Annotated in this window: 388 protein-coding genes, 5 tRNA genes, 1 other RNA gene and 15 pseudogenes (2 of these 409 running past the window's edge); 175 read left to right on the top strand and 234 right to left on the bottom strand. The window is 58.6% G+C overall.

The features are described 5' to 3' along the window. From asd to leuC, 5 genes are all read right to left on the bottom strand, one after another. Nucleotides 1-351, bottom strand: partial view of an aspartate-semialdehyde dehydrogenase gene (gene asd, locus ABTV22_RS09785; protein WP_433739730.1) — the start only. Its footprint begins 762 nt before the window's first position; 351 of the gene's 1,113 nt are visible here — the first part of the coding sequence; the start codon lies at nt 349-351; the stop codon falls past the left edge of the window. A 69-nt stretch (nt 352-420) separates the two neighbouring features. Continuing rightward, nucleotides 421-1,503: a 3-isopropylmalate dehydrogenase gene (gene leuB / locus ABTV22_RS09780; RefSeq protein WP_433739729.1), complete on the bottom strand. Its 1,083-nt coding sequence runs from the start codon at nt 1,501-1,503 to the stop codon at nt 421-423. A 65-nt stretch (nt 1,504-1,568) separates the two neighbouring features. After that, nucleotides 1,569-2,336 (bottom strand): class I SAM-dependent methyltransferase, encoded by a 768-nt coding sequence (locus tag ABTV22_RS09775; RefSeq protein ID WP_433739728.1) that lies wholly within the window; start codon nt 2,334-2,336, stop codon nt 1,569-1,571. Between the two features lie 138 nt (nt 2,337-2,474). Next, nucleotides 2,475-3,119, bottom strand: a complete 645-nt coding sequence (gene leuD / locus ABTV22_RS09770) for a 3-isopropylmalate dehydratase small subunit (RefSeq protein WP_433739727.1) — start codon at nt 3,117-3,119, stop codon at nt 2,475-2,477. Nucleotides 3,120-3,129: 10 nt separating this feature from the next. Then, nucleotides 3,130-4,548 (bottom strand): 3-isopropylmalate dehydratase large subunit, encoded by a 1,419-nt coding sequence (gene leuC, locus ABTV22_RS09765; protein WP_096512561.1) that lies wholly within the window; start codon nt 4,546-4,548, stop codon nt 3,130-3,132. Between the two features lie 148 nt (nt 4,549-4,696). Here leuC and ABTV22_RS09760 point away from each other — a divergent pair, with 148 nt between their 5' ends. Next, nucleotides 4,697-5,587, top strand: coding sequence for a LysR family transcriptional regulator (locus tag ABTV22_RS09760; RefSeq protein WP_433739725.1), 891 nt, complete (start codon nt 4,697-4,699; stop codon nt 5,585-5,587). Between the two features lie 66 nt (nt 5,588-5,653). Continuing rightward, nucleotides 5,654-8,932, top strand: a complete 3,279-nt coding sequence (locus tag ABTV22_RS09755) for an EAL domain-containing protein (RefSeq protein WP_433739723.1) — start codon at nt 5,654-5,656, stop codon at nt 8,930-8,932. 220 nt (nt 8,933-9,152) lie between these two features. Here ABTV22_RS09755 and ABTV22_RS09750 read toward each other — a convergent pair whose 3' ends face one another. The 10 genes from ABTV22_RS09750 to gltX all read right to left on the bottom strand — a co-directional run bounded on the left by ABTV22_RS09750 (nt 9,153) and on the right by gltX (nt 15,163). Beyond that, a complete protein-coding gene (locus ABTV22_RS09750) occupies nt 9,153-9,599 on the bottom strand; it encodes an Hsp20 family protein (RefSeq protein WP_433739721.1) in 447 nt (148 codons plus the stop codon). Between the two features lie 119 nt (nt 9,600-9,718). Beyond that, nucleotides 9,719-10,678, bottom strand: a complete 960-nt coding sequence (locus tag ABTV22_RS09745) for a tRNA dihydrouridine synthase (RefSeq protein WP_175388346.1) — start codon at nt 10,676-10,678, stop codon at nt 9,719-9,721. Nucleotides 10,679-10,846: 168 nt separating this feature from the next. Beyond that, the gene (locus ABTV22_RS09740; protein WP_433739718.1) at nt 10,847-11,284 is read right to left on the bottom strand and encodes an acyl-CoA thioesterase; all 438 of its coding nucleotides are present in this window, start codon (nt 11,282-11,284) and stop codon (nt 10,847-10,849) included. 49 nt (nt 11,285-11,333) lie between these two features. Further along, a complete protein-coding gene (locus ABTV22_RS09735) occupies nt 11,334-12,167 on the bottom strand; it encodes an alpha/beta fold hydrolase (RefSeq protein ID WP_433739717.1) in 834 nt (277 codons plus the stop codon). Between the two features lie 28 nt (nt 12,168-12,195). After that, entirely contained in the window at nt 12,196-12,735 is a 540-nt protein-coding gene (locus ABTV22_RS09730; protein WP_433739715.1) for a TetR/AcrR family transcriptional regulator, read from the bottom strand. 184 nt (nt 12,736-12,919) lie between these two features. Beyond that, nucleotides 12,920-12,995, bottom strand: a tRNA-Glu gene (locus ABTV22_RS09725). 79 nt (nt 12,996-13,074) lie between these two features. Further along, nucleotides 13,075-13,150 (bottom strand) — tRNA-Ala (locus tag ABTV22_RS09720). A gap of 53 nt (nt 13,151-13,203) precedes the next feature. Further along, nucleotides 13,204-13,279, bottom strand: a tRNA-Glu gene (locus ABTV22_RS09715). A 79-nt stretch (nt 13,280-13,358) separates the two neighbouring features. After that, nucleotides 13,359-13,434: transfer RNA gene (locus ABTV22_RS09710), tRNA-Ala, on the bottom strand. Between the two features lie 247 nt (nt 13,435-13,681). Beyond that, nucleotides 13,682-15,163 carry a glutamate--tRNA ligase gene (gltX, locus tag ABTV22_RS09705; protein ID WP_433739713.1) on the bottom strand — a complete coding sequence of 494 codons (1,482 nt, stop codon included), beginning with the start codon at nt 15,161-15,163 and terminating at the stop codon, nt 13,682-13,684. A 231-nt stretch (nt 15,164-15,394) separates the two neighbouring features. Here gltX and ABTV22_RS09700 point away from each other — a divergent pair, with 231 nt between their 5' ends. Further along, nucleotides 15,395-16,483 (top strand): HlyD family secretion protein, encoded by a 1,089-nt coding sequence (locus tag ABTV22_RS09700; RefSeq protein ID WP_433739712.1) that lies wholly within the window; start codon nt 15,395-15,397, stop codon nt 16,481-16,483. 49 nt (nt 16,484-16,532) lie between these two features. Next, nucleotides 16,533-18,023 carry an MDR family MFS transporter gene (locus ABTV22_RS09695; RefSeq protein WP_433741350.1) on the top strand — a complete coding sequence of 497 codons (1,491 nt, stop codon included), beginning with the start codon at nt 16,533-16,535 and terminating at the stop codon, nt 18,021-18,023. A gap of 131 nt (nt 18,024-18,154) precedes the next feature. Here ABTV22_RS09695 and uvrB read toward each other — a convergent pair whose 3' ends face one another. Continuing rightward, nucleotides 18,155-20,170, bottom strand: coding sequence for an excinuclease ABC subunit UvrB (uvrB, locus tag ABTV22_RS09690; RefSeq protein ID WP_433739710.1), 2,016 nt, complete (start codon nt 20,168-20,170; stop codon nt 18,155-18,157). A gap of 335 nt (nt 20,171-20,505) precedes the next feature. On the opposite strand from uvrB, the gene ABTV22_RS09685 reads away from it, so the two are divergent. The 3 genes from ABTV22_RS09685 (at nt 20,506) to ABTV22_RS09675 (ending at nt 22,354) form a co-directional block, all read left to right on the top strand. Then, entirely contained in the window at nt 20,506-21,702 is a 1,197-nt protein-coding gene (locus ABTV22_RS09685) for an amino acid aminotransferase (RefSeq protein WP_433739708.1), read from the top strand. A gap of 245 nt (nt 21,703-21,947) precedes the next feature. After that, nucleotides 21,948-22,157: a hypothetical protein gene (locus ABTV22_RS09680; protein ID WP_433739706.1), complete on the top strand. Its 210-nt coding sequence runs from the start codon at nt 21,948-21,950 to the stop codon at nt 22,155-22,157. A 121-nt stretch (nt 22,158-22,278) separates the two neighbouring features. Then, nucleotides 22,279-22,354 (top strand) — tRNA-Asn (locus ABTV22_RS09675). Nucleotides 22,355-22,438: 84 nt separating this feature from the next. On the opposite strand, the gene ABTV22_RS09670 is transcribed toward ABTV22_RS09675, so the two are convergent. From ABTV22_RS09670 to ABTV22_RS09660, 3 genes are all read right to left on the bottom strand, one after another. Then, nucleotides 22,439-23,434, bottom strand: a complete 996-nt coding sequence (locus ABTV22_RS09670; RefSeq protein ID WP_433739704.1) for an AraC family transcriptional regulator — start codon at nt 23,432-23,434, stop codon at nt 22,439-22,441. 1 nt (nt 23,435) lies between these two features. Continuing rightward, the gene (locus ABTV22_RS09665; protein ID WP_433739702.1) at nt 23,436-24,449 is read right to left on the bottom strand and encodes an AraC family transcriptional regulator; all 1,014 of its coding nucleotides are present in this window, start codon (nt 24,447-24,449) and stop codon (nt 23,436-23,438) included. Between the two features lie 259 nt (nt 24,450-24,708). Further along, a complete protein-coding gene (locus ABTV22_RS09660; protein ID WP_433739700.1) occupies nt 24,709-25,959 on the bottom strand; it encodes an OprD family porin in 1,251 nt (416 codons plus the stop codon). Between the two features lie 360 nt (nt 25,960-26,319). Here ABTV22_RS09660 and antA point away from each other — a divergent pair, with 360 nt between their 5' ends. From antA to ABTV22_RS09585, 15 genes are all read left to right on the top strand, one after another. Next, nucleotides 26,320-27,723, top strand: coding sequence for an anthranilate 1,2-dioxygenase large subunit (gene antA, locus ABTV22_RS09655; RefSeq protein ID WP_433739698.1), 1,404 nt, complete (start codon nt 26,320-26,322; stop codon nt 27,721-27,723). Nucleotides 27,724-27,725: 2 nt separating this feature from the next. Further along, on the top strand, nt 27,726-28,217 hold the full coding sequence (gene antB, locus ABTV22_RS09650; RefSeq protein ID WP_433739696.1) for an anthranilate 1,2-dioxygenase small subunit: 492 nt from the start codon (nt 27,726-27,728) through the stop codon (nt 28,215-28,217). A gap of 20 nt (nt 28,218-28,237) precedes the next feature. Next, entirely contained in the window at nt 28,238-29,260 is a 1,023-nt protein-coding gene (gene antC, locus ABTV22_RS09645) for an anthranilate 1,2-dioxygenase electron transfer component AntC (protein ID WP_433739694.1), read from the top strand. A 103-nt stretch (nt 29,261-29,363) separates the two neighbouring features. Next, a complete protein-coding gene (locus ABTV22_RS09640) occupies nt 29,364-30,524 on the top strand; it encodes an ABC transporter substrate-binding protein (RefSeq protein ID WP_433739693.1) in 1,161 nt (386 codons plus the stop codon). A gap of 275 nt (nt 30,525-30,799) precedes the next feature. Further along, nucleotides 30,800-31,711 (top strand): branched-chain amino acid ABC transporter permease, encoded by a 912-nt coding sequence (locus ABTV22_RS09635; RefSeq protein WP_433739691.1) that lies wholly within the window; start codon nt 30,800-30,802, stop codon nt 31,709-31,711. Nucleotides 31,712-31,721: 10 nt separating this feature from the next. Further along, nucleotides 31,722-32,738: a branched-chain amino acid ABC transporter permease gene (locus ABTV22_RS09630; protein ID WP_433739689.1), complete on the top strand. Its 1,017-nt coding sequence runs from the start codon at nt 31,722-31,724 to the stop codon at nt 32,736-32,738. After that, a complete protein-coding gene (locus ABTV22_RS09625) occupies nt 32,735-33,484 on the top strand; it encodes an ABC transporter ATP-binding protein (protein ID WP_433739688.1) in 750 nt (249 codons plus the stop codon). The genes ABTV22_RS09630 and ABTV22_RS09625 overlap by 4 nt, the downstream gene beginning before the upstream one ends. Continuing rightward, nucleotides 33,477-34,163, top strand: a complete 687-nt coding sequence (locus tag ABTV22_RS09620) for an ABC transporter ATP-binding protein (protein WP_433739686.1) — start codon at nt 33,477-33,479, stop codon at nt 34,161-34,163. The genes ABTV22_RS09625 and ABTV22_RS09620 overlap by 8 nt, the downstream gene beginning before the upstream one ends. 6 nt (nt 34,164-34,169) lie before the next feature. Then, entirely contained in the window at nt 34,170-34,958 is a 789-nt protein-coding gene (locus ABTV22_RS09615) for an alpha/beta hydrolase (protein WP_433739684.1), read from the top strand. A gap of 1,159 nt (nt 34,959-36,117) precedes the next feature. Further along, complete coding sequence (locus ABTV22_RS09610) at nt 36,118-37,062, top strand: PDR/VanB family oxidoreductase (protein ID WP_433739682.1); 945 nt, start codon at nt 36,118-36,120, stop codon at nt 37,060-37,062. Between the two features lie 17 nt (nt 37,063-37,079). Continuing rightward, nucleotides 37,080-38,411, top strand: coding sequence for an aromatic ring-hydroxylating dioxygenase subunit alpha (locus ABTV22_RS09605; protein WP_433739680.1), 1,332 nt, complete (start codon nt 37,080-37,082; stop codon nt 38,409-38,411). Further along, the gene (locus ABTV22_RS09600) at nt 38,401-38,934 is read left to right on the top strand and encodes an aromatic-ring-hydroxylating dioxygenase subunit beta (protein ID WP_433739678.1); all 534 of its coding nucleotides are present in this window, start codon (nt 38,401-38,403) and stop codon (nt 38,932-38,934) included. The genes ABTV22_RS09605 and ABTV22_RS09600 overlap by 11 nt, the downstream gene beginning before the upstream one ends. Beyond that, nucleotides 38,934-39,527: a cysteine hydrolase family protein gene (locus ABTV22_RS09595; protein ID WP_433739676.1), complete on the top strand. Its 594-nt coding sequence runs from the start codon at nt 38,934-38,936 to the stop codon at nt 39,525-39,527. The genes ABTV22_RS09600 and ABTV22_RS09595 overlap by 1 nt, the downstream gene beginning before the upstream one ends. Further along, nucleotides 39,524-40,312, top strand: a complete 789-nt coding sequence (locus tag ABTV22_RS09590) for an SDR family oxidoreductase (RefSeq protein WP_433739674.1) — start codon at nt 39,524-39,526, stop codon at nt 40,310-40,312. The genes ABTV22_RS09595 and ABTV22_RS09590 overlap by 4 nt, the downstream gene beginning before the upstream one ends. Nucleotides 40,313-40,340: 28 nt before the next feature. Next, nucleotides 40,341-41,573 (top strand): dienelactone hydrolase family protein, encoded by a 1,233-nt coding sequence (locus tag ABTV22_RS09585; protein WP_433739672.1) that lies wholly within the window; start codon nt 40,341-40,343, stop codon nt 41,571-41,573. 65 nt (nt 41,574-41,638) lie between these two features. Here ABTV22_RS09585 and ABTV22_RS09580 read toward each other — a convergent pair whose 3' ends face one another. Then, nucleotides 41,639-43,156: a nucleobase:cation symporter-2 family protein gene (locus ABTV22_RS09580; RefSeq protein WP_433739670.1), complete on the bottom strand. Its 1,518-nt coding sequence runs from the start codon at nt 43,154-43,156 to the stop codon at nt 41,639-41,641. A gap of 245 nt (nt 43,157-43,401) precedes the next feature. Between ABTV22_RS09580 and ABTV22_RS09575 the strand changes: the two genes are divergently transcribed. Both ABTV22_RS09575 and ABTV22_RS09570 read left to right on the top strand, forming a co-directional pair. Further along, complete coding sequence (locus ABTV22_RS09575) at nt 43,402-43,683, top strand: BrnT family toxin (RefSeq protein ID WP_433739669.1); 282 nt, start codon at nt 43,402-43,404, stop codon at nt 43,681-43,683. Nucleotides 43,684-43,686: 3 nt separating this feature from the next. Continuing rightward, nucleotides 43,687-44,013 carry a BrnA antitoxin family protein gene (locus ABTV22_RS09570; RefSeq protein WP_433739667.1) on the top strand — a complete coding sequence of 109 codons (327 nt, stop codon included), beginning with the start codon at nt 43,687-43,689 and terminating at the stop codon, nt 44,011-44,013. 57 nt (nt 44,014-44,070) lie between these two features. On the opposite strand, the gene ABTV22_RS09565 is transcribed toward ABTV22_RS09570, so the two are convergent. Both ABTV22_RS09565 and ABTV22_RS09560 read right to left on the bottom strand, forming a co-directional pair. Continuing rightward, nucleotides 44,071-44,898 (bottom strand): arylamine N-acetyltransferase family protein, encoded by an 828-nt coding sequence (locus ABTV22_RS09565; RefSeq protein WP_433739665.1) that lies wholly within the window; start codon nt 44,896-44,898, stop codon nt 44,071-44,073. A 112-nt stretch (nt 44,899-45,010) separates the two neighbouring features. Then, nucleotides 45,011-45,805, bottom strand: coding sequence for an exodeoxyribonuclease III (locus tag ABTV22_RS09560; protein ID WP_433739663.1), 795 nt, complete (start codon nt 45,803-45,805; stop codon nt 45,011-45,013). A 208-nt stretch (nt 45,806-46,013) separates the two neighbouring features. Between ABTV22_RS09560 and ABTV22_RS09555 the strand changes: the two genes are divergently transcribed. Together ABTV22_RS09555 and ABTV22_RS09550 are read left to right on the top strand one after the other, a co-directional pair. Continuing rightward, nucleotides 46,014-46,601 carry a GNAT family N-acetyltransferase gene (locus ABTV22_RS09555; protein ID WP_433739661.1) on the top strand — a complete coding sequence of 196 codons (588 nt, stop codon included), beginning with the start codon at nt 46,014-46,016 and terminating at the stop codon, nt 46,599-46,601. A 173-nt stretch (nt 46,602-46,774) separates the two neighbouring features. Then, nucleotides 46,775-47,092: a hypothetical protein gene (locus ABTV22_RS09550; protein ID WP_433741349.1), complete on the top strand. Its 318-nt coding sequence runs from the start codon at nt 46,775-46,777 to the stop codon at nt 47,090-47,092. Nucleotides 47,093-47,120: 28 nt separating this feature from the next. Here ABTV22_RS09550 and ABTV22_RS09545 read toward each other — a convergent pair whose 3' ends face one another. From ABTV22_RS09545 to ABTV22_RS09530, 4 genes are all read right to left on the bottom strand, one after another. Continuing rightward, nucleotides 47,121-48,527 (bottom strand): DUF1254 domain-containing protein, encoded by a 1,407-nt coding sequence (locus ABTV22_RS09545; RefSeq protein ID WP_433739659.1) that lies wholly within the window; start codon nt 48,525-48,527, stop codon nt 47,121-47,123. Between the two features lie 142 nt (nt 48,528-48,669). Beyond that, on the bottom strand, nt 48,670-50,241 hold the full coding sequence (locus ABTV22_RS09540; RefSeq protein WP_433739657.1) for a sensor domain-containing diguanylate cyclase: 1,572 nt from the start codon (nt 50,239-50,241) through the stop codon (nt 48,670-48,672). Between the two features lie 221 nt (nt 50,242-50,462). Beyond that, nucleotides 50,463-51,251 (bottom strand): lipopolysaccharide biosynthesis protein, encoded by a 789-nt coding sequence (locus tag ABTV22_RS09535; protein WP_433739655.1) that lies wholly within the window; start codon nt 51,249-51,251, stop codon nt 50,463-50,465. A gap of 198 nt (nt 51,252-51,449) precedes the next feature. Then, nucleotides 51,450-53,201 carry a L,D-transpeptidase family protein gene (locus ABTV22_RS09530; protein WP_433739653.1) on the bottom strand — a complete coding sequence of 584 codons (1,752 nt, stop codon included), beginning with the start codon at nt 53,199-53,201 and terminating at the stop codon, nt 51,450-51,452. A gap of 83 nt (nt 53,202-53,284) precedes the next feature. On the opposite strand from ABTV22_RS09530, the gene ABTV22_RS09525 reads away from it, so the two are divergent. The 6 genes from ABTV22_RS09525 to ABTV22_RS09500 all read left to right on the top strand — a co-directional run bounded on the left by ABTV22_RS09525 (nt 53,285) and on the right by ABTV22_RS09500 (nt 58,922). After that, nucleotides 53,285-53,989 (top strand): murein L,D-transpeptidase catalytic domain family protein, encoded by a 705-nt coding sequence (locus ABTV22_RS09525; protein WP_433739651.1) that lies wholly within the window; start codon nt 53,285-53,287, stop codon nt 53,987-53,989. 103 nt (nt 53,990-54,092) lie between these two features. Beyond that, nucleotides 54,093-55,790, top strand: a complete 1,698-nt coding sequence (locus ABTV22_RS09520; RefSeq protein ID WP_433739649.1) for a copper resistance system multicopper oxidase — start codon at nt 54,093-54,095, stop codon at nt 55,788-55,790. Nucleotides 55,791-55,800: 10 nt separating this feature from the next. Continuing rightward, nucleotides 55,801-56,688 carry a copper resistance protein B gene (locus ABTV22_RS09515; protein WP_433739647.1) on the top strand — a complete coding sequence of 296 codons (888 nt, stop codon included), beginning with the start codon at nt 55,801-55,803 and terminating at the stop codon, nt 56,686-56,688. Between the two features lie 54 nt (nt 56,689-56,742). Beyond that, nucleotides 56,743-57,126, top strand: coding sequence for a copper homeostasis periplasmic binding protein CopC (copC, locus tag ABTV22_RS09510; protein ID WP_433739645.1), 384 nt, complete (start codon nt 56,743-56,745; stop codon nt 57,124-57,126). Nucleotides 57,127-57,129: 3 nt separating this feature from the next. Continuing rightward, on the top strand, nt 57,130-58,056 hold the full coding sequence (gene copD, locus ABTV22_RS09505) for a copper homeostasis membrane protein CopD (RefSeq protein ID WP_433739643.1): 927 nt from the start codon (nt 57,130-57,132) through the stop codon (nt 58,054-58,056). Nucleotides 58,057-58,130: 74 nt separating this feature from the next. Beyond that, nucleotides 58,131-58,922: a transporter substrate-binding domain-containing protein gene (locus tag ABTV22_RS09500; protein WP_433739641.1), complete on the top strand. Its 792-nt coding sequence runs from the start codon at nt 58,131-58,133 to the stop codon at nt 58,920-58,922. Between the two features lie 41 nt (nt 58,923-58,963). On the opposite strand, the gene ABTV22_RS09495 is transcribed toward ABTV22_RS09500, so the two are convergent. Further along, nucleotides 58,964-59,182 carry a hypothetical protein gene (locus ABTV22_RS09495; RefSeq protein ID WP_433739639.1) on the bottom strand — a complete coding sequence of 73 codons (219 nt, stop codon included), beginning with the start codon at nt 59,180-59,182 and terminating at the stop codon, nt 58,964-58,966. 349 nt (nt 59,183-59,531) lie between these two features. Here ABTV22_RS09495 and ABTV22_RS09490 point away from each other — a divergent pair, with 349 nt between their 5' ends. Beyond that, the gene (locus ABTV22_RS09490; RefSeq protein ID WP_433739637.1) at nt 59,532-61,016 is read left to right on the top strand and encodes a sensor histidine kinase; all 1,485 of its coding nucleotides are present in this window, start codon (nt 59,532-59,534) and stop codon (nt 61,014-61,016) included. Here the strand turns inward: ABTV22_RS09490 and ABTV22_RS09485 are convergent, their stop codons facing one another. Further along, on the bottom strand, nt 61,017-61,715 hold the full coding sequence (locus tag ABTV22_RS09485) for a response regulator (RefSeq protein WP_433739636.1): 699 nt from the start codon (nt 61,713-61,715) through the stop codon (nt 61,017-61,019). Between the two features lie 243 nt (nt 61,716-61,958). Between ABTV22_RS09485 and dusA the strand changes: the two genes are divergently transcribed. Next, nucleotides 61,959-62,954: a tRNA dihydrouridine(20/20a) synthase DusA gene (dusA, locus tag ABTV22_RS09480; RefSeq protein ID WP_433739634.1), complete on the top strand. Its 996-nt coding sequence runs from the start codon at nt 61,959-61,961 to the stop codon at nt 62,952-62,954. A 101-nt stretch (nt 62,955-63,055) separates the two neighbouring features. On the opposite strand, the gene ABTV22_RS09475 is transcribed toward dusA, so the two are convergent. Continuing rightward, nucleotides 63,056-63,889: an undecaprenyl-diphosphate phosphatase gene (locus ABTV22_RS09475; RefSeq protein WP_433739633.1), complete on the bottom strand. Its 834-nt coding sequence runs from the start codon at nt 63,887-63,889 to the stop codon at nt 63,056-63,058. Nucleotides 63,890-64,401: 512 nt separating this feature from the next. Between ABTV22_RS09475 and ABTV22_RS09470 the strand changes: the two genes are divergently transcribed. The 3 genes from ABTV22_RS09470 to ABTV22_RS09460 all read left to right on the top strand — a co-directional run bounded on the left by ABTV22_RS09470 (nt 64,402) and on the right by ABTV22_RS09460 (nt 67,884). Continuing rightward, nucleotides 64,402-65,142, top strand: coding sequence for a winged helix-turn-helix domain-containing protein (locus ABTV22_RS09470; protein ID WP_433739632.1), 741 nt, complete (start codon nt 64,402-64,404; stop codon nt 65,140-65,142). 301 nt (nt 65,143-65,443) lie between these two features. Next, nucleotides 65,444-66,118: a winged helix-turn-helix domain-containing protein gene (locus tag ABTV22_RS09465; protein ID WP_433739631.1), complete on the top strand. Its 675-nt coding sequence runs from the start codon at nt 65,444-65,446 to the stop codon at nt 66,116-66,118. A gap of 371 nt (nt 66,119-66,489) precedes the next feature. Beyond that, the gene (locus tag ABTV22_RS09460; protein WP_433739630.1) at nt 66,490-67,884 is read left to right on the top strand and encodes an undecaprenyl-phosphate glucose phosphotransferase; all 1,395 of its coding nucleotides are present in this window, start codon (nt 66,490-66,492) and stop codon (nt 67,882-67,884) included. Between the two features lie 558 nt (nt 67,885-68,442). Here ABTV22_RS09460 and ABTV22_RS09455 read toward each other — a convergent pair. The 6 genes from ABTV22_RS09455 to galE form a co-directional block, all read right to left on the bottom strand. Further along, a complete protein-coding gene (locus tag ABTV22_RS09455; protein ID WP_433739629.1) occupies nt 68,443-70,521 on the bottom strand; it encodes a YjbH domain-containing protein in 2,079 nt (692 codons plus the stop codon). Continuing rightward, nucleotides 70,518-71,279: a capsule biosynthesis GfcC family protein gene (locus ABTV22_RS09450; RefSeq protein WP_433739628.1), complete on the bottom strand. Its 762-nt coding sequence runs from the start codon at nt 71,277-71,279 to the stop codon at nt 70,518-70,520. The genes ABTV22_RS09455 and ABTV22_RS09450 overlap by 4 nt, the downstream gene beginning before the upstream one ends. Next, nucleotides 71,276-71,941 carry a YjbF family lipoprotein gene (locus tag ABTV22_RS09445; protein ID WP_433739627.1) on the bottom strand — a complete coding sequence of 222 codons (666 nt, stop codon included), beginning with the start codon at nt 71,939-71,941 and terminating at the stop codon, nt 71,276-71,278. The genes ABTV22_RS09450 and ABTV22_RS09445 overlap by 4 nt, the downstream gene beginning before the upstream one ends. A gap of 14 nt (nt 71,942-71,955) precedes the next feature. Beyond that, the gene (locus tag ABTV22_RS09440; protein ID WP_433739626.1) at nt 71,956-73,071 is read right to left on the bottom strand and encodes a polysaccharide biosynthesis/export family protein; all 1,116 of its coding nucleotides are present in this window, start codon (nt 73,069-73,071) and stop codon (nt 71,956-71,958) included. A 90-nt stretch (nt 73,072-73,161) separates the two neighbouring features. Continuing rightward, nucleotides 73,162-73,398 carry a hypothetical protein gene (locus tag ABTV22_RS09435; RefSeq protein WP_433739625.1) on the bottom strand — a complete coding sequence of 79 codons (237 nt, stop codon included), beginning with the start codon at nt 73,396-73,398 and terminating at the stop codon, nt 73,162-73,164. A gap of 227 nt (nt 73,399-73,625) precedes the next feature. Further along, a complete protein-coding gene (gene galE / locus ABTV22_RS09430; protein WP_433739624.1) occupies nt 73,626-74,642 on the bottom strand; it encodes a UDP-glucose 4-epimerase GalE in 1,017 nt (338 codons plus the stop codon). A 388-nt stretch (nt 74,643-75,030) separates the two neighbouring features. Here galE and galU point away from each other — a divergent pair, with 388 nt between their 5' ends. Both galU and ABTV22_RS09420 read left to right on the top strand, forming a co-directional pair. Continuing rightward, nucleotides 75,031-75,864, top strand: coding sequence for a UTP--glucose-1-phosphate uridylyltransferase GalU (gene galU / locus ABTV22_RS09425; protein WP_433739623.1), 834 nt, complete (start codon nt 75,031-75,033; stop codon nt 75,862-75,864). A gap of 65 nt (nt 75,865-75,929) precedes the next feature. Beyond that, nucleotides 75,930-76,346 carry a mannose-1-phosphate guanylyltransferase gene (locus tag ABTV22_RS09420; protein ID WP_433739622.1) on the top strand — a complete coding sequence of 139 codons (417 nt, stop codon included), beginning with the start codon at nt 75,930-75,932 and terminating at the stop codon, nt 76,344-76,346. 310 nt (nt 76,347-76,656) lie between these two features. Here ABTV22_RS09420 and ABTV22_RS09415 read toward each other — a convergent pair whose 3' ends face one another. The 8 genes from ABTV22_RS09415 to ABTV22_RS09380 are packed head-to-tail and all read right to left on the bottom strand — an operon-like array spanning nt 76,657 to nt 86,150. Beyond that, entirely contained in the window at nt 76,657-77,790 is a 1,134-nt protein-coding gene (locus ABTV22_RS09415; protein WP_433739621.1) for a GDSL-type esterase/lipase family protein, read from the bottom strand. Nucleotides 77,791-77,817: 27 nt separating this feature from the next. After that, on the bottom strand, nt 77,818-78,855 hold the full coding sequence (locus tag ABTV22_RS09410; protein WP_433739620.1) for an acyltransferase family protein: 1,038 nt from the start codon (nt 78,853-78,855) through the stop codon (nt 77,818-77,820). 12 nt (nt 78,856-78,867) lie between these two features. Then, on the bottom strand, nt 78,868-79,971 hold the full coding sequence (locus tag ABTV22_RS09405; protein ID WP_433739619.1) for a hypothetical protein: 1,104 nt from the start codon (nt 79,969-79,971) through the stop codon (nt 78,868-78,870). After that, a complete protein-coding gene (locus ABTV22_RS09400) occupies nt 79,962-81,194 on the bottom strand; it encodes a phosphoribosylaminoimidazole carboxylase (protein WP_433739618.1) in 1,233 nt (410 codons plus the stop codon). The genes ABTV22_RS09405 and ABTV22_RS09400 overlap by 10 nt, the downstream gene beginning before the upstream one ends. Next, entirely contained in the window at nt 81,191-82,303 is a 1,113-nt protein-coding gene (locus ABTV22_RS09395) for a polysaccharide pyruvyl transferase family protein (RefSeq protein ID WP_433739617.1), read from the bottom strand. Before ABTV22_RS09395 ends, ABTV22_RS09400 begins: the two co-directional genes overlap by 4 nt. A gap of 14 nt (nt 82,304-82,317) precedes the next feature. Then, a complete protein-coding gene (locus tag ABTV22_RS09390) occupies nt 82,318-83,400 on the bottom strand; it encodes a glycosyltransferase (protein WP_433739616.1) in 1,083 nt (360 codons plus the stop codon). Nucleotides 83,401-83,441: 41 nt separating this feature from the next. Further along, a complete protein-coding gene (locus ABTV22_RS09385) occupies nt 83,442-85,670 on the bottom strand; it encodes a polysaccharide biosynthesis tyrosine autokinase (RefSeq protein WP_433739614.1) in 2,229 nt (742 codons plus the stop codon). Nucleotides 85,671-85,709: 39 nt separating this feature from the next. After that, complete coding sequence (locus ABTV22_RS09380) at nt 85,710-86,150, bottom strand: low molecular weight protein-tyrosine-phosphatase (protein WP_433741348.1); 441 nt, start codon at nt 86,148-86,150, stop codon at nt 85,710-85,712. A gap of 291 nt (nt 86,151-86,441) precedes the next feature. On the opposite strand from ABTV22_RS09380, the gene ABTV22_RS09375 reads away from it, so the two are divergent. Further along, entirely contained in the window at nt 86,442-87,398 is a 957-nt protein-coding gene (locus tag ABTV22_RS09375; protein ID WP_433739612.1) for a glycosyl hydrolase family 5, read from the top strand. Between the two features lie 191 nt (nt 87,399-87,589). Beyond that, nucleotides 87,590-88,516 (top strand): transaldolase, encoded by a 927-nt coding sequence (tal, locus tag ABTV22_RS09370; RefSeq protein ID WP_433739610.1) that lies wholly within the window; start codon nt 87,590-87,592, stop codon nt 88,514-88,516. Between the two features lie 188 nt (nt 88,517-88,704). On the opposite strand, the gene rssC is transcribed toward tal, so the two are convergent. The 3 genes from rssC to ABTV22_RS09355 all read right to left on the bottom strand — a co-directional run bounded on the left by rssC (nt 88,705) and on the right by ABTV22_RS09355 (nt 91,388). Beyond that, nucleotides 88,705-89,187, bottom strand: coding sequence for an anti-sigma factor antagonist RssC (gene rssC, locus ABTV22_RS09365; protein WP_137807644.1), 483 nt, complete (start codon nt 89,185-89,187; stop codon nt 88,705-88,707). Further along, nucleotides 89,187-90,368, bottom strand: coding sequence for a two-component system response regulator RssB (rssB, locus tag ABTV22_RS09360; RefSeq protein ID WP_433739608.1), 1,182 nt, complete (start codon nt 90,366-90,368; stop codon nt 89,187-89,189). Before rssB ends, rssC begins: the two co-directional genes overlap by 1 nt. A 330-nt stretch (nt 90,369-90,698) precedes the next feature. After that, a complete protein-coding gene (locus tag ABTV22_RS09355) occupies nt 90,699-91,388 on the bottom strand; it encodes an MlaA family lipoprotein (protein ID WP_433739606.1) in 690 nt (229 codons plus the stop codon). Between the two features lie 200 nt (nt 91,389-91,588). On the opposite strand from ABTV22_RS09355, the gene ABTV22_RS09350 reads away from it, so the two are divergent. After that, nucleotides 91,589-92,209: an HAD family phosphatase gene (locus tag ABTV22_RS09350; protein WP_433739605.1), complete on the top strand. Its 621-nt coding sequence runs from the start codon at nt 91,589-91,591 to the stop codon at nt 92,207-92,209. Nucleotides 92,210-92,320: 111 nt separating this feature from the next. Further along, nucleotides 92,321-92,584: a DUF4404 family protein gene (locus ABTV22_RS09345; RefSeq protein ID WP_433739603.1), complete on the top strand. Its 264-nt coding sequence runs from the start codon at nt 92,321-92,323 to the stop codon at nt 92,582-92,584. 122 nt (nt 92,585-92,706) lie between these two features. Here ABTV22_RS09345 and queF read toward each other — a convergent pair whose 3' ends face one another. Both queF and copI read right to left on the bottom strand, forming a co-directional pair. After that, nucleotides 92,707-93,537, bottom strand: coding sequence for an NADPH-dependent 7-cyano-7-deazaguanine reductase QueF (gene queF, locus ABTV22_RS09340; RefSeq protein WP_433739602.1), 831 nt, complete (start codon nt 93,535-93,537; stop codon nt 92,707-92,709). Between the two features lie 61 nt (nt 93,538-93,598). Further along, entirely contained in the window at nt 93,599-94,123 is a 525-nt protein-coding gene (gene copI / locus ABTV22_RS09335) for a copper-resistant cuproprotein CopI (RefSeq protein ID WP_433739600.1), read from the bottom strand. Between the two features lie 155 nt (nt 94,124-94,278). On the opposite strand from copI, the gene ABTV22_RS09330 reads away from it, so the two are divergent. Then, the gene (locus ABTV22_RS09330; protein ID WP_433739598.1) at nt 94,279-94,959 is read left to right on the top strand and encodes a heavy metal response regulator transcription factor; all 681 of its coding nucleotides are present in this window, start codon (nt 94,279-94,281) and stop codon (nt 94,957-94,959) included. Then, nucleotides 94,959-96,296, top strand: coding sequence for a heavy metal sensor histidine kinase (locus tag ABTV22_RS09325; protein WP_433739596.1), 1,338 nt, complete (start codon nt 94,959-94,961; stop codon nt 96,294-96,296). The genes ABTV22_RS09330 and ABTV22_RS09325 overlap by 1 nt, the downstream gene beginning before the upstream one ends. Nucleotides 96,297-96,419: 123 nt before the next feature. Here the strand turns inward: ABTV22_RS09325 and ABTV22_RS09320 are convergent, their stop codons facing one another. From ABTV22_RS09320 to ABTV22_RS09310, 3 genes are all read right to left on the bottom strand, one after another. Next, the gene (locus ABTV22_RS09320; RefSeq protein ID WP_433739594.1) at nt 96,420-97,664 is read right to left on the bottom strand and encodes a lipoprotein-releasing ABC transporter permease subunit; all 1,245 of its coding nucleotides are present in this window, start codon (nt 97,662-97,664) and stop codon (nt 96,420-96,422) included. 63 nt (nt 97,665-97,727) lie between these two features. Beyond that, nucleotides 97,728-98,411 carry a lipoprotein-releasing ABC transporter ATP-binding protein LolD gene (gene lolD, locus ABTV22_RS09315; protein ID WP_433739592.1) on the bottom strand — a complete coding sequence of 228 codons (684 nt, stop codon included), beginning with the start codon at nt 98,409-98,411 and terminating at the stop codon, nt 97,728-97,730. 7 nt (nt 98,412-98,418) lie between these two features. Continuing rightward, a complete protein-coding gene (locus tag ABTV22_RS09310; RefSeq protein ID WP_433739590.1) occupies nt 98,419-99,669 on the bottom strand; it encodes a lipoprotein-releasing ABC transporter permease subunit in 1,251 nt (416 codons plus the stop codon). Nucleotides 99,670-99,763: 94 nt separating this feature from the next. On the opposite strand from ABTV22_RS09310, the gene ABTV22_RS09305 reads away from it, so the two are divergent. Further along, nucleotides 99,764-100,345: a PilZ domain-containing protein gene (locus ABTV22_RS09305; RefSeq protein WP_433739588.1), complete on the top strand. Its 582-nt coding sequence runs from the start codon at nt 99,764-99,766 to the stop codon at nt 100,343-100,345. 14 nt (nt 100,346-100,359) lie between these two features. Further along, nucleotides 100,360-101,082: a glycerophosphodiester phosphodiesterase gene (locus ABTV22_RS09300; protein WP_433739586.1), complete on the top strand. Its 723-nt coding sequence runs from the start codon at nt 100,360-100,362 to the stop codon at nt 101,080-101,082. Nucleotides 101,083-101,124: 42 nt separating this feature from the next. On the opposite strand, the gene sthA is transcribed toward ABTV22_RS09300, so the two are convergent. The 3 genes from sthA to ABTV22_RS09285 all read right to left on the bottom strand — a co-directional run bounded on the left by sthA (nt 101,125) and on the right by ABTV22_RS09285 (nt 105,461). After that, on the bottom strand, nt 101,125-102,519 hold the full coding sequence (gene sthA, locus ABTV22_RS09295; protein ID WP_008064424.1) for a Si-specific NAD(P)(+) transhydrogenase: 1,395 nt from the start codon (nt 102,517-102,519) through the stop codon (nt 101,125-101,127). Nucleotides 102,520-102,725: 206 nt separating this feature from the next. Beyond that, complete coding sequence (locus ABTV22_RS09290) at nt 102,726-103,790, bottom strand: FAD:protein FMN transferase (RefSeq protein ID WP_433739584.1); 1,065 nt, start codon at nt 103,788-103,790, stop codon at nt 102,726-102,728. Between the two features lie 207 nt (nt 103,791-103,997). After that, the gene (locus tag ABTV22_RS09285) at nt 103,998-105,461 is read right to left on the bottom strand and encodes a glyceraldehyde-3-phosphate dehydrogenase (RefSeq protein WP_433739583.1); all 1,464 of its coding nucleotides are present in this window, start codon (nt 105,459-105,461) and stop codon (nt 103,998-104,000) included. Nucleotides 105,462-105,823: 362 nt separating this feature from the next. Here ABTV22_RS09285 and mfd point away from each other — a divergent pair, with 362 nt between their 5' ends. From mfd to ABTV22_RS09270, 3 genes are read left to right on the top strand one after another with little or no spacing between them, the layout of a single operon-like run. After that, a complete protein-coding gene (gene mfd / locus ABTV22_RS09280; RefSeq protein ID WP_433739581.1) occupies nt 105,824-109,273 on the top strand; it encodes a transcription-repair coupling factor in 3,450 nt (1,149 codons plus the stop codon). Nucleotides 109,274-109,283: 10 nt separating this feature from the next. After that, nucleotides 109,284-109,853 (top strand): CsiV family protein, encoded by a 570-nt coding sequence (locus ABTV22_RS09275; protein ID WP_433739579.1) that lies wholly within the window; start codon nt 109,284-109,286, stop codon nt 109,851-109,853. Between the two features lie 10 nt (nt 109,854-109,863). Then, nucleotides 109,864-112,557, top strand: a complete 2,694-nt coding sequence (locus tag ABTV22_RS09270; RefSeq protein WP_433739577.1) for an SNF2-related protein — start codon at nt 109,864-109,866, stop codon at nt 112,555-112,557. A gap of 142 nt (nt 112,558-112,699) precedes the next feature. On the opposite strand, the gene ABTV22_RS09265 is transcribed toward ABTV22_RS09270, so the two are convergent. The 3 genes from ABTV22_RS09265 to ABTV22_RS09255 all read right to left on the bottom strand — a co-directional run bounded on the left by ABTV22_RS09265 (nt 112,700) and on the right by ABTV22_RS09255 (nt 115,326). Further along, nucleotides 112,700-113,437 carry an S-methyl-5'-thioinosine phosphorylase gene (locus tag ABTV22_RS09265; RefSeq protein ID WP_433739576.1) on the bottom strand — a complete coding sequence of 246 codons (738 nt, stop codon included), beginning with the start codon at nt 113,435-113,437 and terminating at the stop codon, nt 112,700-112,702. 12 nt (nt 113,438-113,449) lie between these two features. Further along, nucleotides 113,450-114,460 (bottom strand): beta-N-acetylhexosaminidase, encoded by a 1,011-nt coding sequence (gene nagZ / locus ABTV22_RS09260; protein ID WP_433739574.1) that lies wholly within the window; start codon nt 114,458-114,460, stop codon nt 113,450-113,452. A 158-nt stretch (nt 114,461-114,618) separates the two neighbouring features. Further along, complete coding sequence (locus ABTV22_RS09255; RefSeq protein WP_175388277.1) at nt 114,619-115,326, bottom strand: TetR/AcrR family transcriptional regulator; 708 nt, start codon at nt 115,324-115,326, stop codon at nt 114,619-114,621. Nucleotides 115,327-115,555: 229 nt separating this feature from the next. Here ABTV22_RS09255 and lexA point away from each other — a divergent pair, with 229 nt between their 5' ends. Continuing rightward, complete coding sequence (lexA, locus tag ABTV22_RS09250; RefSeq protein ID WP_433739572.1) at nt 115,556-116,164, top strand: transcriptional repressor LexA; 609 nt, start codon at nt 115,556-115,558, stop codon at nt 116,162-116,164. Nucleotides 116,165-116,174: 10 nt separating this feature from the next. Beyond that, nucleotides 116,175-116,651 carry an SOS-induced cell division inhibitor SulA gene (sulA, locus tag ABTV22_RS09245; RefSeq protein WP_433739570.1) on the top strand — a complete coding sequence of 159 codons (477 nt, stop codon included), beginning with the start codon at nt 116,175-116,177 and terminating at the stop codon, nt 116,649-116,651. 89 nt (nt 116,652-116,740) lie between these two features. Here the strand turns inward: sulA and ABTV22_RS09240 are convergent, their stop codons facing one another. From ABTV22_RS09240 to ABTV22_RS09200, 9 genes are all read right to left on the bottom strand, one after another. Continuing rightward, entirely contained in the window at nt 116,741-116,974 is a 234-nt protein-coding gene (locus tag ABTV22_RS09240; protein ID WP_046041430.1) for a hypothetical protein, read from the bottom strand. Between the two features lie 145 nt (nt 116,975-117,119). Beyond that, on the bottom strand, nt 117,120-117,677 hold the full coding sequence (locus ABTV22_RS09235) for a LemA family protein (protein ID WP_433739568.1): 558 nt from the start codon (nt 117,675-117,677) through the stop codon (nt 117,120-117,122). Between the two features lie 3 nt (nt 117,678-117,680). Beyond that, on the bottom strand, nt 117,681-118,715 hold the full coding sequence (locus tag ABTV22_RS09230) for a hypothetical protein (protein WP_433739566.1): 1,035 nt from the start codon (nt 118,713-118,715) through the stop codon (nt 117,681-117,683). A gap of 48 nt (nt 118,716-118,763) precedes the next feature. Further along, a complete protein-coding gene (locus ABTV22_RS09225) occupies nt 118,764-119,288 on the bottom strand; it encodes a DUF6586 family protein (RefSeq protein WP_433739564.1) in 525 nt (174 codons plus the stop codon). 140 nt (nt 119,289-119,428) lie between these two features. Beyond that, nucleotides 119,429-122,056 carry a type I DNA topoisomerase gene (topA, locus tag ABTV22_RS09220; protein WP_433739562.1) on the bottom strand — a complete coding sequence of 876 codons (2,628 nt, stop codon included), beginning with the start codon at nt 122,054-122,056 and terminating at the stop codon, nt 119,429-119,431. 114 nt (nt 122,057-122,170) lie between these two features. Next, nucleotides 122,171-122,407, bottom strand: a complete 237-nt coding sequence (locus ABTV22_RS09215; RefSeq protein ID WP_007986363.1) for a DUF1653 domain-containing protein — start codon at nt 122,405-122,407, stop codon at nt 122,171-122,173. A 98-nt stretch (nt 122,408-122,505) separates the two neighbouring features. Then, nucleotides 122,506-123,681, bottom strand: coding sequence for an acetyl-CoA C-acyltransferase FadA (gene fadA, locus ABTV22_RS09210; protein ID WP_433739560.1), 1,176 nt, complete (start codon nt 123,679-123,681; stop codon nt 122,506-122,508). 29 nt (nt 123,682-123,710) lie between these two features. Then, complete coding sequence (gene fadB, locus ABTV22_RS09205; RefSeq protein WP_433739558.1) at nt 123,711-125,858, bottom strand: fatty acid oxidation complex subunit alpha FadB; 2,148 nt, start codon at nt 125,856-125,858, stop codon at nt 123,711-123,713. A 603-nt stretch (nt 125,859-126,461) separates the two neighbouring features. Then, complete coding sequence (locus tag ABTV22_RS09200; protein WP_433739556.1) at nt 126,462-126,899, bottom strand: hypothetical protein; 438 nt, start codon at nt 126,897-126,899, stop codon at nt 126,462-126,464. 104 nt (nt 126,900-127,003) lie between these two features. Here ABTV22_RS09200 and ABTV22_RS09195 point away from each other — a divergent pair, with 104 nt between their 5' ends. Further along, nucleotides 127,004-127,444 (top strand): universal stress protein, encoded by a 441-nt coding sequence (locus ABTV22_RS09195; protein WP_433739554.1) that lies wholly within the window; start codon nt 127,004-127,006, stop codon nt 127,442-127,444. A gap of 152 nt (nt 127,445-127,596) precedes the next feature. On the opposite strand, the gene ABTV22_RS09190 is transcribed toward ABTV22_RS09195, so the two are convergent. Continuing rightward, nucleotides 127,597-129,516: an ATP-binding cassette domain-containing protein gene (locus ABTV22_RS09190; protein WP_433739552.1), complete on the bottom strand. Its 1,920-nt coding sequence runs from the start codon at nt 129,514-129,516 to the stop codon at nt 127,597-127,599. Nucleotides 129,517-129,728: 212 nt separating this feature from the next. Between ABTV22_RS09190 and ABTV22_RS09185 the strand changes: the two genes are divergently transcribed. Beyond that, nucleotides 129,729-131,657 (top strand): transglycosylase SLT domain-containing protein, encoded by a 1,929-nt coding sequence (locus tag ABTV22_RS09185; protein ID WP_433739550.1) that lies wholly within the window; start codon nt 129,729-129,731, stop codon nt 131,655-131,657. 153 nt (nt 131,658-131,810) lie between these two features. On the opposite strand, the gene ABTV22_RS09180 is transcribed toward ABTV22_RS09185, so the two are convergent. Then, nucleotides 131,811-133,589: an ABC transporter transmembrane domain-containing protein gene (locus ABTV22_RS09180; protein WP_433739548.1), complete on the bottom strand. Its 1,779-nt coding sequence runs from the start codon at nt 133,587-133,589 to the stop codon at nt 131,811-131,813. 260 nt (nt 133,590-133,849) lie between these two features. Here ABTV22_RS09180 and ABTV22_RS09175 point away from each other — a divergent pair, with 260 nt between their 5' ends. Beyond that, the gene (locus ABTV22_RS09175; protein WP_433739546.1) at nt 133,850-134,029 is read left to right on the top strand and encodes a PA1571 family protein; all 180 of its coding nucleotides are present in this window, start codon (nt 133,850-133,852) and stop codon (nt 134,027-134,029) included. 171 nt (nt 134,030-134,200) lie between these two features. Here ABTV22_RS09175 and pdxB read toward each other — a convergent pair whose 3' ends face one another. After that, nucleotides 134,201-135,343: a 4-phosphoerythronate dehydrogenase PdxB gene (gene pdxB / locus ABTV22_RS09170; protein ID WP_433739544.1), complete on the bottom strand. Its 1,143-nt coding sequence runs from the start codon at nt 135,341-135,343 to the stop codon at nt 134,201-134,203. Between the two features lie 263 nt (nt 135,344-135,606). Here pdxB and ABTV22_RS09165 point away from each other — a divergent pair, with 263 nt between their 5' ends. Then, nucleotides 135,607-137,016, top strand: coding sequence for an MATE family efflux transporter (locus ABTV22_RS09165; protein WP_433739542.1), 1,410 nt, complete (start codon nt 135,607-135,609; stop codon nt 137,014-137,016). A 121-nt stretch (nt 137,017-137,137) separates the two neighbouring features. Here ABTV22_RS09165 and tusA read toward each other — a convergent pair whose 3' ends face one another. Beyond that, nucleotides 137,138-137,389 carry a sulfurtransferase TusA gene (tusA, locus tag ABTV22_RS09160; protein ID WP_433739540.1) on the bottom strand — a complete coding sequence of 84 codons (252 nt, stop codon included), beginning with the start codon at nt 137,387-137,389 and terminating at the stop codon, nt 137,138-137,140. Between the two features lie 175 nt (nt 137,390-137,564). After that, on the bottom strand, nt 137,565-138,638 hold the full coding sequence (rlmM, locus tag ABTV22_RS09155; protein ID WP_433739538.1) for a 23S rRNA (cytidine(2498)-2'-O)-methyltransferase RlmM: 1,074 nt from the start codon (nt 138,636-138,638) through the stop codon (nt 137,565-137,567). Between the two features lie 222 nt (nt 138,639-138,860). Here rlmM and acnA point away from each other — a divergent pair, with 222 nt between their 5' ends. Both acnA and ABTV22_RS09145 read left to right on the top strand, forming a co-directional pair. Next, entirely contained in the window at nt 138,861-141,602 is a 2,742-nt protein-coding gene (gene acnA, locus ABTV22_RS09150; protein ID WP_433739536.1) for an aconitate hydratase AcnA, read from the top strand. A gap of 241 nt (nt 141,603-141,843) precedes the next feature. Then, nucleotides 141,844-143,409, top strand: a complete 1,566-nt coding sequence (locus ABTV22_RS09145) for a methyl-accepting chemotaxis protein (RefSeq protein WP_433739535.1) — start codon at nt 141,844-141,846, stop codon at nt 143,407-143,409. A 188-nt stretch (nt 143,410-143,597) separates the two neighbouring features. Here ABTV22_RS09145 and ABTV22_RS09140 read toward each other — a convergent pair whose 3' ends face one another. Beyond that, nucleotides 143,598-144,275: an alpha/beta family hydrolase gene (locus tag ABTV22_RS09140; RefSeq protein ID WP_433739533.1), complete on the bottom strand. Its 678-nt coding sequence runs from the start codon at nt 144,273-144,275 to the stop codon at nt 143,598-143,600. An 86-nt stretch (nt 144,276-144,361) separates the two neighbouring features. Between ABTV22_RS09140 and ccoN (ABTV22_RS09135) the strand changes: the two genes are divergently transcribed. From ccoN (ABTV22_RS09135) to ABTV22_RS09095, 9 genes are all read left to right on the top strand, one after another. Beyond that, nucleotides 144,362-145,786: a cytochrome-c oxidase, cbb3-type subunit I gene (ccoN, locus tag ABTV22_RS09135; protein WP_433739532.1), complete on the top strand. Its 1,425-nt coding sequence runs from the start codon at nt 144,362-144,364 to the stop codon at nt 145,784-145,786. Nucleotides 145,787-145,796: 10 nt separating this feature from the next. Continuing rightward, complete coding sequence (gene ccoO, locus ABTV22_RS09130) at nt 145,797-146,405, top strand: cytochrome-c oxidase, cbb3-type subunit II (RefSeq protein WP_433739530.1); 609 nt, start codon at nt 145,797-145,799, stop codon at nt 146,403-146,405. Nucleotides 146,406-146,408: 3 nt separating this feature from the next. Beyond that, a complete protein-coding gene (locus tag ABTV22_RS09125) occupies nt 146,409-146,612 on the top strand; it encodes a cbb3-type cytochrome oxidase subunit 3 (RefSeq protein ID WP_433739528.1) in 204 nt (67 codons plus the stop codon). Then, nucleotides 146,609-147,562, top strand: a complete 954-nt coding sequence (gene ccoP / locus ABTV22_RS09120) for a cytochrome-c oxidase, cbb3-type subunit III (protein WP_433739526.1) — start codon at nt 146,609-146,611, stop codon at nt 147,560-147,562. Before ABTV22_RS09125 ends, ccoP (ABTV22_RS09120) begins: the two co-directional genes overlap by 4 nt. Before the next feature lie 482 nt (nt 147,563-148,044). After that, on the top strand, nt 148,045-149,487 hold the full coding sequence (ccoN, locus tag ABTV22_RS09115) for a cytochrome-c oxidase, cbb3-type subunit I (RefSeq protein ID WP_433739525.1): 1,443 nt from the start codon (nt 148,045-148,047) through the stop codon (nt 149,485-149,487). Then, on the top strand, nt 149,487-150,095 hold the full coding sequence (gene ccoO, locus ABTV22_RS09110) for a cytochrome-c oxidase, cbb3-type subunit II (protein WP_433739524.1): 609 nt from the start codon (nt 149,487-149,489) through the stop codon (nt 150,093-150,095). The genes ccoN (ABTV22_RS09115) and ccoO (ABTV22_RS09110) overlap by 1 nt, the downstream gene beginning before the upstream one ends. Before the next feature lie 5 nt (nt 150,096-150,100). Continuing rightward, a complete protein-coding gene (locus ABTV22_RS09105) occupies nt 150,101-150,286 on the top strand; it encodes a CcoQ/FixQ family Cbb3-type cytochrome c oxidase assembly chaperone (protein WP_003175465.1) in 186 nt (61 codons plus the stop codon). After that, complete coding sequence (gene ccoP, locus ABTV22_RS09100; RefSeq protein ID WP_433739523.1) at nt 150,283-151,266, top strand: cytochrome-c oxidase, cbb3-type subunit III; 984 nt, start codon at nt 150,283-150,285, stop codon at nt 151,264-151,266. The genes ABTV22_RS09105 and ccoP (ABTV22_RS09100) overlap by 4 nt, the downstream gene beginning before the upstream one ends. A 289-nt stretch (nt 151,267-151,555) precedes the next feature. Beyond that, complete coding sequence (locus ABTV22_RS09095) at nt 151,556-153,127, top strand: inositol phosphate phosphatase SopB (RefSeq protein WP_433739522.1); 1,572 nt, start codon at nt 151,556-151,558, stop codon at nt 153,125-153,127. A 294-nt stretch (nt 153,128-153,421) separates the two neighbouring features. Here the strand turns inward: ABTV22_RS09095 and ABTV22_RS09090 are convergent, their stop codons facing one another. Beyond that, nucleotides 153,422-153,685 (bottom strand): hypothetical protein, encoded by a 264-nt coding sequence (locus ABTV22_RS09090; RefSeq protein WP_433739521.1) that lies wholly within the window; start codon nt 153,683-153,685, stop codon nt 153,422-153,424. Nucleotides 153,686-153,928: 243 nt separating this feature from the next. Between ABTV22_RS09090 and ABTV22_RS09085 the strand changes: the two genes are divergently transcribed. From ABTV22_RS09085 to ABTV22_RS09045, 9 genes are all read left to right on the top strand, one after another. Continuing rightward, on the top strand, nt 153,929-154,183 hold the full coding sequence (locus ABTV22_RS09085; RefSeq protein WP_433741347.1) for a type II toxin-antitoxin system Phd/YefM family antitoxin: 255 nt from the start codon (nt 153,929-153,931) through the stop codon (nt 154,181-154,183). Nucleotides 154,184-154,420: 237 nt separating this feature from the next. Continuing rightward, nucleotides 154,421-155,836, top strand: a complete 1,416-nt coding sequence (gene ccoG / locus ABTV22_RS09080) for a cytochrome c oxidase accessory protein CcoG (protein ID WP_433739520.1) — start codon at nt 154,421-154,423, stop codon at nt 155,834-155,836. Nucleotides 155,837-155,847: 11 nt separating this feature from the next. Next, entirely contained in the window at nt 155,848-156,387 is a 540-nt protein-coding gene (locus ABTV22_RS09075; protein WP_433739519.1) for a FixH family protein, read from the top strand. 108 nt (nt 156,388-156,495) lie between these two features. Then, complete coding sequence (locus ABTV22_RS09070; protein WP_433739518.1) at nt 156,496-158,946, top strand: heavy metal translocating P-type ATPase; 2,451 nt, start codon at nt 156,496-156,498, stop codon at nt 158,944-158,946. A 22-nt stretch (nt 158,947-158,968) separates the two neighbouring features. Continuing rightward, entirely contained in the window at nt 158,969-159,187 is a 219-nt protein-coding gene (ccoS, locus tag ABTV22_RS09065; RefSeq protein ID WP_059404569.1) for a cbb3-type cytochrome oxidase assembly protein CcoS, read from the top strand. Further along, nucleotides 159,180-159,863 carry a sulfite exporter TauE/SafE family protein gene (locus ABTV22_RS09060; protein WP_433739517.1) on the top strand — a complete coding sequence of 228 codons (684 nt, stop codon included), beginning with the start codon at nt 159,180-159,182 and terminating at the stop codon, nt 159,861-159,863. The genes ccoS and ABTV22_RS09060 overlap by 8 nt, the downstream gene beginning before the upstream one ends. A gap of 193 nt (nt 159,864-160,056) precedes the next feature. Next, nucleotides 160,057-161,439, top strand: a complete 1,383-nt coding sequence (hemN, locus tag ABTV22_RS09055) for an oxygen-independent coproporphyrinogen III oxidase (protein WP_433741346.1) — start codon at nt 160,057-160,059, stop codon at nt 161,437-161,439. A gap of 91 nt (nt 161,440-161,530) precedes the next feature. Then, nucleotides 161,531-162,265, top strand: a complete 735-nt coding sequence (gene fnr, locus ABTV22_RS09050; RefSeq protein WP_433739516.1) for a fumarate/nitrate reduction transcriptional regulator Fnr — start codon at nt 161,531-161,533, stop codon at nt 162,263-162,265. A gap of 78 nt (nt 162,266-162,343) precedes the next feature. Beyond that, nucleotides 162,344-162,892 carry an adenine phosphoribosyltransferase gene (locus ABTV22_RS09045; protein ID WP_008057870.1) on the top strand — a complete coding sequence of 183 codons (549 nt, stop codon included), beginning with the start codon at nt 162,344-162,346 and terminating at the stop codon, nt 162,890-162,892. Nucleotides 162,893-162,983: 91 nt separating this feature from the next. On the opposite strand, the gene ABTV22_RS09040 is transcribed toward ABTV22_RS09045, so the two are convergent. From ABTV22_RS09040 to dnaX, 5 genes are all read right to left on the bottom strand, one after another. After that, complete coding sequence (locus tag ABTV22_RS09040) at nt 162,984-164,132, bottom strand: acyl-CoA dehydrogenase family protein (protein ID WP_433739515.1); 1,149 nt, start codon at nt 164,130-164,132, stop codon at nt 162,984-162,986. A 155-nt stretch (nt 164,133-164,287) separates the two neighbouring features. Beyond that, nucleotides 164,288-164,890: a recombination mediator RecR gene (gene recR, locus ABTV22_RS09035; RefSeq protein ID WP_433739514.1), complete on the bottom strand. Its 603-nt coding sequence runs from the start codon at nt 164,888-164,890 to the stop codon at nt 164,288-164,290. 74 nt (nt 164,891-164,964) lie between these two features. Then, complete coding sequence (locus tag ABTV22_RS09030; protein ID WP_433739513.1) at nt 164,965-165,999, bottom strand: NADP-dependent oxidoreductase; 1,035 nt, start codon at nt 165,997-165,999, stop codon at nt 164,965-164,967. Nucleotides 166,000-166,287: 288 nt separating this feature from the next. Next, nucleotides 166,288-166,626 carry a YbaB/EbfC family nucleoid-associated protein gene (locus ABTV22_RS09025; protein ID WP_433739512.1) on the bottom strand — a complete coding sequence of 113 codons (339 nt, stop codon included), beginning with the start codon at nt 166,624-166,626 and terminating at the stop codon, nt 166,288-166,290. 67 nt (nt 166,627-166,693) lie between these two features. Further along, the gene (dnaX, locus tag ABTV22_RS09020; RefSeq protein ID WP_433739511.1) at nt 166,694-168,751 is read right to left on the bottom strand and encodes a DNA polymerase III subunit gamma/tau; all 2,058 of its coding nucleotides are present in this window, start codon (nt 168,749-168,751) and stop codon (nt 166,694-166,696) included. A gap of 135 nt (nt 168,752-168,886) precedes the next feature. Here dnaX and ABTV22_RS09015 point away from each other — a divergent pair, with 135 nt between their 5' ends. Then, nucleotides 168,887-169,627, top strand: a complete 741-nt coding sequence (locus ABTV22_RS09015) for a substrate-binding periplasmic protein (protein ID WP_433739510.1) — start codon at nt 168,887-168,889, stop codon at nt 169,625-169,627. A gap of 232 nt (nt 169,628-169,859) precedes the next feature. Here ABTV22_RS09015 and ffs read toward each other — a convergent pair. The 6 genes from ffs to ABTV22_RS08985 all read right to left on the bottom strand — a co-directional run bounded on the left by ffs (nt 169,860) and on the right by ABTV22_RS08985 (nt 179,227). Beyond that, nucleotides 169,860-169,956: signal recognition particle sRNA small type (gene ffs / locus ABTV22_RS09010), an RNA gene on the bottom strand. A gap of 146 nt (nt 169,957-170,102) precedes the next feature. Further along, complete coding sequence (locus tag ABTV22_RS09005) at nt 170,103-171,269, bottom strand: zinc-binding metallopeptidase family protein (RefSeq protein WP_433739509.1); 1,167 nt, start codon at nt 171,267-171,269, stop codon at nt 170,103-170,105. Between the two features lie 166 nt (nt 171,270-171,435). Beyond that, complete coding sequence (gene ligA, locus ABTV22_RS09000) at nt 171,436-173,793, bottom strand: NAD-dependent DNA ligase LigA (RefSeq protein WP_433739508.1); 2,358 nt, start codon at nt 173,791-173,793, stop codon at nt 171,436-171,438. Nucleotides 173,794-173,967: 174 nt separating this feature from the next. Continuing rightward, nucleotides 173,968-174,819: a cell division protein ZipA gene (gene zipA / locus ABTV22_RS08995; RefSeq protein WP_433739507.1), complete on the bottom strand. Its 852-nt coding sequence runs from the start codon at nt 174,817-174,819 to the stop codon at nt 173,968-173,970. A 257-nt stretch (nt 174,820-175,076) separates the two neighbouring features. Beyond that, nucleotides 175,077-178,565 carry a chromosome segregation protein SMC gene (gene smc, locus ABTV22_RS08990; RefSeq protein WP_433739506.1) on the bottom strand — a complete coding sequence of 1,163 codons (3,489 nt, stop codon included), beginning with the start codon at nt 178,563-178,565 and terminating at the stop codon, nt 175,077-175,079. Nucleotides 178,566-178,567: 2 nt separating this feature from the next. After that, complete coding sequence (locus ABTV22_RS08985; RefSeq protein WP_433739505.1) at nt 178,568-179,227, bottom strand: GntR family transcriptional regulator; 660 nt, start codon at nt 179,225-179,227, stop codon at nt 178,568-178,570. Between the two features lie 266 nt (nt 179,228-179,493). Here ABTV22_RS08985 and xdhA point away from each other — a divergent pair, with 266 nt between their 5' ends. The 4 genes from xdhA (at nt 179,494) to guaD (ending at nt 185,634) form a co-directional block, all read left to right on the top strand. Continuing rightward, nucleotides 179,494-180,948, top strand: coding sequence for a xanthine dehydrogenase small subunit (gene xdhA, locus ABTV22_RS08980; RefSeq protein WP_433739504.1), 1,455 nt, complete (start codon nt 179,494-179,496; stop codon nt 180,946-180,948). Continuing rightward, the gene (xdhB, locus tag ABTV22_RS08975; protein ID WP_433739503.1) at nt 180,941-183,340 is read left to right on the top strand and encodes a xanthine dehydrogenase molybdopterin binding subunit; all 2,400 of its coding nucleotides are present in this window, start codon (nt 180,941-180,943) and stop codon (nt 183,338-183,340) included. Before xdhA ends, xdhB begins: the two co-directional genes overlap by 8 nt. A 123-nt stretch (nt 183,341-183,463) precedes the next feature. Continuing rightward, the gene (gene xdhC / locus ABTV22_RS08970; RefSeq protein WP_433739502.1) at nt 183,464-184,306 is read left to right on the top strand and encodes a xanthine dehydrogenase accessory protein XdhC; all 843 of its coding nucleotides are present in this window, start codon (nt 183,464-183,466) and stop codon (nt 184,304-184,306) included. Between the two features lie 23 nt (nt 184,307-184,329). Then, on the top strand, nt 184,330-185,634 hold the full coding sequence (gene guaD, locus ABTV22_RS08965; protein WP_433739501.1) for a guanine deaminase: 1,305 nt from the start codon (nt 184,330-184,332) through the stop codon (nt 185,632-185,634). A gap of 178 nt (nt 185,635-185,812) precedes the next feature. Here guaD and ABTV22_RS08960 read toward each other — a convergent pair whose 3' ends face one another. Continuing rightward, nucleotides 185,813-186,577 (bottom strand): GntR family transcriptional regulator, encoded by a 765-nt coding sequence (locus ABTV22_RS08960; protein WP_433739500.1) that lies wholly within the window; start codon nt 186,575-186,577, stop codon nt 185,813-185,815. A gap of 323 nt (nt 186,578-186,900) precedes the next feature. Between ABTV22_RS08960 and ABTV22_RS08955 the strand changes: the two genes are divergently transcribed. Further along, the gene (locus ABTV22_RS08955; protein ID WP_433739499.1) at nt 186,901-188,091 is read left to right on the top strand and encodes a benzoate/H(+) symporter BenE family transporter; all 1,191 of its coding nucleotides are present in this window, start codon (nt 186,901-186,903) and stop codon (nt 188,089-188,091) included. Nucleotides 188,092-188,244: 153 nt separating this feature from the next. On the opposite strand, the gene ABTV22_RS08950 is transcribed toward ABTV22_RS08955, so the two are convergent. Then, entirely contained in the window at nt 188,245-188,589 is a 345-nt protein-coding gene (locus tag ABTV22_RS08950) for a YggL family protein (RefSeq protein ID WP_433739498.1), read from the bottom strand. Between the two features lie 233 nt (nt 188,590-188,822). On the opposite strand from ABTV22_RS08950, the gene dacB reads away from it, so the two are divergent. Then, nucleotides 188,823-190,283, top strand: coding sequence for a D-alanyl-D-alanine carboxypeptidase/D-alanyl-D-alanine endopeptidase (dacB, locus tag ABTV22_RS08945; RefSeq protein WP_433739497.1), 1,461 nt, complete (start codon nt 188,823-188,825; stop codon nt 190,281-190,283). A gap of 121 nt (nt 190,284-190,404) precedes the next feature. Here the strand turns inward: dacB and ABTV22_RS08940 are convergent, their stop codons facing one another. Together ABTV22_RS08940 and rlmKL are read right to left on the bottom strand one after the other, a co-directional pair. Continuing rightward, on the bottom strand, nt 190,405-192,804 hold the full coding sequence (locus tag ABTV22_RS08940) for a sensor domain-containing diguanylate cyclase (RefSeq protein ID WP_433739496.1): 2,400 nt from the start codon (nt 192,802-192,804) through the stop codon (nt 190,405-190,407). A gap of 208 nt (nt 192,805-193,012) precedes the next feature. Continuing rightward, nucleotides 193,013-195,283 (bottom strand): bifunctional 23S rRNA (guanine(2069)-N(7))-methyltransferase RlmK/23S rRNA (guanine(2445)-N(2))-methyltransferase RlmL, encoded by a 2,271-nt coding sequence (gene rlmKL, locus ABTV22_RS08935; protein ID WP_433739495.1) that lies wholly within the window; start codon nt 195,281-195,283, stop codon nt 193,013-193,015. A gap of 529 nt (nt 195,284-195,812) precedes the next feature. On the opposite strand from rlmKL, the gene rmf reads away from it, so the two are divergent. Further along, complete coding sequence (gene rmf / locus ABTV22_RS08930) at nt 195,813-196,028, top strand: ribosome modulation factor (protein WP_003223300.1); 216 nt, start codon at nt 195,813-195,815, stop codon at nt 196,026-196,028. A 209-nt stretch (nt 196,029-196,237) separates the two neighbouring features. On the opposite strand, the gene ABTV22_RS08925 is transcribed toward rmf, so the two are convergent. The 24 genes and pseudogenes from ABTV22_RS08925 to sctN all read right to left on the bottom strand — a co-directional run bounded on the left by ABTV22_RS08925 (nt 196,238) and on the right by sctN (nt 216,705). Next, nucleotides 196,238-197,257 carry a quinone-dependent dihydroorotate dehydrogenase gene (locus ABTV22_RS08925; protein WP_433739494.1) on the bottom strand — a complete coding sequence of 340 codons (1,020 nt, stop codon included), beginning with the start codon at nt 197,255-197,257 and terminating at the stop codon, nt 196,238-196,240. An 82-nt stretch (nt 197,258-197,339) separates the two neighbouring features. Further along, complete coding sequence (locus ABTV22_RS08920; RefSeq protein WP_433739493.1) at nt 197,340-198,707, bottom strand: hypothetical protein; 1,368 nt, start codon at nt 198,705-198,707, stop codon at nt 197,340-197,342. Nucleotides 198,708-198,755: 48 nt separating this feature from the next. Continuing rightward, nucleotides 198,756-199,193, bottom strand: coding sequence for a hypothetical protein (locus tag ABTV22_RS08915; protein ID WP_433739492.1), 438 nt, complete (start codon nt 199,191-199,193; stop codon nt 198,756-198,758). Beyond that, complete coding sequence (locus ABTV22_RS08910; RefSeq protein ID WP_433739491.1) at nt 199,183-199,902, bottom strand: oxygen-regulated invasion protein OrgB; 720 nt, start codon at nt 199,900-199,902, stop codon at nt 199,183-199,185. The genes ABTV22_RS08915 and ABTV22_RS08910 overlap by 11 nt, the downstream gene beginning before the upstream one ends. After that, the gene (locus tag ABTV22_RS08905) at nt 199,874-200,455 is read right to left on the bottom strand and encodes a secretion system protein (protein WP_433739490.1); all 582 of its coding nucleotides are present in this window, start codon (nt 200,453-200,455) and stop codon (nt 199,874-199,876) included. The genes ABTV22_RS08910 and ABTV22_RS08905 overlap by 29 nt, the downstream gene beginning before the upstream one ends. Next, nucleotides 200,442-201,164 (bottom strand): EscJ/YscJ/HrcJ family type III secretion inner membrane ring protein, encoded by a 723-nt coding sequence (locus ABTV22_RS08900; RefSeq protein ID WP_433739489.1) that lies wholly within the window; start codon nt 201,162-201,164, stop codon nt 200,442-200,444. Before ABTV22_RS08900 ends, ABTV22_RS08905 begins: the two co-directional genes overlap by 14 nt. After that, nucleotides 201,161-201,469: a type III secretion system inner rod subunit SctI gene (gene sctI, locus ABTV22_RS08895; protein ID WP_433739488.1), complete on the bottom strand. Its 309-nt coding sequence runs from the start codon at nt 201,467-201,469 to the stop codon at nt 201,161-201,163. The genes ABTV22_RS08900 and sctI overlap by 4 nt, the downstream gene beginning before the upstream one ends. A 58-nt stretch (nt 201,470-201,527) precedes the next feature. Continuing rightward, nucleotides 201,528-201,788 (bottom strand): type III secretion system needle filament subunit SctF, encoded by a 261-nt coding sequence (sctF, locus tag ABTV22_RS08890; RefSeq protein WP_433739487.1) that lies wholly within the window; start codon nt 201,786-201,788, stop codon nt 201,528-201,530. A 10-nt stretch (nt 201,789-201,798) separates the two neighbouring features. Next, nucleotides 201,799-202,971, bottom strand: coding sequence for a PrgH/EprH family type III secretion apparatus protein (locus tag ABTV22_RS08885; protein WP_433739486.1), 1,173 nt, complete (start codon nt 202,969-202,971; stop codon nt 201,799-201,801). Between the two features lie 108 nt (nt 202,972-203,079). Beyond that, nucleotides 203,080-203,526, bottom strand: a complete 447-nt coding sequence (locus tag ABTV22_RS08880; protein WP_433739485.1) for a transglycosylase SLT domain-containing protein — start codon at nt 203,524-203,526, stop codon at nt 203,080-203,082. Continuing rightward, nucleotides 203,523-205,082, bottom strand: a complete 1,560-nt coding sequence (locus ABTV22_RS08875; RefSeq protein WP_433739484.1) for a winged helix-turn-helix domain-containing protein — start codon at nt 205,080-205,082, stop codon at nt 203,523-203,525. Before ABTV22_RS08875 ends, ABTV22_RS08880 begins: the two co-directional genes overlap by 4 nt. 248 nt (nt 205,083-205,330) lie before the next feature. Next, nucleotides 205,331-205,609, bottom strand: a complete 279-nt coding sequence (locus ABTV22_RS08870) for a phosphopantetheine-binding protein (protein WP_433739483.1) — start codon at nt 205,607-205,609, stop codon at nt 205,331-205,333. Nucleotides 205,610-205,714: 105 nt separating this feature from the next. Continuing rightward, nucleotides 205,715-206,797 carry an IpaD/SipD/SspD family type III secretion system needle tip protein gene (locus tag ABTV22_RS08865; RefSeq protein WP_433739482.1) on the bottom strand — a complete coding sequence of 361 codons (1,083 nt, stop codon included), beginning with the start codon at nt 206,795-206,797 and terminating at the stop codon, nt 205,715-205,717. Nucleotides 206,798-206,810: 13 nt separating this feature from the next. Beyond that, complete coding sequence (locus tag ABTV22_RS08860) at nt 206,811-207,917, bottom strand: cell invasion protein (protein ID WP_433739481.1); 1,107 nt, start codon at nt 207,915-207,917, stop codon at nt 206,811-206,813. 24 nt (nt 207,918-207,941) lie between these two features. Beyond that, nucleotides 207,942-209,711 carry a type III secretion system translocon subunit SctE gene (sctE, locus tag ABTV22_RS08855; protein ID WP_433739480.1) on the bottom strand — a complete coding sequence of 590 codons (1,770 nt, stop codon included), beginning with the start codon at nt 209,709-209,711 and terminating at the stop codon, nt 207,942-207,944. A gap of 23 nt (nt 209,712-209,734) precedes the next feature. Beyond that, a complete protein-coding gene (gene sicA, locus ABTV22_RS08850) occupies nt 209,735-210,196 on the bottom strand; it encodes a type III secretion system translocator chaperone SicA (RefSeq protein WP_433739479.1) in 462 nt (153 codons plus the stop codon). 260 nt (nt 210,197-210,456) lie between these two features. Continuing rightward, complete coding sequence (locus ABTV22_RS08845) at nt 210,457-211,491, bottom strand: EscU/YscU/HrcU family type III secretion system export apparatus switch protein (protein WP_433739478.1); 1,035 nt, start codon at nt 211,489-211,491, stop codon at nt 210,457-210,459. Continuing rightward, complete coding sequence (gene sctT, locus ABTV22_RS08840; RefSeq protein WP_433739477.1) at nt 211,466-212,272, bottom strand: type III secretion system export apparatus subunit SctT; 807 nt, start codon at nt 212,270-212,272, stop codon at nt 211,466-211,468. Before sctT ends, ABTV22_RS08845 begins: the two co-directional genes overlap by 26 nt. A 4-nt stretch (nt 212,273-212,276) precedes the next feature. Continuing rightward, on the bottom strand, nt 212,277-212,531 hold the full coding sequence (locus ABTV22_RS08835) for an EscS/YscS/HrcS family type III secretion system export apparatus protein (protein WP_433739476.1): 255 nt from the start codon (nt 212,529-212,531) through the stop codon (nt 212,277-212,279). A gap of 10 nt (nt 212,532-212,541) precedes the next feature. Further along, nucleotides 212,542-213,201 carry an EscR/YscR/HrcR family type III secretion system export apparatus protein gene (locus tag ABTV22_RS08830; RefSeq protein WP_433739475.1) on the bottom strand — a complete coding sequence of 220 codons (660 nt, stop codon included), beginning with the start codon at nt 213,199-213,201 and terminating at the stop codon, nt 212,542-212,544. Then, on the bottom strand, nt 213,198-214,115 hold the full coding sequence (locus ABTV22_RS08825) for a FliM/FliN family flagellar motor switch protein (protein WP_433739474.1): 918 nt from the start codon (nt 214,113-214,115) through the stop codon (nt 213,198-213,200). Before ABTV22_RS08825 ends, ABTV22_RS08830 begins: the two co-directional genes overlap by 4 nt. Continuing rightward, nucleotides 214,112-215,020, bottom strand: coding sequence for an invasion protein (locus tag ABTV22_RS08820; protein ID WP_433739473.1), 909 nt, complete (start codon nt 215,018-215,020; stop codon nt 214,112-214,114). Before ABTV22_RS08820 ends, ABTV22_RS08825 begins: the two co-directional genes overlap by 4 nt. Next, a complete protein-coding gene (locus tag ABTV22_RS08815; protein WP_433739472.1) occupies nt 215,017-215,472 on the bottom strand; it encodes a type III secretion protein in 456 nt (151 codons plus the stop codon). The genes ABTV22_RS08820 and ABTV22_RS08815 overlap by 4 nt, the downstream gene beginning before the upstream one ends. Then, a pseudogene (sctN, locus tag ABTV22_RS08810) lies at nt 215,456-216,705 on the bottom strand (type III secretion system ATPase SctN). Before sctN ends, ABTV22_RS08815 begins: the two are co-directional and overlap by 17 nt. On the opposite strand from sctN, the pseudogene ABTV22_RS08805 reads away from it, so the two are divergent. Then, nucleotides 216,663-216,755, top strand: a pseudogene (locus ABTV22_RS08805) (hypothetical protein); the annotation flags it as partial. The pseudogenes sctN and ABTV22_RS08805 overlap by 43 nt on opposite strands. Here ABTV22_RS08805 and ABTV22_RS08800 read toward each other — a convergent pair. From ABTV22_RS08800 to ABTV22_RS08780, 5 genes are read right to left on the bottom strand one after another with little or no spacing between them, the layout of a single operon-like run. Next, on the bottom strand, nt 216,738-217,145 hold the full coding sequence (locus ABTV22_RS08800) for an Invasion protein B family (protein ID WP_433739471.1): 408 nt from the start codon (nt 217,143-217,145) through the stop codon (nt 216,738-216,740). The pseudogene ABTV22_RS08805 and the gene ABTV22_RS08800 overlap by 18 nt on opposite strands. Before the next feature lie 13 nt (nt 217,146-217,158). Further along, nucleotides 217,159-219,210 carry an EscV/YscV/HrcV family type III secretion system export apparatus protein gene (locus ABTV22_RS08795; RefSeq protein ID WP_433739470.1) on the bottom strand — a complete coding sequence of 684 codons (2,052 nt, stop codon included), beginning with the start codon at nt 219,208-219,210 and terminating at the stop codon, nt 217,159-217,161. Nucleotides 219,211-219,233: 23 nt separating this feature from the next. After that, nucleotides 219,234-220,340 carry a type III secretion system gatekeeper subunit SctW gene (gene sctW, locus ABTV22_RS08790; protein ID WP_433739469.1) on the bottom strand — a complete coding sequence of 369 codons (1,107 nt, stop codon included), beginning with the start codon at nt 220,338-220,340 and terminating at the stop codon, nt 219,234-219,236. After that, entirely contained in the window at nt 220,337-221,986 is a 1,650-nt protein-coding gene (gene sctC / locus ABTV22_RS08785; RefSeq protein ID WP_433739468.1) for a type III secretion system outer membrane ring subunit SctC, read from the bottom strand. Before sctC ends, sctW begins: the two co-directional genes overlap by 4 nt. Before the next feature lie 4 nt (nt 221,987-221,990). Next, entirely contained in the window at nt 221,991-222,761 is a 771-nt protein-coding gene (locus ABTV22_RS08780) for a helix-turn-helix domain-containing protein (RefSeq protein ID WP_433739467.1), read from the bottom strand. 175 nt (nt 222,762-222,936) lie between these two features. On the opposite strand from ABTV22_RS08780, the gene ABTV22_RS08775 reads away from it, so the two are divergent. The 5 genes from ABTV22_RS08775 (at nt 222,937) to cobA (ending at nt 228,746) form a co-directional block, all read left to right on the top strand. After that, nucleotides 222,937-224,148: a CmpA/NrtA family ABC transporter substrate-binding protein gene (locus ABTV22_RS08775; RefSeq protein ID WP_433739466.1), complete on the top strand. Its 1,212-nt coding sequence runs from the start codon at nt 222,937-222,939 to the stop codon at nt 224,146-224,148. A 15-nt stretch (nt 224,149-224,163) separates the two neighbouring features. Continuing rightward, complete coding sequence (locus ABTV22_RS08770) at nt 224,164-224,739, top strand: ANTAR domain-containing response regulator (protein ID WP_175391245.1); 576 nt, start codon at nt 224,164-224,166, stop codon at nt 224,737-224,739. A 306-nt stretch (nt 224,740-225,045) separates the two neighbouring features. Next, nucleotides 225,046-226,257 (top strand): nitrate/nitrite transporter, encoded by a 1,212-nt coding sequence (locus ABTV22_RS08765; protein ID WP_433739465.1) that lies wholly within the window; start codon nt 225,046-225,048, stop codon nt 226,255-226,257. 7 nt (nt 226,258-226,264) lie between these two features. Continuing rightward, nucleotides 226,265-227,935 carry a protein kinase domain-containing protein gene (locus ABTV22_RS08760; RefSeq protein ID WP_433739464.1) on the top strand — a complete coding sequence of 557 codons (1,671 nt, stop codon included), beginning with the start codon at nt 226,265-226,267 and terminating at the stop codon, nt 227,933-227,935. 16 nt (nt 227,936-227,951) lie between these two features. Beyond that, on the top strand, nt 227,952-228,746 hold the full coding sequence (cobA, locus tag ABTV22_RS08755; protein ID WP_433739463.1) for a uroporphyrinogen-III C-methyltransferase: 795 nt from the start codon (nt 227,952-227,954) through the stop codon (nt 228,744-228,746). A gap of 65 nt (nt 228,747-228,811) precedes the next feature. On the opposite strand, the gene ABTV22_RS08750 is transcribed toward cobA, so the two are convergent. The 8 genes from ABTV22_RS08750 to ppsA form a co-directional block, all read right to left on the bottom strand. Further along, on the bottom strand, nt 228,812-229,858 hold the full coding sequence (locus ABTV22_RS08750) for an OmpA family protein (RefSeq protein ID WP_433739462.1): 1,047 nt from the start codon (nt 229,856-229,858) through the stop codon (nt 228,812-228,814). Nucleotides 229,859-229,965: 107 nt separating this feature from the next. After that, nucleotides 229,966-230,556, bottom strand: coding sequence for an RNA polymerase sigma factor SigX (sigX, locus tag ABTV22_RS08745; protein WP_017337463.1), 591 nt, complete (start codon nt 230,554-230,556; stop codon nt 229,966-229,968). Between the two features lie 90 nt (nt 230,557-230,646). After that, a complete protein-coding gene (locus ABTV22_RS08740) occupies nt 230,647-231,471 on the bottom strand; it encodes a mechanosensitive ion channel family protein (protein WP_008048604.1) in 825 nt (274 codons plus the stop codon). Between the two features lie 2 nt (nt 231,472-231,473). Next, nucleotides 231,474-231,722 (bottom strand): hypothetical protein, encoded by a 249-nt coding sequence (locus ABTV22_RS08735; protein ID WP_020801096.1) that lies wholly within the window; start codon nt 231,720-231,722, stop codon nt 231,474-231,476. Nucleotides 231,723-231,785: 63 nt separating this feature from the next. Beyond that, nucleotides 231,786-232,781, bottom strand: a complete 996-nt coding sequence (locus tag ABTV22_RS08730; protein ID WP_433739461.1) for a zinc transporter ZntB — start codon at nt 232,779-232,781, stop codon at nt 231,786-231,788. Between the two features lie 34 nt (nt 232,782-232,815). Further along, nucleotides 232,816-233,304, bottom strand: a complete 489-nt coding sequence (gene rraA, locus ABTV22_RS08725) for a ribonuclease E activity regulator RraA (protein ID WP_433741344.1) — start codon at nt 233,302-233,304, stop codon at nt 232,816-232,818. 140 nt (nt 233,305-233,444) lie between these two features. Next, on the bottom strand, nt 233,445-234,434 hold the full coding sequence (locus ABTV22_RS08720) for an alpha/beta fold hydrolase (RefSeq protein WP_433739460.1): 990 nt from the start codon (nt 234,432-234,434) through the stop codon (nt 233,445-233,447). A gap of 164 nt (nt 234,435-234,598) precedes the next feature. Then, complete coding sequence (gene ppsA / locus ABTV22_RS08715) at nt 234,599-236,974, bottom strand: phosphoenolpyruvate synthase (RefSeq protein ID WP_433739459.1); 2,376 nt, start codon at nt 236,972-236,974, stop codon at nt 234,599-234,601. A 174-nt stretch (nt 236,975-237,148) separates the two neighbouring features. Here ppsA and ppsR point away from each other — a divergent pair, with 174 nt between their 5' ends. Then, on the top strand, nt 237,149-237,967 hold the full coding sequence (gene ppsR / locus ABTV22_RS08710; protein WP_175391254.1) for a posphoenolpyruvate synthetase regulatory kinase/phosphorylase PpsR: 819 nt from the start codon (nt 237,149-237,151) through the stop codon (nt 237,965-237,967). Nucleotides 237,968-238,100: 133 nt separating this feature from the next. Here ppsR and prpD read toward each other — a convergent pair whose 3' ends face one another. The 6 genes from prpD to ABTV22_RS08680 all read right to left on the bottom strand — a co-directional run bounded on the left by prpD (nt 238,101) and on the right by ABTV22_RS08680 (nt 246,708). Further along, nucleotides 238,101-239,585 (bottom strand): 2-methylcitrate dehydratase, encoded by a 1,485-nt coding sequence (gene prpD / locus ABTV22_RS08705; RefSeq protein WP_433739458.1) that lies wholly within the window; start codon nt 239,583-239,585, stop codon nt 238,101-238,103. Nucleotides 239,586-239,759: 174 nt separating this feature from the next. Beyond that, the gene (gene prpF, locus ABTV22_RS08700; RefSeq protein WP_433739457.1) at nt 239,760-240,950 is read right to left on the bottom strand and encodes a 2-methylaconitate cis-trans isomerase PrpF; all 1,191 of its coding nucleotides are present in this window, start codon (nt 240,948-240,950) and stop codon (nt 239,760-239,762) included. A gap of 67 nt (nt 240,951-241,017) precedes the next feature. Beyond that, entirely contained in the window at nt 241,018-243,612 is a 2,595-nt protein-coding gene (gene acnD / locus ABTV22_RS08695) for a Fe/S-dependent 2-methylisocitrate dehydratase AcnD (protein ID WP_433739456.1), read from the bottom strand. Between the two features lie 202 nt (nt 243,613-243,814). Beyond that, on the bottom strand, nt 243,815-244,942 hold the full coding sequence (prpC, locus tag ABTV22_RS08690) for a bifunctional 2-methylcitrate synthase/citrate synthase (RefSeq protein ID WP_433739455.1): 1,128 nt from the start codon (nt 244,940-244,942) through the stop codon (nt 243,815-243,817). 162 nt (nt 244,943-245,104) lie between these two features. Continuing rightward, nucleotides 245,105-245,995: a methylisocitrate lyase gene (gene prpB / locus ABTV22_RS08685; protein WP_008061726.1), complete on the bottom strand. Its 891-nt coding sequence runs from the start codon at nt 245,993-245,995 to the stop codon at nt 245,105-245,107. Further along, nucleotides 245,992-246,708: a GntR family transcriptional regulator gene (locus tag ABTV22_RS08680; protein WP_433741342.1), complete on the bottom strand. Its 717-nt coding sequence runs from the start codon at nt 246,706-246,708 to the stop codon at nt 245,992-245,994. The genes prpB and ABTV22_RS08680 overlap by 4 nt, the downstream gene beginning before the upstream one ends. Nucleotides 246,709-247,102: 394 nt before the next feature. Between ABTV22_RS08680 and ABTV22_RS08675 the strand changes: the two genes are divergently transcribed. The 4 genes from ABTV22_RS08675 to pabB all read left to right on the top strand — a co-directional run bounded on the left by ABTV22_RS08675 (nt 247,103) and on the right by pabB (nt 251,700). Then, the gene (locus ABTV22_RS08675; RefSeq protein ID WP_433739454.1) at nt 247,103-247,639 is read left to right on the top strand and encodes an ATP-dependent zinc protease family protein; all 537 of its coding nucleotides are present in this window, start codon (nt 247,103-247,105) and stop codon (nt 247,637-247,639) included. Between the two features lie 5 nt (nt 247,640-247,644). Next, the gene (locus tag ABTV22_RS08670; protein ID WP_433739453.1) at nt 247,645-249,180 is read left to right on the top strand and encodes an inactive transglutaminase family protein; all 1,536 of its coding nucleotides are present in this window, start codon (nt 247,645-247,647) and stop codon (nt 249,178-249,180) included. Then, nucleotides 249,180-250,166, top strand: a complete 987-nt coding sequence (locus ABTV22_RS08665) for an alpha-L-glutamate ligase-like protein (protein WP_433739452.1) — start codon at nt 249,180-249,182, stop codon at nt 250,164-250,166. The genes ABTV22_RS08670 and ABTV22_RS08665 overlap by 1 nt, the downstream gene beginning before the upstream one ends. A gap of 190 nt (nt 250,167-250,356) precedes the next feature. Further along, nucleotides 250,357-251,700: an aminodeoxychorismate synthase component I gene (gene pabB / locus ABTV22_RS08660; protein ID WP_433739451.1), complete on the top strand. Its 1,344-nt coding sequence runs from the start codon at nt 250,357-250,359 to the stop codon at nt 251,698-251,700. Between the two features lie 126 nt (nt 251,701-251,826). Here the strand turns inward: pabB and thrH are convergent, their stop codons facing one another. Continuing rightward, nucleotides 251,827-252,444, bottom strand: coding sequence for a bifunctional phosphoserine phosphatase/homoserine phosphotransferase ThrH (gene thrH / locus ABTV22_RS08655; RefSeq protein ID WP_433739450.1), 618 nt, complete (start codon nt 252,442-252,444; stop codon nt 251,827-251,829). Between the two features lie 163 nt (nt 252,445-252,607). Here thrH and ABTV22_RS08650 point away from each other — a divergent pair, with 163 nt between their 5' ends. Next, nucleotides 252,608-253,348, top strand: coding sequence for a phosphoadenylyl-sulfate reductase (locus tag ABTV22_RS08650; protein ID WP_095945179.1), 741 nt, complete (start codon nt 252,608-252,610; stop codon nt 253,346-253,348). Between the two features lie 204 nt (nt 253,349-253,552). Here ABTV22_RS08650 and ABTV22_RS08645 read toward each other — a convergent pair whose 3' ends face one another. Then, nucleotides 253,553-253,894 carry a hypothetical protein gene (locus tag ABTV22_RS08645; protein ID WP_433739449.1) on the bottom strand — a complete coding sequence of 114 codons (342 nt, stop codon included), beginning with the start codon at nt 253,892-253,894 and terminating at the stop codon, nt 253,553-253,555. A gap of 15 nt (nt 253,895-253,909) precedes the next feature. On the opposite strand from ABTV22_RS08645, the gene ABTV22_RS08640 reads away from it, so the two are divergent. Continuing rightward, nucleotides 253,910-255,451 (top strand): NCS1 family nucleobase:cation symporter-1, encoded by a 1,542-nt coding sequence (locus ABTV22_RS08640; protein WP_433739448.1) that lies wholly within the window; start codon nt 253,910-253,912, stop codon nt 255,449-255,451. A 71-nt stretch (nt 255,452-255,522) separates the two neighbouring features. Next, on the top strand, nt 255,523-256,251 hold the full coding sequence (locus ABTV22_RS08635; protein ID WP_175391266.1) for an aspartate/glutamate racemase family protein: 729 nt from the start codon (nt 255,523-255,525) through the stop codon (nt 256,249-256,251). 115 nt (nt 256,252-256,366) lie between these two features. On the opposite strand, the gene ABTV22_RS08630 is transcribed toward ABTV22_RS08635, so the two are convergent. After that, entirely contained in the window at nt 256,367-257,290 is a 924-nt protein-coding gene (locus ABTV22_RS08630) for a LysR family transcriptional regulator (protein ID WP_433739447.1), read from the bottom strand. A gap of 125 nt (nt 257,291-257,415) precedes the next feature. Here ABTV22_RS08630 and ABTV22_RS08625 point away from each other — a divergent pair, with 125 nt between their 5' ends. Continuing rightward, nucleotides 257,416-258,162 (top strand): 3-oxoacyl-ACP reductase family protein, encoded by a 747-nt coding sequence (locus tag ABTV22_RS08625; protein ID WP_433739446.1) that lies wholly within the window; start codon nt 257,416-257,418, stop codon nt 258,160-258,162. 127 nt (nt 258,163-258,289) lie between these two features. Here ABTV22_RS08625 and ABTV22_RS08620 read toward each other — a convergent pair whose 3' ends face one another. Continuing rightward, nucleotides 258,290-258,985, bottom strand: coding sequence for an HAD-IA family hydrolase (locus ABTV22_RS08620; RefSeq protein ID WP_433739445.1), 696 nt, complete (start codon nt 258,983-258,985; stop codon nt 258,290-258,292). Nucleotides 258,986-259,232: 247 nt separating this feature from the next. Here ABTV22_RS08620 and ABTV22_RS08615 point away from each other — a divergent pair, with 247 nt between their 5' ends. Beyond that, nucleotides 259,233-264,098: an RHS repeat-associated core domain-containing protein gene (locus tag ABTV22_RS08615; protein ID WP_433739444.1), complete on the top strand. Its 4,866-nt coding sequence runs from the start codon at nt 259,233-259,235 to the stop codon at nt 264,096-264,098. Then, nucleotides 264,095-264,487, top strand: a complete 393-nt coding sequence (locus ABTV22_RS08610) for a hypothetical protein (RefSeq protein ID WP_433739443.1) — start codon at nt 264,095-264,097, stop codon at nt 264,485-264,487. Before ABTV22_RS08615 ends, ABTV22_RS08610 begins: the two co-directional genes overlap by 4 nt. 293 nt (nt 264,488-264,780) lie before the next feature. Here ABTV22_RS08610 and ABTV22_RS08605 read toward each other — a convergent pair whose 3' ends face one another. The 3 genes from ABTV22_RS08605 to ABTV22_RS08595 all read right to left on the bottom strand — a co-directional run bounded on the left by ABTV22_RS08605 (nt 264,781) and on the right by ABTV22_RS08595 (nt 267,286). Beyond that, complete coding sequence (locus tag ABTV22_RS08605) at nt 264,781-265,197, bottom strand: glycine zipper domain-containing protein (RefSeq protein WP_433741340.1); 417 nt, start codon at nt 265,195-265,197, stop codon at nt 264,781-264,783. A 129-nt stretch (nt 265,198-265,326) separates the two neighbouring features. Further along, nucleotides 265,327-265,761, bottom strand: coding sequence for a DoxX family protein (locus ABTV22_RS08600; protein WP_433739442.1), 435 nt, complete (start codon nt 265,759-265,761; stop codon nt 265,327-265,329). A 103-nt stretch (nt 265,762-265,864) separates the two neighbouring features. Further along, complete coding sequence (locus tag ABTV22_RS08595; protein WP_433739441.1) at nt 265,865-267,286, bottom strand: transglycosylase SLT domain-containing protein; 1,422 nt, start codon at nt 267,284-267,286, stop codon at nt 265,865-265,867. Nucleotides 267,287-267,545: 259 nt separating this feature from the next. Here ABTV22_RS08595 and ABTV22_RS08590 point away from each other — a divergent pair, with 259 nt between their 5' ends. From ABTV22_RS08590 to ABTV22_RS08580, 3 genes are all read left to right on the top strand, one after another. Next, the gene (locus ABTV22_RS08590; RefSeq protein ID WP_433739440.1) at nt 267,546-268,352 is read left to right on the top strand and encodes a TatD family hydrolase; all 807 of its coding nucleotides are present in this window, start codon (nt 267,546-267,548) and stop codon (nt 268,350-268,352) included. A 184-nt stretch (nt 268,353-268,536) separates the two neighbouring features. After that, nucleotides 268,537-270,018 carry a methyl-accepting chemotaxis protein gene (locus ABTV22_RS08585; RefSeq protein ID WP_433739439.1) on the top strand — a complete coding sequence of 494 codons (1,482 nt, stop codon included), beginning with the start codon at nt 268,537-268,539 and terminating at the stop codon, nt 270,016-270,018. Nucleotides 270,019-270,223: 205 nt separating this feature from the next. Further along, nucleotides 270,224-270,589: a terminase gene (locus ABTV22_RS08580; protein WP_433739438.1), complete on the top strand. Its 366-nt coding sequence runs from the start codon at nt 270,224-270,226 to the stop codon at nt 270,587-270,589. Between the two features lie 15 nt (nt 270,590-270,604). On the opposite strand, the gene ABTV22_RS08575 is transcribed toward ABTV22_RS08580, so the two are convergent. From ABTV22_RS08575 to ABTV22_RS08565, 3 genes are all read right to left on the bottom strand, one after another. Beyond that, nucleotides 270,605-271,402 carry an acyl-CoA thioesterase gene (locus ABTV22_RS08575; protein WP_433739437.1) on the bottom strand — a complete coding sequence of 266 codons (798 nt, stop codon included), beginning with the start codon at nt 271,400-271,402 and terminating at the stop codon, nt 270,605-270,607. 197 nt (nt 271,403-271,599) lie between these two features. Continuing rightward, nucleotides 271,600-272,352, bottom strand: coding sequence for a CHAD domain-containing protein (locus tag ABTV22_RS08570; protein ID WP_433739436.1), 753 nt, complete (start codon nt 272,350-272,352; stop codon nt 271,600-271,602). A gap of 125 nt (nt 272,353-272,477) precedes the next feature. After that, nucleotides 272,478-272,756 carry a hypothetical protein gene (locus tag ABTV22_RS08565; protein ID WP_433739435.1) on the bottom strand — a complete coding sequence of 93 codons (279 nt, stop codon included), beginning with the start codon at nt 272,754-272,756 and terminating at the stop codon, nt 272,478-272,480. A gap of 221 nt (nt 272,757-272,977) precedes the next feature. Here ABTV22_RS08565 and ABTV22_RS08560 point away from each other — a divergent pair, with 221 nt between their 5' ends. After that, the gene (locus ABTV22_RS08560) at nt 272,978-274,018 is read left to right on the top strand and encodes a patatin-like phospholipase family protein (RefSeq protein ID WP_433739434.1); all 1,041 of its coding nucleotides are present in this window, start codon (nt 272,978-272,980) and stop codon (nt 274,016-274,018) included. A 141-nt stretch (nt 274,019-274,159) separates the two neighbouring features. On the opposite strand, the gene ABTV22_RS08555 is transcribed toward ABTV22_RS08560, so the two are convergent. From ABTV22_RS08555 to kdpF, 6 genes and pseudogenes are all read right to left on the bottom strand, one after another. Continuing rightward, on the bottom strand, nt 274,160-274,858 hold the full coding sequence (locus ABTV22_RS08555) for a response regulator (protein ID WP_433739433.1): 699 nt from the start codon (nt 274,856-274,858) through the stop codon (nt 274,160-274,162). Between the two features lie 68 nt (nt 274,859-274,926). Next, on the bottom strand, nt 274,927-277,572 hold the full coding sequence (locus ABTV22_RS08550) for a DUF4118 domain-containing protein (RefSeq protein WP_433739432.1): 2,646 nt from the start codon (nt 277,570-277,572) through the stop codon (nt 274,927-274,929). Between the two features lie 119 nt (nt 277,573-277,691). Continuing rightward, nucleotides 277,692-278,237: a potassium-transporting ATPase subunit KdpC gene (gene kdpC / locus ABTV22_RS08545; RefSeq protein WP_433739431.1), complete on the bottom strand. Its 546-nt coding sequence runs from the start codon at nt 278,235-278,237 to the stop codon at nt 277,692-277,694. A 149-nt stretch (nt 278,238-278,386) separates the two neighbouring features. Further along, nucleotides 278,387-280,416, bottom strand: a pseudogene (gene kdpB / locus ABTV22_RS08540) (potassium-transporting ATPase subunit KdpB); the annotation flags it as partial. 50 nt (nt 280,417-280,466) lie between these two features. Beyond that, nucleotides 280,467-282,164 carry a potassium-transporting ATPase subunit KdpA gene (gene kdpA / locus ABTV22_RS08535; RefSeq protein ID WP_433739430.1) on the bottom strand — a complete coding sequence of 566 codons (1,698 nt, stop codon included), beginning with the start codon at nt 282,162-282,164 and terminating at the stop codon, nt 280,467-280,469. Nucleotides 282,165-282,172: 8 nt separating this feature from the next. Then, a complete protein-coding gene (gene kdpF / locus ABTV22_RS08530; RefSeq protein WP_032830911.1) occupies nt 282,173-282,262 on the bottom strand; it encodes a K(+)-transporting ATPase subunit F in 90 nt (29 codons plus the stop codon). Between the two features lie 215 nt (nt 282,263-282,477). On the opposite strand from kdpF, the gene rfbC reads away from it, so the two are divergent. The 3 genes from rfbC (at nt 282,478) to ABTV22_RS08515 (ending at nt 285,101) form a co-directional block, all read left to right on the top strand. Further along, complete coding sequence (gene rfbC, locus ABTV22_RS08525; protein WP_433739429.1) at nt 282,478-283,023, top strand: dTDP-4-dehydrorhamnose 3,5-epimerase; 546 nt, start codon at nt 282,478-282,480, stop codon at nt 283,021-283,023. A gap of 315 nt (nt 283,024-283,338) precedes the next feature. Then, nucleotides 283,339-284,703: an ethanolamine permease gene (gene eat, locus ABTV22_RS08520; protein ID WP_433739428.1), complete on the top strand. Its 1,365-nt coding sequence runs from the start codon at nt 283,339-283,341 to the stop codon at nt 284,701-284,703. 230 nt (nt 284,704-284,933) lie between these two features. Beyond that, entirely contained in the window at nt 284,934-285,101 is a 168-nt protein-coding gene (locus ABTV22_RS08515) for a DUF2897 family protein (RefSeq protein ID WP_121103779.1), read from the top strand. 282 nt (nt 285,102-285,383) lie between these two features. Here the strand turns inward: ABTV22_RS08515 and rfbA (ABTV22_RS08510) are convergent, their stop codons facing one another. From rfbA (ABTV22_RS08510) to ABTV22_RS08490, 5 genes are all read right to left on the bottom strand, one after another. Further along, nucleotides 285,384-286,274: a glucose-1-phosphate thymidylyltransferase RfbA gene (gene rfbA / locus ABTV22_RS08510; RefSeq protein ID WP_433739427.1), complete on the bottom strand. Its 891-nt coding sequence runs from the start codon at nt 286,272-286,274 to the stop codon at nt 285,384-285,386. Then, a complete protein-coding gene (rfbD, locus tag ABTV22_RS08505; RefSeq protein ID WP_433739426.1) occupies nt 286,271-287,164 on the bottom strand; it encodes a dTDP-4-dehydrorhamnose reductase in 894 nt (297 codons plus the stop codon). The genes rfbA (ABTV22_RS08510) and rfbD overlap by 4 nt, the downstream gene beginning before the upstream one ends. Further along, nucleotides 287,161-288,237 (bottom strand): dTDP-glucose 4,6-dehydratase, encoded by a 1,077-nt coding sequence (rfbB, locus tag ABTV22_RS08500; RefSeq protein ID WP_433739425.1) that lies wholly within the window; start codon nt 288,235-288,237, stop codon nt 287,161-287,163. Before rfbB ends, rfbD begins: the two co-directional genes overlap by 4 nt. Before the next feature lie 346 nt (nt 288,238-288,583). Continuing rightward, complete coding sequence (locus tag ABTV22_RS08495; protein WP_433739424.1) at nt 288,584-289,435, bottom strand: urea carboxylase-associated family protein; 852 nt, start codon at nt 289,433-289,435, stop codon at nt 288,584-288,586. 15 nt (nt 289,436-289,450) lie between these two features. Next, on the bottom strand, nt 289,451-290,104 hold the full coding sequence (locus ABTV22_RS08490; RefSeq protein WP_433739423.1) for a GntR family transcriptional regulator: 654 nt from the start codon (nt 290,102-290,104) through the stop codon (nt 289,451-289,453). A 175-nt stretch (nt 290,105-290,279) separates the two neighbouring features. On the opposite strand from ABTV22_RS08490, the gene ABTV22_RS08485 reads away from it, so the two are divergent. Further along, nucleotides 290,280-290,837: a TetR/AcrR family transcriptional regulator gene (locus tag ABTV22_RS08485; RefSeq protein WP_433739422.1), complete on the top strand. Its 558-nt coding sequence runs from the start codon at nt 290,280-290,282 to the stop codon at nt 290,835-290,837. Here ABTV22_RS08485 and fabF read toward each other — a convergent pair. The 6 genes from fabF to ABTV22_RS08455 all read right to left on the bottom strand — a co-directional run bounded on the left by fabF (nt 290,834) and on the right by ABTV22_RS08455 (nt 297,686). Further along, nucleotides 290,834-292,108, bottom strand: coding sequence for a beta-ketoacyl-ACP synthase II (gene fabF, locus ABTV22_RS08480; protein ID WP_433739421.1), 1,275 nt, complete (start codon nt 292,106-292,108; stop codon nt 290,834-290,836). The genes ABTV22_RS08485 and fabF overlap by 4 nt on opposite strands. A gap of 31 nt (nt 292,109-292,139) precedes the next feature. Beyond that, on the bottom strand, nt 292,140-292,934 hold the full coding sequence (locus ABTV22_RS08475) for an SDR family NAD(P)-dependent oxidoreductase (protein WP_433739420.1): 795 nt from the start codon (nt 292,932-292,934) through the stop codon (nt 292,140-292,142). A 209-nt stretch (nt 292,935-293,143) separates the two neighbouring features. Further along, on the bottom strand, nt 293,144-293,479 hold the full coding sequence (locus tag ABTV22_RS08470) for a ComEA family DNA-binding protein (RefSeq protein ID WP_433739419.1): 336 nt from the start codon (nt 293,477-293,479) through the stop codon (nt 293,144-293,146). Between the two features lie 112 nt (nt 293,480-293,591). After that, nucleotides 293,592-295,586: a polysaccharide biosynthesis protein gene (locus tag ABTV22_RS08465; protein WP_433739418.1), complete on the bottom strand. Its 1,995-nt coding sequence runs from the start codon at nt 295,584-295,586 to the stop codon at nt 293,592-293,594. Nucleotides 295,587-295,689: 103 nt separating this feature from the next. After that, complete coding sequence (locus tag ABTV22_RS08460; RefSeq protein WP_433739417.1) at nt 295,690-296,721, bottom strand: MraY family glycosyltransferase; 1,032 nt, start codon at nt 296,719-296,721, stop codon at nt 295,690-295,692. Further along, nucleotides 296,718-297,686 carry a UDP-glucose 4-epimerase family protein gene (locus tag ABTV22_RS08455; RefSeq protein WP_433739416.1) on the bottom strand — a complete coding sequence of 323 codons (969 nt, stop codon included), beginning with the start codon at nt 297,684-297,686 and terminating at the stop codon, nt 296,718-296,720. The genes ABTV22_RS08460 and ABTV22_RS08455 overlap by 4 nt, the downstream gene beginning before the upstream one ends. A gap of 402 nt (nt 297,687-298,088) precedes the next feature. Here ABTV22_RS08455 and ABTV22_RS08450 point away from each other — a divergent pair, with 402 nt between their 5' ends. The 10 genes and pseudogenes from ABTV22_RS08450 to ABTV22_RS08405 all read left to right on the top strand — a co-directional run bounded on the left by ABTV22_RS08450 (nt 298,089) and on the right by ABTV22_RS08405 (nt 308,095). Then, nucleotides 298,089-298,436 carry a DegT/DnrJ/EryC1/StrS family aminotransferase gene (locus tag ABTV22_RS08450; protein ID WP_433739415.1) on the top strand — a complete coding sequence of 116 codons (348 nt, stop codon included), beginning with the start codon at nt 298,089-298,091 and terminating at the stop codon, nt 298,434-298,436. Nucleotides 298,437-298,525: 89 nt separating this feature from the next. Continuing rightward, nucleotides 298,526-299,378 (top strand): annotated as a pseudogene (locus ABTV22_RS08445) (IS5 family transposase). Between the two features lie 601 nt (nt 299,379-299,979). Then, entirely contained in the window at nt 299,980-300,912 is a 933-nt protein-coding gene (locus tag ABTV22_RS08440; RefSeq protein ID WP_433739414.1) for an FAD-binding oxidoreductase, read from the top strand. Nucleotides 300,913-300,924: 12 nt separating this feature from the next. Then, on the top strand, nt 300,925-301,698 hold the full coding sequence (gene rfbF / locus ABTV22_RS08435; protein WP_433739413.1) for a glucose-1-phosphate cytidylyltransferase: 774 nt from the start codon (nt 300,925-300,927) through the stop codon (nt 301,696-301,698). Nucleotide 301,699: 1 nt separating this feature from the next. After that, entirely contained in the window at nt 301,700-302,785 is a 1,086-nt protein-coding gene (rfbG, locus tag ABTV22_RS08430) for a CDP-glucose 4,6-dehydratase (RefSeq protein WP_433739412.1), read from the top strand. A gap of 29 nt (nt 302,786-302,814) precedes the next feature. Further along, a complete protein-coding gene (gene rfbH / locus ABTV22_RS08425; protein ID WP_433739411.1) occupies nt 302,815-304,128 on the top strand; it encodes a lipopolysaccharide biosynthesis protein RfbH in 1,314 nt (437 codons plus the stop codon). Nucleotides 304,129-304,131: 3 nt separating this feature from the next. Continuing rightward, the gene (locus ABTV22_RS08420; protein WP_433739410.1) at nt 304,132-305,847 is read left to right on the top strand and encodes a thiamine pyrophosphate-binding protein; all 1,716 of its coding nucleotides are present in this window, start codon (nt 304,132-304,134) and stop codon (nt 305,845-305,847) included. Further along, a complete protein-coding gene (locus ABTV22_RS08415; protein ID WP_433739409.1) occupies nt 305,844-306,779 on the top strand; it encodes an NAD-dependent epimerase/dehydratase family protein in 936 nt (311 codons plus the stop codon). The genes ABTV22_RS08420 and ABTV22_RS08415 overlap by 4 nt, the downstream gene beginning before the upstream one ends. Nucleotides 306,780-306,792: 13 nt before the next feature. Next, nucleotides 306,793-307,170 carry a GtrA family protein gene (locus ABTV22_RS08410; protein WP_433739408.1) on the top strand — a complete coding sequence of 126 codons (378 nt, stop codon included), beginning with the start codon at nt 306,793-306,795 and terminating at the stop codon, nt 307,168-307,170. Continuing rightward, nucleotides 307,163-308,095, top strand: a complete 933-nt coding sequence (locus ABTV22_RS08405) for a glycosyltransferase family 2 protein (RefSeq protein WP_433739407.1) — start codon at nt 307,163-307,165, stop codon at nt 308,093-308,095. Before ABTV22_RS08410 ends, ABTV22_RS08405 begins: the two co-directional genes overlap by 8 nt. Nucleotides 308,096-308,444: 349 nt before the next feature. On the opposite strand, the gene ABTV22_RS08400 is transcribed toward ABTV22_RS08405, so the two are convergent. Then, nucleotides 308,445-308,630, bottom strand: a complete 186-nt coding sequence (locus ABTV22_RS08400) for a hypothetical protein (RefSeq protein WP_433739406.1) — start codon at nt 308,628-308,630, stop codon at nt 308,445-308,447. A 62-nt stretch (nt 308,631-308,692) separates the two neighbouring features. Here ABTV22_RS08400 and ABTV22_RS08395 point away from each other — a divergent pair, with 62 nt between their 5' ends. From ABTV22_RS08395 to ABTV22_RS08385, 3 genes and pseudogenes are all read left to right on the top strand, one after another. Continuing rightward, complete coding sequence (locus ABTV22_RS08395) at nt 308,693-309,061, top strand: transposase (RefSeq protein ID WP_433739405.1); 369 nt, start codon at nt 308,693-308,695, stop codon at nt 309,059-309,061. Nucleotides 309,062-309,234: 173 nt separating this feature from the next. Next, nucleotides 309,235-310,750 (top strand): annotated as a pseudogene (tnpC, locus tag ABTV22_RS08390) (IS66 family transposase). After that, nucleotides 310,751-310,879, top strand: a pseudogene (locus ABTV22_RS08385) (DUF2135 domain-containing protein); the annotation flags it as partial. It lies immediately after the preceding pseudogene. 120 nt (nt 310,880-310,999) lie between these two features. Here the strand turns inward: ABTV22_RS08385 and ABTV22_RS08380 are convergent. The 3 genes from ABTV22_RS08380 to ABTV22_RS08370 form a co-directional block, all read right to left on the bottom strand. Next, nucleotides 311,000-312,991 (bottom strand): hypothetical protein, encoded by a 1,992-nt coding sequence (locus ABTV22_RS08380; protein ID WP_433739404.1) that lies wholly within the window; start codon nt 312,989-312,991, stop codon nt 311,000-311,002. A 274-nt stretch (nt 312,992-313,265) separates the two neighbouring features. Beyond that, nucleotides 313,266-313,454, bottom strand: a complete 189-nt coding sequence (tnpB, locus tag ABTV22_RS08375; RefSeq protein ID WP_433739403.1) for an IS66 family insertion sequence element accessory protein TnpB — start codon at nt 313,452-313,454, stop codon at nt 313,266-313,268. 322 nt (nt 313,455-313,776) lie between these two features. Next, entirely contained in the window at nt 313,777-313,965 is a 189-nt protein-coding gene (locus ABTV22_RS08370; protein WP_433739402.1) for a transposase, read from the bottom strand. Between the two features lie 68 nt (nt 313,966-314,033). Here ABTV22_RS08370 and ABTV22_RS08365 point away from each other — a divergent pair. The 3 genes and pseudogenes from ABTV22_RS08365 to ABTV22_RS08355 all read left to right on the top strand — a co-directional run. After that, nucleotides 314,034-314,175: pseudogene (locus ABTV22_RS08365) on the top strand (IS5/IS1182 family transposase); the annotation flags it as partial. Next, nucleotides 314,170-314,436, top strand: a pseudogene (locus ABTV22_RS08360) (IS21 family transposase); the annotation flags it as partial. The pseudogenes ABTV22_RS08365 and ABTV22_RS08360, both read left to right, overlap by 6 nt. 48 nt (nt 314,437-314,484) lie before the next feature. Next, nucleotides 314,485-316,266, top strand: coding sequence for a DUF7024 domain-containing protein (locus ABTV22_RS08355; protein ID WP_433739401.1), 1,782 nt, complete (start codon nt 314,485-314,487; stop codon nt 316,264-316,266). An 84-nt stretch (nt 316,267-316,350) separates the two neighbouring features. Here ABTV22_RS08355 and ABTV22_RS08350 read toward each other — a convergent pair. The 9 genes and pseudogenes from ABTV22_RS08350 to gmd form a co-directional block, all read right to left on the bottom strand. Then, nucleotides 316,351-317,614: pseudogene (locus ABTV22_RS08350) on the bottom strand (DDE-type integrase/transposase/recombinase); the annotation flags it as partial. Then, nucleotides 317,601-318,820, bottom strand: a protein-coding gene (locus ABTV22_RS08345; RefSeq protein WP_433735520.1) for an IS3 family transposase whose coding sequence is annotated in 2 segments (ribosomal slippage) — nt 317,601-318,475 and nt 318,475-318,820 — 1,221 coding nt in all. Because the reading frame shifts where the segments join, the coding sequence is not laid out codon by codon here. The gene ABTV22_RS08345 and the pseudogene ABTV22_RS08350, both read right to left, overlap by 14 nt. A gap of 118 nt (nt 318,821-318,938) precedes the next feature. Further along, entirely contained in the window at nt 318,939-320,117 is a 1,179-nt protein-coding gene (locus ABTV22_RS08340) for an integrase core domain-containing protein (protein WP_433739400.1), read from the bottom strand. Nucleotides 320,118-320,294: 177 nt separating this feature from the next. After that, a protein-coding gene (locus ABTV22_RS08335; RefSeq protein ID WP_433738812.1) for an IS3 family transposase occupies nt 320,295-321,457 on the bottom strand; the annotation gives its coding sequence in 2 pieces (ribosomal slippage) (nt 320,295-321,202 and nt 321,202-321,457; 1,164 coding nt in all). A 64-nt stretch (nt 321,458-321,521) separates the two neighbouring features. Further along, nucleotides 321,522-321,755 (bottom strand): annotated as a pseudogene (locus tag ABTV22_RS08330) (IS3 family transposase); the annotation flags it as partial. A gap of 163 nt (nt 321,756-321,918) precedes the next feature. Then, entirely contained in the window at nt 321,919-323,037 is a 1,119-nt protein-coding gene (locus tag ABTV22_RS08325; protein WP_433739399.1) for a glycosyltransferase family 4 protein, read from the bottom strand. Continuing rightward, nucleotides 323,034-324,179 carry a glycosyltransferase family 4 protein gene (locus ABTV22_RS08320; RefSeq protein ID WP_433739398.1) on the bottom strand — a complete coding sequence of 382 codons (1,146 nt, stop codon included), beginning with the start codon at nt 324,177-324,179 and terminating at the stop codon, nt 323,034-323,036. The genes ABTV22_RS08325 and ABTV22_RS08320 overlap by 4 nt, the downstream gene beginning before the upstream one ends. After that, nucleotides 324,180-325,076, bottom strand: a complete 897-nt coding sequence (locus ABTV22_RS08315; RefSeq protein WP_433739397.1) for a GDP-mannose 4,6-dehydratase — start codon at nt 325,074-325,076, stop codon at nt 324,180-324,182. Beyond that, the gene (gene gmd / locus ABTV22_RS08310) at nt 325,076-326,107 is read right to left on the bottom strand and encodes a GDP-mannose 4,6-dehydratase (RefSeq protein ID WP_433739396.1); all 1,032 of its coding nucleotides are present in this window, start codon (nt 326,105-326,107) and stop codon (nt 325,076-325,078) included. The genes ABTV22_RS08315 and gmd overlap by 1 nt, the downstream gene beginning before the upstream one ends. A gap of 387 nt (nt 326,108-326,494) precedes the next feature. On the opposite strand from gmd, the gene ABTV22_RS08305 reads away from it, so the two are divergent. The 8 genes from ABTV22_RS08305 to ABTV22_RS08270 are packed head-to-tail and all read left to right on the top strand — an operon-like array spanning nt 326,495 to nt 334,518. Next, on the top strand, nt 326,495-327,295 hold the full coding sequence (locus ABTV22_RS08305) for an ABC transporter permease (protein ID WP_433739395.1): 801 nt from the start codon (nt 326,495-326,497) through the stop codon (nt 327,293-327,295). Between the two features lie 12 nt (nt 327,296-327,307). Next, nucleotides 327,308-328,051: an ABC transporter ATP-binding protein gene (locus ABTV22_RS08300; protein ID WP_433739394.1), complete on the top strand. Its 744-nt coding sequence runs from the start codon at nt 327,308-327,310 to the stop codon at nt 328,049-328,051. A gap of 5 nt (nt 328,052-328,056) precedes the next feature. Then, nucleotides 328,057-329,412 carry an FkbM family methyltransferase gene (locus ABTV22_RS08295; RefSeq protein ID WP_433739393.1) on the top strand — a complete coding sequence of 452 codons (1,356 nt, stop codon included), beginning with the start codon at nt 328,057-328,059 and terminating at the stop codon, nt 329,410-329,412. Further along, nucleotides 329,409-330,038, top strand: coding sequence for an acetyltransferase (locus ABTV22_RS08290; RefSeq protein WP_433739392.1), 630 nt, complete (start codon nt 329,409-329,411; stop codon nt 330,036-330,038). The genes ABTV22_RS08295 and ABTV22_RS08290 overlap by 4 nt, the downstream gene beginning before the upstream one ends. Before the next feature lie 10 nt (nt 330,039-330,048). Continuing rightward, nucleotides 330,049-331,152, top strand: a complete 1,104-nt coding sequence (locus tag ABTV22_RS08285) for a DegT/DnrJ/EryC1/StrS family aminotransferase (RefSeq protein ID WP_433739391.1) — start codon at nt 330,049-330,051, stop codon at nt 331,150-331,152. Further along, nucleotides 331,152-332,189: a glycosyltransferase family 4 protein gene (locus tag ABTV22_RS08280; protein ID WP_433739390.1), complete on the top strand. Its 1,038-nt coding sequence runs from the start codon at nt 331,152-331,154 to the stop codon at nt 332,187-332,189. The genes ABTV22_RS08285 and ABTV22_RS08280 overlap by 1 nt, the downstream gene beginning before the upstream one ends. Further along, complete coding sequence (locus ABTV22_RS08275; RefSeq protein ID WP_433739389.1) at nt 332,186-333,223, top strand: glycosyltransferase family 4 protein; 1,038 nt, start codon at nt 332,186-332,188, stop codon at nt 333,221-333,223. The genes ABTV22_RS08280 and ABTV22_RS08275 overlap by 4 nt, the downstream gene beginning before the upstream one ends. Further along, complete coding sequence (locus tag ABTV22_RS08270) at nt 333,220-334,518, top strand: glycosyltransferase (RefSeq protein ID WP_433739388.1); 1,299 nt, start codon at nt 333,220-333,222, stop codon at nt 334,516-334,518. The genes ABTV22_RS08275 and ABTV22_RS08270 overlap by 4 nt, the downstream gene beginning before the upstream one ends. Before the next feature lie 64 nt (nt 334,519-334,582). Here the strand turns inward: ABTV22_RS08270 and ABTV22_RS08265 are convergent, their stop codons facing one another. From ABTV22_RS08265 to ABTV22_RS08235, 7 genes and pseudogenes are all read right to left on the bottom strand, one after another. Then, entirely contained in the window at nt 334,583-335,968 is a 1,386-nt protein-coding gene (locus ABTV22_RS08265) for a glycosyltransferase family 4 protein (RefSeq protein ID WP_433739387.1), read from the bottom strand. Beyond that, the gene (locus tag ABTV22_RS08260; protein WP_433739386.1) at nt 335,965-337,077 is read right to left on the bottom strand and encodes a hypothetical protein; all 1,113 of its coding nucleotides are present in this window, start codon (nt 337,075-337,077) and stop codon (nt 335,965-335,967) included. Before ABTV22_RS08260 ends, ABTV22_RS08265 begins: the two co-directional genes overlap by 4 nt. Before the next feature lie 210 nt (nt 337,078-337,287). Further along, a complete protein-coding gene (locus tag ABTV22_RS08255; RefSeq protein ID WP_433739385.1) occupies nt 337,288-338,652 on the bottom strand; it encodes a phosphomannomutase in 1,365 nt (454 codons plus the stop codon). Nucleotides 338,653-338,797: 145 nt separating this feature from the next. Then, entirely contained in the window at nt 338,798-340,240 is a 1,443-nt protein-coding gene (locus ABTV22_RS08250) for a mannose-1-phosphate guanylyltransferase/mannose-6-phosphate isomerase (RefSeq protein WP_433739384.1), read from the bottom strand. 434 nt (nt 340,241-340,674) lie between these two features. Continuing rightward, nucleotides 340,675-341,572 (bottom strand): annotated as a pseudogene (gene rfbA / locus ABTV22_RS08245) (glucose-1-phosphate thymidylyltransferase RfbA). Further along, nucleotides 341,569-342,231, bottom strand: a pseudogene (locus tag ABTV22_RS08240) (sugar nucleotide-binding protein); the annotation flags it as partial. The pseudogenes rfbA (ABTV22_RS08245) and ABTV22_RS08240, both read right to left, overlap by 4 nt. A gap of 3 nt (nt 342,232-342,234) precedes the next feature. Then, nucleotides 342,235-342,570, bottom strand: a pseudogene (locus ABTV22_RS08235) (NAD-dependent epimerase/dehydratase family protein); the annotation flags it as partial. Nucleotides 342,571-342,631: 61 nt separating this feature from the next. Between ABTV22_RS08235 and ABTV22_RS08230 the strand changes: the two are divergent. Beyond that, nucleotides 342,632-343,794, top strand: a protein-coding gene (locus tag ABTV22_RS08230; protein WP_433738812.1) for an IS3 family transposase whose coding sequence is annotated in 2 segments (ribosomal slippage) — nt 342,632-342,887 and nt 342,887-343,794 — 1,164 coding nt in all. Because the reading frame shifts where the segments join, the coding sequence is not laid out codon by codon here. A gap of 9 nt (nt 343,795-343,803) precedes the next feature. Here the strand turns inward: ABTV22_RS08230 and ABTV22_RS08225 are convergent. The 12 genes and pseudogenes from ABTV22_RS08225 to mtnA form a co-directional block, all read right to left on the bottom strand. After that, nucleotides 343,804-344,126: pseudogene (locus tag ABTV22_RS08225) on the bottom strand (GDP-mannose 4,6-dehydratase); the annotation flags it as partial. 123 nt (nt 344,127-344,249) lie between these two features. Continuing rightward, nucleotides 344,250-344,489 (bottom strand): LapA family protein, encoded by a 240-nt coding sequence (locus ABTV22_RS08220; RefSeq protein WP_433739383.1) that lies wholly within the window; start codon nt 344,487-344,489, stop codon nt 344,250-344,252. Between the two features lie 27 nt (nt 344,490-344,516). Beyond that, nucleotides 344,517-344,813: an integration host factor subunit beta gene (gene ihfB, locus ABTV22_RS08215; protein ID WP_003369729.1), complete on the bottom strand. Its 297-nt coding sequence runs from the start codon at nt 344,811-344,813 to the stop codon at nt 344,517-344,519. Between the two features lie 140 nt (nt 344,814-344,953). Next, the gene (locus ABTV22_RS08210) at nt 344,954-345,232 is read right to left on the bottom strand and encodes a hypothetical protein (RefSeq protein WP_433739382.1); all 279 of its coding nucleotides are present in this window, start codon (nt 345,230-345,232) and stop codon (nt 344,954-344,956) included. Between the two features lie 247 nt (nt 345,233-345,479). Beyond that, nucleotides 345,480-347,174: a 30S ribosomal protein S1 gene (gene rpsA / locus ABTV22_RS08205; RefSeq protein WP_433739381.1), complete on the bottom strand. Its 1,695-nt coding sequence runs from the start codon at nt 347,172-347,174 to the stop codon at nt 345,480-345,482. 119 nt (nt 347,175-347,293) lie between these two features. Then, complete coding sequence (cmk, locus tag ABTV22_RS08200) at nt 347,294-347,983, bottom strand: (d)CMP kinase (RefSeq protein ID WP_196585297.1); 690 nt, start codon at nt 347,981-347,983, stop codon at nt 347,294-347,296. After that, nucleotides 347,980-350,187 carry a bifunctional prephenate dehydrogenase/3-phosphoshikimate 1-carboxyvinyltransferase gene (locus ABTV22_RS08195; protein ID WP_433741338.1) on the bottom strand — a complete coding sequence of 736 codons (2,208 nt, stop codon included), beginning with the start codon at nt 350,185-350,187 and terminating at the stop codon, nt 347,980-347,982. The genes cmk and ABTV22_RS08195 overlap by 4 nt, the downstream gene beginning before the upstream one ends. A gap of 28 nt (nt 350,188-350,215) precedes the next feature. After that, a complete protein-coding gene (gene hisC / locus ABTV22_RS08190; RefSeq protein ID WP_433739380.1) occupies nt 350,216-351,328 on the bottom strand; it encodes a histidinol-phosphate transaminase in 1,113 nt (370 codons plus the stop codon). Nucleotides 351,329-351,340: 12 nt separating this feature from the next. After that, nucleotides 351,341-352,435 (bottom strand): prephenate dehydratase, encoded by a 1,095-nt coding sequence (pheA, locus tag ABTV22_RS08185; protein WP_020800126.1) that lies wholly within the window; start codon nt 352,433-352,435, stop codon nt 351,341-351,343. Then, a complete protein-coding gene (gene serC, locus ABTV22_RS08180) occupies nt 352,435-353,520 on the bottom strand; it encodes a 3-phosphoserine/phosphohydroxythreonine transaminase (protein WP_433739379.1) in 1,086 nt (361 codons plus the stop codon). The genes pheA and serC overlap by 1 nt, the downstream gene beginning before the upstream one ends. Before the next feature lie 215 nt (nt 353,521-353,735). After that, nucleotides 353,736-356,405, bottom strand: coding sequence for a DNA gyrase subunit A (gene gyrA, locus ABTV22_RS08175; RefSeq protein ID WP_433739378.1), 2,670 nt, complete (start codon nt 356,403-356,405; stop codon nt 353,736-353,738). Nucleotides 356,406-356,828: 423 nt separating this feature from the next. Further along, on the bottom strand, nt 356,829-357,905 hold the full coding sequence (gene mtnA / locus ABTV22_RS08170; RefSeq protein ID WP_433739377.1) for an S-methyl-5-thioribose-1-phosphate isomerase: 1,077 nt from the start codon (nt 357,903-357,905) through the stop codon (nt 356,829-356,831). Between the two features lie 108 nt (nt 357,906-358,013). Here mtnA and ABTV22_RS08165 point away from each other — a divergent pair, with 108 nt between their 5' ends. The 5 genes from ABTV22_RS08165 (at nt 358,014) to ABTV22_RS08145 (ending at nt 362,754) form a co-directional block, all read left to right on the top strand. After that, nucleotides 358,014-359,345, top strand: a complete 1,332-nt coding sequence (locus ABTV22_RS08165) for a TRZ/ATZ family hydrolase (RefSeq protein WP_433739376.1) — start codon at nt 358,014-358,016, stop codon at nt 359,343-359,345. Between the two features lie 59 nt (nt 359,346-359,404). Then, nucleotides 359,405-360,103 (top strand): bifunctional 2-polyprenyl-6-hydroxyphenol methylase/3-demethylubiquinol 3-O-methyltransferase UbiG, encoded by a 699-nt coding sequence (gene ubiG, locus ABTV22_RS08160; protein WP_096512821.1) that lies wholly within the window; start codon nt 359,405-359,407, stop codon nt 360,101-360,103. Between the two features lie 4 nt (nt 360,104-360,107). Beyond that, nucleotides 360,108-360,779: an N-acetylmuramic acid 6-phosphate phosphatase MupP gene (mupP, locus tag ABTV22_RS08155; RefSeq protein ID WP_433739375.1), complete on the top strand. Its 672-nt coding sequence runs from the start codon at nt 360,108-360,110 to the stop codon at nt 360,777-360,779. A 122-nt stretch (nt 360,780-360,901) separates the two neighbouring features. Then, the gene (locus ABTV22_RS08150; RefSeq protein WP_433739374.1) at nt 360,902-361,642 is read left to right on the top strand and encodes a YciK family oxidoreductase; all 741 of its coding nucleotides are present in this window, start codon (nt 360,902-360,904) and stop codon (nt 361,640-361,642) included. Nucleotides 361,643-361,827: 185 nt separating this feature from the next. Continuing rightward, the gene (locus ABTV22_RS08145; protein ID WP_433739373.1) at nt 361,828-362,754 is read left to right on the top strand and encodes a GGDEF domain-containing protein; all 927 of its coding nucleotides are present in this window, start codon (nt 361,828-361,830) and stop codon (nt 362,752-362,754) included. A 136-nt stretch (nt 362,755-362,890) separates the two neighbouring features. Here the strand turns inward: ABTV22_RS08145 and ABTV22_RS08140 are convergent, their stop codons facing one another. The 7 genes from ABTV22_RS08140 to ABTV22_RS08110 all read right to left on the bottom strand — a co-directional run bounded on the left by ABTV22_RS08140 (nt 362,891) and on the right by ABTV22_RS08110 (nt 370,781). Then, nucleotides 362,891-363,652, bottom strand: coding sequence for a TenA family transcriptional regulator (locus tag ABTV22_RS08140; RefSeq protein WP_433739372.1), 762 nt, complete (start codon nt 363,650-363,652; stop codon nt 362,891-362,893). Nucleotides 363,653-363,730: 78 nt separating this feature from the next. Further along, nucleotides 363,731-366,190 (bottom strand): EAL domain-containing protein, encoded by a 2,460-nt coding sequence (locus ABTV22_RS08135; RefSeq protein WP_433739371.1) that lies wholly within the window; start codon nt 366,188-366,190, stop codon nt 363,731-363,733. A 187-nt stretch (nt 366,191-366,377) separates the two neighbouring features. Further along, nucleotides 366,378-368,195, bottom strand: coding sequence for an ABC transporter ATP-binding protein (locus ABTV22_RS08130; protein WP_433739370.1), 1,818 nt, complete (start codon nt 368,193-368,195; stop codon nt 366,378-366,380). Continuing rightward, nucleotides 368,188-368,790, bottom strand: coding sequence for a DsbA family protein (locus ABTV22_RS08125; protein ID WP_433741336.1), 603 nt, complete (start codon nt 368,788-368,790; stop codon nt 368,188-368,190). Before ABTV22_RS08125 ends, ABTV22_RS08130 begins: the two co-directional genes overlap by 8 nt. A 39-nt stretch (nt 368,791-368,829) precedes the next feature. After that, on the bottom strand, nt 368,830-369,771 hold the full coding sequence (locus ABTV22_RS08120; protein WP_433739369.1) for a rhodanese-related sulfurtransferase: 942 nt from the start codon (nt 369,769-369,771) through the stop codon (nt 368,830-368,832). Between the two features lie 176 nt (nt 369,772-369,947). Then, nucleotides 369,948-370,244, bottom strand: a complete 297-nt coding sequence (locus ABTV22_RS08115) for a BolA family protein (protein ID WP_433739368.1) — start codon at nt 370,242-370,244, stop codon at nt 369,948-369,950. A gap of 12 nt (nt 370,245-370,256) precedes the next feature. Next, the gene (locus tag ABTV22_RS08110) at nt 370,257-370,781 is read right to left on the bottom strand and encodes a DUF2059 domain-containing protein (protein WP_433739367.1); all 525 of its coding nucleotides are present in this window, start codon (nt 370,779-370,781) and stop codon (nt 370,257-370,259) included. A 191-nt stretch (nt 370,782-370,972) separates the two neighbouring features. On the opposite strand from ABTV22_RS08110, the gene ABTV22_RS08105 reads away from it, so the two are divergent. Then, nucleotides 370,973-372,367 carry a class II fumarate hydratase gene (locus ABTV22_RS08105; RefSeq protein ID WP_433739366.1) on the top strand — a complete coding sequence of 465 codons (1,395 nt, stop codon included), beginning with the start codon at nt 370,973-370,975 and terminating at the stop codon, nt 372,365-372,367. Between the two features lie 133 nt (nt 372,368-372,500). Here the strand turns inward: ABTV22_RS08105 and ABTV22_RS08100 are convergent, their stop codons facing one another. Further along, on the bottom strand, nt 372,501-373,460 hold the full coding sequence (locus ABTV22_RS08100) for a DMT family transporter (RefSeq protein WP_433739365.1): 960 nt from the start codon (nt 373,458-373,460) through the stop codon (nt 372,501-372,503). Between the two features lie 115 nt (nt 373,461-373,575). Between ABTV22_RS08100 and ABTV22_RS08095 the strand changes: the two are divergent. Next, nucleotides 373,576-373,698: pseudogene (locus ABTV22_RS08095) on the top strand (DUF6316 family protein); the annotation flags it as partial. 118 nt (nt 373,699-373,816) lie between these two features. Here the strand turns inward: ABTV22_RS08095 and ABTV22_RS08090 are convergent. Continuing rightward, nucleotides 373,817-375,001: a thiolase family protein gene (locus ABTV22_RS08090; protein ID WP_433739364.1), complete on the bottom strand. Its 1,185-nt coding sequence runs from the start codon at nt 374,999-375,001 to the stop codon at nt 373,817-373,819. A gap of 102 nt (nt 375,002-375,103) precedes the next feature. After that, a complete protein-coding gene (pap, locus tag ABTV22_RS08085) occupies nt 375,104-376,618 on the bottom strand; it encodes a polyphosphate:AMP phosphotransferase (protein WP_433739363.1) in 1,515 nt (504 codons plus the stop codon). A gap of 252 nt (nt 376,619-376,870) precedes the next feature. Here pap and mnmC point away from each other — a divergent pair, with 252 nt between their 5' ends. Then, entirely contained in the window at nt 376,871-378,853 is a 1,983-nt protein-coding gene (gene mnmC, locus ABTV22_RS08080) for a bifunctional tRNA (5-methylaminomethyl-2-thiouridine)(34)-methyltransferase MnmD/FAD-dependent 5-carboxymethylaminomethyl-2-thiouridine(34) oxidoreductase MnmC (RefSeq protein ID WP_433739362.1), read from the top strand. Between the two features lie 5 nt (nt 378,854-378,858). Here mnmC and ABTV22_RS08075 read toward each other — a convergent pair whose 3' ends face one another. Beyond that, nucleotides 378,859-383,670, bottom strand: coding sequence for an NEL-type E3 ubiquitin ligase domain-containing protein (locus ABTV22_RS08075; RefSeq protein ID WP_433739361.1), 4,812 nt, complete (start codon nt 383,668-383,670; stop codon nt 378,859-378,861). A gap of 296 nt (nt 383,671-383,966) precedes the next feature. On the opposite strand from ABTV22_RS08075, the gene ABTV22_RS08070 reads away from it, so the two are divergent. From ABTV22_RS08070 to ABTV22_RS08055, 4 genes are all read left to right on the top strand, one after another. Beyond that, on the top strand, nt 383,967-385,739 hold the full coding sequence (locus ABTV22_RS08070; RefSeq protein WP_433739360.1) for an N-acetylglutaminylglutamine amidotransferase: 1,773 nt from the start codon (nt 383,967-383,969) through the stop codon (nt 385,737-385,739). A gap of 3 nt (nt 385,740-385,742) precedes the next feature. Further along, nucleotides 385,743-387,494 (top strand): N-acetylglutaminylglutamine synthetase, encoded by a 1,752-nt coding sequence (gene ngg, locus ABTV22_RS08065; protein WP_433739359.1) that lies wholly within the window; start codon nt 385,743-385,745, stop codon nt 387,492-387,494. 157 nt (nt 387,495-387,651) lie between these two features. Next, nucleotides 387,652-388,842, top strand: a complete 1,191-nt coding sequence (locus tag ABTV22_RS08060) for an osmoprotectant NAGGN system M42 family peptidase (RefSeq protein ID WP_433739358.1) — start codon at nt 387,652-387,654, stop codon at nt 388,840-388,842. Between the two features lie 208 nt (nt 388,843-389,050). Beyond that, complete coding sequence (locus ABTV22_RS08055; protein WP_110967037.1) at nt 389,051-389,278, top strand: YheU family protein; 228 nt, start codon at nt 389,051-389,053, stop codon at nt 389,276-389,278. Here ABTV22_RS08055 and csrA read toward each other — a convergent pair. The 3 genes from csrA to ABTV22_RS08040 all read right to left on the bottom strand — a co-directional run bounded on the left by csrA (nt 389,267) and on the right by ABTV22_RS08040 (nt 390,824). After that, nucleotides 389,267-389,458: a carbon storage regulator CsrA gene (csrA, locus tag ABTV22_RS08050; protein WP_433739357.1), complete on the bottom strand. Its 192-nt coding sequence runs from the start codon at nt 389,456-389,458 to the stop codon at nt 389,267-389,269. The two genes, ABTV22_RS08055 and csrA, sit on opposite strands and share 12 nt — an antisense overlap. A gap of 153 nt (nt 389,459-389,611) precedes the next feature. Further along, a complete protein-coding gene (locus ABTV22_RS08045; RefSeq protein WP_433739356.1) occupies nt 389,612-389,944 on the bottom strand; it encodes a YnfA family protein in 333 nt (110 codons plus the stop codon). A 64-nt stretch (nt 389,945-390,008) separates the two neighbouring features. Continuing rightward, the gene (locus tag ABTV22_RS08040; RefSeq protein ID WP_433739355.1) at nt 390,009-390,824 is read right to left on the bottom strand and encodes an SDR family oxidoreductase; all 816 of its coding nucleotides are present in this window, start codon (nt 390,822-390,824) and stop codon (nt 390,009-390,011) included. Nucleotides 390,825-391,094: 270 nt separating this feature from the next. Between ABTV22_RS08040 and ABTV22_RS08035 the strand changes: the two genes are divergently transcribed. Continuing rightward, a complete protein-coding gene (locus ABTV22_RS08035) occupies nt 391,095-391,253 on the top strand; it encodes a DUF3309 family protein (RefSeq protein WP_170948722.1) in 159 nt (52 codons plus the stop codon). Between the two features lie 60 nt (nt 391,254-391,313). On the opposite strand, the gene ABTV22_RS08030 is transcribed toward ABTV22_RS08035, so the two are convergent. The 8 genes from ABTV22_RS08030 to ABTV22_RS07995 all read right to left on the bottom strand — a co-directional run bounded on the left by ABTV22_RS08030 (nt 391,314) and on the right by ABTV22_RS07995 (nt 399,263). Then, entirely contained in the window at nt 391,314-393,413 is a 2,100-nt protein-coding gene (locus ABTV22_RS08030) for an LTA synthase family protein (protein WP_433739354.1), read from the bottom strand. A 355-nt stretch (nt 393,414-393,768) separates the two neighbouring features. Beyond that, entirely contained in the window at nt 393,769-394,374 is a 606-nt protein-coding gene (locus ABTV22_RS08025) for an START domain-containing protein (protein ID WP_433739353.1), read from the bottom strand. Nucleotides 394,375-394,460: 86 nt separating this feature from the next. Next, nucleotides 394,461-394,715 carry a YkgJ family cysteine cluster protein gene (locus tag ABTV22_RS08020; RefSeq protein WP_433739352.1) on the bottom strand — a complete coding sequence of 85 codons (255 nt, stop codon included), beginning with the start codon at nt 394,713-394,715 and terminating at the stop codon, nt 394,461-394,463. 164 nt (nt 394,716-394,879) lie between these two features. Further along, entirely contained in the window at nt 394,880-395,353 is a 474-nt protein-coding gene (locus ABTV22_RS08015; RefSeq protein WP_433739351.1) for a translation initiation factor 2, read from the bottom strand. A gap of 100 nt (nt 395,354-395,453) precedes the next feature. After that, nucleotides 395,454-396,893, bottom strand: coding sequence for a PLP-dependent aminotransferase family protein (locus tag ABTV22_RS08010; protein ID WP_433739350.1), 1,440 nt, complete (start codon nt 396,891-396,893; stop codon nt 395,454-395,456). Between the two features lie 379 nt (nt 396,894-397,272). Next, complete coding sequence (locus tag ABTV22_RS08005; protein WP_433739349.1) at nt 397,273-398,085, bottom strand: OmpA family protein; 813 nt, start codon at nt 398,083-398,085, stop codon at nt 397,273-397,275. Then, nucleotides 398,082-398,438: a DUF4398 domain-containing protein gene (locus tag ABTV22_RS08000; protein WP_433739348.1), complete on the bottom strand. Its 357-nt coding sequence runs from the start codon at nt 398,436-398,438 to the stop codon at nt 398,082-398,084. Before ABTV22_RS08000 ends, ABTV22_RS08005 begins: the two co-directional genes overlap by 4 nt. Nucleotides 398,439-398,447: 9 nt before the next feature. Beyond that, complete coding sequence (locus tag ABTV22_RS07995) at nt 398,448-399,263, bottom strand: substrate-binding periplasmic protein (RefSeq protein ID WP_433739347.1); 816 nt, start codon at nt 399,261-399,263, stop codon at nt 398,448-398,450. 49 nt (nt 399,264-399,312) lie between these two features. Between ABTV22_RS07995 and ABTV22_RS07990 the strand changes: the two genes are divergently transcribed. Further along, on the top strand, nt 399,313-399,450 hold the full coding sequence (locus ABTV22_RS07990; RefSeq protein WP_433739346.1) for a hypothetical protein: 138 nt from the start codon (nt 399,313-399,315) through the stop codon (nt 399,448-399,450). A 14-nt stretch (nt 399,451-399,464) separates the two neighbouring features. On the opposite strand, the gene ABTV22_RS07985 is transcribed toward ABTV22_RS07990, so the two are convergent. Beyond that, complete coding sequence (locus tag ABTV22_RS07985) at nt 399,465-400,394, bottom strand: electron transfer flavoprotein subunit alpha/FixB family protein (RefSeq protein WP_433739345.1); 930 nt, start codon at nt 400,392-400,394, stop codon at nt 399,465-399,467. Beyond that, nucleotides 400,395-401,144: an electron transfer flavoprotein subunit beta/FixA family protein gene (locus ABTV22_RS07980; protein WP_008017740.1), complete on the bottom strand. Its 750-nt coding sequence runs from the start codon at nt 401,142-401,144 to the stop codon at nt 400,395-400,397. A gap of 548 nt (nt 401,145-401,692) precedes the next feature. Here ABTV22_RS07980 and ABTV22_RS07975 point away from each other — a divergent pair. Continuing rightward, nucleotides 401,693-403,357, top strand: a complete 1,665-nt coding sequence (locus ABTV22_RS07975; RefSeq protein ID WP_433739344.1) for an electron transfer flavoprotein-ubiquinone oxidoreductase — start codon at nt 401,693-401,695, stop codon at nt 403,355-403,357. A gap of 218 nt (nt 403,358-403,575) precedes the next feature. Here ABTV22_RS07975 and ABTV22_RS07970 read toward each other — a convergent pair whose 3' ends face one another. From ABTV22_RS07970 to ABTV22_RS07945, 6 genes are all read right to left on the bottom strand, one after another. Then, on the bottom strand, nt 403,576-404,994 hold the full coding sequence (locus ABTV22_RS07970) for an amino acid permease (RefSeq protein WP_433739343.1): 1,419 nt from the start codon (nt 404,992-404,994) through the stop codon (nt 403,576-403,578). Nucleotides 404,995-405,843: 849 nt separating this feature from the next. Then, nucleotides 405,844-407,076: a 23S rRNA pseudouridine(2605) synthase RluB gene (rluB, locus tag ABTV22_RS07965; protein WP_433739342.1), complete on the bottom strand. Its 1,233-nt coding sequence runs from the start codon at nt 407,074-407,076 to the stop codon at nt 405,844-405,846. A 280-nt stretch (nt 407,077-407,356) separates the two neighbouring features. Then, nucleotides 407,357-408,340, bottom strand: coding sequence for an SMC-Scp complex subunit ScpB (gene scpB, locus ABTV22_RS07960; protein ID WP_433739341.1), 984 nt, complete (start codon nt 408,338-408,340; stop codon nt 407,357-407,359). Between the two features lie 11 nt (nt 408,341-408,351). Then, on the bottom strand, nt 408,352-409,050 hold the full coding sequence (locus ABTV22_RS07955) for a segregation and condensation protein A (RefSeq protein ID WP_433741333.1): 699 nt from the start codon (nt 409,048-409,050) through the stop codon (nt 408,352-408,354). A gap of 120 nt (nt 409,051-409,170) precedes the next feature. Next, on the bottom strand, nt 409,171-409,800 hold the full coding sequence (locus ABTV22_RS07950) for an L-threonylcarbamoyladenylate synthase (RefSeq protein WP_433739340.1): 630 nt from the start codon (nt 409,798-409,800) through the stop codon (nt 409,171-409,173). A 13-nt stretch (nt 409,801-409,813) separates the two neighbouring features. Further along, nucleotides 409,814-410,677 (bottom strand): PHP domain-containing protein, encoded by an 864-nt coding sequence (locus ABTV22_RS07945; RefSeq protein WP_433739339.1) that lies wholly within the window; start codon nt 410,675-410,677, stop codon nt 409,814-409,816. A gap of 87 nt (nt 410,678-410,764) precedes the next feature. Here ABTV22_RS07945 and ABTV22_RS07940 point away from each other — a divergent pair, with 87 nt between their 5' ends. The 6 genes from ABTV22_RS07940 to ABTV22_RS07915 all read left to right on the top strand — a co-directional run bounded on the left by ABTV22_RS07940 (nt 410,765) and on the right by ABTV22_RS07915 (nt 415,236). Next, a complete protein-coding gene (locus tag ABTV22_RS07940) occupies nt 410,765-411,361 on the top strand; it encodes a septation protein A (RefSeq protein ID WP_433739338.1) in 597 nt (198 codons plus the stop codon). 1 nt (nt 411,362) lies between these two features. Then, complete coding sequence (locus tag ABTV22_RS07935) at nt 411,363-411,662, top strand: YciI family protein (RefSeq protein ID WP_175389110.1); 300 nt, start codon at nt 411,363-411,365, stop codon at nt 411,660-411,662. A gap of 278 nt (nt 411,663-411,940) precedes the next feature. After that, nucleotides 411,941-412,348, top strand: coding sequence for a translation initiation factor 2 (locus ABTV22_RS07930; RefSeq protein ID WP_433739337.1), 408 nt, complete (start codon nt 411,941-411,943; stop codon nt 412,346-412,348). A gap of 7 nt (nt 412,349-412,355) precedes the next feature. Then, complete coding sequence (locus tag ABTV22_RS07925) at nt 412,356-413,033, top strand: response regulator transcription factor (protein ID WP_433739336.1); 678 nt, start codon at nt 412,356-412,358, stop codon at nt 413,031-413,033. Nucleotides 413,034-413,267: 234 nt separating this feature from the next. Continuing rightward, nucleotides 413,268-413,717 carry an LTXXQ domain protein gene (locus tag ABTV22_RS07920; RefSeq protein WP_433739335.1) on the top strand — a complete coding sequence of 150 codons (450 nt, stop codon included), beginning with the start codon at nt 413,268-413,270 and terminating at the stop codon, nt 413,715-413,717. Between the two features lie 175 nt (nt 413,718-413,892). After that, nucleotides 413,893-415,236 (top strand): ATP-binding protein, encoded by a 1,344-nt coding sequence (locus tag ABTV22_RS07915; RefSeq protein ID WP_433739334.1) that lies wholly within the window; start codon nt 413,893-413,895, stop codon nt 415,234-415,236. Nucleotides 415,237-415,273: 37 nt separating this feature from the next. On the opposite strand, the gene ABTV22_RS07910 is transcribed toward ABTV22_RS07915, so the two are convergent. Beyond that, nucleotides 415,274-415,840 (bottom strand): NAD(P)H nitroreductase, encoded by a 567-nt coding sequence (locus ABTV22_RS07910; RefSeq protein ID WP_433739333.1) that lies wholly within the window; start codon nt 415,838-415,840, stop codon nt 415,274-415,276. 121 nt (nt 415,841-415,961) lie between these two features. Here ABTV22_RS07910 and ABTV22_RS07905 point away from each other — a divergent pair, with 121 nt between their 5' ends. Further along, on the top strand, nt 415,962-417,416 hold the full coding sequence (locus ABTV22_RS07905) for a TrkH family potassium uptake protein (protein WP_433739332.1): 1,455 nt from the start codon (nt 415,962-415,964) through the stop codon (nt 417,414-417,416). On the opposite strand, the gene ABTV22_RS07900 is transcribed toward ABTV22_RS07905, so the two are convergent. After that, nucleotides 417,373-418,434: an AraC family transcriptional regulator gene (locus tag ABTV22_RS07900; protein WP_433739331.1), complete on the bottom strand. Its 1,062-nt coding sequence runs from the start codon at nt 418,432-418,434 to the stop codon at nt 417,373-417,375. The two genes, ABTV22_RS07905 and ABTV22_RS07900, sit on opposite strands and share 44 nt — an antisense overlap. A 160-nt stretch (nt 418,435-418,594) precedes the next feature. Here ABTV22_RS07900 and ABTV22_RS07895 point away from each other — a divergent pair, with 160 nt between their 5' ends. Both ABTV22_RS07895 and ABTV22_RS07890 read left to right on the top strand, forming a co-directional pair. Further along, a complete protein-coding gene (locus ABTV22_RS07895) occupies nt 418,595-418,906 on the top strand; it encodes an Mpo1-like protein (protein ID WP_433739330.1) in 312 nt (103 codons plus the stop codon). Between the two features lie 15 nt (nt 418,907-418,921). Further along, a complete protein-coding gene (locus ABTV22_RS07890) occupies nt 418,922-419,512 on the top strand; it encodes an HD domain-containing protein (RefSeq protein ID WP_433739329.1) in 591 nt (196 codons plus the stop codon). 92 nt (nt 419,513-419,604) lie between these two features. Here the strand turns inward: ABTV22_RS07890 and ABTV22_RS07885 are convergent, their stop codons facing one another. Then, the gene (locus tag ABTV22_RS07885; protein ID WP_433739328.1) at nt 419,605-420,420 is read right to left on the bottom strand and encodes a UDP-2,3-diacylglucosamine diphosphatase; all 816 of its coding nucleotides are present in this window, start codon (nt 420,418-420,420) and stop codon (nt 419,605-419,607) included. A 146-nt stretch (nt 420,421-420,566) separates the two neighbouring features. On the opposite strand from ABTV22_RS07885, the gene ABTV22_RS07880 reads away from it, so the two are divergent. Next, nucleotides 420,567-421,331, top strand: coding sequence for an AraC family transcriptional regulator (locus ABTV22_RS07880; protein ID WP_433739327.1), 765 nt, complete (start codon nt 420,567-420,569; stop codon nt 421,329-421,331). Between the two features lie 153 nt (nt 421,332-421,484). Next, nucleotides 421,485-422,378 (top strand): DMT family transporter, encoded by an 894-nt coding sequence (locus tag ABTV22_RS07875; RefSeq protein ID WP_433739326.1) that lies wholly within the window; start codon nt 421,485-421,487, stop codon nt 422,376-422,378. Here the strand turns inward: ABTV22_RS07875 and ABTV22_RS07870 are convergent. The 4 genes from ABTV22_RS07870 to recQ form a co-directional block, all read right to left on the bottom strand. Beyond that, nucleotides 422,372-422,659 (bottom strand): SelT/SelW/SelH family protein, encoded by a 288-nt coding sequence (locus tag ABTV22_RS07870; RefSeq protein WP_433739325.1) that lies wholly within the window; start codon nt 422,657-422,659, stop codon nt 422,372-422,374. The genes ABTV22_RS07875 and ABTV22_RS07870 overlap by 7 nt on opposite strands. A gap of 190 nt (nt 422,660-422,849) precedes the next feature. After that, nucleotides 422,850-424,424 (bottom strand): type IV pilus assembly protein FimV, encoded by a 1,575-nt coding sequence (locus ABTV22_RS07865; RefSeq protein WP_433739324.1) that lies wholly within the window; start codon nt 424,422-424,424, stop codon nt 422,850-422,852. Between the two features lie 127 nt (nt 424,425-424,551). Further along, entirely contained in the window at nt 424,552-424,986 is a 435-nt protein-coding gene (locus ABTV22_RS07860; RefSeq protein ID WP_433739323.1) for a MarR family transcriptional regulator, read from the bottom strand. Between the two features lie 129 nt (nt 424,987-425,115). Next, complete coding sequence (gene recQ, locus ABTV22_RS07855; protein WP_433739322.1) at nt 425,116-427,242, bottom strand: DNA helicase RecQ; 2,127 nt, start codon at nt 427,240-427,242, stop codon at nt 425,116-425,118. 374 nt (nt 427,243-427,616) lie between these two features. Here recQ and ABTV22_RS07850 point away from each other — a divergent pair, with 374 nt between their 5' ends. The 3 genes from ABTV22_RS07850 (at nt 427,617) to ABTV22_RS07840 (ending at nt 430,552) form a co-directional block, all read left to right on the top strand. Further along, the gene (locus tag ABTV22_RS07850) at nt 427,617-428,204 is read left to right on the top strand and encodes a UPF0149 family protein (RefSeq protein ID WP_433739321.1); all 588 of its coding nucleotides are present in this window, start codon (nt 427,617-427,619) and stop codon (nt 428,202-428,204) included. Nucleotides 428,205-428,214: 10 nt separating this feature from the next. After that, nucleotides 428,215-428,610, top strand: coding sequence for a YbaN family protein (locus ABTV22_RS07845; protein ID WP_433739320.1), 396 nt, complete (start codon nt 428,215-428,217; stop codon nt 428,608-428,610). 160 nt (nt 428,611-428,770) lie between these two features. Continuing rightward, nucleotides 428,771-430,552 carry a hypothetical protein gene (locus ABTV22_RS07840; protein WP_433739319.1) on the top strand — a complete coding sequence of 594 codons (1,782 nt, stop codon included), beginning with the start codon at nt 428,771-428,773 and terminating at the stop codon, nt 430,550-430,552. A 71-nt stretch (nt 430,553-430,623) separates the two neighbouring features. Here ABTV22_RS07840 and ABTV22_RS07835 read toward each other — a convergent pair whose 3' ends face one another. Together ABTV22_RS07835 and ABTV22_RS07830 are read right to left on the bottom strand one after the other, a co-directional pair. Continuing rightward, the gene (locus ABTV22_RS07835) at nt 430,624-432,906 is read right to left on the bottom strand and encodes an autotransporter outer membrane beta-barrel domain-containing protein (protein WP_433739318.1); all 2,283 of its coding nucleotides are present in this window, start codon (nt 432,904-432,906) and stop codon (nt 430,624-430,626) included. 216 nt (nt 432,907-433,122) lie between these two features. Further along, nucleotides 433,123-435,081 (bottom strand): hypothetical protein, encoded by a 1,959-nt coding sequence (locus ABTV22_RS07830; RefSeq protein WP_433739317.1) that lies wholly within the window; start codon nt 435,079-435,081, stop codon nt 433,123-433,125. 344 nt (nt 435,082-435,425) lie between these two features. On the opposite strand from ABTV22_RS07830, the gene lapG reads away from it, so the two are divergent. Beyond that, on the top strand, nt 435,426-436,133 hold the full coding sequence (gene lapG, locus ABTV22_RS07825; protein WP_433739316.1) for a cysteine protease LapG: 708 nt from the start codon (nt 435,426-435,428) through the stop codon (nt 436,131-436,133). A 22-nt stretch (nt 436,134-436,155) separates the two neighbouring features. Then, complete coding sequence (gene lapD, locus ABTV22_RS07820; protein ID WP_433739315.1) at nt 436,156-438,096, top strand: cyclic di-GMP receptor LapD; 1,941 nt, start codon at nt 436,156-436,158, stop codon at nt 438,094-438,096. Nucleotides 438,097-438,194: 98 nt separating this feature from the next. On the opposite strand, the gene ABTV22_RS07815 is transcribed toward lapD, so the two are convergent. Continuing rightward, the gene (locus ABTV22_RS07815) at nt 438,195-446,054 is read right to left on the bottom strand and encodes a retention module-containing protein (RefSeq protein WP_433739314.1); all 7,860 of its coding nucleotides are present in this window, start codon (nt 446,052-446,054) and stop codon (nt 438,195-438,197) included. Nucleotides 446,055-446,649: 595 nt separating this feature from the next. Here ABTV22_RS07815 and ABTV22_RS07810 point away from each other — a divergent pair. The 3 genes from ABTV22_RS07810 to ABTV22_RS07800 all read left to right on the top strand — a co-directional run bounded on the left by ABTV22_RS07810 (nt 446,650) and on the right by ABTV22_RS07800 (nt 451,844). Next, nucleotides 446,650-448,008: a TolC family outer membrane protein gene (locus ABTV22_RS07810; RefSeq protein WP_433739313.1), complete on the top strand. Its 1,359-nt coding sequence runs from the start codon at nt 446,650-446,652 to the stop codon at nt 448,006-448,008. 126 nt (nt 448,009-448,134) lie between these two features. Next, entirely contained in the window at nt 448,135-450,294 is a 2,160-nt protein-coding gene (locus ABTV22_RS07805; RefSeq protein ID WP_433739312.1) for a type I secretion system permease/ATPase, read from the top strand. 185 nt (nt 450,295-450,479) lie between these two features. Next, complete coding sequence (locus tag ABTV22_RS07800) at nt 450,480-451,844, top strand: HlyD family type I secretion periplasmic adaptor subunit (RefSeq protein WP_433739311.1); 1,365 nt, start codon at nt 450,480-450,482, stop codon at nt 451,842-451,844. 140 nt (nt 451,845-451,984) lie between these two features. Here the strand turns inward: ABTV22_RS07800 and ABTV22_RS07795 are convergent, their stop codons facing one another. Then, the gene (locus ABTV22_RS07795; RefSeq protein ID WP_433739310.1) at nt 451,985-452,581 is read right to left on the bottom strand and encodes a tRNA-uridine aminocarboxypropyltransferase; all 597 of its coding nucleotides are present in this window, start codon (nt 452,579-452,581) and stop codon (nt 451,985-451,987) included. 19 nt (nt 452,582-452,600) lie between these two features. Beyond that, nucleotides 452,601-453,494, bottom strand: coding sequence for a LysR family transcriptional regulator (locus ABTV22_RS07790; protein ID WP_007984914.1), 894 nt, complete (start codon nt 453,492-453,494; stop codon nt 452,601-452,603). 325 nt (nt 453,495-453,819) lie between these two features. Between ABTV22_RS07790 and speB the strand changes: the two genes are divergently transcribed. From speB to ABTV22_RS07760, 6 genes are all read left to right on the top strand, one after another. Continuing rightward, nucleotides 453,820-454,770: an agmatinase gene (speB, locus tag ABTV22_RS07785; RefSeq protein ID WP_433739309.1), complete on the top strand. Its 951-nt coding sequence runs from the start codon at nt 453,820-453,822 to the stop codon at nt 454,768-454,770. Nucleotides 454,771-454,779: 9 nt separating this feature from the next. Then, nucleotides 454,780-455,202, top strand: a complete 423-nt coding sequence (locus tag ABTV22_RS07780; protein ID WP_433739308.1) for a YybH family protein — start codon at nt 454,780-454,782, stop codon at nt 455,200-455,202. Between the two features lie 55 nt (nt 455,203-455,257). Further along, nucleotides 455,258-456,769, top strand: coding sequence for a purine-cytosine permease family protein (locus ABTV22_RS07775; RefSeq protein WP_433739307.1), 1,512 nt, complete (start codon nt 455,258-455,260; stop codon nt 456,767-456,769). A 190-nt stretch (nt 456,770-456,959) separates the two neighbouring features. Next, nucleotides 456,960-458,339, top strand: a complete 1,380-nt coding sequence (locus ABTV22_RS07770) for a sodium:solute symporter (RefSeq protein ID WP_433739306.1) — start codon at nt 456,960-456,962, stop codon at nt 458,337-458,339. Between the two features lie 85 nt (nt 458,340-458,424). Further along, the gene (locus tag ABTV22_RS07765; RefSeq protein WP_433739305.1) at nt 458,425-459,150 is read left to right on the top strand and encodes an MBL fold metallo-hydrolase; all 726 of its coding nucleotides are present in this window, start codon (nt 458,425-458,427) and stop codon (nt 459,148-459,150) included. Nucleotides 459,151-459,205: 55 nt separating this feature from the next. Continuing rightward, nucleotides 459,206-459,457: an acyl carrier protein gene (locus ABTV22_RS07760; protein WP_433739304.1), complete on the top strand. Its 252-nt coding sequence runs from the start codon at nt 459,206-459,208 to the stop codon at nt 459,455-459,457. 138 nt (nt 459,458-459,595) lie between these two features. Here ABTV22_RS07760 and ABTV22_RS07755 read toward each other — a convergent pair whose 3' ends face one another. Both ABTV22_RS07755 and ptrR read right to left on the bottom strand, forming a co-directional pair. After that, nucleotides 459,596-459,724 carry a PA1414 family protein gene (locus tag ABTV22_RS07755; RefSeq protein ID WP_007914492.1) on the bottom strand — a complete coding sequence of 43 codons (129 nt, stop codon included), beginning with the start codon at nt 459,722-459,724 and terminating at the stop codon, nt 459,596-459,598. A 139-nt stretch (nt 459,725-459,863) separates the two neighbouring features. Next, nucleotides 459,864-460,757 carry a putrescine utilization regulator PtrR gene (gene ptrR, locus ABTV22_RS07750; protein WP_433739303.1) on the bottom strand — a complete coding sequence of 298 codons (894 nt, stop codon included), beginning with the start codon at nt 460,755-460,757 and terminating at the stop codon, nt 459,864-459,866. A gap of 104 nt (nt 460,758-460,861) precedes the next feature. On the opposite strand from ptrR, the gene ABTV22_RS07745 reads away from it, so the two are divergent. Further along, nucleotides 460,862-461,373, top strand: partial view of an MFS transporter gene (locus ABTV22_RS07745; protein WP_433739302.1) — the beginning only. 670 nt of this gene lie beyond the right edge of the window; the window shows 512 of its 1,182 coding nt (coding positions 1-512); it begins with the start codon at nt 460,862-460,864; its stop codon lies beyond the right edge, outside the window.

The following is a 461,373-nucleotide window of genomic DNA, read 5'->3' as shown; positions in this document are numbered from 1 at the left end:
CTTGCGGTTGACCGGGTCCAGGACGATGACCGCGTCATCCTGCATGCGCAGGCTGGAAGCGGCGTCGATCCAGTAACCCTGCCAGCCGGCTTCGCGCAGCTTGGGGAACACTTCGCTGGTGTAGTCGCCACCCTGGCAGGTCAGAATCACGTCGAGGGTTTTCAGCTCTTCAATGCTGTAAGCGTCCTTGAGCGGAGCAATATCCTTGCCCACGGACGGACCTTGACCACCGACATTGGAAGTGGTGAAAAACACCGGCTCGATAAGATCGAAATCCTGCTCTTCCAGCATCCGCTGCATGAGCACGGAACCGACCATACCGCGCCAACCGATCAGACCTACACGTTTCATCGCAACTACACCTTCTTGAAAAGTGGGCCGCTGCCTTCGGGGGGTGAATTCGGCAGCGGGCCCGAGAGATTACAGATTCCGCAGCGCGGCGACTACTGCGTCACCCATTTCCTGCGTACCGACTTTAGTGCAACCGGCGGACCAGATGTCACCCGTGCGCAAGCCCTGATCCAGCACCAGGCTGACGGCTTTCTCGATGGCATCGGCCGCGGCCTGCTGATTGAAGCTGTAACGCAGCATCATCGAGACCGACAGAATGGTCGCCAGCGGGTTGGCAATGCCCTGGCCTGCAATGTCCGGCGCCGAACCGTGGCAAGGCTCGTACATGCCCTTGTTGTTGGTGTCCAGGGACGCCGACGGCAGCATACCGATGGAGCCGGTGAGCATCGAGGCCTGGTCAGACAGGATGTCACCGAACATGTTGTCGGTCACGATCACGTCGAACTGCTTCGGTGCACGCACCAGTTGCATGGCAGCATTGTCGACGTACATGTGACTCAGTTCGACCTCAGGGTAATCCTTGGCCACTTGCTCGACTACTTCACGCCACAGCTGGCTGGACGCCAATACGTTGGCTTTGTCCACCGAGCACAGCTTCTTGTTGCGCACCATGGCCATGTCGAAACCGACACGGGCGATGCGACGGATTTCGCTTTCGCTGTACGGCAGGGTGTCGTAGGACTGACGCTCGCCGTTTTCCAGGGTACGGGTGCCGCGTGGCGCGCCGAAGTAGATACCGCCGGTCAGTTCACGAACGATCAGAATGTCCAGGCCGGAGACGATTTCCGGCTTCAGGCTGGAAGCCTCGGCCAGTTGCGGGTACAGGATCGCCGGACGCAGGTTGCCGAACAGGCCCAGTTGCGCACGAATCTTCAGCAGACCGCGCTCAGGGCGAATGTCACGCTCGATAGTGTCCCATTTCGGGCCGCCCACAGCGCCCAGCAGCACGGCATCGGCGGCGCGAGCGCGCTCCAGGGTTTCATCGGCCAGAGGCACGCCATGCTTGTCAATGGCCGCACCGCCGATCACGTCGTGGCTCAGCTCGAAGCCCAGAGCGAACTTGTCGCTGGCCAGCTCCAGTACCTTGACCGCTTCGGCCATGATTTCCGGGCCAATACCGTCACCTGGGAGAATCAGAATCTGCTTGCTCATGCTTTCCTCATGTCATCAGTCGGTGCGCCCGAAGGCGCGCCCGGAAAAAGTCTATCGCTTGGGGCTCATTTTTCGGCGAACAGTACCAACACATCAGTACTGAACGAACCATCGGCCTCAATCTCAAAATATTCGCGTACTTCGTTGCCCATCGACTGCTGCAATTCGCGGATCGCCGCGCGCATCACCTGCGGTGTGCGCATGCGTTCAACCCAAGAGTTGTACTCCAGACGCAGCCGTTGACGGGTGGTGCTGCGGGTGTGCAGCCCCGCCTCGCTGACCTGGCGCAACCATTCGCCGGCGGAATAATCGCGCACATGGCTGGTATCGCGCAGCACTTCGACGCTTTGCAGGTAAGTGTCGAACAGCGGGCTGCCCGGTGACAACACGTCGATGAACGCCGCCACGCCGCCAGGCTTCAACACCCGACGCACTTCCCGCAGGGCCACGCCGAGATCGCTCCAATGGTGCGCCGAATAACGGCTAAACACGAAGTCGAACTCGCCGTCGGCAAATGGCAGGCGCTCGGCGGCACCGTTGACCGTTGTCACATTGCTCAAGCCACGATCAGTGGCCGCCGCTGCAACCACATCGAGCATTTGCTGGGACAGGTCATAGGCCACCACTTCTTTCACCAGCGAGGCAACATGAAAGCTCACGTGACCGGCACCACAGCCCAGGTCCAGCACACGAGCGCTGCCCTGCCCTGCCAGTTCAGCCTGTAGCAGTGCGAATTCAGTGCCTTGAGCGTGTACGGCGCTGCTCAGATAGGCTGAGGCCTGTTCACCGAATTGCTTCTGGACTACCTGACTGTGCTGGGCGGTGCTGGTCATGGAAATTTCCTTTTGGGAGTGAATCTTGTGTTGTTCATTCCGGCCTCTTCGCGGGCAAGCCTCGCTCCTACAGGGAACTGCGCAGGACTTGTAGGAGCGAGGCTTGCCCGCGAAGGCGTCATCACGCCTTACGCAAAATCACGCATCACGAAACAACCAAGGCTGGCTCGCGCGATGCTTGGCTTCGAACGCCGCAATCGCATCGCCGTCCTGCAAGGTCAGGCCGATATCGTCCAGGCCATTGAGCAGGCAGTGCTTGCGGAAATCATCGATTTCGAAGCTGTACACCTTGCCATCCGGACGGGTCACGGTCTGGGCTTGCAGATCGATCTGCAACTGGTAGCCCGGCTCGGCCTCGACCTGCTTAAACAGTTCATCGACTTCTTCGTCGCTCAGGATGATCGGCAGCAAGCCGTTCTTAAAGCTGTTGTTAAAGAAGATGTCGGCGTAGCTCGGCGCGATGATGCTGCGAAAACCGTACTCTTCCAGCGCCCACGGCGCGTGCTCACGGCTGGAGCCGCAACCGAAGTTTTCTCGGGCCAGCAGCACACTGGCGCCTTGGTAGCGTTCGGCGTTGAGGACGAAGTCCTTGTTCAGCGGGCGCTTGGAGTTGTCCTGGTATGGCTGGCCCACGTCCAGGTAACGCCATTCATCGAACAGGTTCGGGCCGAAACCGGTGCGTTTGATCGACTTCAAGAACTGCTTCGGAATGATCTGGTCGGTGTCGACGTTGGCACGATCCAGAGGCGCGACAAGTCCAGTGTGCTGGGTAAAAGCTTTCATGCTGCGCTCCTTAAATCAATTCACGGACGTCGACGAAACGACCGTTCACAGCGGCTGCGGCGGCCATGGCCGGGCTCACCAGGTGAGTACGACCACCGGCGCCCTGACGGCCTTCGAAGTTGCGGTTGGAGGTCGAGGCGCAATGCTCGCCCGACTCCAAACGGTCCGGGTTCATCGCCAGGCACATCGAGCAGCCTGGCTCGCGCCATTCGAAACCGGCTTCGAGGAAAATCTTGTCCAGGCCTTCGGACTCCGCCTGAGCCTTCACCAGGCCCGAGCCCGGCACCACGATGGCCTGCTTGATGGTCGAGGCCACTTTGCGGCCCTTGGCGATCACTGCCGCCGCACGCAGGTCTTCGATCCGCGAGTTGGTGCAGGAGCCGATGAATACGCGATCCAGCTGAATGTCGGTGATCGCCTGATTGGCGGTCAAACCCATGTACTTCAAGGCGCGCTCGATGGAGCCGCGCTTGACCAAGTCCATTTCCTTGGCCGGATCCGGTACGTTCTGGTCGACAGCCAAGACCATCTCGGGCGAAGTGCCCCAGCTGACTTGCGGCTTGATCTGGGTCGCGTCGAGCTCAACGATGGTGTCGAACTTCGCATCGGCGTCGGACACCAAATCTTTCCATGCTTCGACCGCCAAATCCCACTCGGCGCCTTTCGGGGCGAATGGACGACCTTTCACGTAAGCCACGGTTTTTTCGTCAGCGGCCACCAGACCTACGCGAGCACCGGCTTCGATGGACATGTTGCAGATGGTCATGCGGCCTTCGACGGACAGGTCGCGAATCGCACTGCCGGCGAACTCGATGGCGTGGCCGTTACCGCCAGCGGTACCGATCTTGCCGATCACGGCCAGGACGATGTCCTTGGCGGTCACGCCGAATGGCAATTGGCCTTCGACGCGTACCAACATGTTCTTCATTTTCTTGGCGACCAGGCACTGGGTGGCGAGCACGTGCTCGACTTCGGAAGTGCCGATACCGTGAGCCAAGGCACCGAACGCGCCGTGGGTCGAGGTATGGGAGTCGCCGCAGACCACGGTCATGCCCGGCAAGGTCGCACCTTGCTCCGGGCCAATAACGTGGACGATGCCTTGGCGCACGTCGTTCATCTTGAATTCGACGATGCCGTATTCATCGCAGTTATCGTCGAGGGTCTGGACTTGCAAACGCGAGACCTGGTCGGCAATGGCTGCGATGCCACCCTTGCGCTCAGGGGTGGTCGGTACGTTGTGGTCCGGGGTCGCGATGTTGGCATCGATGCGCCATGGCTTGCGCCCGGCCAGACGCAGGCCTTCGAAGGCTTGCGGCGAGGTCACTTCATGGATGATGTGACGATCGATGTAGATCAGCGCAGAGCCATCGTCGCGCTGCTTGACCAAATGCGAATCCCAGAGCTTGTCGTAGAGCGTTTTGCCGGCCATCAGACGGTTTCCTCATCAGCTTGTTTCTATGCCCCGGGCGTTGAAGATTTCAATAACCCTTTGGCTTGTGAGGCTGATGCTATGGGGTTAGATTAAATAACTCAAATTCATATTTTTTATGCTTTGGATAACCAACTGGAATGCAACCATGGACCTGGCCAATCTCAATGCCTTTATTGCCATCGCCGAGACCGGAAGCTTCTCCGGCGCGGGCGAACGGCTGCACCTGACTCAACCGGCGATCAGCAAGCGCATTGCCGGTCTGGAGCAGCAATTGAAGGTCCGGTTGTTCGATCGCCTGGGCCGTGAAGTGGGCCTGACCGAGGCCGGTCGCGCCTTGCTGCCTCGCGCCTATCAGATTCTGAATGTCCTCGATGATACGCGCCGCGCCCTGACCAACCTTACGGGAGAGGTGACCGGTCGTCTGACCCTGGCCACCAGCCACCACATCGGCCTGCATCGACTGCCTCCTTTACTAAGGGAATTCACCCGACGCTACCCTGACGTCGCGCTGGATATTCAATTCCTGGATTCGGAGGTGGCCTACGAAGAAATCCTGCATGGCCGCGCGGAATTGGCGGTCATCACCCTGGCGCCGGAGCCCCACACGCTGGTCAAGGCCACGCCTGTGTGGGATGACCCACTGGACTTTGTGGTCGCCCCGGAGCACTCACTGCTCAACAACGGCAAGGTCAGCCTCGCGGACATCGCCCGCCATCCAGCGGTGTTTCCCGGTGGCAACACCTTTACCCACCATATTGTTCAGCGCCTGTTCGAAGCCCAGGGCCTGACACCGAACATCGCCATGAGCACCAATTACCTGGAAACCATCAAGATGATGGTGTCCATTGGTCTGGCCTGGAGCGTACTGCCGCGCACCATGCTCGATGATCAGGTTGCGCGAATACCCTTGCCGGGCATACAACTGTCTCGCCAGCTAGGCTATATCCTGCACACAGAACGGACGCTATCGAATGCAGCACGAGCCTTCATGGCCTTGCTGGATGCTCAAATCGACCTGCCAGGGACTCAAGGCTAACGTGTACTAAGCCTATAGAGCCGCGAAATCCTGTGCCAAATGCCCAATTCAGCCTAAGGCTTTCCAATGCCGAAATCTGTTGACCGTATTCCGCCGATGCCGCGCATCCAGGCACTTGACCCCATAAGTTCCGAGCAGAGCTGGGAAAGCGCCCCTCAATTGCTGGCCGCCCTGAACGGTGCACACCTGGGTGCCTGGTATTGGGATATCGAGCGCGGGCAAATCAGTTGGTCGCGCGGGACCCAGGCGTTATTTGGCTTCGATCCCCGGCAACCCTTGCCCGCCGATCTGGAATACCTCGACCTATTGCCGCCGGAAGACCGGGCAAAAACCGTTCGCGCCTTCCACGCCGTGATCGCCGGTGCTCCGCTGGAGCAGGCCATGCACCACCGCATTCGCTGGCCAGACGGCAGCCTGCATTGGCTGGAAATCAACGGCAGCCTCCTACCCGACAAGCACGGTCGTCCGCGGATGATCGGGGTGATCCGCGAAATTACCCACCAGCGCCAGCGCGAACAGGCGCTGAGCAGTTCCGAAAAACGCTTCGCCACCCTGTTTCATCTGTGTCCGAACATGGTGCTGCTGACCCGCCAGGAAGACGGCCTGATCACCGAAGCCAACCAGTACTTCGAAAGCCTGTTTGGCTGGCCGGTGCAGAGCGCCATTGGCCGCACCACCCTGGAACTGGGCCTGTGGGTCCACCCCGAGCAACGACTGGAACTGGTCAAGGCCACCAAGGCCAAAGGCGAACTGATCAACATGGAGGTGCAATTTCGCGCCAGCAACGGGCAGATCCATGACGGCATCCTCAGCGCGCAAAAGGTCGAACTCGAAGGCCAGCCCTATCTGCTGAGCACCTTCCTCGACACCACTGAACGCAAAGCGTCCGAGCACGCCCTCAAGGACAGCCAGGAGCGCCTTGACCTGGCGCTGGACTCGGCGCAACTGGGCACCTGGGACTGGCACATCCCCAGCGGCATGCTCTATGGCTCGGCCCGCGCCGCCCAATTGCACGGGCTGGACGCCAAGCCTTTCCACGAGTCGTTCGAAGGGTTTTTCGAGGGCGTGCCCGGTGAAGAGCGCAACAATATGCGCGATGCCTATCGCAGCCTGCGCGAAGGCCCGGCCGGCAACTATCAATTGACCTACCGCGTGCAACTGCCCGATGGCAGTTCGCGCTTCCTGGAAAGCCGTGCTCGACTTTACCGCGATGAAAACGGCGCGCCGCTGCGCATGGCTGGCACGTTGCTCGATATCACCGACCAGGTTGAACGCGAACAACAGTTGGTGGCATCCGAAGAGAAATTCGCCACGCTGTTCCAGGTCAGCCCAGATCCGATCTGCGTCACCCGCCAGGACACCGGGCAGTTCATCGAGATCAACTCCAGCTTCACCCAGACCTTTGGCTGGACCGCCGCCGATGTGATCGGGCGCAGCGCCGACGAAATCGGTCTGTGGGACGCCTCGGCGAAAAGTCTGCAGCGCATTGAGCAGGTGATCCGCGAACAAGCGCTGAACAACGTCGCAATCATTGCCCAGCACAAAAACGGGGAATTATTGACCTGCGTGATTTCCAGCCGCCAGATCAGCGTCGGCGACCAGCCGTGCATCGTCACCACGTTGCGCGACATTACCCAGCAACAACGTTCGGAAGCGGCCCTCAAGGCCAGCGAAGAGAAGTTCGCCAAGGCGTTCCACTCCAGCCCCGATGCCATCACCATCACCGAGCGCGACACCGGTCGCTATCTGGAGGTCAACGATGGCTTCTGTCGCTTGACCGGTTATCGCGCCGATGAAGTGATCGGCCGCACGGTGTATCAGGTCGGCATCTGGGCCGAAGAAAAGCAACGCTCGGCCTTGCTGGCCGAACTGCAGATCAAGGGCCGGGTGCATCACCTGGAAATGCTCGGGCGCAACAAACGCGGCGACTTGCTGACGGTCGAAGTCTCGGTGGAGCCGATCACCCTCAACGAAACCGCGTGCCTGCTGCTGACCGCGCGGGACGTTAGCCTGTTGAAAAACGCCGAAGCGCAGATCCGTCACCTGGCCTACCACGACCCGCTGACCAACCTACCTAACCGCGCACTGCTGATGGACCGCCTGAGCCAGCAGATTGCCCTGCTCAAACGCCACAACCTGCGTGGCGCCTTGATGTTTCTCGACCTTGACCATTTCAAGCACATCAACGACTCGCTCGGCCACCCGGTGGGCGATACCGTGCTGAAAATCATCACCGCGCGTCTGGAGGCCAGCGTGCGCATGGAAGACACCGTTGCACGCCTGGGCGGTGACGAATTCGTGGTCCTGCTCAGCGGCCTCGAAGGTTCGCGCAACGATGTCACCCTCCAGGTGCGCGAACTGGCGGACACCTTGCGCGAATTGCTATCCGAGCCGATGTTCCTCGACGGTCAGCGCCTGCAAGTGACACCGAGCATCGGTATCGCGCTGATTCCCGATCACGGCTCCACGCCCACCGACCTGCTCAAACGCGCCGACATTGCGCTGTATCGCGCCAAGGACTCGGGGCGCAACACCACGCAGATGTATCACAACACCATGCAGAAGGCCGCGAGCGAGCGCCTGCGCATGGAGACCGACCTGCGCCTGGCACTCTCCAGGGGTGAATTTCGCGTGCATTACCAGCCCCAACTCGATGCCCGGGATAACCGCATCGTCGGCGCCGAAGCGCTGGTGCGCTGGAACCATCCGGAACTCGGCGCGCAATCCCCCGCGGAGTTCATCAAAGTGCTGGAGGACAGCGGCTTGATCCTGGAAGTGGGCACCTGGATCGTCGATGAGGCCTGCCAGGCGTTCAGGCACCTGATTGCCAACGGCCTGATCGACCCGCAGGACTTCAGCCTGTGCGTAAACATCAGCCCCCGGCAGTTCCGCCAGAGTGACTTCGTCGAACACATTGAAGAGAGCCTCGCCCACTACGGCCTGCCCTGCTCCATGCTGAAACTGGAAATCACCGAAGGCATCGTCATCCAGAACCTGGAAGACACCATCAATAAAATGCGCCGCCTGAAAAAACTCGGCGTGAGTTTTGCCATGGACGACTTCGGTACCGGCTACTCCTCACTGACGTACCTCAAGCGCTTGCCGGTCGACACGCTGAAAATCGACCAGTCGTTCATTCGCGACGCCACCACCGACCCCAACGACGCCGAGATCATTCGAGCCATCGTCGCCATGGCCCGCAGCCTGGAATTGAAAGTGATTGCCGAAGGCGTGGAGACGCCGGAGCAGCTGGAGTTTCTGCAAGGACTGGGTTGTCACTTTTATCAGGGGTATTTGCACAGCCAGCCGTTGCCGGTGGACGAGTTTCAAAAGCTTCTTAGATGACACCGCCTTTGTAGGAGCGAGCTTGCTCGCGATGAACCTGAGAGCGATGTGGGCAGGCAGAATACTTGCTTCATCGTTGACGACCATCGCGAGCAAGCCCGCTCCTACAGAAAGCATTTAAACCCACACTTAAAGCCACTGACCCTCGGCACATTCGGTCAACGTTAAATCGCAAACACAAAGAAGGGCGCCATGGGCGCCCTTCTTTTTTTGCTCAGACTCAGTGTTGCAGAGCCGGTTTTTGCGCCCCGTTGATCGGGATGCGTTTGGCTTTCGCCTCTTCCGGAACTACCCGCAGCAGGTCGATGCTCAACAGACCGTTGCGCAGGTCAGCGGCCTTGATTTCGATATGGTCCGCCAGACGGAAGGACAGTTTGAAGGCTCGCTGGGCGATGCCTTGATGCAGGAAGGTCACGCCTTCGCTGGCATCACGTTTGCCGCCACTGATGGTCAGCACACCCTTCTCCACTTGCAGTTCCAGGTCTTCTTCCTGGAAACCGGCTGCCGCCACGACGATGCGGTATTGATCGTCGCCATGTTTTTCGACGTTGTAGGGAGGGTAAGTGCTGCCAGGCTCGTTACGCAGGGCGGTTTCGAACAGGTCGTTGAAACGGTCGAAGCCCACCGAGGAACGGAACAGAGGCGCCAGGGAAAATGCAGTAGTCATGGGTCAAATCTCCTGAAAACAATCAGCAAGGTTTTTGTCTCCGCGACCCGAATTCGGCATCGCGTAATCCTTAGATAGGGACCGCTGATTGCTTTTCAAGAGATTGTTTTTAGATTTTTTCAGGCTGCTTCAGCCACCTGCAAGCCGAGCAAACGCGATACCTGATCCAGTTCAGTTTCGCGGCGCAGGACGGTGAACAGCTCCACTGCTTCGGGATAATTGCGGGTCAGCATCGCCAGCCACTGCTTCAAGCGGCCCGGCGATTGGCGTGGTGTCATCTGCGCTTTGGCTTGCAGCCAGAAGTCCTGAAGCAACGGCAGCAACTCGGCCCAGGTCATTTCGACGACCTCCTCACCCGCCCGTGCCGCGGCGATTTGCCGGGCCAGGTCCGGGCGAGACACCAGGCCGCGGCCCAGCATGATGTCTTCCACGCCACTGATTTCTCGGCAACGGCGCCAGTCTTCGACGCTCCAGATATCACCATTGGCGAACACCGGCACCTTGACCACGTCCTGCACGCGCGGAATCCACTCCCAATGCGCCGGTGGCTTGTAACCGTCGGTTTTGGTCCGCGCATGGACCACGATGTGCTCTGCTCCGCCTTCGGCCAGCGCCGTGGCGCACACCAGCGAACCGTCCGGGCTGTCGAAGCCCAGGCGCATCTTGGCCGTCACCGGAATGTGTGCCGGAACGGCACGACGGACATGCTCGACGATCCGGTTCAGCAGCTCTGGCTCCTTGAGCAACACCGCACCGCCTCGGGACTTGTTTACGGTCTTGGCCGGGCAACCGAAGTTAAGGTCGATCACTTCGGAACCCAACTCGCAGGCCAAGGCAGCGTTTTCCGCCAGGCACACCGGGTCCGAACCGAGCAATTGCACACGCAGCGGCACACCTGATGCCGTGCGGGCACCGGTCAGCAGCTCAGGACCGAATTTGTGGAAATAGGCAGGTGTCAGCAGTTGATCGTTGATCCGAATGAATTCGGTCACGCACCAATCGATACCGCCCACACGGGTCAGCACGTCGCGCAAGATGTTGTCGACCAACCCTTCCATGGGCGCCAAAGCAATTTGCATGAAAAACACACTCAACGAAAAACGGGGGGCAGTTTACTGGTTTCGGCTGGCAGAAGGTATTTCGTCAGACGGGACGATGGTGTTTTTGCAGACGCCTTCGCGGGCAAGCCTCGCTCCTACAGATTGCATCGAACCTGTAGGCGCGAGGCTTGCCCGCGAATGAAGCGATCAGATCGCAACTTGTAATGCCGGGCCGTAGCCCTCGATGAACTCGGCGGGCATGCGCTTGGGCTTGCCGCTGGACATCTCAATGCAGACGAAGGTGGTTTGCGCACGCAGCAACGTCGAATTGTCGCTGGGACGCTTCAACTGGAAATGGCGAGTCATTTTCAGGCGCTGATCCCAATCGACAATCCAGGTTGCCAATTGCAACTCATCACCTTCATAGGCAGCCGCCAGATAGTCGATTTCGTGCCGCACCACCGCCATTGCCCGGTCCAGCCGACGGTACTCAACCAGGTCCAGGCCAAGGCGTTGAGAGTGACGCCAGGCGCAGCGCTCGAGCCAGGTCACGTACACCGCGTTGTTGGCGTGACCCAGCCCGTCAATGTCTTCGGCGCCCACCTGCAGATCAATGATAAATGGCGTTGCCCGATCCCAGCCCATGCCTCACTCCCGGTCAGATTTTTTTCGACTGGGGCAGTGTAACGGAAGCTCAGGCCGATTGGCGCGATTGCAGACTGCGACCAGCCAACAGTGATAACACGCCATCAATCACCCGGGGATCGGCGAGGACACGCTGATGACCACCCTCTTCCAGGCGCAACAACCGACTGTCGAACCAGGCTTCGTGGATCAGTTGCGACTCCTTGACCGAGACAAAGTTGTCGTCCTCGGCATGAACGATCAGGCCAGGCATATCCAGTTGATAGTGCGCGACATCCAGTGTGGCGGCGCGCATGCCAACGTCCTTCTCGACCTGACGAATGAAGGCGGAACGGGCTTTGGGCGGCAATCGCACATAGCGGGCGAAACCGCGCAATACGCCAAGAATCCGCGCCGGCGCGGCGATGCTGACCAGGGTTTCGGTGCGCAGGCCCAATTGCACGGCAAGCATGGCGCTGGCACCCCCCATGGAGTGACCGATGACCGCTTGCAATGGCGGCAACTCGGCGGCGGCCTCGAGCATGGCGCGGGCGAACAGCACCACATTGGCCTCCGTCCCTGGTGAGCGACCGTGTGCCGGACCATCAAGGGCAACCACGGTGTAACCGGCATCGACCAGCGCGGTGATGAGGCTGGCAAACTGTGTCGGCCGACCTTCCCAGCCGTGCATCAGCAATACCGTCGGCCCCTGCCCCCAACGCAATGCCGAGAGACCGAAACGTAGAGTGATTCGTTCGGATTTGGCCAGCAGCGGCAATTCCCAATCACGCGGCGGAAAATCCCGCGGCGTCATGAACGCCAGTCGCATTTTGCTGGCGACCAGTTTCGGAGCAAACCAACCCAGGGTGCCATTGACGCCACGAACCCATTTCAACGTGCTCATCGCTCTCTCCCAAGGCTTTGCCTTCAGGTCAACGCACCGCCGATTTGGCAGCGCGAAGCAATCGGTCGGATAAATCACCTGGACCCAGCGCCCGTGCGAGCGCCAGGCCACCCACCATCAAGGCCATGTCGGCCAATGCTTTGTCGGTATCTTCAGGACTGGCCGCCAACTGCGCGACCATCAGTTCCAAGTGCTCGTTCAACGCGATTCGAAAGTCCTCGGGCAGACGTCCAAGTTCCCCGATCGAAGCCGGGATCGGACACGCAGACTCGCTGGAATCCCGGTGTTTGCGTGACAGATAGAACGCAGCAACTAAGGCGCGACGCTCTTCACCGGTCAACTCGGCATCCATGTCGGCAATCAAGTCACGACGGCGACCCAGCAATTGCTTGAAGGCCTCCAGCATCATGGCGTCCTTGCTTTCGAAGTGCGCATAGAAGCCACCGACGGTCAGGCCGGCTGCCCCCATCACTTCGCCCACGCTCGGTTCGGCCGGACCGCGCTGAATCAGCGCTGCACTGGCGGCCTTGAGGATGCGTTCGCGGGTTTGAGCTTTTTTATCGTTCATCGTTGCCTCCGAATATTACGACTAGAATATTATTCTCATAATAATTTTCTGCAAGTCGTGGATGTGACCGCTGGTCTGAAGAACAGTTTGAGAGAAAGAGGGAGATTTGGCCAAACGCCAGACAAACAAAAGGGCCATTCAATAATTGAATGACCCTTATAAAATCCCGCAGAGCGGGTAATCGTGGCGTCCCCTAGGGGACTCGAACCCCTGTTACCGCCGTGAAAGGGCGGTGTCCTAGGCCACTAGACGAAGGGGACACAAACCCTTCTATACAATTGATCAGTGCTGAGAGCTGATCGATTCAAGGCCGGTGTGGCCAGACCTTGAACTGTAAATTGGTGGAGCTAAGCGGGATCGAACCGCTGACCTCCTGCATGCCATGCAGGCGCTCTCCCAGCTGAGCTATAGCCCCAGATTTTTCGCCTCGCGGCGGAGCGACATTTTGCAACATCGCTTCTGTAAAACTGGCGTCCCCTAGGGGACTCGAACCCCTGTTACCGCCGTGAAAGGGCGGTGTCCTAGGCCACTAGACGAAGGGGACGAAAACCCTTCTATACAACAGATCAACGCTGAGCGTTGATCGCTTCAAGGCCGGTGTGGCCAGGCCTTGAAGTGTAAATTGGTGGAGCTAGACGGGATCGAACCGTCGACCTCTTGCATGCCATGCAAGCGCTCTCCCAGCTGAGCTATAGCCCCTCATCGTTGATGTCATCGCTGAGGACGGGGCGAATCTTAAGGGCGTATCGAAAGCCTGTCAAACTTATTTTTCAAAAAATTTAAAATTTTTTGTCGGCATTACAATCACTTACCGCCCTCCCCCCGAGAATCCGGGGATTTCTCCAACTGTAGGAGCCGGCTTGCTGGCGAAGGCGGCCGCAACATCGATGCAAGCAGCAAGGTCGCTTCGCCAGCAAGCCGGCTCCTACAAGTCAAAGGTGAGCAATCAGGCGATCGCGCCCAACAGCTTTTCCCACTCTTTGTTTTCTTTCTTCGACACGCCGCCCAGCAGGTCAATCGCCTGGCGCAAGCGGAAACGAGTCAGGTCCGGGCCGAGGATTTCCATCGCATCGAGCACCGACACCGAGCTGGCCTGCCCAGTAATCGCCGCGAACATCAGTGGCATGGCATCACGCAGCTTCAATTGCAGCGATTCGACCACGGCCTGAATCGTCGCGGTGATACTGTCCTTCTCCCACTGACGCAGGCTTTCGAGCTTCCACAGGATCAACTGCATCAATTGACGGACCTGATCACCCGAGAGTTTCTTCGATTCGAACAGCTTGGCATCCGGATTCACGCCACCGGCGAAGAAGAAGCCGGCCAGTGGTGCGACCTGGCTGAAGGTTTCAACCCGCCCTTGAACGTGCGGTGCGATCTTCATCATGTATTCGGAGTTGAACGCCCACTTCTGCACGCGCGCGGCGAACTCTTCCACCGGCAGGTCACGCAGCCATTGACCGTTGAGCCACGACAGTTTCTCGATATCGAAAATCGGCCCACCCAGGGAAACGCGCTTGAGGTCGAAGTTATCGACCATTTCCTGCAACGAGAACTTCTCGCGCTCGTCCGGCATCGACCAGCCCATGCGGCCCAGGTAGTTGAGCATGGCTTCTGGCATGAAGCCCATACGCTCGTAGAACGTCACCGACGTCGGGTTCTTGCGCTTGGAAAGCTTGCTCTTGTCCGGATTACGCAGCAGCGGCATGTAGCACAGCTCCGGTTGTTCCCAGCCGAAGTATTCGTACAACAGGATCAGTTTTGGCGCCGATGGCAGCCACTCTTCGCCACGCAGCACATGGGTGATGCCCATCAGGTGGTCATCGACCACGTTGGCCAGGAAGTACGTCGGCAGACCATCGGTCTTCATCAGTACTTGCATGTCCATGCGATCCCACGGGATTTCGACATCGCCGCGCAGCATGTCCGGCACCACGCAGACGCCTTCGCTCGGCACCTTCATACGAATCACGTGCGGCTCGCCGGCAGCGAGACGGCGCGCCACTTCTTCCTTGGACAGCAGCAACGCACGGCCGTCGTAACGCGGGGTTTCGCCACGCGCCATCTGTTCAGCGCGCATCTGATCCAGTTCTTCGGCGGTGCAGAAGCACGGGAAGGCATGGCCCATGTCGACCAGTTGCTGGCAGTACTTCTGGTAAATATCGCCACGCTCGCTTTGACGGTAAGGACCGTGCGGGCCGCCGACGTCCGGGCCTTCGCTCCAGTCGATCCCCAACCAACGCAGCGCGTCGAAAATCTGCTGCTCGGACTCGCGAGTCGAGCGCAGCTGGTCGGTGTCTTCGATCCGCAGGATGAACTCACCGCCGTGCTGCTTGGCAAAGCAGTAGTTGAACAAGGCGATATAGGCGGTACCTACGTGGGGATCCCCGGTAGGCGATGGCGCGATGCGAGTGCGGACGGTGGTCATGGCATGTCTCGAAAAGAATGAAAAGCAAAGAACAATCAAGCCGCGAATGGTAACAGGCGACACCCACCCCGCTCCAGCGGACAGGGCATTTAGGCCAAGGTTGCGTCTGAAATGCCCGTATGATGCGGTGAATGGCCAAATATCAAGCGATGGCATTTACCGCTCATCGGCTGTATGCCAGATTCACCTGCTGATAACTTTCCTTACATATTCTCGACTACAGTTTGCCCCATGCCTGCCCAACTCAAGCGTCGCCTTTCCATTTTCCTGTTGATTGTCCTGCTGATTGCCGGGAGCTTCTTCGCCCATTGGTTCTTCAAGGGACGCTTTTATGAAAGCACGGACAACGCCTATGTCCAGGGCGAGATCACCCGCATCTCAAGCCAGCTGGGCGCGCGCATCGATCAGGTACTCGTACAGGACAACCAGCACGTCGAGAAAGGCCAGTTGTTGATCAGGCTCGAAGGCGATGATTTCCGCCTCGCCGTCGACCGCGCCAACGCCGCCCTCGCCACCCGCCAGGCCGAACGCCTGCAGGCCCAGAGCAAACTGACCCAGCAAGGCAGCCTGATCGCCGCCAGCGAAGCACAGGTCGCCTCCAGCCAGGCCAGCCTGGGCCGCACACAGATTGATCTGAGCCGGGCAGAAACCTTGCGCAAACCCGGCTATGTGTCAGAAGAACGGGTCACCACCCTCTCCGCCGAATCCCATATCGCCCGCTCCCAACTGAGCAAAGCCCAGGCGGACGCCCAGGCCCAACGCCAGCAAGTCAACGCGTTGAGCGCCGAAATCAAGCGACTCGACGCACAGATCGCCAATGCCAAGGCCGACCTGGCCCAGGCCGAACTGAACCTCACGCGCAGTGAAATCCATGCGCCTATCAGCGGCCTGATCGGCCAGCGCGCGGCCCGCGAAGGTCAGTACGTGCAAGCTGGCGCCTACCTGCTGTCGATCGTTCCCGATGAAGACATCTGGATCCAGGCCAATTTCAAGGAAACCCAGATCGGCCAAATGCAACCCGGCCAGAAAGCCGAACTGATCTTCGACGCCTATGGCGACACGCCGATCGAAGCCCGGGTCGACAGCCTGTTCGCCGCCTCGGGTGCGCAATTCAGCCTGTTGCCGCCGGACAACGCCACGGGCAACTTCACCAAAGTCGTACAACGGATTCCGGTCAAATTGACCTTCGCCGCTGACAACCCGTTACGCGGCAAAATCCGCCCAGGCATGTCGGTGACCGCCAAGGTGAACATCAAGGACGCGCCGGAAGATGTCACCCACAAAGTGAGCAGCAAAGACGCCCAAGACGATGGCCGGTGATCAACTGATCCGCCCGGTCGGCGAACCGAGCCGGCGGGACTGGATTGCAGTGATGAGCGTGATGCTCGGTGCCTTCATGGCGGTGCTCGATATCCAGATCACCAACTCCTCGCTCAAGGATATCCAGGGCGCGTTGTCGGCGACCCTGGAAGAAGGCTCGTGGATTTCCACTTCCTACCTGGTGGCGGAAATCATCATGATCCCGCTGACCGCCTGGCTGGTGCAGTTGCTGTCGGCGCGGCGTCTGGCGGTATGGGTGTCCCTCGGTTTTCTTGTCGCCTCGCTGCTGTGCTCCATGGCCTGGAGCCTGGAAAGCATGATCGTCTTCCGCGCGCTTCAGGGTTTTACCGGCGGCGCGCTGATTCCGCTGGCGTTCACCCTGACCCTGATCAAACTGCCTGAACATCACCGCGCCAAAGGCATGGCGATGTTCGCCATGACCGCCACCTTCGCCCCCTCCATCGGCCCGACCCTCGGCGGTTGGCTGACCGAGAACTGGGGCTGGGAATACATTTTCTACATCAACATACCGCCCGGCCTGCTCATGATCGCCGGCCTGATGTACGGCCTGGAAAAGAAGGAAGCGCACTGGGAATTGCTGAAAAGCACTGACTACGCCGGGATCGTCACCCTCGGCGTTGGCCTGGGTTGCTTGCAAGTATTTCTGGAGGAAGGCCATCGCAAGGATTGGCTCGAATCGGAACTGATCGTGACGCTTGGCAGCATTGCCCTGATCAGCCTGATTACCTTTGTGATCGTGCAGTTTTCCAAGCCCAATCCACTGATCAATCTTGGCATTCTGGGCAATCGCAACTTCGGCCTGTCCAGTATTTCCAGTGTCGGAATGGGCGTCGGCTTATATGGCTCGATCTATCTGCTGCCGCTGTATCTGGCACAGATCCAGAACTACAACGCCCTGCAGATCGGTGAGGTGATCATGTGGATGGGCGTGCCACAGCTGTTTTTGATTCCATTGGTGCCCAAGCTGATGAAGTATGTGTCACCGAAATGGCTGTGCGCCGTGGGCTTCGGCCTGTTCGGCCTGGCGAGTTTTTCCTCGGGGGTGCTGAACCCGGACTTTGCCGGACCGCAGTTCAATCAGATCCAGATCATCCGGGCGCTCGGGCAGCCACTGATCATGGTCACCATCTCGCTGATCGCCACGGCGTACATCCTGCCCCAGGACGCGGGGTCCGCGTCGAGCCTGTTCAACATCCTGCGCAATCTGGGCGGTGCCATTGGCATCGCCCTCCTCGCCACACTACTGGATGCACGCACCAAGACCTATTTCGACTACTTGCGCGAGTCCATTGTGCCGAGCAATCCCCAGGTCGCCGAACGTCTCGCTTCACTGACCCAAACGCTGGGCAGCGAAACGGCAGCACTGGGCAAACTCAGCGAGATCGCCCACCAGCAGGCGTCGATCATGGCCTACAACGACGCGTTTCATTTTGTCGGGATTGCGCTGGGGATCAGCATGCTGGCGGTGTTGTTGACCAAAAAGCTGCCGGCGGGGTTGAAGGCTGGGGAAGCGCATTGAGACCGTGTCGTGGCCTTCGCGGGCAAGCCTCGCTCCTACGGGGTTTGTGTCGTTCGAGTAATAGATGAACGACACAAATCCCGTAGGAGCGAGGCTTGCCCGCGAAGAGGCAAATCAAAACACTACAAGACTCAAACCGTAATCAGTCGCTCACGCAACTTGGCAATCTCGTCGCGCATCTGTGCCGCTGCCTCGAATTCCAGATCGCGAGCGAGCTGATACATCTTCTCCTCCAATGCCTTGATGCGCTTGGCAATCTCGCCCGGCGAACGCAATTCGGCTTCGTACTTGGCGTTTTCCTCGGCAGCCTTGGCCATACCCTTGCGCTTCTTGCTGCGCGAACCCGGCACGGTGGCGCCTTCCATGATATCGGCGACGTCCTTGAACACCCCTTTGGGCGTGATGCCGTTTGCCAGGTTGAAGGCGATCTGCTTGTCGCGGCGACGCTCGGTTTCACCGATCGCGCGCTCCATGGAGCCAGTCATGCGATCCGCGTACAGGATCGCTCGACCGTTGAGGTTACGCGCGGCCCGGCCAATGGTCTGGATCAGCGAACGCTCGGAGCGCAGGAAGCCCTCCTTGTCCGCGTCGAGGATCGCCACCAGCGAGACTTCCGGCATGTCCAGACCTTCGCGCAGCAGGTTGATCCCCACCAGCACATCGAACGTGCCCAGGCGCAAATCACGAATAATTTCGACCCGTTCAACGGTGTCGATGTCCGAGTGCAGGTAGCGCACGCGCACGCCGTGGTCAGCCAGGTAATCGGTCAGGTCCTCGGCCATGCGTTTGGTCAGCGTGGTGACCAGCACCCGCTCTTCGACAGCCACGCGCTTGGTGATTTCCGACAGTAAGTCATCGACCTGGGTCAGTGCCGGACGGACCTCGATTTGCGGGTCCACCAGACCAGTGGGGCGCACCACCATGTCAATGACGCGACCGGCGTGTTCGGCCTCATAGTTGCCCGGCGTTGCGGAGACGAAAATGGTCTGCGGACTCACGCCTTCCCATTCGTCAAAGCGCATGGGCCGGTTGTCCAGTGCCGAAGGCAGACGGAAACCGTATTCCACCAGCGTCTCCTTGCGCGAGCGGTCGCCTTTATACATGGCGCCGACCTGCGGCACGCTGACGTGGGATTCGTCAATGACCAGCAAGGCATCGGCAGGCAAATAGTCGTAGAGCGTCGGTGGCGCAGCGCCAGCCGGTCGCCCGGATAAATAGCGCGAGTAGTTTTCGATACCGTTGCAATAACCCAGCTCCAGGATCATCTCCAGATCGAAACGGGTGCGCTGCTCCAAACGCTGGGCTTCGACCAGTTTGTTGTTGGTCCGCAGGTATTCCAGACGCTCCTGCAGCTCGACCTTGATGCCCTCAACGGCCTCGAGCAAGGTTTCCCGCGGCGTGACGTAGTGGCTTTTGGGATAAAACGTGAAGCGCGGCAGCTTGCGCAGGACCTCGCCAGTCAGCGGATCGAACGCCGACAGGCTTTCCACTTCGTCATCGAACAGTTCGATGCGGATCGCTTCAAAATCCGATTCTGCGGGATGGATATCGATCACATCGCCACGCACGCGGAAGGTCGCTCGGGCGAATTCCATGTCGTTGCGCGTGTATTGCAAGTCGGCGAGACGACGCAGCAGTGCGCGTTGATCGAGCTTGTCGCCCCGATCCACGTGCAACACCATCTTCAAGTAGGTTTCCGGGCTGCCCAAGCCGTAGATGCACGACACCGTGGTGACGATGATGGCGTCTTTGCGTTCCAGCAGTGCCTTGGTGGCAGACAAGCGCATCTGTTCGATGTGATCGTTGATCGAGGCGTCTTTCTCGATGAAGGTGTCCGAAGACGGCACATAGGCTTCCGGCTGGTAGTAGTCGTAGTAGGAAACGAAGTACTCGACGGCGTTGTTCGGGAAAAACGTCTTGAACTCGCCATACAACTGCGCCGCCAGGGTCTTGTTCGGCGCCAGAACCAGCGTCGGGCGCTGCACTTGGGCAATTACATTGGCGATGCTGAAGGTCTTGCCCGAGCCGGTTACACCGAGCAGCGTCTGGTGCGCCAGGCCGGCTTCGATGCCCTCGACCATCAGGCGGATGGCTTCCGGTTGATCGCCGGCAGGCGCGAAGCGGGTGACTAGCTGAAATTCAGACATTCAAAACCTCTGGATCACGCTTGCCGGCAAAACCGGCAGGAACGAGGAAGACCGCAAACGACCGATGTCGCCCGAGGAAAAAACTGGATTGTGCTCAATGTGGAGCCGATTGCCATCGCTTTCAAGGCAAACGTCCTACATCGCGCAAAACCTTTGCCGACGCCATTCGACTAATGGTCGCAAAATAATCGGAAAAACTTACCTCAAAAGCCGAATCGCCTGTCGCCATCGATCGTGGATGACCTCTATACTAGCTCCCCGTTTGTGCACCGCTCTAGTGCATTCGGCTGGAGCGCGACACGTCCCTCCACTCTCCATTCAGAGCCGCCGCAATAATGAGCCTGTTCTCCGCTGTCGAAATGGCACCACGCGATCCAATCCTGGGCCTCAACGAAGCATTCAACGCCGATACTCGTACCAACAAGGTCAACCTGGGGGTCGGTGTTTACTGCAACGAGGAGGGGCGAATTCCACTCCTGCGCGCCGTTGTCGAAGCCGAAACGATTCGCGTCGCTCAACACGCTTCCCGCGGTTACCTGCCGATCGATGGCATTGCAGCCTACGACCAGGCCGTACAAAAATTGCTGTTCGGCAACGATTCGCCACTGATCGCTGCTGGCCGCGTTATCACCACGCAAGCCGTTGGTGGTACGGGCGCACTGAAAATCGGTGCCGACTTCCTCAAGCAACTGCTGCCGAACGCTGTCGTGGCGATCAGCGACCCGAGCTGGGAAAACCACCGCGCTCTGTTCGAAACCGCCGGTTTCCCGGTGCAGAACTACCGCTACTACGACGCCGCGACTCATGACGTGAACCGCGTCGGCATGCTCGAAGACCTGAACGCGCTGCCAAACGGCTCGATCATCGTGCTGCACGCCTGCTGCCACAACCCGACCGGCGTCGACCTGAACCCGTCGGACTGGAAAAACGTGCTGGAAGTCGTAAAAGCCAAAGGTCACGTACCGTTCCTCGACATGGCCTACCAGGGCTTTGGCGATGGTATCGACGAAGATGCGGCTGCCGTGCGCCTGTTCGCCGAATCGGGCCTGACCTTCTTCGCTTCCAGCTCGTTCTCCAAATCCTTCTCGCTGTACGGCGAGCGCGTTGGCGCCCTGTCGATCGTCAGCGAGTCGAAAGAAGAAAGCGCGCGCGTGCTGTCGCAAGTCAAGCGCGTGATCCGCACCAACTACTCCAACCCGCCGACCCACGGTGCAAGCATCGTCGCTGCCGTGCTCAACAGCCCGGAACTGCGCGCCCAGTGGGAAGCCGAACTGGCTGAAATGCGCCTGCGCATTAAGGGCATGCGTACCCAGATGGTCGACCTGCTGGCGCAAAACGCCCCGCAGCGCGATTTCAGTTTCGTGGGTCGTCAGTGCGGCATGTTCTCCTACTCCGGCCTGAGCGTTGAACAAGTGCACCGCCTGCGCAACGAGTTCGGCATCTATGCCCTGGACACCGGCCGTATCTGCGTGGCCGCGCTGAACCAGAGCAACATCAAGGTTGTGACGGATGCGATCGTTCAGGTGATCTGAACCGCGGCGTGACACGAAAAACGGGAAGCCAGTTGGCTTCCCGTTTTTTATTTGCGGCAGATAAATCTCAAAGCAGAGCCCCACCCCTCTAAACTTCACAACAATCCAAGGTGGACTGTGGCGAGGGGATTTATCCCCGCTGGGGTGCGGAGCGCCCCTGAAAATGGGACTGCTGCGCAGTCCGACGGGGATAAATCCCCTCGCCACAGCCCACATTCGATTTATGTACACCCGAGAGAACCGACATGAAAAACGATAACCTGCGCGCCGACCGCGACGATCTGGACGATTTGGACGATTTCATCCCCCGCACCCCGACCAAACGCGGCAATAATCTGGTGCTGCAAATCGCGACGGGCGTGTTCCTCGGCGGACTGGCGCTGTGGCTGGTGCAATTGGGCGCCACCGCGCTTTACGCCAAACTGTTGCTCGGCACGATTACCTTCGGTGGTTAGGCCGATTTGATGCCGTTGCGCGAAGACCGTTTGATGTTGTTCAACCGTCCGTCTCCCGGATTTCGTCAAATTGCTATCAAGCGCTTGACTTCTCTTTTTGAATCAGTAACATAGGCGCCATTCCGCGATAGCTCAGTTGGTAGAGCAAGTGACTGTTAATCACTGGGTCCCTGGTTCGAGTCCAGGTCGTGGAGCCAGACAAGGTTCAGAGAAGGCTTTCAAAATCTCTGAACACAAAAAACCCGCCTTCTGGCGGGTTTTTTCGTTTTGGCACTTTCTGCTTATGCCTGAGACTTCATCGTCTGCTTCGGCAACTCTCCAAAGCGCTGCCGATAGTAATTGGCAAACCGCCCCACATGCCCAAACCCGAATTCCAGCGCCACCTCAGTCACGCTGCAATAGGGCCTCGCCAGCAAGTACTCCCGAGCGGCTTCAAGCCGCAATCCGCGCAAGCGATCCATCGGGCTTTGACCGTATTCGCGCTGACACAAGGTGTTCAAACTGCGAATGCTGACCCCGACCGCCCCTGCCAGATCAGCCAAAGTGATGCCCTGGGCAAGGTGCTCGCGCATACAGGCGTCGATCTTTTGCAATTGGCGAGTGGGCTGGCGCGGCAACGAAGACGCTTGTTGCGCCTCACCACAATGGCTGAGCAGAAACAGCGGCAGGCTTTGCTCCAGATGCTGTAACCAGCGCGAAGGCGTGGCGCTGGCCTCGCCGTCGGGCAGGTGCTCCAGCAACTCGCTGACCAGACGAAACCAGCGCATCGCCAGTGGCCGTTGCAAGCGGCTGACCGGCGCCAGCGTGAAGCCCGATGGCAAATCGTCGGCCAAGGTTCTCTGGCTGGCGTCGATCAATGCCCGCGGCAGTTTGAGGATCAGTTGCTCGCAGCCCTCCTCCCACACCACCCGCGCCTGCTCACGTGGGGATAGAATCGCCACCTCTCCGGGGCTGACGCCATAGCCCATGCCATCGGACTCCAACGTGGCACTGCCACGCAGGGGCATCTGTACCAGCACGAAATCTTCGAAAGGCTGCGGCCGAATTTCTACTTGGCCGCCGTAGCGCAGCGCATACAGTTCGCAACTGGCGACCTGCCCACGATAGAACGCGGTATCGACGCCCCCCTGCGGCCACACCAACTCATGTTCCACCAAGGCTTGCCCCATCAACCGTTGGGTTTCCTGTGCCGAACGGCTGGTGAAGACCGGCTCGCGGCACATCAGCGACAAGTTCAGGCCCACGGTGTTGGCGGTCGCCGCATGTAAGGTCGTCATTTCAAAGCGACCGGTTGCGACGGGCTTCGCTGCGTTGCAGGGTGGCACTGGGCGTTTCGTTGAACAGCTTGCGGTATTCGCTCGCGAACCGACCCAGGTGCGAAAACCCCCAGCACATCGCGATCACGGAGATGTTGCGCACCGAGGCGTCTTCGAGGATCTCCTGGCGCACAGCACCGAGGCGAAACTTTTTCAGGTAAGCCATGGGCGAGACCCCCAGGTGCTTGCGAAAGCCTTCGAAGAGTTTGAAGCGAGACACCCCTGCCGCCGCCTCGATGTCTTCCAGATGGATGTCTTCGCGGGCGTTGCTTTCAATGAAGTCCTTGGCGCGCACCAGGTAATACGGCAACTTGACGCCCAGTTGGTCACGCAGCTCGGCGCTGTAGTTGTTGGGCTGAGAAAGGATGAGGCCCTTGATCAGCGCGCTCTCGATATCACGGGTGAAAAACACCTGATTGTACAGGTCGTGGCCCCGCTCCAGCTCATCGATGTAGTAACGGGCCAGCCGCCACCAGGAAGCAGAGGCGCCATTGACCGCGTCCATCACCGGCTCGAACTTCAGCGGCATTTCCAGCGGTCGTTGCAGCATGCCCTCCAGGGTTTGGCGCATGGCCATGCGGGTAATCACCACGGAGATCTTGTGGCAGTCGCCAGCCATGCTCAGTGCCTGAGTTTCGTAGGGCGTTACGATCAACCCCTGATCCTGATTGGAGTGCAATCGGCGGCCATCCTTGAGCAGTTCCTGCTCGCCGCGAATGGGCAGGCTCAGACTGTAGCTATTGAGGTGTTCGGCATCCTCGACGCCGATAGTCACATCGGTGCCGTATTCCATCCGGCCCAAGGTCGTGGACATGGATTTGAACACATTGGCCGTATGGTGAAACTGAATCCGGTTCGGCTGCGGGGTCTGCAGCTCGTGCGGCCCACAAATGCCGGCCATCCATGCACGGGCACCGGCCAGGTCATAGCGATCTATGCGGATATCTCGAAACTGAACAACATTTGGTTCGGTCATGACAGTACACCCACGGCAATGGACATCGACACGCTCTTCGGCGCGTATTTTCATTGAATCTGCAAGGGCTATGCCCAGCCGGTGCGAATAGGTGATATCCGCACTTTTCGGCTAGTAAACGGAAACTATCCGGATATCGAACCCGTTGCTTAGCGTTGACGCGCACAGCAACGGTACACGGAGTGGTCGGCCCCCTGGAAAAAGCTCTACCCAAGGCGTCACTTCAGCGCACAGCCGTGTTCGATTTCAGGGCAGGACGTTACCAAAATTTCCAGGTGTAGGTGGTGATCAAACGGTTCTCCACCCAGTCATTGCCGTGGCTGAATTTGGCGACGACGTTGCCGGCCTCCACGCCCACGCCTTTGAGCGGGCCGCTTTGCACGACATAAGACAACACCAGGTTGCGCTCATGTTCCGCCGCCTGGCTCAGGTTGTCGCCGCGATCCACCGACGTGCCCTTGAAGTAACGGGTCATGAAGTTCAGGCCCGGCACGCCGAGGGCGGCGAAATCGTAGTCGTAACGCAGCTGCCAGGATTTTTCGTTGGGCTTGATAAACCCCACTCGCGACCAGTTCACCAGGAACGGCTGCGGCACATACCCGCCCAAGGTCGGGAAGTTGCTGTCGCCGAGCATGCGCTGGTATCCCACGCCGAATCTGTGTCCGTTCTTTTTCAAAGAGGTCATGGCGCCGTAAGAGCGGTTGTCGATGTCGCCGTAAAGGGCATCACCGTCTTCGTTGTTATTGAAATAGCGCAGGTCGGTCCTCAGCGCATAACCATCGCCCAGGTCTGCCAGATGAGTGATGCCCAGGTAGTGCTGCTGGTAGATGTCTTCCAGCTGCGCGTAGAAGTAGGTACCGGTAAGTGACGGTGTAAAGGCATAACTGGCTCCAGCCAGGTTCATGCCATCACTGCCGTGGCGCACACCGGAGCCTGTCTGCAGGTAAAGCTTTTCGTAGTTGGAGGAGTTACGCGCACCGATCTCTGTCAGCCGCCCGGCAGTCAACGTCAGGCCGTCGACTTCCTTGGACTCGAGCAGGCCGCCGCGATAGGTCGTGACCAACTGGCGAGAGTCATCGATGATCACCACCGGCAGAACCGGCCGTAGCTCACCCACTTTCAACTCGGTTTTCGAATAACGCATTTTCAGCGTCACACCGCCGCGGCCATATTCATCAGCCTGCTCCTGGCGGCTTTGGCTGTATGGGATGATGGTGTCATCACCGCGCCCGCCACCGCCGTCCAGCCGGTAGGCGTACTGCACCTCTGCATCCACACCGAACTGTACCGGGCCTTCGGTATAGCCGGAGGCGAAACGCAGGTCGAAACCCTGGGTCCAACTGCCCACCCGCGAATGAGGCGGGTTGTCCTCCTTGTAGTCCCGATCGATGTAAAAGTTACGGGTACCAAGGGTCAATTTACTATCACTGACCACATCCGCCTGTGCCAACAATGGCGTCAACAAGCCAACTGTTTGAACCCCCCAAACTATCCAATTCTTATGCAACATATTATTTCTTCCCCAGCCGCGTTTATAGCGACATATGAATAGAAGGCACTTCTGGTACAGAACCCAGCGCCATGAGCAATGGCAGTTTTTAGTCACCTGAAGCGAGACACTCTGGTGGTGCTTCGAATGAAATTAAGCCGCAACAAGTTCCTCAGCGGCTATCCCGTTACTGAAAGACAAATAGCCGTTTGCTCAGCCGCCAGGCGCGACGAAAACCTTTATTTATAAGGGTGAACCGCCAACAAACGAGATTCATGGCTTATTTTCCGGATGCGTTTCCACTAATAAGCGGATAGACCCTTTCCGTCACCCCGTCATTAAATGAAGGCATGAATTAACCCATTGGCCGAGGACTGGGAAATGACAACTGCACGAAGTGTCGAACAGTGGAAAAGTTATATAGAAAGTTGCCTGGACTTCCGCCCGAAAGACGGTGTTTATCGCATTGCCCGCGATATGTTTACCGACCCGGAATTGTTCGATCTGGAAATGGAGCTGATTTTCGAGAAGAACTGGATCTACGCCTGCCACGAAAGCGAGATCGCCAACAATCACGACTTCATGACGATGCGTGCCGGTCGCCAGCCGCTGATCATCACGCGCGACGGTGAAGGTCGCCTCAACGCCTTGATTAACGCCTGCCAGCATCGCGGCACCACCCTCACCCGTGTCGGCAAGGGCAACCAGTCGACCTTCACCTGCCCCTTCCACGCCTGGTGCTACAAAAGCGACGGCCGACTGGTGAAGGTCAAGGCACCGGGGGAATACCCCGAAGACTTCGACAAGGCCACCCGCGGCCTGAAAAAAGCCCGTATCGAAAGCTACAACGGCTTCGTCTTCGTCAGCCTCGACGTAGAAGGCACCGACACCCTGGAAGACTTCCTCGGTGACGCCAAGGTGTTCTTCGACATGATGGTGGCGCAGTCGCCTACCGGTAAGCTCGAAGTGCTGCCGGGCAAATCGACCTACACCTACGATGGCAACTGGAAACTGCAAAACGAGAACGGCCTGGACGGGTACCACGTCAGCACTGTCCACTACAACTACGTGGCCACCGTGCAGCACCGCCAGCAGATCAACACCGAAAAAGGCCTCAACGCCAGCGGCACCCTGGACTACAGCAAGCTGGGTGCCGGCGACCAGGAAACCGACGACGGCTGGTTCGCTTTCCACAACGGCCACAGCGTGCTGTTCAGCGACATGCCCAACCCTGCCGTGCGCCCGGGCTACGCCTCGATCATGCCGCGCCTGATCGAAGAACATGGCCAAGGCAAGGCCGAGTGGATGATGCACCGTCTGCGCAACCTGAACGTCTACCCGAGCATGTTCTTCCTCGACCAGATCAGCTCGCAGCTGCGCATCATCCGCCCGCTGGCCTGGAACAAGACCGAGATCAACAGCTTCTGCCTGGGCGTGGTCGGCGAATCGGACGCCGATCGGGAAAACCGTATTCGTCAGTTCGAAGACTTCTTCAACGTATCGGGCATGGGCACCCCCGATGACCTGGTGGAGTTCCGTGAAGCCCAGCGTGGCTTCCAGGCACGCCTGGAGCGCTGGAGCGACATTTCCCGCGGACAAGGCAAGTGGGTCGAAGGCGCCACCCGCAACAGCGAAACCATTGGCATCGCCCCGGCACTGACCGGCACCGAGCTCACCCACGAAGGCCTGTACGTCAACCAGCACGCCAACTGGCAGCGGTTTTTGCTCGACGGCCTGGCGCGCAAGGCGGCGGAACAACAACCCTTGAAACTGCGTGAGGTGTGAACATGAATTCGCAACTGCAATACCGCGTCGAGCAATTTCTCTACCGTAACGCCGAGGCCTGCGATGCCCAGGACTGGGACACTTACCTGGCCATGTTCAGCGACGATAGCGAATTCCACCTGCCGCAATGGGATTCGGAACACGTCTACACCACCGACCCGAAAAAAGGCATGTCGCTGATTTACTACCCCAACCGAGGCGGTCTGGAAGACCGGGTGTTCCGTATTCGCACCGGCAAGGCGGCATCGACCATCCCGATGCCGCGCACCCTGCACATGGTCAGCAACGTGCGCATCGCGCCGCTGCCGGACGATGAGCTGGAGGTTCGCGTCAACTGGCACACCCTGTACTACCGCATGCAAACCGCGGAGCAGTTCTTCGGCCGTGCCACCTACCGTCTGCGCCCCGACGGCGAGAGCTGGAAGATCGCCCGCAAACACGTCGTGCTGCTCAATGACACGATCAACTCCGTGCTCGATTTCTACCATCTCTGACCCCCTGCGGATTAACGCTCATGACGTACAAGGTCGCCTTCAGTTTCGCCGATGGCAAAACACTCTTCTGCAACGTGCAGAACAACGAAATCCTGCTCGACGCGGCCCTGCGCAGCGGAATCAAGATTCCGTTGGACTGCCGCGAAGGGGTTTGCGCGACCTGTCAGGGCCGCTGCGAATCCGGGCAGTACACCCAGGACTACGTGGACGATGAAACACTGTCCGCCAGCGACCTGGCCGAGCGCAAAGTGCTGACCTGCCAAACACGCGTGCAGTCAGACGCCGCCTTCTACTTCGACTTCGATTCCAGCCTCTGCACCAGCAGCGGCCCGAGTCGCCTGCAAGGCACGGTGAGCGAGGTCCGGCTGGTCTCCCCGACCACCGCCATCGTCCACGTGGAAGTCGGCGCAGCGGGCGCGGCACTGGACTACCTGCCCGGCCAGTACGCTCGCCTGCAAGTACCGGGTACCGAGCATCGGCGTTCGTATTCCTTTGCCTGTGCACCGGGCAGCAGCCATCTGCAGTTTCTCATTCGCTTGCTGCCCAGCGGCGTGATGACCGACTACGTGCGCGATCGCTGCCAGGTCGGTGACGTGATTCACATGGAGGCGCCCCTGGGTGCCTTCTATTTGCGCCATATCGACCGCCCGCTGGTGATGGTGGCCGGCGGCACCGGGCTGTCGGCGTTCCTCGGCATGCTCGAGCAAATTGCCAACCAGCACGGCTGCGGTCATCCGGTGCACCTGTACTACGGCGTGCGCGAGGCCGAAGACCTGTGCGAGATCTCGCGCATCGAAGCCTATGCCGCACGCATCCCGGGGTTGCGTTTCACACCCGTGGTCAGCAACCCCAACCCCGACTGGCCGGGCAAGACCGGCTATATCGCAGAACACCTTGAGTTGGCCGAGCTGCGTGACCAGCCGTTCGATCTTTACCTGTGCGGCCCGCCGCCGATGGTCGAGTCGATCAAGGACTGGCGCCAGCAGCATGGCCTGGATCAAAGCCGTCTCTACCTGGAGAAATTCACCGAAAGCAACAGCTGACGCAGCACCCATAACAACAATTAATCGGCCCGACCGAACACTGATTCACTGCCCTCATCGACATCTACCGTGCGTTGGCACGACCTACTTCATAGGCCGCCTCATGAAAAACCTGGTATTGCGTGCATGTCTGGCAACCTCCCTCTGCGCAGCGACGGCTGCCCAGGCCGTGGAGCCTGTCCGAATCGGCTTCATCACGACCCTCTCCACCCCCGCCGGCTACCTGGGCGAAGACTCGCGAGACGGCTTCCAGCTGGCGATCGATCAGGAAGACGGCAAGCTTGGCGGTGTGCCGGTACAGCTCATCGTGGAGGATGATGGCCTGCAACCGGCCAAGGCCAAGCAGATCGCCGACCGCATGAGCCTGGACGGCATTTCGTTGTACACCGGGGTGATTTTTTCCAACGTGCTGGCAGCCGTGATCAATACCGCCACCAAGGATGCTTTCTACGTCAGCAACAACACCGCGCCCTCGACCCTGGCCGGTGAAAAGTGCATGGCCAATTACTTCGTCGGCTCCTACCAGAACGACACTCCGCACGAGATGGCCGGTGTCGCCGCCAACGAACTGGGCTACAAGAAGATGGTGATCCTGGCGCCCAACTATCAGGGTGGCCGTGACGCTCTGGCCGGCTTCAAACGCACCTTCAAGGGTGAAGTGACCGAGATCTACACCAAGCTCAACCAGTTGGATTTCTCGGTGGAACTGGCCCGCGTGCGTGCGTTGGCGCCAGATGCGATCTTCCAGTTCCACCCGGGCGGTGGCGGCATCAACTTCGCCAAGCAATACGGCGGTTCGGGTCTGTCGGCGCAGATCCCGATGGTGGTACCGGTGTTCTCCATGGACGAACGCATGCTCACCGCCGTCGGCGATGTGGCCAAGGGCACCAACATCGTGACCCTGTGGAACCCGCAATCGAACAACCCGGCCAACCAGGCCTTCGTCAAAGCCTTCACCGAAAAATACAAGCGCGCTCCGACGGTGTATGCCGCCCAGACCTACGACACGGCACGGCTGATCGGCGCTGCGCTGAAAACCTCCCAGGGCAATCTGAAAGACCAGACAGCCTTCCGCCAGGCGATGAAAAACGTCCAGTTCGATTCCATTCGCGGCGACTTCAGCTTCGCCCAAAACCAGCACCCGGTGATCGACTGGTACCTGCTGCAAGTGCAGGCCGGCACCGATGGCAAGCTGGTCGAAGTGCCGATAAAGACCCTGGCGACCCGTCACGTCGACAGCTACGCCGCTCAATGCTCGATCTGACCGGCGCTTGATGGTGGGAGAGCCTGCTCGCGATGGTCGCCTGACATTCAAAAATTTCTTTGAATTTGAAGGCCCCATCGCGGGCAAGCCCGCTCCCACAGTCGTCTTTGACAGATCACAAAATTTCGATCAACCCAAAAACCTGTGGGAGCGCGGCTTGCCCGCGATGAGGCCGGCATATCCAACATCAATGGCGCCTGACACTGCGCCTTCGCGGGCCAGCCTCACTCCGATTACAGGGTTTTGAATCGGCCGACTTCATGAGGAACGCTGAAATGTTATTGCTCGAACAGATGCTTAACGGCCTGCAATACAGCGCCTTGCTGTTTTTGCTGGCCTCGGGACTGACCCTGATTTTCGGCATCATGGGCGTGATCAACCTGGCCCACGGCGCCTTCTACATGGTCGGCGCTTTCTGTGCCGCCTACACCGCCATGGCGACCGGCTCGTTCTGGCTGGGTGGCCTGGCCGCACTGATCGGCTCGGCCTGCTATGGCGCGCTGATCGAAACCTCGATCATGCGCCGCCTCTACAATCGCGATCACCTGGATCAGGTGCTGGCGACGTTGGCCGTGGTGTTTTTCAGCAACGAACTGCTGACCCTGATCTTCGGCCGCAGCCCGCCGGCAATGCCCACGCCCGAATGGTACTCAAGTTTTGTCCAAGTGCTGCCAGGACTGATGTACCCGGTCAGCCGGCTGCTGTTCATCGCCGCAGGGCTAGTGGTGGCGGTCGGCATGTGGCTGCTGATCAACCACACGCGCCTGGGCATGCTGATTCGCGCCGGTGCCGACGACCATGAAATGGTCGGCGCGCTGGGCGTCAACATCGCACGGCTCTACACCCTGGTGTTCGTGTTCGGCTGCGTACTGTGCGGCCTGGCCGGTTTCATGGCGGCACCGCTGCTGTCGGTGGAGATTGGCATGGGCGAAAAGATCTTGATCACCACCTTCGTGGTCATCGTCGTCGGCGGTGTCGGTTCGGTGCGCGGCGCGCTGGTGGGAGCCTTGCTGATCGGCATGGTCGACAGCCTGGGCCGTGCCTACATTCCGCCGCTGCTGGACCAACTGCTGCCCAGCGAAACCAGCGGCACCCTGAGCGCCGGGCTGATTTCCGCCAGCGCCTACATCGTCATGGCCCTGGTGCTGCTGGTTCGCCCACGCGGCCTGCTGCCGGCCCGCGCCTGAGGAGAATGCCATGTCACCACGCCTCATCATTGACCTTGCCTGCCTGGCGACCTTTGCCTGCATGCCGCTGCTGGCCCACTGGCTGCACGAACCCTACCTGGTCAGTTTCTTCACCCGCCTTGCGATCTACGGCATGGCCGCCATCAGCCTGGACCTGCTGATCGGCTACGGCGCCATGGTCAGCTTCGGTCATGCCGCGTTTTTCGGCCTGGGCGGCTACATCGTTGGCATCGTTGCCTTTCACACCTCTCAAGGCATGCCGCTGTGGGGTTGGGAAGGCAGCAATAACGCACTGGTGGTGTGGCCCCTGGCCCTGCTGGTGTGCGCCCTGCTGTCACTGTTAGTGGGTTATCTGTCGCTGCGCACCAGCGGCGTGCAGTTCATCATGATCACGCTCGCATTCGGCCAGATGCTCTACTTCGTGCTCGGTTCGCTGTCGCTGTACGGCGGCGACGACGGCATTCTGCTCAACGAACGCAATACCTTGGGCGCACTGAATCTGGGTGACGCCAACCATTTCTACTACCTGTGCGTGGCATTGCTGGCCGGCTGGTTGCTGCTGTGCCGGCGGCTGGTCAATTCGCGATTCGGTTTTGTGCTGCGCGGGCTCAAGCAGAGTGAGCGACGCAGCATCAGCCTGGGCCTCAAGCCCTTGCGCTATCGCCTGACGGCGTTTGTGATCGCCGGCACCGGTGGTGGCCTGGCGGGGATCCTGTGGGCCAACTACGCGCTGTTTGTCAGCCCCGACATGGGTGCCTGGCACAAGTCCGGCGAGTTGATGGCGATGGTGATCCTCGGCGGCGTCGGCACCCTGCTCGGCCCGCTGCTGGGCGCGGCCACTTACCTGGGCCTTGAACAGGTGCTGAGCCAGTGGACCGAGCACTGGATGCTGATCTTCGGCCCCCTGCTGTTGTTGGTGGTGCTGTTCGGCAAAAAAGGTGTCTACGGTTTGCTGCTGAGCCTGCTGCTGCGCAAACCGAAGATGATTGCCGTCAAACCGAACGCCGCCGTGGAGGCACGCCCATGAGCGCGCAACTGTCGATTCGCGATTTGCACAAGGCCTTCGGGGCAGTGAAAGCCACCAACGGCGCCAGCCTTGAACTGGCCAAGGGTGAGTTGCACGCCATCATCGGCCCCAACGGCGCCGGTAAATCCACACTGATCGCACAGATCGCCGGGGAAATTTTCCCCGACAGCGGCCAGATCCACCTCAACGGCCAGGACATCACCCGCGTACCGGCCTGGCAGCGTCCACGCCTGGGACTGGCGCGGGCGTTCCAGGTCAGCCAGCTGTATACCGAGTTCACCCTGCTGGAGAACGTCGCCCTGGCCATCGCCGCACGTGAGGGCAAGGCGTTTGGCATGTGGCGCCCGCTGAGTCGTGATACCCGTCTGCTGGAACCGGCGCTGGGCTACTTGCAGCAGGTGGGCTTGAGCCCTCGGGCGCAAGACCCGGTACACGAACTGTCCCATGGCGAACGGCGGCAACTGGAGATCGCCCTGGCACTGGCCCAGGAAGCATCGGTGTTGTTGCTCGATGAACCGATGGCTGGAATGGGCGCCGACGAATCCGCACGCATGACCGAGTTGCTGCACAACCTCAAAGGCCGCTACGCGATCCTGTTGGTCGAACACGACATGGACGCGGTATTCGCACTGGCCGACCGGATCACGGTCCTGGTGTACGGCCAGACGGTACTGACCGGCAGCGTCGAACAAGTGCGCAACGACCCGCAAGTGCGGGCCGCTTACCTGGGAGAAGAACATGCTTGAGGTGCAAGGCTTGAAAGCGGGCTATGGCTTGAGCCAGGTGTTGTTCGACATGCACCTTTGCATCGAGCAGGGCCAGGTGGTATCGCTGATCGGTCGCAACGGCATGGGCAAGACCACCACGGTCAAATCCATCATGGGGTTACTCAAGCCCAGTGCTGGCAGCATTCGCATCAACGGCACGGAAATGCGCGGCGCCGCGCCCTATCGCATCGCCAAGGCCGGCCTGGGGCTGGTGCCGGAAGGTCGCCGCGCCTTCGGCACCTTGAGCGTGAGAGAAAATCTTCTGGCCACTGCCACGCGGGGCAAGTGGGACCTGGCGCGGGTCTATGAGCTGTTCCCGCGCTTGCTGGAGCGCCAGGACCAACTGTCTCGTACCCTGTCAGGCGGCGAGCAACAGATGCTGGTGGTCGGCCGCGCGCTGCTGACCAACCCCAGTCTGCTGATTCTCGACGAAGCCACCGAAGGCCTGGCGCCGATCATTCGCGAACAAATCTGGAGTTGCCTGGCCACCCTCAAGGCCGAGGGCGAAACGATTCTGGTGATCGACAAGAACCTCAAGGAAATGGCCCGGGTGGTCGACCGCCATCACATCATCGAGAAGGGACGGCAGGTCTGGGATGGCACACCGCAGGAGCTGGCGGCTCAACCCGGATTGTCGCAACGCTACCTGGGAGTGTGAGCGGTGATGGACCTCAATCAGGCTTACAACAACGTCGCAGCCGTGGGCCATTTCCCGCAGATCATGCAGCGTTTTCGCCAGCGCAGCGCCCAGACCTATGCCAACCATGCCTGGCGGCGCGACGTGGCGTATGGCAATGCCATGCGCGAACGTTTCGACTGGTATGCCCAGTTGGATGCCGGGGCGCCGACACTGCTGTTCATCCACGGTGGTTACTGGCAGGCCTCGGACAAAGACGACTACGCCTTTATCGCCGAGGGCCTGATCGAAACCGGATTCAATGTCGGCTTACTGGAATACACCCTGGCCCCCGAGGCGAGCATGGGCACCATCGTCAGACAGATCGGCAAGGCACTGGACTACCTGCTGGCGCATCGCGACGTCTTGCACATCGGCCAACAGGTGGTGCTCTGCGGGCACTCGGCGGGCGGCCATCTGACCGCGCTGTACCGCCGGCATCCGCTGGTCACCCTGGCCATGCCGATCAGCGGCCTGATGGACCTTGAGCCCATCAGCCGTTGCTGGCTGAACGACAAACTGCAACTGAGTGAAGCGGACATCCAGCGCTATAGCCCGCAAAGGCTGATTGGCGATGGTGCACCGTTGTTGGTGACGGTGGGCGCGGATGAGTTGCCGGAGCTGATTCGACACTCGCGCGAGTATGCCAGTGCCTGTCGCGAGGCCGGGCAAGCGGTGAGTCTTATCGAGCTTGCCGGGTGCCATCACTTTGCGGTACTCGATGACCTGGCCAAGGCAGACGGCAAACACTTGCGTGCCCTGCTTGCACACCTGTAGGCGCGAGCATGCTCGCGAAAAAACCTCCGGACAAAGCGTTCATCCAGACAGCATGCGTCATCGTTAACATCCATCGCGAGCATGCTCGCGAAGAACGTCGAGACCACACGGGCATTCAGACGGCCCGCGTTTTCGTTGGCCTCCATCGCGAGCAAGCTTCGCTCCTACACAGGTCCGCGTTGAGCCTGTAGGAGCGAGCACGCTCGCGAAGAACGTCGAGACCACGCGGGCATTCAGACGGCCAGCGTTATCGTTGGCCTCCATCGCGAGCAAGCTTCGCTCCTACACAGGTCCGCGTTGAACCTGTAGGAGCGAGCATGCTCGCGAAGAATGTCGAGACCACGCGGGCATTCAGACAGCCCGCGTTATCGTTGGCCTCCATCGCGAGCAAGCTTCGCTCCTACACAGGTCCGCGTTGAACCTGTAGGAGCGAGCACGCTCGCGAAGAACGTCGAGACCACGCGGGCATTCAGACAGCTCGCGTTTTCGTTGGCCTCCATCGCGAGCAAGCTTCGCTCCTACACAGGTCCGCGTTGAGCCTGTAGGAGCGAGCCTGCTCGCGAAGAATGTCGAGGCCACGCGGGCATTCAGACAGCCCGCGTTTTCGTTGGCCTCCATCGCGAGCAAGCTTCGCTCCTACACAGGTCCGCGTTGAGCCTGTAGGAGCGAGCCTGCTCGCGAAGAATGTCGAGGCCACGCGGGCATTCAGACGGCCCGCGTTTTCGTTGGCCTCCATCGCGAGCAAGCTTCGCTCCTACACAGGTCCGCGTTGAGCCTGTAGGAGCGGGCTTGCTCGCGAAAAACGTCGAGGCCACGCGGGCATTCAGACGGCCCGCGTTATCGTTGGCCTCCATCGCGAGCAAGCTTCGCTCCTACAGGTAGTGCGCGGTCCCTGTGGGAGCGGGCTTGCTCGCGAAAAACGTCCGGGCAACGCGTTCATTCAGGCAGGGCGCGTCATCGTTAACGTCCATCGCGAGCAAGCATCGCTCCTACAGGTAGTGCATGAACTGTTTGGGCTTGCTCGCGAAAAACGTTCGGGCAACGCGGTCATTCAGACCGCAATCACTCTCGCCAGAAGTGGATACCGGTTTGCCTTTTACGGCTTTTTTGCCCCCCTCAAGCTTCATACAGTGGCTACGTATTCAGACAGGAATCGCGTATGTCCAGCCTTTCGCTCAGGGTCGAACACATCGAACTTTTGACCCCCAGAATCCGCCGCCTGCTACTGGTGTCCAGCGACGCCCGGCCATTGCCGGACTTCACCGCCGGGTCGCACCTTGAGTTACATGTGCCCGGCAGTCGCGCTCAACGCCGTGCTTATTCATTGGTCAATCTGCCCGACGGCGAACACTACGAAATCGCCGTCCAACTCGAAGAAGCGAGTACGGGTGGATCGCGTTGGGTGCACTCGCTCAAGGTCGGTGATGAACTGCTGGCCGATGCGCCACGCAACCACTTCCCACTGAGTGAAAACACCGAACATGCGCTGCTGATCGCGGGCGGCATCGGCATCACGCCCATGCTTGGCATGGCCCGGGCGCTACAGGCGACGGGAAAACCCTTCTCTCTGCATTACGCCGGTCGCGATGCAGTGCAAATGGCCTATCTGCCAGAGGCCCGAGCCTGCCAGGACAACCATTTCTGGATCAGCGGCGGCGACCCGCAAAAGCGCTTCCCCGCCGCCACGATCCTGGCCGCGCCAAGGCCCGGCCTGCACCTCTACATCTGCGGCCCGAGCGCCATGCTCAACAACGTGCTGACCTGCGCGCGCGAACAGGGGTGGGCCGAGGATCACTTGCATTACGAACTGTTCAGCGGCGCCCTGGAAATAGCCGGCGATCAAGGCTTTGAGGTTCGCCTGCAAGAGAGCGGCGTGAGCCTGCAAGTGGCCGCCGGGCAAAGCGTGCTGGACGCCATGCTGCAGGCCGGGCTGGACCCGATGTTCGACTGCCGACGGGGTGACTGCGGGGTGTGCGTCACTCAGGTCATCGACGGCCAGCCCGATCACCGCGACATCTGCCTGTCGGAGCGCGACCGCGCCAGCGGCAGTTTCTGCACCTGTGTCTCCCGTGCCAGCAGCGCGCTGCTGGTACTCGATCTGTGACAAGCCGAGGACATCCCGTGATACCAACCAACGAGCAAATCGCTGCCTTGATCCGCGAGGACAGCGTACACAAGAGCGTCTACACCGACCCGACCCTGTTCAAGCTGGAGATGGAGCGCATCTATGGCAACGCCTGGATCTACGTCGGCCATGAAAGCCAGGTCAAGCATCCCGGTGACTACCACACCACGCGCATCGGCGATCAGGACGTGATCATGGTGCGCGGCGCCAACCAGCAAGTCAGCGTGCTGTACAACCGCTGCCCGCACAAGGGCGCCAAACTGGTGGCCGACGGCGACGGCAGTGTCGGCAAATTCTTCCGCTGCCCATACCACGCCTGGACCTTCAAGCTCGACGGCCAGCACCTGTCGGCACCGCTCAAGAGCGGTTTCGAAGGCACTTGCTACGACCCCAAACACCCGGATTTTTCCATGGTCAGCGTCGCCCGCGTCGACAGCTATCGCGGCTTCGTGTTTGCCAGCCAAGCGGCGTTCGGGCCGGATCTGAAATCCTTTCTGGGTGGCGTCATCACCTCCATTGACAACCTCTGCGACCGCTCGCCGGTCGGTGAAGTCGAGGTGGCAGGCGGCATCTTCCGCGTCCAACAGCGCTCCAACTGGAAAGTGTTTTACGAGAACCTGCACGACACCATGCACGCCCGCGTGACCCACGAATCGTCGGTTGACGCTGCCCGCGGCCAGGCCCAGGCCATCGGTGAAATGCCCTTCGAGCTGCTGATCATGGACGGCAATGGCGAGCCCTATGACTTCTGGGAAAAGCTCGAACTGCGCGCCTACCACAACGGCCACGGCTATATGGAAGCGATCTTCGATCCGAGCGCCGCCGAACGCGACGAGGTCTCGCGCGCTCACTTCGAATGCCTGAGCCAGGCCTACGGCGAGCAGCGCGCCAAGGAGATCCTGGGCATGAACCGCCACAACACGGTGATCTACGGCAGCGGCTCGCCACACACCGTGTTCATGCAGTTCCGGGTGATCCGCCCGATCGCCGTGGACCAGACCATGGTCGAGATCCAGACCTTCCGCTGCAAGGGTGCTCCGGATGCCGTGTTCGACCGCGCGCTGACCTACGCCAACGTCATCAACTCGCCCTCCTCCAACGTGATGCCCGACGACGTCGAAGTCTATGCACGCTGCCAGGAAGGCAACATGACCCGCGGCGGCGAGTGGATCAGCATGCACCGCTACGTCGGCACCGATAAGCCGCTGGAAGACGGTGCAGTGTCCACCAACGGCACCAGCGAACTGCCGATGCGCAACCAGTTCGCCGCCTGGAAACAGTTCATGACCGCCACCCTGATCGCCAAGGAGAGCACCCATGCTGCTTGACCGCCGAATCGACGTCGACACCCGCCAGTTGACCCCCGCCCAGGTTCCCGTCGAGACCCTGCGCCAGATCGAGCAGTTTCTTTACCAGGAGGCGCGCCTGCTCGATGAACGGCGTTTCTGGGAATGGGACAAGCTGTTCACCGACACCGGCATGTACTGGGTGCCGCACAAACATGAACAGGCCAACCCGTTCGACCATATCTCGCTGTTTTGGGAAAACCGCATGCTGCGCGAGGTGCGCATTCGCAGAGTGGAAAACGCCCGCAACTGGTCCCAGCAACCGCAGACCCAAACCGCGCACCTGGTCGGCAACGTGATGGTCGAAGGTCTCGACGCCCAGGGCCTGCTGGTGGTCAGCGCCAGCTTTCAGTACAGCGAATGGCGCCTGGAGCAACGCCAGCTCGCCGGCCGCTACACCTATAAATTGGTCGCTCAGGAAAGCGGTGGCTGGCAGATCCAGCTCAAGCGTGTGGACCTCATCAACTGCAACGATGTGTTTGCCAACCTTGAGGTGTTCGTGTGATGAGCGCGCCGGTGGTGATCGCCCTGCACTATCAGAACGACGTGTTGCACCCCGAGGGCAAGATACGGGTCGGGCTGGGAGCCGATGACAGCGTGCGCGCCGCGCTGCTCGACGCGGCCGGTCGATTGCTCGCCGGTGCACGCGCCAGGCGCTGGCCGATCGTCCACGTACGCGTGGCGTTCCGGCCGGACTACGCCGACCTGATCCAGAACGCGCCGATTCTGCGCACGGTCGCCAGCCTTGGCGCGGCCCGGGAAGGCAGTTGGGGCGCGGAGTTTTTCAACGCCCTGGCGCCGCTCAACAGCCGTCACGAATTCATCGTGACCCATAACAGGATCAACGCCTTTTATGGCTCACCGCTGGAAACCGTGGTGCGCCAGTTCAATCCTTCGCAGCTATTGATCGCGGGTGTGGCGACTCACTCGGTGGTGGAAAGCACGGTGCGCCATGCGGTGGATTGCGGTTTCGAGGTGACGGTGGCCGCCGATGCCTGCGCCAGCGCGGACAGTGGCGCACACAAGGCCTCGCTGGCCAGCATGGCGCTGATCGCCCGCATCAGCGACGTCAAGCAAGCACTGGAGGACTTGGCATGATGCTCGAAGGCAAAGTAGCAATCGTGACCGGCAGTACCCAGGGGCTCGGCCTGGACATCGCTCGGCAATTATTGGCCGAGGGTGCAAGGGTGATGCTGGTGGGCCGCAACGCTGGCAGTGGCCAAGCGTTGGCGCAGACCCTGGATTGCGGGTTTTGTGCCTGCGACGTGGAGCGCGACGACGACATCGACGCCTGCATTGCTGCCACGCTGGCCCGTTTCGGCAGGCTCGACATTCTGGTCAACAACGCTTGCCTGTACGCCGATCAGGGGCTGGCCTCGGACCGTGCACAGTGGTTGAAAACCCTGAACGTCAATCTGGTGTCGGCGGCGATCTTCACCCAAAAAGCCGCCCCGCATCTGACCTGCGGCGGCGTAGTGATCAACATCGGCAGCACCGGCGGCAAATTCGGCGCAGCCGGGCGCGCGCTCTACCCCGCCTCCAAAGCCGGCATCCTACAACTGACGAAAAACCTGGCCATGACCCTCGCCCCGGAGCAAATCCGCGTGCTGAGCGTCTCCCCGGCCTGGACCTGGTCGCCCAGCGTCGCTGACTTCAGCGACAACGACCCGCAGCTGGCCGATCGAGTCGGGGCACCGTTTCATCCGCTCGGACGCATCGGCCGTGGCCATGAGATCGGCAACGTGGTGGCCTTTCTGTGCAGCGCCGGAGCCAGCTGGATGACCGGTGTCGATGTGCCAGTGGACGGCGGCTTTTCGATTCTCGGGCCAGACCGTGGTGTGTCGCCGCGCGCGTGGTTCCAACAACACCGTGACAGCCAATAAAACCTGATAACCGAATGAGGGAGATGACATGGGCAAGATGATTGAGATCCAGGCAACGGACAGCGGCGCCACGTTCAGCGGTTACCTGGCCCTGCCGGCCAGCGGCAAGGGCCCCGGAGTGGTGATCGGCCAGGAGATTTTCGGGGTCAACGCCAATATGCGCGCAGTGGCCGATTTCTACGCCGAGGAAGGCTACGTGGCGCTGGTGCCCGACTTGTTCTGGCGCCTGCAATTGGGCGTTGACCTGGGCTACACCGAAGCTGATTTTGCCGTGGCCATCGACCTGTTCCAGCGCCTGGATGTGGACAAGGCCGTCACCGATATCGACGCCAGCTTCAACGCCCTGCGTGCCCTGCCTGAAGTCGAAGGCACAGGCCTGGGTTATGTCGGCTTCTGCATGGGCGGCAAACTGGCCTGGCTGACGGCCACACGCACCGATGTGGCCTGTGCCGTCGGCTATTACGGCATGGGCATCGAACACCTGCTGCACGAGTCGGAAAACCTCAAGGGCCGGTTGGTCCTGCATTTTGCCGAAAACGATGGTTACTGCGACGCCAATGCTCGCGCCCGGATCAGCGAGCACCTGGCCGGCAACGACAAGGCCGAAATCTACCTGTACCCAGGTGTCGACCACGCCTTCGCCCGGGCCGGGAGCCCACACTACGACAAGCCGGCATCGCTGATGGCCCATGAACGCAGCATCGCCGCCCTCAAGCGCGAGATCGGCCCCCACTTCAACCTGTCAGCCCTGTGGGAAGAACACATCCGCCACGAGTTCGACACCCGTGACGTTCCCGCCACCATGGCGACTATGGTTGCCGAACCCTACGTCAACCATATTCCGACCATGACCGGCGGCGTCGGCGCCAAGGAACTCAGCCGTTTCTACCAACACCATTTTGTCCACGGCAACCCGCCGGACATGAAACTCATCCCGATCTCCCGCACCATCGGCGCGTTGCAGATCGTCGATGAATTCATCATGTGCTTCACCCACAGCACCGAAATCGACTGGATGCTGCCCAACGTGGCGCCGACCGGTAAGTACGTCGAGATTCCGATGCTGGGTGTGATCAAGTTCCGGGGAGACAAGCTGTACCACGAGCATATCTACTGGGACCAGGCCAGCGTGCTGGTGCAGATTGGCTTGTTGAACCCTGAAGGACTGCCGGTGGCGGGGGTGGAAACGGCAAGAAAGTTGTTAGATGAACAACTGCCGTCCAATACGTTGATGGAGCGCTGGAAGCAAAGCGAGCAATAGAAACCGAAAATGAAAAAAGGCCGATCTGTCACACAACAGATCGGCCTTTTTCATTCATTCAAACGTCAGACATGCTCACCGCTCTTGGCATGCGCCACTCGCGGCTCTCCATGCCCGTGGTCCAACTCAACCACCGGAATCTCCTTGCCGTCGCAGTCGTGCAGTTTGCCATCGCTGAAGTAATCCCCTTCACGCAACGCCGCCAGGTCCTGATAACGCAGAACCCGCTCGGTCCCTGCCGCAAACACCGACTGCTGGTCGGAGTTGCCGGCCGTGAGATGGTTGAAGGTCAGGTTCAGCACGATAGCCATGATGGCCGATGAACTGATGCCCGAATGGAAGATCGTGGCAAACCAGCTTGGGAAGTGGTCGTAGAAGTTGGGGGCGGCGATCGGGATCATGCCGAAGCCGATGGAGGTAGCGACAATGATCAGGTTGACGTTATTGCGGTAGTCAACCTTGGACAGCGTACGAATCCCGCTGGCAGCCACAGTACCGAACAGTACGATTCCGGCACCGCCGAGCACGGAGGTCGGCACGGCGGCGATGACCCGGCCCATGAAGGGCAACAGGCCGAGGATCACCAGGAATAGACCGCCGGTAGCCACGACATAACGACTCTTGATCCCGGTGACCGCCACCAGCCCGACGTTCTGGGCGAAGGCGCTTTGGGTGAAGGAGCCGAAGATCGGCGCGATCATGCTCGACAACATGTCGGCACGCAGGCCGTTGCCCAGGCGCTTGGAGTCGACCTTGGTGTCGATGATTTCACCGACCGCCAGGATATCCGCCGAGGTTTCCACCAGGGTCACCATCACCACGATGCACATCGACAGGATCGCCGCGAAGTGGAAGGTCGGCAGGCCGAAATGGAACGGTGTCGGGAAACCGAACATCGGGCCCTGGGTGACGGACGAGAAGTCCGCCATGCCCAGAAACACGGCGATGATCGTACCGATGACCATGGCCAACAGGATCGACAGACGGGAGATGCTCGCGCTGCCGATCTTGCTCAAAAACAGCACCAGCACCAGCGTCACCGCAGCCAGGCCGATATTGGCCACGCTGCCGAATTCCGGGGAATGGCTGTTGCCGCCCATGGCCCAGCGCGCAGCCACCGGCATCAGTGTCAGGCCGATGGTGGTGATCACGATGCCCGTGACCAACGGTGGAAAGAACTTGGTGATTCTGGAGAACACCGGCGTGATCAGCAGGCCGATCAGAGACGCCGCAATCACCGCCCCCAGAATCGCCTGGAAGCCACCCTCACCTCCCGTGCTGACAATCGCCACCATGGTCGCGACACCAGAGAACGACACGCCCTGCACCAGCGGCAACTGACAACCAAAAAACGGTAAGCCCAGGGTTTGCAGCAACGTGGCCAGCCCCCCCGCAAACAATGAAGCAGCAATCAACAAACCAATGTCCGCCGGCGACAGCCCGGCAGCCTGACCAATGATCAAAGGCACCGCGACGATGCCGCCGTACATGGTCAGAACATGTTGCAGGCCGTAAGCCATATTCGCGCCGATCCCGAGGTTTTCATCTTCGGGCCGTTGGTGTGAAACATGGGGCGTTTTCATGTTAGGGGGTTCCCTGGTTTTTGTTATGCGCACACTGTATGCAAGACTCAGGACAACTGTCTATAGAATTGTATACAACTCGCCGTTCAAATTATGAACGGTTGGTCATGCAGACTGTGTGCCACTGCGCATCAAACCTTGAAATACATCCCCCCGGGCCATTCTCCTCCGCCCGCTAGTCTTTTCAGTTCCTGACGACCATCGGTCATGGTCGCCCTCTTTCACATACATATAAAGTATGCATAATGAAGTCATTCGATATTCAGTATCACAAGGCAAAGAACGCAGCCAACAAACTCAAGCACAAAGGCATCAGCCTTGCCGAGACAGAACCTGTGTTTCATGACGAACACGCCCTGACGCTTCAGGACGACCACCATGATGAACAGCGCTGGATCACCATCGGACTCGACGGCAGAGGTCGTTTGCTGGTCGTTGCGTACACCTACCGTGATCCGAGTTTTATTCGAATTATTTCCGCGCGCCTCGCCAGCAAAAACGAGCGCCAACAGTATCTGGAGGCTTGACCGATGAAAGATGAGTACGACTTCAGCCATGCAAAACGCGGGGCAGTTGCCTCTGGCAAAGGCAAGACCCGAATCACCATCATGCTCGATGATGTCGTCATCGACGCGGCACGCGCGTTGGCAGAAAGCGAGGGGTATGGCTATCAGACCGCAATCAACAACACCCTGCGCCGGGCACTGCTGGTTGACCCGAGCAAGGTTGCAGAGTCCGGCCCTGCCGGACACCTCAAGAAAGGGATCACGATTTCCGAGTTGAAAAGCCTGGAAAAAAAGCTGTCGGAAGCTCTCAGGGAAATACATCGGGTGATGACACCTGACGCTCAACCTTGATGCAAAAAGGGGCAGATTGATGCAATCCGCCCCTTTTTTGTGTGCACGATCAGACGCTTATTGCGGCTCGATCAAGCACTCGAGCGTATGCATCAAATTAGCGTGGGCTGGCACGCGAATACTGAATTCACTTTCCAGCAGAGCGACCAGTTCCTGCACATCCGTCACCTGCCGGCGCTCACTGTCTCGGCCCATGCGATGTATCGCGAAGCTGCCGTTATTGAGTGTACGTCGCCACCCCTCCCCGGTCCGCGCCACCATCAGTTGCCTGGCGAACGATGAGTCGGGATGGGTCGAGACGTACCAGTTGCCAACGGTGTAATCGATGTCTTCCTGGCGTTGCAGGTCGAAGATGTACATCGCTCGCCATTCATCCCCGACCTTGGCGCGAAGGGTGTAGCCGTCGGTGTGTTGTTCGATGCGATAGGGTTCGTGGGGTGTGAGCTGTTCAGCGGTACTGTCGAGCAGCAGTGGCGCGGTGGGCACCATGCCGCCGAAGCCGACGTCAGTGATGTATCGCACGCCGCCCAGGGTCACCAGGCTCAAACGATGTGTACGAGCCGTCCATGCGCCTTCGGGCTGGCCCATGACCACGCGACCACTGATACCACGCGCGTCAAAACCCAGCTCTTGAAGCAAATGCAGGTACAGGTTGTTGAGTTCGTAGCAGTAACCGCCGCGCCCTTCGTGAAGGACCTTGCGCTCTATCGACGGCAAATCGATCAGCACCGGTTCACCCGACAGCGTGGTGAGGTTTTCAAACGCGAACACGCCGGTGTGGCGCAATTGAAGCAGGCGCAGAGTCTCCAGGGTTGGCGCCGGGGGCGCATCGAAGCCCAGACGTTGCAGGTATAGCGCTCGGTTAGTCAGACGCGGCTCGCTCATCGTTCAGTCCTTATGTACGGAGTCTGCGGATCGTTCCGCCAATGGACGGTATGTATAAGGGATGAACCGTCGCTACCGACAATTGATTTAGCCAATCGCCCCGCAGGAAAAATCAATGATGTTTTCGCGAGCCGAGTTGAATCCAGGCCGGCGCATGGTCGCTGGCATGGGGCTCGTTACGCACCCAGGCATCGACACCACCGCCCTGCAAGTAAGGACTCAACGACCGATTGAGCAGCAGATGATCAATGCGCAACCCCGAGTTCTTCGGCCAATGCTGGCGAAAATAGTCCCAGAAGGTGTAAAGCCGTTCTTCAGGATATAGAGATCGCAGGGAATCGGTCCAGCCTTGATCCAGCAGCCGCTGATAACACGCGCGACTCTGCGGTTGCAGTAACGCGTCCTTGAGCCAGGAGCGCGGGTTGTAGATGTCCAGATCGGTGGGGACCACGTTGTAGTCACCGGCCAGCACCACGGGATGATCACTGCCCTGCAGCGTCTGCGCATGGCGAATCAACCGCTCGAACCACGCCAACTTGTAATCGAATTTCGGACCCGGCTGCGGGTTGCCGTTGGGCAAGTAAAGGCACCCGACGAGCACACCATGCACGGCGGCCTCCAAATAGCGACTTTGAGTGTCGCTGTCATCGCCCGGCAACCCTCGTCGGCTCTCCAGCGGCTGCGCATCCCGCGCCAGAATCGCCACCCCGTTCCACGACGCCTGCCCCTGCCAGATCGCACCATAGCCTGCCGACTCAAGCTCGGCCGCGGGAAAGGCACTGTCTAGCGACTTGAGCTCCTGCAAACAGGCAACGTCAGGTTTTTCGCGCTCAAGCCAGGCCAACAAGTTCGGCAACCGAGCACGCATGCCGTTGACGTTGAAGGTCGCAATTCGCAGTTTTTTCATGGCCAGCGGTCCATTTGGCTGGGTCTCCAGATTGTGACCTCAATGCCTCTGGGTGGTTGCGTCAGGCTGCCCGTGTGCGGCGTAATACCGCTAAACCGCTCTTTGTAGGAGCAAGGCTTGCCCGCGATGGCGAATTCAAGGCCGGCATCGCGGGCAAGCCTTGCTCCTACAAAGAGCGGTCAGCCCCGATCAGCCGAGACGCTCATTTATGGACATCACCCTGCAAGGTAGCCGAATCAGCCTGCGCCCGCTGCAATACGCCGATGCCGATGCACTGGTACACGCCGCCGCAGACGGTGAACTGTGGAACCTCACCGTCACTGTCGTACCTTCGTCCACCACCGTCGATGCCTATCTGAAAAAAGCCCTGGATGGCCGTGATGCCGGTACGGTATTGCCCTTCGTCATTGTGTTGAAAGACACCGGCGAGGTCATCGGCTCGACCCGCATGTGGAAGATCGACCCAATTAACCGCAAGCTGGAAATCGGCAGCAGCTGGATCTCGTCTCGCTGGCAAAAAACCTTCGTCAATACCGAAGCCAAGTACCTGCTGCTACGCCATGCCTTCGAGGTATTGGACTGCGTACGGGTGCAGTTCACCACCGACGAAAACAACCAGGCATCGCGCCAAGCGATCCTGCGGCTCGGCGCGCAGCAGGAAGGGATCGTGCGTCACGAGCGCATAATGCCTGACGGGCGAAAGCGCAATTCGGTGCGGTTCAGCATCATTGACGAGGAGTGGCCGATGGTGCGGGCAAACCTGGAAGTGAAACTGGCCGGATACGATAATGGATAACACCTGGATTCTCTGTGGGAGCTGGCTTACCTGCGATAGCGGTGTGACAGCCACCGTTGATGTTGACTGATCTGACGCCATCGCGGGCAAGCCCGCTCCCACTCTTGCTTGAGTGACCGATGCTTGCCCTTCACACCAACCCCAGGTAACCACTCTTTTTGGAGAGGTCCCCGATGGAGATCAAAATCACTTCGCTGCTACTCATCGGATTATTGTCTGCCACCTCATTGGCCGCCTTCGCCGCATCCGACGACGCAGATAAAACACCCCCAAAATCCGGCACCACCCGAGGCCCCGTCATGTCACCCGATACCCACCCCTCAGCGCCCTCTGGAGGCAACACCGGTGACGGCGGTGCCCCCGGTTCGCCCAGAGGCAATGCAGGTGGCATCAGCGGCTTTGGTTCGGGCTCTGGCGTCGGTGGCGGCACTGGCCCGGCAGGTGGTGGCACCGGTGGTGCCGGTGGCGGAACGGGCAGCCGATGGCCATAACCCATCGGCTGCTTCCAGAGCCGTGTACTTACATCTGCCTGACCGGCGGCGGATTCCACTTGCCGTTCAGTGCTTCAGCCTTCGGTCCATACAAGCGCATGGTCAGGTTGAACGGCCCCTTGGGCGCCGGCAGCCAATTGGCCTCAAGCGCCTTGCCGGGGCTTTCGTTCTGGAAATAGATATCCAGTGAGCCATCGTCGTTGTTCTTGAACGGCATCCAGCTGCTCACCGCAAATCGATTGAGCTCATTGCCAATCTGGAAGCCTTCAGGGTCGTACAGCGTGATCGACCAGAAGGCATCCACCGGTGGTGTCTGACCTTTGGGAAAATGCAGCACGTACTTGTTCGCACCGTCGAGGGTCTTGCCATTTTCATCGCCCACGTTCAACGGATAAATCGCATCTTCGGGCAAGTTGGCACCCAGCCCCACCTGGGCAACGATCGCGCGTTTGAGGTAGTAGTTGCCGTAGACGCCCATGGTGTCGGTATTCATTGACCAACCGTTGACCACCCGGGCCAGTGTTTCCACTTTCCACTTCATCAGGGCCTGGGCCTCTTCAGGCACGGTTTGCAATGCGGTTTTGATTTCAGGGTCCAGTGCATCCATGTCGAACGCCTTGCCGGGCTCGATGCCAATCCGCTTGATCTGCGCCAGCATCGGCTGATCGGTGCTGTGGGCCGGATGCATTTTGAGCAGTTGCGCGGCATAGGCGAAGTAGTTGGCCGCGGACATCGTATCGACCTGAATTTTAGGTGGTGTCTTCATGTCCACGGCCGGGTCGATCGTGACGCTCACAGGCTCTGGACTTTTGCCCAGCATCGACAATGGCGTCACGGTATAACCCGCCTGGATCTTGTGCACCGCCGCGTAGTCCGCCGCACCGTCGGTTTTGGTGCGACCGATGACCCAGACATAAGGCGTAGGGGCCGGCAGTTGATTCAGCCCGGCAGGTACCGTACCGCTCCACCCCGGCGGCGTCACCAGGAACTGCGCGGCATCAGTGCCCGTGGTGCGCCAACCTGGCGAAGCAAACACATCGCTCCACATATCGAGCATTGGCAGCAAATAAAAGCGCCCGGCCGTGTCCGGTGCGGCGATCACCAGCGGTTCCTTGGTCAAGTCGAGCCAGGCGATGGAGTACAAGGTGTCGAAATTCGAACGCACCACGCCTTTGAAGTCCGCCGGCGGATACTGCGGCACGCTGACAAACATGTTCATCGGACCTTTGCCGAACTCCTTGCCCGGTTCGATGTTGGTGAACTGTTTGCGGGTGATGTCCATGGTCAACAGCGGGTAGAAATAAACGTAGGCTTCAACACCAATGGCGTGGGCTTCTTCGGGTGTGATTTTCGATTGCGCGCGACTGACCAGCGGAAAGAGAGCGCAAGCTGCAAGAGTGAGTGCAACGGCTGTCAATGCTCGGGTTATCAACATGTTGGCGATCGTCCGTGCGGTTGGGAGACCTGCCGGATTCGGCAGAGCTATCGGAACTCTAGACGATCAATTGAAGGGATTGTGACAGGCGGACGACCGGCGTGATGGAGTGTTGCTCAGGTGAAACAACAGCAAAAGCGCTTCAACGATCCGACCGCATCAGCGCTTCGACGCCACCTTCCATCGACAACACAGCCGCACGATTGCGCCCCGAATGCTTAGCCTGATACAACGCCGCGTCCGCGCGCTGGATGAACACGTCCATGCTGTCTCGCCCTGTCGGAACAAACGAATAACAGCCAAGGCTGACCGTGATGCACCCCGTGGGCGAGCCGGTGTGACTGATGTTCTTGCCCATGACGCTGCGACGGATCTGTTCGGCAATGGCCATGGCGCCATGCAGATCGGTGTCGGGCAGCAATACCGCAAATTCTTCCCCGCCGTAGCGTACCGCCAGATCGGCCTTGCGGTTACAGCACCCTTTCACCGCGCGTGCCACTTCGGCGAGGCAGTGATCACCTACCACATGGCCATAGGTGTCGTTGTAGCGTTTGAAGTAATCGATATCGAGCATGATCAGGCTCAGCGGACTTTGCTGGCGCGCGCCACGTCCGAACTCGATTTCCAGCGCCCGCTCGAACAAACGGCGATTGGCCAGGCCGGTCAGGCTGTCATGGGTTGCGATCAGCTCCAGCGCCTGCTGGGCCTGGCGCAAATCCGCCTCGACCCGTTCGCCAACGCGCACCTGACGGATGAACACCCAACCAAACAAGCCCACGACGAACATGACCAGCGCGACGATGGCGCTGGATCGAAACGCTGAGTCATACCACCTCGCCAGAATCGAATCCCTGGACGATGCCGCGGAGACGACCAGTGGGTAAGCCTCCAGCTGCCGATAGCCATACAAGCGGACGATGCCATCGACCACCGAGGTGAACATCGCGTTGCCAGAGGGCGACTGGGGCAGGAGCGTCTGAAAAATTTCGCCCTGGGACACTGACGTGCCGATCTGCGACTCCACAAATGGCCGGCGTGCCAGCAGCGTTCCGTCAGTCAACGCCACGAACATCGAGCCGTTGTCATCGATGCTGAAGCTTTTGAAGAACCGGTCGAAGTAGGACATCTTGATCCCGGCCAGCAACACGCCCTGGAACTGGCCGTTCTTGTCGTTCACCCGCTTGGAAATCGGAATGATCCACTCACCATTCTCCCGACTACGAATGGCCGGGCCGATGTGCGCCACGGACGATACATTCTGTTGATGAAACCTGAAGTATTCGCGATCCGCCACACCGGGACCCCGGGGCAGGTTCTCGAACGAAGTCACGACCCACTGACCCTTCTGGTCAAACAGCAAAATCCCGTGTAGCTGGTCCAGTGCCTGCACACGCCGGGCAAAGGTCTTTTGCAAACGAGGCCTCAAGGGCGGACCGAAGCCATCGGCCTGAATCCAATCCACCAGGCTGGTCAGCACCAGATCAGCCTTCATGAAGGTGTCTTCGGCCTGCTGCGCCATGGCTCGCGTCAAGTTCGACGAGGCGACCTGGGCCTGACTCAGATCATGGCGCCGGGATTGCTCCAGTTGCAGATAGAGCAAAGCGCACAGGCACAGACACACCGTGGCAATCAGCAATATTGCAGCCTTGCGCAGCGGTAGGCGTGTCAATGCGACGCCGGGAACGTGATGCTTATCGTGGAAAGGTGCGGGCAAAAAAGTTCGTCCTTTAAAGGCAATCCATGGGCACCGGCCCAAAAGCCCTTAGTTTTTGTGCGCGCATTCTACGGGGTAATCGGGCGCAAATGGGCGCCACCGATCAAGTGGCGCCGGGCGGCTTGCCGCATCGTCGAACTGGGAAGGTCGCGAGACATTTGCTGGGGTGTAATAAAACGGGCGCTTTTAAAGCGCCCGTTGCTACCTATCAAGGTTGACCGTCAGATCAGCTTGTCGACCTCATCCAACCCCACCCAAGGGACCAGTTCCGCAGGGATTTTGGAAACATCGGACAGGTTGTAGACCTGAAAATCCTTGTTCATGACGTATTTCGAGAGGATCTCAAACGACGGCAGGATTCTCGTTTGGAAATGCTGATCAAGCCGGCAAGGAGAAACAATTCCTCCTGGCGCTTCATAGAAGCGGCTCGCAGACTGATTCAAGTCCACGCCAATCAGAAATACCTTGGTAAACCCCAAGTGATAGGCAAGTTGTAATGCCAGATAGGCTACCGTGCGAGCGTCAAAAAAACCGCGCTTGAGATTCTTGCTGAAACCCAAAGTCCGACTACGACCATTGCCCAGCTTGCGGCTTCTGATGAGGTCTTTGTCAGTACGGAAAAAATCACCCCAGGAAAACTTGGGCGCTCGACGCAGCAGATACAACTCTCCTTTGGGCTTCGCTGTTGTATGCCAGACATGCTCCTCCCACAGTCCGACCCGCTCGCTGAGACGTATGGCCTCTGAAAACAATTCGGGTTGCTCCCGGGGGAAACCCTGGTCCGTGCACACATAAAAAAACGGCTTGATGCCTGTCCCGATGAACTTGGAGATCGCACCATTCATGGTGATCATCGGAATATGTGCAAATTTCTCCAGCGGAAAATCCTTGGAGGACGGCCCCGAAGCAATGATGAACACCGCTCCTTTTTGAATGTTGCGGCACTCATCGAGGTCATGCACGTGAAGTGGACCCGCGATGCGTGACGATTTTTTCTGCGCAACATCCATCTTCAAATTTCCTATCCATTTCGATCGATCAATTGTGACCAACTAATATTGTGATAGTTTTCAGCGGATGAGCCAACCTTTGCGCATCAATAAATCGATGCATTGCAACCATACACAACGGACGCCGTAGCGCCGCCGCCCGCTTTAAACAAGCGAAACGTTGCCCTGTACTCGGGAGCCATCATCCCCTTCGAGTACTTACGGCTGGCCTTCCCCAGTCAGTACCACCGCAGTTTCCGCTCGCGGCAACTCCAGAGCCGGCAGTTTCGAGGGCAGGTTCAATTGCCGCAGCACCGGAGCGTCATAGCCATACACATCGGGCTTGAAGGTCACCCGCCCCTCGTTACTCATGTCCACCGTCCAATACGCCAACAGCACCGGCACCTTGACCGGAAGCTTGATGTTTTCGGTCCTGCCATTGGCCAATTGCTTTTGAATGCCCTCACTGTTCCAACGTTTCGGGTCGTTGAACAACAGCTCGACCAGTTGCAGCGGATTCTCAACCCGGATGCATCCGGAGCTGGTGGCGCGCATGGACTTGGCGAACAGCTCGCGATGCGGCGTGTCGTGTAAATAAATCGCATAGTCATTGGGGAAGCGAATCGCTACCTGCCCCAACGAGTTCTCAGGCCCGGCATCCTGGCGCAAAGTCAGGCCACGGGCGTTGTACCAGTCGACGCTGGACGGATCTAGCACATTGCCTGCCCGATCCAGCACCCTGATCCGATTGGCTGCCAGGTAATCCGGGTTCTGTTGGATCTTGGGCAGCATATCCTTGACGAGGATCGTCGGCGGCACGGTCCAGGTGGGGTTGAACGTTATATAGGTGATCTCGGACTGAAACACCGGCGTGCTGCGAAACGGCTTGCCAACCTGTACCCGCGAACGCCAGATCGGCTGACCGTCGCGGTAAAGTGCTACCTTGTACCCGGCGATATCAACCACGACAAAGGTGCCCTTGAGCTTGTAAAGCAACCAGCGCGCCCGCTCCATGTTCACCCGGACCTGATCGATCCTCGCCTCAACGGGCACATTAAGCGCCGCCAACGTCGCTGCCCCTGCCACCCCATCCGCGCCCAGGTACTGCTCGAGCTGATACCGCTTCACCGCCGCGATGACCTTGTCGTCGTAATCGCTGCGCTTGCCCTTGTGCGGCTCCAGGTAACCACCGGCCGCCAACCGGGCACGCAATTGTGTGACCGCCGCACCGTCCATACCCGGCTTGAGCGATTGCCCCTCGGGGACTTTCGGCCACCCTCCGGCATCCCGAACCTGGCGCAGCTGCGCCAAGGCTTCGCGCATGCTGCGATACACCGTTTCTTGCGGCGGTGCTTGAGCGAAAGCGCGGGCCACGTCGTGATCATCGAGGGCGGCAAAGAAACTGTTCACGTCCTCACGGGGATCAACGCCGACCGGATCGAAGTTCCAATGAAAATCCAGACGGGAAGGATCGACCTTGCCACGCCGCAATTGCAGCAGCGCCGTGATGTAGGTGCGGGTCAGCCCGATATCGAAAGCCGCCGATTGCGTCGGCGTCGGCGCGGTGGCTTGCATCGCCAGTTGTGCCTGGGCTAATTCGGCCGTTCGGAAATCCGCCGGGACCAGCCCATCGGTTTCGGTGTCATTCAGGCCTTTGAGCAACTGAGTGACATCACGCCCGTTTGTCCAGGCGGCGCGATAGTTGCGATGGGAATAAAAATCCAGCACCACGCGGTTGATGTCCGCGCGCTGATGTTTGCGTGAGGTGAGTAACGGTGGAAACGCCGATTGCAGGGGTTCAAGCGTCGCCTGGATCGCTTGGCCAACGACATCATCGGGCGCAGCGGACACCACGCTGGGTTCCGGAGATATCGGCACAATCGGCGAAGTTTCAGCAAGCGCAGTGCCGCTGATCAGAAAGACCATAACAAATACGCGGCTTATGACGAATAACCTTGTTAATTGCACCATGGATAATCCTTAATCTCCCGCAAATCAAAAAGCTAGCGTTCTATTCGCTGCTAGACTCGACATATTCCTGATGAGACATTTTTATGGCGCTACATCGCTTTGGCTTTCTAATCACAGCCCTGCTGTTGACTTCGGCCTTCATTCCCACAGCCTACGCCGAATCGCTTGAAGTCGCGCTGGCCAAAGCCGCCCCAAATGCCAATGCCAAAGTCATCGCCCTGGCGGTACGCGCCACCCAATGCACCCGCGCCCAAGGCGCAGCCCCGGCACAGAGACTAGCAGTGATCGACTATTCCCTGCCCTCGACTGAACAACGACTGTGGGTGTTCGACCTGAAAAAGCGCAAATTACTGTTCCATGAACTGGTTGCCCATGGCCGCAACAGCGGCGAAAACATGGCCACCCAGTTCTCCAACCAGAACGAAAGCTTTGCCACCAGTCTCGGCCTGTTCCGCACCCAGGAAAGCTATCGTGGCCAGAACGGCTACTCCCTGCGCATGGAAGGCCTGGAACCGGGCTTCAACGATAACGCTTTCGATCGGGCAATCGTCATTCACGGCGCACCGTACGTCAGTCCGGTGCTGGCACGGGCCAACGGCCGCATCGGCAGAAGCCTCGGCTGCCCCGCCGTCCGGCCGGCGATTGCGCATCGGCTGATTGATTCGATGAAGGATGGTCAGTTGCTGTTTTCCTACTATCCGGATCAACGCTGGCTGAAGTCTTCTTCGTACATTAATTGCGGAAGCGGGACGGTGGCGTCGTCGGACAAGGTCACCAAACGCCAGTAAACGGCACCCCACCTGTCAAAACTGTAATCCCCGCCTCAGACTTCTGAAAGGCGCCGCCCGTTAGCCTCGTCGACACGATCACCAGGCTGACGGGAAAGACGGCATGTACTCCAACACTTCAAGACGCACCTTCGTCAAGGGACTGGCCGCCGGCGGGCTGCTTGGCGGCCTAGGGCTGTGGCGCACGCCGGTCTGGGCGATCACCAGCCCCGGCGAACCGCAGGTGCTCGCAAGCCGCGTTTTCGAGCTGTTCATCGGCGAAACCCCGGTCAACATCACCGGCCATCCGCGTACCGCGATGACCATCAACGGCAGTCTTCCCGGCCCGCTGCTGCGTTGGCGTGAGGGCGACACGGTGACGTTGCGGGTGAAAAACCGCCTCAAGGACAGCACCTCCATTCACTGGCACGGCATCTTGCTACCGTCCAACATGGATGGTGTGCCTGGGCTGAGTTTCAAAGGCATCGAGCCGGGCGGCGTGTACGTCTATCAATTCAAGGTCCGGCAAAACGGCACCTACTGGTACCACAGCCATTCAGGGCTTCAGGAGCAGGTCGGTGTGTACGGCCCACTGGTGATCGACGCCAAGGAGCCGGAACCTTTCCAATACGACCGCGATTATGTGGTGATGCTGACCGACTGGACTGACGAAGACCCGGTCAGCCTGATGAAGACCCTGAAAAAACAATCCGACTACTACAACTACAACAAACGCACCGTGGGCGACTTCATCCACGACGTCAGTGAGAAAGGCTGGGGCTCGACCGTCGCCGATCGCACGATGTGGGCCGAGATGAAGATGAACCCCACCGATCTCGCCGACGTCAGCGGCGCCACGTACACATTCCTGATGAACGGCCAGGCGCCGGACGCCAACTGGACCGGCGTATTCCGCCCCGGTGAGAAGCTGCGATTGCGCTTCATCAACGGTTCGGCGATGACTTACTTCGACGTGCGCATTCCGGGCCTGAAAATGACCGTGGTCGCCGCCGATGGCCTGCATGTCAAACCGGTGAACGTCGACGAGTTTCGCATCGCGGTGGCCGAGACCTACGACGTGATCGTCGAACCGACCCTCGACGCCTACACCCTCTTTGCCCAATCAATGGACCGCACCGGCTACGCCCGCGGCAGCCTCGCGGTGAAGGCCGGTTTGTCCGCGACCGTGCCACCGCTGGACCCGCGTCCACTGGTCACCATGGATGACATGGGCATGGGCGCGATGGACCACGGCAGCATGGCCGGCATGGACCACAGCGCCATGGCCATGCCCGGCATGCAAGCCCATCCCGAATCGGAAAAAAACAACCCGTTGGTCGACATGCAAGCCATGTCCACCTCGCCCAAACTCGACGATCCCGGCCTTGGCCTGCGAAACAACGGGCGTCGGGTCCTGACCTATGCCGACCTGCGCAGCACCTTCGAAGACCCGGATGGCCGCGATCCCGGGCGCACTATCGAATTGCACCTCACCGGGCACATGGAGAAGTTCGCCTGGTCGTTCAACGGCGTGAAGTTCTCTGACGCCGAACCCTTGCGCCTCAAGTACGGCGAGCGCGTCCGGGTGGTGCTGGTCAATGACACGATGATGACGCACCCCATTCACTTGCACGGCCTGTGGAGCGACCTCGAAGACGAGAACGGCGACTTCATGGTGCGCAAACACACCATCGACATACCGCCGGGGTCACGGCGCAGCTATCGGGTCACCGCCGATGCGCTCGGGCGCTGGGCCTATCACTGCCATCTCCTGTACCACATGGAAATGGGCATGTTCCGTGAAGTTCGCGTGGAAGAATGAGGCGCTACCCATGACCAGAATCACCGCTATTGCCTTGGCCCTCGTCACCCACGGACTGGCGCTCCCTTCGGCCTTGGCCGCCACCAACGACATGCAGGGCATGGACCATAGCCAGATGACCGGCATGGACCACAGCCAGATGCAATCCATGGACGATGGCCAGATGCAGCCCGCTGCACCGAGCGAAAGCCGTACGCCCATCCCACCTCTGACCGACGCCGACCGCGCCGCCGTCTACGCCAGTCCCAACGGCCATACCGTGCATGACAGCGTACTCAGCACGTACTTCCTCGCCGACAAGCTGGAATGGCAGGATGCCGATGATGGCAGCACCCTCGCCTGGGATCTTTCGGGCTGGGTCGGCGGCGACATCGATCGCCTGTGGCTGCGATCCGAAGGCGAGCGCACCAACGGCACAACCCACGACGCCGAAATCCAGGCGCTCTGGGGTCACGCCATCTCCCCCTGGTGGGACATCGTCAGCGGCGTGCGCCAGGACTTCAAACCCGGTGCCCCGCAAACCTGGGCTGCGTTTGGCGCGCAAGGCATGGCGTTGTACAACTTCGAAGCCGAAGCCACGGCCTTCATCGGCGAAGGCGGCCAGACTGCCGCACGGCTGGAGGGCGACTACGACATCCTGCTGACCAACCGACTAATCCTGCAGCCGACTGCCGAACTCAATTTCCATGGCAAAAACGATCCGCAACGGGGCATCGGCTCCGGGCTGTCCAACAGTGAGGCCGGCCTGCGCCTGCGCTATGAAATCCGTCGGGAATTCGCGCCATACATCGGCGTGACCTGGAATCGCACCTACGGAAAAACCGCCGATTACGCCGACGACGAAGGCGAGGACCGCAGCGAAGCACGCCTGGTGCTCGGCGTACGGATGTGGTTCTGAATCCATTAACCCAACAACCCACCATCAACCGCTTCGAGCGGTAAGAGGCTTTGCATGCGCGCTTTCAGAATCACCGCTGTTGCCATCCTGTTTTCAACCGGCCTGCTGATGAGCACCCTCGCCAAGGCCCACCCTAAACTACTTTCCTCCACACCCGCCGAAGGCGCTGAGGGCACAGCGCCGAACCGCATCGAACTGCAATTCTCGGAAAACCTGGTGACCCAGTTTTCCGGGGCAAAACTGGTCATGACCGAAATGCCTGGTATGGCCCATTCGCCCATGCCCATGAAGGCCAAGGTCAGCGGTGGCAGCGACCCGAAAACCATGCTCATCACCCCTGCCTCGCCACTGCCTGCAGGTACCTACACAGTCGAATGGCGGGCAGTGTCTTCGGACACCCACCCGATCACCGGCAACGTTACGTTCAAAGTGAAATGATCGATGAGCGAACTGGCCAACATCATCCTGCGTTTTGCGCTGTACATGGATTTGATGCTGCTGTTTGGGGTGGTGTTCTTTGGGCTGAACAGCCTCAAAGGTTCGGAGCGGATTACAGGGATGGTGCTGCCGTTTCGCTCGCTGTTGATGGGAACCATCGTATTTGGCGCAGTACTGTCCATCGCCGGCATGGTGTTGCTGGCGAGTGCCATGAGCGGCGAATCGGACATCGCCGCACTGCGTCCGCACGTTGAAATGATGGTCCGGGAAACGGACGTCGGGCTGGCCTGGACGGTTCGAATCATTGCACTGGTTATCGCGGCAATTGCAACGATGCTTAACCAACGCTCGCCTACCATCAGCTTGTTTGTGGCAGCTATGGCCGGTGGCATCGCCCTCGCCTCTCTGGTCTGGAGCGGCCATGGCGCGATGGATGAGGGTGTTTGGCATTTCACGGCGGACATCCTGCACCTGTTGGCGGGAGGCGCCTGGCTGGGGGCACTTGTCGCGTTTGCCTGGATGTCACGGGGTGACGCACTGCACACCGAAGATCACGTCCGTCTGCTGGCCCGCGCCGTTACCCGGTTTGAATCCGTTGGCGCGGTAATCGTGATTGCCCTCGCGGTGACCGGGGTTGTGAACTACCTCTACATTGCCGGGCCAAAACTCGACGTGGTGTTGCTCGGTTCCTACGGGATGTTGCTGTTCGTCAAAGTCGCGCTGTTTGCCGGAATGCTCGTACTCGCAGCGCTTAACCGCTTTCATTTGGGGCCGCTTCTGGAGCGCTCATTGCGCGATGGGCAATATCAGGTGGCGGCGAATGCCTTGCGGCGCAGTGTCGTGGTGGAACTGGCGGCAGCGGTGTTGATCGTGGGATTGGTGGCCTGGCTCGGAACCTTGAGCCCGGAAACGACAACGGCCGACCTGTAGCGAGTGCCCGTTTTTGCGGAAAGTTTCACTACACTGCCCGTTCAAAACCACTCCATCACAAAAGCCCGACAACAATGAAAACAATCAACAGCACCCTGATGTTCAGTAGCCTGCTCGCGCTTTCGCTTGGCGCCCAGGCACAGGAAGGCCCATCGCACCTGGACAGCGTCATCCAACAAGGCCAACTGCGCGTCTGCACCACGGGCGACTACAAACCCTACACCTACAAAGCCGAGGACGGGGAATACTCGGGCATCGACATCGCCATGGCTCGCTCCCTGGCCGATAGCCTCGGCGCCAAAGTCGAATGGGTGCCCACCACCTGGAAAACCCTGATGCCCGACATGCTTGCCGGCAAATGCGACATCGCCATGGGCGGCATCTCGGTCACCCTGGAACGCCAGAAAAAAGCCTTCTTCAGCACCACCCTGGACGTCGACGGCAAAATCCCGCTGGTGCGCTGCGAGGACCAGGCGAAATACCAAACCATCGACCAGATCAACCAACCCACGGTCCGCCTGGTCGAACCCGCTGGCGGCACCAACGAAGCCTTCGTCCACACCGTCCTGCCCAGGGCGCAACTGAAGCTGCACGACAACGTCACCATTTTTCAGGAGCTGCTGGACAAAAAGGCGGACGTGATGATTACAGACGCCTCGGAAGCGCTGTACCAGCAGAAGCTAAAACCGGGACTGTGTGCGGTCAATCCGACGCAGTACATGCAGTACGGCGAGAAGGCTTACCTGCTGCCGCGCGATGACATGACGTGGAAGTTTTATGTGGATCAGTGGCTGCATCTGGCCAAGGTGACGGGGAATTATCAGAAGGTGTTGGGGCAGTGGATTGCGGTCCCTAAGGGTAAGTAGCAAAAGGGCGCTCACCCAGGAGCGCCCTTTTTCGTTGCAGATCAGTCGTCGTGCAACAACCCCGAACTGTATTCACCAAAGCTATTGCCAAGCGCACTGCCATGGAAATTCATCTTGTCGGCACTGTGGGTAGGCCCCGGGCCAAAACCACTGGGCGGTACGCTTTCTTCGGAATAACGATGGGTGGTGCTCACCCCCGAACAGGCGCTCAACAACACAGCACCGGCGATAAGCACGACTTTGGCGAGATTCGAGATCATTTTCTGTGTCCTGTGGGGTGGGGGCACGCTGGGTTGAATTTGTGCCTTCATCCTAGGCTGCCGGGTTGACGGGGATTGTGAAACTTGGCTAGGTGACAGCGTTGGTTCAGGTTGGGTGGTATCTCCAATAAAAAGGTCGCTTCTTACAGGGACCCTCCCTGAAAAAGATTAGAAGGTGTAGACCCTCTTCAGGACGGGACACGCCCGTGACACTGTCGGATCGCTATACAGTGAACTACTGTCAGTCATGGGCATGGCACCCACAGAAACGCCCGCCCAGGCAATCTCCAGATGTTCGTTGAGTTGCATGGTTTTCCAACCGACTTATCACGTTCAGGGAACCCAGCCGATGGCGAATGAAGGCGTCGAATCAAAGAACGGGACTTTAAACGCGCAGGAGACTGAGATTTTGACCGGGCCTGCCCCAGTTTTCGATAGGGCACGCAACGGAATCTGGCAAACCCGGATCACAATGCTGGCGCGCAATCTCAGTCGCTCGACCCAGTTTGTTATTGCCGCCTCCCTCATCCTGGGACTTACCATGTTCTTCGTCGGCAATCTGGTGAGCGTTCGAATAGAAAGTGCCGCGGTCAATAGCGCAGCAGAAGCAGGCGCTCAGTACATGGATACGTTTCTTGAGCCCTATGTGCAGGAGATGAGCCGGGACAACAATCTCTCGGCGGCAAGTGTCCAGTCTCTGGACCGCCTCACGCAAAGTCATTCACTGAAACAGCACATTGTCTCGATCAAAATCTGGCGAGCGGATGGCACGGTGGTCTACAGCACCAATAAAGCCGTCACCAACCGCAAATTCCCACTCGATGAGATCAGCGAAGCACTCAAAGGCAACGTGGTCACCGACCTTGAAGATCCGAACGATGATGAGAACGAGTTCGAGCGCAAGCTCAATCTGCCGCTCTATGAAATCTACGCGCCCCTGCGCAATTCAAACTCCGGGAAAGTCATTGCGGTGGGCGAATTTTATGAAAAGGCCGACAGTCTGAAGCGCGAGATCAACCGCGTCCGACAGGAGGTATGGGTGGTCGTTGGCGCCGCGACGTTATCAATGCTGATGCTGCTGTTCTTCATCGTGCGACGCGGCGACAAGATTATCCAGCGACAACAAGTGGCACTGCGCTTACGGCTGCTGGAGCAAACCCGCTTGCACATCAGCAATGCCGAACTCCAGCGCAAGATGTCAACGGCTACCCAGGAGTTTTCCCGAGTCAACGAACTCACTTTGCGGCGTATTGGTGCAGACCTGCACGATGGACCGGCGCAGTTATTGACCTTGATTTTAATCCGGCTCGACGACCTGGCCGAGAATTGCTCCGCCGTCGATCAGGAATCACTGGAAACCATTCGTGGCGCCGCCACTGACGCATTGCGTGAGGTCCGCGATTTATCCCGAGGTCTGGCGCTACCGGAAATCAACGATTTGAGCCTGGTGGACGAGTTACAACTGGTGGCGCAACGGCACGAGCAACGCACAGGTACCAAGGTCACATTAACCCTGGCGCAGCTGCCGAAAGCAGCGCCACTCCCGCTCAAACTCTGTTTGTACCGTTTTGTGCAAGAAGCCCTCAACAACGCTTACCGCCATGCCAACGGCGAGGGCCAGGCCATCCAGGCGCAATACATTAATGGAGTATTGATCATCAGCGTCAAGGACGCTGGTCCAGGCATGGCGGCGGATGCGATGCTGCTCGAAAAATCCGGCAGAACCCGATTGGGGCTCGCCGGTTTGCGCTATCGCGTGGAGTCTCTGGGCGGGTTGTTCAGCATCGATTCCTGCGCCTCTGGTACTTCGGTAAAAGCACAGTTCAAACTCTAGTCAGGAGCGATTCTGGGGATCCATTTGTGTTTTCCCCACGCTGGTCTGAAGTCGCCCGACAGCTTCGCGCTCCTGATAGCGCCGTAGAGCAGTGACCGCTTCAACACGATTTCGGACGTGCAACTTCTGCATCAAGCTGTTCATGTGATTCTTGACGGTTTGCTCGCTGATCAACAACTTTGACGCAACTTCCTTATTGGTCAACCCCGCCGAAACTTCTCGGATGACCTGCTCCTCGCGACGGCTCAGTTCCAACTTGTCAGTTTCCGCTTCGTTTTCCTCGATGTTACTCAGCAGTTTGCTGGCAACCTCGGGGGTGATAAATGTCTCACCCTTGGCAATTGACCTGATCGCCAGGACGAGCTCCGGTCCGCTGACACCTTTCAACACATACCCACGCGCGCCGGCCTCCAGTGCCGAAAAGGCGTCATCTTCGGATTCTGAAACCGTCAGCATCAACACCTTCACATCCGGTAGCTCAGTGGAAATGAATCGCACCGCGGCGAAAACATCGCCTGGCATATTGACGTCCATCAACATCACGTCCGGAAGCATCCGCCGGGCAATATCCCTGGCATCTTGCGCATTGGCGCCCTGCTCGACGACCTGAAGATCCAGCCGTTTTCTCAATGTATTGGCAACACCCTCACGCAACAGCGGATGATCGTCGACAATGCCGATGCGAATAAATGGATTCATGATGCGCTCCCTGACGGACCAGCACTTGAACAGTCATTGATTAATAGCAGGTAACCGGGAATATCGCCTGTCATCAACCCTGTGCCCCAGGGTCAAGGTGCTCGGAAATCAGACTTGAGCTGGAAGAAATTCGAGAATCAACACGCAAACATGATGAATCCAGGTTAAAAGCCACCTCAGCCCCACCCCCGCATTCCTGTTAAACTGCCCCCACCTCCCAGCCTCACCGATTCCAGATCCCCAATGCCCGCACCCATCGCCACACCCGCCCCGCTCTCCCGCCGTTTCTCCGTCGCCCCTATGATGGATTGGACTGACCGCCACTGCCGGTTTTTCCTACGCCTGCTCTCCAAAAACGCCCTGCTCTACACCGAAATGGTCACCACCGGTGCGCTCCTCAACGGCGATCACGAACGCTTCCTACGCCACAACGAAGCCGAGCACCCGCTCGCGTTACAGCTCGGTGGCAGTGTGCCGTTGGACTTGGCGGCGTGCGCGCGCATGGCTCAGGACCACGGTTACGACGAGGTGAATCTGAATGTCGGCTGCCCGAGTGATCGGGTGCAGAACAATATGATCGGCGCTTGCCTGATGGGGCATCCGCAGTTGGTGGCCGATTGTGTGAAGGCGATGCGTGATGCGGTGTCGATTCCGGTGACGGTGAAGCATCGTATCGGCATTAACGGACGTGACAGTTACGAAGAACTGTGTGATTTCGTCGGCACGGTTCGCGAGGCCGGGTGCACGAGTTTTACCGTGCATGCGCGGATTGCGATTCTGGAGGGGTTGTCGCCCAAGGAGAACCGTGACATTCCACCGCTGCGTTATGACGTGGCGGCGCGGTTGAAGGCGGATTTTCCGGAGCTGGAGATTATTCTCAACGGCGGGATCAAGACGCTGGAAGCGTGCCATGAGCATTTGCAGACGTTCGACGGTGTGATGCTGGGCCGCGAGGCGTATCACAACCCTTATGTGATGGCTGAAGTGGATCAGCAGCTGTTCGGCAGCACCGCGCCCGTGATCACGCGTGCCGAGGCGTTGGCGCAGTTGCGGCCGTACATCGCCGCGCACCTCGATGCGGGCGGTTCAATGCACCACATCACTCGGCACGTGTTGGGACTGGGCACCGGTTTTCCGGGTGCACGCAAGTTTCGGCAATTGTTGTCGGTGGATATTCACAAGGCCAAGGAACCGTTGGCGTTGCTGGATCAGGCGGCCGCGTTGCTTGAAGGGCGTTGATCGCTCATTGCTCGCGATGCACGTGGCAACCTGGTTTCCAGCAGTGCTCTTGTGTGAATCGCGAGCTGGCTCGCTCCTACCGTGCAGGCGTGTAGATCTGGTCAGGCGGCTGCAGCGGCTGTCCAGTTCACCCAGCCGAAGATCCAGGTTGCCAGGATCAGCAATCCGAATGCGATCCGATACCAGGCAAACACCGCGTAGCTGTGGCTGGCAATGAACTTGAGCAAGCCGCGTACGGCGATCATCGCGAAGAAGAACGCCGTCACAAAGCCCAGGGCGAATACGGGCAGATCACTGGCCTGGAACAGCTCCCGATACTTGTAGCCGGAGTAAACGGCGGCCCCGACCATAGTCGGCATCGCCAGAAAGAATGAATACTCCGTGGCGGCCTTGCGTGACAGGCCGAATAACAAGCCACCGATAATGGTCGATCCAGAACGGGACGTGCCCGGGATCATCGCCAGGCACTGCACGAACCCCACTTTCAGCGCATCGGACCAATGCATATCGTCGACATGTTCGACGCGTACCGCATGTTCGCGCTGCTCTGCCCACAACATGACAATGCCGCCCACCACCAGCGCCACCGCGACGGTGATCGGGTTAAACAGGTACTCGTGGATTTTGTCGGCGAACAACACGCCCAACACGACGGCCGGAAGAAATCCGATCAGCAGGCTAAGTGTGAACCGTTGGGCACGACGCTGGGTCGGCAAGCCTTTGACGATGTCCAGAATCTTGGGCCGAAACTCCCAGACAACGGCAAGAATGGCACCTAACTGAATAATGATGTTGAACGCCATGGCCCGTTCGCCACCAAACGCCAACAAGTCTGCAACGATAATTTGATGACCCGTACTGGAGATGGGCAAAAACTCCGTCAGGCCCTCTACTGCACCTAAAATCAACACATTAACCAGGGTCAAAAAATCCATTAATCCTCCGTCAGGCCGAATACACATAAAAGTGCATAACTAAAAACAACGGGTAGACTCACACTGATGACCTGCCCCGGCGGCGGAGAATAGGCTTTATCAAATCACAGGCTCAAGACTTGTTATTAATCGTCCGGATCTCCACTTTCAGAAATAAATACGATTGAAGAGGAGAAACTCAATAATCTGTGACCGCTCTCACACTATGAATACTTAACAGCCCCTCAACCGAAGAGGCGCGATCCACGCTGAGGTCAACAGTGGCAAAAAGACATGAACTACCACTCGCCATAGTTACAAAATAGTGGCACAATTCCATATTGCCACCATCTAAGGGCGCCATTTCACTAGTTCAGACCATCGAGAAAATCAACTAAAAGCTTGAAAAGCTTAATTATTGTTAGAAAACTCGAGATCCACGTCTGATTTCCGCCTGAATGTTACCAATTGTCAGTCACAGATGAGAACCGGTGCTTTAACATCCCGATGTCAGCACCTATTCGAGTCAATGCATGATGCTTACAGGGAACTTAGCGACTAGAAGCCAGCGCCGGACAAATGAAGAACCAGGTGTTCTCACTTTGGGTCGTACCCGCGGCGTGGCCGAGCATTTTAAAGCGTTAGTCGCAAGGCATGTGCGCACCGATATTTCGCTGGATGCCAGTTCGTACAGTCATTCATATAAGACGCATGATCACCCGGGCGCCTATCGGGCCATTTTCATCATTATCGACGCGCCACAAGGCCTCGATGAAGGTCTTGCAATGGTGGAACATCTGCGCAACGACAACTTGAGCCCCCTCATCTGCGCGGTCATCACCGGCCGCGGCGCCTATAACAAGATAAAGTATTATCTTGCAGGGGCCGACTGCTGCATCAAGTTCAACCCCTTGCTCGACGAAGACTCCGACTTGCTTGCCGAGTTCTTCAACAGCGAGGAGTGGAAAAGGGAAACTAACCTAGTGTTGGACCCAACCCGTATTTGCTTGATGGACGCCAGCAGAAAACTGGACATTTCCTTCGCAGAAATGAAAATCCTCGAAGCATTTTCGCAAACTGGCAATCACATACTCAGTCACGATCAAATTGCCAGCATCATGGGGCTCAACACCAAGTTCTATGACCCTCGCGCACTGGAGAAATCGATCAGCCGCCTGCGTGGAAAAATCAAGGACACGTATGGCACAAATGCGATTCAGAGCATTCGAGGCTACGGATACCGCCTCATGAGAGGCTTTATTTCGACAGCCTGAGCAGAGCAACAGCGCGAGCGAAAGCACCATCACACCCCAACACCTTTATCAAGTATGCGAAGATATAAGCCGCACCTCAGCCTGTGTATCCGCTGGTCGCATAAATGATGATTATTTATTCAATTCCATGACCGTGTTAACACTAAAACATAACAATAAAAGCTTATTCTATTGCTCATCGAGGAAAACTCGTCGAGGGCCATTTCGGGTCAAAACCCTGCCTTTCGATTACTTTCAAGGGAGTTATTGCTCCCCTGCCGATGAACTTTTCGCCAATTCTGGTGTACCTCAGGAGAGAGACATGGAAACGACTACAACCCTCCCAAGAAAATACTTTGTCGTCGTGACGCACAGTTCAACGTCGCAGCGTGAGCTTGAAAGCATATTGTCGAGCGAACGCTTCAACGCATTCGGGACATCTCAGGCACAAATGTTTATTGAAGGCGTTTCGCCACCTTCTTCCATGCCAGTGCTGATGGAGTTCACCTATCCCAGAATGACAAGGAAGAACGTCCCTCACTCGATCGAATATGACACACAGAAAATACTGGCAACGCTCGAAGCCGAATGGGCAGCAGTGCAATCAGCCAATCCTTTCTCCAACATGCCGAACCTTTCGGTGGAGACTAATGCCAACCCCCGTAAAATAGAGGGTGATGCGCCTTATAACGAAGTCTGGCAACTTGACAATGATCAAGACGCTTTGATTAAAGAAGGCGTCGAAATCAGTCTGACCGGACTGGAAGCCACCCTGGTGCGGAAAATGCTCAGCCATGAAGAGCGTGTTGTCAGCCGAGACGAACTGATACTCAGCATTGGCAGGGAGCCCGAGCACTATCGCGGCCTGGAAATGTGCCTGAGTCGCCTGCAAGACAAGTTCAAAAACGCCAGTAACGGTGAGCGACTGTTTCGCGCCGTCAGAAACCGTGGCTATTGCCTGATACAGGAAGTCGTATTCGACAAACAGGCGGCCTGAACGCGGCGGAAAAACATAGAGCAGTGCGACTACAACAATAAAAAGAGCACTCTGCTGACCTCCCCCTGCTTAAACTTCTTGATCCCCTCTCCCCTTACAATACCTAACCCCGCACTTTATATTCACCCCCTAATCATCGACCTTTTCTAACGCCTCATTATTCCCCAATTAAAATAGTTGGCACATTGCCATCTTGTTAAAACTCGTCAGACAGCACCTCCGCCCAATAACTTAATCTATTGACTGAAGACAGCTCGAGGTATCGACGTTGTTTGCCTCAGGACACGCGCTGCAATAACAACAATAAGTCTGCTTAAACAACTTGGTTTTCGGCTGTCGAAACCTGAACGGACGTCTTTTGGGGATATCGCATGGATCTTACTTTACGTATCAATCGAACTACCGGCCTCAAGGGACTTACCTTTTGGGGACAATGGGCATTGGCCCAGGGCTTTGTCGTTTCATTGCTGTTCATACTCGCGCAACAGCACACCGGAATGGTCGAATACTACTACCGGGTGTGCGCGACATTGGCGGTACTGGCCTCGGTTCCCGCGTACACCTTCAGTGGCGTCTACCGCAAAAGGGATAACTACCTGACGGGGTTGGGGCGCCTGTTCATGGGTTGGTCCATGACGATGGCGGCGCTGGCTTGCATGGCATTCATCTGCAAAGCCGATGAGCTGTTTTCCCGGCAGGTCATCCTGAGCTGGGCCGTGTACGGCTTCCTTGGACAGGCATTGTTGTACGCACCGCTGCATGCCTTCTCCAGGTACTACCAGCGCTCACGCAAAAGCGAACACAGAACGCTGATCGTTGGTACCGGCGAGTTGGCGCTTGGGCTGGCCAGGAAACTGAGCCACCTGGAAAACCTGCCATTGGTGGGCATGGTCAGCACTGGCAACACGGCGCCTATGGAACAGGACGCCCCTCGCATCGTCGGTGCACAGGAAGACCTGTTGGAGTTGATCCAGGCTCATGATATTCGACGCCTGTACATCACCCTGCCACTGTCTGAAGCCGCAAAAATCGAAGCCATGTACGGCGATTTGCTGGATGCCAACGTTGACGTGGTCTGGGTACCGGACTTGAACAGCCTGACGCTGCTTAATCACTCGGTGAAAGTCGTGGACGGTCTGCCGGCGATTTACTTGAATGAAAGCCCGCTCACCAGCCGCCCCACTGCCGCACTGAGCAAAAGCCTCTTGGAAAAAAGCGTAGCGCTGCTGGCGATCATCCTCCTGAGCCCGGTCCTGCTGCTGATCGCGCTGGCGGTGAAACTCAACTCGCCGGGCCCGGTGTTCTTCAAGCAGGACCGCCATGGCTGGAACGGCAAGGTGATTCAGGTCTGGAAGTTCCGCTCGATGCGTGTGCACGATGACAAAGAGGTCAAGCAAGCCAGCCGCAATGACTCGCGTATCACGGCCGTCGGACGCTTCATCCGTCGTACGTCGCTGGATGAATTGCCGCAGTTGTTCAACGTGCTGCAAGGGCAAATGGCGCTGGTGGGTCCACGGCCTCACGCGGTTGCCCACAACCACTACTACTCCGGGAAAATTCTCGCCTACATGGCGCGCCACCGAATCAAGCCAGGCATCACCGGGCTTGCGCAAATCAACGGTTGCCGCGGCGAGACCGATACGCTGGACAAAATGCAGAAGCGCGTCGAGATCGACCTCAAGTACATCAACAACTGGTCGCTGTGGCTGGACCTGAAGATCCTGGTGAAGACACCGTTCACCTTGTTGTCCAAAGATATCTATTGATGGCCTGACGTTCAGCAACACCACCACAAGGGGACATTTAGTCCCCTTTTTTGTGGCTGCGATTTGGTCATTGGGGGTTTGTGGGAGGGGAACCTTCAACATGGATCTTGAGGCTGAAGGCCTCTTCGCGGGCAAGCCCGCTCCCACAAGGATTGATGGTGTACTCATGATATTTAAGACAGAACAAGACCTGTGGGAGATCCTGGTGAAGACACCGTTCACCTTGTTGTCCAAAGATATCTATTGATGGCCTGACGTTCAGCAACACCACCACAAGGGGACATTAAGTCCCCTTTTTTGTGGCTGCGATTTGGTCATTGGGGGTTTGTGGGAGGGGTAACCTTCGACATGGATGTTGAGGCTGATGGCCTCTTCGCGGGCAAGCCCGCTCCCACAAGGATTGATGGTGTGCTCATGATATTTAAGACAGAACAAGACCTGTGGGAGCGGGCTTGCCCGCGAAGGCGTCAGCATATCCAACACAGATGCTGAATGTACTCACGCCATCGCAGGCAACAGAGCCATCACTGTCATAGCGCTTCGATTACTCGACAACCACTACTCAGCGATCTTCTCAAAGTTGCGGTAAAACAGGTCGGTGTCGCGGCTGTCGGTCATGGAGTGCAGCTGGAAGCTGCGATTGAGCCGCGCGCCACCGTCTCGGGTCAGAGGCGACCAGACGAGGTTGGCGCGGCGCATGGTCGACATGCTCATCATCTCGTCGAACGGAATGGACAGGTAAACGCCTTTGTCGAAGCTACCTTCACCATACTCGGCGCCGGTGGCGGTGGTGATCGTCGCCCAGGCACCAAACCGTACGCCGTTGCGGAACTCGCGCGAAATGTCGAGCGTGGCGCCCCAATCCCTGGCCAGGTAACGACCGACGCTGATCGCCGCGAGCGTATCGTAGGGCATGTCGGTGTAGCCGGTGATGTGGCCGGTGAGCACCTTGTAATCACGCAAACCAAAGCCCTGGTCGAAATCGCGCTGGCGCACATAGTTCAGGTCCGCACCGACCGACCAGCGCTCGCCTGTCGGACGAAACAGCACCTCGCCCCCCACGCCCGCGAACATCGATTCCAGGTAACCGCCGTAGACCATGCCATACAGGTCTTTATCCAACTGCTCGGCATGACTGACCTGGAACAACGGCATGGTGACATCGGAGGTGGTCATGTACTGGCGCAAGTCCGTGCGAACACGAGGCAGGCCACTGGGTGCGTCATAAGTGAACTTGTCGAAGTTGTTCACCAGGTTGGCGCTGAGCAACCCGCTCCACCAGGTGTTGCGGTTGAACCGATACTCCGCATCCGCGTCGGCGCTGAACTGATAGAGCAAGCCATCAGGGCCGCCGACGTTCTGTTTGAAGCCTAGCCCCAAGCCATATGCAAAGTGCTGGGGCGTTCCGGTGAACAGGGTTTGCTCGTTATGCGGTACCGCCGGGTTGATCTCGGTGGTGCGGTGCAGCGTTTGCATCGGTTCTTCGTTGTTGAGCACCTCACGAAACGTTTGGCGAGGCACGCTGGTTTCTTCGAGCGGCAGGTCGTAGCGCTTGTTGACCACGGTGAACCAGTCGATATCGTCGTTGACACTGTTGTCCAGAATCCGGCTCGCACGCCCTACCGCCTTGGCCGAACTGAAGTAGCGCGACTGCTCGCCGTACACGAACAGTTCGGAGCCACGCTGGGTGATGCGCTCGACCTTGTAACCGGCATTTTGCTGCAGGCGCCCGGACACATCGGCCCAATCGACCTGGTCCGGTGCCGTCGCCGGTGCCTTGGGTGGCAGCGGTTCGGCGGGCGGATCGAAGGTCTTGGCCGGTGCCTTGCGGCTGACGAAATTGGTGTGGAAAGTGATCCCGAACATCGCCGTATTGCCCCGTTCCCACGCGGCGCTTAAATCCAGCGTGTCGGTCAGCTTGAACACGGCGCCGACGTTGATCGGTGAATCCTGCTCGATCACGTTGTCCTTGGGCTCGTTTTTGTAATCGTTGCCTTCGTACTCCAGCTTCAGACTGAGGCGATCCCAAGGCGTCTGATAGCTCACGCCGCCGAACAATGAAGGGCTGCCGCGAAAGTACGATCCGGCGTTGACGTCACCGGTGCCTTTGTTGTCCGGCCGGGTATTGAAGCGGTCATCGAGCTCGCCCAGTGGGTTGTCGAAGTCGCCTCGATTGCCCAAATATCCCCAGGCAACGCCGGCACTGAAATCGAAGTTGTTATAGCGCTTGTTGGCCACCAGGTATTCACTGGAGAACAAGCCCGTACCACCGATGTCTCGGAACCCCAGCGCCAGATCGGGCGCCCAGTGGCTCTCCTGCCAAAGGCGGACTTTGACGTCGACCGCCTTGTCCTTATAGCTCTGGTTGCCGCTCAGCGACTCCGGGCCATAAGGGCGGTTAGTGATGGCGGTGTAGCGAAACGAGCCTTCCAGCCAGTCAAGCGGTTGTAGCGACACGCTGTAACGGCTGTAAGGGTCGGTTCGATTGGCGTTCACGCTCAGCTCACCGGCCGGCGCCATTCTGGCCGTCGGCGTCTGCAACAGGCCCACGCCGCCGAAGTCACTCTGGGAAATGCGCGGCTCGCCGTGAGCCAGACCGCAGGGTAATAACAACACAGCTGCAAAACGTAAATTCAACGAACCACCTCAGCCAATTGCGTGGCAAGAAATTCGGCCAACTGCTGATTCAGTTCAGGTATGGGCGGATCAAGATCGTCACTTTTCACCGGCACCAGGATCTTGCTGCCGGCGGCAGGGATATGCCCGCTTTCGCGATTCCAGGGGGCGATGCCAACCCGCCGGCTGACGCCATCGGGTTGGATCAACCACAGGTAATCGGCGTCGGCATCGGCCAGTGGCGCACAGCCTTGCAGGTAATCACTGGCCTCTTGCTGCTCGACATGGGCCAGGCGGCAAGGCTCGGCGACCGCGCCGAGCACCTCGACCTCGTCGACACGCAACGGGTAGATGAGGCGATCGCCATCGTCCAGCCGCACGTTGAGCGCAAAGCCGACTTCCAGCGCGACCGGGTCCAACACGGCCACCTGGCGACCGGTGACAGGCATCGGCCTGACTTGCTCGGCCAGGCGAGTCGCCAGCGCCGCTCGACTCGGCCTGTCAAAGAGCAACGCCATGCGCTGCAACACGTCCAGATCGAACAGCACCCCGGCCTTGAGCCTGGCCTGCTCTTCGAGCAAGGACTGACGCAACAGCACGCCTGCCAGCCAATAACTTTCGGCATTGGGCTGCGCCACGCTGATCACATCCAACAACCGCCCGCCCGCCGGCAACTCGATAGCCCCCGGGTTGGCGACGTCACCACTGACGGTGACCGCGCCATGGCTGACGCTGGCGAACAACAGCAGGCAGGCCGATAGCACCCTGACCCGCTTCAACGGGCGTGCCTGCGTTCAGGGGTCAACTGGACGATCTTGACCCGCAGTTGCGAGGTCAGTTGCTGTTCACTCTGCATAATGAAACCGTCAACGGGGTCGACCCAGTAACGATTGGTCGCACGCAAGCCGATGGCCGGGGCGTCAATCTGCTCATCGACACGCAGCACGGTGTATTCCTTGTTGAGAATTTCGAGGGTTTCCGTGGACTTTCGAGAGAAGCGACTGTTTAACGTCACCCCCACTTCCTGGCCCTGATAAACGTCGATCCGGCGTTGGCTGGTGTAGCCATCCGGCAGTTGATGCAGGCCCTGCTTGAACGGTGAGGCACCGGTCAGACGCGTCCCGTCCAGATCGCCACCAATGCCCAGGCCGACGCTGCGCACTGCCAGGCCGTCGCGCAGTAGCAACACCTGTTTGCCGGACGCGACCCAAAATTGCAGGTCACCGCGCTCACGCACCAGGGCCAGCACCCCGGACCCGGACGGTGTAGTCAGCTTGAGTTGGGGATAACGCACCTGGGCCACTTGCTCGGCGGACACCTCCAACTCATCGGGTCCACTGACCGCCGATTTGAGGTTGGTCAACGACGCGACCATCAGCGGGTTACAGCCACACAACGACAACGCCGCTATCACGCAGACGCCAACATTCAACGTTCTCACAGATAGACCCGGCCTTAGTTGCTGTTGTTGCTGACTTCACTCATGTTCTTCGCCGCCGAAGCCCCGGTACCGACAATGGAGGCCGATGGCACCAATTGGCTGATGAAGCGATTCCAGCGCGTCACGTTGGCAGGGCCCACATAGACCACGTCCTGGGGGCGCACTTCGAAGTGCGTGGCGAGCGCCATGGCGGTCGGCGATTCGGCTTGCAGTTGAAAGACTTTCGCCGGCTCCACATCGAGGTTTTCGACGCCCCTGATCACGTACACGGCATTGCCGTTGGAAGTGGTCTGGCTCAAGCCGCCTACCGAACCCAAGACGTCGGACAGGTTCATCGTCGCCGTCTTGAAGGTCAGTGCGCGCGGCTGATTGACCTCGCCCATGACGTAGATACGCTTGTTGTCGTTGTACGGCAGATACAGCTGATCGCCACCTTTGAGGTAGACGTTCTGCAGCTCGGAGTCCTGCTGGTTGAGCGTGTCGAGATTGAGCGGATAGGCCCGCCCGTTTCGCGTCAGCATCAGCCCGGACAAATCCGCGCTGGCCGTATCGATACCGGCCGACCCCAAGGCCTCGACCACACTCAGCGGGTTGCTGGAAATCGCTTGTGGACCGGCCTTGGCGACCGCGCCCGACACCACGACTTTCTGGCTGGCGAAACGCAACACCGCGACGTCCACTTGCGGCTCGGCGATGAAGGCCGACAGCCGCTGTTCGATGTCCGCTCGCAATTGCTGGATGGTTTTGCCAGCCGCCTGGACTTCCTTGATGTACGGGTAATAAAGCGTGCCGTCGGAACGCACCAGACGACCGTTGGCATCGATCTGCTGTTGTGCGCCCGACGGGGCCGTCAGCTCGGGGTGATCCCAGACGGTGATGTACAGCACATCGTTATTGCCGATGCGGTACTCGGCCGGCGCCGCCAACAACTCCGCCGGCACTGACTCACGCTTGTGGGTGGCCCGGTTCATCGAGATCAGCTTGGGGGTGATCGGGATGAGCTCGACCCGGCTGCTTTCACTGCCCCCTTGGCGCGTGATGTCGCTGGTGCTCAGGTATTGACCGGGGGAAAACATGCAACCTTGTAAAGCGAGACTTGCCAACATTAAAAGAGAAAAACTACGAGTCATAATGGCACTACGCTATTCAAGGGCGAATCCAAAAACAAAGTCACCCGACTTTCGTCGGGCGACCTTGTACTGCACCAACAGTTACTTCAGTTAGTTGTGCGTTCCGGTTGTACCCGTAGTACCTGTCGTACCCGTTGTACCACCGTTGGCACTTCCACCACTGTTGGACGCCGCCATGGCACTGGCCACCATTGCAGTGCTGGCAGCCGTGGCGGGAGAAGCTGCCACGCTACCTGCTACATTGGTCGCTGCCGTCAGCGGCGCTTCAACTGCGGATGCCCAATTGCTGAACATCGTCAACAAGGCAATCGCCATTACTTTCTTCATATCAACTCCTTTCTAACATTGCACTTTGACATCAAGTACTCCGTTAGAGGTGGTAGAGTTCAAGTCGCAAAAATGCGAACAAGATCCGTTGTTCATTCACAGTCCTACCTGACTGATAAATGTCGAACGGCAGGTTTATATCTACGGACTTGCAAAAATCATTGCCAGTGTATTTTCCCGACGATATCTAACAACCTGACCGGAAATAACATTGGCGCAAAACGCCATCATTCAAGGAAGCCTTTTGGATGATTCGATTGCCAGCGCCAAGTGTCAGAGACCATGTCCTGCAAGTTGCGCGTGGCTTTCCAGCCCAATTCTTTTGCCGCTTTCGAGGCATCGGCCCAGCACTGGGCAATATCGCCCGAGCGACGTGGCATCACCCGATAAGGCACCGGCCGGCCGCACGCCTGCTCGAAGGCCCGCAACACCTGCATCACGCTGTAGCCATCGCCCGTGCCCAGGTTCCAGGTATGAATGCCGGTGCGCCCGGTGATGGACTGCAACGCCTTCAGGTGTCCGTCCGCCAGATCCACGACATGGATGTAGTCACGCACCCCGGTGCCATCGATCGTGGGGTAATCGTCACCGAAGATCGATAACTCCTGCAGGCTGCCGACCGCGACCTGGCTGATGTAGGGCACGAGGTTGTTCGGAATGCCATTGGGGTCTTCACCCAAATGACCGCTGTCGTGAGCGCCGATCGGGTTGAAGTAACGCAACAGGGCGATGCTCCAGCGCGGCTCCGCCTGGCTCAGGTCGCGCAGCACGTTTTCGACGATCAGCTTGGATTGGCCGTAGGGGTTGGTGGGAGTGCCGGTGGGAAAGTCCTCTCGAATCGGCATCTGTGCAGGCTCGCCATACACCGTGGCCGACGAACTGAACACCAGGCGAAACACCCCGGCCGCCGCCATCGCCTGACACAGCGTGATGCTGCCGCCGACGTTGGTCTCGTAATACTCAAGCGGCTTGCGTACGCTCTCGCCGACCGCCTTGAGCCCGGCGAAATGCAGCACGGCATCGATGGCATGTTCGCGGAAAATCCGGTCCAGCAAAGCCCTGTCGCAGACGTCGCCGCGAATCATCCATGCACTTTTGCCACATATGGCTTCCACCGCGTGCAATGCCGCGTCACTGCTGTTGCAAAGATTATCCAACACGACAACTTCATGACCGGCTTCAAGCAGCGCCAGTGTGGTGTGCGAGCCGATATAACCGGCGCCACCCGTTACCAGAATCTTCATAGTGCGGTCCATGATGAAAAAAATACCAAGTCGCGTGTCAAGTCTCCTTTATTAAATGTGCCGATCAGGCCACACTAAGGAGCGACAACAATTCAATTCACAATTAGTTCAATAACCGACCATAAATATTTTATGGACGCCCAACTGCATGACTTGGTACTTATTAGCATCCTGAAGCATTCATCACTATCAACGGATACCGACTAAAAATAACCATCAACTAACAAACTGACATCTCATAACATTACGTCACTTTGCACACATGGATAATTGCCATTAACAACTTAACTCGGGTATTAAAGTAAAGGCTCAATAAACATAAAACTTTCATCTCACGTTTATTGCGCCCACCCGTTGGCTGTGATCCATGACTTTCCAGGATGTTTTTATGATTCGTAAATGTTTGTTCCCCGCTGCCGGCTATGGCACGCGTTTCCTGCCAGCCACCAAAGCAATGCCCAAGGAAATGCTGCCGATCGTCAACAAGCCGTTGATCGAGTACGCCGTTGAAGAAGCACGGGACGCCGGTCTGCAACACATGGCGATCGTCACCGGGCGGGGCAAGCGTGCGCTGGAAGACCACTTCGACATCAGCTATGAACTGGAACACCAGATTCGCGGCACCGAGAAAGAGAAGTTCCTCGCCGGCACCCGTGAGTTGATCGATACCTGCACCTTCTCCTATACCCGCCAGGTCGAAATGAAAGGTTTGGGCCACGCAATCCTCAGCGGCCGTCCATTGATTGGTGATGAACCCTTCGCCGTGGTGCTGGCCGACGACCTGTGCCTCAACCTGGAAGGCGACGGCGTGCTCAAGCAGATGATCGAGCTCTACAGGAAATTCCGCTGCTCGATCGTGGCCATCCAGGAAGTCCCCCGCGATCAGACCCACAAATACGGAGTGATCGCCGGCGAACAGATTTCCGAAGGCATCTACCGGGTCAACCACATGGTGGAAAAACCCAGCCCGCAAGACGCCCCGTCCAACCTTGCGATCATCGGCCGCTACATTCTGACCCCGGACATTTTCGACCTGATCGCCGACACCCAACCGGGCAAAGGGGGCGAGATCCAGATCACCGACGCCCTGATGAAACAGGCGCAAAACGGCTGCGTGCTGGCCTACAAGTTCAAGGGTTTGCGTTTCGACTGCGGCGACGCCGAGGGCTACCTCCAGGCGACCAACTTCTGCTACGACAACGTTTACCTCAAGGGCCGCTGAGCCCCGATTTGACAGCCATTAATGCGCGCACCACCGATGCCCACTCTTCATTCAGGCAGGCCACTATGAACATTGCACAACACTCGGCAAACGATGAACCGCAGGTGGGCAACCTCGGGGTGATGGGCTGGCTGTCACAGCATCAGCCGCTGCCCAGCGCCAACGAACCCTGGCTGGGCACTCTGCTGTTGGTGGAGCGCATCGGCATGTTTCCCTCGTCCGGGGATATACGCCGGCCGATGGCCGACCCCTACCCCCTGCTCGCTCACCTGAAACAGCTGTATGGCGAGCAGGCGCTGGAAATCGATGACCGCGACGGCCTGAAAGTGATCTTCAGCGACTGGCGATTCCGGGTGCGCATTTGCTGCAACGACCCGGCGATCATCATCAATGTGGAGACCCGGTGTGATACGCAGTTGATGCCGCGCAAAACGGCGGAGTTGCTCAATCAACTGGACACTTTCGAAATGACGGCCCTGTAAATACCACGACCCGCGTGGGAAATTTCATTCCAATCACAGAGTTTGTGTACGACTCAAACCCTGTGGGAGCGTGGCTTGCCCGCGAAGGCGGTGGGTCAGACACCATTGATGTTGAATGTGCCGGCCTCTTCGCGGGCAAGCCACGCTCCCACAGTTTTACGGTGTACGACCTTAATACGCATTTGCTGCAACGACCCGGCGATCATCATCAACTGGACACTTTTGAAATGATGGCCTTGTAGGAGCTGCCGCAGGCTGCGATCTTTTGATTTTGTTTTTCAGATCAAAAGATCGCAGCCTGCGGCAGCTCCTACAGGGGAGGTGTTTCGTGGCAGCTATCTGTGTTGCCGCCAACGATCGTTCGATAAAGGTAATCGGCAATCACCTTCCCACCCGTGGCCGGCACCGGATGAATCCTGTCCGGTCCGATCATGGCGGCGTAGCGTTTGACGTCCGCACCGAACGCGCATTGCAGATTGACGTAACCCAGGTGCTGCGTGTGCGCCCAGGGCGCCAAAACCTGCGCATAAGCCGACATCGGATAGGCGCTCGATCGCGTGGTGTCCTGGCGCAGGATCAGGTTGATGCTCGCGGCCGGTTGAATCTCGCGGACCATCCCCACCAAGCCCTGAACGTTCTTCAGATACTGCTCAGGTTTCACGCCAAAGCCCTGATCGTTGCCACCCAGCATGATCAGGTAGAGGTCGGCGGGAATCTTCGACACCACCGCCTTCCACTGTGCCTGCCATCGAGCATCGTCGTGGTAGAAGTCAGCAGAAGCCGCGCCTGATGCCGCCAGCTTGGACACCCGCACGCCACCCTGATCGTTGCTCATCCATAGACCGAACAAGGTTGGCGCGCCTTTCGCCACTTCCAGTCTGAACGCCCAATTCGCCGCTGCCGGTACACCCGACAGCGCTACTTCCTGAACACCGGAACCGGCAAGCGTCATTGGCTGCCAGTCTTGCGAAGGCGCCCAGCGATAGCGCACCTCACTGGATTCGCCGTTGCCCAGGTAAAGCAATTTCGCCTGGGTGACGGTTGTGTCGATCACCGGCGAAGGGCTGGCATCGACCTCGAGCCAGGCACCGGGGCGCCCCGTCACGGTACGACTGTCCGGGCTGGCCTGGCCAAGGCCGGACACCTGCCAGTCGCCGCTGAAGTACTTTTCGCTGCTACGGGTGTATTGGTAATGCGTACCACCGAGTGCAGCACCATGGTTGAAGCCGACATAACCGGGACCTGCAAAACCCACTTCCCCGGCCAGTCGCTGCACCAATTTGTTCAGATAGAAATCCTGCCCGGCGCTGTAGCTGTCACCGATCACCGAGATCGACAGCACCTTCCCGGCCTTCCCTTCGCGCCACTGGCCAAATCGCTCACGTGCGTCGCCGACTTCAACCACGGTCGCGGCAACGGGACGCACATCATCAACGGCAAACACGGCGCACGTCCTTCATTCGAACCCTCATCAAGTGGGCGTCACTGTAGCGATACGGGTGGCCGGTTTATTGGCCGCCGCGCGCTCACCCAGAAACAGTACCGAGGTGAAGTTGAAGCGGCTGAACACCATCGACAGCACGACCGGCCCGAGCAAACCGCAAGCCACGCCGCCCAGCACCAGAAGGCTTTCGTCCTTCACGCCCAAACGCCACAGGACGAACCGCGAAGTCGCGGCGAACAACACATGGAACAGGAAGATCGCGTAGGAGTAGCCGCCCAGCCAAGTCAGCCATTTGGAACGCATATCACTGGACAGCAACGCGATGCAGGACACGCACCCCACCGTCAGACCGATCAGGCTGCGACGATTGACGATCAACTCGCGATCCACCGCCGCCACATACAACAGCGTCAGCGAGATCAGCACGAACACCCATGGGCCGATCAGCTTGAGCGATTGCTTCAACGCACGGACATTTTCCTGGCCGATCATTCCGGCCACGAAAAACGGTAGCAAGTAGATCGCACCGTTGATGCCAAACGCATCGACTTTGAAAGGTGGTAACAGAAACACCCCTGCCGCAAACACAAACAGCAGGTATAGACGCGTCGCCGTGCGCAACAGGCCGCGCCACTCCAGCAGGCCGACAAACATGAAAATGATGAACACCGCCTGCAAGAACCAGAAGTGGTTAACCGGCACGTAGAACGACAGCAACGCGTCGATCACACCGACATCCTTGTTCACCCCGGGCCCCACCGCCTGCAACACCGAAAACGGCACCCCCACGCAAAACAACGGCACGATCAGCCGCCGCACCTTGCCGGTAAAAAACGCCGAAAAGTCATTGCCGCGGATTTTGTAAATGGAATAGATGTACCCCGAAATGAAGGTGAACAGCGGCATGCGCACGTACACCATGGAATCGGCGAGCACCCGGAACGGCGAACCCAGGTCTATTTTCAAACCGCCGCCCAACGGGCCGATCACGTGATAAAGCACCAGCAGCAGGCACGCCAGGCCGCGCAGGGTTTCGATTTCCAGGGACTTTTTATTGCCCGACATACAGCACCTGCCTCAATTCAGAATTCTTGATTCGACCAACACCGGTTTGTTGGCCCGCAACATCAAGCCCAGGCCCACGAACAGCACCGGCACCACCATGGAGAAGTGCCGGGCGAAAGAGCCGAAATCGGGTTCGAACAAGCCTTGAACCAACAAGAACGCCAGGGGAATCGCGATCAGTTCCTTGGGCTTGGTCTGGATCGGCGCGCCCTTGTAATCGGTGGAGGTGATGACTTTGAACAGCAACAACGCCGTCATGATCATCAATGCCACGAAGATCACTTGGCCCGGCCCCGACAGCAGAATCAGTTCCACCGGGAACGACAACCGGAAGAAGATGATCATCGAGTCCAGCGCCTGGGAAACGAAATCCCCACCGCTGAGCCAAGACACGATCAACGACTTCGAGCCCTCCTCGCCCGCCGTACGCAGTTCGTTGTTACTGGCGCGAATCGATGACACCGAATAACCGAGCGCCAATTGAATCGCCGTGGCGATCGCCAGGTAGAACAGGAACAGCATCAGGAAGAAAGTGAAACGCGACACGTATTTCTTCATCACGCAGACGCCGACCCAGGCCAACGAAAACAGGATCCAGTAGGGTCGGATCAAGACGCCATAAATCAACGCGGACAGGAAAAACCCACCGCGATATTTGTGGGTCAACGAGCTGAGCAAAATACTCAGCACCGCCACCGACACGATGATTTCCTTGGTCAGGTTTTCCAGGAAAAACGAACGCACGATCCCCCACAGACACAGGGTGCCGAAAATCGCCAGCGGCATGCGGCGAAAGACCACCACCGGAATGGCCGTGAGGAAAAAATTGCAGAACATGCCATAGGCCCAGGCATTGGTCAGATTGATGCCCGTGGGTCGGAGCAGGAACGCCGAGCACTCGTAGGAAGAACGATCCGGCGAGAACGGATTCCAGAAATTGCAGTTGTCAGCGCGGGCGTAGGACATCCACAGGGTCATGGCATCCGGGCCGGGATCGCGGGGCACCAACAGCGGCATGGCCACCGACAGGAACAACCCGGTGAACAGAATCAGAAACGAAATCGATGAATCGAGTTTCCTGCCCCGAAACTCGATGCACGGCAGCTTCAGGCCCATGACAACGCCGCCTTTTTCCCCTGGCTCACACGGGTCAGCACGGCAATGACGCCCAACTGCACGATGATCGCGAAGACATTGCCCCAGGCCGCGCCCAGGATCGAGTAATGCTTGATCAGCACGTAGCTGACCGGCGCTGATACCAACAGGCAGATGGCTGCACTGGCGAGTGACACCCGGCTGTTTTTCGAGGCGATCAGTCCGCCCCAGACAATGTCGCCGATGGCGCGCAGAGCAAAGGAGAAAATCAGCACACCGAGGATCGCGTTATCAGGACGCGCAACCTCAGTGCCGACGTAATCGAGCACGACATTGAAGAACAGATAGATCAGCACCGCCACCGCCGCCGACACGGCCAACGAGCGCATCACCCATTTGTTCACGAACAGCTGCCTGACCGTGAAGGGTTGTTGATCGGCCTGATAACGCTTGGCGAGCACAGGGATGCCCACCACTGCCACCACCGCGTAAGACAGCGCCTGCAAGGTGTTGGCCGCCGACCAGGCGTACACATATTTACCCAGGCTGGCGTAGGGTTCGAGGTCGACGATCAGAAAGCGCTCGGCATACTGACTCAACGCAATCAGACCCGTGCCCAAGTAAAACGGTAACCCGGCTTTCCACACGGTGGCCGTGGCCAGTGTCCCCGCCGCTCGCCCCTGATGAACCTTCACCACAATCAGGTAACCGGCCACAATCACCAGCACGTTAGCGGCCACCCACAGCCACAACACACTGGCGATTCCGGACACCCAGCCGAGCGCCATCGCGCCCACCGCCAACAGCGCCCACAGGCCGGTCTTGATGAAAAACAGAACCGCGCCCGCCGTGGCTTTCTGCGCGGAAAACACGAAGGAGTTGATTTCGAAGGACAGGTGCTCGGTGAGCAGCACCAACGTCACACAGAGGATCAGCGTGGTCGTTGCCTCGACCGTCTGGAACAGTGAATAAATCAGCACCGTCATCACCGACAACAGCAGCCCGACCGCCAGGTACAGCAGCAGTACCTTGTCGACGACCCGCCGCGAACTGCCACCGACACTGATCAGCCGATTGATTTCGGAACTGAAGCCGACGCTGTAGAACTTCGACGCGATCAAGGACGCCGCCATGACCACGCCGTAGAAACCCAACGCGTCATAACCCAAGTAATGGGTGATGGCCAACACCAGCAAAAACTTCGCGCCCAATGCTCCGCCCCGGAGCAACAGCCGCAATATCATCGAACGATTCCTTTGATGATCTCGTCCATGGCCACGGTCTTGGCTTCGATTTCACGACAGGTGTCGGTCAGGCGTTTACCGAAATCGGCCAGCGCGTTCGGTGCGTACACCGTGTTGATGATGGTATCGACATCGATATCGCCGCCATTGATCACCCAGTCCTCCACGCCCATGTCCTGGTAGGCGCCGAAACCTTTGCGCTCATAGCTGATGTGGAACGCCGGAACGCCGGACAGCAGTGATTCGATGGCGCCATGCAGCCTGACCGAGATCACCAGGTCTGGCTGATGCTTGGCCAGCGTTGCCTTCAATGGCAACAGCGCTTCGGTGATGCCCAGTTCCCGATAGAACGCGCCGTCGTCGTTGCCCCGCACCGCGCTCTGCACCGCGCAGACCACTTTGCTCTTGTTCTTCAAACGCTGCAGCAGCACTTTGAGGTTGGCGATGTAGGCGACCTTCTTTTCCTTGCTCCACTCAGGCGGCTTGCGCAGCACCACACACACCGTTGCCGGTGACGAAGCGCATCGAGTGAACTTGGGCTGCATGAGGATCTTGCTGGCCAATGCCTGGACCGCCAGGTCTGGTGCCCGGTACACATTCTCACAGGCATCGAACATCGCCGAGGACCTGTTATCGCGCACAAACACCGCATCGGCACGGGCGTAATGCTCGACGATCTTGCTGCTTTCGCCGTGGAAAGGACCGATGCTTTGCGGCAGGTACACCGACGGCACCTTGCTCAGGATCGCCGTTTCCAGTTGTTTGGCGTGCCCCAGTTTCAACTTGATATGTTCAAAGGCGCTTTTGGAGCGCATATAGCCGCCACCGACCCCGACAATCAAATCCGTGGTCTTCAACAAATTCGCCAGACCGGCATAAGACTGATTGAGGAACACCGCTTGCTTGACCCGCCCCAGGCCCTTGGCGGCCATCACCGGCGCGTCAAAACGCGGATGGGGCAAGTAACTGAATGATTGCGGGTCGGACGCCACGACATTGATCGAGGTGTCGGCGCCGAAGTTTCGTTGCACCAGGGCGATAGCCAGATCCACGAGCAGGCCATCACCGGAATTGGAGGCACTGTAGCCGTGCAAAATCGTTACGTTCATAAGCTGATGTCTACTTAATAAGTGGGAGCGCAATACAGGTCGTAGGTTTGCCGGATCATCAACGCGGCGTTGAAGCGCTCGCGGACGATTCGGCGGCCTTCGATGCCAAGGGCCGACAACGCGGGCTTCTGGATCTTCATCAAGCGGTCGGCGAGGGCCTGGTGGTCACCGGAGGGAAAGACGTAGCCCGTCACGCCATGGGTGACCAACTCAGGCAAGGAGGTGCAGTCGCTGGCGATCACCGGCAAGCCCATGGCCATGCCTTCCAGGGGCACCATGGCAAAGCCTTCCCAGCGGCTCGGGACGATCAGCGCATCGGCCTTTTGATACAGCGCCTGCACCTCGGCGGGCGTCACCCAAGGCAGGTATTCAACGCCATCCAGAGGCGGACACTCGACCGCCTCCTCATTGACCGCACTGCCCACCACTGTCAGCTTCAGATCGCTGCGCTGCACTTTGGCGTAGGCCTTGAGCAACACATCGAAGCCTTTCTGATAGTCGAGCCGCCCGACAAACAGCAGATGAATGGGCTCAGGGGCTTGGGTCTTGCGCTCTTCATCCTTGTGATGAATGCCGTTGTAGATCAGCTTCATGCGCTTGCGCTGAATGCCAAACGCCGCCGCTTTGTCCAGTTCGTACTGACTGACGCAAATGATCACGTCCGTGACCTTCTGCAACACACGCTCAATCAGCGAATAGACTTTCTGCTTGGTCGGCGAGCTTTCCATCAGGAACGAAAAGGCATGGGGGCAGTAGACGATTTTCGGCGAACGCCAGGGCCGCAGAACCAGGCACACGCAACGGCCGATCACCCCGGAGAACGTGCTGTGCAAATGCACTACATCGGGTTTTTCCTTGAGCATCGTCCGGGTCAGTTGCCAGGCAAAACGCAGCAACGACCGCACATCCCGCCCGGTTCTGACAAAGGTCCGAATCTGTTGCTCATCGACGCCGTGCAGTTCTTTTTTCTGGTCGAGTGGAACCAGATAGACCAGCTCATAGTTCGCGGCCTCGTCCTGGGGTGAAGTCGATATCGTCCGGATAACGGTAGCGACGCCACCTTTTATCGTTTCAGCCACGTGCAGTATTTTTTTCACAACCCACCCACTTCCATGCATGTAATGACAATCGCTGACACTCAGGATTTGTCCGACGCGTATTCGTAGTTGTAGTAACCGTAGCCACCGTTGCCGTAGTAGCTGGCGGCTCGCTTCTGGACACCGTTGAACACGGCCCCTTTCAACTCGATACCGTTCTGGGCAAATCGACGAATCGTCAGTTCGATCTCTTTGGCAGGGTTCACCCCGAAACGGGTGACGATCAGGCTGATCCCCGCTTCGCGGCCGACAATCGCCGCATCGGTCACGGCCAGCAGCGGTGGCGTATCGATAATCACCACGTCATACCGTTCGCTAAGTTGGGCCAGCAGCTCGCGGAAGTTGGCGTGCATCAACAGCTCTGAAGGGTTGGGCGGTATCTGCCCACGGCTGATGAAGTGCAAGTTCTCCACTTCGACCTCGTTGATCGCCTGCTCAATGGTGCAGCGCTTGACCAACAGGTCCGAGAGGCCATTGCTGATCGGGGTGTTGAGCGTGCGGTGCAGGTGTCCTTTGCGCATGTCGGCGTCGATCAGCACCACACGCTGTCCGCTTTGCGCCATGACGGCCGCCAGGTTGGAGGAGACGAAGGTTTTGCCGACCTGAGGACTCGGGCCGGAAATCATGATGCGATTGTTGGTCGAATCCAGCCCGGCAAAGTGCAAACAGGTCCGCAGGCTGCGGATCGACTCGATGGACAGGTCCGTCGGGTTGCGCAGCGCCAACAGATACGCCGGTGTGTCCGCCCCGTCTTTGGTGCGTACTTTCTTGCTGTCTTCTTCCTGCTGCAGCGGGCTGTAGGGAATCGACGCGTACACCGGCAACCCGAGTTGCTCGATGGCTTCCGGCGCTTCCAGCCCACGGCTCAGGGATTTACGCAGCAACACCAAGGCCACGCCGATAAAGGCGCCGAGGAAGGTCGCGATCAGGACGATCAGGGCTTTGCGCGGTTTCACCGGGTTGGTCATGTCGACATCCGCCGAGTCGACCAGCCGCACGTTACCCACCGCCCCGGCCCGGACGATGTCCAGTTCCTGGGACTTGTTCAGCAATTGCGTGTAGATCTGCGACGCCACTTCCACATCGCGGGTCAGGTTCAGCAGTTCCTGTTGCGTGGCCGGCAGATCCTGGACCTTGCTCTCCAGCGACTTCTGTTGCTGGGTCAATTCGCCGATCTGCGTCATCAGCGCGCGATACGCCGGGTGCTGTCGGGTGAATTTGCGATCCAGCTCCGCCTGTTGCAATTTCAACTCGGAGATCCGGGTATCCAGACTGACGGCCTGCCCCAGCACCGATTGGGTTTCGAGGGAAATATTGACGGTCTTGCCATGGGTTTGATAACTGTTGAGCGCATCGCTGGCCTTGGCCAGATCGCGTTTGACCTGAGGCAACTGGCCTTGCAGGAAGGCCAGGCTCTGCGCTGCTTCGGCTGAAGTGCGCTGCACGTTCTGCTGCACATACAGCGACGAAACCTTGTTGAGGATCTGCACCGCCTCAGGCGCGTCGGTGCTGGCCAGGGCGAGGCGGATGATGCCCGACTCCTTGCCTTGCTCGGAAATGTCCAGCGCATCCTGGTAGTTCTGGATCGCAACGATTCTTGGGTTGCGCACCACTTCGAAGCGGGTGCCGGGGTTCGCCAGCAATCGGGCGACCACCCCTTCTACCCCATTTTGAGCAAAGGCAATGCCGGCAACGCCTTCAACCAGCAGGTTGTCGTTGTCATCCAACAACTGGAATCGATGGTCCGCTCCCGCAATCAGCGTGAGCTTCTTGCCCAACAGTTCCTTGGGCAAATCGAGCCGCGTGAATTCCAGGCGTTCACCGCCCCAGGCGTAGCTGCTGAGGCCCAAACGGGGCGCTGCCACGCTGGACTCAGTGTCACCCCGATAACGGCGAGCAAGAAAACTACCGATCACCGGAAAGGTGTTGGGGGTGATGTCGATATCCAAGTGCAGGTCATCGACGGTTTTGCCGATCACCGCGCGGGACTTGATGATGCCGATTTCGGTCACCGACGGCGATTGACCGCCGAGCATGCTGCTGAGGTCCGCAAAACCGAGCATGTCGTTCTTTTTCGGTTCGACCTGCACCAGTGCGTTCGCCAGGTACACCGGCGTCGACAACACCGCATAGGCGACACCGGTCACCATGAACGCACCGGTGAGCGCGCCTATCAGCCATTTCTGGTCGATCAAGGTGCCAAATATACCGAGAAGATCGATATCGTCTCGTTCGTTTTCCCGGGTGCCGATTACTGTCGGTAACTGCATAAGTTTGTTCTTACCATTCACTGATCTGAAGAATATTCATCAATACCCGAGGCGCTGTGCCCATGAGCAAACAGCATCTTCAATCAATGCATGGGCATGAATAAAAGCGGCCTTTCCTTGACGATACGGATCCTGTATTTCTCGTTCGCTTTGCCACTTTCCGAGAAGAAACACTTTGCCCCTGGCGTGCGAGGCCACATTCAGCACTTGTTTTACATGTTCTTTTTCCATGACCAGTATCAAGTCGGATTCATTAACGATATCCGCCGTGATTTGCCGAGCCTTGAACCCCTCGGCGCTATGCCCGTGGTTTTCCAACACCTGGCGCGCAGCGGGTTCCATGGGCTCGCCAACCCGCGCGGCCAGGCCCGCGGAGGCCACGGAAATGGTTGAAGGTGCCAGCGCGTTACGCAGCAATAGTTCTGCTGTCGGACTTCGGCAGATATTGCCCACGCAGACAACAAGGATCTTTTTGAACAAGGTTTGCCTTCCGTGTAATGTCAATCGGCCAACATGTCGAATGGATTTAAATAAACCCATAAGACCTTCCTGCACTCGGAAATAAATTCGCCTTGTTAATACCGGTGCATTAAGTACCACAGCCCTTAAAAGCCCCCCAATCAGAATTACCGGACCAAAAATAACTGTGATTTTCAGTGCCGGGTTTTCCGACAAAAAATAACATTCGTGCACTTTGTGCCCTCGCCTTCATCAAAAGATGAATCTCGAAAAAACACATTCACACCGTTATTTCTCACCCGGAGAGCAGGCATGACATCAGCACATCTCAAACGACTCGGCGCACTGGCCCTGTGGGCGCTCGGTGTGGCCAGTCAGGTGCATGCCAGCGAACTGTTCCCGGTACTGGCGGATAACAAGACCATCGGCGTCCAGGTGAAGATCCAGAACTTCACCCCCGCCGACGCCGGGCAGATCAAAGCAGCGGGCTTCGGTTTTGTGCGTTTTGGCGTCTGGACCGACAGCCTGGGTGGCGCGACCTATCAAAAGCAGATCAGCGATGCCTTTGCCGCCGCCAGGTCTGCAGGCCTGCCGGTGCTGATGACCGTACGCGCCATCAAGCCGCTGACCGCCACACCCGACGGCCTGGCGACAGCGGGTGAAGCATTCGCCAGCGCGTTGACCGGCCTGGAGAAGTCGTACGGCCCACAGCTGGTGGCGATTGAAATATGGAATGAGCCGGACCTGGCAACGTACTGGCCGACGCACAATTTCGACACGACCTTTGCGCCGTTCATGAGCGCCGTGTGCAAGTCGCTGCAGGACACACCGCCATCGACACCCCTGATCGGCTTCGGCTTCGCCCGTCCGCCCTTTGCCGGCTCCGCATCCACGGCCACCCTCAACCGCATCGTCAGTGACTACCCACAATGCCTCAGGGCCATTTCCTACCATCCCTATGGCATGACGGGCTCCCAGATCAGCAAGGCCCAGGCGTTTATCCAGCAAAACTTCCATCTGCCGGGGGTCATCAGTGAATGGGGGGTATCAGCGCTCGGCTCCAACGGCGGAAACGAGGGACAAGCCAGTAAAATCCAGGCGTTCGTCAAAGACGTTAAAACGCTCAACATCCCGCTGACGTCGATTTATGAATGGAAAAACAGCGAGACCGGCGGTAATGATCGGGAGAGAAATTTTGGCCTGCTGAACGCTGACGGTCAGCCGAAACCGGCGAAAATGGCGGTCGACGCACAACTCAATGCGCAGTAAGCCCCAGGGTCACAGGTCAGTTGCTTTGAACCTGTGGCCAGTTTTGGCATCGTATTGACCAGTACCAGGCCCGGCCTTTCAAACAGCCGTTTTGAGGATGTTGCCGCTTGGGCCGTCTATACACGTAAGTACCCTTGAGCGGCTGTCAGCGCTCGGGTAATGTCATAAGACCCACAGGACAGAGCACGCCCATGACTTCCAAGCTGGAACAACTCAAACAAATGACCACCGTGGTTGCCGACACCGGCGACTTCGAAGCGATCGCTCGCGTCAAACCGGTGGACGCTACCACCAACCCTTCCCTGCTGCTCAAGGCGGCGGCCATCCCCGGTTATGCCGAGTTACTGAATGCTTGTGTCAGCGACTGCAAGGGTGATGTGGGCCTGGCCAGCGACCGCTTTGGCGTCGCGGTGGGGCAAGAAATCCTCAAAGTGATCCCTGGCCGCATTTCCACCGAAGTGGATGCACGCCTGTCGTTCGACACTGACGCCGTATTGAAGCGTGCGCACCGTCTGATCGAGCTGTACGAAAAGGCTGGCGTTGGCCGTGACCGCGTGCTGATCAAGATCGCCTCCACTTGGGAAGGCATCCGCGCCGCCGAGATCCTGGAAAAGGAAGGCATCCAGACCAACCTGACCCTGCTGTTCTCCTTTGCTCAAGCGGCCGCTTGTGCAGACGCCGGGGTGTTCCTGATTTCGCCATTCGTAGGCCGCATCTACGACTGGTACAAGAAAGCCACCGGCAACGAATACACCGGTGCGGACGATCCGGGCGTGCAGTCGGTGACGCGCATCTACAACTACTACAAGGCCAACGATTACAAAACCGTGGTAATGGGCGCCAGCTTCCGCAACTTGAGCCAGATCGAACAATTGGCCGGTTGCGACCGCTTGACCATCAGCCCGGACCTGATCGACAAGTTGGCAGCCGATACCGGCAAGCTGGAGCGCAAACTGGCGCCGGGGCATGCCGGTGAAGCGCGCTTGAACCTCAATGAAGCGCAGTTCCGCTGGTTGTCCAACGAAGATGCCATGGCAACCGAGAAACTGGCTGAAGGCATTCGTCAGTTTGCCCGGGACCAGGAGAAGCTCGAGGCGCTGCTTCAAGCCAAGCTGTGATCTGAAAGGCTGGAATGCAAAAAGGGCGAACCCTGATCGGGTCGCCCTTTTTTGTGGGTGGTTGCTTTTGGGTGTGCAGTGATTGGACTGACGCCTTCGCGGGCAAGCCTCGCTCCTACGGAAAACCCACCCTCTGTAGGAGCGAGGCTTGCCCGCGAAGAGGCCATTACGCCAACTTCACATTGGGATCAATGCCGCTCCAGCGCGTTCACCAGGTCATGGAATGCTTCACGATTGGAATCGTTCAGGCCCATGAGAATCTTGTGCGCTTCGAGCACCTTGATCCGCACCACTTCTTCAGACTGGTCCTGGTCCGGCAAATCATCCAGGCATTCCGGGCACGGCACCGGCTTGTCAACGATGTTGAAGACTTGCTCAAAGCCCATGGACTGCAACAGACGGGTGATGTCTTCGTGGGTGGTGACGACGGTCGGCAGCAAGCCGACTTTTTGCCGCGACAGGATCGACAGCTTGGCCAGCAGGCCAAGAGTGGTGCTGTCGATGCTGCGGGTTTCGGTCAAATCGATCACGATCGCGTTGAAGTTCATCGCGGTGAAGATTTTCTCGATAGTCGCATCCAACGCCGAACACAGGGTCAGGCGAACTTCACCGATGAACTTGAGGACGAAAGTGCCGTCCTGCTCGGCGAACTGGATTCTACCAGTACTCATTAAAGATTCCTGCTCAACACCAACAGGGCGATATCATCCGGCATCTCCCCTAGCGTGGCCAATCCAAAAACCTGCCGCAGGCCATCCAGGCTGCCGCCCGCTGCCTTGACCCTTTGGGGCAATGCAGCTTCTTTTTCTTTGAGTGTGGGTTCCGGCAAAAGGTCCAGAATGCCATCAGACATCAGCGACAGGCTGAACGTCGGCGGCAGCTCCAGCACGTGGTCTTCGTAGGTGGCTTCGTTGAAAAGCCCCACCGGCAGGCCACGCCCTTCCAGATAACGAACACTGTCGGGTGTGTACAACACTGGCAACGGCAAATGACCGCCGATGCTATAGGTCAACAAACCTGTCTCCTCGTCGATGACACCACCGACCATTGTGACGTGTTTACCCAGCTTACAACTGATCAGGCCCCGGTTGATATGACCAAGCACCTCTGAAGGTTTGAATTCCGGCAAGGTACCGCTGCGCTTGGACTCGAACAGCAAGCGCGTGGTCATGAACTTCAACAGCACGGTGACGAAAGCTGAAGAGGCGCCATGACCGGAAACATCCGCCAGGTAGAACGCAACCCGACGCTCGTCGACCCGGAAATAGTCAACGAAATCACCCGACAGGTACAACGACGGGATGATCTGGTGAGCGAATTTGAACTCATCGATGGCCCAGGGACTGACCGGCAGCATGTTCATCTGCACCTGGCGACCGGCGTTCTGGTCTTCCTGGAGCAGGTTCAGGCTGGCCGCCAGCTCACGGTTGGCCTTTTCCAGCTTCTCGCGGTAGCGCTGGTTCTCCAGCAGCAAGCGCGCGCGATCCAAGGCCCGACGCACCGAGTGCTCGAGCACCGCCAGATCTTCGAGAGGTTTGATCAGGTAATCCGCCGCGCCCAGGCGCAGCGCCTCGACCGCGTCGTTCATCACGCCGGCACCCGACACCACGATCACAGGCGTTTGTGGCGACAGTTCGGTGACCTGGCGAATGAGTTCGAGTCCGCCCATCTGCGGCATGCGCAGATCGCAGATGACCAAGTCGGGCTTGTCTTGCTCGAATACCTGAAGGCCCTGCTGACCATTGCTGGCCTGCAAGACGCTGAAACCACTGTCTTCCAAATAGGCGGCGAGGCTCGCGCGCACTACTTCGTCATCATCGATTATCAGCAGCGTGGCACTGGTTTTTGGCATGTGGGCAAACGGCGCCAGAATTAGGTTGGCGTAGCGGCTCGGGTTTTGACCCGGCTCACACTACTGGATTCGCTTTCTAGCCTCTCTGTCGCACTGCTTTCGAGCATTTGCCCTACACACAGGTACACCAGAGGTGCCCTTCTAAGGCGCAGACGGTACTCCCATCCGCGAGGCGTTTCAAGCTCACGCCGATGGTCGCTTGACGTCGGCGCGCTGCAAATCACCGGGAGTTATAAGAACAGCTAAAACCGTAACTCAATGGAAGGACAAAACCAGGCGAAAAATGAAGAAGGCGGCTCAATGGCCGCCTTCTTCTACTACCGATCGAGATTAAAAATCGTCTTCGACCTGACCGTCTTTCACCTTGAACTCACGGTTCTGCAGGTACGCATTACGAATGAAGGTGTACTTGTCGCCGGTGATCAGCTTCTCGGACGACAGCAGGTCAGCACGGGTATCGACGACGTTCAGCGCGAAAATCGAATTACGCGCCGGCACGTCGTTGATGTAACGGTACGGGCCGGTATAACTGTCGACGAACTTCGATGGCGCGTCACGTACGGTACTTGGACCGAGCAATGGCAGCATCACGTAAGGACCGCTGCCCACGCCCCAGTAACCCAAGGTCTGGCCGAAGTCTTCGTCGTTGCGTTGCAGGCCCATTTTCGTGCCCACGTCAAAGAAGCCCAGCAGGCCGAAAGTGGTGTTGAAGATCAGGCGTGCGGTGTCGACACCGGCCGCGTGCGGCTTGGCCTGCAAGATATCGTTGGCGAGGTTGGTCACATCGCCGACGTTGCGGAACATGTTGTGAATGCCGTCTTCAAGGAACTTCGGCGTCACATACTGGTAGCCTTGGGCCAGGGGCTTGAGTGCATAGGTATCGACAACGTCGTTGAACTTGTAGATCGGGCGGTTGACGCTTTCCCAAGGATCATCTTCCGACGCTGCCTGGGCAACGAACGGAACCAGCAGCACACTGGCAGATACACAAAGCTGAGCGAGATAATTGCTCCAGCGCATAAAAAAACTCCTTGGTTTGTACTGTCACCGGGCGCCGAACTCGACGCAAAGGCTGTAAGTATAAGTCGCAAATGTCACTTTAGGCAGCTTTGTACACAAGTGCCGGCGAATGATTCGTGTCGATTGTGAGTGATTCACATCCATGTCACGCAACTGTCACCGACGGTCCCTAGCCTTGAGGCTATTTCAGGGACGTTGACATGCCGCACGCCGAAATCTCACCTCAAACCGCGCCCAACCTGACCGCGGTACTGTTCGGTCTCAGTGGTTGCCTGGTGGACTTCGGCGCACGTACACGCCTGCTTGAAGGCCATTGCGCCGAGCACGCCGAGGTCACCCCCGGCGCCCTCGACAGCCTGCATTCTCTGCAGCGCCAGCAGATCCCCTGCGCTTGGCTGGATGAACTTCCCCCGGCGCTCAGCCACTCCCTGGCCATTGCACTGCCGGAATGGATCAAATCCTTGCAACACCCTGCAACAATCCAGCCTTGGCCAGCGCCAAATGCATGCTGGCACGCACTGATGGCGTTGAACGTCGAACGACTGGATGGCTGCGTGTTGGTCAGTGGCGAACCGCGTCTGCTGCAATCGGGGCTCAATGCCGGATTATGGACGATTGGATTGGCCTCCTGCGGCTCACTCTGCGGACTGTCTCCCACGCAATGGCAGGCCTTGTCGCCACAGGAACGGGACATCAAGCGCGGCAAGGCGACGATGCAATTGTTTGGACTGGGGGTGCATTCGGTCATCGATCACCTGGGTGAGCTCGACACCTGCCTGGCGGACATCAACCTGCGCAGGCTCAAGGGCGAAAAGCCCTGATCGAGATCAAGCAGGTTTCACGCGAGTGGATTAATCTAAAGGGAAGCCATAGATCTTTGGCGCGCCGCTGCGGTCTATGCCAGTGCCTATCGAGAAATAAGGAAAAACGCCATGCCCGCCCGCGAACTGCAAGAACAGCTCAATGCCCTGCGCGAGCAATTGGACAAAAACCCTCCGCTGTCCGAAGCCGAGCGTGAAGATCTGCACGCGCTGATGGAACAGATCAAACTTGAGCTCGATCTGGAAACCAAAACCCAAGACGTCAACCTCGCCGATAACGTGAATCTGGCCGTCGATCGCTTCGAACTCGAACACCCGACCCTCGCCGCCACCCTGCGCCAAATTGGTCAGGCCCTGCACAGCATGGGGATCTGAACCCACAAATCCCTGTAGGAGCTGCCGCAGGCTGCGATCTTTTGATCTTGCCTTAAAAACAAATCAAAGGATCGCAGCCTCGTTGCTCTCGACAGCTCCTACAGAGTCCACACAGCGGGTCGTTACTGACGGACCAGGCGGTGGTTTGGCAACTGCACGGCTTCAGTACTGCGATACGGATTGATATCCAGCCCGCCACGCCGCACATAGCGCGCATACACCGTCAATTTCTCAGGTTTGAGCAAGCGTTGCAGATCGAGGAAGATCCGCTCTACACATTGCTCATGGAAGTCCGAGTGCTGGCGGAAGCTGACGATGTATTCCAGCAGACTGGCGTGATCCAGCGCCGCGCCGCGATATTCGACCACAACGCTGCCCCAGTCCGGCTGACTGGTCACCGGGCAATTGGATTTGAGCAAATGGCTGTGCACGCTCTCTTCAACAATCCGCGATTCATCACAGCGCAGCAGTTCCGGACGCGGATGTTCGTAGTTGCTGACGCTGATATCCAACTCGTCGATGCACACACCCGGCAACGCCACGACGCCCTCGACTTCAACCTCTTTCAGGCTGCGAACGCGCACACCAACCGGCTTGCCGGCAGCGGCGGACAGGTCTTTGACCAGCGTCGCCTCGAGGCTCGCCGTATCGGCAAACGGTGTCTGGTTCAGGGAGTTGAGGTACAGCTTGAACGACTTCGATTCGATAATGTTCGGCGAATCCGCCGGAATACTGAACTCGCCGATCGCCACCACCGGTTTGCCCGACGGCAACAACCACGACAGTTCGAAGCAGTTCCAGAAGTCCACGCCCTTGTAGGGCAATGTTTCTGCCGTCAGGCCCAGCTCGGCCCACTTCGCGGTACGCGGGATCGGAAACAGCAAGGACGGCGTGTAAGTGGCGATGTATTCGCTGGATTTGCCCAGCGGCGAGTGTTCGGCTGCGGGATGCATGGCGGAAACCTGACTGAAGAATCAGCGGATTCTATCAGCCTTTGCTCCCGCCTTTGAGTGCTTACTGACTGACTGTCAGTTTGCCGACCATGCCGGCCTGGTAATGGCCTGGAATATTGCAGGCAAACTCCAGGTTGGTGGCCTTGCTGAAGGTCCAGGTCAATTCAGCGGTTTTGCCCGGCTCCACCAGCACACTGTTGGGATCGTCATGTTTCATGCCGCTCTTCATGTCGTGTCCCATAGCACTGTGGTCCATTGCCTTCATGCCTGTAGGCGTGAGCATGCCGCTTTGCTGCATCTGCAGCATTTCCTGCTGGTGTTTGGCATGCATGGCGGCGTCACCGATGTTGAACTCATGCAGCAATTGGCCTTTATTCACCAGCACGAAGCGCACGGTTTCCCCGGCCTTGATATCGATCGCCTTGGGGGTGAACGACATGTCGCCCATCACCACTTCAACACTGCGGTTCGCCTTGGCCGCCGGGGCAGGCTGACCGAAGTCGTAGTGATGCTCGCCTGCCGCCCAGACCGGTGAACTCAACGCCATCAGACAGGCGGCCAGCACCGCGGATTTGCGTAAAAACATCGTCATACTCCAACAAGATAAGGTTCAGCCTGTGGAAAACTTTAAACTGCCCGCACTGCCCCCAACCTGACAGCCAGATTACAACTTTGTCAGGTTGCTCTGCACCCGCATCGCCCACGGTATAAAGCGTTCGTGCCATTAAACTTGAGTTCCCCATGAAACTGCTGATCGTCGAAGACCAACCGAAAACCGGCCAATACCTGCGCCAGGGCCTGACCGAGGCTGGGTTCAATACCGATCTGGTGGCCGACGGAAGCACCGGCCAGCACTTGGCGTTGAGCGGCGAATACGCCTTGTTGATTCTCGACGTGATGCTGCCCGGTCGGGATGGCTGGCAAATTCTGCAAGCCGTGCGCAGCGCCGGCCTGGATACGCCCGTGCTGTTTTTGACTGCAAGGGATGCCGTGGAGGATAGGGTTCACGGCCTGGAACTCGGCGCCGACGACTACCTGGTCAAGCCCTTCGCCTTTTCCGAACTGCTGGCCCGGGTGCGCAGCCTGTTGCGCCGTGGCAATTCAACGCCCCAGGAAACCAGCCTGCAACTGGCCGACTTACGCCTGGACCTGATCCGCCGTCGAGTGGAGCGCAGCGGCCAGCGCATCGACCTGACGGCCAAGGAATTCGCCTTGCTGGAAATGCTCCTGCGCCGCCAGGGTGAAGTACTGCCCAAATCGCTGATTGCCTCCCAGGTGTGGGACATGAATTTCGACAGCGACACCAATGTCATCGAAGTCGCGATCCGCCGTTTACGCCTGAAAATCGACGATGAGTTCCCCAGCAAACTGATCCACACCGTGCGCGGCATGGGCTACGTACTCGAGGAGCGCTGCGCCTGATGCACCGGCTATCGTTAAGCACTCGCCTGGCCTTGCTGTTTGCCGCCTGCACGGCAGTGGTTTCGCTGTTTGCCGGCGTCCTGTTCAGCCGCGCCAGCGAGGCACATTTCATCGAGCTCGATCAGCAATTGCTGGAGGGCAAGTTGGTGGGCCTGCGGTGGGCGCTGCATGATGTTCAATCGAGCGACAGCGAAATCAAGCTGGCCGATCAAGCTGATCTGTCGCTGCGCATCAGCGGCAGTGATGGCAAACGCTGGTATGACAGCTCGACAAATTTGCCTGATGAACTCCCCCAAGAATCGGGCCTGTCGACGATCAACCACGACGGCACGGATTATCGCGTCCTCAATGCCCCCCTGCAGGCCGACACGCCCGATTCACCGCAATTGACCCTGCTGCTGGACATCACCCATCACCAGCACTTTCTGCAACGCATGCAACACCTGATCTGGCTGACGGTCGGCCTGTCCGCCCTGGCCACCGCGCTGCTTGGCGCCTGGGCAGCCCGCAGTGGTTTGCGACCGCTGCGTCGCATGAGCGCCGTCGCCAAAGGTGTCTCGGCGCAATCGCTCAACGCACGCCTGCCTGAATCAAACATGCCACCGGAACTGGCAGAAATGGCCCACCACTTCAATGCGATGCTCGGTCGCCTTGACGACTCCTTTCAACGATTGTCGGCGTTCTCCTCCGATATTGCCCATGAATTGCGCACACCACTGTCGAATCTGCTGACCCACACTCAGGTCACCCTCACCCGACCGCGCCCCATCGAGGACTATCGCGAAGCGTTGCACAGCAACCTCGAAGAACTGCAATGGATGGCGCAGTTGGTCAACGACATGCTTTATCTGGCCAAAGCCGACCACGGTTTGTTGATACCCAAGCGAGAAGCGCTGGATCTGGCGGAGGAAACGGACCTGTTGCTGGAGTTTTTTGCGCCGCTGGCTGAAGACGCGAGGGTGAAACTGAGCCGAGAAGGCCAGGCGCGCGTCGAAGGCGATCGCAACATGCTGCGTCGGGCGCTTTCCAATCTGCTGGACAATGCGCTCCGTTTCACCCCAGCCCAGGGCGAGATCCGGATACGCATCGTCAATCAAACCAAAGGCTTGCACCTGATTGTCGAAAACAGTGGAGACGGGATTAACGAAGATTTGCTACCGCGTCTGTTTGACCGATTTTACCGGGCAGATCCGGCGCGTCATGAAGGCAGCAGTGAGCATGCGGGGTTGGGGCTGGCGATTACCCAGTCAATCGTGCGGGCCCATGGAGGGCAGATTCGGTGTGAATCGGAGCAGGGGTGGACTCGGTTTATGATCGAGTTACCAAAGGGGGATTGAGGCTGGCAGGGCCGGCCTCTTCGCGGGCAAGCCCGCTCCCACAATGACCGAGTTGAAACACTATTGTGTGAACGACTCATAATCCTGTGGGAGCTGGCTTGCCAGCGAAAGCGGTCTATCGGCTTACGAATACCGCAGAGCGGTAGCCGGCTCCACCTTCGCCGCCCGCCATGCCGGGTACAGCGTGGCGAGGAAACTCATGATGAATCCCGCCGAACAGATCAACAGCACATCCCCACCTTGCAGCTCGGACGGCAGGTTGCTGACGAAGTACACATCAGAACTGAAGATGTGCTGACCAGTAACCCGCTCCACCCAGCCCACCATTTCACTGACATTCAGCGCCGCGATCACGCCCAGCACACCACCGATCAGGGTGCCGACAATCCCGATCACCGTGCCCTGCACCATGAAGATCGCCATGATCTGTCGCGGTGTGGCGCCAATGGTGCGCAAGATCGCGATGTCCGCACCCTTGTCGTTCACCACCATGATCAGGGTCGCGATGATGTTGAACGCCGCGACGGCAACGATCATCAGCAACAACAGGCCGATCATGGTTTTTTCCATTTTCATCGCGCTGAACAGGCTGCCCTGGGTATGGGTCCAGTCATCAGCCCGATAATCCGCCCCCAGGCCGTTGGCGATGGCGTTCGATACTTGTGGCGCGGCGTACATGTCCTTCACCGCCAGGCGCACACTCTGTACCTGATTCGGTTCCCAGTGCTGCATCTGCGCGGCGTCGGCGACATGGATCAGTGCCATTGAGCCATCCAGCTCGGCGCCCACCTTGAAGACACCGACCACGTTCAAACGCTGCATCCGCGGCGTAATGCCACCCGGCGCATTACTGACTTCCGGCACGATCAGGGTGATTTTGTCGCCTACGTTCAGGCGGAAGCGGCGCGCGGTGATTTCGCCGATCACCACGCCAAACTCGCCTGGCTTCAAGGCTTCCAGGCTTCCCTGGACGATGTGTTTGGCAACTATGGACACCTGGCCTTCCAGCGCCGGGTCGACACCGCTGATCTGGATCGGTTGCATCGTGCCCTTGTAGGACAGCATGCCTTCCATCTCGGTGAACGGCACGGCGGCGGTAACTTCCGGATTTTTCATCGCAGCGGCTGCAACCGGCTGCCAATCATCGATCGGATTGACGCCAACGATGGTCGCGTGCGGCACCATGCCGAGGATGCGCGAGCTCATTTCGCGCTGGAAACCGTTCATCACCGACAACACCACGATCATCGCCAGCACGCCCAGGGCGAGGCCGATCATCGAGGTCATCGAGATGAAGGATACAAAGCGATTGCGGCGCTTGGCGCGGGTATAGCGCGTGCCGATAAAGATCGATAACGGTCTGAACATTCGCTGGGGCACCGTATAAAAATAAAAGACCCGACGTCTTTTCGGACGCCGGGTTTCAGCCAATCAGATAGGCGTCAGGCAGCCTTCCTGCAGATGCAGGACGCGATCCATCTGGCGAGCCAGGTTCATGTCGTGAGTCACCACCAGAAACGCCGTGCGCATCGAGGTGCTGAGTTCCAGCATCAAATCCTGAATGCCTTCGGCGGTGTGGGAGTCGAGGTTGCCGGTCGGCTCGTCGAGCATCACCAGGCCCGGATTGTTCACCAGAGCACGGGCGATGGCCACGCGTTGGCGCTCGCCACCGGACAGTTCCGCCGGTTTGTGCTCCAGGCGATGCCCCAGTCCTACCCGCTCCAGCAACGCGGTTGCACGCTTGCGTGCTTCAGGAATCGCCGTCTTGCCGATCAACAGCGGCATGCAGACGTTTTCCAGCGCGGTGAATTCCGGCAGCAAATGGTGGAACTGGTACACAAAGCCCAGGGCACGGTTACGCAGCAAGCCACGCTTCTTCTCACTCAGCGCCGACAGTTCTTCACCGTCGAGCCAGACGCTGCCCTTGGTCGGCGTATCGAGGCCACCCAACAAGTTGAGCAAGGTACTTTTGCCCGAACCCGACTTGCCAACAATCGCCACGCGCTCGCCCGGGTGCAACTCCAGCTGCAAACCGGCCAGAACCTCCACCGACTCCGGGCCTTCCTCGTAGGATTTGCCCAGGTTGCGGCAGCTCAAGATTGCTTTATCAGTCATACCCGACTCACTCATAACGTAGCGCCTCCGCCGGCTGGGTGCGCGCGGCACGCCAGGCTGGATACAGGGTGGCGAGGAAACTCAGGACCAACGCCGCCGAACAGACCATCACGACGTCCTGGCTCTGCACTTGCGACGGCAGGTAATCAATGAAATACACGTCGGCGTTGAGGAATTTGTGACCGATCAGGCCTTCCAGCGCCGAGATCGCGGCGCTGACATTCAACGCGGCGAAGATCCCGACCACCGCGCCGATGGCCGTGCCGACCACGCCGATAACCGTACCTTGCACCATGAACGTGCGCATGATCGTGCCCGGTGTGGCGCCGAGCGTACGCAGGATCGCGATGTCGCCCTTCTTGTCGTTCACCACCATCACCAGCGTGGAAATGATGTTGAACGCGGCGACGGCAACGATCAGCAGCAACAACAGGCCGATCATGGCTTTTTCCATGCGGATCGCCTGATACAGGTTGCCGTGGGTGCGGGTCCAGTCGCGGGCGTAGTAACGATCCTCACCCAGTTCCCGGGCGATGCTCCACGCGGTGCGCGGGGCCTGGAACAAATCGTCGAACTTCAGGCGAATGCCCTGGACCTGATCCGGTTTCCAGCGATGCAACCGTGCCAGGTCCTGAAGATTGGTGATGCCCAGGTAGCCGTCGATTTCGCCGGCGCCGACATGGAAGATGCCGACCACGGTGAAGCGCTTCATACGCGGGAACATCCCGGCCGGGGTCACGGTGACCTCCGGCGCCACGAATGTCAGCTTGTCGCCGATCGCTGCACCGAGCTTGGCCGCGGCCTTGTCGCCGATGACGATGCCGAATTCGCCGGCCTTCAGATCGTCCAGTTGGCCCTGCTGCATGAAGTTATCGATGATCGACACTTGGCGCTCAAGCGCCGGGTCGATGGCATTGAGCAGGACTTTGGAGACCTTGCCATTGTTGGTCAGCAACCCCTGCATCTGGGTAAACGGCGCCACTGCCGTCACCTGCGGGTTCTGCTTGACCTTCGCGGCCAGGTCTTGCCAATCACTGATCGGCTCGCCGGCCTCAATGGTCGCGTGGGGCACCATGCCTAGCACACGGGTGCGCATCTCATGATCGAAGCCATTCATGACCGACAGCACGACGATCATCACAACCACGCCAAGGGCGAGCCCGATCATCGAAGTGAGGGAAATGAATGACACAAAATGATTGCGACGTTTTGCACGGGTGTAACGCGTGCCGATAAATACGAAGAGAGGTCTGAACATGTCGGGGCTTGTTCGGAGGGAAAAGGAACGTCCTTGTGGCGGGGGTCGATAACCAGCTTTACACTCAGACCACCGCCGCTACCATGGGTTCGCCATGTCGACATTAGATGAAGAAGATCGCCGCGAATACTACCGTATCGAGGACATGATCGCACTGGAAATTCGGCCCCTGTCCGCTTCCGAAGCTGCTGGCCAGGAAGTGTTGCAGGATGCGTCCCCGCTCTTCAATGTGCTCAGTGAGTTGCACCTGAGCGAATTCGAGTCGCAACACCTGTTACGCCAGATCAGCGAACGCGACCGCACCCTCTCGGCTTTTCTGAAGTCCCAGAACAAACGTATCGACTTGCTGAGCCAGGTGATCGCGCTCACCGTGCTCGGGGAAATCGGTGAGCCGCAGCCGGTGATCATCTGCGAAGGTGGTATCGACTTTCAGTACCCGACCCCGATTGATGTCAATGCGCGCCTGTCGGTCAAGCTGGTGCTGATGCCGCAAGCCCTAGGCCTCTTGCTGCGCGCCCGCGTCACCCATTGCGACCGTAGGGGCGATGGCTACGATGTCGGCACCGAGTTCGAACACCTGAGCGACGCACAGCGACAATTGCTGGCCCGCCATATTTTGCAGAAGCAGGCCCAGGAACGACGCCTGGCCCGCGAACAACTCGACTCCGGCAATTAATTTAAGGAAGAACCGTGACCCTTATCTACGGCCACCGCGGCGCCAAGGGCGAAGCACCGGAAAATACCCTGACCAGTTTTCAGGAATGCCTCAAACACGGCGTACGCCGCTGCGAACTGGACCTGCACCTGTCCAAGGACGGCGAGCTGATCGTCATCCACGACCCGACGCTCAAGCGCACCACCGACCGACGCGGCAAGGTAGCCGAACACACTGCAGCGGAGTTGGTAACCTACGACGCACGCAAGGGCGGTCCAGGCTGGATCAAGCCCTGCCCTATTCCGACATTGGAATCGCTGTTTGAACAATGCGATTTCGATCACTGGCAGTTGGAAGTCAAAAGCGCTTCACGCACCCGCGCCGCGACGACCGTGCTGGCCATCCGGGAAATGGCGCAACGACATGGCTTGATGGACAAAGTGACCATCACATCAAGTTCGCGTGAGGTGTTGAAAGCCGCAGTGGACCTGGTGCCGGACGTGTCTCGCGGATTGGTGGCCGAATACGCCTGGCTCGACCCATTGAAGGTCGCGGCCAGCTATGGCTGCGAAATTCTGGCGCTGAACTGGACCCTGTGCACGCCGGAACGCCTGGAGAAGGCACAGCGTCAGGGATTGCATGTATCGGTGTGGACCGTCAACGAGCCTGCGCTGATGCGCAGACTCGCCGACTTCGGCGTTGACAGCCTGATTACAGACTTTCCCGGTTTGGCCACTGCCACGCTCGAGAATTGCTGAAATCGGTCTCCCCGGCCGGCTCAGGCCACCGGCCGGAGCCGCTCAAAAAAGCCGGTTGAGGCCGTCGTACGCCGCGACCCGATAGGCTTCGGCCATGGTCGGGTAGTTAAACGTGGTGTTGACGAAGTACTTCAGGGTGTTGAGTTCGCCCGGCTGGTTCATGATTGCCTGGCCAATGTGCACGATCTCCGACGCCTGATAACCGAAACAGTGCACGCCCAGCACTTCCAGGGTTTCGCGGTGGAACAGGATCTTCAGCATGCCTTGCGGCTCGCCGGCGATCTGCGCTCGCGCCATGCTCTTGAAGAACGCCTTGCCCACTTCGTACGGCACCTTGGCCTGGGTCAGTTCCTGCTCGTTCTTGCCGATCGAACTGATCTCCGGAATGGTGTAGATACCGGTTGGCACGTCATTGACGAAGCGCCAGCTGCCGTTGTCGACGATACTGCCAGCGGCCGAACGGCCCTGGTCATGGGCGGCACTGGCCAGGCTCGGCCAGCCAATTACATCACCGGCACCGTAGATGTTCTGAATAGCGGTGCGGTAAGCCTCGTCCACTTCGATCTGACCACGGCTATTGACCTTCACGCCGATGTTTTCCAGGCCCAACTGATCGGTGTTACCGGTACGGCCGTTGCACCAGAGCAAGGCATCGGCCTTGATTTTCTTGCCGGACTTGAGGTGCAGGATCACGCCATTGTCCACGCCTTCAACGCGGTCGTACTCTTCGTTGTGGCGAACCGTGATGTTGTTGTTACTGAAGTGGTAACTCAGGGCCTGGGAAATTTCCGAGTCCAGGAAGCTCAGCAACTGACCGCGGTTATCCACCAGCTCGACCAGAACCCCCAGGCCGCTGAAGATCGAAGCGTATTCGCAACCGATCACGCCGGCACCGTAAACGATAAGCTTACGCGGGGTGTGGCCGAGGCTGAGGATGGTGTCGCTATCGTAGATACGCGGGTGATGGAAATCGATGTCCGCCGGACGATACGGACGTGAACCCGTGGCGATGATGATGTGCTTGGCCACCAGTTTTTCGACCACGCCATTGGCACAAACCACTTCGATGGTTTGCTCGTCGGCGAAACTGCCGGTACCGAAGAACACGTCGACGCGATTGCGGGCGTAGTAGCCGGTGCGCGAGGCGACTTGTTTGGAGATAACTTTCTCGGCGCTTTTCAGCACGTCCGGGAACGAGAACCAGCGCGGCTCACCAATGGCCCGGAACATCGGGTTGGTGTTGAACTGCATGATCTGCCGGACCGAGTGACGCAGTGCCTTGGACGGGATGGTACCCAGGTGGGTGCAGTTGCCGCCGACCTGACGACGGCTATCGACCATCGCCACCTTGCGCCCTGCTTTGGCGGCGTTCATTGCCGCGCCTTCTCCCGCCGGGCCGGAACCCAACACCACCACGTCGTAGTTGTAGACAGCCATGCGTACTCCTCAGAACAGGCCGCGGCACCCTCGGCACCTGCGGCTAAATCACGCCGGTCTGTGGCGTGAAGGAACAATTTGGGGCCAATGCAGAACCCGGACACAGTCTATAGAAGCGTCAACGCCGCGCACATTAACCCTTGGTCGCGTCGTAGGCTACTTTTGCCTGCACTACAACACCAGTTTTCAATGCACGATCACCGCAATCACTCGGCTTGACCGCCACTGAGGCGATCAAAAGCGTGACTGGTGCGTGTGACGAAACCTGTATCGGCACGAATCACAAAAAATGCGCCGATATCGTGTTTTTCTGCGTAATCCCAACCGCGCTCGGGGCCGAGAATCAGCAACAGTGTCGACAAGCCATCGGCCATCAACGCCGAAGGATGAATCACCGTGACCGACGCCAGGGCGTTCGAGATTGGCGCACCGGTGCGGGCATCGAAGGTGTGGGAAAAACGCTGGCCACCCTGCACGAAATAATTCCGGTAGTCGCCGGAGGTGGAGAGGCCGTAACCGTCGATGGCGACAATACGCTCGGCCACTTGCTGATCGTCGCGAGGTTCCTCCAGGGCAATGCGCCAAGGCGAGCCATCGAGCTTCCTCCCCGCTGCCTTCAGCTCACCTGTGGCTTCGGCCAGGTAATTGTGAATTCCCATCGCCTCAAGCTTCACAGCGATCTTATCGACCGCGTAGCCGGCGGCGATGCTGTTGAAATCGACTTCCACAGCAGCGTCCTTGCATAGATCGTCACCTTCGATGCGCAGGTGCCTGTGTCCGACACGCCGCCGTACCTCGGCCAGCGCTTGCTCGGTCGGAACTTTTTCCTCGCGCGCCTGAGGACCGAAGCCCCAGAGATTGAGCAGCGGCTCCACGGTCAAATCGAATGACCCATCGCTTTGTGACGACAACTGCTCGCCGACCCGGACCAACTCAAGGACCGACGAGGGCATTTTCCGGCAAGCGTTGGCAGGCAATTGGTTGAAGCGCTCGATATCGGAGTCGCTGCGATAGGTCGAGAGTTGCCGGTCGACGTCGGCCAGGATCGTTTCGACCTCGGCCCGGACAACCGCTGGTGCGGGTAGACCCGCGTGTCGGATGTACTTGATTGACCAGGTGCTACCCATGGTCGGACCGCCGAGGATTTCCAGTGAATTGCCGTTGCCGCAACCTGAAAGAACTCCTGCCAATACAACTATCCCAATCAGCCGCCAGCTCAACAAGTCCCACGCCTCCCATGCAGTCCCTGAGAAATCGCCAGGATCGGCCATTATGCATCACCCCTGTAGGAGCCGGCTTGCTGGCGATAGCGATGTGTCAGGCATCATCCATTTTGACGATGCGCCGCCATCGCCAGCAAGCCGGCTCCTACAGGTTATGCGTGATTTCAATTGTGGTGTGTAACGCCCCGCGTTCGGCACACCGCACAAACAAAAACGCCCCGAACAAGTCGGGGCGTTTTCATGTGCGGCTAAGGCTTAGCGCGGGAATGCTGGCGGGTTTACACCGGCCATGTCTTCCATCACGCGAACCACCTGGCAGCTGTAACCGAATTCGTTGTCGTACCAGACGTACAGTACAACGCGGTTATCCTGGGTAATGGTCGCTTCAGCGTCCACAACGCCTGCGTGGCGCGAGCCAACGAAGTCGGTGGAAACCACTTCCTGGGAGGAGACGTAGTCGATCTGCTTGTGCAGTTCCGAGTGCATGGCCATCTGGCGCAGGTACTCGTTGATCTCTTCGCGGGTGGTGGCCTTTTCCAGGTTCAGGTTCAGGATGGCCATCGACACGTTTGGCGTAGGTACGCGAATCGCATTGCCGGTCAGCTTGCCCTTGAGCACTGGCAGCGCCTTGGCAGCTGCGGTGGCGGCACCGGTCTCGGTGATAACCATGTTCAGCGGCGCGGCGCGGCCACGACGGCTGCCTTTGTGGAAGTTGTCGATCAGGTTCTGGTCGTTGGTGAACGAGTGAACGGTTTCGACGTGGCCGTTGACGATGCCGTACTGGTCGTTGACGGCCTTGAGCACCGGCACAATGGCGTTGGTGGTGCAGGACGCCGCCGAGATGATCTTGTCGTCAGGGGTGATGTCGCCGTGGTTGATGCCGTGAACGATGTTCTTCAGCGCGCCCTTGCCAGGTGCGGTGAGGATCACGCGGGCAGCGCCCGGGCAGGCCAGGTGCTGGCCCAGGCCATCAGCGTCACGCCATACACCGGTATTGTCGACGATCAGAGCGTTTTCGATGCCGTACTGGGTGTAGTCGACTTCGCTCGGGCTCTTGGCGTAGATCACCTGGATCAGGTTGCCGTTGGCGGTGATGGTGTTGTTGGCTTCATCAATGGTGATGGTGCCATCGAACGGACCATGTACCGAGTCACGACGCAGCAGGCTCGCGCGCTTGACCAGATCATTCTCGGCGCCCTTGCGGACAACGATGGCACGCAGACGCAGACCGTCGCCACCACCGGTTTTCTCGATCAGGATGCGCGCCAGCAGACGACCGATACGACCGAAGCCATACAGGACAACGTCGGTGCCTTTGCGGGCGGAAGCGTTCTGCTGGCCTACCACGTCGGCCATTTCTTCACGCACGAACTGCTCGGCGCTGCGGCCGTTGCCTTCTTGCTTGAACTTGTTGGCCAGCTTGCCCAGGTCAACCGAAGCGGCGCCCAGTTTCAGCTCGCTCATGGCCTTGAGCAGTGGGAATGTCTCGTGGACGGAGAGTTCGGTTTCGTCGGTCTGGCGATGACGGGCAAAGCGGTGTGCTTTGAGGATCGAAATCACCGAGCGGTTGATCAGGCTGCGGCCATAGATCGAGCTCACCACGTTGTTATTGCGGTAGAGCTGACCGATAAGCGGAATCATCGCTTCTGCGAGTGCTTCACGGTCGATCCATTCACCAAGACACTGGTCGGGCTTCTGAGTCACGGGAACCTTCCACATGTAGGGGCAGAAAAAAGGGGCTACATTATGCCGCCGCACGCCCCGTGTAGCAATGCGCGCTTGTCGCAATTGCCGTAACAAATCCCCACTCAAAAAAATCACGCCTCTCTGAAGCCCAATGAAACCGGGGGTTCCAGCCTCGTCAATTTTTTGGAGGCAGCGCTACCTTGTCCGTAACCATCCGTAACACCGACTCGTTTTACCACTACATAATCAATAATTTTCGCTAAAAAACCGCCCGATTTTGTCATTACCACTACATTTCGCTTCAGCAGCGTAATAGACACATCTGCAACTGACAGCCGGCATCGTAGACCGCTACAATTACCGACTTTGTCGCAACGCTTGGAGCTCAACCTTCCGTGCCCGTTCTGCGTCTACCGCACCTCCCTGCCGCGGCAGGTAAACAGCATTGGGGCAACCTGCCCGGTGCCTCCCTGAGCCTGGCCATCGCCGAGGCCGCCAGCGCTGCCAAGCGCTTTACCCTGCTGCTGACCGCCGACAGCCAAAGCGCCGAACGGCTGGAGCAGGAGCTGAGTTTCTTCGCCCCGGATTTGCCTGTGCTGCATTTCCCCGACTGGGAAACCCTGCCCTACGATCTGTTTTCGCCGCACCAGGACATCATTTCCCAGCGAATTTCCGCGCTGTATCGGTTACCGGAGCTGAGCCATGGCGTTTTGGTGGTGCCGATCACCACCGCCCTGCACCGCCTGGCGCCGACCAAATTCCTGCTCGGCAGCAGCCTGGTGCTGGACGTCGGCCAGACACTCGATGTCGAGCAGATGCGCACCCGGCTTGAAGCCACCGGATATCGCTATGTCGATACCGTGTACGAGCATGGCGAATTCACCGTGCGCGGCTCGCTGATCGATCTGTTCCCGATGGGCAGCAAGTTGCCCTATCGCATCGACCTGTTCGACGACGAAATCGAAACCCTGCGTACGTTCGACCCGGAGAACCAGCGCTCCATCGACAAAGTCGACTCGGTCAAGCTGCTGCCGGCCAAGGAATTCCCGCTGGAAAAAGAAGCCGTCACTCGCTTTAAGGCGCGGTTTCGCGAGCGCTTCGATGTCGACTTCCGTCGTTGCCCGATCTTCCAAGACCTGAACAGCGGCATTACCCCGGCCGGCATCGAGTACTACCTGCCGCTGTTTTTCGAGGACACCTCGACGCTGTTCGATTACCTGCCTCAGGACACCCAAGTGTTTTCCCTGCCGGGTATCGAGCAAGCAGCGGAAAACTTCTGGAACGATGTGCGCAATCGCTATGAAGAGCGCCGTGTCGATCCATCCCGTCCTTTATTGCCGCCAGCCGAGCTGTTCCTGCCGGTGGAAGACTGCTTCGCGCGCCTGAAGAACTGGCCGCGAGTGGTGGCCAGTCAACAGGACGTGGAAACCGGCTCCGGCCGTGAACGTTTCCCCGCGCGGGAACTGCCGAACCTGGCCATCGAAGCCAAGGCCACCCAGCCGTTGGCGGCCCTGTCGGGCTTCCTCGACCAGTTCCCTGGGCGCGTACTGTTTACCGCCGAATCCGCTGGCCGACGCGAAGTGCTGCTGGAACTGTTGGAACGATTGAAACTGCGACCCAAGACCGTCGACAGCTGGCCGGACTTCGTCGCTGGCAAGGAGCGCCTGGCGATCACCATCGCGCCGCTGGACGAAGGCCTGCTGCTGGACGATCCGGCCCTGGCACTGGTTGCCGAAAGCCCGCTGTTCGGCCAGCGTGTGATGCAGCGGCGTCGCCGCGAGAAACGCGCCGACGCCAACAACGATGCGGTCATCAAGAACCTCACCGAGCTGCGCGAAGGCGCGCCGGTGGTGCATATCGATCATGGTGTCGGTCGCTACCTGGGCCTCGCGACGCTGGAAATCGACAACCAGACCGCCGAATTCCTCGCCCTGGAATACGCAGAGGGCGCCAAGCTCTACGTACCGGTGGCCAACCTGCATTTGATCGCCCGCTATACCGGCAGCGACGATACACTGGCCCCACTGCACCGCCTGGGCTCCGAGACCTGGCAGAAAGCCAAGCGCAAGGCCGCCGAACAGGTGCGCGATGTGGCGGCGGAATTGCTCGATATCTATGCCCGTCGCGCTGCCCGCGAAGGTTATGCCTTCGCCGACCCGAAAGCCGACTACGCCACGTTCAGCGCTGGCTTCCCGTTCGAAGAAACCCCCGACCAGCAAACCACCATCGAAGCCGTGCGCGAAGACATGCTCGCAGCGAAACCGATGGATCGCCTGGTGTGCGGCGACGTCGGCTTCGGCAAGACCGAAGTGGCGATGCGCGCGGCCTTCATCGCCGTGCATGGCGGTCGTCAGGTCGCCATTCTGGTGCCGACTACCCTGCTCGCCCAGCAACACTACAACAGCTTCCGTGATCGCTTCGCCGACTGGCCGGTGACCGTGGAAGTGATGAGCCGCTTCAAGTCGGCCAAGGAAGTAAACGCTGCAGTCGCCGACCTGGCCGAAGGCAAGATCGATATCGTCATCGGCACGCACAAGCTGTTGCAGGACGATGTAAAAATCAAAAACCTGGGCCTGGTGATCATCGACGAGGAGCACCGTTTCGGCGTTCGTCAAAAAGAACAGCTCAAGGCCCTGCGCAGCGAAGTCGACATCCTGACCCTGACCGCCACGCCGATTCCGCGCACACTGAACATGGCGGTGTCGGGCATGCGCGACCTGTCGATCATCGCCACGCCGCCGGCCCGTCGCCTGTCCGTGCGCACGTTCGTCATGGAGCAGAACAAAAGCACGGTCAAGGAAGCACTGCTGCGTGAGTTGCTGCGTGGCGGCCAGGTTTATTACCTGCACAACGATGTGAAGACCATCGAGAAATGCGCCGCCGACCTCGCCGAATTGGTGCCGGAAGCGCGGATTGGCATCGGCCACGGGCAGATGCGTGAACGCGAACTCGAACAGGTGATGAGCGACTTCTACCACAAGCGCTTCAACGTACTGATCGCCTCGACCATCATCGAAACCGGCATCGACGTGCCGAGCGCCAACACCATCATCATCGAACGCGCCGACAAGTTCGGCTTGGCGCAGTTGCACCAATTGCGTGGCCGGGTCGGACGCAGTCACCACCAGGCCTACGCGTACCTGCTGACACCACCGCGCCAGCAAATTACCCCGGACGCAGAGAAGCGCCTGGAAGCGATCGCCAATACCCAGGACCTCGGCGCTGGCTTCGTGCTCGCCACCAACGACCTGGAAATCCGCGGCGCCGGCGAACTGCTCGGCGACGGACAAAGTGGGCAGATCCAGGCCGTCGGTTTCACGCTTTATATGGAAATGCTTGAGCGCGCGGTCAAGTCGATCCGCAAGGGCGAACAACCAAACCTCGATCAACCGCTGGGCGGAGGCCCGGAAGTCAACCTGCGCGTACCGGCACTGATTCCCGAAGACTATCTGCCGGATGTTCATGCACGGCTGATTCTCTACAAGCGCATCGCCTCGGCCACCGACGAGGAAGGCCTCAAGGATCTGCAGGTGGAGATGATCGATCGTTTCGGCCTGTTGCCAGAGCCGACCAAGAACCTGATGCGCATCACCGCCCTGAAATTGCAGGCCGAGCTGCTGGGCATCAAGAAAGTCGACGGCGGTCCACAGGGCGGTCGAGTCGAGTTCGCGGCACAGACCCCAGTAGATCCACTGACCCTGATCAAGCTGATCCAGGGCCAACCAAAACGCTACAAATTCGAAGGCGCCACGATGTTCAAATTCATGGTTCCGATGGAGCGCCCGGAAGAGCGCTTTAATACTGTAGAGGCGCTGTTCGAGCGCCTCATTCCGAAAACTGCTTGAAGGACGCCGCATGCGCCTGTTTCGCTCCCTGACCGTGTTGATAATGACGTTGGTCACCCCATCGGTTTTTGCCGATGACCTGTATCAGATTGAAATGATCCTGGTACGGCAAAATGCCGTACCGGCGATTGTCAGCCGTGCCGCACCGGAAGACTGGGCGGCCGGCGCTCAACGCATCAGCCCCGACAGCCTGCGCACCCCAAGCCTCAACGGCGAAGTGGAAAAGCTCACGGCCAGCAATGAATACGAGGTCTTGCTGCACAAGGCATGGCAGCAGAACCTTGGTGAAGAAGCCACCAAGGTCGCGATCAGCGACGGCAAGGAACAATTTGGCCAGTTTCCCATTGAGGGCACACTGAGCATGAAACTGGGGCGGTTCACCGATGTTGACGCGGACTTCTGGGTCAACCAGATCAACACCGACGGCTTGGTCACTGCCAGTGAGCGCCTGAAGACTGAAAGCCATACCAAAAACGGGCAGCTGAACTTCCTCGATGCAGGCCATCTCGGCCTACTGATCAAGATCACTTCGTTGACCGCCCCTGCGCCTCGGCCAGCCCCCGAAGAAATTCCGGACTGATTGAGTCCTTATGTCAGCGACCCTGAGCAAACCCCTGGCACCTTCCTGGGTCAGCCGATTCAAAGAACAGAGCCTGGAGCGTGGCCGCCGCTACGCACTGGAGAATCGCGTCAGGATCGTCGAGGCCGGCGACGCTACGATCACCGCCGCCTGCGAAGGCTCTGGCGGCAATGTTTACCGTCAGACCATTCGCTTGCGGGAGTCGGCCAAAGGCACGTTGCTGATGATCGACGCCACCTGCTCCTGCCCGGTCCACAGCAACTGCAAACATTGCGCGGCGGTACTGCTGCAAGTGCAAGAAACCCTCGCCTACCCCGCAGCCGCCAAAGACGCCGAGCTTCTGGAAAAACTCCAGGCCGTACTGGAGAACCGTAGCGCGAAAGCGCCACCGCAAGTGCTGGTGGACAACGTGCAACCGGTTCCGCGCCTGTGGCTGGCGAGCATCGAATTCAGCGCCTTCGAGCCGCGCAATGGTCGGATGCAACGCTATATCCAGCACCGTGCAGCGTTGTCGTTCAGCTATTTGGATGAATACGTTTCCGGGCAGAAAAACAGCGACATCCTGATCCGTCAGGAGACACAGACGCTTCGGATAAAACGTCACCCGGAAGTGGAACAGTCCTACCGGGAACAGCTACGCATCCTCGGCTTCAAAATAGCCACGCGGCAAAGCAAAGCCTTGCCGGAAAGCGCGGGTGAACTGTTCGAGATGGTCAACGACAGCGCCTGGCTGACGTTCACCCTGAACGAGCTGCCGAAGCTGCGCACCCAAGGCTGGGAACTACAGATCAACGAGGACTTCGGCTTCGACCTCACCGCGGTGGACGACTGGTACGCCACCGTCGAACAAGCGCCGGAACGTGACTGGTTCGATCTGGAACTGGGGATCATCGTCAATGGCGAACGGCTAAGCCTGCTGCCGATCCTGCTGAACCTGATGCGCTCGCACACCGAGATCCTCAACCCGGAACGCCTGGCCCGACGCCGCGACGACGAACTGATCCTGGTGAACATCCCCAATCGACCAAATTCCGAGCATGGTCCCTTGCAAGTCGCCCTGCCCTTCGGACGCCTGAAACCCGTGCTGGCGACCCTTGGCGAGTTCTACCTGCAAGAGCCCGGCGAAACCACGCTACGCCTGAGCAAGGCCGACGCCACGCGCCTGAATCCGCTGGAAGACCTGCCGCTGCTCTGGGAAGGCGGCGAACAGATCCGTACCTTTGCCCAACGCCTGCGCGACATCAAGGATTACACCGCCAGCGTGCCGGAAGGCCTGAACGCAACACTGCGCCCCTATCAGCTGGAAGGTTTGAGCTGGATGCAGTCGCTGCGCCAGCTGGAGGTTGGCGGGATTCTCGCGGACGACATGGGTCTGGGTAAAACCTTGCAAACCCTGGCCCATGTTCTCAGCGAAAAAAACGCCGGACGCCTCGATCGCCCCTGCATGGTGATCATGCCGACCAGCCTGATCCCCAACTGGCTCGACGAAGCGGCTCACTTCACGCCGCAACTCAAAGTGCTGGCGTTATATGGTGCCAGTCGCAAAAAGCATTTCGAGAACCTGGCGGATTACGACCTGATCCTGACCACCTACGCATTGCTGCCCAAGGATGTCGAGCGTCTGGCCAAGCAGCCGTTGCACATACTGGTACTGGATGAAGCTCAGTACATCAAGAACCCAAGCAGCAAGGCCGCCCAGGCCGCCCGCGAACTGAACGCCCGCCAGCGTTTGTGCCTGAGTGGCACACCACTGGAAAATCACTTGGGCGAACTGTGGTCGCTGTTTCACTTCCTGCTCCCTGGCTGGCTCGGTGACGTGAAAAGCTTCAACCGCGATTACCGCGTACCGATTGAAAAACGCACCAGCGAAGTACGACTTCAGCATCTGAACGGTCGGATCAAGCCCTTCCTGTTGCGTCGGACCAAGGAACAGGTGGCCACCGAACTGCCGCCAAAAACCGAAATCATCCATTGGGTGGAACTCAACGAAGCCCAGCGCGACGTGTACGAAACCATGCGCCTGGCCATGGACAAAAAAGTCCGCGACGAGATTACGCGCAAGGGCGTGGCCCGCAGCCAGATCATCATCCTTGAGGCGCTGCTGAAACTGCGTCAGGTGTGTTGCGATTTGCGCCTGGTCAACGACACCACCCTGCCTGCGCGGGGGAGTACATCGGGCAAGCTCGACAGCCTGATGGAGATGCTCGAAGAATTGCTCGAAGAAGGCCGGCGAATCCTGTTGTTCTCACAGTTCACTTCAATGCTTTCGTTGATTGAAGATGAATTGAACAAACGCAGTGTGGCCTACGCAATACTGACCGGACAGACCCGCGATCGGCGCACGCCGGTAAGGGACTTTCAAAGCGGCAAGCGTCAGATCTTTCTGATCAGCCTTAAAGCCGGCGGTGTCGGGCTGAACCTGACGGAAGCCGACACCGTGATTCACTACGACCCGTGGTGGAACCCGGCAACGGAAAATCAGGCGACTGACCGCGCCTACCGCATCGGTCAGGAAAAACCGGTGTTCGTCTATAAACTGATCGCGCGCGGCACGGTGGAAGAGAAGATTCAGCTCTTACAGAAGGAGAAATCCGATCTTGCGGCCGGCGTACTGGATGGACGCCAGGCCGGGGACTGGAAGCTGCAGAGCGATGATATCGAGGCGTTGTTTGCGCCGTTGCCGGATAAGCTAGAGAAGCGCTGAGAGCTGCGGAGCCTGGCAAATTGCTTTCGCGGGCAAGCCTCGCTCCTACAGATTTCATGTTGATCACAATTGCTGTGATCGACTCAAGCCCTGTAGGAGCGAGGCTTGCCCGCGAAGACCACGGCTCGGTTCAAAACCTGGCTCAGCCCTTGAGCACCCGCGCCAACGTCGACTTCACCTTGCCCATCCCATCATGCAACGCCTGTTCGATCTCGGCCATGGTAATCACCGCCGTCGATTTGCCTGCCGCCGGATTCACCACCAGCGCCAGGCAGGCGTAATCCAGCTCCAGCTCCCGGGCCAATGCCGCCTCCGGCATTCCGGTCATGCCGACGATGTCGCAACCGTCGCGTTCCAGGCGGGCGATCTCGGCGACAGTTTCCAGGCGTGGCCCCTGAGTACAGGCATAGACGCCGTGTGAGCTGTAACCAACGCCTTCAGCCGCCAGCGCCGCGATCAATTGCTGACGCAACGACTCGCTGTAGGGGTAGCTGAAATCGATGTGCGTCACCTGTTCCAGATCGTCGGCAAAATAAGTGTGCTGGCGACCGCTGGTGTAGTCGATCAACTGATGAGGCACGCAGAAATGTCCGGTCCCCATCGCGGCATGAATTCCACCCACAGCGTTCACCGCGAGAATCGCCTCGGCGCCGGCCTGCTTCAGCGCCCAGAGGTTGGCGCGGTAGTTCACCTGGTGCGGCGGAAAACGGTGTGGATGGCCGTGACGGGCAAGGAACAAGACTTCCTTGCCAGCGTACTCGCCGATCTGCACGTCGGCCGAGGGGGCACCATAAGGCGTGTCGACCGCCAACGACTGACGAATGCTCAGACCTTCCAGTTGAGTCAGACCGGTACCACCGATAATCGCGTAAACCGTCATAACGAACAGTCCTTAATCAATCAATTGAGCTTCTTTGAGCGCGCCGACGGCAGCCAGCCAGCGCGGATCTTGACGGTAATCGGTACTGGCAAACGACTGCCCGCGCATCCGCGCGATGCGTGCCGACGGCTTGACCTTCAAGCGCTGAGCGGCACTCAGGGCCAGTTCGGCGGCCGCGCGGTCGTTGCACACCAGGCCCATGTCGCAACCTGCGGTCAGTGCGGCCTCGATGCGACTGGCGGCATCGCCCACCACGTGAGCACCGGCCATGGACAAGTCATCGCTGAAAATCACACCGTCAAATTGCAGCTCACCACGCAGGATGTCCTGCAACCAGCGGCGAGAGAAGCCGGCAGGCTGGGCGTCGACTTGCGGATAGATCACGTGGGCCGGCATGACTGCCGCCAGTTGCTTACTCAATCTGGCGAACGGCACCAGGTCATTGGCGCGGATTTCGTCGAGACTACGCTCGTCATTCGGGATTGCCACGTGGGAATCCGCCTCAGCCCAACCATGCCCGGGGAAATGCTTGCCGGTGGCAGCCATGCCGGCGCTGTTCATGCCGCGAATGAACGCACCGGCCAACAGCGCGGCACGCTCGGGATCGCCTTCGAACGAGCGGGTACCCACCACAGCGCTACGCTGGTAATCGAGGTCCAGGACCGGAGCAAAGCTCAAATCCAGACCAACAGCCAACACCTCAGTGGCCATGATCCAGCCGCACTGCTCGGCCAGGTATTCGGCATTGGGGTTGTCGGCAATGGCACGCATGGCCGGCAGCCGCACAAAGCCCTGACGCAGGCGCTGAACCCGCCCGCCTTCCTGATCGACCGCCAGCAAAAGATCGGGGCGAACGGCACGGATCGCCGCGCTCAATTCGCGCACCTGACGCGGATGCTCGATATTGCGCGCAAAAATGATCAGGCCGCCCACTTCGGGTTGGCGCAACAATTGGCGATCTTCGGCCGTCAGCCAGGTACCGGCGACGTCCACCATCAACGAGCCTTGCAGGCCAGCAGTCATAGAGATTCCTTGATTACGATAAACCCGACACGCAAAAATTCGCCGCCGTGGGCAGTGCCCGGCAGAATGGCGATTTCAATGGGAGTCGGATTCAGAACGAAAGTCGGCATGGGCGGCTAGCTTAACGGATGTCAGCTGCCGCGCCCACCCGTGAGCGGTCAAACCTTGGCGGCAACCGGTGTCGACTTGCTGCGCGGACGCAGTTGCGCGGTGGCCATGGCCGTGTCGGTGACGCCGGTTTCGGCACGCATGCCGGCCGCGAGGAACGGCACCATCAAACGCATGACTTGTTCGATGGACGTGTTCACCCCGAAATCGGTTTCGGCAATCGCACGCAAGGCTTTGATACCGGACATGCTGAACGCGGCCGCACCCAGCATGAAGTGCACGCGCCAGAACAGTTCGATGGGTGGAATACGGGGGGCAGCTTCGTTGACCAACATCATGTAGCGACGGAACACCTTGCCGTACATGTCTTCCAGATAACGACGCAAATGCCCCTGGCTCTGGCTGAAAGCCAGCCCCAGCAATCGCATGAAGATAGACAGATCGTTACCACTGCGCGGCTGCACCACCAACGCCTGCTCGACGAGGATTTCCAGCAGCTCTTCGAGCGTGGGCTTGATTTCAGGCTTGGCCTGGCGTCGCTCCAGCTCCTTGTCGAGACTGATGCAGAACGGCCCGAGAAAACGCGAAAAGACCGCTTGAATCAGCGCCTTTTTTGACCCGAAGTGATAGTTCACCGCCGCCAGATTGACGCCGGCCTTGCTGGTGATCAGACGCAACGAGGTTTCAGCGAAACCTTTTTCCGCGAACAATTGCTCGGCAGCATCAAGAATGCGTTCAACGGTTTCCGACTGGGCCATGGCTACTCCGCCTGACAAACACTTGTTTGAAACATACGTTTCAGCCTGTGCCTTGTCAAGTCTGGCAGTCCGTTTTGCGAATGGTCGGTCAGACATTTAATCATACAACTGCAAAGCTTCAATCATAAGGAGGATCGACCGTCTGGCGGACTGCAAAAAAACGGGCATTGCCAAGACGCTTTCACTGTATATAATCCCAGTCACTGTATAAAAAAACAGAGCGATCAATATGCTAAAGCTGACGCCACGCCAAGCCGAGATTCTGGCCTTCATCAAACGATGCCTGGAAGACAACGGCTACCCGCCGACCCGCGCGGAAATCGCTCAGGAATTGGGTTTCAAATCGCCTAACGCGGCAGAAGAGCACCTCAAGGCGCTGGCCCGCAAGGGCGCAATCGAGATGACGCCCGGTGCTTCCCGCGGCATTCGCATCCCCGGCTTCGAAGCCAAGGCCGATGACACCAGCCTGCCCATTATTGGCCGAGTGGCAGCCGGTGCACCGATCCTCGCCCAGCAGCACGTAGAAGAGTCCTGCAACATCAATCCATCATTCTTTCATCCGCGCGCCGACTACCTGCTACGAGTGCACGGCATGAGCATGAAGGATGTTGGCATTTTCGATGGCGACCTGCTGGCCGTGCATACCACCCGCGAGGCGCGTAATGGCCAAATCGTGGTTGCCCGGATCGGCGACGAAGTGACCGTCAAACGTTTCAAGCGTGATGGCAGCAAAGTCTGGCTGATTGCCGAAAACCCTGAATTTGCCCCTATCGAAGTGAACCTTAAAGATCAGGAACTGGTGATCGAAGGCTTGAGTGTCGGCGTCATTCGCCGCTAAAGGAGGCTTTATGCAGTTCCCACACACATCACAGCAAGCCCAACTGCCGTTGCTGTTCGAGGCATTCCTCGCGCAACCGATGGCACCGATTCTGAATGAAGTGGTCGAGTCGCCCTGGAGCGCCGAACCCGAGGTCTTCAGTGAGTTGTCTCTGCGTGGTGCAGCCGGGAACTGCTTGAACCTTCTGGCGCCAATCCTCAGGGAGCTGAGCCAGGACCAGGATGCGCGCTGGCTGACATTGATTGCCCCACCCGCCAGCCTCACCCAGGCCTGGCTGAGGGACGCCGGCCTGAATCGCGAACGCATCCTGCTGCTGCAACCGCGCGGCACCCAGAGCGCCCAGCAACTGACCTGCGAAGCCCTTCGACTCGGACGCAGTCACACTGTCGTCAGTTGGCTCAACCCGCTAAGCACAGCCTCGCGGCAACAGCTCATCGGCGCCGCCCGGACCGGGGATGCACAAAGCTTGAATATTCGATTGGGTTAACAGGTACGACGCGCGCTGCACCGTGCAAGGCTTCTCCAAGGATGAGAAGCCGATCTACAGAAGAGCTCGAAAAAAGCGACAGACGGGTATCAATGAAGAACCCGCGACCCCTCTTCCTTGTCGAATTCACCCTCAACCAGGCGTCCGGCCATCTGAACGCCGACGCTCAACATCGCTTTGGCGACTTCAACGTGCTGGCCTTGCAGAAACGCTTTGGCGTCCTCGGAGAAATCCAAAGTAACCAGAGAACCCTCGTCCTCAGCCCTGCGCAGCTCGATACGGCCGTCTGGTAACTCGACAATTTCTAGAAAGGACGTTGGCATAAAGGTCTGTTCTCCACGAAAGGCCGGGATTATATAGGCATCGGCCAAGCTTCGCTCGGGATCTTGAGGAACGGTAATCAACCAGCCGTAACAAGAAATCTCCTGCGATCACTCCCAGCCCGACGCACCTACCGTTCCATACCTTTCAAAAATTCGGCTTGTACTCAAAGGCCGTTGAGGCTTGGGAGTCGGAAAATGGAACGATCACCGACTTTTTGTTAAAGCAGCTGTTAACGAAGGAGTTAGGAAACATCTGAATGGAGTTATTGAACTCCTCTACCGCGCCATTGAAGATCGTGATGGCTGCACCGATATTTTCTTGCTGCTCGGTTATTTCCCGCATGAAGCTGTTAACCAGCTCGCTGGACTTGAGCTCTGGGTAAGCCTCAAATGCCACGGTCAATCCTGCTATCAAATCCCGAGTCCCTTTCTGCACCGGCGCGAGAGCATCACCATTGGCTTCTTGTGGCAACTTTCCAATGGCCGAGCGCAGCCCCGTGATCTTTTCCAGCAGCGCGCCTTCGTACTCTTTGAAACTCATGACTTGCTGCTCAAGCAAATCAAGCACCCTGGTTTTCTGACGCTCATAGACAAGGACATCGGCCCAGGCTCGTTGAGCCCGGTTATGACGCCCAATGATGCGGTTGTAACAGATCCAGAAGAAGAACCCGACTATCGCCGCGATAACCAATAGCAATCCCATCACTTAATGCTCCATGCTTTTCAAAGATTTGGGTGGAAGTGCAAAGTTGTCGTCATGCAGCTCAGCCAGGCGATGCACCCACGAAAGTAAAAGATCCAGGCGAGGCATACGAATCCCCGCCTCAACATGCCGCTCCAAGGCCTGCAAATCATTGAAGCCATCGGTTGCGGCTGATGCCAATAACTCGGGGTCGCTGAAACCAAGGCACAGACGGCCCTGCTCTGAGAATTCAAGATTGACAGCACTGAGTTGCTGACGAAGTTGCAGGAGATGCAGCACAGTCGCAGGCTTTGCAAAAACAGCGCAGGCCATCCGGGTCGCCCCTGTCAGGCAAAAAGCCTTGTTGAATTCATTGGAGGCTGTATCCAGTGACTCCTCAAGATCCACAGCCCGATGCTGGTCGCCGCGCACGGCCACATTTCTGACCCAAGGAAAATCAAGCACCAGACTGAAACGGGAAAATTCAAGATCTCGTGTTCTGGTTTCTTCCTTGGTACCACCCGCGCCATCCGGCACGTTGACCATATAGGTTTCCCGATCAACGTATTGCAAGCTCTGATAGCTGAAGGACAACTCATGAACTGCACCCGGGTAAACGCCCTGCACGGTTCTCATGATCGTCCGGCTATAGGAACCCCTGCGGAAATCCTTGAACTCACCAGCCAAACTCTCGAGCACCTTCACGTCGGGCTTGAAACGTTCCGTCAACCCATGGGTAAACAACGATGATTTGTGGACGATGCCTCTGGAAAGCGCCTCGATCGCACCCGATCTGTTCTCCATCACCAGCCAGCCACCTATCAAGAAGGCAATGCCCAGCACGATGAACGGCACAAAAAGGAATGTCGCGACTACCAAAGCCAAACCAACATACACAAACAACTTTGGGGTCGAGTTGTCGTACGCCAGCGCGCCGCCAAATGACCTTAATTGCTTGATCACATCAAGCAAATCAGCCGCGTTTGTGGCCGCCTCGACACGAGCGCCACATTGCTCAATCAGCTGGCGCAGTTTTTTGTTGTGCAAAACCGTCGGCATACTTCATCCCTGAAGAGCTAAAAAGCAGATTCCGATATCTTTATGCGCTTAGCACTCGTTCAAACCTTCGCGAAACCGAATTGCCAGACTCTTGAGGTTCTGACGCCAGCTCTCCAGCTCCTCTCGACTCAGCTCTTGAGGTGCCTCTACTTCATCCAGGTTTACGGCCTGAATCAGCGGTTGCGTCACGTCACCCTTGGGTTTGTGCGGCACCCGCGGTGGTTGAAACAGCGCGGTATGAGCCGCCAGCAGCTTGGCCAGCCAGGTTTCCGGGTTATTGGCCAGCTCGACCATCTCGGCCATTTCAGGAATCGCGATGCTTTCCAGTACTTCGCGAGTCAACAGCGATTCGGCCCGGGACGCATTGGCCTGAGGCAAGCGATAAAAACCGGCGATTTCATGGCACAGCCCCAGCAGCGCCCCGTACAGGTGAAACAATGCCGATTCGCGGCCAGCCTGAATCAGCGCCAGGGAATTCATCGCCCGCCCCTCTTCGGCCCTGGCGAGTGCTTCCAACGACAGGCCAGCGAAATAAATCTTCTGATTGGTGCGGGTATAAAGTTCGTGGGCCATGACGGCAGCCTCCACAACGAAATGATGCTTCACGCAGGTCTGACAGTGTCGTGGATCACCCGACTCGACCGCAAGCCCAAAACAAAAAGGCCGCATGAAAACCCGAAGGTTTCCATGCGGCCTTTTCTGTTCAGGACCTGTCAGGACTTCGCGGCGGGACGCTTGTCTTCAACGGTCCACTTGCCACCATCGTAATACGCTTTCCAGCCTGTCGGCTTACCGTCGACTTCCGACTGTACGTATTGCTCTTTGGTCTTGCGGCTGTAACGGATCACGGCTGGAAGACCGTCCGGATCTTTCTTCGGTGCTTCGCACAGGAAGTGGTACTTCGGATCGATCTCATCCTTGTGCGGGATGATCTCCATCACCAACGGAGCACGGGTCTCGCGGTTTTTCGGGAACTGGCTGGCCGCCAGGAACAGGCCGGAAGCCCCGTCGCGCAGGATGTAGGTGTCGTTGACCTTTTCGCATTTCAGCTCAGGCATCTTCACCGGATCCATCTTCGGCGGCGCCGCATCACCACTTTTCAGCAGTTTGCGGGTGTTCTTGCAAGTCGCGTTGGTGCAACCGAAGAACTTGCCGAAACGACCCGTCTTGAGCTGCATCTCGCTGCCACATTTGTCGCATTCCAGGCTCGGACCTTCATAGCCCTTGATGCGATACACACCCTCTTCGATTTCGTAGCCATCGCAATCCGGGTTGTTACCGCAGATGTGCAGCTTGCGCTTCTCATCCAGCAGGTAAGCGTCCATCGCCGTGCTGCAGATTGGGCAGCGATGCTTGCCACGCAGCACCAGCGACTCCGACTCACCCTCGTCGTCCGCGGCGATTTCATCGCCCGGCACCAGGTTGACGGTGGCCTTGCAGCGTTCTTTGGGCGGCAGGCTGTAGCCCGAGCAACCGAGGAACACACCGGTGGATGCAGTACGAATCTGCATCGGGCGGCCGCAGGTTGTGCACGGAATATCGGTCATCACCGGCTGATTGGCACGCATGCCGTTGTCCGGACTCTCGGCCACTTCGAGTTTTTTCTTAAAGTCGCCATAGAACTCGTCGAGTACGTTTTTCCAGTCGCGCTCGCCCTGCGCTACGTCATCGAGATGCTCTTCCATACCGGCAGTGAAGCCGTAGTCCATCAGGTTGGAGAAGCTCTCGGACAGACGCTCGGTGACGATGTCGCCCATCTTTTCCGAATAGAAACGACGGTTGTGCAGCGCCACGTAGCCGCGATCCTGGATGGTGGAAATGATCGCCGCGTAGGTCGAAGGACGACCGATGCCGCGCTTTTCCATTTCCTTGACCAGGCTGGCTTCCGAGTAACGCGCCGGCGGCTTGGTGAAGTGCTGGGTCGGATCAAGCTTGATCAGCTTCATCGCGTCGCCTTGGGCCATGTCCGGCAATACATCATCATCCCCAGGCTTGGCGATTTGCGGCATGACACGGGTGTAACCGTCGAACTTGAGGATACGGCCCTTGGCGCGCAGCTCGAAGTCGCCGGCACCAACGGTGACAGTGGTCGACAGGTATTGCGCCGGCAGCATCTGGCAAGCGAGGAACTGGCGCCAGATCAGCTCGTACAGCCGCTCTGCGTCGCGCTCCATGCCCGACAGCTTGCTTGGCTCGGTGTTGGCGTCAGACGGACGAATCGCTTCGTGAGCCTCTTGTGCGCCTTCTTTGCTGCTGTAGACGTTCGGGGTGTCCGGCAGGTACTTCTTGCCGAACTCGCCTTCAATATAGGTACGCGCCATCGCCACGGCATCGGCCGAGAGGTTGGTGGAGTCGGTACGCATATAGGTGATGTAGCCTGCTTCATACAGACGCTGGGCCATCATCATGGTCTTCTTCACACCGAAGCCCAGGCGGTTACTCGCGGCCTGCTGCAGGGTGGAGGTGATAAACGGTGCCGATGGCTTGCTGCTGGTCGGCTTGTCTTCACGCTTGACGATGCTGTAGCTGGAAGCCTTGAGCTTCTCCAGCGCGGCCATGGCCTGGGCTTCGTTCAACGGCTTGAAGGCCTCGCCTTTCTCGCGAGCGACGTCGAAACGTACGGTGGCGCCTTTGGCTGTGCCCAGGTCAGCGTGGACTTCCCAGTATTCTTCCGGGATGAACGCGCGGATTTCACGCTCACGCTCGACCACCAGCTTTACGGCTACCGATTGCACACGGCCAGCAGACAGGCCACGTGCGATCTTGGCCCACAGCAGTGGCGAAACCATGTATCCCACCACGCGGTCGAGGAAACGACGCGCCTGTTGGGCGTTGACACGGTCGATGTCCAGCTCGCCTGGCTGGGAGAACGCTTCCTGGATCGCCTTCTTGGTGATTTCGTTGAACACCACGCGCTTGTAGCGGCTGTCATCACCACCGATGGCTTCGCGCAGGTGCCAGGCAATGGCTTCCCCCTCGCGGTCCAAGTCGGTTGCGAGATAGATGGTGTCAGCATCTTTGGCGAGCCGGCGCAGCTCTTCGATGACCTTTTCCTTGCCCGGAAGGATCTCATACTTGGCTTTCCAGCCATGATCGGGATCGACCCCCATGCGAGCGACCAGCTGCTTGCGCGCCTTTTCTTTCGGCGACAGTGCCGGCGCTTCACCTGCAGCAGCCTTGCCGCGCTTGGCGGCTGGCTCTTTGCTGGCGCTAGCCGAACCGCTGGTGGGCAGGTCTCGGATATGGCCGATACTCGACTTCACCACGTATTCGTTGCCCAAATACTTGTTGATGGTCTTGGCCTTAGCCGGGGATTCCACAATGACCAGCGATTTGCCCATGGATCAGAAAATTCCTGAATTCTAGAAGTGAAAGGCGGTTGGCGCCTGACGCGGCACCGCTATATATAGTGGCAACAAGGTGAGGTCAAGCGCAGGGTTATGCGCGCACTCAGCTTATGGCTTGGTAAAAAGGCTCTCTTCGGCTTGCACCAAAGCAAAGCGTGGGACCTGTTCGCCGTCAACTTCGACCGACTCCAGGAACATGCTCAAGGGACGCACCCAAAAGCCGTAATCGCCATACAGGGCTTGGTAAAAGACCACTTCTTCCTCGGTTTCCGAATGCCGCGCGACACTGAACACACGGTACTGCGGCCCTTTGTAGTGTTGGTAGAGCCCAGGTTGTATCGGCATGCTTCGGCCCTCACTCAAATTTTTTCAAAATAAAAACAAAATAAATCCGGAAAAACAAAAACCGGGGCACTTGGCCCCGGCTTCCGTCAACGAAACGCTTAAACGCGTTCGAAGACGGTGGAGATGCCTTGGCCGAGACCAATGCACATGGTGGCTACCCCGAAGGTGCCGCCATTTTGCTTCATCACATTGAGCAAAGTGCCGGAGATACGGGCACCTGAGCAACCGAACGGGTGACCCAGGGCGATCGCGCCGCCGTGCAGGTTAACCTTCTCGTTCATCTTGTCGAGCACTTTCAGATCTTTCAACACCGGCAGGGCCTGTGCGGCGAAAGCTTCGTTGAGCTCAAAGAAGTCGATATCGTTGATGCCAAGACCCGCGCGCTTCAATGCTTTTTGTGTGGCCGGTACTGGACCATAGCCCATGATCGCCGGATCCACACCTGCCACCGCCATCGAGCGAATCACCGCCATAGGCTGGATGCCCAGGTCCTGTGCACGTTGCGCCGACATCACGATCATGCACGAAGCACCGTCGGTGATCTGCGACGAAGTACCGGCAGTCACGGTACCGCCCTTCGGGTTAAACGCTGGCTTCAAAGTCGCCAGGCTTTCCAGGGTGGTTTCCGGACGAATGGTTTCGTCGTAGTCGAACAGTTTCAGGAAACCATTCTCATCGTAGCCTTGCATCGGGATGATTTCGTCTTTGAACTTGCCTTCCACGGTCGCCTTGTGAGCGAGTTGGTGGGAGCGCATGCCGAAAGCGTCCTGTTGCTCACGAGTGATGCCGTGCATTTTACCCAGCATCTCAGCGGTCAGACCCATCATGCCCGAGGCTTTCGCCGCGTACAGGGACATGTGCGGGTTCGGATCGACACCGTGCATCATGCTCACGTGCCCCATGTGCTCGACGCCGCCGACGACGAATACGTCACCGTTGCCGGTCATGATCGCTTGCGCGGCGGTGTGCAGCGCACTCATCGACGAGCCACACAGACGGCTGACGGTCTGGCCGGCCGAAGTATGCGGGATCTGGGTCATCAGCGACGCCATGCGCGCGATGTTCCAACCCTGCTCGAGGGTCTGGTTCACGCAGCCCCAGATCACGTCCTCGACTTCGTTCGGGTCAACCTTGACGTTACGTTCCAGCAGTTTGCTGATCAGGTGCGCGGACATGTCTTCAGCGCGGGTGTTACGGTGCATGCCGCCCTTGGAGCGGCCCATCGGAGTACGACCGAAGTCGACAATCACGACGTCTCTAGGATTCAAGCTCATAAGTTCACTCTCACTCTAGTTGGGGGCGCTTAACCGAAGAAGCTCTGACCGTTTTTGGCCATTTCACGCAGCTTCGCGGTCGGGTGGTACAGCGCGCCCAAATCAGCGTACTGGTCAGCCAGGGCAACGAACGCTGCAACACCGATCGAATCGATGTAACGCAGCGCACCGCCACGGAATGGAGGGAAACCGATACCGTAGACCAGACCCATGTCGGCTTCGGCAGCAGTTTCAACGATGCCATCTTCCAGGCAACGCACGGTTTCCAGGCACAGCGGGATCATCATCCAGTTGATGATGTCTTCGTCAGTGACTTCGCGCTGTTCAAAGACGATTGGCTTGAGCACTTCCAGCACCGACGGATCGGCGACTTTCTTCTGCTTGCCGCGCTTGTCGGTCTCGTAGGCGTAGAAGCCCTTGCCGTTCTTCTGGCCCAGGCGCTTGGCTTCGTAGAGCACGTCCACAGCCGAACGGCGGTCGTCTTTCATACGCTCCGGGAAGCCTTCAGCCATCACGTCACGACCGTGGTGACCGGTGTCGATGCCGACCACGTCCATCAGGTAGGCCGGGCCCATTGGCCAGCCGAATTTTTCCATGACCTTGTCGATACGGACGAAGTCCACACCGGCGCTGACCAGCTTGGCGAAACCGCCGAAGTACGGGAACAGTACGCGGTTGACCAGGAAGCCTGGGCAGTCGTTGACCACAATCGGGTTCTTGCCCATTTTCTTGGCGTAGGCAACGGTGGTGGCAACTGCCAGCTCGCTGGACTTCTCGCCACGGATCACTTCCACCAGCGGCATCATGTGCACCGGGTTGAAGAAGTGCATGCCGACGAAGTTTTCCGGGTGCTTGAGCGCCTTGGCCAGCAAGCTGATGGAAATGGTCGAGGTGTTCGAGGCCAGGATGGTGCCTTCTTTGACCTGAGCTTCGACTTCGGCCAGAACGGCTTGCTTGACCTTCGGGTTCTCGACGACCGCTTCAACCACCAGGTCGACGTGACCGAAGTCACCGTAGGACAGGGTTGGACGAATGCCGTTGAGCACTTCTGCCATTTTCGCGGCGGTCATGCGGCCTTTATCAACGCGACCAACCAGCAGTTTGGCGGCTTCGGCCAGACCCTGCTCGATACCGTGCTCGTTGATGTCCTTCATCAGGATCGGCGTGCCTTTGGAAGCCGACTGATAGGCAATGCCACCCCCCATGATGCCGGCACCCAATACAGCAGCCTGCTTCACGTCTTTGGCGATTTCGTCGTACGCCTTGGCCTTTTTCTTCAGCTCCTGATCGTTCAGGAACAGACCCACCAGGCTCTGCGCAGCAGAGGTCTTGGCCAGTTTCACGAAACCTGCCGCTTCGACTTCCAGCGCCTTGTCACGACCGAAGTTCGCGGCCTTCTGGATAGTCTTGATGGCTTCAACCGGGGCCGGGTAGTTCGGGCCAGCCTGGCCAGCCACAAAACCTTTGGCGGTTTCGAAAGCCATCATTTGTTCGATAGCGTTCAGCTTGAGTTTTTCGAGCTTCGGCTGACGCTTGGCTTTGTAATCAAACTCACCGGAATTGGCGCGCTTGATCAGTTCCAGCGCAGCATCCTGCAGCTTTTCAGGGGCTACCACGGCATCGACGGCACCGACTTTCAGCGCGTCTTCAGGACGGTTTTCCTTGCCGGCGGCAATCCACTCGATGGCATTGTCAGCACCGATCAGGCGCGGCAGGCGCACGGTACCGCCAAAGCCCGGGTAGATGCCCAGCTTGACTTCCGGCAGGCCGATCTTGGCCTTGGTGGACATGACGCGGTAGTCCGCCGCCAGGCACATTTCCAGACCGCCACCCAATGCGATGCCATTGATCGCGGCAACAGTCGGGACATTGAGGTCTTCGAAATCGCTGAAAATCCTGTTGGCTTCGAGGTTGCCAGCCACAAGCTCTGCATCCGGCAGCTTGAAATTGTCGACAAATTCGGTGATGTCGGCGCCAACGATGAACACGTCCTTGCCACTGCTGACGATCACACCCTTGATCGAAGCATCTGCCTTGATGGTGTCTACAGCCTGACGCAATTCGTTCAGGGTTAGACGGTTGAACTTGTTGACGGACTCACCCTTGAGGTCGAACTTCAGTTCGACGATGCCACTTTCAAGAGCCTTAACCGTGATGGCTTTACCTTCGTAAATCATCAACTGATCTCCACGATATGGAAGCTGAACAGTACACGTCGGACGCAGGCGAATGGCTGGGCAGGGACGTCAATCGTCGATGCTACGCCTATCCACCTGGCACACCCGCCAACGCGATCGTCGGGATTCTGTAGGAGCGCTGTGTAAACAAACGCTCAATTCATACGCCCGTTTGATTTGGGTACGCCACCTTCACGGAATTTCCGACAATTGTCAATCGCCCAAAATGCGGGCTGAAACGCGACTTTGCGGTCATTTCTGTAGGACGAAGGACTGCAACACGCAACTGCATGTCGAGACATTCATAGGATTAATCATTAGAAAAGTCGCCCTAAATCGCTTCAGCTTTTGTTTAACAGGCTATGCTGGCGAAACCTCAGGGAAAATGTGAATGCATTTGGCGAATGCCAAGCAATCAGCCCAAACCGAATTACCGGCCTGCCTGGCCAATCCCCGCCCGATGCTGTTGTCGGGCTTTTTATTGCCTGCAAAAAACAGGCTGACTTTTGTAGGAGCTGCCGAAGGCTGCGATTTTTTGATTTTGTTTTTAAAAATCAACGTCAAAAGATCGCAGCCTCCGGCAGCTCCTACGGGGATCGGGTTTCAGGCGAGGGCTTTGAGGGTGGCGTCGATGTGTTGCAACACCTCGGCTTCGCCCTTCTCCCCCCAATACAAAGCGATCATTTGCTTGTCGGCTTCGACCTTGTAAACATTGCTTGGCAATTTTTCGAAATGATTGAGCAGCGCGCGATCGTCACAGATTTCCTGCCACTGGTTCACCCACAGCCCCGGAGATTTTTGCCAGTAACTCCAGCAGGCAGGCTGGCTGCCGCGTCGCGGCCGATGGTACTGCGCGCAAGGGTTTGGCGGCTCCTGAGCGAGCCAGTGCGGCCACTCCTGAGGTGCCAATTGCATGGCCAACCCGATGCGTCGAGCCTCCATGCGCAGAGCCATACGGCCGCTCTGGTGGCGGGACGGTCGCAACCATGCCAGGGGGCTGAGCACCACCAACAGGATTGACACCACTATCCAGACCGTCATATCTGTACTCCCGATTTTGAATGAGCGCATTCGATCACTTTGGAACCAATGCGCTTGAAACCAGCCATACTTACCAATATTGCGTTCCTCAGGAGGAGCACCTCATGCCCTACAACCATATTCTGGTCGCTGTAGATCTAACCGAAGAGTGCGACCCTGTAATCCACCGCGCTCGTGAACTCTCGGTGAGCAACGGTGCGAAATTGTCCCTGGTGCACATTGTCGAGCCGATGGCCATGGCCTTTGGTGGTGATGTGCCGATGGACCTGTCACAACTGCAACAACAGCAGTTCGATCAGGCCAAGGAACGACTCGACCGGTTGATCTTGAAGTATCCGGAGCTTTCCAAGGAGTACAGCCATCTGACCTACGGTCAGCCACGCCAGGAGATTCACCACCTGGCCAAGGAGCAAGGTTGCGACATGATCGTGGTAGGCAGTCATGGCCGACATGGCCTGGCGCTGCTGCTGGGCTCTACCGCCAACGACGTACTGCACGGCGCACCTTGCGATGTACTGGCGGTGCGCCTGCAAAGCAAAAGCTGACAACACACATCCTGCGTAGGAGCTGGCGTAGGCTGCGATCTTTTGATCTTGCTTGTGACAATCAAAGTCAAAAGATCGCAGCCTTCGGCAGCTCCTACAAAAAAGCCCGACACTCGAGCAATCGATGTCGGGCTTTTTCATGGTCGGATCAATCAGGCATCCAGCTCGGCCCAACGCTCAACCATTACATCGAGTTCAGCCTGCAACTGCGACAGCTGAGCGATCACCGCGGCGGTTTCGGCAGCCGGGCGCAGGTAGAAACCAGCATCTGCCATCTGCGCCTCAACAGCAGCAATCTGCTGCTCCATCGCTTCGATCTGGCCCGGTAACGCTTCCAGCTCGCGCTGCAACTTGTAGCTGAGTTTCTTCTTGGCAACCGGTGCTTCGACCGCCGCCGCGACAGGCGCAGGCTCGGCCTTGACCACAGCGGAGTTCAGGTCGGCCTTGCCGGACTTGCTCTCGGTCACACCCAGCAAGCGCGGCGAGCCGCCCTGACGCAACCAGTCCTGGTAACCGCCGACGTATTCGCGGACCTTGCCTTCGCCCTCGAATACCAGGGTGCTGGTTACCACGTTGTCGAGGAATGCCCGGTCGTGGCTGACCATCAGCACGGTGCCACTGAAGGTCAACAGGACCTCTTCAAGCAGTTCGAGGGTTTCGACGTCGAGGTCGTTGGTCGGTTCGTCGAGGACCAGCAGGTTCGCCGGTTTGCTGAACAACCTGGCCAGCAACAGACGGGCGCGCTCGCCGCCGGACAGCGCCTTGACCGGTGTGCGGGCACGCTGCGGGCTGAACAGGAAGTCGCCCAGGTAGCTCAATACGTGGCGGCTCTGGCCATCGATCTCGATGAAGTCGCGACCTTCGGCGACGTTGTCGATCACGGTCTTTTCCAGGTCCAGTTGATGGCGCAACTGGTCGAAGTAGGCGACGTCGATTTTCGTGCCCTCTTCCACCTTGCCGCTGGTGGGTTGCAAACCGCTGAGCATGAGTTTCAGGAGCGTGGTCTTGCCGGTACCGTTGGCGCCCAGCAGACCGATACGGTCGCCGCGCTGCAACACCATGGAGAAATCCTTGATCAGGAACGGGCCACCTGGATGCGCAAAACTCACGTTATCCAGCACCATGACCTGTTTGCCGGACTTCTCGGCGGTTTCCAGCTGGATATTGGCCTTGCCAGTGCGCTCGCGACGCTCGCTGCGCTCCACGCGCAGTGCTTTCAAAGCACGTACGCGGCCTTCGTTACGGGTACGTCGGGCCTTGATGCCCTGGCGAATCCATACTTCTTCCTGGGCAAGACGCTTGTCGAACAACGCGTTGGCGGTTTCTTCGGCCGCCAGTGCGGCTTCTTTATGCACCAGGAAACCGGCGTAGTCGCCATTCCAGTCGATCAGACCACCACGATCCAGTTCAAGAATGCGGGTCGCGAGGTTTTGCAGGAAGGAACGGTCGTGGGTAATGAACAGCACGGCGCCCTGGAAATCCTTGAGGGCTTCTTCGAGCCAGGCGATTGCACCGATGTCCAAGTGGTTGGTCGGTTCGTCGAGCAGCAACAGATCCGGCTCAGACACCAGGGCCTGGGCCAGCAGGACACGACGACGCCAGCCGCCGGACAATTCGGCGAGGGTCTTGTCGGCCGGCAACTGCAGACGGCTGAGTGTACTGTCGACCAGGGTTTGCAAACGCCAGCCATCGCGGGCTTCGAGGTCGTGCTGGACGTGCATCAGTTTGTCCAGGTCGGCGTCGGTAACGATGTTCTGACTCAAGTGGTGATATTCGGCCAGCAAGGCACCGACACCGTCGAGGCCTTCGGCCACTACGTCGAACACTGTCCGCTCGTCGGCTACCGGCAATTCTTGCGGCAATTCGCCGATCTTGAGGCCGGGTGTACGCCAAACGGAGCCGTCATCGGGCTTCTGGTCGCCCTTGACGAGCTTCATCATGCTGGACTTGCCAGTGCCGTTGCGGCCGATGATGCACACCCGCTCTCCACGGGCGATCTGCCAGGACACCTTGTCCAACAACGGCATAGCGCCGAAAGCAAGGGACACATCGCTGAATTTGAGCAGGGTCATGAGCTTCTCCAAAAACCGGGCGCGCATTCTACCTGAATCGAGGCTTCAGAAGGCCGGCAATTTCACTGTCGAAGCACTCTGCACCACAAATGTTGCGAACTGATGCAGACAGGTCCGCAAACCTTTCACCCACTGCTGGCAAAAGGCTAAGCTACGGATAATTCAGTGTGGCATCGCCAGCACTTGTCATGATTTCTCTGTCCGGACGTCTCATGCGCAGTCGCCTTCTCAAGCTTTTGTCCTGTTTTTTACTCTCTGCCGCTGCCGCTCAATCCGCACAGGCGGTGGACCTGTCCACCCAACGCCAATATTACGATGAAGCCAAGCGCGCGCTGGCCAAGGGCGATACCGGCCCTTACTTCCGTTACAGCCAAGCTTTGGCTGACTATCCGCTGGAGCCTTATCTGGCGTATGACGAGCTGACCGCGCGCCTGAAAACCGCGAGCAACGCCGAAATCGAAAAATTCCTCGCCGAACACGGTGACCTGCCGCAAGCCAACTGGATGAAACTGCGTTGGTTGCGCTGGCTGGCCGATCGCGGTGATTGGGCAACCTTCGTCAAGTACTACGACCCTAAGATGAACTTCACTGAACTGGACTGCCTGAACGCGCAGTATCAGATCAGCCACAACCTCAAGTCCGAAGGTTACGCCAACGCCAACAAGCTCTGGCTGACTGGAAAATCCCAACCCGAAGCCTGCGACGCACTGTTCGGCATGTGGGCCGCCGAAGGACAGTTGACCGAGCAGAAACGCTGGGAACGCGCCAAGCTCGCCGCCCAGGCACGCAACTATCCGCTGGCCAATAGCCTGGTCAACGGTTTGACCACCCTCGCCCCCCGCGGTCGCCTGCTGGTCGATGTGGCGCAAAAGCCCGAACTACTCAATCAGCCATCGCGCTTTACGCCAGCCGACGAGCCGATGTCGGACATCGTCAGTCTTGGCTTGCGTCGCTTCGCCCGCCAGGAGCCGGACAGGGCTATGGCACTGCTGGATGGCTATGCCAGCAGCATGCATTTCTCCCGAGACGAGAAAGTGGCCATCGCCCGGGAAATCGGTCTGACCCTCGCACGCCGTTTCGACAGCCGCGCGCTGGATGTAATGACCAAGTACGACCCTGAATTACGCGATAACACCGTGTCCGAATGGCGTTTGCGCTTGCTGCTGCGCCTGGCCCGCTGGGACGACGCTTATCAACTGACCCGCCGCCTGCCCCAGGATCTGGCCACCACCAACCGCTGGCGCTATTGGCAGGCCCGCAGCCTGGAACTGGCGCAACCGCGGAATCCGGAAGCGCAAACCCTCTATAAAAGCCTGGCTCGCGAGCGCGACTTCTATGGCTTCCTCGCCGCCGACCGCTCACAGTCACCTTATTCACTGGTCAACAAACCCTTGGTACTGAGCCAGGCGACCATCAACAAGGTGCGCAACACCCCAGGCATACGCCGCGCCCTGGAATTCCATGCCCGCGGGCAGATTGTCGATGGTCGCCGCGAGTGGTACCACGTCAGCCGCCACTTCAGCCGTGACGAGATGGTTGCCCAGGCAAAACTGGCCTATGACCTGAAATGGTATTTCCCGGCGATCCGCACCATCAGCCAGGCACAGTATTGGGACGACCTGGATATCCGTTTCCCGATGGCCCACCGCAATACGCTGGTGCGTGAAGCCAAGAACCGCGGCCTGCATTCGAGCTGGGTATTCGCCATCACCCGCCAGGAAAGCGCCTTCATGGACGACGCCCGCTCCGGTGTCGGTGCATCGGGCCTGATGCAACTGATGCCCGCTACCGCCAAGGAAACCTCACGCAAGTTCAGCATCCCGTATGCCTCGCCGCAGCAGCTGTTCGACCCGGACAAAAACATCCAGCTCGGCGCCGCTTACCTGAGCCAGGTCCACAGCCAGTTCAACGGCAATCGCGTCCTCGCCTCCGCCGCCTACAACGCCGGCCCCGGTCGCGTGCGCCAATGGCTGCGGGGCGCGGATCACTTGAGCTTCGACGTGTGGGTGGAAAGCATCCCGTTCGACGAAACCCGCCAATATGTACAGAACGTGCTGTCTTACTCGGTGATCTACGGGCAGAAGCTCAATTCACCGCAACCGCTGGTAGATTGGCATGAGCGCTACTTCGACGATCAATAACCCGGTTATGTAGGAGCTGCCGCAGGCTGCGATCTTTTGATCTTGAAAATGCCCGCATCGATTGATGCGGGCATTTTTGTTTGCGGCTTAAAGATCGCAGCCTCGTTTCACTCGACAGCTCCTACACAGTTCCTGCGCAGCCCCACACAACTGCTACAAGTGAAGATCGAGTTCGGTCTTGCCGTCACTGAACTGCAACGCCGCCAACCGCGCATATAGCGCATTGCTGGCAATCAACTCCTGATGCGTCCCCACCGCCACCAGTTTGCCTTGATCCATCACCGCGATACGGTCGGCGTTTTTGACCGTCGCCAGGCGATGGGCGATGACCAGGGTGGTGCGGTTTTTCATGAGGCTCGGCAGGGCCTGCTGGATCAGGTGTTCGCTCTGGGCGTCCAGGGCACTGGTGGCTTCGTCGAGCAACAGGATGGGCGCATCCACCAGCAGCGCCCGGGCGATGGCCAGCCGCTGGCGTTGACCGCCGGACAAACCGAGGCCGCCGTCCCCCAAATGAGTCTGGTAACCATTGGGCATGGCTTCGATAAAGTCGTGGGCGTAGGCAATTTTTGCGGCTTCCTGAACTTCGGCCAACGTTGCCGTCGGGTTACCGTAGCGAATGTTGTCTTCGATGCTGCCGAAAAACAGCGCGGGGGTTTGCGAGACCAGGGCGAAGCAGCGGCGCAGGTCCAACGGGTCAAGCCTTGTCAGTGGCACGCCATCGAGCAGGATACGGCCTTCGGCGGGGTCGTAGAAGCGCAACAACAAGTCATATACCGTCGATTTGCCGGCACCGGACGGGCCGACCAATGCCAGGGTTTCTCCCGCCCTGACCGTCAAGCTCAAGCCATCGACGGCATAGCTTTCGGGGCGTGACGGGTAGGAAAAACGCACGTTTTGCAGCAGCAAATCACCCTTCACCCTCGCGGGCAATTTCACCAAATCCGTGGCGGGAGGAAGGATGATGTTTTCCGAGCGCAGCAGTTCGGCAATCCGTTCCGCCGCACCTGCCGCACGCTGTAATTCGCCAATCACCTCGCTCAAGGTGCCGAACGCACTGCCGACGATCAGGCTATAGAAGACAAACGCGGCCAACTCCCCCGCGGAAATCCGCCCGGCAATCACATCCATGCCGCCCACCCAGAGCATGACCCCCACGGCCCCCAGCACCAATACGATCACCAGGGTAATCAGCCAGGCCCGCTGAAAAATACGCTTACGGGCTGTATTGAATGCGTCTTCCACCGTCACGGCAAAACGCCGCTCGTCCTGCTCCTGATGGTTGTAGGCCTGCACGGTCTTGATCTGGCCGAGGGTTTCGGAAACGTAACTGCCGATATCGGCGATCCGGTCCTGGCTCAGGCGCGACAGGTTACGCACACGACGACCGAAGATCAGGATCGGTGCGATCACCAATGGCAAGGCAACCACCACAATGCTGGTGAGTTTGGGGTTGGTGATGAACAGCAGCACGATCCCGCCAATCACCATCAGCAGATTGCGCAGGAACAACGACAACGAAGAACCGATCACCGATTGCAGCAGCGTGGTATCAGCGGTCAGCCGTGACTGTATCTCAGAGCTGCGGTTGTTTTCATAGAACCCCGGATGCAGATAGATCAGGTGGTTGAATACTTGGCGACGGATGTCCGCAACACAGCGCTCGCCGATCCAAGACACCAGGTAAAACCGTGCAAACGTGCCAATCGCCAGACCGATGACCAGCAGCATGAACAAGCCGATGGATTGGTTGAGCAGGTGCGGCGACTGAGTCATGAAACCCTGATCCACCAACAAACGGATGCCTTGCCCCATGGACAAGGTAATGCCCGCCGTGACAATCAATGCGAGCAAGGCACCCAACGCGTGCCAACGATATGGCGCGATAAAACGGCTGGCCAGGCGAATCGCACGACGATGTCGGATAGTGAGCATTGGCATCATCCAGAGCGGAGCAATTGACAGGTTCACCCTACACCGCTCAATGGGGTGGAACTTGGTAAATCACAATGAGTCAGGTTAATTATGACCGCCAACAATAGACCCTAGACGCTATTGGTCTAAAGTGCGGGTGGCAACGTCGCGGCATTTCTGGTGGACTGGTGTTACCGCCATGAAACGATCGCAGGGAGATGTCACAGCCTGGTCAACTGGCGGTTCTACAGTAGGCACACAACCTGAAGAGGAGACAGGCCATGTCCTTGCAAAACAGCAGCGAAGTCACGGTTCCAGTGATCCGCCCGAAACGAGATCAGTCTCTGGGTTGCTCGATCGTCGATGAAAAGGGCCGCGAAGTACCAATCACTGAAGACATGATCCAGACCGCTTGCCGGGAGCTGGAAGAACGATTGGTCAAGCCTGCCGAACAAAAGTGATATAGCCACCGTCTTCTTGACCCGGCCCTTAGTTGGCCGGGTTTTTTATTGCCCGGAATCTACTCGGCTTTTTGTGTAGGAGCTGCCGAAGGCTGCGATCTTTTGATTTTGTTTTCCAAGATCAAACGATCGCAGCCTTCGGCAGCTCCTACAGGGTGCGGCGAAAACTGTTTAGATGGCAGTAGCGCCGAGGGCCGCCACAATTTGGCGCAACACCGGGGACTCGCCTTCTATCCGCACCTTCAAACCATCGATCTCACGCCGCGACGGGTAGTTCTTGCGCAATGCATCGAACGCCGCTCGCTGCTCGCTGACGCTACCGACAAGACTGCGACGAAAGTCCGCATCGTCACGACGCGGGTCGTACACCCCACGGCACAACATCGCCAGCGCCCAGGCCGGATCGCTTTCGGCGCTCAAGGTCACATGCGACAGCCACGGTGCCGGCAGCAGATCGTTCAAACTGACCCGGGCCGGTTGCCCGATAAAATTGCAGTACGCCTCATAGATTTGCGCCGTGCCACGCTGCTTGCCATCCAGGCTATACCCGGCAATGTGTGGCGTTGCCAGCACACACAGCTCGGCCAACGCCACATCAACCTCCGGCTCGCCTTCCCAGACATCCAGCACGGCTTGCAGGTCTTCACGCTCCAGCAAGACATCGCGCAACGCTGCGTTATTGACCACCGGACCGCGACTGGCGTTGATCAGCCAAGTGCCGGGCTTGAGTTGATTCAGGCGTTTTTCATCAAACAGGTGCCAGGTCGATAGCGGGCCTTTCTTGGTCAATGGCGTGTGTAGACTGATCACATCGCACTGCTCGACGATGTCCTCAAGACTCACAAAATCACCGCCCTCAGCGGCTTGGCGTGGCGGATCGCAAACCAATACCTTCCAGCCCAAGCCTTGCAGAACCTTGACCAGTCGACCACCCACCTCGCCCGCACCAACCACACCGTAAGTTCGTCCCGTCAGGTCGACACCTTCGATTTCAGCCAGGGTCAGCAGACTGCCAAGCACATAGTCGACCACGCCCCGGGCATTGCAGCCCGGTGCGCTGGACCAGGTGATGCCGGCCTGCTGAAAGTAATCCAGGTCCAGGTGATCGGTGCCGATGGTGCAGGTGCCGACAAATCGAACCTTGCTGCCGTCGAGCAGTGCGCGGTTGACGTTGGTCACCGAGCGCACCAGCAGTACGTCGGCCTGTTCGACAGTGGCGCGGTCGATGGAACGCCCCGGCACTCGGCGTATTTCGCCGAAGCCCTCAAAAAAGGCTTCAAGCAGGGGAATATTTTCATCGGCAACAATCAGCATGGCAGGCTCCTTTGGCGGGTTGGCAGTGTAGGCGCAGTTCGTGCCCCGCGCCTAGCGCGCCCTCTGTAGGAGCTGCCGCAGGCTGCGATCTTTTGATTTTGATTGTTAAAAACAAGATCAAAAGATCGCAGCCTGCGGCAGCTCCTACAAAAGATTTGCGTCGGGGCTGGTTTACAAATCCCCAACACAGTCTTTTCCTGACCGTTGCGTCAAAGCGTAGAATGCGTCGCCTTGCGCATCAAAACCCTCTGGACGCTTCGCCTGTGAATTCTGTGACTGACACGACTGCCACTACCGCCCAACCTCGTACGACACCGGTTCGCCAGGAACTCAAAGGCCTGCTGGGGCTGGCGTTGCCGATCATGATCGCGCAACTGGCCACCACCGCCATGGGCTTTGTCGATGCCGTCATGGCTGGCCGTGTCAGCCCGAAGGACCTGGCTTCGGTGGCCCTGGGCAATTCGATCTGGATTCCGGTCTACCTGCTGATGTCCGGCGTTTTGCTGGCCACTACACCCAAGGTCGCCCAACGCTTTGGCGCTGCGCAGCTTGACGAGATCGCTCCACTGGTACGCCAGGCCCTGTGGCTGGCGCTGTGTGTCGGGCTGATGGGCAGCGGCCTGCTGCTCAGCGCCGAACCCATCCTGCACTGGATGAAAGTCGATCCGCAGTTGATCGAACCCAGTAAGGACTACCTGCACGGTATCGCCTTCGGTCTGCCGGGCATCGCTTTCTACTATGTACTGCGCTGCTACAGCGATGGCATGGGCCGCACCCGGCCGAGCATGGTCATCGGCCTGTGCGGCTTGCTGCTGAATATTCCACTGAACTATGCGCTGATCTATGGCCATTTCGGCATGCCCGCCTTGGGCGGTGTCGGGTGCGGCTGGGCCAGCGGCATCGTGATGTGGTTCATGGCACTGAGTATGGCCGGTTGGACCCGTTGGGCGCCCTTCTATGCCCGAGCCCGTGTGCTGGTGCGATTCGATCGCCCGCATTGGGCCGTGATCAAGCGTCTGGTGGGCATCGGCCTGCCGATCGGTATTGCCGTGTTCGCCGAGTCCAGCATCTTCGCGGTCATCGCCCTGTTGATTGGCAGCCTCGGCTCCACGGTCGTCGCCGGACACCAAATTGCCCTGAACATCAGTTCGCTACTGTTCATGATTCCTTATTCCCTGGGCATGGCGGTAACGGTCCGAGTCGGCCAGGCACTGGGTGCAGGCAACCCTTGGCAGGCCCGTTTCGCGGCGAAGGTCGGTCTGGGCGCAGCACTGGTGTTTGCCGCGTTCTCGGCCAGCCTGATCATGTTGTTGCGCGAACCCATTGCTTCGATCTACACGCCCGACAAGACGGTGATCCAGATTGCGTCGATGCTGATTGTCTACGCAGCGCTGTATCAGTTCTCCGACGCCATCCAGGTGATCTGTGCTGGTGCGCTGCGTGGTTACCAGGACACTCGGGTGACGATGATCCTGACGCTGTTCGCCTACTGGGGCATCGGCTTGCCGGTGGGTTATGTGCTGGGGCTGACCGATTGGTTCGGTCCGGCCAGTGGCCCGAGTGGGCTGTGGGAAGGCTTGATCGCAGGCTTGAGCTGCGCGGCGCTGATGCTGTCGATCCGCTTGGCGCGCAGTGCGCGCAAACGCATTCGTATCAGCCAGTCGGCAGGTTGAACCGAGACAAAAACCTGTAGGAGCAAAGCTTGCTCGCGATAGCGGCGGTACATTCAACATCGATGCTGACTGGCCTGACGCTATCGCGAGCAAGCTTTGCTCCTACAGGTTTGCGTTGTCCTTAGCTGGACTTCTTGCGAATCCAATACAGGTAGGTGCCGGCTTCTTCGTGCTGCCCCACCAGTTCATGGTCGAGAAACACGCAGAACTTGGGGATGTCGCGGCGGGTCGACGGATCGGTGGCGATCACCTTGAGCAGGCCGCCGGGCACCAGGTCACGGATGTGCTGATGCAGCATCATCACTGGCTCCGGGCAGTTGAGACCGGTGGCGTCGAGGGTGCCGTCAACCGGCGTATCAAGCATTTCACTCATGATTTACTCCTGAAACTGGCCGGCATTGTCGCGCATTGCCGAGGCTCGGTCATCTGTCGTACATCGCCCGCGTAGGAGCGAGGCTTGCCCGCGAAGCTCGCGCCGCTGTGTATCTGTAGGACCGAGGTGCGACTTTCGCGGGCAAGCCAAGCTCCTACACAGGTTGAGACGTGCGTTAACGGGACTTGGGTTTCTTTACATCGAGTCGGCGAAGGTGGCAGGTCACTTCCTCACGGTCGTGATACAGCTGCTTGCAGCCGATCTCGACCTTGATGCCCCGTGCCTTGAAACCGTCGGCGATGCGCTCCAGCAGGCGCTTCACTTCGGCGTAACGCTGTTTCATCGGCAACTTGAGGTTAACCACAGCTTCGCGGCAATGCCCTTCGCCAATCCATTCTTCCAGCATGGCGGCGTTGCGCGCCGGTTTCTCGACGATGTCGCAGACCATCCAGTCCACCGGTTGCTTGGGCTTGAAGGTGAAACCGTCGGCCATCAAATGTTGCACCAGGCCGGTGTCCATCAGGCTTTCGGCCATCGGGCCGTTGTCGATGGCGGTCACCAGCATGCCGCGATTGACCAGTTGCCAAGTCCAGCCGCCCGGCGCCGCCCCGAGGTCGACGCCCGTCATGTCGCTGTGCAGACGCTCGTCCCACTGATCGCGCGGGATAAAGTGATGCCAGGCCTCCTCCAGCTTCAAGGTCGAGCGGCTCGGCGCCTCGCGGGGGAACTTCAAACGCGGGATGCCCATCGGCCACATCGCCGAGTTGCCCGATTCCGCCAGCCCGATGAACACTTCGCGACCACTCTTGAAGGTCAACAGCAGGCGCGGCTTGGTGGCGTCATCCACCAGTTTGCCGGCACCGGTCAGCGCCTTGCGCAACGGGCCTTCGAATTTCTTGCAGAAGTTCGACAGTTCCTTGCCGTCGTTGGTGTCGAGCACTTCCAGCCACAGGCTGCCGCAGGTCGGAAAGTCCGCCAGGTGCGCCAGAATCACACTGATGCGGTCGGTTTCCGGCAGGTCGATAAACATCCCCCGGGCCCATTGGCGCGGGAAGATCAACTGGTCGAAACGTTGACCGCCCATCAGACGTTCGGCGCCGCCGTCTTCGGTGCAGACAAACTCGGCGCAGGCGCTGGCAGGTTTGGCCTTGGCATAACCGGCCACGTTCAGCCGTGCGGCGAGGTCGGAAATCTCGGAACAGACTTCACCTTCGAAGCCCGGCCGGCAATGCATAAAGAGGGTATTCATTCTTACTCCTGGGCAGATGGCGAAGAATTCGGCCACTGCGCGATGCCCAGGCTTGCGCTGGCGCAAAGCCTGTCACGAAAACCGGCGCATGATAGCCGAGTTCGGAACCTCGGGCTCAGCCATAGAGTCCAGTTATTAGCCAGCTACTTAAAACAGGGCTAGGTTTAATGCTCTGACCGTCCCCTCAGTCCGTAGCCGTGCGGATGCAAAGGAGTGATCGCAATGCCGTCCCTCGATAGTTTGAACACCCTGAAAACCCTGCAAGTCGACGACAAGACCTACCACTATTTCAGCCTGCCGGATGCCGCCAAAAGCCTGGGCGACCTCGACAAGCTGCCGATGTCGCTGAAAGTGCTGCTGGAAAACCTGCTGCGCTGGGAAGACGCAAAAACCGTCACCGGCGCCGACCTCAAGGCGATTGCCGCCTGGCTCAAGGAACGCCGCTCCGACCGCGAGATCCAGTACCGCCCGGCGCGGGTATTGATGCAAGACTTCACCGGCGTGCCCGCCGTGGTCGACCTGGCCGCCATGCGCGCGGCAATGGCCAAGGCTGGCGGCAACCCGCAGCGGATCAATCCATTGTCGCCGGTGGACCTGGTGATCGACCACTCGGTGATGGTCGACAAATTCGCCAGCAGCAGCGCCTTCGAACAGAACGTCGATATCGAAATGCAGCGCAATGGCGAGCGTTATGCCTTCCTGCGCTGGGGCCAAAGCGCCTTCGACAACTTCAGCGTGGTGCCGCCGGGCACCGGGATCTGCCATCAGGTGAACCTGGAATACCTGGGTCGCACAGTCTGGACCAAAGACGAAGACGGCCGCACCTATGCCTTCCCGGACACATTGGTCGGCACCGACTCCCACACCACCATGATCAATGGCCTTGGCGTGCTGGGCTGGGGCGTCGGCGGCATCGAGGCGGAAGCGGCGATGCTCGGCCAACCGGTGTCGATGCTGATTCCCGAAGTGATCGGCTTCAAACTCACCGGCAAGCTCAAGGAAGGCATCACCGCCACCGACCTGGTGCTGACTGTCACCCAAATGCTGCGCAAGAAAGGCGTGGTCGGCAAATTCGTCGAATTCTACGGCGATGGCCTCGCCGACCTGCCGCTGGCGGACCGCGCGACCATCGCCAACATGGCCCCGGAATACGGCGCCACCTGCGGCTTCTTTCCGGTAGATGACGTGACACTGCAATACCTGCGCCTGTCCGGTCGCCCTATCGAAACTGTGAAACTGGTCGAGGCGTACAGCAAGGCGCAAGGCCTGTGGCGCTTGCCGGGCAAAGAGCCGGTGTTCACCGACAACCTGGCGTTGGACATGGCCAGCGTCGAAGCCAGCCTCGCCGGGCCGAAACGTCCGCAAGACCGCGTTTCCCTGCCCAATGTCGCGCAAGCGTTCAGTGACTTCATCGGCCTGCAAATCAAGCCCACCAGCAAGGAAGAAGGTCGCCTGGAAAGCGAGGGCGGCGGAGGCGTAGCGGTGGGTAACGCCGATCTGGCGGGTGAAGTGGACTATGACTTCGAAGGACAAACGGTTCGCCTGAAAAACGGCGCGGTGGTGATTGCTGCAATCACGTCATGCACCAACACCTCCAACCCGAGCGTGATGATGGCCGCTGGTTTGGTGGCGAAAAAAGCCGTGGAAAAAGGCCTGCGACGCAAACCCTGGGTGAAAAGCTCGCTGGCGCCAGGCTCCAAAGTGGTCACCGACTACTATAAGGCGGCCGGACTGACGCAATACCTGGATGAACTGGGATTTGCCCTGGTCGGTTACGGCTGTACCACTTGCATTGGCAACTCCGGCCCCTTGCCGGAACCGATTGAGAAAGCCATCCAGAAAGCCGACCTGACCGTCGCATCCGTGCTGTCGGGCAACCGTAACTTCGAAGGCCGGGTCCACCCGCTGGTGAAAACCAACTGGCTGGCCTCGCCGCCGCTGGTGGTGGCTTATGCGCTGGCCGGCACCGTGCGCATCGACCTCAGCCGCGAGCCTTTGGGCGAGGACAAAAACGGCAAGCTGGTTTATCTGCGCGACATCTGGCCCAGCAGCCAGGAAATCGCCGACGCCGTGGAACAGGTCAATACCGCGATGTTCCACAAGGAGTACGCCGAGGTGTTTGCCGGCGACGAACAGTGGCAGGCCATCGAAGTGCCGCAAGCGGCCACCTATGTCTGGCAGGACGATTCCACTTACATCCAGCATCCACCGTTCTTCGATGACATCGGCGGGCCGCCGCCGGAGGTCAAGGACGTCAACGGCGCTCGCGTGCTTGCGCTGCTGGGCGACTCGGTCACCACCGATCACATCTCCCCCGCCGGCAACATCAAGGCCGACAGTCCGGCAGGCCGCTATCTGCGGGAAAAAGGCGTGGAGCCTCGGGATTTCAACTCCTATGGTTCGCGACGCGGCAACCATGAAGTGATGATGCGCGGCACCTTCGCCAACATCCGCATTCGCAACGAAATGCTGGGCGGCGAAGAAGGTGGCAATACGCTGTACATCCCGACCGGGGAAAAACTGGCGATCTACGACGCGGCCATGCGTTACCAGGCCACGGGCACGCCGCTGGTGGTCATCGCCGGGCAGGAATACGGCACCGGATCAAGCCGTGACTGGGCGGCCAAGGGTACTAATCTACTGGGGGTCAAAGCGGTCATCGCCGAAAGCTTCGAGCGCATTCACCGCTCCAACCTGGTGGGCATGGGCGTACTGCCGCTGCAGTTCAAACTCGATCAGAATCGCAAGAGCCTGAATCTCAAAGGCACCGAAACCTTGGACATCCTCGGCTTGACTGGCGTCGAACTGACGCCACGGATGAACCTGACCCTGGTCATCACCCGCGAAAACGGTACCCGCGAGAAAGTCGAAGTGCTCTGCCGCATCGACACGCTCAATGAAGTGGAGTACTTCAAGTCGGGAGGGATTCTGCACTATGTGTTGCGCCAGTTGATTGCTTCATAACCCACCGATAACGCCGGTCTCCTGTAGGAGCTGCCGCAGGCTGCGATCTTTTGATTTTGAAAAAACAAGATCAAAAGATCGCAGCCTTCGGCAGCTCCTACACAGGGCGGTGGCCAATTCCATATTCGCCGACTGACGCAAGAGTCATTTTGCGACGCGCCTCTGAAAATTGAAAAAAAACCTCAACAAACCGCAACGGTTGCCGATACAGCACTTGAAAGCCTTGCGGATTAAAACAGCCATGCGCAATAACCAGCCAATTACACAACGTGAGCGGACCTTCCCGGCTCAGCAACGGTTGATCTCCACCACTGATGCCAAGGGCGTGATCACCTACTGCAACGACGCCTTCGTCGAGATCAGCGGGTTCTCTCGTGAGGAGCTGATCCGTGCGCCACACAACCTGGTGCGTCACCCCGACGTGCCGTCCGCAGTGTTCGCGCACATGTGGGGCACGCTCAAACAAGGCTTGCCGTGGATGGGCATTGTCAAAAATCGCTGCAAGAGCGGTGATCACTACTGGGTCAACGCCTATGTGACGCCGGTCTTCGAAGGTAATCAGGTGATCGGTTACGAGTCGGTACGGGTTAAACCCACCGCCGAACAGATCAGCCGTGCCGAAACGCTCTACCAACGCATCAACCAGGGTAAGCCGGCCATTCCGGGCACCGATAAATGGCTGCCGGTCCTGCAGGACTGGCTGCCGTTCATTCTGGTCAGCCAGTTGAGCTTCATGATCGGCGCCTCGCTCAACTCTCAGTGGGGTTTTGCCCTGGCCGCCGGTCTTTCGGTGCCACTGGGCCTGATGGGCTTGAGCTGGCAGCAGCGCGGCATCAAGCGTTTGCTGCGCCTGGCCGAGCAGACCACTTCCGATCCGTTGATCGCGCAGATGTACACCGACAGCCGCGGTGCCCAGGCACGCCTGGAAATGTCGATCCTCAGCCAGGAAGCCCGCCTGAAAACCTGCCTGACCCGCCTGCAGGACACTGCCGAGCACCTGACCGACCAAGCCAAGCAATCCGATGCCCTGGCGCATAACAGCTCTTCGGGGCTTGAACGTCAGCGCGTCGAGACCGAGCAGGTCGCCACCGCCGTTAATCAGATGGCGGCCACCACTCAGGAAGTGGCCAGCCATGTACAGCGCACCGCCGATGCGACCCAGGAGGCTAATCGCCTGACCGGTCGTGGTCGTGACATCGCCGGAGAAACCCGCGAAGCCATCCAGCGCCTGTCGGTGGCCGTCGGGGAAACCGGTCTGACCGTGACCCAACTGGCCAAGGACAGCGATGAGATCGGTGGCGTGGTCGATGTGATCAAGGGCATTGCCGATCAGACCAACCTGCTGGCGTTGAACGCCGCTATTGAAGCGGCCCGTGCCGGTGAAATGGGTCGAGGCTTTGCGGTGGTGGCGGATGAAGTACGGCAACTGGCGCAACGCACCAGCGAATCCACCGGGCAGATTCATGCCCTGATCGCCAAGCTGCAACAGACCGCCGGCACCGCCGTGCAAACCATGGAAGCCGGACATCGTCAGGCCGAAGAAGGCGTAGCGCGGGTACTGGAAGCGGATCAGGCGCTGGTAGGCATCAGCGAAGCGGTGGCCAACATCACCGACATGACCACCCAGATCGCCGCGGCGACCGAAGAGCAAAGCGCCGTGGCCGAGGAAATCAGCCGCAACATCAGCAACATCTCGCACCTGGCCGACCAGACTTCGGAACAAGCGCACAACTCGGCATTGTTGAGTGAAGAACTGACCAAAACCGCGAATACCCAGTATTCGTTGGTGGAACGGTTTAACCGCTGATTGATGCGGTAAACAAAAAACCCGGACGGTGGAAGCCTCCGGGTTTTTTATTGCCAGTTTGAAAGTGATGTCGTCTGAGAGGGCCTCTTCGCGGGCAAGCCTCGCTCCTACGGATTATCCATTTGATCGCCCATGAACTGTAGGAGCGAGGCTTGCCCGCGAAGAGGCCCTGAAGGGCGCTGCAAATCTCACAGGAGAAATGCCGCCACCTTCCCAGCCGCTGCCGCCAAATGCTGCTCATGACTAAACCCGGAAGCCTTCAACGGCTTCAGATCATGATCCCCCGCCACCAGCCAAAACACCTCGATGCTCGGTGACAGAGCATAACCCTCCACCGCCTCACGATTGCCCAGCGCATCCCGCTCGCCCTGCACGATCAGCGTCCGCGTCGTCAACCCGGCCAAATGTTCGACCCGAGGTTTCTGCGGCTTGCCTACGGCATAAAACGGATAGCCCAGGCAGACCAGCGCGTCGGCACCCAGCTCATCGGCAAGCAGGCTGGCCATCCGACCGCCCATGGATTTGCCACCGATGGCCAACGGCCCGGCGACATGGCGTCGCACCTGGGCATACACCTCTCTCCAGCTCTCGAGCAGTTTGGGTGCCGGATTGGGTGGACGCTTGCCGCCATCGATGCGCCGTTGCGCCATGTACGGAAACTCGAATCGCAGCACGTTGACCCCAAGCGACGCGAGGCGTGCAGCCATGTCGTTCATCCAGTCGCTGTCCATCGGCGCACCGGCACCATGGGCCAGGATGAGGGTCGCCGAGGCCTTTCCTTGAGCCGCATTCCAAAGCCATCCGTGACCCTGTACGCACTGCGCCCATTGATCCCCGTCAATAACGGCGTTGTGCCATTTGTCCATGCTTGCCTCGCATTTAGTCTGCCTATAACTCCAGCCGAAGGATGCGTCGTTGGCGCTCGCTTGGGCTGAACCGTGGATGGGGAACCATGAACACTTCTATCAGTACCGCCTACAACTATAAGGTGGTCCGCCAATTCGCCATTATGACGGTGGTGTGGGGCATCGTCGGCATGGGGCTCGGGGTTTTTCTCGCGGCCCAGTTGGTCTGGCCCGAACTCAACTTCAATTTGCCGTGGACCAGTTTCGGGCGGTTGCGCCCGTTGCACACTAACGCGGTGATTTTTGCCTTTGGCGGCTGCGCGCTGTTTGCCAGCTCGTTCTATTCGGTACAACGCACCTGCCAGACTCAGCTGTTCGCGCCGAAAATCGCCGCGTTCTGCTTCTGGGGTTGGCAGTTGGTGATCCTGCTGGCAGCTATCAGCCTGCCACTGGGGTACACCAGTTCCAAGGAATACGCCGAGCTGGAATGGCCGATCGATATCCTGATCACCATCGTCTGGGTCGCCTACGCCATCGTGTTCTTCGGCACGATCATGCAGCGCAAGACCAAGCACATTTATGTCGGTAACTGGTTCTTCGGCGGCTTCATCATCACCGTCGCCATCCTGCACATCGTCAACAACCTTGAGTTGCCGGTGAGTTTCACCAAGTCCTACTCGCTGTACGCCGGTGCCACCGATGCCATGGTGCAATGGTGGTACGGCCACAACGCCGTGGGCTTTTTCCTCACCGCAGGCTTCCTCGGCATGATGTATTACTTCGTGCCCAAGCAGGCCGAGCGTCCGGTGTATTCCTATCGCCTGTCGATCGTGCACTTCTGGGCGCTGATCACCCTGTACATCTGGGCCGGCCCCCACCACTTGCACTACACCGCTCTGCCGGACTGGGCGCAGTCGCTGGGCATGGTGATGTCGCTGATCCTGCTGGCACCGAGCTGGGGCGGCATGATCAACGGCATGATGACCCTGTCGGGCGCCTGGCATAAGTTGCGCAGCGACCCGATCCTGCGCTTCCTCGTGGTCTCCCTGGCGTTCTACGGCATGTCGACCTTCGAAGGGCCGATGATGGCGATCAAGACCGTGAACGCCCTCTCCCACTACACCGACTGGACCATCGGTCACGTACACGCCGGCGCGCTCGGCTGGGTGGCGATGATTTCCATCGGCGCGCTGTACCACATGATTCCGAAAGTCTTCGGCCGCGAGCAGATGCACAGCATCGGCCTGATCAACGCGCACTTCTGGCTCGCCACCATCGGCACCGTGCTCTACATCGCCTCGATGTGGGTCAACGGTATCGCCCAGGGCCTGATGTGGCGTGCGGTGAACGAGGACGGCACGCTGACTTACTCCTTCGTCGAAACCCTGGTGGCCAGCCATCCAGGCTTCATCGTGCGACTGATCGGCGGGGCCGTGTTCCTCAGCGGCATGTTGCTGATGGCTTACAACACCTGGCGCACCGTACGGGCCTCGCAGCCTGCCGAAGTCGCCGCAGCCGCGCATATGGCTTGAGGAGTCCGCCATGAAACACGAAACAATCGAGAAAAACGTCGGCCTGCTCATGATTCTGATGGTGCTCGCCGTGAGCATCGGTGGCCTGACCCAGATCGTCCCGCTGTTCTTCCAGGACGTGACCAATAAGCCGGTGGAAGGCATGAAGCCCTACACCGCCCTGCAACTGGAAGGTCGCGACATCTATATCCGCGAAGGCTGCGTCGGCTGCCACTCGCAGATGATTCGTCCGTTCCGCGCCGAAACCGAACGCTATGGCCACTATTCGGTCGCCGGTGAAAGCGTCTGGGATCACCCGTTCCTGTGGGGTTCGAAACGTACTGGTCCAGACCTGGCCCGGGTCGGCGCGCGCTACTCGGATGACTGGCACCGCGCGCATTTGTACAACCCGCGCAACGTCGTGCCGGAATCGAAGATGCCGGCCTACCCGTGGCTGGTGGCCAATCAACTCGATACCAGTCACACCGAGACCAAGCTGAAGGCCATGCGCACCCTGGGTGTGCCCTACACCGATGCCGATATCGCCGGTGCAACAGCGTCGGTCAAAGGCAAGTCGGAGATGGACGCACTGGTCGCCTACCTGCAGGTGCTCGGCACTGCCATCAAGAGCAAGAGGTGAGCCATGGTCATTGACATCAGCACTGGAATGATTCGCGGCCTGGGCACGGTCGTAGTGTTCGTGGCCTTTGTCGGCCTGACCCTGTGGGTATTCAACGCCAAACGCAGCCCGCAATTCGCCGAAGCCCGCCTGCTGCCGTTCGCCGACGAGCCGCAGCCCGAAAACAGCCCCCAACAAGCATCCGCCGCAAGGAGTACCCGGCCATGACCACCTTCTGGAGTACGTGGATCTGCGTACTGACCATCGGCAGCCTGATCGGCCTGACCTGGCTGCTGATCGCCACCCGCCGGGGCGAAACCAAGGGCAGCGTCGACCAGACCATGGGTCACAGCTTCGACGGCATCGAGGAGTATGACAATCCTCTGCCGCAATGGTGGTTCATGCTGTTCGCCGGCACCCTGGTGTTTGCCGTCGGCTATCTGATCCTTTATCCGGGCCTGGGCAACTGGAAAGGCATCCTGCCTGGCTACGACAATGGCTGGACCGGCGTGCACGAATGGGAAAAGGAGATGAACAAGGCCGATGCGAAATTCGGCCCGATCTTCGCCAAATTCGCCGCTATGCCGCTGCAAGACGTGGCTAAAGACCCGCAAGCGCTGAAAATGGGGGGCCGGCTGTTCGCCTCCAACTGCTCGGTGTGCCACGGCTCGGATGCCAAGGGTGCATTCGGTTTCCCTAACCTGACTGATAGTGACTGGCGCTGGGGCGGCAGTGCCGAAACCATCAAGACCACCATCATGGGTGGCCGCATGGCGGCGATGCCGGCCTGGGGCGAAATCCTTGGCGAAACCGGTGTGAAAAACGTGGCGGCTTATGTGCGCCACGAACTGGCTGGCCTGCCATTGCCTGCCGACAGCAAAGTCGACCTGCAAGCCGGACAGCAAGTGTTCAACACCACCTGCACAGCCTGCCATGGGGCAAACGGCCAGGGCACTGAAGCCATGGGCGCGCCGAACCTGACGCACCCGACCGGTTTTATCTACGGTACGAGCCTGGCGCAGCTTGAACAAACGATTCGTCATGGCCGCCAGGGCCATATGCCGGCGCAGAACGAACTGCTCGGCAACGATAAGGTGCAACTGCTTGCCGCTTATGTGTACAGCCTGTCCCACGGCCTGAATACAGAGCGGTTGCAGACTGAAGGCAACAACGAGTAATTCACCACCGCTCTGCTGCCGCATTCTCACGGATGCGGCAGTTCCCTTTCCCTTTGCGACTCATTGTCGCACCCGTCGATAGTCTTCCTTTCGGTTCCTCTGATTCGGGTCTAAGCTTCCCCCGATGCGGACTGGCCAGTGCCGGTTCCAGGTCGACCCTGAACGATGTGTTCGACGAATCTGCCCGAAGACAGGCCGCAAAGGCTGGTAGATACCGGCTGTCGCGCCAATTACCTTCGGTCACCCAATCGTTGCGTTTGAACACACCTCGTTACATCCGACCTGACCCCCTCGCCTGACCAGTCTTCCGGGACGTTTTGTTCGCGGACAATTTTGACCCTACGCGGCGTATGGAAAGGCCGCAGAATCAGCATTTGAAAGCATTGACCGAGGTCATGGCGCGTTGCAATGACCCTACGCTTTCTACATACTTGCGGCCGATTTTTAATCCTAATAAAACACCCAAACCGTGGAACCTTAGAATGAGCACAGCAATCAGTCCGACTGCTTATAACTATAAGGTAGTCCGCCAGTTCGCCATCATGACGGTGGTCTGGGGGATCCTTGGCATGGGGCTCGGTGTCTTCATCGCCTCTCAACTGGTCTGGCCGGAATTGAACTTCGGTCTGCCGTGGACGAGCTTTGGACGCCTGCGCCCGTTGCACACCAACCTGGTGATTTTCGCCTTCGGTGGATGTGCACTGTTTGCCACTTCTTACTACGTCGTGCAGCGAACCTGCCAAACGCGACTGATTTCCGACAGCCTCGCCGCCTTCACCTTCTGGGGTTGGCAAGCGGTGATCGTCGGCGCCGGTATTACCTTGCCGTTGGGCTACACCACCAGCAAGGAATACGCTGAACTGGAATGGCCTCTGGCTATCCTGCTGGCGATTGTCTGGGTGACCTACGCACTGGTGTTCTTTGGCACCATCATCAAACGCAAGACCAAGCACATCTATGTGGGCAACTGGTTCTACGGTGCCTTCATTCTGGTGACGGCGATGCTGCACATCGTCAACCACGCCTCTCTACCGGTCAGCTTCTTCAAGTCCTACTCGGCTTATGCCGGCGCGACCGATGCGATGATCCAGTGGTGGTACGGCCACAACGCCGTAGGTTTCTTCCTGACCACCGGCTTCCTGGGGATGATGTACTACTTCGTGCCGAAACAGGCCGAGCGTCCTATCTACTCCTATCGCCTGTCGATCGTGCACTTCTGGGCACTGATCACCCTGTACATCTGGGCAGGTCCGCACCACCTGCACTACACCGCGCTGCCGGATTGGGCACAATCGCTGGGCATGGCCATGTCGATCATCCTGCTGGCTCCGAGCTGGGGCGGCATGATCAACGGCATGATGACCCTGTCGGGCGCCTGGCATAAGTTGCGCACCGACCCGATCCTGCGTTTCCTGGTCGTCTCCCTGGCCTTCTACGGCATGTCGACCTTCGAAGGTCCGATGATGGCGATCAAGACCGTGAACTCGCTGTCGCACTACACCGACTGGACCATCGGCCACGTACACGCCGGCGCTCTGGGCTGGGTAGCGATGATTTCGATCGGCGCGGTCTACCACATGATTCCGAAACTGTTCGGTCGTGCGCAGATGCACAGCGTCGGCCTGATCAACGCGCACTTCTGGCTCGCGACCATCGGTACCGTGCTGTACATCGCTTCGATGTGGGTCAACGGCATCACCCAAGGCCTGATGTGGCGTGCAATCAACGATGACGGCACCCTCACCTACTCGTTCGTCGAAGCGCTGCAAGCCAGCCATCCTGGCTTCATCGTTCGCGCCCTGGGCGGTGCGTTCTTCGCGGCCGGCATGCTGTTCATGGCCTACAACGTATTCCGTACCGTACGCGCCTCGAACCCGGCTGAAGCCAAAGCCGCCGAACAGATCGCTGTAGTTGGAGCTCACTGATGAAGCATGAAGCAGTCGAGAAGAACATTGGCCTGCTGGCCTTCTTCATGGTTATTGCCGTCAGCATCGGCGGCCTGACCCAGATCGTTCCGCTGTTTTTCCAGGACGTGACCAACAAGCCGGTCGAAGGCATGAAGCCTCGCTCCGCCCTTGAACTGGAAGGCCGCGATATCTACATCGCCAACGGTTGCGTCAGCTGCCACTCACAGATGATCCGCCCGTTCCGCGCTGAAACCGAACGCTACGGCCACTACTCGGTCGCCGGTGAAAGCGTCTGGGATCACCCATTCCTGTGGGGTTCCAAGCGTACCGGTCCGGACCTGGCCCGTGTCGGTGGTCGTTACTCCGATGACTGGCAACGTGCGCACTTGTACAACCCGCGCAACGTGGTGCCGGAGTCGAAAATGCCGGCCTACCCGTTCCTCGTGGAAAACAAGCTCGACGGCAAAGACACCGCCAAGAAAATGGAAGTCTTGCGCGCGCTCGGCGTCCCTTACACCGACGAAGACATCGCCGGCGCCAAGGATGCCGTGAAGGGCAAAACCGAAATGGACGCGCTGGTGGCCTATCTACAAGGCCTGGGCACCATCATCAAAAGCAAACGGTGATCTAAATGGATATCGGGATGATTCGTGGCCTGGGCACCGTTGTTGTCATGGTGGCCTTCATCGGTCTGGCCTTGTGGGTCTTCAGCCCCAAGCGCAAGTCGGAGTTTGAAGACGCGACCTTGCTGCCTTTCGCGGATGATCCCGAAGCCATCAAGCACGTCGAGCAAGCTTCTAGGAGTAACAAAGAATGACTACATTCTGGAGTCTGTACGTCACAGTCCTCAGTCTCGGTACGATCTTTTCCCTGACATGGCTGCTGCTGTCGACCCGCAAGGGCCAGCGAGCGGAGCAAACGGACGAGACGGTCGGGCACTCCTTCGACGGGATCGAGGAGTACGACAACCCGCTGCCGAAATGGTGGTTCATGCTGTTCGTGGGCACCATCATTTTCGCCTTGGGCTACCTGGTGCTCTACCCGGGCCTGGGTAACTGGAAAGGCTTGCTGCCAGGCTACAACTACCTGGATAACGAGAAGCAGACCGCGTTCGCCAACGGCCAGACCGGCTGGACCGGCGTTCACGAGTGGGAAAAGGAAATGGCTCGTTCGGACGCCAAGTTCGGCCCGATCTTCGCCAAGTTCGCTGCCATGCCAATTGAAGAAGTGGCCAAGGACCCGCAAGCCCTGAAGATGGGTGGCCGCCTGTTCGCCTCCAACTGCTCGGTTTGCCACGGTTCCGACGCCAAAGGCGCTTATGGCTTCCCTAACCTGACCGACGCCGACTGGCGCTGGGGCGGCGAGCCGGAAACCATCAAGACCACCATCATGGGTGGCCGTCACGCGGTCATGCCGGCGTGGGCCGAAGTGATCGGCGAGCAAGGCGTTTCGGATGTGGCTGCTTTCGTCCTGACCAACCTCGATGGCCGCAAGCTGCCGGAAGGCACCAAGGCTGACCCGGTTGCCGGCCAGAAGCTGTTCGCCGCTAACTGCGTGGCTTGCCACGGTCCGGAAGGCAAAGGTACCCCGGCCATGGGCGCACCTAACCTGACCCACCCGGCCGCGTTCATCTACGGTTCGAGCTTCGCTCAACTGCAGCAGACCATCCGTTACGGCCGTCAGGGCCAGATGCCTGCGCAAGAGCAAATGCAGGGTAACGACAAGGTTCACCTGCTGGCCGCGTACGTCTACAGCCTGTCTCATGGTGAGAAGGCTGCGGCGGCGGATGCCCAGTAAGGCAAACGCTTGATGCAACAAAAAACGGCTCCGTCATTCGACGGGGCCGTTTTTGTTCACCCTGAAGAAAACTGAATGGTGACGACCTCAATGCCGCTGGGCCAGTTGCGATGATTGGTTTCTACAAGCGATCCAAATTAAAAGCTCATAACTTGCTCCTCACGTACTCCTATTCACACAGGACGCAAGTATGCCCCTCCAGCTTACGGCGACGTACAGCGTGAACATTGCCCCCCCTTCGCAAGTAACTTGTGGCCGAGTAGCAGCCGAGGTCAAACGGTGCAGTAATGTGCCGCTGGTCCTGACGAGGGTGCCGGCCACGGTCGATTGCTTGCCAGGTGATGAGAGGGCGCCACTGTCCGAGCTGGAAAAATCTTCTTCGCCGCCCCCGCTTTCCATTCAAACCTTGTTTGTACTTCAAAAAAACCGTGTGGAAGCGGCGGCGTTCGCTCTCGACCAACTGGGCAAAGACACGACGGCACTCAAACATATTTCTGACCAGCTGCAATCCCCGCTCTTGAAAGTCGACAGAACGGCAACCAATGCTGAGCTGAAGAAGGCCAAGAGCCTGGACAAAGATATGATTGCGTTCATCGCAAGCCACTTGCAGCGGCCGGGAATAACTTCCAAAGCGCTGATGCGGGAGGCTCGGACGGCATTTATCAGCGCCAGGCAAGCGGTGCTGAACCGTAATGAATGGAAGAAGGTGGAAACCAGTTTCGAACACAATAACCAGCGTTATACCTGCACGATGCTGCCTGCGGCGCAGATGAAGCTGGGGGACGAGGATATTTTTCCGACTTCATACTGCGGCCGTGGAGTCACTTCGGCATCCACCCTCGAGATCAGGCACGCGACCAATTTGTGGACGTCGGAGATCCGGGCACAGGAGCACGATGGCCGGGAAAAAACACTGTTCAAGGGCGTCCGTCACGGCACTCTATCGCCTTATGGGCTGGAGAAGGGAAGCGCGCAGCGGCACTTAGGCGCACAGAATCGCGCGCGCGAGGTGGTGACTGCAGCACTGTTTGCGCGCCCCGAATCACTGAAGTTGGCGTTAACGGGGAATGTGGTCCCGCTGCAATTGGTATCAACATCGCTGTTGACGGGTGGGTTTGGTGGGGAAGGCGACATGCTGGACGATCAAATAAGGGCGTGGCAGGAGCTCTGTCAGATGCTGCCGCTGGTCTTGTCCCTGATTGGTGATGATGGCAAGCCACACGCTGTCCGCGTCAATCTGGAGGTCGCGGCATTTAATTTTGGAGTCAACGAGTTTGCGCTTAAGTTTCACATGGGCAACACACAAGCTGATGGTTACAACGTCAACGCATTTCACCAACTACTGGGGAGTGATCTGAGACCTTCTGCTACGCCGGGAGGCTGGGTGGGAGAGTATTTGAAGCGAGACCCGAGGCCCGTAAATGCCAATCGGGTGGAGTTGCTGAGCCGCCAGTTGAAGGAGATCTGGGCTGGCAAGACGCATAACCGCGACGGTGGCGAACCTTACAAAGCAGCGCTGCGTGCAGCGATGCTGGCATACGAGATTGGCGCAGTGCCTTGCTGGAACTGCAAGAGCGGCAAGGATAGAACCGGCATGCTGGATGTTGAGTTGAAGCGCGAAGCGGTGGCACTACATCAAAACCGCGAGCTTGCTCTCGGCAGTCCGCTGACAGAGGACCACCAGCAACTGCTGCGACAAGCACTGCTCCACGGCGGCAACTTTGAGGTGCAAACTTACAATACGGGGGCGCCGGGTAATAAAGTGATGATAGACGTGCCCGTCTTTGGTCTGTCGAACCGGTCACGCGTGGGCGATGATGAGGCCTGGAACCAGGCGAAAGGCCTGTCTCGACTGGTCTGAATTCCAGGGGGTGGAATCCTGTACATTGCGGCAGGCGGCTGATCAGCCAAAGGGCTGATTGGTCTGCGCACCTGCAAAACCGTCCATAAAATACAGGGCAACGACAAGGTTCACCTACTGGCCGCTCATGTCTACAGCCTGTCTCATGGCGAAAAGCCTCTGGCGGAAAATACTCAGTAAGGCACACGCTTGAAGCAACATGAAAAGGCCCCGCCAATGTGAATTGGCGGGGCCTTTTTCGTTCAAAACCACTAGGTATTTTTCGGGTCAGTCATGTGAAGCCAGTGGACTGACTCACGTAAGTCTACCGCCTCCAAGGCTGTCCAAATTGCCAAGGGGCTTGGGCTTCCGGGCTTTTTGCGATGGGTCCTTCCGACTGTTTGCCTCACTTGTGAGACTCATGGCTTGAGGCAATTCCCGCCCTGCTTCAAGCACAGCGAGAGCCGCCTGCAGGTATGCAATCAAAACAGGGGTTGCGTTGATACCCGAATTGAGGATCGCCCTCAATGCATCGATGTCCAGGCGGACATCCGACTCTTGCTCAATAGTGTCATTCATACATTCTCATCCTTGAAAAATCCGCCGCAGAATCATGAAAATCAATTTTGCGGTGTTCGTTTTATTGCCGTAAGTGGCGCAAAAAATAATACAGTCGCGACACAGGCCCCTCTATCGGCCCTTTGTCTCAAGGCATGTGAGACAGCCTTTGATACGAGACCGTCGGTCGATCACCCGCCTTGATAGATTGCTCAGACAGGTAGTAACGTTTCTAGATCAAGATATTCAGGAGGGTCAGACATGATGGCCATCACCACCATTTCCAGCGGTGAATTCAACCAGAACACAAGTGGTGCCAAAGAAGCCACGCTTCAGGGGCCGGTTTTCATCACGGATCGAGGCAAGCCTGTCCACGTACTGCTAAACATTGAGGACTACCAAAAACTCGCCGCCATCAATGCCGATATCGTCGACTTGTTGGGAATGCCAGAAGCTGCAGACATCGTGTTCGAAACCGGGCGCGCCGTGATCACTCATCGCCCCGTAGATCTATCCTGATGTCAGTTGATCAACCCATGGGCTGATTGAGTTCTGCCCTGTGCAAAACCGGCCATAATTCATGAGTCAATTGATACAAGTCATTACACGGTCAGTTGATTTCCACCAACGTGACCAAAGGTCGCACCCGCGAGCTAGAGCGACAGGCGTATCATTGCGCCACTGCACCACCCCCATTTTGACCCCGGTTGGCACGTACTGACCGAGGCATTTTTCCACTGCCGTGGGATGCAACCGATGAGCAACCAGATTCCGGTACACGACGTCACCCCTCCCACCAAAAACGCGAACAACAGCGTCGACCTCTATGCCTCCCGGGAAAAGATCTACACCCGCGCCTTCACCGGCTTGTTCCGCAACCTGCGGATGGCAGGCGGTGCCGTGTTGTTTCTGTTGTATTTCGGTACGGTGTGGCTGAACTGGGGGGGGCACCAGGCCGTCTGGTGGAACCTGCCGGAACGTAAGTTCTTCATTTTCGGCGCAACCTTCTGGCCTCAGGACTTCATTCTGCTGTCGGGCATGTTGATCATCGCCGCGTTCGGCCTGTTCTTCATCACGGTGTACGCGGGCCGGGTCTGGTGCGGTTATACCTGCCCGCAAAGCGTCTGGACCTGGATTTTCATGTGGTGCGAAAAGGTCACCGAAGGCGACCGTAACCAACGCATCAAACTCGACAAGGCGCCGATGAGCGCCAACAAATTCCTGCGAAAATTCAGCAAGCACATCATGTGGCTGCTGATCGGCTTCGTGACCGGCATGACCTTCGTCGGCTACTTCTCACCGATCCGCGAATTGATCATCGACTTCTTCACCGGTGAGGCCGATGGCTGGTCGTACTTCTGGGTCGGTTTCTTCACCCTCGCCACCTACGGCAACGCGGGTTGGCTGCGTGAACAGGTGTGCATCTACATGTGCCCGTACGCGCGCTTCCAGAGTGTGATGTTCGACAAGGACACCCTGATCGTGTCCTACGACCCGCGCCGTGGCGAAGGCCGCGGCCCACGTAAAAAAGGCATCGACTACAAAGCTCAGGGGCTGGGTGACTGCATCGACTGCACCATGTGCGTTCAGGTCTGCCCGACCGGTATCGACATCCGCGACGGCCTGCAAATCGAGTGCATCGGTTGCGCCGCCTGCATCGATGCCTGCGACGCGATCATGGACAAGATGGACTACCCGCGCGGCCTGATCAGCTACACCACCGAACACAACCTGTCCGGACAGAAAACCCATAAACTGCGTCCGCGCCTGATCGGCTATGCCGTGGTGTTGCTGGCGATGATCAGCTTGCTGGTGACCGCGTTCTTCATGCGCTCCCTGGTGGGCTTCGACGTCAGCAAGGACCGCGTGCTGTACCGCGAAAACGCCGAGGGCCGGATCGAAAACGTCTACAGCCTGAAAATCATGAACAAGGATCAGCGTGACCATACCTATGTCCTTGAAGCCACCGGCTTGCCGGACCTCAAGCTGCAAGGCCGACGCGAGATCAAGGTGGCAGCCGGTGATATCGTCAGCCAGCCAGCCGAACTGTCCGTGGCACCGGAACACCTGCCATCGAGCACCAACGAGGTGAAGTTCATCCTCAAGGATGCCGATGACGCCAGCATTCACGTTGAAGCCAAGAGCCGATTCATCGGCCCACAAAATCGTTGAGAGAAGTGATCATGCCCGCAGCAAACGCCGCAAGTCCCTGGTACAAGCACCTTTGGCCATGGATCATCATCGGGATTCTGGCCTGCTCGGTGACCCTGACCCTGTCCATGGTGACCATTGCGGTGAACAACCCGGACAACCTGGTCAACGATAACTACTATGAGGCCGGCAAAGGCATCAACCGCTCCCTCGACCGTGAATTGCTGGCGCAGACTCTGCTGATGCGTGCCAACGTTCACCTGGATGACGTGACCGGTGAAGTCGACCTGCGCCTGAGCGGCAACAGCCAACCGCAAACCCTTGAGCTGAACCTGATCTCACCGACCCAACCGGAGAAGGATCGCAAGATCATCCTGACCCGCAGCGAAACCGAACAGGGTCGCTACATCGGCCAATTGAGCGACAAGATCGAAGGTCGCCGCTTTGTCGAGTTGCTCGGCAGCCAGGACGACCACGTCTGGCGCATGTTCGAAGAAGAATCGGTCAGCCATGACAAAGACCTGCTGCTGGGCGATGAACCGTTGCAGGGTGCCGAAGACCTGAAAAAATAAAACCGCGCTTCGCGCATCGCCAGCAAGCCGGCTCCTACAGAATTGCGTGTACCTTTGTAGGAGCCGGCTTGCTGGCGATGAGGCCCATCCAGACGCCATGGATTACCCATGACCACCCCACTCCCCTGCTACCACTGCGCCCTGCCCGTTCCGGCTGGCAGCCGTTTCACGGCTGCAGTCCTTGGGCAAACCCGCGAATTCTGCTGCCCAGGTTGCCAGGCCGTGGCCGAGGCGATTGTCGCCGGTGGGCTGGAGAACTATTACCAGCATCGCAGCGAAGCATCGGCCAACCCCGAAGCGTTGCCTGTGCAATTGGTCGATGAACTGGCGCTGTACGACCGCGCCGAGGTGCAGCAACCCTTTGTCCGTCACGAAGGTGAGCTGGCCGAAACCACGCTATTGATGGAAGGCATCAGTTGCGCCGCCTGCGGCTGGTTGATCGAGAAACACCTGCGCACTTTGCCGGCCGTGGCCGAGGCGCGATTGAACCTGTCGAATCATCGACTGCACGTGCGTTGGGCCGACGGGCAACTGCCGCTCAGCCGGCTGCTCGCCGAGCTGCGCCACATCGGCTACGCCGCCCATCCTTACCAGGCCGACCGTGCCAGCGAGCAACTGGCCAGCGAAAACCGCCTGGCCCTGCGCCAACTCGGCGTGGCCGGCCTGCTGTGGTTCCAGGCGATGATGGCGACCATGGCCACCTGGCCGGAGTTCAATATCGACCTCAGCCCTGAACTGCACACCATCCTGCGCTGGGTCGCGTTGTTTCTCACTACCCCAATCGTGTTTTATAGCTGCGCGCCGTTCTTCAAGGGTGCCATGCGTGATTTGCGCACCCGCCACCTGACGATGGACGTTTCGGTGTCGCTGGCCATCGGCAGCGCCTATATCGCCGGGATCTGGACCTCGATCACCGGTGTCGGCGAACTGTATTTCGATGCGGTCGGCATGTTTGCGCTGTTCCTGCTGGCCGGGCGCTACCTGGAGCGCCGCGCCCGGGAACGCACGGCAGCCGCCACTGCGCAGCTTGTCAACCTGCTGCCCGCCTCCTGCCTGCGCCTGGACAGCGATGGCCAGAGCGAACGGATCCTGCTGAGCGAACTGCGGGTAGATGATCGGGTGTTGGTGCATCCGGGTGCAATCCTCCCGGCCGACGGCAAAATCCTCGACGGTCAGTCGAGCATCGACGAGTCGCTGCTGACCGGCGAATACCTACCTCAACCACGCAGCCCAGGCGACGCTGTCACTGCCGGCACCCTGAATGTCGAAGGTGCGTTGACCGTGCAGGTACAGGCCCTCGGCCAGGACACCCGTCTCTCCGCCATTGTCCGCTTGCTGGATCGTGCCCAGGCGGAAAAACCGCGATTGGCGGAAATCGCCGACCGAGCCGCGCAGTGGTTCCTGCTGCTGACACTCATCGCATCCGCCTGCATTGGCCTGCTCTGGTGGGAGCTGGATTCGTCGCGAGCCTTCTGGATCGTCCTGGCGATGCTGGTCGCGACCTGCCCATGCGCCTTGTCCCTGGCGACGCCAACCGCCCTCACCGCTGCCACCGGTACCTTGCACAAGCTCGGCTTGCTGTTGACCCGCGGTCACGTGCTGGAAGGCTTGAACCAGATCGATACGGTGATTTTCGACAAGACCGGCACCCTCACCGAAGGCCGTCTGGCGCTGCGCTCGATCCGCCCTCTCGGCTCCCTGGACAGCGATCAGTGCCTGAGTCTCGCCGCCGCGTTGGAAAACCGCTCCGAACACCCGATCGCCCGCGCTTTCGGTCGGGCGCCGATGGCCGCTGAAGACGTGCACAGTACGCCGGGGCTGGGGCTCGAGGGTGTGGTCGATGCACAACGCCTGCGCATCGGCCAACCCGGTTTTGTCTGCGAACTCAGCGGCGTGACCCCGCCACCTATGCCAGACGAGCCGGGCCAATGGCTGTTGCTCGGCGATCAACAAGGCCCCTTGGCCTGGTTGGTGCTCGACGACCGTTTGCGCGCCGACGCCCCAGCCCTGCTGGCCGCCTGTAAGGCCCGAGGCTGGCACACGCTGTTGCTGTCGGGCGACAGCTCGCCGATGGTTACCAGTGTCGCCGCTGAGCTTGGCATCGACGAAGCACGCGGCGGCTTGCGCCCGGACGACAAGCTGGCGGTCCTGCAGCAACTGCACCAGAAAGGGCGCAAGGTGTTGATGCTCGGCGACGGGGTCAACGATGTCCCGGTACTGGCGGCGGCCGATATCAGTGTTGCCATGGGTTCGGCCACCGACCTGGCGAAAACCAGCGCGGATGCTGTGCTGCTGTCCAATCGCCTCGATGCACTGGTGCAAGCCTTCAGCCTGGCCAAGCGCACCCGCCGGGTAATCATCGAGAACCTGCTGTGGGCCGGGCTGTACAATGGCCTCATGTTGCCGTTCGCCGCCCTCGGCTGGATCACTCCGGTGTGGGCGGCGGTCGGCATGTCCATCAGTTCGCTGACCGTGGTATTGAACGCCTTGCGCCTGACTCGCCTGCCGAGCGCGCCGGCTGCCGGCACCACGCCAGAAACCCGCCCGTTACCGGCATGAGCCGCGCGAGCATGGAGTCCAGATGCCAGCTCTTTATGTGATGATCCCGGCCGCACTGCTGATCGTGGCCATCGCTATCTACATCTTCTTCTGGGCGGTCGACAGCGGTCAGTATGACGATCTCGACGGACCGGCCCACAGCATCCTGTTCGACGATCAGGACCCGAACCATACCGCCGCCGTCGACGAGGCCAGCGGCCATCCGGCCAAACCCGACGACAAGGCCCCGCCCCATGCTTGAATTGGCGCCCTTGCTGGTGTCTGCGGTGATTCTCGGTCTGCTCGGTGGCGGTCATTGCCTGGGGATGTGCGGCGGTTTGATGGGCGCGTTGACCCTGGCGATACCCAAGGAACAACGCAGCCGCCGCTTTCACCTGCTGCTGGCCTACAATCTCGGGCGAATTCTCAGCTATGCCGCTGCTGGCCTGCTGATCGGCCTGGCTGGCTGGGCGGTGGCCAACAGTCCGGCGGCGATGTTCATGCGAATACTCGCCGGACTGCTGCTGATTGCCATGGGCCTGTACCTGGCCGGCTGGTGGAGCGGCCTGACACGCATCGAAAGCCTCGGTCGCGGCCTGTGGCGACATATCCAGCCAGTTGCCAACCGACTGCTGCCGGTTTCCAGCATTCCCCGCGCACTCCTGCTCGGCGCACTCTGGGGCTGGCTACCCTGTGGACTGGTCTACAGCACGCTGCTGTGGTCGGCCAGCCAGGGTAATGCGCTGGACAGCGCGCTGTTGATGCTGGCGTTCGGCCTCGGCACCTGGCCGATACTGCTCGCCACCGGGCTGGCGGCCGAACGGGTGACGGCGTTGTTGCGCAAACGCAGCGTGCGCATGGCCGGTGGGTTGCTGGTGATGCTGTTTGGCATCTGGACCTTGCCGGGACCGCATCAGCATTGGCTCATGGGGCATTAGATTAGCGGTGCGTCCTTCGCGGGCAAGCCTCGCTCCTACGAGGCTCGGTGATGGTCTGTAGGAGCGAGGCTTGCCCGCGAAGAAGCCCGCACAAACGACGCTGATCCCGAACTTGACACAAATCAAGATCCCAAAATGCCACGCCCCTAGACTATCCGGAAACTGCCAGCCTGTTTCGGGGGATGCCCGCATGATGCTCGACGACATTCGTTGGGATACCGACCTGATCCGCCGTTATGACCTGGCGGGACCACGCTACACCTCCTATCCGACCGCCGTGCAATTTCATGGGCAGGTCGGCACGTTCGAACTGTTTCACGCCCTGCGCGAAAGCCGCAAGGCCATGCGCCCTTTGTCGCTGTATGTGCATGTGCCCTTCTGCGCGAACATTTGCTACTACTGTGCCTGCAACAAAGTCATCACCAAGGATCGTGGCCGCGCACTCCCCTACTTGCAGCGCCTGGAACAGGAGATCCAGCTGATCGCCTGCCACCTCGACCCGGCGCAAAAGGTTGAGCAATTGCATTTCGGCGGCGGCACACCGACCTTCCTCAGCCATGACGAACTGCGCCAGCTGATGGCGCACCTGCGCAAGCACTTCAATTTGCTGGACGACGATTCCGGCGACTACGGCATCGAAATCGACCCTCGCGAAGCCGATTGGTCGACCATGGGTCTGTTACGTGAGCTGGGCTTCAACCGGGTCAGTATCGGCCTGCAAGACCTTGATCCTGCAGTACAGCGCGCGGTCAATCGCCTGCAAAGCCTGGAAGAGACCCGCGCAGTCATCGACGCCGCCCGCACCCTGCAATTTCGCTCGATCAACATCGACCTGATCTATGGCCTGCCAAGACAGACACCGGAGAACTTCGCCCGTACGGTCGACGAAGTCATCAACCTGCAACCGGATCGGCTCTCGGTCTTCAACTACGCCCACCTGCCGGAACGGTTCCTGCCGCAACGGAGGATCAACAGCGATGAATTGCCGACCCCGGCGCAGAAACTGGAAATGCTCCAGCGCACCATCGAACAACTGACCACCGCCGGTTACCGCTACATCGGCATGGATCACTTTGCATTGCCCGACGATGAACTGGCGATCGCCCAGGAAGAATCGACCCTGCAACGCAACTTCCAGGGCTACACCACCCACGGCCATTGCGATCTAATCGGGCTGGGGGTGTCTGCGATCAGCCAGATTGGCGATTTGTATTGCCAGAACAGCAGCGACTTGAACGAGTATCAAAACACCCTGGCCACCGCTCAATTGGCCACCCGCCGCGGACTGGTGTGCAACGCCGATGACCGTCTTCGCCGCGCCGTGATTCAACAGCTGATCTGCCATTTCAGCCTGGTATTCGCCGAAATCGAACAGGTGTTTAATATCGATTTTCAAGGCTATTTCGGCGAACTTTGGCCGCAATTGCTGAACATGGCCAAGGATGGTTTGATTGAGTTGGATCGAGAAAAAATAACCGTGTTGCCTGCTGGGCGCTTGCTGGTTCGCTCGGTGTGCATGGTGTTCGATGCGTACCTGGAGCAGCACAGCCGTCAGAGGTTTTCCAGAGTCATCTAAACGTGCGACAAAAGCGCCATGCGCTGGCCTCAAAGTCCTTTGGTGGGTTACCCTTACGTCTTATGTGTGTTTTCCCACAAGGATTGAAGAAATGTCCGAGCCAGTAAAGTTGCGCGCTCACAATCAGGCCCATTGCAAGGATTGCAGCCTGGCCCCGCTGTGCCTGCCCCTTTCTCTGAATCTGGAAGACATGGACGCGCTGGACGAAATCGTCAAACGCGGCCGTCCGCTGAAAAAGGGCGAGTTCCTGTTCCGCCAGGGGGACACCTTCGACTCTGTTTACGCGGTACGTTCCGGTGCGCTCAAGACCTTCAACCTGAGCGATTCCGGCGAAGAACAGCTCACCGGTTTCCACCTGCCGAGCGAACTGGTCGGCCTGTCGGGCATGGACACCGAAAAACATCCGGTGTCGGCGCAGGCACTGGAAACCACGTCGGTGTGTGAAATCCCTTTCGAACGCCTCGACGAACTGGCGCTGCAACTGCCACAGCTGCGTCGTCAACTGATGCGGGTGATGAGTCGCGAGATTCGTGACGATCAACAGATGATGTTGCTGCTGTCGAAAAAGACTGCCGACGAACGCATCGCCACCTTCCTGGTCAACCTGTCGGCCCGTTTCCGCGCCCGAGGCTTCTCGGCCAATCAGTTCCGCCTGAGCATGTCGCGTAATGAAATCGGCAACTACCTGGGTCTGGCGGTGGAAACCGTGTCGCGGGTGTTCACGCGCTTTCAGCAGAACGAGTTGATCGCCGCCGAAGGCAAGGAAATCCGTATTCTCGACCCGATCCAACTGTGCGCACTGGCCGGCGGTTCGCTCGAAGGTTGATCTCGATCCGCGGTTGAGCGAAGCGTTTCAGCCGCGGGTATACTGCGCCGTTTGTAGCCTCACCAGGACACCACCACGATGGTCTTCGACTCCTTCGACATCAAATCCCTCATCCGCCCCGTGATCGACTTTCCCAAGCCGGGCGTGATTTTTCGCGACATCACCCCGTTGTTCCAGTCGCCCACGGCCCTGCGCCTGGTGATGGACAGCTTCGCCCATCGCTATGTAGAAGCCGATTTCACACATATCGGTGCTATGGATGCCCGCGGCTTTCTGATTGGCTCGGTGCTGGCTTATCAGCTGAATAAACCGCTGGTGCTGTTCCGCAAGCAAGGCAAGCTGCCGGCCGATGTGTTGGCCGAGGGTTATGCGACCGAGTACGGCGAAGCCTTTCTCGAAGTGCACGCCGACAGCCTGTGCGAGGGCGACTCGGTGGTGATGTTCGATGATCTGATCGCCACGGGTGGCACCCTGATCGCGGCGGCGAATCTGATTCGCCGCATGGGCGCCCGGGTTCATGAGGCGGCGGCGATTATTGACCTGCCGGAGCTCGGTGGATCGCAGCGCTTGGAAGACATGGGCATTCCGACGTTTTGCCTGACGCAGTTTGCGTTGAGCGATAAATAACAAAGATCAAAAGATCGCAGCCTTCGGCAGCTCCTACAGGGGGTGTGGCGTACATCCTGTAGGAGCTGCCGAAGGCTGCGATCTTTTACCCTCAAAGCCCCATCTGCTTGCTGATGATCTCGTTCATCACTTCCCGCGTACCACCCCCGATCGACAGAATCCGGTTATCCCGGTACAGCCTCTCCACCAGACTCTCGCGCATGTAACCCAGACCTCCGAGAATCTGCACCGCATCGTGGGTAATGCGGTCAGCCGTGTCGGTGGCGAAATTCTTTGCCATGGAAATTTCCTTGATCACGCTGTGCCCAGCGGCCATTTTCGCGGCCTGCCGGTAGGTGAATTCCCTGGAGACTTCCAGTTCGGTCGCCATTTCGGCTAGACGATGCTTGATCACCTGGAACTTGCCGATGGGTTTGCCAAAGGCTTCACGCTCCCGCGCCCACTTCAGGCTTTCCTCCAGCGCGAGCTGCGCGGTCATGTTGGCCATCAGGGCCAACGCCAGGCGCTCACTCTGAAAGTTGCCCATGATGCAGGCGAAGCCCATGTTCTCGCTGCCGATCAGATTGCCGACAGGCACACGACAATCGTCGAAGAACAGCTCGGCGGTGTCCGACGCCCACCAGCCCATTTTCTTCAACGACCGACCCACGGTGAAGCCAGGCATGCCCTTCTCGATCAACAACAAACTGATGCCAGCGAATCCCGGCTCGCCGGTGCGCACCGCGACGGTGTAGAAATCCGCACGCACGCCACTGGTGATAAACGTTTTGCTGCCGCTGACCCGGTAAAAATCGCCGTCTCTCACAGCACGGGTTTGCAGGTTGGCGACGTCAGAACCACCGCCGGGCTCAGTGATGGCCAGGGCGCTGATCTTCTCGCCTGACAGCACCTGCGGCACGATACGGTCGCGAACCTCGGGCCTGGCCCATTTGAGAATCGGTGGCAGTCCGATGTCCAGCGACCCCAGCCCCGCCACCAGACCACCCGAACCGCAGCGCATCAGTTCTTCGCTGGCGGCAACCTTGGCGAACAGATCACCCTCGTGGCTTCCGCCAAAACGTTCGGGGTAACCGATGCCAAGTATCCCCGCCGCGCCGGCCTTGAGGTAGAGCTCACGGGGAAAGCTTTCTGCCTCTTCCCACTGGTCGATATCCGGAAGAATCTCACGCTCAACGAAACGTCTGACGCTGTCGCGGACCAATTGGTGGCCGGGGTCGAAGTATTCCTGGAAGGCAGGCATCGGCGAACTCCACTGAAGGGTTCAGCGAAGTTAACCGAGCGCTTGCTTGGTTTTCAAGTACCTGGACGAAGATCAAAAGATCGCAGCCTTCGGCAGCTCTACAGGGTTCAGTGTTGTTCTGTAGGAGCTGCCGAAGGCTGCGATCTTTTTCGGTGCTACAACGAAATCGGTTTACGCCCCGCAAACGAATGCGCCAACGTCCCGCCATCCACCAGCTCCAGTTCGCCCCCCAGCGGCACGCCATGGGCGATCCGCGATGCGATCAAACCTTTGCTGCTGAGCAACTGGGCGATGTAGTGCGCGGTGGCTTCCCCTTCCACGGTGGGGTTGGTGGCGAGAATCACTTCCGTGAACGTACCCGCCTCCTCGATGCGTGCCATCAATTGAGGAATTCCGATGGCTTCCGGCCCCAGGCCGTCGAGGGGTGACAGGTGCCCCTTGAGCACGAAGTAGCGACCGCGGAAACCGGTCTGCTCCACCGCGTAGACATCCATCGGCCCTTCCACGACGCAGAGCAGCGTATCGTCGCGCCGGGTGTCAGCGCATTGCGGGCAGAGGTCATCCTCGGTCAGCGTACGGCACAATCGGCAATGGCCAACCCCTTCCATGGCCTGGCTCAAGGCCAATGCCAGCCGCGAGCCGCCGCTGCGATCACGCTCGAGCAACTGCAACGCCATGCGCTGGGCGGTTTTCTGACCCACGCCTGGCAAAACGCGCAGGGCATCGATCAGTTGGCGAATCAAAGGGCTGAAGCTCATGGGGAAAAATCCGGTCAAACAACGAGACGCGGTTTATACCCGCGCCTCCCTCAAGCGTCAAATAACGGCTTCAATCAGGCCGGGGCAACCCGGACTACCAGCTTGCCGAAGTTGCGTCCTTCCAGCAGACCGATAAATGCATCAGGCGCATTCTCCAGGCCATCGACCACGTCTTCGCGGAACTTCACCTTGCCATCGCGCACCCATGGCGCCATGGCGCTTAAGAACTCCGGCTGACGGTCGCCATAGTCGTCGAACACGATGAAGCCCTGGATGCGCACACGCTTGGTCAGCAGCGTGCGCTGCAACAGCGGCAAGCGATCCGGCCCGCTCGGCGCTTCGCTAGCGTTGTAGGAAGCAATCAAACCACACAACGGAATCCGCGCCTTGGGATTGAGCAACGGCACCACCGCATCGAACACTTTGCCACCGACATTTTCATAATAGATGTCGATGCCCTTGGGGCATGCCTGAGCCAATTCATCGACGAAGTCCGGACTTCTGTGGTCGATGCAAGCATCGAAGCCCAACGCCTCAACCACATAGCGACACTTGTCCTTGCCACCGGCCACGCCGACCACACGCAAGCCCTTGATCTTGGCGACTTGTCCGACCACCGAGCCCACAGCACCGGACGCAGCCGCCACCACCAGGGTTTCTCCGGCCTTGGGCTGACCGATGTCCATCAACCCCATGTAGGCGGTCATGCCCGGCATGCCCAATACACCGAGGGCCATTGATGGGCTCGGCAGTGTTGACGGGAGCGGCATGATGCCGCGCCCGTCATTGATGCTGTGGCTTTGCCAGCCCGTGACACCCACCACCAGGTCGCCTTCCTGAAACTTGGGATTGAGCGAGCGCTCGACCCGACTGACGGCGCCGCCGGTCATCACCTCACCGATTTCCACCGGGGCGGCGTAGGACGGAGCATCACTCATGCGCCCACGCATGTAGGGGTCCAGCGACAGATAGAGGGTCTTGAGCAACACCTGACCGTCGACGAGATCGGGCAACGCAACCCGCTCCAGGCGAAAGTTCTCCGGTGTTGGTGCGCCCACCGGGCGCGAAGCCAGGACGATGCGTTGGTTGAGGATCATGGGGTCGGACATGGCGGCGTCTCCTTTGGTCGATGGGTTCGGGGATATAGAGAGCAGACCTTTGTGGCGGTAGTGGGTTCGATGATTCTAGTCTGGGACCTCGTTGGATTCTTCGCGGGCAAGCCTCGCCCCTACAAGTCTCGGTCGCTCGCGCATATCCCGTACGACGCTAAATTTGTAGGAGCGAGGCTTGCCCGCGAAGGCGGCCGTAAAGACGCTGCATATCCAACAGACAGAAACAAAAATGCCAGGCGCAATGCCTGGCATTTTTATGTAGCCCATCCGAAGCGCTTTGGCGAATCAGAACGGCAGTTTCATGCCCGGCGGCAGTTGCATGCCAGCGGTCACGCTGCCCATTTTTTCCTGGCTGTTGGCTTCGATCTTGCGGACGGCGTCGTTGACGGCGGCTGCGACGACCGCTTCCAGCATCTCCTTGTCGTCTTCGCTCAGGCCTTCGACCAGGCTCGGATCGATGCTCACGCTCTTGACGTCGTGACGACCGGTCATCACCACGGTGACCATATCGCCACCGGCGCGACCGGTGACTTCGGCATTGGCCAGCTCTTCCTGCATCTTGGCCATTTTTTCCTGCATCTGCTGCGCCTGCTTCATCAGGCCGGCCATGCCACCTTTCATCATGGGAATCACCTCAAAAGTACTTGGATTAAAACGGCACCCGGCGCATTCGGCCGAACGCCTTCAGTTATTAGCCCTGACTGGCCAGGGCTTCGACAGGTTCAATAGTATCGTTACGGATCACCGCACCGAACTGCTGCATCATTTGCTGGATGAACGGATCACCGTGGATCGACTCCTCGGCCTCGCGCTGACGGTCGGCACGACGGCGTGACGCAGCTTGGGCCGGGGTTTCCTGCTCAGGCTTGATCAACTCCATGGTCAAGGTCAGCGTACGCCCGTGATGCTGGTTCAACGCATCGTTGAGGCGACGCTGCTGCGTGGCGTTGAACAAGGCGCTATGGGCCGGGTCCAGGTGCAACAACCAATTGTCGCCATCGACAGCGATCAAGGTGCAGTTGGCGGCAATGCTGCCGGTCATGCCGGAAATCGGCAATTTGGGGAACAGCTCCAGCCATTGCAGGGCCAAGCCGGTGGCTGGCGCAGCCGCAGGCTCAGGCTCGGGTTCCGGCGCTGGCTCGGCGACATGTTCGCTGGCCAGATCATCGAGGTAGCTGTAGGCCGAATCCATGTCCGGCTCGATGTAATCTTCGTCCAGCGGCGGCTCGTCATCCAGGTCCATGCCCGGCGTGGCAGCCTCGACCTCGGCCACAGAAGGCTCGGGAATCGGCGCAGCGGCCCACTCTGGAGCATCCGGCACCACGCTATCAGGCGTCGGTGTCATGATCGGAGGTAATTCGGGCTGTTCGCTGGTGGTGTCCAGTAACGGCTCCACCGCGGGTTGCTGGGCGACAACCGGTTCGACCGGGTCATTCCACGGCAAGTCAACCACTTCTTCGACCACGGCCGCCTCGACCACAGGCTCAGGCACCACCACTGGCACAGCCGGTTCAGGCGCTGGAATAGGTGCAGGCTCGGCGGGTGCAACTGCCGCAGCGACTACCGGCGCAACAACTGGCGCGGCAGCCACGGATTTGGCGGAATCAACTGTGGCCTGGCTGATCCCCACTGGCTTTAGCGGTTGCCTTGGGGCGTCCGCGGTGTCGGCAGGCCGGAAGGCAAGCATGCGCAGCAACACCATTTCGAAACCGCCCCGAGGATCGGGCGCCAGCGGCAGGTCGCGGCGACCGATCAGGCCCATTTGATAGTAGAACTGCACGTCTTCGGCCGGCAGGGCCTGGGCCAGCGCCAGCACCCGGTCACGATCGCCATGACCATTGTCGACGCCATCAGGCAGCGCCTGAGCAATGGCGACACGGTGCAGCACGTTGAGGATTTCCGAAAGTACGCCATTCCAGTCCGGCCCCTGTTCGGCCAAATGACGAACCGCCTCGAGCAACGCCTTGGCATCGCCTTCAATCAGCGCATGCAGGACGTCATAGACCTGACCGTGGTCGAGGGTGCCGAGCATGGCTCGCACGTCGGCGGCCATGACTTTGCCTTCACCGAAGGCGATCGCCTGGTCGGTGAGGCTCATGGCATCACGCATCGAACCATCGGCCGCGCGCCCCAGCAACCACAGCGCATCGTCTTCGAACGGCACGTTTTCGACGCCCAACACGTGGGTCAAATGCTCGACCACACGCTCCGGAGTCATGTTCTTCAGGGAGAACTGCAGGCACCGCGAAAGAATCGTTGCAGGAAGTTTCTGCGGATCAGTGGTCGCCAGGATGAACTTGACGTAGGGTGGCGGCTCCTCGAGGGTTTTGAGCAGCGCATTGAAGGAATGGCTGGAGAGCATGTGCACTTCGTCGATCAGGTAGACCTTGAAGCGCCCGCGGCTCGGCGCGTACTGCACGTTGTCGAGCAGCTCGCGGGTATCCTCGACCTTGGTACGGCTGGCGGCGTCGATCTCGATCAGGTCGACGAAACGACCTTCATCGATTTCACGACACACCGAACACTCGCCGCAGGGCGTCGAAGTGATACCTGTTTCACAATTCAGGCATTTGGCGATGATCCGCGCGATGGTGGTCTTTCCCACCCCTCGCGTACCGGTGAACAAGTAGGCGTGGTGCAGCCGCTGGCTGTCCAAGGCATTGATCAGAGCCTTGAGCACATGGGTCTGGCCGACCATTTCGCGGAACGAGCGCGGACGCCATTTACGTGCAAGAACCTGATAACTCATCGAAAACCATCGCAACGAAAGAAGCAGAAGCGGCTAATGCTAGCGGAGCAAGGGCAAAAATGCATCCGGCGCGCTCGTCTAATCTGGCTAAGCTGCTTTTTGGGGGCTTTTTGTTTCAAAAATACCGGAGTGTCTATGCGGCTGGCCTTGGGGGCGTTGCTGTTGATCAGCCTGGAGAGTGCCGCCGCGCAAGCGCCGCTGCGCTTTGTGGTGCCCGACAGCTGGGCGATGCCGATGGTGCAGCTTGAACATGGCCGACCCACCCAGGGCATTCTGTATGACGTGATGCTCAGTCTCGCGACCCAGGTCGGCGCGCCGGCAGAATTTCATGTGCTGCCACGCAGTCGGGTGCAAAACGCCATGGAACAGGGCGAAGTCGATGTTCGTTGCTATGCCGCGCAGTCCTGGCTGCCTAATCAGTCCGGAGACTACCTTTGGAGCATCCCGCTCTTCACTCAACCGGATTTACTGATCAGCCGCCCTGACCCGCAAACCTCAGTCGTTCCGGCAAGCCTCTCGCGGCAGTCCATCGGTACCGTGCTCGGCTACAGCTACCCGACCCTGCAACCACTGTTCGACGCCAATCAGTTGCACCGGGACGATGCCCGAAACCAGGAACAGGTGCTGGAGAAGCTCCAGGCCGGACGCAATCGCTACGCCGTCAGCAATCAATGGACACTGGACTGGTTCAATCAGCGGCTGTTGCCGGACAAGCAACTGCAGGGCGTGGCCGTGCTACAGGAGCAAAGCGTCGGGTGCTTTGTGCGCAATGATCCAAAGGTGCCGGTACAACGAATTCTGCGTACGTTGTTGCGCATGAAAATGTCCGGGGAGATCGATGAGATCATTGGACTCTATATCGGTGGCAAGCCATAAAGTCCTCGTGGGAGATTCTATGTTGGAGGTAAATCCGGCAGCCTTAGATACGATTGGTATTCGCTCTGGTTCTTCATGAGGCCGACTTGTCATACATGACAGGTCGGCCTCCTTTTACTCATTCGGAATCGGAAACGAGAAAAAGCCGCTATGGACAAGGACCATGGCAGCGCAATAAAAGTGCTTTTCAGATAGAAGCGCGAAGAGGGTTCGCGTGGCGTTAAGGTGGCGACCCCACCAGCCACACCCCGGCACACAATGTCACCGCTGCGGCTGCTCCCTTCCAGGCCTGACCGGGTTCACGGCTGATCGTTGCGGGGGGACCGATGGGGTCACCATAACGACGCTCACCTGACGGCGAGCCGCGCCATTGTACCTATCTGAGTCGAAGTTACAACCGTTCATGAGGATTAAAAAATATCAGGCTGGTCAATGACATGCGTCATGAGGAAAAGATCTCAGCCTGAGGCAGTGCCTATAGGTCCTGTACAACCTCGTCTGCCCTGCCACCCTCGCGCTGGATGACTAAATGAATGAAGTGCAGCTTGGCGATCACCGCCGGTGGCAGCACGAAGGGATAGAAGTCCGGCTGCCCCATGCTGCGCGACAGCTCATTGAGCATGCCGGCCAGTTCGATCCAGGCGTTGACGAATGACAGGAACGCCTCGCCACCGGGGTGCTGCGGATCGTAGAGGGTATCCAGCGCAAAGGGTTGATAGTCCAAATCCATGTCCCGAGCACTCATCCCAAACCCCAGCGCCGTATCCACCGCGTCCATCATATGCAGGTAATGCGCCCAGGTTTCGGCCCAGTCTTCCCAGGGGTGCATGGTCGCGTAGGCGCTGACGCAGTGCTGCTGCCAATCCAAAGGAGCACCTTGCTGATAATGGCGATCCAGCGCCTCGGCATAACTGGCGCGCTCATCACCGAACAGCCCGCGAAACGGTTCCAGCCATTCTCTGCCATCGATCAAACGATCCCAATAATAGTGTCCGACCTCGTGACGCAAATGCCCAAGCAACGTGCGGTAGGGTTCGTGCATCTGCGCCCGCACCTGCTCACGATGGGCATCGTCGGCCTCCTTGATATCAAGGGTGATCAGACCGTTCGCATGACCCGTGATGGGCGGTTTGCCTTCGAGGTTCACACCGATGAAATCGAAGGCCAGCCCTCGTTCTTCATCGACAGCCTTGGGGATCACCGGCAGACCCAGGCTGACCAATTGCGCAACCAGACGCCGCTTGGCGATTTCCACCTTGCGCCAGCGTTCGTGGCTTTCGGGTATCGATAGATCGGGAATGGTGCGATTGAGGCGACAGGCGATGCACAAGGCACCCGGTTCATGCGCCGAAAGCAACCAATTGCAGGCGGCCGGGGAATCGAGATTGGCGCAGCGTCGAAACAGGCCGGCATCGGGATCTGCATCCAGCCACCAGGTGCCTGACTGCTCACCTGGCTGCAGAGAAGACAAGCGACTCTGCTCGGGCTGATAGCCCAGCACCGCCGAACAGGCCAGGCACTGGCTGTTGCGAAAAAACAGCGACTGTCCACAACGACACGGCCAGACTTTGCTGTTGCGCGAGCTTTCACCCAGGAACGGTGCGGCAATGCGCGAGCTGAGCTGTTCGAAGAACCGGTACATGGCGATCTCTCCTTGGGGCCTGCCAAGACTAGATCATCCTCGAGCCACGATCGTTCCCAAGCTCCACTTGTGGAAAGCAAAAGATCGCAGCCTTCGGCAGCTCCTACAGGGGAATGCGTATCCCTGTAGGAGCTGCCGAAGGCTGCGATCTTTTGATCAACCGGTATCAGACCGAAATGCCGTGATCCTTCAGGAACCCAACAAACGCTTCCTCGTCCAGCACCTTCAACCCCAGCTCATTGGCCTTGGTCAGCTTCGACCCCGCCCCCGGACCTGCCACCACGCAATGGGTCTTGGCCGATACCGAACCCGCCACTTTGGCACCCAGACTCTCGAGCTTGTCCTTGGCCACATCGCGGCTCATCAGCTCCAGCGAGCCGGTCAGCACCCAAGTCTGGCCGGCCAAAGGCAAGCCTTCGACGACTTTCTTTTCGCTGTGCCAGTGCATGCCGAAATCAGCCAATTGCTTTTCGGCGGCGAGCGCGAGCAATCGATTGTCCTCGACTGCAAAAAACTCGCGAACCGAATTGGCCTGCTTTTCCGGCAACGCCTGGCGCATGTCCAGCCAGTCGGCCTCGATCACTGCTTGCAGAGAACCGAACTTGTCAGCGAGTTTCTGTGCGCCGCCCGGCCCCACCAATGGAATGTGAAGCTTGTCGAGGAAGCCGCCCAAGGTCGTGCTGGCAGCGAATTCGGCGCCCAGCTCACCTTGATCCTGGATCTGCAAACCATGCTTGAGCAGGTCGGCGATCACTTGCTGGTTATGCGTATCCTCAAAGAAGCTGTGAATCTCGTGGGCCACTTCCAGACCGACATCCGGCAGGTATGTGAGCACTTGAGGCAGCGCCTGCTGCACCCGCTCCAGCGAGCCGAGAGAGCGCGCCAGCACCTTGGCCGTTTCCTCGCCGACATCGGGAATGCCGAGCGCATAAATGAAACGCGCCAGACCCGGTTTCTTGCTGTCTTCGATGGCGCCCAGCAGCTTATTGCTCGACAGTTCGGCAAAGCCTTCCAGATCGACAATGTCCTCGAACTTCAAGGCATACAGATCCGCAGGCGAACTCACCAGCCCCTCATCGACCAACTGCTCGACGCTCTTGTCGCCCAGGCCTTCAATATCCATCGCGCGTCGGGACACGAAGTGAATGATGGCCTGTTTGAGTTGCGCACCGCAGGCCAATCGACCGACGCAGCGATACACCGCGCCTTCACTGACGGTCTCACGCCCCTTGCTGCGCTTGACCAATTGCGTGCGCTCGACCTGAGAACCGCAGACCGGACACTGTTGCGGAATGTCCACCGGCCGGGCATTGTCCGGACGTCGCTCGGCGACCACTTGCACCACTTGCGGAATCACGTCGCCGGCACGGCGAATGATCACTGTATCGCCGATCATCAGGCCCAGGCGTGCCACTTCGTCCATGTTGTGCAGCGTGGCATTGGCCACGGTGACACCGGCAACCTTGACCGGCTTCAGGCGAGCCACAGGGGTAACGGCGCCCGTACGGCCAACCTGGAATTCCACATCGAGCAACTCGGTGAGCTCTTCCATGGCCGGGAATTTGTGAGCGATGGCCCAGCGCGGTTCACGGGCGCGAAAACCCAATTCCCGTTGCGAGGCGATGCTGTTGACCTTGAACACTACGCCGTCGATTTCATAGGGCAGCGCGTTACGGCGTTCACCGATGTCACGGTAGTAATCCAGGCATTCATCGATGCCGTTCGCCAATTTCAGCTCATGGCTGATCGGCATGCCCCAGGCCTTGAGCTGCTGCAGATTGCCGATGTGTGTATCGGCGATATCCTCGGAAACCTGACCGATGCCGTAGCAGCAGAACTCCAGCGGCCGGTTGGCGGTGATCTTCGAGTCCAGTTGCCGCAAACTGCCCGCCGCCGCATTGCGCGGGTTGGCGAACGTTTTGCCACCGACTTCCAATTGCGTGGCATTGAGGCGCTCGAAACCGGCCTTGGACATGAACACCTCGCCGCGCACCTCCAGCGTCGCCGGCCAACCGGTGCCATGCAGTTTGAGCGGAATGTTACGCACGGTACGCACGTTGACGCTGATGTCTTCGCCGGTGGTGCCATCGCCACGGGTAGCACCGCGCACGAGCACGCCATCCTGATACAGCAGGCTGACGGCCAGCCCATCGAGCTTGGGTTCGCAGCTGTACTCCACCGCCGCACCACCGCCAAACAGATCACCGGCCGGCAAATCCAGCCCCTCGGTCACCCGGCGATCGAATTCGCGCATGTCGGTTTCTTCGAAGGCGTTGCCGAGGCTGAGCATCGGTACTTCGTGGCGAACCTGGGTGAATGCCGACAACGCCGCGCTGCCCACTCGCTGGGTCGGCGAGTCGCTGGTGATCAGCTCTGGGTGCTCGGCTTCGAGGGCCTTGAGCTCATTGAACAGCCGATCGTATTCGACGTCCGGGATACTCGGCTCGTCCAGCACGTGGTAGCGATAGTTGTGCAGATCCAGCTCGGCACGCAGCTCTAGGATGCGGTTTTTGGCGGCAGTCATGGGTGTTCTCTCATAAAGCAAAAGAGCAGCCGAGGCTGCTCAATGTTGATGCGGTGTAAATTCATGTAGGAGCCAGGCTTGCCGGCGAAGGCGTATTTAAAATCGACTTCGCCGGCAAGCCTGGCTCCTACAGGGTGTGGACGTCGCGGCACAATCCTCCACACCGTTTCGATATCAACGCTTCTGGGTCAGGGCGCGACGCTCGAATTCAACGATGCGCTGACGGTAATGCTCGATCGTCTGGGCGGTCAGTACGCTGCGCTGGTCGTCTTTCAGTTCGCCGTTCAGCTCCTGGGACAGTTTGCGCGCTGCGGCCACCATGACGTCGAAGGCTTGCTTGGGATGACGCGGACCTGGCAGGCCCAGGAAGAAGCTCACCGCCGGCGTGCTGAAATGGTCGATGTCATCCAGATCAAACACACCTGGCTTGACGGCGTTGGCCATGGAGAACAGCACTTCACCGTTACCCGCCATGCTTTCGTGACGATGGAAGATGTCCATTTCACCGAAGCGCAGACCGCTTTCCAGAATGTTCTGCAACAACGCCGGGCCTTTGAAGCCGGCTGCGTCGCGGCAGATCACGCTGATGACCAGGACTTCTTCAGCCTGTGGCTGATCCTTGTCGCTGACCGATGGCGAAGCCTTGGTCTCTTCAACGAAATCGTCGTCGCGACTGCTGAAGCTCGGGCCGCCATCCAGATCGAGGCTGAGGTTCATATCACCCTGGGTCGGTTCGCCACCACGCTTGCCGCGCTTGGAACCTGATTCACGGGGTTCACGGGCCGGCATGCTCACCGACGGTAGATCATGCTCGTCCAGTTGCGGTTCTTTATGAGTGTCCAGCACGCGAGACGGACCCAACAGCTCGGCGCTGGTGTCCTCGTCCGGCAGGTTGGACAGATTTCGGTCAAGACGGAATTTCAGTTTTCCCTTGCCGCCGCGCATGCGGCGCCAGCCATCGAAAAGAATACCGGCAATGACAATGATGCCGATGACGATCAGCCACTCGCGCAGACCGATTTCCATGTAATCCCGTGCCTCTATAAAAAATGCTGGAAAATAAGGGGTTTACAACCTGTAAACCGCTTTAAAACGTGGCGCCAACTCTATGTTCTGACAGGCGTTTTGCCCACGTATACGAAAAATTGACATTAAACTAGCACGACCAAAGACAACTTTACACCGTCTGTCACAATGGCTTCAGCGAATATGTCGATTGGCCAGCAAGTCAGGACAAGTAAAAGCGCCCTATAAGCCTGTGGTACCTATCCTACAGATACCGATCAGGCATCCACCATTGCCATCGCCTCCTCGACATCCACCGCCACCAGACGCGAACAGCCGGGTTCATGCATCGTCACCCCCATCAATTGATCGGCCATTTCCATGGCGATCTTGTTGTGAGTGATATAGATGAACTGCACCGTCTGCGACATCTCTTTGACCAACCGTGCATAGCGTCCCACGTTAGCGTCATCCAATGGCGCATCAACCTCATCGAGCATGCAGAACGGCGCCGGGTTCAACTTGAAGATCGCAAAAACCAGGGCCAATGCGGTCAGGGCTTTTTCGCCACCGGAGAGCAAATGGATGGTGCTGTTCTTCTTTCCTGGCGGCCGCGCCATGATCGTTACCCCTGTATCGAGTAGATCTTCGCCCGTCAGTTCCAAATACGCGCTGCCTCCACCGAAAACTTTTGGAAAAAGCGCCTGTAAACCGCCATTGATCTGATCAAAGGTATCTTTGAAGCGGTTACGGGTTTCCTTGTCGATCTTGCGAATCACGTTTTCCAGCGTTTCGAGTGCTTCCACCAGATCGGCGTCCTGGGCATCCAGATAACGTTTACGCTCGGATTGTTGCTGGTATTCGTCGATGGCCGCGAGGTTGATCGCACCGAGGCGCGCAATCCGCGCAGCAATGCGTTCGAGTTCTTCCTCGGCGGCTTTTTCGCTGGCCTCGGCAGTCAGCGTGGCGAGCACGCCCTGGAGGTCGTAGCCGTCTTCGAGCAACTGGTCCTGCAACGCCTTGCGCCGCACCGTCAGTGCTTGCCATTCCATGCGCTGTTGTTCGAGCTGACCGCGGATCAACTGCGATTGCTGCTCGGCCTGGCTGCGACGTTTTTCGGCGTCGCGCAGTTCGCGGTCGGCGTCCTCCATAGCGATCTGTGCGGTCTTGAGTTCTTCGTCGACCGTCATGCGCTTGTCGAGCAACTCTTCGAGTTTCAGGCGCAGCTCCTCCAGCGGCGCCTCACCCTCCTCCAGATTCAGACTCAACTGTTCGCGCTTTTCGGTCAGACGCTCGGACTGCATTTCCAGCCGCTCCAGCGCCTGACGTGTCGAATCATGCTGTGCCTTGAGTGACCCCAGGCGCACCGCCAGTTGATGGGCGTGATCCTTGTGCTGCCGCGCTTCCTGACGCACCCGATCCAGACGTTCACGCAAGCTGTCGCGCTGGGCCAGCAGCAATTCACGCTGCTCGGTGTCCAGCGCCATGCTGTCGAGGGCTTCCTGCAATTGCAGGCGCGCTTCGCCGATGTTTTCGTGCTCCAGCGCGCGCTGCTCGTCCAGCTCGCAAAGTTCTTCGTCCAGGCGCGTGCGGCGCAGGGTCAACTGTTCGGCCTTGGCTTTACCGGCCGACAACTGGGCTTTCAATTCACCTTGCTGACGGGCTTCGTCTTGCAGCAGCCGGCGCAAATGCTCGCGGCCGTTTTCCTGCTGACGCTGTTGCGCCCTGAGGTTCTGAAGCTGGGTTTCCAGGGTTTCGACGGCGGCTTCACGCTCTTCGCGCTCAAGGCTCAGTTGCTGGATTTCCTGCCCCCGGGCCAGCACGCCGCTTTGCGCTTCACTGGCACGGCGCACACGCAGGAAATGCCGGCCGACCCAGAAACCGTCACGGCTGATCAGGCTCTGCCCAGCACCCAACTGGCCGCGCAAGGCCAGCGCCTGCTCAAGACTCTCGACCGGCTTGACCTGACCCAGCCACGGCGACAGATCGATCTGTGCCTCGACCTTGTCCAACAAACTGCCGGCCACGCGCACGCCATCGCTGGCGGGACTGAGCAAACGCAAATCGCCTTGGGCAAATCCGGATAAGTCGAAATCGTTGAAGTCGTCCACCAGCACCGCTTGCAAATCGGCACCCAACACAGTTTCCACCGCCAGCTCCCAACCGGCTTCAACCTTCAGGCCTTCAGCCAGGCGCGGACGATCGGCCAGGTGTTGTTCGCGCAGCCACTCGGCAGTGCCCGTGCCAGGGTCGAGTGCGGCTTGTTGCAGGGCCTCCAAAGAGGCCAAGCGACCATTGAGCCGCTGCAAATCACCCTGGGCCTGTTGTTGCGCCGACAGGGTTTGCTGCAATTGCTGACGCAGTTGCTCAAGCTTTTCGACCTGAGCTTCTTCACTGGTTTGCAAATCTTCCAGGGTCGCTTCGGATTCAGCGAGCTGCTCGCTGAGTTCCATGATCGCCGCGTCTTCAGGGTCCGCCGACAGCAAGGCACGCTCTTCGCCAAGACGCTTATGGCGCTCGGCCAGACGCTCCAGGCTGGTTTCCAATTGCTGGATACGCGACTGCTGAACTTCGGCCTGACGCCTTGGTTCGGCGGCGGTCAGGTTGAACGCATCCCACTGTTCCTGCCAGCCATGCATGGTGGTTTCGGATTCTTCCAGCGCGGCGGCGGCCTCTTCGGCGGCGGCGCTGGTGACTTCCTGCTCGGGGGTGAGCATGTCCAGCTCTTCGCCGAGGGTCAGCAGCAAGGTGCGGTCATGACCCAGGTGCGACTCGGTTTCCAGGCGCGCGCGCTCGGCTTCTTTCAAATCGTCCTGCAGCTGCCGCAGGCGTTGCTGGCCGTGCTGGATACTCTGCTCAACCCGGGCGATGTCGCCACCGACCGAATAGAAGCGCCCCTGCACCAGATTGAAGCGCTCGGACAGATCATGGTGCCCGTCGCGCAAGCGTTCGATACTGGCGTCGGCGTTGCGTTGCTCGGCCACCAGGGCTTCGAAACTGATTTCCTGGGTGCCGATGATTCCTTCACGCTGGCTGACCTGATCGTTCAGATCCTGCCAGCGCAGGGCCGACAGTTGCGCCTTGAGCTGACGTTCCTCGCCCTTGTATTCCTGGTATTTCTTGGCGGCCTCGGCCTGGCGGTGCAAGCGTTCGAGCTGGCGTTCGAGCTCTTCGCGCAGGTCGGTCAGGCGAGCGAGGTTTTCGTGGGTGCGACGGATGCGGTTTTCGGTCTCGCGCCGGCGCTCCTTGTACTTGGAGATCCCCGCAGCTTCCTCGATGAAGTTGCGCAAGTCTTCCGGTTTGGCTTCGATCAGCTTGGAGATCATCCCCTGCTCGATGATCGAGTAGCTGCGCGGACCGAGGCCGGTGCCGAGGAAAATATCGGTGATGTCACGACGTCGGCATTTGGCGCCGTTGAGGAAGTAGCTGTTCTGGCTGTCGCGGGTGACTTTGCGGCGAATGGAGATTTCCGCGTAGGCGGCGTATTCGCCGATCAGGGTGCCATCGGAGTTATCGAACACCAGTTCGATGCTCGCCTGGCTCACCGGCTTGCGGCTGGTGGAGCCGTTGAAGATGACGTCGGTCATCGACTCGCCACGCAAGTTCTTGGCCGAGCTTTCGCCCATCACCCAACGCACGGCGTCGATGATGTTCGACTTGCCGCAACCATTGGGCCCGACCACCGCCGCCATGTTACTGGGGAAGTTCACCGTGGTCGGATCGACGAAGGACTTGAACCCCGCCAGCTTGATGCACTTGAGCCGCACCCTTAAGCGTCCGTCAGGGCAGAGATCACCAGATCGCAACTGCGCTGGCCGTAGGCCGTGAGCACTTCGCGGATCTGTACAAAATCACGGGCGATGACGGCGGCAAGCAGGCGCGCGAACAGCGCCAGGTACTCGCTCATCGAGGCCTTGCGCTGATCCAGGGCGAGGAAGTATGCGCGGCTCATGGCCGGCTGCAGATTCTCGACGGTTTCCTGCAGATAAGGGTTATCGGCGAACGGATACGTGGCGCGCATCACATTGAAACTGTCGTCGACGAAGGCATGGATGTCCTGGCGTTCATAGCTCGCGGTCAAGCGCTGCTGGATCTGCACGAACGGCGCCAGGTCAGCCTGGACCTTCCAGCCAGTGGCGACGGCGTTGGCCAGCAGGATGTACATCTCGCCCATCAGCGTGCACAGGCTCTTCACCTTGTGCGCGGTGAGCTCGGTCACGTGGGCGCCACGGCGCGGCAGGATCGCAATCAAATGACGACGTTCGAGAATCAGCAAGGCCTCGCGAACAGAACCACGACTGACGTCGAGCGCCTGCGTGACCTTCTGTTCCTGGATGCGCTCCCCGGGCTTCATTTCACCGCGAATGATGCGTTCGGCGAGGTGGTGAGCGATTTGCTCGGCGAGGCTGTCCGGCGCCTTGAACGTCATGGTTGTCCTTCAAACTCTTCGATTTGCACAAGCGGCGCAGTGTAGCGCAATTGATACGTCATGGCGCAGGGCCCAACCGGCGGAATTTGGCACGATTCAAGCAAAAAGCAGCCTATCCCGCGAGGGTCAATACTGTAGGAATGAGGGGTTGATCGACGAAATGCATTTTTCCTGACCCTTAAGTCAAAAAATCATTGACCGAAAAGTCAGACCTGCTAAATTCGGTCACATCGGTTAACAACAATAATGAGTCTGCGAGGCCATCCGTGATCCAGTTTTTACTCAACCAGGAACTCCGAAGCGAGCACGCCCTGGACCCGAACCTGACTGTGCTCAATTATCTGCGCGACCATGTGGGCAAACCCGGCACCAAGGAAGGCTGCGCCAGCGGTGACTGTGGCGCGTGCACCGTGGTGGTTGGCGAGTTGCAGACGGATGACACCGGCCGCGAACACATTCGCTATCGCAGCCTCAACTCGTGCCTGACCTTTGTGTCGTCCCTGCACGGCAAACAACTGATCAGCGTTGAAGACCTCAAGCACAAAGGCAAACTGCACAGCGTGCAGAAAGCCATGGTCGAGTGCCACGGCTCGCAGTGCGGCTTCTGCACTCCCGGTTTCGTGATGTCGCTGTTTGCCCTGCAAAAGAACAGCGACGCACCGGATCATCACAAGGCCCACGAAGCCCTGGCCGGCAACCTCTGCCGTTGCACAGGCTATCGGCCGATCCTGGAAGCGGCCGAGCAGTCCTGCTGCGGTAAAAAGCCGGATCAGTTCGACGCCCGTGAAGCCGAAACCATTGCCCGCCTCAAAGCCATCGCACCGACCGACATCGGCGAACTCAACAGTGGCGACAAGCGTTGCCTGGTGCCGCTGACCGTCGCCGATCTGGCCGATCTCTACGACGCTTATCCTCAGGCCCGGCTGCTGGCCGGCGGCACGGACTTGGCGCTGGAAGTGACGCAGTTCCACCGCACCCTGCCGGTGATGATCTACGTCGGCAACGTCGCCGAGATGAAAAAGATCGAACGCTTCGACGACCGCCTGGAAATCGGCGCCGCCACCGCCCTCTCCGACTGCTATGACGCCCTGAAGGCCGAATACCCGGACTTCGGCGAATTGCTGCAACGCTTCGCGTCTTTGCAGATCCGCAATCAGGGCACCCTGGGCGGCAACATCGGCAACGCTTCGCCCATCGGCGATTCGCCACCCCTGCTGATTGCCCTCGGTGCGCAGATCGTCCTGTGCAAGGGCGAAACCCGCCGCACCATGGTCCTTGAGGATTACTTCATCGATTACCGCGTCACCGCGCGTCAAGAAAGCGAGTTCATCGAGAAGATCATTGTGCCGCGCGCCAGTGCCGAACAACTGTTCCGCGCCTACAAAGTCTCCAAGCGCCTGGACGATGACATCTCGGCCGTTTGTGCCGCGTTCAACATCCGCCTGGAAAACGGTGTGATCGCCGACGCTCGCGTAGCGTTCGGCGGCATGGCGGCCATCCCGAAACGCGCCAATAGTTGCGAAACGACGCTGATTGGCGCGCCTTTCAACAGCGCCACCCTCGAACGCGCCTGCGCTGCGCTGGCTGAAGATTTCACCCCGCTCTCGGACTTCCGCGCCAGCAAGGAATATCGCCTGCTCAGCGCGCAGAACCTGCTGCGCAAATACTTCATCGAACTGCAAACACCGCACATCGAGACCCGGGTGACCGCTTATGTCTAACCATCACGCCGTAGAGAAGACCCAGGCCGAACTGGCTGAACTGTTCGCCAAGGACCTGACCACCGGTGTCGGTCGCAGCGTCAAGCACGACAGCGCCGCCAAGCACGTGTCCGGTGAAGCGCAGTACATCGACGACCGCCTGGAATTCCCCAATCAACTGCATGTCTACGCACGGCTGTCGGACCGCGCCCACGCGAAAGTCATCAGCATCGATACCAGCCCCTGCTACGCCTTCGAAGGCGTACGCATCGCCATCACCCACGAAGACGTGCCGGGCCTGAAAGACATCGGCCCGCTGATGCCCGGCGACCCATTGCTGGCCATCGACACGGTGCAGTTCGTCGGCCAGGTGGTGATGGCCGTGGCCGCCCGTGACCTGGAGACCGCACGCAAGGCCGCCATGGCCGCGATTATCGAATACGAAGACCTGGAACCCGTGCTGGACGTGGTCGAGGCCTATCGCAAAAAACATTACGTGCTGGACAGCCACACCCATGAACGCGGTGATTCGGCAGGCGCGTTGGCAACCGCGAAGAATCGTATCCAAGGCACCTTGGACATCGGCGGCCAGGAACACTTCTACCTCGAAACCCAGATCTCTTCGGTCATGCCCACCGAAGACGGCGGCATGATCGTCTACTGCTCCACGCAGAACCCCACCGAAGTGCAGAAACTGGTGGCCGAAGTATTGGACGTGTCGATGAACAAAATCGTCGTCGACATGCGTCGCATGGGTGGTGGTTTCGGCGGCAAGGAAACCCAGGCGGCCAGCCCGGCCTGCCTGTGCGCGGTGATCGCGCACCTGACCGGCCAGCCGACCAAGATGCGTCTGCCACGGGTCGAAGACATGCTGATGACCGGCAAGCGCCATCCGTTCTATGTCGAGTACGACGTGGGCTTTGACGACAGCGGGCGCCTGCACGGCATCCAGCTGGAATTGGCGGGCAACTGCGGCTGTTCGCCGGACTTGTCGAACTCGATCGTCGACCGCGCCATGTTCCACTCCGACAACTCGTACTACCTGGGCGATGCGACCATCAACGGTCACCGCTGCAAGACCAACACCGCGTCGAACACCGCCTACCGTGGTTTCGGCGGCCCGCAAGGCATGGTCGCCATTGAAGAAGTGATGGACGCCATCGCCCGCCATCTGGGCCTCGACCCGCTGGCCGTGCGCAAGGCCAACTACTACGGCAAGACCGAGCGCAACGTCACCCACTACTACCAGACCGTCGAGCACAACATGCTCGAGGAAATGACCGCGGAACTTGAAGAAAGCAGCCAATACGCCGAACGTCGCGAAGCGATCCGTCGCTACAACGCCAACAGCCCGATCCTGAAAAAAGGCCTCGCGCTGACCCCGGTGAAATTCGGTATTTCCTTCACCGCCAGTTTCCTCAATCAGGCCGGCGCCCTGGTGCACGTCTACACCGACGGCAGCATCCACCTGAACCATGGCGGAACCGAAATGGGCCAGGGCCTGAACACCAAGGTTGCGCAAGTCGTGGCCGAAGTATTCCAGGTGGAAATGGACCGCGTGCAAATCACCGCAACCAATACCGACAAAGTGCCAAACACCTCGCCGACCGCTGCCTCCAGTGGCGCCGACTTGAACGGCAAGGCGGCGCAGAATGCCGCTGAAACCATCAAGAAGCGCCTGATCGAATTCGCCGCACGGCAATACAAAGTCAGCGAAGAGGATGTGGAGTTCCACAACGGTCACGTGCGGGTTCGCGATCACATCCTGACCTTCGAAGCGCTGATCCAACAGGCGTATTTCAATCAGGTGTCACTGTCGAGCACCGGCTTCTACAAGACCCCGAAAATCTACTACGACCGCAGCCAGGCCCGTGGTCGTCCGTTCTACTACTTCGCCTTTGGCGCGGCCTGCTGCGAAGTGCTGGTCGACACCCTGACCGGCGAATACAAGATGCTGCGCACCGACATCCTCCACGACGTCGGCGCCTCGCTGAACCCGGCCATCGACATCGGCCAGGTCGAGGGCGGTTTCATCCAGGGCATGGGCTGGCTGACCATGGAAGAGCTGGTGTGGAACAACAAGGGCAAGCTGATGACCAATGGCCCGGCCAGCTACAAGATCCCGGCCGTGGCGGACATGCCACTGGATTTGCGGGTCAAGCTGGTGGAAAACCGCAAAAACCCCGAGGACACGGTGTTCCACTCCAAGGCCGTGGGCGAGCCGCCGTTCATGCTCGGCATCGCCGCCTGGTGTGCGATCAAGGACGCCGTGGCGAGTTTGGGCGACTACAAGCATCAACCGAAGATCGATGCGCCGGCGACGCCGGAGCGGGTGTTGTGGGGTTGTGAGCAGATGCGCCAGCTGAAGGCGGTGAAAGCCGTTGAGGCCGAAACCGAGTTGGCTCCGCTCTAGACTCAGGCGCCTGGATCGCCAGCAAGCCGGCTCCTACAGATGGGTGGTGAATCACGCAAAACCTGTAGGAGCCGGCTTGCTGGCGAAGACGGCTGAACAAACGACAACGATGTCGAGGTGAACATGTACAACTGGATCGACGCCCTCGCCGACCTGCAAAACCAGGGTGAACCCTGCGTCTTGGTGACCATCATCGAAGAGCTTGGCTCGACGCCGCGCAATGCCGGTTCGAAGATGGTCATCAGCGCCCACCAGGCGTTCGACACCATCGGTGGCGGGCATCTGGAATATAAAGCCATGCAGATCGCCCGCGAGATGCTCGCCAGCGGCAAGCAGGACACGCATCTGGAGCGCTTCAGCCTCGGCGCGAGTCTCGGCCAGTGCTGCGGTGGTGCGACCGTATTGCTGTTCGAACCGATGGGCCAGGTTCAGGCGCAGATCGCCGTGTTCGGCGCCGGGCACGTCGGTCGGGCACTGGTGCCGTTGCTCGCCAGCCTGCCCTGCCGGGTGCGTTGGATCGACTCGCGCGAAGACGAGTTCCCCGAGCAAATCCCCCATGGCGTACGCAAGATCGTCAGCGAAGAACCGGTGGACGAAATCGACGACCTGCCCGCCGGCAGCTACTGCATCGTCATGACCCACAACCACCAGCTCGACCTCGAACTCACCGCCGCGATCCTCAAGCGCAACGACTTCGCCTACTTCGGTCTGATCGGCTCCAAGACCAAACGGGTGAAGTTCGAACATCGCCTGCGCGATCGCGGTTTCGACGCGAGCGTGGTGCAACGCATGCGCTGCCCGATGGGCATCGGCGAGGTCAAAGGCAAGTTGCCCGTGGAAATCGCCATCTCCATCGCCGGCGAAATCATCGCCACCTATAACGCGAATTTCGGCCAGCACACTGCCAGCGCCGGATCGATTGCCAAACTGCTGCCCGCTTCACGCCGCAGCCAAGCGTCCAATTGATAAGACAGAGAACCGGGAATCCCATGCCTTTGACTCGCAAAGCCTACCGTGCCGCCATTCTGCACAGCATCGCCGACCCCGCCGAAGTGGGCATCGAAGCGTCCTACGAATATTTCGAAGATGGCTTGCTGGTGGTTGATAACGGCAAAATCAGCGCCGTTGGCCACGCCAGCGAACTGCTGCCGACCCTGCCGGCCGACATCGAAATCACCCATCATCAGGATGCGCTGATCACCCCCGGTTTCATCGACACCCATATCCATCTGCCGCAGACCGGCATGGTCGGCGCCTATGGCGAGCAACTGCTGGACTGGCTCAACACTTACACCTTCCCTTGCGAAAGCCAGTTCGCTGATAAAGCCCATGCCGACGAAGTCGCGGACATTTTCATCAAGGAACTGCTGCGCAACGGCACCACCACCGCCCTGGTATTCGGCAGCGTGCACCCGCAGTCGGTGAATTCTTTCTTTGAGGCCGCCCAACAGCTGGACCTGCGGATGATCGCCGGCAAGGTGATGATGGACCGCAACGCTCCGGACTACCTGACCGATACCGCCGAATCCAGCTACCTCGACAGCAAGGCGCTGATCGAGCGCTGGCACGGCAAAGGTCGCTTGCACTACGCGGTCACCCCGCGCTTCGCCCCCACCAGCACCCCGGAACAGCTCACCCTGGCCGGCCAGTTGCTGACGGAATACCCGGATCTGTACATGCAGACCCACATCAGCGAAAACCTCAAGGAAATCGAGTGGGTCAAGGCGCTGTTCCCGGAACGCAAGGGCTACCTGGACGTCTACGATCACTACCAATTGCTGGGTGAGCGCTCGGTGTTCGCCCACGGCGTACACCTGTGCGACGCCGAGTGCGCGCGCCTGGCCGAAACCGGCTCGGCGATCTCCTTCTGCCCGACTTCAAACTTCTTCCTTGGCAGTGGCCTGTTCAACCTGCCGATGGCCGAGAAGCACAAACTGAATGTCGGCCTGGGCACCGACGTCGGCGGTGGCACCAGCTTCTCGCTGCTGCAAACCCTCAACGAAGCCTACAAGGTCATGCAACTGCAAGGCGCGCGGCTGAGCCCATTCAAGTCGCTGTACCTGGCCACCCTCGGCGGCGCCCGTGCGCTGCGCCTGGAAGACAAGATCGGCAACCTGCAACCGGGTACCGACGCCGACTTCGTAGTGCTGGACTACAACGCCACGCCGCTGCTCGGTTATCGCTTGAAGCAGGCCAATAACATTGCCGAGACGTTGTTTGTGTTGATGACGCTGGGGGATGACCGGACGGTGCTGCAGACTTATGCCGCGGGGAATCTGGTGCATCAGCGGTAAGAAATAGCAGACCAAAAAAATCCCCCGTTGCTCTTCAGCCCGGGGGATTTTTATTGCCTGTCCTGCCGCCATCGCTGGCAAGCCAGCTCCCACAGGATTCGCGGTGGAACGCAAATCTTGTGAACCCCACAAATCACTGTGGGAGCTGGCTTGCCAGCGATAGGGGCAACACGGTCTATCAGATTTTCGCCGACGAACGCCCAGGCTTCTTGGTCTGCAATAAATGCGAGAACACCGCATGCAGATCATCCGACGCACTTTCTTCGTCGAGGTTGAGCTTGCTGTCGATGTGATCCATGTGATGCATCATCAGGTCCACCGCCAGCTCACCGTTGCGCGCTTCGATCGCGTCGATCAGTTGGGTGTGCTCGTCGTAGGAGCAATGGGAGCGGTTGCCGCTTTCGTATTGGGCGATGATCAGCGAAGTCTGGGACACCAGGCTGCGCTGGAAGCTGATCAACGGCGCGTTTTTCGCAGCTTCAGCCAGTTTCAGGTGGAATTCGCCCGACAGACGGATACCCGCGCCCCGATCGCCACGGGAGAAGCTGTCGCGCTCGTCATTGACCATTTGGCGCAATTCAGCGATCTGCTCGGCGGTGGCGTGTTGTACGGCCAGCTCCGTAATCGAACGCTCCACCAGACGCCGCGCAAAGAACACCTGACGCGCCTCTTCCACGCTGGGACTTGCAACCACGGCACCACGATTGGGCCGCAGCAGCACCACGCTTTCATGGGCCAGGCGCGACAACGCGCGGCGAATGATGGTGCGGCTGACCCCGAAAATCTCCCCCAGCGCTTCTTCGCTCAACTTGGTGCCGGGCGCCAGACGCTGTTCGAGGATGGCCTCGAAGATATGCGCGTAGACAATATCGTCCTGGGTACCGCTGCGGCCGGCTTTGCCTGCTCGCGGTTGTTTCTTGAGGGGTTGCAACTGTTCGTTCATGGGCACTCGAGTCGGGAGAACTGCGGCGAATAGACCGTGACTGTAATACGGCACAGTGGGTCGCTGGCAAGTATCGCGTAAAAAACACGGCGATTGTACACAATGGTTAGTGTCAAAACGACTGTACGGCTGTTTGTCGCTTCTGCTGTATGGCAACGCCTGCTTACATTTGAGTTTAGGCTTAAACCCACAATCCATAGCGTTTCTCTGTAGGAGCTGCCGCAGGCTGCGATCTTTTGACGTTGTTTTTCAAAATCAAAAGATCGCAGCCTGCGACAGCTCCTACAGGGAATGTCTTTTTCAGAACCAGGAACACCGCTGTCATGAACGACGCCACACAGACCCAGCTTCGCCCATGGGCCGATACCTCTCCCTCGGCCATCGTGGCCGGTTTCATCGCCATGATGACCGGCTACACCAGCTCCCTGGTGCTGATGTTCCAGGCCGGGCAAGCGGCGGGCCTGACCAGTGGTCAGATTTCGTCGTGGATCTGGGCGATTTCCATTGGCATGGCGGTGTGTTCGATCGGGCTGTCGTTGCGCTATCGCACACCGATCACCATCGCCTGGTCGACCCCCGGCGCAGCATTGCTGATTACCAGCCTGGGCGGTGTGAGCTATGGCGAAGCCATCGGGGCCTACATCACGTGCGCGGTACTGGTGACGATCTGCGGCCTAACCGGTAGTTTCGAGCGCTTGGTCAAGCGAATCCCGGCGTCACTGGCCGCCGCGTTGCTGGCGGGGATCCTGTTCAAGATCGGCAGCGAAATCTTCGTCGCCGCCCAGCATCGGACCGCACTGGTGCTGGGCATGTTCTTCACTTACCTGGTGGTCAAGCGCCTGTCGCCACGCTATGCGGTGTTGGGTGCACTGTTGATCGGCACGGCATTGTCAGGACTCATGGGTTTGCTGGATTTCAGCGCTTTTCACCTGGAAGTGGCCACGCCGGTCTGGACCACGCCGCACTTCTCCCTCGCGGCCACCATCAGCATTGGCATCCCGCTGTTTGTGGTGGCGATGACGTCGCAAAACATGCCGGGCATCGCCGTGTTGCGCGCCGATGGCTACAACGTGCCGGCCTCGCCACTGATCACCACCACGGGCATCGCGTCCTTATTGCTCGCGCCGTTCGGCTCACACGGGATCAATCTTGCGGCCATTAGCGCGGCGATCTGCACCGGGCCGCATGCCCATGAGGATCGCAACAAACGCTATACCGCCGCAGTCTGGTGCGGGGTTTTCTATGGGATCGCCGGCGTATTTGGCGCGACATTGGCGGCGCTGTTTGCCGCGCTGCCCAAGGAATTGGTGCTCTCGATTGCTGCACTGGCGCTGTTCGGCTCGATCATCAACGGCCTGAGCATTGCCATGAGTGAAGTGAAGGAACGGGAAGCGGCGCTGATCACCTTCATGGTCACGGCATCGGGGCTGACGCTGTTTTCCATTGGCTCGGCATTCTGGGGGATTGTCGCGGGGGTGGTGACGCTGATGATCCTGAATTGGCGTAGGACTTGAAGACCCGCTCTTCGTAGGAGCAAAGCTTGCTCGCGATAGCGGTATTACTGTCACATCGATATTGATTGTGATGCCGCCATCGCGAGCAAGCTTTGCTCCTACAAAAAACGGGCATAAAAAAACGGCGACCCTGAGGTCGCCGTTTTCGCTACATCACTTCGCCGGGTTGATCGGCTTTTCCGGGTACCACACGTCCAGCAGCGGGCTGACTTCAACGCTGGTCAGCTCGGAGCGGCCCTTGAGCCAGGCTTCAACGGCTGCACGTTGTTCGTCGGTCACCGAGCCACGCTTCTGCAGGCAAACCAGACCGTAGTCGTCGCCGCCAACATAGCCCAGACCGTTGGCTTCCATGGCTTCTTTGAGGAACGCATCGAGGAAAGCGTCAATGGCTTCTTCAGACAGGTCTTCTTTGAAGTCCAGGTTCAGTTCGAAACCCAGCTCTTGAAATTCATCGACGCACAGTTTTTTGCGCAGACGCTGGGAACGGTTAGTCGCCATTGGAACAATCCTCTTAAGTAATAACGGCCGGCACTTTAGCAGTTTAAGCCGCCAATTGCCCGCCTCTGAAGGGTGCACACCCTACCGCCGGTAAAAAAACAGCCGATAACAGGACCAAGGCACGGCACAAGGCACGATACCTTGGGGCATAATGCCGACACTTTCATGACCACTGAGGGCTTTTATGTTCATGCCCTCGTCTTTTTCCCCTCGGCTGCAGGGTTTTATTTCACATGATCAAATCGTTACGTCCATTGCTGCTGGCCAGCCTCCTTTTCCCGCTGGCCCTCCCCGTATCCGCGGAACCGATCAACACCGCGCTGTCGCCCAATGTTGAAAAAGCGCTCAAGGCCAGCAAGCTGCAGGACAACGCCCTGTCGCTAGTGATGATTCCGCTCACCGGTCCCGGCACCCCCACTGTTTTCAACGCCGATGTTTCGGTCAACCCCGCCTCGACCATGAAACTGGTCACCACCTACGCGGCCCTGGAAATGCTCGGCCCGAACCACCAGTGGAAAACCGAGTTCTACACCGATGGCACCCTCAGCGGCGGCATCCTCAACGGCAACCTCTACCTGAAGGGTGGCGGCGATCCGAAGCTGAACATGGAAAAACTCTGGCTGCTGATGCGCGACCTGCGCGCCAACGGCGTGACCCAGGTCACTGGCGACCTGGTGCTGGATAAAAACTTTTTTGTGCAACCGCAACTGCCTGAGTTCAACGACGACGGCAATGACGAGAACAAGCCGTTTCTCGTTAAACCCGACGCGTTGCTGGTCAACCTCAAGGCCTTGCGCTTTGTCGCGCGCAACGACTCGGGCAAGGTGCTGGTCTCGGTGGAACCGCCCATCGCCAGCATTCGTATCGACAATCAGGTCAAGGCCATCAATTCCAAGCAATGCACCGGCGGGGTGCGCTACAACCCGGTGCCCCAGGCCGATGGCAGCGTGACCGTCACGGTCGGCGGTCAATTGGGCGAAGGCTGCAGTTCGCAGACTTACCTGTCGCTGCTCGACCACGCGACCTACACCGCTGGCGCCGTGCGCGCGATCTGGAAGGAGCTGGGTGGCAGCATCCAGGGCCGGGATGTGCTGGCGGCAACGCCCAAAGATGCCAAGGTACTGGCCCGTGCATTCTCCCCGGACCTGGCGGAAATCATCCGCGACATCAACAAATACAGTAACAACACCATGGCCCAGCAACTGTTCCTGAGCCTGGGCCAGAAATACCGCACCGATGCCGACGCCGATGACGCCAAGGCCGCCCAGCGCGTGGTCCGCCAGTGGCTGGCGAAGAAAGGCATTACCGCGCCGCACCTGGTGATGGAGAACGGCTCCGGCCTGTCCCGCTCCGAACGCGTCAGCGCTCGGGAAATGGCTTCGATGCTGCAAGCCGCGTGGCACAGCCCCTACGCCGCCGAGTACATCAGCTCGATGCCGATTGCCGGCACCGATGGCACCATGCGCAAACGCCTGAAGACCACCGCGATGCGCGGTGAAGCCCACGTCAAGACCGGCACCCTGAACACCGTGCGCGCGATTGCCGGCTTCAGCCGCGACGTCAACGGCAATACCTGGGCGGTGGTGGCGATCCTCAACGACAAAGCGCCGTTCGGTGCATCGTCAGTGCTCGATCAGGTGCTGCTGGACCTGTATCGCCAGCCGAAACTGGCGCAGACGGCTTCGGTGTTGTAACCATCAATCCCCTGTAGGAGCCGAGCTTGCTCGCGATAGCGGCGGCACATCCAACTTAGATGTGACTGACACTCCGCCATCGCGAGCAAGCTCGGCTCCTACAGGTTTGCGTACAACGACGTCAATTCATCTCCCCCTGCACCCGATCCCTGCCCGCCTGCTTCGCCGCATACACCCCGGAGTCGGCGCGCAACAACAGCGCATCCGCGCCTTCGCCAACTCGCCAACTGGCCATCCCGAAACTGGCCGTGACCACGCCCACCTCATCGATCGGCGCACTGCGCAAGCTTTGCCACAGTTCCAGCGCCAGCACATTGGCCTGTTCGCCGTCGATGTCCGGACACAGCACCATGAACTCTTCACCGCCCAAACGGCAAAACACATCCGTGCGCCGCAACCGACGGCCGATTCGATCGCACACGGCCTGCAACACCCGGTCGCCCACGGCATGGCCATACTGGTCATTGATGCGCTTGAAGTGGTCGACGTCGAGCATGATCACCGACAGTTCGCCGCCACCGCGCTCGACCCGGGCCATCTCGGTCATCAGGCGCTCCTGGAAATAGCGGCGATTGTGGATACCGGTCAGGGAGTCGGTGATGGACAGCGCACGCAGTTCCTCTTCCACCCGTTTCATGTCGGAAATGTCCGAGATATAGCCATGCCACAGCACACCTCCGCCGGGCAGTTCTTCCGGGGTCGCTTCGCCACGGACCCAGCGTAAGCCACGCTCTGGCAGCTGCACGCGATACTCCTCGCGCCACGGGCTGAGGTTGTCCGCCGACTTGCGGATCGAAGCTCGGACGCGGGTCGTGTCTTGTGGATGAATCCGCGTGAAGATGGCTTCGGCATTGAGCAGCAACACGTCCGGGTCCAGTTCATAGATCTCGCGAATACCGTCGCTGGCGTAGATGACACTGAAACGGCCGTCGAACTCCATCTTGAACTGGTAAATCCCGCCTGGCACATGGGCACTGAGTTTCTTCAACAACAAGTCCCGCGCGGCCAGCGCCTCGTGCACGCGTTTGCGTTCGGTGATGTCGATGCACACCGCCAGGTGCCCGACCCACAGGCCTTGTTCGTCGAGCACCGGAGTGGCCAGCATGTTGACGGTCAAATGGCTGCCATCGCCACGCACCAGTGTCCACTCCCGCGCTTCATGCCGGCCTTCCACATTGCTTCCCACCAGCATGGCATGGCACGCCGGCACCGGCTTGTTGAAGCGTGCGCTCAATTCGGCCGACCGCGCCGCAAGCTCCCTGGGCAGGTGCAGGTTTTCCAGAGTCATGTGCCCCACTACATTGCCGGCCTTATAGCCAAGCATTTGTTCGGCACCGGCATTGAACGTGGTGATGACCCCGCGCAGGTCCGTGGCGATGATCGCCACTTGGGTAGCAGCATTCAGCACGCTGCGTAACTGACCATGGGTTCCCCGCAACTCTTGTTCGCGGGCGTGCAGTTCCTGGGTTCGCTGCTCGACCATTCTCAGCGCTCGCTGGCGCTGACTGACCAACACGTAGAGCAGTGCACTGAGCAATAAACTGAGCAAACCGCCAAGCACCACCATCGCGGTGACTGACGAATGGTTGGCCTGCAGAAAGGCCTCACTGGGCTGGATGTCGATTTGATAGTCGTGATCGGCCAGGCGCAACAGGCGAGTCGTGGACAACTCGCTGACGGCAGGCGGGTTTGGCGATTCGAACAGTACTTCGTGCTGTTCTTCCGTGGACAGGTCCAAGATGCGCACCGAGAGATAATCACGGCCCGCCTCAGGCAAACCATCGGCCAGCAACTGGCGCATGCTGATCACCGCCATGACATAGCCAAAGGGTTTGTCGGTCGCACCATTCGGGTTATCGCGCAATATGACTGGCGCGACCAGCAATACACCCCGCGCATAGGCCGGTTCAATGCTGACCAGGTGCATCGGTTGCGACACTGCCATGCGTCGATGCTGATCGGCACGCTCCAAGGTGGCGCGGCGCAACGGCTGGGCCAGCAAGTCGTAGCCCAGCGGCGCACCGAGTTTGCTTTGCGTCTGGCTGTACAGCACCGCCACGTACTCATCCCGCTCGCCCGCCAGTTGCAACTGGCCGTCGGCATTCAGTTCGCGCAGGGTAAAACCGGTCAGGCCTTCGTCCCGCGCACGCTGTTCGAACGCCGCCCGTTGGTCGCCACGGACTCGCTCAGCGAACGAATACGCCTGGGTACGATGTAACAAGGGTTGGGTATAACCGTTGAATTCCTCTCGGGAAACCGAATCGGAATTGGCAAAGAACCGGCGCAAGCCATCGAGGCGCTGCTCCTGGTCTTCGAAACGCTCTTCGATACGGCTATAGCGTTCACTGGCCAGCAGCTGGAAACGTTGTCGCAATTGATGGTGAAACAGATTGAGCGTCGACCAGGCGAGCAATCCTGTGAGAATCCCGCCGACGAGCAATACCAACAGCGCGACCCACCAGGCCGAGACATCTTCGTGGATAAACCCCAGGATTTTTGGGCGCACGGCGTGCAACGACATAAAACCCAACTCAAAACGCCAGGTGCGGGAAAGCCCTTTGGCCCTGAGTTGAGTTATAGCTATTAGCCACTAATTTGACCAGCACTGAACCCCTGTAGGAGCGAGCACGCTCTCGATGAACGTCAACGATGACGCGGGCTGACTGGATGCCCACGTTGTCCGGACGTTTTTCGCGAGCTTGCTCGCTCCTACAGGAGAGCAATCACCGTCAACGGGCGGTGATTTTCCAGGCGCGGTGGATCTTGGCGTTACGGGCAAAATCCGGGTCGATGGTCTGGGCGGTAATCTCTTCGATCGCATAACGCTCGGACAGATTGGCCTCCAGCTCGAACTTGCGGAAGTTGTTGGAGAAGTACAAAACGCCGCCGCTTGCCAGCCGTGCCATGGCCAGGTCGATCAACTGCACCTGGTCACGCTGCACATCGAAAACACCTTCCATGCGCTTGGAGTTGGAGAAGGTCGGCGGGTCGATGAAGATCAGGTCGTACTCGTCGCGAGCGTTTTCGAGCCAGGCCATCACATCGCCCTGCTCCAGGCGGTTCTTGTCGGAGAAACCGTTCAGCGACAGGTTACGGCGCGCCCAGTCCAGGTAGGTTTTCGACAGGTCGACACTGGTGGTGCTGCGTGCACCGCCCTTGGCCGCGTGAACACTGGCGGTGGCGGTGTAGCAGAACAGATTGAGGAAGCGTTTGCCGGCCGCCTCTTTCTGAATGCGCATGCGCATTGGCCGGTGGTCGAGGAACAGGCCGGTGTCGAGGTAGTCGGTGAGGTTCACCAGCAGCTTCACGCCGCCTTCGTTCACCTCGACGAACTTGCCCTGTGCCGCCTGGCGCTCGTATTGCTTGGTGCCGCTCTGGCGCTCGCGACGCTTGACCACCACGCGGCTCTTGTCGATGTTCAACGCCTGCGGAATGGCCGCCAGGGCATCGAACATGCGCGCCGAGGCTTTTTCCGGATCGATGGATTTGGGGGCGGCGTATTCCTGGACGTGGACCCAATCGTGATACAGGTCGATGGCCATGGAGTATTCCGGCATGTCGGCATCGTAGACACGGTAGCAATCGATGCCTTCACGCTTGACCCACTTGCCCATGGCCTTGAGGTTCTTTTGCAGGCGGTTGGCAAACATCTGCCCGCCTTCGCTCAGACGCGGTTGCTCGACCACCGGCGCGGGAGCCGGGGCCGGTTTGATCGGGTTGCCATTCTTGTTGAACTTGCGCTCTTGCGGCTCGCTCGGGGACTGATCATAAGCGGCCTGTTCACGCTCGGCCTGACGCTGTTCCGGGGTCCGGCGCTCGCCGGTGACGAACTGATCCGGCAAGACCTTGATCAGCAGCAGCTTGCACGGCAAGGCGCCGTTCCAGAACGAATACTGTTTGTGGCTGCGGATGCCCATGCGCTTGCCCAGGTCTGGCGCGCCGGTGAACACCGCCGCCTCCCAGTTCAGGCAGGCCTGACGCAGACGCTCGCCGAGGTTCTGGTAGAGGTAGAGCAGGCTCGCCTCGTCACCCAGACGCTCGCCGTATGGCGGGTTACAGATCACCAGGCCTTTCTGGTTTTGGTCCGGACGCGGCTCGAAGGTCGCGACTTCGCCCTGGTAGATCTTGATCCACTCGCTCAGGCCAGCACGCTCGACGTTGTTGCGGCCCGGTTGAATCAGGCGCGGGTCGGCTTCGTAACCGCGAATCCACAGCGGCGGCTTGGCCAAGCCGGCTTCGGCGCGCTCGACGGCTTCTTCATGGAGTTTTTTCCACAGCGCCGGCACATGACCCAGCCAGGCAGTGAAACCCCATTGTTCGCGACGCAGGTTTGGTGCGATATCGGCGGCGATCATTGCCGCTTCGACCAGGAAGGTCCCCACACCGCACATCGGGTCCGCCAGCGCGCCGCCTTCGGCCGCGATACGTGGCCAGCCGGACCGGATCAGGATCGCCGCCGCGAGGTTTTCCTTCAGCGGCGCCGCGCCTTGCTGCAAGCGATAACCACGCTGGTGCAGGCTGTGACCGGACAGATCGAGAGAAAGAATGGCTTCGCCACGGTCCAGACGCAGGTGGATGCGCAGGTCCGGATTGAGTTTGTCGATACTCGGACGGTCGCCCTGTGGGGTGCGCAGTTTGTCGACGATGGCGTCCTTGACCTTCAGGGCGCCGAAGTGGGTGTTGTCGATACCCGAGCCGTGACCACTGAACTCCACGGCCAGGGTACCGTCACTGAGCATGTGGTCTTGCCAGTCGATGTCCAGCACGCCGTGGTACAGGTCTTCGGCGTTTTTCATCGGGAAACGCTTGAGTACCATCAGCACCCGGTTGGCCAGACGTGACCACAGGCACAGGCGATAGGCGGTTTCCATGGTGGCCATGCCGCGCACGGCAGAGGTGTGCTCACGTGCTTCCTCAAGGCCAAGCCCGACGGCTTCCTCGATGAGCAGGCCTTCAAGGCCTTTTGGGCAAGTGAGGAAGAGTTCGAAACGATCGGACATGAGGATACGGAGCCTTTAGCTGAGTGGACCGGCAACGCATTGCCGGCCCGGTTTTCAATCAGGCGCTTTTCTCGAAGAGCGCCCGCGTGGCACGAAGGTGTGCCGTTCCACCCCTGCTGCTCGGGTTAAATGAGCTTAGATGCAAGGACAGATAAAAAAGTTGATGCAACAAAATGTCATAAGTCGACCCTTCGTCGAATAGTGCCGCACTGCAACGCGAGGCATTCTCACCAAAGGATTAACTGGTTCATTCTGCGGGGGGCCGATCATACAGGGGTTTGACTAATAAATACGTGACAACCATCGTGTTACTTATGGCCTTAACACATGAATGATTACGTGCTTATGACAAAACGATCATTCCCTCGATGTGACGCATTGGTTAGAACTCAATACAGGTTGGCGCCGCAATGACGCCAGCACCTTGGCTCGCCACGCCGGCAGCGAGCCCCCAACGGCAGAGTTTTTCTGCCTGACCTCGATTGAGGTCGACGCGATAAATACAGTCAACAAGTGAGGGCAACACCCTATGAGAAGACTTAAGCGTGATCCGTTGGAAAGAGCATTTTTGCGCGGATATCAATATGGCGTAGGTGGCAAGTCCCGTGAGCTTTGCCCATTTACTCTACCGTCGGTACGCCAAGCCTGGATCAACGGCTGGCGAGAAGGACGCGGCGACAACTGGGACGGTATGACCGGCACTGCGGGAATCCACAGACTCAACGAACTTCACGCCGTCGGCTAACACAGGGCACAACACTCCGACACGACAATCTGATTACGTAACCAATTAACCACGCGCGTCCCATCCGGACGGCGGGCTACGGCCCAGGGGCTCCTTCAAGGAGCCCTTTTTTATGCCTGTCGTTTGGCCGCCCCCCCTGTAGGAGCACGGCTTGCCGGCGATGGCGATTTCAAGGACGCCATCGCCGGCAAGCCGTGCTCCTACAGGAATTAGCGCAGGGCGGCGATGGCGTCCACGGATTCGCGGATCAGTGCCGGGCCTTTATAGATGAAGCCCGAGTAAATCTGTACCAGGCTCGCACCGGCGGCGATTTTCTCGGCCGCGTGCTTGCCTTCAGTAATGCCGCCCGCCGCAATGATCGGCAAGCGACCACCCAGCTCTGCCGCCAGCACCCTCACCGTGTGAGTGCTCTTGTCGCGTACCGGAGCGCCCGACAGACCGCCCGCTTCGTCACCATGCTCCATGCCTTCGACGCCTACGCGGCTCAGGGTGGTGTTGGTGGCGATAACCGCGTCCATGCCGGTTTCGATCAAGGCTTGCGCGACCTGTGCAGTTTCTTCGTCACTCATGTCCGGGGCAATCTTGATCGCCAGCGGGACGTGTTTACCGTGACGCAGTGCCAGTTCCGCCCGGCGCGTGGCCAGGTCGGCCAGCAATTGCTTGAGCGAGTCACCGAACTGCAGGCTGCGCAGGCCCGGGGTGTTCGGCGAGCTGACGTTGACCGTCACGTAGCTGGCGTGGGCGTAGACCTTGTCCAGGCAAATCAGGTAATCGTCCACTGCGCGCTCGACCGGCGTATCGAAATTCTTGCCGATGTTGATGCCCAGCACGCCCTTGTACTTGGCGGCCGCCACACGGGCCAGCAGGTTGTCGACACCGAGGTTGTTAAAACCCATGCGGTTGATGATCGCTTCGGCTTCCGGCAGACGGAACAAGCGAGGCTTGGGATTGCCCGGCTGCGCACGCGGAGTGACGGTGCCGATTTCGACAAAACCGAAACCCAACTGGGCGAAACCGTCGATGGCCGCGCCGTTCTTGTCCAGACCGGCCGCCAGCCCTACAGGGTTGGGGAAGTCCAGGCCCATGACCGTCACCGGCTTCTTCGCCGGCGCCTTGCACAGCAACCCGTTGAGCCCCAGACGCCCGCCTGCGCCGATCAGGTCCAGGGACAGATCGTGGGAGGTTTCCGGGGAAAGTTTGAACAACAGCTGACGGGCCAGGGTGTACATGGGCGACTTGGACTCGGGGCGGCGAAAAGTGGCGGCGATTATAGCCGGGGTTGATGGGTGCAGGCGACCTCTTTGCCTTGCCTCAAGGGCTTTCGATTTGTTCTGGCGCGTAGGTATTATCCGTGCGTTTGGCACTGCCAAAGATCAGTGGAAAATAGATCAACATCGCCATCATCGCCAGACAGCCGTTCAGGATGTGCCCCTGGTACCCCTCATCGATGTCGGATTCAATCAGCAAACCCGCTACCGCGCCAACGACCAGGTTGATCGCATGCCCCGCCGAAAGTCGCATCGCCCCAATATCTAACAGCGCATCGCCCAACTGCGCGCCGGTAGGTAGCTGTTGCTCGACACGCACCCTAACTTCCCTTTGCTGCCAGGCTTCAAGGTCAAACAAGGCCGAGTCTCGCCCCAGAGACGGATTCAACATGTGCAGACTTTTAAAGACAGCGGTGAGGACATCGTCCAGGGCCATGCCAAAACCGTTCAACGCCCCCTTGATAGCATCTGCCCCCAAGCTGTAGCCAAGCCCCGTGGCCGCCCGCGCAGCACCGCTAGTGGGAACCAGTTGCCCCAGCTCCGCCAGTAAAAACTGGGCGGCGCCGTAAGCAGCGGTTGTTGCCCCAGTGTTCAGCACATTGGCAGACCCGGCATTGCTCACTAGAGGAAACAGGGCATTGAGCAAGCCCCTGACCAGTGTGTAAATCGATCCACCCACCACCGCCGGTAACAACCTGCTGGTCGCGCCCGTTGTATGCGCAAAAATCAGCGCCCCCACCGAAACAACCGCCATACCGACACGTCCCAGGCGCGATGATGGGCTCGCCGTCCTGTCACATTCGTGTCGAATAGCTCCAATCAAGGATAACGTCGGTCCGATCATTGAAATCCCGGCCACCATCCACGCACGGGTTGCCTCAGTGGAATCACCTTCGCGCAGGGCTTGCTCAATGTGGTAACTCACGATCTGGCGCAGCACTTCACTCAACGCAACGATCAAACCCGTACGGCCGGTGATATTAAGCAGATTCAGCCCTGGGCCTTTGGCCGCCTCAAGCCACTCCATGCCCGCTTGAAGCAGAGTTTGCATTCGGCTGTCGCGGGTTTGCTCGCTGTCTGCGGCATTCAACGTATCGACCCGAGCAAAAAATTCTCCAACAAGCTCATCGGGCAAGTACCTGTTTTGATCGATGAATGCAGTGACCCTTCCCACCACAGTCTGGTCAATCTCACCTAATTGCCTGTAAGTCTCCTCCAGCTCAACCTTCACTACACCGCCCATTCGCCGCATAGCAACTGCTACTTGCCTGGACGTCCCCAAGCTCTCCACTTGAAAGAGCGGCGACGGTATAAATGCTGACGGATCAAGCGGCATTGAATTGCATGCTGCTGAGGAACTATCGGGTAAAGCAATGACCCGTATTGGTGAGCCGGCAATCGGTTGAACCATTGTCACGTCCCATTCATTGATTAAGGATGCTGTCCTGTAGCAGACGTTTCACCACTCACTCTTCTCCCATGCCTCATCCCCCATCGGCTCGAACACCTCTCGCATGAAGCCCTTCACGAACAGGTCCATGCCAAACGCCAGGCCGTTGGCGCCGCTGATTTCCTTATAAATCCGCGACGTTTCCAGACCCTCGTCTTTCAACCGGATCAGCACCTCAAGCGTGACCGCCATCAACGCCTTGGCAGTGGGGTACGCGGGTGATTGCCCATCCGGGCCACGCAACGAGCGGAGAAACTCATAAATGGACTTTTCACCCTGCCCCTCCATGGCCAACAGGTGTTGATACAAGCGTTCGAACTCAGGGTCCGGGCGCTGGCTGCCTGGCAGTTCGAGACCGGCGGCGATCAAGCGTGACTCCATCGTCTGGACCGACGGGCTCGCACCGTGATCAGGCGTACCGTGATGGTTCAGGGCATCAATCTTCATGACGTACCTCGGTCAAGGCCGTGTGAGTGGAGCCGGCAGAACGCTCGGCGAAGGTTGAGCACAAGTCCGTGAGCGCCTGCAGCGATTTTTGGTCGAGGGTGCGAACCGACGTCGGCAGGTGACTGACACACGCCAGCAACCGCGGCTCCAATCGTTGCCGGGTGGCTTGAACATCGAATTCCAGCAGTTGATCGGCAAGCCGCGCCACGTAGCGCTCTTGCGGGTGATAGTCGAGGACCAGTTCGCCGGACCAGAGCGTGTGCAATCGCTCGCGCAGTTCATTGCCCCGCGAGCGGAAATGCTTGGGCAGTAGCACGTGCAGCACCGCGCCGGATTCGTGAGGTTGCTCCGTCAACCAGCGCTCCAGCATGTCGTCCAACCATTCGGGACGGCTCAAAGCCTGTGCGAGCAAGTCATGGGCTGCCTGTGCAAGGTCTTTGCGCAATTGCATCCCCAGTGATTGCGACTCAAGCAAGCCATCAGCCAGATGTTCGGTCGCGCGCAAAATACCCTCGGCATACCCTTCCTCAAAGGCATGGGCGCGAACCGCAGCGGCATCCTGTCGAGCCTGTTCGACACAGTCACGGGCCCAGCGTTGTGCTTGTTGCTGCAAGGTACGACGCTGACGTGCGGCAGCCATGTCCTCACGGGACACATGCACGCTGCTCGACTCAGGCAGTTCAGTCAGGGTTCGGATAGCGTCGAGCATGCTGCACCGCCAGAAAGAAAAGAGCTGTATCGGGTTTTGAGACCGGCCATTGCCTGTACAAGCGCACAACCGGTTCGGAAAATTGCAGGGGCAAGCGCTCGAGCAACATCGGGGGGATTTGTTCGTGCCAACTCCATAGCGCATTGAGGCCGGCGGCTTCGACCTGCTCCATTGAAACGGGCGAGCGTTCGATTGGCAGACTGCGCCTGTCTCTCAGGTGGATACCGGCGAACCGACGCAGAGGCATTGGCAGGGATCGCAACGCTGCGCCTCGCGCCAACTCGGGCATCAAGCGATGAGCGCCCATCAGCCTGGCGATACAGGGCAATTGCCGCCAATGGAGAACCCATTGATTGGCCACCGCGGTCAGCGGCGTCGAAGGCCATGCCCCTTGCAGCTCGAGGCCTTGCAACTCGAGGCCTTCCAGCACGATCCGATTGAGCAGCGTCCGTGCCTGAGGCCCATCGAATCCAGGCGCAACCGTCAGGCGTTGCGGATGCAGATAGCCCAGCGGCTCGGCGAGAATTTCCCGCAGGCATTCAGCGTGCGACATCACGCCGTCCTGCGCCTGATTGGCGGTAGGCCCAGGCTGCGCCGCCAGCCAACAGCAACCCGGCGATCACAGACAGCAACCACACCCCGTGCAATGGCTGCTGCGATGCAGCCACGGACGGAGCAACATGTTGTGTCGGTGAACGCTTGCTCAAAATGACCGAAATGTTCTCGTACTCGACCGCCGCAAAACTGTTCTTGAGAAAACGCTTGATGTCAGTGATCAGCAATTGCGCTTCGACATCGCGCTCATGCATCACCACCGCCGAGAGGTGAATGGGTGGCGACTTGCGCCCGCCTTCGCCGGCATCCAGGTCGTAACTGACATGCACCCGCGCCGAGACCACGCCTTCGAGCACACCCAGTGACTGCTCGATGCGCTGCTCAAGTGCGGAATACAGCCGGGCTTTTTCCGCACGGGGCGACGCCACCAATGAATCGGCAGGAAACATCTGCGCCACTTGCACCCGAGGCCGGGACGGCAAGGAATAGAGGCTGAGCAAATCGACAGCGGCGGAAAAGTCGATCGGGTCGATTTTCACCGCATAACCGGTTTTACCGGCGTCGACCTTCACCGCCGCGATGTTGTTGCGCTGCAGGACCGACAGCACTTCATTGGCCTGTTGCTGGTCGAGCCCTTCAAGCAGATTCGGCTGTCGACACCCCGCCAGCGCCAGACACGCCAGCATCAACAACACCGCACGCCTCATGAGGCACGCAACAGTGTTTCGGCCGTGCCCACCGCTTTGCGCACCAGTACGTTGAGCAAATTGATGTCCACGTTGTATTGCCCGGTCAGTTCTTGCAGCTGACTCAGTACTTCGGGGTCGGTAATGTCCGGGCGTTGCATCATCTGGTTGATCGCTGAAACGTCTTGATGGCTGCTGACCGTCGAACCGGCAAACGCCTCGATTAACCGAGACTCCAGAGAAACGATCGAGCCTTCCTGATGGCCACGCAGTTCGACCAACGCTGACGGGCCAATGCCGGATAAGAGAATGTGTGGATAAGGCATGCCGTGCACTCATGAAAATGGCCATCGTCAAGCGCCGATGGCCGGGGCAAAAAAGGGATCAGCGAGCCGCCTGGATAATCGCCATGTCGATGTCCTTGAACCCCTTGATCGTGTTGGTCTGGGCGTTTCGAAACACGGTGTAGGAAGAGAATGCGGTCTGATAAGCGGCCAGCAGACCCGGGTCCGACGCATCGAGCTTGAGCTTATCCAGTGCCTCATCCAGTGCATCCTTGAGTTTGGAGGCACCTTTTTCGAATGCATCGGCCTGCCGCCCGAGAAAGTCATCGGGAAAGTTGATGGGGATACCAATTTCAGCCATGAATCACCTGTTAGCGTTGAGTTGGAAAATGCCAGGATGACGAGGTCATCTTGATGTAGCCCTGCGGGCCGGTTTGAAACGACTTGCCTACGAGCGCATCGTCCGCAAGCGCAACAGTGAAATGAACGTAGCGATCACCCCACTGCCGGTAAAAGCTGTCGACGTATTGGCGAACCGCCGCCCATTGCGAATCCTGCAAGTTGCCCGTCACCGCAAACGTGACACTGTCCCCCTGTTCGACGCGCTCAAAGCCCAAAGACAGGCGTTGCAAGCCTTCCTCAGCGAGTTCGGAGAGACGCTGGTCATCCTGCAGTTGCACGGCGATATCCTGGGCGTAAGGCGCCACCTCGAGCAGCGCGTCGAGCAGTTCTTTTTGCTTGTCGGGCGTCAGTAGAGTGCGTTGAGCGCTGAGCAACAGCCGCGGCATCGACGGAGTTTTCAGATCAATGGAATGCCAGGCCAGTTGTGGATCATGGTCAGTCAGCAACTGTTCCAATCGACGACGCTCCTGATCCATGACCAGCACTTTGCCGTTGTGCGTGTTGTGGCGCATCAGCACCTGTCGGCTCCAGCTGGCATCGCGTTCGGAAGACACAAAAACGTAAACTGACTCGTCACGACCGCGCAGTACTTCAACTTCTGCGCTGGCGCCGGCGATCAGTGCGCGGATGTCAGTTTCCGGCGTCGGTTCCTGCACCGACCAGAAGCCCACCACGAAGACCAGTCCAGTCAGTGCCAGGCCGCCGGCGACCCATCGTGCCCAGCCTCTGCGCCAACCGGCATCAACGACTGCATGGGCATAGACGTCAGGTAACGGTTGCAGGCGTTCAAGTGCCCAGGGTTGGTTATCGGGACGCAGCGCAATTTGCAGGCCGCCGATCTGCACCCTCGCGTGAAAGGCGCAGTGACGTATTTCGTCCGACTCATTGAACACCCGCAACGGCAAGCCATCGGCCGTAGCTTGATCGGCCAGCACCTCAAAATTGCATCCGCCGTCCTCCAGGGGAATGAAGATGGCCTGCTCCGGAACGCTGGCAGTCAGTACCCCCTCCCCCAGCAGATCTACAGCCCCGACCACAAACAGGGTAGAGGATTGGCCAAGGGGAAATTCGCAACCCTGCAGCGGACCGTTGAGTATCCGCAGAACGCAGGACCGAAATGCGGGGGCCGTCAGATCTGTCACCGTTCAAGCTCCGGAGCTGTGAAATGAGCGGACAAGGTAGAAGCGAAGGCGGCAAGATTCCTGATCAAATTCTGCTGATTGGGACCTGCAAAGGATCAGAATTGCCTCTCACCGCGACGTGATCACCTGATAGCGCTGCCAGACCATGCGCGCATAGCGAAGACGCGCGGCTTGTCGATGGGGTGAATTGCCGGCGTTGTAAGCGCCTACAGCCGTCCAGTTATAGCCGTAGCGGGCGATAAAACCGGCCAGCACCGACGCACCGACTTCGACCGACAGGCAAGGCTCATCCAGCAGGCGTTGTTCGGTGATGCCCTGGGCGCTTAATCGGGGAAGATGGCTGCTGTTGATCTGCATCAGCCCGATATCCCGCGAGCCGTCCTTGTTGACGTTGATAGCATCCGCTCTCTGCCTTGATTCGACATCGGCGATCGCCTGAAGCAATTCGGGCTCGATAGCATGCTGCTCCCCGGCCCGATTCCAGCAATAGGCGTGAGCCTGCTGCGCTCCAACCCACAGAATCACGATCAACCACTTGATCCTGCGTGACTTCATGCCAAACGCCGTCCATCATCGAGAGCAGGCAGATCCCGTGACGGGACATCCAGCACCGGTTCCTGACGCCGAAGATCTGTCGAGCGCAGCAAGGACTGCCACAGTGGCGCTACGACTGACTGACCCCGCCCCCCGCCAATGTCCGGGGACTTCATCAAGCGCAACCAACTTGCATACTGGCTTCGGGCGATGAGTGGGTTGCCGCCAAATAGCACGTTCCAGGCTGCTTGCCCTTGCTCACCGACAGCACTTTGAGCCAGACCCACTTGTTCAAGCTCATGCCAAGCTGCCTGATGCTGACCGAAATACGCCAACACCACGGCATGCAGAATCACCAGCAGAGGATTGCCAGTACCACCTTGCTGCAAGGCCCGACGGGCCATGAGCACAGCTTCGGTGGGGCTTTGCGCCAGTGCGATACGTACCCGCAACACCTGTGCCCGTACGCAATCCCGATCATGATGCAGACACATGTCGATACTCTGTGCGGCCTGCTCATCGCGCCGCCAGAACCAGTGGTGCCACGCAAGAAAGTAGTGAACGTCTGCTTGGTCAGCCACCAATAAGCAGCGCCGGAAAAGTACTTGGGCTGCCTGTTCACAGCCACGAAGACTGGTGAGCAGCGCCAGACGAGTCAACACCAGAGGGTTGTTTGAGTCCAGCGCCACGGCATTGGAAATTGCCGCTTGGGCCTCCTCAAGCGCACGCCCCTGGTAACACAGTCCGATCATCGCCAGTCCCAGCCAGGCATCCGCCAAGCCACACCACGACGGCGCATACCCGGCATCGAGCTTCAGGCAATGCCGAAACTGCACCAAGGCATCGCGCAAGCTTTGCGGTGTATGTTGATGCACGCTGCACAGGCCGTTGAGATACGCCACCGCAGCCGGGTATGACGCGCAAGAGTTACCAATAGGTCGCAGCCTGGGAATACGTTGCGCCACCACACAGGTCAAAGCACCGAGCGTCTCCCCGAGGTCGCTGGCATTCAGCGTCTGTCCATGCAGAAGGGATTGATCACTTCCCCGGATCAATTCGACTGACCATTGGTGCTGTCCACCCGCGCCAGAACAACGTCCACTCAAGAAGAAATCCGCGGACAATTGCCCCGCCAGTGACCGCACATCCATCGGATGCCCGCAAGATGCCATCAGCCCCGAGGGAATGATGTGCAATGCCTCGCCGAACGCAGCGGTCAACTGGCGGATCATCACATCCTGCAGATCCAATGCCACCGACTCGTCCAGATTTCGAAAGGGCAGAACGGCCAGCGAAGGCGTCGCTGTCCGCACCTGATTCGGCGCGTCGAGCTCGACTACTGGAAAGGTGAACCGATAACCCTGACCATAGACCGTCGCAATGAAATCCTTGTTCTCTTTGAGCAACTTGCGCAACGCGTAAATGCAGCGGGTCAACGACTCCTCGGCGGCATCCATCCCGGGCCATACCCGGTCCAGCACATGATCCTTGCTGACCACCTTGCCCGCTGACTTCAGCAACAGGCGCAATACGCTCAACTCTTTGGGCGGGACGTGAACACCTTGCCCATCTCGCATCAGCGTTCCATCGCTCAGCAATTGCCAGTGATCAAAAACGAATGATCTGACCGGCGTTTGATCAGTTGCACTGTCCATACTCGGAAACTTCTCTATAGAAAGGTACTGAAGCGCAAACGAGCCCGCGGGTGGGCGGGCTCGAGATAACAAGCGGCGTGACTATAGGAAGTTGAGTGGGACTAATCCGTAGTACAACAAGCCATGCAATCGATAGAAAATACGACTTAGACCGTAGGAAAATTCATCACTTATTCAGCCCTCAAGTTCTTGATGCTTTTTCCAACCTTGATCGACTCACAGATATCGCTCACCGTTTTCCACTCTTCGATGCCAGCCTCGGGCAACTCGAGACCGAACACTTCGTTGAGCTCCATGACTATTTCAACCAGACTGATGGAGTCTGCATACAAGTCTTCCACCAACCGCGAGTTCAACTCGATCCTCGGGTGGCTTGGCGGAAAATACTTCGAAAGCGTTTTTATTACCTGATGCTCAACTTCGAGTTCTGAACTCAGAAGAACCGACATGACTTTCTCCACTACGACCAAAAAGCAGGCACAACTTCGATTTAAACAAACCAGCGCAACGGTCGCCTGTTAACCCCGCAAATGAGCTGCCTTGCACCAAGCACTTCAAAAATTCAACATCGCCTTCAACATGTCCGCAAACTGATTAAGGTGTGAAGACAGCGTTTTATTGAAGTTGTCATGATAAGAGTTGGCATTCGAATACTTCTGCGTGAAGGACTGCAGCATGTTTTTCATGTGCTCTTCCTGGGCATTGAAGCCGGTTTGCCAGGCTTGGAATTTCGCGGTGTCCCACGTCACCGTACCGCCGGCCGGCAAGCTGTTTTTCATGGTCAGCAGCGGTCCCGTATCGATGACGACGCAATAAGAGCCATCAGCATTCTGTTTAAGGCAACTGGCAGGCAAGCCCAGTGCTTCTCGCCATTTTTCCGCTTCCTCCCGGCTTGCGCCGCCCTCACCGGGTTTGGGGAATAACACCGAGGCGGGGTTGGGATGGGAGTATTTCTGCAGAAGACTGTCCAAAGCCGCTCTCAATGCGCCGGCGTTCAACGTGACCTCTTTGCCATCGTTGGCGCCTTCGATCCAGTCCTTCAGCTTCGCGGTAATTTCGGCATTGAAGTCCTTAAAGAATTCCGAGTAAGCCGCGATGATGTGTTCGTAACCGGCCAGGTAGCCGTTCTTGATCAGATCGATGAGGTCGAGGAGCTTGTCGAAAAAGTCATTCGACGATGTCAATATCGCTATGTATTCGTCGGCGATCTCGGGTGGCGCAGGGTGTCCGAGCAGGTCTCGCAAAATACGGTCTTGCTCATTTTCAAGTTGCTGGCGTTGTTCCGAAGGCAACGTTGCCATGCAATGGGCCAACACCGCAAAGCACTGACGCATCTGCTGAGTCCACATTTGTGAACGGATACGCTTGGCCTGGAGCTGTTCGACAAACTCCGCGATGAAGCTTTGCGATGCCCCATCGCCTGCGCCTCCTTCCACTACTTTTGGCGTGGCTAACGGACACTTGAGCATGTTCTCGAGATGACGATTCGATGTTTTCACCGAACGCTCAAGCAAATGCATCAGGGAAAAACCGGCAGGTACCTCAGGTGGCATTTCCGGGGGCGGTGGTGCATCAGTGCCGATACTGAAGTCAGCCAGTGGTCTGGCCACTGGCGGGACGAAATCGTTGATTCTCATGTAGATCCCTTACTCAAGCACTGAGGGCGCGAATGACGTCAGCACGCGATTGAAAAAGTTGCATCACCATCTCCATCAGTTTTTGCAGTAACGCCGCCTCCGCCGAATCTTTCTGTCCGACCTCATCACTCAAGCTCTTCTGAGTGTTCTGCGCGCTTTGCTGCAGGACCTCTTTCTCCCGTGCCTCATGCTCGGCCATGCGCACGATGCTGGACACCACCTGACTCATACTCATCGACATGGCATTGAGCGCTCGACCGATTTCAAGTTTCTTTTCGATGCCCTTGCTGCCCATCTGGCTCAACCAGTCGGAGGTCTGGCTGACCTTTTGCGCCTTCAGGATCTCCCCGTCGAACCACGCCTGCTCCTGAGGCGTCAATGTGCTGCCCTTGGGTTTGAAATCAACTGATGTCGAGCGACCAAAATCGTCGAAGGTTTTTATTTTGTAGGTCGTTTCAGGGTTCCAGTTATCACGACCACGATCTTGCCGGAGGTCACCTGCGATGTTTCCGGCATCCAGGGAATTGCGCTTGTGCAGGCTGATGTCCGCATGCTTCAACCCTTGCCCCTGAAAGGTCTTGGCCATGGCAAAACCGGCAATGGCACCGGAAACCACCGCCGCAGTAATTGCACTGTTCAGTGCAGCTTTTCCGGACTCGACGATGGCGGCGCCCTGGGCCTTGGCGGCGTCGGCGGCCATAACGCTGAAGTGGCCTCGCAATTGCGCGTTGGCCACCCGCGAGATGTTCAGCGCGATGATGGCGGCGACCAATACGTTGGCATGTTTCTCCCAGGCGCCGGGGTCGAATATCAGATCGTTTCTGACTTCATCGTTCACCAAACTCATGCCCGCAACAAAGTCCTGCCAGTCGGACTCGGTGGCCTGGTGTGCGTTGATTTTCCTTTCAAGCTCCTCAGCCGCAGGTACCGAAGAGTGACTGTTCTGGAGTATTTGCTTTTCAGTGATCTGATCCATAGATACCGAATCTGTCAGGCGCTTGTCTTTGCGCTCCGTTGAGAACCGGTTCGAGACATTCGCTTCGAGCAGACCGGCATCGTTGACTGAGTCGTGAGTCAACAGCGTATGTGCAGCCCTTGCAGCAGGAAAAATCGTAAACATTAAATATTCCTTTTATCTATTGGTTCAAACGTGCCGAACCATCTGCAGGCTCACGGAATGGCTGCGTTGCAAATCGGCAAACACCTGCTCGATCTGGCGAGTTCTGTCCTGCATTGCCGTGCCGTAGTCTTCGACCAGCCGGGTGAGGTACGAGGTAATTTCTTCGCTGATCGCCATCCGCACTTTCACATCAGCCAAATGCACGGCAGCCTGGGCCTGGTGCATCCCACTGCGGATCTGCAATCCGCCCTGCACCGCCACGTTGCCGAACTCGGTAACGGCCTGAGCGATCTCCAGATTGGCGGCATAACGGGCGAGGGTCACAGGGTCGGCGCCATGGGTGATGAAGCCGCGCAACTGGGTCAGCATCTGGGTCAGCGAGTTACCAAGTGATGAAGCCAATTGCCGCATGGCCTGCATCGTTGCCGGCGCCGCCTGCGCCACCACCGAAGCCAGTTTCGAGGCAACGGCGCTGACCATCGGCCCGATTACCTGAGCCCCGACCACAGCTACAAGGGCCACCGCAGCGAGGGTCGAGGCAATCCCCTGGATCATGCCGGCGATTTGTGCGATGTCCCTGGCGGTTTGCTCATCGACACCCACCGCGATCAATAAGCGGGTATAGAGCTCGGTGAACAGTTTGATGGCTTCCTGCATCACGGTTGTCAGCGGCTTCATGGCTTCGGCCATGAACGAAGTGCCCGTCGCTTCCTTGACCACGGCATCGGAAATCATGATCGCCGCGCCGATCACACCCACGGCGATGAGCACCGGGTTGGCGGTCAGCACACCGGCAGCGATGGTCGCCACGGTCAGAATCGCCCCGACGATGGCACCAATGCAGCCCATGGTCTTTTGCAGCGCCTCGGCCTTGCGCACCTCTTCCAGATACTTGTCCGACTCAAGCTGCATTTTTTCCTGAAGCCTGGCCTGCAACTCCTGGAACAGCTCCTGACTGAGTTCTTCCTTGTTCTGTGCCGCCTCGCCGAGCATCTCGATGATCTTCAAGCGGTTCAGCAGAGCCAGGGCGCTGCTGCTCAGAGCCTTCTCATTGGATTCCTTGATTGAGGAACCGCCGAGACCTGTCTCCTGTACTTTGATGGCGACCACGGCCAGGGTTTTGGCGTTGGCATTAGCAATCTCGATCAGTTTCAGGTGAGCATCGGTGGCTTTTTGCAAGGTCTGGGTGTGGCCCGCAAGTTCGCCCTTGAGCTGGTCGCGCAGCGCCAGTTCACGCGCATATTCAGGTGATTCCGGATCCAGCCCCGCCAGACGTGCCTCGCATTCATCCAACAGCCCCTGCGCATGCTGGACACGCGATTGCAGTTGATCGAGATGCTCCTGACTGCTACCAACGGCGCCTTCGGCGGCCTCTAGTGCTTCGACAGCCGCTGCGTATTCGGCAGCCAGTTTTTCATGCCCCTGCTGCCTGGCACCCGCCATGGTTTGCAGCATCGCCAGTCGATTCTTCAGCTTGTTGACGTCAACCTCACCGATCAGCTCGCTGATCATCGCCATCAACAACGTAAACAGGTCGCCGTTGGTTTCCTGCTTGTTACCGTCTGCTCCAGGCGGTGGCGCCTGCAGCACTGGTCTTCCCGTACCCGTTGCGGACGCATTGTGCGCCCCCTGGTAATTCACCGACATCAGGCGCGCCAATGCCTCCTGGCCGGCTTTCTGAAAGTTCTCTGTCCTGGCAGCCTGGGCGGCGGCCTTTCCATATTTTTCAAAGGCTTCAGTTCGGCTTAATGCCCCCTGAATGACCGTATTGAAGGTGCTTCTGATTTCACTCATGTTCAGTCCTCCGAACAGTGCTGTTACATTTGCCCCAGTGCGTCGAGATACACCCGGGCCTGATCGCGCAGATCGTCTGGCGCGGCCTGTTCAAGTACATACTCGAAACACAACCTGGCCTTGCCGACCCTGCCCAAAGCGAGCTGGCATTGACCGGTGTAAAACATCGGCCGCCAATCGCTCTTGCCTTGGGCGAAAGCGATCGCGTATAGATCGATCGCTTTCTGATGGTTCTGCTTGAGTTGATGCACTGCCGCCAGTCCCATCCAGTAATGGCTGTTGTAAAAGTCGTAGATGCACAGGAAGTGAAAGAACTTCTCGGCATCGTCCAGTCGACCCTGCTCATAGAACTGGTAAGCGAAGGCATACAGGCTGTTCATCTGATCATCGCTGATGCCTTGCACGTCCTTTAACGCCGCGCCACCGAGCACCGCATCCACAACATCCAGCGCGATCTGTTCATCTTGTTTGTTGTTGCGACTCATCAGCCACACTCCTGAAAAAACGTCAGCGCTGCTGACAACTGCATTGAGCCAAAGCACGGATGGGCACGCTGCCAAATTGCGCTCACGCCGACGATGGAATGAATGAGCGCTTCGTCAACCACCGACTGTAGGAGCGAAGCTTGCTCGCGATGGTCAAGAGGGCGATGCGTTTCGTCAGACCGCACGCGTTATCGTTGACGTCCATCGCGAGCAAGCTTCGCTCCTACAGGCGGCCATTGGCCGTTGGCGGTTCATGGGGATCAGGCGTTTTCGACTTGTTCGAGCCAGATCAGCAGGCGCAGCACTTCTTCGATTTCCTGCACCTGCAGGAAGCTGTAGCGCTGGTGGGTCTTGTAGATCCGTCGGGCCAGGGCGATGTCGTTGATCACAGGCACGCCAACTTCCTTGGCATAGGCTCGAACGGCCAGGGCGCGCTGGTTGGTTTCCATCAGGGAGATAAACGGCAGCACGGTGATTTCCGGACGGAAGTACACGCCGATGGCAATGTGGGTGGGGTTGGCGATGATCATTCGCGAGCTGCGCACATCGGACTTGACCTGCTCCGATAGCAGCTCCATGTGCAGGTTACGACGGCGTCCCTTTATTTCCGGATTGCCGTCCTGTTCCTTGTGTTCACGCTTGACCGAGTCCTTGTCCATCATTTGATCTTTCATGAACAAGGCGTATTCGCTCAGCGCATCGAGCACGACAATCAATGCGATGCACGCCAGAAACGCCAGCACCAATACCAGCAGCAAATGCCCCCAGATCGCAAACAGGTCCGGTGCCTGAGCGAACAACTGGGCCAACAGCAATTGGCGCTGCGTGACCCAGACGATCCACAGCGCCATGGCAAAACTGCCCAGGTACAACAGCGCCTTGACCGTGTCCTTGACCGTGCGCAGGCTGAACAATTTCTTGAAGCCGTTGATCGGGTTCAGTGCCCCGAAGTTCAGCTTCAAGGCTTCGCTGGCCAGGGCAAATCCGCTTTGTAGCAACGCGGGTAGAGCACTGGTCAAGACACACACCAGCAATAGCGGCAGCAGCGTCTTGAGACCCACGACCACCAGCATCGCCGAGTACTTTTGCAGGTCGGCGTCGAAATCGCTGGCGATGATGCGTCGGTAGACCTCCATGATTTCAAGCAGCGAGCTGTTGAACACCATGTAGGTGATGCCGCACAGGGTCAGGCAGGTGATCACCAGATCCTTGGCCTTGAACGTCTGCCCCTTGCGTGAGGCATCGCGCAGTCGCTTGGCGGTGGGTTTCTCAGTCTTCGAAGCGCTGGACGACATCAACCGCCTCCCCGTCGGTCGCCAGATAGTGCTCCAGCACTTGGGATTTCGTGCCCATGCGCAGCACTTCGTCCGGCAGGTGCACGCCGAAATACAGCATCAACACCACCAGCGCCACCAAGCTCTTGACCGTCAGGGATACCGAGAAGGCGTTCATCTGCGGCGCGTATCGCGAGAGCAGGCCCAGCAGCGCCTCGCTGACCAACAGCGTGGCCACCACCGGTGCGCTGATCACCAGTGTCTTGCTCACTAGCGCATCCAACAGGCTCAGGATCGGTTGCAGGTATAGCTCGCAGCCGTTCACCGGCGCACAGATCCGGTAGCTGTGACCAACCGTTTCCAGCATCAACAGCATCCCGCCGCCTTCGAGGTACACCGCCGCCGCGAACAGCTGGAGAAAGTTCGCCAGTTCCGAGGTGTCGACGCCGTTGGCCGGGTCCACTGTGCTGCTGAGCATCGCCCCGCGCTGGTTGTCGATCAGGTTGCCCATGGCGTGCAGCACCCAGAACGGCCAGCACAACAGACAGCCCAACAAGACACCAATCCCGGCCTCGCGTAGCAGCAAGCCAAAAAACGCCACGCCATCAAGCGTGGGCAACGGCACACCGACGTAGACCCAAAACCCCAGCGCCACCAGCACAATCACCGCCTGACGCGCCGCACCGGTGAGTACGCTGCTGTTGAGAAACGGCAGCATGAAGAAAATCGGCGCCAGGCGCGCGACACCCAAAATCGCAGCAGCGAACAGTGCATACAGATCGAAAAACAGACTCACCGACATCGGCCTAACCCAGCGCCAGGCGCATGACTTCGCGACTGAAATCGAGCAGGGTTTCGCCATACCAACCCGAGAGCAGAAACAGACAGGCCGCCACCGACAACAGCTTGAAGCCGAACGGCAGCGTCTGTTCCTGCAACTGGGTCACGGTCTGGATTAACCCGACCACCAGGCCAACTACGGTGGCAACAATGATCGGCCACGCCACCAGCAACAGGATCAGGTACAGGGTTTTGTTGCCGGCATAGACCAGTTCGTTCATGAGCGGCGCCCTATGCCAGCAGGGTCAGGTATTGCTTGACCAGCCCGGTCGACAGCAACGCCCAGCCATCAAGCGCGACAAACAACACCAGTTTGATCGGCACCGAAATGATCACCGGGCTCATCATCATCATGCCCAGCGCCAGCAGGATGCTGGAGATCACCAGGTCGACGATCACGAAGGGCAAATACAAATAGAAGCCGATCTTGAAGGCGCTCTTGATCTCGCTCAGCGCATACGCCGGCAGCAGCGCAAACAGCGACGGTGTGACCTCCTCATCAGCTGGCAGGTCGGTCTCGGCCTCACTCTGTACCGCTTGGGCACGCTCAAAGAACAGCGCCAGTTCCGGGTCGGTGTACTTGCGAAGGTAGTCCTTGTAACCACCCAGACCGTTCTCGGCAAAATTCACCACCGACTCGATATCGGTGAACGCCACCGCTTCTGTCTTGTAGTAGCCGTAGCCCTGCTTCATCACCGGCGTCATGACAAAAATCGCCAGCATCAGGGCAATCGCGTTGAGGGTCATGTTCGAGGGCACCTGCTGCAACCCCAGGGCGTTGCGCACAATGACAAAGACGATGGAAAACTTGATGTAGCAGGTGCCCGCCGCCACCAGAAACGGCAGCAAGGACGCGAACGCCAACAGCGCGATCAACGAAACATCGTTCATCGCGAGTGTTCCGATAGGTGCCTGTAGACCTCAAGCAACTCGACGCCCAACTGATCATCCAGTTGCACCAGTTCGCCACGGGCAACAGGCTTGCCGTTGGCGCGGATCTCGATGCGATGCGCCGCCTCTTGAGCCAGCGGGATGAGTTGCCCGTCGATGATCTGCGAAAGCGTGGCGAGGCTGATCTCATGGGTCGCCAGCACGAACTCCAGGCGCACTGGCACGGAGCTGAGGTCAGGCACTGAGGTGTCCTGTCCATCGGCATCAGCCACGGTCGATTGCATGTGTAAACCCTCTTCAGTAATGGTGAAAACGCCGAGGCATCGCCGCGCCAGCCAGCATTGTTGAGTGCGCTGGGTGATGCGCAGGACATCGCCTTCGTTCAGTCGTATCCGGCGTCCACGACCGAGATGACTGATCCCCAGCACCAGCTCCAGGCGCAGCGGCAAATCCCCCAACCATGAGTCGTCCACCGTGGCCGCGTGAGCGGTGCGATGGGCGGGCAACCGGGTCAACCACACACGTCCCTGCGCCGTGTCGAGCCAAGGCAAATCGTCGGTTGGCAGTTGCGCCGGTTCGACCAGTTCGACGTCGCCCACCCCCCGGTAATGCAACTCTTGCACCTCCAGCCGCAACGGTCGTGGCACTGCTCGAAACAACTCGACGATGCTCGCCAATGGGCACTCGATCTTCAGCAACGATTGCAACTGAGGCAGCGAGTGATGCAACCAGTCACGGGCGACGATCAACCCCTGCCATCCCCCGCCGTCGCCTTGGGCGTGAAAATGCAAATAGTCGCGTGGCCCTTGCAGGCTGGCCGAACCTGCGCCAACGCCGGCGCGCCGCCAGCGTTGAACCGCTTGCGCGCAGGCATGGGCTTGCGCATCAACCCTGCGAAGCTTCAGTGCGCTCATGCCGGATGCTCGGAGTATTCGGCCTGCTCGTCATCAGGCGCCTGATGGGAACCCTGACGCTGCTGCTCGCCACCACTGTCGGTCAGTCGCCAGGCAGGTTCTCGAGCCAGCTCGAAAGGCGCCTTGAGTTGCTCGAACACCAGGGCATTGCTCGGGCTGATCTGCAGGTTTCGGATGGGTTCATCAGGCACACGGCTGATGGTCACCTGCCCACTGGCCGAAGCTTTGTTGAACGGCACCTGCAGCAGACCTCGGCCTGGAACGGATTCAAGCACTGCATCGAGCGCAGGCAGCGGTTGCAGCGGTTGCAGCGGTTGCAGCGGTTGCAGCGGTACGGGGGACAGGACAGGCGGTCGTGCCACTTCACAGACATGACGTGGGGTTGGAAGGCTCGACATGATCTCAGGCAATGGCCTATCAACGGTGGGTGACGACGGCGCGTTGTAACGCGTGGTTGTGTCGAGCTGCAGCGAGTCGGCCATGCTCGTCGAGCGCTCTATCAACGCCGGTTCGAGCTCAATTGAAATGTGGCGGTTCAAAGGCGTTGGCGCAGTCACCTGATTAATCTTGGGTGCAACCGACACCATAGGGTGGAGCAACGACGATGGTGCCGGCTTGCTGAGCAACGGCCCCGATTGTGGAGCAGGCTTTGCCACCGAGGCAGGCCGGTGTTCAACCTGCGAAGTCTCTTGGGCTGCCCCCATCGATTGCCAGGCAACGGCGCGGCCGGCATCCATCGCGGGCCGATGGCGCAGGATCAATGTCGCCATCAGTTCAAGCACACCTTGTGGCAGGTCATCCTCTTGCGCCGGTACAAGCGTGTCTCGCAACTCATCCATGGAATCTTCGGCGACAGGGCCCGGAATTTGAACCGGCATGAGTGCAATCACAGATACCTCTTTCATCGCCCAACTCCCCTCATCTCTTCCACCTCTCGTTCTTCACGGCGCACCTGCTCAAGCCGTTGCTCACGCAACAGTTGCCGGACAGACTGCTCGTACTTGTCGTGTTTGCGCTGCGCACAGCGCAGTTGCTCGCGCTGCTCAAGCAAGCGCTGCTCAGCCTCTCGGCACTGCTGATCGATCCGGTCACGCTCCAGACGCAGCCCATCGATCTGCCGCCGGATAACCGCCTGTTTGCGCAACAATGCCAACAGCTGCCCGTGATCGAGCACGCAGTCGTTCGCGTGATGGCTGGCCAACAGGTTGTGCAGTGCAGCCTCTTGCGCCTCGACACCCTCCCGCTCCAGCAGCAGCGGCTGCAATTGCCGCTGCGCATGCTGAAGAGCCTGCTCGCCGCGTTGTCGGCGCCACTGACTGAGCGCCACCAGGCGCCGACGATCAGGCAATGAGTTCATGCAAACGACGCAAGGTTTCGTCCGGCTCGCAGTATTCGTCCACCGGCTGACGCAACCACTGGTTGAGCGCTTCACGGCGCTGTAACGCATGGTCATTGGCAGCATCCACGCCCTGGGTGTACTCACCCATGTCGAGAAAAATCTGCAGTTGCTCAAGCCGCGACAGCGTTTCCCTCGTGGACGCCGCCAATTGCTGCACCTGAGGTGAGGTCACTTGCGTCGCCACGCGGCTGACACTGCGCAGAACATCGATTGCCGGGTAGTGACCTTTGGCCGCGAGCGCACGACTGAGGTACACATGGCCGTCGAGAATGGAACGAATCTCCTCCGCGATCGGGTCCGGCTCATCGTCACTTTCCAGCAGGACGGTGTACCAGGCGGTAATACTCCCGACCGCCGTCACGCCGGGACGCTCCAGCAAGCGCGGTAAGGCGTCGAACACTGAGGCTGGATAACCGCGCCGCGCCGGTGCTTCACCGGCTGCCAGGGCGAGATCACGACGAGCCCGGGCATAACGCGTCAACGAGTCCAGCAAAAGCACAACCCGCCGACCTGATCTCGAAAGTACTCGGCGATGGCCGTGGCCTGCAGGGCCGAGTTACAGCGATCCACCGACGAAAAATCCGAGGTGGCATACACCACCACGCAGCGGGAGCGTATTTCGCACTGGCGCAGATGCTCGATGAACTCGGTCACTTCACGCCCGCGCTCACCGATCAGGCCGATGACGAACACATCCGCATCGGTGTGATTGATCAGCATGTTGATCAAGGTGGTTTTACCGGAGCCGGCGGCGGCGAAAATGCCGATGCGCTGGCCCACGCCGCAAGTCAGCAAGCCGTCGATGACGCGGATACCTGTGTTTAACGGCTCCACCACCGGGCGCCGCTGCCGGTAGGACGGTGGGTCGGCGTCAACGGGACAGTCTCGTTGTGCAATTGCTGTTGAAGGCGCCAGACGCTCGACGATGCTGCCCTGCGGATCGACCACGCTGCCGAGCAAGGCATCGCCGCAAGCCAATTGCAGTGACGCCCCCGTGGGCACAATCATCGACTCCCTGGACAAGCCTTTCGCATCGCCCAGCAAGCTGAGCAGGACGGCATCGGGCTTGAAACCGATAACCTGCGCCCTGGCCGACACCTCAGGCGAACGCCAATGCCGACGCACCTCGCAGACTTCGCCGATCACCACGTTTCCCAGCGCCGCTTCGAGCAAAGGTCCACTCAAGCGCAAGGGGTGAGCCGCATGGCGCTCCAGACGCTCGCTCACAGGCGCAGGATGCCGCACAGTTCTTCGACCACGACCACAAAATGGTCCAGCGCCTGGGCAAAACTGGCGGCATCGCTCAATGCCTGCTCATTGCACATCAGCCGCAATTCGAGCTGGCCCTCTACCTCGCACAGATGCAACTGCCCACTGCGGGACCAGGGACAACCCTGCAGCAGAATCTGCAACAACTGCTCGGCACTACGACCCAGTTGTTGGGGACCGATCGCCATCACCGCAGCCCACACCCACACCTCCCCGTCCACGTTACCCACGTTGATACTGGGCAAGTCCTTCATCTGCATTTCAATCGTACTGTGACTGTCGAAATGCCCGATCTGGCTGTCCACACAGCCACTGCTGCGCAGCGCTTGGCGCAGCAGATCGGCGATATCCATCGGTCTCATTCGCAGGTTTTCCTTACAGGGTCTTGATGACATTGACCGAGACGGTTTCGCAGACTTCGCCGAACGACATCACGTCCAGCTCCCGGAACCGACCCTCGATCAATTTTTTGATGTAGCGCCGCACATCGACCGAACACAGCAACACCATGTCCTTTTGTGCGATGTGCACGCTGTCCAGACCGACGGTCAGTCGATCCATCAACTCTTCCGACTGGGCCGGTTCCAGGTTGATGAAACTGCCGCCGGAGGTCTGCCGGATGCCTCGTCGCACCACCTCTTCGAACTCCGCCGACAACAGCAACACGCGCAGATCATTGCCCTGGGCAAACTTGTTGCTGATGTAGCGGGCCAACGCACCGCGAACATGCTCGACCAGCGCCAGTGGGTCCTTTTCCCGGGATGCCCAATGGGCCAGCGCTTCGAGAATCAGCTTCATGTTGCGCACGGAAATGCGCTCACCGATCAACCGCTGTAGCACTTCGGCGATCTTCTGCACGGTGACATGGCGATACACTTCCTTGAGCAGGTCGGGATATTTCGCTTCCATTTCGTCGAGCAGTTGCTTGGTCTCCTGCACGCCGAAAAATTCCTGGATATTGCGCGCCAGCAGCGTGACCAGGCAGCGGTAGCATTCCTCGTCAGCCGGTCGCAGGTGATAACCCAACTGCTGCACCCGACTCTTGTCATCGGCATTGACCCAGACACCACCCAGGCGATTGCTGTCGTTGCCGCGCACCAGGGCAAACCCCAGGGATTCCAGTTCCGGCGAATAGTCGAGCAGACGCCAATGATCGAAATGGATATCGAACTGCTCGGCGCGCACCTCATTGATCAACACGGCCACTTGATGAGCCGGCAAGGCTTCGCTGGCGCGCAGCTGTGGTTCGGGAATGCGCAGCCCGTAATCGACGAAAAACTGGCTGCGAAAGCGGGCCGCCCAGCGGGCCTTGTTCAGTTCATCCAGTCGCGCCGTAGGCACCAGCAACATTAAGGGGACGGTTTCGGTGGCAACGTTGTCGACGTCATCGAGCAGGCCCGATCCAGAATGCAACGCATCCTCCTGCGCAGGCGCGGGGCGGTTGTCACCCTGCCCCTCCCCTTTGGAAGCCTTGCGTTGGCGGATAAACACCACCAGCGCCAAAGCAGCAGCGATGGGCAGGAAGGTCATCAGTGGAAAACCAGGCAGCAGGCCGACACCCACAGCCAGCAGCGCCGTCACGCCCAACACAAAAGGATGACCCAGCATCTGGGCGAGCATGTTTCGCCCCAGGTTGCTGTCATCGCCGTTGACACGGGTGACGATGAAGCCGGCGCCGATGGCGATCAACAGCGCGGGAATCTGCGCCACCAGGCCATCGCCGATGGTCAGCAGGGTGTAGGTCGACAGGGCCGTGGACATGTCCATGCCCATTCCCCCGACCCCGATGGCCATGCCGCCGATGAAGTTGACGAAGATGATGATGATGCCGGCGATCGCATCGCCCTTGATGAACTTCATCGCGCCGTCGAACGAGCCATACAACTGACTCTCACGTTCCAGCACGCTGCGTTTTTCCTTGGCCTCCTCGGCCGTGATCGCACCGGCCTTGAGGTCGCCATCAATGCTCATCTGCTTGCCCGGCATGCCGTCCAGCGAGAAGCGCGCCGCCACTTCCGCCACCCGTTCCGAGCCCTTGGTGATCACGATGAACTGGACAATGGTGACAATCGAAAAAATCACGAAACCCACCACCAGGCTTTCGCCGATCACGAACTCACCGAACGACGCGATGATCTCCCCCGCATCGGCCTGGCTGAGGATCAGCCGACTGGTGCTGATCGACAGTGCCAGACGAAACAAAGTGGTCAACAGCAGCAAGGCCGGGAAGGTGGAAAAGCTGAGGATGCGTTCGATGTAGAACGAGCACATGAACACCAGCAGCGAAATGACGATGTTCAAGCCGATCAGAAAATCCACCAGCACTGTCGGCAGGGGAATGATCAGCATGGCGATGATCATCACCATCAGCGTCAGGATCAGCAGCTCGGGGCGAGCGCCGACGTTGCGCAAAAACACAATGAGCATGTCAGGTCAGTTCCGGGCAAAATTCATGGGCAACCACCAAGACGTCGCTGTTCCATGCATTCGTGGGCGTAGGCGATGTCGGCCAGATGCGTGAACTGTTGTGCCAGTCGCAGCGGTGCCTCTTCATCGGCAAACAGTGGCGTGGGCAATTGCAGGCTCAGCCGACGCACCTTGTGCAACACGGTCGAACGTTCACGGTGCGGGCTCAAGAGCAGGTGCTCACCCAGCGCGCCCAGCAGCAACTGATCGAGTTCATCGGGGTAAGCCAACACGCCCAACAGGAACACCAGCCAGTCCGATTCATCAGGGTTGTGCCGGCAGATCAACGCATCGGCCAGCAGTTGGCCGATGAACAGTTCATCGGCTGAGCGCAGACGCTTGAGGTCGGTCACCCTGGCCAGCAGCTGCCCGAACTCCGACCGTGAGCAACTAGGGTCTTGCGCACAGATGTCGGTGAGCAACGCCGCTTCGATGAAAACCAGCACATTCATGCGTTGAGCGGGACCGTACAGCGCGATCCAGTCCTGGTAACAACTGACCGGGCCTTCGTCGGACTCGAGAAAATCACGGTAGGTCTCGCGTAACAGGCCAGCGCGCACCGCCATGCTTCTTCCGAACATCCGGGCTTTAAGGGCGGCGTTGATCCCGGCGTTCATGCGTTTGGGAGACGCCTGGGCAATCACCGTCTGCAGCAGCGTTTCGAGGCGCTGGCGCGTAGCGGGCTCCAGTTTTTTTCGGCGCAACAGTTCTCGCAGCACCAACGCCAGGTCGCTGTCATCGGCAAACAGCTTGCGCGCCATCTGCAGCAACCAGGCGACAGGCTTATCCGATAGCCGCGCGAGACTGAGAATCTGCTGTGCCTTGGGTACGGTGTCGTCGTCCAGGACCCTTTCGAAATTATCGGTCAGGGTGTCGGACTTGAGTTCGAAATGCCGTCGGCCTCGAAACTGCGCCAGTGCCGCCGACATCTCATCACTGATCTGCACGAAACGATGAGCGGCGGCGGCCGAACCGCTATCTTCGATATCAATGTCGGCATCCGCTTGAGGTTGCGGGTGCTCGGCGGCCTTCTCGGCGTTCAGCCGTGCCTGGGCAGCGCGTCCGCCTGTGGAAATCGGCGGGAGAATCATTTGATGGCCGCCCGGAAGTAGGACTGGCGCACGCGTTCGTGCTGCTCCGGGGTCAGCAATTGCGTGCCAGGCTCAACGCCGCCAGGTTCCAGTGTGTCGCGAATTTCCTTGGGTTGAATCAGGAACACTCGCACCGTGTTGGCCGAGCGGCTCTGCCGATAGCTGAACAAGCGCCCGACCCACGGGATCGACCCCAGCACCGGGACTCGCCCGATTTGTTCGCTGTGATCATCACGGGTGAAACCGCCCACCAACAGGCTCTTGCCCTGGGGCACCCGCGCCACCGTGCTGATACGGGTGCGACCGACGGTCGGCAATGTACCCGGTTGCTTGCCCTGATCAGGGCTTTCGACTTCGTTGCCGTCTTCGATATTGAGTGACATTTCGACCTCGTCCGCGTGGGCGAAACGGGGCAACACGCTGACCAGCGTGCCGTAGGTCACGTGCTGCAAATCGACACTGCGCTCCCCCACCAACGGGGCATAAAACGTGCGGTTGTTGTCGAAGATCGCCGGCACGTTTTCCTGCGTGAGGATGACAGGCCGAGAAACCACGTTCGCCCGGTTGGTGCGCTCCAGTGCCATGACCTGGGTCACGAACGATGCGCCATCCAGAGTGGTTGCCGACCCAGCATTGAGCGATGCGGAAAACTTCCCGCCCGAATTCACGGCGCCTTGCCAATTGATGCCCAACTGATTGAGCTCGTCCTTGTGCAGATCAATGATCCACAACGACAACTCCACGTGTCGCTTCGAAGTATCCAGAGCGCTTACCAGGTTTTCGATGAAACGCACCTGCTCCGGCAAACCCTTGACCAGCAGGCTGTTGGTGTCGGGATAGGCCACCACCCGGATGTTTCCAGCGGCGGTATCGCGCGCAATGATGCGTGGCGCTGCCGGGTCTTGATCCGAAAGGTTGGTTGCCAACCCTTCCAGCGGAAATGCCGGCATCAGCCCCTGCGGCCGCTGTGCCGGCACGTGTGCCACCGCCGACTCCACGTCTCGCTTCTCACCACGCAGCAATTGTTCGATCACGGTGGCAAGCCCAGGGATGGTCACCTTGTCATCGCGCAGTTCATATTTACGATCACTGACAAAGGTGTTGCGCACCTGGATGACACCGATCTGCTGCTTGCCCAGCAACAGTTCCGAGCGCTGGTTATCCATCATCCCGGCCGCTTGCACCACCAGATCGACATACATCGGCGGACCCGAGACATGGAAGGTCCGCAGGCCGTCGTGGCGCAATGGATAACGACCGTCGTGCAACCCGGAACGTTCTAGGAACGCTTGAAGCCTGGCCACCGTCAGGGTCTGCAACGACACCATCGAACTTTTGATTTCTGGAGCGTCGTACAGATAAATCGCCTGACCGTCGCTGTACCAGATCAAGCCCATTTTCGAAGCGGTCCGCTCAAAGGTTCGTTGCGGAGTACGCAGATCGAACGTGCCGGAAATCCGCTTGGCAGCAGCCGCCTTGCTGACGATCACTGGCTTGCCCAGTGGCCCGGACAGCTCGCTGAAAAAGGTGCGGGCGCTTTGTTCGCGGGCCTCGAAATTGTAGACATCAGCCTGTGTGGCAAAGGGCGCAAGCAGCAACGCAGCGCTCAAGGAAATGCGCAACAGGGATAGCGATCGGCAGTTCATTGGCTCACTTGCCTGAAAGGTAGGTAATGTCGGCCAGGCTGCTGGGCGTGAAACCGACCAGTTCGCGGATTTCCCTGGAGAAATGCGACGAAGAGGCAAAACCGAACTCCAACGCCACATCCGTCAGCGAGCCGTCCTGCAGACTCATGTTCAACAGCGCCTGGGCGGTTCGCCAGCCGCGCAAGGCAGGCTTGGCTGCCGTGCCCAGCGCCTGTCGGCATAACCGACGAAAATGCGACACGGACACCCCATAACGCTGGGCCAGGGTGGTCAGCTTTTCGCTGTGGGTGCCCTGTTCCAGCAGGAAGCGCACAAGCCCGTAATCCTCGGTATGACGCAGCACACCGGCAAACGCCTGATAAGCCGCGCCACCGGCCATGGCCTGCTCGATGTACCAGCGCTCGAGCACGCTCTGGCACTGAACGGTCGAACACGCCACCGGCAAAACCGCCCAGGGTGCATCGCTGGTGCGTTGATCCTTCAGCGCGTTCCCCAGGTCGATGAACACTTGCAGCTTCACCAGCCACGCTTGTGGAACCGGCAGGGCTTGCACACCTGCGCCCACCTCGATGACAGGGTTCATCGCAATCAACCCTTCCCAACCGGCAGGTAGATGACAGGCCGAGGCGAGATGCACGGGGGATTCGCCGACGCGCAGGTGCAGCACCCGCTCGCTGAAACGGGCATCGGGCAAACCTGGGGCGCTGAGTGAGTCGATGTGCACGCCAATCTCCTTCGCGGCCTGACGATCAAGGGTCGGCAGGATGAAAGACATGACGCGTTGAATCCTGATGAAAAGCTGATGAAACCCGGGCTGGCATATGCCTTGCACCTCTTCAGGTATCAGCACCCATGCCAATGGCGGAATGTGTGCCAGGACAATGGCGTCGTCACCCGGCCCTGCGCACAGGGACCCGGGACGACGCTTTTTTTTGCAAGGTGAACACGCGATGAACGAACCATCAGCCGGCCCTCTGGCCTGGGTCAATGGCAGCGATGCCCCGGAAAAGACCGACATCAACCTCGGCTTCATGGCCCTGAGCGACTGCGCCTCGGTGGTGGTCGCGGCCACCCAGGGCTTCGCCCAGCCCTATGGCCTGACTTTGAACCTCAAGCGCCAGCCCTCGTGGGCCAATTTGCGCGACAAACTGGTCAGCGGCGAACTCGACGCCGCCCACAGCCTGTACGGCCTGATCTATGCCGTACACCTGGGTATCGGTGGCGTCGCGGCAACCGACATGGCTGTGCTCATGGGCCTGAACCAGAATGGCCAGAGCATCAACCTCTCCCACGGCTTGCAGGGCCTGGGCGTGACCGGTCCTGAAGCACTGCACCGTCACGTGCACCAATCTCGCCCAAAACTGACCTTCGCCCAGACCTTTCCCACCGGCACCCATGCCATGTGGTTGTATTACTGGCTGGCCAGCCAGGGCATTCATCCCTTGCGGGATGTCGACAGTGTGGTGGTGCCACCGCCGCAAATGGTCGCGCACCTGCAAGCCGGTCGCATCGACGGCTTCTGTGTCGGCGAGCCGTGGGCCGAAAGTGCCGTACAACAGAATCTCGGCTTTACCCTGGCGACGACCCAAACCATCTGGCCCGATCACCCGGAAAAGGTCCTCGGCTGCACCCGCGCCTTCGTCGAGCAATACCCCAACACCGCCCGCGCGTTGGTAATGGCGATTCTGCAAGCCAGTCGCTTCATCGAAGACAGCGCCGAAAACCGCCGTGGCACCGCACAACTGCTCAGCGCACCGCAGTACCTCGACGCCCCGCTCGAGTGCATCGAACCGCGCCTGTCGGGCGACTACGCCGATGGTCTGGGCAATCGATGGCAAGACCCGCACGCCTTGCGTTTCCACGGTGATGGCGAGGTCAATCTGCCGTATCTGTCCGATGGCATGTGGTTCATGACCCAGTTTCGCCGCTGGGGTTTGCTGCGTGACGATCCGGACTACTTGGCGGTGGCCCGCCAGGTCCAGCAACTGGATGTGTATCGAGAGGCTGCGAGCGCCGTTGGTATCGCTTTTACGGGGAAGGAAATGCGCAGCAGCCAGTTGATCGACGGCAAGGTCTGGGACGGCTCTGATCCGGCCGGTTATGCCCGCAGCTTCACACTGCACGCCATGGGCGACGGCTCGCCCGTTTTCGCCAGCCGCTGACGGGAGATTGCGAATATGTTGCGTATCTTGCTGATCAACGACACCGCGAAAAAAGTCGGGCGCCTCAAAGCCGCCCTGATCGAAGCCGGCTTCGAGGTGATCGACGAGTCCGGCTTGACCATCGACCTGCCCGAACGCGTCGAAACGGTGCGTCCGGACGTCATCTTGATCGATACCGAGTCACCGGGCCGTGATGTCATGGAGCAAGTGGTGCTGGTGAGTCGCGATCAACCACGGCCAATTGTGATGTTCACCGACGAACACGACCCCGACGTGATGCGCCAGGCGATCAAGTCCGGGGTCAGTGCCTATATCGTCGAAGGCATTCACGCACAACGCTTGCAGCCGATTCTCGATGTGGCCATGGCACGCTTCGAAAGCGACCAGGCCCTGCGCGCGCAACTGCATGCCAGGGACCAGCAGTTGGCCGAGCGTAAGCGCATAGAGCTGGCCAAAGGGCTGCTGATGAAGATGAAGGACTGCAACGAAGAAGAGGCCTATACCCTGATGCGCCGCCAGGCCATGAGCCGCCAGCAGAAGCTGATCCAGGTGGCGGAGCAGATCATTGCCATGAGTGAGTTGTTGGGTTGAAGGACGTGTTCGCGGGCAAGCCTCGCTCCTACAGGGGATTGCGGTCCCTCGTAGGAGCGTGGCTTGCCCGCGAATGGCCATAACTCGGTTTCGGCCGTTGGCACAAATCTCGCTATGTAATCCCCACAGGTAACCAACGGCGGTTGCCCCACCTACGACAAAGACGTCGCTCACCCCATTTGCCCCTGGCGAATCGGGTAGCGGCGTTTTTTTGTTTTGGCCCCATTGCCCGGGGCCGGTGGTGCGGCCCTGCGGCGCCCCACCTGCACGACTCCCGTTCGAGACTCCTATCAGTTGAGGTGCGCGATGAATTCAAGCTTCTGGAAATCCGGCCATACCCCGACCCTGTTCGCGGCCTTCCTCTATTTCGATCTGAGCTTCATGGTCTGGTACCTGCTCGGCCCTCTGGCGGTGCAAATCGCCGGTGACCTGCACCTGACCACCCAACAGCGCGGTCTGGTGGTGGCGACGCCGATTCTGGCTGGGGCTGTATTGCGCTTTGTGATGGGCATGTTGGCTGATCGCCTGTCACCAAAAACCGCAGGCCTGATCGGCCAGGTGATCGTCATCTGTGCGCTGTTTGGCGCCTGGAAGCTCGGCATCCACAGCTATGAGCAAGCATTGCTGCTGGGACTGTTCCTGGGCATGGCTGGGGCGTCGTTCGCCGTGGCCCTGCCCTTGGCCTCGCAGTGGTATCCACCGCAGCACCAAGGCAAAGCCATGGGCATCGCCGGGGCCGGTAACTCGGGCACCGTACTGGCCGCGCTGATTGCCCCGGTGCTGGCGGCAGCATTTGGCTGGAGCAACGTGTTTGGCTTCGCCCTGATCCCGTTGGTCCTGACCCTGATCGTTTTCGCCTGGCTGGCCAAGAACGCCCCTGAACGGCCGAAAGCCAAATCGATGGCCGATTACTTCAAGGCGCTGGGCGACCGCGACAGCTGGTGGTTCATGTTTTTCTACAGCGTGACCTTTGGTGGCTTCATCGGCCTGGCCAGCGCCCTGCCCGGCTATTTCAACGACCAGTACGGCCTGAGCCCGGTGACAGCCGGTTACTACACGGCAGCCTGCGTATTCGGTGGCAGCCTCATGCGCCCATTGGGCGGCGCGCTGGCCGATCGCTTTGGTGGCATTCGCACCTTGTTGGCGATGTACACGGCCGCCGCAGTCTGCATGGCTGCCGTGGGTTTCAACCTACCAAGCTCCTACGCAGCCCTGGCCCTTTTCGTCTGCACCATGCTCGGTTTGGGGGCCGGTAACGGTGCAGTTTTCCAACTGGTCCCGCAACGCTTTCGCCGGGAGATCGGTGTGATGACCGGCCTGATCGGCATGGCTGGCGGAATTGGCGGATTTGCGCTGGCGGCTGGCATGGGTGCAATCAAGCAAAGCACGGGCAGCTACCAGATGGCGCTGTGGCTGTTCGCCAGCCTCGCTGTCCTCGCCTGGTTCGGCTTGCACGGTGTGAAACGTCGCTGGAGAACCACCTGGGGCTCGGCCGCCGTGACCGCTGCACGGGTCTGACAGCGCCATGAGCCTGCAACTGAGTTTCGCCGAAGCCACTGCCACAGGTCCGCGCGAGGAAAATCAGGACGCCTTGCGCCTGGTCACGCCGTCCCCGGCATTGGCTGCGAGCAAGGGCTACCTGTTCGCCATCGCCGACGGCGTCAGCCAATGTGCCGATGGCGCACTGGCCGCCCGCTCGACGTTGCAGGCCCTGGCACTGGATTACTATGCCACCCCGGAAACCTGGGGCGTTGCCCAGGCACTGGATCGCCTGCTGCTGGCTCAGAACCGGTGGCTGCAAGCGAACGGCGGTGGGCAGCCCTTGCTGACTACAGTCAGTGCGCTGGTCTTGCGTGGCCGGCGCTTTACCCTGGCCCATGTCGGTGATTGCCGGGTGTATCGCTGGCATGCCGATCAATTGCAGCGGGTCAGCGAAGACCACGTCTGGGATCAACCGGGCATGCAACATGTGCTCAAGCGAGCGCTCGGGCTCGATCAGCATCTGGTGCTGGACTTTCTCGACGGTGAATTGCGTCTCGATGAGAGCTTTGTGTTGCTCAGCGACGGCATCTGGGCGGTGCTGGGCGATACGGCGATTGCGGCGATTCTGCGTGATCAACCGGACCTCGACAGCGCCGCGCAGACGCTGGTGAATGCCGCCCACCTGGCCGGCAGCCAGGATAATGCCAGCGCTCTGCTTGTGCGGGTCGATGCCCTCGGTGAAACCAGCATTGGCGATGCGCTGATTCATTTGCAGCAATGGCCATTACCTGCGGCACTCAAGCCAGGCCAGGATTTCGAGGGTTGGCAGGTCGAGACAATACTCGGCCAGAGCCAGCAATCGCTGCTCTATCGGGTGCGCGACCGTCAGCAACAACCCTGGCTGCTGAAAACCCTGCCCGGCGCCCTGCGAGATGATCATCTGGCCGGGCAAGCATTGCTCTCGGAAGAATGGTTTCTCAAGCGCGTGGCCGGGCGGCATTTCCCTGAAGTCCATGCGGCCAGTCAGCGTCAGCATTTGTACTACGTGATGCGCGAATATGCCGGCACGACCCTGGCGCAATTGCAGGCGCAGGTGGGGCCATTGCCGCTGGCACAGTGGCAGGAGCTTGCCGAGCGCCTGTTAAAAGCGGTCGGCCTGCTGCATCGACGGCAAATCCTGCATCGCGATATCAAACCCGAGAACCTGCTGTTGGGCGACGACGGCGAACTGCGCCTGCTGGATTTCGGACTCGCCTGGTGTTCCGGCCTGTCCCAAGACCCGCTCTCTACCCTGCCCGGAACGCCCAGCTACATCGCACCGGAAGCGTTTCGCGGCGAAGCGCCGACACCGCAACAGGACCTGTATGCGGTTGGCGTCACCCTTTACTACCTGCTCACCGGACATTTTCCCTACGGCGAAATCGAAGCGTTCCAACGTCCACGGTTCGGGATACCGGTCAGCGCAAGTCGCTATCGACCCGACCTGCCGGAATGGCTGGTGCAAATCCTCGAACGCGCTGTGGCAGCGGATCCAGCCCAGCGCTATGAAACCGCTGAGGAGTGGTTACTGCTGATGGAACAAGGGGAGCGCCGCAGTTTGAGCGTGCGCCCCAGGCCCTTGCTGGAGCGGGAGCCGCTGAAGGTATGGCGGACGTTGGCCTCGGTGTCGTTGTTGATCAATTTGATGCTGTTGTTTTTGGTATTTCATGGCTAAGGCAGAGGAAAACACGATGAACGCAAAAGTCTGGCTGGTCGGTGCGGGACCGGGCGACCCGGAGTTGATGACGCTCAAGGCTGTGCGAGCATTGAGAGAAGCGGATGTCGTGCTGATCGATGATCTTGTGAATGATGCAGTCCTTGAACACTGCAGCGGCGCCCGGATCATTCCTGTGGGAAAACGCGGTGGTTGCCGCTCAACACCACAAGCGTTCATCCATCGCCTGATGTTGCGATACGCCCGCCATGGCAAATGCGTGGTGCGACTCAAGGGTGGCGATCCGTGCATTTTCGGGCGTGGCGGTGAGGAGGCTCAGTGGTTACGTGAGCGCGGGGTTGAAGTCGAACTGGTCAACGGCATCACGGCCGGGCTTGCTGGCGCTACACAATGCGACATTCCGTTGACCCTGCGTGGCGTGGCGCGGGGCGTGACACTGGTTACCGCCCACACTCAGGACGATAGCAGCCTGAACTGGCAAGCACTGGCCCAGGGCGGCACGACGCTGGTGATCTACATGGGTGTGGCCAAACTCGGGGAAATCCGTGAACAGCTGATCCTTGGCGGAATGGCCGTAGACACGCCGGTGGCGATGATTGAAAACGCTTCATTGCCTCATCAGCGCGAATGCCGCAGTGATCTGACGGCGATGGAAGAAGATGCACTTGCCTTCGAACTGAAAAGCCCTGCCATCCTGGTTATCGGTGCTGTGGCATCTGAAGGGAGGATCAAAAGATCGCAGCCTTCGGCAGCTCCTACAAGGATCCGTGTAGGAGCTGCCGTAGGCTGCGATCTTTTCAGACCAAGCTGAAACACCAAATCGCAGACAAAGAAAAGCCCGGCCTAAGCCGGGCTTTTCCTGGAGCGGCGAGGTAATTACTTACCTTGAGCTTCAACCTGCGCTTCTACGCGACGGTTTACAGCGCGGCCAGCTTCAGTTTTGTTGTCGGCAACTGGGCGGGATTCGCCGTAGCCAACAGACTGAACGCGGGACGATTCAACACCGTACTGGTTGGTCAGAACTTGCTTAACGGCGTTTGCACGACGCTCGGACAGTTTCTGGTTGTAAGCGTCAGGACCGACGGAGTCAGTGTGACCTTCAACAGTAGTGGTGGTGGATGGGTACTGCTTCATGAAGTCAGCCAGGTTCTTGATGTCGCCGTAGCTGTTAGGCTTGACTACCGACTTGTCGAAGTCGAACTTAACGTCCAGCTCAACACGTACGACTTCAGCCACTGCTGGGCAGCCATCAGCGTCAACAGTTACGTTGGCTGGGGTGTCCGGGCACTTGTCAACGTTGTCGCAAACGCCATCGTTGTCGCTGTCGGAGCAGACTTCAGGTGCTGGAACTGGAGCAGCAGCAGGCTTGTTGCCGCCACCGAAGTTAACACCCAGACCTACGGACGGGATGTAGTCCCACTTGCCGTTGTCCAGCTTGTAGTCAGCTTCTACGCCAGCACGAGCGAAGAAGTTTTCGAGGAAGTAGTACTTAACGCCACCGCCTGCAGTCAGGAAAGTCGACTGGTCACGACCGGTGTGGCCGTCATCGGCTACGTTGGTCATGCTGCCGTGCTTAACACCACCTTGAACGTATGGACGCAGAGCGTCGCCAGCGTTGTTGAAGTGGTACTGAGCGTTCAGACCGAACTGGTCGCCTTCGATTTTCTGATGGCCAGTACCGTTGTTCGAACGGGTGTGGTCGTCATTGTTGTAGGTGAAGTTCAACGATACGTCGTCGGTCAAGAAGTAACCGATGGAGGCGCCAGGAGTGTAGCCGTCTTCAACGTTCTTAACGCTGTCGTTGTACTTCTTCCCGTAGTTGAGCTCGCCTTCAACTGCGCCTTGGCCCTGTGCCAGAGCGCCGAACGAAGTAGCGGCAATAAGAGTACCAATGGCCAAGCCCAAGGTGTTTTTCAGTTTCATCCGTTAAATCCCCATCTGGTGATTGTGAAGCAGTCCCGCAAACCGGGGGACAACTCGGCGGCAATTCTATCAGAACTTGCCTACGCGTAAGAGATATTTGCGCCGAACTAAGTTTCGGCAATGCCTGCAAATTTCTCACGCAGTTTATCGAGAGCGCGTTTGTACCGCATTTTTGTTGCACTCAAACCCATGTGCATGATGTCTGCGATCTCCTGAAACTCCAGCTCTGCGACAAATCGTAGCACCAGAATTTCACGGTCAATCGGGTTCACATACACCAACCAGCGATCAAGTCCACCCTTTTCCTCCGGTTTCGGCGCCTTTTCTTCGGACGCTTCTTCGAGGGGGTCCAGACTCAAGGCGTCCATCAAGCGACGCTTTCGCCGTTCCTTCCGATACTGTGTGATGCACTCGTTGTACGTGATGCTATATAGCCATGTCTTGAACTTCGATTTGCCCTCGAAGTTCTTCAGACCATACAGCACCTTCAACATGACTTCCTGACAGACATCATCTGCGTCGCGATCGTTCCCAAGATATCGTGCACAGACGTTAAATAATGTTCGCTGGTAACGCCGCATCAATTCTTCATAAGCGCGCGTAACATGAAACAGCTCGGTATGCGAGCGCGCGACCAACTCCTCATCAGAGAGCTCGCGGGGGTCGTAGCGCGTGGATAGCGATTGGGCTTTATTCAAAACAAGTCGTGCCGACAGTCAGGTCAATGTCCGCCGCAGCCAGCATCAGCAGGCAATTTGCGGCGGCATACATTAGCAGGGTTTGCCGGGTTAGCGGCTACTCACATGCTGCTCAAGGAGAATCCGATTGGAAAGAGAGACTAGCTCACCCTCATCGGTCAGCAATGTGGTTTTAACCGTGCCGATCTCTTCGATCTGCCCTTCGACCTCGCCAACACGCACTTGTTGCCCAACCTGGTACAACTCACGCACATAGATTCCCGCAAGAATCTGACCGGCAATTTCCCGGCTTCCCAAGCCCATGGCCAGCGCAACCGCCAGACCAACGGTAATCAATACGATGACGATCACATGATTGAGCAGGTCAGTCTTGACCTCCAACTGGCTGATCGCAACCGAGATACTGATGATGATCACCAAGCCCTGGGCAATACGCCCCAGCCCGGAAGCGTAGTCCAGGCCTACGCCTTCTGCCGCTCCCCGCACCAGGCCATTGGCCAGTTGCGCCAGCAATACACCCACCAGCAGCACCAGCGCCGCGCCGAATACCTTCGGCAAGTACAACGCAAGCATATCCAGCGTAGCTGAAACTCGCTCAAGTCCAAGGGATTCTGCGGCAGAAACCAGAAAAATCAGCAGAACGAACCAATAGACGATCTTGCCGATCAGTGTAGAAATCGGAACTTGAAGGCCGGCACGAGACAGAAGCTTGGTCAGACCGGTACCGCCCATCAGGCGATCCAGGCCCAGTTTGGCGAGCAATTTGGACAGCAGCGTGTCCAGCAGCTTGGCCACCACAAACCCCAGCAGCAACACGACCAGTGCGCCAAACAGGTTCGGAATGAAGTTCGCAACCTTGGTCCATAACGCAGTCATTGCAGTGACGAGGCTCTGAGTCCAGAGATCAAGTTCCATATTCAATCAGCCTTATCAGCAGTGCGAGCGGTAGGTTTACGAAGACGGGATACCGGCGCCACGTGGGCCGAACCGTTATTGAGGGCAATCATCAGGGCGGGCAGCCAGCGGCCCAGCAGACTGAACAGATCGCCGGCGCCGACCTGGCGGTTGGCGGTTTTCAGTACGCGGCCAAGGCACGCATCGTCGTCCCGGGTGGACGGTGATGCCTTGAGCATGTCACGCAAAGACTGTTCAAACGGATCGTGCATACGCACCTCTCGTGATGTCTGTGAAAGACGCGGTCAAATTTGGTCGGGTCACAACGTTTACATTCAAACCCAGCGCAAACGTCGGAATAACCACCACTGCCCCAGCGCCACCGCGATCATCAGCAGGCAGGCAATGAGGAAGCCATAAGGACTCCCGGATAACGGAATCCCCCCGACGTTTATCCCCAAAAGACCGGTCAGAAAACTCATTGGCAAAAATATCCCGGTGATGATGCCGAAGCGATACATCGTGCGATTCATGCGCACGCTCAAGCGTCGGTCTTCAGCCTCCAGGACCAGCCCTACCCGCTCCCGCGTCAACTCAAGCTCCTCGAGATAGCGAGTCAGGCTGTTGTTCAATTCGTTCCAGTAATCACCATCGTCCTCGACGAACCAGGGCAATTTGATTCGCGTCAGCTGACCGAAAATATCGCGCTGCGGAGCGAGAAAGCGCTTCAACGCAGCCGCCCGGCGACGGATCTGTAAAACCTCTCCATGCTCAGGAGTATACCGTTCGTCGGCATCGAGTTTTTCTTCTTCCTCATCGACCACTTCCGAGAGGCTGCTGACCAGATCCTGCACCTTGTTGGTGAGGTACTGCGCCATATAAAGGATGAGTTCGGAGGCGGTTTTCGGCCCCTTGCCGTCTGCCAGTTGCGCCAAGAGCTCTTCAGTGGCGCGCAGCGGACGCAAACGCAGGGAGATCACTCGCTGGGCAGAACCAAAGATCCGTACCGAGACCATGTCTTCAGGCTCGGCACCCGGATTGAGATTGACCCCGCGCAAAAATAGCAGCAGTTCGCTGTCGGAAAGCTGTAGGAGGCGCGGACGGGTGTTTTCTTCAAGCAGCAAATCGCAGCTGAACTCACTCAAACCGCTGGTTTTACGCAGCCAGGTCTGGGTTTGCGGGTGACTGCGATCCCAGTGCAGCCACAGGCTTTCATGGGCCTGCAACTGCAAATCATCGAGTTCCGTCCGGGCTATCGAACGCGCACCGCCTTTACCGTCCAGCACCAGGGCATGGACCAACCCCCACTGCGCGTTTTCTTCCTCGAACATCCGCATTCCATTCTTCAAAAAAGTCGGCCAGATCTTACTCAGGCATTGCAAGCGGGCTTGGCGAAATGATCACGCCGTTGTTGTCCGCATAGATGTAATGGCCTGGATGGAAGGTCACGCCGGCGAAAGTCACGGCGACGTTCAGGTCGCCGATACCGCGCTTGTCGGTTTTCATCGGATGGCTGGCCAACGCCTGCACCCCGAGATCGGTTTGCGCAATGACGTCGACATCACGGATGCAACCGTAGATCACCAGCCCTTCCCAGCCGTTATTCGCCGCTTTTTCGGCCAACATGTCGCCCAACAAAGCGCGACGCAGGGAACCGCCACCGTCGACCACCAGTACCTTGCCGTTTCCCTTGAGTTCGACTTGCTCCTTGACCAGCGAGTTATCTTCGAAACACTTGATGGTCACGATTTCACCGCCGAATGAATCACGGCCACCGAAATTGCTGAACATCGGTTCCAACACCTGCACCAGCTCCGGGTAGGCGTCGCACAGGTCAGGCGTAAGGTAATGGATCATCGGGAAACTCCTGTAAAGAGGGAGACAGCACGAACATCACAGATGATTCGATCATCGAAAATGACCAGATAGGCTCAATGCGTCATATCTTAGCCGCTCGCCGATCAGAGCGAAATGCCTCTGATAGAGCGCCCTGCTTAGATTGCCGTGGTCAAATCCGTTTGCTCACCCAGCAAAGGCCTTTGCTGATCCGCCAGCCAGCGGGCCACCAAAGGCCAGACTTCGGCTTGCGCCGCTTTGCTGACCAGCATTTCCACATGGCCGAAATTATCGCCAAAACCCTGCTCGCGGCCCAGGTTGATAAATTGCTTGTGCTCGGAGCCCAACTGATCGAACAACTTGCGACACGCCCACGCCGGATCCTGATGGTCAGCCACGGCGCTCACCGCCAGCACCGGGACCTTGACCTCGGCCAAGCCCGCCCACCAGTCCTTGTCGGCATCGCCAAAGCGCCCGAAAAGGCCGTACCAGCGCATGCTTTCCAAGGCCAGGCCGATCGGCTCGTCTTCCGGGCCACGCTTGAGTCGCGAACCGGATAACTGGGCAAACCGATTGAGGATGAAGCGCCCACTCCACTCCACCGGCGGAATCTTCAATGGCCAGTAGGTGCGGCTGACTTGCGTACCGAAAAACGCCACCGACGCGACCACGGGCTCACCGATGTACTCACCTCCCAGCGCTGCCGCCAGGGTAATGCCGCCCAGCGAATGGCCGATCCAGTGCGGGACCTGGCCGCTTTGCTCGCGCACGAACGCGCCAATGGCCGGCAGGTCATAGCGTGCATAGTCGGCGACGCGGTTCTTGCGATAGCTCTGGTTGCGCTGGGACAGCCCGTGTCCACGCATTTCCGGAATCCAGACATCGAACCCCAGGCGTGTCAGATGCGCCCCCAGGCCCAGGCCTTTGGGAGAAAACCAGAAACGTCGATTGGAAAAACTGCCGTGCAACAGAATCACTGGCACGCCACGCACTGCCGGTTCGTCGGCCATGCCCAGGCGCGTCACAGCCAGCTCGACGGTACCGTCGGGGCTGTTTCCAGGCTTCAAACGATAGACATCTTCGCTCAGATCACCGCGCCGCTCGGCGCTGATCAGGGCGACAGGAAATAGGTTGCTGCTGCTTTGCATAATCTCTTGCACAAAAAAGGGCGGCATCCATCAGGAGCCCGCCCTACTTCAATCTCTAAAAACGCCCGCCCCCTGTAGGAGCACAGCTTGCTGGCGATGGCGATTTTGAAGACGCCATCGCGGGCAAGCCTTGCTCCTACGGAGAGCGAGCCGTTCTCACTCGATCAAGCCGAAGCTTGACCCTCAGCCAGGAAGAACCAGGTTTCCAGTACGGAATCGGGGTTCAACGAAACGCTTTCGATGCCTTGTTCCATCAGCCACTTGGCCAGGTCCGGGTGGTCCGAAGGGCCCTGACCGCAAATGCCGATGTACTTGCCGGCCTTGTTGCACGCGGCAATGGCGTTGGCCAGCAACTTCTTGACCGCCGGATTACGCTCGTCGAACAGGTGAGCGATGATGCCGGAGTCACGGTCCAGGCCCAAAGTCAGCTGGGTCAGGTCGTTGGAGCCGATGGAGAAGCCGTCGAAGAACTCGAGGAACTCTTCAGCCAGGATCGCGTTGGACGGCAGTTCGCACATCATGATGACGCGCAGACCATTGTCGCCACGGGCCAGGCCGTTTTCGGCCAACAGGTTCACCACCTGACTCGCCTCGCCCAGGGTACGGACGAACGGCACCATGATTTCAACGTTGGTCAGGCCCATCTCGTTACGCACGCGCTTGAGGGCGCGGCACTCGAGTTCGAAGCAGTCACGGAACGATTCGCTGATGTAACGCGAAGCGCCGCGGAAGCCCAGCATCGGGTTCTCTTCTTCCGGCTCGTAGAGCTTGCCGCCGATCAGGTTCGCGTATTCGTTGGACTTGAAGTCCGACAGACGCACGATGACCTTCTTCGGATAGAACGCAGCCGCCAGGGTACTGATGCCTTCGACCAGCTTCTCGACATAGAAGCCGACCGGATCGTTGTAACCGGCGATGCGCTTGTCGACGCTTTCCTTGATGTCCTGCGGCAGGCCATCGTAGTTCAGCAGCGCTTTAGGGTGCACGCCGATCATGCGGTTGATGATGAATTCCAGACGGGCCAGACCCACACCAGCGTTCGGCAGCTGGGCGAAGTCAAAGGCGCGGTCCGGGTTGCCGACGTTCATCATGATCTTGAACGGCAGCTCCGGCATGGCATCCACGGAGTTCTTCTTGATGTCGAAGCCCAGTTCGCCTTCGAAGATGAAGCCGGTGTCGCCTTCAGCACAGGAAACGGTCACGCCTTGACCGTCTTTCAACAGCTGGGTGGCGTTACCGCAACCGACCACGGCCGGGATACCCAGCTCACGAGCGATGATCGCCGCGTGGCAGGTACGACCACCGCGGTTGGTGACGATGGCGCTGGCGCGCTTCATGACCGGTTCCCAGTCCGGGTCGGTCATGTCGGAGACCAGTACGTCGCCGACCTGGACTTTGTCCATCTCGGACACGTCCTTGATGATACGGACCTTGCCAGCGCCGATACGCTGGCCGATGGCGCGGCCTTCCACCAGCACGGTGCCGGTTTCCTTCAGCAGGTAACGTTCCATGACGTTGGCCTGGGTGCGGCTCTTCACGGTTTCCGGACGGGCCTGCACGATGTACAGCTTGCCGTCGTCACCGTCCTTGGCCCATTCGATGTCCATCGGGCACCCGTAGTGCTTCTCGATGATCATCGCCTGCTTGGCCAGCTCGCTGACTTCGGCGTCGGTCAGGCAGAAACGCGCACGTTCGGCCTTGTCGACATCGACGGTCTTGACCGAACGACCGGCCTTGGCCTCGTCGCCGTAGATCATCTTGATGGCCTTGCTGCCCAGGTTGCGGCGCAGGATCGCTGGACGACCAGCGGCCAGGGTGCCTTTGTGGACGTAGAACTCATCCGGGTTCACCGCACCTTGTACGACGGTTTCACCCAGGCCGTAGGCGCCGGTGATGAACACCACGTCACGGAAGCCCGATTCGGTATCGAGGGTGAACATCACGCCGGCGGTGCCGGTTTCGGAGCGGACCATGCGCTGTACGCCGGCCGACAGGGCGACCAATTTGTGGTCGAAGCCCTGGTGCACGCGGTAGGAAATCGCGCGGTCGTTGAAAAGGGAAGCGAACACCTCTTTGGCGGCGCGAATGACGTTTTCGACACCACGGATGTTCAGGAAGGTTTCCTGCTGACCGGCGAAGGAAGCGTCCGGTAAGTCTTCGGCGGTGGCCGAAGAACGCACGGCCACGGCCACGTCAGGGTTACCGGCGGACAGTGTGGCAAACGCGGTACGGATCTCGGTGTTCAGTTTTTCAGGGAATTCGGCTTCCATGATCCACTGGCGAATCTGGGCGCCGGTCTTGGCCAGGGCATTGACGTCATCGACATCGAGGGCATCGAGGGCCTTGTGGATCTGGTCGTTCAGGCCGCTCAGTTCCAGGAAGTCGCGATAAGCCTGAGCGGTCGTGGCGAAGCCACCGGGCACCGATACACCGGCACCTGCAAGGTTGCTGATCATCTCGCCCAGGGATGCGTTCTTGCCCCCCACATGCTCAACATCGTGTTTGCCGAGCTTATCGAGGGAAACTACGTACTCTACCAAGGTGATCTCTCCACTAACTGTGTTGGAAAAGCTCAGACACCGGCTGCTCGGGGGAGCGTTTGCCAGCTGTATGGCCTGGACCTGGAAAATAAGTGAGAATGCGGGCCATTGGCGGCCGGCAAATCGCGCCTATCATATCCAAGATTCGTCACTAGCTTAAGGCCCAAGGTGCAAATGAAACGATCTGCTTTCTTTATCTCCGATGGCACCGGCATTACAGCCGAAACCCTGGGTCAAAGCCTTCTGGCGCAGTTCGAAAACATTACCTTCAGCAAAGTCACGCGGCCGTACATCGACAGCGTGGACAAAGCGCGGGCCATGGTACAACAAATCAACAAAGCCGCCGAAACCGACGGCTTCCGTCCGATTATCTTCGATACCATCGTCAATCAGGACATTCGTGAGATCCTCGCGACTTCCAATGGTTTCATGATCGACATTTTCTCGACCTTCCTGGCACCTCTCGAACAGGAACTGACCGAGCATTCCTCCTATACCGTCGGCAAGTCCCACTCCATCGGTGCAAACACCAACTACATGGAGCGCATCGAGGCCGTTAACTTCGCCCTCGACAACGACGACGGCGCCCGTACGCACTATTACGACAAGGCCGACCTGATCCTGGTGGGCGTGTCGCGTTGCGGTAAAACCCCGACCTGCCTGTACATGGCCATGCAATTCGGCATCCGCGCAGCCAACTACCCGCTGACCGAAGACGACATGGAACGCCTGACCCTGCCAAGCGCCCTGCGAGCCCACCAGCACAAGCTGTTTGGCCTGACCATCGACCCGGACCGTCTCACCGCGATCCGCAATGAGCGCAAGCCCAACAGCCGCTATTCAAGCTACGCCCAGTGCGAGTTCGAAGTGCGCGAAGTGGAAAACCTGTTCCGTCGCGAAAACATTCCCAACATCAACTCCACGCATTTCTCCGTTGAAGAAATCTCCGCGAAGATCCTGGTGGAGAAAGGCGTCGAGCGGCGCTTCAAATAAATCTGCAGCGCCTGATCCATTGTTATCGCGGGCAAGCCTTGCGCCTACAGTTTCGAGTCGTGTCGCGTAATTTGTGATCGACATCAAACCTGTAGGAGCAAGGCTTGCCCGCGATGAACGATAACGCGGTCTCCTAGATAACGAACAAATCCACAAACCTATTGACCGGCGTTGCCTCCAGCCGCGCCTGGTCCTTGCACAACGCTAATATCTCCTCGCTTCTCTGCCCGACAAACCGCGTCCCCAGGCTCGCCCTGAACTTTTCCTCCAGTAACGCAATGCCCTCGGCACGCCGTCGACGGTGACCAATCGGGTACTCCACCACCACGTTATCGGTGCTGGAACCGTCCTTGAAAAACACTTGCACCCCGTTGGCGATGGAGCGTTTGTCAGCCTCCAGGTATTCACGGGTGAAGCGCGGGTCTTCGACGATGACCATTTTGTCGCGCAACACATCGATGATCGGATGCGCCTTGTGGAAATCATCCTCGTAGTGCTCTGCCACCAGATTGCCGAAGGCCAGTGGCACGGCGGTCATGTACTGGAGGCAGTGGTCGCGGTCGGCGGCATTGGCCAACGGGCCGACCTTGGAAATGATGCGGATCGCCGACTCATGGGTGGTGATGACGATCTTGTCGATTTCGTGCAGGCGATTACGCACTTGCGGATGCAAGGTCACAGCGGCTTCGCAAGCAGTTTGCGCGTGAAACTCCGCCGGGAAACTGATCTTGAACAACACATTTTCCATTACATAGCTGCCGTACGGCCGAGAGAAACTGAAGGCACGCTTGTCTTCGGGCTTGAGCGCCAGATCATTGTTGGTATGGCTGAACAACACGTCGTAAAAGCCCCACTGTTTTGCACTCAAGACACCTGGAATACCCATCTCGCCACGCATCGCGATATCCGCCAGGCGCACACCACGGCTTGTAGCATCCCCTGCCGCCCAGGATTTTCGCGACCCGGCATTCGGCGCATGACGGTAGGTACGCAGCGACTGGCCGTCGGCAAACGCGTGGGACAACGCCGAAAGCAGCTGCTCACGGTTGGCGCCCATTAGTTTGGCGGTAACCGCCGTCGACGCGACTTTCACCAGAATCACGTGATCGAGACCGACACGATTGAACGAGTTCTCCAAGGCGATCACACCCTGGATTTCGTGGGCCATGATCATCGCGTCGAGCATGGTACGAACAGTCAGTGGTGCATTGCCATTGGCCAGGCGCTTTTGTGATAAATGGTCAGCCACTGCCAGGATGCCACCGAGGTTATCCGACGGATGCCCCCACTCCGCAGCCAGCCAGGTGTCGTTGTAATCGAGCCAGCGCACGATGCAACCGATGTCCCACGCCGCCTTGACCGGGTCCAGCCGATAAGACGTACCCGGCACCCGCGCGCCAAACGGCACCACCGTGCCTTCGACAATCGGCCCAAGATGCTTGGTGCACTCGGGAAAACACAGCGCCAGCAGGCCACAGCCCAGGGTGTCCATCAGGCAGTGGCGGGCGGTGTCCAGGGCTTCGCTGGACTCAACCTTGAAGTTGAGGACGTAATCGGCAATGTCCTGCAGAACCTGGTCATAGTCCGGGCGATTGTTCAGGTCAACGTTGGCGCTCATGTTCGATTCACTCGGCAAGAGGTTTCTTGATGGGACCTCGGTCAGGGCAATCTCGCGGGGTGACAACATTCTTATTGTGGAAAACCGTTAACTGTAGGAGCAAAGCTTGCTCGCGATAGCGCACTTGAGAACGCCATCGCGGGCAAGCCTTGCTCCTACAGGGGGTTGTGTTGTTTAGAAGGAGTCGCCCGGCACGCGCACGAAACCTTCCATCAACACCCGCGCGCTGCGGCTCATGATGGCTTTGTTCACAGTCCATTCACCATTGACCTGGCTGGCCTCGGCGCCAACGCGCAAGGTCCCGGACGGATGACCGAAGCGCACCGCGTTGCGCTCGACGCCACCGGCTGCAAGGTTAACCAAGGTGCCGGAAATCGCCGCCGCCGTGCCGATCGCCACCGCTGCGGTGCCCATCATCGCGTGGTGCAGCTTGCCCATGGACAGCGCACGCACCAGCAGGTCGACATCGCCGGCGGCAATTGCTTTACCACTGGAGGCCACGTAGTCCGCCGGCTTGGCCACGAACGCTACTTTCGGCGTGTGCTGGCGTTTGGCCGCTTCATCAACGTTGGCAATCAGGCCCATGCGCAGCGCGCCGTAGGCTCGGATGGTTTCGAACATCAGCAACGCTTTTGGATCGCCGTTGATCGCGCCCTGCAACTCGGTGCCCGTGTAGCCGATGTCTTCGGCATTGACGAAAATCGTCGGGATGCCGGCGTTGATCATGGTCGCCTTGAAGGTGCCGACACCCGGCACGTCCAGGTCATCGATCAGGTTGCCGGTGGGGAACATCGAACCACCGCCACCCTCTTCTTCCGCAGCCGGATCCAGAAACTCGATTTGCACTTCAGCGGCCGGGAAGGTCACGCCGTCGAGTTCGAAATCGCCGGTTTCCTGCACTTCACCGTTGGTGATCGGCACGTGGGCGATGATGGTCTTGCCAATGTTGGCCTGCCAAACACGAACCACGGCAACGCCGTTGTGCGGGATGCGGCTGGCGTCCACCAGGCCATTGCTGACAGCGAACGAACCGACTGCCGCCGACAGGTTGCCGCAGTTGCCGCTCCAGTCGACGAAAGGCTTGTCGATGGACACCTGGCCGAACAGGTAGTCGACATCGTGATCGGCCTTGATGCTTTTCGACAGGATCACGGTTTTGCTGGTGCTGGAGGTCGCGCCGCCCATGCCGTCGATCTGCTTGTCGTACGGGTCGGGGCTGCCGATTACGCGCAGCAGCAAGGCATCGCGGGCCGGGCCAGGAACCTGGGCGGCTTCAGGCAAATCCTTGAGGCTGAAAAACACGCCTTTGCTGGTGCCGCCACGCATGTAGGTGGCGGGAATTTTGATTTGTGGTGCATGAGCCATGGTATTGCGTACTCCTTAGCATCAAAACGAACACGGGACTCAAAGTCCCGTGTTCGTACAGCCTGTGTTAAACGGCTACCGCCGACTCTTCGAGGAAGTCCTGGGCGAAGCGTTGCAACACGCCGCCGGCCTCGTAGATCGACACTTCTTCGGCGGTGTCGAGACGGCAAGTCACCGGCACCTCGACGCGTTCGCCGTTCTTGCGATGGATCACCAGGGTCAGATCGGCCCGTGGCGTGCGGTCACCGATCACGTCGTAAACTTCGGTGCCGTCGATGGCCAGGGTGTGACGGTCGGTGCCCGGCTTGAACTCCAGCGGCAATACGCCCATGCCCACCAGGTTGGTGCGGTGGATGCGCTCGAAACCTTCGGCGGCAATCGCCTCCACACCCGCCAGACGCACGCCCTTGGCGGCCCAGTCACGGGACGAACCCTGACCGTAGTCGGCGCCGGCGATGATGATCAGCGACTGCTTGCGATCCATGTAGGTCTCGATGGCTTCCCACATGCGCATCACTTTGCCTTCCGGCTCGACGCGGGCCAGGGAGCCCTGCTTGACCTTGCCGTTTTCCTGAACCATTTCGTTGAACAGTTTCGGGTTGGCGAAGGTCGCGCGCTGTGCGGTCAAGTGGTCACCACGGTGGGTCGCGTAAGAGTTGAAGTCCTCTTCCGGCAGGCCCATTTTCGCCAGGTATTCGCCAGCGGCGCTGTCCAACATGATGGCGTTGGATGGCGACAGGTGGTCGGTGGTGATGTTGTCCGGCAGAACGGCCAGCGGACGCATGCCCTTGAGCGGACGGGCACCAGCCAATGCGCCTTCCCAGTACGGAGGACGGCGAATGTAGGTGCTCATCTCGCGCCAGTCGTACAGCGGCGCGACTTTCGGGCCGTTGTCTTCGTGGATGGCGAACATCGGGATGTAGACCTGGCGGAACTGCTCCGGCTTAACCGATGCCTTCACTACCGCGTCGATTTCTTCGTCGCTTGGCCAGATGTCCTTCAGGCGAATTTCCTTGCCGTCGACCACGCCCAGCACATCTTTTTCGATGTCGAAACGGATGGTACCGGCGATGGCGTAAGCGACCACCAGTGGCGGCGAAGCGAGGAACGCCTGCTTGGCGTACGGGTGAATCCGGCCGTCGAAGTTGCGGTTACCGGACAGCACGGCAGTGGCGTACAGGTCGCGGTCGATGATCTCTTGCTGGATCACCGGGTCCAGCGCACCGGACATGCCGTTGCAGGTGGTGCAGGCGAACGCGACGACGCCGAAACCGAGTTGCTCCAGCTCATCGGTCAGGCCGGCTTCGTCCAGGTACAGGGCCACGGTTTTCGAGCCCGGTGCCAGGGACGATTTGACCCATGGCTTGCGGGTCAAACCGAGCTTGTTGGCGTTGCGCGCCAGCAGGCCGGCAGCGATCACGTTGCGCGGGTTGCTGGTGTTGGTGCAGCTGGTGATGGCGGCGATGATCACCGCGCCGTCCGGCATTTGGCCTGGAACGTCTTCCCACTGACCGGAGATGCCTTTGGCAGCCAGGTCCGACACCGCCACACGGGCGTGCGGGTTGCTTGGGCCGGCCATGTTGCGCACCACCGAGGACAGGTCAAAGGTCAGGCCGCGCTCGTATTGCGCGCCTTTCAGGCTGTCTGCCCACAAGCCGATTTGCTTGGCGTAGTTCTCGACCAACTGCACTTGCTCGTCTTCACGGCCGGTGAGTTTGAGGTAGTCGATGGTCTGCTGGTCGATGTAGAACATCGCAGCGGTAGCGCCGTATTCCGGGGCCATGTTGGAGATGGTCGCACGGTCGCCCAGGGTCAGCGCCGAGGCGCCTTCGCCAAAGAACTCCAGCCACGCGCCTACCACTTTTTGCTTGCGCAGGAACTCGGTCAGCGCCAGCACCATGTCGGTGGCGGTGATGCCCGGTTGCAGCTTGCCGGTCAGTTCGACGCCGACGCTTTCAGGCAGACGCATCCAGGATGCACGGCCCAACATTACGCTTTCGGCTTCCAGGCCACCGACACCAATGGCGATCACGCCCAGCGCATCGACGTGCGGGGTGTGGCTGTCGGTGCCGACGCAGGTGTCAGGGAACGCAACGCCGTCACGCACCTGGATCACTGGAGACATTTTCTCCAGGTTGATCTGGTGCATGATGCCATTGCCCGGCGGGATCACGTCGACGTTCTTGAACGCCTTCTTGGTCCAGTTGATGAAGTGGAAACGGTCTTCGTTGCGACGGTCTTCGATGGCGCGGTTCTTCTCGAACGCCTCCGGATCGAAGCCGCCGCGCTCGACGGCCAGGGAGTGGTCGACGATCAGTTGGGTCGGCACCACCGGGTTGACTTGCGCCGGGTCACCACCTTGCTGGGCGATGGCGTCACGCAGACCGGCGAGGTCCACCAATGCGGTCTGGCCGAGAATGTCGTGGCACACCACGCGGGCCGGGAACCACGGGAAATCGAGGTCGCGTTTGCGTTCGATGAATTGCTTCAGGGATTCGGTGAGCGTGGCCGGGTCGCAGCGACGCACAAGGTTTTCCGCCAGCACACGGGAGGTGTACGGCAGGGTGTCGTAGGCGCCGGGCTGGATGGCCTCGACAGCCGCACGCACGTCGTAGTAAGCCAGATGGCTGCCGGGCAGCGGTTTACGGAATTCTGTGTTCATCGGTCAGGACTCGGTCACGGTAGATACAAAGGGTGGGGCCTGCGCATTCCTGAACTGAACACGGACCTCTGTGGGAGCCGGCTTGCTGGCGATGGCGGTGGGTCAATCAACGAAGAAGTTGAATGACAAACCGCCATCGCCAGCAAGCCGGCTCCTACAGGGTCACCGGTTCATTCAGTGACCTGTGCTGGCGCCCCACCATTCAGCGTTGTTCGATTGGCACGAACTTGCGCTGTTCAACGCCGGTGTATTCGGCGCTTGGGCGGATGATGCGGTTGTTGGCGCGTTGTTCGAACACGTGTGCGGCCCAGCCGGTCAGGCGCGAGCAGACGAAGATCGGTGTGAACAACTTGGTCGGGATGCCCATGAAGTGGTACGCCGAGGCATGGTAGAAGTCGGCGTTCGGGAACAACTTCTTCTGTTCCCACATGGTCTTGTCGATGGCTTCGGAGACCGGGAACAACACCTTGTCGCCCACTTCGTCGGCGAGTTTTTTCGACCAGCCCTTGATCACTTCGTTACGTGGATCGCTGTCCTTATAGATCGCGTGGCCGAAGCCCATGATCTTGTCCTTGCGCTCCAGCATGCCGAGGGTGCCCTTGATCGCGTCTTCCGGCGACGAGAAGCGCTCGATCATTTCCATCGCCGCTTCGTTGGCGCCACCGTGCAGCGGGCCGCGCAGCGAACCGATGGCCGCGGTAACGCAGGAGAACAGGTCGGACAGGGTCGAGGCGCAAACGCGAGCGGTGAAGGTCGAGGCGTTGAATTCGTGCTCCGCGTAGAGGATCAGCGAAACGTTCATCACCTTGACGTGCAACTCGCTCGGCTTCTTACCGTGCAGCAGGTGCAGGAAGTGGCCGCCGATGGACTGCTCGTCGCTCACGCACTCGATGCGCTTGCCTTCGTGGCTGAAGCGATACCAGTAGGTCATGATCGCCGGGAAGGCTGCCAGCAGGCGGTCAGTCTTGTCGTGCTGCTCGGAGAAGGCATTCTCCGGCTCGAGGTTACCCAGGAACGAGCAACCAGTGCGCATCACGTCCATCGGATGGGCGTCGGCAGGGATGCGTTCCAGCACTTCTTTCAGCGCTTGCGGCAGGTCGCGCAGCTTGCTCAGTTTGGCGACGTAAGCGGCCAGTTGCGCCTTGCTCGGCAGTTCGCCGTACAGCAGCAGGTAAGCGACTTCTTCAAATTGTGCGTCAGCTGCCAGTTCGCGAACATCGTAGCCGCGATAGGTCAGCCCTGCGCCCGCCTGGCCCACGGTGGACAGTGCAGTTTGCCCGGCAACCTGGCCACGGAGCCCGGCGCCACTGAGTACTTTTGCTTCGGCCATTTTTGTCTCCAGCATTCTTGAATTTGTTAGGGAAACCAATCTCTCTTCTGTAGGAGCGAGCATGCTCGCGATGGGTGTCTACGATGACGCGGGAAACTGATTCCCCGCGGTGTTAGGTCCACCATCGCGAGCGTGCTCGCTCCTACAGGTACAGGGTGTTCATTACTTCTTTGCGGCGAACAACGCATCGAGCTTCTGCTCGAAGGTGTGGTAGTCGATGCGATCGTAAAGCTCCATGCGGGTCTGCATGGTGTCGATCACGTTCTGTTGCGTGCCGTCGCGACGAATCGCGGTGTAGACGTTTTCCGCGGCCTTGTTCATGGCGCGGAAGGCCGACAGCGGGTACAGCACCAGGGACACGTCGGCAGCTGCCAATTGCTCGGTGGTGTACAGCGGCGTCGCGCCGAATTCGGTGATGTTGGCCAGGATCGGCGCTTTCACGCGGCTGGCGAACAATTTGTACATTTCCAGTTCGGTGATGGCTTCCGGGAACACCATGTCGGCACCGGCCTCGATGCAGGCGGCAGCGCGATCCAGGGCGGACTCCAGACCTTCCACCGCCAGGGCGTCGGTACGGGCCATGATCACGAAGCTGTCATCGGTACGGGCATCGACGGCAGCCTTGATGCGGTCGACCATTTCCTGCTGGGTCACGATTTCCTTATTAGGACGGTGGCCGCAACGCTTGGCGCCGACTTGGTCTTCGATGTGAATCGCCGCCGCGCCGAACTTGATCATCGACTTGACGGTACGGGCCACGTTGAACGCCGAGGAACCGAAACCGGTGTCCACGTCCACCAGCAATGGCAGGTCGCAGACGTCGGTGATGCGGCGCACGTCGGTCAGCACGTCATCCAGACCGGTGATGCCCAGGTCAGGCACGCCCAGGGAGCCAGCAGCCACGCCGCCACCGGACAGATAGATCGCCTTGAAACCGGCACGCTTGGCCAGCAGGGCGTGGTTGGCGTTGATCGCGCCGACCACTTGCAATGGATGCTCGCTGGCGACCGCATCGCGGAAACGCTGGCCTGGAGTGCTCTTGTTCAAACTCATGACTCACCTCGTTTGGCTGTCGGGTTGGCGCCGTCCTGGTAATGACGGGCGATGTTGCGTTTGGAAGCGCCGATGTGACGGCGCATCAACAACTCGGCCAATTCACCGTCACGGTCGGCGATGGCATCGAGAATTCGGTGGTGTTCGGCAAAGGCCTGGTGCGGGCGATTGGGGGTGGTGGAGAACTGGATGCGGTACATGCGCACCAGTTGATACAACTCGCCGCAGAGCATTTGCGTCAGGGTGCGGTTACCGCTGCCCTGGATAATTCGGTAATGGAAGTCGAAATCGCCTTCCTGCTGGTAGTAACCTCGGCCGGCCTGAAACGCTTCATCGCGCTCGTGGGTTTCGAGGACGCGGCGCAGTTCGTCGATCTCTTCGACGCTCATGCGCTCGGCGGCCAAGCGACAGGCCATGCCTTCGAGGGACTCGCGGATTTCGTAGAGTTCCAGCAGCTCGGCATGGTTGAGCGAAACGACCCGTGCACCGACATGCGGCACACGCACCAGCAGGCGCTGGCCTTCCAGGCGGTGGATCGCCTCGCGCAGCGGCCCGCGGCTGATGCCGTAGATACGGGCCAGCTCCGGCTCGGAGATTTTGCTGCCCGGCGCGATATCGCCTTTGACGATAGCCGCCTGGATGCGTCGGAAGACATTCTCGGAAAGCGTTTCAGAATCATCTGAAATCGAAACCGGGGGTTCGAGTTGGTCCAGCATATTGTCGACACCTTGAAAGCCAGTGCCGCAAAAACTAACGAATACGGCCGCCACAGTCAAAGGATAATTAGATATTGTCGACAATCGTCTAATAACCACATTCATCGTAGGAGCCGGCATGCTGGTGATCGGGCTTTTCCAGCAGCCCAATCCATTGGCTGACCCTGCGCAATCGCCAGCAAGCCGGCTCCCACGATGGCATTGCGACGTGCGGCGTGCCTCCTGACGTCCGGCCAGCGCTGGCGCCACAAAACCACCGTGCTAGAATGCCGCCCGCATTTGTTTGTCACATCTGCACTGCCTGTCATAAATAGCTGATAGGCATACGAGGAGCTTGTGCAGCAATGCCAGGGTCTTGAATCAAAGTACAGACCGTTGCGCACCAGGATTTATGAGACTCAAGCCCTTCCCTGCATTCCTTTATTTTCTTTGCCTGCCAGGTGTCGCCGTGGCGGGGGAAAAGACTGTGTATGGCCTTAATGAGTACGCGTCCCTGGGTGGCATCGACCTGGAAGTGGCGGCCAAACTTGATACTGGGGCAAAAACCGCTTCCTTAAGTGCCCGGGACATCAAGCGCTTCAAACGCAATGGCGAATCCTGGGTACGTTTCTACCTGGCCATCGACGCCGCCCATTCGCACCCGATCGAACGCCCATTGGCCCGCGTCAGCAAGATCAAGCGCCGGGCCGGTGACTACGACCCGGAAGAAGGCAAGAAATACACCGCCCGCCCGGTGATCGAACTGGATATCTGCATGGGCTCGGCCCTGCGCAGCATCGAAGTGAACCTGACCGACCGTAGCGCGTTCCAATACCCGCTCCTGATCGGCTCCGAAGCGCTCAAACACTTCGATGCGCTGGTCGACCCCAGTCTTAAATACGCTGCCGGCAAACCCGCCTGCGCCACCGACGCTCATTCCGCAGAGTAATTTCAATGCGCTCTCTTACCCTTCATCTGAAAATGCTGATCGCCATCCTGGTGGTGCTGGGCATTTCAGTTACGGCCTATCAGATCTTCGTGCTGGGCATTCCCGTGACCGAAGACGCCACCGACGACTTGTGGAACATCGACGCCAAGGTCGAGTTCGTCGCCAGTGCCAAGGACCCGGTCAAGATCCAGATGTTCGTGCCGCCGCTGAGTCGTGACTATGTCAGCCTCAACGAGAGCTTTATTTCCAATAACTACGGTGTGGCGGTCAACCGGGTCGACGGCAACCGCAAGGTCACCTGGTCGGCTCGTCGCGCCAAGGGCAACCAGACTCTTTACTACCGCCTGGTGCTGACCAAGCGTTACAGCGCCGAAAAATCCAAGATCAAAGGCCCGACCTTCCGCGACAGCATCGCCATCGAAGGTCCGGAAAAAATCGCTGCCGAAGCCCTGCTGGCGCCGATTCGCCAACACTCGGCCGACGTCGAAACCTTCGTCGGCGAAGCGATCAAACGTGTCAACAATGTCAACGACGACAACGTGAAGCTGCTGTTGGCGGGCGATCCGTCCACGGCGCAAAAAGCCAGGATCGTCGAACTGGTGCTGTCCATCGCCCACGTGCCAGTGGAAAAAGTCCACACCATCCGCCTGGTGGCCGATCAACCGCAAACGCCGGAGCTTTGGCTGCGCAGCTTCAACGGCACCGACTGGCTGTACTTCAATCCGGAAACCGGCGAACAGGGCCTGCCGACCGACCGCTTGCTGTGGTGGACCGGTGACGAAAACCTGATCACCGTCGATGGCGGCAAGAAAGCTACTGTCACTTTCAGCATGAACAACAGCGAAATGAACGCCATTCGCCTGGCCAAGCTGACCGACGAAAACACCGACGCCAATTTCCTCGAATACTCGCTGTACGGCTTGCCACTGCAAACCCAGCAAACCTTCATGATCATGGTGATGATCCCGATTGGCGTACTGGTGATTCTGATCCTGCGTAACCTGATCGGCCTGCAGACCCTCGGCACCTTTACTCCGGTGCTGATTGCCCTGGCGTTCCGCGAGACCCAGCTCGGCTTCGGCATCGTGCTGTTCACGATCATCACCGCCCTGGGGTTGTCGCTACGCTCCTACCTTGAGCACCTGAAGCTGCAAATGCTGCCGAGGCTGTCAGTGGTGTTGACGTTCGTGGTGGTGCTGATCGCGGCCATCAGCCTGCTCAGCCACAAGCTTGGCCTTGAGCGCGGGTTGTCGGTGGCGCTGTTCCCGATGGTGATTCTGACCATGACTATCGAACGCCTATCGATCACCTGGGAAGAACGTGGCGCCGGCCATGCCATGAAGGTGGCGATTGGCACCTTGTTCGCCGCGACCCTGGCGCACTTGATCATGACCATTCCGGAGCTGGTGTACTTCGTGTTCACCTTCCCGGCGATCCTGCTGATCATGGTGGGCTTCATGCTGGCCATGGGTCGCTATCGCGGTTACCGCCTGACTGAACTGGTGCGCTTCAAGGCCTTCCTGAAGAAGGCTGACGCCTGATGTTTGGCTTCTGGAAGACCTGGAAAGCCCTGGAAGCCCGGGGCATCATGGGCATCAATCGGCGCAATGCGGATTACGTACTCAAGTACAACAAGCGCAGCCTGTATCCGATTGTCGATGACAAGATCATCACCAAGGAGCGCGCCATCAAGGCGGGCATCCATGTGCCGGAACTGTACGGGATCATCTCCACCGAGAAGGAAATCGACAACCTCGACGAGATCATCGGTGCGCGCAACGACTTCGTGATCAAGCCGGCCCAAGGCGCGGGCGGCGACGGCATTATCGTGATTGCCGACCGTTTCGAGGGGCGCTATCGCACGGTGTCGGGCAAGATCATCAGCCATGAGGAAATCGAGCACCATGTCTCCAGCATCCTCACTGGCCTGTATTCATTGGGCGGTCACCGCGACCGGGCACTGATCGAATACCGCGTGATCCCGGACCAGATCTTCAAGAGCATCAGCTACGAAGGCGTGCCCGACATCCGCATCATCGTGCTGATGGGTTACCCGGTGATGGCCATGCTGCGGCTGCCGACCCGCCAGTCCGGCGGCAAAGCCAACCTGCACCAGGGCGCCATCGGCGTCGGCGTCGACCTCGCCACCGGCCTGACCCTGCGTGGCACCTGGCTGAACAACATCATCGCCAAACACCCGGACACCACCAACGCGGTGGACGGCGTGCAACTGCCCTACTGGGACGGCTTCATGAAGCTCGCCGCCGGGTGCTATGAGCTGTGCGGCCTGGGCTACATCGGTGTCGACATGGTGCTCGATCAGGAAAAAGGCCCGCTGATCCTCGAACTCAACGCCCGGCCGGGCTTGAACATCCAGATTGCCAATGACTGCGGCCTGACCTTGCGCACCCATGCGGTTGAGGCACGAATGGAAGAGATGAAGGCCCGTGGCGTGACGGAAACCGTCGAAGAACGTGTGGCGTTCGTGCAGGAAATGTTCGGACATATCCCACCAGTTGAAGGCTGATCCCTCCCCCTGTAGGAGCGAGCACGCTCGCGATGGTCGTCAACGATGACGATGGAAACCTGACACTACGCGGTGTTCTGGCGCTCATCGCGAGCATGCTCGCTCCTACAGGTCATCAATCCCCTCTAGGACCAAATCCCGCAGGGGACTACAATCGCCACCCCGCCTCGATGGCTGATCCAACCCGCCCATGCCGACCTGTTCCGTACACCCGCTGCCCTATCGCACCAACCCCGCCGACTACTTCGCGGCCATCCGCCACGCCCCCGGTGCCGTGCTGCTCGACAGCGGCCGTCCCGCCGCTGAACGCGGCCGGTTTGATCTGCTCAGCGCCTGGCCGCTGGAACACCTGACGGTGGCGCCTGACGAAAGTGGCGGCGATTTTCTGCAACGCCTGCGGGATAACCTGAAGCGACTCGGCGAAGCTTCGCTGCCCGCACCTTACGAATTGCCCTTTGCCGGCGGTTTGATCGGTTACCTGAGCTACGATTTCGGCCGTCACCTGGAACACCTGCCGAGTCAGGCACAGGACGATTTACTATTACCCGATGCGCGTTTCGGCCTGTACGACTGGGCGCTGATCAGCGATCACCAGCAAGCCACCAGCCAGCTGGTGTTTCACCCGATGCTGGCCGACAGCGAGCGCCAGCGCTTGATCCAGCTGTTCAGCCAACCAGCCCTCGACGCGTTCGACCCGTTCAAATTGCTTACGCCGATGAAGGCCGACCTGAGCGCTGAACAGTATCGCCAGGCCATCGAGCGCATTCAGCAATACATCCAGGCCGGCGACTGCTATCAGGTCAACTTCGCCCAACGCTTCCGCGCACCCTGCCAAGGTGATTCCTGGGCTGCGTATTGCGCCTTGCGCCAGGCCTGCCCGACACCGTTTTCCGGCTTCCAGAGCCTGCCCGACGGTGGCGCGGTGCTGAGCCTGTCACCGGAGCGTTTCGTCAAAGTCAGCGAACGTCACGTAGAAACCCGCCCGATCAAAGGCACACGCCCTCGTGGCCTGACGGCCAGCGAAGATGCCGCGAACGCCGCCGAATTGCTGGCCAGCCCCAAGGACCGCGCGGAAAACCTGATGATCGTCGACCTGCTGCGCAACGACCTCGGACGCACCTGCCGCACAGGCTCCGTCCGGGTGCCAGAGCTGTTCAGCCTGGAAAGCTACCCCAACGTGCATCACTTGGTGAGCAGCGTGACCGGCGAACTGGCCGATGACCGCGATGCGCTGGACCTGATCGCCGGCAGCTTCCCCGGCGGCTCGATTACCGGCGCGCCGAAAATTCGCGCCATGCAGATCATCGACGAGCTGGAACCGACCCGGCGCGGATTGTATTGCGGCTCGCTGTTGTACCTGGACGTGCGCGGCGAGATGGACAGTTCCATCGCCATTCGCAGTTTGCTGGTCAAGGAGGGTCAGGTGTGTTGCTGGGGCGGCGGCGGGATTGTCGCGGATTCGCAGTGGCAGGCGGAGTACCAGGAATCGATTACCAAGGTGAAGGTGTTGCTCGATACCCTGCAAAACCTCTAAAAAACATCGCCAGCAAGCCGGCTCCTACGGCTAATAAATTAGTGAGCCGTAGGAACCGGCTCCTACGACTAATAAATTAGTGAGCCGTAGGAGCCGGCTTGCTGGCGATGGCATCGGACCGGATGCTTAAAGGCTCAAAGTCCGGTTCGAAGCCTTAATGAACTCCTGCTTCAACGCCTCAAAGTCGTGCACCGCCGGGAACTGCGGGAATTCGCGAATCACGTTGTCCGGCGCATGGAACAGAATCCCGGCATCCGCCTCGCCCAACATCGTGGTGTCATTGTAGGAATCCCCAGCGGCAATCACCCGGTAATACAGGCTCTTGAACGCCAGGACCGACTGGCGTTTGGGATCTTTCTGACGCAGTTGGTAACCCGTCACCCGCCCGGTTTCATCGGTAATCAGACGATGGCAAAGCAAGGTCGGGAAGCCCAGCTGACGCATCAGTGGCTGGGAAAACTCATAGAACGTGTCCGACAGAATCACCACCTGAAAGCGCTCGCGCAGCCAGTTGACGAACTCGATGGCGCCGTCCAGCGGCTTGAGCGTGGCGATCACTTCCTGGATATCGGCGAGCTTCAGTCCGTGTTCGTCGAGAATCCGCAGGCGTTGCTTCATCAAAACGTCATAGTCGGGAATGTCCCGGGTGGTGGCCCTCAGGGATTCGATCCCGGTTTTTTCGGCAAACGCGATCCAGATTTCCGGGACCAGCACACCTTCAAGATCCAGACAGGCAATTTCCACAAGACACTCCCATTTGTATTGTTTATTGAGTCGAGCGAGGCCGAACTCTAGCGACTCAAGCCCCACCGCGCAACGCAGAGGACGCCCCGGCCGGCGCAGCTTTTTGTTACCATCAGCCCCATATAGAGCGCCCAGCGCCACCGACCTGTAGGAAGCCGCCCTGATGAGCCCAACGTTCGACGTCGTGGAACTCGCCACGACCTATGCCAACAAATCTGCCCAGGACATCCTGAAGCTCGCGTTTGCCGAGTTTGGCGATGACCTGTGGATATCCTTCAGCGGTGCCGAAGACGTGGTGCTGGTGGACATGGCCTGGAAGCTGAACAAGAACGTCAAAGTGTTCAGCCTCGACACCGGCCGCTTGCACCCCGAGACGTATCGCTTTATCGATCAGGTGCGCGAGCACTACAAGATCGACATCGAACTGGTGTCGCCGGACCACACCAAGCTCGAACCGTTCGTGAAGGAAAAAGGCCTGTTCAGTTTCTACAAGGACGGCCATGGCGAATGCTGCGGCATCCGCAAGATCGAACCGCTGCGCCGCAAACTGTCCGGCGTGAAGGCCTGGGCCACCGGCCAACGTCGTGACCAGAGCCCCGGCACCCGAAGCGCCGTGGCGGTGATGGAAATCGACACCGCGTTTTCCACCCCGGAACGTACCCTGTACAAGTTCAACCCGCTGGCGCAGATGACCAGCGAAGAGATCTGGGGTTACATCCGCATGCTGGAGCTGCCGTACAACAGCCTGCATGAACGCGGCTTCATCAGTATCGGCTGCGAGCCGTGCACCCGCCCGGTGCTGCCGAACCAGCACGAGCGCGAAGGTCGCTGGTGGTGGGAAGAAGCGACCCAAAAAGAATGCGGGTTGCATGCGGGGAATATCATCAGTAAATCCAAAGCCTGATCCCGCGCCTTGTGAAATCCCTTGTAGGAGCCGAGCTTGCTCGCGATAGCGGTCGCCCAGTCAATGAAGCTGTCGACTGAACCACCGCTATCGCGAGCAAGCTCTGCTCCTACAGGATGTGTGATCGCCTTAAAAATGTGTACACACGAATGTCACCATCGGTGCCATTTATGTGTGCATTTTTTGTTTATACGCCCCTAAAAGTTACATTTCCCTCCCCGCCATGCCCTTCTGCATCCGCCCCCAAAAATAAATACCTGCTCGATCGGTCAGGTTATATCCCCCGATTTTCAGTGATTTAGCGCCCGTTGATAACCAAACGAAATCAGCAGCAAATTCCATAGATTCCGGACTGGCACAGATCTCGCTTAAGTGCATACATGTTTTGTATACAATCAACTCAAAACATAAAAACACTTTAGATCCGCAAGCCTGAAGCGCCCTATCCCGTACAGGCTGCAGATGCCCCGTAACCAATGATATTCGCCACCCGCGACGAAGATTGCCGAGCCACTGCTCATGCACAGTCATCGCGGCGTCGAGCATCAGGAGCCTGCCGGAATGCGTACAAGTCTCTCTAATAACAACATTGCGCTGGATCTGCCCTCTTCCCCCACCACTCCAACCGATTTCGATTCATCGTTTCATTCGCCTGTTGTACTCAGCCCCCGCCTGCATAACCAAGACCTGGCACCGACCAAAGCCGAAGGTCGGCGTTGGGGCAAGTACAGCATCTTTGCCCTGTGGACCAACGACGTTCACAACATCGCCAACTATTCGTTTGCCATTGGCCTGTACGCCCTGGGCCTGGGCGGCTGGCAGATTCTGCTGTCGCTGGGGATCGGCGCGGCGCTGGTGTATTGCTTCATGAACCTGTCCGGCTACATGGGGCAGAAAACCGGCGTGCCGTTTCCGGTGATCAGCCGGATCAGTTTCGGTATCCACGGTGCGCAGATTCCCGCGTTGATCCGCGCCGTGATCGCCATCGCCTGGTTTGGCATTCAGACGTACCTGGCCTCGGTGGTGTTTCGCGTGCTGTTGACGGCGGTCCACCCCGGATTCGCCGAGTACGACCACAACTCGATCCTCGGTCTATCGACCCTGGGCTGGGTGTGTTTCGTTGCGATCTGGTTCGTGCAACTGGCGATTCTCGCCTACGGCATGGAGATGGTGCGGCGCTACGAGGCGTTTGCCGGACCGGTGATTCTGTTGACCGTCGCCGCGCTGGCCGCCTGGATGTACTTCCAGGCCAACGCGACCATCGCCTGGTCGATCCGCGAACCGCTGACGGGCGGTGAGATGTGGCGCAACATTTTTGCCGGCGGTGCGCTGTGGCTGGCGATCTACGGCACCCTGATCCTCAATTTCTGCGACTTCGCCCGCTCCTCGCCGTGCCGCAAGACCATCAAGATCGGCAATTTCTGGGGCCTGCCGGTGAACATTCTGGTGTTCGCCACCATCACCGTCCTGCTCTGCGGCGCGCAATTTCAGATCAATGGCCACATTATTGAAAGTCCTACGGAGATCATCGCCTCAATCCCCAACACCTTCTTCCTGGTGCTGGGTTGCCTGGCGTTCCTGATCGTTACCGTGGCGGTCAATATCATGGCCAACTTCGTCGCCCCGGCCTTCGTGCTCAGCAATCTGGCGCCCAAGTACCTGACGTTCCGTCGCGCCGGCCTGATCAGCGCCACCATCGCCGTGCTGATCCTGCCGTGGAACCTCTACAACAGTCCGCTGGTGATCGTGTACTTCCTCTCGGGCCTCGGCGCCCTGCTCGGCCCGTTGTACGGCGTGATCATGGTCGACTATTGGCTGGTGCGAAAAGGCCGGATCAACGTGCCGCAGTTGTACAGCGAGGACCCGAACGGCGCTTATTACTACAGCCGCGGGGTCAATCTGCGCGCCGTGGCGGCGTTCATTCCCGCAGCGCTGATCGCTATCGTCCTGGCGCTGGTACCGGGTTTCCACCTGGTCTCGCCGTTCTCCTGGCTGATCGGTGCCAGCATCGCCGGGATGCTCTACCTGATCATTGCCAAACGCCAACCTCACTATGCAGACGTCAGCGGTGAAGCCATCGCCGTCGATAACGTCAGCCACTGACTCCATCGCGGCCCGGCAGCGTCGGGCCGCAGACCTACCCTGTTAAAAGCACCCCGTTATAAGGACTTCCCATGCGAATTCTCGTGGTCAACGTCAACACCACCGAATCCATCACCCAGGCCATTGCCCGCTCGGCACAGGCCGTCGCATCTCCAGGCACCGAAATCGTTGGCCTGACGCCGCACTTCGGTGCCGATTCCGTCGAAGGCAACTTCGAAAGCTATCTGGCCGCCATTGCCGTCATGGATCGAGTCATGTCCTACGACCAGCCCTTCGACGCGGTGATCCAGGCCGGTTATGGCGAACATGGCCGCGAAGGCCTGCAGGAACTGCTCAATGTGCCGGTGGTGGACATCACCGATGCGGCGGCGAGCACCGCGATGTTCCTCGGCCATGCCTATTCGGTAGTCACCACCCTCGACCGCACCGTGCCGCTGATTGAAGACCGCTTGAAACTGTCCGGGCTGTGGGACCGTTGCGCCTCGGTGAGAGCCAGCGGCTTGGCGGTGCTGGAACTGGAACACGAGCCGCAACGCGCCTTGGAGGCCATCGTGCACCAGGCCGAACTGGCGGTGACTCAGGACAAGGCTGAAGTGATTTGCCTGGGTTGCGGCGGCATGGCCGGGCTGGACGAGCAGATTCGCCAGCGCACGGGTGTGCCGGTGGTGGATGGCGTGACGGCGGCGGTGACCATTGCCGAGTCACTGGTGCGGTTGGGGTTGTCGACCTCGAAGGTGCGGACCTATGCCACGCCCCGGCCCAAACGCATCATTGGCTGGGCGGAGCGGTTTGCCCGGTAAACCGCGTCGCCCTATTCGCGAGCAAGCCCGCTCCCACTCTGGATTTGTGCGTTCACATATCCCCTGTGGGAGCGGGCTTGCTCGCGAAAGCGGACGACTCGGTTTTAAGCCAGGTTCAAATGGCACTAAACCGCTGCCCCAACCCCCACTCCGCAAACTGCTCAATAATGAATTCAACAAACACCCGGGTCTTGCCCGGCAGCAGTTTGTGTTCGGCGTAATAAATCGAAATGTTGCCGTCATCGACATACCAGTCCGGCAACACTCGCTGCAGCGTCCCCGCCTCCAGATACCCCACGGCAAACGGCATGCTCACCAGCGCGATCCCCAGCCCTTGGGTGGCCGTGGCGCAAGCCGCTTCCGAATCGCTCATGGTCATCCGCGCTTTCAGGGTCAACGGACTGTGCTGCCGGGTGCGGCTGGTCAATTGCCAGGAGCGCACGCGGCCTGTCTGCGGTGAGCGAATGAGGATGCCCTCGTGGTGCTTGAGATCCTCAGGTTCGATGATCACCTCGCGCGCAGCCAGGTAGTCGGCAGATGCCACCAACACACGATGGGCCGGGGTCAGCTTGCGCGCCACCACCCCTTGGGGCAATTCGAATCCACCGCCAATCGCAGCGTCGAAGCCCTGGCCGATCAGGTCGATCTGGCGGTTATCGAAATGCCAGTCCGGGTTGATTGCCGGAAAACGCCGCAAGAACTCCCCGAGCAACGGCACGATGTACAAGCGCCCGAACACCGTGCCCATGCTGACCTTCAACGTCCCCGCCGGACGCCCGCCAGCGCTGGCAAGGTTGGCCACGGCATTCTGGATCGTGTGCAAACTGCCACTGACCTCACCGAGAAACAACTGGCCCGCCTCTGTCAGCGCCAGGCGGCGGGTGCTGCGCTGGAACAGCCGCACGCCCAGTCGCGCTTCCAGCTTGGCGACGCTCTTGCCCACGGCAGCGGGGGTCAAACTCAAGCGTCGCGCAGCTTCGGCAAAGCTGCCCACCTCGGCGCTGCGAACAAAGCATTCGATACTGCTGAAGGTTTCCATGGTCACCACTATAAACTTTTGGTTTACACAGACTATCGCAATGTCCGTCTACACAGCGTGTCATCGCAAATCGATACTAGGCTCCATCAACCGGGACATCCTGCCTCGGGACTTTGGAGATCGATATGACTACTCAGAACCTCAGCGGCAAAGTGGCTTTGATCCAGGGCGGTTCCCGTGGCATTGGCGCTGCCATCGTCAAACGCCTGGCCGCTGAAGGCGCGACGGTCGCCTTTACTTATGTCAGTTCCACGGCCAAGGCCGAAGCACTGCGAAACCAGATCATCGCCGACGGCGGCAAAGCCCTCGCCATCAAGGCAGACAGCGCCGATGCCGACGCCATTCGCAACGCCGTCAGCGCGACGGTAGAAAGTTTTGGTCGACTGGACATCCTGGTGAACAACGCCGGTGTGTTGGCGGTTGCCCCCCTGGAAGATTTCAAACTCGAAGATTTCGACCAGACCCTGGCCATTAACGTGCGCAGCGTATTCATCGCCACTCAGGCCGCCGCCCGTCATATGACCGAAGGTGGTCGGGTCATCAACATCGGCAGCACCAACGCCGATCGCATGCCCTTCGCCGGTGGCGGCCCCTATGCCATGAGCAAGGCGGCACTGGTCGGCCTGACCAAGGGCCTGGCCCGGGACCTCGGCCCCAAAGGCATCACCATCAACAACGTGCAACCGGGCCCGGTCGATACCGACATGAACCCGGCCGAGGGTGACTTCGCCGACAGCCTGATTCCATTGATGGCCGTTGGGCGTTACGGCAAAGCCGAAGAAATCGCCAGTTTCGTCGCCTACCTCGTCGGCCCCGAAGCCGGGTACATCACCGGTGCCAGCTTGACCATCGACGGTGGTTTTGGCGCCTGATAAAGCTCAGTTAAATGCAATCCCCCTGTAGGAGCGAGCCTGCTCGCGATAGCGGTGTATCAGACAGCAATGATCTGTCTGGATGAACGCTATCGCGAGCAGGCTCGCTCCTACAGATTTTGCTCTGTCAGCCCCACTCGAGCGCTGGCAAGCCGAACGCCCCTGGTTTGAACGCCTTCAACGTACGAAGAATGCCATCGGCGTGTGCGTATTTTTCATCGGCCATCGCCGCATCCGGAATGGCAATCGCCGTCATCCCCGCCGCTTTCGCTGCCGTGACGCCGAAGGGCGAATCCTCGAACACCAGGCAATCCTGCGGCGCGACACCCAGGCGTCGCGCGGCGGTCAGGAAGATATCCGGCGCTGGTTTCGCTGCGCCGACTTCCGGGTCATCAGCGGTGACGATGGTGTCGAACAGGGCAAACCAGTCCCGGTGCAAGGTGGTTTTCTGGCCGAACGACTGACTCGACGAACTGGTGCCCACCGCGATGGGAATGTTGTTGGCCTTCAGATGCCGAACCAATTGCTGTGCGCCCGGCATCGCCTGTGCTGTAGGAAAGCGCTCGCGCATCAGCGGTTCGCGGATCACCAGGAATTCTTCGGCGCTGATCGGCAGTTCCAGCGCCTCGACCACGTAGCGCGCCAGGTCAGCAGCGCCGCGACCGATGATGTGTTGTTTGAGGCTCCAGTCGAAGGTCCGCCCATAGCGCCCGGCAATGATGGACGTGACTTCGGTGTAAATGCCCTCGGTGTCCAGCAGCAGGCCGTCCATATCGAAAATCACGGCCTTGATCGGGCCGAACTCATTCAGCGCTGCATTCATCGCATCTGATCCGTTTTCAATGACATCCGAGGCGGCTCAAAATCGGCCGGCTCCGTGACTGATTAAAGGTTTCAGCAGCATAACGAGCGTGGTTGGCATAGAGCAACGGGCAAAACCCGAGCGGTGCGAAGAGATGCCAATGATTTAGCGAATCGCCCTACATCAAACACCTCCTTTCCCGACTTCTTTCCCCGCTGATCCCACGCAGAGTTTCGCGCCTCCTCTACACCCGAGCGAAACACTGCGCATGTTCGATCCTGACAAGCTGCTGGCCCTGAATAACACCATCGGCCTGCTGGTGGTGGCGGCGATGAATCCGGAACACCCGGACTTCGAAGCGTTGCTCAAAGACTTCCGCCTTTGTCTCAACCAATACGACGCCTGGGCTGAGAACTTCTGGACCGGCGGCACACTGGATGTCGAGCAGGTGTTCACAGTCGGCAACGACGTCCGTCTCAGCGCGCCGAAGAACGCCACCACCCCCGTCAGTTCCACTGTTGCGCAATGCCCCGCCAGCGGTCCATTGACCCTGGTGCATATGTTCGAAGCCGCGCGCTTCGTGCCGATCGGCGATACGCCGGTAATGCTCGAACCGTTGATTTCCGATGGTCCGGATGGACCGACGTACGGTAAAGCCATTCACGAAACCATCGGCCCCAGCGGCATTCTCGAAATCCCCGATTGCTGGCGCGGCAATCGCTACCGCATCACCTTCTTCCCCAACGTCACCCGCGATCACGTCAAAGCGCTTTATGCCTCCTATCAAGGTGTCGTCGATGGGCTTGAAGGCTGGTTACGCAGCGAGTGGACGAACGAATTTCAACCACTGTGGGCCGGGTTTTCCGAAGCTGATTTCAGGGAACGCTACGGCATGCTGCAACGCGCCGATTGGCGAGGCTTCGAGAATTCCCTCAACCAGTTATGGGACGACGTCAAGCAGCTCTACGCCCTGATCGCCGACCTGCAAGCCAACAGCGCCAAGCTCCTTGAATACCTCACCGAAGCCGAACTTGAGACGCTGTTGAATGCGTCGACCGAGGCCATCGCCAATCTGTTGCTGGTATTGAGCGATGAACCCTTGATGTTCATTTATCTGGCCGCGTTCACCAGTTGGCTGAAGCTGTTACCGCCGCAGTACATCGCCGAAGTCGTGGCGCAAATTCGGACGGAGTTGCTGATCGGTTTCCTGCTGGCGTGTTTGACCGGCCCTGCCGGCCTGAAGCTTGGCATGAGCGCCAAGGTACTGGGCAAGGTCAAGTCCGAACGCGCCCGACGCTGGCTGGCTGGGGCGTCTGTGCGACTGGCCGAGCTGACGAGTCGCTCCGATCTGACCGCTCACGCGGGCACGCTCAAGCCGTTGATGGTCAATGCCCGAAACGCACAGCTGAAACCTGCGCCGACCGTGCCGCTTCGCATCAGTGCCGCAGGGTCGGCGGATGTATTGGTAGACAACCCCGTCGCCATTGCCCGGAACAAATCTGACGCCAAGACGCGCATCGGTCGCCAGGAACCTCACGACGACGCTTCCAAACAGGCGAAGAACCCCAACGGCGACAGCACCGATACCGCTGGGCACACCGCCACCCACGGTTGCCCGGTATCGCTGGTCACCGGTGAAGAACTGCTGACCCTCACCGATGCCACGCTCGACGGGATTCTGCCGTTCGAGTTCACCCGCCTGTATCGCACCAGCGCGGTGGAAATCGACAGCGGCCTCGGTTTCGGCTGGAGCCATTCGCTGAGCCAGCGCCTGGAGATCGACGGCGACAGCGTCACCTGGATCGATTCAGAGAACCGCCGCACGCCGTTTCCCCTGCCGACTCTGACGCGTCCGGCGATCCACAACAACCTGTCGCGGGCGGCGATCTTTCTCGGGGAAGCGCCGGAGGAGCTGATTCTCGCCCTGGTCGGTGAATCACCGCGCTTCTATCACTTCCAGCATGGCCGCCTGAGCGCGATCAGCGACGCCTACGGCAACCGGCTGAGCGTGCAGCGCGACCTGGCCGAGCGCATCCAGCGTCTGGACAACGGTGCCGGGCGCTGCCTGCACCTGCGCTATGACCGCCAGCACCTGATCGCCGTCGACTACCAACGCTGGCATCCGGCCGACGACCAGGAACCCGGTTGGCGCACCGAACAAACCCTGGTCAGCTACCGCTACGACGGCCGTGGCCGGCTGATCGCGGCGAGCAACGCGGTCGGTGAATCCGAGCGCTACGACTACGACGAACAGCACGTCATCCTGCAGCGGCAGCTGGCTGGCGGTGCGAGTTTCTACTGGGAGTGGCAACGCTCCGGCAAGGCCGCGCGCTGCATCCGCCATTGGGCGTCCTTTGCGCAGATGGACACCCGCTACGCCTGGGACGACGACGGCGGGGTGACGCTCAGGCACGCCGATGGCAGCCAGGAACGCTACGTCCATGACGAGCAGGCGCGGCTGGTGCATCGGCGCGCGGCCGACGGCGGCGAACAGCACAAGACCTATGACGCCCAGGGCCGGCTGATCGCCGAACAGGATGCCCTCGGCGCCGTCACCGAATACCACTACGACGAAGTCGGTCGGCTGATCGCGCTGATTCCGCCCGACGACGAACCGACGTCCTACGAGTACCGCAACGGTTTCCTGCACGCGCGGTATCGCGGTCAGGCCAAGTGGACCTACCAGCGCAATGCCCAGGGCGACATCACCTGGCTGATCGACCCCGACGGCCAGAGCACCTACCACGAATACGACGCGCAAGGCCGCCTGGTGCTGATCCGCTACCCGGACCGCAGCCTGCATCGCTTGCGCTGGAACGGCCTCGGCCAACTGCTCGAGGAAACCCTGCCCGACGGCGGGCGTCGGCAGTTTGCCTACGACGCCCTGGGGCGGCGGACCACGACCCAGGACGCATTCGGCGCCATCAGCCGTGAGCAGTGGGACGCGGTCGGCCGCCTGTTACAGACGACACTGCCGAGCGGCGCCAGCCGTCGTTTCAGCTACAACGCCTACGGCCAGGTCACCGCCGAGCGCGACGAACTGGAGTGTGTCACCCGCTACGAATACGCCGACGACCTGCACCGGGTCAGCCGGCGAATCAACCCCGACGGCACCCAGCTCAAGTACCGCTACGACCACGCGCAGCTGTTGCTGACCGAGATCGAGAACGAAGTCGGCGATAAATACCGCCTGGACTACACCCCCGGTGGTTTGATTCGACAGGAAACCGGCTTCGACGGCCGGCGCACGGCCTACGCCTACGACCTCAACGGCCAGTTGCGGGAAAAGACCGAATTCGGCGATGACGGTTCGTCGTTAGTCACCGGCTATGCACGCGACAGCGCCGGCCGTTTGCTGGTCAAGACCCTGCCCGACGGGAGCAAGGTCGAATACCGCTATGACCGCTTGGGGCGGCTGGTCAGCGTCGACGACGGCCAGGACCACCCGCTGGCGTTCGAGTACGACGCCCTGGACCGGCTGATCACCGAGCACCAGGGCTGGGGCACCCTGCGCTACGGCTACGACGCCAGCAGTCAGTTGCAGCACCTGCGCCTGCCGGACAACAGCCGCCTGCAATATCACCGCGCTAAAGGTGGAGCGCTGAGCGCCATCGACCTTAATGGCACGCGTCTCACCGCTCATCAGTTCGAATTCGGTCGCGAACGCCAGCGCCAGCAAGGCCGGCTGCACAGCGATTATGCCTACGACGATCAGGGGCGCTTGCAGGCCCACGCTGTCAGCCAACACCAGCGTCAACTGTACCGCCGCGATTATGCCTACGCCGCCAACGGCAACCTCCTGCACATCGGCGACACCCGCCACGGCCTGCGCCGCTACCAGTACGACCCGCTCGAGCGCCTGACCCGGGTGCACCACGCCCGCGAACAAACCCCGGAGCACTTCAGCCACGACCCGGCCGGCAACCTGCTGATCCACGACCGCCCCGGCCCCTGGCACCTCAAGGGCAACCGCCTGCTGCGCCACGGCGACCGCCATTACGCCTACGACGCCTTCGGCAATCTGATCCGCGAACGTCGCGGCCAACACACCACCGACTACCGCTACGACAGCCAGCACCGGCTGATCGGCGTCAGCCTGGCAGACGGCCGCACCGCCAGTTATCGCTACGACGCCTTCGGCCGACGCATCGACAAAACCGTCGACGGCCACACCACGACGTTCTTCTGGCAAGGCGACCAACTCGTCGCCGAAAGCAGCCAAACCCACTACCGCAGCTACCTCTACGAGCCCAACAGCTTCCGCCCACTGGCCCTGCTCGACGGCAAAGGCCCGAAAAACGCCCGCCCGTTCTACTACCAACTCGACCACCTCGGCACCCCGCAGGAACTCACCGACTGCGACGGCGACATCGTCTGGTCGGCGCAATACACGGCCTACGGCCAACTCCGCGAGCTAACCCAGGGCAGTGGCGAACAGCTGGAACAACCGCTGCGCTTCCAGGGCCAGTACTGCGACACCGAAACCGGCCTGCACTACAACCGCCACCGCTATTACCAACCGGACAGCGGGCGGTACATGACGCCGGACCCGGTGAAGCTGGCGGGTGGGTTGAATGCCTACCAGTACACGCGCAATCCGACGGGGTGGGTGGATCCGTTGGGGTTGAGTGAATGTCCGGGTTCTGGTGGGTGTAAGAAACCGGCGCCAGAGGATCTGGATCCCACAGCGAAGGTGAAAGTTGAGGAAGGCGAACCAAGCACTCCCTCTCCAAAACGCAACAATCGCTATTTATATCGAGGAGACTCACGTGAGCCATGGGAGATTTTCGAAGTTGGGTTTGAGCCACTAGGGGATAGCCTAGATCTTTACTTACATGCACGAGACAACCGAAATCCCCCCAGCTTTTTCGTCAGCACTTCGACTTCAGTAACAGAGGCTATAAAATTCGGGACGGGGTATGGATTTGAAGATGGATACGTTTACGTAATAAAAAATATTAAGGGGATAGATGTGAATAAGAAACTCGGCCTGCTTTCACCTCATAAAAATGAGGTCGAAATAGCTATGCCCGGAGGAATTGAGAGCAAAGATATTCTAGGCGTTACCCCCGTTCGTGCCGATGGCACCCATGAAGGCTACTCTATCCCCAATCCACATCGGAAATGGCCATGAAAATAATAGAAATATCCACAAGCACCCAAGGGGTCCCACAGAAGGTCGTAATCGAATGCGACCGGCAAAAGCGAACGTTAACTTTGATAATGGAAAACGGGGCTAAAAAAACCTACTCAGCCCATGATATTTATGAATGCCTTGGATTACTTCGAGCTGACTTCCCAGAAACAAGATTTTTATGCAAAGGAGCAAAAGTTAACGTTCACCCATCAAGAATGTCATCTCAAATGTCAGCCGGAATAGCCGCGTACGAACTTAAACTAGGAAGACCCAGCGAACCAGAAGACGTGGTAAATATATTCGATTATGACGAAAAGGACATTACAAATGACATCCAACAACAAAGAGATTTTTATAGGAATTGGATAAAATCACTAAATAAATAATCACACTAAAATTATTCTAGCCCCCTCCGCTGCCTAATTAGTGCAATAGCATCGAGTACCGATCCAGAAAGTAAGCATTCACTTCCGTGGAAGGCAGCATCCTGCCCTTATCGATCGGTGCATCGTTGCCGGCAATTCATGAAGCTCCCTCAAGCAACTCAAGGACAGGCCTGTACATTTCGAGGCAGACGCGAGACTCGGGTCGATCTGGCAGACCATCGGCCGACACCCGACAGACAAAAAATGAAAAACCCGGCACCAGGCCGGGTTTTCAGCTGTCGGTCGCTACCGACTCAATGATGTTTGTTTTTGTGCTTGTGATTATGTTTGTGGCTGCCACCGGAATGGTCGTGGTCGTGGTCGTCGTCACCGATGCTGTTGCCGACCGCACCGCCCGCCGCACCACCGAGGCCTGCGCCGATGGTCGAACCGGTGGAGCCGCCGAGACTGTGGCCGATCACTGAGCCACTTGCCGAGCCCAGCCCACCGCCAACCGCCGCTTCTGTGCGACTACCCTTATTCGCACCAACCGCGCTACCGGCTGCGCCGCCGACACCGGCACCTATCGCAGCGCCGGTACTGCCGCCCAATTGGCCGCCGACGACGTTGCCCAGTGCCCCGCCAAGCCCCCCGCCGACTGCCGCGTTGCCATCACCGCCGGCCATCGCCAAGGGGGAGAGCAACAGCCCGAAAACCAGGGCTGGCAGCATGAAACGTGGGGCCCGATAACCGTTTACGTCCTTGCTTCTGGTATTCGCTGTCATAGCGTGCCTCGCTTTCTTCAGGGGGGTTGTAGCTTTGAGGCCGCGCAGCGAGAAAGGTTCGTCAAGCCACTGCAATCAACCGGCGATGGCACGATCGGCCGAGAGTTTGCCGGCGCCTTCGATCAACACCGCAATGCTGCCACCGAGCAGGGCCAGGGCGAATTCATAACCGTTGTTGGCCATGAACAGACCGTTACTGATGTGCACCGAGAAGATCGCTACCAGCGAAAGAAAGGTCAGGCCCAGCGCCGCCGGGCGAACCAGCAGGCCAATGATCAGGGCCAGGCCGGCGAAGAACTCGGTGCCGCCCGCCAGCGTTGCCATCAGGTAGCCCGGTGCCAGTCCGATGCTTTCCATGTACTGCGCGGTGCCCGCCAGGCCGTAGCCACCGAATGCGCCGAAGAGTTTCTGCGAACCGTGGGCCGCGAAGATGACGCCGACGATAATTCGCAGAACGGTCAGGCCGTAGCCAGCGCGGGTAGACAGAACCTTGGTGATCAGTGTGCTCATGTTGTTTCATCCATTGTGAGAGTGTTTGGGTTGGTCGCCATATTAATCAGTAAACATCATAGTTAAAGCGCAAAAAACCGCTATAACACTTCAGTTTATTCGATCATTTACGCAGGGCAACCTTCTGCCCCTGGGGCTCCAACGACTCCCGCTCCCGATCGAACGCCAAGTAGTACTTGTTCACGCTATTAACATAGCTGACAGGTCCCATTCCCACCTGCTCCATGGCAATGCGCTCGACCTGGAAGAACCACTGATTCGGGTTCAAGCCCCGGCGCCGCGCCTCGGTACGCATGCCCTGCACCCGCTCAGGACCAATGTTGTAGGCCGCCAGCACGAAGGCCATGCGTTCGCGCTCGTTGAGTTTGGGGCTGGCAAAGAACTTGCGACGAATCATCGCCAGGTACTTGGCACCGGCCTGCACATTGCCATCGAGATCCTGAATATTGTTGACCCCCACTCGCTGCGCCGCGGACGGTGTGATCTGCATCAGACCGGTCGGGCTGCCGTCGCTGCGGGCCTTGGGTTGCAATCCGGACTCCTTGAACGCAAGCGCCGCCAGGTTCAGCCAGTCCATGCCTTGGGCGTCGGCGTGTTTCTGCAGCACGGGTCGCAGTTTTTCCAGACGCTGACGGTCAGCCTTGGCCAAGGGATAGTGCACTTGGTAGAGGCGTCGATAGATCCGCAGGAAGGCGGCATCCTGGTCCGATGGCTTTTTATAGCCGGCGAGGAAACGGTCGATGCTGGCCCGCAGCATCGACGCGTCGCGGCGCACGAACCAATACTCCTCGCCCGGCTCACTGATCAGCACTTGTTTATCGAATCGCAGTTTCGGCAGGATCTTGCCCCAGCGCTCGGCAATCGGTTGTTCGACGATGGTCAGGTGGAATATGCCGCCCTGGACCATCTCCAGCACGTCCTCGACCGCCAGGCTGGGATCGACCCACTCGATATTGATCGGCGGCAGTTTGTGCAGGGCGAGTTTCTGATTGATCTGGCTGACCGCATCCCCGGCGGCGCTGCCTGTGGGCAAGGCCAGGGTTTTACCTGAGAGTTGTTCGAGGCGGGTGTAGCGGCGTTCGCCCTTGATCCCCACCAGCACCAACGGGATGTTGCTCGCAATCGGCTCGCTGGTGCTGACGGCGAAACCGGCTCGCAGGTCGAGCAGTTCCCCCGGTGCCACCAGATCACCCTCCCCGCGCTGCAAGGCGCCGAGCAGTTGGTCCTTGGCCTTGGGGATAATCTTGAGGGTGATTTCCTGGCCGTCACGGGCGTGACCGTTGAGGTATTGCTCAAAGGCGCGCAAGCGGTGGTATTCAACACCGATGGCCTGTCCCTGGACCTCGCCGGAGCTGTTACGGCTCTGGTTGACCAATACCCGCAGCACGCGACTGCTGCGGATATCCGTCAGGTCGCGCACCTTGGCCGCCGGTACGGCTTGCAGCGGCCCGGGCAGACGCGCAACCGCCGACATCGGCAGCAGCAGCGAACAACACAGCAGGAGCAAAACCGAGGGACGAATCATCCACTCTCCGGAAGAAATTCGGGTCGATCACATGAGTATTTTCATGCCATCAAATGACGAAACAGGACGCCTGAAGCGCTGGAAAAGCACGAGATGATGTCACCATGATGGCACTTAAGTCATCCTGGATGGCATGAGGCTCAAGGTTGCGGTTCAAGGTCGTGGCTCAAAAGACAGCGATAACTCGTTGTAGTTCTTGGTTTTTCTTATAAATCTACAGCTCTGATATGCTTGGCGGTCTTGGGTCCGAGGTAGCACCATGCAACTCATCGATATCGGCGTCAACCTGACCAACCCCAGTTTTGCCGACAAACACCAGGCCGTTCTCGACCGCGCCTATGCCGCCGGGGTCTGCCAATTGGTGCTGACCGGCACCCATGTCGAGAGCAGCGAACAAGCGCTGGAGCTGTGCCGTCAACTGGACGAAAGCGCGCAACGGCTGTTCGCCACCGCCGGTATTCACCCCCACGCAGCCAGCGACTGGAACGTCGACAGCGCCCGCCGTCTGCGCAGCCTGCTCAAGGAATCGAACGTGGTTGCCGTAGGTGAATGCGGACTGGATTTCAACCGCGATTTCTCGCCGCGCCCACAGCAGGAAAAAGTCCTCGAAGAACACCTGGCACTGGCGGTCGAGTTGCAGATGCCGGTGTTCCTGCACGAGCGCGAGGCCAGCCAGCGTTTGCTGGAGATCCTGCGCGACTACCGTGATCGATTGCCGGCCGCGGTCGTGCATTGCTTCACCGGGGAAAAAAAGGCGCTGTTCAGTTACCTCGACATGGACCTGCACATCGGCATTACCGGCTGGATCTGCGACGAACGCCGGGGGACGCATCTGCATCCCTTGGTGAAAGAGATCAAGCGCGGGCGCCTGATGCTCGAAAGCGATGCGCCCTACCTGCTGCCACGCACTTTGCGTCCGAAGCCGAAGAATGGTCGCAATGAGCCGGCGTATTTGACTGAGGTGCTGCGTGAAGTGGCGTTGCATCGGGGAGAGACCCAGGAGGATCTCGCCGCTCATACCACCGCTTGTGCGCGGGCGTTTTATGGGTTGCCCGTGTTGGGGTGAAGATCAAAGGATCGCAGCCTTCGGCAGCTCCTACATTGGTTGCATTCCCGTGTAGGAGCTGCCGAAGGCTGCGATCTTTTCAAACAACATAAAGTCCGTTGACCCACATCAAGCTCCATCCCCTGAGTAGCGGCACAATGCTGGCACCTTGCCAAAACTGTTTCCGCTATCAGAGAAGACCTCCATGGGTGCCTGGCTTAGCAACATCTCGCTGAAATACAAATTCTGGGCGGTGAATGCCGTCGCCTTCGTCACGACCCTGCTGCTGGTGCTGTATGCCGTGCAGCTTGAACATCAGACTCGCAGCCAAGCCGCCCAGGCATCGGCCCAGGCCCAGGCAAGCTTGCTCAGCGCCTGGCCTGCCGGAAAACCGCTGCCGCAAGCCAGGCAACTACTGACCTTCAGTCGCGGGCAGGCGCCAATGCTCGATGGTCAGCCAATTCCGGAACTGGCCAATGCAAACGGCTGGGTCGATATCAATCCCCTGCCGTTGTTGGGTGACAACCCATTGCTGGGCGCCCAAGTGTTCACCCGTGAGGACGGGCAGCAAGCCGCGGTGATCGCCCATGGCCCGAGCCTCGCCCAGATGTTTGGCGAACGTTTCGCCAATTACGCGGTAGCCGTATTCATCCTGATGCTGGCGATGCTCGGGGCCTCGCAACTGTTGATCCGCTTCCTGCTCAGCCAGCTCAACACCTTGAAAGACGTCATGCTCCACGTCGAGAAAACCGGCGACCTGACAGCACGCGTTCCGCTCGCCGGTAGCGATGAAGTCGGGCGGATGGCCAACGCCTTCAACGCCATGCAGGCGGGCTATCAACGGGTGGTGAACACCGTGGCTAGCACCGCCCGCCAATTGGACGACGGTGCCGCGCGGTTGGCATCGAGCATGAACGAAGTGCGCCACGGCATGCTCGGCCAGCAAAGCGAAACCGATCAAGCCGCCACGGCGATCAACGAAATGACCGCCACCGTCCATCATATCGCCCAACATGCCGGCGCCACCCGCGACCTGTCGCAATCGGCCGATACCTTGGCTGGCAGCGGGCAGGCCGTGGTCATGCGCGTACAGAGTTCGATTGCCGGGTTATCCACTGGGGTGCAGCAGACGGCCGAGATGATTCAGCGCCTGGCCGAAGACAGCCAGAAGATCAATGGCGTGGTGAATGTGATTCACAGCATTGCCGAGCAAACCAATCTGCTGGCTTTGAACGCGGCGATTGAAGCGGCCCGGGCCGGTGAAATGGGTCGCGGATTCGCCGTGGTTGCCGATGAGGTGCGCAACCTGGCCAAACGCGTGCAAACCTCCACGGATGAAATCACCATGATGGTGTCAGCCCTGCAGGCCGGAACGCGAGACGCGGTGGATTTCATGCAGGAGAGTTCGTTCAAGGCCGACGATTGCGTGCAACAGGCGCAAGAGGCCGGCGAGGCGCTGGTGCAAATCACCGGAGCGGTGGCGCAGATGCGTGAAAACAATACGCAGATTGCAGTGGCGGCCGAGCAGCAGAGTCAGGTGGCGGAAGAAATGAACCGAGCGGTGGTGAGCATCCGCGATGTGACCGAAAACACGGTGCAGCAGACGGTCGGTTCGGCGACGACCAGTAATGAGTTGGCGGCGTTGGCTGGGGAGTTGAGCAAGGCGATAGGACAGTTGAAGTTGTGACGGCCTCTTCGCGGGCAAGCCTCGCTCCTACAGGAGACGGTGATCAATCTGTAGGAGCGAGGCTTGCCCGCGATGACGTCATCAAGGTCGACATCAACGTTGACCATGATCCCTATCACCCCGATAGCCAACCTTGATTCGCAGCCCGCATGGACCGCGCCTATTCTTCAATCATGTGTTCAACATGGATTTGAGGATCAGCATCATGGGCAAACGTCATCCCAACCTTCCCGCCTGGCAATGGCGTGCCTACCCGAACAATCACCAGCACCCGACCAATCTGGTGCTGCACCTGATCGCCGTGCCGCTGTTCATCGTGGCCTTTCTGCTGATTGTGTCCGGGGTGTTCGGCCTGAACCTGGCGAACTTCGCCATCGGTGTTGTCGGCGTGATTGCGGCTCTTGGTTTGCAGCGTCACGGTCACACGCTGGAGGCGCAAGCCGCTGAGCCGTTCAGTGATCGCAAAGACGCGGTGTCACGTCTGCTGGTCGAGCAGTTCCTGACCTTCCCGCGGTTTTTCCTCAGTGGTGGCTGGTGGCGCGCCTGGCGTGAGCGCCACCGTCGGCATTGATCAGGCAGCTTTTTATTAGGCAAAGACCGTTACCGTCTGCCGGCTCATGGCAATCAATCGACCTTCCACGTCCCACAACTTCGCCGCCGCATGGCCATAGCCGTCGGCGGCGTGTTCGGTTTCGACCAGGTATTTGCACCAATCCAGCGTGCTCAGCTCCAACAGCGGCTGGACGAATTCGATGGTCCAGGTCAAGGTGCTGCCCATGGCCGGCTTCTTCAGAAACGGCATGACCGCCGGCGGCCAGGCATCCACCAGCGCCAGGATGTGCGCCTCGCTGACCGCCTCCTCTTTCACATCACCACGTAACCGCACCCAGCCGCCCATCTGGCGCGAGGTGTTGCCGGTGAACGGCAACCCGCCGACGCTCCAGCGCATCGCCAGGTGCCGCATGAATTCCGGGATCACACCTTCGATGAATGGCAATTCCTGGCATTCGTCCCAGTGCTTCATCTCGGGAACCGGTTCAGCCATCACCGCCACTTCCGAAGGTCGCGAGGCGCCGAAGCTGCCCTGGATCAGCGTCACCACCTGGCCGTTTTGCATGGCCCGCCCCAGCACCTGGCTGACCGCCTTGCCTTCGCGTAGCACATCGACTTCAAAACTGACCGGCACCTCGGGTTCAACTGGGCCGACGAAGGTGATCGCCAGCGAACGCACCGGGCGATCCGTTGGCACCTTGGCGCGCATGGCTTCGTACTGCAAGGCGGCGACCAGGCCACCGAAGCTGGCACGACCCTGCGCCCATCCGGCCGGAATAGACAGGTCCAGCGGCTGACGGCGGACGGCGTCGAGCAGATCGGAAAAGCGCATGAAAACCTCGGATACAGGAAAGGATGAAGGGATCTTAACCAGCGGACGACGGCTGTACAGCGCCTATTCCGGCCAAATTGACTGACAGATAAGCCGTGTAGGAGCTGCCGCAGGCTGCGAACTTTTGATTTTGCCTTTAAAAAACAAGATCAAAAGATCGCAGCCTGCGACAGCTCCTACAGGAGATTGTGCTGAATTCAGAAACAGGCTTTGCTGAGTTTGTCGAGCACGCGGTCGGCGCGTTGTTCGGCCTCGGTCATGGTGGTTTTCCAGACGGCGACACAGGGCTGCAAATCCGCTTCGCGCTCAGCCATCGCCAGCCATTGCCAACAGTCATGCCAATCGCCCAAGGCACTTTGCGCTGCCTTCAACCGTGGCATCGCCGCTTTCGGCAAACGGTCAAGCTCGGGATAAGCTTCGATGCCATACCGCACGCGCTTGATCAAAAGACGCAGGCGGTGACGGTCGTGGGCGGGATCGTGCAGGGCTTTGTCGAGTTTCTTCCATTGTTTGGCCAGGCGTTTTTCGATGCGCTTGCGCAAACCCTTGAGCAACGCCTGACGCTGGGCTGCCCGCAAAAAACGTGGAAAAGCATCGAGAATCAACAGTAATTGCGCAAGCTCCGTGCTCGTCGCCACGGCCGGATAAGCCTGGGTCATCTGCACCATGCGCCGCTGCGCGGCTTCGGGTTGATCATGTTGCAGCAGATACGCCGCCAATACCTCACGATCGCGCAATGGAGTGGTCAGGACGCCTACGTGAGCGGCCGCCGCCTCCAGCTGTTCGACGCCGGGCAAGCCACGCAAGGGTCGCAACAGGCTGCGCAACTGGCGCACGGTGATGCGAAGGTCGTGCAATGCTTCCGGGTCGGTAAGGGCACTCAACCGTGCCTGACAGGCCAAAAGGCGAACTTCCAGGCCCAAGACATGGGCTACCAACCGGTCGATCATGGGCTAACTCCCTGAACAACAGCAAAACGGTAGGAGCTGGCTTGCCTGCGATGAATCCTCGAGTTCGCGGTGATCATTGAGGCCCCATCGCCAGCAGGCTGGCTCCTACAGGAGTAGCAGTGTTTTTAACGACCTGCCCGCGATTCACGAATATAGAAACGCGCCTTCTCGGCTTTGCTGGTGCAGCCTTCGTACCCTTCGAACTGCTGCTGGGTCTTGGCCGCAGTCAACAACGACAGGGCCTTGGAGTAGCTGACGGTGCCGGCGAAACCTTCGGCCTTGGCCAGGTCCAGCTCATGCCATGCGGCATCGAGGTTGTTACCGCAGCTGTCGCGATACGCGGTCTTACCAGCACAACCGGCGAGTGCCAGGGCAATCAGTGGCACACAGATCCAAGCTTTCATCACTTACTCCTCAAAGTATAGGAAACAGTCGTGCACGTAGGACGGCCTGGCGCGGTAAAAGTGCCGTCCGTCGCCTGCGCAAACTATAGCGCGGGCAAGAATAATCAAGTGCCGCCATTAGCTGTCGAAAAAACGACGCACTCGCTTCAGCAAGCGACCTGAACGATTGAAGCACGTCCCTCGATGGGTGCATTGTTCAATCATTAAAACGAGGGCGATTCATGAAAAAGCGTGTCGCACTGGTATTGGGCTCGGGTGGAGCCCGGGGGTATGCCCATATTGGCGTTATCCAGGAGATCGAACGGCGTGGCTACGACATTGCCTGCATCGCCGGCTGCTCCATGGGGGCGGTGGTCGGCGGCATCTATGCCGCCGGCAAACTGGATGATTATCGCAACTGGATCGAGAGCCTGGATTACCTCGACGTGTTGCGCCTGGTGGATGTCAGTTTTCGCTTGGGCGCCATTCGCGGAGAAAAGGTGTTCGGGCAGATCCGCAAGATCGTCGGCGAGATCAATATCGAAGACCTGCGTATTCCCTACACCGCTGTGGCCACCGACCTGACCAACCAGCAGGAAATCTGGTTCCAGGAAGGCTGCCTGCACCAGGCCATGCGCGCCTCGGCGGCGATTCCCAGCCTGTTCACCCCGGTAATGCAAGGCAATCGCATGCTGGTCGATGGCGGCATTCTCAACCCCTTGCCGATCGTACCGGTGGTGTCGAGCCACTGCGATTTGATCATCGCGGTCAACCTCAACTCCACTAACCAACGTCACTACCAGATGCCGGTGATCCAGCGCCCCGCCGCGTTCAAGACCCGATTCGACAGCCTGATCAGCTCGCTGGGCTCGAAGATGCCCTTCCGGCGCAAACAGGCGGAACAATTATTGCGACTGGAAAAAGAGGCCCTGCTGGCGGAGGCCGCCGAGATCAACCCCTGGGTCGAATCCGCCGAACCTGAAGCCCAGCAGCCAGCCGCCGCTCCTGAACGCGCCGGCGCGCCGAAATCGGCCACGGGTTCGTTCATCATCGACAACGTGGGGCCGGCGTCGTTGTTGGACCTGATCAACCAGAGTTTCGAGGTGATGCAGACCTCGTTGGCGCAGTACAAGATTGCCGGGTATCCGCCGGATATCCTGATCAACGTGCCGAAGCGGGTGTGCCGATTTTTCGAGTTTTACAAAGCGCCGGAGTTGATCGCCCTGGGGCGGGAGATTGCGCGCGATACCCTGGACAGGTATGAGAATGAGCGGGAGTCCTGATGTTTCTCGAGTGAATTAGCGGGCCTCATCGCGGGCAAGCCTCGCTCCTACGGGGTATGGGTTTTGCGCAATATTTGTGATCGACATAAAACCGTAGGAGCGAGGCTTGCCCGCGATGAGGCCGGATCATTCAACACAAATCTAAAGACCACCCTCACTCAACAACCGATACCCCACCCCCGCCTCGGTCACGATAAACCGGGGCTGGGTCGGATCGTCCGCCAGTTTCTGTCGCAAATGCCCGACCACGATCCGCAGGTAATGACTGTCCTCGGTATGAGTCGGCCCCCAAATGTCCTTGAGCAATTGCTGCTGGGTGATGACCCGTCCCGGATGCCGCGCCAATTGCGCCAGCACGGCGTATTCCTTGCGGGTCAGGGCGACTTCGCTGCCGTCGAGCAGCACGCGGCGATACGCCAGGTCCACCGTCAGCGGGCCAAAGGTGAGCGCCGCTTGCTGCGCTTCGCCCACGGGCGCCTGACGCAGCAGCGCACGGACGCGCGCCAGAAATTCCTGAATGCCGAAGGGTTTGGTCACGTAGTCATTGGCGCCACCGTCCAGGGCTTCAACCTTCTGGCCTTCACTGGCACGCACCGAGAGCACCAGCACCGGCACCTTGGACCACTCGCGAAACTCACTGAGCACCTGTTGGCCGTCCATGTCCGGTAACCCGAGGTCGAGTACCAGCAGGTCCGGTTTGTTCAGCGCGGCCTGGGCCAGTCCTTCGCTGCCGGTGCCCGCCTCCAGCACTTTATAGCCTTGGGAAGCGAGGCTGATGCGCAGGAACTTGCGGATCTGTGGCTCATCGTCGATCACCAAAATGGTCGCGGTCTGGCTCATGAATTCACATCAACAAAGAAATTTGGCAAAAGAGTAACGCTAGCACGTTCAAGCTTCACCCTCGGCGCTCAAACTTCGAGGGCCGGTTGCGCCTGCAACGGCAGGTGCAAGGTGATGCAGGTGCCGCGCCCGCCGATGCCATCGGCGACGCTGATCCGACCGCCATGGGCGCCGACCATGCCCTGACAAATCGCCAGCCCCAGCCCGGTGCCCTGCCCGCCCCGATCACCACGGGCGGCGGTGTAGAACATGTCGAAAATCTTCTCCCGCTCTGATTCCGGTATCCCCGGCCCCTCGTCGCTCACTGAAAAAAACAGCTCGGTATCGTCAGCGCCGGCACTCAGTTGCAGGCAGCCATGGGAGGGCGAGAAACGCGCGGCGTTTTCCAGCACATTGACCAAGGCCTGTTCGATCAAGGCGGCGTGGACAAACAGCAGGGGCAATTGCGCGGGCACGTCGGTACTGACCTGCAACGGCGCCAGCACGGCGCGCAGGCGATTGAGCGCACTGCCGACGATGTCCGCCGGCGATACCCAATCCCGCGCCAGCTTCAGTGCACCGTGACCGAGGCGCGTCATGTCCAGCAGGTTTTGAATGTAGCGATCGAGGCGTTCGGCTTCATCGCGGGTGCCTTCGAGCAATTCGCGGCGATCCTCAAGCGGGATTGCTTCACCGAGGGCCAACAGGCTGTCGATGCTGCCGCGCATGGAGGTCAACGGCGTGCGCAAATCGTGAGACACCGAGGCCAGCAAGGCGCTGCGCAATTGTTCGGTTTCACCGTGCAGGCGCGCGGCTTCCAAGTCATCGGCCAATTGCGCACGGGCCAGTGCCTGGGCCAGCGGCTGGCTCAACGCAGTCAACAAGCGACGACGCTGGCCACTCAAGGTTTGGCCTTCCTTCGCACAAACACCGAGCAGCGCCAGCGGACCATCTTCCACCGACAACGGCCACCACCACCAACGCCCCAGCGGCAAGGTGCCGGTGCCCGCCCCTGCCGGTTGGTCGTGTTGCCAGGCCCAGTCGGCGGCCGCACGCTCGGCTTCAGTCAACTCAAGCGGGCCACCGGTCTCGACTTTCCAGCCGCTCTGGCCGTCGCGATTGAGCAGGCACAACTGCAAATCGCTCCAGCCATTGAGGTGCTGTGCCGCCGCACTGATCACGGCCTGGCGGTCGGTGGCGGCAGTCAGTTTGCGCGACAGGTCGAGCAGTTCGGTCGTTTCCTCCTGGGTGTCGCGCAACGCCTGCAATTGTCGGCGCTGGCGCGCCGCCAGGTTGCCGGTAAGGGCTGCCATCAGCAGGAAGAACAGCAAGGTCAGCACGTCTTCTTCGCGCTGGATGTGGAAGGAAAAATTCGGTGGAATGAATAAAAAGTCGTAAGTCAAAAACGACAGTGCGGCACAGAACAGCGCCGGGCCGAGGCTACTGCGCACCGCCACCAGCAGTACAGCGGCGAGGAATACCAACGAGATGTTCGGCAACGCCAGAACACTCGCCACCGCCCAGGCCAGGGCACTGGCCGACACCGTCGCCACTACAGCCAAGGCATAGTCGAACCACACCAGCGACTGTATCGAAGGCTGCCGTGGCTGATGCTGCTCAGGCTCGCCGTCGATGACGTTGATTTCCAGGCCGCTGGCAATACGCAGCAGTCGCGCCGCCAGGCCCCCGCCGAACAGACGCCGGCGCAGTCGTGGCCGGGACTGACCGACCAAGACCAGCGTGGCGCGACGTTCGGCGGCATGCTGGATCAGGGTTTTCGCCACTTCGCCGGCCCGCAACAACACCACTTCGCCACCCAGGCGTTCGGCCAGTTGCTGGGCACTTTGCAGGCGCAGGCGCGACTGCTCGTCACGCACGCTGCCGTTGTCCACATGCACCAGGCTCCACGGCAAATGCCGACGCTGGGCGACGCGACTGGCGTGACGCACCAGACGCTCGGCCTGGGCATCACCATCGACACCGACCAACAAGCGACCGCGTACCGCCGGCGCCGCCTGACCGAGCTGGCGATACCCCAGGGCCAGATCGTTATCGATCTGGGCCGCTGCGGTTTGCATCGCCAGCTCCCGCAGCGCGGTGAGGTTGGTCTGGGTGAAAAACGCATCGATCGCCGCCCGTGCCTGCTCCGGCACGTAAACCTTGCCGTCGCGCAAGCGCTCCAGCAACTCGCGCGGCGGCAAGTCGATCAGCAGCAGTTCGTAGGACTCCTGCAACACCCAGTCCGGCAGGGTTTCGCGTACCTGCACGCCGGTGATGCCGCGCACCTGATCGTTGAGGCTTTCCAGATGCTGGACGTTGACCGTGGTGAATACGTCGATGCCGGCGGCGAGCAGCTCCTGGATGTCTTGCCAGCGCTTGGCATGGCGGCTGCCGGGGGCATTGGTGTGGGCCAGCTCGTCCACCAACACCAGTTTCGGCTTGGCAGCCAGCAAGCCGTCGAGGTCCATTTCTTCGAGCATCACCCCTCGGTATTCCGAGCGCAACAGCGGTTGCTGCGGTAGGCCTGCGAGCAAGGCTTCGGTTTCCGCACGGCCATGGGTTTCGACCACGCCGGCGATGAGCTTCACGCCCTGACGCAGTTGCGCGTGGGCCGCTTGCAGCATGGCGTAGGTCTTGCCGACGCCGGGGGCGGCGCCCAGGAACACCTTGAGCCGGCCACGACCATCGCGGGGCAGATTGGCTAACAGCGCGTCGGCGCGGCCGGAGTCGGTCATTTGTCTTTGCCTTGTACGTCTTTGAATGGGGAGTGCCTTGAAAGATCGCAGCCTGCGGCAGCTCCTACAAGGGAACGCGTAGCCCCTGTAGGAGCTGCCGCAGGCTGCGATCTTTTGATCTACAGCTTTTCCAGCGCCAGGTTCAACTCAAGCACATTCACCACTGGCGGTCCCACCAACGGCTGCTCGATGTGCGTATCCAGCAGGTTCTGCAGGATCGACACCGGCAGGTTGCGCGCCGCCGCGACACGCGCCAGTTGATAGGCAATCGCTGCCGGTGGCAAGTGGGGATCAAGACCGCTGCCAGAGGTGGTGACCATCGCCAGCGGCACCGGCCCCTGGCCAGGCACCAACAGCTTGTTGGCGTCGTCGATCACGCGAGTGGCCAGGGCCGGGTTGCTCGGCGACAGGTTGCTGGCACTGCTCGACACAGTGGCAAAGGCACCGGCCGATGGCCGTGGGTGAAACCAAGCATCACCGACGAAATCCTGGGCAATCAGTGATGAGCCTCGGACCTTGCCCTCGGCATCACGAACCAGACTGCCATTGGCCTGATCCGGGAACGCCACTTGGGCCACGCCGGTGACCACCAAGGGATAGGCGACACCGGTAATCAAGGTCATCAGCACGAGCAGGCTCAGGGCCGGACGTATCATTGTGGACATTTCAAAATCCTCGAGTTCAGTGAACAAGTCTGCGTTCATTCTTTTGCATCGTGGTGCGCTCATCGCGAGCAAGCTTTGCTCCTACAGATTGAAATCAAACCCTGTAGGAGCCGGCTTGCTGGCGATCGAGCGCGCAGCGCTCGCCAAGGTCAAACCAGATGCAACGCCGTCAGCAGCATATCGATGGCCTTGATGCCTACGAACGGCACGGCAATCCCGCCCAGTCCATAGATCAGCAAATTGCGGCGCAGCAACGCCGCCGCGCTCGCCGCCTGTACCCGCACACCACGCAACGCCAGGGGAATCAGCACCACGATGATCAAGGCGTTGAACACGATCGCCGAGAGAATCGCGCTCTGCGGGCTGCTCAGGTGCATGATGTTCAGCACACCGAGTTGCGGGTAGATCGCGGCAAACAGCGCCGGCAGGATCGCGAAATACTTGGCCACGTCGTTGGCGATGGAGAACGTGGTCAACGCGCCACGGGTCACCAGCAATTCCTTGCCGATCTGCACCACGTCCAGCAACTTGGTTGGGTCGCTGTCGAGGTCGACCATGTTGGCCGCCTCGCGAGCGGCTTGCGTACCGTCGTTCATTGCCATGCCAACGTCGGCCTGTGCCAGCGCCGGGGCGTCGTTGGCGCCGTCGCCGCACATGGCGACCAGGCGACCGTCGTTTTGCTCGTGGCGAATGCGCGCCAGTTTTTTCTCCGGCGTGGCTTCGGCCAGCACGTCATCCACCCCCGCTTCGGCGGCAATGGCGGCGGCGGTCAGCGGGTTGTCGCCGGTCACCATGACGGTGCGGATGCCCAGCTTGCGCAGTTCGGCAAAGCGCTCGCGAATGCCGGGCTTGACCACGTCCTTGAGGTGAATCGCACCGAGCAGTTTGCCGTCGACGCAGACCAGCAGCGGCGTGCCACCGCTTTGGGCGATCTTGTCGATTTCACGGGACAGGGCCGGCGCCAGATCGGCACGCTTGAGGCCAACGAATGCCAGCAACGAATCCACCGCCCCCTTGCGATACACCCGGCCCTGATAGTCGACTCCGGACAACCGGGTTTCGGCGCTGAACGGCACGGCAGTCAGCAGTTCGGTAGCCGGCTCGGGCTGGGGTTGAGTGTTGCGCAGGTATTCGACGATGGATTTACCTTCTGCGGTGTCATCGGCCAACGAGGCGAACAAGGCGCCCTCGGCCAGTTCGCGGGCGGTCACACCCGGTGCCGCAACCACGGCGGTACAGCGACGGTTGCCGAAAGTGATGGTGCCGGTCTTGTCCAGCAGCAGGACGTGCACATCCCCCGCTGCTTCCACGGCGCGACCGGATTTGGCGATCACGTTCAAGCGAACCAGACGGTCCATCCCGGCGATGCCAATGGCGGACAACAGGCCGCCGATGGTGGTCGGGATCAGCGTGACCAATAACGCCACCAGGAACACCAGCGGCAGGCTGCCGTTGGCGAAGTGTGCGAAGGGTTGCAGGGTCACGACCACCAGCAGGAAGATCAGGGTCAGGCCGATCAGCAGGATGTCGAGCGCCACTTCGTTGGGGGTTTTCTGGCGTTTGGCGCCTTCGACCAGGGCGATCATGCGATCCAGTGTCGATTCGCCAGGGTTGGCGGTGATCTTCACCAGCAGCCAGTCAGAGACTAGCCGGGTATTGCCGGTGACAGCCGAACGGTCGCCACCGGACTCGCGGATCACCGGCGCCGATTCACCGGTGATCGCCGCTTCGTTGACCGCAGCGATGCCTTCGATCACTTCGCCGTCACCGGGAATCATTTCCCCGGCTTCGACACGTACCACATCGCCCTTGCGCAGACTGCTGGCAGGCACCACTTGAAAGGTGCCGTTGTTGGTCTTGCGACGTGCACTCAAGCCTTCGCTGCCGGCCTTGAGGCTGTCCGCACGAGCCTTGCCGCGACCTTCGGCCAGGGCCTCGGCGAAGTTGGCGAACAGCACGGTGAACCACAGCCACACGGCGATTTGCGCGGCGACGAAAGTCGGCACTGCCGTGTCCGGGATGAAGCACAGCACGGTGGTGAGGATCGCGGTCAGTTCGACCACCAGCATCACCGGTGCGCGCTGCAATTGCCGAGGGTCGAGCTTGACGAAGGCTTGCTTCAGCGCTGGGCGCCAGAGGGCCGAAATCGCGGTTTTCGGTTGTTCCGGCGCTTTAACGACGGCCGCTTTAGTTACGGGCATATTCATCATTAGATCCTCAGCTCCTTATTTAAAAAGCAGCCATGCTCAGATGTTCAGCAATCGGGCCTAACGCCAGGGTCGGCAGAAAGGTCAGGCCACCCACCAGCAAAATGGTCACGGTCAGCAGGGTCACGAACAGCGGGCCATGAGTCGGGAAGCTGTTCTGGCCAATCGGCGCGGTTTTCTTCATCGCCAGGCTGCCGGCCAAAGCCAGAACCGGGAGGATGTAGCCGAAGCGACCGATCAACATGCCCAGGCCCAGCATCAGGTTGTGGAACGGCGTGTTGGCGCCGAAACCACCGAACGCGGAGCCGTTGTTGGCACTGGCCGAGGTGTAGGCGTAGAGCAACTGGCTGAAACCGTGGGCGCCGGGGTTGCTTACCGAGGCCACCGGACCGGGCAAGCTCGCGGCAATCGCCCCAAGCACCAGCACGCCAATCGGCATGACCATCAAGGTCACTACCAGCAATTGCACTTCTTTGGCTTGCAGTTTCTTTCCGAGGTATTCCGGGGTGCGGCCGATCATCAGGCCGGCGAGGAACACTGCGATCAGCACATTGAGCAACATGCCGTAGAGCCCGGCGCCGACACCGCCGAAGATCACTTCGCCGACCATCATATTGACCAGCGCCACCATGCCGCTGAGCGGATTGAGGCTGTCGTGCATGCCGTTAACCGAACCGTTGGAAGCTGCGGTGGTGGTCACCGACCACAGCACGGTGGCCGTGGTGCCGAAGCGAGTTTCCTTGCCTTCCAGCGGCGCAGTCTGTTCGACGGCGACGTTGTTCAGGGCCGGGTTCGGTTGATACTCGGCCCACAGCGAGGTGGCGCCACCGATCAGGAACAGGGCCAACATACAAGCGATGATCGCCCGGCTCTGACGCAGGTCTTTGACGTAGTGGCCGAAGGTGAATACCAGTGCAACGGGAATCAGGATGATCGACGCCAGCTCGAACAGGTTGGTCCAGGCCGTCGGGTTCTCGAACGGATGCGCCGAGTTCACGCCGAAGAAACCACCGCCGTTGGTGCCCAGCTGTTTGATCGCAATCTGGCTGGCCGCTGGGCCCAACGGGATCACCTGATCGGCGCCCTGCACGGTCAGCGCATTCACGTACTGCGCGAAGGTTTGTGGCACGCCTTGCCACACCAGATACAGCGCCAGCAGCAGGCACAACGGCAACAGGCCGTAGAGGGTGGCGCGGGTCATGTCGACCCAGAAGTTGCCCAGGGATTGGGTGGACTTGCGGCCGATCCCACGGCAAAGGGCAACCAGAACAGCCAGGCCGGTGGCGGCGCTGACGAAGTTCTGCACGGTGAGGCCGACCATCTGGCTCAGATAGCTCAGGGAAGCTTCGCCGCTGTAGGCCTGCCAGTTGGTGTTGGTCATGAAACTGATGGCGGTGTTGAACGCCAGCGTCCACTCCTGGCCCGGCAGGTTTTGCGGATTGAGTGGCAGGTGATCCTGAAACAACAGAATCACGAACAGTAGCAGGAAACCTGCGAGGTTGAAGGCGAGCAAGGCCAGGGTGTACTTCTGCCAGCTCTGTTCGGCCTGCGGGTCGACCCCGGCGAGTCGATAACAGCCACGCTCCACTGGGCCCAGGATCGGCGTCAACCAGGTGCGCTGGCCTTCCATGACCTTGTAATAGAAGCGCCCGAGAAACGGCGCCGGGAGCAATACCACCGCGAAAAACGCGAGGATCAGCCAATAGTCATAACTGTGCATAGCCGCTCCTAGCTCCGATCCGCGCGCAACAGCGCAACCAACAGATAAATGAACAGCCCCACTGCCAGCAGTAGCGACACCCCGTCCAGAACGCTCATGGAAAATCTCCGTGTTACGGCGTATTGCCGCGTGTAGGGATATTGTCGGGAGGGAGGGTGTAAAGGAGCGAGATCGAGGGTGTGTGCGGGGCATAAAGAATGCGTAAAGAGTGGGTTTGCGCTGGGGTGATGGCGAGTTATCTAAATCGGCCCTCGCGCCGATTGGCGCTTTGAGCAAGAATGTCGGTCATCGTGCTAACAGCTAGAGAAACACCATGAATGTAATCACCACCGACTTGCCCGGTGTTCTGATCATCGAACCGAAGGTATTTGGTGATGAGCGAGGCTTCTTTTACGAGAGCTTCAACGCGAAGGCTTTTGAAGCGGCAACGGGATTGAACACTCAATTCGTTCAGGACAATCATTCGCGCTCGCAAAAAAGCGTCTTGCGCGGCCTGCACTATCAAATGGAAAACACCCAGGGCAAATTGGTCCGTGTGACCGTGGGTGAAGTGCTCGACGTCGCCGTGGACATCCGCCGCAGCTCGCCGCATTTCGGTAAATGGGTCGCCGTGCGCCTGTCCGCAGAGAACCATCGCCAGCTGTGGGTTCCGGAAGGTTTTGCCCACGGTTTCGTGGTGCTGAGTGACTTCGCCGAGTTTCTCTATAAAACCACCGACTACTACACCCCGTCGGCTGAACGCAGCATTCGCTGGGACGATCCGGACCTGGATATCGACTGGCAACTGGAAGAAGCTCCGCAACTGTCCGGGAAGGATCAGGCGGCTGCCTTCTTCAAGGATGCTGAAGTCTTTTCTTGAGGGGCGAGCCTCTGCATCTAATTAGAGGCTTTGGTGTTGGATTGGCCGACGCTTTCGCGGGCAAGCCCGCTCCCACAGTAATTGGCGTCGTACACAAATTTTATGTACGACGAAGAACCTGTGGGAGTGGGCTTGCCCGCGAAGGCGGCAGAACATGCAATAACGCCCCTAACTGGCGCACCCAAATACGCATAGACAACGCTGAACATCCCCGATACGACGCCATCTCCAGCTTTACGACTGCCATCACAACACTGGCACGCCCACTGCACACGCCCTCTCCCGAACCTTCCAAACCGTTTAGGGAGCACAGGCATGAACACACAACTCAAACCCACGCTGGGCACATTACATCTGTGGGGCATTGCGGTCGGGCTGGTGATTTCCGGGGAGTATTTCGGCTGGAGTTACGGTTGGGGCGTGGCCGGAACCCTTGGCTTTCTGGTGACCTCATTCATGATCGCCACGATGTACACCTGCTTCATCTTCAGTTTCACCGAGCTGACCACTGCGATTCCCCATGCTGGAGGCCCCTTTGCCTACAGCCGCCGTGCCTTTGGCGAGAAAGGCGGATTGATTGCCGGGCTGGCAACGCTGATCGAATTCGTCTTCGCCCCGCCGGCCATTGCCCTGGCCATCGGCGCTTACCTCAACGTGCAGTTTCCCGCCCTCGATCCGAAACACGCAGCGGTTGGCGCCTATCTGGTGTTCATGGGCCTGAACATCCTCGGCGTAAAACTGGCGGCGACCTTTGAACTGGTGGTCTGCGTGCTGGCGGTGGCTGAGTTGCTGGTATTCATGGGGGTGGTCGCGCCGGCCTTCAGCTTCAGCCACTTCGCCCTCAATGGCTGGGCCGGTTCTGATGTATTCGGTGCACCGGCGATTGCCGGGATGTTCGCGGCGATTCCGTTCGCGATCTGGTTCTTCCTCGCCATCGAAGGCGCGGCCATGGCCGCCGAAGAAGCCAAGGACCCCAAACGCACGATTCCCAAGGCCTATATCAGCGGCATCCTGACCCTGGTGATGCTGGCGATGGGCGTGATGTTTTTCGCCGGGGGTGTTGGTGACTGGCGCACCCTGTCGAACATCAACGACCCGCTTCCGCAAGCGATGAAAACCGTGGTCGGCGAAAGCTCCGGCTGGTTGCACATGCTGGTGTGGATCGGCCTGTTCGGGCTGGTGGCAAGCTTCCACGGGATCATCCTCGGCTATTCACGGCAATTCTTTGCCCTGGCCCGCGCAGGCTACCTGCCGGCCTCCCTGGCCAAGCTGTCGCGCTTTCAGACACCGCACCGGGCAATCATCGCCGGTGGCGTGATCGGCATCGCCGCGATCTACAGCGATGGCCTGATCAACCTCGGCGGCATGACGCTGACCGCAGCGATGATCACCATGGCGGTGTTCGGCGCCATCGTGATGTACATCATGAGCATGCTCAGCCTATTCAAATTGCGCAGGACCGAACCGAACCTCGAACGCACCTTCCGCGCGCCCTGCTACCCGCTGGTACCATTCATTGCACTGCTGCTGGCGGGGGTGTGCCTGGTGGCCATGGCCTGGTTCAACACCCTGATCGGCCTGATTTTCCTAGCTTTCATGGTGGTGGGCTTCCTGTACTTCTTACTCACCGCCCAATTGCGAGCCGATGCACCGGCAGATGCAATGCTCACCGGACTCTAAAACGCTATCTCATGTAGGAGCTGCCGCAGGCTGCGATCTTTTGATCCTGCTTTTAAAATCAAAATCAAAAGATCGCAGCCTGCGGCAGCTCCTACACGGGAAGGGTAAATCATGAGGTATTGAGCAGATCAGGCATAGAATGGAACCACTGCGAAAATAAATCGCTCAATAGTGGTAAGCACGATCGATTGACGAAAACCGCCAATCGGCCTGCCCTTTAGGAGAGTCCTATGCCCTGGTATGCCTGGTTGATTCTGATCGTTGCCATCGGCTCGATCGTTGGCGGTTTGATGATGCTGCGTGACACCGCCAACAAGGTCGAGCTGACCGATGAACAACGCCGACGCGTGGCTGAACGCAATGCAGAGGCGGACGCCAAGGATGCGCGGGACCGCTGAACAATCGCTGATTCGGTGATTCGTTAATTCTGTAGGAGCGAGGCTTGCCCGCGATGGCGTTCCTGAGATTGCCATCGCGGGCAAGCCTCGCTCCTACATCAACGGTCAACGGTCAACGGTCAACGGCGCGATTGGCTAATTATTTTTCCCAATCCGCCTTGGCAATGTGCAAGCCATGCAATCCTTTGTACACCGTACGCTGCGGGTGGCTCCTGCCGTCCAGCAACAAATGCCAGCTTGCACCCGTTAAACGCCACTGTTCGAAAGAGTTGGGCTTTCGAGTCAGTTTGAAGACGACTCCAGCAACTGATGCAAGTACTGACCATAACCGGTTTTTTTCAGGGCTTCGGCTTGAGCGGCCAACTGCTGGGCTGCTATCCAGCCATTGTTGTAAGCGATCTCTTCCAGACAAGCCACTTTCAAGCCTTGACGCTGTTCTATGGTATGCACGAAGTGGCTGGCTTCCAGCAATGATTCATGAGTACCCGTATCAAGCCAAGCAAAACCACGACCGAGCATTTCGACATTGAGAGAATTGCGCTCAAGATAGGCAAGATTGATATCGGTAATCTCCAGCTCACCACGTTGAGATGGCTTGATGCCTTTGGCTATCTCGACCACATCGTTGTCGTAGAAATACAAACCTGTCACTGCATAGTTGGATTTCGGCTTCAGCGGTTTCTCTTCAATACTCAGCGCACGACCGGTGTTGTCGAACTCAACAACACCAAATCGTCCCGGATCAGAAACATGGTAGGCGAATACGGTACCGCCCTGCTGCTGAGAACTTGCAGAACGCAAATTATCCGAGAAGTGCTGACCGTAGAAGATATTATCGCCCAAGATTAGGCAGCAAGGATCCGTCCCTATGAACTCTTCGCCAATAATGAAGGATTGCGCCAATCCGTCCGGACTGGGTTGCTCGGCATAAGCTAGTTTGATGCCATATAGGCTGCCATCGCCCAGCAACTTGCGAAAACTAGGCAAGTCATCCGGAGTAGAGATGATCAGAATATCGCGTATGCCCGCGAGCATCAGAACCGAAAGCGGATAAAAGATCATCGGTTTGTCGTATATCGGCAGCATTTGCTTGGACACACCAAGCGTCAGTGGGTGTAGACGAGTGCCCGAACCGCCAGCGAGGACAATACCTTTGCGATTTGTCGTGATCATTTATTCAGAACTTCCCTCAGCATTCGGATTACACCACTTTGCCATTCCGGCAAATCTAGATGAAAATTATCACGCAACTTCTGAGTATTCAGACGCGAGTTTAAAGGGCGGCGCGCAGGCGTTGGATAAGCCGCTGTTTCGATCGGATTAACCTCAGTCACTGCAAGCGCCTCGCCGTTGGCCTGAGCGAATTCGATTACGTAACTGGCGTAGCCATGCCAAGACACTTCTCCGCTGGCAACCAGATGATAAACACCCGCCAAATCGACGCGATTCATAATTTGCTGAATAACCAGCGCGGTCACGTCAGCAATCAAGTCCGCACCCGTTGGTGCCCCAATCTGATCGGCGATTACGTTCAGCGTTTCGCGATCCTTGGCCAATCGCAGCATGGTTTTGGCGAAATTGTTGCCACGGACGGCATATACCCAGCTAGTGCGAAATATCAGATGCTTGCACCCCGATGCGACGATCGCTTGCTCACCAGCCAGTTTACTGGCGCCATAGTGATTGATCGGCGCAACTGCATCTGTCTCTTGCCATGGCGCTGAACCTTCACCACTGAAGACATAATCAGTCGAGTAGTGAATCAACCATGCATTCAGCGATGCAGCCTCCTCAGCCATGACTTGACATGCCTGACTGTTCACACAATCAGCCAACTCTGTCTCGGATTCAGCTTTATCCACAGCAGTATAGGCGGCAGCGTTGACGATCACGTCGGGATTAACCAGGCGAATCGTCGTGCGCAGAGCATCCAAATCAGACAGATCGCCACACATGCCATCGACCGTTTGACGATCCAGAGCGATCAGTTCGCCTAGGGGGGCGAGAGACCGCTGTAGCTCCCATCCGACTTGGCCATTTTTTCCCAGCAATAGAATTTTCATTCCTTGCTCGAACGATCTGCGTAGTTCCTGTCGATCCACTGCTGGTAGCTGCCGCTCTTTACATGGGCAACCCATTCAGTGTTGTCGAGGTACCACTCGAGGGTCTTGCGGATACCGGTTTCAAAGGTTTCTTCCGGCGCCCAACCCAGCTCACGTTGGATTTTGCTAGCGTCGATGGCATAACGCTGGTCGTGACCCGGGCGATCCTGAACATAAGTGATCAGCGCCGCGTGCGGACGATAAGCAGAGTCAGGGAGCAACTCGTCAAGCAAGGAGCACAGGGTATGCACTACTTCAATATTCTGTTTTTCGTTATGGCCGCCGATGTTGTAAGTCTCGCCAACAACCCCCTCAGTCACAACCTTATACAGCGCACGAGCATGATCTTCCACGTACAGCCAATCACGAACCTGATTACCTTTGCCATAAACTGGCAATGGCTTGCCCTCCAGCGCATTGAGAATAATCAGTGGGATCAACTTCTCCGGGAAGTGACAGGGACCGTAGTTATTCGAACAATTGGTGACCAACGTCGGCAAACCATAAGTCCGGGCCCAAGCACGAACCAGATGATCCGAACTGGCTTTACTGGCCGAGTACGGCGAGCTTGGCTGATACGGCGTCGTTTCGGTGAAAAGATCTTCCGCCCCTCCAATATCGCCATAAACCTCGTCAGTCGAAATATGATGGAAGCGGAAATTGACTTTACGGGTATCGTCCAGAGCCACCCAATACTGGCGTGCTGCTTCCAACAAGGTATAGGTGCCGATGATGTTGGTCTGGATGAACTCAGAGGGCCCGGAGATCGAGCGATCCACGTGGGATTCTGCGGCCAGGTGCATGATCGCATCCGGTTGATGTTCGCGCAGGACACGGTCAATCTGGTCACGATCGCAAATATCGACACGTTCGAATGCGTAGCGCGAGTTCAGGCTAACTTCGGCTAAAGACTCAAGATTACCGGCGTACGTAAGCTTGTCGACGTTAACCACAGAGTCGCTAGTGTTGGAGATGATATGACGAATGACTGCCGAGCCGATAAACCCGGCGCCACCGGTTACTAAAATTTTCACGCGAAATCATGCCCTTGTGTTGCTAACAGGAATGCCTGCCAAGCTCTGCCTAATCCATGAAAGCGAAAGCTTGTCAGGTCTACTCCGAAGCGATATGGGAAATTGCCACTATCGAACAAAAGCCAAATCTTACAACTTAATGGCCGTTTTGCTAATCGATATAGGCAGATCGTGGTGCAAAATCAATAGATGTGACGCCCCCGCGCCCGCCCTTTGTTCCTCGCCCTAGCTCACACTATAGGGCAGTTCCTTATCCCGTTTCATGCTTGCTTGCGATAGAAAAATATCAAGGTTGCTATCGCAGGCAAGCCTCGATCCTACAACGGTCAACGGTGTGATTTGCTAATTATTTCTCCCACTCCGCCTTGGCAATGTGCAAGCCATGCAATCCTTTGTACGCCGCCCGCTCCGGCTGGCTCCAGCCCTCCAGCAACGAATCATCCAACCGATAAATCTCCACCCCCAACGGTCGGCAGACGCTCAAAGGATCCTGCGCATCCGGTCCCCACATGGCCAGCGACAGATCACCGCCAGGGCATGTTGAAAGCGCGCACAACAGATCAATCTCGGCAAAAAACTCCAGGTAGTCACCCTTCTGCGCCGGACAGGCTTTCATGAAGTACATGTCGTCGTGGTTCAGGCCCGTGCACTGGAAAATGTTCAGCACGTCATGCACATCAAACTCGGTCAGACCATGGGGCAGCACCGCACGGGTCAGGTTGGAGTGGCAGTGGTGATGGAAATCTTCGCCGGTGAGCATTTTGTTCACATAGGGATCACAACGGGTGCCCAGTAGATCGTGCAAGCGGCCGCCGTGTTCATCGATGCCATAACCGGCCAGGCTGTCATCGGTAATCGTCACCAGCGGTCGCAAAAACGGCAGGTTCGACCAGAGCCGGTCATGGGTGCTGACGTGCGCGCCCTGCAGCTGCCGGGTGCGCGAGGCCCACAGGCGTTCGCGAGGATCGTGGGCATTCCACACGTTGAAGTCCCCCACTTGCGGACCGACCGGCGTCGTCACCCGAAATACATGCCCAGCCGGCACATTCCAGGCGCGACCGGTGCGAATCGGCACTTCGAACGATTCGATCAGCGTGCGCCCGTCCTTTGTGTCGCGCACCCGCTCATAGAAGGCTTTGTCCACCTGCAAGGCCGAGCCTTTGCTGACTTGATAGGCCGCCGGATAGTCTTTGTACATGGCAAGAATCCTCGATCAGTGATGGGAAGAAGGGTTCAACATTTGCAACAGCAGGTGTTCGGAATCGTCGAGATAAAGGCTCATCGCATCCTCGGCGGCGCGCTTGTCGCCTTCGAGCAGCAACTCATGGATCTGCCGGTCACGCACCAGCCAGGGCGCCTGAAAACTTGATTCATCAGGGGCGGTGCAAAACACCAGGCGCAGTTGCGCGACGACATTGGTGAAGAATTCGTCGAATAACGGACTGCGCAGCAACCCGACGATGTGTTGATGAAAGGCCAGGCTATGGGTGCCGACGGCGCGCCAGTCTTCGCGCTCCCGGGCCAGTTCAGTGGCCTCAAGGGACTCGAGCATCCGGTCGGATTGATAGTCGCGCAGCGGGCGACTGGTGCTGATGGCTTGCAACTCCAGCGTGCGCCGAACCTTGAACAGGTCCTGCACATCCTCATACCCCAAACGCCGCACCATCACGCCTTTGTTGCGCACATAGCGGGTCAGGCCTTCCTGCCCCAGGCGATGGAGGGCTTCACGAATGGTATTGCGCGAGGCGTTATAGGCTGACACCAGATCGTTTTCCACCAACGCCATGCCGGGCAGCAAACGACCGCCGATGATGTCGGCGCGCAACTCCAAGGTGATGTGGTCGGCCAGTGACAGTCCGCTGCTCATACTCATTTGCCTCAGGATTGTTCAACAATCGTCAGTCAGAGAGTAATCACTATTCGTGCCAGTATTTATGTGGATTTAAACAAGTTCGACGCATCTGCACGCTTTTTAGAAGTAGAAGTACAGTCACCATCCAATTTTCATTGGTTAATATGGCGCATTGATGCGGAGATATCAGATGCGTTACTCGCAGGACCATAAAGCCCAGACCCACCAACGCATCATCAAGGAAGCTTCGGAACGTTTTCGCCGTGATGGAATTGGTGCGACCGGTCTGCAACCCCTGATGAAAGCGCTGGGCTTGACTCACGGTGGCTTTTATTCGCACTTCAAGTCCAAGGACGAACTAGTGGAAAAGGCGCTGCAGGCTGCTGGTGATCAGGTCGCCGGTATTTGCGCCGAGCTGTTCGCCCAGGATCGCCCGTTGCAGGCGTTCATCGAGGCCTATCTGTCTGAATGGCACCAGACTTCGCCACACGAAGGTTGCCCGCTGCTGACCATGTCATCGGAACTGGGCATGCGCGGGCAGCCCAGCCCGACCTCGGACGTGGTCCTCAATGCGCGGCTTGAGCAGATACAAGGCGCACTTTGTGGTGAAAATACCGTGGATCGCAGCATCGTCATCATGTCGACGCTCGTGGGGGCGCTACTGCTTTCGCGCAGCGTCGAGAATCCCGATTTTGCCCAGCAGATTCTCGACGTCACGCGGACTCATTTGAACGAGCCCCAGAGCTAACCGTTCCAACGCTTGAACAGCACACTGGCATTGACCCCACCAAACCCGAAGCCATTGGACAACGCGTATTCAATGGCCATCGGCCTGGCCTGACCGTGAACGATGTCCACGCCTTCGGTCGCGGGGTCCGGGTTGTCGAAGTTGAGCGTCGCGGGTACAACCTGATCACGGATTGCCAGCAAAGTGAAGATCGCTTCAAGGCCTCCCGCCGCGCCGAGCAAATGCCCAGTGGCCGACTTGGTGGATGTCACCGCGATCTTGTTCTGCGCACCAAACAGCGACTTGATCGCCGCCAATTCGCCCAAATCGCCCACCGGCGTCGAGGTGGCGTGAGCATTGAGATGCTGGACCTGCTCCGGCAAAACGCCTGCCTGAGCCAACGCCAACGACATCGCACGACGCGCACCGCTGCCGTCCTCGGGTCCTGCCGTCAGGTGAAAAGCATCGGCGCTGGTACCGTAACCCACCAGTTCTGCCAGCGGTTGCGCACCACGGGCCAAGGCATGCCCCAGAGACTCAATCACCAACAGACCGGCACCTTCGCCCATGACAAAGCCATCCCGGCCACTTTCGAACGGTCGCGAGGCGCGCTCGGGGGTGTCGTTGTAAGCGCTCGACAACGCACGAGCAGCGGCAAATCCGGCGAGGCTGACCCGATCGATCGCCGCCTCTGCTCCACCACACACCGCGATGTCCGCTTCGCCGGAACGAATCAGCCGCGCCGCGTCGCCAATCGCCTGAACCCCGGCCGCACAGGCTGTCACCGGCGCACCCAACGGGCCTTTGAAACCATGCTGGATCGACACATGTCCTGCTGCCAGATTTACCAGAAACGACGGGATGGTGAACGGAGACAAACGCCGAGGGCCACGGCTGTCGGTAGTGCGCACAGCCTCGGCAATCGCACCGAAACCGCCGACGCCGGAACCAATAATGGTCGCGGTACGCTCTTGTGCATCATCGGTCTGCGCCTTCCAGCCCGCCTGCTCCAGCGCCTGACGCGCCGCTTCCATGGCAAACAGAATGAAACGGTCCATCTTCTTCTGCTCTTTGGGAGGTGTCGCCAGGTCAGGATCAAAACCCGCCTCGACATCGTCCACCGCAGTTGGCACTGCACCGCCAACCTTGGCCGGCAAGTCAGCAACCACGTCCTCGGGCAAATTGCGCAGCCCGGAGCATCCGGCCAACAAACGTTGCCAGACGACCTCAACCCCGCTACCCAGCGGAGACACCAGGCCCATGCCCGTTACAACCACTCGACGATCACTCATACCGCAAGTACCTCATGCAGATTCAGTCGCTTCATTTGTAACGCGCAGCAGCGTGGTTTTTGGAGAGATTCGGCGCCATCACCAGACGAGCCGCCACAAAGGCATTCCAGTCGGCAGCATTCGGCAACGACGGAATGGTGACCAACTCGCCCTGATCCAGCCCTGACAACGCCGCGTCGACCATCTCCCCGGCTTCCATGACCATCTCCGCCGGAATCTGCGAAGCATCGATACCGGAGCGCTCCCAGATTTCGGTGCGTGTTACCCCTGGCAACACAGCCTGGACCTTGACTCCCGTGCCATCAAGCTCGGCGTTCAACGACTGCGTCAGGCTCAACACATACGCCTTGCTGGCGCTGTAGGTCGCATTGAAGCGCTCGGGAAACAGAGCCACTACCGAGGCGATGTTGATGATCGTGCCACGGCCCGCCTTGGCGAAACTGGCTGCCGCCGCCGATGCCAGGCGCGTGACCGCAGTAACGTTCAACTGAATCATGCGCTCCAATTGGTCGGTATCGGCATTGGCCAATAAGCCTTCCGCCGCCACACCGGCGTTATTGAGCAGCAAGCTGATACTCGAATCACTGCGCAACCGCTGCTCCAGTTTGAGTACGTCGTCCTTTTGCGTCAGATCCGCCTTGAGTACTTCGACCTGAACACCATAGTCCTCACGCAGCTTGTTCGCCGACTCATCCAGCCGCTGCTGGTCACGAGCGACCAGCAACAGATCAAAACCGCGCGACGCCAGACGCTGCGCGTAAACCGCACCGATGCCGGAAGAAGCACCAGTGACGAGGGCCGTACCTTGGGATTGGGCAGAATTCATGACTGTGCTCCTGTGGGATGCTTGAGGGCGATCCAAGCGCCTGAGTTTCAGGGAGCCCGGACGGGAAAGTTATTTATTATATGCATAATTTAAACTGAATATGATAGTCGTAATTTTCACCATCCCGACAGAAGGCAATTCTTCCCCAGCACCCGCGAGAAAGAAAAAAGGCCGGTCAATGACCGGCCCCTTGGCGTGGAATAATCAGCTTAGTTCACTTCCAGCTTGTCGCGATTGCGATCCAGAATCGCCTTACCGATGCCCTTCACTTCCAGCAATTCATCCACCGATGCGAACGACCCATTAGTTTCTCGGTACGCAACAATCGCGTTAGCCTTCGCCTCACCTATACCCGCCAACTCACGTTGCAAGGTCGACGCATCGGCCATATTCAAATCCACCTTGCCGCTCTGTGCTTTCTGGGCAACCTCTTGCATCTGCGGTGCATTGCCGGCCTCCGGCTTGACCGCTGGAGCCGAAATCACAGAAGTTGAGACGCTGGTGAGCAGGACAAAAACCAGAGAGGAGAAAAGACCAGTACGCATAATTGACGCTCCATGACATCGATTGAGAAAGCAGCTTTTCCGAAGCTGCCTCCCAAACTTAGGCGATGTGTGGAGCCTGTCAAAAATGTGTCCGTTACGGGATGTGAAACAATCAGGGTTCCTGACGGCGTTGCTGGTAGATCCAGTCGACGATCTCACCGTCGGGGGTGTAGCCACTGACGGTGTCACGCAGCAACTGACGGACACGTGTGTAATCGTCCTGATCAACAGCCACCAACAACTCCCGCAAACGGCCCTTCAGTACATCCCAAGGCAAGTGATCTTCATTGGCGCTCATGATCATTGGGTGCTGTGTTGCCGATACGTTGTCGCCAATCAGCAACTCTTCGTAAAGCTTCTCGCCAGGACGCAGACCGGTGAACTCGATCGAAATATCACCGTGCAGGTTTTTCTCCGAACGAACACTCAAACCGGAAAGATGAATCATCTTCTCTGCCAGTTCGACGATTTTCACCGGTTCGCCCATATCCAGCACAAACACATCACCACCCTGCCCCATGGAACCCGCCTGGATCACCAACTGCGCGGCTTCGGGAATGGTCATGAAATAGCGGGTGATTTTCGGATGAGTAACCGTCAGAGGCCCACCAGCCTTGATCTGGCTATGGAACAGGGGAATCACCGAACCGGACGACCCCAGCACATTGCCAAAGCGAACCATGGTGAAACGGGTTTTGTTGACCCGGGACACATTGGCCTTATCACCGAATAGAACCGGCGCAATCTCACGGCTCAAGGCCTGAAGCGTCAACTCAGCCAGGCGCTTGGTACTGCCCATCACGTTGGTCGGACGGACTGCCTTGTCGGTTGAGACCAGCACGAAGTTGGAAACACCTGACTGCAATGCTGCCTGAGCGGTGTTGAGCGTACCGATGACGTTATTCAGTACACCTTCGGCGATGTTGTGCTCAACCATCGGCACATGCTTGTAAGCTGCGGCGTGATAGACCGTGTCCACGCCCCAAGTCTTCATCACATCCAGCAGTTTGTCCTGATGACGAATAGAACCAAGAATCGGCAACAGCTTGACAGGACGCGACTCACGACAGCCGCGCTGCTCCAATTCCGTCAGGATGCTGTAGAGGTTGAACTCACTGTGATCGAACAGCAAAAGCGTAGTCGGACCCAGTGTGAAAATCTGCCGGCAAAGCTCCGCGCCAATCGACCCACCCGCTCCGGTGACCATGACCGTTTTGCCTTTGATACAACGCTCGAGCAAATCCGGCTGCGCCGGCACCGAATCACGCCCGAGCAAGTCGGCGATATCCACTTCTTGGATATCTTCGACCTTCACCCGACCACTGGCCAGGTCGCTGAAGTTCGGCACGCTTCGGATGTGTAGCGGGAAACGCTCCAGGAAAGTCAGGATTTCCCGACGTCGTGCACGGGTAGAAGACGGCAGCGCCAGAAGGATTTCCTGGGCCCCCGTCTCGTCGATCATCTGCTGAATGTGCTTGGGTTTGTAGACCTGCAGGCCGGCAATTGCCCGGTCCGCGATGCTTGAATCATCATCGATGAACGCCACAGGGCGCATGACCCGGCCCATGCGAAGCGCAGCGACCAACTGATTGCCGGCCACGCCAGCACCATAGATTGCAACCTTGGTGAGACCGTCATCACGATTGATGAACGGTACATGATGAGCACCGGCGAACCAGTCGCCCATGAAGTATTGGCGCATGCATAGGCGCAGGCCGCCGATGATGACGAGGCTTAGCCACCAGTAGTTGAAAATGATCGAGCGTGGGACGACGGCTTGATGATTGCTGTACCAATAAACCACCACTGCCAGGATCAGTGACGACAAACTGACAGCTTTGATGATCGCGATGAGTGCGTCGTTGCCGAAATAGCGCATGACGGCGCGGTACATGCCGAAGCGGATGAAAAGAGGAATGGCAACGATTGGGGCGCTGACAAACAGCCAGAGATGGACCCTAAAGGGGTTGTACATATCATCGATCCCCAAACGGACGATGAATGCCAACCACAGAGCAGCCCAGACTAGAACAATGTCTGTGGCAACCTGAAGCAATCGCTTGCGACGCCTGGGCAGCCCTAAAAGGTGTGCTCTGACCTTATCCATTAACTCTTCAAACACCTCAGTTTTCTCCTTTCAACTGCCATATCACCGTAGTGGAACCTTATAGGCGCATCTCATCCACTTTGAAACCCAAATGACAGAACTGTTACTCAGTTTTTTTCTGTGGTGCTTCAAGCTCACCGGCATGAAATTTAATGGCCAACACAACTAGTGGAGCATAGGCCAGAATCAACCCTATCCCTGAGTTCAGGCCGAATTGCGTAACGCCCAGTGCGATAGGCAACAACCAAAGCAAATTGATCGCTCCTACGACCGCTGTAACCGTCAAATGGCTGCCAAACCGACGAGAGGCGAACTGATAGGCATGACTGCGATGCGCTTCATAGACCTTGTCTCCCCGAAGCAAGCGGCGAAACAGCGTGAATGTCGCATCGACGATGAAAACTCCTAGCAAGATCAACCACGCCCAGAGCATCGGCGCACTTATCCAGGCTGCCTGCAGCGAAAGCCCACCCAACACAATGCCGAGAAATCCGCTGCCGGCGTCCCCCATGAATATGCGTGCGGGAGGGAAGTTCCAGCACAGAAAGCCGGTCACGGAAGCGGCGAGCAGTAGCGGAGCCCAAATAAGACTGTCCAGGCCTGACAACCAATAGAGCAGACAGGCCCCAAGGCAAACGCAGATGGCTTCAATACTGGCGATACCATCGATGCCGTCCATGAAATTGTAAAGATTGAGCATCCATACCAGATAAAAAGCAGCCAACACATGACCAATCCAGCCGAGGTAAACGGAAAAGCCAAACAACTCCATGGGAGGCAACCCACCGATCCAGGCCAGGAACCAGGCAGCGGCAGCAAAGTGACCCAGCAATCTCCAGCGCGCAGCAATATGGCCGTGATCGTCCATGAAACCAATCAACGCTATCGCGATACCAGCGCCCACGCCCGCAATTAAACCAGCTGTGGACATCAATCCAACGGCATATAAAAACCCCAACGACAGGACAAACGCAATGACAATTGCAACACCACCACCACGCGGCGTTGCAACCGTGTGAGAGCTGCGTGCGCTGGGAACATCGATCAGGCTGCGAGAAATTGCATACCTGCGCAACGCTGCCGTCAGCCCAAACGAAATACTGAAAGCCAGTGGAATGAACCAGGCGTAACTCATTGTTTGCGAGACTCCAGAAAACGTATCACCGTCGATTTCAATCCATCATCCATACTGTACGGCGGTTGCCAGCCCAGTAACTCCCGGTTTTTTCTGATATCGACCTGTAACGAACCGAATAGCCGCTGAGCTATCGCACCCCGCCCCAGCAGCCTGGCCACAGAAACGAGTAGTGCTCCTGGAATGGGCAACAACCAGGTTCTCCCCCCCAGGTGAGCAACAAGACGTCGCATCAACTCAGTCGTTGAAACATCCTCACCATCGCTAACTAGAAAAACCTGATTTGCTGCACAGGGATGATCGACACAGGTAACAACCAGATCGACGATATTTTCCAGAGATACAAAGCTTCGCTGGTTGGTCACCGCACCAAATGGCAGAGGAAAACCTTTTGAAAGCCAGTGCATCATTTGACGAAAGTTAGCACCTACACCCGGACCGTATATAAGGACTGGACGAATAATGACAACTTCCATTTGTGAACTTTCAGCAAGCTTCAACAGTGCTTGCTCAGCTTCGTACTTTGATATCCCGTAAGCATCCAATGGTGCCGGAGTATCATCTGCCGTAAAAGGCTGTCCAAACGGTGTAACTTCCCCGTTGACCTTAATGGAACTGATAAAAATAAATCTCTTCACCTCGGCCATTACAGCCTGATTGGCAAGCTGAAGCGTGCCTTTGACATTGACGGTGCGAAACTTTTCGAGCGACTGCTCAGGATTTTCGTGCATGACATGCACCCGCGCCGCCGCATGCACGACAATATCAACACCAGAGAGTGATGCGCCCCAGTCGGTTGCTTCATCGATATTGGATATATAAGTCTTCTCTACTGAATCGGGTAACTTAATATTTATATTTCTTAGCGGAGCTACAACCGATGTATTGGGAATAGTGGAAAAACGCTGTATCAAGGCATTCCCTAAAAATCCCGCTCCTCCGGTCACCAGTATTTTTTTCGACATTTCAAACCGATTCAGGAAATAGATAGCAAAGGATTAATCTATCACGAAAGCCCCTCATTTTGAGCGCTGTTTTTTGCTTTCCCCTTCGCCGCTCAAAGTCTCAAATCCGTTGCTGTCGACATGTCCTCCTCGTTATTCTGGACGATTTGCAATCAGAGCTGTTCGTGCAAGGCCCCGGGAACGATAGAGCCCCCCCCCCCCGTTATTTTGATTAAAAGCTCACACCGCAAGCATCTGGGGCTCCTTGCCTGATCCGGTGACCAGAACATTTCGAGTCAAAGTAATAACACCACACGTAGCGGATTACGCCTCAAGGGGAGTCTCTCGAGGCAACAAATCAATAACCTCAACGCGAAAACTGCAAAATTCCAGGACCAAATTGATGCATTCATTCTGCGTGTGGTGTCCAGCGAATGGGTGATCCTGGGTCTAGAGGTCAAACGCTTTGAAGCATCGTTTGCCGAATACCTTGACCCCGCTCACTGCATTACCGTCGCCAATAGCACCGACGCGATCGAACTGACCCTCAAGGCGCTGGGCGTTGAAAAAGGCGGCGTGATCACGACGGCAGCCAACGCCGGCATGTACACCACCACTTCCGTGCAGACCATCGGCGGCAAACCAGCTTTCACGGATGTCGACTTCGACACCCAGGTAGTAACGCTGACCGAAGTCAAACGTGCCGTGGAAGTGGACACCAAAACCCTCGTCGTTACTAACCTGTATAGTTTGGCCATCCCTGAAACTTAGGCTCTGTATGAAATCCGCTGAAACTCATTTGACTCCCGCAAACGTCAGGAATCAGTAGAGTCCGCGTCCATCAAAGGCAGGAGCCCACGATGGTTAAACGGTACGAACTTCCGGACGCAGCCTGGGACTTGGTTGCAGACATCTTCAGTGAAACCCGCCGTAACGGACGCCCTTAGACAGACGATCGGCTGATGCTCAACGGCGTGCTCTGGGTGCTTTGTTCAGGCGCCGCCTGGCGTGACATGCCCGAGCGCTTCGGCCCGTGGCCAACGGTGTATCAACGCTTTCGCGACTGGTGTAATCGCGGGCTTTTCGACCAAATGCTCAAACAACTCCACATCCGGTTGAACGAGCAAGGCCTGATTGACTTTGAAACCTGGATGATCGACTCCACTGCCGTTCGTGCAACCCGAGCCTCATCAGGCGCCGGGAAAAAAGGGGTCTGAAGTACCGCAAGATCATGCGCTCGGGCGCAGCCGGGGCGGCCTGACGACCAAGATCCACATGCTGTGCGACGCGAATGGTGTGCCTCTGAAATTTCTGTTGTCGGGCGGGCAAGCCAGCGACATCGCTTATGCCCAGCCCTTGCTGGACGAGGCACACATCCCAAGTTTGCGCGGTCGTCCCCGTAAGCGCTGTCGGTGGTTGTTGGCAGATAAAGGCTATGACGCCGAATCTCTGCGTCGTTACTGCGACCGGTATCGGATGCAGCCGGTGATTCCTCTGCGCAACATGAAGCGCAAACCCAAACCGGGGTTGCCGAGACCGTTCGACAAGCCCAAGTACCGCCAGCGCAACATCATCGAGCGTATGTTCGGGTGGCTGAAGGAAAACCGCCGCATCGTTACGCGCTTCGACAAACTCGCGAAAAGTTATGCCGCGATGGCCTCACTGGCTTGTGCCATGCGGTGTTTGCGACATTACTTTTCGTACAAAACCTAACACGCTCGATAGCAGATAGCAGATAGCAGATAGCAGATAGCAGATAGCAGATAGCAGATAGCAGCATATTATTTAGGCCTGCCACATCAAGCTAGCGTGGCAGGCCGACCGCGCAACCAACGCAGCCCCCCCTGCAACAATTGGTGCATACAACTCACACCTAGGTTATCATTCAAAAATTTGAAGGCATGAGACTGACTCCTTAGGCGGCCCCACTTCATACCCGACATGGACGTTGGCTTTCAGGATGATGATGGATTTCATGAGAATAATTTGGTGATTGCTCGTATGGTGGCAGTATTGAAACTCCCGATTATAAGGGCTTGTTAACACATGCCCTACGAACAGAACCGCAGTGATCACGAATATCGCCAGAAGCACTTTCTGAAGCACACGTTGTTTTTTCCGCGCCCGCTGTCCGTTCACCTTTATTCAAACCCGTAAAATAAAATCTCCATTTTTCATATACGTCGAATCTTCGATTCTGGAGCAAGCTGACGGCAGCATTGTAGCCCGCACAGAATTTTCAAATCCGGTAACCAATATGGCTTCAGTAAAACTTCACAACGGGAAATCATTCAGCTCCGAGACAGGCAAATCAATGCTCGACAGTGCCAGGGCTGAGAGCATCACTCTCGAATACAGTTGCAGGACCGGGCGCTGCGGCGTTTGCAAAACCAAAGTTCTCTCCGGTGAAACTGAAGCGTTCAAGGGTGAGACCTCTCTGACATCCGACGAGCGCGCCGCAGGACTGATCTTGACGTGCTGCCGCCATGCCGTCACCGATGTGGAGATCGACGCCGAAGATCTTGGAGCGCTCGGAAACATTGCCGTAAAGACACTCCCCTGCAGAATCGACACGATCAACAAGCTCGCCGACAATGTTGTGGAAGTCATCCTTAGAGTGCCGCCCAATAGCAAGCTCACTTATTTGCCAGGACAGTACCTCGACATCATCGGCGAAGCTGGTCTGCGCCGCAGCTACTCCATCGCCAATGCACAGCGCGCCGACGGAAAGCTGGAACTACAGATCCGGGAGGTCGAGCAAGGCATGATGTCGCAGTACTGGTTCGCCCGTGCAAAGGCCAACGATCTATTACGACTGGAAGGCCCGCTAGGCACCTTCAGCCTGCGTGAAAAGGACGCTAGGAACATCGTTTTCCTGGCTACGGGTACTGGTATTGCTCCCGTCAAGGCCATGCTTGAGCAATTGCTTGACAACCCCTCGCTGGCCGTTGGTAAGAAGGTCTTCATCTATTGGGGAGGCCGTACGCTCAACGACATCTATTGGAACCCACAACTTCAGGGATTGGACGCCACCTTCATACCGGTGCTTTCGCGAGCGGATGCTCAGTGGACAGGACGTACTGGCCATGTACAATCAGCGCTGATCAAAGACTCCATCGATCTCACACAATCGGTTGTCTACGCCTGCGGCTCGGAAGACATGATTCATTCCGCACGGGATGCACTGATAACCTCTGGACTGCCCGTCAAAAACTTTTATTCAGATGCATTTGTAAGCTCAAACTGATAAGGAGCAATCATGAAAGCGGTCATTTTGGCAGGCGGCTTGGGTACACGCCTGAGCGAAGAAACCAGTGTACGTCCTAAGCCAATGGTCGAAATTGGTGGAAAACCAATTCTCTGGCACATCATGAAGATGTATTCCGCGCATGGCATCAATGATTTCATTATCTGCTGCGGATACAAAGGCTATCTAATCAAAGAGTACTTCGCTAATTACTTTCTGCACTCGTCGGATGTAACTTTCAACATGCGTGAAAACACCATGAAAGTGCACGACAAACGCGCTGAAAACTGGAATGTCACATTGGTTGACACCGGTGACTCCTCGATGACCGGAGGTCGTTTGCGCCGCGTGGCCGATTACGTTCGAAATGAAGAAGCGTTCTGCTTCACCTACGGCGATGGCGTCGGTGATATAGATATCAGTGCCACCATTGCCTTTCACAAACAGCATGGCAAGGCCGCTACCCTCACTGCCACGTATCCACCAGGTCGCTTTGGCGCACTGGATATCAAGCAAGGCCAAGTGCTCAACTTCAAGGAAAAGCCCAAAGGCGATGGCGCCATGATCAATGGCGGCTTTTTTGTATTGTCACCCCAAGTCCTCGAATACTTGATCGACGACAGCACTGTCTGGGAGCAGGAGCCTTTGATGGGGCTGGCAGCGGATGGTCAGTTGATGGCGCACGAGCACCAGGGCTTCTGGCAGCCAATGGATACCTTGCACGATAAAAACCTGCTGGAAAAACTTTGGCAAAATGGCAAGGCACCTTGGAAATCCTGGGAATAATATGAAAGCTACCGTCTCAGCTGACTTCTGGAAGGGTAAGAAGGTATTCCTCACAGGTCATACCGGATTCAAGGGCAGCTGGTTGTCCCTGTGGCTACAAGACATGGGTGCGCACGTCAAAGGTTTCGCACTGGCACCACCTACGACACCGTCGCTGTTTGAACAGGCGCGCGTAGAACAAGGCATGGCTGCATCGCAGATTGGCGATATTCGCGACCTGCAAGCCATTGCTGAAAGCATGACGGCTTTTGATCCGGATATTCTGATCCACATGGCCGCCCAACCCTTGGTCAGGCTGTCCTACCGGGAGCCGGTTGAAACCTATGCCACCAATGTCATGGGCACTATTCATGTGCTGGAGGCGGCACGCAAATGCCCAAACCTGCGCGCAATCGTCAATGTAACGACTGACAAGTGCTACGAAAACAAAGAATGGGAGTGGGGCTATCGTGAAAACGAACCCATGGGCGGCCATGACCCTTACAGCAACAGCAAAGGCTGCGTAGAGCTGGTCACCTCCGCCTACCGCAATTCATTCTTTAACGCTGATGGCGCGCCAGCCTTGGCCTCGGCACGTGCCGGTAACGTGATCGGTGGCGGTGACTGGGCAGAAGATCGCCTCATTCCTGACATTCTGCACGCCGTCGAAAAAGGCCAGCCGGTGATCGTTCGCAACCCGAAAGCAACGCGCCCGTGGCAACATGCCCTGGAACCGCTCAGTGGTTACCTTGTCCTCGCTCAACACCTGTGGGAGCATGGCCAGGCATTCGCGCAAGGCTGGAACTTCGGTCCCCGAGATGAAGATGCACGCCCCGTCGAATGGATACTCGATCAAATGGTAGGAGCATGGGGTGCCGGTGCGAGCTGGCAACTTGACAGTGACCCCCAGCCCCATGAGGCGCGCTACTTGAAGCTGGATATTTCCAAAGCCCGAACCCACTTGAAGTGGGAACCCACCTGGAGCCTGGAAGCCACACTAACCCGCATTGTCACCTGGCATCGCGCCTGGTTGCGAGGCGAGGATATGCACGCCCATTGCGTCAACGAAATCAACGGTTATATGGCAGCCATGGCCTCTGGCGCCTAACCAACTAAGAGCTTTAAGCAGGAACTATTATGACCCCCGATATGCTCCGTCAGGAAATCAGCCAGCTCGTTGAGCGTTACGCCGAGCTTGCCTTGGCTGCCAAACCTTTTGTTGGGGGCGAAACCGTTATCCCTCCTTCCGGCAAGGTGATTGGCGCTCGCGAACTACAACTGATGGTCGAAGCCTCACTTGATGGCTGGCTGACTACCGGTCGCTTCAATGCCGAATTCGAAAAGAAGTTGGCCGAATTTCTCGGCGTCAATTACCTCATTACCGTCAATTCGGGCTCCTCGGCCAACCTGGTTGCGTTCAGCACATTGACCTCTCCCAAGCTGGGCGACCGTGCCATCAAGAAAGGTGACGAAGTCATTGGCGTGGCTGCAGGCTTCCCCACCACGGTCAACCCGATCGTGCAGTTCGGCGCGATTCCGGTCTTCGTTGACGTCGACATGGCGACCCACAACATTGACCCTGAGCTGATCGAAGCGGCCATCACTCCCAAGACCAAGGCGATCATGCTCGCCCATACCCTGGGTAACCCCTTCAACCTGGGTAAAGTCAAAGCCCTGTGCGAAAAATACAATCTGTGGCTGGTCGAAGATTGCTGCGATGCACTCGGTGCGACCTATGACGGCAAGCTGGTTGGGACCTTTGGCGACATCGCCACCCTGAGTTTCTACCCGGCCCACCACATCACCATGGGTGAAGGTGGCGCGGTATTCACCAATAATGCTCAGCTCAAACTGATAGCCGAATCGTTCCGTGACTGGGGGCGAGACTGCTATTGCGCGCCCGGTTGCGATGATACTTGCGGCAACCGTTTCGGTCAGCAATTCGGCAGCCTGCCACAAGGTTACGATCACAAGTACGTGTATGCGCACTTAGGCTACAACCTGAAGATCACCGACATGCAAGCGGCCTGCGGACTGGCACAGCTCGACCGCGCTCCCGAGTTCATCGAAACCCGCAAGCGCAACTTCAAGTTGCTCAAGGAGCGTCTGTCGTCCCTGAGCGATTTTCTTGAAATCGCCGAGCCGACCCCTAACAGCGACCCGTCCTGGTTTGGCTTCCCGGTCACCCTGAAGGAAAGCGCCGGGGTCAAACGTGTCGACCTGCTCAAGTTCCTGGATCAGAACAAGATCGGTACACGCCTGCTGTTCGCCGGCAACCTGACCCGCCAGCCGTACTTCCATAACGTCGAGTACCGCGTCGTGGGCGATCTGACCAACACTGACCGGACCATGAACCAAACCTTCTGGCTGGGCGTCCAGCCCTCCCTGGGCCAAGAACATTTCGATTACGTCGGTGAAAAACTGGAAGAGTTCTTCGGGATCGGTTTCTAACATATGAAAGCTTCGGATGCAGTAGCAAAAGTACTTGCAGACAGTAATGTCCTGTATGGTTTTGAGCTCATCGGTGGAATGATTACCCATCTGGTGGACAGTATTAACTTGCTCGGAAAAACCAAGTTGGTATCAATGCACCATGAGCAAGGCGCTGCCTTTGCTGCATCTGCTGTCGCACGTGCGACTCATCACAAGATCATGGGCGTGGCACTGGGTACAAGTGGACCCGGCGCCACCAACCTGATCACTGGCATTGCAGATTGCTGGCTGGATAGTCACCCCTGCCTGTTCCTGACTGGTCAAGTCAACACCCACGAACTCAAGGGCGACAGGCCCATACGTCAGCAGGGCTTCCAGGAGCTGGACAGCGTTGCTTTGGTGAGCAGCATCACCAAGTATGCTCACCAAGTCACCCATGTCGATGAACTGATCCCCTGCCTTATCAAAGCGATCCGAATCGCTCGAGAAGGCCGTCCGGGGCCTGTCCTGCTGGACATTCCCATGGACATCCAGCGCGCCGATATCGATGACGCGGTGCTGGACCTATTACTGTACGACTTGGCCAATGAAAAAACGCCTGCTGCCCAGCAGCGCACCTCGTTCAGCGACGTCTGGGCTGCACTGGCCAAGGCTCAAAAACCGGTATTCCTGATCGGCGGTGGCGCAGTCAACAGCCCTGAGTTCAGCCATTGGCTGAGCCTGGTGGGCAAATTGGGCATCCCCCATGTTGCCAGCCTGAAAGGGGCTGAAAAACTCACGGCAAGCGAACACTACCTCGGCATGCTTGGTGCCTATGGCACCCGCGCAGCCAACCATGCTGTCCAACACTGCGATCTGCTGGTGGTGTTTGGTAGCCGCATGGACGTGCGCCAGACCGGGGCCAAAGCCGAAACGTTCGCCCCGAATGCGCGCATCATCCAGTTCGATCTGGATGCGGCCCAGCTGGACAACAGGGTCAAGGCCCAAGGGTCGATCCATGCCGACCTGGACGCGGTGTTTGCCGACTTCCTTGCGCATGCTGCCAAGCTGCAACCTACTCCAGCGGCCTGGCGCGCCCACTTGGCACAGGTTTTCAAGCGATCGTTCGTTGATGAGTACACGGCGTGGAACATCAGCCCGTTTGAGCTGTTCAACAACCTCAACGATCTGACTGCCGACCGTGCGCTGGACTATGTTGCCGACGTTGGTAACAACCAGATGTGGGCCGCGCATACCTTGCGCCTGGGCCCCGGCCAAGCCATGCACCACTCCGGCGGCCTGGGCACCATGGGCTTTGCCATTCCTTCCGCCGTGGGCGCCAGCATTGCAGGTGACAAACCGGTTATCGTCATCACCGGCGACGGCGGTGCGCAGCTCAATATCCAGGAACTCGACATCATTGCTCGCGACCAGCTGCCGATCCTGACCATAGTACTGAATAATCACTCGCTGGGAATGGTCCGCGGCTTCCAGGAAATGTACTTCGAGGGCCGTAACTCTTCGACTTACTGGGACGGCTATACCTCGCAGTTCCAGGCGCTGGGCGCTGCGTATGGCATACATTCGCTTAGCGTTGTCAATCTGGAGGCATTCAAGGCCGCTGTAGCCGAGTTTCTTGCCAACGGCAAACCCATGCTCATCGAAGTCATGGTGCCAGATGCTCGGGAATGCCGGCCGCGCCTTGAGTTTGGCCGCCCGATCGATGAACAGTCGCCAGTGCTGGATCTGGGTAAATGAATCTTGCCATCCTTGGGGCAAGCAGTCATATCGCCAAAGACCTGATAGCCAGCATCGCTGAACATACTGCTTATGAATGCACCCTGTTCGTGCGCGCACCGGGCTCGCTCGATGCCGAGTTTTGGGCCATTGCCGAGCGCAAGGAATTTACCGTACTCGACTACGCCGGCTTCGATTACAGTTGCCCGTTCGATGCGATCATCAACTTTGTTGGCGTTGGTGACCCTGCCCGGGCCGTACAGATGGGTAAGGATATCTTCACCGTCACCGAGCAGTACGACAATCTCGCCTTGGAGTATCTGCAACGCCACCCTCAATGCAGGTACATCTACCTAAGCAGCGGCGCGGCATACGGGACTAACTTCGAAACACCTATAACTGAGGACTCGAAGGCAATATTCACGATCAATGGGCTAAAGCCACAGGACTGGTACGGCGCGGCCAAATTCCAGGCCGAGTGCCGCCATCGAGCGCTGCCTAACGCCGCCATTGTCGATGTGAGGGTATTCAGTTACTTTAGCCATCGCCAGGCTCTAGAGGCTCGATTCTTCCTCAGCGACATTCTGCGTGCACTGCAAGCAGGCACCGTGCTGGAGGTGGCACCCGATGACATGCTTCGGGACTACCTCACCCCCGCCGATTTCCTACAACTGATCGACCGGATCCTGCAGTCGCCAGCGTGCAATGACGTAGTCGACTGCTACAGCCAGGCTCCCATTGGCAAGTTCGAACTGCTGACTGCCTTGAACGAGCAGTTCGGCCTGCGATACACAATTGCGGGTGACCAGGCAAGGGTCAATGCCACAGGCCCCAAAGCCCATTACTATTCGCACAATCGCAAGGCTGGGCACCTGTTTGACTATGTGCCGAGCGAATCTTCGCTAACTGGAGTCATGCGTGAAATCAGGCAGTATCTGAATGCTAGAGACTAAAAAGGCACCCTACATGCTGCGCAGACTTCTACAAGTAAAATTGTTCAGATTCCTGCTGGTGGGGGTGATGAACGCGGCGTTCGGTTACGGCTGTTTTGCCGGCTTTCTCTATCTCGGGCTGCACTACAGTGCGGCGTTGCTGCTCGCCACAATTTTAGGCATTGCCTTCAATTTCAAAAGCACCGGCGCCCTTGTATTCGGTTCGAAGAACAACAAACTGATCTTCAGATTCATTGCCGGCTATGGCGTCGTCTATGGCGCCAATGTGGCAGGCATTGCGGCGCTCAAATTACTGGGCGTCGACCCTTACTTGGCTGGCATGGCCTTGATCGTGCCAATGGCCTTACTTTCATTCGTCATTAATAACAGGTTCGTTTTCAATTATGCGTAAGCTTATCAGCATAGTGACACCCTGCTACAACGAAGAAGCCAACATTGATGAGCTGTACCAGCGCATCGTCGAGGTGATGTCCCGCCTTGACTATGACTACGAACACATTTTCATTGACAACTGCTCCACTGATAATAGCCACGCCAAACTGCGCGCCCTGGCTGCGCAAGACAAACGGATCAAGCTGATTTTCAATGCCCGCAACTTTGGCCACATCCGTTCGCCATACCATGCCCTACTGCAGGCCCGTGGGGACGCCGCCGTGCTGATCGCTTCCGACCTGCAAGACCCGCCGGAGATGATCGAAGAGTTCGTCAAGAAGTGGGAAGAAGGCTTCAAGACAGTGATGGCGGTCAAGCCGGAGAGCGAGGAATCGCGCCTGATGTTCCTGGTGCGGCGCGCATATTATCGGTTCGTTACGCGTATTTCCGAAGTGCCGCTGGTGCAGAATGCTACCGGTGCCGGCCTATTTGACCGGGTTGTGCTGGATATCCTGAAGCAAATCGATGACCCCTATCCGTATTTCCGCGGACTGCTCTGTGAAATCGGTTTCCCGATCGCCACAGTGCCGTTCAAGCAACCAAGACGGCAGCGAGGAATCACCAAAAACAACTTCTACACGCTATACGACATCGCCATGCTTGGCATAACCAATCACTCGAAGGTGCCATTGCGTCTCATGGTCATGGGCGGCGGGCTGCTGGCTGGACTCAGTCTGTTGATCGCATTCGGGTTTCTTGTGGCCAAACTGCTGTTCTGGAACTCATTCCAAGTGGGCATCGCCCCCATGCTGATTTCTCTATTCTTCTTCAGCTCGGTACAGATATTGTTTTTGGGCATGCTGGGGGAATACCTGGGATCGGTACATACCCAAATGCGCAACATGCCGTTGGTGGTTGAGTCTGAACGTGTAAACTTTGATTGAATTTATGGATGACCGACAATCGTGACATCAAAAAGTGCACCATTTGAAAAGCTGTCTTAAATTCGGAATTGCCACTAAAAACACTTAAAGTATTACTAATGAAAAACTGAAAGTTAGCACTTTCAGTGCGATGCCATATCCTTCTTTCTCGCAAGTACTTTGCTTACTGGCTGGACGGGAGGGTTATGGCCCAACGCTTCTTACCCGTACGCATATCGTGCGTGATAGTCTTTTCCATGCATGAATGGCTAAAAGCGCTTCAAAAGGATGGCTCATTAATAACGCCAGAAGTGGATACCCTTTTGGTTAAAACCTTATTGATTTTCCAGGTTCTGACTTCGGCACCAATCTAATCATCAAAGCATTTTTTGCTGTCCGGCAGCAGCTTTGCTGCAATAAACTTACTTTTCTTGTTTAGCTTCCCAACTGCCTTCATCTCCTCCTTCTGCGTCATCAGTGCCTTTGGCGTCTCGCGCACCTTTTCAATTGTAGGCGCTTTACTTTTCACATCCATGCCGTTCCACTTCCAGCGCATTTGTATGCGTCCGAATAACACATTTTCCTGACGCCACCGCCGAAGGCCATGGTGTCCATAAAGTGGACACTATTTCTGGCCCATCAAGCGGATACCTCTTGCACCCTCAGCTCCTCACCTACAGTAAATCCTTCAAAGCCCAGGTCGTTCAGAAGTGCTCTGAACCCGACGCTTCCACCGTAAACATCGCCTTGCGCCACAGCCTCAATAGCTACCTCATCCACAAATGGATTCGGCTGCACAATCAGAAAACCACGGCTCTACAGCCAGCGTTCATCGAGCTGCATCCCCAAATGCTCGACGCTAGATCGCACCCTGTCCCCACCAGTATTTGCCTTGAAATCCAATACCCGCGTACGCCCGTCAAAATGACTTGGCCAGTAGACAGCGCAGCCACCTGCGCAAGTTTTCTTCGAGAGCTGTTGCGGTGATCCAGATTGATGCCATCTGACTCGCCACTGAGCCGATGGACATGCGTGCGGCCCGCGTGATTTCGGTGTTCGGTGCAGCGTAACCGCACTGTACTTATCTATTCGCTATCCGGCAGCGCAATTGTCCGATAAGCCCATCATCGTGTTTACGCTGATCTGACAGGATCGGCGGTATGACTTCGATCCCCTACCTCAACCAACTGAACCCCCGAAAAAACTGCGCGCGCTGGCTACGCAGTTGCTGCAACGTGTCTCGGCGCTCGACGGACAAGTCGAGACGATGGGCAAGACCGTTCAGGCCATGAATTAGAAGATCCATCACAACAAGACGCTGATTGAAATACTCAGCCACGAGATCGCCCAGCTCAAGCGCTTCAAGTTCGCCAAGCGTAGCGAGCAAATGAGCCCCGAACAGACCAGTTTGCTCGATGACCTGATCGATACCGATATCACCGCCATCGAAGCGGAATATGAGTCTCTACAAGTTACTCCGGCGCCCGCCCAGAAAAAGCAGCAACCCAAACGTCGCGCCTTACCCCCTGAGTTTCCCCGCACGCTGATCCATCACGAGCCGGACAACATGGACTGCACCTTTGGCTGTGCACTTAAGCGCATCGGTGAAAATGTCAGCGAGAAACACCATTACACACTTGGTGTGTTCGCCGTCGAGCGCCATATTCGTGCCAAGTGGATCTGCGACATTTGCGAATCACTGATCCAGGTCCCAGCGCAGGTGATCGACAAGGGCATCTAGACCGCTGGTTTGTTGGCCCACGTCATGAACGCGAAGTTTGCCGACCATCTGCCGCTGTACCGTCAGGAAGCCGTGTTTGACCACGCAGGCTTGGCTATCCCGCGTTCGACGCTTGCTCAGTGGATCGGCGCCTACGATATGCAGCAGCAGGTCGTTCACGTTGATAAAACGCCGGTGCAGATGCTCATGCCGGGCACAAAAAAAACCACCGCTCTCACCTCTGGGCTTACGCCCCCAGCCCGTTTTGCGAAACCTCGGCAGTGGTTTACGACTTCAGCCAAAGTCGCGCCGACGAACATGCGCGTAACTTCCTGCAAGACTGGAAGGGCAAGCTGGTTTGCGATGATTTCGGCGGTTACAAGGACAGCTTCGAACTAGTCGTGACTGAAATCAGCTGTATGGCCCATGCCCGGCGCAAATTCTTCGAACTGCATGCGACCCACAAGAGCGCACTGGCTAAACAGGCCATGCGTTAGATCCAGGCGCTGTATGAGATCAAGGGTGAAATCAAGGATCCGGAACCGGACTTACGCCGCCGAATACCGCAAGAAAAGGCGGCGCCGATAATTGATGTCTTGCATACCTGGATGATCGCTCAACGCGATATCGTGCATAACGGTTCGGCCATTGGCAAAGCGCTGGATTACAGCCTGAAACGCTGGGCGGCGCTGTCGCGCTACCTCGATGACGGGACTGTGCCCATTGATAATAATTGGTGTGAGAACCAGATACGGCCTTGGGCGCTGGGGCGTAAGAACTGGCTCTTTACAGAGTCGCTATGCAGCGGCAAGCGCGCCGCCGCGATCATGAGTTTGATTCGGTCGGCACGTAACAATTGGCATGATTCGTATGCCCATCTGAAGAATGTGCTGACCCGCCTGCCGACGCGGCTTAGTCGCGCAAGACCGTTTGCCCGGACGCTTACTCCTGTTTAGCCGCTGACGACGACCCAGGTGACAGTGATCACCGATGAAGGGACGCCGAGAGAGAATATTGAAACGTTTGTTGTGCCGATGCGGGCGGTGTGTGAGTTGACGCTGGTGAAGAGGTTTAGTTATCCGTGAGGCTCAAGGGCAGACGCAAGCCAATCCGTAGCAAGCAATTCCTCGTCGAGATGTGGGGAATAGTTCAGACATGTCCACCAATTTACATCGACCTAGCCCGCCATTGCGCTGAGAATTCGCTCAGTCACCCACTGCTGGCCCCTCTGGCACACAATCTTTGCGGCGATAAACCGTCGCGTCGCGTACACCCACCGTCACTCGCGTTGCAATCGAGTACTGGCTGAGAAGTGTGTGATCGTAGCTGGAAAGTGGCGTCGCCCATTGCCAGTTATTCACAACCAGAACGTCTGGGCGATTCCTCTGATTGCTATAAAATGCCGCGGTTGCAATCGTGGCGGGGTTAGCGTCACCCGTGGGGTTCCATGTCGAAAGAGCAGAGGGTGCAAAGTCGCCTAATAAGTAGAAGCCTGGCCCCGTACCAAGAACCGCCATCTGAGTTCCGCAATAGTGCTGAGAGTTGATGGCGCGAGTCAATTCGCCAATGAACGATGCTTGCTCAGCATCAGTCCGGAGGCCTTTAAAGGCGCCCTCACGAACGAGAGTCATTGTGTGAAAAGGCGTAATGATCTGCCCGTAGTAAAAAGTGAAGGTTGACCATCCGATTGCACAGCATACGACCAAGCCAGCCACTAAGCTCATAGTGTCCGGCTGCCTTTCATGACTTGACGACAACGACGCCTGCGACGAGTTGAGTGTTCTCGATTCGAAGGGTATCAATGCCAGGCATGCCGAGAGCAAGCCACCAATCGGGAAATTGAATGGTCCGTTGAAGGCCGTAATCATGGTGGTAACGCCTGCCGCAAAACTCACCAGATAAATGATGCCAAAGGCGCGTATTCCCTGATCGGCGTTGGGTGCCCGTAGCGCCCGAAGTGCTTGACCTATCCCAGTGATGGAAAGAATCAGCACCAGGTCATGTGATCGCATGAAGAGTGCTGGACTATCAGTCGTCATCACTCCGAAGACGATTGCTATAAGTGCAATGGCCGTGATTCGTTGCTGGTTGCGACCATGCATCGACAGTCCACGGAAGAATGCGAGTGCCACAGCGCAAGCAAGAAGAATTGCGTAGCGCGGATGAGCAGAGAGTATCGATGCGGCAAATTGCGCTTTACGTGGAAGCCCTCCCGAAACGCCATTGAGCGCATTGGTGAACTGCACCATATCGAGCAATCGGGATGGACCAAAAGTAATGCCCAAGGCAATGATACCGACACCGAGCGTCAAGATGCATGCGATTACGTAACGCAGCATGAGGCCTCGATGGATCTTCGTTTTAAGAACTAAAAAACTGAGCGCGAGCAGCAAAACAAGCGGTGCCAGCATTGTCGGGTAGGCCACACAGGCGAAGACCCAGCCAATCGCCGACAGCGAAAGCGAAAGCGATATCGGTAACCCACGGCGTCGGCCAGTCGACGTGGCGTCTTGACTGAAGTGCATCGCAAACAGCGCTAATGCCGACAAAAGAGAATACATGCCAATAGTGTTGTAAGAAGGTGCGGGCAATCCAAACGGCACGAAGAGGAGCGCACACACTGCTACTAGGGTACCCATCCGCCGGCCGTAGCTTGGTGCCATGGCGCAATATAAAGCTGTCGACGCGAGGGCCGCGATTACCAGGTACACCATCCGGAGGAAGAGGACCAGGCCGTCTGAGCCCGCATTTACAGCACGAAAAGCCAGAGCGAGCGGGTACACCAGAAAGTCTGCGGTCTGATGGAGCATGAGATTGCGATCGTGCTCTATACCCGTCTTTAGCCAGCCGTCTATAAAGGTCGCGTAGTAGGACTCGTCGGAAAGGTCGATACCGATGGTAAGTCGCACGGCCAACAGAACAACGCAGAGCCCGAGAACGATTACTGGCAAGCTTGGATACTCCGTTTGCGGCTTGATTTTCAAGCCATCTTGAGTTTGGTTGGGTGATTTGATTTTATGGAAAGCAATCTTGAACATATCTACGCAACGATAGTTGCATCGGGTGTGGTGGTATAAACGGGATTTCCAGGGAGAAGCTGATTTTTCCGACTCGTCGGTCAGGGCCGAATTCGCGTGAAATGAAGCCTGTGTGTCGTCAAATTCTTTAGTCAATTTGAAAGTGGCAGCTTGCCTCACCCCCGATACTCGGGCAATTGGTTTGCCTGCCACCAATCGTTACGGCGGTGGGGCCGCAGCAATGTCTGGGGTAAATAATACAGTTGCAGGTTTTTTTAATCGACTAAAAACAATTAGTACTGCGACATGACTGAGTTATGCATTCGACGGTAAAGCCGTGGGGCGGCGTAGTTGTTCAGGAGTCAGGAGGGCGAGATTGGGGGGCGAAGTCATAGTGTCGATTTTGCCAGAGCAGACAATTTGCGACGATAGGTCGATGGGCTAGTGGCAGCCGTTAGCGCAGTGTGATCGAGCCTCTCGAACCTGCGCGTTGCCATAGCAGACCCAGCACCAATGCCTGAAGTTGCTCGGTATCCAGTTCCATTTCAGAACAATGGCAAATGCCGGGCCAGTGAAACTTGCCCTGGTTCAACCGGCGCGCCGCCAGCCATATTCCGAAGCCGCCATGCAGCAGAACTTTCATGCGATTGGCGTGGCAGCTGGCAAACAGATAAGCACAGTGCGGCTGTGCCGCTCCGAACACCGCAATCACTTAAGCTAACGCTGTTTTAGTGTCTGCGCGCATGTCCATCCGCTCAGTAGCGAGCCAGATAGAATCGATACGAATGATCACAGAAGGTCTCGAAGAAAGGTCGCGCAGGCAGCAGCATTTTCAGTTGGCTAGTTCACTTTGACGGTGCCGCACGAGTGCTGAATCTCAACGCGAATAATCGACGATGTAGCTTGCGAATTTGGTCCAGTCAGCCGAATGGGCATCTTAATAAATTTAGGTTGCAGCGCCGTGCTTATCGGCGTTTGCAGCCGAATCCATTTGTGGACGAGTTTGCGTTGAGGCTATAGCTCAGTGCGACGCTGGCAATCGACGCGCCGGGCTGCGCGCACTCTTGAATGACCTGGGCCTTGAAGGATTTGGAATAGGAACGGCGTTTTGACTGCGTGAGATACCCGCTTAAAAGGCTAGAACTGGTACCCACTTAAATTTGAGCGCACACCATATCTTGGCTTTGCGGGGATGGATAGATGACTTGGTCAGACGCATACAACCATGCTGCGTATCCATCTGTTGTAAAATTGGTTCTCCCAGAGCGGTCTAGCCACGGAAGAAGCGCTCTATGAAATTACGCCCATGCGCCAATCCGCACGCCTGTCGCTTGAGCGCGCCGATTCCCGAAGACACCACGGTGGCGCTCATCGACCCGCGTACCAGCGAGATACGTCAGGCGCAGATCTTCGTCGCCGTGCTGGACGCTTCCAGCTACACCTTCGCGGAGGCCACCCGGTCACAAAAACTTCCCAACTGGCTCGGATCGCACACTCGGTGCTTCGCTTTTCTCGGCGGGACATCGCAAATCCTGGTCCCGGACCATCTGCGTAGCGGCGTCATCAAGGCACACCGCTACGAGCCGGACATCAACCCCAGTTACCGCGATCTGGCCGAACACTACATATTGTGGGATTATCGCGCCGTTTAAACAGGAGTGAGGTGGGGGGAGATGGGCATTAAAACAGAGCGGGAACCAGTGGCAACGCCAGACGAACACGGCCAAGGGTTGCTACGACAGGCTAAGTCCGACTGGAAGTGGCTGGCTTTAGGTGCGATTTTTTCTTTCGAGTTCGCTAGTGTCCTGTTGATGGGGTGGCCGGGGGGATTGATTCCGTCGATTAATCTGCCATACGTTTTCGCGGGAGACGCGCTGCTTTCCCAATGGACAGGAAAACGTGCGATTGAAGGATGGTTCTTCGAAAACCCGCGTAACGGCTTCCCTTTTGGTTCCGAGCTTTACGATTACCCCAACTCGGATTCTGGTAGCTTGTTAATATACAAGCTTCTCGGCAATCTTACGCATTCGTTTTTTTCCGCCGTTGACCTTTATTTCCTGCTAAGTTTTCCTGTTATTTTTTCGGTTGCGTTCGTGGTTATCCGGTCCTTTGGGGTACGGAAAACTTACAGCGCAATGGCGGCTGTGCTATTCGCATTTATGCCATTTCACATGTCGCGCCTGTTATATGGGCACGATCTTTACACATGGTATTTCAGCATTCCCCTGTTTTTCTACTATGGCAAAAGCCTATTTCTTCACGGGAAGACCCATTGGGGCCTACACCGGCCGTCGCGCCTTCTGGCGTTCGTGCTCGTGATTGCCGCACTGAGTTCATTCGGTGTCTACTACGCGTTTTTTGGCGTGATTGTGCTGATGGTATCGGGCATTGCTGGGGCGGCTCGCATTGGACGCATTCGCCCAGCCGTGAACGCTTTGCTCGTATGCGGCGCCATAGTGCTTGGCCTGTTGGCGAATATGTTGCCGAACGTGATCTACCGAGCTGAGCACGGCATAAATCCGGAGGTGGCCGCTCGCGTACCAATAGAAAGCGAAGTGTATGCACTGAAGTTGGTTCATTTGCTGCTGCCCCAACCACAACACCGGGTCACGGCAATGGGCACGTTCACGACAAATTATAATGTCACGTTCCCGCTAGCCAACACGACCGCAGGACTCGGAATCGTTGGTTCAGTGGGGTTCCTTGCCGCTCTGCTTGCCGTCTGTGCCGCACTGATTGGGCGTAAAGTAGAACCGCGCATCGCAATGGTATCTCTGGTTGTACTTGCTCTGCTGCTGGCTTCGGCAGTCGGCGGTTTCAATGTGGTCTTCGCGATGTTCATCTCTCCGATGATCAGGGCGTGGGACCGGGCGAGCATCTTCATCGCCTTCGGCTCTATCCTTACTTTTGCTTTGCTATTGAATGGGTGTAGCCGTATCAACCGTTCCGCGCTCGTGGGAACCCTCTTTGCCATGGCAATTGCCGTGTTTGGCCTGCTGGATCAAACACCTACCTCGTATGCTTCGACGGTGGCGATTGGTCGAGCGAACGCCGCGATGGATCAACAGTTCATCCAGCAGTTGGAATCGTCTCTGCCCCCTGGCTCGGCGATCTATCAACTCCCTTATATCGCCTTTCCGGAGTCTGCGCCAATGGCGCAAATGAGCGCGTATCAGCCACTTACCGGATTCATCAATTCGGACACATTGCGCTGGAGTTCCGGCGGCATGCAGGGGCGTGAAGGCGACTTGTACTATCGCGCACTATCAAAGAAGAGTATTTCAGATCAGATTACTGCCATAAAGCAGCTTGGGTTTGTGGGCGTATATGTTGACCGGAGGGGATTTACCGACCATGGAGCCGCCATTGTCGATGACTTGACTGCGGCTTTCGGCGCAGGCCCGACTTTTGAGCGAGCGGATGGCTTAGTCGTTTTCTTTAAAATCCCTGGGTAGAACGATGCGCCGCTACGCTGGCTGCCTAATTCTGTTCGCAGTTGCTTTGGGCCGGTGTTTTCAAGGTAGTTGTCGCGTCAACGTTTAACTATGCTGCTTTTTATCGTGTTGCTGTTCCCGATCCGGGCTCAGTAGCACAGTGCCTATCGTCTCCTAGTCTCAGTTCTAACCTGACCGGCGTTCCGGGTTCATTTCCCTGGCCCGCCCGTATAATTCATGACTGCGGGTCTGGATCTGATGATCCAGCCCTCGGTGTCGCTCACCGGGTATCACGAAGCGGATTCGGCTATGCCAATGCTCGCGGTTGTACCATCGTATGAAGCCCTCACCTAACTTCGTGCAGTGTCCAAACCTGCAAACCCGTTCTGCGGCCACAGTAGGCAGTATTTTAGCGTTCTAAACAGCGACTCTGAGTAAGGATTGTCGTTGCTCACTTACGGGCGTCCACGTGACGGGTTAATGCCCAATTCATGCATTTTGCTTAACAGCGTCATCGATTTCATCGGCGCGCCATTGTCAGAGTGCAGAACCAGCGGCTCGCGTAAACATTGTTTGCCGATCACGCTGCATTGCAGCAGCGCTACTGCTTTCTCACCGTTTCATTCTTAGCAAACCTCCATGCCACGGCCTTGCGGCTGTAAATATCTTCGATCAAATAGGAAGTAGTGCTTGCCACGCACCGGCGATGTCAGGTACGTGATGTCCCACGACCAGAGCTGGTTGGGGCCTTGTGTAGCATGCGTCGTCGGTGCTGCATAGCGTTGAGGCCGTGAACACGGCCCCGGTGCTGCTGTTGGCCTACTTGCTCGCAGTACTCGATAAAACGTCGCTTCCAAGACCGGATAACGTGCTTGGTCGGCCAGACGTGGCACGATCTGGTCAGGCGGAAAATGGGCGTACTCAGCGCTACTGCACAACGTCACGATCGCTTGGCGTCCGAACTCGCTCAACGCATTACGCGGTGTGGGTCGCACCGTGATGGTTCGGGCATCGCCTCGAATCGCATCAGTCTCAGTCCAGCGCCGCAAGGTTCTTAGCGAAAGGCCCACTACCTGACACGACATGACTTTCCGGCTCCAGACGCCACAGCTTCGACCTGCCAATCCACGAGCAACTGCCGTTCTGGCAAAGACGTCAGTTGCCCTCGTTGTCGTCCCCACTAGTCGTTGAGCTTTTTTCGCAGCACCAGCAACGCTACGGTTTCAGCCAGCGCCTTATCTTTGCGGCGCAGATCACGCTCAAGTTCCTGGATGTGTTCCTTGTCTTTGCGGGTTTGTTCGTGGTTGAAGGGATCAACTGGACTTGCCCCTACAAAACCGGACACCAACTCCCCGTTAAATTGATGCCGCTGCCAAGCGCCTGAACTCCCTCGGTGAGCGATAGTTCAAAGCGCTGTGCGGATGCTGCTCATTGTAATGCTCGAAGGCAATTGCCAGGTTACGCAGCGCCGTTTCTCGATCCGGCTTGGGCATATGCGCTACGTAATCACGCTTGATTGTCTTTACGAAGCTCTCGGCCATGCCGTTGCTCTGTGGACTGCGCACTGGAGTGGTCACCGGCTGCAAGCCAATCTGCCGAGCAAACAGGCGTGTCTGTTCGGCGGTGTACGCCGAGCCGTTGTCGCTGAGCCATTGCACCGGTGTGGCGGGCAGTTGATCACCGAAGCGCTTTTCCACGCTTTCCAGCATCAGGTCGCGGATATCATCGCCGCTGTACCCGGTCGGGCTTGCGACCCAGCCGATGGCTTCGCGATCACAGCAGTCCAGGGCGAAGGTTACGCTCAGTTTGGCGCCGTCCTCGCAACGGAACTCAAAGCCGTCCGAGCACCAACGTGTATCGCTGGTTTGCACCGCAATACGGCCTTCGTGTCGACGCGGCACGCCGGGTTGTTTGATCCGGCGTTCAAGCAGCAGGTTGTGATCACGCATCACCCGGTAAACCCGCTTCACGTTGATCGCGGGTAGCGACTGGCTTTCACGGGCGCGACGCAGCAATCCCCAGACTCGACGGTAGCCATAGCTGGGCAGCTCACTGACCTGTCGCTGGATTTCAACTACCAGCTCAGCGTCGTTCACAGGTCTGATTCGCCGTGCTTTGGGCGATACCGATTGCTTGATTCGAACCGTTAATTGCGAGCGCGCCACACCGAGACATTCGCTGACCAGCTTCACTGGTCGTCCCCCGGCAACAAGGGTGAGTGCGCAATCCATTTTCGCGACTGGGCGATCTCCACGGCCTCTTTGAGGATTTCTGCTTCCATCGTTTTCTTGCCCAGCATCCGTTGCAGTTCACGGATCTGCTTGAGCGCATCGCTCAGCTCAGAGGCCGGCACCACGGCTTCACCGGCGCTGACTGCCGACAGGCTGCCGTCCTGATACAGCTTGCGCCACAGGAACAGCTGATTGGCATTGATGCCGTTGCGCCGAGCGACGACCGACACACTTTGCCCTGGCTCAAGGCTCTCGCGAACCATGGCCAGCTTTTGCTCTGGGCTCCAGCGGCGCCGCCGCTCCTGACCCAAAAGCTCCCCACTCTTATAGTTGCTGTTAGTCATAAACATAACCGTTTGCCTATCCCTTATCGTAAGGGGGAAACGGTGTCCTGTCTTTCATGGGGCTCGTTCATCAACCACATAGGTAACAGAAAAGTTCAGGCACATAGGTAACACCTGATCACTTATTTCTGATTACTTTGAGCGTCAGATAGGCATCTTTAGCGTCTCTTTCATCAACACGGCCCAGTACTACCGGCCCAAAGATGATGTCCCAAACACCCTCGCTGATGCTCTCTAATCCGATTATTTGGTGTTTGAGGACATAGCCGACATAGATTCTGAGCCTTCCTTTGTTCACCACCCCGTTGGAGTCCGTTCGGTAGGCTTCAACATGGCTTGGGTATCTCATCTCCGGCAGTTTTTCCGGAAATGGTCGTGAGGAACCTGTGTAGCATGAGCTCGGTGTTTTCTGCCCCAAAGCCTCATGAAGACGCTCATGATTATAGTGCTGCATGTACAGATCAAAATGCTTCTGCTGGGCTTCCCACTCAATTTCCGGCGGCCTTGGCAATGTACTTTTAAGCGTGCGGTGCATGCGCTCATGCCGTCCGTTTTGCTCGGGTCGACCAGGTTGAATCCTTTCGTGAATGATGCCCAGGCGGGCCCACCAGATGGACAACTGCGATAACCCAGCACGCCCATCGCTGGCGAAAGGAACACCGTTGTCCGTACGGATCCGCTCGGGCATTCCATACATCTTAAATAACCGCTCAAAGGTGGCCTTGGCGTCTTTGAACGTCGTGCTCGGCATGCTTTCACACGCCAGTAGAAAGCGACTGGCGTGATCCATCACCGTCAAGGGGTAACACCAGACACCGTCTCCCGTCAGGTATTGGCCTTTGTAATCGGCACTCCACAGCTGGCTGGGAAGATCAGCTTTCTGAAGTGGTTTGGGATAGATGGCGACACGCTGACGTAACCGCCGTGGCGCCACCAAACCCGCCTTTTTAAGGACGTTGTAGATCGTCGTCTTGGAGGGTGGCGGCTGATCTGGAAACCGCTCACTTAGGGCTGTCTGAATCTTTTTCGGGCCCGGCGTGGTTTGCCCTTGGCCGCGTAGCTCAAGAATGGCCTCTTTCACCGCAAACGGCACGGCCTGAGCTTGGGAATGCTGCTTGCGACTGCACTCCGCCAAGCCGTTAACACTGTCCGCGTTGTAGCGGGCCACCCACTTGTAGCCGGTTTTTCGACTGATGCTGTGAGCCGCACAGAGTTGACTGAAATTGAGTCGACCAGACAGATAGTCGGCAATGAACATCACTTTCAGGCCCATAGGTTTCAGCTCTCGCCAAGGCATGGTCAGATCCTCGGAATCGACCAGTGCCAGTTAAAAACTGTTACCTATGTGCTTGAACTGTTTTGTTACCTATGTGGGTGAGTCATACCTGGTCGTCTTTTTGTTGGCCTTTTTAGAGGGTTGACCACTAATAAAAGACTGCAGCCATGCGGTGATCTGTTCTGGGTACTGTAGTGGTCAACTAATCCCGGACACGACGTTAAGTTTTTTCTCGGCCTGAGCTGGGGCCAGTCCGTTGTTGAATTGGTGCGGTCTAATCCAGTTGTATCGATGCATCAGGTAATGACTGATGTCGCGGTGCGCTTCTTGAGCTGTCATGTAGCCCACGGTCGGTATCCATTCAGTTTTCAAGCTGCGAAATACACGCTCCATCGGCGCATTATCCCAACAGTTTCCACGACGGCTCATGCTCTGGCGAATGCGGTAGCGCCAGAGCCGTTGGCGAAACTGACGGCTGCCATATTGCGAACCCTGATCTGAGTGAAACAGCAGCCCTTGAGGCCTGCCACGCTGTTCATAAGCCATGTCCAACGCCTTGATCACCAACTCAGCGTCTGGTTTATTCGACAGCGCCCAGCCCACAATTCGGCGCGCGTAGAGATCCAGAACAACCGCCAGGTAATGCCATTTCCCTTGAGCCCAGACGTAGGTGATATCGCCACACCAGACCTGATTGGGTGCCGGCACTTCAAACTCTCGATTCAAAATGTTCGGAATGTCAGGCCGCTCGACCGTCGCTTGTTTGTAGGCATGTGATCCAGGTTGTTTGCTGACTAACTTCAGTTCCCGCATCAGACCACGCACCTTGAATCGCCCGATTTGCTCGCCGTCTTCCTGCATCATCGACACGATGCTGCGGCTACCGGCGGCGCTTCGGCTTTGCGTAAACAGTTCATTGACCCGACTGCGCAACCGAAGCCGCTCAACGTCCGGAGTTCGGCGTCTGAGGCGGTGGGCGTAGTAACACGAGCGAGTGATGTCAAAGACTGCGCAAAGCCAATCGACTGGCTCCTGGGCGCTTAACTGATCAATCAGCGTGTGCGCTCGTGCTCTTCCGACATCAAGAGCGCGGTAGCCTTTTTTAAAATGGATTTCTCCCGCTCAAGGCGAGCAATGCGCGCTTCCAGTTCTTGGATTTTCTGCTGCTCAGGCGTCAGCGCTTTGCTCTGCGGAGTCACGCCGTTGCGCTCCTGCTGGAGTTGGTTAACCCAGCGGCGCAACGCGGACTCGACCACCCCAAGCGAGCGGCTGGCTTCGGTATGGCTATAGCCTTGATCGAGCACGAGGCCTGCGGCCTCGCGTTTGAACTCAGCGGAAAAGGAACGACGTTGCTTGGTCATCAGACACCTCTATCTGGCGAGCATTCTCGCCTAAATGGGTGTCCGGTTTCATTAGACCACTACAGTACAGGCCTCTACGTCGGCAATCCTCCCCCAGCTCGATCTCGGACAAGCCGGCGGCTTCAAGAACCACGGCGAATTTGGTTTCCGCTGACCAGTTCTGGGGCGACTGCTTGGACTCGGACACTACACACGCTTCGGATCTGACCTGTTTGCGCTAGTTGGACAAAGACATTTCGCTAACACCTTCGCGCCAGGTAACCCCGGCCGTCGTCAGGCTCAGCGGGGGATGCAGCATGTTGAGTATTGCGGCTCTACGTTCAGATGAATAAAACGGCACAAGTTCTCTCTTTCCGCCCCCAATATGCTTTTTCAGGAAAAACCGGAGAGGCGACAACTATCCTGACACCGGGGGCCTGCCCTCCAGACAGTCTTCGGCTACTCAAAGGCAAGGTCATACCTCAAGACTTCTCCAACAACCTTCGATAGATGTCTGCATAGGCGCAAACCATCGATTGCGCAGAAAACACACCTTCATATCTCTTCAACGCACACTCGCCCATGGCTTGTGCGAGCGCAGGATCCGTCGACAACGTCATCATGGCCGTGGCAAGCGCAGCAGAATCACGCGGAGGGACCACCAGCCCGGTTTCATTGGCGATATTGATGTAAGTCGTACCCGAACCAATTTCACAAGAAATCAGCGGTTTGCCATACATGGCAGCCTCCAGCAAGGAGATGCCGAACGACTCGGAACGCAGATGCGAGGGAAACACAAAGGCGTGGCACAGCGTCAACAGTGCAGCCTTGTCGTCATCCCCCAAACCGCCCACAAAATGCACATTACCAAGCCCAAGCCTTCCAGCCTGCTCCTTGAGTTCAGTCTCCTGATGACCTCCCCCTAGGATCACCACAGGCAGACCCGTGATCCTGGCCGCTTCGAGCAAATAATCCAGCCCCTTGTAGTAACGCAGAGCACCTACAAACAGGAAAAATCTATCGCCGACCTTGCTACGCCAGTAAGCAAGGCGCTCTTCGGAGACCTCGGGGTAGGTCTCGCGATCCAGGCCATAGGGGATAATCTCGACCTTGTCGCGAAAGCGGGTCAACACCGGGCTACTCTGCGCATAGTTCGGCGACGACGCGACAATACAATCCACACTGGACAGAAAGCGGTTCATCAACGGCTGATACAGCTTGAGAAGTGTCTTCTGCTTGACAATATCGGAGTGGTAACTGACCACCGACGGCTTGCCATGGCGGGTGGCAAAATGCACCAGATCCATGAAAGGCCAGGGGAAGTGGTAATGGACCACATCAGCCTCCTGCGCCAGCTGCGAAAAATCCTTGATCGCCGACAACGAGAATCCTGTCGAAGCCACGTGCAGATCAAGCTTTGAGCGGTGTGTCAAATGATTACCGACCATTTCATTGCGGGCCGCCCCTCTTTCGCTCAGGTACAGGACCTGCGAGGAATACCCGTGCTCAGAACCGCCTTGGGCAATCTGAAAAATGACTTGCTCGATGCCACCCATTGTTTCCGGGTAGTAGGTTTTGAAGAAGTGCAGGACCTTGATCATTTTCCGTCGATTACTCGTCGATAAACCTGCAAGGTCTCCCTCGCACAACGCTCCCAGGAAAACCCCTGCGCATGCCGAATTCCGCTGACAACCGCAGTTGCACGCCATGCTTCGTCGGTCAGCCCGCGCTCGATCAATCGCGTCAGCTCATTGACATCCATCGGCGCGCACATCAGTGCGGCGTCTCCGGCGACTTCAGGTAGCGACGAACTATTGGAGCACACCACGGGAACTCCGGAACTCATGGCCTCGAGAACCGGCAAACCGAAACCCTCGTAAAGCGATGGGAATGCGAACAGGCGCGCCCCAGCGAACAGCAGAGGCAAGTCCTCGCTGGGAACAAATCCAAGATAGTGAGCCCAGCCTTCACGCCTAGCGGTTTCGAGCTTCTGATGGATCACATCATTGCGCCAGCCATGGTAGCCGGTGAGAACCAGCGGCCAACGCGTACGCACAGCAAGAGGCAGTCGACTGTAGGCCGCAAGCAAGGTTTCGATGTTCTTACGCGGCTCAATAGTGCCGACAAACAGCGAGTAGCCATCGACCTCTAGACCGTGCCGAGCAAGGGTTGCCTTTAGTTTCTCAGGCGGCCTTGGATAAAACTCAGGAGAGCTTGCCAACGGCACGGTATGAATCCGCTCGATGGGCCAAGAAAAATAGCTGGCTAGCTCCTGGCGAGTGAATTCCGAGTCAGTGATCAGGGCATCAGCTCTCACCAATGTGGTTTTAAGCTCTTTTTGCAGATAACGGACCAATTGCGGCGCATGACAGTGCGCCCAGGTGAAGGGCGAAAGGTCATGAAAAGTGGCCACGCTACGCCCGGAAAACGGCGGCAAGTAGTAATTTGGACTGTGGTATAGATAATCGCCATGACCTTTCAGGGCGGCCTTGCGCAAAATTGGCATCAGCAACCGATAGGCTTCTACGGCGAGAAAGTTCTTTTGCACCGCGCGCTTCAAGCCATAACCACTACCGGACTCATTCGCAGCTGTTGGCAGTTCAGGCAAAAAGCGTCGACCGGCAAAAAAATGCAGGTCTGTAATTTCTGGGCTTTGCTGAAGCCTCTGCGCAAGTTCGTAGGTATAGCGACCTATGCCAGTCAGCGGGTAGCGGATCGGCTCAACAGAGAGAACTAGCTTCATTTATTCCGCCGAAAGCATCCAGCTCAGAGTTTCATCCAGTCTTGGCGTACCCCATCCCTCGACCAATTGGCAGAGACGAGTGTTGTCACCACACAGGATCTTCACCTCATTGGCACGAACAAAGGCCGGGTTTACTTCAACCTCAAGGTGATGACCGGTAAACGCGGCACACATGTCGATCACTTCGCGAAGCGTATGGCTCTTTCCTGAGCTGACGTTCACCGTTTGCCCTAAAGGTCTAGCCTCGATCAACCCACGGTAGGCCTTGACCACTGACCGCACATCACTGAAGTCACGGGAGACATCCAGGTTGCCCAGCTCCATCTTGTCGGCGCGCCGACGGAAATGCGCAACTATCTTGGGCAACAGGAAACTTTCAGCTTGGCCGACACCGGTGTAATTGAATGGGCGCGTAATCACAATCGGCAGGCGGTCATGCCAAAGACTGGCCATATACTCCATGGCCAGTTTACTGACCGCATAGTCGTTGGCAGGAGCTGGTGAAGTTGATTCGCTCAACAACCCGGCCGAAGCATTACCGTACACATTGGCGCTGCTGGCCAGCAGCACACAGTCCGGCACCTTGCCGCAGGCGGCAATTGCCTCCAGCAAATGACGGGTGCCAATGAGATTAACTCGATAAAAGGCATCTGCGGCACCGTGCCCGACAAAGGCCAGGGCCGCAAGATGCACTACCACATCTGGTTGAATATTTGCCAGTGACTCACGCAGAGCAGGACCATCGGTCAGATCGACCTGAAAATAACCAGGCTCGCCTGAGGGTTGCGTCCCCATCCCTATCACCTCATAGCCACCAGCCTTCAGCTCGGCAGCCATGTATCGACCGGTGAAACCTTGAATACCTGTAATCAGCGCGCGTTTACCGGCAATACTCATCAGAACGAGAATCCTTTTTCATTTCGGCGCAGGTCAGCCTCTACCATCATGCAGCACAACTCTTCCAAAGTGGTTTTCGGCTCCCAGCCCAATGCTGCCTTGGCCTTGGCTGGGTTACCGATCAGCAGTTCCACTTCCGTAGGACGATAGAACTTCGGATTGATGGTGACCAGCACTTTGCCGGTTACCTTGTCGGTACCCTGCTCGTCTTCGGCAGCGCCGCTCCAGGAAAGATTGATCCCTGCAGCTTTGAACGCCATGGTGACGAAATCACGCACGGTTTCGGTACGGTTGGTCGCCAGTACGAAAGTGTCGGGCTCATCAGCCTGCAGCATGCGCCACATGCCTTCGACGTATTCCTTGGCAAAACCCCAGTCGCGCTTGGCATCCAGGTTGCCGAGTTCCATCTTGTCGAGCAGGCCGAGTTTGATCTTGGCCACGGAGTCGGTGATCTTGCGGGTCACAAACTCACGGCCACGTAGTGGCGATTCGTGGTTGAACAGGATACCGCTGGTTGCAAAAATGCCGTAGGACTCGCGGTAGTTGATAGTCATCCAGTGCGCGTACAGCTTGGCAACGCCATAAGGGCTGCGCGGGTAAAATGGCGTGCTCTCGACCTGAGGAATCGCCTGAACCTTGCCAAACATTTCGGAAGTCGAAGCCTGGTAGAAACGCACCTTTGGGTTGACGATACGGATCGCTTCCAGAAGATTCACACAGCCCATACCGGTGATGTCGCCGGTGGTCAGAGGCTGATCGAAAGACACGCCTACGAAACTTTGGGCCGCGAGATTGTAGACTTCGGTCGCTTCAGTAGTCTGAAGCAGTCGGATGCTGGCCGACAGGTCAGTCAGGTCATATTCGACCAGATGCAGGTTGGGATTCGTTTCAATCCCAAGTTCCTCAATACGCCAGAAATTGACAGAACTGGTCCGACGGTAGGTGCCATACACCGTGTAACCCTTTTCCAGCAGCAGTTCCGCCAGGTAGGCGCCATCTTGCCCAGTAATGCCAGTTACGATAGCTTTCATGCGAATCCTCTAAACTCCATTTGAGCGCCTTTAGCAGGCCCTTTTGTGTCATACGCGCCATTGAGCTCTGCAGGAGAGCCGCAAATTCTTACCGATCATACAGAATGCAGCTCGGAACGACGATACCCAACCTGCTATCAAGGCGTAACTGGGTGCACAGTGCCAGCCATCGCGGACGTTCCGCATGCTGCAACACACTCGGCACCGCCTCATGACACCGCTTTTCGAAGCGGCATTCGATCAAAAGAGTCAAGCGCTAGAGGACTCTCAAGACTGACCCGATACAACGCACCATAGGACGCAAAGAAATAGTGTAGAAAGAGTGACACTCCCCTCCCCCCCAGCCTAAAATGGCATGTTTTTTTGATCACTAATCTGGTGCTATTAATGCGCAATGGTTCTATAGGTATCGCGCTGTCGGACATCGTCGCTGCGACAAAACGATATGCCCTGGTAGGGATGCTAGGCTGGCAGGACGTTCGGCAGCGGTATAGAAGATCGGCATTGGGTCCATTCTGGCTGACTATCAGCATGGGTGTGATGATCGGGACCATCGGAGTGGTGTTCGGCCAGATCTTCAACTCTCCAATGCAAGAGTTTCTCCCATTTCTCGCCGTCGGCATGATTCTCTGGAGTTTCATTTCCTCAGTGATCACCGAGGGCTGCACCGGGTTCATCGCTGCCGAAGGCATCATCAAGCAATTGCCGATCCCCCTGTTTGCCCACATTCTTCGCATGATCTGGCGGAACCTCCTGATCCTGGGCCACAATATCGTGATCTTCCCACTGGTATTGCTCGCCGTCGGCAAGCCTCTTACTTGGCTCGCATTTATCAGCCTTCCAGGTCTTTTGCTGGCTATGCTGAATCTGACGTGGATAGCCCTGCTTCTTGGCATTCTGTGCGCGCGCTATCGAGACCTGCCACAGATCGTCGCAAGCTTATTGCAGGTTGTATTTTACCTCACGCCAATCATGTGGATGCCTAATTTGTTGCCACAACGGGCTGGCCTATACCTGCTTGACCTTAACCCCGTTTATCACATCATTTCGATCGTACGCTCGCCGCTGATCGGGCAACTACCGACTGCCACCAACTGGTGGGTCTCCCTGGGCATGGCCGCTGTCGGCTGGGTCGTTGCGCTCTTGGTCTACGGTCGTTACAAGCGTCGCATTGCTTACTGGCTCTAAGAAGAACTTCTAATGTCCTTGATCGAATTCAAAAATGTTTGTGTAGATTTCCCGATCTACAACGCGAACGGCCGCTCCCTGAAGAAACGCCTGTTTCAGGTTGCCACCGGTGGACAGCTCGGTGCAGACCAACAAGGCCGCGTGATTGTCCGAGCGCTTGAAGACCTGAACTTCACCCTGCGCGACGGCGACCGAGTGGGACTTCTGGGCCACAACGGCGCGGGTAAGAGCACAATGTTGCGCCTGCTCAGCAGCGTCTACGAACCCTCCTCGGGCACCGCCCGAATCGAGGGTGAGATTGGCTCTCTGATCGACATATCTCTGGGCACGGACCCGGAAGCCACCGGACGGGAGAATATTTACCTGCGCGGCGGCATACTGGGCATGACCAAGGCACAGATCACCGAAAAACTCGACGAAATCATCGAGTTTTCCGAGCTGGGCGACTTTGTCGACATGCCGATCCGCACCTACTCCTCAGGCATGCACCTGCGCCTAGCCTTCGCCGTATCGACCACGATTAAACCAGAAATCCTGCTGATGGATGAATGGCTATCGGTCGGCGACGAAGGCTTCAAGCACAAGGCCGAAATCCGCATGAATGAACTGGTGAAGTCGACCAATATCCTGGTGATCGCCAGCCATTCACGCGAACTGGTAATGCACACCTGTAACCGGGTGCTGTGGCTGGAGCATGGAAAAATAAAAATGGATGGCGATCCGGCAACGGTCACCGCGGCCTACTTTGGAGTTTGACGCTAATGAACAGCATTAAGCGCAATGGCGTGGATATCGAAGCCGCGCTTTCACTCGCATCCAGGCGTTTGCTCGTCCGTACCTGCCCACACCCAAACATCAGTGCGCCTACTAATGCAGCTCAAATTGATGCTGCTGAAATTGATACTGCTCAAATTGATACTGCTCAAATCGCCCCATCACTTGGGACCGTACTGCGGCACCACATCAAACAGGCACTGCGGCGAATCGCTCAGACGGGCTATCGTATCATCAGGCCCTTTGGGCGCCCGGTGTTCTTCCGCTTGCGCGCTTTTTTCAACTCCACCATCCGCCAGGACATGTTGAAAGAATCCGAAAAACTTCAGGAGGAGTTCGGAAAACTTCAGCATGAGCTCAGCAGACTTCAAGATCAACAGCGCGAGCAAACCCAGAAAATCATGTTGGAGCTTCGACGGCTGATCAACTCTGCGAATGTTCAGACTTCGCTTTCGCAAAAACTTTTCGCGAGCCAACTCCCAATGGAGAAAGCCGGCCCGCAACTCGATCGAATCGAGCAATATGCATTGCTCGATGTCAATCGCATAGCAATCAATTCCGGCCCCGATGAAACATTGGTCAAAACTGCAGTCGGCTATATGCTCTGCGGCGCCAGAGATCACGCCCTGCTGGCCAATCTTATGGAAGCCGGTGAGCTTGAGCCTGGAACGCGGATTCTGATCGAGCGCATCATCAAGCCTGGCGATGTCTATATCGATGTCGGCGCCAATATCGGAATGCATTCGATAGCCGCCGCCCGAGCCATGTCGGGACAAGGCAGGATCTTTGCCTTCGAACCATTCGAGCCGACCCGAAAACTGCTGGAAAGAAACCTATGGCTCAACGGGTTTTCATCCATCAGCGAAATCTCCCATTACGCACTTTCGGACACAGCGGGCAGCCACAAACTGCACCTTGGCGCTACCAGCGGCCACCACTCACTCTATGAGCTGGAAACCCCGTCATTTATCCCGACGACATCCGTGGATATCTCAACCATTACCCTGGACGAGTTTCTGCCGGAAGATCTGACTGCAAAGCTGCTGAAGATCGATGCGGAAGGCGCCGAAATCGACGTCATGAAAGGTGCGCGACGCCTGCTTGCTGCCAATCCGAAAATGCTTCTGATCGTTGAACTGGGCCTCTCCCACCTGAAGCGAAATGCAATAAGTCTCGAGAACTGGCTCAAGCATTTCACTGCCTCCGGGCTGGTATTCAGTGTTATCAACGACCGTACCGGCAACCTTGAAAACTGGTCGGTCGAGCAACTATCGCACACGGACTCGGTCAATCTGTTGTTTCACCGCCCGGAGTGGACTCATGCCGAAAGGAGTGCCCCATGAAGACTGAAATCATCGTTATAGGGGCCGGCGGCCATGCGAAGGTCTGCATCGAGCTACTGCAAGCCCAAGGCGAAAAAGTTGCTTGGTGCGTCGGCAACCCGGACAGTCCGGACACTTGCCTGGGCATCCCGGTACTGAAAAGTGACGCCCACCTGCCGGCACTGCGCAAGGACGGATACGAGCGAGCATTCATCGCCATCGGGTCAAACCCTGTCCGATATAAACTGGCGAAAAAAGCCACTGAGGCGGGCTTCAAACTGGTGAACGCCATTAGCCCTGCGGCAGTGGTTTCGCCATCGGCCAAATTAGGGGTTGGCATCGCCGTGATGGCAGGCGCGGTGATCAATGCGGATGCCGCGATATCCGACCTTTGCATTATCAACACCGGCGCAACCATCGACCATGATTGCGTGATCGGGCTGGCGGCTCACATTGCCCCCCAGTGCGCCCTGGCTGGCAACGTGCACGTAGGCAATTTAAGTTTCGTCGGTGTAGGCAGCAAAGTCATACCGGAAATTCACATCGGTGAGTCCGTCATGGTCGGTGCCGGCAGCGTCGTGATTTCGAATATCGATTCAGCAGTCACAGTTGTGGGTGTGCCTGCCAAAGCATTAAACAAATTTTGAAGGAAGAGACATGAAACGTATTTCCGTTGCACAACCGAAGCTTGCTGGAAACGAACGCAATTACGTGCTCGATTGCCTGGATACAAACTGGATCTCCTCCAACGGCAAATACATCACCGCCTTTGAAGAAAGCTTCGCCGCGTTCTGTGGCGTCAAGCATGCGATCGCCACCAACAACGGCACCACCGCCCTGCATCTGGCCCTGGTTGTACTTGACCTGCAGCCGGGCGACGAAGTCATCATTCCTACCGTGACCTACATCGCAACGGCCAACGCCGTACGCTATTGCGGCGCGACTCCGGTACTGGTGGACGTGTGCGCCGATACCATGAACATCGATCCGCAAACGATCGAAAGCAAGATCACCGCCAAGACCAAAGGCATCATCCCGGTGCACCTCTATGGTCACCCGGCACAGATGGACGTCGTCAACGAGATCGCCCGCAAGCACAAATTATGGGTCGTCGAGGACGCCGCCGAGGCGCACGGCGCCGAAGTCAAGGGCAACAAGGTGGGAAGCCTAGGCACTTGCGCAACCTTCAGCTTCTTCGGCAACAAGATCATCACCACCGGCGAAGGCGGCATGATCACCACCAATGACGACGAACTCGCCGCCAAGCTGCGCCTGTTCCGTGGCCAGGGCATGGATCCGAACCGTCGCTACTGGTTCCCGGTCGTTGGCTATAACTACCGTATGACCAACATCCAGGCAGCCATCGGCCTGGCCCAGATGGAAAACATTGCAACCGCACTCGCCGATCGCGAACGTCTGGCAGACTGGTACAACGAAGCACTGGCGGATCTCAAGGACAAGATCGTCCTGCCAACCGAGGCATCGTGGGCCAAGCAGGTCTTCTGGATGTACAACATCTTCCTGGCGGACGGTGATGAGCACAAACGCGACGCAGTCATGCAAAAACTGGATGCAATGGGCATCGAAACCCGTCCGGTCTTCTACCCGATGCACGTCCTTCCACCTTACAAGGAAGACAAGACCTACCCGGTAGCAGATCTGTGGTCCGGCCGCGGCATCAACCTGCCGACTCATCAGGATCTGACCCAGGAAGACATCTTCAGAATTGCAGCCAGCCTGCGCGAGGTCCTCGCGGCCTGATGAAAATCGTTCTTTGCTCCTCGTTCATACCTTTCATCAGGGGCGGTGGAAGAAACATTGTCGACTGGCTGGCCTCAACACTGACCGAAGCCGGACACTTGGTGGAAGTCGTGTACCTGCCGGAACTCGATTCGCCGCCGGATATACTGTTTCAGCAGATGATGGCGCTGCGCTGGGTAGACCTTCAGGCGGCAGACCGGATCATTTGCTTCCGGCCGCAGGCACATCTGATACCGCACCCACACAAGATTCTCTGGTTTATTCACCACATACGTACTTTTTACGACCTGTGGGACTCGCCTTATCGTGACTTCCCGGACACAGCGCAAAATCGTGCTATCCGCGAATCCCTGATTGACGTGGATACCCGAGCAATGGGTGAGGCAAAGACCATTTTCACCAACTCGAAGGTTGTCTCTGACCGCCTCAAGACCTTCAACGGCGTCGACAGCGAAGTACTGTATCCACCGGTTTTCGAACCGGAGCGTTTTTTCAGTGCCGGATACAACGACGAAATCGTGTGCATCTGCCGCCTGGAACACTACAAGCGCCAGCACCTGCTTATTGAAGCCCTCAGTTACACCAAGACTCCGGTTCGTTTGCGCATTCTGGGAACAGGCGCAAGTCCAGACTACGGTATTGCGCTTCAACAAAAAATCGAGACGTGCAATGTAGCCGATAGAGTGACTCTCGAAGACCGCTGGATCACGGAAGAAGAGAAAGTAGAGCACTTGTCGCAGTGCCTGGCCGCCGCCTATTTGCCGGTCGATGAAGACTCATACGGCTATCCAAGCCTGGAGGCCAGCCATGCGCAAAAACCTGTTCTGACTACCTCCGACTCCGGAGGTGTGCTTGAACTGGTTCAAGACGGTTACAACGGCTACGTCGTCGAACCAACTCCCGAATCACTGGCTCGCGCCATGGACATGCTGTACCGGGATAAAAACATGGTAGAAGCAATGGGCAAGAATGCCAGGCAGCGATTGGTCGACTTGAAGATTTCATGGTCGCAGGTGCTGGAGCGTCTTTTGGCATGAAAGTATTGATTGTAAACAACATGGCGCCTTTCATTTGGGGCGGTGCCGAAGAGCTGGCTGTCAACCTGCAGAAGAATCTGGTCATTGCCGGCCATGACGCGGAAATCCTGCGGATTCCGTTTCAATGGGAACCTTCGACACGCATTCCCTCGCAAATGCTGTTGGCGCGCACCATGGAATTGGCCAATACCGATCATGTCATTGCCTTAAAGTTTCCGGCGTATTTGGTTCGGCATCACCGCAAATCGCTGTGGCTACTTCACCAATACCGGCAAGCCTATGACTTGTTTGATGCAGGCCAGACCAATCTGCCACCGGGCCAGCACGGCGCGGATATTCGCAAGGCGATTGCCCATGCGGATAATGAAAGTTTCGCAGAGAGTCGGCATATCTACACCAACTCCGAAGTCACCAGACAGCGACTGCTTAAATACAACGGCTTTGACTCCAAGGTATTGCTTCCTCCGGTCAACGACCCGGAAGCATTCACCGGTGGCGAGTTTGATGACTACATCTTTGCCGGCGGTCGGGTAAACAGCATGAAACGCCAGTACCTGCTTCTGCAAGCACTGGCGAAGGCTGATCGACGAGCCAAAATGATCATCGCCGGACCACCCGAGTCTCCTGCCGATACGCAACAATTGCACGCCATCATTGAACAGTTCGGCCTACAGGATCGCGTGAAGCTCGACCTGCGCTTCCTGCCCCGCGCCACTTATGTGGACTATGTCAATCGTGCGCTTGCCGTCGCCTATATCCCGTTTGATGAAGACTCACTTGGCTACGTGAGCATGGAAGCTGCAACGGCTCGCAAAGCACTGATAACGACTACCGACAGTGGCGGGATTCTCGGCCTGGTGCAATCCGGCGAAACCGGCTGGAGAGCAGAACCGACTGCAGAAGGCCTGGCCGAAGCGATGAGCGCTGCTTATGAAAGCAAGGCTCGAACCCGACAGTACGGAGAAGGAGCTCAGGCGTTGTGGAACAGCCTGGGCATAAATTGGCCAGAAACTGTCGAGGCACTTCTGAAATGAAACTTGTCATGTTCACACCCGCGGTCAAAACCTCGGCTATCGGTCGAATGACTCGACTCGTCGTTCGTCAGCTCCTGGCCAACCAACATGAAGTTGTCGTGGTTCGTACCGAAAGCCAGCACGTCCCGGCCATAGAACTGCATGACTTCGGCTGTACCGTGCTGCCTTGGGAAAACGACGCGCAAGTCACCAGGGAAATCAAGAGCGCCGATTGCTGCGTCTATCAGATTGGTAATAGCTACGAATTTCACGAAGGTGCAATTGCCTGGCTCACAAACGCCCCAGGAATTGTTTGCCTCCATGACTTCTTCCTCGGACACCTGTTTTTCGGCTGGTCGCAAAACAGACGCGAAGAAGCCAATCGAGTATTGACCCAGTGGTATGGAGCAACGATTGCCGAGGAGTACTTCCAGATTCATGATGGCTCGGTGTTCATCAGCAAAACGCGAAACGAAGCTCCGCTCACCGAGTGGATCAGCTCGATGGCGACTTGCATGATCACGCACAGCAACTGGGGTTGCGATCGAGTGCTGGCAGCCTGTCCGGGGCCAGTTTTCGTTACTGCGCTGGCCTATGATGCGCCAGGAGCCACCGACTCAGAACTCCAGCCCGGCAACGACAAGCTGAATGTCCTGACCATTGGTCACGTCAATCCAAACAAGCGGGTTGAAAGCTGCATCCTAGCAATCGCCAGCAGTCCCTCGTTGCGAGCGAATGTTCGCTATCGACTGGTTGGAGCGATACTTCCGGAGACTGAAAAAAGGTTGCTCGAACTGGCAAATGACAACGGCGTCGACCTGATTATTTCCAATGAGGTCGACGATGCAACGCTGTCCATGGCCATCAGAGAAGCGGACATCATCAGTTGCCTGCGCTGGCCTAGCCTGGAAGCCGCTTCAGCCTCGGCCATCGAAGCCATGCTCTACGGCAAAACCACCATCGTTACGGATACTGGCTTCTACAGTGAACTTCCTGACGAATTTGTGCTGAAGATATCGGTCGAGAACGAAGTCGAAGACTTGAAGAAAATCTTTCTGTCTCTTCATAGCAATCAGATCTCGACCCACTCAATTGGGAAGCAGGCACAGGAATGGGCGCAGGCCACCTTTACTGCGCAAAACTATGCTCGGACGCTGGAACAGGCCGTTCCTGCAGCGCTTCGAGCGAATGTCCTCCTCTCGGCAGTCGAACACTTTTCGTCCATCATCGATAAATGGTCGGCCAACCCGGAGCTGCTGGGAACCTCGGACATACGACAACCATTGAGTGTGTTCAACACCAATACCATCGTGTGAACCAAATGCGGTGGATCAGCCCTGCGGCTCCACCGCGTTGCACAGTGCTTGCAGCACCTGCCTCTTACTTCAAACTGTCGAAGACAAACTGCGCCGTGTCCTTCCAGGCGACTGGCTTGTAGTCACGCTTGATCGCCTCCTCCCTCGCAGTTAGCGCTGCGGGATCGAACGCATACTTCTGCAGTTCCGCCACCCACGCCGAGACATCCCACGGCTCCAGATAATCCAGCAGTTCGCCGCCTACTTCCGGTATGGACGCCGCACTGGAGGCTAGACAGTACTTGCCGACAGCCAGACTCTCTGCAACCGGTAATCCCCAGCCTTCATACAGCGACGGAAACGCTGTCATCATGCAATGCTGGTACAGGTGCATGAGGTCCGAATCGGAGACATTGTTCAGGATGCGAATGTAGTCTCTGGTTCTCGGATCAAGCTGGATATCCGACAGCAAGTCGCCAACGCCCCAGCCCGGCATCCCGACAAACACCAGTTTTGGCAGATTCTGAACGCCGCTATCGATCAGACGCGTGTATGCACGATAAAGAACCTCGTGATTCTTGCGGCGCTCGATCGTTGAAACGAACAGCACAAACCGCTCTTTCAACAACGCATTCACCTCTTCACTGATGTCATCGCTCAGTTCATGCGAGAGCTGGCATCCCAGCTTGACCACGGCTGTTTCCGGCACCGGCGCACCCAGTTCTTCGAGCAGCACGATCAGGTCTTTACGGGTGCATTCCGAGATACACAGGATCTTGTCCGCGCACCAGGCAACATCAGTGAAATAGTTGGCGAACTTGGCCGCCACATCACCCACACACAAATGAGGAAGCCTCACCGGGATCACGTCGTAACAGAACAGAATGACGCGCAGGCCAACCTGTTTCTTGAGCTCATAAAGATGCGGAAGATCCTTGTTGTCCCAGTCCAGCCCCACGGAAATGTAACTATCACCCTTAGAGAACGGGTGGCCGGCCGTACTTGCCTTGACAGACGACGGACTGAAGACATGAGTACGATTGGCTGGCTTCAGGAACCCTTTGACCGCAGACCGCATGTGCCGGAGAGCGATCACGGCCTCGACAATGGACAAACGGCGCACCTGGAAGAACTGATAAATGCGTCCGCTGACCTTTGGCGGCAAGCGGTTGAGCACCTTTATCGCTTTTTCCTTCAGCCGGGCTTCGATCGAACTCTTATTCGCGCTGCCCACTGCAACCCCGCTCGGCGAAGCAGAGTGCGCACCGGAAATACGCTTGAGCGTCGCTGCCACCTCAGCGGAACCGACAGCGCTGTAACCCATGGCTCGGCTGTAAAAGCAAAACTTCACGTCCTCACCGGCAGCGATCAGCTCGAGCCCGTGGGCGGCCGCTTCCGCTTCAGTACGAATGATACCTACCGCCGGCCGCCGCCAGCCAAGGATGGTCGTTACGTCAAACCAGGTAGTCATGCTTGCGCCTTTTTCTCAATGACTTGTATTGCTGCACGCGGAATCGATTCCAGGCTTCTGGCCCAGGTCAATGATTCGCGGCCCCCTCTGTCCGGACCGTTACTATCAATCGTCGCCGGCCCGGTCAAGCGCTTGCGAATCGCCGCATGAAACTCGTTAGGCGTGCGGGCGACACTGATTTCCGATAGTTCCAGATGCTGCTCGAAGCCACGGAACGCAGACTCCGTTCCGACCACGTACTTGCCCGAGTAAATGGCTTCGGCAGTCTTGATGTTTGAACCGCCGCCATGGGGAATCGGCAGCAGAAACGCATGAGCCAGGGTTTTCACTGCATCCAGGTCATCGTCCGACAGCATGTACAACAGTTGCAGGCGCGACAGGTTCAACTGCCCCCAGCGACTTTCGCGAAGTGTCGTCTCCAGGTGTTCACACACACTGCCTACCACCACCAGCTTGCTGTCCGGTGGAATGCACGCCAGGGAACTCCCAAGGCACTCATTGAAGCCCTTGAAGTTGGGCGGATGAGCACTGGCGACGTAAAGAATCCAAGGCGAACCGGGCAGACGCTCCTTCCAACTCTCAAGTACCTCGGGTTTGGCTGACCACGGCGCAATTCCATTGGGCGCCAGCAGGGGCATCTTCGCCCCCCATGCGTTGAGAATATCGTAATCCGCCTGCGTGACTGCCACGGCAATATCAGCTTCTAGAGTCGCCTTGCGCTCGAGCGCGTCGATATCGGAAATGACTGACTCGGCCCCTTTGATACCGTAGCTATCGAGGATTTCCTGCTTCAGCGGAGCCTCGATGTTTTGCGAGCCATAAATCAGACAGGCGTTGGAGTATTGCCGCAGTTGCTTGATCCTCAGGACCAACGGCCAGAGCCAAGGCTGCTCGACATGAATCACATCGATAACAGGCGGCAATTTTTTGATGATTTCCGCGAACCCACCCTGTTCCGACGCGGCGAATTCGCCCGAAAGCAAGTCATTGATCAACGGCACATATGTACCCTTGTATTTCCTAAAACTGCTACCGGCGGGAAAACTGACATCGTTGGAACCCAATGTCGACGGTGGATAGCCCTCCGGCTCATAAACAGCCAAGTGCATAACGCACCAGCCGTTTTCGCCAAAGGTTTTTGCGATGTTGGCAACCCGGACCTGTCCCCCGTGTCGGGGACTGGTAATCGGGTAAGTGCTTAGCAATAAAACCGTTTTCAAAATGTGAACCTATAGAGTTGATATTTCACAACCGCGACAGCACCGCAATGTTCGCTCACTGAAGTCCTGGCGCCGTTGAATACCAAAGAGATCGGGAGTTCAAGCGCCCTTGATCAGCAATTCAAGCTCTTGCAAACGCTCCCACATCAGCGTTTGGTCGCCGCGAGCCTCAACGTTCAACCGCAATAGAGGCTCGGTATTGGAACCGCGCAGATTGAAGCGCCAATCGGGGAAAGACACGCTGATGCCATCCGTTCTGTCGACGACCGGGCTCTGCGGTAGAAAATGCTCCAAAACCTTGTGCAGCATCGCGGGCACATCCTCGACCCGATAGTTGATCTCGCCGGTGCACGGATAAGCGGAAATACGTTCATCGACCAGTTGCGCTAGGGTTTTGCCGGTGGTGGACATCAAGGCTGTCACCAACAACCACGGAATCATTCCGCTGTCGCAGTAGGCAAAATCGCGGAAATAGTGGTGGGCGCTCATTTCGCCGCCATAGATTGCATCTTCAAGACGCATGCGCTCCTTGATGAAGGCATGGCCTGTCTTGCACAGCACCGGCACTCCACCTGCCTGCTCAACCTGATCGACGGTGTTCCAGGTCAGACGTGGGTCGTGAATGATCTTGCTGCCCGGATGCTGCTTGAGTAGCATTTCAGCCAGCAAGCCGACCAGATAGTAACCTTCGATAAACCGACCTGTTTCATCGAAAAAGAAGCAGCGGTCGAAATCACCGTCCCAGGCCAGACCAACGTCACAGCCATTGTCCAGTAATGCCTGGCGCGTGAGTTCACGGTTTTCCGGCAGTAGCGGATTGGGCACACCATTGGGGAAATTACCATCCGGCTCGGCGTTGATCAGTACCCACTGGAAGGGCAACTTGTCGATCAAGGCCTGCAGCACCGGGCCGGCGGCACCGTTGCCCGGATCGGCCAGCACCTTCAGCGGTTTGAGGTCAGCGACGTCAATATAGGTGAGCAAATGATCAATGTAGCGGCCCTTGTCCAGCTCATGACTGATATTGCCAGGCTTGCCTGCCAACGCGCCAAGATCGCCGCTTTCCACCCGATCGCGTATAGCATTCAGGCCGGTGTCGCCACTGATCGGCCGCGACTGCGCCTTGACCAGCTTCATCCCGTTATAGCCCTTGGGGTTGTGACTTGCCGTGATCATCACACCACCGTCGGCTTCGAACGCGCTGGTGGCAAAGTAGACTTCTTCTGTACCGCACAGCCCAATATCGATTACATCCGCGCCGGCCTCGAGCAAGCCACGGGTCATCGCATCAGCCAGCATCGGGCTTTCCAGGCGCATATCCCGTCCCAGCACGATGCTTTTGCCTTGCAACTCAATGACCATTGCCCGGCCGATCCGATAAGCAATATCTTCGTTGAGGTCGGATGGCACCTCGCCACGGATGTCGTAAGCCTTGAAGCATCGGGTTTTGATAGGGGTATGCATTCTGATCTCTTACTGGAAATCTAGGACGACGCGCGAGGAACTGCGGGTGCGCGTCATCTATAGGGATTGAAATCAAGGGGGCACATGCAAATAAGCCTGAGCGGTCGAACAATCACCGATCAGGCTTATCACTGCCAGCGCGCTGTTACTTGTCTACGCGGCCGTAGTTGTCTTCGAAACGTACAATATCGTCTTCCCCCAGATAGTCGCCGCTTTGCACTTCTATGAGAACCAGGTCGATGACGCCAGGGTTCATCAGACGATGTTTATGACCGGCACGAATGAACGTCGACTCATTGGTGTTCAGCATCAGTTCTCGCTGGTCATTGACCACGACTGCCATGCCGCTGACGACAATCCAGTGCTCACTGCGGTGATGGTGCATCTGCAGCGACAACGACGCCTTCGGCTTCACGACAATGCGCTTGATCTTGAAGCGCTCACCGTTTTCCAGGGTGGTATAGGTGCCCCACGGACGATGAACCGTACGATGCAGCAAGTGAACAGTATGGCTGGAGGCCTTGAGCTGGTTGACGATGTGCTTCACGTCTTGAGCGTGGTCTTTGTGGGCAATCATCACAGCGTCGGGCGTGTCGATGACCAGCAGGTCTTCTACACCAACCAAGGCAGTCAGACGCCCCTCGCTGTTCACATAGTTGTTGCGCGAACCGTGGGACAGCACTTCGCCTTCGAAGCGGTTGCCGTTTTCATCGGGTGCGGTTAATTCGCTCACGGCGTTCCACGAACCGATGTCACTCCAGCCAATGTCGCAAGGAATAGTTGCCACTTTCTGGGAGCGTTCCATCAGTGCATAGTCGATGGAAATATCCGGTACCTGGGCAAAATTTTCGCTGTCCAGAGCCAGGCAACGGTATTTGCTTGACGAGGTCAGACGAGATACCTCAATGGTCTTAGCCACGGCATCAACGACGTCCGGAGCATGTCGGCGAAGCTCCTCCAGAACCGTGCCCACGCGGAAGCAGAACATGCCCGAGTTCCAGAAGTAGTTGCCGGCACTGATATAGCCCTGGGCAGTTTCCAGATTGGGCTTTTCAACAAACCGCGCGACCTTCAAGCCACCTTTGAGCGGGGCATCCTTTTTCGCTTCGATGTAGCCGAAGCCGGTTTCAGGATAGGTCGGCTGAATGCCGAAAGTAACCAGCCAGCCTTCGCTGGCCAACGCGACTGCATTGGCGACCGCCGTGGCGAAGGCCTTTTCGTCCTTGATCAGGTGATCGGCTGCCAGCACCAGCATCTTGGCTTCGGGGCCATGGGTGGCTTCCAGCTGAAGCGCTGCCGCCGCCACCGCCGCCGCCGTATTGCGCCCGAAAGGCTCAAGGATGAACCCTTGGGCGTGCTTGGCAGTATTGACAGCCCTGTACTCGTCTTCAGTCTTGAACAGCAAGTCACGGTTGGTGACGGTGAGGACTTCGACGACGCCCTCCAGATGTGAGGCACGCAGGAACGTCTTTTGGATCAGATTCTGGCCATCCGGTAAATCCATGAACGGCTTCGGATGGGCTTCTCGAGAAACGGGCCACAACCGGCTGCCCACGCCACCAGACAAAATTACGGGAATCAGTTCCATGCTCTAAATCCTTAATTCCCCTCCTGGCGAGTACGGCCAGCAAGCGGGGCTCAGTTATGTTTCCAGTCGTTCCTGCATCGTAGTCAATGCAAAAAATTGCTTGAAGCGATTGCAAAGGTGACCACTCAATATCGATCCATACCTATCGAGCCTTGCCAAACCCGCGCCCCTGATGTCTTGCTCTACCCTGACCTAATGCTCCTGCCTCGGCACTCCCTAAGGAAACTGCTCGGCATGGAAATCCTCGATGAAGGAAAGCAAGCCAATTGAGATCGCGATGCAATGCTGAACTAGGTCAGATTTGTCTGCCGGCCATTCTACAGGGAGTATCGAGAATTAATAACTCATGCGCCGACGAGAGACAAAAAATCATTTGAAAACAAATAAATGCTTCAACTAGGTGCTAGCAAAATAACATCAACTATCACAATCCATCAAATCTCTGAGGCGGGAATTTTCAGCAGTTTTTGCAAGTAATCCCCATATGCAGTCTTTTCAAGACTTTTGCCTGAGCTGACTGCTCATCGGCGGAAATCCACCGATTGTTGTAGGCAATTTCTTCCAGGCAAGCCAGTTTCAAGCCTTGCCGCTTCTCAATGGTGTGCACGAAGTGGCTGGCCTCAAGGAGCGATTCTGGTGTTCTCCGGTATCCAGCCAGGCGAAGCCGCGACCTAGAATCTCGACCTTGAGCGCATTCCGCTCCAGATAAGCACGATTGACATCAGTGATTTCCAGCTCACCTCTCGCCGACGGCTTTATGTTCTTGACGATCTCGACCACTTGATTGTCGTAGAAATACAAGCCAGTGACTGCGAAGCTGGACTTAGGAATGACCGGTTTCTCTTCGGTGCTCAACACCTGACCACCCACAGCAAACTCTACCACGCCGAAACGCTCTGGATCAGATACGTGATAACCGAAGACCGTCGCGCCATATTCTTGAGTGCTCGCGGAACGCAGACTGCCCGAGAAGTGATGGCCGTAGAAAATGTTATCACCCAGGATCAGACAGCAAGGGTCCTTACCGATGAACGCTTCACCAATGATGAATGCTTGTGCCAATCCATCCGGACTGGGCTGTTCCGCGTAAGTCAGCTTGATCCCGTACAGACTGCCATCACCCAGCAGCTTACGAAAATTTGGCAGATCTTCGGGTGTAGAAATAATCAGGACTTCACGCATACCTGCGAGCATCAGCACCGATAGCGGATAGAAGATCATCGCCTTATCGTAGATGGGCAGCAGTTGCTTGGATACGCCCAGGATTAACGAGTATAGGCGCGTGCCTGAGCCACCCGCCAAAATGATGCCCTTACGATTTATCGCGATCATTTGTGCAGGACTTCCATGAGCATTCGAATCACACCACTTTGCCAATCAGGCAAGCATAGGGGAAATTGTCGCGAAGCTTTTGTGTATCCAAGTGTGAGTTCAGTGGGCGGCGTGCAGGCGCTGGATAGGCACTGGTCTCGATCGGATTGATTGTCCTGACCGCCAGTTGCTCGCCATTGAATTGAGCAAAGCCTATTATATGATTTGCATAGCCGTGCCAGGACACATCTCCACCGGCAGCTAAATGGTACAAACCCGCCAATTCAGGACGCCGTCGAGCCTGCTGAATAACTGATGCGGCGATATCCGCAATCAACTCAGCTCCGGTGGGCGCAACAAACTGATCAGCGACTACATTCAGAGCATCGCGGTCCCTCGCCAGGCGCAGCATAGTGAGTGCATAGTTAGTACCGCGAGCGCCATAAACCCAGCTGGTGCGAAAGATCAGGCACCTACATCCACTAACAAGAATCGCCTGTTCGTCAGCCAGTTTACTCGCAGCGTAGCGATTCAGAGGCGCGACTGGATCTAACTCGCGCCATGGAGTGGAGCCCCGGCCACTAAAGACATATTCGGAAGAATAGTGAACCAAGCCCCCCCAAAGAAGCCGCCTCGTCAGCCTTGACCTGACATGCCTGGCCGTTCGCACGACTGGCGAGCCCGGAGCCTGGACATAGCCCACCGAGCAAAGTGCAAATTGCGCGCACAACTACAATGTTTTGTTTTTCATTGTGGCCACCGATGTTGTAGATCTCTCTTACAACACCTTCGGTGACAACCTTGTAAAGCGCGCGAGCATGACCTTCGACATAGAGCCAGTCTCGCACCTGCTTGCCCTCGCCATAGACCGGCAGCTGATTGCCTTCCAGCACATTGAGAATAATCAGTGGAATCAGCTTCTCTGGGAAGTGATAAGGGCCGTCGTTATTTAAACAATTTGTAATCAGCGTCGGCAGACCATAGGCACGACCCCAGGCGCGAACCAGACGATCAGATGTAGTGGTCTAATGAAACCGGACACCCATTTAGGCGAGAATGCTCGCCAGATAGAGGTGTCTGATGACCAAGCAACGTCGTTCCTTTTCCGCTGAGTTCAAACGCGAGGCCGCAGGCCTCGTGCTCGATCAAGGCTATAGCCATACCGAAGCCAGCCGCTCGCTTGGGGTGGTCGAGTCCGCGTTGCGCCGCTGGGTTAACCAACTCCAGCAGGAGCGCAACGGCGTGACTCCGCAGAGCAAAGCGCTGACGCCTGAGCAGCAGAAAATCCAAGAACTGGAAGCGCGCATTGCTCGCCTTGAGCGGGAGAAATCCATTTTAAAAAAGGCTACCGCGCTCTTGATGTCGGAAGAGCACGAGCGCACACGCTGATTGATCAGTTAAGCGCCCAGGAGCCAGTCGATTGGCTTTGCGCAGTCTTTGACATCACTCGCTCGTGTTACTACGCCCACCGCCTCAGACGCCGAACTCCGGACGTTGAGCGGCTTCGGTTGCGCAGTCGGGTCAATGAACTGTTTACGCAAAGCCGAAGCGCCGCCGGTAGCCGCAGCATCGTGTCGATGATGCAGGAAGACGGCGAGCAAATCGGGCGATTCAAGGTGCGTGGTCTGATGCGGGAACTGAAGTTAGTCAGCAAACAACCTGGATCACATGCCTACAAACAAGCGACGGTCGAGCGGCCTGACATTCCGAACATTTTGAATCGAGAGTTTGAAGTGCCGGCACCCAATCAGGTCTGGTGTGGCGATATCACCTACGTCTGGGCTCAAGGGAAATGGCATTACCTGGCGGTTGTTCTGGATCTCTACGCGCGCCGAATTGTGGGCTGGGCGCTGTCGAATAAACCAGACGCTGAGTTGGTGATCAAGGCGTTGGACATGGCTTATGAACAGCGTGGCAGGCCTCAAGGGCTGCTGTTTCACTCAGATCAGGGTTCGCAATATGGCAGCCGTCAGTTTCGCCAACGGCTCTGGCGCTACCGCATTCGCCAGAGCATGAGCCGTCGTGGAAACTGTTGGGATAATGCGCCGATGGAGCGTGTATTTCGCAGCTTGAAAACTGAATGGATACCGACCGTGGGCTACATGACAGCTCAAGAAGCGCACCGCGACATCAGTCATTACCTGATGCATCGATACAACTGGATTAGACCGCACCAATTCAACAACGGACTGGCCCCAGCTCAGGCCGAGAAAAAACTTAACGTCGTGTCCGGGATTAGTTGACCACTACACAGAAACTGCTTTTCTGGCTGAGCACGGAGAACTCGGTTGATAGGGGGGGATTCAGAGAAACACCCTTCAGAGCTCTCGAGATCCCCCAAACACCTTATCTGTCGAAACATGATGGAAGCGGAAAGAGGTCTTGCGCACACCATCCAGCGTCACCCAATAGTTACGCACAGCCTCCGAAAGAGTGTAAGTCCCCCGATGATATCCGTCTGATTGAACTCAGCGGGCATGGAGATCAAGCGATCGGCATAGGAATCTGAGGCCAAATGCATAATGGCATCGGGATGGTACTTACGCAGAACGCGACCAATCTGCTCACGACTGCATTGACTGCCAGACAGCGCCTCGCCAGAACAAACCGAACAAACCATGTGCTGCAACTTAAACAACACTCAAGGCTTCATGTTGGCTCGGCAAACGGATATGGACAAGCAGTGACGCACATTCAATCAAGCTAGGCGCTTGCGAGAGACTCTGTATGTACGCCCCAGAAGCCAGCTAACAATCGGACCAACAACCATACCGACCAACAACACAATCACCATAACCAACGAAACCGGCAACTCCGGCCCATCCCAACCAAGAAACACCAACGTAACCGATTGCTGATTCTCAAGAACAAACGCCAGCACCGCCAATACCAGCAACAGCACGAACACAGCGAGCAATACGCGCTTAAGGTTACGCATCAACAAATCCTCGAACGGCGACAACCATCAAAGCCCCTCCTCCTCGTCCTCATTCACACGATCGCGCAGTTCTTTACCTGGCTTGAAGTGCGGAACGAATTTACCGTCGAGGCTGACGGACTGGCCGGTTTTAGGGTTGCGACCTACGCGCGGAGCGCGGTAGTGCAGGGAGAAGCTGCCAAAGCCGCGGATTTCGATGCGATCACCGGTGGCCAGACATTGGGACATTTGCTCAAGCATGGTCTTGATGGCCAGCTCCACATCCTTTGATGAGAGCAGCCCTTGATGGGTGACAATTCGTTCGATCAACTCCGACTTCGTCATATTTTTCCCTTCTTTTTCAAGCAGCTAGGAAAATCGCTCCGATGGTTTTAGCACGCCCCAGCGAATTTGAACAGCCTGAGTTTTGACATCTCCTTGCACGCCGTGCAATACCGGGTTTTGGGGCTGCAAGCCCTCTGCTCTCACCTGCAGATCACCAGCATGGTGCGTGTCAGGTACCCCGCTGGATTGAAGCCGAAGGGGAAATCATCCTCTTCTTTGGCATCGTCTGACCTTGCCACCACCTTGTAGCCTGTTCCTTTGCATTCCTTTGCCGCTCGTTTTCGGCATTTCTCCCATCCCGAGCCCAACCCCGAACAATCAACCTCAATACCGCTGACCCCACGCACGACGTGGGTCTTGGCATTGGTGGTACAGCCTGCGAGTGCCAGCATTGCTATTGCGACGATGAGCTTGTTCATCCACTTCCTTATGCCGGGCATCTTGCCGAGCGGCAGTGCGCTTAGCACCAAGACTAGCTGCAATTAAGCGGTTGATCCTGTTAAAGAAAGGGACAGTTTTGGTGGGGTATGGTTTCGCTGCCGAGCTCGAACCATAAGGTAGAGGGAAAAGATCGCAGCCTTCGGCAGCTCCTACAGGGGGAGCAGGTCAAATTTTGGGCATGAAAAAGGGCGACCGAAGTCGCCCTTTTTTACAGAAAGTCAGAACTTAGTTCTGTTTTTCCGCTTGTGCAGCACGCAGCAGGTCACCCAGGGTGGTGGCTACTGGAGCATCCGAAGCTACTGGCTTGTCGCGCAGGCTCTGGATGGCTTCTTTCTCGTCTTCAACGTCTTTCGACTTGATCGAGAGCTGGATTACACGGCTCTTGCGGTCAACGCTGATGATCTTGGCTTCTACTTCTTCGCCTTCTTTCAGAACGTTGCGCGCGTCTTCAACGCGGTCACGGCTGATTTCGGAGGCTTTCAGAGTCGCTTCGATGTCGTCGGCCAGAGTGATGATGGCGCCTTTGGCGTCAACTTCTTTCACTGTGCCCTTAACAATGGCGCCTTTGTCGTTAACCGAGACGTACTCGGAGAACGGATCGCTTTCCAGTTGCTTGATACCCAGGGAGATGCGCTCGCGCTCTGGGTCAACCGACAGGATAACGGTGTCCAGCTCGTCGCCCTTCTTGAAACGACGTACGGCTTCTTCGCCCACTTCGTTCCAGGAGATGTCGGACAGGTGAACCAGGCCGTCGATGCCGCCGTCCAGACCAATGAAGATACCGAAATCGGTGATCGACTTGATGGTGCCGGAGATCTTGTCGCCCTTGTTGAACTGGCCAGAGAAGTCTTCCCATGGGTTCGACTTGCACTGCTTGATGCCCAGGGAGATACGACGACGCTCTTCGTCGATGTCCAGAACCATAACTTCCACTTCGTCGCCGACTTGTACGACTTTCGAAGGGTGGATGTTCTTGTTGGTCCAGTCCATTTCGGAAACGTGTACCAGACCTTCAACGCCTTCTTCCAGCTCAGCGAAGCAGCCGTAGTCGGTCAGGTTGGTTACACGAGCGGTAACGCGAGTGCTTTCTGGGTAACGGGCTTTGATAGCAACCCATGGATCTTCGCCCAGTTGCTTCAGGCCCAGGGAAACACGATTGCGCTCGCGATCGTACTTCAGAACCTTGACATCGATCTCGTCGCCAACATTGACGATTTCGGAAGGATGCTTGATACGCTTCCAAGCCATGTCGGTAATGTGCAGCAGGCCATCGACGCCACCCAGATCGACGAATGCGCCGTAATCGGTGAGGTTCTTGACGATACCTTTGACTTGTTGGCCTTCCTGCAGGGATTCCAGCAGAGCTTCGCGCTCGGCGGAGTTCTCGGCTTCCAGGACGCTGCGACGGGAAACGACAACGTTGTTGCGCTTCTGGTCGAGTTTGATGACCTTGAATTCCAGCTCTTTGCCTTCCAGGTGCGTGGTGTCGCGCACTGGACGGACGTCAACCAGAGAACCTGGCAGGAACGCACGGATGCCGTTAACGTCGACAGTGAAGCCGCCTTTAACCTTACCGTTGATAACGCCCTTGACCACTTCTTCGGCTGCGAAGGCTGCTTCCAGAACGATCCAGCATTCAGCGCGCTTGGCTTTTTCACGGGACAGCTTGGTTTCACCGAAACCGTCTTCAACCGAGTCCAGAGCAACGTGAACTTCGTCACCGACGTTGATGTTCAGTTCGCCAGCGTCGTTGTAGAACTGCTCCAGCGGGATCAGTGCTTCGGACTTCAGGCCAGCGTGAACGGTTACCCAGCGAGCTTGGTAATCGATATCAACGATAACACCGGTGATGATGGAGCCTGCCTGAAGGTTCAGGGTCTTTAGGCTTTCTTCAAAGAGTTCCGCAAAGCTTTCGCTCATTTTAATTCCTGTTGATGAGGGCGAAAAATACGCCCATCTCCACATCCCAGACGATGTGGGTTAGTTTCATTTAAAAGAAGCGCTGCAGGACTATGACTGGTCCCCTGCGGCCTTCTTGGTCACCCGGCGATATCGCGGATGGCGATCTCGCTCATGATGCGTTCCAGCACCTGATCGATGGATAATTCCGTGGAATCCAGCTGTATGGCGTCAGCCGCCGGTTTGAGCGGAGCTACCGCTCGCTGGGTGTCACGCTCATCGCGCGCACGTATCTCATCTAGCAGACTCGACAGACTAACACCATCGACTTTACCCTTCAACTGCAAGTAACGACGGCGCGCACGCTCCTCGGCACTGGCAGTGAGAAAAATCTTCAGCGGCGCGTCTGGAAAAACCACCGTGCCCATGTCGCGACCATCGGCCACCAGGCCCGGCGCTTCTTGAAATGCGCGCTGACGTTGCAGCAGCGCCTCGCGTACAGCCGGCAGCGCAGCCACCTGGGAGGCACCGGAGCCGACGCTTTCCGTGCGGATCACGTCGCTGACTTCGTCACCTTCCAGAATGATTCGCTGCAACTGACCGTCGGTCGCCGCGATGAACTGAACATCCAGATGAGCGGCCAGTTTTTTCAACAGTTCTTCGTTGGTCAGGTCAACGCCGTGGTTGTGCGCAGCGAAGGCCAGCAAACGGTACAGTGCACCGGAGTCCAGCAGGTTCCAGCCCAGACGCTTGGCCAGTATCCCGGCTACAGTGCCTTTGCCCGAGCCGCTTGGCCCATCAATGGTGATGACCGGTGCAATGTTGTTCACGACTGAGCCTCTTGTGCCACGCGAATACCGGTTTGTGCACACAGCGCGAGGAAGTTAGGGAACGACGTCGCGACGTTGGCGCAATCATGGATGCGGATCGGCGCACTGGCACGCAGCGAAGCGACGCTGAACGCCATGGCAATCCGGTGATCGCCGTGACCATGCACTTCGCCACCACCGATCTGGCCGCCATCAATGATGATGCCATCCGGGGTCGGCTCGCATTTGACGCCCAGCGCCAGCAGGCCATCGGCCATGACCTGGATACGGTCCGACTCCTTGACTCGCAGCTCTTCGGCACCGGTCAGCACGGTACGCCCTTCGGCACACGCAGCCGCCACGAACAGCACCGGGAATTCGTCGATGGCCAATGGCACCAGCGCTTCCGGAATCTCGATACCTTTGAGTTTAGCTGCACGCACGCGCAGGTCAGCGACCGGCTCTCCGCCCACTTCACGCTGGTTTTCCAGGGTGATGTCAGCGCCCATCAGGCGCAGGATGTCGATTACACCGGTGCGGGTCGGGTTGATGCCGACGTGTTCGAGCACCAGCTCCGAACCTTCGGCGATCGAGGCGGCCACCAGAAAGAACGCCGACGACGAAATGTCACCCGGCACTTCGATGTGGGTCGCGGTCAGCTTGTTGCCAGACTCGACCGACGCAGTGGCGCCATCAACGGTGACTGGGTAGCCGAAGCCACGCAGCATGCGCTCGGTATGGTCACGGGTCGGCGCAGGCTCGGTCACAGTGGTCTTGCCATCGGCATACAGACCCGCCAGCAGCAGGCAGGACTTCACCTGGGCACTGGCCATCGGCATGGTGTAGGTCAGGCCCTTGAGCTTGTTGCCACCACGAATGGTCATCGGTGGACGACCTTCGGCTGCAGTTTCGATCACGGCGCCCATCTCACGCAGCGGATTGGCCACGCGGTTCATCGGGCGCTTGGACAGTGAAGCGTCGCCGGTCAGGGTGCTGTCGAAGTCCTGCGCGGCCAGCAGGCCGGACAGCAGGCGCATCGAAGTACCCGAGTTACCCAGATAGATCGGGCCCGGAGCCGGCTTCAGGCCATGCAGGCCGACGCCATGGATGGTCACGCGACCATGGTGCGGACCTTCGATCACGACGCCCATGTCACGGAAAGCCTGAAGGGTCGCCAGGGCATCTTCACCCTCGAGGAAGCCTTCCACCTCGGTGACGCCTTCGGCCAGGGAGCCGAGCATGATCGAACGGTGGGAAATCGATTTGTCACCTGGTACGCGAATCCGACCGGACAGGCGGCCACCAGGTTGAGCCAGGAAAATCAGATCGTTGGAATTCATAGCGTCCACATAGGCCCTGCGGGCCAGGATTTTACTGAAATGCTCGCGGGCAACCCGGGCGCGAGTGAAAACGCCCAACAATTGGTGCCCATCCCCTGCATCGACCGCGTCGCGCAAGGCGTCGAGGTCGCTGCGAAATGTATCGAGTGTGCGCAGGACGGCCTCGCGGTTGGCGAGGAAAATGTCGTGCCACATCACCGGGTCGCTTCCGGCGATTCTTGTGAAATCGCGGAAACCGCCCGCAGCGTAACGGAAGATCTCAAGGTTTTCATTGCGCTTGGCCAGCGAGTCGACCAAGCCGAACGCCAGCAAATGCGGCAAATGGCTGGTCGCCGCCAACACTTCGTCGTGACGCTCGACCTGCATGTGCTCGACATCGGCGCCCAATTCGCGCCACAAGCGGTCAACCACTGCCAGGGCTGCCGGATCGGTCTGATCCAGCGGCGTCAGGATCACTTTATGACGACGGAACAACTCGGCATTGGAGGCTTCTACCCCACTCTGCTCGGAGCCGGCAATCGGGTGCCCCGGCACGAAACGCGGCGGCATGCCGCCAAACGCTTCGGTGGCAGCGCGCACGACATTGCCTTTGGCACTGCCGACGTCGGTCAGAATCGCCTCGCCCAGGTCCATGCCCGCCAATCGAGCGAGCAGTTTTTCCATGGACAGGATCGGCACCGCCAACTGAATAACGTCGGCACCTTGGCAAGCAACGGCCAGATCGTCTTCACAGCGATCCACCACACCCAATTCAACCGCCAGTTTGCGTGACTGCGGATCGAGGTCGACCCCCACCACTTCGCGGCATACGCCACTTTCACGCAAGCCCTTGGCAAACGAACCGCCGATCAACCCAAGACCGACCACCACCAGGCGCCCGATCATAGGTTCAGCAGATTGCAGTGCAGTGACATCAACCACGGGCCAAAACCTTGGACAGCGCCTCGAGGAAGCGACTGTTTTCAGCCGGCAGACCAATGGTGATGCGCAAGTGGTTCGGCATGCCGTAGTTGGCCACCGGGCGCACGATCACGCCTTCGCGCAGCAAGCCCTGAAACACAGGCGCCGCTTCACGCCCGACATCAACGCAGATGAAGTTGCCCTTGGACGCAATCCAGCTCAGCCCCTGCTCGCGGAAACCCGCCTCCAGTTGCTGCATGCCGGCTTCGTTCAAGCGGCGGCTTTCTTCCAGGTACTCGGCATCTTGCAGCGCGGCACAGGCAGCGGCCAAGGCCAGGCTGTTGACGTTGAATGGCTGACGGACACGATTCAGCACGTCGGCGACCACTGCCGTGGACAAGCCATAGCCGACTCGCAACGCCGCCAGGCCATAGGCCTTGGAGAAGGTGCGCGAAACCAGCAGGTTCGGGTAAGCCGCGAGGAAATCCAGTCCGTCCGGCAAGTCGCTGCCTTCGGCGTACTCAATGTAGGCCTCGTCCAGCACGACCAATACGTGTTCCGGAACGTCTTGCAGGAACTCGTCCAGCGCTTCGGCTTCGAACCAGGTCCCGGTCGGGTTGTTCGGGTTGGCGATGAAGACCACCCGGGTGTTGGCGTCGATCGCCGCCAGCATGGCGGGCAGATCATGCCCCCAATCCTTGGCCGGAATCACTTTGGCCTGGGCTCCGACGGCCTGGGTCACGATCGGATAGACCGCAAAGGCATGCTCGCTGAACACCGCATTCAGGCCCGGTGCCAGATAGGCGCGCGCGACCAGCTCCAGAATGTCATTGGAGCCGTTGCCCAATGTCACCTGATTCAGCTCGACGCGGCACTGCTCGGCCAGCAGGGTCTTGAGCGCAAAACCGTTGCCGTCCGGATAGCGGGTCAGTTCAGCCAGCTCTTCGCGGATGGCGGCCAAGGCCTTTGGACTGGCGCCCAACGGGTTTTCATTGCTCGCCAGTTTGACGATGCTGGCCGGATCAATGTCCAGCTCACGAGCCAATTCGTCCACAGGCTTGCCCGGAACGTAAGGCGAAAGTTGCTGCACGCCCGGCTGTGCCAGAGCGAGGAAATTACCACTCATTTGCTACCGCCCTTAGAGAACTGCTTTGGGGTAGGAACCCAGCACTTTGAGTGCCACTGCTTCCTGACTGATTTTTTCCAGCACACCTTTTACCAGCGGATCGCGGTGGTGGCCGACAAAATCGATGAAGAACACGTAGGTCCATTTACCGCTGCGCGACGGACGGGTCTCGATACGCGTCAAGTCGATGCCGTTGTCATGGAATGGCACCAGCAACTCGTGAAGCGCGCCCGGCTTGTTGCTCATGGAGACGATGATCGAGGTTTTGTCGTCGCCCGTCGGCGGCACTTCCTGATTGCCGATCATGAGGAAACGCGTGGAGTTGTCCGGACGGTCCTCGATCTTCTCGGCCAGACGGGTCAACCCGTACAGACCAGCCGCCATGTCGCCGGCAATCGCCGCCGAGTTCCACTCCCCCTTGACCCGTTTGGCCGCTTCGGCGTTGCTGGACACCGCCACGCGCTCGACATTCGGGTAATGGGCGTCCAGCCACTTGCGGCACTGGGCCAGGGACTGGGCGTGGGAGTAGATGCGGCTGATGCTGTCGGTCTTGGTGTTTTCACCGACCAGCAGGTGGTGGTGAATGCGCAACTCGACTTCGCCACAGATCACCATGTCGTGCTCGAGGAAGCTGTCGAGGGTGTGGTTGACCGCGCCTTCGGTAGAGTTTTCCACCGGCACCACGCCAAAATTCACCGCTCCGGCCGCCACTTCGCGGAACACTTCATCGATCGCAGCCATCGGCTTGCTGATCACAGCGTGACCAAAGTGCTTCAAGGCCGCAGCCTGGGTGAAGGTGCCTTCAGGGCCGAGATAAGCCACTTTCAATGGCTGCTCGAGGGCCAGGCACGAAGACATGATTTCGCGGAACAGTCGCGCCATCTCTTCGTTACCCAGCGGCCCCTGGTTGCGCTCCATGACACGCTTGAGCACCTGAGCTTCGCGCTCAGGACGATAGAACACCGGCACTTCGCCTTCGGCCAGCGAGGCCATCTTTACTCGCGCGACTTCCTGGGCGCAGCGCGCACGCTCACTGATCAGCTCCAGGACTTTCTCGTCCAGGGCGTCAATGCGCAGGCGCAGTGCCTTGAGTTCTTGCTCAGACATTAGCCGTGTTCCTTCTCGAACTCTGCCATGTACGCCACCAGCGCGTTGATCGCGTTGATGTCGACGGCGTTATAGATGGAGGCGCGCATGCCGCCCACGGAACGGTGCCCCTTGAGGTTCAACAGGCCACGCTCGTCGGCGCCGGCCAGGAACGGCTTGTCCAGACGGTCGTCCGCCAGGCGGAACGGTACGTTCATCCACGAGCGGTCCGACTTGTTGATCGGGTTGCTGTAGAGACCGCTGGCATCGATGAAGTCATACAGCGTGCGCTGTTTCACTTCGTTGAGCTTGCCAATCGCTTCAACGCCGCCCTGCTCTTTGAGCCACTCAAACACCAGGCCGGACAGGTACCAGGCCAGGGTTGGCGGGGTGTTGTACATCGAGCCGTTATCGGCCGCGACCTTGTAGTTGAGCATGGTCGGGCAGAAGGAACGGGCGTGACCCAGCAGGTCTTCGCGAACGATGTTCACCACGATGCCGCTCGGGCCGATGTTCTTCTGGGCGCCGGCGTAGATCATGCCGAAGCGCGAGACATCGATCGGACGCGAGAGGATGTCCGAGGACATGTCAGCCACCAGCGGAACGTCACCGGTTTCCGGGACCCACTGGAATTCCAGGCCGCCGATGGTTTCGTTCGGCGCGTAGTGAACGTAGGCCGCGTCCTTGGACAGCTGCCATTCGTTTTGGCCGGGAATGGCGAAATAGTCGTAAGGCTTAGCGGTCGCGGCGACATTGACGTGGCCGTAGCGCGACGCTTCTTCGATGGCCTTCTGCGACCAGATACCGGTGTCGATATAGTCGGCAGTGCCATTTTCCGGCAACAGATTCAGAGGAATCTGAGCAAATTGCTGGCTGGCGCCGCCTTGCAGAAACAGCACTTTATAGTTCGAGGGGATATTCAGCAGATCACGCAGATCCTGCTCGGCCTTGGTGGCGATGGACACGAACTCATCACTGCGATGGCTCATTTCCATGACCGACAGGCCCTTACCGTGCCAATCAAGGAGTTCACCCTGGGCGCGCTGCAGGACAGCTTCGGGAAGCGCCGCAGGACCGGCGCAGAAGTTATAGGCTCTCTTGCTCACATCCAATCTCGCTCTTGGTGGTATCACGCAATAAATCTGAAAACGCTTAAACCCTGTAGGAGCTGTCGAGTGAAACGAGGCTGCGATCTTTTCTCGGTACCCACGAGGCAAGATCAAAAGATCGCAGCCTCGTTTCACTCGACAGCTCCTACAGGTCCTGCATTCAAACAGGAGAAACAAGAAGGGGCGAATTTTCATCCGCCCCTCATGTCCATTTACTCTTGTGGTTCTTCGTCAGCGGCGGCGTCGAGTTGCTGGTCTTCGGCAGCGTCGTCGTTCACGACTTCACCCACGAACCCTGCACCCTCTTCACCTTCAAAACCTTCACCTTCGAGTTCTTCACCCTCGACTTCCGAAGGCTCCTGAACCCGCTCAAGGCCAACCAGGGTTTCATCCTTGGCCAGTTTGATCAGGGTCACGCCCTGGGTGTTACGGCCCAGGCTGGAGACTTCGTCGACACGTGTGCGCACCAGGGTGCCCTGGTCGGAAATCAGCATGATTTCCTCACCGTCGAGCACCTGGACCGCGCCGACCAGACGGCCGTTACGCTCGTTGCTGACCATGGCGATAACGCCCTGACCGCCACGCTTGTACTCAGGGAACTCGGTGATCGCCGTACGCTTGCCGTAGCCACGCTCGGAAGCGGTAAGGATCTGGCTGCCTTCTTCAGGGATCAGCATGGAAATCAGCTTCTGGCCTTCCGGCAGACGCATGCCGCGAACACCGCGGGCGGTACGGCCCATGGCGCGAACGTCGGATTCCTTGAAGCGAGTCACCTTGCCGCCATCGGAGAACAGCATGACTTCGCGCTCGCCATCGGTGATCGCGGCCGAAATCAATACGTCGCCTTCGTCCAGCTCCAGCGCGATCAGACCGACGCTGCGCTGACGGCTGAAGGATTCCAGCGGGGTCTTCTTCACGGTGCCGTTGGCGGTGGCCATGAAGATGAAGTGACCTTCGGTGTATTCCTCGACCGGCAGCATCGTGGTGATGTATTCACCGTCATCCAGCGGCAGCAGGTTGACCAGCGGACGACCACGGGCCGCGCGGGACGCTTCAGGGATTTCGTAGGTTTTCAGCCAGTACACCTTGCCCTTGCTGGAGAACAACAGCAGCGTGGTGTGGCTGTTGGCGACCAGCAGGTGAGCGATGTAGTCCTCATCCTTGACGCCGGTGGCCGACTTGCCTTTACCGCCACGACGCTGGGCCTGGTACGCAGCCAGCGGCTGGGTCTTGGCATAGCCACCGTGGGAAATGGTCACGACGCGCTCTTCTTCCGGAATCATGTCGCCCAGGGTCAGGTCGAGACGGGCATCGAGGATTTCGGTGCGGCGCACGTCGCCGTATTCGGCACGGATCACTTCCAGCTCTTCGCGGATCACTTCCATCAGGCGCGTGGCGCTGTTGAGGATGCGGATCAGCTCGCCGATCTGGTTGAGGATCTCTTGATACTCGGCCAGCAGTTTTTCGTGTTCCAGGCCGGTCAGGCGGTGCAAACGCAGTTCCAAAATGGCTTGCGCCTGTTCTGGCGACAGGAAGTACTTGCCGTCGCGCAGACCGTATTGCGGATCGAGGTTTTCCGGACGGCACGAATCGGCCCCGGCACGCTCGACCATCGCCACCACCGCAGAAGATTCCCAAGGCGTGCTGACCAGCGCTTCCTTGGCTTCCGACGGAGTTGGCGAGGCCTTGATCAGGGCAATGACCGGGTCGATGTTCGACAGGGCAACCGCTTGACCTTCCAGGATGTGACCACGCTCGCGCGCCTTGCGCAGTTCGAACACGGTACGACGGGTCACGACTTCGCGACGGTGACGAACGAAGGCTTCCAGCAGGTCCTTGAGGTTCAGGATCCGTGGACGACCGTCGATCAGCGCGACGATGTTGATGCCGAACACGCTTTGCAGCTGGGTCTGGGCGTAGAGGTTGTTGAGGATGACCTCAGGCACCTCACCGCGACGCAGCTCGATCACAACGCGCATACCGTCCTTGTCGGACTCGTCGCGCAGCTCGGTGATGCCTTCGAGCTTCTTCTCTTTCACCAGCTCGGCGATCTTTTCGATCAGACGGGCTTTGTTCAGCTGATAAGGGAGTTCGGTGATGACGATCTGCTGACGACCACCGACCTTGTCGATGTCCTCGATGATCGAGCGGGCGCGCATGTAAATGCGGCCGCGACCGGTGCGGTAGGCTTCGATGATGCCGGCGCGACCGTTGATGATCGCGGCGGTCGGGAAGTCCGGACCGGGAATGTATTGCATCAGCTCGTCGACGGTCAGCTCAGGGTTGTCGATGAGCGCCAGGCAACCGTCGATGACTTCACCGAGGTTGTGCGGCGGAATGTTGGTCGCCATGCCCACGGCGATACCGCTGGAGCCGTTGACCAGCAGGTTCGGAACACGGGTCGGCATGACCGCCGGGATCAGTTCGGTGCCGTCGTAGTTCGGCACCCAGTCCACGGTTTCCTTGTGCAGGTCGGCCAGCAGCTCGTGCGCCAGCTTGGTCATGCGCACTTCGGTGTATCGCATGGCCGCGGCGTTGTCACCGTCCACCGAACCGAAGTTGCCCTGACCGTCTACCAGCAGGTAGCGCAGCGAGAACGGCTGCGCCATCCGAACGATGGTGTCGTACACCGCGGTATCACCGTGCGGGTGATACTTACCGATCACGTCGCCGACAACACGGGCAGATTTCTTGTACGGCTTGTTGAAGTCGTTACCCAGCTCGCTCATCGCGAACAGCACGCGCCGGTGCACGGGCTTCAAGCCATCGCGCGCATCCGGCAGTGCTCGCCCGACAATTACGCTCATCGCGTAGTCGAGGTAGGACTGCTTCAGCTCGTCTTCGATATTGACCGGGAGGATTTCTTTGGCCAGTTCGCCCATGAGAAGCCTGATTCCTTTTTCTGGTGAAACTCCGTCACATCCATATGGGACGAACGAAGCTCGCCGCTGCAGGCTGAGTGCCATGCACCGACTTACGACAAATCAACGAGTTATGCCATGGATCTGCGCAGTAAAGGTCGCCATATCGGACAACCCTGGAAACCGCCGGATGTTATCACAAGAGCCGCCACGCACCTATCCCCCAGATGCGCATGGAGTGTAGTTAGTTGACTGGTGGCAGGCCTGAGGGGGATCAGAGGGGCTCAGAGCCGTCAGAACCCGATATTTGCAAGGAAATAATGGGGATTTACAGAAGAAGACCGCGTCATCGTTCTTCGCGGGCAAGCCTCGCTCCTACAGTAGCGAGGAACCCGTAGGAGCGAAGCTTGCTCGCGAAAGCGATTTTTCAGACACGAATTACCGTCAATGCAGACGCTTGCGACACATCAACTGCGCCATTTTCGCTGTGTCCGGACGCTCGACGATGCCCTTCTCGGTCACAATCGCATCGATCAAATCCGCAGGCGTCACGTCGAATACCGGATTGAACGCATCAACTTCAGCACCAACCTGCTTGCCGCCAACCTCCAGCAACTCACGCCCCTCGCGCTCTTCGATCGGAATGTCGTCACCACTGGCCAGGTTCATGTCGATGGTCGAACTCGGTGCCACCACCATAAAACGCACACCGTGGTGCATGGCATTGACCGCCAATTGATAGGTGCCGATCTTGTTTGCCACGTCGCCATTGGCGGTAATCCGGTCCGCCCCCACGATCACCCAGGTAATGCCCTTGGTTTTCATGATGTGAGCGGCCGCGGAGTCGGCATTGAGGGTCACTGGAATACCTTCGTTGGCCAGTTCCCAGGCCGTCAGCCGCGAGCCTTGCAGCCATGGGCGGGTTTCGTCAGCGTAGACACGTTCGACCATGCCCTCGATGAACGCCCCGCGAATCACCCCCAACGCCGTGCCGAAACCGCCGGTGGCCAGCGCCCCGGTGTTGCAGTGGGTCAGGATCGCCTGGGCATTGCCTTGATGCTTGCGGATCAGGTCCACACCCAATTGCGCCATAGTAAGGTTGGCTTCGCGATCACTTTCGTGAATGGCGATGGCCTCAGCCTCCAGCGCTGCCAACGGGTCGGCATTGTCTTTCAGGCGATCCAGCCGGTCGTGCATGCGACCCAGCGCCCAGAACAGGTTGACCGCCGTGGGGCGGGAATCGGCCAGCAGCGCGAAATCCTCCTCCAGCGCCGCATACCAGTCACCGCCCTCGGCAATCCGGGCACGAGCTGCCAGCACGATGCCATAAGCGGCACTGATACCAATCGCCGGCGCACCGCGCACCACCATCGAGCGAATGGCCTCAGCCACGCCTGCGGCGCTGGTGTAGGCAATCCAGGTTTCTTCGAACGGCAAGATACGCTGATCCAGCAGATACAGGGCACCATCACGCCAATCGATGGCCTTCACCTTCTCCGCAGCCAACAGTCGATCGCGCATCCCACACCCCGCACTCATGAACAAAAGCCGCCGATTATAGCGATCCCCCCGCGAAGACGCTCGGGTATACTTCGCCATCCTTTACAAAAGCACTGGAACCGACCCTCGATGCCGAACACTGCCGCTGCGCTCGACCTGTTATTGCTGCCGACCTGGCTGGTACCCGTCGAACCCGCCGGCGTTGTCCTCAAGGACCATGGCCTGGGCATACGCGACGGGCGCATCGTCTTTATCGGTCCACGTTCCGCCGCACTGAAGCTTAACGCAACCGAAACCCGCGAACTGCCGGACATCTTGCTCAGCCCCGGCCTGATCAATGCCCACGGGCACGCGGCCATGACCCTGTTCCGCGGCCTGGCCGATGACCTGCCCCTGATGACCTGGCTGGAAAACCATATCTGGCCCGCCGAGGCCAAATGGGTCGACGAGGCGTTTGTCCGCGATGGCACCGACCTTGCCATCGCCGAGCAGCTTAAAGGCGGCATCACCTGCTTCTCTGACATGTACTTCCTCCCGAAGGTTGCCACCGAGCGCGTACACAACAGCGGCATTCGTGCGCAAATTGCGATTCCGATCCTCGATTTCCCGATTCCCGGTGCCAGCACGGCGGACGAAGCCATTCGTCAGGGCGTCGAGCTGTTTGGCGATCTCAAGCACCACGAACGCATCAAAATCACCTTCGGCCCCCATGCACCCTACACCGTGGGCGACGAAAACCTGGAAAAAATCCGGGTGATCGCCGAAGAGCTGGACGCCTCGATCCACATGCACGTGCATGAAACGGCCTTCGAAGTGCAGCAATCGGTCGAACAGCGCGGCGAGCGCCCACTGGCACGCCTGGCTCGCCTGGGCTTGCTGGGGCCGCGCTTCCAGGCGGTTCACATGACCCAGATCAGCGAAGAGGATCTGGCGATGCTGGTAGAAAGCAACGCCAGCGTCATTCATTGCCCGGAGTCGAACCTGAAGCTGGCCAGCGGTTTCTGCCCGGTGGAGCGCTTGTGGCAAGCCGGGGTCAATGTTGCGGTGGGCACCGATGGCGCGGCCAGCAACAATGACCTGGACCTGCTGGGTGAAACCCGCACCGCTGCCCTATTGGCCAAAGCCGTCGCGGGCTCCGCCACCGCCCTGGACGCCCATCGCGCCCTGCGCATGGCCACCCTCAACGGCGCCCGCGCCCTGGGGATCGAAGCCGAGGTGGGCTCGCTGGAAGTCGGCAAAGCCGCGGACATTGTGGCGTTTGACCTTTCCGGCCTGGCCCAGCAACCGGTCTACGACCCTGTTTCGCAACTTATATATGCCACAGGCCGGGATTGCGTGAAGCATGTCTGGGTCGCCGGCAAGCCACTGCTCGAAAACCGTCGCCTGACGCGCCTGGATGAAGAACACCTGGCCACCAGCGCCAAGGCCTGGGGCCAACGCATCAGCGGCCATACCGAATAAAACGCACCGCGCAGGCAATGCCGGGGCAACAGGATTTTTCAAGTTTTAGAGGACTGAACATGAGCAACGTCGACTACGCCGAAATCGCCAAATTCGAGGCCCTGGCCCATCGCTGGTGGGACCGCGAAAGCGAGTTCAAACCGCTGCACGATATCAACCCGCTGCGGGTCAACTGGATTGATGAGCGCGTCAACCTGGCCGGAAAAAAAGTCCTCGACGTCGGTTGTGGCGGCGGCATCCTCAGTGAATCCATGGCCCAGCGTGGCGCTACCGTAACGGGCATCGACATGGGCGAAGCACCGCTGGCGGTCGCACAGCTGCATCAACTGGAGTCCGGTGTGAACGTCGAGTACCGGCAGATCACCGCCGAAGCCCTGGCCGAGGAAATGCCCGAGCAGTTCGACGTGGTGACGTGCCTGGAAATGCTTGAGCACGTACCCGATCCGTCTTCGGTGATCCGCGCCTGCTTCCGCATGGTCAAACCCGGCGGCCAGGTGTTCTTCTCCACCATCAACCGCAACCCGAAGGCCTACCTGTTCGCCATCGTTGGCGCCGAATACATCATGAAGCTGCTGCCACGCGGCACCCACGACTTCAAGAAATTCATCCGACCTTCTGAACTCGGCGCCTGGAGCCGCATGGCTGGCCTAACCGTCAAGGACATCATCGGCCTGACCTACAACCCGTTGACCAAGCACTACAAGCTGGCGGCCGACGTGGACGTCAACTACATGATCCAGACCCTGCGCGAGGAATAAGCCGATGCCAATCAGAGCAGTTCTTTTCGACATGGACGGCACCCTGCTCGACACCGCGCCGGACTTCATCGCGATCTGTCAGGCGATGCGTGCCGACCGCGGCCTGCCACCGATGAACGAAAGGCACATCCGCGATGAAATCTCCGGCGGCGCCAGGGCGATGGTTGCCGTGACCTTCGCCATGGACCCGGAGTCGCCCGGCTTCGAGGAACTGCGCCTGGAGTTTCTGGAGCGCTACCTCGTGGGTTGCGCGGTCCACAGCAAACTGTTTGACGGCATGGGCGAGCTGTTGGCCGATATCGAGAAGTCCAACCTGATCTGGGGTGTGGTCACCAACAAGCCACTGCGCTTTGCCGAGCCGATCATGCAGCAACTCGGGCTGGCCGAGCGCTCGGCACTGTTGATCTGCCCGGACCACGTGAAGAACAGCAAACCGGATCCCGAGCCTTTGATCCTTGCCTGCAAGATGCTCGACCTGGACCCAGCCAGCGTACTGTTCGTGGGTGATGATCTGCGCGATATCGAATCGGGTCGCGATGCCGGCACCCGGACTGCGGCCGTGACCTTCGGCTATATCCACCCAGATGATAATCCACGCAATTGGGGTGCGGATGTGGTGGTTGATCACCCACTGGAGTTGCGCAAGGTGCTTGATAGCGCGCTCTGCGGCTGCTGAGCCACCCCACATTCGTAGGAGCCGGCTTGCTGGCGATGGCGCCTTCAGAATCGAATCGCCAGCAAGCCGGCTCCCACAAGAACCGCGTAACAGTCGCGTTTTCCGATTTGTTGAGGTTTTTTATGTTTGATTATTCCGCCCGCCCCGATCTGCTCAAGGATCGCGTCATTCTCGTCACCGGCGCCGGTCGCGGCATCGGTGCCGCCGCCGCAAAAACCTACGCCGCCCACGGCGCGACCGTCCTGCTTTTGGGCAAAACCGAAGCCAACCTGGCCCAGGTCTACGATGAAATCGAAGCCGCCGGCCATCCGCAACCGGCCGTGATCCCGTTCAACCTGGAAACCGCCCTGCCTCATCAGTACGACGAATTGGCGGCGATGATCGAGAACGAATTCGGTCATCTCGACGGCTTGCTGCACAACGCCTCGATCATTGGCCCACGCACACCAATCGAGCAGCTTTCCGGCGAGAACTTCATGCGTGTGATGCAAGTCAACGTCAACGCCATGTTCATGCTCACCAGCACACTGCTGCCGTTGCTCAAATTGTCCCAGGACGCTTCGGTGGTGTTCACCTCCAGCAGCGTCGGACGCAAAGGACGTGCGTACTGGGGCGCCTATGGCGTTTCCAAGTTCGCCACCGAAGGCCTGATGCAGACCCTGGCCGACGAAGTCGACACCGTCGCGCCGGTACGCTCAAACAGCATCAACCCGGGTGCCACCCGGACCAGCATGCGTGCCCAGGCCTACCCAGGGGAAAACCCGCTGAATAACCCGACGCCCGAAGAGATCATGCCGGTCTACCTGTACCTGATGGGGCCGGACAGTACCGGCATCAACGGCCAAGCCTTCAACGCCCAGTAATGCCGTACGTCGCTTTTGTGCCGCGCCGGCTTCCCGTCGCGGCATAAGAGCATCCTTTTCTTGTACAAAGCCGTCTAAACTTGTACGAAATGTCCTACGGGACTGACGGACCAGTATGACGCGCAGCCCTAAGCCGCTCTCACCCAGCTTGTAAGACAGCCTTACTGTCCAAAGGCGCACGCCATATGAAATCACCGTCCCAGACCAACGCAATTGACTTCGATAGCGCCAAATTGCAACGCCTGGGCTTTGGTCAGCAGCAACCGACTCTGGAAACACCGGTCAGTCTTGCGAAACTGCGCCAGCAACTGAGCATGCAGTTGCAAACCAGTCTTGAGCCTCAACGTATTCTCGGTTTGTTTTTCCGCGAGATTCAACGCCTCGTCCCGCTTGATGCCTTGAGCTATGAGCACAAGAGCAGTGACTTGCGCCTGGAATTCGGCCAGCGCGGCCATCACTCGATCAGCTACAGCCTCAGTCATGAGGGTGAGCATTTGGGGGAGTTGGTGTTTCGCCGCAACCAGCGCTTCAACGAGCAGGAGCGGGGCAACCTCGAATCGCTGCTGGCCGCGCTGCTCTACCCGATGCGCAACACCCTGCTCTACCGCGCCGCGACCCAAAGCGCCTTGCGCGATCCGCTGACAGATACCGGCAACCGTATCGCCATGGATCAGACGCTGCTGCGGGAAATCGAAATTTCGCGGCGTCACCAGCACCCGCTATCTGTATTGATGCTGGACATCGATCACTTCAAACAGATCAACGATAGCCATGGGCACAGCGTCGGTGATGAGGTGCTCAAAGCCGTCGCGGCGTCGATCAAGGGCCAGCTGCGCAATGTGGACATGGTGTTTCGCTACGGTGGCGAAGAGTTCCTGGTATTGCTGTCCAATACTGCCCGGGAGGCGGCGGCGATGGTCGGCGAACGACTGCGATTGACGGTGCAGACACAAGAATATGTGGCCGAAGGCCGTCTGATCGAACTGACCATTAGCCTGGGCTGTTCAACGTTGTTGCCCGGTGAATCGGCCGAGAGCCTGTTGCGACGGGCCGATAATGCGCTGTATGTCGCCAAGCGCGAGGGGCGTAACCGCTTGACGATGGCGGGCTGAGTTTGCGCTAACACCACAAAAACAATGTGGGAGCGGGCTTGCTCGCGAATGCTGAGTGTCAGTCAATGTTGAATTGCCTGACGCACCATCTTCGCGAGCAAGCCCGCTCCCACATTTGGTTTGTACTGCCTTTGGATCAGCTCTCGGCCAATGCCAGTCGCTCACGCGTTACCGACGCTCTTTCCGCGTGCTCCAGCTGCATGCAACGCTCCAGGAACAGATACATGTAGTCGTAGCTTTTGCACACGGCCTGACGCAGCTCCATCTGCAGCGCTTTGCTCGGATTCGTGCCCGCCAGCGTGCAGATAATTTCCAGCGCCTCCCAGGGATGGGCATCGTCATACTGGGCATGCATCTTCAGCCACTTCATCGCCCGCTTGCGGTCTTCTTCGGGGAACGAGGCAGCGTACACACCATTGGAACAGACCACTGCCGACCACTCTCCCGTCGCCCCTTCGATGGCGTAGTTGGTGGCGGCAATGGCGACGATCAGCGAATCTGCCGAACTGGTGTGCCAGCACCAGTGGCTCAGGGCGTGAAGTTCCGGAGGAACCTGTTGCGCCTGCAGATCTTCCAGGCTGACACCGTGAGCACGGCTCCAGTGCACCCAGTAATCCGCATGGTTCAATTCAACGCGAATGTTGCGCATGAGCCAGCGACGCGCCATGTCTTCGCCAGGATGACGGGCAAAACGGGTCTTGGTCAGGTTTTGTGCCATGTATAACGCGAACTGTTCAACCACTGGCCAGCCACCGATCAGGTACTGACGCATGGTCTTTGCGCTGAGCTTGTTGTCACGCATGCGCTGATACAGTTCGTGTTCGACAACCCGGCGCTTGCTCTCGCTGCAATCCTGGATCAGGCGCTGGGCCCAGGCCGGATAACTTGCAGCTTCCATGAGGGGTCCGGTTCGATTGAATGTGTCGATCACTGTCGAGCTCCTTTTGATTGTGATTGTTTGGACCGGCAAGAGACTTCAACGGAATGTGCCAGGGGCCTTGAACAACAAAGGCTGTGGCCTGGCAGGACGACTTTGCAAACTATCGCAGGTAAACAAATGCGGGCGCTCGATGAGATACCCTTGAGCGTAATCGACCCCGATCTCCAGCAATGCCTGCTCGATCTGGGGCGTCTCTACAAACTCGGCAATCGTGCGTTTACCCATGACATGGCCGATGTGGTTGATCACTTCGACCATGGCGCGGTTAATCGGGTCGTCCAGCATATCCTTTACGAAACTCCCGTCGATCTTCAGGAAGTCTACAGGCAAATGTTTCAGGTAAGCGAATGAAGACATACCGGCGCAAAAGTCGTCCAGCGAAAAATGGCAACCCAAACCTTTGAGTTCATTGATAAAACGGATTGCGCTGCCCAAATTGGAAATTGCACTGGTTTCAGTGATTTCAAAACAAATCATTTCAGGCGGAACCGAATAAGTCACGAACTGTTCCCGCAGGAAGTCCAGAAACGCCTCATCGCCGATCGTTGTGCCTGACAGATTAATCGCACACATTGCCAAAGGCCCCTGACGCTTTTCGGTCATGCATTGGGCGATGATCTTGAACACATTCTCTACCACCCAACGATCGAGGGACGTCATCAATCCATAACGCTCGGCGGCGGGGATAAAACTGTCGGGCAAAATCATGCGCCCGGCTTCATCATGCAAGCGCAACAGAATCTCGACATGCCCGCCAGCGTCCACAGCATGACCCAGGGGTGCTATTTCCTGGGAATAGAGGCAAAAACGATCCTCTTCCAGCGCCATGTGCAAGCGCTGCACCCAGGCCATTTCACCGAAACGCAGGGACAATTCCGAGTCGTCGGGATGATAGACCTGAACCCGATTGCGCCCCTTTTCCTTGGCCATATAACAGGCCATGTCAGCCGCACGCAGCGAGGCTTCGAGGGTCGTCGGATTTTGCACGACATGGACCAAGCCGATGCTCACGGTCGTGACGAATGGTCGGCCCTTCCAGACAAAATGCAAATTCTGCACAGTCTGGCGCAGACTCTCAGCAACCTTTTCTGCGGCCTCGGGCGCGCAGTTCTCCAGCAGAATTCCGAACTCGTCGCCACCGAGACGGGCCAGGGTATCGCCTTCGCGCAACCCCGATTGCAACAGCGCACAGATGTGTCGCAGCAATTCGTCACCCGCCGCATGGCCACAGGTATCGTTGACCAGCTTGAATTGGTCCAGATCGAGGAACATCAGAGCGTGGCGTCCCGAGTACCGGGTCAGGTTGTGCAACGCCTGCTCCAGGCGGTATTCGAATTCGCGACGGTTGGCGAGCCCGGTCAAGGCGTCGTGGGTCGCCTGCCATGACAGATTGGCGATGTACTGCCGCTCCTGAGTCATGTCGTGCAGCACCAGCACCGTACCGCTGACTTTGCCCGCATTGCGAATCGGCGCGCCCACCAGGGTGACCGAAACCGTGCTGCCGTCCAGGCGCTGGATCAACTTCGAATGCTCACTGCCGCCGCTGAGCTGCCCACTCAAGATGTGCTCGATCAGCGTAAAGCCATCGGCCTGCGCGTTTTCATCCAGCAGGTTGAACAGCGCCGCCAGCGGCAACCCCGCGGCCTGCTCGGCCTTCCAATGCGTCAATACCTCGGCGGCCGGGTTCATATAGGCAATAGCACCCGCCACGTCCGTGGTGATTACCGCATCGCCAATCGACTGCAAGGTGATCTGCGCCCGGTCTTTTTCCAGCTGCAACGCATCGGCGAAGGCATGGCGCTGCTTGAGCAGTTTATGGGTGCGCATCAACGCCAACGCAATCAAACCCAGGGCCGTGGCGAGGTTGGTCACCAGTAGCAGGCGAAGAATGACCCGCGACCCCTCGCCCAGGGCATCACTGAAGGCCTTCGCCGCCGGTGTCACTTCATCGTTAATCGCGAAGATCTGCGCCTTCCAGCGCTGGATATCGGTGTTGGAAGCCGGGATGGCCGCGATGTGGCGATGCATGTCTCGCGCAACGTCATCGAGCTTGACCAGGTACTCGTCACCCACGGTCCAGAGGTCGATGGCTTTTTCGAGGTAGCTGAAATGCCGGAAATTGAGGTACAGCCAGATCAGGCTGGAAACATCGTCTGGATGGTTGCCGCCCTTGAGGATGGCCACCCGTGCCGCCTCGATGTTCGGCGGTTCGAGATCCAGCGCCACACGCAACTCATGACCGCCCTGGGGCACAGAAATGGCGTTCTGGTACTTTTGGAAAATCGCTTCGTCGCCGCTGTCGGCGTAAAGATTGAGGTAATAGATGGCGTCCTTCTGGCCCTTGGACCACAGGCTTTCACCGGCGACGTAGCCACGAACGGCGGACAGCACGTAAAGGCTGACGCCACCCAACAAGGCTTGAAACAACACAACCGCGATAAATGGCCAGACGATGCCCAACAACCGTGGCGTTCCGAGAGTCCGCGTTTGATTCATGAGATCCCTTGCATTAGCACTGCTTGATCGTCTTCCAGACGAAATCGCTACCGCTAGACTAGGTGGCGATTCCGATCCCGGCAAGAGGCGCGCGCTGACCAAAAAGGCCTGCGTTGCGACTGTCCCAGGTGACGATGTTGTTATTGATGATCTTCAAACAGTGTTCGTTCTGCTCAATGCCATGTCGCTACAGCTGCTGCAAATGACCGTACAGCTTGGCATACAAACCACCCTCGGCAATCAGTTGCAAATGATCGCCATCTTCGGCAATTTGCCCGCCATCGAACACCAGCACCCGATCCGCCTGCTTCACGGCCGACAACCGGTGCGCAATGATCAGCGTGGTGCGGTTGTTCAGGAACCGTGCCAGTGCCTGGTGCAGGTTGTATTCGGTGGCGGCGTCCAGCGCAGAGGTGGCTTCATCAAGGATCACCACTTTCGGTTCGGCCAGAACCATCCGCGCTATCGCCAGGCGTTGGCGCTGGCCACCGGACAAGCGCACGCCGGAACGCCCGACAATACTGTCCAGGCCATTGGGCAGTTCACGAATCGTGGCGTGCAGTTGCGCGATTTCCAACGCCTGCCAGCAAGCTTCGTCGCTACGGTCGCGGCCCATGGTCAGGTTGGCGCGCACGGTGTCGTTGAACAGCGCTGGGTGCTGCAAGACCACGGCGACGTTTTCCCGTACGGTCTCCAGGCCGATTTCCTGCTGGGTCGAACCGCCGAAGCGGATGGTCCCGGCCAACGGCGTATAGAGCCCCAGCAACAACTGCACCAGCGTACTTTTGCCGCCGCCGCTGGCACCGACAATGGCGACTTTTTCACCAGGGGCGATGGACAGGTTCATCTGATTGAGCACCAACTCGTCGCCGTAGCCAAAGCTCAGGCCCTGAACCTCGATACCCACGGTTTCTCGACCGCTGAACGGATCGACACCGATCGGAAATTGCGGCTCATCGGCGCGGGACAGCAATTCGTTGATCCGCGACAGCGCACCGCCGGCGGCGTAATAGGCATATTGCAGGTTGAGCAGCTGTTCCACCGGACCAATCATGAACCACAGGTAGCTGAATACCGCGAGCATCTGGCCGATGGACAGGTCGGAAAACAGCACGGTGAGCATGGCCGCAGCGCGGAAAATATCGATGCCAAACTGGAACAGCAAACCACTGGCGCGGTTCGAGGCGTCGGTTTTCCACTGTGAACTGACGGCGTAATCGCGAACTTCCCTGGCGCGCAGCCCCAATCGACCGAGGAAAAAGCCCTGGCGGTTACCGGCGCGAACTTCCTGGATGGCGTCCAGGGTTTCGGTCAATGCCTGGGTGAAGCGCGAGGTGCTGTCGTTCTCGAGCTTCTTCAGGTGCTTGACCCGCTTGCCCAACTGCACAGTGGCGTAGATCACCAGCGGGTTGAACAGCAGAATCAGCAACGCGAGTTTCCAATGCATCCACACCAGAATCCCGGCAGTACCGACCAGGGTCAGCATGGCCACCAGGAAACGACTGAGGGTTTCGCCGACGAATTTGTCCAGGGTATCCAGGTCAGTCACCAGGTGCGTGGTCACCGTGCCGCTGCCCAGGCTTTCGTATTCGCCCAACGAAATACGCTTGAGCCGTTCGATCAGGCGGATGCGAATGCGGTACACGATGTCCTTGGCCAACGCGGCGAACAGCCGCGCCTGCACCACGTTGAACAGCAATGCCGAACAACGCAGGACAAGGGTCACCAGCAGCATGAGGCCGATGTAGCCCGCAGCTTTTTGCCAGACCTCGGGCAGTGCCAGGTTCATGACTTTCAGCGCCGCGTCACCGTGCCCCAGCAACACTTCGTCCACCAGCAACGGCAGGAGCAACGGGATCGGCACGCTGCACAGGGTCGCCAGTACGGCCACGCCGTTGGCGATCCACAGGGATTTCTTGTGATGAAGGGCCAGACGACGGATTTCTGCCCAGCTCAGCCGGTCGACTCGTTTAACGGGAGCTGTATCGTCAGGCAGGTCATGCACAGGCAGCACGCTCCAGCCAGCGGCCGAGCAGCGGAGACAATGCACTGAGCGGTTGATAACCATTGGTCAGCAAGGCCAATTGGCCATTTCGCTCAGCCAGCAAGGTCGGGAAACCGGCGATGCCCAGGTCCTGGACCCAGGTGAAGTCGGCAGCGGTGGCGGCATGCATATCGGCACGGTCGAAGGCAGCGGCGAATTCAATGCGCGGCAGCCCCGCCTGCTCAGCCAGCTCCACCAGCACGCTGGCGCGGGTAACGTCGCGGCCTTCGGCGTAAAAGGCGTGCTGGATCAACCCGAGCAGCTTCCACGCACAATCCGGCGCCAGGCTGCGTGCTGTCACCAGTGCCCGGCAGGCCGGTTCAGTGTCGTAGACGAACCCTTCAGGCAAGGCGCCGTCCAGTTTGAACGGCTGCCCGGTGGCCTCAGTGACCGCCTGCCAGTGCTCGAGGATGTAGCGGCGGGTCGTCGGCTCCAGCGCCGAGCCACTGCCGGTGCGAAGCCCCCCCACTACCAGGTGCACGTCCACCCCGGCGGCCGCCGCCTGCTCGACCAGTGCGTTTGCAACCGGGGCAAAACCCCAGCACCAGGAACACATCGGGTCCATCACATACAGCAGGCGGCATGCAGACATGGTTCAGGCCTCGGTGGATGCTTGCTTGTAGTTGTAGCCGATCGGGTGCGGCATGTTGCGAGCCTTGGCCAATTCGATCTGCTTTTGCCGATCGATGGCGCTGCGGCGGGTTTTCTCGCTCAGCGTGTCCCAGCAATGCGGGCAGCTGATGCCGGCGACGTAATGTTCAGATGCGCGATCTTCTACGCTGACCGGTGTACGGCAGGCATGGCATTGATCGTAGTCGCCTTCGCTCAGGTCGTGGCGAACCGTGACCCGGTTATCGAACACGAAGCAGTCGCCCTGCCATTTGGTTTCTTCCTGAGGCACCTCTTCGAGGTATTTCAGGATGCCGCCCTTGAGGTGGTAGACCTCATCGAAGCCTTCGCTGAGCATGTAGCTCGATGCTTTTTCACACCGAATGCCGCCGGTGCAGAACATCGCGACCTTCTTGTGCACGGCCGGATCGAAGTTGGCTTTGATGTAGTCGGGAAATTCGCGAAAACTGGTGGTTTTCGGATCGATCGCGCCTTCAAAGGTGCCGATCGACACTTCGTAATCGTTGCGGGTATCGATCAACAGCACTTCTGGATCGCTGATCAGCGCGTTCCAGTCCTGTGGATCGACGTAGGTACCGACCTTCTTGTTCGGATCCACGCCTTCAACGCCCAGGGTCACGATCTCTTTCTTGAGCTTGACCTTAGTGCGGTAGAACGGCTGTTCGTCGCAGTACGACTCTTTGTGATCGATATCGACCATGCGTGGGTCGTTTTTCAGCCAGGCCAACAGCCCGTCGATGCCTTCGCGGCTACCGGACACGGTACCGTTGATGCCTTCTTCGGCGATCAGCAGCGTGCCTTTGATGCCGTTGTCGACCATCGCTTGCAGCAATGGCTCGCGCATATCGACGTAATTTTCAAGGGTGACGAACTTATACAGTGCCGCCACGACAATCTGTTGTGTCATGGGTCAATCTCCAGGTGGCTACCCTCGTAAGGGGTGAACCGGATGCGAAAAAAAACGCGCCGGGTTAGCGGCGCGTTACACATTCTATCAAAATAGTGCTCTTTGTAGGAGCGAGGCTTGCCCGCGATGGCGCATTCAATATCGCCATCGCGGGCAAGCCTCGCTCCTACAGCGTATCAGTGGCTACCACCGGCACAGGTCGGCGAAGCCGGAGCCGCGTCAATCTGTGCCCATTCTTCTGGCGTGTAGGTGTGCAGCGCCAACGCATGAAACTCGCCCATCAGCTCGCCGAGCGTGCCATAGACTTTCTGGTGACGCTTGACGCGATTGAGCCCTTCGAACTGCTGGCTGACCACCACGGCCTTGAAGTGGGTTTCCAATCCACGGCTGTGCATGTGGCTTTCATCCAGCACCTGCAGGTGCTCGGGCTGTAACAGGCCCAGCGTGGATTCGATGCGTTGTTGCATGGTCATACCGAACTCCGCTTACGGCTTTTTCTTGGCTGGAGCAGCTGCGTCTTTCGGCGTCAGCTCGGCCGTCATGTCAGCCAGCAACTTGTTGACCACCGGCACTGCGCTTTCGAGCTTGGCCTGAGTCATCTGGGCCGATTGCTGAGTCAGCTGCGGCATTTTTTCCAGGACTTTCTTGCCCAGCGGCGACTGGTAGAACGCAACCAGGTCCTTGAGCTCGGATTCAGTGAAGTTGGTGGTATAGAGCTTGACCATGTCCGGTTTCAGCTTGTTCCAACCGATGGCTTGGTCCAGCGCGGCGTTGGCCTTGGCCTGGTAGGTTTCCAGAACGGCTTTTTTCGATTCTGGGGCTTTGGTTTGCTGGAAGCGCTGGGCGAACATTTGCTGTACTTGCATGTACACCGGAGTGCCCAGTTTGTCGGCATGCGCCAGGGTCAGGAATGCCTCGGCACTGGCGTTGTGGCTGGCGGTATCGGCAAAAACCTGGCCGCTGGCACACACCAATGCAACCGCGGTACAGATGGCACGAAGACGAGTCATCGAGTTTCCTTTTCTAGCAGACGAGGTAAGACCCCAAGGACGTCCATTCTGCGCCTGAAAAAGTGTTTCGCTCAACCCCAAGCCTTGTCGACCCTGATTTAGAGGGATTCAATGGCAGAATCGAGACTGATGGAACCCCAGCCGTCGATCTCGGCCTAAACTGCGCAATCAGACCTACAGGAGTGTGACCGATGAGCCGTATCGAAACCGACAGCCTTGGCCAGGTTGAAGTCCCGGAAGAAGCCTACTGGGGCGCTCAGACGCAACGCTCGCTGGTCAACTTCGCCATTGGCAACGAACGCATGCCGCTGGCGGTGCTGCACGGCCTGGCGCTGATCAAGAAAGCGGCGGCACGGGTCAACGACCGTAACGGTGATCTGCCCGCCGATATCGCCCGCCTGATCGAACAAGCAGCGGATGAAGTGCTCGATGGCGAACATGACGATCAATTCCCGCTGGTGGTCTGGCAGACCGGCAGCGGCACCCAGAGCAACATGAACGTCAACGAAGTGATCGCCGGACGCGCCAACGAACTGGCCGGCAACCCGCGCGGCGGCAAGTCGCCGGTACACCCCAACGATCACGTCAATCGCTCCCAGAGCTCCAATGACTGCTTCCCCACGGCCATGCACATTGCCGCAGCCCAGGCCGTGCAACAACATTTGCTGCCGGCGATTGCCGAGCTGTCCGGCGGCCTGGCCGAGCTGTCGGCGCGGCACATGAAACTGGTGAAAACCGGGCGCACCCACATGATGGACGCCACTCCGATCACTTTCGGCCAGGAGCTGTCCGGTTTCATCGCACAACTGGATTACGCCGAAAAGGCGATCCGCAGCACCCTGCCGGCGATCTGCGAACTGGCCCAGGGTGGCACCGCCGTGGGCACCGGGCTGAACTCGCCGCACGGCTTTGGTGAAGCGATCGCTGCAGAGTTGGCGGCGCTTTCCGGCCTGCCCTTCGTCACCGCCCCGAACAAGTTTGCCGCGCTGGCCGGGCATGAGCCGTTGACCGCCCTGTCCGGCGCCCTGAAAACCCTCGCCGTGGCCCTGATGAAAATCGCCAACGACTTGCGTCTGCTGGGTTCGGGACCGCGCGCCGGCTTTGCCGAAGTGAAGCTGCCGGCGAACGAACCGGGCAGTTCGATCATGCCGGGCAAGGTCAACCCCACCCAATGCGAAGCGCTGTCGATGCTGGCCTGTCAGGTGTTGGGTAACGACGTGACCATCGGTTTCGCCGCGAGCCAGGGGCATTTGCAGCTGAACGTGTTCAAACCGGTGATCATCCACAACCTGCTGCAATCGATCCGTCTGCTGGGCGATGGCTGCAGCAACTTCCAGCAGCATTGCATCGCTGGCCTGGAGCCGGACGCCGTACAAATGGCCGAGCATCTGGAGCGCGGCTTGATGCTGGTGACGGCGCTCAATCCGCATATTGGCTATGACAAGTCGGCGGAGATTGCCAAGAAGGCCTACAGCGAAGGGCTGACCTTGCGCGAGGCAGCGCTGGAATTGGGGTATCTGACCGATGAACAGTTTGATGCGTGGGTAAGGCCGGAGAATATGCTGGAGGCTGGGGCCAAGGGCTGAGTTGCTCAGCGCCTGTTAGTCAGTCTTCGCGGGCAAGCCTCGCTCCTACGGGGTTTGCGTCGTTCACGGATTTTGTGTTCGACGCAACCCCCGTAGGAGCGAGGCTTGCCCGCGATGAAGCCCATGAAAATCATCAGCCGACCGCCATTCTGGCCTTGCGTGCCTTGAGCCCGGCAATCAACGACGGCCCCAACGCCACCAATGCCGACCCCAACACCACCAGCACCGCCCCGCCATACCCCAGGCCATTGATCGTCTCGGCATGCACATAATCCGGCCACCACCACGCGGCCAGTGCAACAGCACCAAAGGTGACCAGCGGCGTGATCGCCAATGTCGCGCTGACCCGGGACGCTTCCCAATGGGCCAAAGCTTCGGCAAAGGCGCCATAAGCGATCAGAGTGTTCATGCAGCACGCCAGCAACAGCCAGCCTTGTAGCGGGTTCAGTTGCAGCGCTTCCAGCGGATGCACCCACGGCGTCAGCAATAACCCGCAGAACAGGTAGATCACCATCATTACCTGCAACGAATTCCACACCGTCAACAACTGCTTCTGCCCCAGTGCATAAAAGGTCCAGACGGTGGAGGCCAACAGCACCAGCAACACGCCAGCGGTGTAGTCAGTCAGCGAGGTGAGCAGCTCACTCAGGCGTTGATTGAAGAACAGGGCGAAACCGATCAGCAGCACCAGCAAACCAATGCCCTGCCCCAGACTGAAACGCTCCTTGAACACAAACACACTGGCGATCAGCAACATGATCGGGCCCATCTGCACCACCAGTTGCGCGGTGCCGGGGCTGAGCAGGTTCAAGCCCATCAGGTACAACACGTAGTTGCCCACCAGGCCAAGCACCGCCATCAACACCAGCCAGCCGCCGCGCGGGCCGAGCACTTTGCGGCTCGGCAGGCGTTTGGTCGCGGCCAGGTAAATGAACAGGCAGCTACCGGACACCATCAGGCGAAACCAGGTCACTGTGACCGGGTCCATCACCAGCAATACCTGTTTGAGCTTGATCGGCAGGATTCCCCACAGCAACGCGGTCAGCAAGGCCAGGAACAGACCGTAAACCCAGCGACCGGATGAAATGTGCATGCGAACCCCAAAGCCCAGTGTCAAGAACCGTCATTCTAGGCGCACCCGCGTGTGGCACACAGAGACAGTTTGCACTTCGCCGCGAATGAAACTGTGCAGGTCGCAAGCGTTTGCCATGTGCGGCATGCGCGCCCAGAACAACGCCCCCGCCACGCACTTTCGCAGTGACTGGTTGTGTCGGGTGAACGGGGAGTTGTATTTCAGCACCCGGGAAAACACGCTAGAGGGGCCGTTGGACCGGTAAACCGAGTGACTGCTTCGCGGGCAAGCCTCGCTCCTACGGGGGTTTGTGTCGACGGGTGTTCGATGCTAAACCCGTAGGAGCGAGGCTTGCCCGCGAAGGCGACCTCTCAGATTTAACGCACCGCCTCAAACAACCCCGTAGCCCCCATCCCGCCGCCCACGCACATGGTCACAATGCCGTAGCGCAGGTTGCACCGCTGCAACTCGCGAACGAGGTGCCCGACCTGACGCGAACCGGTCATGCCGAAGGGATGACCGATAGAAATCGAGCCGCCATTGACGTTGTACTTCGCGTTATCGATTTCCAGGCGATTGCGCGCGTACAGACACTGCGAAGCGAACGCTTCGTTGAGTTCCCACAGGTCGATGTCATCGATCCGCAAACCTTTCGCCTTGAGCAGTTTCGGCACGGAAAAAACCGGACCAATGCCCATCTCGTCCGGCTCGCAACCGGCCACTGTGAAACCACGGAAGAACGCCTTGGGCTTGAGCCCCAGCGCCAGCGCTTTTTCCAGGCTCATCACCAGCGTCATCGAAGCACCGTCGGACAATTGCGAAGAGTTGCCTGCCGTCACCGACCCGTCCTCGGCAAACACAGGCTTCAACCCCGCCAGGCTTTGCAGCGTGGTGTCAGGGCGATTGCAATCATCGCGATCAACAATGCCCTCCAGGATCTGCACCTGGCCGGTGGCCTTGTCTTCAACGCGGTACTTCACCGCCATCGGCACGATTTCATCGTCGAACAAACCGGTGGCCTGCGCCTTGGCGGTGCGCTGCTGGCTTTGCAGGGCGTACAGGTCCTGTTCTTCGCGGCTGACGTTATAGCGGCGAGCGACGATTTCAGCCGTCTGGCCCATCGGGAAGTAGATCCCCGGCACCTGCTCCTTGAGCAGCGGATTGATCAGATTATCGGTGTTGACGCTTTTCATGGTCAGGCTGATGGACTCGACGCCACCGGCGACGATGATGTCACTGCACCCCGAGGCGATCTGGTTGGCGGCAATGGCAATCGCCTGCAAGCCCGACGAGCAGAAACGGTTGAGGGTCATGCCGGCGGTGCCGATACCCAGCCGCGACAACACCGCGACATTGCGACCGATATTGTAGCCCTGGGCGCCTTCGTTGGAACCGGCGCCGACGATGCAGTCCTCGACGCTGGTCGGGTCGATGCCGGTGCGCGCCAGCAAAGCGTTGACGCAGTGCGCGGCCATGTCGTCCGGACGGGTCTGGTTGAATTTACCGCGAAAGGATTTGGCCAGGCCGGTCCGTACACTGTCGACGATCACCACTTCACGCATGGCATACCTCATTGTTGTTGTCGGTTGAGAGTGGGTCGAGCATAAGCCCACCCAATTACCGACCGCGACAATCATTCACCCCGCGTATGCGCAACCATCGACTCACTTCTTGTCTTTGCGCTCGTGCTTGTCTGATCTTTCGAACGCTTCGTCCAACGCCCGGTTGATCGTGCGCAAGACTTTGACCCTCGCCCAGCGTTTGTCATTGGCCTCGACCAGGGTCCAGGGCGCGATTTCGGTGCTGGTGCGGTCGACCATGTCGCCGACGGCCGCGCGATAGTCATCCCACTTGTCTCGGTTGCGCCAGTCATCCTCGGTAATTTTGAAGCGCTTGAAAGGAATTTCTTCACGTTCCTGGAAGCGCTCCAATTGCGTCTGCTTGTCGATGGCCAGCCAAAACTTGACCACGATGACGCCAGCGTCGGCGAGCTGTTCTTCGAAGTCGTTGATTTCACTGTACGCGCGCAACCAGTCCGCCGGGCTGCAAAACCCTTCGACGCGCTCAACCAATACCCGGCCGTACCAGGAACGGTCAAACACGGTGAACTTGCCCCGCGCCGGTATGTGTCGCCAGAAACGCCAGAGATACGGCTGCGCCCGCTCTTCTTCCGTCGGTGCGGCAATCGGCACGATGTTGTACTGACGCGGGTCCAGTGCCGCCGCTACTCGGCGGATCGCCCCACCCTTGCCCGCCGCATCGTTGCCCTCGAACACCGCCACCAAGGCGTGACGACGCATGCGCTTGTCACGCATCAACCCGGAGAACCGCGCCTGCTCGGTGATCAATTGTTCTTCATAATCGTCCTTGGACAGGCGCAGGCTCAGGTCGAGGCTATCGAGCAGGTTCACCTGATCAACGCTTGGCAACACAGGCGCGGCGCTGACTTTTTCCGGGTGGATTTGCGGGCGCTTCAGCGCGCCTTGCAGACCTTCGAGCAGGATCTTGCCCACCGCCAGGCTGCGATAGTGCGGATCCAGGCCGGCGATGACATGCCAGGGCGCATAGTCGCGACTGGTGCGGCGTAAAACGCGTTCGCCATATTTCACGAACTTGTCGTAGGTTTGCGACTGCTGCCAGTCCAGCGGACTGATGCGCCAGCTGTGCAGCGGGTCGTCGGCCAAGGCCTTGAGGCGCGCCTTCATCTGCTTTTTGGAGAGGTGGAACCAGAACTTGAAAATCAGCGCGCCTTCATCGCACAACATCTTTTCCAGGCGCTCGGCGGCGTTGATAGCCTGATCGAGCCGAGGGTCCTTGATCTCGCCATGGACCCGACCCTGCAGCATCTGGCTGTACCAGTTGCCGAAGAAAATACCCATGCGCCCCCTGGCCGGGAGCATCCGCCAATAACGCCACGCCGGCGGCCGTGCCAGTTCTTCGTCGGATTGCTGATCGAAGGTGCGGACCTCGATCTGACGCGGGTCCATCCATTCGTTGAGCAACTTGACCGTCTCACCCTTGCCGGCACCTTCGATGCCATTGATCAGGATGATCACCGGGAATCGCTGTTGCTGCTGAAGTTCGAACTGCGCTTCGAGCAAGGCTTCGCGCAGGGCGGGCACTTCGGCCTCGTAGGTTTCTTTGTCGATGGTGTGATCTATTTCGGCAGATTCGAACATGGACGGCTCCCTTCCAGATGTGAGCAAGACTAGCGGAAATTCAAGGTTTTCGTGTCACATCGCTGGCCAAAAGATCGCAGCCTTCGGCAGCTCCTACAGGAAACAGCGCACACCTGTAGGAGCTGCCGAAGGCTGCGATCTTTTGGCTAAATCCGCCATTGTGAATAAGTCGCCCATCGCGTGCGTTGCCATGAATCAAGCAGCTGGCCCGCGATCGGCTAGAATGGCCGCCTTGCCATTGCCGAGCCTGCCATGAAACCTGTAGCACCCCACGCCCAACTCGACTGGGACGACCAAGGGCTCCCGCGTTCGCGGGTGTTCGACGATGTGTATTTCTCCGACTTGTCCGGGCTGGACGAAACCCGTTATGTCTTCCTTGAGCAGAACGCATTGCGTGAGCGCTTTGCCGCGCTGCCAGTGGGCGGACGGTTGGTCATCGGCGAGACCGGTTTCGGGACGGGGCTGAATTTCCTGTGCGCCTGGCAGTTGTTTGAGCAACACGCGGTGGCCGGCGCACGACTGCATTTTGTCAGCGTCGAAAAGTACCCGCTAAGCTTGCCGGACCTGCAACGGGCGCTGGCCTTGTGGCCGGAACTCAAGGTATTTGCCGACCAACTGCTGGCGCAGTACGTGGCGATTCATCAGGGCTTTCAGCGTCTGGTACTCGATGGCGGTCGCATCACCCTCACCCTGCTGATCGGCGATGCCCTGGAGCAGTTACCGCACCTGGACGCGCAAATCGATGCCTGGTTTCTCGATGGCTTCGCCCCGGCGAAAAACCCCGACATGTGGACCTCCGAGCTGTTTGCCGAACTCGCCCGGCTGGCCGCACCCGGTTCGACCATCAGCACCTTCACCAGCACCGGCTGGGTACGACGTTTGCTAAACGCCGCCGGCTTCAAGATGAAGCGCACGCCGGGCATTGGTCACAAATGGGAAATCCTGCGGGGCGCGTTCATCGGCTGGCCTGAGGAAACCCCAAAACCTGCAGTGGCCAAACCGTGGTTTGCGCGACCAGCGCCACTGACTGGCGAACGCCACGCACTGGTGATCGGCGCTGGCTTGGCCGGTTGTGCGACAGCCGCAAGCCTCGCTGCTCGCGGTTGGCAGGTCAGTCTATTGGAGCGTCACGCGGGTATAGCCAAGGAAGCCTCGGGTAACCCCCAAGGTGTGCTGTATCTGAAACTGTCCGCCCACGGGACGGCATTGTCGCAATTGATCGTCAGTGGTTTCGGCTACACCCGCCGCCTGTTGGAGTCACTGCAACGCGGCGTCGACTGGGATAGTTGCGGCGTGCTGCAACTGGCCTTCAACACCAAGGAAGCCGAACGCCAGGCGCAACTGGCGGCCGCCTTTTCCGAGGACTTGCTGCACATCCTCGATCAAGCCCAGGCTGAGGCTCGCGCCGGTATCGAGCTGCCGTCGGGTGGTCTGTTTTACCCCGAAGGCGGTTGGGTGCATCCACCTGCCCTGTGCCAATGGCAAGCGACGCAATCGAATATTCAATTGCTGACACACCACGATGCAGTGGAACTGCACCGTGTAGACGAACGATGGCAAGCGTGGAGCGGCGACAGGCTACTGGCCGATGCGCCTGTGGTGGTGCTGGCCGGAGCGGCCGAGATCAAACGTTTCCCGTACAGCAGCGAGTTACCGCTCAAACGCATTCGCGGACAGATTACTCGCCTGCCCCAGACACCTGAAAGTCAGTGCCTGGGCACCGTTGTCTGTGCCGAAGGTTATGTGGCGCCAGCTCGTTTGGGTGAACATACGCTGGGTGCCAGTTTCGACTTCAACAATGACGATCTGACACCCACAGCGGCCGAGCATGCAGGCAACTTGCAGATGCTCGAAGAAATCTCATTGGACCTTGTGTCTCGACTCGGTGCGCACACCCTGCAACCTGAAACACTTGCAGGACGCGCAGCCTTTCGCTGCACCAGCCCGGATTACCTGCCAATAGTCGGCCCGTTGGCTGATTCACGGGCATTCGTCGATGCCTATAGCGTCTTGAGCAAGGATGCCCGGCAAACACCGGACATCCCTTGCCCATGGCTGGAGGGGTTGTACGTTAACAGCGGCCACGGCTCACGAGGATTGATCACCGCGCCGCTGTCCGGCGAATTGCTCGCCGCTTGGCTGGATAACGAACCGCTGCCATTGCCCAGAGCCGTGGCCGAGGCCTGTCATCCGAACCGTTTTGCCTTGCGCCGCTTGATTCGAGGTAAGGCCTGAAGAGGTCAATCCAGCGCAAAGCAAACCTTTGACGCGTTTGCCTGGATGGCGGCGTCGGTCAGACGCTTCAACAAGACCGTCTCGGCTATGTTCAACTCATTGGCGATACCGTCGACTCGCGGCCGATAATCCACACCCAGCGCTGCCTCGTCATCAAAAGCCGCCTCCATCCGCGCGTGGAAAGGCGCAGCCAGGTCGGTGAATTGCTTGGCGTGATGCTGTCGCAAGAAGTCGCTCCAGAACGTACGGCCACTCATGTACGTCGATAGTTCAGGGGAGGTTTCTGCGCTGACGACCTTGTTATACGCGGCATCCAGGTTTGCGGGTTTAACGCCACCAAGCGCTGCGTAACGCATATGCCGGGGCTGCCCGACCAGTTCTAGCCTTTCGGCCAGCCCGGTGCGATACGCCAACTCCACCTCCACCGGATCGAGCGAAGGATTAGCACTGGCATGCTCCCGAGCGATTTTGGCGAGATAATCCTGGCGGAACAGGCCTCGCCCAAGACTCAACAACCGAGCAGCCTGATCATGGGCATTTGCAGATTGGCGAACCACCGTATCGAGGTTCACTGCCACCTCAAGGTTGCTGAAAATCGTGGCCGCCGAGTCAGCGCAATTGGCTTTCACCGCCATCGACAGCAATTGATCGCGCAGGGCCGGGTCGGTCTGGGTCGCCTCGATGACACTCCAAACCCGCCGACTCATATCTTCGCGCACGAAGCGACTGTCCGCAGAGCTGCCAACATCTGCCAGCAACTCGAAAAATCCATCCGAACCGGGCTCGTTCTTCAGTGCCAGCCAGGTACGATTGCGCGAGGTGTAGTCAGCTTCAGCGGGTTTCGACATCCAGAAATCCCGAGCCCTTTGCTCATTAAGCACTTGGGTATTTTCGTCCAGAAGCCCCATCCCTATCCCGGTATTGTCCCGATAGGTTTCCAACTTCGTACGACTTGTCGCCGATATCGGGTTGTTGCGCAGATTGATCGTCTGGGCGAAACGCTGAGGCATCTGGAACAGCCAGTCCGGCAAATCCCGAATCTGATTGCCGCGCAGGTCCACCATGTCCAGATAGGGCGGTAGAGAAAGTCCAACAGGCAATTCCGTGGCGTGGGTATCGCTGAGGAACAGCGATTGCAGATCCAGCATTTTGCTGACATTGATCGTGGCCCCCAAGCGATTACCGCTGAGCCCAAGCGAGCGCAAATTGCGCATATCGGCCAGCTTGGTCAACGTGTGCTCGGTCAGCTTTATCTGATTATCGTCCAGGCTCAAATGTTGAAGGTTGGGCATGTGCGACAACACCTCAGGCAATCGTGTGAGTTGATTGCGGTCCAGCTCCAGGCTGACCAGCCCTTTGAACGGTTTGAGGAAATACACCAGTTCATCGCCGGCCTGCATGTCCTTGATCGATAGACTGCGCACATGAGCAACGTCCTGCTCAGTCAACGTCGGCAAGCGGCCAACCGGATTGCGCTCCAACTTGAGCGTGGTAGAAGGCTGATCTTGCCGCGATACCCGGCGCCAGCAACTTTCAATGGCGTTCGCCACCTGACGACGATTGGTCCGGATATCGTCAAGTTTCCCCGACACCGTTTTCATTTGTGCTTCATCATCACGCCAGGCGTGCAGCAGCTTACGCAAATGCTTGAGCTTAATGCCCAATTCCTTCAGTCGCTTTGCCCGCTCCATCGGTGTACTGCCGGCGTTGTCGAGAAACGATGAAACCTGAATATCAGTGAACAGCGGGTAGATTTTTCTGACTTTACGAATCAAGCCCCTGGGATAGGTACTTACTCCGGGCGGGCTTGCTTGAACACAGCCAGCAAGATGTTTCGCTGTTTCATTGTGCTCGCTACGCAGCACCCGACGGGTGCGTGCCGGATCACCGGTGGCAGCCTTCGACAGTCGTGATCTTAGTGTCGGGATATCGAGCGTTTCGTCCCCCGCGAGCCCCATGCGGGTGCGCTGATTGGCAGGCAATGCATCGAGTATCGTCTGAAGCAACGTTTCGCTCGTCAACGTGGACGACACATTGCCATTGGCCTGGGTGAACTGGTAGCCGGTGCTCGTCTTGACGATCACCCCGCGAGCCTGTGCATCAATGCTGCCTACACTGTCCAGCAAGGTGCCGGTCACTGAACCCAGGCGGATTTCAAGTCGATAATCCTCATCCCAGCCTTGAATCCGATCCATCAGCCCCAGCGTCAACTTTTCGGTATCGGCATTGGCCAGTTGCGGGAGCTGCAACCCCGTGAGCGCGCGATCCTGCCTGATGAGAGCCCGCATCTTGCTGACCTGCCGCGCCAGATCCACCCCGAGGATCTGGCGCTCGCGCAGAAAAACGCGATCCCTGCCAGAGGCGTTTTCCAGCAACTCCTTGCATACACGCACCGGAAGGTCAGCGGCCTGTTCGTGCAGCGCCGTAACATCGCCGGCAGGGGTGCCGTCATAGTTTTTATAGAGCCACTCGAACAGCGGTTGACGATTGCCCTTGAGGCTTTCCGCGATTTTCTTTGCCAGCAACTGCGATTTGGACTCAGTGGTCGTACTGCCGATCATGTTATCTACCTCATTGGGGTAGAGACCACTGATGACGGTATCGAGCAGTTTCCCCGAATCCAGTTGCGCCTGATCAACGTGCACGCTGTTGTTCTCATCATTCGTTGGCGCCGATTCAGGAAAGCGAGATGTAATCACGTCGTCCCCATCGCACACTTCAATGAAGCGCTCGGCGGGCCAACCGGATAGCCTCGGCAATGTGTGCAGTTGCTCCTGGATGAAATCGGTACTCGTCGTTTCCCCATTCTCCATTGCCGTGATCAGCGTGGAGATACGCCGGTGGATTTTGAAGCGCTCGACACAGTCTTTCAGCCGTTGGGGCAACGGCAAGCTGCTTTCATGCAACTGGTGAATTTTGTCAGGCGTCATGTCGGTGATGTCGGCAATCGCATCGAGGTCGATGCCGGAATCACTCAAGCGCTGATCTGTACGCCCCAGCGCATAAGCACCGTCGCGCCACTCGTGTGCGTGCTCATGAACATGCCGCCATCCACCGTCCATGCTTCGCTCGATGGCCGGCTGAAACGCATCGTCACGCTGAGGATGCTTGATGGTCCATCCCGTCCCTGCCGCCTTGCGGGTAACGCGATAGGGGGCGCCGTCGATGACGACCGAAGTCTGCCCCGCATGCCTGTAGATCCCTTGAGCATCAGGTTGCGCATCGGCTGGCAGTGACGTGGTCTGCTGATAGGACTCGAGTTCGGGTCTCCAAAGCCTGGCTTTACCATCAGGAGCGGCGACGGTCTCGAAACCGTCGAAAAACGCTGTCGACTCTTTCACACCTGCGCCGACGGCTTTGGCGATAATTTTGCCGCCCGCAGCAAATGCCGCCAGTTGAGCGACGTTTTCCACAACACTCAGTAAATGGGACAACGCCTCGGTGCGCTTGCCGTGCGTCCAGTCAACCACGCCTTCGTACACTTCGCTAACGATGTCGACCACAACGGCCGCCAGCATCAATTGGCCGATCACAGGTACGAAAAAAGCAGCGGCGTTCAACAGCACAAGACCTCCATCCAGCAAGGTCTGGAGGTTATTTTCCCGTTGTTGCTCATCGACGTCTTCAGTCGGAACGGCGAGGATTCGCGCGTCCTCCTGGGTCTTGCTGACAAATGCACTGTAGAAAAAATCGGCCACACAGGTGTCGGCGTCAGACGCAGCCAAGGTACCCAAGGTCCTGCCTTTGTCGAATTGGGTAAAGAAACCGGTCTTATCATGACCATGCAAGTACTGCCCGGCAAAAAACTTCCGGTAACTTGTGCTTTGCAGCTTCAGGGCGAGGTAGACCTTGAACTCATCGAGTGACGCATATTCATAAAGCGGTCGCCGGGGTTCGTTCGGCATATAAACCACGCACCTGGCCCTGGGCTCGGTATCAATGGAGACCTTGGTAAAGACCAGCACCCCACAGATGCAGGTGTCATGAATCATCAGCCCTTGCCAAAGCACCGGCCCGCCATCGAAGACAGCACCTTTTGTTCGAGCCGCAGGTTCATCCTGTTCGATCACCTTCAGCAGCATGGTGTAAGCGGCTTGGGTGATGTCCTTTTTCAGGTAGGCCACGTGAAGGGCGACTTGCAGGTCCAGCACCTTCAACCGCCGGATGTCGGCGACAGAGGCCCGATCCTCGACAGGCGCGCCCTCAACGGGTTTGGCCGGCAATGCCAGAGCCTCGTCAATATGCTGCTGATAGCGGGCACCCAGGTCGAGTTCACGACAGAACGTCGCGAATTGCTCAGGGGTCATTTCAGATCCGTATTGGGGCTTTGCATCGATCCGTATCACTGAGCCCGCTGCCACTGCGCCGGTCTTCGCTTCCCTGGGGGTGAAGTTTTCCATGGCGGCGTGAAGCAGGCTGCGCGAGATAGTGTCCGCGTTAATCAAGTAGCCGAGAGGGAACAGCCCTGTTGAGGAATACTCTTTTGTAGGAATGTCCAGCGTGTCCCGCTCGACGTCGAAATCGATTGTCCATTTGCCCTTGAGAAAGGTGTCCAGTTGCTCTTTGCAGAACTCGTCCAACGGCTTGAGCTTTTCGAGCGCCGTCGCGACCTTGGCTTGCGCGAGAAAGGACTGCTCGAGTGAGGTTTTCAACGCCTGCACCACTTTCAGATCCGCAGTGGCCAGCCATTGTGGAATAGACGCTTGCAGCACTTGAGCCTTATCCAGGTCACCGGTGTGACCCAGCAGGGCCTCGAGACGTTCCGCGTCTGTCATCGGCACCGCCGCCGGGGTTGCCTTGGGTGTTGTGGGGAGCATGAGCAATATCCTTATTGCATAAAAGGGTGCTCAGTTTAAGAAGCCCCGCAGACGATGAATAACTCGAATAGCGGGTCGAACCGGCCTGTATTCCAGCAGCAACCCGTATGCATCGCATCACTAATTACTACCAGTGCTGCGCCCACGTGTGCGCCCTCCGCCATTTGCCCTGCATTCCCTGCTTATAACCGATCGGTCTAAAACTCCCGTTAGCGAGGGGAGTCAGTTTCTGAGTACCCGCCATTTTGGCCGGGTATCGATTGACCCTCCCCAACGGAAAAACCGGTAAGGAATTTATGTGCGGATTAGCTGGCGAGTTACGTTTTGATCACCAACCTGCAGACCTTGCAGCCATTGAGCGAATCACCCATCACCTGGCGCCACGCGGCCCCGACGCTTGGGGTTTTCACAGTCAGGGGCCGATTGCCCTGGGCCATCGACGCCTGAAAATCATGGACCTCTCCGACGGTTCGGCGCAGCCGATGGTCGACGCTCAACTGGGGCTTTGCCTGGCCTTCAACGGCGCGATCTACAACTTCCCGGAGTTGCGCACCGAGCTGGAAAGCCTGGGTTATGCCTTCTATTCCGGTGGCGACACCGAAGTGCTGCTCAAGGGCTTTCATGCCTGGGGTGAAGCGCTGCTGCCCAAACTCAATGGCATGTTTGCGTTCGCCATCTGGGATCGCGATGCCCAACGCCTATTCATCGCTCGCGACCGCCTCGGCGTGAAGCCGTTATACCTGTCGCGGACCGGGCAGCGACTGCGTTTCGCCTCGTCCCTGCCGGCCTTGCTCAAGGGCGGTGATATCAACCCGATTCTCGATCCGGTCGCCCTCAATCACTACCTGAACTTTCACGCCGTGGTTCCCGCGCCGCGTACCTTGCTGGCCGGCATCGAAAAGCTGCCCCCAGCGACCTGGATGCGCATCGAGGCGGATGGCACTACCGAGCAGAAAACCTGGTGGACCCTGCCCTACGGCCCTCATGCCGATGAAACAGATTTGACGCTGGAGGACTGGCGCGACCGGGTACTCGACAGCACCCGTGAGGCGGTGGCGATTCGTCAGCGTGCGGCAGTGGATGTGGGTGTGCTGCTGTCCGGCGGTGTCGACTCGAGCCTGCTTGTCGGCCTGCTGCGTGAAGTGGGCGTGGAAAATCTCTCGACCTTTTCTATTGGCTTTCAGGATGCCGGCGGCGAGCGCGGCGACGAATTTCAATACTCGGACCTGATCGCCCAGCACTACGCAACGCAGCATCACCAACTGCGCATCGATGAAAAAGAAATCATCGAACAACTGCCCGCCGCATTCCGTGCGATGAGCGAGCCGATGGTCAGTCATGACTGTATCGCCTTTTACTTGCTGTCCCGAGAAGTAGCCAAGCACTGCAAAGTGGTGCAAAGCGGCCAAGGGGCCGACGAGCTGTTCGCCGGGTATCACTGGTATCCGCAAGTCGACGGGGCCAGTGATCCCTACACGGCCTACCGCGAGGCATTTTTCGATCGCAGCTACGAGGACTACGCCGCCACCGTGCAGCCGAAATGGCTGACGGCCAATGACGCCGCGGGCGACTTCGTGAAGGAACATTTCGCACAGCCCGGCGCCGATGCTGCCGTGGATAAAGCCTTGCGCCTGGACAGCACGGTGATGCTGGTGGACGACCCGGTCAAACGCGTCGACAACATGACCATGGCCTGGGGTCTGGAAGCGCGAACGCCGTTTCTCGACTATCGCCTGGTCGAGCTGTCAGCGCGGGTGCCAGGCAAGTTCAAGCTGCCCGACGGCGGCAAACAAGTGCTCAAGGAGGCCGCACGCCTGGTGATTCCGAGCGAGGTGATCGACCGCAAGAAGGGTTACTTCCCGGTGCCAGGGCTCAAGCACTTGCAGGGCGATACGCTGAACTGGGTGCGCGAACTGCTGCTCGATCCGAGTCAGGATCGCGGCCTGTTCAACCCAGCCATGCTCGATCGCCTGTTGACCGACCCGCAGGGCCAGTTGACCCCGTTGCGCGGTTCCAAGCTGTGGCAATTGGCAGCCCTGAACCTGTGGCTCAGCGAACAAGGAATCTGATCGATGAAACCTCACGCTACGGCCATCAACCAGCGTTTGCTGCGCGGTCAGACGCCCTCTTATGAACGCTTGCAGGCACGCCTGGCCGAAGACGGCAGTGAACTGGGTGCGGCACCGATCGCGGTGCATTGCGGTTGGGGCCGGTTGCTGATCGGCCACACCTTTGCCGATGCAGCCAGCCTCGCCCAGGAACTGCTCAACGAGCAGCCCGGTGAACGCGACATTGCGCTGTACGTCGCCGCGCCCCAGCAAGTATTGGGGCTGGAGCCGACCCAACTGTTCCTCGACCCGTCCGACACCTTGCGCCTATGGTTCAGCGATTATCGCCAGGCCACCCGAGTGTTTCGCGGCTTTCGCATTCGCCGCGCGCAAAGCGAGACGGACTGGCAATCGATCAATCAGCTGTATCAAGCGCGTGGCATGCTGCCCATCGACGCGACTTTGCTGACCCCGCATCACTCAGGCGGCCCGGTGTATTGGCTGGCCGAAGACGAGGACAGCGGCGCGGTGATCGGCAGTGTCATGGGGCTCAACCATCGAAAGGCCTACAACGACCCGGAAAACGGCAGCAGCCTGTGGTGCCTGGCTGTGGATCCGCACTGTTCGCGACCCGGTGTTGGCGAGGTATTGGTACGGCATTTGATCGAGCATTTCATGAGTCGTGGGTTGAGCTACCTTGATCTGTCGGTACTGCACGACAACCGACAGGCGAAAAATCTTTACGCCAAGCTCGGTTTTCGTAACCTCTCGACCTTTGCCATCAAGCGCAAGAACGGCATCAATCAGCCGCTGTTTCTCGGCCCTGGCCCTGAAGCCGAGTTCAATCCCTACGCACGGATCATCGTCGAGGAAGCTCACAGGCGTGGCATCGATGTGCAAGTGGATGACGCCGATGCCGGGATGTTCACCTTGAGCCATGGCGGACGCCGGGTGCGCTGTCGTGAGTCCCTCAGTGACCTGACCAGCGCGGTCAGCATGACCTTGTGCCAGGACAAAAGCCTGACCCATAAAGTGCTGAAGGCTGCCGGCCTGAATTTGCCTGCGCAGCAATTGGCGGGTAACGCCGATGACAACCTGGCGTTTCTCGACGAGCACCACCGGGTGGTGGTCAAGCCACTGGATGGCGAACAGGGGCAAGGCGTGGCCGTGGACCTGCACACCATCGAAGACGTTCAGCAAGCCATCGAAGCTGCCCGCCGATTCGACAGCCGCGTGCTGCTGGAAAGTTTCCACGAAGGTCTCGACCTGCGGATTCTGGTGATCGGATTTGAAGTGGTCGCCGCCGCGATTCGCCGGCCGGCCGAAGTGGTCGGCGATGGTCAGCACTCGATTGGCGCACTGATCGAAGCCCAGAGCCGACGGCGACAGGCAGCCACCGGCGGCGAAAGCAAGATCCCGTTGGACCACGAGACTCAGCGCACCCTGCATGACACGGGTTATGACTACAGCAGCATTCTGCCGGCGGGGGAGCATTTGTTCGTACGGCGTACTGCGAATCTTCATACGGGTGGAGTGCTTGAGGATGTCACCGCAATCCTGCACCCGACGCTGGTGGATGCCGCAGTGCGCGCCGCGCGGGCGCTGGATATTCCCGTAGTCGGCCTCGATCTGATGGTGTCAGCCGCCGATCAAGCGGAGTACGTGTTTATCGAAGCCAACGAACGTGCCGGGTTGGCCAATCATGAGCCGCAACCGACGGCTGAGCGGTTTGTGGATTTGTTGTTTCCGCACAGCCAGTCGGTGGCCTGCAAGTGACGCTTCGCCTGAGCTGACGCCTTCGCGGGCAAGCCTCGCTCCTACAGTTGATCGCATCCTCCTGTAGGAGCGAGGCTTGCCCGCGAAGGCGTCAGAACAGGCGAAAACGACCTCCCTCATCGAAACCATCGATGCGCTCAACCCATCAGGAGTTTCCATGACCATCAAATCTCCAGAACCGGACCTGACCTACCTGCAAAAAGTCCTGCTGGAAATGCTCGCCATCCCCAGCCCCACCGGGTTCACCGATACCATCGTGCGCTATGTCGCCGAACGCCTTGAAGAACTGGGCATTCCATTTGAAATGACCCGACGCGGCACTATCCGCGCCACACTCAAAGGTAAGAAAAACAGCCCTGACCGTGCCGTTTCCGCGCACCTGGACACCATTGGTGCGGCCGTGCGTGCAATCAAGGACAACGGCCGCCTGACCCTAGCTCCCGTGGGCTGCTGGTCCAGCCGTTTCGCCGAGGGCAGTCGGGTGAGTCTGTTCACCGACAACGGCGTGATCCGTGGCAGCGTGTTGCCGCTGATGGCATCCGGACACGCCTTCAACACCGCGGTGGATGAAATGCCGATCAGCTGGGATCACGTTGAATTGCGCCTGGACGCCTACTGCGCGACCCGTGCCGATTGCGACTCCCTGGGGATCAGCGTCGGTGATTTCGTCGCCTTCGACCCCCTGCCGGAATTCACCGAAAGTGGCCACATCAGCGCCCGTCACCTCGACGACAAGGCCGGTGTCGCAGCCCTTTTGGCGGCGTTGAAGGCAATCGTCGACAGCGGTGAAGAGCTATTGATCGACTGTCACCCGCTGTTCACCATCACCGAAGAAACCGGCAGTGGCGCGGCGGCGGCACTGCCATGGGACGTCAGCGAATTCGTCGGCATCGACATTGCGCCGGTCGCGCCCGGTCAGCATTCCAGTGAACACGCCGTGAGCATCGCGATGCAGGACTCCGGCGGGCCCTATGACTATCACTTGTCGCGGCACCTGCTGCGCCTGGCCAGCGACAATGAGCTGCCGGTGCGGCGCGATCTATTCCGTTACTACTTCAGCGATGCCCACTCGGCGGTGACCGCCGGCCACGATATCCGCACCGCCCTGCTCGCCTTCGGCTGCGATGCGACCCACGGCTATGAACGCACCCACATCGACAGCCTCGCCGCCCTGAGCCGCTTGCTCGGTGCCTACATCCTGAGCCCGCCGGTGTTCGCCAGCGATGCGCAACCGGCCACGGGCTCATTGGACCGCTTCAGTCATCAGCTCGAACATGACACGCAGATGGAGAGCGATACGCGGGTGCCGTCGGTGGACAGTCTGGTGGGGCAGCGGTCCGATAGCTGATCCGGGATTGTTAGCGCTTGGTCTGACCCCATCGCGGGCAAGCCATGCTCCTACGGGTTTTGCGTCGAGCAGAATATCTGCGAGCGACACAAAACCTGTAGGAGCATGGCTTGCCCGCGATAGCGCCAGACCAGACATCGCAGAAGCCAAGGCTAGCCGGCATCAATCATTCGCCGTAGCATCCCGTCATTGTTTACCCGAGGTGCTTATGCTGATTCCCCACGACCAACTTGAAGTCGACACCCTGACCCGCCTGATCGAAGATTTCGTCACCCGCGACGGCACCGATAACGGCGATGACACGCCGCTGCAGACCCGTGTCTTACGCGTGCGCCAGGCCTTGATCAAGGGGCAGGCATTGATCGTCTTCGACCCGGAAAGCGAGCAATGCCAGTTGATGCTCAAGCACGATGTGCCCAAGCATTTATTCGACTGACTGTTCCTTTTTGGGCTGTTTGCGCTGGATCCGTTCATAAATCTCGGATCGGTGCACATTGATGCTGCGCGGCGCCTCGACGCCGAAACGCACGCTGTTTCCATCGATAGCAATGACGCGTATGGAAATGTTGTCACCGATGGAAATCAATTCGCCCACAACGCGACTGAGTACTAGCATGACCTTTGTCCTTCAGGGTTACCGGTCCCTGAAGATGCCCGGCGCGCGACGCGCCTACAAGGCAATGGCCCTAATCCAGAACGATCTGACAGCTAATGACCAGCCCACCTGACGGAAATGTCTGACAGTTCACTTGAATGTAGGAACGATCCTTCAGGAGGCGGAAAAGCGTGGTCCGAACAGGATGACAGTCGCCCCGATCACGCACAGCGCCACGCCGATCCAGTCAGAGCCCAGTGGACGAATCCGCTCGACCACCGCCAGCCAACCAATGGATGCAATGATGTAGATGCCGCCGTAAGCGGCATAGGCGCGCCCGGCGTAGGTGGCTTCGATGCGGGTCAGCAGCAGTGCGAACAAGGTCAGGCTGAGCAGCGCCGGCAACACCCACAAAAAACTTTTGCCCTGACGCAGCCACATCCAGAAGGCGAAGCAGCCGGCAATTTCAAACAGCGCGGCAAGGAAAAACCACAAGTAATTGAGCATGCAAATGTCTCGCGAGGATGGCCGATGGCGGCCACCCTAACGAGGCTGTCGCTCAGGGGCAAGTTCAGCCCACGTTTTGTTTGGCCTTGGCGCGCATCTTGTCGGCCATGATGGTCATTTCGCTGTACAGCAACTGCGGGTTCTTCTGCTTGAGTGCCCAGGCCATGCGACCTTGCTCGTGAGGCAGGATCATGAACTCGCCGGCGGCAACTTGCTGGTAGATGTAGTCGGCAATGTCGGCCGCGCTGATTGGCGAGCTTTCCAGCAACTTGCCGACCTGGGCCTTCATGGCCGGGGTCGGGCCGCGGAATGAATCGAGCAGGTTGGTCTGGAAGAACGACGGGCACACCACATGTACACCCACTTCCTGATGCGCCAGTTCGATCAGCAGGCTTTCGGACAACGCCACCACACCGGCCTTGGCCACGTTGTAGTTGCTCATGGCCGGGCCTTGCATCAGTGCCGCCATGGACGCGATGTTGATGATCTTGCCTTTGCTCGCTTCCAGCAGTGGCAGGAAGGCCTTGCAGCCTTTGACCACGCCCATCAAGTTGATCGCGATCTGCCAGTCCCAGTCTTCCAGGGACAATTCACTGAAAAAGCCGCCCGACGCCACGCCAGCGTTGTTGACGATCACATCGATGCCGCCGAACTTCGATTCACAAGCCTGGGCGAAAGCCGTCAATTGGCTGTAATCGCGCACATCGCAACGTTGGATGAAACCATCGCCGCCTGCTTCGCGCACAAGTTTGAGCGTTTCTTGCAAACCGGGCTCACTGACATCGGACAAGGCCAGTTGCCAGCCTTCACGCGCCCAGCGCAGCGCGATTTCGCGACCCAGGCCAGAGCCCGCACCAGTGATCATCATGCGATTTTGCATAGCAAACAGCCTTGTTGTTCCGGGAGAGATGCGCCTGAGTGTAGCGAAGGATATTGCCCGACCCACGCTCCATCAGATTGCTGAATGGCCCGAGCAAAATGTCGGCAACTAGCGCTTGCGTAGCGAAATAATTCGTTGTTCGAAAAACATGAAAAAAAACTTGGAATTTTCTTCGAAGCGCGACAGTCGGATTTTTTAAGCAGCTCGAATTAAAGACATTCCTGCTGATCATTAACAACTCGGTCATTCCTGACTACTTACAGCAAGGAAATAGACATGGGCACAATTCTACTCATCATTCTGATCCTGTTACTGATCGGTGGTCTGCCGGTCTTCCCGCACTCCAGGAGCTGGGGATATGGGCCGTCCGGTATCATCGGTGTAGTGTTGGTCGTGATATTGATCCTGTTGTTACTCGGCAAGATATGAAGTTTCTACCTGCAAAAAAAAGAGGCCCTTGAAAGGGCCTCTTTTTATGGCGGCGGCTACTTAGTCCGGCTTGCTATCGACAACACCAGCGGTGTTGTCGAGCAGGCTCTTGGTTGCCGTTTGCAGGAACGATTCCAGCTTGGTGCGCAACTCCGCGGTACGCGGCGCATCCGGGATGATCTCCGCATGCGGGTTGGAGCCCAATTCGTAAGCGTACATTCTCGGCGCCATGTCCTTGTCTTTCGGCAACACCAGAATCTGGTCCGCCGTCACGATAGCCGTGGTCTGCTCGCTACCCGATGGCTTGATCACGCCGAAGCCGGTATCGCCTTCCGGCAGGTTCAGCAGGTCGCGACCCCAGCACTGGTGACGCACTTCCCCGCCGATCCGGCCCATGATGGTTGGCACGATATCGATCTGGGTACCGACCGTGTGATCACGCTTGCCGAACTTTTCCTGGATGCCCGGTGCGATCATCAGCATCGGCACGTTGAAGCGGCCCAGGTCCATTTCGGTGATCTGACGCTCGTTGCCAAAACCGTGGTCGCCGACGACGACAAACAGGGTTTCCTTGAAGTACGGCTCCTTGCGTGCCTGTTCGAAGAACTGGCCCAGCGCCCAGTCCGCATAACGCATGGCGGTCAAATGCTCGTTCAAGCTACCGCGGTCAGTCACGCGCTCGACCGGCAATGGCGTCGGCAAGGCATACGGGGTGTGGTTGGACAGGGTCTGCAGCAAGGCATAGAACGGTTTCTTGTCCTTGCCGTCGCGGGCCTTCAACTCTTCCAGGCCGCGGTTGAACATGTCTTGGTCGGACACGCCCCAGGTCGGGTCGGAGAACACCGGGTTAACAAAATCGTTACGCCCGATGAAGTTGGTCATGCCCTGGTTGCTGAAGAAGCCCGACTGGTTGTCCCAGGCGAAGTCACCGTTGTAGACATACACATCGTCGTAATGACGGGCGCTGAGCAGTTGCGGCAGGCCGGACAGCTTGTGGCTGCCTTCCGGTGTCTGCATCAGGTATTCGAAACCCGGCAGGTTCGGGAAGCAAGCCATGGTGGCGAACATGCCCTGGTGGGTATGGGTACCGTTGGAGAAGAAGCGATCAAACAGCAGACCTTCCTGCGACAGCTTGTCGAGGTAAGGCGTGATGTTACCCGGTGCACCCAGTGCGCCCACCGAGTGGCCGGCCATGCTTTCCATCAGGATCACAACGACGTTCTTGATCGGCAGGGTCTTGTCAGCCGGTGGCGTGTAGTCGCGACGCACTGCAGCGGTCTCGCTGTCCACCAGTTTGTCGTCCTTCACCAACAGCATGTCGCGTACGGTCTGCTGAGCCATCGGTTGTGGCAACGTGGCCTTCCAGATGTTGTCGCGATCTTCGGACATCCGGCTCTTCGCCGCCGCCGCCAGGGACAGCGTGCCGTTGAGGCCCAATTGGTTGGCGAAGTTGGAGTCGGTGGTATAGACGTCACCCCAGCGCATTGGCGGGCCCTGGCGCAGGGTGCCACGGGCCGCTACCACGCAGATCAGCAGGCAAACCACGAACACCACGACGCGCATATACCAAGGGGCCACCTGGCGGGTGCTGACGCTGCCACCGCTGAAGGGACCACGCGGACGGGTAGCGCGGTCGGCGCCTTTGAAAGCCAGGCTGAGGATCCAGGTACCTACGGCCCAGGCCAACAGGTAGCGGACCACCGGAAAACCGTACCAGAGCATGCTCATCACGGTTTTCGGGTCTTCCTTCACATACTGGAAGACCAGTCCGTTCAAGCGCTGGTGGAACTCACGGTAGAAGTCCATTTCCATCAGGCCGAGGAACAGCGCAATGCTGGAGGCCAGCGTCAGCCAGAAACGGAAGAACCCACGCGCGGCCATGGCCCGGGCACTGAACAGCGCCAACAGCAACGGAACGCAGAGGTACACCACCAGACGCAAATCGAAACGCAGGCCGTTGGCGAACGCCTCGACAAAGGTCGATGCCGGTGTATCGAGGATCATTTCGCGGTTGTAGACCAGCAGCGCGAGGCGCAGCGCGGAAAACATCACCATCATGACCAATGCGCACAGCAGCGTGTAGGCCAGATGCGATTTGACGGTCGGTTGCAGCAGGCGAGTTGAAGCTCGCTGCTGATTCAGGGCGTCCGGGATTGCCATGTCGTTTTAGGACCCATTGGAAGTTGAAGTTTCAAAAATGCAGCTGCGCCCTGCCCTCTATCGGCCCGTACTCGGCCATGGGGTTTGCGCGGTGCGCAAATGTTGCACGATCAACCGTGGCATTGCCATTGATTACTGTTCGATCATGCCGACGCGCGCGAATTGTCTTGGAGGCGTTGTGAAAATTTCGTACAGCGAATATTAGGAAACACAATAAAGACTGCTAGCTGAATGCAGGCTGTAGGAGCTGTCGAGCGCAGCGAGGCTGCGATCTTTTGATCTTTAAAAGCAAGATCAAAAGATCGCAGCCTTCGGCAGCTCCTACAAAAGAGGTGCCAGTACCTGGGAGGGAGATTTACTTCTCGGCGCGAGCCTTGAGGTTTTTCAAGGTGTTGAACGGTGCATCGACCACGAACTTGTTGGCCACCATCGACGGAACGCTACCGCCCGGCTCAGTGTGCACCTGATAGGTCACTTCAACCTGATCGCCCTTGGGGACGAACTTCCAGAAGCCATCGACCTTGGCCACCCGCACAAAGCCCTTTTCTTCAGGCAGGTACTTGGGCACGCCTTCGAGTTTGCGGGTCAGGCTGCCGTCGGCACCTTCGACGGTGGTGACATGCAGCACCGAATCTCGCGGGGTGACCGGCCATGGGGTATTGAATTGGGTGTAGGTCCAGCTTTGATCGCCTTCGTGCTTGAGCAGCTTCTGGACCTTGCATTCGTGAATCCAGGTGCAGGCACCCGGCACGTCTTCCTGCAAGGCACGCAGTTTGGCCACGGTGGTTTTCATCAGGGTGACGCCTTGGTACGCCTTGTAATCGGAACCAGGCACTTCACTCAAGGACACCTTGATGCCGTCCTCATTCTTGGCGACTTTCCAGTCTTCGGCCTGGGCGACCGACGTGGCCAATACCGCCGTCAAACCACACAACACAGCCATACGATGCAGCGAACCCATAATTTTATTCCTTATTGTTGAAGTTCCGTTCGTCAGGCTCGCACCTGCGATTACCTGCAGGTTTTTCGCAGGTGCGAGCCCGCACATTACGCGGCGGTCATTTGCTCCCACCAGCCCAGTAGCCGGATCGCTTCTTCGCTGCTGCTCCCACATACCTCAGGGTCGGCTTCAAATGCCGAACACACTGCCGGGCGTTCTGGCTGACCAAAAATCTTGCACAGGTTATCGGCAGACAGTTGCAGGCAGCGCTCCCCAGCGGTTTTGCCATTGGGCATACCGGGAATGGGTGAGCTGATGGATGGGGCAATGCAACAGGCGCCACAGCCTTCACGGCATTTCATGACGACGAGCTCCTCGCGACGGGCAAAGTGTTAAAGGACGGGGCACAGAGTAACCGCTAAAACAGTTGTTTTAAATTGCCGGAACGTGGGTTTTTATCTGCAAACGGGCGTGACCGGGCAGTCTCCGACAAAATGTCTGCGCAACACGCCGACACAGGCAGGATTTACCGCTTGAACTCGAACTCCAATGCGGCGCCTTCAATTTCCCGGCGCTCTTCGTTGCGCAATTGCAGCTGCATTTCGTTATTGATCAAGCGACCGTTGAGCTGAAACTGGCTGTTGTCGGACTTGTCACCGAACATTGGTGGCAACACTGGATCGCGTTTGGACAATGGCACCGTGCCGACTGGCTTCAACTCGTCGACCATGCCCTTGGGCAGGCTCAAGTCCAGATTGGCCGCAGGCAATTGAGTTTTCACCACTTCGCTGGCCGGTTTCGTCTTGGAGGCGATTGGCGCACGTTTCTTGACCGTCGCGGCTTTCTTTTTGACCGGTGCAGTTTTGTTGGCGGAAGGTTTTTTGTTCGACGTTGTGCTTGCCGCCGGCTTTTCCTGAACGGAAGCGGCCATGACAGGTGCCGACTGAGCGCTCAACAACAGGCAGATCAACAACCAGGTGGCAGGAAAAATCGGCTTCATGGATCCAACGGCGAACATCGCGAAAACGACAGAGGGGGACATATGCTCGCCTGTTGCAGACGCCATGACAAGCGCGGACAGGAAGAACCTGTCCGCTGCGTCACAAGCCCAGCGCCGTCTCTTGGCAAAGCTGGGTTGCCAGCATGCCCAAAGTCATCAATGCGCGCTCAGCCTCTCGATTCCAGGGAATGCCGCAGTTAAGCCGAATGCAGTGATTGAACTGCTCGGTATTACTGAAGATCAGCCCCGGCGCAATACTGATGCCCTGCTGCAGCGCGCGCACGTGAAGCTCTTGAGTGTTGACCCGCCCCGGCAGGCTCACCCACAAAATGAAGCCACCGGTGGGCCGCGTCATTTGCGTGCCTTCAGGGAAATACTGCTGCACCGCCAACTGGAAGGCACTGAGGTTTTTGCGGTACTCCTGGCGGATGTAACGTAGATGCCGGTCGTAACCGCCATTCTCCAGATAGGCGGCAATCCCCATCTGCGTGACGCTGCAGGCCGAATGGGTACTGAAGGTCTGCAAGCGCTGGATTTCCTGCTGATACTTGCCGGCAATCATCCAGCCGATACGCACTCCCGGCGATAGGGTCTTGGAGAAACTGGAGCAATAGATCACCCGGTCCAGCCGGTCATAAGCCTTGAGCGCCTTGGTGCGCCCCTGCTCAAACATCAGCTCGCCGTAGATATCATCCTCAACCACCTGTATGTCGAAATCCGACGCCAGACGCAGCAGTTGTTTCTGCCGCTCTTCGGGCATGGTGCCGCCCAATGGATTACTCAGGCGGGTGGTCAGTACCAGCGCCTTGATCGACCATTGGTTAGCCGCCAGTTGCAGGGCCTCGAGACTCATGCCAGTGGAGGGATCGCTGGGGATTTCGATGACCTTGAGCCCCAACAGATCGGCCAGTTGCAGCAATCCGTAATAGGTAGGCGACTCGGCCGCAATCAGATCACCCGGTCGAGTCAGCACCCGCAAGGACATCTGCAAGGCATCGACGCAGCCGTGGGTAATCACCACTTCCGATGGGTCGACCACCACGCCGGCATCGCGCATGCGGATGGCCACTTGTCGGCGCAATGGCTCGAAACCAGGGCTGAACATGTAGCTGAACGCACGAGGGCTGTGGAAACGCGTGACTTTGGCCAATTGCTGATGCAGTGCCCGCACCGGCAGATAATCAACACTCGGTACTGCGGCGCCCAGGGGGAACACACCTTCGCGGCGGGACTCGACCAGTACCTGTTGAATGATGCTGCTTCGGGTCACCAGGCCCGGACGCTCGACCCGGGCGATATCCGGCGTCGGCGCGGTCAAGGCCGGGGTCTGGTGTACGTAGTACCCCGACTGCGGCCGGGCACGGATCAGTCCTTGATCTTCGAGATTGGCATAGGCCTGTAACACCGTGGCATGGCTGACATTGAGCTGCGAACTCATCTTGCGCACCGAAGGCACGCGCTCCCCCGGTTGATAGACACCACGGCGGATATCTTCAGCCAACTGCTGAGCAATACGTTGGTAGAGCAAGAGATTGGTCATGACGCAGCACTCGATTTCACAGGCATTTTATTCTTGTGGGAAACGATACCGGAACAGTTTAGAAGTGTACTGGGACAGTTGCCACAATAGTCGACCGTACAGTGCAGTGTCAGCAAAATCTGTACTGCTTTTATCGGAAAGTGCGGAGTACTTCGCAGGCGAAAAAAAACCCGGCACTGTCTGGCAGGCCGGGTTTGCAGGAGCTATGTCGAAGGCGTGTAGGAGCAGTGTAGGAGCTGACGAGTGAAACGAGGCTGCGATCTTTCCCCACACACTTGAGTCCCAAGTGAACGATTGAAAGATCAAAAGATCGCAGCCTCGTTTCACTCGTCAGCTCCTACATAGCTCCTACATAGCTCCTACGCAGGGGGTTCAGTGTTTACCGGGCGGCGCCGAGCTGACCCTTTTCGTCGGAGAACACAATCTCCACACGGCGGTTCTGCGCCCGCCCCCGCTCGGAAGCATTGGCGTCCACCGGGTACTCATCGCCGTAACCTTCGACCTGGATGCGCTTGTCATCAATGCCCAGGTCCATCAACACGTCCGCCACCGATTGTGCTCGATCACGGGACAGCTTGAGGTTTTCCTGCTTGCCACCTGTACTGTCGGCATAACCTTCGATACGCACCGTGCGCTTGGGGTTGAGCTGCAGGAACTGCACGATCTTGAGCACCACGCGGTTCGCCGAATTTTTCAGCTCCGCTTCGCCGGTGTCGAACAGCACATCGCCCAGGGTCATCACCAGACCACGGTCGGTCTGCGTGGTGGCCATCGCCACAATCTGCTCCTCAAGCCATTTGCCCTGTTGCTGCACGCTGAGCAGCTTGGATTCACGCAAGGCCAGTTGCAGGCGTTGGCGCTCCAGTTCGAGCTTGTCGGCGCGCTCTTGGTTGAGCACCTGATTGGTGTGCTCACGAGCGATTTCGCTGTAGCGCTGGCTCAGATAAGCGTAATGCGCCACATCCCAACCGCTGCCCCAGTAGGAGGACAATCGGTCGGCGCGAGCCAGAGACTCACCAGCGCGAATCACGTCCTTGGGCGCAATTCGCAATACGTTGGAATCTTCCTTGACCTTCTGGAAGTCGGCACTGGCCTGTTGCAGCGCCACTTCGCTCTTTTGGCCGGCGCAACCATAAAGGCTCGCGCACCCGACCAGAATCAAACCACCGATAACCTTGGACCCGAGCTTCATTGGGCGTCTCCCAATTGCTTGCGCAGACGGGCGATGCGGGTATTGAGCACGTTCAATTGTGCCTCGCTCTTGAGGGTCAGGACCCGGGCTTCAGCCAGGCGCGCATCCAGTTCGGCCTGTTCGGCACGCATGCGTGCGTTCCTGAAGGATTGGTCGTTCATGTTGCCCTTGGCACGGTTGAACTTGTCTTCGGCCAGCTTCATTTCCGGTACTTCGTCGGCGGTGGCGCCAACGGCCCGGGCCTGCTCGACGGCCTGCTCGGTCAGGCGCATTTGTTCATTCGGCGCCGGATCGGCTGCACAACCCGCCAGAGCCAGAACGGCCAGGGCAGCGAAAAGAGGTCGAATAGTCACTAAAGATCCCTACTGTTTTGGGGTACTGACAGATAGTTTCTGCTGCGCATTCCAACGCTCGATATTGCGTTGCAGCACAGCCTCCGTCAGTCCGGACGCGGGCAATTCTGTCATCTTTTTGGCCAACTGTCCGCGCAACCACGGATCGTTACAGGCCGAGTTATGAGAAACCGCCAGATACAGACCCGGCCTGTCTACCGGTTGCGCCCGGGCGATCAGGTCATTGGCCATGCCCAGTGTCTGCGCCATGGCCATGCCCGAATAACGACCGGCTAATACGAATTCCACCTCGCCCAACAGCAACTTCTGAAAGGCCTGGGTCAGATTGGGTGTACGAATGATCGACAGTTGCTGCTGGGTGAACGTGGCGAACTCCGTGGTCAACCGGGATTTTTCCGACAAAGCACCGACATGGCCATGCAGGTCCTGTGCGTCGTTGTAGGTCAGTGGCGAATCCTTGCGGGTCCAGACAAGATAATCGTTGTCCAGCAATGGTGGATGAATGTAGTCCAGAGACTCCAGCTCGCTGACTGTCAACGGCGCATCGGCCAACATGTCCATGCGTCCACTGCGAACTTCCTCCAGGGCCTGGGAGCGTTTGCCGGAATAGAGCAGCTCGACCTTGATGCCCAACTCCCCCGCCACTTGCTGCAACAGGTCTGCACTGGCGCCAATCAGGTGCTTGGGGTTTTGCGGGTCTTGCCACAAGTACGGCGGTGCGTCGGGGCTGCCGGTGACCACTAGACGCTCGCACTTGCCGGCGGCATTGGACAGCGCCGGCAATAGCGCCAATCCCAGAAAACTCCACGCGAGACGCAGATCCATGGCGGTGTACTCCTCTGGTTTACGACACCTGACACCTGTAGGAGCGAGCATGCTCGCGATGGTCGTCAACGATAACGCGGGCAACCTGACACTCCGCGGTGCACTTGAAACCATCGCGAGCGTGCTCGCTCCTACAGGTAAACGAAAAGCAAAAAAAAGCCCGACCAAAAGGCCGGGCTCTTTATAAGTGAAGCAGCCGGATTAGACCAGCTTCTCCAGCTCAGGGATGGCTTCAAACAGGTCCGCCACCAGGCCGTAATCGGCCACCTGGAAGATCGGCGCTTCTTCGTCCTTGTTGATCGCAACGATCACCTTGGAGTCTTTCATGCCGGCCAGGTGCTGGATCGCGCCGGAGATACCGACGGCGATGTACAGCTGTGGAGCAACGATCTTGCCGGTCTGACCGACCTGCATGTCGTTGGGTACGAAACCTGCGTCAACCGCGGCGCGGGAAGCACCGACAGCAGCGCCCAGCTTGTCGGCCAGGGCGTACAGGTGTTTGAAGTTGTCGCCGTTCTGCATGCCACGGCCGCCGGAAACGACGATCTTGGCAGCGGTCAGTTCCGGACGATCGGACTTGGCCAGCTCTTCACCGACGAAGCTGGAGATGCCAGCGTCGTGAGCAGCACCAACGGATTCAACGGCAGCCGAACCACCTTCTGCTGCAACCGGGTCGAAACCGGTGGCACGTACGGTGATCACTTTGACCGCAGCGTTCGACTGAACGGTAGCGATGGCGTTACCGGCGTAGATCGGACGCTTGAAGGTGTCGGCGCTTTCTACCGAGATGATCTCGGAGATCTGGTCAACGTCCAGTGCAGCGGCAACGCGCGGCAGGATGTTTTTGCCGTTAGAAGTAGCGGCAGCCAGGATGTGGCTGTAGCCCTTGCCCAGCTCTGCAACCAGAGGAGCAACGTTTTCCGGCAGCTGATGCGCGTAAGCGGCGTTGTCAGCGTTCAGGACCTTGCTCACGCCAGCGATTTTCGCAGCGGCTTCAGCCACGGCGCCAGCACCCTGGCCTGCAACCAGAACGTGGATGTCGCCACCGATTTTGGCAGCGGCAGCAACGGTGTTCAGTGTGGCCGGAGCCAGCACTTTGTTGTCGTGTTCAGCAATAACCAAGATAGTCATTTAGATTACCTTCGCTTCGTTTTTCAGTTTCTCGACCAGTTCAGCCACCGACTTGACCTTGATACCCGCGCTGCGTGCAGCAGGCGCTTCGACTTTCACGGTCTTGTTGGTGGAGGCGGTGGAAACGCCCAAAGCGTCAGGAGTCAGCGTCTCGAGAGGCTTCTTCTTGGCTTTCATGATGTTTGGCAGGGACGCGTAGCGCGGCTCGTTCAAACGCAGGTCGGTGGTGACGATGGCCGGCAGTTTCAGGGAAACGGTCTGTGCGCCGCCGTCGATTTCGCGGGTAACAGCTACGCTGTCGCCGCTGATTTCGACTTTGGAAGCGAACGTGCCCTGACCGTAGCCGCTCAATGCAGCGAGCATCTGGCCAGTCTGATTGTTGTCACTGTCGATGGCTTGTTTGCCAAGGATCACCAGCTGTGGCTGTTCCTTGTCGACAACCGCTTTCAACAGTTTGGCAACGGCCAGGGAAGTCAGATCTTCGGCGGATTCGACGAGGATGGCGCGGTCGGCACCCAGAGCCAGCGCGGTGCGCAGTTGCTCTTGAGCGGTGGACGGGCCCACGGAGACGACGACGATTTCAGTCGCAACACCTTTCTCTTTCAGGCGTACGGCTTCTTCCACTGCGATTTCGCAGAATGGGTTCATCGACATCTTGACGTTGGCGAGGTCGACGCCGGAATTGTCCGCCTTGACGCGGACCTTGACGTTGTAATCCACAACGCGTTTGACAGCTACAAGAACCTTCATGGATTCCTCGTTACTCTCCGGTGAAATGAAAGTCGCCTAGGCGAACCTGGCGGTTGATGCTCATCGGGCGCAAGGGCACCTCTAAAAACGCCGGCGTACGTGTCAAGTGATCATCGCTCACGATGTTCATGACCATTCGTCAGTGGTGACCAACGAGTCATTCAATATCGCTGCGTGTAAACTGCGCGCTGAACCTGAACCGCGCATCACCTTTTACTGCCATCGCCCTGTCTTTAGAGGTGCTCTTGAAACCAACAGTCAGCCTACGGCGAGCGCAAAACCGCCCGTATCTTGACCGGAACACCTATTCCGGTCAATACGGCAAAATAGCCGTTCATAAGCCGCGTGACTTTGATTTCTCTGGCTTTGAGCCAATTCAAACAAACGTTTGTATTGGACCCTGAGAGTGGTGTAGATATAATGCGCCACCCAAAGAGAAAGGTGGTCGATCGATTGTCCGCTCCCGACGTTGCGCCGGGATTCATGGATGCGACACCCAACCTTAAAAATTAGAAAAAAACTGTTGAGCCTTGAGTAGGAGATAGCCTGTGGAACGCGAATACATGGAATTCGACGTGGTCATCGTCGGTGCCGGCCCCGCTGGTCTGTCCGCTGCCTGCCGTTTGAAGCAGAAGGCCGCTGAAGCCGGTAAGGAAATCAGCGTCTGCGTGGTTGAAAAAGGCTCCGAGGTCGGTGCTCACATCCTGTCCGGTGCGGTGTTCGAACCCCGCGCCCTGAACGAATTGTTCCCGGACTGGAAGGAACTTGGCGCACCGCTGAACACCCCCGTCACCCGCGACGACATCTTCGTGCTCAAGAATGCTGAAAGCGCGCAGAAAATTCCTGACTTCTTTGTGCCCAAGACCATGCACAACGAAGGCAACTACATCATTTCCCTAGGCAACCTGTGCCGCTGGCTGGCCCAGCAGGCCGAGAACCTGGGCGTAGAGATCTACCCAGGCTTCGCCGCTCAAGAAGCGCTGTTCGACGAAAACGGTATTGTCCGCGGGATCATCACCGGCGATCTGGGCGTTGACCGAGAAGGTCATCCCAAAGACGGCCTGTACACTCCGGGCATGGAACTGCGTGGCAAATACACGCTGTTCGCCGAAGGTTGCCGTGGTCACATCGGTAAACAGCTGATCAAGCGCTTCAACCTCGATAGCGATGCCGACGCCCAGCACTACGGCATCGGCCTGAAAGAAATCTGGGAAGTCGATCCGGCCAAGCATCAGCCTGGTCTGGTGGTTCACACCGCCGGTTGGCCGATGGACATCATGGGCACCGAAAACACCGGCGGCTCGTTCCTCTATCACCTGGAAAACAACCAGGTAGTGGTCGGCCTGATCGTCGATCTGTCCTACAGCAACACCTATCTGTCGCCATTCGACGAGTTCCAGCGCCTCAAGCATCACCCGGTGCTCAAGCAGTATCTGGAAGGTGGCAAGCGCATCAGCTACGGCGCCCGTGCCATCTGCAAGGGCGGCCTGAACTCGCTGCCGAAAATGGTCTTCAAGGGCGGCGCGCTGATCGGTTGCGACCTCGGCACCCTGAACTTCGCCAAGATCAAGGGCAGCCACACCGCAATGAAGTCCGGCATGCTGGCTGCAGAATCGGTGGCTGACGCGCTGTTCGCCGAGAAGGACGGCACTGAAGAACTGACCACCTACGTGGACGCGTTCAAAAAGAGCTGGCTCTACGAAGAACTGTTCGCCAGCCGCAACTTCGGCCCGGCGATCCACAAATTCGGCGCCATCGTTGGCGGCGGTTTCAACTGGCTGGACCAGAACATCTTCGGCGGCAAACTGCCGTTCACCCTGCACGACACCAAGCCTGACTACGCGTGCCTGAAACCGGCTGCCGACTGCCAGAAGATCGACTACCCGAAACCGGACGGCAAGATCAGCTTCGACAAACTGAGTTCGGTGTTCATCTCCGGTACCAACCACGAAGAAGAGCAGCCGTGCCACCTGAAGCTGACCGACCCGAGCATTCCGCTGGCGAAGAACCTGCCGCTGTATGACGAACCTGCCCAGCGCTACTGCCCGGCCGGCGTGTATGAAGTGGTGACCAAGGAAGACGGCGAGAAGCGCTTCCAGATCAACGCCCAAAACTGTGTTCACTGCAAGACCTGCGACATCAAGGACCCTGCACAGAACATCACTTGGGTTGCTCCGGAAGGCGCCGGCGGCCCGACTTACCCGAACATGTAGGCCGAACAGCTGAACAGCAAATGCCCCGACTTGTCGGGGCATTTGTTTTTTATGAAGCCTGAATCCGTAGAAGCCGGCTTGCTGGCGATGTCGGTGTGCCAGATGTCATGGATGAGACTGATACGCCGCTATCGCCAGCAAGCCGGCTCCTACGGCTCAACGATACGTAAAAAAAATGCCCGCATCTTGCGATACGGGCATTTTCTTTAACGACTTGATTACCTGGCTGCAGTCCCCACCACAACAGCTTCCATGTCACGGCGCTTGTTCTTGATGCCGTAGCAGACCCACATGAACACGACCCACACCGGAATCGCGTACACCGAGATCTGAATCCCCGGAATCAGCAGCATCACGCCAAGAATGAACACCACGAACGCCAGGCAGATGTAGTTGCCGTACGGGTACCACAAGGCCTTGAACAAGGAGGTCTGGCCGGTCCTGTTCATGTGCTGGCGGAATTTGAAGTGCGAGTAGCTGATCATCGCCCAGTTGATCACCAGGGTAGCCACAACCAGCGACATCAACAGTTCCAGCGCGTTTTGCGGGATCAGGTAGTTCAGCAGCACCGCGATCAACGTCACGGCCGCCGAGGCCAGAATCGAACGCACGGGTACGCCGCGCTTGTCGATTTTCGCCAGGGCCTTCGGCGCATCACCCTGCTCGGCCATGCCCAGCAGCATGCGGCTGTTGCAGTAAGTGCCGCTGTTGTACACCGACAATGCCGCAGTCAAGACCACAAAGTTCAGGATGTGCGCGGCGGTGTTGCTACCCAGCATCGAGAACACTTGTACGAATGGGCTGCCGCTGTAGGAATCGCCGGAGGCATTCAAGGTTTCCAGCAGGCTGTCCCAAGGGGTCAGCGACAGCAGGATCACCAGCGCACCGATGTAGAAAATCAGGATCCGGTAGATCACCTGATTGATGGCTTTGGGGATCACGGTTTTCGGCTTGTCGGCTTCAGCAGCTGTGAAACCGAGCATTTCCAGGCCGCCGAAGGAGAACATGATGATCGCCATGGCCATCACCAGACCGCTGACGCCATTAGGGAAGAACCCGCCGTGGGACCACAGGTTGCTGACCGCCGCTTGCGGGCCGCCATGGCCGCTGACCAGCAAGTAGCTGCCCAGACCAATCATGCCGACAATCGCCACGACCTTGATGATCGCGAACCAGAACTCGGCCTCGCCAAAGACTTTGACGTTGGCCAGGTTGATCGCGTTGATCAGTACGAAGAAGGCGGCAGCGGTGGCCCAGGTCGGGATATCCGGCGCCCAGTAGTGGATGTATTTGCCGACTGCGGTCAGCTCCGACATGCCCACCAAAATGTACAGAATCCAGCAGTTCCAGCCCGACAGAAAGCCGGCAAAGCCGCCCCAGTATTTGTGGGCAAAGTGGCTGAAGGAGCCGGCTACAGGCTCTTCGACGATCATTTCGCCCAGTTGGCGCATGATCATGAAGGCAATGAAGCCGCAAATGGCGTAGCCAAGGATCATCGACGGGCCGGCGGATTTCAGCACCCCGGCCGAGCCGAGGAATAAACCGGTACCGATCGCGCCACCGAGGGCGATCAATTGAATGTGGCGATTTTTCAGGCCGCGTTTCAGCTCGCCTGAATGCGAGTTTTGTCCACTCATGAAAAGGGTCTCACGCAAGGTTTGATGATGTTGGGTTGCAGCTTGGAAAGGGCATTAAGCGGCACCGATCAAACCCCAGCGCAGGCACCAGGAGTTCAGCGTATTTACAACGGTCATGCGTCACCTGTTTGTTTTTATCTGTGACGAAATCGAACCCGACACGCTCGTGACGTGGCGGAGTGAACAAGGCGGATAGCCTTGAGGTTTGCGCAGGTGCGCAGGAGGTCACAGGTAAAACGCGGCGCATTGTACACCGCTAACCCCCTGCTGCCAGACACCACGGATCAGTGTGTCGTTTGCCGGGATTGCCTGTGTCCGCCCCGAGAGGCTCGGGCGGCTGCAAAAAGGGGATCAGGCCTTTGCGGGCCATTGACGAGGACGGTTGAAGAACCGGCCCAGAATGGGAGCTGGAAACGGATTGCGGCGTTCATTGCGCCTCCTTTTTGTTATGCACCTGCACGACAGGCATGGCGCGCATGACACCTTGCTTGGGTGAGTGAAACAAGCGGGTTAGAGCGTCGGGAAGCGTTTGAAAGGGCTATGGAGCGGAAGAAATTTCTTACAGCTTCTGCGCACTGGTGGTTTCACGGGGCCGATCGGTGGAATTCGTCAGGTTTTCTTTACATCGCGTAACGTCGGATTTCCATTCTGACAGGGCGGTGTTGCCGCTGACGCCTTCGCGGGCGAGCCTCGCTCCTACAAGTTTGGCGCATGTCACACGAACGCCTGTAGGAGCGAGGCTTGCCCGCGAAGACGAACTGGCAGTCACCGCACCTCTCAAGCCAGGCCAAAAAAAACGCCAACCCGAAGGTTGGCGTTTTCATTTGTCGCTAGAAGCTTACTGCTACTTCATTCCGGCTTACGACGCCCAAAACCAGGACGCTGACCGGAACCGGCCGGTGCACCACGGCGCTTGCCCGACGGCTTGTCACCGTCGACCAGCTTGATTCCCGGACGCTTCGGCGCAGGCTTGGCCGGGCGCTTGGTTTCGACCGGACGATCCGCCACCGGCGTACCACGACCCGCTGGAGCACCACGACCTTCGCCACGCTCGGTACGACCATTGGCCGGACGCGGAGTGCGTGGACCGCGCTCACCATCCTGACGCACGGCTGGTTTGCGACCTGGACGCTCACCTTCGATCTGCGGCTCGCGGCTGGTGCGCGAACTGGTCGCCGGCGCATCAGTGGCAGGACGCAGGGTGCGTACGCGCTCGGTCCGGGCCATTGGCCGCGACGATTTGCGCTGCATGCGCTCAAGCTTGTCTTTGCTCTTGGCGTTCAATTGCGGCATGGCCACAGGCGTCAGGCCGACTTCGGCACTGAGGATGTCGACTTCGTACTGGCTCATTTCGCGCCAGCGGCCCATCGGCAAGTCAGAGTTGAGGAACACCGGACCGAAACGCACACGCTTCAGACGGCTGACCACCAACCCCTGGGATTCCCACAGGCGACGCACTTCACGATTGCGACCTTCCATCACCACGCAGTGGTACCAGTGGTTGAAACCTTCACCACCGGGTGCCTGCTGAATGTCGGTGAAACGCGCCGGGCCGTCTTCGAGCACAACACCCGCTTTCAGGCGCTCGATCATCTCGTCGTCGACTTCACCGCGTACACGCACTGCGTATTCACGGTCCATCTCGAAGGATGGGTGCATCAGACGGTTGGCCAGCTCACCGTCGGTGGTGAACATCAGCAAACCGGTGGTGTTGATGTCCAGGCGACCGATGTTGATCCAGCGCCCTTCTTTCGGACGCGGCAGCTTGTCGAACACAGTCGGACGTCCTTCCGGATCGACACGGGTGCAGATTTCGCCATCGGGTTTGTTGTACATGATCACGCGGCGTACCGACTCGGCGGCTTCTTCGCGCTTGATCACCTTGCCATCAATGGTGATGGCGTCATGCATATCGACGCGCTGACCGAGGGTCGCGTCCTTGCCGTTGACCTTGATGCGGCCGTGGCTGATCCAGGCTTCCACGTCACGGCGCGAGCCGACGCCGATGCGGGCGAGGACTTTCTGCAGTTTTTCGCCTGCTGGGCCGATTGGCTGGTCGTCTTGCTGGTCGTTGATACTCATCTGGGCACCTCCCGGTGTGGTCTGAAAACTGGGTACTTTGGCGAAGGGATCGCCGAAGGGTCGCGAATCATACGCGCATGAGGACATTTGCGCATCAGAGACTAGTTGATCGATGCCGGGTTAGTGGCTTTTCCGCTGACCGGTGGCGCGAAACTTGATTATCCGACGATCACAATGCCCTGTAGGAGCCGAGCTTGCTCGCGATAGCGGCGTGTCAGTCACCTTGATGCTGAATGTGCTGGCGCTATCGCGAGCAAGCTCGGCTCCTACAGGATCTACGTCAATCTTCAAATTGGCGGCGTTCTGCCTCAATGGCTTCGGCCAAGGCCAAGGCCTCAGCCTCTTCGTCGCTCAGCTCAGGCTTGGGTTGTTCCAGCGCGGCAACAGCTGCCAGGAGCTTTTCACGGGCCTCTGCAACGCCGAGAATGTCGTATTCCTGCTCCGGTTCGATTTCCGGCTCAGGCTCGCTTTCCGGTTCAGGCTCGATCTGCAACGCCTCGACTTGCGGCTCGACATCCGGTTGCTGCGAGTCGAACCCGGACACTTCCCCATCGCGCAACAAATCATCGAAATCGGTCTTGATCCCCTCCTCCATGCTGTCCAGTTCCAGCAGCAAAGTATGGAAACTGGTTTCCTCCTTGGGCTCTTCCGGCTCGGCGCTGGCATCCGCCAACTCCTGCAACGCGGCAGGGACCGGAGCGTCATCGAACTCAAGCACCGGATCAGGCTCCAGCTCTCGCAGCTCTGCCAGCGGCGGTAAATCGTCAAGGTTCTTCAGGTTGAAGTGATCGAGAAAGGCCTTGGTGGTGGCAAACATCGCCGGTTTTCCCGGCACATCGCGGTAACCGACGATGCGAATCCACTCACGTTCCATCAGTGTCTTGACGATCTGGCTGTTGACCGCAACACCTCGCACGTCCTCAATCTCGCCCCGGGTGATGGGTTGGCGATAAGCAATCAGGGCGATGGTCTCGAGCATTGCCCGGGAATAACGTTGCGGGCGCTCTTCCCACAAACGGCCGACCCAGGGCGAAAACTTTTCGCGGATTTGCAAGCGATAACCGGAAGCGACTTCCTTCAATTCGAATGCGCGGCCGTCACAGGACTTGCCCAGAATTGTCAGGGCTTTCTTGAAAACCGCGGGATCCGGCCGTTCGGCCTCTTCGAAAAGTTCGAACAGGCGCTCAAGGGATTGCGGCTTTCCCGAGGCCAACAGAAAGGCTTCAAGCAATGGCGCCAGCTCGCGGGGTTCACTCAGGTTCATGATTCAACTCGTTATTCGGCTCGGGCTCGCACGTGGATCGCGGCGAACGGCTCATTCTGCACCAGCTCGACCAAGGATTCCTTGACCAGCTCGAGGACTGCCATAAAGGTCACGACCACGCCCAGTCGCCCTTCCTCGGCGGTGAACAGCTCGACGAACGGCACGAAACCGCCGCCCTTGAGCCGCTCCAGCACCTCGCTCATGCGCTCGCGGGTGGACAGTGCCTCGCGGCTGACCTGGTGGCTTTCGAACATGTCGCCACGGCGCAAGACCTCGGCCATGGACAGTAACAACTCCGACAAGCGTACATCCGGCAACAACTTGCGCGCCCGGGCTTCCGGTGCATCAAGCTTGGGCACCACCACGTCACGACCGACACGGCTCAACCCATCGATACCTTCGGCGGCATTCTTGAAACGCTCGTATTCCTGCAAGCGACGGATCAGTTCGGCGCGCGGATCTTCTTCCTCTTCCTCAACGGTTTCCGCCCGGGGCAGCAACATCCGCGACTTGATCTCGGCCAGCATCGCGGCCATCACCAGATACTCGGCGGCCAGTTCCAGGCGCACCGACTGCATCAACTCGACATAACCCATGTACTGGCGGGTAATTTCCGCCACCGGAATGTCGAGAATATTGATGTTCTGCTTGCGGATCAGGTACAGCAGCAGGTCGAGCGGACCTTCGAAGGCTTCAAGAAAGACCTCCAGCGCATCCGGGGGGATGTACAGGTCCAGCGGCATTTCCATGACCGCCTGGCCATAGACCATGGCGAAGGGCAGTTCTTGCTGGGCACCGGCCTGACTGTCGACGGGTTCTACTGCTGACATCTAGGCCTCGGCCATGAACGGCGCAGGGTCGCCGCAACCGACGCGGATCACTTCCGGCTCGCCGTCGGCGAGGCTGATCACGGTGGACGCCTTGATGCCGCCAAAACCGCCATCAATGATCAGTTCGACCTGGTGTTCGAGCAACTGGCGCATTTCGTAGGGATCGGTGAGCGGATCGTCATCGCCGGGCATGATCAGGCTCACGCTCATCAGTGGCTCGCCCAACTCGGCCAGCAAGGCCAGCGCGATCGGGTTGCTGGGCACTCGCAGGCCGATGGTGCGTTTTTTCGGGTGCAACAGCAGCCGCGGGACTTCACGGGTGGCATTGAGAATGAAGGTGTATGGCCCTGGCAGATGGGCCTTGAGAATGCGGAAGGTGCCGGTGTCGATCTTGGCGAACAGGCCCAGTTGCGACAGATCGCTGCAGATCAACGCGAAATTGTGCTTCTCATCGAGCTGGCGCAGGCGTCGAACCCGCTCCACGGCGACCTTGTCACCGATCTGGCAGCCGATGGCGTAGGACGAGTCCGTGGGATAAATCACCACCCCGCCGCCACGGATGATTTCGACAGCCTGTTTGATCAGGCGCGCTTGCGGGTTTTCCGGATGAATCTGGAAAAATTGACTCACATTCTCTACCTGTTCAGACGGCGGCAATAATTGGGTCATGTTTGAACCGACACCACAGTGGTGGCAGATCCTCCGGGAGCGGGCGGTATTCACCGATCTCGGACCAGCCTCCAGGGCCATGAAAATCACTGCCGGCGCTGACCAGCAGACCGAACTCTCGGGCCAGGATCGCCAGGCTGCCCACTTGCTCGGCAGGCTGATGACCATTGACCACCTCGATCGCATGGCCCCCTGCTTGAATATAGTCGGCAATCAGGCGACGACGCTTGCTGCGGGTGAACTCGTAGTGACAAGGGTGCGCCAGACTGACCCAAGCCTTGGCCGCGCGCAGGGTTTCGACGGTTTCTTCCAGGGTCGGCCAGTGTTGCTTGACGTCCCCCAGCTTGCCGGCGCCCAGCCATTTGCGAAACGCTTCGGCGCGATCCTTGACGAAACCTTCGCGCACCATCCAGTCGGCGAAGTGCGGGCGGGCCGGCGCGTTGCCGCTGTCGCCCAGTTCCTGCTGAATTTCCCGGGCACCCTCCAGCCCACCCGGCATGCCCTTCAATGCCAGCTTGCGGCTTATTTCTTCGGAACGTAGCCAGCGGCCATCGCGCAATTTGGCAATCGCCTCGACCAACGGTTCGGCATTGACGTCAAAACCGTAGCCAAGCACATGAATGGTCGCGCCGCCCCACGTACAGGACAATTCGACGCCATTGACCAGTTGCATCCCCAGCGCATTCGCAGCGTTGCGTGCCTCTTCAAGGCCCTCCAGGGTGTCGTGATCGGTCAACGCCAGGACCCGCACGCCGTTCTCGAACGCACGCGCTACCAGAACCGCAGGCGCCAAGGCGCCATCGGAGGCCGTGCTATGGCAGTGCAAATCAACATTCACAGGGCTTTGTAACCTCAAATCAGCTGGCGCTATCGCGCGCCCATATGTTTGTTATTATGCCGCCACATCCTGCTTCTGGCTGCCACTGTGAAACAATTCATCGATTTCATCCCGCTCCTGCTGTTTTTCATCGTCTTCAAAATCGATCCACGGGTCGTCGACATTGCCGGCCACGAGGTAACTGTAGGCGGTATTTACAGCGCCACCGCGATGCTGATCATCAGTTCGCTGGTGGTCTACGGCACACTGTTCATCAAGCAGCGCAAGCTGGAGAAGAGCCAGTGGCTGACCCTCATCGCCTGCCTGGTCTTCGGCAGCCTGACCCTGGCCTTCCACAGCGAAACCTTCCTGAAATGGAAGGCCCCGGTGGTCAACTGGCTGTTTGCCCTGGGCTTCATCGGTAGCCACTTCATCGGTGACACCCTGCTGATCAAACGCATCATGGGCCACGCACTGACCCTGCCGGAGCCGGTCTGGACGCGCCTGAACATAGCCTGGATCGTCTTTTTCCTGTTTTGCGGTGCCGCCAACCTGTTCGTCGCGTTCACCTTCCAGAGCTACTGGGTCGACTTCAAGGTCTTCGGCAGCCTGGGCATGACATTGATATTCCTGGTCGGCCAGGGCATCTACCTGTCCCGCCACCTGCACGACGCCGATACCACATCGCCTAAAACCGAGGACTGACATGCTTTACGCCATCGTTGCCACAGACGTCGCCAACTCCCTGGAAGCTCGCCTGGCCGCACGGCCTGCGCACCTTGAGCGCCTGCAAGTACTCAAAGGCGAAGGTCGTATCGTACTGGCCGGTCCGAACCCGGCGATCGACAGCAATGATCCGGGCGCGGCGGGTTTCACCGGCAGCCTGATCGTTGCCGAATTCGACTCTTTGAGCGCCGCACAGGCCTGGGCCGATGCCGATCCGTACATCGCCGCCGGCGTCTACGCCAACGTTTCGGTCAAGCCGTTCAAGCAAGTCCTGCCGTAATTTTTGTGGCGAGGGGATTTATCCCCGTTGGGTCGCGAAGCGGCCCCAATAGCATCCAGACAAACTTAATTGTCTGATTTACGACTGCTTCGCAGCCGAACGGGGCGGTGCAACGTTTCGCTAAATCCCCTCGCCACAAAAGTATGTGAGCCCCTTCTAAGTGAGCAGCAATCCCCCCGCGCGGTGAACCTTATCGGTTCATCGCGCTCTCAATCGCTCATTATTCTCGTTTGCCGGCCGACAACTTCCCAATACTTGTATTGGAATCAGGAGTCGCGATGCGCAAAGGTCCGTTGTGTCTGATGTTGGTCACGTTGTCGATCGTGGCTCCCGCCCACGGTGAGGAGAGCAGCGCGAGTTCGACGCCTCTGTCACTGAGCGCCGGCAGCCAGATCAACGAGTTGCAACAGCGCTTGAAAGAAAGCGAACGGCAACGAGAGGAACTGAGCAAACAACTGCAGAATGCCGATGGCGAGCGCGAAAGCCCTCAACTGGCACGATTGCGCCAGGAAAACCAGCGTTTGAAGCTGCAACTGCGAGAAACCCAGGCAGGTAATTCGACGCCACGCTTGCTGACCGATCAGCAACAATGGTTCGTCATCGGTGCCGGAGTTGCGCTATTGGCCCTGCTCTGCGGTATCTTCGCCAGTGGTGCAAGTCGAAAACGTCGACAATGGCTAAATTGAGTGATTCATGAGCGAGCTGTTACTGATTGATGATGACCAGGAGCTGTGCGAGCTCCTGGGTAGCTGGCTGGGCCAGGAAGGCTTTCAGGTGCGTGCCTGTCACGATGGCCAGAGCGCCCGCCGCGCGCTGGCTGAAACCGCTCCGGCGGCAGTGGTACTGGATGTAATGTTGCCCGATGGCAGCGGCCTGGAACTGCTCAAACAGTTGCGCAGCGATCACCCGGATTTGCCGGTGTTAATGCTTTCGGCAAGGGGAGAACCGCTGGACCGAATCCTCGGCCTGGAACTGGGTGCCGACGATTACCTGGCCAAACCTTGCGACCCCCGGGAACTGACCGCCCGCCTGCGTGCCGTATTGCGCCGCAGCCATCCGACGGCGATCTCCAGTCAAATCGAACTGGGCGACTTGTGTTTCAGCCCGGTACGCGGCGTCGTCAGCATTGATGAACAGGAGTTCACCCTCACTGTTTCCGAAAGCCGCCTGTTGGAAGCCCTGCTCAAGCAACCTGGCGAGCCTCTGGACAAACAGGAACTGGCGCAAATCGCCCTCGGCCGCAAGCTGACCCTGTACGACCGCAGCCTCGACATGCACGTGAGTAACCTGCGCAAGAAAATCGGCCCGCACCCCGATGGCCGTCCGCGCATCGTCGCCCTGCGCAGCCGCGGTTACTACTACAGCCTCTGAAATCAACACGCCCCCCTGTAGGAGCTGCCGAAGGCTGCGATCTTTTGATCTTTAGTGTCATCCCCTACGCTAAAAATCAAAAGATCGCAGCCTTCGGCAGCTCCTACAAGGTTTGTCAGGCCTTCGAGAAATCGTCTTTACCTAAGCTTTACGCTCCGCTGACCGCGGCTGACCTTGAACTCCGTAATCTGCACACATCCGGAACGTACCGGGAATGAGACAAGGAGATTCACCATGCGCAAGACTCTTATCGCTCTGATGTTCGCCGCCGCCCTGCCAACCGTTGCCATGGCCATGCCTGAAGGTACAGGCCCTATGGATGGCCCGATGGACGGAGCGCGCCACGGCGGTCAGATGCACGGCATGCACGGTAAAGGCCCGTACAGTCAACTGGACCTGAGCCGCGAACAGCGCGAGCAGATCCGCAAGATCATGGGCGAGCAAATGCACGAGCGTAAGCAAGTGGTCGAAAAATACCTGGAGAAACTCTCGCCAGCCGACCAGAAAGCCATGAAAGACGAGATGGCCGCCAACCACAAGAAAGCTGAAGCCGATGTGCGGGCTGTGCTGAAGCCGGATCAACAGAAGAAGTTCGACGAGATCCAGAAGAAGCAGGCTGAACGTCGCGCCGAATGGGCCGAGTTCAAGGCGTGGAAAGCGCAACAGGCGCAAAAAGCGCAATAATGATCTATCCCGGGACCCAACGGCTGAACACCGTTGGGTCTGTTACCACCCAGTTGAATGTAGGAGCGGGCTTGCTCGCGAAAGCGGTGTATCAGATACAGATATGTTTACTGACACACCGATTTCGCGAGCAAGCCCGCTCCCACACACGTTTGTGTTTGTTTGAGGATTTTCTGTGCGCTCATTGTTCTGGCGGATCCTGGCCAGCTTCTGGCTGGCCATCGCTCTGGTTGCAGGGCTGTCCATCTTGCTTGGGCACATGCTCAACCAGGATGCGTGGATTCTCAGTCGCCACCCGGGCCTTAACACCCTGGCCGAACAATGGACGCAAACCTATGAGTCCGAGGGCGAAGACGCCGCCCAGGACATTCTGGAACAGCGCAAACACCAGTATCACATCGACGTTCAAGTGCTCAACGAAAGTGGAGACCCGGTGGTGCGCGGCACCTTTCCACGACGCGCAGCGGCCTTTGAAGCGCGGCAGAACAACGATGACCGACGCCTGCCATGGCGGCGCCTGACTGCTGAATACACCAGCGAAAAAACCGGCGACACCTACCTGTTTATCTACCGCATTCCCCATCCGGAGCTGGACGCCTGGCACCGGGAAAGCCTGCTTTGGCCATTGAGTGCACTCGGTATCGCCCTGGTGGTGCTGACGCTATTCAGCCTGTTTGTCACCCTCTCCATCACCCGTCCGCTCAGCCGTCTACGCGGTGCGGTGCATGACCTGGGTCAAACCACTTATCAACAGAACAGTCTGGTCAAACTGGCCAATCGCAGAGACGAATTCGGCGTGCTGGCCAACGATTTCAACCGCATGGGCGCACGCCTGCAAAGCCTGATCGGCAGCCAGCGCCAACTGCTGCGTGACGTGTCCCACGAACTGCGCTCCCCCCTGGCCAGACTGCGCATTGCACTGGCCCTGGCAGAGCGAGCCACACCTGAAGAACGGCAAAAACTCTGGCCACGCCTCACCCGTGAATGTGACCGCTTAGAGGCCTTGATCAGTGAAATCCTGGTGTTGGCACGGGTCGATGCTGACAACGCCAGCGCCGAAGAGGTGGACCTGAATGCGCTGCTCACCGGACTGCAACGGGACGCGCAACTCGGTTCGTCAGAACAGAACGTTCGACTTGAAGCCGAGCCGCAATTGAACCTCAGGGGCTGGCCGACCATGATCGAGCGCGCCGTGGACAACCTGCTGCGCAATGCCCAGCGTTTCAACCCGGCGGGTGGACGACCGATCGAAATGCAGGCGATGCGCCAGGGCGAGCGGATTGTGGTGACCGTGCGCGATCATGGTCCAGGTGTAGACGCCGAGCACTTGAGCCAATTGGGCGAACCGTTTTTTCGGGCTCCCGGCCAAACCGCAGCCGGGCATGGCCTCGGCCTGGCTATCGCCCGCCGCGCAGCGGAACGGCATGGCGGCAGTTTGATGCTGGCCAATCACCCGCAAGGCGGATTCATAGCCAGCCTGGAGTTGCCGTTGGTGCCGGGGGCCATCGCCCAACCCTGACTCCTGGGGAGTGAGCTGTGGCGAGGGGATTGGGGGCTCAGTTGCTACCAGGCCAGGCGCTGACGAACTCGGCCAGATCCACCTTCTCCGCCACGCGCGGTTCCTTCTGCGGCGTGCCCAGGTAGAGGAATGCAATCACCTCTTCCCCTTCCGCCAGCCCCAAACCCTTGGCCACATGCGGCGAATAGGCCAGGTCGCCCGTGCGCCACACCGCACCAATGCCTTGCGCATAAGCCGCCAGCAGAATCCCGTGGGCAGCACAGCCGGCCGCCAGCAATTGCTCGGATTTCGGGTATTTGACGTGATCCTGTACCCGGGCAATCACCACCACGACCAGCGGCGCACGCAGCGGACCATTGCGCGCCTTGTCGATGGCCGCTTCGGTGACTTCGCCATCCTGCAGCTTCGCCGCTTCAGCCAGCAGCTCGCCCATTTGCTCACGCGCCGCGCCTTCAACGGTCAGAAAGCGCCAAGGCTGCAAATGGCCGTGATCCGGCGCCCGCATGGCCGCGGCGAACAACACGTCGCGTTGCGCTTGAGTCGGTGCCGGTTCGACCAGTCGTGGGACGGAAACACGGTTGAGCAAAACGTCGAGAGCCTGCATCGGCCACCTCCTGAAAAAAATGTGCGGCTATTCTAGCTGTAACTGCCGCGCCAGTGCCGGTTTACATGCCCTGCCCCGCAGGTAGAATGGCGCCCTTCCTTATTTCAGCCGAGCGGACTTCATGGCGTTGCCGACCTTACGTCTCATTGGTTTCATCATCGGCATCTTCCTGATAACCCTGGCCATCGCCATGGTCGTGCCCATGGCCACCCTGGTGATCTTCGATCGCACCAGTGACCTGCCGTCCTTCCTCTGGGCCAGCATGATCACCTTTGTCGGCGGCCTGGCCCTGGTTATTCCCGGACGTCCTGAACATGTCCACCTGCGGCCACGGGACATGTACCTGCTGACCGTCAGCAGTTGGCTGGTGGTGTGCATCTTCGCTGCGCTGCCGTTTTTGCTGACCCAGCACATCAGCTACACCGACTCGTTCTTCGAAAGCATGTCCGGCATCACCGCCACCGGTTCGACCGTGCTCAATGGTCTGGACAACATGTCTCCCGGCATCCTGATGTGGCGTTCGTTGTTGCACTGGATCGGCGGCATCGGCTTCATCGGTATGGCGGTCGCGATCCTGCCGTTGCTGCGCATCGGCGGCATGCGACTGTTCCAGACCGAGTCTTCAGACCGCTCCGAAAAGGTCATGCCCCGCTCGCACATGGTGGCGCGCTTGATTGTGGCGGCCTACGTCGGCATCACCATTTTGGGCAGCCTGGCGTTCTGGTGGGCCGGGATGAGTCCATTCGACGCCATCAACCATGCGATGTCGGCCATTTCCACCGGCGGTTTTTCCACCTCGGACCAGTCCTTGGCCAAGTGGACACAACCAGCGGTGCATTGGGTGGCCATCGTCATCATGATTCTCGGCAGCCTGCCGTTCACTCTTTACGTGGCCACCCTGCGCGGTAACCGCTGGGCGCTGTTCAAGGACGAGCAAGTGCAAGGCCTGATCGGCATGTTGCTGGTGACCTGGCTGGTGCTGGGCACCTGGTACTGGTGGACCACCAAGTTGCATTGGCTGGAAGCGCTGCGGCACGTGGCGCTGAACGTGACGTCAGTGGTGACGACCACCGGTTTTGCACTGGGGGACTACAGCCTGTGGGGCAATTTCTCGCTGATGCTGTTCTTCTATCTGGGCTTTGTGGGCGGCTGTTCAGGTTCGACCGCTGGAGGAATCAAGATTTTTCGCTTCCAGGTCGCCTATATCCTGCTCAAGGCCAACCTTAACCAACTGATTCACCCCCGCGCGGTGATCAAGCAGAAGTACAACGGTCACCGTCTCGATGAAGAGATCGTGCGTTCGATCCTGACTTTTTCGTTCTTCTTCGCCATCACCATTTGCGTGATTGCGCTGCTGTTGTCGCTGCTCGGCGTGGACTGGATGACCGCCCTGACCGGCGCGGCCAGTACCGTGTCCGGTGTCGGTCCGGGCCTTGGCGAAACCATTGGCCCGGCCGGCAACTTCGCCTCGCTGCCGGACGCCGCCAAGTGGATTCTCTCGTTCGGCATGCTACTGGGCCGACTGGAGATCATTACGGTGTTTGTGCTGTGTATTCCGGCATTTTGGCGTCATTGACCGCTTCAGAGGTTTGCATCATCCGCACCCGGTACTCGCCGGGGGTGGTGTCGAACCAGCGCCGGAAGGCGCGAAAGAAGTTGCTCGGATCAGCGAAGCCCAGCAGGTAGGCAATTTCCAGCAGGGTCATGGTGGGTTGCGCCAGATACTGCTCGGCCAGTTCTCGCCGGGTGTCGTCCAGCAAGGTCTGAAAACTCGTGCCCTCTTCCTGCAAGCGCCGCTGCAACGTGCGTTGCGACAGGTGCAGCGTCTGCGCCACGGCATCGCGCTTGGGTTCGCCCTGAGGCAACAGACGGCATAACACCTGGCGTGCCTTGTGGGTCACGCGACTCTCGGAAAACCGCGCCAGGTACTCTCCGGCAAACCGATCATGCAACAACGCCATCGCCTCGTTGGCGGTCGGCAACGGCGCCTCCATGTCCGCGCGTTCGAAAATCAACGCATCGTAGGGCGCGTTGAACACCAGCGGCGCATGGAAGGCTTGTTTGTAGGGCTCGAGATCGACGGGCTGGTCGCCCTGCACCAACACCTTGCGCGGGTGCAGCGTGCGTCCGGTCAGCCAGCCACATAACGCCAGGGCGCAGGCCAGCGAGGCCTCGGCACTTTGACGGGTCGGTGGCAAGTGATCGCCGTGCACCGTCAGAATCAGCGCATAGCCCTCGTCCAGCAGCCGAAAACTCAGGTCGGCACTTTCGGCAATGATTCGCTGGTAGCGCACCAAACGCTTGAAACCTTCGGCCAGGGTCTGGCTGGACATCAAGGCGTAACCCGTCACATGAAATTGTGCCGGTCGCACCACCTTGCCCATGTTCAGGCCGATCGCCGGGTTGCCGGACAGCTCAACCGCGCGTTGCCAGAGTCGTGTCATGGAATCTTGCGGGAAGCGTGCATCCGGATCATCCAGTGCCGCGTAGTCGAGCCCCAGTTGTTTGAACAGAACCCGGCAATCCAGGCCGTCCATTTCCAGTGCTTTGACAATCCCCATTGCCCAGCTTGCAGATGTCGTTCGTTCGCTCATGTCGGGTTCTTACATGATGAGCCGCATGCCACGGCTGATTTCCGAAGGATACTAAAGTGGCGCCGATTGTCACTGGCCGACGCCTTTGATCACTCTAGACTTAATTAAGCTACCCGCAGAACAACTTGCAGTCATAACAAAAACCACAGAGATCGCAGTCGTGGAAAACATCAAGCGTTTCAACAGTTTCGCTGAGTTTTACCCGTATTACCTCAGCGAACATAGCGACAGTACCTGTCGACGGTTGCACTTCATTGGCACCACGTTGGTCATTTTCATTCTGGCGATGACCATTGGCCGTGGCGCCTGGATGTTGTTGTGGGCGCTGCCGCTGGCCGGCTACAGCTTCGCCTGGGTCGGGCACTTTTTCTTCGAAAAGAATCGCCCTGCGACTTTCCAGCATCCCTTCTACAGCCTGCTCGGTGATTTCGTCATGTACCGGGACATGATCCTGGGACGCGTGCCGTTCTAGTCAAGAGGAATGCCGATGAATGCCAATGCTCGCTTCACTCATATGAAAGATGGTACGCAAGAAGACTGGGCGATCATCGCCGCGGACTTCAGTGCCTACGCCAGCCAATTGCCCTCGCGGATCGTTGCGCACCTAAAGTTGCTGGAAGGTGATTTCGGCGGTTTCCCCGTGGATCGCCTGACCCACTCCCTGCAAACCGCCACCCGTGCCTGGCGCGATGGTCGCGACGAAGAGTATGTAATCTGCGCCCTGCTCCATGATATTGGCGACACGTTGGGCTCCTATAACCATCCGGACATCGCCGCAGCGATCCTCAAGCCGTTCGTCAGTGCCGAGAATCTGTGGATGGTGGAAAAGCACGGGATTTTCCAGGGCTATTATTTCTTTCATCACTTGGGGATGGATCGACATCTACGCGAGCAATTCAACGGCCATCCGCAGTATCAGGCGACCATTGAGTTTTGTGCCAAGTACGATGCGGCGGCGTTTGATCCTGCGTATGAGACCCTACCGTTGAGTTTCTTTGAACCGATGATGGAACGGTTGTTTGCACGGCCGAAGAACTCGATCTACAAGGCTGCACTGCAAGAACATCTGCCTGTTTAAGATCAAAAGATCGCAGCCTTCGGCAGCTCCTACAAGCACAGCACAATCCTGTGTAGGCGCTGCCGAAGGCTGCGATCTTTTGATTTTATCTTTTACGCTGGTTCCGCAACCTTCAATGCCCTCAACTGCGCCTCCCGCGCCTGGGCATCCGCCAACCGATACAACTCGATCGTGCCGTCCCAGTGCTCGATCAGCGCCGTGCACGACTCCACCCAATCGCCGCAATTGAGGTAATCCACCTCGCCGACCTTGCGAATCTCGGCATGGTGGATGTGCCCGCAGACCACGCCATGCAGCTCGCGTTTGACGCATTCATGGGCGATGGCTTCTTCAAAGTCGCTGATGAAACTGACCGCGGTTTTCACCTTGTGCTTGAGGTACGCCGACAGCGACCAATAGCCGTAGCCATAGCGGGCACGCCAGTGGTTGAGCCAGCGATTGAGGGTCAGGGTGAATTCGTAGGCCGAATCGCCGAGAAACGCCAGCCAACGGTGGTAGCGGGTAATCACATCAAACTGATCGCCATGGATCACCAACAGATGCCGACCGTCAGCGGTCACGTGCACCACTTCGTCCACCAACTGAATGTTGCCCAGAATCAACTTTGAATAGCGACGCAGGAACTCGTCGTGGTTGCCAGTGACGTAGATCACTTCGGTGCCGCGCTTGCTCATGGTCAGCAAGCGTCGGATCACATTGGTATGAGCCTGAGGCCAGTACATACCGCCGCGCAGTTTCCAGCCGTCGATGATGTCGCCGACCAGGTAGATTTTGTCGGCGTGATAAGCCTTGAGAAACTGCGACAGGTGCTCGGCCTGGCAATCGCGCGTGCCCAAGTGCACGTCGGATATCCACAGGGTCCGTACACGCTGTTTACGGGTGGGTTTGGCGAGCTCGGCGCTGGTCATGGACAACCCTCAGGACAAGTTTTGGCAAGCTTGCGCCCGTCGGGTGAATCGACCATGACAGCGGCAAGTCAGTCCTGTGACAACGCACATGCGCCAGGCCGGTGTAGACTGCGACCTGACTCGTCAAACCCGCCACGAGATCCGTGATGAGACCGATCCTCACCCTGCGCCAGTACACCGAAGACCTGATCGTCCACAGCCACGAACACGCGCAACTGGTGTTCGGGCTGTCGGGTGCTCTGGATTTCGAAGTCGACGGGCGTGGCTCTCAGGTGGTTCAGCAGAGTTTCGTGGTGGTTCCGTCGGGGTTTCATCATGCCTGCGGCAGTGCCAATGGCAGTCGTTGCCTGGTGCTGGATGTGCCTGGCGACCAATGGATCAGCCAGTCCCTGGGTGATCATGCCGAGGCCAGTCGCCGCTTGCTCGACAATGCCGGTCGGTTATCGCTGGATGCCGGGCAAAGCCAGTTGGTCAGCTGGCTGGCCAACAGTCCGGTCGATGACCCGGTGATTGCGCAACAAGGCGCGGTGCTTTTGCTGGCCAGCCTCAATAACGCCAGGCCCGACAGTGTCGGCGGGCGGCGTCTTCCTTACGCAGCATTGAATGCCCACATCGATCAATACGCCGCCTACCCTCTGCAAGTCGCCGATCTGGCGCGTGTGGCCGGCCTCTCCAGTGCGCGCTTGCACGCGCGGTTCGTCGCCGAATGCGGACAAACGCCGATGGATTACATACGCAGCCGACGCCTGCACAAGGCCGTGGGATTGCTATGCAGCTCTGACCTGCCCATTGGCGAGATTGCCTGTCGCATTGGGTACAGCTCCCAGAGCGCCTTTGCCGCCGCGGTGCTGCGTGAGTTCGGTGCCTCACCCGGCAAGCTGCGACGCGAGGCTGGCGACAAAAGACGATAGTCCAGCGACAGACATAACTGGCTGAAATACGCTCCAATATGTAGGAGCTGCCGCAGGCTGCGATCTTTTGATCTTGATTCCAAGAAACAGAATCAAAAGATCGCAGCCTGCGGCAGCTCCTACATTTTCGAATGTTTGCTGTTAAGGATTGCCATGACGCCCCGTACCGCCCTTGGCGCTTTGCATATCGGCGCACTGATGTTCGGCCTGACCGGTGTGTTCGGCAAACTCGCAGCCGCTTCCCCGGCCATCATCGTCTTCGGCCGGGCGGCATTCGCAGTGCTGGCGCTGGCGTTCTTCGCACGATTCGCCAGCACTACCCGCTGGCAAAAACTCGAAGCCGTGGATTGGCGCCGGTTGTTGCTCAGCGGCCTGCTGCTGGCCGGGCACTGGGTGAGCTTTTTCATTGCGGTGAAGGTCGCTGGCGTGGCCATCGCGACCCTGGGCTTTGCCAGTTTTCCAGCCTTTACGGTGATCCTCGAAGGGCTGATTTTCCGTGAACGGATTCGTGCCAATGAAATCCTGCTGGTGGTGTTGGTGAGCGTCGGGCTGGTACTGGTTACGCCAGACTTCGATCTGGCCAGCGGCGCCACGACCGGCCTGCTCTGGGCAGTGGCTTCCGGCTTGCTGTTCGCCCTGTTGTCGCTCACCAACCGCGCAAGCTCTGGACGCATCCCGCCGGTGCAGGCGGCGTTGTGTCAAAACGTGGTGGTCGGATTGTGCCTGCTGCCTGTAGCAGCACCGCAATTGAGTGAAGTACGCGCCATCGACTGGCTGTGGATCGCGTTGCTCGGCATATTCTGCACTGGCGTGGCCCACAGCCTGTTTGTCGCCAGCCTGGCAGTGATCAAGGCACGAACCGCCGCAGTGGTCTTCGCCTTGGAGCCGGTATACGGCATCACTGTGGCCTGGCTGTTGTTCGATGAAAACCCGACCCTGCGCATGTTGCTCGGTGGTGCGCTGATCATCGTCGCGATTGTGGTATCCAGCAGACTCGCCGGCAGTTCAAGCCAAAAAACCGTTGCCGTCGAAGCCTCTTCTCACTGAGTGCGGTCGTTGTGCCCCAGGTCGCGGTCCGGATCGATCAGGTCTCGGACCCGTTGCTTGAGCACCTTGGCTTCAGGGAAACCGCCATCGGTTTTGCGCTCCCAGATCTGTACCTCGTCGCAGACAATCTGAAAGACCCCGCCGGTACCCGGCACCAGGGACACTTTGCCCAGGTCGTCGCCAAACGTACTGAGCAGTTCCTGGGCCAGCCAGGCCGCACGCAATAGCCACTGGCACTGTGTGCAATAGGTGATGATGATTTCCGGTTTGTGGGGGGGCATGGCGGGTGTAACTCCTGAGACAGAGGGCAACATCATGATAACTGCACTGACCGTTTTTGATCTGTAGGAGCAAAGCTTGCTCGCGATGCAAGCACCGCGCAGTGTCTGTCAGACCGCATGATCGTTCATCGCGAGCAAGCTTTGCTCCTACATTATCGGATGCTGGCCAATAGACCGTGTGCCGTCTGTTTCATTTGCTCATCGGCGTCCGTTTACCTGCGTTATTCGGTTCGGACGGTTCCTGGTTGAATGGTTCAAGCTCAAACGACGGACTTGATTCGCTGAGCTCGTCGAGAAAGCGGTCGTCCAGGGGCTCGGAGGCCGGTTCGATTTCCCACTCAATCTCTGGCTCTGGCAGTATGGGCTCGCTTGAAGGAGGGGAGGTGGACGACGAATGTTCCAGCGGATCGATCAAATCCCAATTCGTATCCATCGACAGGTCGTCCAGGTTCAATTGGAACTCATCCACGACCGGCTCCGACGCCATGGGCGACATCACCGTTGGCGCCAGCGCAACCGGTGCAATAGCGCGCAATGTCGGATGGCGCGCGCGAATGCCTTCAAGCTTTTGCGCGTCAAACCCGGCACGGCGCAAGGCATTTTCCTGCGCCTCATACGCTGAGACAGCACCTTGCTTGCCCAGGACCTCCAACAGTTGCACCGCCAGATCGGTCCGCTGCGGCTCCTTGATCATCGCCTCTCGCAACAGCTCGGCGGCTTCGGTATAGCGGCCGTAGGTCAGGTAGATCGCCACCGCTTCCAACGCATCGCTCACTGGGGTTTCTTCATGGTGTGCGTGTGTCGATTGAAGTGCAGCGGCGTGCGTTTGGGGTTCTGTCGTGTGACTGCGCGGCGGTTCATGGATGGACGATTGACCATCGGCCGGCTCGAGCATCGCCCGCCCCTGCTGCCGTTGACGACGCACCCATACAGCCAGCAACACCAGTACCAGCAACAACAATCCACCCAGCAATAGCCAGTTCGTCCCGGGCTCCTCGACGACTACAGGTGCAGGAGCCACGGCCACCGGCGCAACAGCTTCGCCAGGGGCCTGCCTGATTTCGGCCGGTTGGGCTTGCAGGGCCGCCAGCTGCTTTTTCTCACCGGCGATCTGCTCATCCTGGGCCTGAAGCTTCGCGTTGAGTTCATCAACGGTTGCCTGCAACTGCTGGTTCTGTAAAACGCTGGCAGCCAATTGCTCGGCAAGAGGATCCGGTGCGAGTGCGGTAGCAGGCGTTGGCAGCGCACTCTTCGGCGCAGACGCGGACGCGGTGGCAGGCTGGACACTGGGAAACGCAGACGCCGGCCGACTGGCCAATGGCTCATCAGTGGCAGGCACAATGCCTGGCGTGCCCGGAGGATCGATCAAAACCGTGTACTCACGCAGCAAGCGGCCATTGGGCTGATTGAGCTGCACAAGAAAATTCAGGAAGGGTTCATTGACGGGTTTAGTGGACGTCACCTGAATCAGGTTGCGGTTACCCCGCAGGACCGGTGTGAACTTCAGGTCGTTGAGGAAGAACACGCGCTCGACACCCGCGCGGCTGAATTCGTCCGCCGAGGCCAGGCTGACCGACAATTCACCCTCCTCCAGGCCAGCGACATCCAGCAGGGCAATGTCAGCGCGTAGCGGCTGGTTCAGCGCCGAATGCAGGGTGATCTCACCCAGCCCCAGCGCTGGTGCCAATGCCGACCAAGTGACCGCAGCGCCGGCCAGTAACCACCTGGCGCAACACCGTACAACGACCCGCCGACATTCAAGCATGAGCATCCCTTAGGTAACTAAAACTAACTTGCACGTGTTCGCACATCCGGTACGAACACGATATTGCCAAGTAGTTCTTATAGTCTGCTCAACGCGGCATCTCAGAAAACGGGCCTGGAGCAATGCCTCAAGATTTTTCCAGGTTGGCCAGAATGTGCCCGTGCACCCGCATGCAGACCACCAAATCCGCCTCATCGACGCCTTCGAACAATTCGTGGCGCAGTTGGTTGGCAATGGTTTCTATTTGTTCGATCAGAGGACGCGCCGGAGTGCAGAGGACAATTTTTTTCGCCCGACGGTCTTCAAGGACCGATTGGCGTTGCACCAGGCCCTGGCTTTCCAGGCTGTCGAGTAGCCGGGCCAGGGTCGGTCCTTCGACGCCGACGCTTTGCGCCAGCTCACGTTGGGTCGGGGCTTCGTTGAAACGCGCGAGGTGCAGCAGCACCAGCCAGCGTGCCTGGGACAATCCGAGGCCAGCCAGACGGCGGTCCAGTTCGGCACGCCAGCCGCGCGACATCTGGGCCAGTTGCATGCCAAAGCGGTGTTGTTCGGTTAACGGCATAAAACACTCATGATCAGACTGAAATAAAGAAAAACTAATTATTAGTCAGCTAAGCATGAGCCTCGCTTCGAGGCAAGGTTTGTTCTGTACTGAATCGTTACACTAGTGAAACCCTTATCAGGGAACCTCTCAAATCTCGAATTCGGACTGCAACGCCGCCCGAACACAGTACAAAACGCCTTCTGGTACTCGGCCCGCAAACAGCGCGGATACTTCCGACACTGGCGGCAACTCGCCTTCGCCATCGAGGAACGCGTCCTGCACTTCGCCCATCAAGTCTTCGGGCAAATCCAGCGCCTGCTCCAGCGACAACTGCTGCTTGCCAATAGCTTCGGCGAGCATGGTGTAGACGTTCTTTTCCGAGCATTGCAACTGACCGGCAATCTGCAACGGCGTCATGCCGGCCCGCGCCAGAGTGATCAATTCGTGGCGTACGTCGGCCACCGGTTTCGGTGCTTCGACCTGACCGCCGAGCACCTCGAGGAAAGCCTCGCCGTAACGTTCCAGCTTGCGTGCGCCAACGCCGCTGACCCTGGCCATTTCCGCCAACGAGGTGGGTTGGCTGCGCAGCATTTCCAGCAAGGTTGAGTCGGGAAAGATGACGTACGGGGGCACGCCATGCTCTTCGGCAAGCTTGCGACGCAGGGCACGCAAGGCCTCCCATTGTTCGCGTTCTTCGCCACGGACCAGTTGGCTGGCTTGGCTCTTGCTGGTTTTCACCGTGGTTTGCGCCTTGAGATCGCGGCGCAGCTCCAGGGTCACTTCTCCCTTGAGCAGCGGTCGGCAGGTGTCACTCAGGCGCAGCCCGCCGTAGCCCTCATGATCAACGTCGGCCAGGCCACGGGCCACCAACTGACGGAACAGCGAACGCCATTCGCTCTCCCCCAGCGCCTTGCCGACACCGTACACCGACAGATGCTGATGACCGAAGCTGCGCACTTTTTCGTTGTCCTTGCCCAGCAGGACATCCACCAGATGGCCAACACCGTAGCGCTGGCCGGTACGGAAGATCGCCGACAACGCCTGACGCGCCGGTTCGGTGGCATCCCAGGTCTGTACGCCATCGATGCAGTTGTCGCAGTGACCGCAGGGCTCGGGCATTTCCTCGTCGAAATAGGCCAGTAGCGCCTGGCGGCGGCAGCGAGTTTCTTCGCACAACGAAAGCATGGCGTCCAGCTTGTGGTGCTCCAGACGCTTGTGGCGCTCATCGCCTTCAGAGTTTTGCAGCATTTGCTTGAGCATCACCACGTCTTGCAGGCCGTAGGCCATCCAGGCATCGGCCGGCAGACCGTCACGGCCACCACGCCCGGTTTCCTGGTAATACGCCTCAAGGGATTTCGGCAAATCGAGGTGCGCGACAAAACGCACGTTGGGCTTGTCGATGCCCATGCCGAACGCCACGGTGGCCACCATGATCAGGCCTTCCTCGTTAAGGAAGCGTTTCTGGTGATAGGCACGCAGATCATTGGGCAGGCCGGCATGGTACGGCAGCGCCGGGAAGCCTTGCTCAGTGAGGAATGCTGCGACCTCCTCAACCTTTTTGCGCGACAGGCAATAAACGATGCCGGCATCGCTGCGCCGCTCGGCCAGGAACGCCAGCAACTGCTTGCGCGGCTGCTCCTTGGGCACGATGCGATAAAAAATGTTCGGCCGGTCGAAGCTCGACAGGAAGCGTTCGGCGTTCTGCAGGTGCAGGCGGGTGACGATTTCTTCCCGAGTGCGCTTGTCGGCGGTGGCGGTCAGGGCGATCCGCGGCACCTCGGGGAACATTTCCGCCAGCTGACCCAGTTGCAGGTATTCCGGGCGGAAGTCGTGGCCCCACTGCGACACACAGTGCGCTTCGTCGATGGCGAACAGGGCGATGTTCAGCCCTTGCAGGAAAGACAGCATGCGCGGTTGGACCAGGCGTTCCGGGGCGAGATAAAGCATTTTCACTTCGCCGCGGCGGATGCGGGCCGCCAGATCGCGTTGCTGTTCGGCACTGAGGGTGGAGTTCAATGCCGCCGCGGCCACACCCAGCTCTTCGAGGGTAGCGACCTGATCGTCCATCAGGGCGATCAACGGCGACACCACCACCGCCAGACCCTCGCGCAACAGCGCCGGTACCTGGAAGCATAGGGATTTGCCGCCACCGGTAGGCATCAGGACCAAGGCATCGCCGCCACTGGCCACGCGCTCAATGATTGCACCCTGACGGCCACGGAAACTGTCGTAGCCGAAGATGTCCTTGAGGACGCGTTGAGCCTGTTCGAGCATAGAAACTCCAAAAATCACCGAAACATCCCTGCACAGGCTGGTTCAGAACCCACAAAGCTGCACCGACAAATCGTAAATGCACATTGCATGACGCTTCACATTCCAGCCGTGACGCCAGCAGGGCATCACAAAACGCGCGAGTATACCCGACCCCTCCCCTGCAAAGGGCGCCGCTGAGAAGAGCGAATCGACATGATCCTTTGTAGGAGCTGCCGAAGGCTGCGATCTTTTGATTTTCAATAGACAAGATCAAAAGATCGCAGCCTTCGGCAGCTCCTACACGTAGAGGGGCAGCAAATATGCCGTGCGGCTGGCCCCAGCGCTCAAGAAGGCCTAGAATTCCCGCATCGAATATTCCCCAAGGTAGTCCATTAATGTCCTTCGCTGAGCAACTAACCCGCCTGCAAGTCTTCCTCGACGCCGATGAACTGCATGACGAGGCGCTGGACTACGTGGCCGCCCACGGCTACCTCACCGCCCTGTCGATCTGTGCCGAAACCGTTCCCGATCGTGAGTGGATCGATGCCCTGTTCGCTGAAGAGCCGCATTACAGCGGCGAAGCCCAGCGCGAAGAAATCGAAGCCACGCTGATCGGCCTCAAGGCCCACATCGCCCGCCAATTGGCTTCCGACGAAGAGTTCGAGCTGCCTTGCGATCTCGACCTGGGCGACGACCCGGACGATTCCGAGCTGCGCGGCTGGTGCATCGGCTTCATGGAAGGCGTGTTCCTGCGTGAAGAAGCCTGGTTCGAAACCGCCGAAGACGAAGTCAGCGAAATGCTGTTGCCGATCATGGTCGGTTCGGGTCTGTTCGACGAGCAACCGGAGTTCGCCGACATCGCGGCCGACGCCAACCTGATGGACGACATGATCGTACAAATCCCGGAAGCCCTGACTGCGCTGTACCTGCTGTGCAACGCACCGGACGAAAAACCAGCGATCCTCAAGCCTCGTCACCACTAAGGTCCTGCCTATGGACAACCCCATAGGCAACCGCCCCCTGATGTTGCGCTACGTGCTGCTGGCCATTGGCTGGCTGAGCGTAGCGTTGGGGGTGATCGGGATTTTCCTGCCGGTACTGCCCACCACCCCTTTCCTGCTGCTGGCGGCCGCCTGTTTCGCCCGCAGCTCGCCGCGCTTTTACAACTGGCTGGTGGAGCATCCACGGCTGGGTCCGTGGATTCGCGACTACCTCGACGGCAACGGCATCCCATTCAAGGGCAAGGTCTACGCCATCGGCCTGATGTGGGTGAGCATCCTGTTTTCCTGCTACCTGGTGCCCCTGCCATGGGCACGTGGTTTTATGTTGACCAGTGCGGTGCTGGTGACGGTATACATTGTTCGGCAGAAGACCTTGCGCAAGTCTTGAATGCCTCTGCTTTGATTAGCGGGTAAAGACGACCTTAGTTGCCCGAAGCCCATCTCCACTCATCGGAAACCCGTTGAAACCTGTTATTTCTGACAGTAGTCAACCCGCTTATCCGAGGCATTAAATCACTCCGTACCTTTCCCTGAACGGAGTCATTGCCATGACCGATTCTCCCTCGAACATTTCACCGCCGTCCCACGACAAGCTTGATGAATTGCAGCCTACTTTTCGCCGATTGGATGACAGTCAAGGCAATCCCATTACCAACCGAACTACATTCGACAGGCAAATCAAGATTACCGGCAACAACATTCAGGCTAACAGTGGTGTCATCATCATGAATTTTGATGATGAATTGGGTAGAGCCCGGAGCGATGCACTTGGAGAGTTTGAAACTGCTCTACTACCACTATCGAAGTACGATTGCCATGAAGTGCGTATTGTTGGCGATTACGATATCGGACCTTCATCGCTGCCCAGAAAATTTACAGCGGCGAGAGACAAACCGGCTATTACTGAAGTATCCAGTAATGGCCTGCCGGTTTCTCCTGGCGACACCATTCCGGGCCCTGATGTCACGGTGGCCTGCGACTCTTTGCCGAACGCGGATTCGCGGTTATTCAATGGTGAAACGTTACTGAAAACCGAAACAGCCAATGCATGCGGCAAAATCACTTTTGAGTTGAGTGCATTGGAGCCAGGCGAGTACAGCATCACGTTGAAGGACTCCAGTGATAATGAGTCGCAGGCTTTCAAGTTTATTCTGGGAGAAGCCGCTGTTACGCCGGCAACCCTCGACAAAGTCACCGACCTTGACGGCAACGAAATTCCGAAAAACTCCACAACGTCCAAAACTTCCCTATATGTCGAAGGAGAAGGTGAAAAGGGTCAGAAGGTAGAAATTTTCAACGGCACCGATTCGCTTGGCGAAGCAGACGTAGATGCCACGACAGGTCGCTACAAGTATGAGATTGGCCCGCTTGCTCCAAAAGCGTACAACCTCACCGCCGTCGCAAAATGGGAAAATGGCGGCACTTCCGATCCGTACCCGTTTACCGTAGCGGCTATCAAACTGGCAACCCTCGACAAAGTCACCGACCTTGACGGCAACGAAATTCCGAAAAACTCCACAACGTCCAAAACTTCCCTATATGTCGAAGGAGAAGGTGAAAAGGGTCAGAAGGTAGAAATTTTCAACGGCACCGATTCGCTTGGCGAAGCAGACGTAGATGCCACGACAGGTCGCTACAAGTATGAGATTGGCCCGCTTGCTCCAAAAGCGTACAACCTCACCGCCGTCGCAAAATGGGAAAATGGCGGCACTTCCGATCCGTACCCGTTTACCGTAGCGGCTATCAAACTGGCAACCCTCGACAAAGTCACCGACCTTGACGGCAACGAAATTCCGAAAAACTCCACAACGTCCAAAACTTCCCTATATGTCGAAGGAGAAGGTGAAAAGGGTCAGAAGGTAGAAATTTTCAACAGCACCGATTCGCTGGGCGAAGCAGACGTAGATGCCACGACAGGTCGCTACAAGTATGAGATTGGCCCACTTGTTCCAAAAGCATACAACCTCACCGCCGTCGCAAAATGGCCAAGTGGCGGCACTTCCGATCCGTACCCGTTTACCGTAGAAGCGACCGTCGTAGCACCAACAGAAACCCGCATTTATGATGCCGACGGGAACGTAATTCCTGATGGAGGCGACATTGCTAAGAACTGGTTAATAGCCAGGGGAAATTACCTTCCGGATAGTAAGGTCCAGATCAAGCTCAACGGGGTCATTCAACAAAAGCAAGAGGACACCAACGCTGAAGGCCAATGGGTGTTTTTCTTCAGCCCGCTCACAGTCGGCACCATCTATAAAATCAGTGCCCTGACTCCAGATGGGAAAGCTGAATCCAATGAGTGGAGTGTCAAAGCGATCCCCCCTGTCTAAGGCTGGAAAAACTGATCGTCTGCAGGACGAAAAAAAACCGCTCATCAGCGGTTTTTTTTCAACCCAGACTTTTAAAACCGGTAGCTCACACCCAATGTAGCCGCCACAGGCTGCTCGATGTTTTTACCCTTGGCATAGTCCACGCCTACATCAAGACGCAGCTTCTCGGACAATGAAACCGTCACCCCAACGCCGGCTTCAATACCCGTACCCGCAAGGTTATTGTTGATCGGATTTCCATTGACCTGAACATTGTTGTCGTTCGATGCGAACTCATGCACCAGCGCCGCCCGCCCGTATGGACGCACCTGAGTGTCGCCCAGTTCGATGCTTCGACCGACCATGGCGCCCAGCTTCGTGCGCAACGAATACGTGCGGTCACCTTCGGCTTCCATGCCATTGTCCAAGTGATAGTTCTTGCCCTGAATCACTGCAGTGGAAACCTGGGCAGATGGTTTGGCAAACCAGCCATCTGCAAGTTCGATATTGCGACCGCCTTCGACGATCGCGCTTATTGCCGAGTTGCTGTAATCGCCTTCTGCACGTTTTCCATCGCTCAGGGTGACTTTGGACTCGTTACGCAAATGGTTGAACTTCAGTGCCCCATCGACGTAGTAGCCATTTTCCCTATTCAGCCAACCAAAATAAGGACCGAAGTAGTAGCTGTTGACCGTGGCAGAGGTGCCACCATTGAGGTCAAGATCGGATTTGCTGTAACCCATCAACAGACCGACAGTCCAGGGACTGTCACCGAGTCGAGTGTCAGCGCCCAGGGTGAAACCCTGCTGCCGTTGACGATAACCCACACCTGACGAACCGTCGTCAACGTTCCATTTGTTGCCATACGACCGGACCCAGAGGCCGTGGAGTTTGTCGTCCGATTGCAACTCGCCCATGCGGTTTTCCAGCGACTTCAACTCGCCATACGACACGGTTAAGGCCGTTTGAAACAGGGCCGCCACCGATTGCGCACCGGGAGTGAGGCGGGTGGTGGGATTCAGATAATACTCAGCCTCGCCAGCAGCGTTGGTTCGCTCGGCCAAATCGTACTCGAATGTTCCTACATCGACTCGACCGCCCAGTAGGGAGAACGCAGCCTGATTATTGCCGATTTGCACCAGCGTCAATTGTTGAGGCGACTTCGCGTCCGTACCCGAAGCATTGACGGCCAATTCATAGCTGCCGGTGGCCGTGCCGGCCTTCAGCAAATCGCTTTCACCGGTCTGGAAATTGCCCTGCATGGCAATGATACCGCTGCCAGAAAGCGTACCCACTTCGAGCTGCCGATTCGCACGCACCGCGCCAGGTGCACCGAAATTAACCGTACCATCGTTCATCGCCAGGTTGTCGATGCTGTCATTGCTGACCATGGTCAGGCTTGACCCACTGTTGAGACTGAGGGTGCTGTTATTCAAGCGCCCGGTGAACGATGAGCCATTGTTCAAGGTGACATTGGCGGTAGAGCCATCCTCGCGCAGGATGTCACCTACCATCGAAGCCCCGTTGAAAGTTAGGTCGACGCTACTGTTCCGGAGGACCTGCACGTTACCCTCCAGGGCACTGCCGACGACATTCATCGCCGCGGTGGAGGCACCCTGCACTTTCAACAGATTGCCATCGGAAGCACGCAGGATGGCATTGTTCTGCACCTGAATCGCCGCGCCTTGAACGCCGCCTTCCACCAGAATCGCCGGCCCGTTGCGACCTTCTATAGTGGAGTTGTCCAGTAACAATGAATTGGTACCACGGCGGTTGGCGTCATTGGTCATTCGTACGCCCGCGCTGTCGCCGCTGATCAGCGTACCCGCCAATGCGCGCACTTCACCGCCACGATTGTCAAGGCCGACGCTGCCGGCATTGGTGCCTCTGAGTTCGCTGCTGACCAGCGTCAAGGCGCTCAGACCGGTGACCAGTGCGCCGGTTTCACCGCCATGGAATGTGCTGTCAGTTGCGGTCACAGTCGAGCCAGCAGTGGCTGATGGCGCACGGCTGAGCCACAGCGCTTCAGCGTCGGCAGTGACGGTGGCCCGTTGAATCGTGGCCTGGCTTTCAGTCACCAGAATTCCATGGAAGCCACTATTGCCATTGACGGTAGTGCCATCGATGTTCAAGGTCGACCCGGTTTGGATGGTCAGGCTTTGTGTCGTGACTGTCCCTGCATTGAGTACGCCACCATCTTGCACCAGGTAGTCGCTGATCGGATCAGTCGGATCGATTGTCCTGTTCTCGCCAGCACCAACAATGATCGCCGCCATTGCCGACGGGCTCATCAAAAAAAAAGCCGGCAACAATGCCAGCACTTTGAACGTGACTGCGGTACTAGGTTTATGTGGGATCGGCTTGTCAAAGCTCATGGGGGCTGTCCTTTCGTCTTCTTATCTCCTGCAAGGAAGCGGAGAACGTTGAGGGCTGCGGACGATACAGAGACTACCTACAAAAAAATGTAGGATTAATCTCTGAAAACGTAAGAAAAAACCAACACGGATTGGTTAACAACAGACGTATATCCGGCACCTCGACACCGGATATACGCAATTAACTTTACCGGAAGGATTTCTATATATTTTCACTCACGGAAAAGGAACGACCCCAGTGATATCGCAAGTATCTCCGCCATAGCTCATATTGATTCGAAAAACTTCACTTTCGGTATGGACAAACTCACCATCGATAGTAACGTCATAGAAAAGTTTCCCCCAAGCATTTCGTGTCACCAACAGGTATTCATAGGGAACAAGAACATGTGCGCCGGTCCCTACGTTTGCCGGATCAAATGTAAACTCGTCCTCCACTGTTGAATCCGGAATAATATCGGGCTCAGTTGCTGCTGCGCTAGAGTAGCCGACATATTTCCATTTAACCGTGAGATTTTCCAGTTGTGAGTCACCAGGAACTCGAATGACGGCCCCTACCTCGCCACTCATCTTTCTCAACGACGAACAAATGATGCCAAAATCTTCGTCTTCGTGAACAAATGTTGGAGCCTGCAGGACAATTGGGTTTAATCTCACATTCGCCAACCCCAGCACAGACACTGACTGATTATTGTTTTTTGTATGTTCTGCATAGTACTGAAGCTGTGTAGTTGCATTACTACCTACGCTATCAATAAAGTCCCACTTTAATGTAAGAGGTATTGGATCCGGTGGGGTTCCGGTCGCTGGATAGGCGTAAACTCCGCCAGGTGCCGGAATTGATCGACCGCCGTATAAACCGTAGATCGTATCTCCCAAATTAAATTCAGCATGACGCGGCACGTTGAGAATAACGTCGCCACCATTTTGCTTATCAGCCACCGTCAGTATGTTGGACTGAGAGACCGGCCCTTTAAGTGTAGGGACAAGTGCAGTAACATCCGGCGGGGCATAATTTGGAGGTACTATGGGAGCCAACGGCATTTCTACATCAATCGGAACCTGTCTGGTAAGAGGTGTCGATGGGAACAAAAAGCCCAAGCGTTCAATCTGATAATCCAGTTTTACTTCTCTGCTGTGCCCCTGAGCAAGCAGGGCCGAGAGACTGAGTTGAGACTGGAACGGAAATTGGCTGATAGACGATGGAGGTTGCTTTACGCCATCGATAATAAACACAATCTTATCCAGTGTATTGCTGTAGTTTGTGTACGCGTTTTGAAGACCCGCTGTGACCCCATCAATAAATTGTTGAATTTCCAGCTTATCGCCCGGAGCAGTTATCTGAGGAAGATGCAGCGCATTGAAATTAGTTGGGCGTCGCTGCTGAAATACAAAAACCTCTTTAACGGGCGATCGCGTGGCCTTAACTCCTGGATAAGTGTTACCCTCGACAATAATAACGCACTTCCCACTAAAAGTTTCCACATGACTCGCGGCCAATTGAAAAACGATTGGATCATCTTTGTTGGCCTCCGTAACCCTCCACGTACCCACCACATTAGTAATGTCAACGGACTGCCCGATCCTGCACTCAATAACGTCTCCCAATCTTGGATTTTGATAAGCAAACATCAAGGGAATGGTATTGCCGTCATCAAAATCTTCCGGAGCGATGCCCGATTGATCCACAGATGGGTTGACACTTATCGGCCGGTCAAAAACTTGAGGATCGGGCTGTACAATGTATTTGAATGTTTCATACGGACCAGTGTTACCACCGAAGTTAATTCGATTACCAATTAACTTCACCCCGGGTGTATCTTTAGCCGGCAATGTTAGTTTAAGGACGATAGGAGTTTCCGGATCGGCTGGTGATTCGCCTCTATATCGATCCGCTGCATTGTTCGGAGATCCATCAAGCATTAAGTCAATCAGAAAAACGGTTGACACCGGATCAGTCATATCCGGAAATGGTGCAACTAGCCATTCTGTCACCTGCCCAAACGAGCTAGCCGGTTGATAGTGCCCTCCTCCCTCAACCAAAGGGGACAAAAATGAATTTTCTGGATAAGGGGTGGGCGCCTTGTGATCATCAACAGCGAGACTGGCTCGATACGCCAGGTACTCCGCTCTTTTTTTATTAGCACTTACAGAAAAGTTCTGTTTACTAGACATCTTAATGCTCCTTTGCTTTGAGCTTTATTGCCCTGACGTTTCGGACCACAAATGCCAGACTCAGAACTCCGGCACTTTCATTCGCAATGACCGTGTATTGAATAAAACTTTGTCTTAAGCCCTGATGCCTTGATTTAAAGACAGAGAGCCGAAACTGACTACTGTCAGAAATCACAGGTTTTGCTGCCGCTGGTCGGATACTTCCCAAAACTGCGCACAACAAAAACCCGCCCCCTTACACAAAGTTGGCGGGTTCTGTTGTTCGAGGCGTCGTCCGACGACCTGCCCTCCCTCGCCGTAAACACCACCTAGACTTCAGGCAACCTGCATCCGAGCAGTCAGACATGCCCCGCAGTCCGCGTAGTCCAGGATGGCCAGCGCTCCGGCTTCGGTTCGGCGGATGGTTGTTGCTGACCGCTTTTCTGCTGGCCGAGCTGGGGAACGTCTGGGCCAACTGGAATTTTGCGCAGATCCTGCAAACCGCCGAAAAGCGCTACGGCACGCTCGGCCCGGCGCGGGGGCGAATCGAAGCCTGGAATCAGATGCTCCAGGGCGAGCACGATGCACCTGAGCGCGAGCAGCTGTCGGCGGTCAATCGCTTCTTCAACCAGCAACTGAATTTTCAGGACGACATGCGCATTTGGCGTCAGACCGATTACTGGGCCACGCCCATCGAATCCCTGGTCAAGGGTGCGGGGGACTGCGAGGACTACGCCCTGGCGAAATATTTCAGCTTGCGCGAGCTCGGGATTCCCAGCGAAAAACTGCGCATCACCTACGTCAAGGCGCTGAACCAGAACCAGGCGCACATGGTGCTGACGTTCTACAGCAGCCCCACCGCTGACCCGCTGGTGCTGGATAATCTGATCGGCGACATCCGCCCCGCCTCACAGCGCAAAGACTTGCTGCCGGTGTACGCCTTCAATGCCGAGGGCCTCTACCTGCCGGGTGCCAACGGCGGAAAACGCAGCAGCGACTCGAAAAAACTGTCGCGCTGGCAAGACGTATTGCAAAAGATGCAGGCCGAAGGCTTCCCTGTGGGCGACGGCTAAAGACTGCAGCAAGGAGCATTCAATGAAACTGCGTAATCAGTTGTTTTTAGCCATCTGCCTGTTCCTGCTGGTGGCTTTCAGCGGCAGTTTTTTTGTCAGTCTGGAAAGCTCTCGCGAACAGATGCTTGGCCAGTTGCGCTCCCACGCCCAGGATGCGGCCACCGCGCTGGGCCTGTCGCTGACCACGCAGATCGATGACCCGGCCATGATGGAGTTGATGGTCAGCTCGATTTTCGACAGTGGTTACTTCAGCAGCATTCGTATCGTCGATGTCGAGGGTGAGCAGGTGCTGGTGGAGCGCAATGCTCCTGCGCGGATCGAGGGCGTGCCGGGCTGGTTTGTCACTCTAGTCAATCTGCGTCATCAGGGCGGTGACGCGTTGATCATGCGCGGCTGGGAGCAGGCCGCACGGGTGGAAGTGCTGAGCAACCCGCAATTTGCCCTGGCCAAACTCTGGGACAGCACCCTGGGCAGCCTGATCTGGTTGCTGGTGTGCGGGCTGCTCAGCGCCGTGTTCGGTGGCTGGTTGCTGCGTCGACAGCTTCGTCCGCTCGAAACCCTGGTCAAGCAAGCCGAGGCCATCAGCAAGCGCGAGTTTCTCAGCCTGCCGAAACTGCCCCGCACGCCGGAATTGAAACGCGTGGTGCTGGCGATGAATCAGATGGTCGAGAAGCTAAAGGCACTGTTCAACGAAGAGGCGGCACGCAGTGAAAAGCTGCGCAGCGAGTCCTACCAGGACAGCCTGACCGGGCTGGCCAACCGGCGCTTGCTGGATGAACAACTGGCGGACCATTTGCTGGTGGCCGAGCAGCATAGCGACGGTCATCTACTAATGTTGCGGATCAACGACCTGGCCGGGCTCAATCAACGCTTGGGTGGTCAGCGCACCGATGCATTGATCAGTGCCGTCGCAGAATTACTCAAGCGCTTGACTCAATTGCCGCAGCGACGCACCTGGCTGGCGGCGCGCAACCGCGGGGGTGAATTCAGTCTGCTGGCACCTGGGCTGAGCACCGAGGACGCCGCGCGCCTGGCCGCCGAAATCAGTGCCACCCTGGAAAACCTGCGTCAGACCGGTGCCAGTGACTGCATACCGGTCGCGCATGTGGGCATCGTGGCCTACCGCCCCGGCGAACCGGCCAGCAACGTACTGATGCGCCTTGATCAAGCGTTGACCCAGGCCCGACAAATCCCCGAACGCCCCTGGGTGCAACTGAGCCACGACCAGAGTGCACCGAACCACTCCCAACACGACTGGCGCCTCTGGATCGACGACGCCCTGACCCAAGGTAAATTGCAGCTGTATTTTCAGCCGGTGGTGCAATGCGCCGATACCAGCCAGGTGCTGCATCACAAAGTCCTAGCGCGCCTGCTCGACCCGCAGGGCCAAGCGATTACCGCCAGCCACTTTCTGCCCTGGATCGAGCGCTTGGGTTGGTCGGCACGCTTCGACCTGGCCATGCTCGAAGCGACCCTTGATTACCTGGCGGTCAATCGCTGGCCGCTGGCATTGAGTCTGTCGGGCAGTACCTTGCGCGATCAGTCACAGCTGCGACTGATCCTGGACATGCTCGAATCACTGCCGGAACTGGCGCCGTTGTTGATCCTGGAAATCGACGAACGCCAACTGCCACCACCCGAAGAACTGCATCGGCTGAGCCATAGCCTGCTCGAAACCGGCTATCGCATCGGCCTGCAGCATTTTGGCGGCAGCTTCAGCCAGATCGGCAACCTCACTCAACTGGGCCTGGCTTATTTGAAAATCGACGGGGCCTATATCCGGCATATCGATGAGCAACGGGATAAACGGCTGTTTATCGAGGCCATCTTCAGAGCGACCAACAGCATTGATTTGCCGTTGATTGCGGAAATGGTCGAGACCCAAGGGGAGTTGGAGTCGATTAGGGAGCTGGGGGTATATGGGGTGATGGGCCGGTTGATCGGGCCACCGGAACCGATGTGAACTGAACTGTAGGAGCTGCCGCAGGCTGCGATCTTTTGATCTTAAACAACTAAATCAAAAGATCGCAGCCTGCGGCAGCTCCTACAGGGGGACTCGCACTACACAGTATCCACCTTCAACGAATGGTCATTGAGCATGCCGTTGATGATGGTGGCCGAATCCGCACCGGAGATTACCCCGCCCGCCCCTGGCGTCACACCGTAATGGCTGGCCAGGTTGACGCCGGCCAGATCGATGGTCTGGTTCGGTGCCGCGCCAGCCATGGCACTGACGTCAATGCTGGTCACCAGTGACGCGCCGCTGCCACTGACGGTGAAGTGCAGGTAGTCATCCAGCGAGCCTGCGGTGTTGTTCTCCCCTTGCAGCAGTTGCGACAGATCAAGCTTGTCGGTGCCGGGCGTGAAGTCGGTGATCACGTCATGACCACTGTTGCCCTTGAGCCACTGGAAGGTGTCGGCGCCACTGCCACCGGTCAGGGTGTTGTTGCCCAGGCCGCCAATCAAGAAGTCATCACCCCCTCCACCGTTGAGTACATCGTTACCCAGACCTCCAGTGATGACGTTGGCGTTGTTGTCGCCGGTCAGGTTGTCGTTGTAGTTGGAGCCGACGAGGTTTTCGATGCCCGTCAGGGTATCGGTGCCGGCGCCCAGGGTGTTTTGCGCACCAGTGATGCCCAGGTTGACCGTGACACCTGCGGTGGCATGGGCATAGCTGACGGTGTCATTGCCGGTGCCGCCGTCGAGCAGATCCGTGCCCGTCCCGCTGAACAGCAAGTCATTGCCAGCGCCGCCATGCAACTCGTTGGTGCCGTTGCCCGCCATGAGGATGTCGTTGCCGTCACCGGCATTGAGGATGTTGTCGCCATCGCCCGCCACCAGCGTGTCGTTGCCGGCGGTGCCCGTGAGGGTGTGGCCTTCCTGATAGCTGATGGTCACGTTGGCGCTGTCGCTGCCGCCATGGTTGTCGCTGGTGGTGTAGGTGCCGTGATAGTCCGGGGTGGTGTCATGGGCCCCGGAATAGTCGAGCTTCATCGTCAGTTGGTAGCTTTCGTTGTTGCTCGCGTCCTTGCCGCCTTCGGTGTTGGTGATGTTGGTGATGTGGATCTGGTACGCACCGTCCGATGCTGCGGTGATGGTCTGACCATCGGCCAGCGCAATCCAGGCGCCGCCATCGATGGAGTACTCCATGGTGATATGGCCGGCGGCCAGGTTGTGGTCCAGGTTGAGGGTTTCACCTTGCTTGAGGTTGACGGTGATGCGGTCCTCATCGTTGGCGTTGGCATTCGTGACTGGGCCCAGATAGCCACTGATCACCAGCAACGCCGTCATCGTTGCGGTATTGGCCGCGAACGAGCCACGCACGTTGTCCAGGTTCTGGTTGCTCGGTTTGACACCGTTACCAGAGAAGTCGATCGCCCCCGTGCCCTTGAAGTCCGCGGCTTTGCTGACCCAACCGGTGTTGAAGTTGGTCGGCGATGCATTCAACGGATCGCCATCGGGATCGGTGTCGTTGGCCAGCAACAACTCAGCCGGCACCGTGATGTTGCCCGACAGCACGTTGGTGATGATGTGATCGTCGGTGGCCACCGGTGCCGCGTTCGGAATGACCTTGACCACCAGCGTCGAGCTGGCCAGATCGCCGTCATTGTCGCTGAGGGTGAAACCGATGTTTTCGGTGAGCACCACCGAGGTGGTTTTCTGCGACACGTAGTTGTATTCGCCGGTATCGAGGTTCACCACCAGAGTGCCCTTGTTGTCGGTGGCGATGCTCAAGGTGTTGTTGACGGTGTTGAAGGTGCCATGGTTGGCGCCGCCGCTGAAAGCCAGCGAACCCTGGTTGCTGTTGCCTTTCGGATCGTAGGTGTAGGTGGTGCCATCGACCGTGATGGATTTGATAAACCCGCCGTCGGCCCCGAACGTACCGCCTTCGAGCAGCGAACCGGTGACCGGTGCGCCGATCACGGTGCCCGACAGCACCGAGTTGAGTTGACCCAGGTCGGTGACGATCACCGCATTGGTATCGGTGCCCGTGCCGGTGCTGCCGTCATAAGCCAGTGGATTGAGGTCCCCGCTGCTGACACCGGTACCCAGGCCGATCGCGTAGTTCTTGATGTGATTGTCGGTGAGGAATTGTTTCCAATCCGCTTCGTCCCCTCCGCCGATCGACCCTTCGTTGGGCTTGCCATCGGAGAAGAAGTAGCCGACGTTTTGTGCGCCCGTCAGTTTGCCACTGGTATTGAACGCGGTTTGTGCGACGTCGACCGCTGCGTCGTAGTTGGTACCGCCGCCTGACGACAAACCGGCAACAATCGACTTGGCGGTCGCAACGTCCACCCATATGGAAGTCTTGTCAGTGGCGTTGCTGCTGAACGTCACGATCTGCACTTTGACGTCGCCCAGATCGTCGTACTTGTCGAGCAGCGCACTGATCGCCTGCTTGGCCAGCTCCAGTCGCGTTAGCCCCGGTACGCCGGAAGCGTCGCCCATACTGCCGGACACATCGATCACCAGCAGCAGGTTGGTGTCGATCTCCACGGCCGCCACCGAACGTTCGGCACCCACGGCCTTGGGCACGTCATCGACGATGTTGACCACGATGGTGCTGGTGGTGCTATTGCCGCCCGCATCAGTGGCTTTGTAGGTGAAGGTGTCGGTCAGGGTGTTCGGGCCATCGTTGGCACCCGGCGAGGTTTTGGGTGCCGAGGTCAGGGTGTAGGTGTAGGTGCCGTTGGGGTTGAGCAGGATCTGTCCATACGTCCCGGTGGCGCTGCCGACCAAGGTGTAGGTGATCGCGCCCGCAGCACCGGTGACCGAGCCAACGAGGGTACCGCTGGCGGTTTCCCCGGTGTTGCCCGGTTCGCTGCCGGTGACAGTGCCGGCCGCCAGATCCTGACCGTCCTTACTCAAGTCCAGGGCTTTTTCGTAGACCGTCACGTCGGTGTCGGTCACGGCCTTGATGTTGCTGTTGCTGACATCAATGGTGATGGTGGTGGTGCTTTGATCCCCGTCGGCATCACGCACGGTGTAGGTGAACGTATCGGTCGCCCCTGCGGGACCGACCGAGTTCGGGTTGCTGTGATAGACCGCGTTACCCGCCGCATCCAGGGTCAGGTAACCATAATTGCCGTTGATCTGCGTGTTGAGCCCGCCCACAGCCGCGGTCGAGATGTTGCTGCCGGCGCGTACGCCGATGACCGCCGCCAGGCCGTCGGCGCCGCCAATGTCGTTGTCCAGCACGTTGCCGCTGACCGTGCCGCCTTCAATCACCGATTGGGTGTCCGCCTTGGCGGTTGGCAAATCATCGACGATGTTGACGTTGATCTGCCCGGACGCCGTGCTGCCGTCGGTGTCGATGGCCACGACATCCAGGTTTTCGGTGATGCTGTTAGCACCGTCGGCGTTCGGGTGGGTTTCGTTGTCGACCAGGGTGTAGCTGTAGCTCACCACGCCAGTAACTGGGTTGTAGCCAGTGATGGTCAGGGTGCTGCCCATGGGTGTTTCGATCGACTGCGGAATGCTCGCCGCGACCCCGTTGCTGACCAGCGCAATACCGCCCACGATCAAGGTTTGCAGGCCATCCAGTGCGGTAACGGTGAAGGTGCCACTCTGGGTCAGTTCCGGCGTATTAGGGTTGGTGCCATCGCTGAGGTGTTTTTCGTAGACCGTCAGCTCGCCGCAATCGACGTCCAGGCCTTTGATGATAACCAGGTCGTTGTTGTTATGGACGTTCAGCACTAGGTTGGCGGTGCTGATATCGCCATCGGCATCGGTGAGGGTATAGGTAAAAGTTTCCGTCCCGTTGCCGCCGCCATGCAAGCCTTTGAAACCTGCGTCATTGGCATTCAGGGTGTAGGTGTAAGTGCCATTGGCATTGAGCACCAATGTCCCGTAAGTGCCCGTGAAGGTGCCGGGGGTGATCGGGCCGCTGTTGGGGCCGGTGGCCACGGCATCGGCACCTTGCACATCATTGGTCAACACATTGCCGCTCAGGGTCAGTGCCGACTCCGAGGCGATGTTGGCATTGCTGTCATTCATCGCCTTGGGCACGTCATCGACAATGTCGACCACGATGGTGCTGGTGACCACGTTGCCCAGAGAATCCGTGGCCTGGTAGGTGAAGGTTTCGTGGGTGACGTTGGCGCCGTCATTGGCGTGGGGCGTGCTGCCTGGTGGCGAGGTCAGGGTGTAGGTGTAGGTGCCGTTGGGGTTGAGCTGGATTTGCCCATAGGCTCCGGTGGCGCTGCCGACCAGGGTATAGGTGATTGCCCCCACCGCGCCGCTGACCGAGCCGACCAATGTGCCGCTGGCGGTTTCGCCGGTGCTGCCCGGTTGGCTGCCGGTGACGGTGCCGGCGGCCAGGTCCTGGCCGTCCTTGTTCAGGTCCAGGGCTTTTTCGTACACGGTCACGTCGGTGTCGCTGACTGCTTTCAGGCAGCTGTTGGACACGTCGATGGTGATGGTGGTGGTGCTTTCGTCGCCATCAGCATCGCGCACAGTGTAGGTGAACACGTCCACCGCACCAGGGCCGCTCACGCTGTTCGGGTTGCTGTAATAGACCGCGTTGCCGTGGGCATCGAGGGTCAGGTAGCCGTAGGTGCCGTTGATCTGGCTGTTCAGGCCGCCGATGGCCGAGGTCGAAGTGTCCGAGCCGGCGCGCACGCCGACCACTGCCCCGCTAGCGGCCGGGCCGTCGGCGCCGCCGATGTCGTTGTCCAGCACGTTGCCGCTGACGATGCCGCCTTCCTGCACCGAATCGTGATCCGCCATGGCTTTCGGCACGTCATCGACGATGTTCACCACGATGGTGCTGGTGACCACGTTGCCCAGCGAATCCGTGGCCTGGTAGGTGAAGGTTTCGTGGGTGACGTTGGCGCCGTCATTGGCGTGCGGCGTGCTGCTTGGCGGCGAGGTCAGGGTGTAGGTGTAGGTGCCGTTGGGGTTGAGCTGGATTTGCCCATAGGCCCCGGTGGCGCTGCCGACCAGGGTATAGGTGATTGCCCCCACCGCGCCGCTGACCGAGCCGACCAATGTGCCGCTGGCGGTTTCGCCGGTGCTGCCCGGTTGGCTGCCGGTGACGGTGCCGGCGGCCAGGTCCTGGCCGTCCTTGTTCAGGTCCAGGGCTTTTTCGTACACGGTCACGTCGGTGTCGCTGACTGCTTTCAGGCAGCTGTTGGACACGTCGATGGTGATGGTGGTGGTGCTTTCGTCGCCATCAGCATCGCGCACAGTGTAGGTGAACACGTCCACCGCACCAGGGCCGCTCACGCTGTTCGGGTTGCTGTAATAGACCGCGTTGCCGTGGGCATCGAGGGTCAGGTAGCCGTAGGTGCCGTTGATCTGGCTGTTCAGGCCGCCGATGGCCGAGGTCGAAGTGTCCGAGCCGGCGCGCACGCCGACCACTGCCCCGCTAGCGGCCGGGCCGTCGGCGCCGCCGATGTCGTTGTCCAGCACGTTGCCGCTGACGATGCCGCCTTCCTGCACCGAATCGTGATCCGCCATGGCTTTCGGCACGTCATCGACGATGTTCACCACGATGGTGCTGGTGACCACGTTGCCCAGCGAATCCGTGGCCTGGTAGGTGAAGGTTTCGTGGGTGACGTTGGCGCCGTCATTGGCGTGCGGCGTGCTGCTTGGCGGCGAGGTCAGGGTGTAGGTGTAGGTGCCGTTGGGGTTGAGCTGGATTTGCCCATAGGCCCCGGTGGCGCTGCCGACCAGGGTATAGGTGATTGCCCCCACCGCGCCGCTGACCGAGCCGACCAATGTGCCGCTGGCGGTTTCGCCGGTGCTGCCCGGTTGGCTGCCGGTGACGGTGCCGGCGGCCAGGTCCTGGCCGTCCTTGTTCAGGTCCAGGGCTTTTTCGTACACGGTCACGTCGGTGTCGCTGACTGCTTTCAGGCAGCTGTTGGACACGTCGATGGTGATGGTGGTGGTGCTTTCGTCGCCATCAGCATCGCGCACAGTGTAGGTGAACACGTCCACCGCACCAGGGCCGCTCACGCTGTTCGGGTTGCTGTAATAGACCGCGTTGCCGTGGGCATCGAGGGTCAGGTAGCCGTAGGTGCCGTTGATCTGGCTGTTCAGGCCGCCGATGGCCGAGGTCGAGGTGTCCGAACCGGCGCGCACGCCGACCACAGCCCCACTGGCGGCCGGGCCGTCGGCGCCGCCGATGTCATTGTCCAGCACGTTGCCGCTGACGGTGCCGCCTTCCTGCACCGAGGTGGCGTCAGGTTTAGCCGTCGGCAAGTCGTCGACGATGTTGACGTTGATCTGCCCTGAGGCGGTACTGCCATCGGTGTCGGTCGCGACGACATTGAAATGCTCGGTGATGCTGTTGGCACCGTTGGCGGTCGGATGAGCTTCGTTATCCACCAGGGTGTAGCTGTAGTTGACCACGCCAGTGGTCGGGTTGTAGCCGGTGATGGTCAGGGTACTGCCCAGCGGGGTAGTAATCGACTGCGGGAAACCCGCGGCCACGCCACCGCTCACCAGTGTGATTCCGCCCACGGTCAGGGTTTGCAGGCCATCAAGCGCGCTAACGGTGAACGAGCCGCTTTGGGTCAGCGCGGAGGCATTGGGGCTGGTGCCATCGCTGAGGTTTTTCTCGTAGACCGTCAACTCGCCGCCTTCGACGTTCAGGCCGTTGAGGGTCACCCCATCATCGTTGTTGTGGATGTTCAGCACCAAGTTGGCGGTGCTGGTATCGCCGTCGGCATCGGTGAGTGTGTAGGAGAAGGTCTCGGTGCCATTGCCACCGCCGTGCAGGGCTTTGAAGTCCGCATCGTTGGTGTTCAGGGTGTAGGTGTAGGTGCCGTTGGCATTGAGCACCAGGGTGCCGTATTTGCCGACGAAGGTACCGGCGGTGATCGGACCGGCATTTTCACCGACCGCTACCCGGTCCGCGCCCTGCACGTCGTTGGTCAGCACGTTGCCGTTCAGGGTCAGTTGGGTTTCGGACGCTGTGCCATTGCTGTCATCGACCGCTTTGGGCACGTCGTCGGTGATGTTGACGTCCAGGGAACCGGTGACCGTGTCGCCATTGCTGTCGCCGGCCACCACGGTGAAATGTTCGCTGAGGGTGGTGCCGTTACCGGTGGTATGGGATTCGCTGCCATTGAGGGTGTAGCTGTAGCTGACCACGCCGGTGGCCGGATTGTAACCGGTGATGGTCAGGGTACTGCCCAGGGCCGTGGTGATCGACTGCGGGAAACCTGCGGCGACGCCGCCGCTGATGACATTGATTCCGCCAATGCTCAGGCTGGTCAGCCCGTCTGGCGCGGTGACAGTGAACGTACCGTTCTGGGTCAGCGCCCCGGGATTGCGCGCCGAGCCGTCGGGCAGATTGGCTTCGTTGAGGGTCAACTCGCCGCCCTGCACCGTCAGGCCGCTGAGCGTAACGGGATTGTTGACGACGGGCGTGACCACCGGCGCATCGACGACCGCCGCAATGTCGGGATTGCCATCGTGGCGTTCTTCGGGAAGTTCGGGGATGCCATTGAATCCGGCGGTGGGGAAGCCAATGGTCGGATCGACTCGCCCGCCGACTTCTTCAAGCAGTACAAAACTGTGGCCCCCGCCTGCGGCACCACCAGGCCCGGTAGAGCCCGGTCCGGCCGCCGTGGCTTCAGCGGTTTGGGTCGGGTCGTCACCGGCAGCAATGGCTTTTTGCAGTTGCTCGACATCGCTCAATTGCGACTGGCTCGGCGTCACCGCCTCGCCCGATTCCACGTGAGGCGATTGATTGGCCAGCAACTGCGCATTCATCTGCAGGCTGCTGCCCCGTCCGAGGGTCAGTTCCTGGCCATTTTGCAGTTGCACCGCCACGGCACCTTCGGCCCCGGTATTGAGTTGATCACCGGCGAACAATCGGTCGCCCTCGATCAGCATGCGGCGTGTGCCGTCGCCCGCCACCGCGAACACCTGACCGATGACTTTACTGACGATACCGATGAGCGTAGCCATGTGCATTTCCTCCGCTGCCAACCGCTGTCGGCACCTTTTTTATTGCGGAGAGCATGCTCATGGATGGCTCAAGCGGGTTGCCCGGCGGATCGCCTGCCATTCAGCGGCATTTTCTGACTAGCCGCTGCCCCGGCGGCGACCGCGCCCGGCGTGTTGCTCGCAGGTATCGTCTACGAACGGCGTAAACCCTTTGCAATCAATGGCATTGGGTAGCACGTCCAAGAAAACTTGCCCTGCGAGCGATGCGTAACAGTCCTGAATCACCAGAGTGACAAAATTCCGTCACCCGTATTCCGTTACGCTTCCCTCCCCTCCAGCACTTCTCCGCCCTATGTCGATAAATGGATCGGAACTTTTCACCAGCCCTGGCGAGCGCCCTAAAGCTCATAAATCAAGGGCTTTCGAGATGAACAATGTGCTGGATTTCACGAAGCTCATAAGTTTTTTTTTGCATAAGTCTTATGAAAAATAGTTCTTAGCTTCTCCCCAGAATGTTCTTAGCTCTGTTGTTAAGAGGGTGAAACGGTTTACCCATAAAAGTCGTCAAATAATTGGCGACGAATAAAGCACCATCAGGACTTCAGGGAGATTCACCATGCGCCTTTTAACCCCCCTATGCAGCGCGGTTCTATTGGCCATGGCCTGCTCATCTCAAGCTCACGCCATGTCGCTGACTGAGGCGATCCAGAGCACCATCGCCACCCACCCGGATCTAGCGTCGCGGGTGGACAGCCGTCTGTCGGCTGATGAAGACGTCAAGGTCGCGAAAGGGGGCTTTTATCCATCTGTCGATTTGAATGCCGCGTACGGGCGCGGGTACAGTGATAACACCAATACCCGGGCGTTCGGCGATCACCACACGGCAATCCTCAACTACACCCAATCGGAACTGCGCCTGCGGCAGATGATCTTCGACGGTTTCAATACCGCCAATGAAGTCGAGCGCACCAAAGGCGTGGTCAACTCCCGGGCCTATTACGCCCAAGGCACCGCCCAGGACCTGGCCCTGCGCACCATCGAGGTCTACCTCGAAGTGCTCAAGCGCCGTGAACTGGTGACGCTGGCCAAGAACAACCTGCAAGCGCACCTGCGGGTCAACGACCAGATCGGCCTGCGTACCCAACGTGGTGTCGGCAGCACCGCCGACGCCGACCAGTCCACCGCCCGTCGGGCGCTGGCGGAGAACAACCTCGACACCGCCGAAGTGGACCTGGCCGATGCCGAGTCAAATTTCTACGCCGTCGTCGGGCGCATGCCCGATGAACTGGAAGCACCGCCCTCGACCCGCGGTGAAGTGCCGGGCACCTTGCAGGAAGCCCAGCAAAGCATGGTGGACAATAACCCGTACCTGAAGTCCGCCCAGGCCGACGTGCAATCGGCCGAGAGCCAGTACGAGGTCGCCAAGTCGCCGTTTTACCCACGCCTGGACGGTGAAGCCGCTGTAGGCGCGAACAACAACATCGCCGGCGACGAAGGCCATGACAACGAATGGCGGGTCGGTGTGGTGATGAACTACAACCTGTTCCGCGGCGGCAGCGACAAGGCGCGCCTGCAATCGGACGCACACAAGATCAACCAGGCGATGGACATCCGCAATAACGCCCTGCGCCAGCTCAACGAAAACATCCACCTGGCCTGGAATGCCATGGTCAACGCCAAGAAACAAACCCCGACCGCCCGTGAATACGCCGATACCAGTAAGCGCGTACGCATGGCCTATCAGGATCAGTTCGGCCTCGGCCAACGTACCTTGCTCGACCTGCTGGACAGCGAAAACGAACTCTACAACGCCAATCGCCGCTACACCGAAGTGCGCTACACCGAAGAGTTTTCGATGTACCGTGTATTGGCAAATATGGGCCAGTTGCTGAGCAAACAGCGGGTCGTGCTGCCCGCCGATGCGATCGCCCAGAGCGAAGTAAAAAACGAAGCGCGTTTGCCTGAACTCAAATGAAATAACCCCGTGTAGGAGCTGCCGCAGGCTGCGATCTTTTGACTTTGCCGTTGAACAAACATGAGCAAAAGATCGCAGCCTGCGGCAGCTCCTACAGTGAGTTGTGCAAATAAGGGAGCGATCAATGTGACCAGCATGGAACCCGGCAACACCGGTGTCGATCCGCGCCTGAGTTTCGATGACCCGCTTTTGGATGGTCTGTTGATCCTCTGCAAACTCCACGGCGCGACGGTCAGCCGCGCCAGCCTCAGTGCCGGGCTGCCAATGGCACACCAACGCCTGAGCCTGGACTTGCTGCCGCGCGCAGCGGCCCGCGCCGGTTTGCAGGCGCGCTTGCTGCGCCGCGACCTCAAGGACATTTCCCCGCTCAACCTGCCCGTCCTGTTGCTGCTGAACAATGGCCGCACCGCTGTCATGCGCCGCATCGGCGAAGGCGGCCGGGTGCTGATCCTGCCCAGCGAAGCCGACGGCGGCGAACAGTGGATCACCCCGCAAGAACTGGAAGAGCATTACGCCGGCCAGGCCCTTTTCGCCAGGCCTCGGCATGAACTCGAAGACCTGCGTTCGCCACTGGTGCCGCGGGTGCAGGCCTGGTTTCGCGACACCCTCAAACTGTCGAAATGGTTGTACAGCGATGCGATCCTGGCGAGTTTCCTGATCAACCTGCTGGGCCTGATGGTCCCGCTGTTCGTGATGCAGACCTACGACCGCGTGGTGCCGAACCAGGCCACCTCGACCCTGTGGGTGTTGTCCATCGGCTTGCTGATCGGCACCGCGTTCGAATTGGTGCTGCGGGTGGTGCGCGCACATTTGCTCGACACCGCCGGGAAGAAAACCGACGTGATCCTGTCGGCAACGCTATTCGAGCGCATCACCGGCATGGCGATGAAAGCGCGGCCGGCGACCATCGGCGGGTTTGCCCAGAGCATTCATGATTTCCAGGGGCTGCGGGAATTTCTCACCGCGGTCACTCTCACCAGCCTGATCGACCTGCCCTTCGCCTTACTGATGCTGCTGGTGATCGGTTTGCTCGGCGGCTGGCTGGTGGTGATTCCGATCCTGGCGTTTCCGATTACGATCATTTTCGCCATGGTGATACAGGCGCGCCTACGGGACACCGTGCAAAAGAGTCTCAGCCTCGGTGCCGAACGCCAGGCCCTGTTGATCGAGACCCTCGGCGGCCTGGAAACCCTCAAGGCTTGCAGCGCCGAAAGCGAACGCCAGCACAAATGGGAAAGCACCCACGGCGCCCTCACCCGCCTCGACAGTCATGCACGCAACCTGGCGGCGCTGGCGACCAACGGCACCCTGTTCATCCAGCAATTCTCCGGCATGGCGACCATCGTCGCCGGGGTCTACAGCATCATTGCCGGCAACCTCAGCGTGGGCGCGCTGGTGGCGACCTATATGCTTGGCAGCCGGGTACTGGCGCCGTTGGGGCAGATCGCCGGGTTGATCACCCGCTACCAGCAAGCGCAATTGACCATGAAAAGTACCGACGCGCTGATGTCGCTGCCCCAGGAACGAGACGCCCGGCAACGGCCGCTGGAACGCACGCAACTGCAAGGCGCGCTGGATGTCACCGGCGTGACCTTCCACTACAACGGCCAGAGCGCTCCAGCGCTGGCCAATGTCAGTTTCAGCGTCAAGCCTGGTGAGCGGATCGGCATCATCGGCCGCAGCGGCTCGGGCAAAAGTACCCTGGCGCGACTGGTGATGGGGTTCTACGAACCTGCCGAAGGCCAATTGCTGCTCGATGGCCTGGACCTGCGGCAATTGGACGTGGCCGACCTGCGCCATCAAATCGGCTACGTGGCTCACGACCTGCCGCTGCTCGCCGGCAGCCTGCGCGACAACCTGACCCTCGGCGCGCGCTACATCAACGATTCGCGCATGCTCGAAGTGGCGGAACTGACCGGTGTCACAGAGCTCGCCCGGCAACACCCACAAGGCTTCGACCGGCCCGTAGGCGAACGCGGACAATTGCTGTCCGGCGGTCAACGCCAGGCGGTATTGCTCGCCCGAGCCCTATTGCTTGACCCGCCGATCATGCTGCTCGACGAGCCCACCAGCGCCATGGACAACAGTAGCGAAGATGTATTGCGGCAAAAACTTCATGGCCTGGTCCAGGGCAAGACCGTGCTGTTGGTGACCCACCGAACGTCGATGCTCAGCCTGGTGGATCGGCTGATCGTGCTGGATAACGGGCGAGTCGTTGCCGACGGGCCGAAAGAAACGGTCATCGATGCACTGCGCAAGGGCCGCGTCGGCTCTGCGCCAGTCTAGGAGTCGCCCATTGCACAACCTGTGGCGAGGGAGCTTGCTCCCGTTGGGTTGCGAAGCAGCCCGCTCGTTGTGTCAGTTGCAATGCGTTGACAGGATTTATGACGGCTTCGCCGCCAAACGGGAGCAAGCTCCCTCACCACAGGTTTGTGCTCGGTATTATTTCTCCTAATTGACGGGTATCGCCCATGTCTGCTCAAACGCCGGACTCAGCGCCTCGAGGCTACTTCAACAGCTTTTCAAAAAGCGCCGAAGCCGAATTCATGCCGGAAACCGCCGGCGCCTCGTTGCAGGACTCCCCGCGTTGGTCGCGGGTCACCGTGTGGCTGGCGGCGGCATTGCTGATCAGCGCCTTGGTCTGGGCCAAGTTCGCGGTGTTGCAGGAAGTGACCATGGGCGAAGGCAAGGCGATTCCGTCGAGCAAGGTGCAAGTGATCCAGAACCTTGAAGGCGGCATCGTCACCGAGATCTTTGTGCGCGAAGGACAAATGGTGAACAAGGGCGACACCCTGTTGCGCCTGGATGACACGCGCTACCTGTCGAACAAGGGCGAAAGCGAGGCCGACCGTTACGCATTGACCGCGCAAGTCGAGCGGTTGTCGGCGGAAGCCGAAGGCCGGCCCTTCAAGCTGTCGGATGAAGTGATTGCCAAGGCGCCCCAAGTGGCCGAAGACGAACGTTCGCTGTACGAACAGCGCCAGCGTCGACTGGCCAGCGAACAGCGCACACTGAGTGAGCAACTGCGGCAAAAAACCCAGGAACTGGCGGAATTTCGCTCCAAAGCCGCGCAATTCAACTCAAGCCTGGCGCTGGTCAATCAAGAGATGGCCATGTCCGAACCACTGGTCAAGACCGGTGCCGTTTCGCCAGTGGAAATCCTGCGGCTCAAGCGCAGCGCCGTGGAAATCCGTGGCTCGCTGAACGCCACCACCCTGGCGATTCCCCGGGCGGAATCAGCGATGGCCGAGATCAAGAGCAAGATCGATGAATCGGAACAAACCTTCCGCTCCGAGGCCGCCAAAGAGCTGAATGAAAAACGCACCGACCTGTCGAAAATCACAGCATCGAGCATCGCCATCGACGACCGCGTCAGCCGCACAACCGTGACCTCGCCAGTCAAGGGCATCATCAAGATGCTCAAGGTCAACACCATCGGCGGCGTGGTCCAGCCGGGCAGCGACATGGTGGAAATCGTGCCCCTGGAAGACAACCTGCTGATCGAGGCCAAAGTGCGGCCACAGGACGTGGCGTTCCTGCATCCTGGCCAGAAAGCCATGGTCAAGTTCAGCGCCTACGACTACACGATTTATGGTGGTCTGAGCGCCAAGCTTGAACTGATCGGTGCCGACACCATCACCGATGACAAGGGCAACAGCTTCTACCTGATCCAGGTGCGCACCGATAAAAACCACTTGGGAGGGGATGTGAAACCGCTGCTGATCATTCCGGGGATGGTGGCGACGGTGGATATCATTACCGGGGAGAAGACGGTGCTGGATTACCTGCTCAAGCCGGTGCTGAAAGCCCGGACGGAAGCGATGCGTGAGCGCTAGACATTATCCAAAAGCTGCAGTGATTGATTCGGCCTCTTCGCGGGCAAGCCTCGCTCCTACGAGTCATTCGTCGTTTTCGCGGCACACACAAACCCCGTAGGAGCGAGGCTTGCCCGCGAAGAGGCCGGAACTGACAGCGATCATTTCTCAGCATGATTACGCTGGAAAACCTCCTCCCCCATCGCCGTAATCTGCCCCTCGATCAACGCTTCGAACGGCTTCAACAACGCCTCGAATGAAGCCGGCGCCTCAAGCACCTGCAACGCCTGCACAATCGCCTCCACCGTCGACAACGCCCCCGGCCCCGGTGCCTTGCGCAGCCGATAGCGGGACACGCCGCCTTCGGCCAGGGTTACCCTCGGCAATGCCGCCAGCAGCGGATTCAAGTGCAGCATCTTGCGCGCCTTGCGCCAGGTGCCATCCGGAACCACCAGCAGCAATGGATCATCGGATTCGGTGTAAGCCTGCATCGGTTGCGCATCGTCGGCGGGAAACAACAAACGTGCCTGATAACCCGGCTGATTCAACAGCTTCGGCAGATCTTCGAAGACTTCGCCAACGATCAACTCGGCATTGTTCAAGCCCAACGCCGCAAGACGCGCGGTGTTCAACGCATGATTGACTTCGCTCGGGTGCTGCAACAGCAGCACCCGAGTACGACTGTCGAGGCTGGGAATCAACGGGCACAGGCAATGGCTTTGCGGGCGCAGGCAGCGGGGACATTGAGGTCTGGACATGTTGGCTTTTCCTTCAAGCTCAGGCCTGATTGAGCTGTGCTTTGAGCAGATCGCGAAAGGTCTGGATCAGTGGTTCGCGACTACGCCCCCGACGCACAATCATCGAAAACGGCGCCTGATAACCGAAGGTCGCCGGCAACAGCACCCGCAGGTCGCCCTTGTCGGCCCAGGCCTGGGCGTAATGCTCGGGCAAGTAACCGATGTAGGCGCCCGACAGAACCAAAATCAGTTGCGCCTCCATACTCTCCACCGTCGCCGCGCTGTGCTTGAAGCCATGGCGCGCCAGCTCGGCCTGACTCCAATAGCCGCGACCGACCATGCGCTGTTGGGTGATGACCTGCTCGGGAATGCGCCGTTCGTTGAACAGCGGATGCCGCGTGCTGCAATACAACCAATGCTGCTCGCGGTACAGCGGCATGTACACCAGGCCGCTCATGCGCGTGGAAAACGCGCCGATGGCCAGGTCCAGACGGTTGTCCTGCACCCCCAATTGCAGTTCGTAGGGACTCATCACCGACAAATGCAAATGCACCGCCGGGTGTTCCTGGCTGTAGGCGCCGATGGCTTCGGCGAACGGCAGGGCCTTGTCGCTGACGGTGGAGTCGATCACCCCCAGGTTCAGCGTACCGCGCAATTCGCCCTTGAGCGCGGCCGCGTATTGCTCGAAGCCTTCCAGCTCGCCTAAAAGGCGCAGGGTTTCCTGATGGAACAACTCGCCCTTGCTGGTCAGGCTGAAACCACCCCGGCCGCGATGGCACAGCACCAGCCCCAGCGCCGACTCGAGCTGGCTCATGTAGGTGCTGATGGCCGACGTAGAGAGGTTGAGCTCTTGCTGGGCGTTGGCGAATCCCTGATGCCGCACCACGCTGACGAAGATGCGTAATAGTTTCAGGTCGGGTAAAGCGTTGGCCATGGGGGCTCCGTACAGGGTTCGAGTGAGTCTGCGTTGACCGATTGGCGGTTGCTTCGCAACCGATCGCCAGCAAGCCGGCTCCTACCGGGCAATGTGAAACCTGTAGGAGCCGGCTTGCTGGCGATCAATGACCCCGCCGACGCATCTCGCAGCCGGGAAGTCTATCGCCGTCCTCGCCATTAGTTTAGAAAAATCTGAACTAAGTATTTGCGCGTAGCGATTCTTCCCGGCCACTACATTTCGCAGAATCGGCCCAAAGCAGGCGTCCATGCCTTCCGTGAGCGGCTGCCTGCATAAATAAAACAACGACGATGAGGCCCTACCCGTGGACAAGATTCTTCACCAACCACTGGGCGGCAACGAGATGCCACGCTTCGGCGGCATCGCCACCATGCTGCGACTCCCCCATGTACCTACCGCTGCCGGTCTGGACGCTGCCTTCGTAGGCGTGCCCCTGGACATCGGTACTTCGCTGCGCCCTGGCACCCGTTTCGGGCCGCGTGATATCCGCACCGAATCGGTGATGATCCGTCCATACAACATGGCCACCGGTGCTGCACCGTTCGACTCGCTGTCGGTTGCCGATATCGGCGACGTGGCGATCAACACCTTCAACCTGCTCGATGCCGTTCGCATCATCGAAGAGGCCTACGACAACATCCTCGAACACGATGTGATCCCGCTGACCCTGGGCGGCGACCACACCATCACCCTGCCGATCCTGCGTGCCATCCATAAGAAGCACGGCAAGGTCGGTCTGGTGCACATCGATGCTCACGCTGATGTGAACGATCACATGTTCGGCGAGAAAATCGCCCACGGCACCACCTTCCGTCGCGCCGTCGAAGAAGGCCTGATCGATCCAGACCGCGTTGTACAGATCGGTCTGCGCGCCCAGGGCTACACCGCTGACGACTTCAACTGGAGCCGCAACCAGGGCTTCCGTGTGGTCCAGGCCGAAGAGTGCTGGCACAAGTCCCTGGAACCGCTGATGGCCGAAGTTCGCGAGAAAGTCGGTGGCGGTCCGGTGTACCTGAGCTTTGACATCGACGGTATCGACCCGGCTTGGGCGCCAGGCACCGGCACCCCGGAAATCGGTGGTCTGACGACCATTCAGGCGATTGAAATCGTCCGTGGCTGCCAAGGCCTCGACCTGATCGGTTGCGATTTGGTAGAAGTCTCGCCCGCTTACGACACCACCGGCAACACCTCGCTGCTGGCCGCCAACCTGCTGTACGAAATGCTCTGCGTACTGCCTGGCGTAGTCCACCGCTGAGGATTGGTCATGACCGAACGCGATCAGGTTTTGAAAGCGGCCGCCGATCTGGTGTCCGCCTTCGCCCGTAACGATCGCGAAGCCTACTTCGGCGCATTCAGCGCCGATGCCAGCTTCGTGTTCTACACCCTCGAACAACCTCTGCTGTCGCGCGATGCCTATCAGGTGTTGTGGGACAGCTGGCGTTCGCAGGATGGCTTCGAGGTGCTGTCGTGCACCTCGAGCAACGCCTTCGTCAGCCTGCAGGGTGACGTGGCGATTTTTATCCATGACGTGGCCACCGAGCTGCGCATGCAAGGGGAGCAACACTTCAGCCAGGAGCGCGAGACGATTGTTTTCAAGAAACAAGCGTCTGGCCAAGAACAACAAGGCCTTTGGCTGGCCTGCCACGAACATTTATCCGCAATGCCGGAAGGGCTGCCAACCCCTTAGCCAACACAGGTGACGCTCACGCACGATGAGCGCGCCTTTATGATCGGAGCAGATCATGAATAACAAAAACAACGACCAAAGCCTTACACAAATTGAAACCCACGGGGTCGAGCAGATCCCGGACAACGAACGCACCGCAGGCCCGACGGACTTGTTCCGGATGATCTTCGGTGGTTCTAACACGTTTGCCACCGCCGTTCTCGGCAGTTTCCCGGTGCTGTTCGGCCTGTCATTCCAGGCTGGGGCCCTGGCGATTGTGCTGGGCGTGCTGCTCGGTTCGCTGATCCTGGCGCCGATGGGCCTGTTCGGTCCGATCAACGGCACCAACAATGCCGTGTCTTCCGGTGCACACTTCGGTGTTCACGGGCGAATCGTCGGTTCGTTCCTGTCGCTGTTGACCGCCATCGCCTTCTTCTCGCTCTCGGTATGGAGTTCGGGTGATGCGTTGATCGGTGGCGCCAAGCGCCTGATCGGCCTGCCGGAAACCGACCTGACCCTGGGCCTGGCCTACGGTCTGTTCGCGGTGCTGGTGCTTACTGTATGCATCTATGGCTTCCGTTTCTTGCTGTGGGTCAACAAGATCGCGGTATGGAGCGCCAGCCTGTTGTTCCTGCTGGGTGTCTTCGCCTTTGCCGGTCCATTCGATGTGAACTACGCCGGTACCGTGAACATGGGTCAGCCTGGTTTCTGGGCCGCCTTCATTGGTGCTGCGCTGGTGGCCATGAGCAACCCGATTTCCTTCGGTGCGTTCCTGGGTGACTGGTCGCGCTACATTCCGCGTGACACCCCTAAAGGCCGGATCATGGCCGCGGTGGTGCTTTCGCAGATCGCGACCTTCATCCCGTTCCTGTTTGGCCTGGTCACCGCCACCATCGTTGCGGTCAAGGCGCCGGACTACATCGCGGCCAACAACTACGTGGGTGGCCTGCTGGCGGTATCGCCAAACTGGTTCTTCCTGCCGGTGTGCCTGATTGCGGTGATCGGCGGCATGTCCACCGGCACCACTTCGCTGTACGGCACCGGGCTGGACATGTCCAGCGTGTTCCCACGGGTGCTGTCGCGGGTCAAGGCCACGCTGCTGATCGGCGTGATGTCGATCGCGTTCATCTTCATCGGTCGCTTCGCGGCGAACCTGGTGCAGAGCGTGTCGACCTTCGCCGTACTGATCATCACCTGCACCACTCCGTGGATGGTGATCATGATCATCGGCCTGGTGGTACGTCGCGGCTTCTATTGCCCGGATGACCTGCAAGTGTTCACCCGCGGCGAGAAAGGTGGCCGCTACTGGTTCAGCCACGGCTGGAACTGGCGTGGCCTGGGTGCCTGGATCCCGAGCGCAGCCGTCGGCCTGTGCTTCGTGAACCTGCCGGGGCAGTTTGTCGGACCACTGGGCGAAATGGCCGGCGGCATCGATATCAGCCTGCCGATCACTCTGGGCCTGGCCTCCGTGATGTACCTGACGTTGTTGAGCCTGTTCCCGGAACCGACTGCAGTGTTCGCCCCGAATGATTCACGCAACAAGAGCAAGGATTCGCTCGCTAAACCGGCGATGCGACAAGTCGCCTGATAAACGCATTACCTGTGGTTGACGCATGACCTGTAGGAGCGAGGCTTGCCCGCGAAGAATGATGACGCGGTCTGCCTGAAGGACCGCGGAGCACCCTTCGCGGGCAAGCCTCGCTCCCACAGGGATCGATGATTCCTCAGGAATTGATTTTTAGTTTCACCATAAAAAAGACAATCGGAGACACGCCATCATGGCTTTGGATTTATTCGTCGTACTCATCTACGCCGCCGCGATGCTGATACTCGGCTATTACGGCATGCGCAAGGCCAAGACCAACGAGGAATTTTTGGTCGCCGGTCGTAACCTCGGTCCGAGCTTGTACATGGGCACCATGGCGGCGACCGTCCTGGGTGGCGCGTCCACCGTGGGCACCGTACGCCTGGGCTACGTGCACGGCATCTCCGGTTTCTGGCTGTGCGCCGCACTGGGTTGCGGGATCGTCGCGCTGAACCTGTTCCTCGCCAAGCCGCTGTTGAAACTGAAGATCTACACCGTTACCCAGGTGCTGGAAAAGCGCTACAACCCGATGGCTCGCTCCGCGAGCGCCGTGATCATGCTGGCCTACGCGCTGATGATTGGCGTGGTTTCGATCCTGGCGATCGGCACCGTGCTGCAAGTGCTGTTCGGCCTGCCGTTCTGGATTTCGGTTCTGCTGGGCGGTGGCGTGGTCGTGGTCTACTCGGCAATCGGCGGCATGTGGTCCCTGACCCTGACCGACATCGTCCAGTTCGTCATCAAGACCGTGGGCCTGATGTTCATCCTGTTGCCAATCTGCCTGTACCGCGTCGGCGGCTGGGATCAGCTGGTGGCCAAACTGCCGGAGGCGAGCTTCAGCTTCACCACCATCGGCTGGGACACCATCATCACCTACTTCGTGATCTACTTCTTCGGCATCCTGATCGGTCAGGACATCTGGCAACGGGTGTTCACCGCCAAGACCGCCAAAGTCGCGCAGGTCGCCGGTACCGCTGCAGGTCTCTACTGCATCGTCTACGGCCTGGTTTGCGCCCTGATCGGCATGGCCGCTCACGTACTGATCCCGGATCTGGACAACGTCAACAACGCCTTCGCCGCCATCGTGAAACTGTCCCTGCCGGACGGTATCCGTGGTCTGGTTATCGCTGCCGCACTGGCCGCCATGATGTCCACCGCGAGCGCTGGCCTGCTGGCTGCCGCAACTACCCTGAGTGAAGACCTGCTGCCGAAACTGCGCGGCGGTAAAGAGTCGAGCCTGGGCCTGAACCGCCTGGTGACCCTGTTGACCGGTATTGTCGTGCTGGGTATCGCTCTGGTGGTGCACGACGTGATCAGCGCCCTGACCCTGGCCTACAACCTGCTGGTGGGCGGCATGCTGGTTCCGCTGATGGGTGCGATCTTCTGGAAACGCGCGACCACCGCCGGCGCCATCGCCAGCATGGGCCTGGGCTTCGCCACTGCCCTGCTGTTCATGGTCAAGGACGGTCTGGACGCCAACACCCCGATCTACTACAGCCTGGTTGCCAGTCTGGTGAGCTTCATCGTGGTGAGCCTGATGTCCCGCCGCCCGGTCGCGGTGGCCAGCGCCATCTAAGCTGAATATAACGACTTGATGCTTTCTTCGACGGGTGTGGCGTCGGTTGCCACACCCGTTTTTTTTCGTCTGGAGAAAACCCTTGATGAAGATTGTTTCCCGCGATCAGTGGTTCGAGGTCAAGCAAGTCAGCGACGGCATCCGTCTGATTCACGAGCCGTACATTCGCCCCTTCTACCGCTGCAACCTCTGGCATGTGCAAGGCCGTGACAAAGACCTGTTGCTCGACAGCGGTTCGGGGCTGGTCAGCCTGCGCGAGCAGTTGCCGTGGATCACCGAGCGGCCTTTGGTGGCAGTGGCCAGCCACTGCCATTTCGACCACATTGCCGGACACCACGAATTCGCTGAACGCCTGGTGCACCCGGCCGAAGCGCAGATCCTTGCCGCACCGGATGGTGAAAACGATTTGAGCCGGGCCTTTGTCGGTGATGACATGTTCGAGGCGCACCCCGATTGCCCGTTGTGCTATGCGGAATATCGGGTCAAGGCCGCGCCGGCCACGGGTATGATCGAAGAAGGCGATGTGCTGGATCTTGGCGATCGAGTGCTGCAAGTGCTGCACACGCCAGGGCATTCGCCGGGTGGCATTTGTTTATACGAAGCCGCAACCGAAACCCTGTTCAGCGGCGACATCATCTACGACGGCCCGCTGATTGAGGACGCCTACCACTCCAACCTCGAGGATTACGCCCGTAGCCTGCAACGGTTACGGGCCCTGCCGATCCGCACGGTGCATGGCGGACATTTCGGCAGTTTTTCCGGGGAGCACCTGCGCCACATGATTGACGAGTGGCAGCGCTCGCACGGCTGAAGCCTGCTGTACTCAACGCAAGGGCCAATAACAACAACGCCCCTGAAGAATCCTCATGAAAAGAGCCGCCATCCGCGCTGCCGTGCATCGCTACATCAGCCGCTTGCTGGAGGGTCAGGATGACTTCGACGACAACGCCAGTCTGGTGCAGTTGGGATTGGATAAAACAGATATCGAAGATCTGATCTTCCATCTGGAAGACGAGCTCGGATTGACGGCGTTTACCGCCGAAGAAGACCGGATGCTCAAGTCAGTCAGGACAGTGAATGACTTGAGTCGGTTTTTGATGGAGATTGGGCGGCATTGACCTACAAGCCTATCTGTACCTTTCGACCGCCAAGATCGCAGCCTTCGGCAGCTCCTACAGGTACACCGACAATCGCAGCATTTACGCAACCCCCTGTAGGAGCTGCCGAAGGCTGCGATCTTTTAAGAACTTGGTGCGTTACCGGCGACGCTGCTGGCGTCGGCGTTGCTCATCGTCGGTACGAATAGGCACAGGTTGTAGAGGCGGTTCGATCAAACCGAGCGCGACACCCAGGTCATGCAGCCAGTTTTGGATTTTCTCTTTCATGATGCCCCCTTCAGGGTAGTGCCGAGCGACCGGAATTCTTGAGTCGCTTCGCACTGATAATAGTCCGAAGTCCCGAGCAATGCTCACCCAAAGTGGCAATGATCTGTTACTGAATCGATCACAATCCGACGGCATTAAATCACGCAATCGCCCGTGCCTGGCTTCGCGCCGACGGAAAGAGCGCCTGTTGTTCCTCGATCCATGCGTTCAGGTTGGCGCCGACCATGCCCTTGCGCCACATCAGCCAGGTCGTCGCCGTGGCAAAGGGTTCGGCCAGGGGGTGCACCGCCACGCTTTCACGACCCGGCAGGCTGGCCAACATCGACTCTGACATCAGCGCCACCCCGGAGCCGGCAATCACACAGGCGAGCATCCCCGGATAGGATTCGATCTCGATGGCCCGACCCATGGCCGCGTGATCGTGGGAAAACCACGACTCCAGGCGCATCCGGTAAGAACATCCCTGACGAAAGGTGAACACCGAACGCCCTTCCACGTCCCGCGCACTCTGCACCGGCGGATGGTCGGCCTCGCTGATCAGCACCAGCCGTTCTTCACACAGCATCACACCATCGAGCACGGCCAATTCCGGCGGACCGTCCACCAGCGCCGCGTCGAGCCGACCGGTGATCAATCCCTCGAACAATTCACCACTGGGCCCGGACTGCACTTGCAGGTTAACCGCCGGGTAACGCCGGTGATAACGCGCCAACAGCGCAGGCAGATGTATGGCCGCCGTGCTGTACATCGTGCCCAGAACGAAGTCGCCGGCCGGTTGCCCACCCTGTACCGCAGCATGGGCTTCGTCGTGCAGGGCGAACAACTTGGCGGTGTAGTCCATCAGGACTTTTCCCGCAGGCGACAACTGCAAACGCTGACGCTCGCGAACGAACAGCTCGACGCCCAATTGCTCCTCAAGCTGCTTGAGCCGGGTCGACAGATTGGACGGCACCCGATGCAGGCGCTCGGCGGCGCGGGTGATGGACTCTTCCTGCGCCACCGCCTGGAAGATCCTTAACTGGCTGAACTCCACGATATTCTCCAAACAAGAACAAGTTTCTCAATATTATTCATTTTTAAAGAAAGTCAATCAGTCTTAGCCTGACGGTCATTAAAACCTTTGCTGGAGCCTCGTCCATGTCTCCCTTGATTCGCCTGTTCGCCAGTTTTATTGCCCTGATGATGGCCATGGGGATCGGTCGTTTCGCCCTGACGCCGCAATTGCCACACCTGATCAGTGAAGGCCAGATTGACCTCACCGCTGCCGGTTTGATCGCCGCTGCCAATTACCTCGGCTACTTCATCGGCGCCGTGGACGCGATGTTCTCCCGCCGTCCCGCGCAAGTCCGACGCCGGCTGCTGGGCGGCTTGTGGCTGTGTGTGCTACTGACGCTTGCCTCGTTCTGGGCTCACGGCTTCTGGTCGCACCTGATCCTGCGCTTCGGGACAGGTGTGGCCAGCGCCTGGGTATTGGTGATGATCACCGCGTTGAGCCAGCCGTTGGCCACTGCCTTGGGACGCCCCCGACTCGGGGCGCTGGTATTTGCCGGACCGGGCCTGGGAATTTTTCTGACAGGATTGTTGGCCTTGGGCTCGAACCTAGTGGGTCAGACGTCCGCCACCTTGTGGCTGGTGTATGCCGTGGTCGC

Source organism: Pseudomonas putida (assembly GCF_050990305.1).
Taxonomy (GTDB): domain Bacteria; phylum Pseudomonadota; class Gammaproteobacteria; order Pseudomonadales; family Pseudomonadaceae; genus Aquipseudomonas; species Aquipseudomonas putida_AH.
This window is presented reverse-complemented; position numbering and strand designations above follow the sequence as displayed.

Bases quoted from the DNA above. Each gene is read 5' to 3' on its own strand.
- leuB (WP_433739729.1), bottom strand. From the start codon at position 1,503: ATGAGCAAGCAGATTCTGATTCTCCCAGGTGACGGTATTGGCCCGGAA.
- ABTV22_RS09775 (WP_433739728.1), bottom strand. From the start codon at position 2,336: ATGACCAGCACCGCCCAGCACAGTCAGGTAGTCCAGAAGCAATTCGGT.
- leuD (WP_433739727.1), bottom strand. From the start codon at position 3,119: ATGAAAGCTTTTACCCAGCACACTGGACTTGTCGCGCCTCTGGATCGT.
- leuC (WP_096512561.1), bottom strand. From the start codon at position 4,548: ATGGCCGGCAAAACGCTCTACGACAAGCTCTGGGATTCGCATTTGGTC.
- ABTV22_RS09760 (WP_433739725.1), top strand. From the start codon at position 4,697: ATGGACCTGGCCAATCTCAATGCCTTTATTGCCATCGCCGAGACCGGA.
- ABTV22_RS09755 (WP_433739723.1), top strand. From the start codon at position 5,654: ATGCCGAAATCTGTTGACCGTATTCCGCCGATGCCGCGCATCCAGGCA.
- ABTV22_RS09750 (WP_433739721.1), bottom strand. From the start codon at position 9,599: ATGACTACTGCATTTTCCCTGGCGCCTCTGTTCCGTTCCTCGGTGGGC.
- ABTV22_RS09745 (WP_175388346.1), bottom strand. From the start codon at position 10,678: ATGCAAATTGCTTTGGCGCCCATGGAAGGGTTGGTCGACAACATCTTG.
- ABTV22_RS09740 (WP_433739718.1), bottom strand. From the start codon at position 11,284: ATGGGCTGGGATCGGGCAACGCCATTTATCATTGATCTGCAGGTGGGC.
- ABTV22_RS09735 (WP_433739717.1), bottom strand. From the start codon at position 12,167: ATGAGCACGTTGAAATGGGTTCGTGGCGTCAATGGCACCCTGGGTTGG.
- ABTV22_RS09730 (WP_433739715.1), bottom strand. From the start codon at position 12,735: ATGAACGATAAAAAAGCTCAAACCCGCGAACGCATCCTCAAGGCCGCC.
- gltX (WP_433739713.1), bottom strand. From the start codon at position 15,163: ATGACCACCGTCCGCACTCGCATCGCGCCATCGCCTACCGGGGATCCC.
- ABTV22_RS09700 (WP_433739712.1), top strand. From the start codon at position 15,395: ATGCCTGCCCAACTCAAGCGTCGCCTTTCCATTTTCCTGTTGATTGTC.
- uvrB (WP_433739710.1), bottom strand. From the start codon at position 20,170: ATGTCTGAATTTCAGCTAGTCACCCGCTTCGCGCCTGCCGGCGATCAA.
- ABTV22_RS09685 (WP_433739708.1), top strand. From the start codon at position 20,506: ATGAGCCTGTTCTCCGCTGTCGAAATGGCACCACGCGATCCAATCCTG.
- ABTV22_RS09680 (WP_433739706.1), top strand. From the start codon at position 21,948: ATGAAAAACGATAACCTGCGCGCCGACCGCGACGATCTGGACGATTTG.
- ABTV22_RS09670 (WP_433739704.1), bottom strand. From the start codon at position 23,434: ATGACGACCTTACATGCGGCGACCGCCAACACCGTGGGCCTGAACTTG.
- ABTV22_RS09665 (WP_433739702.1), bottom strand. From the start codon at position 24,449: ATGACCGAACCAAATGTTGTTCAGTTTCGAGATATCCGCATAGATCGC.
- ABTV22_RS09660 (WP_433739700.1), bottom strand. From the start codon at position 25,959: ATGTTGCATAAGAATTGGATAGTTTGGGGGGTTCAAACAGTTGGCTTG.
- antA (WP_433739698.1), top strand. From the start codon at position 26,320: ATGACAACTGCACGAAGTGTCGAACAGTGGAAAAGTTATATAGAAAGT.
- antB (WP_433739696.1), top strand. From the start codon at position 27,726: ATGAATTCGCAACTGCAATACCGCGTCGAGCAATTTCTCTACCGTAAC.
- antC (WP_433739694.1), top strand. From the start codon at position 28,238: ATGACGTACAAGGTCGCCTTCAGTTTCGCCGATGGCAAAACACTCTTC.
- ABTV22_RS09640 (WP_433739693.1), top strand. From the start codon at position 29,364: ATGAAAAACCTGGTATTGCGTGCATGTCTGGCAACCTCCCTCTGCGCA.
- ABTV22_RS09635 (WP_433739691.1), top strand. From the start codon at position 30,800: ATGTTATTGCTCGAACAGATGCTTAACGGCCTGCAATACAGCGCCTTG.
- ABTV22_RS09630 (WP_433739689.1), top strand. From the start codon at position 31,722: ATGTCACCACGCCTCATCATTGACCTTGCCTGCCTGGCGACCTTTGCC.
- ABTV22_RS09625 (WP_433739688.1), top strand. From the start codon at position 32,735: ATGAGCGCGCAACTGTCGATTCGCGATTTGCACAAGGCCTTCGGGGCA.
- ABTV22_RS09620 (WP_433739686.1), top strand. From the start codon at position 33,477: ATGCTTGAGGTGCAAGGCTTGAAAGCGGGCTATGGCTTGAGCCAGGTG.
- ABTV22_RS09615 (WP_433739684.1), top strand. From the start codon at position 34,170: ATGGACCTCAATCAGGCTTACAACAACGTCGCAGCCGTGGGCCATTTC.
- ABTV22_RS09610 (WP_433739682.1), top strand. From the start codon at position 36,118: ATGTCCAGCCTTTCGCTCAGGGTCGAACACATCGAACTTTTGACCCCC.
- ABTV22_RS09600 (WP_433739678.1), top strand. From the start codon at position 38,401: ATGCTGCTTGACCGCCGAATCGACGTCGACACCCGCCAGTTGACCCCC.
- ABTV22_RS09595 (WP_433739676.1), top strand. From the start codon at position 38,934: ATGAGCGCGCCGGTGGTGATCGCCCTGCACTATCAGAACGACGTGTTG.
- ABTV22_RS09590 (WP_433739674.1), top strand. From the start codon at position 39,524: ATGATGCTCGAAGGCAAAGTAGCAATCGTGACCGGCAGTACCCAGGGG.
- ABTV22_RS09585 (WP_433739672.1), top strand. From the start codon at position 40,341: ATGGGCAAGATGATTGAGATCCAGGCAACGGACAGCGGCGCCACGTTC.
- ABTV22_RS09580 (WP_433739670.1), bottom strand. From the start codon at position 43,156: ATGAAAACGCCCCATGTTTCACACCAACGGCCCGAAGATGAAAACCTC.
- ABTV22_RS09575 (WP_433739669.1), top strand. From the start codon at position 43,402: ATGAAGTCATTCGATATTCAGTATCACAAGGCAAAGAACGCAGCCAAC.
- ABTV22_RS09570 (WP_433739667.1), top strand. From the start codon at position 43,687: ATGAAAGATGAGTACGACTTCAGCCATGCAAAACGCGGGGCAGTTGCC.
- ABTV22_RS09565 (WP_433739665.1), bottom strand. From the start codon at position 44,898: ATGAGCGAGCCGCGTCTGACTAACCGAGCGCTATACCTGCAACGTCTG.
- ABTV22_RS09560 (WP_433739663.1), bottom strand. From the start codon at position 45,805: ATGAAAAAACTGCGAATTGCGACCTTCAACGTCAACGGCATGCGTGCT.
- ABTV22_RS09555 (WP_433739661.1), top strand. From the start codon at position 46,014: ATGGACATCACCCTGCAAGGTAGCCGAATCAGCCTGCGCCCGCTGCAA.
- ABTV22_RS09550 (WP_433741349.1), top strand. From the start codon at position 46,775: ATGGAGATCAAAATCACTTCGCTGCTACTCATCGGATTATTGTCTGCC.
- ABTV22_RS09545 (WP_433739659.1), bottom strand. From the start codon at position 48,527: ATGTTGATAACCCGAGCATTGACAGCCGTTGCACTCACTCTTGCAGCT.
- ABTV22_RS09535 (WP_433739655.1), bottom strand. From the start codon at position 51,251: ATGGATGTTGCGCAGAAAAAATCGTCACGCATCGCGGGTCCACTTCAC.
- ABTV22_RS09530 (WP_433739653.1), bottom strand. From the start codon at position 53,201: ATGGTGCAATTAACAAGGTTATTCGTCATAAGCCGCGTATTTGTTATG.
- ABTV22_RS09525 (WP_433739651.1), top strand. From the start codon at position 53,285: ATGGCGCTACATCGCTTTGGCTTTCTAATCACAGCCCTGCTGTTGACT.
- ABTV22_RS09520 (WP_433739649.1), top strand. From the start codon at position 54,093: ATGTACTCCAACACTTCAAGACGCACCTTCGTCAAGGGACTGGCCGCC.
- ABTV22_RS09515 (WP_433739647.1), top strand. From the start codon at position 55,801: ATGACCAGAATCACCGCTATTGCCTTGGCCCTCGTCACCCACGGACTG.
- copC (WP_433739645.1), top strand. From the start codon at position 56,743: ATGCGCGCTTTCAGAATCACCGCTGTTGCCATCCTGTTTTCAACCGGC.
- copD (WP_433739643.1), top strand. From the start codon at position 57,130: ATGAGCGAACTGGCCAACATCATCCTGCGTTTTGCGCTGTACATGGAT.
- ABTV22_RS09500 (WP_433739641.1), top strand. From the start codon at position 58,131: ATGAAAACAATCAACAGCACCCTGATGTTCAGTAGCCTGCTCGCGCTT.
- ABTV22_RS09495 (WP_433739639.1), bottom strand. From the start codon at position 59,182: ATGATCTCGAATCTCGCCAAAGTCGTGCTTATCGCCGGTGCTGTGTTG.
- ABTV22_RS09490 (WP_433739637.1), top strand. From the start codon at position 59,532: ATGGCGAATGAAGGCGTCGAATCAAAGAACGGGACTTTAAACGCGCAG.
- ABTV22_RS09485 (WP_433739636.1), bottom strand. From the start codon at position 61,715: ATGAATCCATTTATTCGCATCGGCATTGTCGACGATCATCCGCTGTTG.
- dusA (WP_433739634.1), top strand. From the start codon at position 61,959: ATGCCCGCACCCATCGCCACACCCGCCCCGCTCTCCCGCCGTTTCTCC.
- ABTV22_RS09475 (WP_433739633.1), bottom strand. From the start codon at position 63,889: ATGGATTTTTTGACCCTGGTTAATGTGTTGATTTTAGGTGCAGTAGAG.
- ABTV22_RS09470 (WP_433739632.1), top strand. From the start codon at position 64,402: ATGATGCTTACAGGGAACTTAGCGACTAGAAGCCAGCGCCGGACAAAT.
- ABTV22_RS09465 (WP_433739631.1), top strand. From the start codon at position 65,444: ATGGAAACGACTACAACCCTCCCAAGAAAATACTTTGTCGTCGTGACG.
- ABTV22_RS09460 (WP_433739630.1), top strand. From the start codon at position 66,490: ATGGATCTTACTTTACGTATCAATCGAACTACCGGCCTCAAGGGACTT.
- ABTV22_RS09440 (WP_433739626.1), bottom strand. From the start codon at position 73,071: ATGACTCGTAGTTTTTCTCTTTTAATGTTGGCAAGTCTCGCTTTACAA.
- ABTV22_RS09435 (WP_433739625.1), bottom strand. From the start codon at position 73,398: ATGAAGAAAGTAATGGCGATTGCCTTGTTGACGATGTTCAGCAATTGG.
- galE (WP_433739624.1), bottom strand. From the start codon at position 74,642: ATGAAGATTCTGGTAACGGGTGGCGCCGGTTATATCGGCTCGCACACC.
- galU (WP_433739623.1), top strand. From the start codon at position 75,031: ATGATTCGTAAATGTTTGTTCCCCGCTGCCGGCTATGGCACGCGTTTC.
- ABTV22_RS09420 (WP_433739622.1), top strand. From the start codon at position 75,930: ATGAACATTGCACAACACTCGGCAAACGATGAACCGCAGGTGGGCAAC.
- ABTV22_RS09410 (WP_433739620.1), bottom strand. From the start codon at position 78,855: ATGTCGGGCAATAAAAAGTCCCTGGAAATCGAAACCCTGCGCGGCCTG.
- ABTV22_RS09405 (WP_433739619.1), bottom strand. From the start codon at position 79,971: ATGGGCCTGAAGCTGCCGTGCATCGAGTTTCGGGGCAGGAAACTCGAT.
- ABTV22_RS09400 (WP_433739618.1), bottom strand. From the start codon at position 81,194: ATGATATTGCGGCTGTTGCTCCGGGGCGGAGCATTGGGCGCGAAGTTT.
- ABTV22_RS09395 (WP_433739617.1), bottom strand. From the start codon at position 82,303: ATGAACGTAACGATTTTGCACGGCTACAGTGCCTCCAATTCCGGTGAT.
- ABTV22_RS09385 (WP_433739614.1), bottom strand. From the start codon at position 85,670: ATGCAGTTACCGACAGTAATCGGCACCCGGGAAAACGAACGAGACGAT.
- ABTV22_RS09375 (WP_433739612.1), top strand. From the start codon at position 86,442: ATGACATCAGCACATCTCAAACGACTCGGCGCACTGGCCCTGTGGGCG.
- tal (WP_433739610.1), top strand. From the start codon at position 87,590: ATGACTTCCAAGCTGGAACAACTCAAACAAATGACCACCGTGGTTGCC.
- rssC (WP_137807644.1), bottom strand. From the start codon at position 89,187: ATGAGTACTGGTAGAATCCAGTTCGCCGAGCAGGACGGCACTTTCGTC.
- rssB (WP_433739608.1), bottom strand. From the start codon at position 90,368: ATGCCAAAAACCAGTGCCACGCTGCTGATAATCGATGATGACGAAGTA.
- ABTV22_RS09355 (WP_433739606.1), bottom strand. From the start codon at position 91,388: ATGCGCTGGAGCAATTATCTCGCTCAGCTTTGTGTATCTGCCAGTGTG.
- ABTV22_RS09350 (WP_433739605.1), top strand. From the start codon at position 91,589: ATGCCGCACGCCGAAATCTCACCTCAAACCGCGCCCAACCTGACCGCG.
- ABTV22_RS09345 (WP_433739603.1), top strand. From the start codon at position 92,321: ATGCCCGCCCGCGAACTGCAAGAACAGCTCAATGCCCTGCGCGAGCAA.
- queF (WP_433739602.1), bottom strand. From the start codon at position 93,537: ATGCATCCCGCAGCCGAACACTCGCCGCTGGGCAAATCCAGCGAATAC.
- copI (WP_433739600.1), bottom strand. From the start codon at position 94,123: ATGTTTTTACGCAAATCCGCGGTGCTGGCCGCCTGTCTGATGGCGTTG.
- ABTV22_RS09330 (WP_433739598.1), top strand. From the start codon at position 94,279: ATGAAACTGCTGATCGTCGAAGACCAACCGAAAACCGGCCAATACCTG.
- ABTV22_RS09325 (WP_433739596.1), top strand. From the start codon at position 94,959: ATGCACCGGCTATCGTTAAGCACTCGCCTGGCCTTGCTGTTTGCCGCC.
- ABTV22_RS09320 (WP_433739594.1), bottom strand. From the start codon at position 97,664: ATGTTCAGACCGTTATCGATCTTTATCGGCACGCGCTATACCCGCGCC.
- lolD (WP_433739592.1), bottom strand. From the start codon at position 98,411: ATGACTGATAAAGCAATCTTGAGCTGCCGCAACCTGGGCAAATCCTAC.
- ABTV22_RS09310 (WP_433739590.1), bottom strand. From the start codon at position 99,669: ATGTTCAGACCTCTCTTCGTATTTATCGGCACGCGTTACACCCGTGCA.
- ABTV22_RS09305 (WP_433739588.1), top strand. From the start codon at position 99,764: ATGTCGACATTAGATGAAGAAGATCGCCGCGAATACTACCGTATCGAG.
- sthA (WP_008064424.1), bottom strand. From the start codon at position 102,519: ATGGCTGTCTACAACTACGACGTGGTGGTGTTGGGTTCCGGCCCGGCG.
- ABTV22_RS09290 (WP_433739584.1), bottom strand. From the start codon at position 103,790: ATGGCCGATCCTGGCGATTTCTCAGGGACTGCATGGGAGGCGTGGGAC.
- ABTV22_RS09285 (WP_433739583.1), bottom strand. From the start codon at position 105,461: ATGTGGAAGGTTCCCGTGACTCAGAAGCCCGACCAGTGTCTTGGTGAA.
- ABTV22_RS09275 (WP_433739579.1), top strand. From the start codon at position 109,284: ATGCGCCTGTTTCGCTCCCTGACCGTGTTGATAATGACGTTGGTCACC.
- ABTV22_RS09270 (WP_433739577.1), top strand. From the start codon at position 109,864: ATGTCAGCGACCCTGAGCAAACCCCTGGCACCTTCCTGGGTCAGCCGA.
- ABTV22_RS09265 (WP_433739576.1), bottom strand. From the start codon at position 113,437: ATGACGGTTTACGCGATTATCGGTGGTACCGGTCTGACTCAACTGGAA.
- nagZ (WP_433739574.1), bottom strand. From the start codon at position 114,460: ATGACTGCTGGCCTGCAAGGCTCGTTGATGGTGGACGTCGCCGGTACC.
- ABTV22_RS09255 (WP_175388277.1), bottom strand. From the start codon at position 115,326: ATGGCCCAGTCGGAAACCGTTGAACGCATTCTTGATGCTGCCGAGCAA.
- lexA (WP_433739572.1), top strand. From the start codon at position 115,556: ATGCTAAAGCTGACGCCACGCCAAGCCGAGATTCTGGCCTTCATCAAA.
- sulA (WP_433739570.1), top strand. From the start codon at position 116,175: ATGCAGTTCCCACACACATCACAGCAAGCCCAACTGCCGTTGCTGTTC.
- ABTV22_RS09240 (WP_046041430.1), bottom strand. From the start codon at position 116,974: ATGCCAACGTCCTTTCTAGAAATTGTCGAGTTACCAGACGGCCGTATC.
- ABTV22_RS09235 (WP_433739568.1), bottom strand. From the start codon at position 117,677: ATGGGATTGCTATTGGTTATCGCGGCGATAGTCGGGTTCTTCTTCTGG.
- ABTV22_RS09230 (WP_433739566.1), bottom strand. From the start codon at position 118,715: ATGCCGACGGTTTTGCACAACAAAAAACTGCGCCAGCTGATTGAGCAA.
- ABTV22_RS09225 (WP_433739564.1), bottom strand. From the start codon at position 119,288: ATGGCCCACGAACTTTATACCCGCACCAATCAGAAGATTTATTTCGCT.
- topA (WP_433739562.1), bottom strand. From the start codon at position 122,056: ATGGGCAAATCGCTGGTCATTGTGGAATCCCCGGCTAAGGCCAAGACC.
- ABTV22_RS09215 (WP_007986363.1), bottom strand. From the start codon at position 122,407: ATGCCGATACAACCTGGGCTCTACCAACACTACAAAGGGCCGCAGTAC.
- fadA (WP_433739560.1), bottom strand. From the start codon at position 123,681: ATGAGCTTGAATCCTAGAGACGTCGTGATTGTCGACTTCGGTCGTACT.
- fadB (WP_433739558.1), bottom strand. From the start codon at position 125,858: ATGATTTACGAAGGTAAAGCCATCACGGTTAAGGCTCTTGAAAGTGGC.
- ABTV22_RS09200 (WP_433739556.1), bottom strand. From the start codon at position 126,899: ATGACGGTCTGGATAGTGGTGTCAATCCTGTTGGTGGTGCTCAGCCCC.
- ABTV22_RS09195 (WP_433739554.1), top strand. From the start codon at position 127,004: ATGCCCTACAACCATATTCTGGTCGCTGTAGATCTAACCGAAGAGTGC.
- ABTV22_RS09190 (WP_433739552.1), bottom strand. From the start codon at position 129,516: ATGACCCTGCTCAAATTCAGCGATGTGTCCCTTGCTTTCGGCGCTATG.
- ABTV22_RS09185 (WP_433739550.1), top strand. From the start codon at position 129,729: ATGCGCAGTCGCCTTCTCAAGCTTTTGTCCTGTTTTTTACTCTCTGCC.
- ABTV22_RS09180 (WP_433739548.1), bottom strand. From the start codon at position 133,589: ATGCTCACTATCCGACATCGTCGTGCGATTCGCCTGGCCAGCCGTTTT.
- ABTV22_RS09175 (WP_433739546.1), top strand. From the start codon at position 133,850: ATGTCCTTGCAAAACAGCAGCGAAGTCACGGTTCCAGTGATCCGCCCG.
- pdxB (WP_433739544.1), bottom strand. From the start codon at position 135,343: ATGCTGATTGTTGCCGATGAAAATATTCCCCTGCTTGAAGCCTTTTTT.
- tusA (WP_433739540.1), bottom strand. From the start codon at position 137,389: ATGAGTGAAATGCTTGATACGCCGGTTGACGGCACCCTCGACGCCACC.
- rlmM (WP_433739538.1), bottom strand. From the start codon at position 138,638: ATGAATACCCTCTTTATGCATTGCCGGCCGGGCTTCGAAGGTGAAGTC.
- acnA (WP_433739536.1), top strand. From the start codon at position 138,861: ATGCCGTCCCTCGATAGTTTGAACACCCTGAAAACCCTGCAAGTCGAC.
- ABTV22_RS09145 (WP_433739535.1), top strand. From the start codon at position 141,844: ATGCGCAATAACCAGCCAATTACACAACGTGAGCGGACCTTCCCGGCT.
- ABTV22_RS09140 (WP_433739533.1), bottom strand. From the start codon at position 144,275: ATGGACAAATGGCACAACGCCGTTATTGACGGGGATCAATGGGCGCAG.
- ccoN (WP_433739532.1), top strand. From the start codon at position 144,362: ATGAACACTTCTATCAGTACCGCCTACAACTATAAGGTGGTCCGCCAA.
- ccoO (WP_433739530.1), top strand. From the start codon at position 145,797: ATGAAACACGAAACAATCGAGAAAAACGTCGGCCTGCTCATGATTCTG.
- ABTV22_RS09125 (WP_433739528.1), top strand. From the start codon at position 146,409: ATGGTCATTGACATCAGCACTGGAATGATTCGCGGCCTGGGCACGGTC.
- ccoP (WP_433739526.1), top strand. From the start codon at position 146,609: ATGACCACCTTCTGGAGTACGTGGATCTGCGTACTGACCATCGGCAGC.
- ccoN (WP_433739525.1), top strand. From the start codon at position 148,045: ATGAGCACAGCAATCAGTCCGACTGCTTATAACTATAAGGTAGTCCGC.
- ccoO (WP_433739524.1), top strand. From the start codon at position 149,487: ATGAAGCATGAAGCAGTCGAGAAGAACATTGGCCTGCTGGCCTTCTTC.
- ABTV22_RS09105 (WP_003175465.1), top strand. From the start codon at position 150,101: ATGGATATCGGGATGATTCGTGGCCTGGGCACCGTTGTTGTCATGGTG.
- ccoP (WP_433739523.1), top strand. From the start codon at position 150,283: ATGACTACATTCTGGAGTCTGTACGTCACAGTCCTCAGTCTCGGTACG.
- ABTV22_RS09090 (WP_433739521.1), bottom strand. From the start codon at position 153,685: ATGAATGACACTATTGAGCAAGAGTCGGATGTCCGCCTGGACATCGAT.
- ABTV22_RS09085 (WP_433741347.1), top strand. From the start codon at position 153,929: ATGGCCATCACCACCATTTCCAGCGGTGAATTCAACCAGAACACAAGT.
- ccoG (WP_433739520.1), top strand. From the start codon at position 154,421: ATGAGCAACCAGATTCCGGTACACGACGTCACCCCTCCCACCAAAAAC.
- ABTV22_RS09075 (WP_433739519.1), top strand. From the start codon at position 155,848: ATGCCCGCAGCAAACGCCGCAAGTCCCTGGTACAAGCACCTTTGGCCA.
- ABTV22_RS09070 (WP_433739518.1), top strand. From the start codon at position 156,496: ATGACCACCCCACTCCCCTGCTACCACTGCGCCCTGCCCGTTCCGGCT.
- ccoS (WP_059404569.1), top strand. From the start codon at position 158,969: ATGCCAGCTCTTTATGTGATGATCCCGGCCGCACTGCTGATCGTGGCC.
- ABTV22_RS09060 (WP_433739517.1), top strand. From the start codon at position 159,180: ATGCTTGAATTGGCGCCCTTGCTGGTGTCTGCGGTGATTCTCGGTCTG.
- hemN (WP_433741346.1), top strand. From the start codon at position 160,057: ATGCTCGACGACATTCGTTGGGATACCGACCTGATCCGCCGTTATGAC.
- fnr (WP_433739516.1), top strand. From the start codon at position 161,531: ATGTCCGAGCCAGTAAAGTTGCGCGCTCACAATCAGGCCCATTGCAAG.
- ABTV22_RS09045 (WP_008057870.1), top strand. From the start codon at position 162,344: ATGGTCTTCGACTCCTTCGACATCAAATCCCTCATCCGCCCCGTGATC.
- ABTV22_RS09040 (WP_433739515.1), bottom strand. From the start codon at position 164,132: ATGCCTGCCTTCCAGGAATACTTCGACCCCGGCCACCAATTGGTCCGC.
- recR (WP_433739514.1), bottom strand. From the start codon at position 164,890: ATGAGCTTCAGCCCTTTGATTCGCCAACTGATCGATGCCCTGCGCGTT.
- ABTV22_RS09030 (WP_433739513.1), bottom strand. From the start codon at position 165,999: ATGTCCGACCCCATGATCCTCAACCAACGCATCGTCCTGGCTTCGCGC.
- ABTV22_RS09025 (WP_433739512.1), bottom strand. From the start codon at position 166,626: ATGATGAAAGGTGGCATGGCCGGCCTGATGAAGCAGGCGCAGCAGATG.
- dnaX (WP_433739511.1), bottom strand. From the start codon at position 168,751: ATGAGTTATCAGGTTCTTGCACGTAAATGGCGTCCGCGCTCGTTCCGC.
- ABTV22_RS09015 (WP_433739510.1), top strand. From the start codon at position 168,887: ATGCGGCTGGCCTTGGGGGCGTTGCTGTTGATCAGCCTGGAGAGTGCC.
- ABTV22_RS09005 (WP_433739509.1), bottom strand. From the start codon at position 171,269: ATGTACCGGTTCTTCGAACAGCTCAGCTCGCGCATTGCCGCACCGTTC.
- ligA (WP_433739508.1), bottom strand. From the start codon at position 173,793: ATGACTGCCGCCAAAAACCGCATCCTAGAGCTGCGTGCCGAGCTGGAT.
- zipA (WP_433739507.1), bottom strand. From the start codon at position 174,819: ATGGAAATCGGTCTGCGCGAGTGGCTGATCGTCATCGGCATCATTGTC.
- ABTV22_RS08985 (WP_433739505.1), bottom strand. From the start codon at position 179,227: ATGACGTTCAAGGCGCCGGACAGCCTCGCCGAGCAAATCGCTCACCAC.
- xdhB (WP_433739503.1), top strand. From the start codon at position 180,941: ATGTCTAACCATCACGCCGTAGAGAAGACCCAGGCCGAACTGGCTGAA.
- xdhC (WP_433739502.1), top strand. From the start codon at position 183,464: ATGTACAACTGGATCGACGCCCTCGCCGACCTGCAAAACCAGGGTGAA.
- guaD (WP_433739501.1), top strand. From the start codon at position 184,330: ATGCCTTTGACTCGCAAAGCCTACCGTGCCGCCATTCTGCACAGCATC.
- ABTV22_RS08960 (WP_433739500.1), bottom strand. From the start codon at position 186,577: ATGAACGAACAGTTGCAACCCCTCAAGAAACAACCGCGAGCAGGCAAA.
- ABTV22_RS08955 (WP_433739499.1), top strand. From the start codon at position 186,901: ATGAACGACGCCACACAGACCCAGCTTCGCCCATGGGCCGATACCTCT.
- ABTV22_RS08950 (WP_433739498.1), bottom strand. From the start codon at position 188,589: ATGGCGACTAACCGTTCCCAGCGTCTGCGCAAAAAACTGTGCGTCGAT.
- dacB (WP_433739497.1), top strand. From the start codon at position 188,823: ATGATCAAATCGTTACGTCCATTGCTGCTGGCCAGCCTCCTTTTCCCG.
- ABTV22_RS08940 (WP_433739496.1), bottom strand. From the start codon at position 192,804: ATGTCGTTGCACGCCGTGCGCCCAAAAATCCTGGGGTTTATCCACGAA.
- rlmKL (WP_433739495.1), bottom strand. From the start codon at position 195,283: ATGTCCGATCGTTTCGAACTCTTCCTCACTTGCCCAAAAGGCCTTGAA.
- rmf (WP_003223300.1), top strand. From the start codon at position 195,813: ATGAGAAGACTTAAGCGTGATCCGTTGGAAAGAGCATTTTTGCGCGGA.
- ABTV22_RS08925 (WP_433739494.1), bottom strand. From the start codon at position 197,257: ATGTACACCCTGGCCCGTCAGCTGTTGTTCAAACTTTCCCCGGAAACC.
- ABTV22_RS08920 (WP_433739493.1), bottom strand. From the start codon at position 198,707: ATGGTTCAACCGATTGCCGGCTCACCAATACGGGTCATTGCTTTACCC.
- ABTV22_RS08915 (WP_433739492.1), bottom strand. From the start codon at position 199,193: ATGAAGATTGATGCCCTGAACCATCACGGTACGCCTGATCACGGTGCG.
- ABTV22_RS08910 (WP_433739491.1), bottom strand. From the start codon at position 199,902: ATGCTCGACGCTATCCGAACCCTGACTGAACTGCCTGAGTCGAGCAGC.
- ABTV22_RS08905 (WP_433739490.1), bottom strand. From the start codon at position 200,455: ATGTCGCACGCTGAATGCCTGCGGGAAATTCTCGCCGAGCCGCTGGGC.
- ABTV22_RS08900 (WP_433739489.1), bottom strand. From the start codon at position 201,164: ATGAGGCGTGCGGTGTTGTTGATGCTGGCGTGTCTGGCGCTGGCGGGG.
- sctI (WP_433739488.1), bottom strand. From the start codon at position 201,469: ATGCCTTATCCACACATTCTCTTATCCGGCATTGGCCCGTCAGCGTTG.
- sctF (WP_433739487.1), bottom strand. From the start codon at position 201,788: ATGGCTGAAATTGGTATCCCCATCAACTTTCCCGATGACTTTCTCGGG.
- ABTV22_RS08880 (WP_433739485.1), bottom strand. From the start codon at position 203,526: ATGAAGTCACGCAGGATCAAGTGGTTGATCGTGATTCTGTGGGTTGGA.
- ABTV22_RS08875 (WP_433739484.1), bottom strand. From the start codon at position 205,082: ATGCGAGATGGGCAAGGTGTTCACGTCCCGCCCAAAGAGTTGAGCGTA.
- ABTV22_RS08870 (WP_433739483.1), bottom strand. From the start codon at position 205,609: ATGTCGGTTCTTCTGAGTTCAGAACTCGAAGTTGAGCATCAGGTAATA.
- ABTV22_RS08865 (WP_433739482.1), bottom strand. From the start codon at position 206,797: ATGAGAATCAACGATTTCGTCCCGCCAGTGGCCAGACCACTGGCTGAC.
- ABTV22_RS08860 (WP_433739481.1), bottom strand. From the start codon at position 207,917: ATGTTTACGATTTTTCCTGCTGCAAGGGCTGCACATACGCTGTTGACT.
- sctE (WP_433739480.1), bottom strand. From the start codon at position 209,711: ATGAGTGAAATCAGAAGCACCTTCAATACGGTCATTCAGGGGGCATTA.
- sicA (WP_433739479.1), bottom strand. From the start codon at position 210,196: ATGAGTCGCAACAACAAACAAGATGAACAGATCGCGCTGGATGTTGTG.
- ABTV22_RS08845 (WP_433739478.1), bottom strand. From the start codon at position 211,491: ATGTCGTCCAGCGCTTCGAAGACTGAGAAACCCACCGCCAAGCGACTG.
- sctT (WP_433739477.1), bottom strand. From the start codon at position 212,272: ATGTCGGTGAGTCTGTTTTTCGATCTGTATGCACTGTTCGCTGCTGCG.
- ABTV22_RS08835 (WP_433739476.1), bottom strand. From the start codon at position 212,531: ATGAACGAACTGGTCTATGCCGGCAACAAAACCCTGTACCTGATCCTG.
- ABTV22_RS08830 (WP_433739475.1), bottom strand. From the start codon at position 213,201: ATGAACGATGTTTCGTTGATCGCGCTGTTGGCGTTCGCGTCCTTGCTG.
- ABTV22_RS08825 (WP_433739474.1), bottom strand. From the start codon at position 214,115: ATGAGCGCACTGAAGCTTCGCAGGGTTGATGCGCAAGCCCATGCCTGC.
- ABTV22_RS08820 (WP_433739473.1), bottom strand. From the start codon at position 215,020: ATGAAAGAGGTATCTGTGATTGCACTCATGCCGGTTCAAATTCCGGGC.
- ABTV22_RS08815 (WP_433739472.1), bottom strand. From the start codon at position 215,472: ATGAACTCATTGCCTGATCGTCGGCGCCTGGTGGCGCTCAGTCAGTGG.
- ABTV22_RS08800 (WP_433739471.1), bottom strand. From the start codon at position 217,145: ATGAGACCGATGGATATCGCCGATCTGCTGCGCCAAGCGCTGCGCAGC.
- ABTV22_RS08795 (WP_433739470.1), bottom strand. From the start codon at position 219,210: ATGCTCATTGTGTTTTTGCGCAACGTCGGCGCTCGCCCCGAGCTGCTG.
- sctW (WP_433739469.1), bottom strand. From the start codon at position 220,340: ATGATTCTCCCGCCGATTTCCACAGGCGGACGCGCTGCCCAGGCACGG.
- sctC (WP_433739468.1), bottom strand. From the start codon at position 221,986: ATGAACTGCCGATCGCTATCCCTGTTGCGCATTTCCTTGAGCGCTGCG.
- ABTV22_RS08780 (WP_433739467.1), bottom strand. From the start codon at position 222,761: ATGTCTTTCATCCTGCCGACCCTTGATCGTCAGGCCGCGAAGGAGATT.
- ABTV22_RS08775 (WP_433739466.1), top strand. From the start codon at position 222,937: ATGAACGAACCATCAGCCGGCCCTCTGGCCTGGGTCAATGGCAGCGAT.
- ABTV22_RS08770 (WP_175391245.1), top strand. From the start codon at position 224,164: ATGTTGCGTATCTTGCTGATCAACGACACCGCGAAAAAAGTCGGGCGC.
- ABTV22_RS08765 (WP_433739465.1), top strand. From the start codon at position 225,046: ATGAATTCAAGCTTCTGGAAATCCGGCCATACCCCGACCCTGTTCGCG.
- ABTV22_RS08760 (WP_433739464.1), top strand. From the start codon at position 226,265: ATGAGCCTGCAACTGAGTTTCGCCGAAGCCACTGCCACAGGTCCGCGC.
- cobA (WP_433739463.1), top strand. From the start codon at position 227,952: ATGAACGCAAAAGTCTGGCTGGTCGGTGCGGGACCGGGCGACCCGGAG.
- ABTV22_RS08750 (WP_433739462.1), bottom strand. From the start codon at position 229,858: ATGAAACTGAAAAACACCTTGGGCTTGGCCATTGGTACTCTTATTGCC.
- ABTV22_RS08740 (WP_008048604.1), bottom strand. From the start codon at position 231,471: ATGGAACTTGATCTCTGGACTCAGAGCCTCGTCACTGCAATGACTGCG.
- ABTV22_RS08735 (WP_020801096.1), bottom strand. From the start codon at position 231,722: ATGCACGATCCGTTTGAACAGTCTTTGCGTGACATGCTCAAGGCATCA.
- ABTV22_RS08730 (WP_433739461.1), bottom strand. From the start codon at position 232,781: ATGTTCGAGGAAGAAAACGCGCAGTGGGGGTTGGTCCATGCCCTGGTG.
- ABTV22_RS08720 (WP_433739460.1), bottom strand. From the start codon at position 234,434: ATGCAAAGCAGCAGCAACCTATTTCCTGTCGCCCTGATCAGCGCCGAG.
- ppsR (WP_175391254.1), top strand. From the start codon at position 237,149: ATGAAACGATCTGCTTTCTTTATCTCCGATGGCACCGGCATTACAGCC.
- prpD (WP_433739458.1), bottom strand. From the start codon at position 239,585: ATGAGCGCCAACGTTGACCTGAACAATCGCCCGGACTATGACCAGGTT.
- prpF (WP_433739457.1), bottom strand. From the start codon at position 240,950: ATGGCTCATGCACCACAAATCAAAATTCCCGCCACCTACATGCGTGGC.
- acnD (WP_433739456.1), bottom strand. From the start codon at position 243,612: ATGAACACAGAATTCCGTAAACCGCTGCCCGGCAGCCATCTGGCTTAC.
- prpC (WP_433739455.1), bottom strand. From the start codon at position 244,942: ATGGCCGAAGCAAAAGTACTCAGTGGCGCCGGGCTCCGTGGCCAGGTT.
- prpB (WP_008061726.1), bottom strand. From the start codon at position 245,995: ATGAGTTTGAACAAGAGCACTCCAGGCCAGCGTTTCCGCGATGCGGTC.
- ABTV22_RS08675 (WP_433739454.1), top strand. From the start codon at position 247,103: ATGAGACTCAAGCCCTTCCCTGCATTCCTTTATTTTCTTTGCCTGCCA.
- ABTV22_RS08670 (WP_433739453.1), top strand. From the start codon at position 247,645: ATGCGCTCTCTTACCCTTCATCTGAAAATGCTGATCGCCATCCTGGTG.
- ABTV22_RS08665 (WP_433739452.1), top strand. From the start codon at position 249,180: ATGTTTGGCTTCTGGAAGACCTGGAAAGCCCTGGAAGCCCGGGGCATC.
- pabB (WP_433739451.1), top strand. From the start codon at position 250,357: ATGCCGACCTGTTCCGTACACCCGCTGCCCTATCGCACCAACCCCGCC.
- ABTV22_RS08650 (WP_095945179.1), top strand. From the start codon at position 252,608: ATGAGCCCAACGTTCGACGTCGTGGAACTCGCCACGACCTATGCCAAC.
- ABTV22_RS08645 (WP_433739449.1), bottom strand. From the start codon at position 253,894: ATGCTCGACGCCGCGATGACTGTGCATGAGCAGTGGCTCGGCAATCTT.
- ABTV22_RS08640 (WP_433739448.1), top strand. From the start codon at position 253,910: ATGCGTACAAGTCTCTCTAATAACAACATTGCGCTGGATCTGCCCTCT.
- ABTV22_RS08635 (WP_175391266.1), top strand. From the start codon at position 255,523: ATGCGAATTCTCGTGGTCAACGTCAACACCACCGAATCCATCACCCAG.
- ABTV22_RS08630 (WP_433739447.1), bottom strand. From the start codon at position 257,290: ATGGAAACCTTCAGCAGTATCGAATGCTTTGTTCGCAGCGCCGAGGTG.
- ABTV22_RS08625 (WP_433739446.1), top strand. From the start codon at position 257,416: ATGACTACTCAGAACCTCAGCGGCAAAGTGGCTTTGATCCAGGGCGGT.
- ABTV22_RS08620 (WP_433739445.1), bottom strand. From the start codon at position 258,985: ATGAATGCAGCGCTGAATGAGTTCGGCCCGATCAAGGCCGTGATTTTC.
- ABTV22_RS08615 (WP_433739444.1), top strand. From the start codon at position 259,233: ATGTTCGATCCTGACAAGCTGCTGGCCCTGAATAACACCATCGGCCTG.
- ABTV22_RS08610 (WP_433739443.1), top strand. From the start codon at position 264,095: ATGAAAATAATAGAAATATCCACAAGCACCCAAGGGGTCCCACAGAAG.
- ABTV22_RS08605 (WP_433741340.1), bottom strand. From the start codon at position 265,197: ATGCTGCCAGCCCTGGTTTTCGGGCTGTTGCTCTCCCCCTTGGCGATG.
- ABTV22_RS08600 (WP_433739442.1), bottom strand. From the start codon at position 265,761: ATGAGCACACTGATCACCAAGGTTCTGTCTACCCGCGCTGGCTACGGC.
- ABTV22_RS08595 (WP_433739441.1), bottom strand. From the start codon at position 267,286: ATGATTCGTCCCTCGGTTTTGCTCCTGCTGTGTTGTTCGCTGCTGCTG.
- ABTV22_RS08590 (WP_433739440.1), top strand. From the start codon at position 267,546: ATGCAACTCATCGATATCGGCGTCAACCTGACCAACCCCAGTTTTGCC.
- ABTV22_RS08585 (WP_433739439.1), top strand. From the start codon at position 268,537: ATGGGTGCCTGGCTTAGCAACATCTCGCTGAAATACAAATTCTGGGCG.
- ABTV22_RS08580 (WP_433739438.1), top strand. From the start codon at position 270,224: ATGGGCAAACGTCATCCCAACCTTCCCGCCTGGCAATGGCGTGCCTAC.
- ABTV22_RS08575 (WP_433739437.1), bottom strand. From the start codon at position 271,402: ATGCGCTTTTCCGATCTGCTCGACGCCGTCCGCCGTCAGCCGCTGGAC.
- ABTV22_RS08570 (WP_433739436.1), bottom strand. From the start codon at position 272,352: ATGATCGACCGGTTGGTAGCCCATGTCTTGGGCCTGGAAGTTCGCCTT.
- ABTV22_RS08565 (WP_433739435.1), bottom strand. From the start codon at position 272,756: ATGAAAGCTTGGATCTGTGTGCCACTGATTGCCCTGGCACTCGCCGGT.
- ABTV22_RS08560 (WP_433739434.1), top strand. From the start codon at position 272,978: ATGAAAAAGCGTGTCGCACTGGTATTGGGCTCGGGTGGAGCCCGGGGG.
- ABTV22_RS08555 (WP_433739433.1), bottom strand. From the start codon at position 274,858: ATGAGCCAGACCGCGACCATTTTGGTGATCGACGATGAGCCACAGATC.
- ABTV22_RS08550 (WP_433739432.1), bottom strand. From the start codon at position 277,572: ATGACCGACTCCGGCCGCGCCGACGCGCTGTTAGCCAATCTGCCCCGC.
- kdpC (WP_433739431.1), bottom strand. From the start codon at position 278,237: ATGTCCACAATGATACGTCCGGCCCTGAGCCTGCTCGTGCTGATGACC.
- kdpA (WP_433739430.1), bottom strand. From the start codon at position 282,164: ATGCACAGTTATGACTATTGGCTGATCCTCGCGTTTTTCGCGGTGGTA.
- kdpF (WP_032830911.1), bottom strand. From the start codon at position 282,262: ATGAGCGTTCTGGACGGGGTGTCGCTACTGCTGGCAGTGGGGCTGTTC.
- rfbC (WP_433739429.1), top strand. From the start codon at position 282,478: ATGAATGTAATCACCACCGACTTGCCCGGTGTTCTGATCATCGAACCG.
- eat (WP_433739428.1), top strand. From the start codon at position 283,339: ATGAACACACAACTCAAACCCACGCTGGGCACATTACATCTGTGGGGC.
- ABTV22_RS08515 (WP_121103779.1), top strand. From the start codon at position 284,934: ATGCCCTGGTATGCCTGGTTGATTCTGATCGTTGCCATCGGCTCGATC.
- rfbA (WP_433739427.1), bottom strand. From the start codon at position 286,274: ATGATCACGACAAATCGCAAAGGTATTGTCCTCGCTGGCGGTTCGGGC.
- rfbD (WP_433739426.1), bottom strand. From the start codon at position 287,164: ATGAAAATTCTATTGCTGGGAAAAAATGGCCAAGTCGGATGGGAGCTA.
- ABTV22_RS08495 (WP_433739424.1), bottom strand. From the start codon at position 289,435: ATGTACAAAGACTATCCGGCGGCCTATCAAGTCAGCAAAGGCTCGGCC.
- ABTV22_RS08490 (WP_433739423.1), bottom strand. From the start codon at position 290,104: ATGAGCAGCGGACTGTCACTGGCCGACCACATCACCTTGGAGTTGCGC.
- ABTV22_RS08485 (WP_433739422.1), top strand. From the start codon at position 290,280: ATGCGTTACTCGCAGGACCATAAAGCCCAGACCCACCAACGCATCATC.
- fabF (WP_433739421.1), bottom strand. From the start codon at position 292,108: ATGAGTGATCGTCGAGTGGTTGTAACGGGCATGGGCCTGGTGTCTCCG.
- ABTV22_RS08475 (WP_433739420.1), bottom strand. From the start codon at position 292,934: ATGAATTCTGCCCAATCCCAAGGTACGGCCCTCGTCACTGGTGCTTCT.
- ABTV22_RS08470 (WP_433739419.1), bottom strand. From the start codon at position 293,479: ATGCGTACTGGTCTTTTCTCCTCTCTGGTTTTTGTCCTGCTCACCAGC.
- ABTV22_RS08465 (WP_433739418.1), bottom strand. From the start codon at position 295,586: ATGGATAAGGTCAGAGCACACCTTTTAGGGCTGCCCAGGCGTCGCAAG.
- ABTV22_RS08460 (WP_433739417.1), bottom strand. From the start codon at position 296,721: ATGAGTTACGCCTGGTTCATTCCACTGGCTTTCAGTATTTCGTTTGGG.
- ABTV22_RS08455 (WP_433739416.1), bottom strand. From the start codon at position 297,686: ATGTCGAAAAAAATACTGGTGACCGGAGGAGCGGGATTTTTAGGGAAT.
- ABTV22_RS08440 (WP_433739414.1), top strand. From the start codon at position 299,980: ATGCTCGACAGTGCCAGGGCTGAGAGCATCACTCTCGAATACAGTTGC.
- rfbF (WP_433739413.1), top strand. From the start codon at position 300,925: ATGAAAGCGGTCATTTTGGCAGGCGGCTTGGGTACACGCCTGAGCGAA.
- rfbG (WP_433739412.1), top strand. From the start codon at position 301,700: ATGAAAGCTACCGTCTCAGCTGACTTCTGGAAGGGTAAGAAGGTATTC.
- rfbH (WP_433739411.1), top strand. From the start codon at position 302,815: ATGACCCCCGATATGCTCCGTCAGGAAATCAGCCAGCTCGTTGAGCGT.
- ABTV22_RS08420 (WP_433739410.1), top strand. From the start codon at position 304,132: ATGAAAGCTTCGGATGCAGTAGCAAAAGTACTTGCAGACAGTAATGTC.
- ABTV22_RS08415 (WP_433739409.1), top strand. From the start codon at position 305,844: ATGAATCTTGCCATCCTTGGGGCAAGCAGTCATATCGCCAAAGACCTG.
- ABTV22_RS08410 (WP_433739408.1), top strand. From the start codon at position 306,793: ATGCTGCGCAGACTTCTACAAGTAAAATTGTTCAGATTCCTGCTGGTG.
- ABTV22_RS08405 (WP_433739407.1), top strand. From the start codon at position 307,163: ATGCGTAAGCTTATCAGCATAGTGACACCCTGCTACAACGAAGAAGCC.
- ABTV22_RS08400 (WP_433739406.1), bottom strand. From the start codon at position 308,630: ATGCGCTGGAAGTGGAACGGCATGGATGTGAAAAGTAAAGCGCCTACA.
- tnpB (WP_433739403.1), bottom strand. From the start codon at position 313,454: ATGAAAGTTCTGCTGCATGGCGGCTTCGGAATATGGCTGGCGGCGCGC.
- ABTV22_RS08355 (WP_433739401.1), top strand. From the start codon at position 314,485: ATGGGCATTAAAACAGAGCGGGAACCAGTGGCAACGCCAGACGAACAC.
- ABTV22_RS08340 (WP_433739400.1), bottom strand. From the start codon at position 320,117: ATGCCTTGGCGAGAGCTGAAACCTATGGGCCTGAAAGTGATGTTCATT.
- ABTV22_RS08325 (WP_433739399.1), bottom strand. From the start codon at position 323,037: ATGATCAAGGTCCTGCACTTCTTCAAAACCTACTACCCGGAAACAATG.
- ABTV22_RS08320 (WP_433739398.1), bottom strand. From the start codon at position 324,179: ATGAAGCTAGTTCTCTCTGTTGAGCCGATCCGCTACCCGCTGACTGGC.
- ABTV22_RS08315 (WP_433739397.1), bottom strand. From the start codon at position 325,076: ATGAGTATTGCCGGTAAACGCGCGCTGATTACAGGTATTCAAGGTTTC.
- gmd (WP_433739396.1), bottom strand. From the start codon at position 326,107: ATGAAAGCTATCGTAACTGGCATTACTGGGCAAGATGGCGCCTACCTG.
- ABTV22_RS08305 (WP_433739395.1), top strand. From the start codon at position 326,495: ATGCGCAATGGTTCTATAGGTATCGCGCTGTCGGACATCGTCGCTGCG.
- ABTV22_RS08300 (WP_433739394.1), top strand. From the start codon at position 327,308: ATGTCCTTGATCGAATTCAAAAATGTTTGTGTAGATTTCCCGATCTAC.
- ABTV22_RS08295 (WP_433739393.1), top strand. From the start codon at position 328,057: ATGAACAGCATTAAGCGCAATGGCGTGGATATCGAAGCCGCGCTTTCA.
- ABTV22_RS08290 (WP_433739392.1), top strand. From the start codon at position 329,409: ATGAAGACTGAAATCATCGTTATAGGGGCCGGCGGCCATGCGAAGGTC.
- ABTV22_RS08285 (WP_433739391.1), top strand. From the start codon at position 330,049: ATGAAACGTATTTCCGTTGCACAACCGAAGCTTGCTGGAAACGAACGC.
- ABTV22_RS08280 (WP_433739390.1), top strand. From the start codon at position 331,152: ATGAAAATCGTTCTTTGCTCCTCGTTCATACCTTTCATCAGGGGCGGT.
- ABTV22_RS08275 (WP_433739389.1), top strand. From the start codon at position 332,186: ATGAAAGTATTGATTGTAAACAACATGGCGCCTTTCATTTGGGGCGGT.
- ABTV22_RS08270 (WP_433739388.1), top strand. From the start codon at position 333,220: ATGAAACTTGTCATGTTCACACCCGCGGTCAAAACCTCGGCTATCGGT.
- ABTV22_RS08265 (WP_433739387.1), bottom strand. From the start codon at position 335,968: ATGACTACCTGGTTTGACGTAACGACCATCCTTGGCTGGCGGCGGCCG.
- ABTV22_RS08260 (WP_433739386.1), bottom strand. From the start codon at position 337,077: ATGCACTTGGCTGTTTATGAGCCGGAGGGCTATCCACCGTCGACATTG.
- ABTV22_RS08255 (WP_433739385.1), bottom strand. From the start codon at position 338,652: ATGCATACCCCTATCAAAACCCGATGCTTCAAGGCTTACGACATCCGT.
- ABTV22_RS08250 (WP_433739384.1), bottom strand. From the start codon at position 340,240: ATGGAACTGATTCCCGTAATTTTGTCTGGTGGCGTGGGCAGCCGGTTG.
- ABTV22_RS08220 (WP_433739383.1), bottom strand. From the start codon at position 344,489: ATGCGTAACCTTAAGCGCGTATTGCTCGCTGTGTTCGTGCTGTTGCTG.
- ihfB (WP_003369729.1), bottom strand. From the start codon at position 344,813: ATGACGAAGTCGGAGTTGATCGAACGAATTGTCACCCATCAAGGGCTG.
- ABTV22_RS08210 (WP_433739382.1), bottom strand. From the start codon at position 345,232: ATGAACAAGCTCATCGTCGCAATAGCAATGCTGGCACTCGCAGGCTGT.
- rpsA (WP_433739381.1), bottom strand. From the start codon at position 347,174: ATGAGCGAAAGCTTTGCGGAACTCTTTGAAGAAAGCCTAAAGACCCTG.
- ABTV22_RS08195 (WP_433741338.1), bottom strand. From the start codon at position 350,187: ATGATCGGGCGCCTGGTGGTGGTCGGTCTTGGGTTGATCGGCGGTTCG.
- hisC (WP_433739380.1), bottom strand. From the start codon at position 351,328: ATGAGTGGTAATTTCCTCGCTCTGGCACAGCCGGGCGTGCAGCAACTT.
- pheA (WP_020800126.1), bottom strand. From the start codon at position 352,435: ATGTCTGAGCAAGAACTCAAGGCACTGCGCCTGCGCATTGACGCCCTG.
- gyrA (WP_433739378.1), bottom strand. From the start codon at position 356,405: ATGGGCGAACTGGCCAAAGAAATCCTCCCGGTCAATATCGAAGACGAG.
- mtnA (WP_433739377.1), bottom strand. From the start codon at position 357,905: ATGCGCGATCGACTGTTGGCTGCGGAGAAGGTGAAGGCCATCGATTGG.
- ABTV22_RS08165 (WP_433739376.1), top strand. From the start codon at position 358,014: ATGCCGAACACTGCCGCTGCGCTCGACCTGTTATTGCTGCCGACCTGG.
- ubiG (WP_096512821.1), top strand. From the start codon at position 359,405: ATGAGCAACGTCGACTACGCCGAAATCGCCAAATTCGAGGCCCTGGCC.
- mupP (WP_433739375.1), top strand. From the start codon at position 360,108: ATGCCAATCAGAGCAGTTCTTTTCGACATGGACGGCACCCTGCTCGAC.
- ABTV22_RS08150 (WP_433739374.1), top strand. From the start codon at position 360,902: ATGTTTGATTATTCCGCCCGCCCCGATCTGCTCAAGGATCGCGTCATT.
- ABTV22_RS08145 (WP_433739373.1), top strand. From the start codon at position 361,828: ATGAAATCACCGTCCCAGACCAACGCAATTGACTTCGATAGCGCCAAA.
- ABTV22_RS08140 (WP_433739372.1), bottom strand. From the start codon at position 363,652: ATGGAAGCTGCAAGTTATCCGGCCTGGGCCCAGCGCCTGATCCAGGAT.
- ABTV22_RS08135 (WP_433739371.1), bottom strand. From the start codon at position 366,190: ATGAATCAAACGCGGACTCTCGGAACGCCACGGTTGTTGGGCATCGTC.
- ABTV22_RS08125 (WP_433741336.1), bottom strand. From the start codon at position 368,790: ATGTGTTCCTGGTGCTGGGGTTTTGCCCCGGTTGCAAACGCACTGGTC.
- ABTV22_RS08120 (WP_433739369.1), bottom strand. From the start codon at position 369,771: ATGACACAACAGATTGTCGTGGCGGCACTGTATAAGTTCGTCACCCTT.
- ABTV22_RS08115 (WP_433739368.1), bottom strand. From the start codon at position 370,244: ATGACCATGCAACAACGCATCGAATCCACGCTGGGCCTGTTACAGCCC.
- ABTV22_RS08110 (WP_433739367.1), bottom strand. From the start codon at position 370,781: ATGACTCGTCTTCGTGCCATCTGTACCGCGGTTGCATTGGTGTGTGCC.
- ABTV22_RS08105 (WP_433739366.1), top strand. From the start codon at position 370,973: ATGAGCCGTATCGAAACCGACAGCCTTGGCCAGGTTGAAGTCCCGGAA.
- ABTV22_RS08100 (WP_433739365.1), bottom strand. From the start codon at position 373,460: ATGCACATTTCATCCGGTCGCTGGGTTTACGGTCTGTTCCTGGCCTTG.
- ABTV22_RS08090 (WP_433739364.1), bottom strand. From the start codon at position 375,001: ATGCGTGAAGTGGTGATCGTCGACAGTGTACGGACCGGCCTGGCCAAA.
- pap (WP_433739363.1), bottom strand. From the start codon at position 376,618: ATGTTCGAATCTGCCGAAATAGATCACACCATCGACAAAGAAACCTAC.
- mnmC (WP_433739362.1), top strand. From the start codon at position 376,871: ATGAAACCTGTAGCACCCCACGCCCAACTCGACTGGGACGACCAAGGG.
- ABTV22_RS08075 (WP_433739361.1), bottom strand. From the start codon at position 383,670: ATGCTCCCCACAACACCCAAGGCAACCCCGGCGGCGGTGCCGATGACA.
- ABTV22_RS08070 (WP_433739360.1), top strand. From the start codon at position 383,967: ATGTGCGGATTAGCTGGCGAGTTACGTTTTGATCACCAACCTGCAGAC.
- ngg (WP_433739359.1), top strand. From the start codon at position 385,743: ATGAAACCTCACGCTACGGCCATCAACCAGCGTTTGCTGCGCGGTCAG.
- ABTV22_RS08060 (WP_433739358.1), top strand. From the start codon at position 387,652: ATGACCATCAAATCTCCAGAACCGGACCTGACCTACCTGCAAAAAGTC.
- ABTV22_RS08055 (WP_110967037.1), top strand. From the start codon at position 389,051: ATGCTGATTCCCCACGACCAACTTGAAGTCGACACCCTGACCCGCCTG.
- csrA (WP_433739357.1), bottom strand. From the start codon at position 389,458: ATGCTAGTACTCAGTCGCGTTGTGGGCGAATTGATTTCCATCGGTGAC.
- ABTV22_RS08045 (WP_433739356.1), bottom strand. From the start codon at position 389,944: ATGCTCAATTACTTGTGGTTTTTCCTTGCCGCGCTGTTTGAAATTGCC.
- ABTV22_RS08040 (WP_433739355.1), bottom strand. From the start codon at position 390,824: ATGCAAAATCGCATGATGATCACTGGTGCGGGCTCTGGCCTGGGTCGC.
- ABTV22_RS08030 (WP_433739354.1), bottom strand. From the start codon at position 393,413: ATGGCAATCCCGGACGCCCTGAATCAGCAGCGAGCTTCAACTCGCCTG.
- ABTV22_RS08025 (WP_433739353.1), bottom strand. From the start codon at position 394,374: ATGGGTTCGCTGCATCGTATGGCTGTGTTGTGTGGTTTGACGGCGGTA.
- ABTV22_RS08020 (WP_433739352.1), bottom strand. From the start codon at position 394,715: ATGAAATGCCGTGAAGGCTGTGGCGCCTGTTGCATTGCCCCATCCATC.
- ABTV22_RS08015 (WP_433739351.1), bottom strand. From the start codon at position 395,353: ATGAAGCCGATTTTTCCTGCCACCTGGTTGTTGATCTGCCTGTTGTTG.
- ABTV22_RS08010 (WP_433739350.1), bottom strand. From the start codon at position 396,893: ATGACCAATCTCTTGCTCTACCAACGTATTGCTCAGCAGTTGGCTGAA.
- ABTV22_RS08005 (WP_433739349.1), bottom strand. From the start codon at position 398,085: ATGAAGCTCGGGTCCAAGGTTATCGGTGGTTTGATTCTGGTCGGGTGC.
- ABTV22_RS07995 (WP_433739347.1), bottom strand. From the start codon at position 399,263: ATGGATCTGCGTCTCGCGTGGAGTTTTCTGGGATTGGCGCTATTGCCG.
- ABTV22_RS07990 (WP_433739346.1), top strand. From the start codon at position 399,313: ATGCTCGCGATGGTCGTCAACGATAACGCGGGCAACCTGACACTCCGC.
- ABTV22_RS07985 (WP_433739345.1), bottom strand. From the start codon at position 400,394: ATGACTATCTTGGTTATTGCTGAACACGACAACAAAGTGCTGGCTCCG.
- ABTV22_RS07980 (WP_008017740.1), bottom strand. From the start codon at position 401,144: ATGAAGGTTCTTGTAGCTGTCAAACGCGTTGTGGATTACAACGTCAAG.
- ABTV22_RS07970 (WP_433739343.1), bottom strand. From the start codon at position 404,994: ATGAGTGGACAAAACTCGCATTCAGGCGAGCTGAAACGCGGCCTGAAA.
- rluB (WP_433739342.1), bottom strand. From the start codon at position 407,076: ATGAGTATCAACGACCAGCAAGACGACCAGCCAATCGGCCCAGCAGGC.
- scpB (WP_433739341.1), bottom strand. From the start codon at position 408,340: ATGAACCTGAGTGAACCCCGCGAGCTGGCGCCATTGCTTGAAGCCTTT.
- ABTV22_RS07935 (WP_175389110.1), top strand. From the start codon at position 411,363: ATGCTTTACGCCATCGTTGCCACAGACGTCGCCAACTCCCTGGAAGCT.
- ABTV22_RS07930 (WP_433739337.1), top strand. From the start codon at position 411,941: ATGCGCAAAGGTCCGTTGTGTCTGATGTTGGTCACGTTGTCGATCGTG.
- ABTV22_RS07925 (WP_433739336.1), top strand. From the start codon at position 412,356: ATGAGCGAGCTGTTACTGATTGATGATGACCAGGAGCTGTGCGAGCTC.
- ABTV22_RS07920 (WP_433739335.1), top strand. From the start codon at position 413,268: ATGCGCAAGACTCTTATCGCTCTGATGTTCGCCGCCGCCCTGCCAACC.
- ABTV22_RS07910 (WP_433739333.1), bottom strand. From the start codon at position 415,840: ATGCAGGCTCTCGACGTTTTGCTCAACCGTGTTTCCGTCCCACGACTG.
- ABTV22_RS07905 (WP_433739332.1), top strand. From the start codon at position 415,962: ATGGCGTTGCCGACCTTACGTCTCATTGGTTTCATCATCGGCATCTTC.
- ABTV22_RS07900 (WP_433739331.1), bottom strand. From the start codon at position 418,434: ATGAGCGAACGAACGACATCTGCAAGCTGGGCAATGGGGATTGTCAAA.
- ABTV22_RS07890 (WP_433739329.1), top strand. From the start codon at position 418,922: ATGAATGCCAATGCTCGCTTCACTCATATGAAAGATGGTACGCAAGAA.
- ABTV22_RS07885 (WP_433739328.1), bottom strand. From the start codon at position 420,420: ATGACCAGCGCCGAGCTCGCCAAACCCACCCGTAAACAGCGTGTACGG.
- ABTV22_RS07880 (WP_433739327.1), top strand. From the start codon at position 420,567: ATGAGACCGATCCTCACCCTGCGCCAGTACACCGAAGACCTGATCGTC.
- ABTV22_RS07875 (WP_433739326.1), top strand. From the start codon at position 421,485: ATGACGCCCCGTACCGCCCTTGGCGCTTTGCATATCGGCGCACTGATG.
- ABTV22_RS07870 (WP_433739325.1), bottom strand. From the start codon at position 422,659: ATGCCCCCCCACAAACCGGAAATCATCATCACCTATTGCACACAGTGC.
- ABTV22_RS07865 (WP_433739324.1), bottom strand. From the start codon at position 424,424: ATGCTTGAATGTCGGCGGGTCGTTGTACGGTGTTGCGCCAGGTGGTTA.
- ABTV22_RS07860 (WP_433739323.1), bottom strand. From the start codon at position 424,986: ATGCCGTTAACCGAACAACACCGCTTTGGCATGCAACTGGCCCAGATG.
- recQ (WP_433739322.1), bottom strand. From the start codon at position 427,242: ATGCTCGAACAGGCTCAACGCGTCCTCAAGGACATCTTCGGCTACGAC.
- ABTV22_RS07850 (WP_433739321.1), top strand. From the start codon at position 427,617: ATGTCCTTCGCTGAGCAACTAACCCGCCTGCAAGTCTTCCTCGACGCC.
- ABTV22_RS07845 (WP_433739320.1), top strand. From the start codon at position 428,215: ATGGACAACCCCATAGGCAACCGCCCCCTGATGTTGCGCTACGTGCTG.
- ABTV22_RS07840 (WP_433739319.1), top strand. From the start codon at position 428,771: ATGACCGATTCTCCCTCGAACATTTCACCGCCGTCCCACGACAAGCTT.
- ABTV22_RS07835 (WP_433739318.1), bottom strand. From the start codon at position 432,906: ATGAGCTTTGACAAGCCGATCCCACATAAACCTAGTACCGCAGTCACG.
- ABTV22_RS07830 (WP_433739317.1), bottom strand. From the start codon at position 435,081: ATGTCTAGTAAACAGAACTTTTCTGTAAGTGCTAATAAAAAAAGAGCG.
- lapG (WP_433739316.1), top strand. From the start codon at position 435,426: ATGCCCCGCAGTCCGCGTAGTCCAGGATGGCCAGCGCTCCGGCTTCGG.
- lapD (WP_433739315.1), top strand. From the start codon at position 436,156: ATGAAACTGCGTAATCAGTTGTTTTTAGCCATCTGCCTGTTCCTGCTG.
- ABTV22_RS07815 (WP_433739314.1), bottom strand. From the start codon at position 446,054: ATGGCTACGCTCATCGGTATCGTCAGTAAAGTCATCGGTCAGGTGTTC.
- ABTV22_RS07810 (WP_433739313.1), top strand. From the start codon at position 446,650: ATGCGCCTTTTAACCCCCCTATGCAGCGCGGTTCTATTGGCCATGGCC.
- ABTV22_RS07800 (WP_433739311.1), top strand. From the start codon at position 450,480: ATGTCTGCTCAAACGCCGGACTCAGCGCCTCGAGGCTACTTCAACAGC.
- ABTV22_RS07795 (WP_433739310.1), bottom strand. From the start codon at position 452,581: ATGTCCAGACCTCAATGTCCCCGCTGCCTGCGCCCGCAAAGCCATTGC.
- ABTV22_RS07790 (WP_007984914.1), bottom strand. From the start codon at position 453,494: ATGGCCAACGCTTTACCCGACCTGAAACTATTACGCATCTTCGTCAGC.
- ABTV22_RS07780 (WP_433739308.1), top strand. From the start codon at position 454,780: ATGACCGAACGCGATCAGGTTTTGAAAGCGGCCGCCGATCTGGTGTCC.
- ABTV22_RS07775 (WP_433739307.1), top strand. From the start codon at position 455,258: ATGAATAACAAAAACAACGACCAAAGCCTTACACAAATTGAAACCCAC.
- ABTV22_RS07770 (WP_433739306.1), top strand. From the start codon at position 456,960: ATGGCTTTGGATTTATTCGTCGTACTCATCTACGCCGCCGCGATGCTG.
- ABTV22_RS07765 (WP_433739305.1), top strand. From the start codon at position 458,425: ATGAAGATTGTTTCCCGCGATCAGTGGTTCGAGGTCAAGCAAGTCAGC.
- ABTV22_RS07760 (WP_433739304.1), top strand. From the start codon at position 459,206: ATGAAAAGAGCCGCCATCCGCGCTGCCGTGCATCGCTACATCAGCCGC.
- ABTV22_RS07755 (WP_007914492.1), bottom strand. From the start codon at position 459,724: ATGAAAGAGAAAATCCAAAACTGGCTGCATGACCTGGGTGTCGCGCTC.